General features: G+C 72.3%; 406 protein-coding genes, 8 pseudogenes and 1 riboswitch (1 of these 415 running past the window's edge). Of the genes and pseudogenes, 215 read left to right on the forward strand and 199 right to left on the reverse strand.

Features of this window, described 5'->3' with window-relative positions; translation table 11 throughout:
- On the reverse strand, positions 1-66 hold the 5' end (the start) of the coding sequence (locus KUM40_RS27765; protein ID WP_217168930.1) for an SDR family oxidoreductase. It extends 699 nt beyond the left edge of the window; the window shows 66 of its 765 coding nt (coding positions 1-66); it begins with the start codon at positions 64-66; its stop codon lies beyond the left edge, outside the window.
- A gap of 101 nt (positions 67-167) precedes the next feature.
- Here KUM40_RS27765 and KUM40_RS27770 point away from each other — a divergent pair, with 101 nt between their 5' ends.
- Together KUM40_RS27770 and KUM40_RS27775 are read left to right on the forward strand one after the other, a co-directional pair.
- Positions 168-1,016 carry a helix-turn-helix transcriptional regulator gene (locus KUM40_RS27770; RefSeq protein WP_217168931.1) on the forward strand — a complete coding sequence of 283 codons (849 nt, stop codon included), beginning with the start codon at positions 168-170 and terminating at the stop codon, positions 1,014-1,016.
- A 239-nt stretch (positions 1,017-1,255) separates the two neighbouring features.
- Positions 1,256-4,534 (forward strand): LamG-like jellyroll fold domain-containing protein, encoded by a 3,279-nt coding sequence (locus KUM40_RS27775; RefSeq protein WP_217168932.1) that lies wholly within the window; start codon positions 1,256-1,258, stop codon positions 4,532-4,534.
- Between the two features lie 71 nt (positions 4,535-4,605).
- Here the strand turns inward: KUM40_RS27775 and KUM40_RS27780 are convergent, their stop codons facing one another.
- The 6 genes from KUM40_RS27780 to KUM40_RS27805 all read right to left on the reverse strand — a co-directional run bounded on the left by KUM40_RS27780 (position 4,606) and on the right by KUM40_RS27805 (position 11,543).
- Positions 4,606-5,640 (reverse strand): ABC transporter permease, encoded by a 1,035-nt coding sequence (locus KUM40_RS27780; protein WP_217168933.1) that lies wholly within the window; start codon positions 5,638-5,640, stop codon positions 4,606-4,608.
- A complete protein-coding gene (locus KUM40_RS27785) occupies positions 5,637-6,599 on the reverse strand; it encodes an ABC transporter permease (protein WP_217168934.1) in 963 nt (320 codons plus the stop codon). Before KUM40_RS27785 ends, KUM40_RS27780 begins: the two co-directional genes overlap by 4 nt.
- On the reverse strand, positions 6,592-8,163 hold the full coding sequence (locus KUM40_RS27790; RefSeq protein WP_217168935.1) for a sugar ABC transporter ATP-binding protein: 1,572 nt from the start codon (positions 8,161-8,163) through the stop codon (positions 6,592-6,594). The genes KUM40_RS27785 and KUM40_RS27790 overlap by 8 nt, the downstream gene beginning before the upstream one ends.
- A 68-nt stretch (positions 8,164-8,231) precedes the next feature.
- Positions 8,232-9,329: an ABC transporter substrate-binding protein gene (locus tag KUM40_RS27795; protein WP_217168936.1), complete on the reverse strand. Its 1,098-nt coding sequence runs from the start codon at positions 9,327-9,329 to the stop codon at positions 8,232-8,234.
- Positions 9,330-9,759: 430 nt separating this feature from the next.
- Positions 9,760-10,791, reverse strand: a complete 1,032-nt coding sequence (locus KUM40_RS27800) for a LacI family DNA-binding transcriptional regulator (protein WP_217168937.1) — start codon at positions 10,789-10,791, stop codon at positions 9,760-9,762.
- Positions 10,792-10,982: 191 nt separating this feature from the next.
- Positions 10,983-11,543, reverse strand: coding sequence for a TetR/AcrR family transcriptional regulator (locus tag KUM40_RS27805; protein WP_217168938.1), 561 nt, complete (start codon positions 11,541-11,543; stop codon positions 10,983-10,985).
- Positions 11,544-11,646: 103 nt separating this feature from the next.
- On the opposite strand from KUM40_RS27805, the gene KUM40_RS27810 reads away from it, so the two are divergent.
- Positions 11,647-12,342, forward strand: coding sequence for an alpha/beta fold hydrolase (locus tag KUM40_RS27810; RefSeq protein ID WP_217168939.1), 696 nt, complete (start codon positions 11,647-11,649; stop codon positions 12,340-12,342).
- 104 nt (positions 12,343-12,446) lie between these two features.
- Here KUM40_RS27810 and KUM40_RS27815 read toward each other — a convergent pair whose 3' ends face one another.
- Positions 12,447-13,631 carry a N(5)-(carboxyethyl)ornithine synthase gene (locus KUM40_RS27815; RefSeq protein WP_217168940.1) on the reverse strand — a complete coding sequence of 395 codons (1,185 nt, stop codon included), beginning with the start codon at positions 13,629-13,631 and terminating at the stop codon, positions 12,447-12,449.
- A 422-nt stretch (positions 13,632-14,053) separates the two neighbouring features.
- On the opposite strand from KUM40_RS27815, the gene KUM40_RS27820 reads away from it, so the two are divergent.
- Complete coding sequence (locus KUM40_RS27820; RefSeq protein WP_308401252.1) at positions 14,054-15,145, forward strand: acyl-CoA desaturase; 1,092 nt, start codon at positions 14,054-14,056, stop codon at positions 15,143-15,145.
- A 34-nt stretch (positions 15,146-15,179) separates the two neighbouring features.
- Here KUM40_RS27820 and KUM40_RS27825 read toward each other — a convergent pair whose 3' ends face one another.
- The 9 genes from KUM40_RS27825 to KUM40_RS27865 all read right to left on the reverse strand — a co-directional run bounded on the left by KUM40_RS27825 (position 15,180) and on the right by KUM40_RS27865 (position 23,642).
- Entirely contained in the window at positions 15,180-15,593 is a 414-nt protein-coding gene (locus KUM40_RS27825; RefSeq protein ID WP_217168941.1) for a DUF4190 domain-containing protein, read from the reverse strand.
- A gap of 145 nt (positions 15,594-15,738) precedes the next feature.
- The gene (locus KUM40_RS27830; protein WP_254395764.1) at positions 15,739-15,879 is read right to left on the reverse strand and encodes an RICIN domain-containing protein; all 141 of its coding nucleotides are present in this window, start codon (positions 15,877-15,879) and stop codon (positions 15,739-15,741) included.
- Positions 15,880-15,883: 4 nt separating this feature from the next.
- Entirely contained in the window at positions 15,884-17,194 is a 1,311-nt protein-coding gene (locus KUM40_RS27835) for an MFS transporter (protein WP_217168942.1), read from the reverse strand.
- Between the two features lie 3 nt (positions 17,195-17,197).
- Positions 17,198-18,061 (reverse strand): ABC transporter ATP-binding protein, encoded by an 864-nt coding sequence (locus KUM40_RS27840; protein WP_217168943.1) that lies wholly within the window; start codon positions 18,059-18,061, stop codon positions 17,198-17,200.
- Entirely contained in the window at positions 18,058-19,110 is a 1,053-nt protein-coding gene (locus tag KUM40_RS27845; RefSeq protein ID WP_217168944.1) for an iron chelate uptake ABC transporter family permease subunit, read from the reverse strand. Before KUM40_RS27845 ends, KUM40_RS27840 begins: the two co-directional genes overlap by 4 nt.
- A complete protein-coding gene (locus KUM40_RS27850; RefSeq protein ID WP_217168945.1) occupies positions 19,107-20,150 on the reverse strand; it encodes an iron ABC transporter permease in 1,044 nt (347 codons plus the stop codon). Before KUM40_RS27850 ends, KUM40_RS27845 begins: the two co-directional genes overlap by 4 nt.
- A complete protein-coding gene (locus tag KUM40_RS27855) occupies positions 20,147-21,196 on the reverse strand; it encodes an iron-siderophore ABC transporter substrate-binding protein (protein WP_217168946.1) in 1,050 nt (349 codons plus the stop codon). The genes KUM40_RS27850 and KUM40_RS27855 overlap by 4 nt, the downstream gene beginning before the upstream one ends.
- 196 nt (positions 21,197-21,392) lie before the next feature.
- Complete coding sequence (locus KUM40_RS27860) at positions 21,393-22,163, reverse strand: helix-turn-helix domain-containing protein (RefSeq protein ID WP_217168947.1); 771 nt, start codon at positions 22,161-22,163, stop codon at positions 21,393-21,395.
- 27 nt (positions 22,164-22,190) lie between these two features.
- A complete protein-coding gene (locus KUM40_RS27865; protein WP_217168948.1) occupies positions 22,191-23,642 on the reverse strand; it encodes an aromatic amino acid ammonia-lyase in 1,452 nt (483 codons plus the stop codon).
- A 111-nt stretch (positions 23,643-23,753) separates the two neighbouring features.
- Between KUM40_RS27865 and KUM40_RS27870 the strand changes: the two genes are divergently transcribed.
- Genes KUM40_RS27870 through pntB form a run of 3 tightly spaced genes read left to right on the forward strand, consistent with a single transcriptional unit; the run spans position 23,754 to position 27,342 of the window.
- Positions 23,754-24,251 carry a YrdB family protein gene (locus KUM40_RS27870; RefSeq protein WP_308401253.1) on the forward strand — a complete coding sequence of 166 codons (498 nt, stop codon included), beginning with the start codon at positions 23,754-23,756 and terminating at the stop codon, positions 24,249-24,251.
- Complete coding sequence (locus tag KUM40_RS27875) at positions 24,248-25,855, forward strand: Re/Si-specific NAD(P)(+) transhydrogenase subunit alpha (RefSeq protein WP_217168949.1); 1,608 nt, start codon at positions 24,248-24,250, stop codon at positions 25,853-25,855. The genes KUM40_RS27870 and KUM40_RS27875 overlap by 4 nt, the downstream gene beginning before the upstream one ends.
- A complete protein-coding gene (pntB, locus tag KUM40_RS27880; protein WP_217168950.1) occupies positions 25,852-27,342 on the forward strand; it encodes a Re/Si-specific NAD(P)(+) transhydrogenase subunit beta in 1,491 nt (496 codons plus the stop codon). Before KUM40_RS27875 ends, pntB begins: the two co-directional genes overlap by 4 nt.
- 101 nt (positions 27,343-27,443) lie before the next feature.
- Here the strand turns inward: pntB and KUM40_RS27885 are convergent, their stop codons facing one another.
- A complete protein-coding gene (locus KUM40_RS27885) occupies positions 27,444-27,857 on the reverse strand; it encodes a Fur family transcriptional regulator (protein ID WP_217168951.1) in 414 nt (137 codons plus the stop codon).
- Between the two features lie 141 nt (positions 27,858-27,998).
- Between KUM40_RS27885 and KUM40_RS27890 the strand changes: the two genes are divergently transcribed.
- On the forward strand, positions 27,999-29,462 hold the full coding sequence (locus KUM40_RS27890; RefSeq protein ID WP_217168952.1) for a catalase: 1,464 nt from the start codon (positions 27,999-28,001) through the stop codon (positions 29,460-29,462).
- A 155-nt stretch (positions 29,463-29,617) separates the two neighbouring features.
- On the forward strand, positions 29,618-30,004 hold the full coding sequence (locus KUM40_RS27895) for an ankyrin repeat domain-containing protein (protein ID WP_217168953.1): 387 nt from the start codon (positions 29,618-29,620) through the stop codon (positions 30,002-30,004).
- 36 nt (positions 30,005-30,040) lie between these two features.
- Here the strand turns inward: KUM40_RS27895 and KUM40_RS27900 are convergent, their stop codons facing one another.
- Entirely contained in the window at positions 30,041-31,174 is a 1,134-nt protein-coding gene (locus KUM40_RS27900) for a glutathione-independent formaldehyde dehydrogenase (RefSeq protein ID WP_217168954.1), read from the reverse strand.
- Between the two features lie 167 nt (positions 31,175-31,341).
- Between KUM40_RS27900 and KUM40_RS27905 the strand changes: the two genes are divergently transcribed.
- Positions 31,342-31,533 carry a hypothetical protein gene (locus tag KUM40_RS27905; protein WP_030190387.1) on the forward strand — a complete coding sequence of 64 codons (192 nt, stop codon included), beginning with the start codon at positions 31,342-31,344 and terminating at the stop codon, positions 31,531-31,533.
- A 23-nt stretch (positions 31,534-31,556) separates the two neighbouring features.
- Here KUM40_RS27905 and KUM40_RS27910 read toward each other — a convergent pair whose 3' ends face one another.
- Both KUM40_RS27910 and KUM40_RS27915 read right to left on the reverse strand, forming a co-directional pair.
- On the reverse strand, positions 31,557-32,501 hold the full coding sequence (locus KUM40_RS27910) for an NADP-dependent oxidoreductase (protein ID WP_217168955.1): 945 nt from the start codon (positions 32,499-32,501) through the stop codon (positions 31,557-31,559).
- A gap of 151 nt (positions 32,502-32,652) precedes the next feature.
- The gene (locus tag KUM40_RS27915) at positions 32,653-33,525 is read right to left on the reverse strand and encodes a UbiA family prenyltransferase (RefSeq protein ID WP_308401254.1); all 873 of its coding nucleotides are present in this window, start codon (positions 33,523-33,525) and stop codon (positions 32,653-32,655) included.
- 45 nt (positions 33,526-33,570) lie between these two features.
- Here KUM40_RS27915 and KUM40_RS27920 point away from each other — a divergent pair, with 45 nt between their 5' ends.
- Genes KUM40_RS27920 through KUM40_RS27930 form a run of 3 tightly spaced genes read left to right on the forward strand, consistent with a single transcriptional unit; the run spans position 33,571 to position 36,301 of the window.
- The gene (locus tag KUM40_RS27920) at positions 33,571-34,749 is read left to right on the forward strand and encodes a type III polyketide synthase (protein WP_217169786.1); all 1,179 of its coding nucleotides are present in this window, start codon (positions 33,571-33,573) and stop codon (positions 34,747-34,749) included.
- Positions 34,750-34,757: 8 nt separating this feature from the next.
- Positions 34,758-35,273, forward strand: a complete 516-nt coding sequence (locus tag KUM40_RS27925) for an isoprenylcysteine carboxyl methyltransferase family protein (protein WP_217168957.1) — start codon at positions 34,758-34,760, stop codon at positions 35,271-35,273.
- On the forward strand, positions 35,270-36,301 hold the full coding sequence (locus KUM40_RS27930; protein WP_217168958.1) for an NAD(P)/FAD-dependent oxidoreductase: 1,032 nt from the start codon (positions 35,270-35,272) through the stop codon (positions 36,299-36,301). Before KUM40_RS27925 ends, KUM40_RS27930 begins: the two co-directional genes overlap by 4 nt.
- A 72-nt stretch (positions 36,302-36,373) precedes the next feature.
- Here the strand turns inward: KUM40_RS27930 and KUM40_RS27935 are convergent, their stop codons facing one another.
- On the reverse strand, positions 36,374-36,907 hold the full coding sequence (locus tag KUM40_RS27935; protein WP_217168959.1) for a GNAT family N-acetyltransferase: 534 nt from the start codon (positions 36,905-36,907) through the stop codon (positions 36,374-36,376).
- Between the two features lie 132 nt (positions 36,908-37,039).
- Here KUM40_RS27935 and KUM40_RS27940 point away from each other — a divergent pair, with 132 nt between their 5' ends.
- The gene (locus KUM40_RS27940; RefSeq protein WP_217168960.1) at positions 37,040-37,753 is read left to right on the forward strand and encodes a helix-turn-helix domain-containing protein; all 714 of its coding nucleotides are present in this window, start codon (positions 37,040-37,042) and stop codon (positions 37,751-37,753) included.
- Here the strand turns inward: KUM40_RS27940 and KUM40_RS27945 are convergent.
- The 7 genes from KUM40_RS27945 to KUM40_RS27975 all read right to left on the reverse strand — a co-directional run bounded on the left by KUM40_RS27945 (position 37,743) and on the right by KUM40_RS27975 (position 42,148).
- Positions 37,743-38,321: a dihydrofolate reductase family protein gene (locus KUM40_RS27945; protein WP_217168961.1), complete on the reverse strand. Its 579-nt coding sequence runs from the start codon at positions 38,319-38,321 to the stop codon at positions 37,743-37,745. The genes KUM40_RS27940 and KUM40_RS27945 overlap by 11 nt on opposite strands.
- A 127-nt stretch (positions 38,322-38,448) precedes the next feature.
- Positions 38,449-38,838: a DUF488 domain-containing protein gene (locus KUM40_RS27950; protein ID WP_217168962.1), complete on the reverse strand. Its 390-nt coding sequence runs from the start codon at positions 38,836-38,838 to the stop codon at positions 38,449-38,451.
- 40 nt (positions 38,839-38,878) lie between these two features.
- Positions 38,879-39,283, reverse strand: a complete 405-nt coding sequence (locus KUM40_RS27955; RefSeq protein ID WP_217168963.1) for an STAS domain-containing protein — start codon at positions 39,281-39,283, stop codon at positions 38,879-38,881.
- Between the two features lie 85 nt (positions 39,284-39,368).
- Positions 39,369-40,130 carry an IclR family transcriptional regulator gene (locus KUM40_RS27960; RefSeq protein ID WP_217168964.1) on the reverse strand — a complete coding sequence of 254 codons (762 nt, stop codon included), beginning with the start codon at positions 40,128-40,130 and terminating at the stop codon, positions 39,369-39,371.
- Positions 40,131-40,171: 41 nt separating this feature from the next.
- Positions 40,172-40,987 (reverse strand): SAM-dependent methyltransferase, encoded by an 816-nt coding sequence (locus KUM40_RS27965; RefSeq protein WP_217168965.1) that lies wholly within the window; start codon positions 40,985-40,987, stop codon positions 40,172-40,174.
- A gap of 10 nt (positions 40,988-40,997) precedes the next feature.
- Positions 40,998-41,279, reverse strand: coding sequence for a DUF397 domain-containing protein (locus KUM40_RS27970; protein ID WP_217168966.1), 282 nt, complete (start codon positions 41,277-41,279; stop codon positions 40,998-41,000).
- Positions 41,276-42,148 (reverse strand): helix-turn-helix transcriptional regulator, encoded by an 873-nt coding sequence (locus tag KUM40_RS27975; RefSeq protein WP_217168967.1) that lies wholly within the window; start codon positions 42,146-42,148, stop codon positions 41,276-41,278. The genes KUM40_RS27970 and KUM40_RS27975 overlap by 4 nt, the downstream gene beginning before the upstream one ends.
- A gap of 292 nt (positions 42,149-42,440) precedes the next feature.
- On the opposite strand from KUM40_RS27975, the gene KUM40_RS27980 reads away from it, so the two are divergent.
- The gene (locus tag KUM40_RS27980) at positions 42,441-42,794 is read left to right on the forward strand and encodes an ATP-binding protein (RefSeq protein ID WP_308401255.1); all 354 of its coding nucleotides are present in this window, start codon (positions 42,441-42,443) and stop codon (positions 42,792-42,794) included.
- 25 nt (positions 42,795-42,819) lie between these two features.
- Here KUM40_RS27980 and KUM40_RS27985 read toward each other — a convergent pair whose 3' ends face one another.
- A complete protein-coding gene (locus KUM40_RS27985; protein ID WP_217168969.1) occupies positions 42,820-43,671 on the reverse strand; it encodes a helix-turn-helix transcriptional regulator in 852 nt (283 codons plus the stop codon).
- A gap of 101 nt (positions 43,672-43,772) precedes the next feature.
- Between KUM40_RS27985 and KUM40_RS27990 the strand changes: the two genes are divergently transcribed.
- From KUM40_RS27990 to KUM40_RS28000, 3 genes are read left to right on the forward strand one after another with little or no spacing between them, the layout of a single operon-like run.
- On the forward strand, positions 43,773-44,528 hold the full coding sequence (locus tag KUM40_RS27990; RefSeq protein ID WP_217168970.1) for an SDR family NAD(P)-dependent oxidoreductase: 756 nt from the start codon (positions 43,773-43,775) through the stop codon (positions 44,526-44,528).
- Positions 44,522-45,838 (forward strand): M24 family metallopeptidase, encoded by a 1,317-nt coding sequence (locus tag KUM40_RS42500; RefSeq protein ID WP_217168971.1) that lies wholly within the window; start codon positions 44,522-44,524, stop codon positions 45,836-45,838. Before KUM40_RS27990 ends, KUM40_RS42500 begins: the two co-directional genes overlap by 7 nt.
- A gap of 48 nt (positions 45,839-45,886) precedes the next feature.
- A complete protein-coding gene (locus KUM40_RS28000) occupies positions 45,887-48,421 on the forward strand; it encodes an SCO7613 C-terminal domain-containing membrane protein (RefSeq protein WP_217168972.1) in 2,535 nt (844 codons plus the stop codon).
- A 41-nt stretch (positions 48,422-48,462) separates the two neighbouring features.
- On the opposite strand, the gene KUM40_RS28005 is transcribed toward KUM40_RS28000, so the two are convergent.
- The 6 genes from KUM40_RS28005 to KUM40_RS28030 form a co-directional block, all read right to left on the reverse strand.
- A complete protein-coding gene (locus KUM40_RS28005; RefSeq protein ID WP_217168973.1) occupies positions 48,463-48,846 on the reverse strand; it encodes an AQJ64_40280 family protein in 384 nt (127 codons plus the stop codon).
- A 164-nt stretch (positions 48,847-49,010) separates the two neighbouring features.
- Positions 49,011-49,955, reverse strand: coding sequence for an ROK family protein (locus KUM40_RS28010; protein ID WP_217168974.1), 945 nt, complete (start codon positions 49,953-49,955; stop codon positions 49,011-49,013).
- Positions 49,952-51,709, reverse strand: coding sequence for an ABC transporter ATP-binding protein (locus tag KUM40_RS28015; protein WP_217168975.1), 1,758 nt, complete (start codon positions 51,707-51,709; stop codon positions 49,952-49,954). The genes KUM40_RS28010 and KUM40_RS28015 overlap by 4 nt, the downstream gene beginning before the upstream one ends.
- Positions 51,706-52,605 carry an ABC transporter permease gene (locus KUM40_RS28020; protein WP_217168976.1) on the reverse strand — a complete coding sequence of 300 codons (900 nt, stop codon included), beginning with the start codon at positions 52,603-52,605 and terminating at the stop codon, positions 51,706-51,708. Before KUM40_RS28020 ends, KUM40_RS28015 begins: the two co-directional genes overlap by 4 nt.
- Positions 52,602-53,561, reverse strand: coding sequence for an ABC transporter permease (locus KUM40_RS28025; protein ID WP_217168977.1), 960 nt, complete (start codon positions 53,559-53,561; stop codon positions 52,602-52,604). The genes KUM40_RS28020 and KUM40_RS28025 overlap by 4 nt, the downstream gene beginning before the upstream one ends.
- A gap of 49 nt (positions 53,562-53,610) precedes the next feature.
- The gene (locus tag KUM40_RS28030; RefSeq protein WP_217168978.1) at positions 53,611-55,428 is read right to left on the reverse strand and encodes a peptide ABC transporter substrate-binding protein; all 1,818 of its coding nucleotides are present in this window, start codon (positions 55,426-55,428) and stop codon (positions 53,611-53,613) included.
- 309 nt (positions 55,429-55,737) lie between these two features.
- Between KUM40_RS28030 and KUM40_RS28035 the strand changes: the two genes are divergently transcribed.
- The 3 genes from KUM40_RS28035 to KUM40_RS28045 all read left to right on the forward strand — a co-directional run bounded on the left by KUM40_RS28035 (position 55,738) and on the right by KUM40_RS28045 (position 59,448).
- The gene (locus KUM40_RS28035) at positions 55,738-56,973 is read left to right on the forward strand and encodes an ROK family protein (protein ID WP_217168979.1); all 1,236 of its coding nucleotides are present in this window, start codon (positions 55,738-55,740) and stop codon (positions 56,971-56,973) included.
- Between the two features lie 121 nt (positions 56,974-57,094).
- A complete protein-coding gene (locus KUM40_RS28040; RefSeq protein WP_217168980.1) occupies positions 57,095-58,615 on the forward strand; it encodes a M81 family metallopeptidase in 1,521 nt (506 codons plus the stop codon).
- Between the two features lie 41 nt (positions 58,616-58,656).
- A complete protein-coding gene (locus KUM40_RS28045; protein WP_217169787.1) occupies positions 58,657-59,448 on the forward strand; it encodes a copper homeostasis protein CutC in 792 nt (263 codons plus the stop codon).
- Between the two features lie 27 nt (positions 59,449-59,475).
- On the opposite strand, the gene KUM40_RS28050 is transcribed toward KUM40_RS28045, so the two are convergent.
- Positions 59,476-60,366: a LysR family transcriptional regulator gene (locus KUM40_RS28050; RefSeq protein WP_217168981.1), complete on the reverse strand. Its 891-nt coding sequence runs from the start codon at positions 60,364-60,366 to the stop codon at positions 59,476-59,478.
- A gap of 131 nt (positions 60,367-60,497) precedes the next feature.
- Here KUM40_RS28050 and KUM40_RS28055 point away from each other — a divergent pair, with 131 nt between their 5' ends.
- Together KUM40_RS28055 and KUM40_RS28060 are read left to right on the forward strand one after the other, a co-directional pair.
- Positions 60,498-61,679: a CaiB/BaiF CoA-transferase family protein gene (locus KUM40_RS28055; protein ID WP_217168982.1), complete on the forward strand. Its 1,182-nt coding sequence runs from the start codon at positions 60,498-60,500 to the stop codon at positions 61,677-61,679.
- A 15-nt stretch (positions 61,680-61,694) separates the two neighbouring features.
- Positions 61,695-62,993 (forward strand): SLC13 family permease, encoded by a 1,299-nt coding sequence (locus KUM40_RS28060; RefSeq protein WP_217168983.1) that lies wholly within the window; start codon positions 61,695-61,697, stop codon positions 62,991-62,993.
- On the opposite strand, the gene KUM40_RS28065 is transcribed toward KUM40_RS28060, so the two are convergent.
- The 5 genes from KUM40_RS28065 to KUM40_RS28085 form a co-directional block, all read right to left on the reverse strand.
- Positions 62,922-63,839 (reverse strand): class II fructose-bisphosphate aldolase, encoded by a 918-nt coding sequence (locus KUM40_RS28065; RefSeq protein ID WP_217168984.1) that lies wholly within the window; start codon positions 63,837-63,839, stop codon positions 62,922-62,924. The two genes, KUM40_RS28060 and KUM40_RS28065, sit on opposite strands and share 72 nt — an antisense overlap.
- A gap of 69 nt (positions 63,840-63,908) precedes the next feature.
- Complete coding sequence (locus KUM40_RS28070) at positions 63,909-64,835, reverse strand: DMT family transporter (RefSeq protein ID WP_217168985.1); 927 nt, start codon at positions 64,833-64,835, stop codon at positions 63,909-63,911.
- Entirely contained in the window at positions 64,822-65,835 is a 1,014-nt protein-coding gene (locus KUM40_RS28075) for a BadF/BadG/BcrA/BcrD ATPase family protein (RefSeq protein ID WP_254395766.1), read from the reverse strand. Before KUM40_RS28075 ends, KUM40_RS28070 begins: the two co-directional genes overlap by 14 nt.
- Before the next feature lie 34 nt (positions 65,836-65,869).
- On the reverse strand, positions 65,870-67,042 hold the full coding sequence (locus tag KUM40_RS28080) for an SIS domain-containing protein (RefSeq protein WP_308401256.1): 1,173 nt from the start codon (positions 67,040-67,042) through the stop codon (positions 65,870-65,872).
- Positions 67,039-68,331 (reverse strand): D-tagatose-bisphosphate aldolase, class II, non-catalytic subunit, encoded by a 1,293-nt coding sequence (locus KUM40_RS28085; protein ID WP_217168986.1) that lies wholly within the window; start codon positions 68,329-68,331, stop codon positions 67,039-67,041. Before KUM40_RS28085 ends, KUM40_RS28080 begins: the two co-directional genes overlap by 4 nt.
- A gap of 151 nt (positions 68,332-68,482) precedes the next feature.
- Here KUM40_RS28085 and KUM40_RS28090 point away from each other — a divergent pair, with 151 nt between their 5' ends.
- Positions 68,483-69,274 (forward strand): GntR family transcriptional regulator, encoded by a 792-nt coding sequence (locus tag KUM40_RS28090; RefSeq protein WP_217168987.1) that lies wholly within the window; start codon positions 68,483-68,485, stop codon positions 69,272-69,274.
- Between the two features lie 13 nt (positions 69,275-69,287).
- On the opposite strand, the gene KUM40_RS28095 is transcribed toward KUM40_RS28090, so the two are convergent.
- A complete protein-coding gene (locus KUM40_RS28095; protein WP_308401257.1) occupies positions 69,288-69,965 on the reverse strand; it encodes a 2-phosphosulfolactate phosphatase in 678 nt (225 codons plus the stop codon).
- A gap of 49 nt (positions 69,966-70,014) precedes the next feature.
- Complete coding sequence (locus tag KUM40_RS28100; RefSeq protein ID WP_217168989.1) at positions 70,015-70,632, reverse strand: TetR/AcrR family transcriptional regulator; 618 nt, start codon at positions 70,630-70,632, stop codon at positions 70,015-70,017.
- A gap of 115 nt (positions 70,633-70,747) precedes the next feature.
- Between KUM40_RS28100 and KUM40_RS28105 the strand changes: the two genes are divergently transcribed.
- From KUM40_RS28105 to KUM40_RS28115, 3 genes are all read left to right on the forward strand, one after another.
- Positions 70,748-71,461, forward strand: a complete 714-nt coding sequence (locus KUM40_RS28105; protein WP_217168990.1) for an SDR family oxidoreductase — start codon at positions 70,748-70,750, stop codon at positions 71,459-71,461.
- A gap of 625 nt (positions 71,462-72,086) precedes the next feature.
- Positions 72,087-73,244: an ROK family transcriptional regulator gene (locus tag KUM40_RS28110; protein WP_217168991.1), complete on the forward strand. Its 1,158-nt coding sequence runs from the start codon at positions 72,087-72,089 to the stop codon at positions 73,242-73,244.
- A 115-nt stretch (positions 73,245-73,359) separates the two neighbouring features.
- Entirely contained in the window at positions 73,360-74,604 is a 1,245-nt protein-coding gene (locus tag KUM40_RS28115) for a Gfo/Idh/MocA family protein (protein ID WP_217168992.1), read from the forward strand.
- A 39-nt stretch (positions 74,605-74,643) separates the two neighbouring features.
- Here KUM40_RS28115 and KUM40_RS28120 read toward each other — a convergent pair whose 3' ends face one another.
- The gene (locus KUM40_RS28120; RefSeq protein WP_217168993.1) at positions 74,644-75,606 is read right to left on the reverse strand and encodes a YafY family protein; all 963 of its coding nucleotides are present in this window, start codon (positions 75,604-75,606) and stop codon (positions 74,644-74,646) included.
- Between the two features lie 97 nt (positions 75,607-75,703).
- On the opposite strand from KUM40_RS28120, the gene KUM40_RS28125 reads away from it, so the two are divergent.
- Positions 75,704-76,417: an alpha/beta fold hydrolase gene (locus KUM40_RS28125; protein ID WP_217168994.1), complete on the forward strand. Its 714-nt coding sequence runs from the start codon at positions 75,704-75,706 to the stop codon at positions 76,415-76,417.
- Positions 76,418-76,487: 70 nt separating this feature from the next.
- On the opposite strand, the gene KUM40_RS28130 is transcribed toward KUM40_RS28125, so the two are convergent.
- Complete coding sequence (locus KUM40_RS28130) at positions 76,488-76,862, reverse strand: VOC family protein (protein ID WP_217168995.1); 375 nt, start codon at positions 76,860-76,862, stop codon at positions 76,488-76,490.
- Between the two features lie 142 nt (positions 76,863-77,004).
- Positions 77,005-77,664 (reverse strand): TetR/AcrR family transcriptional regulator, encoded by a 660-nt coding sequence (locus KUM40_RS28135; protein WP_217168996.1) that lies wholly within the window; start codon positions 77,662-77,664, stop codon positions 77,005-77,007.
- 137 nt (positions 77,665-77,801) lie between these two features.
- Here KUM40_RS28135 and KUM40_RS28140 point away from each other — a divergent pair, with 137 nt between their 5' ends.
- On the forward strand, positions 77,802-78,920 hold the full coding sequence (locus tag KUM40_RS28140; protein WP_308401258.1) for a serine hydrolase domain-containing protein: 1,119 nt from the start codon (positions 77,802-77,804) through the stop codon (positions 78,918-78,920).
- 81 nt (positions 78,921-79,001) lie between these two features.
- Here the strand turns inward: KUM40_RS28140 and KUM40_RS28145 are convergent, their stop codons facing one another.
- Entirely contained in the window at positions 79,002-79,580 is a 579-nt protein-coding gene (locus KUM40_RS28145) for a TetR/AcrR family transcriptional regulator (protein ID WP_217168998.1), read from the reverse strand.
- An 81-nt stretch (positions 79,581-79,661) separates the two neighbouring features.
- On the opposite strand from KUM40_RS28145, the gene KUM40_RS28150 reads away from it, so the two are divergent.
- The 3 genes from KUM40_RS28150 to KUM40_RS28160 all read left to right on the forward strand — a co-directional run bounded on the left by KUM40_RS28150 (position 79,662) and on the right by KUM40_RS28160 (position 82,579).
- A complete protein-coding gene (locus tag KUM40_RS28150; RefSeq protein ID WP_217168999.1) occupies positions 79,662-80,435 on the forward strand; it encodes an oxidoreductase in 774 nt (257 codons plus the stop codon).
- Between the two features lie 37 nt (positions 80,436-80,472).
- Complete coding sequence (locus KUM40_RS28155; protein WP_217169000.1) at positions 80,473-80,841, forward strand: VOC family protein; 369 nt, start codon at positions 80,473-80,475, stop codon at positions 80,839-80,841.
- 187 nt (positions 80,842-81,028) lie between these two features.
- Positions 81,029-82,579, forward strand: a complete 1,551-nt coding sequence (locus KUM40_RS28160; RefSeq protein WP_308401259.1) for a protein kinase — start codon at positions 81,029-81,031, stop codon at positions 82,577-82,579.
- Between the two features lie 18 nt (positions 82,580-82,597).
- On the opposite strand, the gene KUM40_RS28165 is transcribed toward KUM40_RS28160, so the two are convergent.
- Positions 82,598-83,476, reverse strand: a complete 879-nt coding sequence (locus tag KUM40_RS28165; protein WP_217169001.1) for an endonuclease/exonuclease/phosphatase family protein — start codon at positions 83,474-83,476, stop codon at positions 82,598-82,600.
- 109 nt (positions 83,477-83,585) lie between these two features.
- On the opposite strand from KUM40_RS28165, the gene KUM40_RS28170 reads away from it, so the two are divergent.
- The gene (locus KUM40_RS28170; protein ID WP_217169002.1) at positions 83,586-84,584 is read left to right on the forward strand and encodes a LysR family transcriptional regulator; all 999 of its coding nucleotides are present in this window, start codon (positions 83,586-83,588) and stop codon (positions 84,582-84,584) included.
- Between the two features lie 45 nt (positions 84,585-84,629).
- On the opposite strand, the gene KUM40_RS28175 is transcribed toward KUM40_RS28170, so the two are convergent.
- Positions 84,630-85,217 carry a TetR/AcrR family transcriptional regulator gene (locus KUM40_RS28175; protein ID WP_217169003.1) on the reverse strand — a complete coding sequence of 196 codons (588 nt, stop codon included), beginning with the start codon at positions 85,215-85,217 and terminating at the stop codon, positions 84,630-84,632.
- Positions 85,218-85,351: 134 nt separating this feature from the next.
- Between KUM40_RS28175 and KUM40_RS28180 the strand changes: the two genes are divergently transcribed.
- A complete protein-coding gene (locus KUM40_RS28180) occupies positions 85,352-86,803 on the forward strand; it encodes an amidase (RefSeq protein ID WP_217169004.1) in 1,452 nt (483 codons plus the stop codon).
- A 15-nt stretch (positions 86,804-86,818) separates the two neighbouring features.
- Here KUM40_RS28180 and KUM40_RS28185 read toward each other — a convergent pair whose 3' ends face one another.
- The 4 genes from KUM40_RS28185 to KUM40_RS28200 form a co-directional block, all read right to left on the reverse strand.
- Positions 86,819-89,074, reverse strand: a complete 2,256-nt coding sequence (locus KUM40_RS28185) for a bifunctional serine/threonine-protein kinase/ABC transporter substrate-binding protein (protein ID WP_308401260.1) — start codon at positions 89,072-89,074, stop codon at positions 86,819-86,821.
- Positions 89,075-89,077: 3 nt separating this feature from the next.
- Positions 89,078-91,258, reverse strand: a complete 2,181-nt coding sequence (locus KUM40_RS28190; protein ID WP_217169005.1) for a bifunctional serine/threonine-protein kinase/ABC transporter substrate-binding protein — start codon at positions 91,256-91,258, stop codon at positions 89,078-89,080.
- A complete protein-coding gene (locus KUM40_RS28195) occupies positions 91,255-92,070 on the reverse strand; it encodes a hypothetical protein (protein ID WP_217169006.1) in 816 nt (271 codons plus the stop codon). The genes KUM40_RS28190 and KUM40_RS28195 overlap by 4 nt, the downstream gene beginning before the upstream one ends.
- 208 nt (positions 92,071-92,278) lie before the next feature.
- Positions 92,279-92,989 (reverse strand): helix-hairpin-helix domain-containing protein, encoded by a 711-nt coding sequence (locus tag KUM40_RS28200; RefSeq protein ID WP_217169007.1) that lies wholly within the window; start codon positions 92,987-92,989, stop codon positions 92,279-92,281.
- 360 nt (positions 92,990-93,349) lie between these two features.
- Here KUM40_RS28200 and KUM40_RS28205 point away from each other — a divergent pair.
- The 4 genes and pseudogenes from KUM40_RS28205 (at position 93,350) to KUM40_RS28220 (ending at position 98,989) form a co-directional block, all read left to right on the forward strand.
- Positions 93,350-93,923 (forward strand): annotated as a pseudogene (locus tag KUM40_RS28205) (hypothetical protein).
- A gap of 104 nt (positions 93,924-94,027) precedes the next feature.
- Positions 94,028-95,881, forward strand: coding sequence for a Na+/H+ antiporter NhaA (gene nhaA, locus KUM40_RS28210; protein ID WP_217169792.1), 1,854 nt, complete (start codon positions 94,028-94,030; stop codon positions 95,879-95,881).
- Between the two features lie 237 nt (positions 95,882-96,118).
- Positions 96,119-97,690 (forward strand): sodium:solute symporter, encoded by a 1,572-nt coding sequence (locus KUM40_RS28215; protein ID WP_217169008.1) that lies wholly within the window; start codon positions 96,119-96,121, stop codon positions 97,688-97,690.
- 117 nt (positions 97,691-97,807) lie between these two features.
- On the forward strand, positions 97,808-98,989 hold the full coding sequence (locus KUM40_RS28220) for an anhydro-N-acetylmuramic acid kinase (RefSeq protein ID WP_217169009.1): 1,182 nt from the start codon (positions 97,808-97,810) through the stop codon (positions 98,987-98,989).
- A gap of 26 nt (positions 98,990-99,015) precedes the next feature.
- On the opposite strand, the gene mgrA is transcribed toward KUM40_RS28220, so the two are convergent.
- The 5 genes from mgrA to KUM40_RS28245 all read right to left on the reverse strand — a co-directional run bounded on the left by mgrA (position 99,016) and on the right by KUM40_RS28245 (position 105,449).
- Positions 99,016-100,062, reverse strand: a complete 1,047-nt coding sequence (gene mgrA, locus KUM40_RS28225) for an L-glyceraldehyde 3-phosphate reductase (RefSeq protein ID WP_217169010.1) — start codon at positions 100,060-100,062, stop codon at positions 99,016-99,018.
- 68 nt (positions 100,063-100,130) lie between these two features.
- Positions 100,131-101,594 (reverse strand): rifampin monooxygenase, encoded by a 1,464-nt coding sequence (gene rox / locus KUM40_RS28230; RefSeq protein ID WP_217169011.1) that lies wholly within the window; start codon positions 101,592-101,594, stop codon positions 100,131-100,133.
- Between the two features lie 189 nt (positions 101,595-101,783).
- The gene (locus KUM40_RS28235) at positions 101,784-102,578 is read right to left on the reverse strand and encodes a DeoR/GlpR family DNA-binding transcription regulator (protein WP_217169012.1); all 795 of its coding nucleotides are present in this window, start codon (positions 102,576-102,578) and stop codon (positions 101,784-101,786) included.
- Positions 102,579-102,681: 103 nt separating this feature from the next.
- A complete protein-coding gene (locus KUM40_RS28240; protein WP_217169013.1) occupies positions 102,682-104,040 on the reverse strand; it encodes a gluconate:H+ symporter in 1,359 nt (452 codons plus the stop codon).
- Positions 104,037-105,449: a homoserine dehydrogenase gene (locus tag KUM40_RS28245; protein WP_217169014.1), complete on the reverse strand. Its 1,413-nt coding sequence runs from the start codon at positions 105,447-105,449 to the stop codon at positions 104,037-104,039. The genes KUM40_RS28240 and KUM40_RS28245 overlap by 4 nt, the downstream gene beginning before the upstream one ends.
- Positions 105,450-105,689: 240 nt before the next feature.
- Between KUM40_RS28245 and otnK the strand changes: the two genes are divergently transcribed.
- Complete coding sequence (gene otnK / locus KUM40_RS28250; RefSeq protein ID WP_217169015.1) at positions 105,690-106,967, forward strand: 3-oxo-tetronate kinase; 1,278 nt, start codon at positions 105,690-105,692, stop codon at positions 106,965-106,967.
- Entirely contained in the window at positions 106,964-107,620 is a 657-nt protein-coding gene (locus KUM40_RS28255; RefSeq protein ID WP_217169016.1) for a class II aldolase/adducin family protein, read from the forward strand. Before otnK ends, KUM40_RS28255 begins: the two co-directional genes overlap by 4 nt.
- 7 nt (positions 107,621-107,627) lie before the next feature.
- On the opposite strand, the gene KUM40_RS28260 is transcribed toward KUM40_RS28255, so the two are convergent.
- Entirely contained in the window at positions 107,628-107,993 is a 366-nt protein-coding gene (locus KUM40_RS28260; RefSeq protein ID WP_217169017.1) for a darcynin family protein, read from the reverse strand.
- 42 nt (positions 107,994-108,035) lie between these two features.
- On the reverse strand, positions 108,036-108,944 hold the full coding sequence (locus KUM40_RS28265; protein ID WP_217169018.1) for an NAD(P)H-binding protein: 909 nt from the start codon (positions 108,942-108,944) through the stop codon (positions 108,036-108,038).
- Between the two features lie 104 nt (positions 108,945-109,048).
- Between KUM40_RS28265 and KUM40_RS28270 the strand changes: the two genes are divergently transcribed.
- Positions 109,049-110,017, forward strand: a complete 969-nt coding sequence (locus KUM40_RS28270) for a LysR family transcriptional regulator (RefSeq protein WP_217169019.1) — start codon at positions 109,049-109,051, stop codon at positions 110,015-110,017.
- On the opposite strand, the gene KUM40_RS28275 is transcribed toward KUM40_RS28270, so the two are convergent.
- Positions 110,014-110,973: a DUF1152 domain-containing protein gene (locus KUM40_RS28275; RefSeq protein WP_217169020.1), complete on the reverse strand. Its 960-nt coding sequence runs from the start codon at positions 110,971-110,973 to the stop codon at positions 110,014-110,016. The genes KUM40_RS28270 and KUM40_RS28275 overlap by 4 nt on opposite strands.
- 473 nt (positions 110,974-111,446) lie before the next feature.
- On the opposite strand from KUM40_RS28275, the gene KUM40_RS28280 reads away from it, so the two are divergent.
- Entirely contained in the window at positions 111,447-112,967 is a 1,521-nt protein-coding gene (locus KUM40_RS28280) for a catalase (RefSeq protein WP_217169021.1), read from the forward strand.
- 6 nt (positions 112,968-112,973) lie between these two features.
- On the opposite strand, the gene KUM40_RS28285 is transcribed toward KUM40_RS28280, so the two are convergent.
- The gene (locus KUM40_RS28285) at positions 112,974-113,474 is read right to left on the reverse strand and encodes a cupin domain-containing protein (RefSeq protein ID WP_217169022.1); all 501 of its coding nucleotides are present in this window, start codon (positions 113,472-113,474) and stop codon (positions 112,974-112,976) included.
- A 138-nt stretch (positions 113,475-113,612) separates the two neighbouring features.
- Here KUM40_RS28285 and KUM40_RS28290 point away from each other — a divergent pair, with 138 nt between their 5' ends.
- The 11 genes and pseudogenes from KUM40_RS28290 to ssuE all read left to right on the forward strand — a co-directional run bounded on the left by KUM40_RS28290 (position 113,613) and on the right by ssuE (position 123,607).
- Positions 113,613-114,047: an Rrf2 family transcriptional regulator gene (locus KUM40_RS28290; RefSeq protein ID WP_217169023.1), complete on the forward strand. Its 435-nt coding sequence runs from the start codon at positions 113,613-113,615 to the stop codon at positions 114,045-114,047.
- Positions 114,044-114,962, forward strand: a pseudogene (locus KUM40_RS28295) (DsbA family protein). Before KUM40_RS28290 ends, KUM40_RS28295 begins: the two are co-directional and overlap by 4 nt.
- Before the next feature lie 485 nt (positions 114,963-115,447).
- The gene (locus KUM40_RS28300; protein ID WP_217169024.1) at positions 115,448-117,010 is read left to right on the forward strand and encodes an ABC transporter substrate-binding protein; all 1,563 of its coding nucleotides are present in this window, start codon (positions 115,448-115,450) and stop codon (positions 117,008-117,010) included.
- Positions 117,007-117,984, forward strand: coding sequence for an ABC transporter permease (locus KUM40_RS28305; RefSeq protein WP_217169025.1), 978 nt, complete (start codon positions 117,007-117,009; stop codon positions 117,982-117,984). Before KUM40_RS28300 ends, KUM40_RS28305 begins: the two co-directional genes overlap by 4 nt.
- A gap of 2 nt (positions 117,985-117,986) precedes the next feature.
- Positions 117,987-118,874, forward strand: a complete 888-nt coding sequence (locus KUM40_RS28310; RefSeq protein ID WP_217169026.1) for an ABC transporter permease — start codon at positions 117,987-117,989, stop codon at positions 118,872-118,874.
- Positions 118,874-119,782 (forward strand): ABC transporter ATP-binding protein, encoded by a 909-nt coding sequence (locus KUM40_RS28315; RefSeq protein ID WP_217169027.1) that lies wholly within the window; start codon positions 118,874-118,876, stop codon positions 119,780-119,782. Before KUM40_RS28310 ends, KUM40_RS28315 begins: the two co-directional genes overlap by 1 nt.
- On the forward strand, positions 119,779-120,648 hold the full coding sequence (locus tag KUM40_RS28320) for an ABC transporter ATP-binding protein (protein WP_217169028.1): 870 nt from the start codon (positions 119,779-119,781) through the stop codon (positions 120,646-120,648). The genes KUM40_RS28315 and KUM40_RS28320 overlap by 4 nt, the downstream gene beginning before the upstream one ends.
- 67 nt (positions 120,649-120,715) lie before the next feature.
- Positions 120,716-122,056, forward strand: a complete 1,341-nt coding sequence (locus KUM40_RS28325; RefSeq protein WP_217169029.1) for an LLM class flavin-dependent oxidoreductase — start codon at positions 120,716-120,718, stop codon at positions 122,054-122,056.
- A gap of 11 nt (positions 122,057-122,067) precedes the next feature.
- Complete coding sequence (locus tag KUM40_RS42225; RefSeq protein WP_302180907.1) at positions 122,068-122,196, forward strand: hypothetical protein; 129 nt, start codon at positions 122,068-122,070, stop codon at positions 122,194-122,196.
- A gap of 1 nt (position 122,197) precedes the next feature.
- Positions 122,198-122,977 carry an alpha/beta hydrolase gene (locus KUM40_RS28330; RefSeq protein WP_217169030.1) on the forward strand — a complete coding sequence of 260 codons (780 nt, stop codon included), beginning with the start codon at positions 122,198-122,200 and terminating at the stop codon, positions 122,975-122,977.
- A 72-nt stretch (positions 122,978-123,049) separates the two neighbouring features.
- Complete coding sequence (gene ssuE, locus KUM40_RS28335; protein ID WP_217169031.1) at positions 123,050-123,607, forward strand: NADPH-dependent FMN reductase; 558 nt, start codon at positions 123,050-123,052, stop codon at positions 123,605-123,607.
- A gap of 99 nt (positions 123,608-123,706) precedes the next feature.
- Here the strand turns inward: ssuE and KUM40_RS28340 are convergent, their stop codons facing one another.
- Complete coding sequence (locus KUM40_RS28340; RefSeq protein WP_217169032.1) at positions 123,707-124,360, reverse strand: GPP34 family phosphoprotein; 654 nt, start codon at positions 124,358-124,360, stop codon at positions 123,707-123,709.
- 280 nt (positions 124,361-124,640) lie between these two features.
- Between KUM40_RS28340 and KUM40_RS28345 the strand changes: the two are divergent.
- Positions 124,641-125,286 (forward strand): annotated as a pseudogene (locus KUM40_RS28345) (hypothetical protein).
- A gap of 101 nt (positions 125,287-125,387) precedes the next feature.
- Here KUM40_RS28345 and KUM40_RS28350 read toward each other — a convergent pair.
- The 3 genes from KUM40_RS28350 to KUM40_RS28360 form a co-directional block, all read right to left on the reverse strand.
- On the reverse strand, positions 125,388-126,680 hold the full coding sequence (locus KUM40_RS28350) for a phosphatase PAP2 family protein (protein ID WP_308401278.1): 1,293 nt from the start codon (positions 126,678-126,680) through the stop codon (positions 125,388-125,390).
- Between the two features lie 147 nt (positions 126,681-126,827).
- Positions 126,828-127,427: a sigma-70 family RNA polymerase sigma factor gene (locus KUM40_RS28355; protein ID WP_217169034.1), complete on the reverse strand. Its 600-nt coding sequence runs from the start codon at positions 127,425-127,427 to the stop codon at positions 126,828-126,830.
- Between the two features lie 239 nt (positions 127,428-127,666).
- Positions 127,667-128,362, reverse strand: a complete 696-nt coding sequence (locus KUM40_RS28360; RefSeq protein WP_217169035.1) for a hypothetical protein — start codon at positions 128,360-128,362, stop codon at positions 127,667-127,669.
- A gap of 116 nt (positions 128,363-128,478) precedes the next feature.
- On the opposite strand from KUM40_RS28360, the gene KUM40_RS28365 reads away from it, so the two are divergent.
- Entirely contained in the window at positions 128,479-129,234 is a 756-nt protein-coding gene (locus tag KUM40_RS28365; protein WP_217169036.1) for a molybdopterin-dependent oxidoreductase, read from the forward strand.
- Positions 129,218-129,880 (forward strand): cytochrome b/b6 domain-containing protein, encoded by a 663-nt coding sequence (locus KUM40_RS28370; protein ID WP_217169037.1) that lies wholly within the window; start codon positions 129,218-129,220, stop codon positions 129,878-129,880. Before KUM40_RS28365 ends, KUM40_RS28370 begins: the two co-directional genes overlap by 17 nt.
- Before the next feature lie 27 nt (positions 129,881-129,907).
- Here the strand turns inward: KUM40_RS28370 and KUM40_RS28375 are convergent, their stop codons facing one another.
- The gene (locus KUM40_RS28375) at positions 129,908-130,981 is read right to left on the reverse strand and encodes an alkene reductase (protein WP_217169038.1); all 1,074 of its coding nucleotides are present in this window, start codon (positions 130,979-130,981) and stop codon (positions 129,908-129,910) included.
- Between the two features lie 114 nt (positions 130,982-131,095).
- On the opposite strand from KUM40_RS28375, the gene KUM40_RS28380 reads away from it, so the two are divergent.
- Both KUM40_RS28380 and KUM40_RS28385 read left to right on the forward strand, forming a co-directional pair.
- A complete protein-coding gene (locus KUM40_RS28380) occupies positions 131,096-131,473 on the forward strand; it encodes a MerR family transcriptional regulator (RefSeq protein WP_217169039.1) in 378 nt (125 codons plus the stop codon).
- A gap of 83 nt (positions 131,474-131,556) precedes the next feature.
- Positions 131,557-132,129 (forward strand): TetR/AcrR family transcriptional regulator, encoded by a 573-nt coding sequence (locus tag KUM40_RS28385; RefSeq protein WP_217169040.1) that lies wholly within the window; start codon positions 131,557-131,559, stop codon positions 132,127-132,129.
- Positions 132,130-132,167: 38 nt separating this feature from the next.
- Here KUM40_RS28385 and KUM40_RS28390 read toward each other — a convergent pair whose 3' ends face one another.
- On the reverse strand, positions 132,168-134,051 hold the full coding sequence (locus tag KUM40_RS28390; RefSeq protein ID WP_217169041.1) for a glycoside hydrolase family 9 protein: 1,884 nt from the start codon (positions 134,049-134,051) through the stop codon (positions 132,168-132,170).
- Between the two features lie 134 nt (positions 134,052-134,185).
- On the opposite strand from KUM40_RS28390, the gene KUM40_RS28395 reads away from it, so the two are divergent.
- Both KUM40_RS28395 and KUM40_RS28400 read left to right on the forward strand, forming a co-directional pair.
- Positions 134,186-135,421, forward strand: coding sequence for an AAA family ATPase (locus KUM40_RS28395; RefSeq protein WP_217169042.1), 1,236 nt, complete (start codon positions 134,186-134,188; stop codon positions 135,419-135,421).
- 20 nt (positions 135,422-135,441) lie between these two features.
- Positions 135,442-137,061: a VWA domain-containing protein gene (locus KUM40_RS28400; RefSeq protein WP_217169043.1), complete on the forward strand. Its 1,620-nt coding sequence runs from the start codon at positions 135,442-135,444 to the stop codon at positions 137,059-137,061.
- A gap of 30 nt (positions 137,062-137,091) precedes the next feature.
- Here the strand turns inward: KUM40_RS28400 and KUM40_RS28405 are convergent, their stop codons facing one another.
- Together KUM40_RS28405 and KUM40_RS28410 are read right to left on the reverse strand one after the other, a co-directional pair.
- Positions 137,092-137,907 carry an SAM-dependent methyltransferase gene (locus KUM40_RS28405; protein WP_217169044.1) on the reverse strand — a complete coding sequence of 272 codons (816 nt, stop codon included), beginning with the start codon at positions 137,905-137,907 and terminating at the stop codon, positions 137,092-137,094.
- Between the two features lie 59 nt (positions 137,908-137,966).
- Complete coding sequence (locus KUM40_RS28410) at positions 137,967-138,842, reverse strand: helix-turn-helix transcriptional regulator (RefSeq protein ID WP_217169045.1); 876 nt, start codon at positions 138,840-138,842, stop codon at positions 137,967-137,969.
- Between the two features lie 368 nt (positions 138,843-139,210).
- Here KUM40_RS28410 and KUM40_RS28415 point away from each other — a divergent pair, with 368 nt between their 5' ends.
- The 3 genes and pseudogenes from KUM40_RS28415 to KUM40_RS28425 form a co-directional block, all read left to right on the forward strand.
- A complete protein-coding gene (locus tag KUM40_RS28415; protein WP_217169046.1) occupies positions 139,211-139,681 on the forward strand; it encodes a hypothetical protein in 471 nt (156 codons plus the stop codon).
- A gap of 232 nt (positions 139,682-139,913) precedes the next feature.
- The gene (locus tag KUM40_RS28420; RefSeq protein ID WP_217169047.1) at positions 139,914-141,107 is read left to right on the forward strand and encodes a glycoside hydrolase family 64 protein; all 1,194 of its coding nucleotides are present in this window, start codon (positions 139,914-139,916) and stop codon (positions 141,105-141,107) included.
- 105 nt (positions 141,108-141,212) lie between these two features.
- Positions 141,213-142,064 (forward strand): annotated as a pseudogene (locus KUM40_RS28425) (family 16 glycosylhydrolase); the annotation flags it as partial.
- 88 nt (positions 142,065-142,152) lie between these two features.
- Here KUM40_RS28425 and KUM40_RS28430 read toward each other — a convergent pair.
- Positions 142,153-142,992 carry a helix-turn-helix transcriptional regulator gene (locus tag KUM40_RS28430; protein ID WP_217169049.1) on the reverse strand — a complete coding sequence of 280 codons (840 nt, stop codon included), beginning with the start codon at positions 142,990-142,992 and terminating at the stop codon, positions 142,153-142,155.
- A 193-nt stretch (positions 142,993-143,185) separates the two neighbouring features.
- Between KUM40_RS28430 and KUM40_RS28435 the strand changes: the two are divergent.
- Together KUM40_RS28435 and KUM40_RS28440 are read left to right on the forward strand one after the other, a co-directional pair.
- Positions 143,186-144,209 (forward strand): annotated as a pseudogene (locus KUM40_RS28435) (aldo/keto reductase).
- 109 nt (positions 144,210-144,318) lie between these two features.
- A complete protein-coding gene (locus KUM40_RS28440) occupies positions 144,319-144,768 on the forward strand; it encodes a DoxX family protein (protein WP_217169050.1) in 450 nt (149 codons plus the stop codon).
- A gap of 61 nt (positions 144,769-144,829) precedes the next feature.
- On the opposite strand, the gene KUM40_RS28445 is transcribed toward KUM40_RS28440, so the two are convergent.
- Entirely contained in the window at positions 144,830-144,976 is a 147-nt protein-coding gene (locus KUM40_RS28445; RefSeq protein WP_217169051.1) for a hypothetical protein, read from the reverse strand.
- A gap of 202 nt (positions 144,977-145,178) precedes the next feature.
- On the opposite strand from KUM40_RS28445, the gene KUM40_RS28450 reads away from it, so the two are divergent.
- The gene (locus tag KUM40_RS28450; RefSeq protein WP_374227434.1) at positions 145,179-145,424 is read left to right on the forward strand and encodes an STAS domain-containing protein; all 246 of its coding nucleotides are present in this window, start codon (positions 145,179-145,181) and stop codon (positions 145,422-145,424) included.
- Positions 145,425-145,446: 22 nt separating this feature from the next.
- Here the strand turns inward: KUM40_RS28450 and KUM40_RS28455 are convergent, their stop codons facing one another.
- From KUM40_RS28455 to KUM40_RS28470, 4 genes and pseudogenes are all read right to left on the reverse strand, one after another.
- Positions 145,447-148,371: an FAD-binding and (Fe-S)-binding domain-containing protein gene (locus KUM40_RS28455; RefSeq protein WP_217169052.1), complete on the reverse strand. Its 2,925-nt coding sequence runs from the start codon at positions 148,369-148,371 to the stop codon at positions 145,447-145,449.
- A 34-nt stretch (positions 148,372-148,405) separates the two neighbouring features.
- Positions 148,406-148,819 (reverse strand): annotated as a pseudogene (locus KUM40_RS28460) (RidA family protein); the annotation flags it as partial.
- 1 nt (position 148,820) lies between these two features.
- Positions 148,821-149,948: a mandelate racemase/muconate lactonizing enzyme family protein gene (locus KUM40_RS28465; RefSeq protein WP_217169053.1), complete on the reverse strand. Its 1,128-nt coding sequence runs from the start codon at positions 149,946-149,948 to the stop codon at positions 148,821-148,823.
- Between the two features lie 14 nt (positions 149,949-149,962).
- Positions 149,963-150,745, reverse strand: coding sequence for a creatininase family protein (locus tag KUM40_RS28470; RefSeq protein WP_217169054.1), 783 nt, complete (start codon positions 150,743-150,745; stop codon positions 149,963-149,965).
- Positions 150,746-150,786: 41 nt separating this feature from the next.
- Between KUM40_RS28470 and KUM40_RS28475 the strand changes: the two genes are divergently transcribed.
- Positions 150,787-151,746 (forward strand): ROK family protein, encoded by a 960-nt coding sequence (locus KUM40_RS28475; RefSeq protein ID WP_217169055.1) that lies wholly within the window; start codon positions 150,787-150,789, stop codon positions 151,744-151,746.
- 11 nt (positions 151,747-151,757) lie between these two features.
- On the opposite strand, the gene KUM40_RS28480 is transcribed toward KUM40_RS28475, so the two are convergent.
- From KUM40_RS28480 to KUM40_RS28500, 5 genes are read right to left on the reverse strand one after another with little or no spacing between them, the layout of a single operon-like run.
- Complete coding sequence (locus KUM40_RS28480) at positions 151,758-152,642, reverse strand: ATP-binding cassette domain-containing protein (protein ID WP_217169056.1); 885 nt, start codon at positions 152,640-152,642, stop codon at positions 151,758-151,760.
- Positions 152,639-153,484 (reverse strand): ABC transporter ATP-binding protein, encoded by an 846-nt coding sequence (locus tag KUM40_RS28485; protein WP_217169057.1) that lies wholly within the window; start codon positions 153,482-153,484, stop codon positions 152,639-152,641. Before KUM40_RS28485 ends, KUM40_RS28480 begins: the two co-directional genes overlap by 4 nt.
- On the reverse strand, positions 153,481-154,401 hold the full coding sequence (locus tag KUM40_RS28490) for an ABC transporter permease (protein WP_217169058.1): 921 nt from the start codon (positions 154,399-154,401) through the stop codon (positions 153,481-153,483). The genes KUM40_RS28485 and KUM40_RS28490 overlap by 4 nt, the downstream gene beginning before the upstream one ends.
- Complete coding sequence (locus tag KUM40_RS28495; protein WP_217169059.1) at positions 154,398-155,390, reverse strand: ABC transporter permease; 993 nt, start codon at positions 155,388-155,390, stop codon at positions 154,398-154,400. The genes KUM40_RS28490 and KUM40_RS28495 overlap by 4 nt, the downstream gene beginning before the upstream one ends.
- Entirely contained in the window at positions 155,387-156,964 is a 1,578-nt protein-coding gene (locus tag KUM40_RS28500; protein ID WP_217169060.1) for an ABC transporter substrate-binding protein, read from the reverse strand. The genes KUM40_RS28495 and KUM40_RS28500 overlap by 4 nt, the downstream gene beginning before the upstream one ends.
- Before the next feature lie 54 nt (positions 156,965-157,018).
- Here KUM40_RS28500 and KUM40_RS28505 point away from each other — a divergent pair, with 54 nt between their 5' ends.
- The 3 genes from KUM40_RS28505 to KUM40_RS28515 are packed head-to-tail and all read left to right on the forward strand — an operon-like array spanning position 157,019 to position 159,451.
- Positions 157,019-157,855 carry an IclR family transcriptional regulator gene (locus KUM40_RS28505; RefSeq protein WP_217169061.1) on the forward strand — a complete coding sequence of 279 codons (837 nt, stop codon included), beginning with the start codon at positions 157,019-157,021 and terminating at the stop codon, positions 157,853-157,855.
- A complete protein-coding gene (locus tag KUM40_RS28510; RefSeq protein WP_217169062.1) occupies positions 157,852-158,913 on the forward strand; it encodes a serine hydrolase in 1,062 nt (353 codons plus the stop codon). The genes KUM40_RS28505 and KUM40_RS28510 overlap by 4 nt, the downstream gene beginning before the upstream one ends.
- Positions 158,914-158,917: 4 nt before the next feature.
- Positions 158,918-159,451 (forward strand): NUDIX hydrolase, encoded by a 534-nt coding sequence (locus KUM40_RS28515; protein ID WP_217169063.1) that lies wholly within the window; start codon positions 158,918-158,920, stop codon positions 159,449-159,451.
- Positions 159,452-159,581: 130 nt separating this feature from the next.
- Here KUM40_RS28515 and KUM40_RS41720 read toward each other — a convergent pair whose 3' ends face one another.
- A complete protein-coding gene (locus tag KUM40_RS41720; protein WP_254395994.1) occupies positions 159,582-159,824 on the reverse strand; it encodes a hypothetical protein in 243 nt (80 codons plus the stop codon).
- 70 nt (positions 159,825-159,894) lie between these two features.
- Positions 159,895-160,371: pseudogene (locus tag KUM40_RS42730) on the reverse strand (CocE/NonD family hydrolase); the annotation flags it as partial.
- Positions 160,372-160,404: 33 nt separating this feature from the next.
- Here KUM40_RS42730 and KUM40_RS28525 point away from each other — a divergent pair.
- From KUM40_RS28525 to KUM40_RS28535, 3 genes are all read left to right on the forward strand, one after another.
- On the forward strand, positions 160,405-160,968 hold the full coding sequence (locus KUM40_RS28525; RefSeq protein WP_254395768.1) for a hypothetical protein: 564 nt from the start codon (positions 160,405-160,407) through the stop codon (positions 160,966-160,968).
- A 78-nt stretch (positions 160,969-161,046) separates the two neighbouring features.
- Positions 161,047-162,243 (forward strand): glycoside hydrolase family 64 protein, encoded by a 1,197-nt coding sequence (locus tag KUM40_RS28530; protein WP_217169064.1) that lies wholly within the window; start codon positions 161,047-161,049, stop codon positions 162,241-162,243.
- A 105-nt stretch (positions 162,244-162,348) separates the two neighbouring features.
- On the forward strand, positions 162,349-163,191 hold the full coding sequence (locus tag KUM40_RS28535; RefSeq protein WP_217169793.1) for a class I SAM-dependent methyltransferase: 843 nt from the start codon (positions 162,349-162,351) through the stop codon (positions 163,189-163,191).
- A gap of 63 nt (positions 163,192-163,254) precedes the next feature.
- On the opposite strand, the gene KUM40_RS28540 is transcribed toward KUM40_RS28535, so the two are convergent.
- Positions 163,255-164,217: a zinc-dependent alcohol dehydrogenase family protein gene (locus KUM40_RS28540; protein ID WP_217169065.1), complete on the reverse strand. Its 963-nt coding sequence runs from the start codon at positions 164,215-164,217 to the stop codon at positions 163,255-163,257.
- Positions 164,218-164,459: 242 nt separating this feature from the next.
- Here KUM40_RS28540 and KUM40_RS28545 point away from each other — a divergent pair, with 242 nt between their 5' ends.
- The 3 genes from KUM40_RS28545 to KUM40_RS28555 all read left to right on the forward strand — a co-directional run bounded on the left by KUM40_RS28545 (position 164,460) and on the right by KUM40_RS28555 (position 166,159).
- Complete coding sequence (locus KUM40_RS28545) at positions 164,460-164,663, forward strand: hypothetical protein (RefSeq protein ID WP_217169066.1); 204 nt, start codon at positions 164,460-164,462, stop codon at positions 164,661-164,663.
- A gap of 170 nt (positions 164,664-164,833) precedes the next feature.
- Positions 164,834-165,715 (forward strand): glycerophosphodiester phosphodiesterase family protein, encoded by an 882-nt coding sequence (locus KUM40_RS28550; protein WP_217169067.1) that lies wholly within the window; start codon positions 164,834-164,836, stop codon positions 165,713-165,715.
- Positions 165,716-165,814: 99 nt separating this feature from the next.
- Positions 165,815-166,159, forward strand: coding sequence for a hypothetical protein (locus KUM40_RS28555; protein ID WP_217169794.1), 345 nt, complete (start codon positions 165,815-165,817; stop codon positions 166,157-166,159).
- 35 nt (positions 166,160-166,194) lie between these two features.
- On the opposite strand, the gene KUM40_RS28560 is transcribed toward KUM40_RS28555, so the two are convergent.
- Genes KUM40_RS28560 through KUM40_RS28585 form a run of 6 tightly spaced genes read right to left on the reverse strand, consistent with a single transcriptional unit; the run spans position 166,195 to position 172,403 of the window.
- Complete coding sequence (locus KUM40_RS28560; protein WP_308401261.1) at positions 166,195-166,917, reverse strand: sulfite exporter TauE/SafE family protein; 723 nt, start codon at positions 166,915-166,917, stop codon at positions 166,195-166,197.
- Positions 166,908-167,960, reverse strand: a complete 1,053-nt coding sequence (locus KUM40_RS28565; RefSeq protein ID WP_217169068.1) for an ABC transporter ATP-binding protein — start codon at positions 167,958-167,960, stop codon at positions 166,908-166,910. The genes KUM40_RS28560 and KUM40_RS28565 overlap by 10 nt, the downstream gene beginning before the upstream one ends.
- Positions 167,953-168,966, reverse strand: a complete 1,014-nt coding sequence (locus KUM40_RS28570) for an ABC transporter ATP-binding protein (RefSeq protein WP_217169069.1) — start codon at positions 168,964-168,966, stop codon at positions 167,953-167,955. The genes KUM40_RS28565 and KUM40_RS28570 overlap by 8 nt, the downstream gene beginning before the upstream one ends.
- The gene (locus tag KUM40_RS28575) at positions 168,963-169,919 is read right to left on the reverse strand and encodes an ABC transporter permease (RefSeq protein WP_217169070.1); all 957 of its coding nucleotides are present in this window, start codon (positions 169,917-169,919) and stop codon (positions 168,963-168,965) included. The genes KUM40_RS28570 and KUM40_RS28575 overlap by 4 nt, the downstream gene beginning before the upstream one ends.
- 14 nt (positions 169,920-169,933) lie before the next feature.
- The gene (locus KUM40_RS28580) at positions 169,934-170,863 is read right to left on the reverse strand and encodes an ABC transporter permease (protein WP_217169071.1); all 930 of its coding nucleotides are present in this window, start codon (positions 170,861-170,863) and stop codon (positions 169,934-169,936) included.
- Between the two features lies 1 nt (position 170,864).
- Complete coding sequence (locus KUM40_RS28585) at positions 170,865-172,403, reverse strand: ABC transporter substrate-binding protein (protein ID WP_254395769.1); 1,539 nt, start codon at positions 172,401-172,403, stop codon at positions 170,865-170,867.
- 263 nt (positions 172,404-172,666) lie between these two features.
- Between KUM40_RS28585 and KUM40_RS28590 the strand changes: the two genes are divergently transcribed.
- The 4 genes from KUM40_RS28590 (at position 172,667) to KUM40_RS28605 (ending at position 176,911) form a co-directional block, all read left to right on the forward strand.
- On the forward strand, positions 172,667-173,647 hold the full coding sequence (locus tag KUM40_RS28590; RefSeq protein ID WP_254395770.1) for a 2-hydroxyacid dehydrogenase: 981 nt from the start codon (positions 172,667-172,669) through the stop codon (positions 173,645-173,647).
- Positions 173,648-173,717: 70 nt separating this feature from the next.
- Complete coding sequence (locus KUM40_RS28595; RefSeq protein ID WP_217169074.1) at positions 173,718-174,992, forward strand: glucarate dehydratase family protein; 1,275 nt, start codon at positions 173,718-173,720, stop codon at positions 174,990-174,992.
- Between the two features lie 16 nt (positions 174,993-175,008).
- Positions 175,009-175,986, forward strand: a complete 978-nt coding sequence (locus KUM40_RS28600; RefSeq protein WP_254395858.1) for a 2-hydroxyacid dehydrogenase — start codon at positions 175,009-175,011, stop codon at positions 175,984-175,986.
- 10 nt (positions 175,987-175,996) lie between these two features.
- Complete coding sequence (locus KUM40_RS28605; protein ID WP_217169076.1) at positions 175,997-176,911, forward strand: 5-dehydro-4-deoxyglucarate dehydratase; 915 nt, start codon at positions 175,997-175,999, stop codon at positions 176,909-176,911.
- A gap of 14 nt (positions 176,912-176,925) precedes the next feature.
- Here KUM40_RS28605 and KUM40_RS28610 read toward each other — a convergent pair whose 3' ends face one another.
- Genes KUM40_RS28610 through KUM40_RS28635 form a run of 6 tightly spaced genes read right to left on the reverse strand, consistent with a single transcriptional unit; the run spans position 176,926 to position 183,396 of the window.
- A complete protein-coding gene (locus tag KUM40_RS28610) occupies positions 176,926-177,885 on the reverse strand; it encodes a formylglycine-generating enzyme family protein (RefSeq protein ID WP_217169077.1) in 960 nt (319 codons plus the stop codon).
- Between the two features lie 26 nt (positions 177,886-177,911).
- Positions 177,912-179,432 carry a sulfatase-like hydrolase/transferase gene (locus KUM40_RS28615; RefSeq protein ID WP_217169078.1) on the reverse strand — a complete coding sequence of 507 codons (1,521 nt, stop codon included), beginning with the start codon at positions 179,430-179,432 and terminating at the stop codon, positions 177,912-177,914.
- Entirely contained in the window at positions 179,429-180,454 is a 1,026-nt protein-coding gene (locus KUM40_RS28620) for an aliphatic sulfonate ABC transporter substrate-binding protein (RefSeq protein WP_374227435.1), read from the reverse strand. Before KUM40_RS28620 ends, KUM40_RS28615 begins: the two co-directional genes overlap by 4 nt.
- Positions 180,451-181,263 carry an ABC transporter ATP-binding protein gene (locus KUM40_RS28625; RefSeq protein ID WP_217169079.1) on the reverse strand — a complete coding sequence of 271 codons (813 nt, stop codon included), beginning with the start codon at positions 181,261-181,263 and terminating at the stop codon, positions 180,451-180,453. The genes KUM40_RS28620 and KUM40_RS28625 overlap by 4 nt, the downstream gene beginning before the upstream one ends.
- A complete protein-coding gene (locus tag KUM40_RS28630) occupies positions 181,260-182,144 on the reverse strand; it encodes an ABC transporter permease (RefSeq protein WP_217169080.1) in 885 nt (294 codons plus the stop codon). Before KUM40_RS28630 ends, KUM40_RS28625 begins: the two co-directional genes overlap by 4 nt.
- Positions 182,131-183,396, reverse strand: a complete 1,266-nt coding sequence (locus tag KUM40_RS28635) for an ROK family transcriptional regulator (RefSeq protein ID WP_217169081.1) — start codon at positions 183,394-183,396, stop codon at positions 182,131-182,133. The genes KUM40_RS28630 and KUM40_RS28635 overlap by 14 nt, the downstream gene beginning before the upstream one ends.
- 236 nt (positions 183,397-183,632) lie before the next feature.
- Here KUM40_RS28635 and KUM40_RS28640 point away from each other — a divergent pair, with 236 nt between their 5' ends.
- The 3 genes from KUM40_RS28640 to KUM40_RS28650 all read left to right on the forward strand — a co-directional run bounded on the left by KUM40_RS28640 (position 183,633) and on the right by KUM40_RS28650 (position 187,937).
- Positions 183,633-184,994: a family 43 glycosylhydrolase gene (locus KUM40_RS28640; protein WP_217169082.1), complete on the forward strand. Its 1,362-nt coding sequence runs from the start codon at positions 183,633-183,635 to the stop codon at positions 184,992-184,994.
- A 112-nt stretch (positions 184,995-185,106) separates the two neighbouring features.
- Positions 185,107-187,266, forward strand: a complete 2,160-nt coding sequence (locus KUM40_RS28645) for a SpoIIE family protein phosphatase (RefSeq protein ID WP_217169083.1) — start codon at positions 185,107-185,109, stop codon at positions 187,264-187,266.
- Entirely contained in the window at positions 187,266-187,937 is a 672-nt protein-coding gene (locus tag KUM40_RS28650; RefSeq protein ID WP_217169084.1) for a CBS domain-containing protein, read from the forward strand. Before KUM40_RS28645 ends, KUM40_RS28650 begins: the two co-directional genes overlap by 1 nt.
- A 105-nt stretch (positions 187,938-188,042) precedes the next feature.
- On the opposite strand, the pseudogene KUM40_RS28655 reads toward KUM40_RS28650, so the two are convergent.
- Positions 188,043-190,205, reverse strand: a pseudogene (locus KUM40_RS28655) (MMPL family transporter); the annotation flags it as partial.
- 113 nt (positions 190,206-190,318) lie between these two features.
- Here KUM40_RS28655 and KUM40_RS28660 point away from each other — a divergent pair.
- A complete protein-coding gene (locus KUM40_RS28660) occupies positions 190,319-191,050 on the forward strand; it encodes a TetR/AcrR family transcriptional regulator (RefSeq protein WP_217169085.1) in 732 nt (243 codons plus the stop codon).
- Between the two features lie 9 nt (positions 191,051-191,059).
- On the opposite strand, the gene KUM40_RS28665 is transcribed toward KUM40_RS28660, so the two are convergent.
- A complete protein-coding gene (locus tag KUM40_RS28665; protein WP_217169086.1) occupies positions 191,060-192,007 on the reverse strand; it encodes a LysR substrate-binding domain-containing protein in 948 nt (315 codons plus the stop codon).
- A 95-nt stretch (positions 192,008-192,102) separates the two neighbouring features.
- Here KUM40_RS28665 and KUM40_RS28670 point away from each other — a divergent pair, with 95 nt between their 5' ends.
- Positions 192,103-193,416, forward strand: coding sequence for an aspartate aminotransferase family protein (locus tag KUM40_RS28670; protein ID WP_217169087.1), 1,314 nt, complete (start codon positions 192,103-192,105; stop codon positions 193,414-193,416).
- 65 nt (positions 193,417-193,481) lie between these two features.
- Here the strand turns inward: KUM40_RS28670 and KUM40_RS28675 are convergent, their stop codons facing one another.
- The 4 genes from KUM40_RS28675 to KUM40_RS28690 form a co-directional block, all read right to left on the reverse strand.
- Positions 193,482-195,701, reverse strand: coding sequence for an MMPL family transporter (locus KUM40_RS28675; RefSeq protein WP_217169088.1), 2,220 nt, complete (start codon positions 195,699-195,701; stop codon positions 193,482-193,484).
- A 235-nt stretch (positions 195,702-195,936) separates the two neighbouring features.
- Positions 195,937-196,503: a GerMN domain-containing protein gene (locus KUM40_RS28680; RefSeq protein WP_217169089.1), complete on the reverse strand. Its 567-nt coding sequence runs from the start codon at positions 196,501-196,503 to the stop codon at positions 195,937-195,939.
- Between the two features lie 38 nt (positions 196,504-196,541).
- Positions 196,542-198,050: a HAMP domain-containing sensor histidine kinase gene (locus KUM40_RS28685; protein WP_254395862.1), complete on the reverse strand. Its 1,509-nt coding sequence runs from the start codon at positions 198,048-198,050 to the stop codon at positions 196,542-196,544.
- The gene (locus KUM40_RS28690) at positions 198,047-198,751 is read right to left on the reverse strand and encodes a response regulator transcription factor (protein WP_217169090.1); all 705 of its coding nucleotides are present in this window, start codon (positions 198,749-198,751) and stop codon (positions 198,047-198,049) included. The genes KUM40_RS28685 and KUM40_RS28690 overlap by 4 nt, the downstream gene beginning before the upstream one ends.
- Before the next feature lie 144 nt (positions 198,752-198,895).
- On the opposite strand from KUM40_RS28690, the gene KUM40_RS28695 reads away from it, so the two are divergent.
- The 3 genes from KUM40_RS28695 (at position 198,896) to KUM40_RS28705 (ending at position 202,324) form a co-directional block, all read left to right on the forward strand.
- Positions 198,896-199,735, forward strand: a complete 840-nt coding sequence (locus KUM40_RS28695) for an SGNH/GDSL hydrolase family protein (RefSeq protein ID WP_217169091.1) — start codon at positions 198,896-198,898, stop codon at positions 199,733-199,735.
- Positions 199,736-199,816: 81 nt separating this feature from the next.
- Positions 199,817-201,073, forward strand: coding sequence for an acyltransferase (locus tag KUM40_RS28700; RefSeq protein ID WP_217169092.1), 1,257 nt, complete (start codon positions 199,817-199,819; stop codon positions 201,071-201,073).
- A gap of 168 nt (positions 201,074-201,241) precedes the next feature.
- Positions 201,242-202,324, forward strand: a complete 1,083-nt coding sequence (locus KUM40_RS28705) for a MerR family transcriptional regulator (protein WP_217169093.1) — start codon at positions 201,242-201,244, stop codon at positions 202,322-202,324.
- 40 nt (positions 202,325-202,364) lie between these two features.
- Here KUM40_RS28705 and KUM40_RS28710 read toward each other — a convergent pair whose 3' ends face one another.
- Complete coding sequence (locus KUM40_RS28710; RefSeq protein ID WP_217169094.1) at positions 202,365-203,468, reverse strand: winged helix DNA-binding domain-containing protein; 1,104 nt, start codon at positions 203,466-203,468, stop codon at positions 202,365-202,367.
- Positions 203,465-203,887: a VOC family protein gene (locus KUM40_RS28715; RefSeq protein ID WP_217169095.1), complete on the reverse strand. Its 423-nt coding sequence runs from the start codon at positions 203,885-203,887 to the stop codon at positions 203,465-203,467. The genes KUM40_RS28710 and KUM40_RS28715 overlap by 4 nt, the downstream gene beginning before the upstream one ends.
- 141 nt (positions 203,888-204,028) lie before the next feature.
- On the opposite strand from KUM40_RS28715, the gene KUM40_RS28720 reads away from it, so the two are divergent.
- Positions 204,029-205,039 carry a YafY family protein gene (locus KUM40_RS28720; protein ID WP_217169096.1) on the forward strand — a complete coding sequence of 337 codons (1,011 nt, stop codon included), beginning with the start codon at positions 204,029-204,031 and terminating at the stop codon, positions 205,037-205,039.
- A gap of 69 nt (positions 205,040-205,108) precedes the next feature.
- Here KUM40_RS28720 and KUM40_RS28725 read toward each other — a convergent pair whose 3' ends face one another.
- The 4 genes from KUM40_RS28725 to KUM40_RS28740 all read right to left on the reverse strand — a co-directional run bounded on the left by KUM40_RS28725 (position 205,109) and on the right by KUM40_RS28740 (position 211,798).
- Complete coding sequence (locus KUM40_RS28725) at positions 205,109-206,317, reverse strand: Cmx/CmrA family chloramphenicol efflux MFS transporter (RefSeq protein WP_217169799.1); 1,209 nt, start codon at positions 206,315-206,317, stop codon at positions 205,109-205,111.
- A 112-nt stretch (positions 206,318-206,429) separates the two neighbouring features.
- Positions 206,430-208,724 carry an FdhF/YdeP family oxidoreductase gene (locus KUM40_RS28730; RefSeq protein WP_217169097.1) on the reverse strand — a complete coding sequence of 765 codons (2,295 nt, stop codon included), beginning with the start codon at positions 208,722-208,724 and terminating at the stop codon, positions 206,430-206,432.
- A gap of 39 nt (positions 208,725-208,763) precedes the next feature.
- Positions 208,764-209,282, reverse strand: a complete 519-nt coding sequence (locus KUM40_RS28735) for an SRPBCC family protein (RefSeq protein ID WP_217169098.1) — start codon at positions 209,280-209,282, stop codon at positions 208,764-208,766.
- Positions 209,279-211,798 (reverse strand): ATP-dependent Clp protease ATP-binding subunit, encoded by a 2,520-nt coding sequence (locus KUM40_RS28740; protein WP_217169099.1) that lies wholly within the window; start codon positions 211,796-211,798, stop codon positions 209,279-209,281. The genes KUM40_RS28735 and KUM40_RS28740 overlap by 4 nt, the downstream gene beginning before the upstream one ends.
- A gap of 128 nt (positions 211,799-211,926) precedes the next feature.
- Here KUM40_RS28740 and ligA point away from each other — a divergent pair, with 128 nt between their 5' ends.
- The 5 genes from ligA to KUM40_RS28765 all read left to right on the forward strand — a co-directional run bounded on the left by ligA (position 211,927) and on the right by KUM40_RS28765 (position 218,140).
- Positions 211,927-214,017, forward strand: coding sequence for an NAD-dependent DNA ligase LigA (gene ligA / locus KUM40_RS28745; protein WP_217169100.1), 2,091 nt, complete (start codon positions 211,927-211,929; stop codon positions 214,015-214,017).
- A 127-nt stretch (positions 214,018-214,144) separates the two neighbouring features.
- Positions 214,145-215,482, forward strand: coding sequence for an enolase C-terminal domain-like protein (locus KUM40_RS28750; protein ID WP_217169101.1), 1,338 nt, complete (start codon positions 214,145-214,147; stop codon positions 215,480-215,482).
- Entirely contained in the window at positions 215,479-216,243 is a 765-nt protein-coding gene (locus KUM40_RS28755) for an SDR family NAD(P)-dependent oxidoreductase (protein ID WP_217169102.1), read from the forward strand. The genes KUM40_RS28750 and KUM40_RS28755 overlap by 4 nt, the downstream gene beginning before the upstream one ends.
- 32 nt (positions 216,244-216,275) lie before the next feature.
- Positions 216,276-217,283 carry an aldo/keto reductase gene (locus KUM40_RS28760; protein ID WP_217169800.1) on the forward strand — a complete coding sequence of 336 codons (1,008 nt, stop codon included), beginning with the start codon at positions 216,276-216,278 and terminating at the stop codon, positions 217,281-217,283.
- Positions 217,280-218,140 (forward strand): amidohydrolase, encoded by an 861-nt coding sequence (locus KUM40_RS28765; RefSeq protein ID WP_217169103.1) that lies wholly within the window; start codon positions 217,280-217,282, stop codon positions 218,138-218,140. The genes KUM40_RS28760 and KUM40_RS28765 overlap by 4 nt, the downstream gene beginning before the upstream one ends.
- A 168-nt stretch (positions 218,141-218,308) precedes the next feature.
- Here the strand turns inward: KUM40_RS28765 and KUM40_RS28770 are convergent, their stop codons facing one another.
- Together KUM40_RS28770 and KUM40_RS28775 are read right to left on the reverse strand one after the other, a co-directional pair.
- Positions 218,309-219,037, reverse strand: coding sequence for a GntR family transcriptional regulator (locus tag KUM40_RS28770; RefSeq protein ID WP_217169104.1), 729 nt, complete (start codon positions 219,035-219,037; stop codon positions 218,309-218,311).
- A gap of 77 nt (positions 219,038-219,114) precedes the next feature.
- Entirely contained in the window at positions 219,115-219,789 is a 675-nt protein-coding gene (locus KUM40_RS28775; RefSeq protein ID WP_217169105.1) for a CatB-related O-acetyltransferase, read from the reverse strand.
- Between the two features lie 120 nt (positions 219,790-219,909).
- Here KUM40_RS28775 and KUM40_RS28780 point away from each other — a divergent pair, with 120 nt between their 5' ends.
- Genes KUM40_RS28780 through KUM40_RS28790 form a run of 3 tightly spaced genes read left to right on the forward strand, consistent with a single transcriptional unit; the run spans position 219,910 to position 222,327 of the window.
- A complete protein-coding gene (locus KUM40_RS28780; RefSeq protein ID WP_217169106.1) occupies positions 219,910-221,118 on the forward strand; it encodes an MFS transporter in 1,209 nt (402 codons plus the stop codon).
- Between the two features lie 59 nt (positions 221,119-221,177).
- Positions 221,178-221,759: a sugar O-acetyltransferase gene (locus KUM40_RS28785; RefSeq protein WP_217169107.1), complete on the forward strand. Its 582-nt coding sequence runs from the start codon at positions 221,178-221,180 to the stop codon at positions 221,757-221,759.
- A 10-nt stretch (positions 221,760-221,769) separates the two neighbouring features.
- Positions 221,770-222,327 (forward strand): TetR/AcrR family transcriptional regulator, encoded by a 558-nt coding sequence (locus KUM40_RS28790; RefSeq protein WP_217169108.1) that lies wholly within the window; start codon positions 221,770-221,772, stop codon positions 222,325-222,327.
- A gap of 50 nt (positions 222,328-222,377) precedes the next feature.
- Here the strand turns inward: KUM40_RS28790 and KUM40_RS28795 are convergent, their stop codons facing one another.
- From KUM40_RS28795 to KUM40_RS28815, 5 genes are all read right to left on the reverse strand, one after another.
- Positions 222,378-223,676: a YeeE/YedE family protein gene (locus KUM40_RS28795; protein WP_217169109.1), complete on the reverse strand. Its 1,299-nt coding sequence runs from the start codon at positions 223,674-223,676 to the stop codon at positions 222,378-222,380.
- Between the two features lie 323 nt (positions 223,677-223,999).
- On the reverse strand, positions 224,000-225,943 hold the full coding sequence (htpG, locus tag KUM40_RS28800) for a molecular chaperone HtpG (RefSeq protein ID WP_217169110.1): 1,944 nt from the start codon (positions 225,941-225,943) through the stop codon (positions 224,000-224,002).
- Positions 225,944-226,022: 79 nt separating this feature from the next.
- Positions 226,023-227,003 carry a TAXI family TRAP transporter solute-binding subunit gene (locus KUM40_RS28805; protein WP_217169111.1) on the reverse strand — a complete coding sequence of 327 codons (981 nt, stop codon included), beginning with the start codon at positions 227,001-227,003 and terminating at the stop codon, positions 226,023-226,025.
- On the reverse strand, positions 227,000-228,436 hold the full coding sequence (locus KUM40_RS28810) for a HAMP domain-containing sensor histidine kinase (RefSeq protein ID WP_217169112.1): 1,437 nt from the start codon (positions 228,434-228,436) through the stop codon (positions 227,000-227,002). The genes KUM40_RS28805 and KUM40_RS28810 overlap by 4 nt, the downstream gene beginning before the upstream one ends.
- A 10-nt stretch (positions 228,437-228,446) precedes the next feature.
- Positions 228,447-229,106 carry a response regulator transcription factor gene (locus KUM40_RS28815; RefSeq protein ID WP_217169113.1) on the reverse strand — a complete coding sequence of 220 codons (660 nt, stop codon included), beginning with the start codon at positions 229,104-229,106 and terminating at the stop codon, positions 228,447-228,449.
- Positions 229,107-229,348: 242 nt separating this feature from the next.
- Here KUM40_RS28815 and KUM40_RS28820 point away from each other — a divergent pair, with 242 nt between their 5' ends.
- The 10 genes from KUM40_RS28820 to KUM40_RS28865 all read left to right on the forward strand — a co-directional run bounded on the left by KUM40_RS28820 (position 229,349) and on the right by KUM40_RS28865 (position 240,161).
- Positions 229,349-230,374 carry an amidohydrolase family protein gene (locus KUM40_RS28820; protein ID WP_217169114.1) on the forward strand — a complete coding sequence of 342 codons (1,026 nt, stop codon included), beginning with the start codon at positions 229,349-229,351 and terminating at the stop codon, positions 230,372-230,374.
- A gap of 1 nt (position 230,375) precedes the next feature.
- Positions 230,376-231,293, forward strand: coding sequence for an amidohydrolase family protein (locus KUM40_RS28825; RefSeq protein WP_217169115.1), 918 nt, complete (start codon positions 230,376-230,378; stop codon positions 231,291-231,293).
- An 80-nt stretch (positions 231,294-231,373) separates the two neighbouring features.
- Positions 231,374-232,738, forward strand: coding sequence for an MFS transporter (locus KUM40_RS28830; protein WP_217169116.1), 1,365 nt, complete (start codon positions 231,374-231,376; stop codon positions 232,736-232,738).
- A gap of 116 nt (positions 232,739-232,854) precedes the next feature.
- Positions 232,855-233,727 (forward strand): SGNH/GDSL hydrolase family protein, encoded by an 873-nt coding sequence (locus KUM40_RS28835; protein WP_217169117.1) that lies wholly within the window; start codon positions 232,855-232,857, stop codon positions 233,725-233,727.
- A 39-nt stretch (positions 233,728-233,766) separates the two neighbouring features.
- Positions 233,767-234,723 carry a GlxA family transcriptional regulator gene (locus tag KUM40_RS28840; RefSeq protein ID WP_217169118.1) on the forward strand — a complete coding sequence of 319 codons (957 nt, stop codon included), beginning with the start codon at positions 233,767-233,769 and terminating at the stop codon, positions 234,721-234,723.
- A 153-nt stretch (positions 234,724-234,876) separates the two neighbouring features.
- Positions 234,877-235,875 carry a type I glyceraldehyde-3-phosphate dehydrogenase gene (gene gap, locus KUM40_RS28845; RefSeq protein WP_217169119.1) on the forward strand — a complete coding sequence of 333 codons (999 nt, stop codon included), beginning with the start codon at positions 234,877-234,879 and terminating at the stop codon, positions 235,873-235,875.
- Positions 235,876-235,924: 49 nt separating this feature from the next.
- The gene (locus KUM40_RS28850) at positions 235,925-236,422 is read left to right on the forward strand and encodes a peptidylprolyl isomerase (RefSeq protein ID WP_217169120.1); all 498 of its coding nucleotides are present in this window, start codon (positions 235,925-235,927) and stop codon (positions 236,420-236,422) included.
- Positions 236,423-236,586: 164 nt separating this feature from the next.
- On the forward strand, positions 236,587-238,065 hold the full coding sequence (locus tag KUM40_RS28855; protein ID WP_217169121.1) for a glutamate-cysteine ligase family protein: 1,479 nt from the start codon (positions 236,587-236,589) through the stop codon (positions 238,063-238,065).
- A gap of 28 nt (positions 238,066-238,093) precedes the next feature.
- Positions 238,094-238,927, forward strand: coding sequence for a class II glutamine amidotransferase (locus tag KUM40_RS28860; protein ID WP_217169122.1), 834 nt, complete (start codon positions 238,094-238,096; stop codon positions 238,925-238,927).
- Between the two features lie 295 nt (positions 238,928-239,222).
- Positions 239,223-240,161, forward strand: a complete 939-nt coding sequence (locus KUM40_RS28865; RefSeq protein WP_217169123.1) for a TauD/TfdA family dioxygenase — start codon at positions 239,223-239,225, stop codon at positions 240,159-240,161.
- A 52-nt stretch (positions 240,162-240,213) separates the two neighbouring features.
- On the opposite strand, the gene KUM40_RS28870 is transcribed toward KUM40_RS28865, so the two are convergent.
- From KUM40_RS28870 to KUM40_RS28885, 4 genes are all read right to left on the reverse strand, one after another.
- Positions 240,214-242,034, reverse strand: coding sequence for a glycoside hydrolase family 2 protein (locus KUM40_RS28870; RefSeq protein WP_217169124.1), 1,821 nt, complete (start codon positions 242,032-242,034; stop codon positions 240,214-240,216).
- A gap of 68 nt (positions 242,035-242,102) precedes the next feature.
- Positions 242,103-243,002: a carbohydrate ABC transporter permease gene (locus KUM40_RS28875; RefSeq protein WP_217169125.1), complete on the reverse strand. Its 900-nt coding sequence runs from the start codon at positions 243,000-243,002 to the stop codon at positions 242,103-242,105.
- Positions 243,003-243,004: 2 nt separating this feature from the next.
- Positions 243,005-243,946 carry a carbohydrate ABC transporter permease gene (locus KUM40_RS28880; protein WP_217169126.1) on the reverse strand — a complete coding sequence of 314 codons (942 nt, stop codon included), beginning with the start codon at positions 243,944-243,946 and terminating at the stop codon, positions 243,005-243,007.
- Between the two features lie 21 nt (positions 243,947-243,967).
- Positions 243,968-245,341: an extracellular solute-binding protein gene (locus KUM40_RS28885; RefSeq protein WP_217169127.1), complete on the reverse strand. Its 1,374-nt coding sequence runs from the start codon at positions 245,339-245,341 to the stop codon at positions 243,968-243,970.
- A 166-nt stretch (positions 245,342-245,507) separates the two neighbouring features.
- Here KUM40_RS28885 and KUM40_RS28890 point away from each other — a divergent pair, with 166 nt between their 5' ends.
- Entirely contained in the window at positions 245,508-246,563 is a 1,056-nt protein-coding gene (locus KUM40_RS28890; protein ID WP_217169128.1) for a LacI family DNA-binding transcriptional regulator, read from the forward strand.
- A gap of 39 nt (positions 246,564-246,602) precedes the next feature.
- On the opposite strand, the gene KUM40_RS28895 is transcribed toward KUM40_RS28890, so the two are convergent.
- Positions 246,603-248,105: a family 43 glycosylhydrolase gene (locus KUM40_RS28895; protein WP_374227436.1), complete on the reverse strand. Its 1,503-nt coding sequence runs from the start codon at positions 248,103-248,105 to the stop codon at positions 246,603-246,605.
- Positions 248,106-248,301: 196 nt separating this feature from the next.
- On the opposite strand from KUM40_RS28895, the gene KUM40_RS28900 reads away from it, so the two are divergent.
- From KUM40_RS28900 to metE, 5 genes are all read left to right on the forward strand, one after another.
- The gene (locus KUM40_RS28900; protein ID WP_217169130.1) at positions 248,302-249,789 is read left to right on the forward strand and encodes an NCS1 family nucleobase:cation symporter-1; all 1,488 of its coding nucleotides are present in this window, start codon (positions 248,302-248,304) and stop codon (positions 249,787-249,789) included.
- Positions 249,790-249,841: 52 nt separating this feature from the next.
- Complete coding sequence (locus tag KUM40_RS28905; RefSeq protein WP_217169131.1) at positions 249,842-250,567, forward strand: aspartate/glutamate racemase family protein; 726 nt, start codon at positions 249,842-249,844, stop codon at positions 250,565-250,567.
- A 126-nt stretch (positions 250,568-250,693) separates the two neighbouring features.
- Complete coding sequence (locus KUM40_RS28910) at positions 250,694-251,344, forward strand: GntR family transcriptional regulator (RefSeq protein WP_217169132.1); 651 nt, start codon at positions 250,694-250,696, stop codon at positions 251,342-251,344.
- Positions 251,345-251,761: 417 nt separating this feature from the next.
- Positions 251,762-252,118, forward strand: a complete 357-nt coding sequence (locus KUM40_RS28920) for a hypothetical protein (protein WP_217169133.1) — start codon at positions 251,762-251,764, stop codon at positions 252,116-252,118.
- A 74-nt stretch (positions 252,119-252,192) separates the two neighbouring features.
- Positions 252,193-252,417, forward strand: a riboswitch (cobalamin riboswitch).
- A 162-nt stretch (positions 252,418-252,579) separates the two neighbouring features.
- Positions 252,580-254,892 carry a 5-methyltetrahydropteroyltriglutamate--homocysteine S-methyltransferase gene (metE, locus tag KUM40_RS28925; protein ID WP_374227437.1) on the forward strand — a complete coding sequence of 771 codons (2,313 nt, stop codon included), beginning with the start codon at positions 252,580-252,582 and terminating at the stop codon, positions 254,890-254,892.
- A gap of 404 nt (positions 254,893-255,296) precedes the next feature.
- Here metE and KUM40_RS28930 read toward each other — a convergent pair whose 3' ends face one another.
- Positions 255,297-255,704, reverse strand: coding sequence for a RidA family protein (locus KUM40_RS28930; RefSeq protein WP_217169134.1), 408 nt, complete (start codon positions 255,702-255,704; stop codon positions 255,297-255,299).
- A gap of 104 nt (positions 255,705-255,808) precedes the next feature.
- On the opposite strand from KUM40_RS28930, the gene KUM40_RS28935 reads away from it, so the two are divergent.
- A complete protein-coding gene (locus KUM40_RS28935; protein WP_217169135.1) occupies positions 255,809-256,189 on the forward strand; it encodes a helix-turn-helix domain-containing protein in 381 nt (126 codons plus the stop codon).
- 40 nt (positions 256,190-256,229) lie between these two features.
- Here KUM40_RS28935 and KUM40_RS28940 read toward each other — a convergent pair whose 3' ends face one another.
- Positions 256,230-256,703 (reverse strand): GtrA family protein, encoded by a 474-nt coding sequence (locus KUM40_RS28940; protein ID WP_308401262.1) that lies wholly within the window; start codon positions 256,701-256,703, stop codon positions 256,230-256,232.
- Positions 256,704-256,913: 210 nt separating this feature from the next.
- Between KUM40_RS28940 and KUM40_RS28945 the strand changes: the two genes are divergently transcribed.
- On the forward strand, positions 256,914-257,489 hold the full coding sequence (locus tag KUM40_RS28945; RefSeq protein ID WP_217169803.1) for a tellurite resistance TerB family protein: 576 nt from the start codon (positions 256,914-256,916) through the stop codon (positions 257,487-257,489).
- A 7-nt stretch (positions 257,490-257,496) separates the two neighbouring features.
- Here the strand turns inward: KUM40_RS28945 and KUM40_RS28950 are convergent, their stop codons facing one another.
- Positions 257,497-258,069, reverse strand: a complete 573-nt coding sequence (locus KUM40_RS28950; protein ID WP_217169136.1) for a CGNR zinc finger domain-containing protein — start codon at positions 258,067-258,069, stop codon at positions 257,497-257,499.
- A 38-nt stretch (positions 258,070-258,107) separates the two neighbouring features.
- Here KUM40_RS28950 and KUM40_RS28955 point away from each other — a divergent pair, with 38 nt between their 5' ends.
- Together KUM40_RS28955 and KUM40_RS28960 are read left to right on the forward strand one after the other, a co-directional pair.
- Positions 258,108-259,283, forward strand: coding sequence for an MFS transporter (locus KUM40_RS28955; RefSeq protein ID WP_308401263.1), 1,176 nt, complete (start codon positions 258,108-258,110; stop codon positions 259,281-259,283).
- A gap of 61 nt (positions 259,284-259,344) precedes the next feature.
- The gene (locus KUM40_RS28960; protein ID WP_217169137.1) at positions 259,345-260,274 is read left to right on the forward strand and encodes an aminoglycoside phosphotransferase family protein; all 930 of its coding nucleotides are present in this window, start codon (positions 259,345-259,347) and stop codon (positions 260,272-260,274) included.
- 7 nt (positions 260,275-260,281) lie between these two features.
- Here the strand turns inward: KUM40_RS28960 and KUM40_RS28965 are convergent, their stop codons facing one another.
- A complete protein-coding gene (locus KUM40_RS28965) occupies positions 260,282-261,745 on the reverse strand; it encodes a S9 family peptidase (RefSeq protein ID WP_217169138.1) in 1,464 nt (487 codons plus the stop codon).
- A 269-nt stretch (positions 261,746-262,014) separates the two neighbouring features.
- On the opposite strand from KUM40_RS28965, the gene KUM40_RS28970 reads away from it, so the two are divergent.
- Positions 262,015-263,232 (forward strand): alginate lyase family protein, encoded by a 1,218-nt coding sequence (locus KUM40_RS28970; protein WP_217169139.1) that lies wholly within the window; start codon positions 262,015-262,017, stop codon positions 263,230-263,232.
- Between the two features lie 22 nt (positions 263,233-263,254).
- Here KUM40_RS28970 and paaE read toward each other — a convergent pair whose 3' ends face one another.
- The 5 genes from paaE to paaA all read right to left on the reverse strand — a co-directional run bounded on the left by paaE (position 263,255) and on the right by paaA (position 267,047).
- Positions 263,255-264,361, reverse strand: coding sequence for a 1,2-phenylacetyl-CoA epoxidase subunit PaaE (gene paaE / locus KUM40_RS28975; RefSeq protein ID WP_217169140.1), 1,107 nt, complete (start codon positions 264,359-264,361; stop codon positions 263,255-263,257).
- Positions 264,362-264,877: a 1,2-phenylacetyl-CoA epoxidase subunit PaaD gene (paaD, locus tag KUM40_RS28980; protein WP_217169141.1), complete on the reverse strand. Its 516-nt coding sequence runs from the start codon at positions 264,875-264,877 to the stop codon at positions 264,362-264,364.
- A complete protein-coding gene (paaC, locus tag KUM40_RS28985; protein WP_217169142.1) occupies positions 264,871-265,698 on the reverse strand; it encodes a 1,2-phenylacetyl-CoA epoxidase subunit PaaC in 828 nt (275 codons plus the stop codon). The genes paaD and paaC overlap by 7 nt, the downstream gene beginning before the upstream one ends.
- Positions 265,699-265,707: 9 nt before the next feature.
- Positions 265,708-265,998 carry a 1,2-phenylacetyl-CoA epoxidase subunit PaaB gene (gene paaB, locus KUM40_RS28990; RefSeq protein WP_217169805.1) on the reverse strand — a complete coding sequence of 97 codons (291 nt, stop codon included), beginning with the start codon at positions 265,996-265,998 and terminating at the stop codon, positions 265,708-265,710.
- A 71-nt stretch (positions 265,999-266,069) separates the two neighbouring features.
- Positions 266,070-267,047: a 1,2-phenylacetyl-CoA epoxidase subunit PaaA gene (paaA, locus tag KUM40_RS28995; RefSeq protein ID WP_217169143.1), complete on the reverse strand. Its 978-nt coding sequence runs from the start codon at positions 267,045-267,047 to the stop codon at positions 266,070-266,072.
- A gap of 177 nt (positions 267,048-267,224) precedes the next feature.
- Here paaA and paaI point away from each other — a divergent pair, with 177 nt between their 5' ends.
- The 3 genes from paaI to KUM40_RS29010 all read left to right on the forward strand — a co-directional run bounded on the left by paaI (position 267,225) and on the right by KUM40_RS29010 (position 270,445).
- Positions 267,225-267,674 carry a hydroxyphenylacetyl-CoA thioesterase PaaI gene (gene paaI / locus KUM40_RS29000; RefSeq protein WP_217169144.1) on the forward strand — a complete coding sequence of 150 codons (450 nt, stop codon included), beginning with the start codon at positions 267,225-267,227 and terminating at the stop codon, positions 267,672-267,674.
- Complete coding sequence (paaK, locus tag KUM40_RS29005; protein WP_217169145.1) at positions 267,671-269,035, forward strand: phenylacetate--CoA ligase PaaK; 1,365 nt, start codon at positions 267,671-267,673, stop codon at positions 269,033-269,035. The genes paaI and paaK overlap by 4 nt, the downstream gene beginning before the upstream one ends.
- Before the next feature lie 111 nt (positions 269,036-269,146).
- The gene (locus KUM40_RS29010; RefSeq protein ID WP_217169146.1) at positions 269,147-270,445 is read left to right on the forward strand and encodes an NAD(P)/FAD-dependent oxidoreductase; all 1,299 of its coding nucleotides are present in this window, start codon (positions 269,147-269,149) and stop codon (positions 270,443-270,445) included.
- A 102-nt stretch (positions 270,446-270,547) separates the two neighbouring features.
- On the opposite strand, the gene KUM40_RS29015 is transcribed toward KUM40_RS29010, so the two are convergent.
- The 6 genes from KUM40_RS29015 to KUM40_RS29040 all read right to left on the reverse strand — a co-directional run bounded on the left by KUM40_RS29015 (position 270,548) and on the right by KUM40_RS29040 (position 275,796).
- A complete protein-coding gene (locus KUM40_RS29015) occupies positions 270,548-271,675 on the reverse strand; it encodes a tryptophan dimethylallyltransferase family protein (protein ID WP_217169147.1) in 1,128 nt (375 codons plus the stop codon).
- 207 nt (positions 271,676-271,882) lie between these two features.
- The gene (locus tag KUM40_RS29020; RefSeq protein WP_217169148.1) at positions 271,883-273,259 is read right to left on the reverse strand and encodes a cytochrome P450; all 1,377 of its coding nucleotides are present in this window, start codon (positions 273,257-273,259) and stop codon (positions 271,883-271,885) included.
- 15 nt (positions 273,260-273,274) lie between these two features.
- The gene (locus tag KUM40_RS29025) at positions 273,275-273,868 is read right to left on the reverse strand and encodes an ATP/GTP-binding protein (RefSeq protein WP_217169149.1); all 594 of its coding nucleotides are present in this window, start codon (positions 273,866-273,868) and stop codon (positions 273,275-273,277) included.
- On the reverse strand, positions 273,843-274,220 hold the full coding sequence (locus KUM40_RS29030) for a DUF742 domain-containing protein (RefSeq protein ID WP_217169150.1): 378 nt from the start codon (positions 274,218-274,220) through the stop codon (positions 273,843-273,845). Before KUM40_RS29030 ends, KUM40_RS29025 begins: the two co-directional genes overlap by 26 nt.
- On the reverse strand, positions 274,217-274,618 hold the full coding sequence (locus KUM40_RS29035) for a roadblock/LC7 domain-containing protein (RefSeq protein WP_217169151.1): 402 nt from the start codon (positions 274,616-274,618) through the stop codon (positions 274,217-274,219). The genes KUM40_RS29030 and KUM40_RS29035 overlap by 4 nt, the downstream gene beginning before the upstream one ends.
- Complete coding sequence (locus KUM40_RS29040; RefSeq protein ID WP_217169152.1) at positions 274,615-275,796, reverse strand: ATP-binding protein; 1,182 nt, start codon at positions 275,794-275,796, stop codon at positions 274,615-274,617. The genes KUM40_RS29035 and KUM40_RS29040 overlap by 4 nt, the downstream gene beginning before the upstream one ends.
- Positions 275,797-276,129: 333 nt before the next feature.
- Between KUM40_RS29040 and KUM40_RS29045 the strand changes: the two genes are divergently transcribed.
- Together KUM40_RS29045 and KUM40_RS29050 are read left to right on the forward strand one after the other, a co-directional pair.
- Complete coding sequence (locus KUM40_RS29045; protein WP_217169153.1) at positions 276,130-276,882, forward strand: sulfite exporter TauE/SafE family protein; 753 nt, start codon at positions 276,130-276,132, stop codon at positions 276,880-276,882.
- Positions 276,883-277,049: 167 nt separating this feature from the next.
- A complete protein-coding gene (locus tag KUM40_RS29050) occupies positions 277,050-278,444 on the forward strand; it encodes a cytochrome P450 (protein ID WP_254395771.1) in 1,395 nt (464 codons plus the stop codon).
- 476 nt (positions 278,445-278,920) lie between these two features.
- Here the strand turns inward: KUM40_RS29050 and KUM40_RS29055 are convergent, their stop codons facing one another.
- Positions 278,921-279,925: an SCO7460 family lipoprotein gene (locus KUM40_RS29055; protein ID WP_308401264.1), complete on the reverse strand. Its 1,005-nt coding sequence runs from the start codon at positions 279,923-279,925 to the stop codon at positions 278,921-278,923.
- Positions 279,926-280,180: 255 nt separating this feature from the next.
- Here KUM40_RS29055 and KUM40_RS29060 point away from each other — a divergent pair, with 255 nt between their 5' ends.
- Complete coding sequence (locus tag KUM40_RS29060; RefSeq protein ID WP_217169155.1) at positions 280,181-281,020, forward strand: ABC transporter ATP-binding protein; 840 nt, start codon at positions 280,181-280,183, stop codon at positions 281,018-281,020.
- Between the two features lie 299 nt (positions 281,021-281,319).
- Here the strand turns inward: KUM40_RS29060 and KUM40_RS29065 are convergent, their stop codons facing one another.
- Together KUM40_RS29065 and KUM40_RS42230 are read right to left on the reverse strand one after the other, a co-directional pair.
- Positions 281,320-281,652 carry a transglycosylase family protein gene (locus tag KUM40_RS29065; protein ID WP_308401265.1) on the reverse strand — a complete coding sequence of 111 codons (333 nt, stop codon included), beginning with the start codon at positions 281,650-281,652 and terminating at the stop codon, positions 281,320-281,322.
- A 120-nt stretch (positions 281,653-281,772) separates the two neighbouring features.
- Entirely contained in the window at positions 281,773-281,901 is a 129-nt protein-coding gene (locus KUM40_RS42230) for a hypothetical protein (RefSeq protein ID WP_302180910.1), read from the reverse strand.
- A gap of 23 nt (positions 281,902-281,924) precedes the next feature.
- Between KUM40_RS42230 and KUM40_RS29070 the strand changes: the two genes are divergently transcribed.
- From KUM40_RS29070 to KUM40_RS29085, 4 genes are all read left to right on the forward strand, one after another.
- Complete coding sequence (locus tag KUM40_RS29070; protein ID WP_217169157.1) at positions 281,925-282,290, forward strand: FadR/GntR family transcriptional regulator; 366 nt, start codon at positions 281,925-281,927, stop codon at positions 282,288-282,290.
- A 126-nt stretch (positions 282,291-282,416) separates the two neighbouring features.
- Positions 282,417-282,908, forward strand: a complete 492-nt coding sequence (locus KUM40_RS29075) for a DUF5949 family protein (RefSeq protein WP_217169158.1) — start codon at positions 282,417-282,419, stop codon at positions 282,906-282,908.
- Positions 282,909-283,002: 94 nt separating this feature from the next.
- Entirely contained in the window at positions 283,003-284,073 is a 1,071-nt protein-coding gene (locus tag KUM40_RS29080) for a nitrous oxide reductase family maturation protein NosD (RefSeq protein ID WP_217169159.1), read from the forward strand.
- 46 nt (positions 284,074-284,119) lie between these two features.
- Positions 284,120-285,148, forward strand: coding sequence for a methyltransferase (locus KUM40_RS29085; RefSeq protein ID WP_217169160.1), 1,029 nt, complete (start codon positions 284,120-284,122; stop codon positions 285,146-285,148).
- 111 nt (positions 285,149-285,259) lie between these two features.
- Here KUM40_RS29085 and KUM40_RS29090 read toward each other — a convergent pair whose 3' ends face one another.
- The 3 genes from KUM40_RS29090 to KUM40_RS29100 form a co-directional block, all read right to left on the reverse strand.
- Positions 285,260-286,411: a SchA/CurD-like domain-containing protein gene (locus tag KUM40_RS29090; RefSeq protein ID WP_217169161.1), complete on the reverse strand. Its 1,152-nt coding sequence runs from the start codon at positions 286,409-286,411 to the stop codon at positions 285,260-285,262.
- 161 nt (positions 286,412-286,572) lie between these two features.
- Complete coding sequence (locus tag KUM40_RS29095; RefSeq protein ID WP_217169162.1) at positions 286,573-287,250, reverse strand: class F sortase; 678 nt, start codon at positions 287,248-287,250, stop codon at positions 286,573-286,575.
- 105 nt (positions 287,251-287,355) lie between these two features.
- A complete protein-coding gene (locus KUM40_RS29100) occupies positions 287,356-287,910 on the reverse strand; it encodes a hypothetical protein (RefSeq protein ID WP_217169163.1) in 555 nt (184 codons plus the stop codon).
- Between the two features lie 418 nt (positions 287,911-288,328).
- Between KUM40_RS29100 and KUM40_RS29105 the strand changes: the two genes are divergently transcribed.
- Positions 288,329-288,889 carry a GNAT family N-acetyltransferase gene (locus tag KUM40_RS29105; protein ID WP_217169164.1) on the forward strand — a complete coding sequence of 187 codons (561 nt, stop codon included), beginning with the start codon at positions 288,329-288,331 and terminating at the stop codon, positions 288,887-288,889.
- A 210-nt stretch (positions 288,890-289,099) separates the two neighbouring features.
- On the opposite strand, the gene KUM40_RS29110 is transcribed toward KUM40_RS29105, so the two are convergent.
- Together KUM40_RS29110 and KUM40_RS29115 are read right to left on the reverse strand one after the other, a co-directional pair.
- The gene (locus tag KUM40_RS29110) at positions 289,100-289,573 is read right to left on the reverse strand and encodes an ATP-binding protein (RefSeq protein ID WP_217169165.1); all 474 of its coding nucleotides are present in this window, start codon (positions 289,571-289,573) and stop codon (positions 289,100-289,102) included.
- Positions 289,574-289,683: 110 nt separating this feature from the next.
- The gene (locus KUM40_RS29115; RefSeq protein WP_217169166.1) at positions 289,684-290,421 is read right to left on the reverse strand and encodes a cyclopropane-fatty-acyl-phospholipid synthase family protein; all 738 of its coding nucleotides are present in this window, start codon (positions 290,419-290,421) and stop codon (positions 289,684-289,686) included.
- A gap of 201 nt (positions 290,422-290,622) precedes the next feature.
- Here KUM40_RS29115 and KUM40_RS29120 point away from each other — a divergent pair, with 201 nt between their 5' ends.
- Positions 290,623-291,819, forward strand: a complete 1,197-nt coding sequence (locus KUM40_RS29120; protein WP_217169167.1) for a cytochrome P450 — start codon at positions 290,623-290,625, stop codon at positions 291,817-291,819.
- A gap of 39 nt (positions 291,820-291,858) precedes the next feature.
- Here the strand turns inward: KUM40_RS29120 and pgm are convergent, their stop codons facing one another.
- The 4 genes from pgm to KUM40_RS29140 form a co-directional block, all read right to left on the reverse strand.
- Complete coding sequence (pgm, locus tag KUM40_RS29125) at positions 291,859-293,499, reverse strand: phosphoglucomutase (alpha-D-glucose-1,6-bisphosphate-dependent) (RefSeq protein WP_217169168.1); 1,641 nt, start codon at positions 293,497-293,499, stop codon at positions 291,859-291,861.
- A gap of 137 nt (positions 293,500-293,636) precedes the next feature.
- A complete protein-coding gene (locus KUM40_RS29130; RefSeq protein ID WP_254395772.1) occupies positions 293,637-294,011 on the reverse strand; it encodes a hypothetical protein in 375 nt (124 codons plus the stop codon).
- A 55-nt stretch (positions 294,012-294,066) separates the two neighbouring features.
- Complete coding sequence (locus KUM40_RS29135) at positions 294,067-295,059, reverse strand: Lrp/AsnC family transcriptional regulator (protein WP_308401266.1); 993 nt, start codon at positions 295,057-295,059, stop codon at positions 294,067-294,069.
- Positions 295,060-295,198: 139 nt separating this feature from the next.
- A complete protein-coding gene (locus KUM40_RS29140; RefSeq protein WP_254395773.1) occupies positions 295,199-296,815 on the reverse strand; it encodes an MFS transporter in 1,617 nt (538 codons plus the stop codon).
- Positions 296,816-297,141: 326 nt separating this feature from the next.
- Between KUM40_RS29140 and KUM40_RS29145 the strand changes: the two genes are divergently transcribed.
- Both KUM40_RS29145 and KUM40_RS29150 read left to right on the forward strand, forming a co-directional pair.
- On the forward strand, positions 297,142-298,281 hold the full coding sequence (locus KUM40_RS29145; protein ID WP_217169172.1) for an FAD-dependent monooxygenase: 1,140 nt from the start codon (positions 297,142-297,144) through the stop codon (positions 298,279-298,281).
- Between the two features lie 76 nt (positions 298,282-298,357).
- Entirely contained in the window at positions 298,358-299,326 is a 969-nt protein-coding gene (locus tag KUM40_RS29150; RefSeq protein WP_217169173.1) for a sugar ABC transporter substrate-binding protein, read from the forward strand.
- 12 nt (positions 299,327-299,338) lie between these two features.
- On the opposite strand, the gene KUM40_RS29155 is transcribed toward KUM40_RS29150, so the two are convergent.
- Together KUM40_RS29155 and KUM40_RS29160 are read right to left on the reverse strand one after the other, a co-directional pair.
- Positions 299,339-300,079 carry a peptidase E gene (locus KUM40_RS29155; protein ID WP_217169174.1) on the reverse strand — a complete coding sequence of 247 codons (741 nt, stop codon included), beginning with the start codon at positions 300,077-300,079 and terminating at the stop codon, positions 299,339-299,341.
- 57 nt (positions 300,080-300,136) lie between these two features.
- The gene (locus KUM40_RS29160) at positions 300,137-301,072 is read right to left on the reverse strand and encodes a LysR family transcriptional regulator (protein ID WP_217169175.1); all 936 of its coding nucleotides are present in this window, start codon (positions 301,070-301,072) and stop codon (positions 300,137-300,139) included.
- Between the two features lie 95 nt (positions 301,073-301,167).
- On the opposite strand from KUM40_RS29160, the gene mdlC reads away from it, so the two are divergent.
- The 3 genes from mdlC (at position 301,168) to KUM40_RS29175 (ending at position 305,616) form a co-directional block, all read left to right on the forward strand.
- Entirely contained in the window at positions 301,168-302,757 is a 1,590-nt protein-coding gene (gene mdlC / locus KUM40_RS29165; protein WP_217169176.1) for a benzoylformate decarboxylase, read from the forward strand.
- A gap of 56 nt (positions 302,758-302,813) precedes the next feature.
- Positions 302,814-304,268 (forward strand): benzaldehyde dehydrogenase, encoded by a 1,455-nt coding sequence (locus KUM40_RS29170; protein WP_217169177.1) that lies wholly within the window; start codon positions 302,814-302,816, stop codon positions 304,266-304,268.
- An 88-nt stretch (positions 304,269-304,356) separates the two neighbouring features.
- A complete protein-coding gene (locus KUM40_RS29175; RefSeq protein ID WP_217169178.1) occupies positions 304,357-305,616 on the forward strand; it encodes an aromatic acid/H+ symport family MFS transporter in 1,260 nt (419 codons plus the stop codon).
- 104 nt (positions 305,617-305,720) lie between these two features.
- On the opposite strand, the gene KUM40_RS29180 is transcribed toward KUM40_RS29175, so the two are convergent.
- Together KUM40_RS29180 and KUM40_RS29185 are read right to left on the reverse strand one after the other, a co-directional pair.
- The gene (locus KUM40_RS29180; protein ID WP_217169179.1) at positions 305,721-306,482 is read right to left on the reverse strand and encodes a PepSY domain-containing protein; all 762 of its coding nucleotides are present in this window, start codon (positions 306,480-306,482) and stop codon (positions 305,721-305,723) included.
- Between the two features lie 90 nt (positions 306,483-306,572).
- Positions 306,573-307,559 (reverse strand): LysR family transcriptional regulator, encoded by a 987-nt coding sequence (locus KUM40_RS29185; protein WP_217169180.1) that lies wholly within the window; start codon positions 307,557-307,559, stop codon positions 306,573-306,575.
- Positions 307,560-307,774: 215 nt separating this feature from the next.
- Between KUM40_RS29185 and snpA the strand changes: the two genes are divergently transcribed.
- Complete coding sequence (gene snpA / locus KUM40_RS29190; RefSeq protein WP_217169181.1) at positions 307,775-308,458, forward strand: snapalysin; 684 nt, start codon at positions 307,775-307,777, stop codon at positions 308,456-308,458.
- Here the strand turns inward: snpA and KUM40_RS29195 are convergent.
- Positions 308,449-309,198: an adenosylcobinamide amidohydrolase gene (locus KUM40_RS29195; RefSeq protein ID WP_217169182.1), complete on the reverse strand. Its 750-nt coding sequence runs from the start codon at positions 309,196-309,198 to the stop codon at positions 308,449-308,451. The two genes, snpA and KUM40_RS29195, sit on opposite strands and share 10 nt — an antisense overlap.
- Before the next feature lie 167 nt (positions 309,199-309,365).
- On the opposite strand from KUM40_RS29195, the gene KUM40_RS29200 reads away from it, so the two are divergent.
- The gene (locus tag KUM40_RS29200; RefSeq protein WP_217169183.1) at positions 309,366-309,716 is read left to right on the forward strand and encodes a hypothetical protein; all 351 of its coding nucleotides are present in this window, start codon (positions 309,366-309,368) and stop codon (positions 309,714-309,716) included.
- Positions 309,717-309,749: 33 nt separating this feature from the next.
- On the opposite strand, the gene KUM40_RS29205 is transcribed toward KUM40_RS29200, so the two are convergent.
- Both KUM40_RS29205 and nsrR read right to left on the reverse strand, forming a co-directional pair.
- Entirely contained in the window at positions 309,750-310,946 is a 1,197-nt protein-coding gene (locus KUM40_RS29205) for a globin domain-containing protein (protein ID WP_217169184.1), read from the reverse strand.
- A gap of 81 nt (positions 310,947-311,027) precedes the next feature.
- On the reverse strand, positions 311,028-311,474 hold the full coding sequence (gene nsrR / locus KUM40_RS29210; protein ID WP_217169185.1) for a nitric oxide-sensing transcriptional repressor NsrR: 447 nt from the start codon (positions 311,472-311,474) through the stop codon (positions 311,028-311,030).
- 144 nt (positions 311,475-311,618) lie between these two features.
- On the opposite strand from nsrR, the gene KUM40_RS29215 reads away from it, so the two are divergent.
- Positions 311,619-312,068 carry a hypothetical protein gene (locus tag KUM40_RS29215; protein WP_217169186.1) on the forward strand — a complete coding sequence of 150 codons (450 nt, stop codon included), beginning with the start codon at positions 311,619-311,621 and terminating at the stop codon, positions 312,066-312,068.
- A gap of 8 nt (positions 312,069-312,076) precedes the next feature.
- On the opposite strand, the gene KUM40_RS29220 is transcribed toward KUM40_RS29215, so the two are convergent.
- Together KUM40_RS29220 and KUM40_RS29225 are read right to left on the reverse strand one after the other, a co-directional pair.
- On the reverse strand, positions 312,077-312,763 hold the full coding sequence (locus tag KUM40_RS29220) for an ABC transporter ATP-binding protein (RefSeq protein ID WP_217169187.1): 687 nt from the start codon (positions 312,761-312,763) through the stop codon (positions 312,077-312,079).
- Complete coding sequence (locus KUM40_RS29225) at positions 312,760-313,848, reverse strand: ABC transporter permease (RefSeq protein WP_217169188.1); 1,089 nt, start codon at positions 313,846-313,848, stop codon at positions 312,760-312,762. Before KUM40_RS29225 ends, KUM40_RS29220 begins: the two co-directional genes overlap by 4 nt.
- Positions 313,849-314,074: 226 nt before the next feature.
- On the opposite strand from KUM40_RS29225, the gene KUM40_RS29230 reads away from it, so the two are divergent.
- Complete coding sequence (locus KUM40_RS29230) at positions 314,075-315,283, forward strand: sensor histidine kinase (RefSeq protein WP_217169189.1); 1,209 nt, start codon at positions 314,075-314,077, stop codon at positions 315,281-315,283.
- Complete coding sequence (locus KUM40_RS29235) at positions 315,280-315,924, forward strand: response regulator transcription factor (RefSeq protein ID WP_217169190.1); 645 nt, start codon at positions 315,280-315,282, stop codon at positions 315,922-315,924. Before KUM40_RS29230 ends, KUM40_RS29235 begins: the two co-directional genes overlap by 4 nt.
- A 13-nt stretch (positions 315,925-315,937) precedes the next feature.
- Here KUM40_RS29235 and KUM40_RS29240 read toward each other — a convergent pair whose 3' ends face one another.
- Positions 315,938-317,704 (reverse strand): MFS transporter, encoded by a 1,767-nt coding sequence (locus KUM40_RS29240; protein ID WP_217169191.1) that lies wholly within the window; start codon positions 317,702-317,704, stop codon positions 315,938-315,940.
- Positions 317,701-318,189: a MarR family winged helix-turn-helix transcriptional regulator gene (locus tag KUM40_RS29245; protein ID WP_217169192.1), complete on the reverse strand. Its 489-nt coding sequence runs from the start codon at positions 318,187-318,189 to the stop codon at positions 317,701-317,703. The genes KUM40_RS29240 and KUM40_RS29245 overlap by 4 nt, the downstream gene beginning before the upstream one ends.
- A 98-nt stretch (positions 318,190-318,287) precedes the next feature.
- On the opposite strand from KUM40_RS29245, the gene KUM40_RS29250 reads away from it, so the two are divergent.
- From KUM40_RS29250 to KUM40_RS29285, 8 genes are all read left to right on the forward strand, one after another.
- Positions 318,288-318,980, forward strand: coding sequence for a GAF and ANTAR domain-containing protein (locus KUM40_RS29250; protein ID WP_217169193.1), 693 nt, complete (start codon positions 318,288-318,290; stop codon positions 318,978-318,980).
- A gap of 189 nt (positions 318,981-319,169) precedes the next feature.
- A complete protein-coding gene (locus tag KUM40_RS29255; RefSeq protein WP_217169194.1) occupies positions 319,170-320,834 on the forward strand; it encodes an ATP-binding protein in 1,665 nt (554 codons plus the stop codon).
- Positions 320,831-321,238, forward strand: coding sequence for a roadblock/LC7 domain-containing protein (locus KUM40_RS29260; RefSeq protein WP_217169195.1), 408 nt, complete (start codon positions 320,831-320,833; stop codon positions 321,236-321,238). Before KUM40_RS29255 ends, KUM40_RS29260 begins: the two co-directional genes overlap by 4 nt.
- Positions 321,235-321,582 carry a DUF742 domain-containing protein gene (locus tag KUM40_RS29265; RefSeq protein WP_217169196.1) on the forward strand — a complete coding sequence of 116 codons (348 nt, stop codon included), beginning with the start codon at positions 321,235-321,237 and terminating at the stop codon, positions 321,580-321,582. Before KUM40_RS29260 ends, KUM40_RS29265 begins: the two co-directional genes overlap by 4 nt.
- On the forward strand, positions 321,563-322,204 hold the full coding sequence (locus tag KUM40_RS29270) for an ATP/GTP-binding protein (RefSeq protein ID WP_217169197.1): 642 nt from the start codon (positions 321,563-321,565) through the stop codon (positions 322,202-322,204). The genes KUM40_RS29265 and KUM40_RS29270 overlap by 20 nt, the downstream gene beginning before the upstream one ends.
- Complete coding sequence (locus KUM40_RS29275; RefSeq protein WP_217169198.1) at positions 322,201-323,442, forward strand: cytochrome P450; 1,242 nt, start codon at positions 322,201-322,203, stop codon at positions 323,440-323,442. The genes KUM40_RS29270 and KUM40_RS29275 overlap by 4 nt, the downstream gene beginning before the upstream one ends.
- On the forward strand, positions 323,439-324,668 hold the full coding sequence (locus KUM40_RS29280) for a cytochrome P450 (protein WP_217169199.1): 1,230 nt from the start codon (positions 323,439-323,441) through the stop codon (positions 324,666-324,668). Before KUM40_RS29275 ends, KUM40_RS29280 begins: the two co-directional genes overlap by 4 nt.
- Positions 324,669-324,776: 108 nt before the next feature.
- Positions 324,777-325,178: a hypothetical protein gene (locus KUM40_RS29285; protein WP_217169200.1), complete on the forward strand. Its 402-nt coding sequence runs from the start codon at positions 324,777-324,779 to the stop codon at positions 325,176-325,178.
- A gap of 23 nt (positions 325,179-325,201) precedes the next feature.
- On the opposite strand, the gene KUM40_RS29290 is transcribed toward KUM40_RS29285, so the two are convergent.
- Complete coding sequence (locus KUM40_RS29290) at positions 325,202-326,365, reverse strand: enolase C-terminal domain-like protein (RefSeq protein ID WP_217169201.1); 1,164 nt, start codon at positions 326,363-326,365, stop codon at positions 325,202-325,204.
- 184 nt (positions 326,366-326,549) lie between these two features.
- Between KUM40_RS29290 and KUM40_RS29295 the strand changes: the two genes are divergently transcribed.
- Complete coding sequence (locus KUM40_RS29295; RefSeq protein WP_217169202.1) at positions 326,550-327,353, forward strand: ribonuclease BN; 804 nt, start codon at positions 326,550-326,552, stop codon at positions 327,351-327,353.
- An 11-nt stretch (positions 327,354-327,364) separates the two neighbouring features.
- Here KUM40_RS29295 and KUM40_RS29300 read toward each other — a convergent pair whose 3' ends face one another.
- The 3 genes from KUM40_RS29300 to KUM40_RS29310 form a co-directional block, all read right to left on the reverse strand.
- Complete coding sequence (locus KUM40_RS29300) at positions 327,365-328,408, reverse strand: SDR family oxidoreductase (RefSeq protein WP_217169203.1); 1,044 nt, start codon at positions 328,406-328,408, stop codon at positions 327,365-327,367.
- Complete coding sequence (locus tag KUM40_RS29305; protein WP_217169204.1) at positions 328,405-330,207, reverse strand: thiamine pyrophosphate-requiring protein; 1,803 nt, start codon at positions 330,205-330,207, stop codon at positions 328,405-328,407. Before KUM40_RS29305 ends, KUM40_RS29300 begins: the two co-directional genes overlap by 4 nt.
- Before the next feature lie 108 nt (positions 330,208-330,315).
- Complete coding sequence (locus KUM40_RS29310) at positions 330,316-331,302, reverse strand: LacI family DNA-binding transcriptional regulator (protein ID WP_217169807.1); 987 nt, start codon at positions 331,300-331,302, stop codon at positions 330,316-330,318.
- Between the two features lie 286 nt (positions 331,303-331,588).
- Here KUM40_RS29310 and KUM40_RS29315 point away from each other — a divergent pair, with 286 nt between their 5' ends.
- The 5 genes from KUM40_RS29315 (at position 331,589) to KUM40_RS29335 (ending at position 337,877) form a co-directional block, all read left to right on the forward strand.
- The gene (locus tag KUM40_RS29315) at positions 331,589-332,518 is read left to right on the forward strand and encodes a carbohydrate ABC transporter permease (protein WP_217169205.1); all 930 of its coding nucleotides are present in this window, start codon (positions 331,589-331,591) and stop codon (positions 332,516-332,518) included.
- Positions 332,519-332,525: 7 nt separating this feature from the next.
- Positions 332,526-333,476, forward strand: coding sequence for a carbohydrate ABC transporter permease (locus KUM40_RS29320; protein WP_217169206.1), 951 nt, complete (start codon positions 332,526-332,528; stop codon positions 333,474-333,476).
- 65 nt (positions 333,477-333,541) lie between these two features.
- The gene (locus tag KUM40_RS29325) at positions 333,542-334,885 is read left to right on the forward strand and encodes an ABC transporter substrate-binding protein (protein ID WP_217169207.1); all 1,344 of its coding nucleotides are present in this window, start codon (positions 333,542-333,544) and stop codon (positions 334,883-334,885) included.
- 34 nt (positions 334,886-334,919) lie between these two features.
- Positions 334,920-336,965, forward strand: coding sequence for a beta-galactosidase (locus tag KUM40_RS29330; RefSeq protein ID WP_217169208.1), 2,046 nt, complete (start codon positions 334,920-334,922; stop codon positions 336,963-336,965).
- Between the two features lie 120 nt (positions 336,966-337,085).
- Positions 337,086-337,877, forward strand: a complete 792-nt coding sequence (locus KUM40_RS29335) for an SAM-dependent methyltransferase (protein WP_217169209.1) — start codon at positions 337,086-337,088, stop codon at positions 337,875-337,877.
- 19 nt (positions 337,878-337,896) lie between these two features.
- Here KUM40_RS29335 and KUM40_RS29340 read toward each other — a convergent pair whose 3' ends face one another.
- A complete protein-coding gene (locus KUM40_RS29340) occupies positions 337,897-338,082 on the reverse strand; it encodes a hypothetical protein (protein ID WP_217169210.1) in 186 nt (61 codons plus the stop codon).
- A 280-nt stretch (positions 338,083-338,362) separates the two neighbouring features.
- Here KUM40_RS29340 and KUM40_RS29345 point away from each other — a divergent pair, with 280 nt between their 5' ends.
- From KUM40_RS29345 to KUM40_RS29370, 6 genes are all read left to right on the forward strand, one after another.
- Complete coding sequence (locus KUM40_RS29345; RefSeq protein ID WP_217169211.1) at positions 338,363-338,926, forward strand: MSMEG_1061 family FMN-dependent PPOX-type flavoprotein; 564 nt, start codon at positions 338,363-338,365, stop codon at positions 338,924-338,926.
- 102 nt (positions 338,927-339,028) lie between these two features.
- Positions 339,029-339,892, forward strand: coding sequence for a siderophore ABC transporter ATP-binding protein CdtA (gene cdtA / locus KUM40_RS29350; RefSeq protein ID WP_217169212.1), 864 nt, complete (start codon positions 339,029-339,031; stop codon positions 339,890-339,892).
- The gene (locus KUM40_RS29355; protein ID WP_217169213.1) at positions 339,889-340,881 is read left to right on the forward strand and encodes an iron-siderophore ABC transporter substrate-binding protein; all 993 of its coding nucleotides are present in this window, start codon (positions 339,889-339,891) and stop codon (positions 340,879-340,881) included. Before cdtA ends, KUM40_RS29355 begins: the two co-directional genes overlap by 4 nt.
- A gap of 7 nt (positions 340,882-340,888) precedes the next feature.
- Entirely contained in the window at positions 340,889-342,970 is a 2,082-nt protein-coding gene (cdtC, locus tag KUM40_RS29360) for a siderophore ABC transporter permease CdtC (protein ID WP_217169214.1), read from the forward strand.
- Between the two features lie 63 nt (positions 342,971-343,033).
- The gene (locus KUM40_RS29365) at positions 343,034-343,630 is read left to right on the forward strand and encodes a 3'-5' exonuclease (protein WP_217169215.1); all 597 of its coding nucleotides are present in this window, start codon (positions 343,034-343,036) and stop codon (positions 343,628-343,630) included.
- Positions 343,631-343,788: 158 nt separating this feature from the next.
- The gene (locus KUM40_RS29370) at positions 343,789-345,126 is read left to right on the forward strand and encodes a lipase family protein (protein ID WP_217169216.1); all 1,338 of its coding nucleotides are present in this window, start codon (positions 343,789-343,791) and stop codon (positions 345,124-345,126) included.
- Between the two features lie 37 nt (positions 345,127-345,163).
- Here the strand turns inward: KUM40_RS29370 and KUM40_RS29375 are convergent, their stop codons facing one another.
- Positions 345,164-346,114: a DMT family transporter gene (locus tag KUM40_RS29375; protein ID WP_217169217.1), complete on the reverse strand. Its 951-nt coding sequence runs from the start codon at positions 346,112-346,114 to the stop codon at positions 345,164-345,166.
- Between the two features lie 283 nt (positions 346,115-346,397).
- Here KUM40_RS29375 and KUM40_RS29380 point away from each other — a divergent pair, with 283 nt between their 5' ends.
- Positions 346,398-347,567 (forward strand): S1 family peptidase, encoded by a 1,170-nt coding sequence (locus KUM40_RS29380; RefSeq protein WP_217169218.1) that lies wholly within the window; start codon positions 346,398-346,400, stop codon positions 347,565-347,567.
- 136 nt (positions 347,568-347,703) lie between these two features.
- On the opposite strand, the gene KUM40_RS29385 is transcribed toward KUM40_RS29380, so the two are convergent.
- From KUM40_RS29385 to KUM40_RS29395, 3 genes are all read right to left on the reverse strand, one after another.
- Positions 347,704-348,147, reverse strand: a complete 444-nt coding sequence (locus tag KUM40_RS29385) for a hypothetical protein (protein ID WP_217169219.1) — start codon at positions 348,145-348,147, stop codon at positions 347,704-347,706.
- 115 nt (positions 348,148-348,262) lie between these two features.
- Complete coding sequence (locus KUM40_RS29390) at positions 348,263-349,603, reverse strand: cation:proton antiporter (RefSeq protein ID WP_217169220.1); 1,341 nt, start codon at positions 349,601-349,603, stop codon at positions 348,263-348,265.
- An 870-nt stretch (positions 349,604-350,473) separates the two neighbouring features.
- On the reverse strand, positions 350,474-351,097 hold the full coding sequence (locus tag KUM40_RS29395) for a hypothetical protein (protein ID WP_217169221.1): 624 nt from the start codon (positions 351,095-351,097) through the stop codon (positions 350,474-350,476).
- A 221-nt stretch (positions 351,098-351,318) separates the two neighbouring features.
- Between KUM40_RS29395 and KUM40_RS29400 the strand changes: the two genes are divergently transcribed.
- Positions 351,319-352,503 (forward strand): PP2C family protein-serine/threonine phosphatase, encoded by a 1,185-nt coding sequence (locus KUM40_RS29400; RefSeq protein WP_217169222.1) that lies wholly within the window; start codon positions 351,319-351,321, stop codon positions 352,501-352,503.
- 123 nt (positions 352,504-352,626) lie between these two features.
- Here the strand turns inward: KUM40_RS29400 and KUM40_RS29405 are convergent, their stop codons facing one another.
- Both KUM40_RS29405 and KUM40_RS29410 read right to left on the reverse strand, forming a co-directional pair.
- A complete protein-coding gene (locus tag KUM40_RS29405; RefSeq protein WP_217169223.1) occupies positions 352,627-352,938 on the reverse strand; it encodes a hypothetical protein in 312 nt (103 codons plus the stop codon).
- Between the two features lie 40 nt (positions 352,939-352,978).
- Positions 352,979-353,638, reverse strand: coding sequence for a GNAT family N-acetyltransferase (locus tag KUM40_RS29410; RefSeq protein ID WP_217169224.1), 660 nt, complete (start codon positions 353,636-353,638; stop codon positions 352,979-352,981).
- Positions 353,639-353,794: 156 nt separating this feature from the next.
- Here KUM40_RS29410 and KUM40_RS29415 point away from each other — a divergent pair, with 156 nt between their 5' ends.
- A complete protein-coding gene (locus KUM40_RS29415) occupies positions 353,795-354,328 on the forward strand; it encodes a DoxX family protein (RefSeq protein ID WP_217169225.1) in 534 nt (177 codons plus the stop codon).
- A 190-nt stretch (positions 354,329-354,518) separates the two neighbouring features.
- Positions 354,519-355,877, forward strand: a complete 1,359-nt coding sequence (locus tag KUM40_RS29420) for an SLC13 family permease (protein WP_217169808.1) — start codon at positions 354,519-354,521, stop codon at positions 355,875-355,877.
- Between the two features lie 58 nt (positions 355,878-355,935).
- Here the strand turns inward: KUM40_RS29420 and KUM40_RS29425 are convergent, their stop codons facing one another.
- From KUM40_RS29425 to KUM40_RS29435, 3 genes are all read right to left on the reverse strand, one after another.
- A complete protein-coding gene (locus KUM40_RS29425) occupies positions 355,936-356,715 on the reverse strand; it encodes a maleylpyruvate isomerase family mycothiol-dependent enzyme (protein WP_217169226.1) in 780 nt (259 codons plus the stop codon).
- Positions 356,716-356,813: 98 nt separating this feature from the next.
- Complete coding sequence (locus KUM40_RS29430) at positions 356,814-357,137, reverse strand: hypothetical protein (RefSeq protein ID WP_217169227.1); 324 nt, start codon at positions 357,135-357,137, stop codon at positions 356,814-356,816.
- Between the two features lie 206 nt (positions 357,138-357,343).
- Positions 357,344-358,873 carry a helix-turn-helix domain-containing protein gene (locus KUM40_RS29435; RefSeq protein ID WP_217169228.1) on the reverse strand — a complete coding sequence of 510 codons (1,530 nt, stop codon included), beginning with the start codon at positions 358,871-358,873 and terminating at the stop codon, positions 357,344-357,346.
- Between the two features lie 222 nt (positions 358,874-359,095).
- On the opposite strand from KUM40_RS29435, the gene KUM40_RS29440 reads away from it, so the two are divergent.
- From KUM40_RS29440 to KUM40_RS29450, 3 genes are all read left to right on the forward strand, one after another.
- Positions 359,096-359,716 carry an L-threonylcarbamoyladenylate synthase gene (locus tag KUM40_RS29440; RefSeq protein WP_217169229.1) on the forward strand — a complete coding sequence of 207 codons (621 nt, stop codon included), beginning with the start codon at positions 359,096-359,098 and terminating at the stop codon, positions 359,714-359,716.
- 51 nt (positions 359,717-359,767) lie between these two features.
- Positions 359,768-360,523, forward strand: coding sequence for a dienelactone hydrolase family protein (locus KUM40_RS29445; RefSeq protein ID WP_217169230.1), 756 nt, complete (start codon positions 359,768-359,770; stop codon positions 360,521-360,523).
- A gap of 140 nt (positions 360,524-360,663) precedes the next feature.
- The gene (locus KUM40_RS29450) at positions 360,664-362,169 is read left to right on the forward strand and encodes a metallophosphoesterase (protein ID WP_217169231.1); all 1,506 of its coding nucleotides are present in this window, start codon (positions 360,664-360,666) and stop codon (positions 362,167-362,169) included.
- Positions 362,170-362,193: 24 nt separating this feature from the next.
- Here KUM40_RS29450 and KUM40_RS29455 read toward each other — a convergent pair whose 3' ends face one another.
- Positions 362,194-363,198, reverse strand: a complete 1,005-nt coding sequence (locus KUM40_RS29455) for a TauD/TfdA family dioxygenase (protein WP_217169232.1) — start codon at positions 363,196-363,198, stop codon at positions 362,194-362,196.
- 112 nt (positions 363,199-363,310) lie between these two features.
- Between KUM40_RS29455 and KUM40_RS29460 the strand changes: the two genes are divergently transcribed.
- Positions 363,311-364,141 (forward strand): aldo/keto reductase, encoded by an 831-nt coding sequence (locus tag KUM40_RS29460; protein ID WP_217169233.1) that lies wholly within the window; start codon positions 363,311-363,313, stop codon positions 364,139-364,141.
- Between the two features lie 63 nt (positions 364,142-364,204).
- On the opposite strand, the gene KUM40_RS29465 is transcribed toward KUM40_RS29460, so the two are convergent.
- The 4 genes from KUM40_RS29465 to KUM40_RS29480 form a co-directional block, all read right to left on the reverse strand.
- Positions 364,205-366,550, reverse strand: a complete 2,346-nt coding sequence (locus KUM40_RS29465) for a SpoIIE family protein phosphatase (protein WP_217169234.1) — start codon at positions 366,548-366,550, stop codon at positions 364,205-364,207.
- Positions 366,551-366,611: 61 nt separating this feature from the next.
- A complete protein-coding gene (locus KUM40_RS29470; RefSeq protein ID WP_217169235.1) occupies positions 366,612-367,079 on the reverse strand; it encodes a peroxiredoxin in 468 nt (155 codons plus the stop codon).
- Entirely contained in the window at positions 367,076-367,456 is a 381-nt protein-coding gene (locus tag KUM40_RS29475) for a DoxX family protein (RefSeq protein ID WP_217169236.1), read from the reverse strand. Before KUM40_RS29475 ends, KUM40_RS29470 begins: the two co-directional genes overlap by 4 nt.
- Before the next feature lie 42 nt (positions 367,457-367,498).
- On the reverse strand, positions 367,499-368,320 hold the full coding sequence (locus tag KUM40_RS29480; protein ID WP_217169237.1) for a helix-turn-helix transcriptional regulator: 822 nt from the start codon (positions 368,318-368,320) through the stop codon (positions 367,499-367,501).
- A gap of 53 nt (positions 368,321-368,373) precedes the next feature.
- Here KUM40_RS29480 and KUM40_RS29485 point away from each other — a divergent pair, with 53 nt between their 5' ends.
- Positions 368,374-369,585: an MFS transporter gene (locus tag KUM40_RS29485; protein ID WP_308401267.1), complete on the forward strand. Its 1,212-nt coding sequence runs from the start codon at positions 368,374-368,376 to the stop codon at positions 369,583-369,585.
- Between the two features lie 43 nt (positions 369,586-369,628).
- Here the strand turns inward: KUM40_RS29485 and KUM40_RS29490 are convergent, their stop codons facing one another.
- The gene (locus tag KUM40_RS29490) at positions 369,629-370,702 is read right to left on the reverse strand and encodes an iron chelate uptake ABC transporter family permease subunit (RefSeq protein ID WP_308401268.1); all 1,074 of its coding nucleotides are present in this window, start codon (positions 370,700-370,702) and stop codon (positions 369,629-369,631) included.
- Positions 370,699-371,769 carry an iron ABC transporter permease gene (locus KUM40_RS29495; protein WP_217169239.1) on the reverse strand — a complete coding sequence of 357 codons (1,071 nt, stop codon included), beginning with the start codon at positions 371,767-371,769 and terminating at the stop codon, positions 370,699-370,701. Before KUM40_RS29495 ends, KUM40_RS29490 begins: the two co-directional genes overlap by 4 nt.
- Before the next feature lie 99 nt (positions 371,770-371,868).
- On the opposite strand from KUM40_RS29495, the gene fes (KUM40_RS29500) reads away from it, so the two are divergent.
- From fes (KUM40_RS29500) to KUM40_RS29535, 8 genes are all read left to right on the forward strand, one after another.
- On the forward strand, positions 371,869-373,203 hold the full coding sequence (gene fes / locus KUM40_RS29500) for an enterochelin esterase (RefSeq protein WP_217169240.1): 1,335 nt from the start codon (positions 371,869-371,871) through the stop codon (positions 373,201-373,203).
- A gap of 75 nt (positions 373,204-373,278) precedes the next feature.
- A complete protein-coding gene (locus tag KUM40_RS29505; RefSeq protein ID WP_217169241.1) occupies positions 373,279-374,259 on the forward strand; it encodes an ABC transporter substrate-binding protein in 981 nt (326 codons plus the stop codon).
- Positions 374,256-375,041 carry a 2,3-dihydro-2,3-dihydroxybenzoate dehydrogenase gene (locus tag KUM40_RS29510; RefSeq protein ID WP_217169242.1) on the forward strand — a complete coding sequence of 262 codons (786 nt, stop codon included), beginning with the start codon at positions 374,256-374,258 and terminating at the stop codon, positions 375,039-375,041. Before KUM40_RS29505 ends, KUM40_RS29510 begins: the two co-directional genes overlap by 4 nt.
- Before the next feature lie 46 nt (positions 375,042-375,087).
- Positions 375,088-376,323 (forward strand): isochorismate synthase, encoded by a 1,236-nt coding sequence (locus tag KUM40_RS29515; RefSeq protein WP_217169243.1) that lies wholly within the window; start codon positions 375,088-375,090, stop codon positions 376,321-376,323.
- Positions 376,320-377,948: a (2,3-dihydroxybenzoyl)adenylate synthase gene (locus KUM40_RS29520; RefSeq protein ID WP_217169244.1), complete on the forward strand. Its 1,629-nt coding sequence runs from the start codon at positions 376,320-376,322 to the stop codon at positions 377,946-377,948. Before KUM40_RS29515 ends, KUM40_RS29520 begins: the two co-directional genes overlap by 4 nt.
- Before the next feature lie 23 nt (positions 377,949-377,971).
- On the forward strand, positions 377,972-378,619 hold the full coding sequence (locus KUM40_RS29525; protein WP_217169245.1) for an isochorismatase family protein: 648 nt from the start codon (positions 377,972-377,974) through the stop codon (positions 378,617-378,619).
- A 3-nt stretch (positions 378,620-378,622) separates the two neighbouring features.
- On the forward strand, positions 378,623-378,886 hold the full coding sequence (locus tag KUM40_RS29530) for a phosphopantetheine-binding protein (RefSeq protein ID WP_217169246.1): 264 nt from the start codon (positions 378,623-378,625) through the stop codon (positions 378,884-378,886).
- Positions 378,883-382,746 (forward strand): non-ribosomal peptide synthetase, encoded by a 3,864-nt coding sequence (locus KUM40_RS29535; protein WP_217169247.1) that lies wholly within the window; start codon positions 378,883-378,885, stop codon positions 382,744-382,746. Before KUM40_RS29530 ends, KUM40_RS29535 begins: the two co-directional genes overlap by 4 nt.
- A gap of 12 nt (positions 382,747-382,758) precedes the next feature.
- Here KUM40_RS29535 and fes (KUM40_RS29540) read toward each other — a convergent pair whose 3' ends face one another.
- Positions 382,759-384,069 carry an enterochelin esterase gene (gene fes / locus KUM40_RS29540; protein ID WP_254395774.1) on the reverse strand — a complete coding sequence of 437 codons (1,311 nt, stop codon included), beginning with the start codon at positions 384,067-384,069 and terminating at the stop codon, positions 382,759-382,761.
- Positions 384,070-384,173: 104 nt separating this feature from the next.
- Between fes (KUM40_RS29540) and KUM40_RS29545 the strand changes: the two genes are divergently transcribed.
- Positions 384,174-385,241 carry a YncE family protein gene (locus tag KUM40_RS29545; protein ID WP_217169248.1) on the forward strand — a complete coding sequence of 356 codons (1,068 nt, stop codon included), beginning with the start codon at positions 384,174-384,176 and terminating at the stop codon, positions 385,239-385,241.
- Between the two features lie 22 nt (positions 385,242-385,263).
- On the opposite strand, the gene KUM40_RS29550 is transcribed toward KUM40_RS29545, so the two are convergent.
- Positions 385,264-385,920, reverse strand: coding sequence for a TetR/AcrR family transcriptional regulator (locus KUM40_RS29550; RefSeq protein ID WP_217169249.1), 657 nt, complete (start codon positions 385,918-385,920; stop codon positions 385,264-385,266).
- 229 nt (positions 385,921-386,149) lie between these two features.
- Here KUM40_RS29550 and KUM40_RS29555 point away from each other — a divergent pair, with 229 nt between their 5' ends.
- The 4 genes from KUM40_RS29555 (at position 386,150) to hemC (ending at position 390,621) form a co-directional block, all read left to right on the forward strand.
- Positions 386,150-387,604 (forward strand): MFS transporter, encoded by a 1,455-nt coding sequence (locus tag KUM40_RS29555; protein WP_217169250.1) that lies wholly within the window; start codon positions 386,150-386,152, stop codon positions 387,602-387,604.
- 96 nt (positions 387,605-387,700) lie between these two features.
- Entirely contained in the window at positions 387,701-388,681 is a 981-nt protein-coding gene (locus KUM40_RS29560) for an ATP-dependent DNA ligase (RefSeq protein ID WP_217169251.1), read from the forward strand.
- 132 nt (positions 388,682-388,813) lie between these two features.
- Positions 388,814-389,590, forward strand: a complete 777-nt coding sequence (locus KUM40_RS29565; RefSeq protein WP_217169252.1) for an NPP1 family protein — start codon at positions 388,814-388,816, stop codon at positions 389,588-389,590.
- A gap of 95 nt (positions 389,591-389,685) precedes the next feature.
- The gene (gene hemC, locus KUM40_RS29570) at positions 389,686-390,621 is read left to right on the forward strand and encodes a hydroxymethylbilane synthase (protein ID WP_217169253.1); all 936 of its coding nucleotides are present in this window, start codon (positions 389,686-389,688) and stop codon (positions 390,619-390,621) included.
- Between the two features lie 27 nt (positions 390,622-390,648).
- Here hemC and KUM40_RS29575 read toward each other — a convergent pair whose 3' ends face one another.
- Complete coding sequence (locus KUM40_RS29575) at positions 390,649-391,173, reverse strand: hypothetical protein (RefSeq protein ID WP_217169254.1); 525 nt, start codon at positions 391,171-391,173, stop codon at positions 390,649-390,651.
- Positions 391,174-391,488: 315 nt separating this feature from the next.
- Between KUM40_RS29575 and KUM40_RS29580 the strand changes: the two genes are divergently transcribed.
- Entirely contained in the window at positions 391,489-392,280 is a 792-nt protein-coding gene (locus KUM40_RS29580; protein WP_217169255.1) for an RNA polymerase sigma factor SigF, read from the forward strand.
- On the opposite strand, the gene KUM40_RS29585 is transcribed toward KUM40_RS29580, so the two are convergent.
- Positions 392,264-392,596 (reverse strand): ANTAR domain-containing protein, encoded by a 333-nt coding sequence (locus KUM40_RS29585; protein ID WP_217169256.1) that lies wholly within the window; start codon positions 392,594-392,596, stop codon positions 392,264-392,266. The two genes, KUM40_RS29580 and KUM40_RS29585, sit on opposite strands and share 17 nt — an antisense overlap.
- Positions 392,597-392,721: 125 nt before the next feature.
- Between KUM40_RS29585 and KUM40_RS29590 the strand changes: the two genes are divergently transcribed.
- On the forward strand, positions 392,722-393,525 hold the full coding sequence (locus tag KUM40_RS29590) for a VOC family protein (RefSeq protein ID WP_217169257.1): 804 nt from the start codon (positions 392,722-392,724) through the stop codon (positions 393,523-393,525).
- 10 nt (positions 393,526-393,535) lie between these two features.
- On the opposite strand, the gene glgX is transcribed toward KUM40_RS29590, so the two are convergent.
- A complete protein-coding gene (gene glgX / locus KUM40_RS29595; protein WP_217169258.1) occupies positions 393,536-395,683 on the reverse strand; it encodes a glycogen debranching protein GlgX in 2,148 nt (715 codons plus the stop codon).
- Positions 395,680-396,195: a pep a2 gene (locus KUM40_RS29600; RefSeq protein ID WP_217169259.1), complete on the reverse strand. Its 516-nt coding sequence runs from the start codon at positions 396,193-396,195 to the stop codon at positions 395,680-395,682. The genes glgX and KUM40_RS29600 overlap by 4 nt, the downstream gene beginning before the upstream one ends.
- 240 nt (positions 396,196-396,435) lie before the next feature.
- Between KUM40_RS29600 and KUM40_RS29605 the strand changes: the two genes are divergently transcribed.
- The 6 genes from KUM40_RS29605 (at position 396,436) to KUM40_RS29630 (ending at position 405,284) form a co-directional block, all read left to right on the forward strand.
- The gene (locus tag KUM40_RS29605; RefSeq protein WP_217169260.1) at positions 396,436-396,735 is read left to right on the forward strand and encodes a DUF5133 domain-containing protein; all 300 of its coding nucleotides are present in this window, start codon (positions 396,436-396,438) and stop codon (positions 396,733-396,735) included.
- Between the two features lie 47 nt (positions 396,736-396,782).
- Positions 396,783-398,789 (forward strand): alpha-1,4-glucan--maltose-1-phosphate maltosyltransferase, encoded by a 2,007-nt coding sequence (locus KUM40_RS29610; RefSeq protein WP_217169261.1) that lies wholly within the window; start codon positions 396,783-396,785, stop codon positions 398,787-398,789.
- Complete coding sequence (gene treS / locus KUM40_RS29615) at positions 398,786-400,504, forward strand: maltose alpha-D-glucosyltransferase (RefSeq protein WP_217169262.1); 1,719 nt, start codon at positions 398,786-398,788, stop codon at positions 400,502-400,504. Before KUM40_RS29610 ends, treS begins: the two co-directional genes overlap by 4 nt.
- A 28-nt stretch (positions 400,505-400,532) precedes the next feature.
- Complete coding sequence (locus KUM40_RS29620) at positions 400,533-401,894, forward strand: maltokinase (protein WP_217169263.1); 1,362 nt, start codon at positions 400,533-400,535, stop codon at positions 401,892-401,894.
- A gap of 3 nt (positions 401,895-401,897) precedes the next feature.
- Positions 401,898-404,120 (forward strand): 1,4-alpha-glucan branching enzyme, encoded by a 2,223-nt coding sequence (glgB, locus tag KUM40_RS29625; RefSeq protein WP_217169264.1) that lies wholly within the window; start codon positions 401,898-401,900, stop codon positions 404,118-404,120.
- 72 nt (positions 404,121-404,192) lie between these two features.
- Positions 404,193-405,284 (forward strand): glutamate--cysteine ligase, encoded by a 1,092-nt coding sequence (locus KUM40_RS29630; RefSeq protein WP_217169265.1) that lies wholly within the window; start codon positions 404,193-404,195, stop codon positions 405,282-405,284.
- Between the two features lie 4 nt (positions 405,285-405,288).
- On the opposite strand, the gene KUM40_RS29635 is transcribed toward KUM40_RS29630, so the two are convergent.
- Positions 405,289-405,525 (reverse strand): DUF6480 family protein, encoded by a 237-nt coding sequence (locus tag KUM40_RS29635; RefSeq protein ID WP_217169266.1) that lies wholly within the window; start codon positions 405,523-405,525, stop codon positions 405,289-405,291.
- A gap of 385 nt (positions 405,526-405,910) precedes the next feature.
- Between KUM40_RS29635 and KUM40_RS29640 the strand changes: the two genes are divergently transcribed.
- Positions 405,911-407,821, forward strand: a complete 1,911-nt coding sequence (locus KUM40_RS29640) for a long-chain fatty acid--CoA ligase (RefSeq protein WP_217169267.1) — start codon at positions 405,911-405,913, stop codon at positions 407,819-407,821.
- Between the two features lie 139 nt (positions 407,822-407,960).
- Positions 407,961-408,395, forward strand: coding sequence for an ATP-binding protein (locus KUM40_RS29645; protein ID WP_217169268.1), 435 nt, complete (start codon positions 407,961-407,963; stop codon positions 408,393-408,395).
- 18 nt (positions 408,396-408,413) lie between these two features.
- Here KUM40_RS29645 and KUM40_RS29650 read toward each other — a convergent pair whose 3' ends face one another.
- Positions 408,414-408,866: an ATP-binding protein gene (locus KUM40_RS29650; protein ID WP_217169269.1), complete on the reverse strand. Its 453-nt coding sequence runs from the start codon at positions 408,864-408,866 to the stop codon at positions 408,414-408,416.
- 42 nt (positions 408,867-408,908) lie between these two features.
- Positions 408,909-409,298, reverse strand: a complete 390-nt coding sequence (locus tag KUM40_RS29655) for a PRC-barrel domain containing protein (protein WP_254395775.1) — start codon at positions 409,296-409,298, stop codon at positions 408,909-408,911.
- A gap of 259 nt (positions 409,299-409,557) precedes the next feature.
- Between KUM40_RS29655 and KUM40_RS29660 the strand changes: the two genes are divergently transcribed.
- The 10 genes from KUM40_RS29660 to KUM40_RS29705 all read left to right on the forward strand — a co-directional run bounded on the left by KUM40_RS29660 (position 409,558) and on the right by KUM40_RS29705 (position 425,240).
- Positions 409,558-413,547 (forward strand): HAMP domain-containing protein, encoded by a 3,990-nt coding sequence (locus tag KUM40_RS29660; protein WP_217169270.1) that lies wholly within the window; start codon positions 409,558-409,560, stop codon positions 413,545-413,547.
- Positions 413,544-416,003: a SpoIIE family protein phosphatase gene (locus tag KUM40_RS29665; protein ID WP_217169271.1), complete on the forward strand. Its 2,460-nt coding sequence runs from the start codon at positions 413,544-413,546 to the stop codon at positions 416,001-416,003. Before KUM40_RS29660 ends, KUM40_RS29665 begins: the two co-directional genes overlap by 4 nt.
- A gap of 130 nt (positions 416,004-416,133) precedes the next feature.
- Positions 416,134-416,526 carry an STAS domain-containing protein gene (locus KUM40_RS29670; protein WP_217169272.1) on the forward strand — a complete coding sequence of 131 codons (393 nt, stop codon included), beginning with the start codon at positions 416,134-416,136 and terminating at the stop codon, positions 416,524-416,526.
- 182 nt (positions 416,527-416,708) lie between these two features.
- On the forward strand, positions 416,709-417,605 hold the full coding sequence (locus KUM40_RS29675; protein ID WP_217169273.1) for an STAS domain-containing protein: 897 nt from the start codon (positions 416,709-416,711) through the stop codon (positions 417,603-417,605).
- Positions 417,602-418,036, forward strand: coding sequence for an STAS domain-containing protein (locus tag KUM40_RS29680; RefSeq protein WP_217169274.1), 435 nt, complete (start codon positions 417,602-417,604; stop codon positions 418,034-418,036). The genes KUM40_RS29675 and KUM40_RS29680 overlap by 4 nt, the downstream gene beginning before the upstream one ends.
- Positions 418,036-418,476 (forward strand): anti-sigma regulatory factor, encoded by a 441-nt coding sequence (locus KUM40_RS29685; protein ID WP_217169275.1) that lies wholly within the window; start codon positions 418,036-418,038, stop codon positions 418,474-418,476. The genes KUM40_RS29680 and KUM40_RS29685 overlap by 1 nt, the downstream gene beginning before the upstream one ends.
- Entirely contained in the window at positions 418,476-419,540 is a 1,065-nt protein-coding gene (locus KUM40_RS29690) for an ATP-binding SpoIIE family protein phosphatase (RefSeq protein WP_217169276.1), read from the forward strand. Before KUM40_RS29685 ends, KUM40_RS29690 begins: the two co-directional genes overlap by 1 nt.
- The gene (locus tag KUM40_RS29695) at positions 419,537-421,270 is read left to right on the forward strand and encodes a PP2C family protein-serine/threonine phosphatase (RefSeq protein ID WP_217169277.1); all 1,734 of its coding nucleotides are present in this window, start codon (positions 419,537-419,539) and stop codon (positions 421,268-421,270) included. The genes KUM40_RS29690 and KUM40_RS29695 overlap by 4 nt, the downstream gene beginning before the upstream one ends.
- Before the next feature lie 243 nt (positions 421,271-421,513).
- Entirely contained in the window at positions 421,514-422,890 is a 1,377-nt protein-coding gene (locus tag KUM40_RS29700; protein WP_217169278.1) for an NAD(P)/FAD-dependent oxidoreductase, read from the forward strand.
- Between the two features lie 103 nt (positions 422,891-422,993).
- Entirely contained in the window at positions 422,994-425,240 is a 2,247-nt protein-coding gene (locus KUM40_RS29705; RefSeq protein ID WP_217169279.1) for an FUSC family protein, read from the forward strand.
- 43 nt (positions 425,241-425,283) lie between these two features.
- Here KUM40_RS29705 and KUM40_RS29710 read toward each other — a convergent pair whose 3' ends face one another.
- The 5 genes from KUM40_RS29710 to KUM40_RS29730 all read right to left on the reverse strand — a co-directional run bounded on the left by KUM40_RS29710 (position 425,284) and on the right by KUM40_RS29730 (position 428,525).
- A complete protein-coding gene (locus KUM40_RS29710; protein WP_217169280.1) occupies positions 425,284-425,718 on the reverse strand; it encodes a hypothetical protein in 435 nt (144 codons plus the stop codon).
- 28 nt (positions 425,719-425,746) lie between these two features.
- Positions 425,747-426,586, reverse strand: a complete 840-nt coding sequence (locus KUM40_RS29715) for a DUF1206 domain-containing protein (protein ID WP_217169281.1) — start codon at positions 426,584-426,586, stop codon at positions 425,747-425,749.
- Positions 426,587-426,723: 137 nt separating this feature from the next.
- Entirely contained in the window at positions 426,724-426,963 is a 240-nt protein-coding gene (locus KUM40_RS29720) for a DUF5133 domain-containing protein (protein WP_217169812.1), read from the reverse strand.
- A 44-nt stretch (positions 426,964-427,007) separates the two neighbouring features.
- Complete coding sequence (locus KUM40_RS29725; RefSeq protein WP_217169282.1) at positions 427,008-427,895, reverse strand: SigB/SigF/SigG family RNA polymerase sigma factor; 888 nt, start codon at positions 427,893-427,895, stop codon at positions 427,008-427,010.
- 183 nt (positions 427,896-428,078) lie between these two features.
- Complete coding sequence (locus KUM40_RS29730) at positions 428,079-428,525, reverse strand: ATP-binding protein (RefSeq protein ID WP_217169283.1); 447 nt, start codon at positions 428,523-428,525, stop codon at positions 428,079-428,081.
- Positions 428,526-428,682: 157 nt separating this feature from the next.
- Here KUM40_RS29730 and KUM40_RS29735 point away from each other — a divergent pair, with 157 nt between their 5' ends.
- Both KUM40_RS29735 and KUM40_RS29740 read left to right on the forward strand, forming a co-directional pair.
- Positions 428,683-428,898 carry a hypothetical protein gene (locus tag KUM40_RS29735; protein ID WP_217169284.1) on the forward strand — a complete coding sequence of 72 codons (216 nt, stop codon included), beginning with the start codon at positions 428,683-428,685 and terminating at the stop codon, positions 428,896-428,898.
- Between the two features lie 332 nt (positions 428,899-429,230).
- On the forward strand, positions 429,231-429,686 hold the full coding sequence (locus KUM40_RS29740) for a cyclic nucleotide-binding domain-containing protein (RefSeq protein ID WP_217169285.1): 456 nt from the start codon (positions 429,231-429,233) through the stop codon (positions 429,684-429,686).
- A gap of 15 nt (positions 429,687-429,701) precedes the next feature.
- On the opposite strand, the gene KUM40_RS29745 is transcribed toward KUM40_RS29740, so the two are convergent.
- A complete protein-coding gene (locus KUM40_RS29745; RefSeq protein WP_217169286.1) occupies positions 429,702-431,015 on the reverse strand; it encodes an MFS transporter in 1,314 nt (437 codons plus the stop codon).
- A 97-nt stretch (positions 431,016-431,112) separates the two neighbouring features.
- A complete protein-coding gene (locus KUM40_RS29750) occupies positions 431,113-431,727 on the reverse strand; it encodes a LysE/ArgO family amino acid transporter (protein ID WP_217169287.1) in 615 nt (204 codons plus the stop codon).
- Between the two features lie 69 nt (positions 431,728-431,796).
- Between KUM40_RS29750 and KUM40_RS29755 the strand changes: the two genes are divergently transcribed.
- Positions 431,797-432,702 carry a LysR family transcriptional regulator ArgP gene (locus tag KUM40_RS29755; protein WP_217169288.1) on the forward strand — a complete coding sequence of 302 codons (906 nt, stop codon included), beginning with the start codon at positions 431,797-431,799 and terminating at the stop codon, positions 432,700-432,702.
- Positions 432,703-433,100: 398 nt separating this feature from the next.
- Here the strand turns inward: KUM40_RS29755 and KUM40_RS29760 are convergent, their stop codons facing one another.
- The gene (locus KUM40_RS29760; protein ID WP_217169289.1) at positions 433,101-434,774 is read right to left on the reverse strand and encodes an FAD-binding dehydrogenase; all 1,674 of its coding nucleotides are present in this window, start codon (positions 434,772-434,774) and stop codon (positions 433,101-433,103) included.
- A gap of 54 nt (positions 434,775-434,828) precedes the next feature.
- Complete coding sequence (locus KUM40_RS29765) at positions 434,829-435,452, reverse strand: TetR/AcrR family transcriptional regulator (protein WP_217169290.1); 624 nt, start codon at positions 435,450-435,452, stop codon at positions 434,829-434,831.
- A gap of 132 nt (positions 435,453-435,584) precedes the next feature.
- Between KUM40_RS29765 and KUM40_RS29770 the strand changes: the two genes are divergently transcribed.
- From KUM40_RS29770 to KUM40_RS29780, 3 genes are all read left to right on the forward strand, one after another.
- A complete protein-coding gene (locus KUM40_RS29770) occupies positions 435,585-436,223 on the forward strand; it encodes an alpha-ketoglutarate-dependent dioxygenase AlkB (protein WP_217169291.1) in 639 nt (212 codons plus the stop codon).
- 75 nt (positions 436,224-436,298) lie between these two features.
- Positions 436,299-437,045: an MBL fold metallo-hydrolase gene (locus KUM40_RS29775; protein ID WP_217169292.1), complete on the forward strand. Its 747-nt coding sequence runs from the start codon at positions 436,299-436,301 to the stop codon at positions 437,043-437,045.
- Positions 437,046-437,054: 9 nt separating this feature from the next.
- Positions 437,055-438,287: a DUF4032 domain-containing protein gene (locus tag KUM40_RS29780; protein WP_217169293.1), complete on the forward strand. Its 1,233-nt coding sequence runs from the start codon at positions 437,055-437,057 to the stop codon at positions 438,285-438,287.
- A 19-nt stretch (positions 438,288-438,306) separates the two neighbouring features.
- Here KUM40_RS29780 and KUM40_RS29785 read toward each other — a convergent pair whose 3' ends face one another.
- Complete coding sequence (locus KUM40_RS29785) at positions 438,307-439,179, reverse strand: universal stress protein (RefSeq protein ID WP_217169294.1); 873 nt, start codon at positions 439,177-439,179, stop codon at positions 438,307-438,309.
- A gap of 256 nt (positions 439,180-439,435) precedes the next feature.
- Here KUM40_RS29785 and KUM40_RS29790 point away from each other — a divergent pair, with 256 nt between their 5' ends.
- The 7 genes from KUM40_RS29790 (at position 439,436) to KUM40_RS29820 (ending at position 449,625) form a co-directional block, all read left to right on the forward strand.
- Complete coding sequence (locus KUM40_RS29790) at positions 439,436-441,112, forward strand: FAD-dependent oxidoreductase (RefSeq protein ID WP_217169295.1); 1,677 nt, start codon at positions 439,436-439,438, stop codon at positions 441,110-441,112.
- Between the two features lie 11 nt (positions 441,113-441,123).
- Positions 441,124-442,566, forward strand: coding sequence for an ATP-binding protein (locus tag KUM40_RS29795; protein ID WP_217169813.1), 1,443 nt, complete (start codon positions 441,124-441,126; stop codon positions 442,564-442,566).
- Complete coding sequence (locus KUM40_RS29800; RefSeq protein WP_217169296.1) at positions 442,563-442,916, forward strand: UBP-type zinc finger domain-containing protein; 354 nt, start codon at positions 442,563-442,565, stop codon at positions 442,914-442,916. Before KUM40_RS29795 ends, KUM40_RS29800 begins: the two co-directional genes overlap by 4 nt.
- A gap of 599 nt (positions 442,917-443,515) precedes the next feature.
- Positions 443,516-446,482: a helix-turn-helix transcriptional regulator gene (locus KUM40_RS29805; protein ID WP_217169814.1), complete on the forward strand. Its 2,967-nt coding sequence runs from the start codon at positions 443,516-443,518 to the stop codon at positions 446,480-446,482.
- A 123-nt stretch (positions 446,483-446,605) separates the two neighbouring features.
- Positions 446,606-447,919 (forward strand): CAP domain-containing protein, encoded by a 1,314-nt coding sequence (locus KUM40_RS29810; RefSeq protein WP_217169297.1) that lies wholly within the window; start codon positions 446,606-446,608, stop codon positions 447,917-447,919.
- An 11-nt stretch (positions 447,920-447,930) separates the two neighbouring features.
- Entirely contained in the window at positions 447,931-448,608 is a 678-nt protein-coding gene (locus tag KUM40_RS29815) for an AIM24 family protein (RefSeq protein ID WP_217169298.1), read from the forward strand.
- Positions 448,609-448,665: 57 nt separating this feature from the next.
- Positions 448,666-449,625 (forward strand): threonine/serine dehydratase, encoded by a 960-nt coding sequence (locus KUM40_RS29820; RefSeq protein ID WP_217169299.1) that lies wholly within the window; start codon positions 448,666-448,668, stop codon positions 449,623-449,625.
- Positions 449,626-449,749: the final 124 nt, after the last annotated feature.

Genomic DNA, 449,749 nt, shown 5'->3' on the forward strand with positions numbered 1-449,749 from the left:
GGCGAGGGCGAGACCGATGCCGCTGGTGGCCCCGGGGACGAAGACGGTGTTGCCGGAGATGTTCATGTCCCGATCGTCGCCGGTCCGGGGGCTCGGGTGCAGAGACCGGTTGTCGGGGGATCGGCGATCCCTGGCTCGCCGACCGGCACCGGAGGACAATCGATCTCATGGACCGTGCAGCTTTGGCCGACTTCCTGCGCCGCCGCCGCGAGGCACTCCGCCCGCAGGACGTCGGCCTTCCCGAAGGTGCGCGTCGGCGAGCCCGGGGTCTGCGGCGTGAGGAGGTCGCGGCTCTCGCCGTGATGTCGACCGACTACTACACGCGGCTGGAGCAGCAGCGGGGCCCGCAGCCCAGCAGCCACATGCTGGCCTCGCTCGCCCGGGCGCTGCGGCTCACGGGTGCCGAGCGCGACTACCTGTACCGGGTCGCCGGGCACCACGCACCGGCTTCGCTGTCGGCTCCGGGTCACGTCGCCCCCGCACTGCTGCGGGTGCTGGACCGGCTCGACGACACTCCGGCGCTCGTCCTGACCGACCTGGGCGAGACACTGGTGCAGAACAGGATGGCCGCCGCTCTGTTCGGGGACGCGGCGAGGCACACGGGGCTCGCCCGCAGCTCCATCCACCGCTGGTTCACCGACCCCGCGGAGCGGTCGGTCTATCCCGAGGCCGACCGGGACCGGCAGAGCCGCGCCCAGGTCGCGAACCTGCGCGCCGCCCACGGGCTGCGCGGCCCGCAGTCGCAAGCCGGTGAGCTGGTACGGATCCTGCAGCGGGCCAGCCCTGAGTTCGCCGAGCTGTGGGCCCGGCACGAGGTCGCCCAGAGGTTCGAGGATCACAAGACACTCATCCATCCCGAAGTGGGCGCGATCGAACTCGACTGCCAGGCGCTGTTCACCGAGGACCAGTCCCAGACACTGCTCGTCCTCACCGCTCCGCCCCGAAGTGAGGGCTACGAGAAGCTGCGACTCCTGGCCGAACTCGGGCTTCCTCGCTTCACCCGGGCGCAGCGGTAGGCCCGATCCGCTCTCCCGCGAGACGCCTGGCTCCCCGGGAAGCGTCGGGCCTCTCGGCCTCTCGGCCTCTCGGGTCGCCGGGCCGAGCGGTGCGCGAAGTCTGGACAGCCACCGGGGGACGTGTTGTCATTCCGCTGACAAGAATTTCCAACGTTGAAAGAGCCGTTGCCCCGGCACCTGTCGAGTGGTGCCGCCTGCCGAATGGTCCCGGCCCGGGACCTCTGCGCGAGGAAGGTTCGATGACACAACGACACCCCCGTCCACGAGCGAGAGCGTGGGCGCTGCTGACAGCCGCAGCGCTGACACTGCCCACGACCGGTCTGATGTCCACCGCCTCTGCCGCCGAGACCCACACCAGCGCCTCGTCCCTCTCCTCCGAGCGGGACGCCGTCGCGGTGCACGGTCTGAAGGGCGAGTACTTCAGCATGTCGGCCCCGGGCGCGAGGGACTTCGCGCAATTGGGTGGCACCCTGCTCGACCCGCAGATCAACTTCTCCGGTCTGACCAGTACCTTCGAGGAACTGACCGGGAGGACGGAGCACACGACCGCCCGCTGGACGGGGCAGATCGAGGCACCGGCCACGGGTGACTACACCTTCTACGCCAGTGGCGACAACGGCTTCCGGCTCCTCATCGACGGCGAGCCGGTCATCGACCACTGGGAGCCGGACTGGGACAACGAGCAGACCAGTGCGGCGGTCAGGCTGACCGCCGGGGAGAAGCACGACTTCCGGCTGGAGATGTTCCAGGACACCGGCGGCGCCAACATGTTCCTGCGCTGGTCCACTCCGACCATGAGCAAGCAGGTCGTCCCGATGTCCGCCTTCACCCCGCCGGCCGGGTTCGAGGTCTACCCGGTGGAGCCCACGGTCACCGAGGACGGGCGACGGCTGCGGGCACGGTTCGAGGGCAGCGTCGGCGGCGACCTGAAGGCGCTCGCGGACCATCTGAAGATCGAGGCCGACACCACCCCCATGCCGGTCGCGTCGGTCGAGCCGGCTCCCGGAGACCGCAATTCCCTGCTCGTCAGGCTCTCGGCGCCGATCCAGAAGAACCAGCAGGTCAAGCTCAGCTACGACGGCGCGGGCGGCCTGACGTCCGGCGGTGAGACCGTACCGAAGATCATTCGCTATGCGCAGAACGACTCCGCCCACCGGCTCACCACCAAGTGGGGCGACAAGCTCGACGAGAAGCACCCGCTGCCGGAGTACCCGCGCCCGCAGCAGGTACGCGCCAAGTGGAAGAACCTCAACGGTCCCTGGCAGTTCGCCGCCGCCGAGGCGGGCGAGCAGCCGGTCTTCGGCAAGAGGCTCGACGAGAAGATCGTCGTGCCGTTCCCCGTCGAGTCGCAGCTCTCGGGCCTTGAGCGGCACGAGGACCACATGTTCTACCGCAAGCTGGTCGACGTGCCGAGGAACTGGAGGGTCGGCAAGGGCGCCAAGGGCGACCGGCTGAAGCTCAACTTCGGCGCCGTCGACTACCAGGCACGCGTCTGGGTCAACGGCAAGAAGGTCGCCGAACACACCGGCGGGTACAACGCGTTCAGCGCCGACATCACCGACGCGCTCAAGGGCAGGGGCCCGCAGGAGGTCGTGGTCGCGGTCACCGACACCGGTGGCGCGAACCAGCCGATGGGCAAGCAGTCCACCAATCCGAGCGGCATCTTCTACACCCAGTCGTCCGGCATCTGGCAGACGGTGTGGATGGAGCCGGTCGCCGCCGCATCCATTGACAACGTAGTCACCACCCCCGACATCGACCGGAGCAGCCTCGCGGTGACCGTCGAGTCCGACGACGCCTCCGCCAGGGCTCGCGTCGAGGCCGTCGCCCGCGACAAGCGCGGCAGGATCGTCGGCCGGGTCGCAGGACCGGCCAACGAGGAGCTGCGTCTGCCCGTGGCGAAGCAGCATCTGTGGAGTCCGGACGACCCCTATCTCTACGATCTCGACGTCAGGCTGACCGACGGCAGGTCGACCGACCGAATCGGCAGCTACTTCGGCATGCGCGAGATAGGCGTCGAGAACGTCGGCGGCTACCAGAAGCTGGTGCTCAACGGAGAGCCGATCTTCTCACTCGCCACGCTCGACCAGGGCTTCTGGCCCGACGGCCTCTACACGGCGCCCAGCGACAAGGCGCTCGCCTTCGACCTCAAGGCGCACAAGAAGCTGGGCTTCAACGCCGTCCGCAAGCACATCAAGGTGGAGCCGGCTCGGTGGTTCTACCACGCGGACAGACTCGGTCTGCTCGTCTGGCAGGACTTCGTCTCCGGGAACATCACCAACGCGGCCGGGCAGAAGGCGTTCGTCGACCAGGGCATGGAGGCGATGCGGCAGCATCACAACGCGCCCTCCGTCATCGGCAACATCGTCTTCAACGAGGGCTGGGGCGAGTGGGACCGCGAGGCGAGCGGCCGCATCGCCGAAGCCGTCAAGGCCGCCGACCCGTCCCGCGTGGTCAACGCCCACAGCGGTGTCAACTGCTGCAACTCCAAGGGAGACTCGGGCAAGGGCGACATCATCGACCACCACGACTACAACAACACCGACCCCGCCTTCCCCGACGGCAAGCGGGCCGCCATGGACGGCGAACACGGCGGCTTCACGCTGCGCACCCCCGGGCACATGTGGCCGGGTGCCCCGACCGTGATCTACAGCGGCGTGGCCGACAAGGCGGCGCTGACCCGCAAGTACGTCGAGAACACGAAAGAGTTCTACCTCGAACAGGCCGGCGCCGAGTTGTCGGGTTCGGTGTACACACAGATCACCGACCTCGAGAACGAACTCAACGGCCTCTACACCTACGACCGCCGGGAGATCAAGGTAGACCCGGTCCAGGTCCGTGAGATCAACCGCAAGGTCATCGCGGCCGGTGCCGCCGCGGGTGACCGGGCCGAACTCAAGGGCGGCGGGCACTGGGCACTCGACGAAGGCACGGGTGCCACCGCCGGGGACGAGGGCCCCAACGACAAGGCGCTCAAGCTCTCCGAGGGCACCACGTGGACGTCCGGCGTCAGCGGCAGCGCGCTCGCGTTCGACGGCCAGGGACAGTACGCCGAGACCGACGGCCCGGTGCTCGACACCACCGGAAGCTATTCGGTCTCCGCCTGGGTGACCCTGGACGAACTTCCCGGCAACTACGCCACCGCCGTCAGCCAGGACGGCAGTCGGCAGGCGAGCCCGTTCTATCTGCAGTACGGCCAGGGCGCCTTCGCCTTCAGCACGCCGGGCGAGCAGCGAGCGCGGCTGGTGACCACGCCGGAGACGGGGCGCTGGTACCACCTCGTCGGGGTGCGGGACGGCGCGAGCAACCAGATCAAGCTGTACGTCGACGGTGAACTGGCGGCGACCGCGGCGGCCGGTCCGAACTACGTCGGCTCCGGCCCGTTCGTCGTCGGCCGCGCTCAGTGGGGCGGCGCCGACACCGACTTCTGGAACGGCGCCGTCGACGAGGTCCATGCCTATGACAAGGCGCTCACCGACGAGGAGGTGAGCGCGCTCCACGCGCAGGAGAAGCCGTAACCCCGGCCCCCACGACGGTCCCGGCGAGTGCGGCTCTGCGCACTCGCCGGGACCGCGTCCGGGGCTCCTCGTCACATCAGTTGCCGTCTGCGGCCCAGCCAGGTCTGGGCGATCACCACGAGGGCCAGGAAGCCACCGCTGACGACGAGTTGGTAGGAGGAGTCCAGGGAGCCGATCTGGTTGATGACGTTCTGGATGACCTTCAGGAGCAGCACGCCGACCAGTGAACCGCTGACGTAGCCGAGGCCGCCGGTGAGCAGGGTGCCGCCGATGACGACGGCGGAGATGGCGTCCAGTTCCATGCCGTTGCCGAGGATGGTCACGCCCGAGGCGAGCCAGGCGGCGTTGAGCGCGCCGGCCAGACCGGCCAGCACCCCGGACAGCGTGTAGACGAGGATCTTGGTACGGGCCACGGGCGCGCCCATCAGGGCCGCCGCGTCCTCGTTGCCGCCGACCGCGTACACGTGCTGCCCGAACCGGGTGCGGCGCAGGACGACGGCACCCACGACGAAGAGCGCCAGCGTGATCCACACCGGGTTGCCCAGGCCCAGGGTGGTGCCCTGGCCGAGTTCGGCGAGGACCGACCCCTTGCCGATGAGGTAGGTGTTCGCGCCCTCGTCCGTGAGGGCCAGCATCAGTCCGCGCGCCCCCAGCATGGCGGCCAGCGTGACGATGAAGGGAGCCAGACGGGAGCGGGCGACCAGCAGGCCGTTGACGACGCCGATCGCGCCGCAGACCACGAGGGGCAGCAGCAGCGCCACCAGGGTTCCGTGCCGGGACCCCCAGGCCGCCAGGACGCCGCCGAGGGCGAACAGCGACCCGACGGACAGGTCGATGCCGCCGGTGATGATGACGAAGGTCATGCCGAGGGCGACGATCGCGAGGAACGCCGAACTGGTCGCCATGTTCGAGACGTTGTCGCCGGTGGCGAACGAGTCGAAGCTGAAGGAGGCGACGACCGAGACGATCACCAGCACGGCCAGCGCGCCGTGCTGCTGGACCAGGGCGCTCAGCCGCTCGGAGCGGGCGGAGCCCACCGGGCCGGTGGCGTCCGCGGGTTCGTCGCTCGCGGTGGTCACGGGCGTGTCCGTCTTCGTGACGGTCATCGCTTCCCCCGTCCCCGTGCCGCGTAGACCGCGCACACGATCACTATGGCCTGGGCGATCTGGGTCCACGAGGGCGGCAGATCGTGCTTGATCAGGGTGGCGGTGAGCAACTGGATCAGTACCGCTCCGGCCACGGTGCCGCCGATGTTGACCCGCCCTCCGGTCAGCGGGGTGCCGCCGACCACGACGGCGGTGATGGCGGACAGTTCCATCAGGTTGCCCAGCGAGGTCGGGTCGCTGGCCTGGAGCCGGGCGGTGGCCAGCACGCCCGCCACCGCGGCGAGCAGCGCGCAGGCGATGTACACGATGATCAGCACGCGGCGCACCGGCAGACCGGCGAGCTGGGCGGCGGGGCGACTGTCGCCGATGGCCAGCAACTGGCGGCCGAAGGTGGTCCGGCGGACCACGAACGCGACCAGCAGCGCCAGTACGGCCGCGATCAGGATGAGGTACGGGACACCGGCGATGTCACCGGAACCGAGCGAGGCAAGAGCCGGGTTGCGCAGGTCCTCCAGTTGCGGGAGCAGGACCAGGGCCAGACCTCGGCCGCCGACCATGAGGGCCAGGGTGGCCACGATGGGCTGGACCCCTATGAAGGCGACCAGTGCTCCGTTGGCCAGACCCACACCGGCGGCGAACAGGGCCACCACGAGCAGCGCGGGCACCAGGCCGTACCCGAGGTAGAGCGCGGTCACCGAGGCCGCCAGGGCCATCACCGCGCCGACCGACAGGTCGACGCCCTCGGTGCCGATGACCAGGGCCATGCCCAGCGCGACGATGATGACGGGCGCGACCTGGACGGCCTGGGTGCGGAAGTTCTCCGTGGACAGGAAGTGCGGTGTGATGACGATGTTGACGACCAGGAGCAGGGCCACGCCGGCGTATACGCCGTAGGTCTGCAGCCACTGGAGCAGGCGGGCCTTGTCCAGTGGGGCGGTGCGGAGAGCGGCTTCAGCCATCGGTGGCCGCCTCCTTCACCGCGTCGGGCGCCGGGTCGCGCGCCGGGTCGCCGCCGGCGATCGTGCGCATCAGCCTGTCCTCGTTGACGTCGTCGCCAATCAGTTCGCCGACGACCGCACCGTCCTTCAGTACGACCACGCGGTCGGACCCTTCGATCAGTTCCTCCAGGTCGGAGGAGATGAGCAGGACGCCCAGACCGTCCGCGGCCAGTTCGTCCACGAGTTTTTGGACCTCGGCCTTGGCGCCGACGTCGATGCCGCGGGTGGGCTCGTCCAGGAGCAGCACCTTGGGGTTCATGGCCAGCCAGCGGGCGAGGAGCACCTTCTGCTGGTTTCCGCCGGACAGTTCGCCGACCTTCTGGTGCGGGGAGGATGCCTTGATGCGCAGCCGCGCGATGAAGGTGTCGACGATGCTGTCCACGCGGGCCTCGGAGACGAGGCCGAAGCGGGAGAGCCGGGGCAGCGCCGCGAGCGCTATGTTCTCGCGGACCGACAGGCCCGGGACGATTCCCTCGCTCTTGCGGTCCTCGGGCAGCAGGCTGATCCCCGCGCGGATGGCGGCGGGGGTGGAGCCGCCGCGCAGTGGCGCGCCGGCCACCGTGACCTCGCCCGAGCTCCGCGCCAGGGCACCGGAGATGGCCTTGGCCGTCTCGGTGCGGCCGGAGCCGAGCAGCCCGCCGAGGCCCAGGACCTCCCCGGGGCGGATGCTCACGGACACGTCGTGCAGTGTGTGCGGGACCGTCAGCCCTTCGGCGCGGAGGACCGGTTGCCCGTCGGCGGCGTGGTGGTCGCCGGCGAACTTCGTCGCTCCCTCCGCACGGACCTCGCCGAGGTCCCTGCCGAGCATGGTGGAGACCAGCGCGAGGCGGTCCAGGTCGGCCAGCCTGCCGTGGTGCACGCGGCGTCCGTCGCGCAGCACGGTGACGGTGCTGCACATGGCGTAGAGCTCGTCCAGGCGGTGACTGACGTACACGACGGCGATGCCCGCGTCGCGCAGCCGCCGGATCACCGAGAACAGGGTTTCCACCTCCCGCGGTTCGAGCGAGGAGGTCGGCTCGTCCATGATGACGACCCGCGCGTCCGTCGCCACGGCCCGGGCCAGGGCGACCATCTGCTGGGCCCCGACGCCGAGCGTGCGCAGCGACTGCCGCACGTCCACCCGGACGCCGTACGTGCCGAGTGTCTGCGCGGCCTCCCGGTTCATGCGGGCCACGTCCAGTACGCCGAAGCGGTTGCGCGGCTCGCGGCCCAGGAAGAGGTTGCGGGCCACGCTCAGCAGCGGGATGAGGTTGACCTCTTGGTAGATGGTCGAGATCCCGGCCTTCTGCGCCTCCAGAGGGGTGGCGAAGGAGACCTTGCGGCCCTGGAAGGTGATGTCACCCGCGTCGGGCCGGTAGACGCCGGTGAGCAGCTTGATGAGGGTCGACTTGCCGGCGCCGTTCTCGCCGATCAGGGCGTGGACCTCGCCCGGGTGCAGGGTGAGGTCCACGTCGTCCAGGGCCCGGACCCCTGGGAAGGTCTTGCTGAGTCCGCGGACGGCGAGGACTTCGGCGGGGGGTGCCACCTGTGCCTCCAGGAAGAAAGTGGTGAGAGAGGGCCGGGGGCCCGGGTGTCCGGGCCCCCGGAGGAGGATCAGTAGGCGTTGCCGATGTCCTGCTTGGCGTTGTCGCTGGTGTAGGCGTTGTCCTGGATGATGATGTCCTGGGGGACTTCCTCGCCCTTGGTGAAGGCGTCCAGCGTCTGGAACGCCAGCGGACCGAACCGCGGGTTGGACTCGATGACGCCGCTGATCCAGCCGTCCACGACGCCCTGGACGGCGTTGCGGGTGCCGTCCACCGTGACGATCTTGACGTCGCCGGCCTTCTTGCCGGCGCCCTTGAGGGCGGTCACCGCGCCGAGGCCCATCTCGTCGTTCTCGGCGTAGATGCCCTTGATGCCGGGCTTGGACTGGATGAGCTGCTCGGTGACCTGCTGGCCCTTCTCGCGGGAGAAGTCACCGGTCTGCTCGAAGACGACCTTCAGGTCCGGGGCCTTCTCGGCGATCCGCTCCTTGAAGCCCTTGGTCCGCTCGGTGGTGACGTTGTTTCCGGCGGAACCGAGCAGGATCGCCACCTCGCCCTTGCCTCCGGTCGCCTCGATCATCTGGTCGGCGGCGCGCCTGCCCTGTTCGACGAAGTCGGAGGCGATGAAGGAGACGTAGTCCTTGCAGGGTTCCGCGTTGATCTTGCGGTCGATCGTGATGATCGGCACCTTCTTGGCGGCGGCGGCCTGCAGCACCGGGTCCCAGCCGTCGGAGTTGAGCGGCGCGATCACCAGCAGGTCGGCCCCCTTGGCCAGCAGGTTCTGCACATCGCTGATCTGCTTGGAGAACTTCGACTGGGCGTTGGCCGTCAGCAGCTTCACGCCCCGCTTCTCGGCCTCGTCCTTGATGGACTGGGTCTCCGCGATGCGGAACGGGTTCGCTTCCTTCTCCGACTGCGAGAAGCCGACGGTGGCGTTCTTCAGGTCGATCTTCTCGGCGCCGTAGGCATCGATGGTGCAGGTCTTGCCGCCCGGCTCCGGCGTGACGACCTTCTGCTCGGCGCCTGCGGCGGCCGCCGAGGACTCCTTGCCGCCCGACGCCTCGTCCTCCGACTTCGCGCAGGCGGTCGCGGTCAGGGCGACCGCGGCGGCCAGCGCCACGACCACGGGACGGGCGAGGAGGTGAGGACGGTGAGTGCTGCGCTGCATGGTGACCCCGATCCGGGCGACGCTGAAAGGGAATTGGAGAGCTGAACGCCGCACGGAATCGGCCAGGCCCCCCCGGCGTCGGGCTTGCGTCCGGTGCGCCGCACACAGGTTTTTACATCGTTGCAAGGAGGCTGTAAACCCCCTGCGCACCAGACGGGAGCGGCCGGCGAAGACCGGCACACGACGCGACGGACCAAGCGGCCGACAATTCCCGGGCCCGGGACGGGCCTACCCGCGCGGGACGGGCGCACCCCTCCACCCCACAGGGTGCCGCACGCCTCTTGACTCGCGCCGCAGCTCCGTGAAGACTGAGGCGTCACACTGTGACAACGTTGTCAGCTACGGCCGCAACTACTACGACGACCTGTTCGTCACCGGCACGTACTACGGTCTCCCGCCCGCTGGGCAGGCACCACCGCACCATCCCCGGTCACCCGTTCGGGTGCCCTTCCGCCGCGTGGCGCCCCAGTGTGCTCTCCCGTTCGGCCAGCCGGTAGTCCGCCCGGATGCGCCGCGGTTCGGGAGCGTCGCCGCCGAGCCGGGCGAGGACCGATTCCACCGCGAGGCGGCCGATGGCTCCCTTGTCCGGGGAGACGGACGTGAGGGTCACCGCGCCGAACCGTCCCTCCACCACGTCGTCGAATCCGACCACCGCGATGTCCTCGGGCACCCGCAGTCCCCGCGCGTGGAGCACCCGCATCGCCCCGATGGCCATCGGGTCGTTGTAGGCGAAGACCGCGTCGGGACGCCTTCCTTCGTCGAGGAGCCGGGCCATGGCCGCCGCTCCGTCGGCGTGTCCCCAGCCGTCGGTGGCGGCGACGAGTCCTTCGTCGGTGGGGAGCCCGGCGGCGGCCAGTTCCTCACCCCAGCCGCGCACCCGCAGTTGGGCGGGTTCGTTGCGGCCACGACGGGCACCGATGAACGCGACCTCCCGGCGGCCCAGGCCGACGAGGTGCGCGACGGCCGCGCGTGCGGCGGCGACGTTGTCGATGGCGATGTGGTCGTACGGCAGGTCGTACTCCCGCTCGCCGAGCAGCACCAGCGGTACGTTCTCCGCACGGTCGCGCAGGTCCTCGGTCTCCAGCTCGATCGGGCTGAGGATCAGTCCGTCGATGACCCGTGCCCGAAAGCCCTGGCAGACCAGGAGCTCCTGTTCGCGTCGCCCGCCGGTGTGGTCCAGCAGAACGGTGTAGTCGTGGTCGGCCGCCGTGTCGATGACGGCCGCGGCGAGTTCCGCGAAGTAGGGGTTGCCGAGTTCGGGCAGGGCGAGCGCGATGATGCCCGTACGTCCCGCACGCAGGTGCCGGGCGGTCAGGTTGGGCCGGTAGCCGAGCTCGTCGATGGAGCGCTGGACGCGTTCACGCATCGCGGGCGTGACGTGCCGGAAGTTGTTCACCACGTTGGAGACGGTCTTGATGGAGACCCCCGCGTGCGCGGCGACGTCCTTGAGGCTGACCCGCACGTCATTCCCTTCCTGAGCGGCCCGACTCGGGTGGTCGGTGCGGGTCCGGTGTCGTCACCGTGAGCCGTGAGCCGAGCCCTTGTGCGCTAGTTTTACAACGTTATACATCCGTGTCTTCGCGCTGACAAGGCGGTGGCCGAACAGCCGCGTCGTCCCTTCGCGGAGTGTTCGGGCAAAGGGGGCACGCGGCGCTACCGGCAGCCGGACAGGCGCTCGACCGTGTCGAGGAAGTCGCGGAAGGCCTGGTCGGTGCGGGCGGTGTCGCCGGTGGCGTCGAGATCCATGAGGAGACCGCGGATGACGGCGAGAACGAGCGTCGCGAGATCCGGCCGGCCGATGCTGCGCAGGCCGTCTTCGAGCGGCCCCAGCCAGTCGGTCGTCGCGGTGCGCCGGAAGTCGGGCCACAGCCGCTGCTCCGCACTCTCGCGCAGTTGGCCGAACATCCGCAGGTACGGCCGCCCGTCCGGGCCGGTGATCGAAGTCCAGGCGCGGTCCAGGGTGGCGGTGTAGCGCTCGTCGGGTCGCGCCCGCAGGAGGTCGCCGAATACGTCGAGCTGGCGTTGCCGCGCGTGGCCGAGGACCGCTCGCAGGAGGGCGTCGCGGGTGCCGAAGTGATAGATGAGCATGCGCGGTGAGGTGCCGGTGGCGCCGGCCAGCGGCTCGAGCCGGTCGGGGAGGCCGTGCGCGAGGGCGTGATCAGCGCAGGCGTCCAGCAGCCTCTCCTTGATCTGCGGTTGAGGTCGTCTGCCCACGGCCGAATTTTTTCACGTAACGGTGACTACGTCTACCGTTGATCGTAAGACAGTCGGGGCAGCCGGGACAGCCGTGGCAGACATGGCAGACGTGGAGGTAGCGATGAGGGTCGTGTTCGTGCATGGGGCCTGCGTACGGGACGGGTCGTGGTGGTGGCACCGCACCGCCGAACTGCTGCGGGAGCGAGGCGTGCCGAGCGTGGCCCCGGCGCTGCCGAGCTGCGGCGAGGGGGGCCTGCCCGGCGGGGAGGGCGGTCCGGGTCTGGCCGAGGACGTCGCCGCGGTGCGGCAGGTGCTGCGGGCCGACGACGAGCCGACGGTCGTGGTCGGCCACAGCTACGGCGGCATCGTCACCGCGGAAGCCGCTGCGGGAATCGAGTCGGTACGCCACCTGCTGCTGATCTCCAGCTACCTGCCCGAGGTCGGGCAGAGCATGTCGGAGTTCGGGGACGGCGGTCCCGCCCCGTTCCTCGACGTCGACCCCGACGCCGGCACGTTCGGGGTCCGCCCCGAGCTGCTCGTGGAGACGTTCTTGCAGGACTGCGCCCCGGAGATCCAGGCGCAGGCGGCAAACCGCCTCGCCCGGCAGAGCGTGCGGGTGACCGGGCAGCCGGTCGGGGCGGCCGCATGGCAGCAGGTGCCCTCGACGTACGTCGTCTGCGCCCAGGACCGCGGCACCCCGCCGCACCTGCAGCGCGAGTTCGCCCGCCGGGCCGGCACCGTCGTCGAACTCAAGGCCGGCCACCACCCGTTCCTGTCCCGGCCCGACGAGGTCCGGGATCTGCTGCTGGCCCTGTGACCGGCGGCCGGGGGCGGCACGGGTCGGCCCGGGCCGGCGATCACAGGGCGGATGCCCCCGCTCGCGCGGGGGCGGCAGTGCTTGAGAGCAGCGACGGGTCCGGGTCAGGCCGGCTGTGCGGAGGGGCGCAAGGCCGAGTCATGGGCCGGAGCGGGGAGGTGCGGGTACTCGGTGGACCGGTGCTGGAAGGAGAGGATCTTGGGGTTGAGGACGACTCCGTCGCGGATCTCGACGGCATTCCTGACGGTGGCGTCGCCGTCCCAGGACGCGGGGCCACTCATTACCTTGCGCAGATAGGGCAGCAGGGCCTCACTGATCTCCCAAGTGGCGGAGTTCCACAGATATGACGGGCTGTGGTCCACCCCGTAGTAGTGGCAGCCGGGGCCCACCGTGGTCATCGGTTCCTCGAAGGTGGTCGGGCGGGCCCATTCGAAGCCCATGCCCTCGTCGCAGGAGACATCGACGAACAAGGTCCCGGGCCGGAACAGAGCGAGTTCCTCGTCGGTGACGAACGTCAGAGGCGCGTCGGTGTCCTGCCTTACGCAGTTGACGATGATGTCGAACCCGGACAGATGTTCCGCGAGCGGCACGGGACCCAGCCCGGTGAGCACCTCGAGTCGGGACGGATCGTCCGCCCGTTCCGCGAAGTGACCCATCACGACCGACGGCATCGGGGAGGCCACCGCGGCGGCGGCCCGCTGGGTGAGCACCGTGACGTCCGAGACCCCCATGGCGCCCAGGCCTGTGACCGCCCCGCGGGCCGTGGCGCCGAAGCTGATGACCGCCGCACGCATCCGGCGACCGTAGCTGCCAGTCACTCCGCCGAGCTGCAGGGCGTGCAGAACCGAGGAGTAGCCGGCGAGTTCGTTGTTCTTGTGGAAGACATGGACACTGAAAGCGCCCGTGGAGGTCCAGTGGTTCATTGCCTCCCAGGCGATGAGGGTGAGTCGTCGGTCGATGCCGAGCTGGGTCATCCGCTCGTCCTGCACGCAGTGCGGCCAGCCCCACAGCACCTTGCCCTCGGGCAGTTGGGCGACGTCCTCGTGCATCGGCTTGGGCAGGAGCAGTACATCGCACTCGGCCAGGAGCTGCCCGCGGGAGCGCAGTCCGCCCACCAGCGGACGCAGCGTGTCGTCGCCGACACCGAACCGCTGACCGTAGCCCTCCTCGAGGAAGACCTTGGCGCGTACGTCGGGTGCGATCCGGTCGAGGTGATCGGGATGCAGGGGCAGTCGGAACTCGTTCTCCTTGCGGGAGGAGGCGAGCACGCCGAGGCTCAGTAGGCTCATACGCGTCCTTGTATATGGGTATATGGGTGTACAGGTGTACGGGATCGGGTCCGGATCGAGCCGAATCGGTCGGGGCCGGGCACCGGCTCCGGGCAGCCGGAGAGGGGGAGACGCCCGCATGTGCCCGGAGAGCTGGGAGGTCCCGCTGTCGCCGGGTGCGGAAGAGGTTCTGGGATGGGGCGCGACGCCGTTACGGATGACGGCATACGAGGTGCGCCCAGTGGCGCAACTGTACTCCCTTACCAGGGACCCTCCTCTCCGGGGCAGGAACGTATCCGGCAGGCCGTTCGTTGTGGTGAGAGGTGAGCGGGCGCCGTGTCGTGTTCGGGGTTCCCTCCGACCGCCGGCGGCCAGGCAACCCGGAGCCGCACGACTGCGTGCTTCCACGAGCCCCGCCCCCGCCCTCCGCGAGAAGGTAGAACGTGACCGCAAAGACCATCGACCGGGGCGACGGCCCGGCGGACCCCGCCCGCATGACGAAACCTCCGTCCACCGGCCGCGGGAGCGACTTCGCCGCCCTGTCCCGCGAGGTGAAACAGAGCGGGCTGCTGAGGCGTCGTCCGGTCTACTACTCCGTCAAAGTGGGGGCGAACCTGCTCCTGCTGGCCGCGGGATGGACAGCCTTCGCCCTGCTCGGGCAGTCGTGGTGGCAGCTCATCACCGCCGCCTTCCTCGCGGTGATGTTCACCCAGACCGCCTTCATCGGGCACGACGCCGGCCACCACCAGATCGCCACCTCCAAGCGGGTCAACAACCTGCTCGGCCGCGTCCACGCCGACCTGCTGGTCGGCCTCAGCTACGGCTGGTGGATCAACAAGCACAGCCGGCACCACGCCCACCCCAACCACGTCGACCGCGACCCCGACATCGCCGACGGAGCGATCGCCTTCACCGAGGACCAGGCCCGGGTCCGCCGGGGAGCGTACGCCTGGCTCGGCCGCCATCAGGCCTGGCTCTTCTTCCCCATGCTGCTGCTGGAGGGACTCGCCCTGCACGTCGCCGGTGTACGGGCGACGTTCGACGGCACCGGCAGGCGTACGGGGCGGGCGACCAGACTGGCCGAGGCGGGCATGTTGACGACGCACATCGTCGGCTATCTCGTCGCCCTGTTCTGGTTCCTGACCCCCTTGCAGGCCGTGGTCTTCCTCCTGGTGCACCAGGGGCTCTTCGGTCTGTACATGGGGTGCTCATTCGCTCCCAACCACAAGGGAATGGCCCTGTTCGGCAAGAGCGACAAGGTCGACTTCCTGCGCCGCCAGGTGCTGACGTCGCGCAACATCCGCGGCCACCGGCTGACCGACCTGGCACTTGGCGGACTGAACTACCAGATCGAGCACCATCTGTTCCCGTCCATGCCGCGGCCCAGCCTGCGCCATGCCCAGGAGCTCGTACGCGCGTTCTGCGCCCGGCACGGCATCGCGTACCACGAGACGGGGCTCTTGGACTCGTACGCACAGGTACTGAGGCATCTGCACGCCGTCGGCGGGCCACTGCGGCCCGAGCTGGAGTACTGACCTTTCGTCGCGGGCCGCCGGACCGCCTCTCGGGTCAGTTGTTGACGTCCTCGTTGAAGTCGTCGGCGCAGGCGTCTCGCTCGCTCTGGCTGTCGGCGTGCTGGACGCAGTCGTCGAAGTCCTTGAACTCGTCCGAGTTCAGGATCGATGCGCCGATCGCGATGATCACCACGGACGCGATCACTCCGAGCGCGCCGAGCACCGCCGCGACGACGGACATCGCCCGGTGAGGGGCGCGACCGCCGCGAGCCCTGCGGGCACCGATGATGCCGAAGATCAACGCCAGGAGACCGAGCACCACACCGCCGATGACGGTCCAGAAGAGGAGGACGGCCAGGATTCCGAGGACCAACGCGGCGATCGCCATCCCGTTGCCGCGCCTGGCGCCGGCGCCCTGGTGCGCCTGTGTGGACTGCTCCGGAGTTGCGGGGTGTTCGGGGAAGGACACGTCGTCACACTCATCTCTGGTTCTGATCGGGTGAGTTGCCGTGCCTTTGCGACTGCCCCGTGACGCGCGACGGATGCCTTCGACACGCGGCGACCGGCACCGGCGCCCGTCGAAGGTGAGGCGGACCCGTTCGGTGGAGGGGATTTCAGCCGGTCGTCAGCGTGAAGGTCTGCGCGGCGGACTGCGAGCAGGACCGCCGGGACAGGCGGGCTCCGTCTGCGGTGGCACCGGAGCCGCCGTCCACGTCCCAGACCTTCCCGTTGTGCCGGTTGATGACTGTGCACACGCGCTCAGGGCTTCGAAGGCTCTTCGACCGCGGCGTCCGGCGCGCCAGGCCCGGTGCTCCGGCCGGCCTGTCGCAGCGCGTCCTCGTCGGTTCGGGCGTCGTAACTGAGCAGCTTGGGCAGTGCGGTGGCGAGCAGGCCCACCGTGGCGACGCAGGCGACCCCGCCGGTCCAGATCGCCGGGCGGGCGCCGGTCCAGCCGGCCATCGCCCCGGAGCGGACCTGGCCGAGTTGCGGGCCGATGCTGTAGGAGAGGACCTCGATGCCGGCGAGCCGGCCGCGCAGCCGGTCGGGAATGGTCTGGTTCCAGATGGTCGAGCGGCCCAGGCCGCTCAGCATGTCGCCCGCTCCCGCCAGCGCGAGGCACGCCAGCACGAGCCAGATGTTCGCCGTCCAGCCGGCCGCCGCGATGGCCAGGCCCCAGCCGGCCGCGCCGAACACCACCAGCAGTCCGTGGCGACGGGTCCGGGACACCCAGCCGCTGGTGAGGCTGACGAGCAGGGATCCGACGGCTCCCGCGGAGTACATCAGCCCCAGCGCCCAGTCGGCGTCGAGTTCGTCGGCGAGGAAGGGGAAGATGGTGTTCGGGAAGGCGAAGAACATGGCCGCCAGGTCGACGGCGTACGTGCCCAGGAGTACCGGGCGCGACCACGCGTACCTGGCGCCTTCCGCGATGCCGCGCAGGGACGGCTTGGCCGCGTGTTCGACGGGCGGGGCGGGCGAGAGCCGACGGCACATCAGCACCGACGCGAGGAAGCAGACGACCGTGGTGGCGTACGCGGGGACGTTGCCGGCGTACGCCACGACCAGGCCGGCCAGGGCGGGCCCGCCGATCGCGCCGGCCTGCCAGCGCAGAGCGTTCAGGGCGGCCGCGGCGGGGAGCTGGTCGTGCGGGACGATGCGGGCCAGCAACGAGTCCAGTGCGGGCCGTTGGAGTCCGGCGAGCGCCGCCACGCCCGCCGCCACGACGTACAGCGGCCACAGCATGGGCCGCGGCAGCAGCGCGTTCAGCAGCAGGACGGCTGCCAGCAGCCCCAGTCCCGCCTCGGTCAGGACGATGACCTTGCGGCGGTCCACCGCGTCGGCGAGTGCCCCGCCATAGAGTCCGAAGACCACCAGCGGCACGAGTTCGACGGCACCCATGACGCCGACCGCGAGCGGTGAACCGGTCAGGTCCTTGATCTGGAGCGGCAGCGCGATCAGCGCCATCACGCTGCCGAGGTAGGTGACCAGGCCCTGCACCCACAGGAGACGGAAGTCCCGGGAGGAGCGCCAGGGCGCGAGGTCGGGCAGCAGTGCGGCGAGCTTCGGGGGCATGGTTCAGTGGCTCCCGGCCGGTGCGGACTGCCGCGACCCGGCGGACGGCGTGGCTCCGTCGTCCGCGGCCGTCGAGTGGTGGCGTCCGATCGGGAGTACGAGGGGCCTGCCGGAGACCGGGTCCTCGATGACGCGGCTCTCCATGCCGTACACCGAGCGGACCATGTCCCGCGTCATCACCTCCTGGGTGGTTCCGGCGGCGTGCAGCCCGCCGGAGGCCAGGGCGATGAGCCGGTCCGCGTAGCGTGCGGCCAGGTTGAGGTCGTGCAGGACCATGACGATCGTGGTGCCGCGGGTGCGGTTCAGGTCGGTCAGGAGGTCGAGGACCTCGACCTGGTGGCTGATGTCGAGGAACGTGGTGGGTTCGTCGAGCAGCAGCAGGTCGGTCTGCTGGGCCAGCGCCATCGCGATCCACACGCGTTGGCGCTGACCGCCGGAGAGTTCGTCGACCGCCCGGTCCATCAGGTCCGTCGTGTGCGTGGCCTCCAGTGCGGTGGCGACCGCGGCGTCGTCCTTCGCCGTCCAGCGGGAGAAGGCGCGCTGGTGGGGGTGGCGGCCCCGGCCGACCAGGTCAAGGACCGTGATGCCCTCCGGGGTGACCGGCGCCTGGGGCAACAGGCCCAGGGTGCGGGCGAGTTCCTTGGCGGCGGTGCGGTGGACCTCCTTGCCGTCGAGGACGACCCGTCCCGCACGCGGCACGAGGAGCCGGGACATCGAGCGCAGCAGCGTCGACTTGCCGCAGGCGTTCGCCCCGACGATCACTGTGATCCTCCCGGCCGCGAGGGTCAGGTCGAGGCCCTCGATGACCGTACGGTCGCCGTAGCCGAGGGTGAGGTCCTCGGTGGACAGGGAGTGGGACGCGGTCACAGTGAGCCTCCGGCCCGGTTGGTGCGGACGATCAGGTAGACGAGGTAGGGAGCGCCCAGGACGCCGGTGACGACGCCCACCGGGTAGCGGGTGCCGAAAGCGTACTGACCGGTGAAGTCGGCGACCAGCACGAGCAGGGCGCCGACCAGGCCGGCGGGCACCAGCAGGGATCCGCCGGTTCCCACGAGACGGGCGGCGATCGGCCCGGAGAGGAAGGCGACGAAGGCGATCGGTCCGGCGGCCGCCGTCGCGAAGGCGATCAGCCCGACGGCCGCGACGATCACCACGACGCGGGTGCGTTCGACGCGGACGCCGAGCGCGGACGCCGTGTCGTCGCCGAGGCTCAGCGCGCTCAGGTCGCGGGCCCTGGAGAGCAGCACCGGGCCGAGCACGAGCACGGCGAGGACGGTGGGCACGGTCTCTTCCCAGGTGGTGCCGTTGAGACTGCCCGTGAGCCAGCGCATCGCCTCCTGGAGGTCCCATTCACCTGCCTGCGACAGGACGTAGGAGGTGACGCTGTCGAGCAGGGCGGAGACACCGATGCCGATGAGGATGAGCCGCGTGCCGGCGACGCCGTCGCGGAACGCGAGGGTGTACACGAGCAGCGCCACGCCGAGCGCGGCGGCGATCGCGACGACCGACACCTCGGTGCCGCCCAGCGAGAAGGACACGATGGCGATGGCCGCCGCCGCGCTCGCTCCCGCACTGATGCCGATGATGTCGGGGCTGGCGAGCGGGTTGCGGAGCATCGTCTGGAAGGTGACGCCGGCGATGCCGAAGCTGAATCCGGCGGTCAGGGCGAGCACCGCACGCGGCAGCCGCAGTCTGCCGACCGTGAAGGACGCGCCGGGCACGTCCTCCCCCATGATGACGCGCACCACGTCGTGGGCCGGGTAGAAGGTGTGCCCGGCCATGAGGGTGGTGACGAACGCGGCGACGACGAGCAGGAGCAGCGTCAGGACGATGAGCCGCCGCCGGTACGCGCCGCGGACCCGGGCCCGGGTGACGGTCCGCAGCGTGGACGGGGCGCTGACGGCGGGGGCGCTCACAGGGATCTGACCTTCTGTCGGCGGACGATGTGGATGAAGAAGGGGGCGCCGATGACGGCGGTCAGGATTCCCACGTCGATCTCGGAGGGCCGGGCCACGACCCGCCCGACGACGTCGGCCGCGGTGAGGAGGATGGCGCCGCCCAGCGCGGAGAACGGCAGCAGCCAGCGGTGGTCGACGCCCGCCAGGAGCCGGCAGGTGTGCGGGACGAGCAGGCCGACGAAGGCGATCGGTCCGGCGACGGCGGTGGACGCGCCGCACAGCACGACCGCGCCGAGCGCCGCGGTGGCCCGCACGAGGGCGACCCGTTCACCGAGCCCGGCCGCCAGGTCGTCGCCCAGGGCGAGGGAGTTGAGGGCTCGGGCGGAGGCGAGGCAGAGCAGGAACCCGGCCGCGAGGAACGGCGCGACACTGCCGAGCTGCGCGTAGGAGGCTCCCCCGACGCCGCCGATCTGCCACAGCCGGAAGGTGTCGGAGATGTCGTTGCGCGGCAGTACGACGGCGCTGACCAGGGAGGCGAGCGCGGCCGAGATGGCGGCACCGGAGAGGGCCAGCTTGAGCGGCGTGGCACCGCCGCGGCCCAGCGAGCCGACGGTGTACACGAACCCGGCGGTCAGCGCCGCTCCGGTCATCGCCACCCAGATGTATCCGGACACCGACACGAGGCCGAAGTGGGCGATGGCGGTGACGACGGCCAGCGAGGCACCCATGTTGACGCCGAGGATGCCGGGGTCGGCGAGTGGATTGCGGGTCACTCCCTGCATGACCGTGCCGGAGACCGCCAGGGCGGCGCCCACGACGACGGCGAGGAGGGTGCGCGGTACGCGTTTGGTGACCGCGGCCTCCTCCAGGGTGCGTTCCGCTCCGCCGAGGGCGGACCACACGTCGGACCAGGCGACGTCGCGGGAGCCGAGGGCGAGGGAGGCGGTCATGACGGTGAGCAGGACGGCCGCGAGCACGAGGAGCCAGGTCACGCGGACGCGCGCCGAACGCCGTACCGGGAGGGCGTTCGGCGCGCGCAGGGTCTGGGTGGCGCTCACGCGGCCTTGTCCGCGGCCTGGGCCAGGGCCTTCACGTAGTCGTCGAGGACGTACGGGATGGACAGCGGGGTCGGGTTCGCGGCGGTCGCCAGCGGGGTGCTGCCGGGCAGCAGGTAGACGGAGTCCTGCTTGACGGCGGCCAGCTTCGAGGTGAGCGGGTCGTTCTTGAGGGCCTTGAGCAGTTCGCCCTTGTCGTCGCCGTAGCCGGTGACGATGTCGACGTCGTTGAAGTCGTCGATGCGCTCGGCGCTCTTGGTCAGCACGAACTTCTTCGTGTCCTTGGACGGCTCGGAGATGCTGGCCGGGATCTTCATGCCGAGGTCGGTGAAGAACTGGGTGCGGGTGTCGTGGGTGGTGTAGAAGCCGACCTCACTGACGTCCTTGGAGGACACGTGGGTCATGAACATCGCCGTCTTCCCCTTGATCTGGGGGTACTTGGCGACGGTCTCGGCGATCTGTCCTTCGAGGTCGGCGATGAGCTTGTCGCCCTCGTCGGCGAGGCCTATGGCCTTGCTGTTGAGCCGGATGATGTCGCGCCACGGCGTCGCCCAGGCGGCTTCCGGGTAGGCCACCACGGGGGCGATCTGGCTGAGGGTCTCGTAGTCCTCGGCGGTCAGCCCGGAGTACGAGGCGAGGATCACGTCGGGCTTGGTGTCGGCGACGGCCTCGAAGTCGATGCCGTCGGTCTCGTCGAACAGGACGGGTGTCTTGGCGCCGAGTTCCTTGAGCCGGTCCTCGGTCCAGGGCAGGACGCCGTCGCCGTCGTCGTCACCGAAGTTGGCCTTGGCCATGCCGACGGGGACGACGCCGAGGGCGAGCGGCACCTCGTCGTTGGCCCAGTTGACGGTGGCGACGCGCTTGGGCTTGTCGGGGACGACGGTGGTACCGAGCGCGTGCTCGATCGTCACGGGGAATGGGCCGGAGCCGTCGGCGCCGGCACCTGCGGCGCTGCTGTCGTCCTTGGTGTCGTCCTGGCCGCCGCAGGCGGTGAGGCCGAACAGGAGGGCCGCCGCGAGGGCGAGCGCGCGAAGGCGGGGTGTTCTCATCGACCCGGGTTTCACTCTCGGTCGGGGTGCCGGGGCTCGCGCGTCCGGATTCAGGGTCGCCGAGCAGGGCACCGCACGTGCACTGGATGTTAGGTAAGGCTTACCTGCATAGACTAGAGAGCCGCCGTGTGCGCATCAATCGCGACTTTGTGACAGCCCTTGTCGCGATCGGGACACGCTCGGGACCTCGCGGGCGTCAACGCCCCCGGAACGTGCCGGGCGTGGCGCCGGTCGTCCGCCGGAAGGCCGCCCCGAAGGCGCTCGCCGAGCGATACCCGACGACATCGGCCACCACGTCGACCTCGAAGCCGCGCGACAGGAGCCGTACCGCGTGCTGGGCGCGCACCGAGGCGACCCAGCGGGCGAAGCTCGTGCCCGTCTCCGCACGGAACGCGCGGGTCAGGGTGCGCGCACTGCATCCGAGAGTGTCGGCCCAGCCGGTCAGCGTCCGCTGGTCGGCGGGGTCCGCCCGTACCGCGTCCACGATCGGCCGCAGCAGCGGGGACGTGGGCAACTGCACCAGCAGGGCCCGGGGCGACGGTCGCAGGACGTCCAGCACCATGGCCTCGGTCACCGCCCGGGAGTGCGTGGACAGGTCCGCCTCCCCGAGCCGCTCCAGTACGAGCCGCAGCAGCGGGGTGATCTCCACGGCCACCGGCACGTCGGGCAGTACCGACACCGTGCCGTGCCGGAAGAAGTGGGCACGGTAGGAGGTGCCCGCGACCGCGGAGGCGGAGTGCACTTGTCCCGCGGGCATCCAGAGCCCCAGCGTCGGCGTGATGCACCACACCTGTGAACCCACCACGGCGGTGGACGCGCCGCGCTCGTTCCAGAGCAGTTCGTGCCACGGGTGCGAGTGTTCGGTCCACGCCGTGTCGGCGGTGACGACCTCCTCGTAGCCCTTGATCACGAACGACACGTCCACCTCGCCGGCGGCGAGCGTCGGCAGTTCCCTGGTGACACGCATGCGTCCAGGCTAGACGGCGCCATGGCCTCACAGCGTCGCGAGATCGTCCAGCAGCCGTTCCGCCCGGTGGATCTCGGCGCTGAGGGGATGGTCCTCGGCGATGTGCGGAAGCCCGGCGGTGACCGTCCGGTAGGCCGCGCGCAGCGGGGTGTCCGGCAGTCGCGCGCCGGACAGCCGCAACGCACGGACCGCGCCGAGCAGTTCACAGGCCAGGACCGTGCGGTGGGCGGCGGTCGCGGTCACCGTGCTGCGTACCGCGTGCGTGGAGAAGCTGGCGTGGTCCTCCAGGCCGCGCGAGATCACCGCGGTGCCGAGGGTGACCGGAGCGGCGGCATGACGCAGGGTGCCCAGGGCGTCGTGCGCGACGTACTCGAGGATCATGATGCCGGAGCTGCCCGCCGGGCCCTGGGCCAGAAACGGCGCCAGCCCGCTCAGGTCCGGCTCGACCAGGTCGCTCAGCCGTGCGGCGGACAGCTCCGCGGTGTGGTGCAGCGCGGCGCGGAGGTAGTCGAAGGCGAGCGCCACCTGTGCCGTGGAGAACTGGCCGTGGTGGTAGGCCTGGAGTGTCTCCACGTCGATCAGTGGATTCTCGGCGGCGGCGTTCACCTCGACCTCCAGCACCTCCCCCACCCGGGCCGCCGCGTCGAGGACCGCGCCCTGCACCTGCGGGAAGGCCCGCAGTCCGAACGGGTCCTGCAGCCGCCGTCCCGGGGGCAGGTCGCCGGCGGCGGTGAGCAGCCGTCGCAGATCCGCGGCGCACCGCACGGAACCGGGGTGCGGGCGGGAGGCGTGCACGCGCTCGTCGTAGGCCTCGGCGGAGCCGCCCAGGGCGCAGAACGTGAGCGCGGTCACGACGTGGCTCGCGGCCAGCAGGCGGGTCAGGTCGTGCCAGGCCAGGACGGCTTCGCCGAGGGTGGCAGCGTTGCTGGAGATGAACGCGAGGGCGTCGCCGGGGCTGATCGGGACGGGCTCGATGCCGCCCGACGCCCAGGGCAGTTCCCCCGCGAGTGTCAGCGCGATCTCGGCGAGGGCCGTCAGGTCGCCGGTGCCGATCGCGCCCCGGGTGTGCACGAGTGGCAGCGCGCCGACTCGCAGGGCCCGTTCCAGGGCCCGCGGCAGCCGGGGGTGTACGCCGCTGCCGGCGGCGGCGAGCTGGTTCAGGCGGATCACCATCGTGGCGCGCACCGCGTCGTCCGCAAGCGGGTCGCCGGTACCTCCGGCATGGCTGCGCAGCAGGCGCAGACCGTGCAGGTCGGTGGCGCCCGGGTCGATGACGATGTGCCTGTTGGCGCCCACTCCGGTGGTCCGTCCGTAGACGGTGCCCTTGGCTCCCAGCTCGACGGCCAGCTCGTAGCTGCGCTCCGCCCGGGTCAGGGCGTCGGGGGTCAGTTCCGTCCACGCGCTGCGCCGGGCCGCGCGGACCACGTCGGTGCAGCGGAGCCCGGCGCCGCTGATCTCGATGCGACTGGGATCGCTCATCACCCTCCTGTCGACAGCACATTCTGACCAAGAAGGACCAGGATTCACACCCCGGCCGGGCGTGCGTGTGGAAGTCTTCGCCTGCGTACGGGCAGAACCGGGGAGGGGCACGTGACAGGCGAGGGCAAGCAGGGGGCGGCGGTCATCGACGAACGGCCGTGGTACGTGGCGAACGAGTTGCTGGCGTTACTGATCGAGCTTCTCGCACTGGGGCTGCTGTGCTGGTGGGGTTTCGCCACGGGTGACAATGCGGGATTCGGTGTTCTCCTCGGCCTCGGCACACCGGCGGCCGCCGCGGCACTGTGGTGGCTGTTCGCGGCGCCGCGGGCAAGGTTCCGGCCGGCGCTGCCCGGCGTCCTGCTCGTGAAGGCGCTGGTGCTGGGCGGGGGTGCGGTGGCGTTGTACGGGGTCGGGCATCCGGTGGCGGCGGTGGTCGTGGCGGTCGTGACAGCCGCGAACATCACCGTGGCGGAGGCCTTCCGCCGGTCTCCACCGGGAGGTGACCGGGAGCCGGCCGGCCGAGCAGTCCGGATCACCGTTTCCGGTGCCCGGCGCCCTCTCGTGGGTACGGAACCCGGCAACAACGCCTCGACGAGAGACTGGACATGACTGGACACCAACCCGCTCACCACCCACCTCAACGCGTCGGCGTCGTCGCCGAGTCCACGCCCTCAGAGACCCGCGTCGCCGCGACGCCCTCGACGGTTCGCCTGCTGCTCGACCTCGGCTACGAAGTCGTCGTCGAGTCGGGGGCCGGCGGCGCCTCCGGCTTCGACGACCAGGCCTACACGGAGGCGGGAGCGAGGATCGGAGAGGCCTGGGCCGCGGATGTCGTACTGAAGGTCAACGCGCCCTCGGCCGAGGAGATCGCCTCACTGCCCGCCGCATCGACGCTGGTGGCCCTGATCGCGCCGGCCCAGCGGCCCGAGATGCTGGCGGCGCTCGCCGCGCGTGACGTCACGGTGCTCGCCCTCGACGCGGTGCCCCGGATCTCGCGGGCGCAGTCGATGGACGTCCTCAGTTCCATGGCGAACATCGCCGGGTACCGGGCGGTGATCGAGGCCGCGCACGTCTTCGGACGCTTCTTCACCGGGCAGGTCACCGCCGCGGGCAAGGTGCCCCCGGCGAAGGTCCTCGTCGCCGGCGCCGGCGTCGCGGGGCTCGCCGCCATCGGCGCCGCCTCCAGCCTGGGCGCGGTCGTCCGCGCCACCGACCCGCGGCCCGAGGTCGCCGATCAGGTGCGGTCCCTGGGGGGTGAGTATCTCCCGGTGGACACGGTCCGGGAGAAGAGCGAGGAGGGCGGGGAGAGCACCGACGGCTATGCCAGGGCGACCTCCGCCGACTACGACCGGGCCGCCGCCGAGCTGTACCACGCGCAGGCCCGTGACGTGGACATCATCATCACCACCGCCCTGATACCCGGGCGGCCCGCACCGCGGCTGGTGACCGCCGCCGACGTGGCGGCGATGGGGTCCGGCAGTGTCATCGTCGACATGGCCGCCGCCCAGGGCGGCAACGTCGAGGGAACCATCGCGGGCCGCACCGTGGTGACCGACAACGGCGTGACCATCATCGGCTACACCGATCTGGCGTCCCGGCTGCCCGCCCAGGCCTCGCAACTGTTCGGCACCAACCTGGTCAACCTGCTCAGGCTGATCACGCCCGGCAAGGACGGCCGGACCGTCATCGACTTCGACGACGTGGTGCAGCGGACCGTCACCGTGGTCCGCGCGGGCACCGTCACCTGGCCTCCCCCGCCGGTCACCGTGTCGGCGGCCCCGGCCTCGACACAGGCGCAGACGCAGACGCCGTCGGCGGTGTCCACCGCGGCGGCGGTCGACGCGAAGCCGCCCCGGCTCACCCCGGCGAGACGCTTCGGCCTGATCGGTCTCGGCATGCTCGCGACCTTCCTGCTGGTCGCCTTCGCCCCGGCCCAGCTCGCGGAGAACTTCACGGTGTTCGCGCTGGCCGTGGTCATCGGCTACTACGTCATCGGCAAGGTGCACCACTCCCTGCACACGCCGCTGATGTCGGTGACCAACGCCATCTCGGGCATCGTGGTCATCGGTGCCCTGGTGCAGATCGGGCGCGAGAGCACGCTCGTCACCGTGCTGTCCTTCGTGGCGATCCTGCTGACGAGCGTGAACATCTTCGGAGGCTTCGCCGTCACCCGCCGCATGCTGTCCATGTTCTCGAGAGGCGAGCCCCGATGACGTCCATGACCGCGTCCCGTGCGGCCGACCTGGTGGCGGCCCTGCTGTTCGTCCTCAGCCTCGCCGGCCTGTCCCGGCATCGGACCTCACGTGCCGGCGTCGTCTACGGCATGGCCGGGATGGCACTCGCCCTCGTCGCCACCGTCGTGGTCTCGGCACAGAGCGTCTCCGCCGGTGCGATCGTGCTCGTCCTCGTCGCCACGGCGGTCGGCGCCGCCCTGGGCCTGTGGCGGGCGCGTCGCGTGGAGATGACGCAGATGCCCGAACTCATCGCGGTGCTGCACAGCTTCGTCGGCCTCGCGGCCGTCCTGGTCGGCTGGAACAGCTACCTGGAGGTCGAGGCCCACGACGCGCAGACGCGGGTCCCGGCCGATCTGCTCGGCATCCACCATGCCGAGGTGTTCATCGGCGTCTTCATCGGCGCGGTCACCTTCACCGGCTCCGTCGTCGCCTACCTGAAGCTGTCCGCCCGGATCAAGTCCCGGCCGCTGACGCTGCCCGGCAAGAACGTCCTCAACGTGGGCGCGCTGGCCCTGTTCGGGGTGCTGACGGTCTGGTTCACCGTCAGCCCGAGCCTCCCGCTGATGGTGGCGGTCACGGCCTTGGCGCTCACCCTGGGATGGCATCTGGTGGCCTCCATCGGCGGCGGCGACATGCCCGTCGTCGTCTCCATGCTCAACAGCTACTCGGGCTGGGCCGCGGCGGCGGCGGGGTTCCTGCTCGACAACAACCTCCTCATCGTCACCGGCGCGCTGGTGGGCTCCTCCGGCGCGTATCTGAGCTACGTCATGTGCCAGGCGATGAACCGTTCCTTCCTCTCCGTCATCGCGGGCGGCTTCGGCATCGAGGCCCCGTCCGGCGGCGACGAGGAGCAGCGCGAGCACCGTGAGATCCGGGCGCAGGAAGCGGCCGACCTGCTCAGGCGGGCCCGGTCCGTGGTGATCACCCCTGGTTACGGCATGGCCGTCGCCCAGGCCCAGCACCCGGTCGCGGAGCTGACCCGGCGGCTGCGCGAGCGCGGCGTGGAGGTGCGGTTCGGCGTCCACCCCGTCGCCGGGAGGCTGCCCGGCCACATGAACGTGCTCCTGGCCGAGGCGAAGGTGCCGTACGACATCGTCCTGGAGATGGACGAGATCAACGACGACTTCGCCCATACGTCGGTCGTGCTGGTCATCGGCGCGAACGACACGGTCAACCCCTCGGCGACGGACGACCCCTCCAGCCCGATCGCGGGGATGCCCGTGCTGCGGGTCTGGGAGGCGGAGCAGGTCATCGTCTTCAAGCGGTCGATGGCCTCCGGCTACGCGGGCGTCCAGAACCCGCTGTTCTTCCGGGAGAACAGCGGCATGCTCTTCGGCGACGCCAAGCAGAGCGTCGAGGAGATCCTGCGCGCTCTCGGCCCGGACACCGAGCAGGGCCGGTCGGCCTCCGCCCGTGAGGGGACGGCGGGGCTCGGGCGGGGCCTGTCGAGGAGTGCGACGCCCTAGCCTGCGTCTTTCGTACGTCCACCGGCCAGGAGCACGGACGGACCCGACGGTTCGTGGCCTGGCCGGCCGGGACGGCCGGGGCCGCCGGGGCTGCCGGGACGTCAGGCGGGGCAGTTCGGGCAGATGCCGCGGTAGGTCACTTCGACCTCGGAGACCGTGAATCCGAAGGTCTGGGACTGCGGGAGGTCGGAGAGAGGGTCGCCCGTCGGCCGCACGTCGCGAATCGAACCGCAACGGGTGCAGAGCAGGTGATGATGCGGACGATGCGCGTTCGGGTCGTAGCGCTTGGCGCGGCCGTCGGTCGAGACTTCGAGCAGCTCGCCCTGACTCACCAACTCGCGCAGGGTGTTGTAGACGGTCGCCCGGGAGATCTCGGGCAGTCGCGCCACGGCGCGGGTGTGCACCTCGTCGGCGGTCAGGTGGACGTGGTCTCCTTCGAGGACCTCGGCCACCACGCGTCGCTGAGCGGTCAACCGCCAGCCGCGTCGGCGAAGCCGCTCCAGGAGATCACTCATGAGCCACACCCTAACAGCGTTCAGGGCCAACTCAAGAGTCAATACTCCTCTAGATGACTCCTTGACTTAGATTAGGTCTAATGTAGGGTGGTGTCGCCTGGCCATGAGCGCAGGCGAAGAACCACCACCGAGGAGCGAGCCTTGCCTGAGAACAACCAGAAGCCGTTGACCACGGTTGCCGGTGCCCCCGTTCCCGACAACCAGAACTCTCTGACGTCCGGTCCGCGTGGCCCGATGCTGCTGCAGGACGTGTGGTTCCTGGAGAAGCTCGCGCACTTCGACCGCGAGGTCATTCCGGAGCGCCGGATGCACGCCAAGGGCTCGGGCGCCTTCGGCACGCTCACGGTGACCCACGACATCACGCGGTACACGAGCGCGAAGATCTTCTCCGAGGTCGGCAAGAAGACCTCGATGTTCGCCCGCTTCTCCACGGTGGCCGGTGAGCGCGGCGCCGCCGACGCCGAGCGCGACATCCGCGGCTTCGCCCTGAAGTTCTACACGGACGAGGGCAACTGGGACCTGGTCGGGAACAACACCCCGGTCTTCTTCTTCCGCGACCCGCTGAAGTTCCCCGACCTGAACCACGCGGTCAAGCGCGACCCGCGCACCAACCTCCGCGACGCGGAGAACAACTGGGACTTCTGGACCAACCTCCCCGAAGCCCTGCACCAGGTCACGATCGTGATGTCCGAGCGCGGCATCCCGGCCTCGTACCGGCACATGCACGGCTTCGGCTCGCACACCTACAGCCTGATCAACGCCGAGGGCGAGCGGTTCTGGGTCAAGTTCCACCACCGCACCCAGCAGGGCATCAAGAACCTCACCGACGCCGAGGCCGAGGCCCTCGTCGGCAAGGACCGCGAGTCCCACCAGCGTGACCTCTTCGACTCGATCGAGGACGGCGACTTCCCGAAGTGGAAGCTCTTCATCCAGGTCATGCCGGAGGCCGACGCGGAGAACTACCGCTTCCACCCCTTCGACCTCACCAAGGTCTGGTCGAAGAAGGACTACCCGCTGATCGAGGTCGGCGAGTGGGAGCTCAACCGCAACCCCGACAACTACTTCGCGGACGTCGAGCAGGCCGCGTTCTCCCCGGCGAACGTGGTCCCGGGCATCAGCTACTCCCCCGACCGGATGCTGCAGGGCCGGCTCTTCTCCTACGGTGACGCCCAGCGCTACCGCCTCGGTGTCAACCACCACCAGATCCCGGTCAACGCCCCGAAGAACCCGGTGAACTCCTACCACCGCGACGGCGGCATGCGCGTCGACGGCAACCAGGGGGCCACTCCGGCCATCGAGCCCAACTCCTACGGCCGCTGGCAGGAGCAGCCCTCCTACCGCGAGCCGAGCCAGGCCGTGGGCGCTGTCGCCGACCGGTTCAACTACCGCGAGGACGACGACAACTACTTCGAGCAGCCCGGCAATCTGTTCCGCCAGATGAACCCCGAGCAGCAGCAGGTGCTCTTCGAGAACACGGCACGCGCGATCAACGGCGCGTCGCAGCAGACCGTCGAGCGGCACATCGCCAACTGCACCCAGGCCGACCCGGCCTACGGTGAAGGGGTCCGCAAGGCGATCGAGGCCCTGGCCGCCGGCACCCTCTGACCCCGGCCGTTCGAAGAACGCGCGGTACACCGGTACACCCGTACCGTGTCCGGCGTGGGCGAATCACGCGCTCACGCCGGGCACGGGTGTCGCCGCCGCGGAGAGACTCATGGACACGACCCCCTGCGGGCGAGCAGGATCAGGAGGAGGCACGCATGAGCAGTGGTGGACTGACTCCTGAGCAGACGGAGCGCGTCGTGGCCATCGCCATGGACCTGGCCCGGGAGGGCAGAACCGGGCAGTTGGCGGAGTTCGTACGGCACGGACTGCCCGTGGACATGCGCGACCCGGCCGGCAACACCCTCCTCATGCTCGCCGCCTATCACGCTCACGCCGACACCGTGGGCACCCTGCTCCGGCTCGGCGCCGACCCGGATCTGCGCAACGACCGGGACCAGTCCCCCATCGCCGGCGCCCTGTTCAAGGGTGCCGACGACGTGGTGGCCGTACTGCGCCGGGCCGGTGCGGATCTGGACTCCGGTACGCCGACCGCGCGGGCCGCGGCGGCCATGTTCGGCCGGGACCACCTGCTCGCGAGCTGACCGGCCGACGGGGGTGAACACCGCGGTCGCCACCGGCTATGGGTGCAGCACCACCTTCGTGTAGCCCTCGATCCGCTTGTCGAACTTGTCGTACGCCGAGGGCGCCTGGGCCAGAGGCAGTTCGTGGGAGACGACGAAGCTGGGCTTCGCCCTGCCCTCGATGATCATGTCTCGCAGGTAGCGGTTGTAGCGCTTCACGTTGCACTGGCCCGTGCCCATCCGCAGCCCCTTCTCGAAGAGCTTGCCGATCGCGACGAGCAGCATGCCCTGCTTGGCCTGTTCGTCCGGGCCACCAGGGTCGGCCGGGACGTAGAGCCCGGGCACGCCGAGAGCTCCGGTCGGCCTGACAGTGCCGACGAGCGAGTTCAGAACGGTCGCCGGTTCCTCGTGACCACTGCCGCGCGCGGTCGCCTGGTAGCCGACCGCGTCGACGCCCTTGTCGGTGCCGACACCCTCGGTCTGTTCCTTGATCTGCTCGACCGGGTCGCCCTCGGCGAAGTTGACCGGGACCGCGCCGATCTCCTCGGCCTTCTGCAGCCGTTCGGGGACCCGGTCCACGACGAACACCTTCTTCGCGCCCCGCAGCAGGGCCGAGTAGGCGGCCATGAGCCCGACGGGCCCCGCGCCGTACACGGCGACGCTCTCACCGGGGCGGACCTGGGCGAGTTCACAACCGTGGTAGCCGGTGGGGAAGATGTCGGCGAGCAGGATGAAATCGCTCTCGTGCTCGTTGCCCTGAGGCAGCTTCAGGCAGTTGAAGTCGGCGTAGGGAACCCGCAGGTGTTCGGCTTGTCCGCCCTTCCACGGTCCCATGGCCACATAGCCGTACGCGCCACCCGCGAAGCCGGGATTGACGGTGGTGCAGTATCCGGTGAACCCCTCGACGCAGTTGGTGCAGAAGCCGCAGGCGACGTTGAAGGGCATGACCACGCGGTCGCCCTCCTGGAGCGTGGTGACACCCGGGCCGACGTCCTCGATGATTCCCATGTTCTCGTGGCCGAAGACGATGCCGGGCTCGGCAGCGGTTCGGCCTTCGTACATGTGCAGATCGGAGCCGCATATCGCGGTGGAGGTGACCCGCACGATCACGTCGTTCGGATGCTGGATGCTCGGCTTCTCGATGTCTTCGACCGCAACGGTGAACGGTCCCTTGTAAACGACCGCCTTCATGGCTGCCACCTTCACTCGGCGATGGACCTGTGTGGCCGCGCCGGCCCGCCTTCCCCGCGTGACCCATCTCTCATGCTTCTCCCACCTACGCGATCGGGCAAGTCAGTAGTCTCATGACAAATCCACTGCTTCGCGCCACGCTGAGAATGGGCATGGGAGGGCGAGAAATGTCAGCACAACGGCTGGGAACCCTGCTGGTCCCCGTGCCAGGGCTGTCCGGCACCACCTATCCGCCGGGGACGACTGTCACCGTCCGTGGCCGAGGTGCGACGGTCGACGCCTTCGTCAACGGCGACTGGCTTCCTCTGTCGTGGTGGGAATTCTCCGACGGCCTCCGCGAGGACATCGCGGACCGCTGAGCCCGTGCGCTGTCGGGCACGGGTCACCGCGCGCCTGCCGGTGCGGGCCTGTCCGACACGACGCGGATGATCGTCTTTCCGTGCCTGCCACGGCCGGGGGCGAAAGCCGCGGGCGTTTCGGCGAGCGGACGTACCTCCCCGACGGTCGGCCTGAGCCGCCCGTCCCTCACCCGCCGCACGAGGTCGGTGAGCCTGACCCGGTCGGACTCCACGACGAAGAAGACCGCCCGCCCGTTCTCGGGCCTGACCGTGGGCGGCGCCGCGACGGTGACGAGCGTGCCGCCGGCGCGTACCAGTGCGGCCGAACGGTCGAGGATCTCACCGCCGATGACGTCGAACACGACGTCGGCCTCTCCGGCGTCCTCCATCCGGTCCGACTGGAGGTCCAGGAAGACGTCGGCGCCCAGGCCGAGAGCGGTGTCCCGGTCGGCGGAACGGCCGGTGGCGATCACCCGCGCACCGGCCTCGCGTGCGAGCTGGACCGCGATCGACCCGACGCTGCCGGCCGCGCCGTGGATCACGACCGTCTGCCCCGCCGTGAGCCGTCCATGGTCGAAGAGCCCCTGCCACGCGGTGAGCCCCGAGATGGGCAACGCGGCAGCCACGACGTGGTCGACATCCGCGGGAAGCGGGGTCAGATTGCGGGCCTCCACCGCGGTGTACTCGGCCAGCGCCCCGTTTCGGGACCAGTCGGCCAGGCCGAATACCCGCTGGCCGACGGTGAGGCCGGTGGTGCCGTACCCCAGCTCCTCGACCACCCCGGACAGCTCGTGTCCGGGCACACTCGGCGTCCGGTCGCGGCCGGCGCGGTCGGTCCACGTTCCGGGCCAGGTGAGTTCCCCGCGCGTGAAGCCGGCGGCATGTACACGCACGACGACGTCGTTCTCGGCGGCGTGCGGGTAGGGCAGGTCCGTCAGGGCGAGTCCGTCGGCACCGGCGTCGGGGTCGCGGACGGTGATGGCTTGCATAGGAACGTCCTTGGAGCGAAGCGGCGATCGTCAAGCACACCATGCCCACGCGCGATCGCAGGGCACGCGATGCTTCGTTCCCTCGACCGTATGCTCCTGCCACCGCGTCCGTGTGGGCCACTTCGGCGGCAGCTCGATGAGCCACTTTCGCTCAGGCCATGTCGGAGGCGTGCAGCAACAACTGCGCCACAGCGATGCCGGCCACCACGATGGCCGCCCGGAACGGCCACCGGCTGCGGGCCCGCGTGCGCACGGCCGTACCCGCGACGGCGGCGACCACGGCCGCCGCCGTCAGTACCCAGTCCGTGGCGCCGACCGCGCCGGGCGGTCCTGCGACGAGCACGCCCACGGCGGTCAGCATCACCAGCGGCGCCAGCCATCGGCAGGTCGGACGGCCCAGCCGCTGTGGCAGCCCGCGTACACCGGTCACCAGGTCGTCCTCGATGTCCGGAAGCACGTTCGACAGGTGGGCGCCCGTGCCCAGCAGAACTCCAGCGGTCGTCGCCCACCAGGGGGGCCAGGCGGACAAGGGCGGTCCGAGGGTGACGAAGGCCGGCAGCGAGCCGAAGCCCACGGCGTACGGCAGCGGCGACAGCACGGTGTGCTTCAGTCGCAGGTTGTACATCCAGCCGGCGCCCACACCCACGAGGTGTGCCGCGCCCGCGGCCGCCCCGCACCACAGGGACAGCGGCACACACAGCGTCAGGGCGGTTCCCGCCGCGGCAGCCGCCGTCCGGCTCGGAAGCTCGCCGGTGCCCACCGGCTTGTCAGGTCGTCCGCAGGTCATGTCGCGCTGTGCGTCGGCCGCGTCGTTGCACCAGCCGATCGAGAGCTGACCGGCAAGGACGGCCAGGGCCACGGCCACCGATCCGGCCGCCCCACGCCCCGCGCCCACGGCCAGGACCGTCACGAACACGGTCACGGCGACCGTCGGCTCGGGATGACAGGAGCGCAGCAACGCGGGGGCGAGGTTCGTCGTGCGTGAGAGAACCCCGGACGGGTCCCCAGACGGGTGGAGAGACACGTACGCACGGTAATCGGCTCGCCGGCCGAGGAAGGCATGAACGACATGCGTGTCCCCGTGATCGCCGACCATGCCCCTTCCCCGCCCACCGCGCGGCACCGGACGGCCCCACCCTCCGCGCCGTCCGCCGTCGCCGCCGTGCGTACCGCGCTGCCGGCGCACCGATACACCCAGAAGGAGCTCACCGAGCCGATCGGCGACCTGTGCCTGCTCCCGGGGGCGGACCGCGCCATACTGCGGCGCCTTCACGCCTCTGCCGGGGTGCGTACGCGTCATCTCGCCCTGCCGATCGAGCGGTACGGCGTTCTCGGCGACTTCGGGCGCAGCAATGACGCGTGGCTGGCGGCGGGTCTCGAACTGGGCGAGGAAGCGCTGACCGGTGCGCTGCGCGAGGCGGGACTCGGACCGGCCGACGTCGACCTGCTGGTGTTCGCCTCCATCACCGGCGTCGCCGCTCCGTCGCTCGACGCGCGGCTGGCCGGGCGCATGGGGCTGCGGCCCGACGTCAAGAGACTTCCGGTGTTCGGCCTCGGCTGTGTCGCGGGCGCCGCCGGCCTCGCCCGCGTGCACGACTATCTTCGCGGGCACCCCGACGACACCGCCGTGCTGCTCACCGTCGAACTGTGCTCGCTCACGCTCCAGCGGGGCGACGGCGCCCGCGCCAACCTCGTCGCCGGCGCGCTGTTCGGTGACGGCGCGGCAGCGCTCGTCGCACGTGGCAGCGGCAGCGGCAGGGGCAGCGGCTGCACCGGTAGCAGTGGCAGTGGCGGCACCGGAGGGCGCGCGGACGGTCCCTTCGTGGTCGCCACGCGCAGCCACCTGTATCCGGACACCGCACAGCTCCTCGGGTGGGAGATCGGCGCCGGCGGATTCCGGGTCGTGATCGATGCCGGGGTCCCCGACATCGTCAGGGGCCACTTCGGCCGGCACCTGCGTTCCTTCCTGGCCGAGCACGGCCTGACCGTCGATGACATCGGGACCTGGGTCTGCCACCCGGGAGGGCCCAGGATCCTGTCCGCGGTGAGCGAGACCCTCGGCCTGCCCGACGACGCCCTCGACTCGTCACGCCGCTCCCTCGCGGCGGTGGGGAACATGTCGTCCGTATCCGTGCTGCACATCTTGGAGGGCATCCGGGATCGCGGTCGGCCCGAGCCGGGTACGTGGGGCCTGCTCCTGGCCATGGGCCCGGGATTCTGTTCCGAACTCGTACTCCTGCGCTGGTGAGGCCTCTCATGTCGTGGTACGCGCTTCTCCTCCTCGCCGTCGCCGCCGAACGCCTCGCCGAACTCGTCGTCGCCCGGCGCAACGCGGCATGGACGCGCGCCCGCGCCGGGGTGGAACACGGTCGTGGCCACTACCCTGTCATGGTCGCCCTGCACACGGCGCTGCTCGTGTGCTGCCTGCTGGAAGTCCTGCTCGCCGACCGGCCGTTCCTGCCGGCTCTGGGCCTGCCCATGCTGGCTCTGGCACTACTGGCACAGGCGCTGCGCTGGTGGTGCATCGCCACGCTCGGGCCGTACTGGAACACCAGGGTCATCGTCGTTCCCGGAGCGCGCCTGGTGGGGGCCGGTCCCTATCGTTTCCTCCAGCACCCCAATTACGTCGCGGTCGTCGTGGAGGTCGCCGCCCTGCCCCTGGTGCACTCGGCATGGCTGACCGCCCTCGTCTTCACCGTGGCCAACGCGATGCTGCTCACGGTCCGCGTCCGCTGCGAGAACGCGGCCCTCACACAGGCGGCGCCCGCGTGAGCGCTCACCACGACCTGCTGATCGTCGGAGGCGGACCCGCCGGCCTGGCCACCGCCCTGCACGCCGCCCGCGCCGGTCTCGACACCGTCATCGCCGAGCCGCGCCCGGCGCCCGTCGACAAGGCGTGCGGCGAGGGGCTGATGCCCGGCGCCGTTCGCTCGCTCGCCGCCCTCGGTCTGGAGGTCCCCGGGCTACCGATCGCCGGCATCCGCTACGTCCAGGGCGCCCGCCAGGTCGAGGCCGCGTTCCGCCACGGCCCCGGCGTCGGTGCGCGCCGCACCGACCTGCACGGCGTGCTGCACCGCGCCGTGCTGGCCGCCGGGGTGCCCGTACTGCCCCTGCGGGTGGCGGACGTGAGGCAGGACGGCACGGGCGTGACCGTCCCGGGGACGGGGCTGCGCGCCCGGTGGCTGGTCGCGGCGGACGGCTTGCACTCGCGCGTGCGCCGCTCCCTCGGCCTGGAGGGGAAGCCCCGGGGCGTGCCCCGCTACGGGCTGCGTCGGCATTACGCGGTGGCCCCCTGGTCGCCGTACGTGGAGGTGCACTGGGGAGCACACACGGAGGCGTACGTCACGCCGCTGGGTCCGCGACTCGTCGGCATCGCGATGCTGACCAGCCGGCGAGCCCCCTTCGCCGCCCAGCTCGAGAGGTTTCCCGAGTTGGCCGACCGCCTCCCCCCGCAGGCTGCCGTCACGTCGGTGCGAGGCGCCGGACCACTGCGTCAGACCGCCCGCACCCGGGCCCACGGGAGGGTACTGCTCGTCGGCGACGCCGCCGGATACATCGACGCGTTGACCGGTGAGGGCATCGCCCTCGCGCTGGCCGGTGCCGAAGTCCTGGTCACCAACCTGCGTCGGGGCACGCCCAGCCGCTACGAAACCGACTGGCGCGACGCGACCCGACGTCACCGGCTGCTGACGGAACTCCTGGTGCGCGCCCGGCTACAGCCCGCGCTCGCGCCCCGCATCATGCCCACCGCCGCTCGGCTGCCACGCCTGTTCGCGGCGGCCGTGAACGCGCTGGCCTGAGCCGTGCCGCCGCCGCAGAGCCACAGCCCGCCTGCGCCCGGCGTGGTCCAGGCGCACCGAGTCCGGCCGCGTCTATGCCGTGTACTGCGTCAGGTCGATGCCGAAAACGGCCACTTCTTGGCCGTGGACCGGGTGCTGCGCGGTGCCTTCCGCCTGCATGCCGAGTTTGTCGATCACGTTCCTGGAGGCGCGGTCACCGGTCCGGCATACGGCGACCACGCGGTCGAGGCCGCGATCCTGCAAGGCGAACTCCAATGTGGCCTGGGCTGCTTCGGAGGCGTATCCCTGACCCCAGAAGACCCGACCGAGCCGCCAGCCGATCGCCACCTCACCGGCGACCTCGGCCGGGGCGTCGGCGACGGACAGGCCGACGGCACCCGCCAGCTCACCGGAGCCCAGGAGCTCGACCGCGAACACCCCGAACCCTTCCTCGTCCCATTCCTCCTCCCATGCCTCGATGAGCTCGGCGGTCTGATCGGCGGAGCACGGCCGGCCGTCACCGATGCCCTGCGTCACCGCCGCATCGGCATGGATCTCGGACAGGGGGACCAGGTCGTCGTCCAGCCATCGGCGCAGGACGAGACGGGGGGTGCGGATCTCGGTCATGGTCCCATCCTCCCTCCGCCGGGCAGGGGGCGGGCACTCGGCCCCGTCCCGCGTCCCCGGGCCGTGGGTGCTGGTGCCCTGGTCACTCGTGATGCCATGACACGGCTGCCCGACGCGGCGTATTCTCCGCCCGTGGAACTGCTCTTCGAGACGCGCCGGTCCGACTCGTCGTGGGTCGACAGCGTGTGGACCTGCACGAGCGAGCAGGTCACGGCGATGACGTCCGTCGCCGGGGTGCGCTGCGGCCTCGTCTTCTGGCAGCAGGACGGCCGAGCGTACGCTGCCGTCACCGCTCCCGAGACGCGGGCCGGCACGGCGCCGGTGCCGGAGGGCGCGACCTTCACGGGTATCGAGTTCGCCGTCGGCACCTCGTTGCGGGTCATGCCCACACCGGCGCTGGTCGACGCCGGCGTCGCGCTTCCCGACACCACCCGCCGGACGTTCCGGCTGGACGGCGCGCGCTGGGAGACGCCGGGCCCCGACGATGCCGAGGCCCTGGTCGAGCGTCTCGTCCGGGCCGGGACCGTGATCCGTGATTCGCTCGTCGGCGAGGTGCTGCGGGGGCGCGGCCCGGCCGTCTCGGGGCGTACGGTCGAACGCCGGTTCCGCGCCGCGACCGGGCTGACGCGGGGCGCCGTCCGGCAGATCGAACGGGCCCGGACCGCGGCGGAGTCGCTGGCGGCCGGCGCCCCGGCCGGCGACGTCGTCGCCGATCTGGACTACTTCGACGAGCCGCACCTGGCGCGGGCGCTGCGCTCGTACGTCGGGCGCACCGCCAAGCAGCTCCGTGAGGGCGTCGGCGGCCCGATCGCACTCGACCTCGAGTCGGCCCCGATCAGCGCTTGACGCCGTAGACCAGCTTCTGGATGCCGTTCGAGTAGCTCTCCGACTCCCGCAGCGTCAGCATCTGCTTGTCGCGGTCGGCCCGGCCGAACAGGCTCTTTCCGGCACCGAGCAGGACGGGGAAGACGAGCAGGTTGTACTGGTCGATCAGGCCCGCGTCCGACAGCCGCCGGGCCAGTTCCGCGCTCCCGTGGATGAAGATCGAGCCGCCCTCGCCCTCCTTGAGCGCGGCGACGTCCTCGGCCGAGCGCAGGATGGTCGTCGGCCCCCACCCGTCGACGACGGCATCCTCGGACAGCGTGGTCGACACCACGTACTTGGGCAGCTCCTTGTAGGCGGCGTGGTCCTCCGAGCCCGGCCAGACCGGCGCGAACGCCTCGTAGCTGCGGCGGCCGAACATCAGCGCCGTCGTGCCGGCGAGTTCCTCGCCCTTCAGCGACCAGGCTTCCGGGACGAACTCGAGATCCTTGACCACCCAGCCGCCACTGCGATGCCCCTCGGCGGGTCCGCCGCCGGGTGAGTCCACGACGCCGTCGAGCGACATGAAGCCGGTGTAGACCAAGTCACGCATGCTGCTGTCTCCTCATGATCGGGCAGGTTGCCGGGTCCACGCTAGGTCGCCGCCGCGGGCCTGTCTTGGACGGAAACGACATCGGGTTCAGGACGTGTACCGCGACAGCGCCCGCAGGCTTGGCGGATCAGGCCTGCTCTGCGGGACCATGGGTGCCGCGGGTGCCGTCCAGCCACTGGGCGAGGGCGGCCGCCTCGCTGTGGTCCACGTCCTTGGTGGCCGTGAGCAGAGTGACCCTGGCGTGTGCCGACCATTCACGCAGGCGCTGCGAGGCATCCCGGTGATCGGCGTCTTCCAGTTCGGCGAAGTAGCGGCGCCGGAATTCGTCGTACCGCTGTGGATCATGGTGGTACCAACGGCGCAGGTCGGTCGACGGGGCGACGTCGCGCAACCACTCGTCGAGGCCGGCCTTCTCCTTGCTCATGCCACGCGGCCACAGGCGGTCGACAAGCACTCGCTTGCCGTCCTGCGGTGTGGGCTCTTCGTAGATTCTCCGGTATCCGACCCGTGCAGCCATGACCACTCACCTTCCGGAGAGCATCGGGCACTCTCCCGCCTCACTTTCGCACGCGCGGCCAGTCGGCCAGTCCCTCCGCGCCGGGAGGCTGCGCGACGGCCTGGTCGACGGAGTCGTGGAACGAGTAGACGGGACGCAGCCCGCCGAGGGCGAAGACGTGCAGGAGCCGCTCGTCGTCGCAGGCTATGCGCAGCGATCCGTGCTGGGTCCGGATGCGCTTGGTGACGGCGACGATCATGCCGAGGCCCATGGAGTCCAGGAAAGGGGCACCGCACAGATCCAGAACGAAGTGCCGCCGGCCCTGAGCGAGGAGCCGCACCACCGCGACCCGGACGAGGGGGGCGAAGGCGATGTCGATCTCGTCGTTCGCCTCGACGACCGTCCAGCCGTTCGTCACGTGGCAATCGACCGAAACGTGCGGCACTGCGACGTCCTGATCAGACACGTTGCTACTCCCCTACACCTTTGAGCGATTTATCCCTTTCATCCAGGAAACGGGATACCGCCGGACCGTCACAAGGGTCCGGATTTCAGATGGTGAGCGAGAGTCCCCGGGACACGCGTTCCGCGGTGGCGACCAAGGTCTTCACGGCGTCGTCGAGGCAGGCGGCGCGGTGGGCGTCCAGGGAGATGCCCAGCGATCCGATGGTGTCGCCCTGACGGATGGGAACCGCGATGCACGCGGTGCCCAGGCAGTACTCCTCGATGTCGGTGACGGCCGGGCCGAGTGCGACGGCGGCGTCGAGGCGCCGTAGCAGTTCGGCGCGGTAGGTGATGGTACGGGGGGTGAGATCGTTCATCACGTGGCGGGAGAGGTACTCGGCCCGGGCTTCGGCGTCCAGTTCGCGCAGAACGGACTTCCCGAGCGCCGTGGCGTGTCCCGCGTCCTCGAAGCCGACCCATAGATCGACACGGGGCGCTTTCGGCCCGTCCACGATCTCCGCGACCCGGATCTCGCCCTCCTCGTAGAGGGTCAGATAGGCCGCGGCCGACAGGCCGTCCCGCAGCTCCGTGAGCGTGGGACGGACCCTGCTGAGCGCCGCCTGGTCCCGGCTTCCCGCATGCAGTGCGTCGAGCCGCTCCCCCAGGACGAACGTGCCGTCGTCGAGTTTGCGCACGTAGCCGTCGTGCACCATGGTGCGCAGCAGGTGGTAGGCGGTGCCCAGAGCCAGGCCCGTCTCGCGCGCCAACTGCTTGGCCGGTACGCCGCCCTCGTGCGCACCCACGGCTTCCATCAGCCGAAAGGCTCGCTGCACGGACGAGATGAGCGTGGGGCCCTCCTGACCACCCATCTCTCCACAGTGCTCCCCCCGGGCAAGGTCCGGCAAGTCCGCTACGGCTTGACGGCGGCCCCCACCCACAGGCTGACCTGGGCATCGGTGGGGGCGTCGGGGCCGGTGGGCCCGGTCGGCCGCCAGCGGTGGCCGACCGTGACGCCGGGGGCGAGGAGGTCGAGTCCCTCGAAGAAGCGGGCGACGTCGGTCTGCGAGCGGAACTGCACCGGCGTGCCCGAGCTTGTGTAGATGTCGGTGACCTTCTCCCAGGTGGGCGGGTCGAAATCGGGCGTGCAGTGGCTCAGCGCGAGGGCGCTGCCCGGCGGGAGGGCCGCCATCACCCGGCTGACGATCCCGTACGGGTCGCGCGCGTCGGTGACGAAGTGCATCAGGGCGTTCACGGACAGGGCGACCGGCTGGGACAGGTCGAGCACCTCGGCCAGCTCGGGTGCGTTCAGCAGGGCGTCGGGGTCGTTGACGTCGGCCTCTATGTAGGTCGTGCGGCCCTGCGGGGTGCTGCGCATGAGCCGCTCGGCGTACTTCAGGACGAGGGGGTCGTTGTCGGCGTAGACCACCCGGGCCTCGGGGACCACGGACTGTGCCACCTGGTGCACGTTCGGTTCGGTGGGGATGCCGGTGCCGATGTCCAGCCATTGGCGGATGCCGTGCTCCTGTGCCAGGACCCGGGTGGCGCGGTGCATGAAGGCGCGGTTCTCCCGCGCGCAGGTGAAGATGCCCGGGTAGGCCTCGGCGACCGCTTCGGCGGCCTGCTTGTCGACCGGGAAGTGGTCCTTGCCGCCGAGGTAGTAGTCGTACATGCGGGCCGAGTGCGGCCTGCTCGTGTCCAGGCCCCGCGCGGCGTGGGTGTTGCTCATCCTGTTCCCTTCAGAAGGTGTGCTGCCCTGTGCGGGGCGGGTGACTGGCCGTGAGGTGGTCGGCCATGCCCTGCTTGACCCCTCGGACGAACGCGCCGATCTCTTCGGGCGTGTAGATGAGCGCGGGTCCGGCCGGATCTGTCGACTGACGCACCGCGACCCGGCCGTCGTCGAGCTGCTTGGTCTCCACGCACTGGCCTCCATTGGGTCCGCTCCACGGGCGTTCCCAGCCGTGTTCGCCGAGGTCGGAGGCCGGCATCCCGTTGTAGACGGTGTCGTCGGTGAGGGTCATGAGTACTCCTTGCGCATGCGGTTCAGGAGTGCCGTGCTGTCCCGCGTCGAGGTCAGCAGCGACATCCTGTTGTGCGCCTCGAGGTGCGCGACGACGTCTTCCCGTTCGTCCAGGTACATCGAGGCGGAGAGGATCTCGCTGTAGACGACGTCGGGCAGCTCCGGCTCCTCGAACCGGAAGTAGGTGAAGGGAGCGCACGCCCCGACGTGGGCGCCGACGGCGAAGGGCAGGATGTCGATGCTGACGTGCTCCAGCGCGGAGACCTCCAGGAGCCGGTCGATCTGCTCGCGCATCACTTCCGGACCGCCCACGACCCGGTGCAGGACCGCTTCCTCCATGACCACCCAGAGCGTGGGCGCGTTCTCCCGGTCCAGCAGGCTCTGGCGGCGCACCCGCAGGTCGACCCGGCGCTCCAGCTCGTCGTCGGAGCCGTTGGGAAAGCCGCCGCTCAGTACCGCGCGGGCGTAGGCGTGGGTCTGGAGAAGCCCCGTGACGTAGTGGGGTTCGTAGGTGCGCAGCGTGCCGGCGCCGGTCTCCAGACTGACGTACGCGGTGAACCAGTTGGGCAGCACGTCACGGTAGGCGTGCCACCAGCCCGGTTTGTTGGCCTGCTCGGCGAGCGCGACGAACTCGTCGATCTCCTGTTGTGCGCTGCCGTAGGTCTGCAGGAGCTTTTCGACATAGAGGGGCTTGAGGGCCACTTCGGCCTTCTCCAGCCGGCGAATCGTCAGCGGCGTCACCCGAAGTGCCTTGGCGGCGTCGGCCAGTGAGGCACCCACGCCCTGCCGCATGTCCTGGAGCCGCCGGCCAAGGATCATGCGCAGCACCGTCGGAGCGCTGGTGCCGGCGCCGGACCGAGCTTCACTCACGCCCTACCTCCTGATGGGCTGTCACCAGCGCCATTGTGGCAGCGACTTGGTGATGACACCAGACTGAACGAGTCTTTCTGAAATTATCAGGGATTCGGTTGCAGCCTGAACTGAACGGCGAGCATAGTTGCGTCTGTGAGGCGCGCCCGCCCAGGTCGGCTCCCCGCATCGCGCCCGCCCGCACTGGAAGGCGATCACCGTGACCCCCCACACGACCCCTTCGCCCGGACTGTTACCGCCGGCGCATCCGGACCAGGAACACTGGTTCGACCTGCCCTCACTGCGTATCAGCGTGCGCACTGCGCGAGACACGGTCCGCCGGCAACTTCGCGCCTGGCGGCTCCCCGGTGATGTGTGCACCGACGCGGTGTTGCTCGTCTCGGAACTGGCGACCAACGCCGTGCTCCACTCGCAGAGCAACCGCATGCTGTGCGGTCTGTCGCTGACCACGCACAAGCAGTTGCGGATCGAGATGCACGACGACGGACACACGTCGGCCTCTCCCACCGGTGCCCGCTCCGGCTCCCAGGACGAGAGCGGCCGGGGCCTGCTGATCGTGCAGCAGCTCGCGGACTCGTGGGGAACCGCCCGTTCCATCCGTACCGGGGGCAACACGGTCTGGGCGGTACTCCGGATCGAGCTCTGACGCCCCGGGTGAACAACGCCGCGGGTCAATACACCTGGGAGTCGGCGTCGCCGCGACCGGCGGCGTGCAGGGTGTCGAGGGCGGCGGCCTCGCGTGTGCCGGGTGCGGCGGAGTAGACGATCATGGATTGATCGGTGTCCGGCAGCAGCAGGGTGTCGCAGTCGAGGGCGAGGGTTCCGAGGCCGGGGTGCTCGATTGTCTTGCGCATCGACCGCGATGTCGTGGAGCGTCCTTCCTCCCACATGCTCCAGAATCGTTCGCTGCCGTCGATCAGCTCCTCGGTCAGTGAGCGAAGGTCCGGGTCGTGCGGGTAGCGCGAGCGCGCGGTCCGCAGCAACCCCACGCACTGCTGGGCCGCCGCCTCGTCCTCTTCCGGGCGGGGGGCTACGTGCGTGACACCGCCACCGAGAAACCGCTGCCAGATGATGTTGCGTTGCCCGTCGGGCCAGCGCATGAGGTCACCGAGGAGCGCGCCCGCCATCGGGTTCTGCGCCAGAACGTCACCTTTGGCCGACAGTACGAGCGCGGGTACGTCGCTGAGCCGTTCCAGCAGACGCAGCACGCTCGGCCGGACGGACATCTCGATCCGGCCGGACAGCGGCGGGGAGCTGCCGGCCAGCCGGAAGACCTGGTCCCGTTCGTCCCGCTCGAGCCGGAGCGCCCGGGTCAGGGACGTGAGCACCTGCGTGGACGGCTGAGGTCCGCGGCCCTGCTCGAGGCGGACCACGTACTCGACGCTGAGCCCGGCGAGAACCGCCACCTCCTCACGGCGCAGGCCGGCGACTCTCCTCCCGGGGCCGGTCGGGAGGCCCACCTCCTCGGGGGCGATGCGTGCGCGGGCGGCCCTGACGACGCGGGCGAGTTCAACACGGTCCATCCGCCCATTGTCCCCTCGGCGGTGCCGGCCGTCCTGGTACGGCCGGTCCCACCCTCGGGCGTACCTGGAAGGCTCCTCGCGCCCCGCCTAGCGTCCAGGCCATGAACGAAGCACAAGGAACCCCCGACACCACCACCGTCCTGATCACCGGCGCCAACAAGGGCCTCGGCCACGAGACGGCCCGGCGCCTCGGCGCACTCGGCTGGCGCGTCTTCCTCGGCGCACGTGACGAGGAGCGCGGCCAGGAGGCCGCCGAGCGGCTCACCGCCGGCGGCGCGGACGTGAGGTTCGTCCCGCTGGACGTGACCTCCGACGACTCCGTCGCCGCAGCCGTCCGGGCCGTCCGGGACAGCACCGACCGGCTCGACGTCCTGGTCAACAACGCGGGGATCACCGGCGAGAAGGTCGGTCCCATGGACCGGCTGATCAAACCCGAGGAGACGCTGCCCCAGCACCTCATCCCCGTCTTCCGCGTCAACGTGTTCGGCCCGGTCCGTGTCACCCAGGCGTTCTTGCCGCTGCTGCGTGCCGCCGACGACCCGCGGGTGGTGATGGTCTCCAGCGGCGCCGGTTCACTGACGGTCGCCACGGACCCGAAGCGGCCGGAGTCGGCCGTCGCCCACTTGATGTACCCGGTGTCCAAGGCAGCTCTGAACATGCTCACCGTCCAGTACGCCAACGGCATCCCGGACGTCCGGTTCAACCTGGCCGACCCCGGCTTCACCGCCACCGACCTCAACCACCACCAGGGCACCCAGACCGTCACCGAGGGCACCGACGCCATCGTCGAGTTCGCCACCACCTCGCCCGGGCCGACCAGGCAGTACCGCGACCGCAACGGCGACGTCCCGTGGTGAGGGCGACCGACCCGGCCGACGGCGCCGTGCCCACCTTCTCGATGTCCGAGCGGGACCGCCGATGGGACCTGGCGCGGGCGTTCATGGCACGCCGGGGCCTCGACGCGCTGCTGGTCTTCGGTGAGCACGAGGACGCCGGCCCGGCCCCGTTCGCCTACGACACCTGGTTCACCAACGGCCGGGCCGGCACGACCGTCGTCTTCCCGCGCGACGGCGAGCCGGTCTCCCTGCTGCCGATGGAAATGTTCACCAAGGACCATCTCGAATCCGCCCGTCGAGGCGACACCATCTGGATTCCGCCGGAGAACCTGCGCATGCCCCGCGACTCCCGCGTGGTCGCCGGCACTCTCAAAGAACTGGGCCTGGGGAAGGCGGCCATCGGGGTCGTCGGCCTGGAACCCTATCCTCCGTGGCACCCCGAGGGCATCGTGCCCTACCGGCTCTGGAACACCGTCCTGGCCGAACTCCCCGCCGCCGACTTCACCCCGGTGGCGATGGCGCTGTCCCGGCTCATCATGCCGCTCGGCGCCGAGGAGATCGCCGTGGTGCGTCACTCGGCGCACATCGGTGACGCCATGGTGCGGGCCATGGTCGAGACCGCCGCCGCCGGTGTCCCGGAGAGCGAGGTGTACGCGGCCGGAATGGCCGCGGGACACGCCCGCGGAACCACCCCCGCGGCCATGCACTTGTGGACCGGCCCCGACCCGCTCGCATCGGGCCTTCCCCCGTGGAGCTACCGCCCGCAGGCCCCCCGTGTCCTGCGGGACGGCGACATCGTCTCCGCCGAGGTGTTCAGCAACGTCGCGGGGCGTCACACGCAACACCAGGTCACCATCACCATCGGTGAACCGCACGAGGACCTGCGGCGCGCCGCCGACGTCGCCCGCGCGGCCTACGACGCCGGACTCGACGCACTGCGCCCCGGCCGGACGTTCGGCGATGTCGTCGACGACATACGCAGGCCGTACGCCGACGCCGGCGGCTGGGAATTCGGCCCCGCCATCCACACGCTCAACCCGATGATCGCGGCGGGTGGCTTTCCCAACGACGCCAGCCGCCGCATGGCGGGCGCCGACACGTACCCGCCCGAGGACGGCCACCGCCCCACCATGGCCGCCGACCTGGAGCTCGAACCCGGGATGACCTTCGCCCTCGAACCCAACTACGTCTACGGACGGCAACTGGCCTACCTCGGCGGCACGGTGATCGTCGGCGACGACGACCCGATCGAACTGAACCCGTACACGGCACAGGTCCTCCGGGCGGAGGGCGTCCCGGCGCGCTCCGGGCGGGACATGAGTACGGGCTGAGTATCCGCGCTCATGCCCCGGCACGTGGCGAGGGCCACACTCCGAGGCATGACGAACATTCCGCCCCCGGCCGAGGAGCTGCGGTTCCTGGACGCCGAGCTGCGGCAACTCGACGCCCGTCGTGCCGTCCTGCTGCGACGCCGCGAGTGGCTGGTCCACACACTGCGGGCGGCCGCCGTCCAGCGGCCCGCCCAGGGTCCCGTCCAGCGGCCCGCCCAGGGTCCCGGGGCCGCGCCACCGGGGCGGCCCGTCGGCGCGGGTGCCGTCGCTCGTCGGCCGGAGGCCACCGCGCCCGGCGTGCAGAACGTGCTGCTGGTCCTGGGCGGCGTCCTGCTGACCGTCGCGGCGATCGCGTTCACCCTGGTCAGTTGGGGCGACATGGGGATCGTCGGGCGGGCGCTGGTACTCGGTGCGCTGACCGTGGGGGCACTGGGCGTGCCCGTGGCGTTGCTGCGGCGCGGGCTGAGGTCGACCGCCGAGGCGGTGTCGGGTCTGGGGACGGCCCTGACCGTGCTCGACGCGTACGCGCTCCACGAGGTGGTGTTCGCCGGCACGGACCCGGTGGGGTACACGGCTGCCGCGTCCGCCGTCCTGGCCGCCTCGTGGGCCGCCTACGGCGTGGTGACAAGCGCTCTGGTGGCGCCTCCTCCCACCACGGCCTCCGTGGCGGCCGCCGCGGAGGCCGCCGCGGCGGAGGGCGGCTCGGCCGGTGGCGGCGCGCGGCTCGGGCCGCGGCATCCTCTCCCCCTCGCCGTGGCGACCGCGCACCTGCCCCTGCTGCTGTGGGCGATCGCCGTCGGCGCGGGGCCGCGCACGCTCACGGCCGTGCTGCTGACGACCGCGGCCGGCGGCACCGCCGTCGCCCTGCGCACGACACTCGTGCCGGTGCGTGTCGTCGCCGTCGTCGGTGCCCTGGGGACGGGCGGCGCCGGTGCGCTGTCGGCCGGTCTGCTCTGCTGGAGCGCGGCCGATCCGGGCGCGGCCGCGCAGGCGGCGGCGCTCCTGGTCCTCGCGGCGACGATCGCCCTGGTGGCGTCCCGATTCGTTCCGAATCCGGACGTGGCCATGGGCGCGGCCTGGGTCGCGGGTCTGTGTCTGGTCGCCGGCGCCGGCGGGGTGCTCTGGGTCTCGGTGCCCGGCGAGTGGACGGTGCCGGGGTGCCTGGCCTGCGCGATCGCCCTGCTTGCGGTGGTCCGGACGCCGCTGTCCCGGCCTCTGCGGCAGGGGCTTGTGCGTGCTTCGGCGACCGTCCAGGGCCTCGCGGTGCTGTGGGCGGTCCCGCTGGTCGCCGGGACCCTCCTCGGCCCGACGGCCCGGGGTGCGCGGCCCTGGTCCGGCGCGCCGCGCGACATCCGGGACGCCGTGTTCTCGGACGTCCCCTGGCCCGCGTACGCGAGCACCGTGCCGCTCGTTCTCGCCGTTGTGGCCGGTGTGCTGCTGGTGGCCGGGCGCCGCACGGTCCGGCACCCGGTCGCCACGGTGGGAGCGCTCGTCCTCGGTTGGGCTGCCGCCTTCGTTCTTCCGGCGGTGCTCGGACTGTCCTACGGGGCCGGTCTGGTGGCGCAGGGTGCCGTGGTCGCCTCGGCCCTGGGCTTCGCGTACCGGGCCGGCCGCGCCGAGAGGGTGCTCTCTCCGCTGCCCCTCACCGCGCTGCTGCTGGCCCTCGTCACCTCTGTCGACCTCGCCTTCCTCTCGCTGGCCACCGAGACGGCGACGATCAGTGTGCTGGTGACGCTCACCGTGCTGTTCGGTGCGGTCGGCCGCCACGCGGGGCTCGCCCCGTTCACCGCGCCCATCGCCCTCGGGTACGCCACGGCTGCGGCCTGCGCGATCGGCGCGTCCGCCGGCCGGCAGGCGCATCACACGGCACTGCTGGTTCTCGTCGTGCCCGTCGCCGCCGCGTTGATCGCGTCGCGTGCCAGTGGCTCGCGCGCGACCGTACCGGTCGAGGCGACGGGTGCGGCCGCGGGACTGCTCGCGTGCGCGCTCGCCGTGACGGATCTGCCGACGCTGGCCCTGGTGCTCTCCCTCGGCGGCGTCGTCGTGGCCGGCACCGCGCTGCGCCGGGAGCGGCGGCCGGCCGGGTATGCGGCTGCCGCACTGTTCCTGCTGGCCACCTGGGTGCGTCTGCTGGCCTGGGACGTCACCACGCCGGAGGCCTACACCCTGCCGGTGACCGTGCCCGCGCTGATCGTCGGGTTCCTGCGCCGGCGCCGCGACCCGGCGGTCTCCTCCTGGGCGGCGTACGGCGGCGGGTTGGCCGTCACCCTGCTGCCGAGTCTGCTCGCCGCCTGGGACGACCGGCACTGGCTGCGGCCCCTGCTGCTCGGCGTCGCCGCGCTCGCCGTGACCCTGGCGGGCGCCCGGCACCGGCTCCAGGCGCCCCTGGTTCTGGGCGGGGGTGTGCTCGCGCTGGTGGCGCTGCACGAACTCGCCCCGTACATCGCCCAGGTCGTGGGCGCGCTCCCCCGCTGGGCCCCTCCGGCCCTCGTCGGTCTGGTGCTGCTCGTGCTGGGCGCCACCTACGAGCAGCGGCTTCGTGACGCGCGGCGGCTGCGGGAGGCGCTGGGGCGGCTCCACTAGACCGGCCGACCGGCACCCTGTCCTCGGTGCCTGTGGGCGGCTCAGCTTCCGGGACGCTCGTTCCACACCTTGTACAGAGCGGGCCGCACGTCGTCCCCGAGGAGGAGGTGGGTCGCCTCGCCGGGCAGCGTGGGCAGCTCGGCCCAGTGGGTCACGCTGTCATCGCTGTCCGGGTCGTAGGCGAAGCGCACGACCTGGTCGGAGTCGACGAAGCAGTCGCGGTGCACCACCCCGTCGTCGTCCAGGTGTTCATCCGTGAAGTACATGGTCCGCACCAGCCAGAAGGACTCGCGCCGCGTCGTGCCGGACTCGGCGGCGTCCTGGGCCGGATAGCGTCCGGTGATCGCCACGGCTACGGGGTCACCGATCTGCGGCAGCCTCTCCCGCACGTCCACCCAGGTCACCGTGGTCGTCAGCTCCGTCATCTCCACCCTCGCTCTGCTCTCGTCCGAGCCTCGTCTCTCGTCCGAGCCTCGTCGACCCTGTCCGTCCTGCTGTGCAGCGCACTGGCAGTCGCACCGGCAGCCATCGGACAAGACGGCGGGGTGGCCCTGGAGGTTGAGATCTCCGGTCCGGCACCTCCTCGTCCTCAGGCTGCCACCGCGGCTTCCCCACCCGTCGTCTCCAGACGGGCCCGGGAGGCGGCGCCCACCGGTACGGCGTCGGCCGCGAGCCGGGTGCGGAACACGCGGACCGGATGGCCACTGACGGGTGGTTCCTCGGCGAGCCGGGCCCGTATGGCGGGCTCCAGCAGGTGCCAGGCCCGGGCCACGCCGCCGCCGATCACCACTGTCGTGATGTCCAGCAGACCGGCCGCGATGGCGATCCCCCGGGCGAGTCCGGCTCCGGCGTCGCGATACACCGCGAGGGCGTCCTGGTCACCGTGGGCGGTCGCGTCGGCCACCTCGCGCGCGGTGAGCAGGCGGCCGGTGCGTTCGGCGTAACGGGCGCCGATCGACCGTCCGGAGGCCAGGGTCTCCAGGTGGCCGCGCCCCCCGCAGGTGCAGGGCAGGTCGCCGAATCCGGGCACGTGCCCGATCTCGCCGGCCGCGCCGTGCGGCCCCGCGAACAGCCGGCCGCCCGTCCAGAGAGCACCGCCCACGCCCGTGCCCAACGCGATGCCGAGAACGTCGGGTTCACCCCTGACCGCGCCTCCCCACACCTCCCCCAGCAGGAACGCGTTGACGTCGTTGTCGAGGAACACCGGTACGCCCAGGGCGTCCTGCACAGCGGCGCTGACGGGAAAGCCCGACCAGCCGCGGAAGGAGTCGCTCGCCACCAGGATGCGGCCCGCGGCGGAGTCCACCAGCCCGGCCGCACCGACGCCGACACCGGCCGGCCGGCCGGGGGTACGGCGCAGCAGCGGGGCCAGGGCACCCAGGGCGGCGTCGATCATCGCCTGCCCGCCCGAGGCCGCCGGAGTGGTCGTCTCCGCGCGGTCCAGCACGGTGAGGTCGTCGTCGCAGACGACCACCTGGGTCGTGGTCCCGCCGATGTCCACCCCGACGAACAGTGTGCGGTCGTGCGTGCTCACGTACGGGCCTCCGTGGTTCCGGCCGCCAACGCGGCCAGGCGTTCGGCCCTCCGGCCGCGCTGGACCACCGGGTCGGGCACCGGCACGGCGGCCAGCAGCCGCCGGGTGTAGTCGGTCTCCGGATGCAGCAGGGTCTGGCCGGTGTGTCCCAGTTCCTCGATGCGTCCGGCCCGCATGACGGCGACCCGGCGGGCGAAGTGCTGGACGACGGCGAGGTCGTGGGAGACGAACAGGCAGGCGAAGCCCAGCTCGTCCTGGAGTTCGGTGATGACCTCGAGGACGGACTCCTGCACGCTCACGTCGAGCGCGCTGGTGGGCTCGTCGGCGACGAGCAGCCGGGGCTCGAGCACGAGCGCGCGGGCCAGGCTGACCCGCTGGCGCTGGCCGCCGGACAGTTCACCGGGGGCACGGCGGGCGATCTCGCCGGGCAGCCGGACCCGGTCCAGCACTGCCGCGACCCGGCTGCGCCGCTCCTGGGCGGACAGTGCACGGCGGTGCACCCGCAGTGGCTCGGCAACGCACTCGCCGACGGTCATCCGGGCGTCGAGCGAGGCGACCGGGTCCTGAAGGACGACGCCGATGCCGGACCGCAGCGCCCTGCGGGCACGAGAGCGGCTGCGGGCGAGGTCGGTGCCGAACAGGGAGACACCGCCGGACGTCGGCGGGATCAGGCCGAGTGCCACGCGGGCCGCGGTGGACTTGCCGGAGCCCGACTCGCCCACCAGGCCCAGGGTCTCGCCGGGGCGCACGGCCAGCGAGACACCGTCCAGGGCGCGCACCGCGCGCTTGCCGCGGCCGAACACCACGCTGACGTCCCGGAGATCGACGACCGGCACGGTGTCCCTCTCGCCGCCGGGCGCCTCGTCCGGGCGGGGCTCGCCGCCCGCCTCGTCCGGGTCGGGCTCGGCGGCCGGCGCGCGCTTGGCGGCCTCGGCGACCGTCAGCCGGGGCACGGCGGCGAGCAGCCGCCGGGTGTAGTCGTGGGCCGGGCGCAGCAGTACGTCCTCCACCGGTCCGGTCTCCACGATCCGCCCCTGGTACATCACGGCGACCCGGTCCGCGAAGTCGGCGACGACGCCCATGTTGTGGGTGACGAGCAGGACGCCGGTGCCGGTCTCGGCGGCGAGGGTGCGCAGCAGGTCGAGGATCTCGGCCTGCACGGTGACGTCGAGCGCGGTGGTCGGTTCGTCGGCGATCAGCAGGGCGGGGTCGTTGGCGATGGCCATGGCGATGACCACCCGCTGGCGCTGGCCCCCGGAGAGCTGGAAGGGGTAGGCGGCCGCGCGCCTGTCCGGCTCGGGGATGCCGACCCTGCGCAGCAGGTCGACGGCCCGGGCGGCGGCGTCCTTGGTGGACATGTCGCGGTGGTTGCGGATCACCTCGGCGATCTGCTTGCCGATCCGGGTGAGCGGGTCGAGGGCGGTGGCCGGCTCCTGGAACACCATGGAGACGGTCCGGCCGCGCAGTGCGGCGAGGCCTCCCTCGCCCGCGCCGACGATGTCGGTGCCCGCGATCACGGCCCGCCCGGTGACGGCGGCGTTGCCGGACAGCAGGCCCGTCGCGGCCAGCGCGACGGTCGACTTGCCGGAGCCCGACTCGCCGACCAGGGCGAGGGTCTCGCCGGGGCGGACGTGCAGGGACACGCCGCGAACCGCGGGCACCCGTGCGGACTCGGTGGTGAAGACGACACCGAGGTCGTCGAGTTCGAGTATCGGCTCGGCCGCCGCGTCGGCGGTGGTCCGGGTGGCGGTCATCCGCGTCCCCTCACGTCGAATGCGTCACGGAGCCCGTCCCCGATCGCGTTGAACGCCCACACCACCAGGATGATGGCGAGGCCGGGCGGCAGGATGAGCCACCAGTAGCCCGAGTAGGCGGCGGTCAGTCCCGTCGAGAGCATGCCGCCCCAGTCGGTGGCCGGCGGCTGTACGCCCAGGCCCAGGTAGGAGACGTAGGCGACCAGGAGGATGGCGTCGGCGATCTGGAAGGTCGCGGCGACGATGACGGTCGAGACGGAGTTCGGCAGGATGTGCCGCAGGATCGCGCGGGCGTGCGTCCCCCCGATGGCCCGCAGGGTCAGTACGTAGTCACGGTTCTTCAGGGTCAGGGTCTCGGCGCGGATCAGCCGGGACGGCACCAGCCACGACACCAGGCCGAGGATGAGGACCAGGCCGGCGAGTCCGGGCGTGGTGATGGCGGAGACCACCAGCAGGATGAAGAGGGCGGGGATGGCGATGCCCGCGTCCACGATCCGCATCATCACCGCGTCGATCCAGCCGCCCGCGTACCCCGCGGCCGCGCCCCACAGGGTGCCGATGACGGTGGCCAGGACGCCCGCGGCGAAGCCGACGATCAGCGACACCTTGCCGCCGTACATCAGCCGGCCCAGCTCGTCGTGGCCGACGGCGTCGGTGCCGAGCCAGTGTGCGCCGCTCGGCGAGAGGTTGACCTGCTGGAGCGCGGTGTGGGTCTGGTCCGTGGAGTACACCAGCGGGCCCGCGAAGCAGAACAGGACGAAGAAGACCACGACGCCGAGTCCGACGACGGCCAGCCGGTTGCGCAGGAAGCGCCGGACGGCGAGCCGGGCGCCGGAGCTCTCACGGGGGGTGTCGGGCGTGCCGGACGTCTTGGCCGGGTGGATGACGGCGCTCATGCACGGCCTGCCTTCACTCGGGGATCGATGATCCGCTGGACGATGTCGGCCAGCAGTGTGCCGATGACCGTGGCGACGGCGATGACCAGCACACAGCCCAGCAGGACCGGGTAGTCGGAGGCCTGCGCGGCGGACCAGAACAGCAGCCCCATACCCGGGTAGTTGAAGAGCTGCTCGACCACCAGCGCACCGCCGAAGAGGACGGGTACGTAGTAGCCGAGCATGGCGACCACCGGTGTCAGGCTGTTGCGGAAGACGTGCCGCCGCAGGATGGCTCCGGTGTGGGAGCCGCCGGCCCGCGCCGTTCTGACGTAGTCCTCGGAGAGGTTCTCCAGGGTGGCGGCGCGCATGTAGCGGCTGAACACCGCGATCATGGAGGCGGCCCCGGCGATCACCGGCAGGACCAGTGCCTGCGGTTCGGCGAACACCTGGCCGAGGGTTTCCCCTTGCGGCGCCTGGGACGGGAACCACGGCAGCACCTGGCTGAACACCAGCACCAGGATCAGCCCGAGGAAGTAGACGGGGGTGGAGTAGGCGATGAAGCTCAGTGTGGTGATGACGTAGTCCACCGGCCTGTTGCGCCGCACGGCCTGCCACATGCCCAGTGGGATCGCCAGGAGAAGACCGATGACGGCCGACAGGATGGTGAGGACCAGGGTCTTGGGAAGGCGTTCCCCGATGAGCTGGGCGACCGGCGCGTTGAGGGTGTACGAGGTGCCGAGGTCTCCGTGCACCAACTGGTTGAGGTAGTAGAGGTACTGCACGGGCAGGGGCTCGTCGAGGCCCTGTTCGTGGTTGAAGCGGGCGATCTGCTGGGCCGTGGCCTGCGGGCCGAGGATCCCGCGCGCGGGACCCCCGGGCAGGGCGTGCAGCAGGACGAAGACCACGATCGTCACGATGACGATCACCGCGAGCGCCTGGAGGACGCGTCTGATCAGGTACGAGGGAGTACTCATGTGTGTTCCGGTCGTTTCGGCTCAGGGGTTCGCCGGGTCACCGGCCGGCTCACTTGTCCGTCCACTTCCACATGGCGGGGTGGAAGTTGGCGAGCGAGTCCTGCGCGAAGCCGCCCAGCCCCTCCTTGACCACGGAGACCTGGTAGTCGGGCTCGGGCAGCCAGATCACGGGCAGGTCCTTGGCCAGCGCGGCGCTGTACTCCTTGACGGCCTCGGTCGACTCCGACGTGGTGGTCTCGGTGATCAGCTTGTCCACGGCGGGGTTGGAGTAGCTGCCGAAGTTGGAACCGCCGCCGGTCTGGAAGAGCGCGTCACCGCTCGGGTAGGCCGGGAAGTACCAACTGCCCGCGGTGCCGAAGAAGGAAAGCTGCCACTTGCAGCCCGAGTCGCCGGAGGTGCACTGACCGGACTGGGAGAGCACGGAGTTGACCGGTGCGGTCTTGATGGTGAACTTGATGCCGGTCTTCGCGAAGGAGGACTGCAGGGCGCTCATCATGTTGTCGGTCACGGCCGAGCCGGACTGGGACAGCACCTGCATCTGGAACTTGGTGCCCTTGGCGACACCCGAGCCGCACTGGTCGTCGCCGCTGCCCGCGTCCGTGCACACCATGGTGCCGTCCTGCTCGGTCCAGCCGTGGGAGGTCAGCAGTTGCTTGGCCTTGGCGGTGTCGAAGGGGTACGGGTTGTTCTTCTGCTCCGGGGAGACGAAGTCGGATTCCTGTCCCTGGGGGATCGGGCCGTAGGTGGGGACCGCGGTGCCGTTGAAGATCACCTTGGAGAGGGTGGGCTGGTCGACCGACATCTGGATCGCCTGGCGGGCGTAGAGCTGCTTGAACACGGCGCCCATGGCAGGGTTGTTGAAGTTGTACGGCATGTAGGTGATCGCCCAGCCCGCCCACGGCTTGAACGTGTAGCCGCGCGACTTGAAGGACGCCTCCTGGCCGAGGTCGGTGGCGTTGATGTAGCCGTAGTCGACCGTGCCCGCCCGCAGCGCGTTCGTCTCGGCTGCGGTGGTGGTGAACGGCAGCAGGTTGACGTTCTTGATGTTGGCCTTGCCGCCGCCGTCGTACTTCGCGTTGGCGGTCAGCTCGACCTTGCCGGCGGTGGAGAACGACTTGATGGTGTACGGCCCGCTGACCGTCTTCCAGAGCGGGTCGGTGGCGTAACCGGAGATGTTCTTGGCAGCGTTGTTGAGGTACGTCCAGACCTTCTTGGCGCCCTCGGGGGTGCGGTCCAGGTCGGAGACGGCCTCGGAGTCGCCGGTCTTGTCCCAGACGTGCTGCGGCATCACGCGGATCATGCTCAGCTCGTTGGCGAGCATCCACTGCTGGTTGTACGCCTTGTCGAACGTGATGGTGAAGTGGGTGGCGTCGGCGGCCTTCAGCGAGGTCCAGTTGTCCGGCGCCTTGCCCGGGCTGTAGCTTGCCCAGTCGGCCTTGTTGGCCTTGATCAGGTTGAACCAGAACTCGACGTCGCGCGAGGTGATCGGCTTTCCGTCGCTCCAGTGCCGGTCGCCGAGCGTGATCGTGACGCTCTTGCTGTCCTTGGCGAAGTCCGCGGCGGTGGCGAGGGAGTTGTCCTTGTTCCAGCCGACCTCGCCCGTCGAGCCGTCGTAGGCGATCAGCGGCTCCCAGAGGGACTGGGATATGGAGGCGTTGTTGGTGTTGAGGTGCGCGGCGGTGCCGATGGGGAGGATCCAGTTCGGCGTGAAGTTCGCCGGGAGCGCGTAGTTGATGGTGTCCGTCGAGGTTCCACCGGAGGACGAGGTGCCACCGCCGGTACAGCCGGTGAGCAGAACGCCGGACGTGACGGCGGCACCCGCGACAAGGGCCCAGCGGCGGCCGGTCGCCGTGCGAGCAAGGAACATGACTCTCCTCGGAGTGAAGGACCCGTGATGCGCCCGGACGAAGGTCGGGGCGGGCGCCGCGGGATCGGCGCTTCGTGCACGACAGTCAACGTCCCACACGCCGAATGAACAAACAAGAAATAGTAAAAAGTAAGTTTCTCCAAGCTCGACACAACTGCCCACGGGCTGTCGCGCCCAGCAAAACAACCACTTTTGGCAGCATTTGCCCGATTAAGAGCCATGGTTTTGCCATTCGGGAAGCGGTTCACGTCCGCGCTGTACGGGCGTACTGTCTTCGTCAAATCCACCGTTGCGGAAGTTACTTCGTACATGACTGAAATAAGTCCGCGTAACCGAAAGCCCGCGAGGGGGGCCTCCTCCCTCGCCGCCCGGGTCCTGGAACTCGTGGCCTCGGGCCAGGCTTCGTCACGCGCCGAACTCGCCGCCCTGCTCGGCGCCGCGCCCTCCACCATCTCCCTCACCGTGGGACAACTCGTGGAGCGCGAGCTGATCGCCGAGGAAGGCACCCAGTCGTCCACCGGCGGGCGCCCACGCAAGGTTCTGCGGCTCGGCGGCACCGACGGGTTCGCCGTCGCCGCCGACCTCGGCGGCCGGCACGCGCGCATCGGCCTGGTACTGCCCGGGGGCGGACTGGACAAGGTCTCCACCATCCCGCTCGTCATCGCCGACGGGCCCGAGGAGACGCTGCCCCGGCTCGCCGAAACCATGGAGGCCCTGGCCGCGGAACGCGGGCACGAGCGACTGCGCGGGGTGGGGCTCTCGCTTCCGGGTCCGGTCGACGTCGAATCCGGGTGCGTCGTCCTTCCGTCGCGCATGCCCGGGTGGAACCGATTCCCGGTCGCCGCCTGGCTCGAGGAGCGCTTCGGCCTCCCGACCGCGGTCGAGAACGACGCCAACTGCATGGCGATGGGCGAACACGCGGTACGGCCCACCGAACACCGGCAGTCGATCATGGTGAAGATCGGCTCGGCGATCGGCGCCGGCGTCATCTTCGACGGCCGCCTCTACCGCGGCGCGACCGGCGCCGCCGGCGACATCACCCACATCCGGATCGAGGGCGCCACCGACATCCCCTGCTCGTGCGGCAAGACCGGCTGCCTGGAGACCGTGGCCTCCGGCGCCGCCCTGGTCCGCATCCTGCGGGAGCGCGGTGCCGACGTCAGCAGCATCGAGGACGTCGTACGCCTGGCCGCCGACGCCGACCCCGAGGCGACCGGCGCCGTCCGTCGCGCCGGGGATCATCTCGGGCAGGTTCTGGCCGCCAACGTCAACTTCTTCAACCCCGACGCCGTCTACCTCGGCGGCATCCTGTCCACCCTCGAACCCTTCGTCGCCGCGGTCCGCAGCCAGCTCTACGAGAGCTGCCACCCGCTGGTCACGGAGCACCTCACCATCGAACGGGCCCGTCTCGGCGCCGACGCGGGAGTCGTGGGGGCCGGACAGTTCGCCCTGCAACGCGCCATGGCCCACGCCCTGCGCGCCATCGGCGGCGCCGGGCCCGCCACCGCCACCACCGAGTCCCTCGGCACGCGCCGCACTACCTGACGCGTCGAACGCCCGACGCGCACCACCCTCGGACACACCGCCCCACGAACACACCGCCCCTCGGACACACCGCACCTCGAACGCACCGCACCCCAGACGCACCGCACCCCGACGAGGAGTCATGCCGCATTCCCGCACCGCCACCCGCCCGGTCATCGCCATTGCCGGGCTCGGCATCGAGTCGTCCACCTTCTCGCCGGCCCGCACCGAGGCCCCCGCCTTCCACCCCTCGCGCGGCACCGACGTGCTCGAGCGTTACCCCTTCCTCTCCCCCGGCCAGGCCCTGCGCGAGGCCGCCGACTGGCACGGCGCCCTGGTGGGCAAGTCGCTGCCCGGCGGCATGGTCACCGCCGCCGCCTGGTCCGCGCTCACCGGCGAACTCGTCGAGCGCCTCGCCGCACTGCCCCGGCTCGACGGTCTCTGGTACGACATCCACGGCGCGATGACGGTGGAGGGCGTCGAGGACGCCGAGGCCGTCCTGCTGGAACGCGTCCGTGCCACCGTCGGTCCCCACGTGATCGTCTCCACCTCGATGGACCTGCACGGCAACGTCTCCCGCGAACTGGCCCACCGCAGCGACCTCATCACGTGTTACCGGATGGCCCCGCACGAGGACCACATGGAGACCAAGGAGCGTGCCGTCCGCAATCTGGTCGGCCTGCTCGCCTCCGACGCTCCCCGCCCGGTCAAGGCGTGGGTACCGGTCCCGGTGCTGCTGGCGGGAGAGCAGACCTCCACCCGCATCGAGCCGGCCAGGAGCGTGTACGCGGCCGTCGACGAGGTCGAGGCCGTGGAGGGGGTGACCGACGCGGCGATATGGGTCGGCTACGCCTGGGCCGACGAGCCGCGCAACCGGGCGGCCGTCGTCGTCACCGGCCCCGACCGGGACGCCGTGTCGGCGGGCGCGGAACGCCTCGCACGCGGTTTCTGGCAGGCCCGTCACGACTTCGACTTCGTCGCTCCGACCGGCACCTTCGACGACATCCTCGACGAGGCCCTGCGCTCGCCGCACCGGCCGTACTTCATCAGCGACACCGGCGACAACCCCACCGCGGGCGGCGCCGGTGACGTCACCTGGGGCCTGACCCGCCTGCTGGAGCGCCCGGAGTTCCAGAAGGACGACGGCCCGACCGTCCTGTACGCCTCGGTGCCGGGCCCCGCGGCCGTCGACACCGCGGTCGCCGCGGGCGTGGGCGCCACCGTGACCGTCACCGCCGGAGCCGAGGTGGACGACCGGCACGCCGGCCCCGTCACCCTCACCGGCGTGGTGCACGCCGTCCGGCACGGCGACCGCGACGCCGAGACCGAGGTGGTGATCCGCGTCGGCGGCGTGCACGCCGTCCTCACCCGGCTGCGCAAGCCCTACCACCATGAGCACGACTTCACCGACCTGGCCCTCGACCCACGCTCCGCCGACGTCGTCGTCGTGAAGATCGGCTATCTGGAGCCGGAGCTGTTCGACATGGCCGCGGGGTGGAAGATGGCCCTCACACCGGGCGGTGTCGACCAGGACCTGGTGCGACTGGGCCACCACCGCATCCGCCGGCCCGCGTTCCCCTTCGACCGCGACATGGCCGACCCGGACCTGACGGCACGGATCATTCCGGCCTCCGACCAGCCGCTCACCGGGGACGACGAGTGACCGGACGCGGCGCCCACGCGCTTCACCAGGACCGGCCCGACGTGCCGTACGGCCTTCAGGGCGACGCCGGTCCGTCGGGAGCCGCCCTCGAGATCGCCGTCACCTCCGCGGCCGGGGCCCGTGCCGCCCGCGACCACGGCGCGGACCGGGTCGAACTGTGCACCGCGCTCGAACTGGGCGGCCTGACCCCGTCGGCGGCCTCGGTGGCGGCGGTCGCAGCCGTCGGGCTGCCGGTGCAGGCCCTGGTGCGGTGCCGTCCCGGCGACTTCGTGCACGACGCCGAGGAGGTCGCCCTGATGGTCGCCGAGGTGCGCTCCGTCGTCGCGTCCGGCGCCTCGGGCGTGGTCGTCGGGGCGCTGACCGCGGAAGGGGCACTGGACACCGACGCGGTCACCCGCCTGGCGGACGCCGCGCACGACCGCGCACGGGACCACGGACGCTCCGTCGACGTCACACTGCACCGTGCGGTCGACCAGTCCGTCGACCCGGCCGCCATCGCGGCGCTGCTCCCCCCGCTCGGTGTCACCAGGGTTCTCAGCTCCGGCGGCGCGGCCACCGCGGGCGCCGGGCTGGCCACGCTGACCGCGATGGTGACGGCCGCGCCCGACGTACAGGTCATGGCGGGCGGCGGCGTACGCGTCGACGACATCCCCGCTCTGGTGGCGGCGGGGGTCGCCGCGGTGCACCTCTCCGCCAAGACCCGGGCCGAGCCCCGGCGCGGCGGTACGTGGATACCCCTCGGCGCCTCGGGAACCTCCGCCGACCTGGACACCCACTTCGTCACCGACCCCGAGGTGGTGGCCGCCGCTCGGCGCGCACTTGACGCGGCATGAGCGCAACCGTGCCGGGGCGCCGGCCGGTCAGCGGGAGTGGTCCGCCAGTTCGTCGGCGCGTGCGCCGATCAACCGGCGGACCACGACGGCGGATCGCGACGGCTGGCTGTCGGCGCGCTGGACCAGGCTGACCTCGACCGGATCGGCGTCCGCCAGCGGCAGCCACACGAGCCCGGTCACGGACTGCCGGGCGTCGAAGCGTGCGAGAAGTCCGACCCCGGCGCCCTGGGAGACCATCGTCTGAACCGTGCGGGCCGACATCGCCTCGACCGTCGCCTCGGCGTCCGGGAGACGTTCGCGCAGCCGCTGGTGCAGGACGGTACCCGGGCGCATGGTGACGATCGGCCACTGGCCGAGCTCCTCCCAGGTGACCTCGCGCCGGCCGGCGAGCGGGTGGTCGGCGCGGGTGTGGACGCCCAACGGCGCGGTGAGGATGCGGCGTCGGGTGAGACCGCCCGGCGCCGGGCGGCTCGGCGTCGTGACCACGGCGAGGTCCAGGTCCCCGGCCGTCACCGCGCGCTCGATGTCGACCGACGAACCCTCGCGCACCGAGAACCGCAGGCCCGGGTGGTCGGTGAGCAGTCGTCCCACGACGGGAGCGACGATGGTCTCGACGGTCACCGAGCCACCGCCGATGGCCACCCGGCCCTGATACGTCCCGCTGGACGCCAGCGCCGCCTCCCGCACGGCGTCCTCTGCCGCCACGAGACGGCTGAGCGGGCCCACCAGTGCCTCACCGGCGGGTGTCGCACGCACACCCTGTCGGCTCCGGGTCAGCAGCACCGCGTCCAACTCCTCCTCGAGCAGGGTGAGCTGCTGCCCGATGGTGGGCTGGCTGACTCCGCACGCCACCGCCGCCGCCCGCAGGGATCCCGTACTCACCGCGGCGAGGAAGTAGCGGGCCCGTTCGACTCGCATCCGCGCATGTTATAGCCAATCCCTTTCACCGCTTCCAGGGATCGGCGTCTTCCCGCGGGCGGACCTGCCGCGACATGGTGACGCCGGTCACGGTTGGCCGTGACGTTCCGGTGTCCGTGAAAGGGAATTCCGTGTCTGGACCACTCAGCGGTGTGCGTGTACTCGACCTCTCGACGGTTCTCGCCGGACCTTTGGCCTCCTCCCTGCTGGGTGAGTTCGGCGCGGAGGTGATCAAGGTCGAGCAGCCGGGGACGGGGGATCCGGCGCGCGGGTACCCTCCGCTGGAGGACGGCGTGTCCGCGGCTTGGGCCGTTGTCGGCCGGAACAAGTCGAGCGTGACCGTCGACCTGCACCATCCGGAGGCCGCGGCCCTGGTCGGACGGCTCGCGGCGACGGTCGACGTCGTGGTCACCAACTTCAGGCCGGCCACCCTGAAGCGTTTCTCCATCGACTTCGACGACCTCGTCGCCCACCGGCCCGACCTCGTCATGGTGCACGTCAGCGCCTTCGGGCGCACCGGCCCGTACGCCGACCGCCCCGGCTTCGCCCGCGTCGCGGAGGCCTTCGCCGGACTGACCCATCGGACGGGCTTCCCCGACGGTCCGCCGGTCTTCTCCGGCTACCCGGTCGCCGACGGCGTCACCGGCATCTACGCCGCCTTCGCCGCGTTGTTGGCGCTGCGCCAGCGGGACCTGACCGGCGAACCCCAACTGGCCGACATCGGCCTGTACGAGCCCCTGCTGCGGATGATGGAGGACTTCATCGTCGACTACGACACGACCGGTGAGGTCCGCGGACGCCAGGGCAACGAGAATCCCCACATCAGCCCCAACAACCTCTACCGGACCCGCGACGGACGTTGGCTGGCACTTCCCGCGTCGACCGAGCAGATGTGGCGCCGGCTGGTCGCCGCGATGGAGGCACCGGATCTCGCCGCCTACAACTCCATGACGGCCCGGATCGAGCACCGGGCGGAGATCGAGGGCCGGGTGGCAGCCTTCGTGGCCGCTCACGACCTCGACCCCCTGAGCGAACGTCTCGAACGGGCGGGGGTCGCGCACGGGCCGGTGAACACGGCTGCCGACATCTGCGCCGACCCTCATGTCAGGGCTCGCGGTTCGGTCGTCGAGGTGGGCGACGAGCACGACGGCCGCACCCGCCTGCTTCAGGGGTCCGCCGGCAAGTTCTCCGGATTCGAGCAGGCCGCCGGCAACGGCGCCCCGCGCCTGGGCGAGCACACGGTCGCCGTACTGCGCGACCTCGGTCTCGCCCCCACCGCCATCGACGGTCTCGCCGACCGCGGCGTCATCTGAATCGAGGAACCGCAGATGTCCATGGCCGACGTCTCCGTCGTCGTTCTCGTCGCCCTCTTCGCGGCGACCCTCCTCCCGAGGTTCAACCTGGGACTTGCGGCACTGCCCGCCGCGTTCCTGGTCGGCTTCGCCGCCGACCGCACCGCCGACGAGGTCACGGCGTTCTTCCCGTCCGACTTCTTCGTCCTGATCGTCGGGATCACGGCCCTGTTCGCCGTCGCCCAGCTCAACGGCACACTCGACTGGCTGCTCGACGGCATGCTCCGCCTGGTGGGCGGACGCGTACTGCTGGTCGCCCTGATCCCGTTCCTCACCGGCGCCGTGCTGACGGCGATCGGCACGCTCCCGGCCGCCGCCACCGCCATCGTCGCGCCCATCGCGCTCGGGCTCGCCGCGCGCTACGGGATCGCCCCGCTCGTCGCGGCCCTGCTCGGCATCACCGGCATCATCAGCGGGCTGCTGTCACCGCTGGCCGTCTACGGCACGAGCGCACGCCAACTCGGCGACAAGCTGGGGATCGGCCTGCCCGACTCCGCCCCGGTCAGCTTCTTCTTCGGTGGGCTGGTGGCCGGCCTGGCCGTCGCGACCGGCTGTCTCCTCGTCGGGCTGCGCACCGGCGCCGTACCGCGGGGCCGCGTCGCACCCACGATCGCCGGATCCGGTGCGGACCCGGTGGCGACGGGACCGGGGTCGGGGTCGGGGGCGGCGACCACCGAACGCGTGGTGTCGTCGAGAGCCGTCCGCGTCCTCACGCTCACGTGTCTGTCGGCCGTGGTGGTGCTCTCGGTCGGCTTCGACGCGAACATCGGTTACCTGGGACTCACCGCGGCAGTGGTCCAGCAGCTCGCCTTCCGGCTGGAGCCGAGTGACATCGTCGCCCGGATCCCCTGGAACATCGTGCTGCTCATCGGAGGGCTGCTCACCTACGTCGGCCTCATGCAGGACATGGGCGCCTTCACGCGGATCAGCGACCTGCTGCGGGTCGAGGGATCACCGATGCTGAGCCTGCTGGTCATCTGCTACATCGCGGGCATCACGTCGTTCGCGGCGAGTTCCATCGCGGTCTTCGCGACCACAATGCCGCTGGTTCCCGCCGTGGTCGCCGAGGGCGCCTCACCGGTCGGCGCCGTGCTCGCGGTCGCGCTGGCGTCGATCCTGGTCGACATCAACCCGCTGGGCATCACCGGTGGTCTGATCCTCGGCGCTGCGCGGCCCGACGACCGCCCGAGGCTCTTTCGCCACCTACTGGCCTACGGAGCCGTGTCGGTGGTCGTCGGTCCCGCGCTGGCCTGTGTCGCCTTCGGCTGGTGGTGACGCGGCGAGGCGGGTCAGCAGATCCCGTACGGTGTCGGCCACCGATGCGCGCGCCGCTCCCAGGTAGGTGCGGGGGTCGACCTGGACGGGCTCCTCGGACAGGACGGCGCGGACCGTGCGGGTGAAGGCGATGTTGAGCGCCGTGCCGAAGTTGATCTTCACCATGCCGACCCGGACCGCGGCGCCCAGTTCCTCGTCGGGGACACCCGAGGATCCGTGCAGCACCAGCGGGACCGGTACGGTGCGGCGCAGCCGTGCGATGAGCGCGTGGTCCAGGGCGGCGGTGCGCCGCGTCATGGCGTGGCTGCTTCCGACGGCTACGGCGAGCGCGTCGACGCCGGTGCGGTTGACGAAGTCGAGGGCCTCGGCGGGGTCGGTGCGTACGCCGTCGGCGTGGGCACTCGCGGGGGCGTCGGGTTTGCCGCCGACGTAGCCGAGTTCGGCCTCCAGCCACAGGCCCGCACCGTGGGCCCAGGCGGCCGCGGCAGCCGTCGCGGTGACGTTCTCGGCGTGCGGCAGTGCGCCCGCGTCGAACATCGCCGAGGAGAACCCGGTGTCGGCGGCCTGTTGTACCAGGCGCAGATCGGTGGCGTGGTCCAGGTGCAGGGAGAGGCCGACGCCGCTCGCCTCGGCGACGGCTCCACTCGCCGCGGCCAGTGGAGCGATGCGGCCGCCGTGGTAGCGCACCGCGTTCTCGCTGATCTGGAGGATCGCCGGGAACCCGGCCTCCTCGGCGCCGCGGGCGATGGCTTCGGCGTGCTCCAGGGTGATGACGTTGAAGGCCGCGACGCACCCCCGGGCGGCGGCGGCCCGGGCGACCAGATCTGCTGTGGGGACCAGTGGCATGGGTTCGGCGTTCCTCTTGGTGCGAGTGCGGGTGCGGGTGCGAGTGCGGAGGTCGGGGCCGGTCGGCCGTCAGGGGGTCGCGTCGACGGAGGCGCCCGGGGCCACGGTGTCCTCGTCGCGCTTCTCGTCGCTGTAGACCATGAGCGTGGAGCCGCCGAGGGCGAGCACGATGCCGATCGTCCCCCACACGGTGGGCAGAGTCTGGTAGATCGCCAGGGAGAGCACGATCGTCAGGACGGGCGCCAGCGCGTTGGTGATGGGCGCCACGACGCTTGCCTTGCCCCGGCTGAGTGCCATGACGAGGAACAGCGCGCCCACGGCGTTCAGCACCTGGGTGCCGGCCGTGATCACGGGTGCCTGCCAGGGAGCCGACGGCAGGCCGCCCATCATCAGGAAGGCGACCGGGACCAGGGCCAGACCGCTGATCGTCATCCAACTGAAGGTCGTCGCGTCGTTGACGCCGGCGAGTGCCGCCTTGCGCATGAAGAACGCCTGGGCGCCCCAGGCCACGCAGATCAGCACGGCGAGCGCCATCCAGGATCCGGTGTCGACGTCGCCGCCGGCTCCCGCGGGGATGCTGAGCAGCACGATGGCGGCCAGCGCCGCGATCACGCCGGCGACGGCGAGTCTCGAGATCCGCTCCCGCAGCAGCGCGACCGCCATGAGCACGGTGATGACCGGGGAGAGCGAGACGACGGGGAAGATCAGGTAAGCGGGGCCGTCGGCCAGTGCCTGGAAGAGGAGGAGCTGGCCGCCGGCTCCGGTGAGGCCGGCCAGCAGGCCGTACAGGGCTGCGACCGGCCGGCGGTCGAACCGCTCCCGGCGCAGCGCGAAGGCCGCGGGGACGAGCATGGTGAAGGCCCAGATGATGTAGATCATCTCGTCCGGATAGCCGTACCGCTCGACGGGCTGGCTCGAGGTCGCTCCCCAGACACCCCAGAAGAGCACCAGCAGGCCTGCGTAGACTATCCAGCTTCTGTTGTTACGGACGGTCATGGCGGTTCTCCGTAAGGACGGTTCCGGCGCCTGGGCGCAGGGTGGACAGTGCCGGGGCGCTCAGCGGGGCGCCGGCCAGTTTCGCGGCGTAGAGCGCGGCCCCGACCACCGGCTCGAAGAGCGGCAGACGCAGGTCGTACGCGGCCCCGCGGCGGCGCAGTTCTTCGGTGAACGCCCGCCGTACGGTGGTGGACTCGAAGACGCCGCCGGAGTAGGACACGGGGACGGTCGCGTCCGGGCCGAAGCCGAGGCGGCGGCGTGCGGTGTCGACCAGTTGGGCCAGTTCCCGGCCCGCGTCCGTGAGGATGGCGGTGGCCTGCGGGTCGCCGAGTTCGGCGGCTTCGGAGACCCGGACGCTCAGTGCGGCGATGTCGGTGCGGTGGCCCTTGAGGCGGTTGAGGACGACGTCGATGATCTCGAGGTCCGTCGTCAGTCCCAGATGCCGGCGCAACACCTCGGCGAGTGGCCCTTCGGTGAGCCTGCCGTCGCTCATGCGCGTGAAGGCGTTCAGGGCGCGGGCGGCGATCCAGTAGGCGGATCCCTCGTCGCTGAACAGTTCGCTCCAGCCGCCGACGCGGACGCCGGTGCCGTCCCGTTCGCCGTACACCATGGACCCGGTACCGCTGATGACGTTGATGCCGTCGACGGCACCGAGTGAGCCGGCCCAGCCGCAGATCATGTCGTTGTCGCAGGCGTAGCGCCCGTTGCCCAGGATGCCGCGGGGCGCGGCGTCCAGGGCGGCCACGTCGCCGGGCGCCTCGCCGTAGCCGGGCAGGCCCAGGAAGGAGTGGTCGATGTCCGCGGGGACGATGTGCGCCTGGTCGCACAGGGCGGCGATGCCCTTCTCCAGTACCCGGACGACGTGCTCGACTCCGCCGGTGCCGTTGTCGGCGAAGTAGTAGGCGCCGTCGCCCACTGTCCGGGCCAGCACCTCGCCGGTGTTGTCGATCAGGCAGAAGGCGGTCTTGGTGCCGCCCCCGTCCACACCCAGAAACATCATTGTTCCTCCTCCGTCGTCTCGGTCGACGCCGCTGTCAGGCGCTGTCGCCGTGGTGCTGGGGAAGCGCGTGTACGGTCACGCCCTGTACCACGCGGTTGACCTCACCCGACGGGAACGGATTGTCGGGCCGGATGCCGTGGTCGACGGCGGAGCGCAGGGCGATGAGCTGGGCGCACACCACGGCCGGCAGCGCGAGAACCGCGTCGTCGGCGTCCTGGAGGCCGGGCACGAGCCAGGTTCCGTCCGACTCCGGCAGCCCGTCGGGTCGGCCCGCGACGGCGGCGACGCTGCCCTGCGGCAGTGCGGAGCGCAGTTCGGCGAGGATGTCCAGGTCGTAGGCGCGGGTGTACGGGTCGTTCGAGACGTAGAGCACTACGGCCGTGCGGTCGTTGAGCACGGCCTTGGGGCCGTGCCGGAATCCGAGTGCGGAGTCGGCCGCCGCGACGACGGCGCCGCCGGTCAGTTCGAGCAGCTTCAGCGCGGACTCCTCGGCCAGCCCCTTGAGCGCGCCGCTGCCGAGGAACACCAGGCGTTCGGGCTTACTCTCGAGGAGGGCGCCGATACGGTCGTCCAGGCCGCCGGTGGTGAGGTGTTCGGCGGCCTCGGCCACGGGGAGGACGTCCACCGGGCCGTCGGCGGCACCGAAGGCGAGCAGGGCCGCGAGCAGCATGCAGGTGAAACTGGACGTCATCGCGAAGCCCTGGTCGTTGGCGCCGTCCGGCATGAGCAGGACGTGGGAGGCGGCACGGCCGGAGTGTTCGCGGGCCAGTCGGCCCTTGCTGTTGCAGGTGATGACCAGGTGGCTCACGCGGGTCAGGCAGCGGTCGGCGAACTCGGTCGCGGCGACGCTCTCCGGGCTGTCTCCGGAGCGGGCGAAGGAGACCAGCAGCGTGGGGACGTCCGCGTCGAGGCTGCCGTGGGGGTCGGCGACCATGTCGGTGGTGGCTATGGCGTCGACGCGACGGCCGGTGCGGCGGGCGAGTTCCCTGCGGGCGATCCGGCCGGCGAAGGCGGACGTCCCGGCCCCGGTGAGGATGATCCGCAGGTCCTGCCGGGCGAGAAGCGGTGCCAGGAAGGCGTCCAGCGCGTCCCGGTCCTCCTCCATGATCCGGCCGACCTCGCGCCACAGGCGGGGCTGTTGGCCGATCTCGGCGACCGTGTGGTCGGCGCCGCCGTCGTGGGACAGGGCGTTGAGGAAGGTGTTCACACGTATTCCTTGTCAGAAGTGCGGCAGGCGCTGTCGTAGGCGCGCAGGACGTCGCGGATCCGGTCGGTGGTCAGGGCCTGCGGGTCTGCGGCGAGCCGGCCGTCGCGCACCCGTCGGTACTGGTCGGGGAGATGGGCGCTGAGGAGGGGAAGCGGGACTCCGGAGGCGGAGAGGTTCTCGAAGAGCCGGGTCACGGCCGCGTCGATCTCGGCGTCGGGCCAGTAGTAGCGCACACGGTCGCTGTAGCTGTAGGTCCGTGCGAGGCGCTCCTGTTCCTCCCCGCCCTCGTAGTAGCCCTGCCACCAGGAGGGTTGGGCACGCATCCGGCGGTCGACCACCTCCGGGAGCCGGGATCGCCGCGCGGCCGGTACCAGTTCGTCCTCGACGGCCGCCAGCGCGTACAGCGCCTCGCGCAGCGCGAAGGTCAGGCCGGGGCCGACTTTGAGCACGGCCCAGTGGTCCTCGACCAGGGCGGCCAGGGCCCCGGGGGTCTGGTAGTCCGTGGAGTGCGCCTCGAAGACCATGCCGGGCTCGGTGTCGAGTACGGCCCGCAGCTCCTCGGTCCGGTTGTGGCGGTAGCCGACCACCTGGGCGTGGTCGAACTCGACGCCCGGCTGGACCACCAGGGCCATCACTCGGGGCCAGACGGCGCTCAGCCCGTGAGCGGCGAACGCCTCGTGGTGGCGCTTCAGCGTCAGCCGGGCCGCCGAGGCGGTGGTGGGACGGACGCCGTCGAGGGTCTCGTGGGCGCCGCCGGGCACCGGGACCTCGGTGCCGATGACATAGCGGATCCGGTGGGCGCCCTCGCCGGCCGCCGTCTCGGCGGCCCGCACCAGCCGGGCGGCCCGCTCGGCGACCACGTCGTCGTCCAATGTCTCGGGATCACCGGCGCACGAGAAGCTGCAGTCCAGGTGGATCTTGGTGAAGCCGGCCCGGACGTAGGCGGCCACCAGGTCCTCCGCCTCGGCCATGGCCTCGTGCGGGGGCCGCTCGCGCCACCGGTTGGGGCCGAGATGGTCGCCGCCGAGGATCACCCTGTCCAACGGGAGGCCGTGGCGTGCGGCGGTGTCGTGCACCAGCACCCGGAAGCCGTCCGGTCGCATACCGGTGTAACCACCGTACTGGTCCACCTGGTTGGAGGTCGCCTCCACCAGGAGCTGCCCTCCGGAGGCCAACGCCTGGAGGGCGGCCGCCTCGATCACCAGTGGATGAGCCGAGCAGACCGAAGTGATCCCCCGCGGTTCACCGTCCTTCTGGCGTCGCACCAGATCGTCCAAGGGGACACGCATGTCTTGCTCCAGGAAGTCACAAAGGGGCTATTGGCGCGATTTGCGCCAATAGCGCGGAAACTCACCGGGGACGATACTGGCCTCATAGGTGGCAGTCAATGGTCTTCTTTTGGTATTGAACTGGTCTGCCAAGTTCTGGCATGCTTCCGGTATGCCTACATCGGACTCCCTCCTCCCCCAGGGACTGCTCGGCGGCGACGCCCTGCCGCTGTACACCCAGGTCGCCGGACGTCTGCTGGACGACATCTCCGGGAACGGTGCCAGGCCGGGAGACCGGCTGCCCTCGGAACGCGCGCTGGCCGGCCGCTACGGGGTGTCACGTGTCACGATGCGCTCGGCGCTCAACGAACTGGCGGAGCGCAACATCATCGAGTCGTCACCGGCCCGCGGCTGGTTCCTGGCCGCGGGCAGTGTCCACGCCGTGACCGCTCCGCGGGATCCCGCGGGCCCGGCGGGGAGCCGTACCGTGCAGGGGTTCGCCGACTACGCCGAACAGCACGGCTTCAGCATCCGGGCGGAGGTCCTGTACTCCCGGGTCAGGGCGGCCACGGTCCAGGAGTCCGAGCGGCTGCGCGTCGGCCCCGGCGCCGACCTGTTCGAGATGCGCCGTCTGCGCTTCCTGGACGACCTCGTCGTCGTGCTGGAGCACAACCGGCTGCCTCTCGGCCTGTGCCCGAGGCTCGCGCACACCGACTTCTCCCGCGACTCCCTGTTCGCCACGCTGCGCCGGGCCGATCCCCCTCAACTCCCGCGGGTCGCCGACTACTCCGTAGAGGCACGGCAGCCGTCCGAGGAGGAACGCGCGCTGCTGGACATCACGGACGCCACTCCGGTACTCGTGGCCACCCAACTCGCCTTCAACCAGGACTCGCAGCCCCTGGAACTCACCGTGGCCATCTACCGCGGCGACCGCTACCACTTCCGGGCGTCCATCACCGGATAGGGGGTGGGACGCCCTACGGCGCGGCGCACGGACGCAGGACCATGAGCGACCCTTCCAGGGCCGCCACCATGGCGAAGGGAAACCGGTCCAGCTCAAGACAGAGTGCGACGTCGTCGGGATGGGCTCCTCGGCGCACCCCCTGCGTCAGCTCGGCGGCGGCGCGGGACGCGGCGGCGCGGCGAAGGAACGCGGCAGCGTCCGTCTCCTCCCCGGTGGCTCGCCGGGCGATGTACTGAGCGCACGCCAGATCCTCGTCGGCCCGGCCGTCCTCACCGGTGACCACGAACGTGACACGGTCACCCGAGCGTGTCCGCAGGAGCCGCGCCGTCGCCTCCGCCACCACGAAGCCGGCGCACAGCACGAGCGACGCCTCCTTGACGGCGAGGGCGCCGGCCGTGCCTGCCGTGGTCTTCTGCACAACGGTCCGTCCGTCAAGGTCGACGGACCGCAGCAGGCCCGGCGAGTTGACCATGTCGAACCCGGGCGCGGGAGCCCCGTCCTTGAGCGCCGCCCACGTCGGGTGACGGACCTTGAGCGCCTGGGCGTCCTCCAGCGACTCGGCGAGAACGATCTTTTCCGCGCCCTGGGCAAAGGCCCAGGCGGCCACGGTGAAGGCACGCATGACGTCGACCACCACCGCCACGGAAGGGGCCTGGGTCAGATCAGCGATACCAACGAAACGTGCGTCCATCGTCGTCATGATCGCATGAAGGGGTCCGGCGCACAGTTGTGCGACGCGATCAATCCCGAGTACCGCGCACGGCGGCCAGGCACTCGTCGTACAGGTCCATCATGTCGCCCTCGCCGCCGTTTTCGACCCACGTCATGGACGCGGCGTCCAGGCACGCGAACGCCGTCGCGACGACCGCGCGGGCCTTCGCGTCCGCGCTGTCGGCAGCAGCGTCCATGCGCTCCTTGACGAGTGGCAGCAGGGCATCCTGGAAGCGCAGTCGCTTTTCGATCCAACCGGCGCGCAGCGAGGCCGTGTTGTGCAGGAGACGGAACCGCTCCAGCGCCTGTTCGCGGCTGTCGTGCAGGGCCGTCGTGGCTGTGATCCCCGCACGCAGCGCCTCCCATACGCCGACTTCCGCGGGCTGTTCGCCGATCGTGCCCGTCAGCACGTGCCCGAACCGGTCCTGGTCGCCGCCGAGAAGGTCCTCCTTGGTGCCGAAGTAGCGGAAGAGGGTGCGCTGGGAGACGCCGGCCTCGCGGGCGATCTGGGCGACGGTCGTCTCGTCGTAGCCCTGCTCGGTGAACAGGCGCAGAGCCGTCTCAAGGATCTCCCGGGAGGCCAGTTGCCGCGTCCGGTCCCACAGCGTGGCCGAGGCACCCGCCGCTGTCTTGGCTTCCTGCTTCATACCGCTCAGGCTATCCCAATACTGCCAGGATGACGCTCACGCGCAGCTTGGCAGCCACTGCCAATAAGTCGTACGCTGCCATCAGGCCCTCTACGAGCACGCAAAGGAACGCATCATGTCCGCACCCGCAGCTTTGATCACCGGTGGAACCAGCGGCATCGGCAAGGCGACCGCTGAACTGCTCCACTCGCGCGGCTACCGCGTCCTGGTCACCGGCGTCAGCGGCGTCGCCGACGCCGGACTTCCCGAAGACGTCACGGTCGTCCGGGCCGACGCACGCTCGCTGCCGGACATCGGTCATGCGATCGACCGGGCACGTCGGCAGTTCGGCTCCCTCGACCTGCTCTTCCTCAACGCGGGCGTCTCCCGCCCCGGCCCGATCGAGTCAACCGACGAAGCGGCCTTCGACGCCCTGTTCGACATCAACGTCAAGGGCTCCTTCTTCACCCTGCAAAAGGCGCTCCCGCTCCTCAACGAGGGCGCGTCGGTGGTGTTCACCGTGGGCGCAGGCGAGGGGCTCGGAGCCGCCATGACGGCCGCCAAGGGTGCTCTGCTGCCCCTCATGCGGGCCCTCGCGCTGGAACTCGCTCCCCGCCGCATCCGCGTCAACGCCGTCAGCCCGGGACTGATCAACACCCCTGCCTACAGCAAGCTGGGTGTCACCGACGAAATGATCGACGCGTGGGCCGGGGACGTCCCGCTCGGCCGCGTCGGCACTGCTGCCGACATCGCCGAAGCCGTGGCCTTCCTCGCCTCGGACGCCGCCGCCTACATCACCGGGGACGACCTCGTCGTCTCTGGAGGCATGGGTGTCCACGCCCGCGCCTGACGTGACAAGCACGGCCGGAGGCGACGTTCATGCCGCCGAGTCCGAGCCAACCGTCGCTGCCCTGTGCCGCGTTGGCGAAGCGTAGCTTCCTCGAGTCGGCGTTCCCCGCGAGGTCCACGGTCGTCTCGAAGTACTCGGGGTAGGTCGTATCCCATCATCCGTAACCGCCGCCGCGACCTCGGCGTCGCCGCGCGGACCGGGACACGCTCGCCGGGTGGTACGAGCGCGACGGAGCACCCTGGTTCCTGGCATACGGCGACGAGGAGCGGGTCTTCGCGGACTGCGCCCGGCACCTCGGCGAGCACCTGTCTCAAGCTCGACTTCCTCCAGGGCGGCGCGGTGCCGGGCGCCAGGTGCAAGGACGTCGGCCGCGAGGAGGCGTACCGGACCGGGCTGCGGATCATCCGCGAGACGGCCGGGCCGGACGTGTACCTGCTCGCCAGTGGGACTACCGGTTCACGCTCGACGGGCGGGAGGTCGACCTCGCCCCGGCCGTCTCCCCCGGGGCCGAACAGCGGTATCCGATCGCCCGACCTCCGTCACGGGCACGCCCGCCGCATCGAGTTTGTAAACTGCTCAGCATTATCCAGCGGCGCGCACGGCAATCCTCGCAGGGAGTACCAGCATGGCGACGACCGGAACGGACCTGTCCCGGATGCGCGAGATGAACCAACTGTCCATCGTGTGGGCGCTGCGCGGCAACGCGCCCTCGACGGTCACCGAACTCGCGGGCCGGACCGGTCTGTCCCGTCCCGCCGTGGACGTACTGGTGCAGGCACTGGTGACCGACGGCTGGGCCGAGGTCGAGGACCCGGGCGCCAGCAGTGTGGTGGGGCGTCCTGCCCGCCGCTACCGGTTCCGGGCCGACGCCGGCCACGTACTCGGCATCGACATCGGCGTGCACAAGGTCCTGGTCGTGCTGAGCGACCTGGAGGGCAACCTGGTGCGGACACTGCGCCGCCCGGTCGACCCCGACGCGGCACCCGGGGCACGGTTGTCGGAGGTGGACCGCGTGATCGACGACGTCCTGCGGGACGCCGGGACGACACCGGCCGACGTCTGGGCCCTGACGGTCGGAGTGACGGGCCCGGTCGACGCCGCCGGCCGGACCAGCATCTCCACCCCACTGCCCGGGTGGACGGCCGCCGACCCGGTCTCCCACCTCGCGGCCCGCTTCTCCTGCCCGATCCAGGTGGAGAACGACTGCAAACTCTCCGCCGTGGCCGAGCGGTGGAACGGAGTGGCACAGGACGCCGACGACATCGTCTTCCTCCTCGCCGGTCTGCGCACGGGTGCCGGTCTCATCCTGGACGGCACCCTGCGTCGTGGCCACGGCGGCGCCGCGGGCGAGATCGGCGCGCTGAAGGCGGTGCGCTGGCTCAGCGCTCCGGGCCACCTGCAGTCCTGCCCGGGCGTACCGGCGTCGGCCGCGCCGGGTGATGCCGCCGCGTGGGTGTTCCAGGCGGCCCGGGACGGCGACCGGGACGCGAGGGCGGCCGTCCGGCGCTACACCCGGGACCTCGCGGTGGGGGTCGCCGCGCTGGTGCTCACCCTGGACCCGCAGGTCGTCGTCTACGGCGGCGGCTTCTCCCGCTCCGCCGACGTGGTTGTCGAACCGCTGCGCCGCGAACTGACCAAGCACTGTCTGCGCCTGCCTGACCTGCGCGTCTCCACCCTCGGCGACGAGAGCGTGGCCATGGGCGCGGTGCGCCTGGCCCTGGACGAGGTCGACAGCCGGCTGCTGAGCGACGGGCTCTCGGCACCGACCGCACCTCGCCGGTAGGGACCGGCCGCCACCATACGGCGGGACAGGCGCACCACCCGCTCCACGTGCCGTTCCGGCACGCCCCAGCACCCACCTCAACCGCTCCCCCGCCGGGAGCCGAAGGGACAGTCCAGTGAGCCACCGTGACCAGACACCGCAATCGGAACTGCGCGTCGGAGTGATCGGCGTCGGCCAGCGCGCGCCCATGGCCGCGCTGGCGAACCGGCCCGGTGTCGCCCGGGTCGTGTCCTGCGCCGATCCGGATCCGCGGGGCCGGGACGACGCCAGGAGCCTGTTCGGACCGGACGTGGTGCTGCACGAGCGGTACGAGAAGATGGCCGACGACGACTTGGACGCCGTGTTCGTCCTCACGCCGGACCACGTGCACACGCAACCGGCGCTGTTCTTCCTGGCCGCCGGGGTGCCGGTGTTCGTGGAGAAGCCCCTGGCGATCACCGTCGACGACTGCGACGCGCTGCTGGAGGCCGCGTACGACTCGCGCGGTCGCCTGTATGTGGGCCACAACCTGCGTCATCTCCCGGTGCTGCGGCGGATGCGCGAGCTGATCGACGACGGCGCCATAGGGCAGGTGCGGGCCGTGTGGTGCCGCCACTTCGTCGGGCACGGCGGGGACTACTACTTCAAGGACTGGCACGCGGAGCGGGCCAACACCACCGGGCTGCTCCTGCAGAAGGGCGCCCACGACCTCGACGTGATCCACTGGCTCGCCGGGGGCTACTCCAGGAGTGTCGTCGCGCAGGGTGCCCTGTCGGTGTACGGCGACAACCCGCGGCGTGGGGCCGACGATCCGGCACCGGCCGGCGGTCGCATGCCCGACTGGTTCGACCCGGAGGTCTGGCCGCCGTCCGCCCTGCGTGAGCTGAACCCCGTCATCGACGTCGAGGACATCAGCATGATGCTGACCCGCCTGGACAACGGCGTGCTCGCCAGCTACCAGCAGTGCCACTTCACGCCGGACTACTGGCGCAACTACACCGTCATCGGGGACGAGGGCCGGCTGGAGAACTTCGGCGACGGCATCGACGGCGATCCCGCGACGATCCAGGTGTGGAACCGGCACCGCTCCGGCTACCGGCGCGACGCCGACCTCACCGTCCACGTCGACACACCGTCCGAGGACGAGCACGGCGGTGCGGACCGGGCGCTGGTCGACGAATTCCTCCGCTTCGCCGCCGTCGGGGGCCCGACGGACACCTCACCGGTCGCCGCCCGCGAAGCCGTCGCCGCCGCGGTCGCCGCGACGACCTCCCTGCGCACCGGCGGCACGCCGGTGGACGTACGCGCACCGGCTCCGACGATCGTCGACTACTTCCGGCAGCACCAGCCCGCAGGGCCGACTCACGAGGCGGTCGAGTGACGAGGCGCGGGTCAGGGCCGGTCCGTCACGGCCGGTCAGTCACGGCGGGTCCGTCACGGCGGCGGTGAAACGCGCCGCGAGCGCCGCGGCCGCGGCACGCAGTTCCTGCCCGCCCTCGACACGGAACGCGTAGGGCACCCTGGCAAGCCACTCCTGCGCGTACATGTCCGGATTGCGGGTGCTGCCGACGAGCACGCATCCGTCTCCCAGGGGTTCGAGCCGCCCCATGGGGGGCCGGACCCAGGGGGCCACCTCGGTCAGCGGGGCTTCGAACACCACGCGGGTGGCGAACGCCCAGCCGATGCCCAGGTTCTCCTCCAGCACGGCCACCGGATCGAAGTCCCGGGGCGCCTCGAAGCCGTGCCCGGTCGGCCGGACCGCGCCGATCCGGTCCACCCTGTAGGTGCGGATCGCGTCGGCGCGATGGGAGTGGCACAGCAGGTACCAGCGCCCGTGGCGGACGACGAGGGACCAGGGATCCACCTCCTCCTCCCAGGCGTTGCCGGCCTCGCTGCGGTAGGTGACCAGCACGCGGCGCCGGTTCGCGACGGCTTCGACGAGGGAACTGGTGACGGCCGGATCGGGGTGGGCCGCATACGGGTCGGGAGCGGCCGCCGCGTACTCCCGCAGCAGTGCCGCCTGCCGGCCGACGCCCTCCGGCAGCGCCTTGACGACCCTGCCGAGCGCGGTACCGACCAGGTCGTCGGGGTCGGCCGCGGCCGGCTGCCCGCTGAGTACCGCCATGACGAGGCCGAGGGCCTCGGCCTGCGTGAAGTGCACAGGCGGCAGTCTCGTCCCGCGTCCCAGCCGGTATCCGCCGTGCGGACCCCGGGCCGACGCCACAGGGATACCGGCCTCTCTGAGGATCCCGACGTACCGGCGTGCCGCCCGCTCCGTGACGCCCAGCCGCACGGCGAGTTCGTCGGCCGTCGTACCGGGGCGGGTCTGGAGGATTTCCAGGGCGCGCAGCGCTCGCGCGGTGGGGCTCAGGTCGTTCGGCACGGGAACAGGCTAATCCGCCGCGTCGGCCCGGATTCCGGCAGTGCATCGTCCGGATCTCCTCCTACGGTGATGCCAAGCAGAAGAAGGGAAACCGACCATGGACATCCTGCTCATCGGCGGCCTGTGGCTGAACGCGTCCGTGTGGGGCCGCGTCGCGTCCACGCTGGAATCACTCGGACATCGTCCCGTGCCGATCACCCTGCCGGGACAGGGCAGCGGTACCGCGTCCGCCACCCTCGACGACCAGGTGACAGCGGTGGTGGACGCGGTGGACGCGGCGGCCGGCAAGCCCATGGTGGTGGGGCATTCCGCTGCCTGCTCGCTGGCCTGGCTGGCCGCGGACCGGCGACCGGAGCGGCTGGCCAAGGTCGCGCTCATCGGCGGCATCCCCACCCCCGACGCTCAGCCGTACGCCGACTTCTTCGAGGTCAGAGACGGCGTCATGCCGTTCCCCGGCTGGGAGCCCTTCGAGGGGCCGGATGCCGCCGACCTCGACGAGGGGGCGAGGCGAGAGCTGGCGGCCGCCGCGATCCCGGTGCCCGAAGCCGTGGCCAAGGGCGTGGTGCGGCTGGGCGACGAGCGGCGGTTCGACGTCCCGGTCGTGCTCGTGTGCCCGGAGTTCACTCCGGCGCAGGCGCGGGAGTGGATCGGTGCCGGCGGCGTTCCGGAGCTGGCCCGGGCCAAGCACGTCGACTTCGCCGACATCGACTCGGGCCACTGGCCCATGGTCTCCCAACCTGCCGAGCTGGCCCGGATCCTGGCCGAGGCGGCCGAGGCGGCCGAGGCGGCCGAGGCGGCGGAGGCGTCCTGACGGAGACTCGTCGCCGCTGACGACGTGGGCGTCCGGCCAGTCGGGGGCCTGCGGCGCAGGGCTACGAGGCTCAGTGGCGGCAGAGGCAGAACGGATGGCCGGCCGGGTCCGCGTAGACGCGCCAGTTGGTCCCCGGGTGGAGCTGGTCCGTCCGCTCCAGTACGGTCGCGCCCAGGGTGAGTGCCCGCTTCTCCTCGCCGTCGAGGTCGTCCACGTCGAAGTCCAGGTGGATCTGCTGCGGTCGCTCCTGGCTGGGCCATTCGGGCGCCCGGTAGCCGTCCACCCGCTGGCAGGCCAGCGGCGTGCCCTCGAACCCGTGCACCTCCACCCAGTCGGAATCGTCCGGGTCCGCGACCGTCCGCCCGCCGAGCAGTTCCGCGTAGAACTCCGCGAGCCGTACCGGATCGGCACAGTCCAGCGCGACCGCCTGCAGCTTCCGAATCACTTCCGACACCTCTCGTTCTTCAGCCGCTTCAGCCGCTTCAACCGCTTCAGCGACACCCGGCACGGGAGGGCTCCTACCCGCCGGGGCGGCGGGCATGCGCGGCCACAGACGGGGCCGAGGGGCCCTGGTCGTGGTCCTGGTCCTAGTCCCGTTGGATCGCCGCTTCGATCTGGGCGAGTTGGGCGCCGAGGAGTTCTTCGAACGCGGCGCCGCGGTCCGCCCCGAGGGGACGGACGTCACGGGCGAAGTGGGCCAGGGCGGGGAAGCGTTCGGGGTCGGCGCCCAGTACCGCGACGCGGAACAGCTCCATGCCCTGTTCCTGTTCCGCGGGGGTGACGGTGCTGACGCCGGCGTCGGCGGCGATCAGTGCGGCGAGGAGGACCGCGAGCCGGTGGTAGCGCGTCGGGATCTCCTCGTCGGGCAGTCCCGACGCCCGCAGGGCCTGCAGTACTTCTTCCATGACGAGTCGGGAACCGGTGCCGCTCGACGCGTGGCGTACCCAGACCGCGGCGAGCTGGGGATGCCGGCCGAAGGCCTCTCTCACGCACAGGGCCAGGGTCGTGACGCGCCGCTTCCAGTCGCCCTCGGGCCGGTAGCCGTCCATGGCGGCCAGGAGGATCCGGTCGGCGACCGCCCGCAGCAGTTCGGTCTTGCTTCGGAAGTGACGGTAGAGGCTGGAGGAATCGGTTCCGAGAGCCGCGGCGAGCTTGCGCACACTGAACGACTCGGCGTCGCTCGTGCGCAGCAGCTCCGCCGCCGCGTCCAGGATGTCGTCGGTCGACCAGCGCCTTCGGCCTGTCATCTCACTCCTCGCCTCGCGCCTGTCACCTCTCGCTCCTCTCACCGGCTCTCAGCCTAATCTATGCACTTGGTGTTGCACGCACCGCGTGCATAATGGGTTCGCAGGCAGGTCGAGGGGAACGGGAAAGGACGCGTGTCGTGAGCAACCCACTGGATCCCGCGGAACTGAACGCCGCCATCGAGAACGTCCACCACGCCGGGATGCCCGGCCTGTTCGCCGAGGTACGCGACGGCGAGCGGATCTGGCGCGGCGCCGCCGGAGTCGCGGATGTGGCCACCGGTCGCCCCGTCACCGCCGACATGCGGCACCGCGTCGGCAGCATCACCAAGACCTTCACCGCGGCCGCGGTTCTGCAGCAGGTCGAGAGGGGCCGGATCGACCTCGACGCGCCGATCGGCCGGTACCTTCCGGGGCTGGTCCCCGGAGCACGCGGCGACGCGATCACGGTCCGGATGCTGATCAACCACACCAGCGGCCTCGCCGAGTACCTCCCCCACGCCTACTCGTCCCTGAAGGCGTTCCCCGCACTCGCCGACACGGGGCCCCAAAGCCTGGACGACCACCGGTTCACACGGTTCCACCCCACCGAGCTGATCGAGCTGGGGGTCACGGCGCCCGCAGTCGGCACCCCGGGCGGGACTCCGGGGGTGTACTCGAACACCAACTACCTGCTCCTGGGCGAACTCCTGAAGCAGGTGACCGGCACCACCGCCGAGCGGTACATCACGCGGAACGTCATTGAGCGCGCCGGACTCCAGGACACCGAGCTGCCCACCGGGCCGTACGTCGGCGGGCCGCACTCGCGCGTCTACGAGGCCTGGTTCGGCATGATCGACCCGCCGCGCGACTACAGCGTCTACGACATGTCATGGGTGGGACCGGCGGCCTCGCTGATATCCACCGTCGCGGACCTCAACCGCTTCTTCGGGATGCTGTTGGCTGGCGAGATCGTCAGCCCGTCGTCGCTGGCGCAGATGCAGCGCACCGTGCCGGTCGTCTCCCAGGAGGGCAGGACGATCGACTACGGCCTCGGCCTGCACCCGGTGGAGGCTCCCGGTCGGGGCACGTTCTGGGGCCACGGGGGCACGGCCTGGGGGGCCGGCACGCTGGCCCTGGTCCGTGCCGACGGCAGGCGGCGGATGGCCGTCGCGGTGAACCTCCAGAGGTGGAACGCGCTCGACTCCTCGGGCAGGCCGCAGCCCCACCCCATCGACGACGCCCTCGCGGCTCTCCACCGCGTGGCGATGTACGGCTGACCGGTGCGGCAGGCCCGCCCGGCCCCACCGTGGTGAGGCGCTCCACCTCCCGGGACGGTGTCGCCGCCCCTGCCCGGAGGCTCAGCCGGTGCTCCCCGCGCCGAATCGCAGGCCGTCGAAGAGGATCGCCGTGATGCGGACGGCCTCGTCCTGCCAGCCCTCCGTGGCATGCATGCCGCAGATGCCTCCCAGCGCGCGCAGCAGTGTGCGCCCGCTGACTCCGCCACGAATGGTGCCGGCCGCCACGCCCGCCGCGAGCAACCGGTCGAGGGCCTGCGCCATCTGCCTGCGGGCATCGTCGAAGACCGGTGAGTCCGTGGCCATGATGCTCTCCAGCGCGACGGCCATTCCCTTGCCCACGGCAGCGTGCTCCACGAGAAGCAGCAGGAACCGCCGCAGGGCCTCGTCGGGGGCATGCCGGTCCAGGAGGTCCGCGGGTGCGGCACACAGGTGCCCGACCTCCTTCCGGTAGACCTCCTCGACAAGGGCTTCGCGTGTCTCGAAGTGGCGGTAGAGCGTCCCGACCGCCACGCCGGCCCGCCGGGCGATCTCCTTGACGTGGGCGTCGGCCTCGCCGGTGAGGAACGCCTCCCGCGCCGCGGCCAGGAGCGCCTCGCGATTGCCCCGCGCATCAGCGCGCAGCGGACGTGACGACGGCAACACTGCCTCCATAAGGTGAATCGGGTTCCGCTTACGTATAGTTTCCGGAGTCAGGTTCACTTTACTGGAGAGGAACTACCCATGACGATGCCCGAAGAGGGGCTCGGCGGCCTTCGCGTGCTGGTCACCGGCGGCAGTCGAGGTCTGGGCGAAGCGACCGCGCGTCGGTTCGCCGCCGCGGGCGCGACGGTGCTGACCGCATCGCGCAGCACGCCTGCGAAGGACCTTCCGGCCACCTTCGTCCCCGCCGACCTTTCGACGGAACAGGGCGTGACGGAACTGGGCCGACGGGTCGTCGACAGCGTGGGCGGGGTGGACGTCCTGGTCAACAACGCGGGCGCCGCGAGCGACCCGGCGCCGACCCTGAAGCGGTCCGACGAGTCGTGGCACGCGGACCTGGAGATGAACCTGCTCAGTGCCGTCCGCCTCGACCGGGCCCTGGTCCCGGGGATGGTCGAGCGGGGTTCCGGCGTCGTCGTGCACGTCTCGTCGATCGCGAGCCGGCTGCCGCAGCGCACCGAGGCGTCCTACGCGGCGGCGAAGGCGGCCCTCAACGTCTACAGCCGTGAGCTGGCGACCGAGGTGGGCGAGCACGGTGTGCGCGTGGTGTGTGTCCTGCCGGGCTTTGTGGCGACCGAGGGGGCCGCCGCACATCTCCGGCGCATGGCCGACCAGCAGGGCGTCGGTGTGGCGGACGTACGGCAGCAGGTCGTGGATCACCTGAACGTGCCGATGGGCCGGCCCGGCGATCCCGAGGACGTGGCGGAGATGATCGCGTTCCTCGCCTCCGGCCGCGCGAAGTGGCTCACGGGAGCCGAGTTCCGGGTCGACGGCGGCATCATCCCGGTGGTGTGAGGCCGAGACCGAGCAGCGGAAGGACGGAGAACCAAGGATGAGTATCAACCTCGGCGCACTGATCATCGACGCGGCCGAGCCGGAGCGCGAGAGTGCGTTCTGGCACCAGTTGCTGGGTGGCTCGATCTCGAAGACCGCGACCCACCACTTTCTCCGGATCGACGGGTTCCCGGTTTTCGTGGTCCAGCGGGCACCGGGCCATCTCCCCCCGCGGTGGCCCGACGGCGACTCGCAGCAGTTGCACGTCGATCTGACGACGGACGACCTCGCGCGCGCGGACCGGCTGGCGCTGCGGGCCGGGGCGCGGCGCCTGCGGCCCACGGAAGACGTCGACCCAGACGCACAGGAAGGCGGCCGGGTCTACGCCAGCCCGGCCGGGCACCCCTTCTGTCTCCGCCCGGCCTGAGCCGCACGCTCCCGCGGGCGGGCGGTCAGCCACTCAGATGCCTGCCGGAGAACGCGGCGAGTTCGGCGACGACGTCGCCGGAGCGGTGATGTGATCGTGAAGGTCCTTCGGCCGGGACGCGGGGCCCCTAGGCTGACCGCGTTGACGTGATCCGGCCCGTCGCCGGCCGGGGGAATGGGGGACGCCGGTGCAGGCGGAGTGGACGGGCGCGGTACGGCCCGGTGAGCGGATCGGCCCTTATACGGTGCTCAGCGAATTGGCGAGCGGCGGCATGGGCCGGGTGTATCTCGCGCGTTCCCCCGGTGGCCGCACCGTCGCCGTGAAGACGCTGCTCAACGCCGTCGACGGGGTCACAGCCGACGCGGACCGCCGGCGCTTCGCCAGGGAGGTGGAGCTGGCCCGCCGGGTACGGGGCCTGTTCACCGCGAGCGTCGTGGACGCCGACGCCGACGCACACGTCCCCTGGATGGCCACCGAGTACATTCCGGCTCCGTCGCTGCGCGAACTCGTGGCGTCGCAGGGCCCGTTGCCGCGGGCCGGACTGTACTGGGTGGCTGCCGGCATGGTCGAGGCGCTGGTGAGCATCCATACCGCGGGGTTGGTCCACCGCGACGTGAAGCCGTCCAATGTCCTGCTGCCCGAGGACGGGCCCCGTCTGATCGACTTCGGCATCTCCCAGGCCGCCGACATCACCCGCACCAGGGCCGCCCTCGGCACCATCGCCTTCGCGGCGCCCGAACAGGCCCGGGGAGAACCGACGACCGCCGCGTCCGACGTGTTCTCTCTCGGCGCCACCCTCTTCCACCTGGCCACCGGACGCAGTCCGTACCGGGACATGGGCCAGGGCACCGCGCTCGAACAACTGGTCCGCGCGGCCGAGGGCGATCTCGATCTGGCCGGTCTGCCCGGCGAACTCGGCGCCTTGATACGCCCCTGTCTCGCTCCCGACCCCGGCGCCCGCCCCACCCCGGACCTCCTGCTGGCCGAGGTCGGCACTGTTCTCGCCGACCGTCCGCAGGCGCGCGGCGCCACCGACTGGCTTCCGCGGGGCTGGTCCACCGCGATCGAACAGCACCGCCGGCGCCGTACCGAGGAGGCGGACGCGGCGCAGCGGCGGATCGACCCGGAGGCGGTCACCGAGCGCACCCCGCCCGCCACCGACCGCACCCACCACCTGCCGGACTCCCGGCCCGGCGGGCTCCGCCGTCGGGGAGCCCGCCTCCTGACCGCCGTGACCCTGGTGGGGCTGCTCGCCGCAGGAGCCGTCGTCTACGCGCTTCAGGACGAGGGGGCCAAGGCCGAGGCCCCGGGGGCGGTTCGGCAGGACCTGCGGCTGGTCATGGTGGAGCAGAGCGCGGCCGGGAAGTGCACCGACGCACTGCCCCCGCCCACGTTCTACGCCGGCGACGTGGACGCCTGCTACCGGATCTCCACCCGGGGCGCGGACCGGATGAGCGTGCGCCAACTGCGGGAGGTGACCACCGAGTTCGACGAGCGGGCCGGCGGCTGGCTGATCCTGATGACGTTCAAGGACGACGACGCCGAACGGTTCACGGACCTCACCATGCGCGCCGCGCAGCGCGCGTCCCCCAAGAACCAGGTTGCCGTCGTCCTCGGCGACCGGCTCCTCACCGCCCCCGCCATCACGGCGGCCATCACCGGAGGACAGGTGCAGATCGTCGGCGATTTCACCGAGGCCGAGGCGAAGGCGCTGGCCGGCGAACTCGGCGCCCGCTGAACGGCTTTCGGTCGAACATCAGGTGACGTCGCGTCCCGGTGCCAGGTCGGTGTACAGGACGTGGTGGTCCGAGTTCTCGGTGGGCCGCACGCGGTGCCCGAGGGCGGCGATGCCGCGCAGGAAGACGTAGTCGAACTTGCTGTTCCAGTCCGTGGTCGGCTCGCAGGTGCCGACGGGCGCGGGATGGCACTCGGGGTCCGCGTCCGTGGCCTGAGCCCACATGGGGTCGAGTTCGGGAGCGTCCGGCACGGCGTTGAAGTCGCCGAGAACGACGGCGCGGTCGTGCCGGGCGACTTCTGCGGCGAGTACGCCGACCTGGCCCTTCCGGAACTCTTCCTGACGTCGTTGGGCGAGGTGCGTGTTGAAGACCCGGACGGACCGGCCGCCCACCTCGGTGGTGACCGCCATGTACCCACGGTCCTCGGATCCGCCCTCGGGGTATTCCACGTCGACGGCGTCCGACATCGGTGCCGCCGAGAGGATCGCCTGGCCGAAGCCCCCCGGATTCCACGGTGCGCCCCCGCAGCGGCGCCAGTTCTGGAGAACCGACCCGTGCTCGACGTGGTAGACCAGCCCGTGGAAGACCTCCAGGTAGTCCCGGATCCTGTCGACGTCCCGTGCGCACGCCTCCTGCATGCCGATGACCTGGGGCGCGTACGCGGCGATCTCCGCCGCCTGGTCGAGGTTGCTCACGTCGCAGGGGTTGCACAGGTTCCACGTCATGACCCGGTTCGGCACGACGTCCTTGACCGCCTCGACCGGCAGTGACCTGCCGGAAGGGGCGCCGCCCGGGGCACTGGGACCGACCAGCACGAAGCAGGCCAGGACCAAGGCGCATGCGAGCACTCGCGAACCGCCCCTTTTGAGCACCGTCGCCTCCTCGGTGTGGACACACATGCCAACTGACGTCCCCAGGGACGAGGTTATGACACGAAGTGGTGATCACAACATAGTCGGCCGGGCGGAGTGAGCCACAACCATCGGTTGAGCGGTCTATGCTCGATCGATGGATACCGAGGCGGTGCGATCGTTCGTCCGTGCGGCCGAGCTCGGCCAACTGCGGCACGCCGCCGACGAGCTCGGTGTGACACAGCAGGCCGTCTCGAAGCGGATCGCCGCTCTCGAGCGCGAACTCGACGTCCGGTTGTTCACCCGCACCGCCCGAGGGGTCGAGCTGACGCTCGACGGGCAGGCCTTCTTGCCGCACGCCCGGAGCGTCGTCACGGGTGTCGATCGCGCCGTCACCTCGATCAGACCGGGCTCGCGGGCTCTGCGGATCGACGTTCTCGGCCTGCGTTCCGCACAGGCGGTCGTCCTGCACGACTATTGGCGGTCCCATCCCGAGACCGAGCTCGACGTGGTGACGCTCAGGGTCAACGACCCGCGCCTGGCGGTGGCCGCCGTGCGGGCGGGCGACATCGACGCCTCGTTCCGCTCGGTCACCGATCCGGCCGCGCTGCCGGGCGACGTGCGGATGATCCACGCGTTCCACTCCCCGCTGGAACTCCTCGTCGGCCCGAGGCACCCGCTCGCCGCCGCACGCACCCTGACACCCGCCCAACTGCATCGGCACCGGATCTGGGTGCCCGGCATCGCGCCGCGCAGCGAATGGGCGGACTTCTACGACCAGCTCGCCGCCGGCTTCGACCTCCGCGTCGACGCCGCGGGCCCGAACTTCGGCAACGAGGTACTCCTCGACATCCTCGCGGACTCCGACGACGTGGCGACCCTCGTGGGCTCGCGCGACCGGTACATCTGGCCGACCAGCCACGACCTGCGCCGCATCCCCATCGCGAATCCGACGCTCGCCTACCCGCTCTCGCTCGTCCTCGCCCGAACGAATCCCCACCCAGGACTCCGGGCGATCATCAACCACTTCGCGAGCCTGACACCGCTGCCCGAGCCGACCTGGCTCCCCTCCTGGGCGACGACACCACGCCTCGGCGCCGGATCCCGCGACGGTGACGGTGACGGTGACGGTGACGGTGAGCGCATGCGGCCCTGACGGCCTCAGGCCGTCAAGGCACAGGCCCGTACGCGTCGAGGGGCGCTACTGGTCCAGGATCCCCTCGACGATTGCCATCAGCCGCTCCCCCGCCCGGTCGATGCTTCCGTTCTGCGTGCTGACCTGCGCGCCTTCGAGTACGAAGGTGATCTGGGCCGCGACCTGCTCGGGATCGGCCAGCCCCGCCGCGGCGCACATGCCGACCAGTCTGCGGGTCTGGCGGGCCTTGTGCTCCTCGATCACCTGCCGCGCGGGGTGGGAACGGTCGGGCAGTTCCGCGAGGGAGTTGATGAAGGGGCAGCCCCGGTGCGAGAGCACCGGCAGCCCCTCGGCGATGAAGCGGGCCAGGCCCAGGATCTGTTCCCTGGGCCGGCCGGGGTGTTCGGCCTCCACGCGGTCGAAGGCCGCCTGGTAGTCGGCGGCGACGATCCGCAGCCACTCGGCGACCAGCGCGTCCTTGGTGTCGAAGTGCCGGTAGATCGCCATCTTGGTCGTCTCGGCCCGCTCGGCGATCGCCTGGACGCCCACGCGCCGGATCCCCTCGCTCTGGAAGAGCTCCTCGGCCGCGTCGAGGATGCGTTCGCGAGGCGGCAGCTTCGCCACCCTGCCCGGCCTTCTGACGGTCGATGTCATGACTGCTCCGTGACGTCCGGTCGGTCGGTGCCCTTCACCGGCTGCTACGGTACCAGTCCGTGCCGCTCGATACCGATAGGTATCATTCGGGACTGGACAGTACCGTTCTTCGTTCTTCGTTCTGAGGAGTGACAGTGAGAGTTGCCGAGTACGTGCGCTTCGACGCGGTGGGGCTCGCGGAGCTGGTGGCCAGGGGCGAGGTGACCCCGGCCGAAGTGGAAGCGGCCGCACGCGAGGCCGCCCGGCGGGTCAACCCGCGGATCAACGCCGTCGTGGAGACCTGGCCGGCCGACGACCGGCCCTCGCCCGGCAGCACACCACTGGCCGGCGCACCCTTCCTGATCAAGGACTTCGGTGTCGCCATGGCGGGCCGGCGCACGGAACTGGGCAGCCGTCTCGCGGCCGGGAACGTCGCCCGCGCCGACTCGTCCCTGATGCTGCGCTTCCGCCGCGCCGGCCTCCTGACCATCGGCCGTACCGCGACACCGGAGCTGGCCTACAGCATCACCACGGAACCGGTGTGGTACGGCCCGACCCGCAACCCGTGGAACCTCCGGCTGAGCGCCGGCGGGTCCAGCGGGGGCGCGGGCGCGGCCGTCGCCTCCGGAGCGGTCCCTCTCGCGCACGCCACCGACGCGGCCGGCTCGCTGCGCATCCCCGCCGCGTACAACGGCCTCTTCGGGCTGAAGCCCACCCGCGGCCGGGTCTCCATGGGGCCCGACGTCGACGAGGGCTTCAACGGGCTGGCCGTCCACGGGAGCGTCAGCCGCACCGTGCGGGACAGCGCGGCCCTGCTCGACCGGATAAGCGGTCCGGAACCGGGTGACCCCTACTTCGCCGAGCAGCCGCCCCGGCCCTACACGGAGGAGGTCGACCGGCCTCCGGGCTCGCTGCGGATCGGGGTTCTCCCCCACGCCTGGGGTGGACGCCGGACCGCCGCTCCGGTGGCCGACGCGCTGTCCCGTACCGTGCGCCTGCTCGACTCCCTCGGCCACCGCACGGAGGAGGTCACGGTCGGGCTCGGTGTCGACTGGGAGGAGTTCGTGCTGGCCAACGCCCGTCTGTCGACGGCGAATCTCGCGGCCTCGGTCGACGAACTGGCCGCCGCCTTCGGCCGGCCGGCCGACTCCTCGACCCTCGAGCCGGTGACGCTGGCCGCCCACCGCTACGGGCAGGGGGTCGGCGGAGTCGAGTTCGTCGCCGCTCTGGCGGTCCGCAACCGGGTCGCGCGAAGCCTGGCCCGGTACTTCGGCACGTACGACATCCTGCTCACGCCCACCCTGCCGGAGCTTCCCCCGCCGCTGGGCGCCCATGCCGAGGGCGCGGAGGAGTTGGACGGCCTCGGCTGGATCGACCGTCTCAACGACCGTTCGCCGTTCACGACGGCGTTCAACGTCACGGGTACGCCCGCCATGTCGGTGCCGGTGACGGCGGACGCCGGGACGGGGCTCCCGGTCGGTATGCAGTTCGCTGCCGGTTACGGACTCGAGGGGCTCCTCTTCCGCCTCGCCGGACAGCTCGAACAGGCGCAGCCCTGGTCGGGCCGAACCCCTGGCGTGTGGGCGGGGGACCTCACGGACGGGTGACAGGGCTCTGTGTATTCACGCGGGCTTCGCCACGTCTCGGTAGTTGCCGAGGAAGACCGGTGCGCCGTGCTCCACCCGGTAGAGGAAGATTCCGGCCGCGTTCTCGAACGCCCCGGTGTCCGGGGCGAAGCCGATCGATTTGGCGAGGCCGTCGTACCGGGCCCGGCGCAGTCGCGTCGCGGTGGAGCCGCGTTCCGGGCCGCCGTCGGCGGGGCGGCGCAGCGCGGAGCCGATGAGCAGCAGGGCGTCGTAGGTCTCCAGGGCGAAGGGCGCGGCGGGTCCGGGCGCGGGCGCGGACGGGAACCGTTCGGCGTACGCGGCGGTGAAGCTCCGCGCCGCGGGCAGCCGGGCCGCGTCGACGTACGCGGTCACGCACAGCCAGCCCTCCGCGGCGTCTCCCGCTTCCTCGATGAACGGGAAGCGAGCCGCGTGCCCGTCCGCGGGCAGTTCCGGGGACAGGACCGGTTCCGGTGCCATGCGGGGGCCGTCGAAGCCGGTCCGTCGCAGGGCCCGCGCGCACCGGGCCGCGCGGGCCGGTGAGGCGCCGGCGTAGACCACCGCCTGTGCGCCGGAGTCCCGCACCGACCGGGCCGCGCCGTCCAGCCCACTCTCCCCCGCCGGGACTTGGTGCACACTGACCCGGCCGCCGGTGGGCGGAGTCTGCAGGATCCGCTCGACCAGGCCCCAGTCCTCGTCGTCGGTGGCGGCGCGGTCGTCGACGACGGCGGTGTGTGCCGTCCGTTCCGCTCTGCCGAGGTAGCGCAGGAACCCGTCGGCAGAGTCCACCCTGTTCGCCCGGAGCTGGAAGAGCGCCTGCCGTGAGGCGAGGGACATGAGCGACGGGCGCGCGGAGACGGTCACCATGGGCAGCAGCGCCCGCTCGTACCGGTCCGCGACGGCCGCGAACCCCGCCTCCGCGGTGGGGCCGAGTACGGCGACGATCTCGGGGTCGGCCACGAACCGGTCCGCCACCTCGGCCGCGCGGCCGGCGTCGCCCCGGTCGTCGAGGACGGTCAGGCTCAGGTCGAAGGGGCGGTCCCCGTCGGCGTTGAAGTGCGCCACCGCGAGTCGTGCGCCCCGCTCCTGTGCCTGCCCGAGCACCCTGGACGGGCCCGACAGGTCGGCGTGCAACCCGACGGCGTAGCGGGGCAGCGGCGTGGGATCGCCGTCGTCCGCCGCGCCGGGCCACGCCAGGCGCAGGGCGGCGAGCCCGGCCCCGGTCACCGCCGTGGCGAGCCCGGCTCCGAGGCCGAGCCGGAGCATCCGGCGGCGGGTCGTCCCCCTGTTCACGGCCGTGTACTGCGCGGTCCGCGCGTCGGTGGCCTCCTGTGACGCCGCGGGGGCGGGCGGCTCCGGGTCGGGCAGGGCGATGACCGCCGCGGTGCGTTCGGCGATGACTCCGGGCAGCGGCGCGGGCAGCCAGCCGTCGTACGCATCCGCCGGGAGTCCGGCGGCCAACTCCTCCCGTACGGTGTCGATGCCGGGCCGGTCGCGCGGGTCCTTGGCCAGGCACGCGCGCAGCAGCGCAAGCAGGGGCGGCGGCGTGCCGGTGAGATCGGGTTCCTCGTGGACGGTGCGGAACAGCGAGCCCGCCACGGTGCCCGCCTCGAAGGGGCGCCGCCCGGACACCGCGTAGGCGAGGACGCAGCCGAGGGAGAACACGTCGCTGGGCGGCCCGGCGCCGCCGGACCGTGCCTGTGCCTGCTCCGGGGAGAGGAATCCGGGTGAGCCGATGACCAGGCCACTGGCGGTCAGCGCGGTGATGCCGTCGGCCCGGGCGATGCCGAAGTCGATCAGCCGTGGACCGTCGAGGGCGAGCAGGATGTTGCCGGGCTTCACGTCGCGGTGCACCAGCCCCGCCGTGTGCACGTCGCCCAGCGCCTGCGCGAGCCGTACGCCGAGGACGCGCACGGTGTGTTCGGGCAGCGGGCCGTGAACCTCGACGGCCTCGGCGAGGTTCGGGCCCGGCACGAACAGGGTGGCCAGCCAGGGCACCGCGGCCTCGGGATCGGCGGCGGTGAGCGGCACGAGCCAGCGGCCGGACAGCCGTGCGGCGGCCTGCGTCTCGCGGCGGAACCGCGCCCGGAAGGCGGGCTCGGCGGCGTGTTCCGCGCGCACCAGTTTCACCGCCGCCAGGCCGCCGCCGGGCGAGCGGGCCAGGTAGACCACGCCCATGCCGCCCGCGCCGAGCCGTCCGAGCAGCACCCGGCCGCCGATCTCGACGGGATCGCCCCGACGCAGCGGCCGCACCGCCGACCCCCGATCGCCCACCGGCTAGTCCCCTCCCGGCACGGCACCGAGGAAGCGGAACTCGCCGTTCTCGACGCGGTGCAGGTAGCACACCTCGCCCTCGAACCGGCCGTTGTCCCGGTTGAACACGTACGTCTTGGTGATGCCGCGGTACCGGGCGGCGCGCAGCAGCGTCGCGAGCCGGGCGCGCTCCGGTGGCCGGCCGTCCCGTACGCCCCGCACCAGTTGGTCGATGGCGAGGTTCGCCGCGTCGTACGCCTCCACCGCGTAGCGGCCGGGCGGTGCGTCGAAGCGGCGGCGGAACGCGCTCGTGAACGAAGCGGCCGCGGGCAGCCGTTCCGGGTCGACGAAGGACGTGCCGAGCAGCCAGCCCTCGGCGGCCGCACCCGCCTCGTCGAGGAACGCGGGCTCGGCCACCTCCTCCGGGCCGACCCGCGGACCGTCGAACCCCGCGGCGGCGAGGCCGCGCGCAACACCCGCCGCGCCCTCGGCGGGCCCCGCGTAGACGAAGGAGTCGACCTTCGCGTCGAGGATGTCCGTGACCTGCGGGCCGAGATCGTCCAGGCCGGACGGCACCACGCGCGGGTAGAACCGGGTGCGCGCCTTGCGCATCGCGTCGGTGACGCCCTGGGTGACCTGCCAGGCGACGGGATCCGCCGTGCGGTCCTGCAGCAGCCCGGGGTAGGAGACCTTCTCCTGCCGGGTGAGCTGGACGGCGAGCCCGAACCCGAGCGCGTACACCAGCGACCGGCAGTGCAGCGGTGCCCGGTAGCGGCGGCCGACGAGCCGGAAGGCGCCGGGTTTGACGAGGAGCATCGGCAGCAGCGCCTCCTCGTAGGTGGCGACCGCGCCGTCGACGCAGGCGTCGGTGGTCGGGCCGATCACGGCGAGCACGCCGCGGTCGCGCACCAGGCTCTGCGCGGCGGCCCGGGCGCGCTGTTGCGAGCCGCGGTCGTCGGCGGTCCGCAGCCGCAGTTCGAAGGGTTTGTCGGCGCGGGCGTTGTGCTGCTCCAAGGCGAGCCGCACGCCCTGCTCGTGTGCCCGCCCCGCCGCCTTGCCGGGGCCGCTGAGGTCGGCGTGCACGCCGACCGCCCAGGTCTCCTCCCCGGCCGGTGGGGCGGCGTCGTCGCGGGTCGCGGCCCACAGTGCGGCGCCCGCGCCGGCCACCGCGAGCACCGCGCCGCCCGAGCCGAGCGCGAGGACCCTGCGTCGGCTCACGCCGCCGTGCGGCGGGGCCGGAGCGCCGTTCGGCAGGTCGGTGACGGTGCGGTCGATGTCGGGCAGCGCCAGCATGCGGGCCGAGCGGTCGGCGATGTCCCGTACGACGTGCGGGGGCAGCCAGGCGCCGCCGGAGGGGGCGTCCCCCGCCAGACGGGACTCGATCTCCGCCGCGTCGGGGCGGGCCGCGGGGTCCTTGGCCAGGCACTCCCGCGTGAGCGCGCGCAGCTCGTCGCCGGCGGCGGCGTGGCCGTGGGCGCCGCCACCGTCCGCGCCGATGCCCTCCAGGTCGGGTTCGTCGTGCACGGTCCGGTACAGCACGGCCTGCGCGGTGCCCTCGCCGAACGGGAGCCGTCCGGTGGCCGCGTACGCGAGCAGACAACCGAGGGCGAACACGTCGCTCGGCGGGCCGAGCGAGTCGAGCCGGGCCTCGGCCTGCTCCGGGGAGAGGAAGCCGGGGGTGCCCGCGACCAGACCCGTCGCGGTGAGCGCGGTGTGGCCGGTGGACCGGGCGATGCCGAAGTCGATGAGCCTGGGCCCGTCGACGGCGAGGAGCACGTTGGCGGGCTTGACGTCGCGGTGGACGATCCCCGCCGCGTGCACGGCGCGCAGGGCGGCGGCCAGCATCCGGCCCAGGGCGCGCACGCTGTGCGTCGGCAGCGGGCCCGAGCGGTGGACCGCCTCGCCCAGCGAGGGGCCCGGTACGAAGGCCGTCGCCAGCCACGGTGTGGGCTCGTCGGGTCCCGCGCCGGTCACCGGCACCGCCCAAGGACTGATCACCCGGCCGGCCGCCTCCACCTCGCGCCGGAACCGGGCCCGGAAGTCGGGCTCGTCGGCGAGTTCCGGCAGGACGACCTTGACGGCGGCCAGCGCTCCGGTGGCGGACCGTCCGAGGTAGACCACGCCCATGCCGCCCGCGCCGAGCCGGGCCAGCAGGCGGTGGCCGCCGATCGTCCCCGGGTCGCCCGGGAGCAGCGGCCCGCTCACTTGCGCACCCCCATCTCCATGATGACTCTGGCCCCCATGTATCCGATGACCTTCGAGCTGGTGGCCAGCGCCTCCTGCTTGTCGTGGCCGGTGGCGCTCTTCACCGAGACGGCGAGGGTGACGGTGCCCATCCGGCACACGTCCCAGACGTACGGGTGGGGGCTGCCGGGCAGGTCGCTGTGGACCTCGCCACTCTCCTGGAGGTAGTCGGTGGCGCCGCTCGGGTCCGGTGACAGATCCCCGCCGGAGCGCAGTCCGGTGACGCGCTCGGTGGCGTTCAGCCGCTGGCCGGGGCAGCGCAGCGGCTCCTCCAGGGTGCGCGCCATCTCCCAGCGGGCGCTCTCCTCGGTGCGGTGGACCGTGACGACGGCGGCGACCCGCATCGGCCCGGCGTCGCCCTTCGCGGGCAGCTCGCTGCGCCGGACGACGGCGGCGAACTCGGAGTCGGGCAGCCTCCGTTGCTCCCACACGCAGTCCTCGCTCAGCTCGGGGGTGCGCCGGGGCCCGCTCTTGTAGTCGCTGCTCTTGACGTACCCCGCTCCCCAGTCCTCCGGCTTCGCGACGACCTTGCGGGCGACCTTCAACGCCTGTGCGCGGTTCTTCGGCCGCCGGTCCGGGTCGGGCACGAAACCCAGGAACGGGCCGTCGGGTTCGGCAGCGGCGGCGCCGCCGGAGGCCTCGGGGCTCGCGGACGGGTCGTCCGTGCCGTCGGCATCGCCTCCTTCTCCCCAGCAGCCCGTCGCCAGGACGGCCAGGGCGAGCGCGCCGCCGCACAGCCGTACCCGCGCCCGTGTCCTTCTCCCCCAGGCCATGCGTCCCCCCGTGTGCCGCGTTCACGACGGCGAATGTCGTCGTCGTACCGTCCCATCGTGCCTGCCGTCCGCCGCGCCGCCGACCGAGGGGCGGGGAGCCGTGACGAAACCGATGCGCTGTGAAAGCTGAGGTGTTACGAGGGCGCGGGCCGTCCGGGCCATCCGGGCGAGGCGCCCGGCCCGCACGACATGGTTCCCGGGGCGGTTCCTAGGCCGGGTTCGTGCCCTCCTGCGGTGGCAGGAACACCAACCGGTCCGCGACGGCGTCGAGATGCCGGGGTGGGAGGTCCATGGTGACCGACAGGTCGTCGACCGACTCGAAGCCACCGACCACCGGTCGCATGCGCACGGCCTCCGCGGCGCGTTCGTCCGACAGGGTCAGGTGCCGGGCCAGGACGTCCGCCGGCACGTTGTTGACGTCGACGAGACCGCCGTCGGGGAACGCGCGGTCGGCCAGGTCGACACGGCCGATGCGCAGTTCGAGCGCCCGGCGCGGATCGGTGGCGGTGATGTCCCGCGCGGTCTCCCGCGCCGCACGCTCGTCGCGGTGCGCGGCGAGCAGGGCACGCTGCCGGTTCTGCAGGGGGCGCATCAAGTCGGCGTCGGGGCTCTTCCACACCCGGGACCGGATCCCGAACGCGTGACCGGTCCCGACGAGGATGTTGAAGAACATGGCGGCGCCGAAGACCGCTTCGTTCGTGGCGGACACGTCCGGGTCGCAGGTGACGAACAGCGCGGCCGCCACACCGTAGGGCACGGTGGCCAGCGCCTGCGCCCGGCTCTTCGTGCGCACCGTCGCATGAATCATCAGTGGCAGCGTCCCGAGTCCGAGCGTCAGGACGGGGATCAGCGCCCACAACGAGGTGAGCAGTGTCCGCGCGAGGTGCTCGCGCCTGCTGAAGGGATGGAAGTCGGCCATGCTGCTCCCCCGTGTCTGTCGTCCCGCGCTGCTCGTTCTGCCTCTGCTTGTTCTACCGCTGTTTGTTCCTACCAAGGTAGGGACTCCCGGACAGGATGCCGCGGTTGCGGAATATCCATGTGCTCACAGGCGCCGGGAGCGTTGTCTTCGTGACATGAACGTCATCGGCAGAAGCATCTTCGCGAGCGCGCGAGCGACCAGCTCGCCGGTTGCCGCCGTCTGACCTTCCCCTCTTCCACCGGCGACCGGAATCGGCCCGTCGGTGGTTCGCGTGGCGCTCTGTCGCCTTCGCCTCGGTACGAGGACCGCACGGTTCCGTCGTCCGGTGCCTCTCCCGCCTCGACGCGAAGGAGTCACCCCATGAACACCGAGCACGTCGCCCGGACGTTCGTCGAGTACTACGAGGAACACGGTCATCGCCGGATCACCGGCTCGACGCCGCTGCCACCGCCCGGCGACCCCGTGCTGTTCACCACCTCCGGCATGCATCTGACGGTCTTCGAGATGCTCGGCACCTCACCCCGCCACGGTCCACGCCGACCCGCGACGACCGGTGGGTGGAGGTGTGGAACCACGTGATGATGCGCCATCGCCGACTCGACGACGGCCGCCTCGTGCCGCTGCCGCGGCGCAACGTCGACACCGGCCGGGGCTGTGTGCTGCGGCGCCTGGTACGACGGGTGCTCACCGTGCTGTGGCGGGACGATCCCTCCCGGGGGCTCGGGGACCTGCCCGACGAATTGGTCGGCCACACGTTGGACCACTTCCGGCAGGAAGGGGATCCCGACACCGGTTCGGCCGGCTCCTGGAACGCGGCCGGAAGGTGCTCTCCCGGCCCCGCTTCCGGGGCCCGCTGGGCGAGGAGGACTTCCACTACCTTCACGACACCCACGGTCTGCCGCGCGACCTGGTGACGAGCCTGCGCGAGGGGTGACGGGCCACGCGGCGCATCCGGACCGTCCTCCGGGGCGGTCCGGGCCGCGTGCGGTGATAATCGCCCGTGTGAGCGATGGTGAGTCGTGCGGGACCGGGCAGGGCATGTCGACCCGGGGCGACACGCGCTGGCGGTCCTTCGTACAGACGGAGACGGGCAGCGCCGCTCTGCTGCTGGCGGCCGTGGTCGTGGCGCTGCTGTGGGCCAACATCGACCTCCACTCCTACGAGGCCGTGTGGGGGGCGCGCTTCACGATCGGTTTCGACGCCCACCATCTGTCGCTGGACCTGCACGAGTGGGTCAACTCGGGGCTGATGAGTCTGTTCTTCTTCGTGGTCGGCCTGGAGGCCCGGCGCGAGTTCGACATGGGGGAACTGCGGGACCGGCGCTGGGTGCTGCTCAGCGTGGTGGCCGGCCTCGGCAGCATGGTCGTTCCGGCGTTGATCTACGTCCTGATCAACGCGGGGCACGACTCGGTGCACGGCTGGGGCACGGCCATGTCGACCGACACCGCCTTCGCGCTGGGCATCCTGGCCGTCTTCCGTTCCCGGCTGCCGGCCTCCTTGCGAGCGTTCATGCTGTCGATCTCGGTCGTCGACGATCTCGTGGCGCTGCTCGTCATCGCCGTGTTCTACAGCGACGAAGTCCATGTGCCCGCCCTGCTCGTCGCCCTGGGCGCGCTGCTGGTCATCGCCGTACTGCGGTGGGTGGGGGTGCGCGGCGGCGGGTACTGCGCGGTGCTGTCGGTGGTGGTGTGGGGGGCACTGCACGAGGCGGGCGTCGATCCGGTCGTGACGGGTCTGGCCGTCGGGGCCCTGGTCCTCGCGTACCCGGCGCCGCGTGGGGACCTGGAGCGCGCGAGCCGTCTCTTCAGGCGGTTCCGGGAGCAGCCGACGCCGGAGTTGCAGCGTTCTGCGGCTCGGGGGCTGGCCTCGGCGATCTCGCCGAACGAACGGCTGGAGCAGAGGTTCCTGCCGTGGGTGAGCTTCGGTATCGTGCCGTTGTTCGCGCTGGCGAACGCCGGGATCGAGCTGAGCGGCGCGCGCCTTGCCGACGCGTTCACCTCGCCGATCACGCTGGGCATCCTGTGCGGCTGTGTGGCGGGCAAGATCGTGGGGATCGTGGGTTCCATGGCGGGCTCGCAGGTGCTGTCGGGCGGGCGGCTGCGGCCCAATGTGGGCTGGGGTTCGGTCACCACCGCCGGAGCGATCGCCGGGGCCGCCTTCACGGTGTCGCTGCTGATCGCCGCTCTCGCGTTCGAGGGCGAGGAACTCGACCAGGCCCGCATCGGCATCCTCGCCACCCTGCTCGGCTCGTTCGCGGCGAGCTGGGCGGTCTCCGGCGTGATCGGGCTCCTGCCGGCGGCGCGGAGGGCGCGGGCCCTGCTGGGCAGTTCCGATCCGCTGACGGATCTGGCGGTGGCCGTCGACGAGCGCCACGACCGGGTGCGCGGTCCCGAGGACGCCGCGGTGACCCTGGTGGAGTACGGCGACTTCGAGTGCCCGTACTGCGGTCGGGCCGAGGCCGTGGTCCGCGATCTGCTGGGCAGTGAGACCGATGTCCGCTACGTGTGGCGGCATCTGCCGCTGGCGGACGTACACCCGAACGCCCAGTTCGCGGCGGAGGCGTCGGAGGCGGCAGCGCGTCAGGGAGCGTTCTGGGCCATGCACGACCTGCTCCTGGAACGGCAGGACGAGCTGAGCGAGCGGGATCTGTCGCGGCACGCCCAGGAGCTGGGCCTGGACGTGGACATGTTCCGCGGGGACCTCGACCAGCACCGCGGCGCCCGCAGGGTCGCCGAGGACGTGGACTCCGCGGACCTGAGCGGGGTGTCGGGCACGCCGACCTTCTTCATCAACGGCCGGCGCCACCACGGTGCCTATGACATCGCGGCGCTGACGCGCGCGGTGGACCAGGCCCGGCGGCGCGTCCTGGCCAACCGGACGGAGGCCGAGTGAACGTGAGCGTGATCGGCGAGGGCGCCGGTCCAGTCCCGGTTGGTGGCGGCGTCGGCACGGCTCCACGACATCGCGGCTTGCCCGGTGGCACAGGGCAAGCCGTATGACTTCACTGGTGGCGGTAGTGGCAATAGTGGCGGTAGATCTTGAGAGGACCGATTGCCGGAGCGGTCGCGGTCGGCATCGGCGCCGACGGGTTGCGCGCCGCTCTGCCGGCCCCGGACCCTGGGAGCAAGCGTGCGCCAGCTCGACCTCGTGGTGATCGTGGTCTATCTGATCGGGATCGCCTGGATCGGCCTGCGGAAGGCCGGCCGGCAGAAGTCGGCGAAGGACTACTTCGTCGGTGAAGGCCACATGCCGTGGTGGACCGTGTCCTTCTCCGTCGTCGCCACCGAGACCAGCGTGCTCACCGTGATCAGCGTCCCCGGCGGCGCCTACAGCGGCCAGGGCTTCGGAAACGTCGAACTCGCCCTGGGCTACGTCATCGGACGTGTCGTCGTGGCCACCGTACTGATCCCCCTCTACAAGCGCGGCGGGTTCGTCAGCGCCTACCAGTACCTGGGCGACCGGTTCGGGCTGAAGTTGCAGGGCCTCGCCTCGGTGACCTTCGTCTTCACCCGGCTCATGGCCGAGGGCGTCCGGCTGTTCGCCTCGGCCATCCCCATCAAGCTGCTGCTCGACGAGTTCGGTGTGCACGCGAGCTACCGCGTGATCATCATCGTCATCACGCTGATCACCGTGGTCTACACCTACCTGGGCGGCATCAAGGCGGTCATCTGGACCGACGCCATCCAGATGGTCCTCTACCTCGGCGGCGCGGTCCTCGCCGTCGCGGTGCTGTCCGCGCACGTCGGAGGGGACGGCTACGCACGTGCCCTGGACGCCGGGCGGTTCACGCTCTTCGACACCGACTTCGGCCTCGCCCACATCCTCACCAGCCCGTTCGCCCTGCCCACGGCCATCATCGGCGGCGCCATCTTCGCCATGGCCTCGCACGGCTCCGACCAGCTTATCGTCCAGCGTGTGCTGGCCACCCGGACGCTGCGCGAGGGCCAGAAGGCCATGATCGCCTCGGGTGTCTTCGTCACCATCCAGTTCGCCGCCTTCTCGCTCGTCGGCGCGCTGCTGTGGTCGTACAACGAGGGCAAGTCCTTCTCGGAGCTGGGGCTGTCCAGTTCGGACAACCTCTACCCCGAGTTCATCCTGCACGGGCTGCCCGTCGTCGTCTCGGGTCTGCTCGTGGCCGGCATCCTGGGCGCCGCGATGGGGTCGCTGTCCTCGGCGCTGAACTCCATGTCGAACTCGACGGTCGCCGACATCATCCACAGCTTCTTCCGCAGTGCACCGTCCGAGGAGGCGATGCTGAGGCTCGCCCGCTGGATGACGCTGGTGTGGGCGACGTTCATGGCCGTCTTCGCCTGCGCGTTCAGCGCGAGCACGGGCAACGTGTATCTGACCGGACTGACCATCGCGGGCTACACCTACGGCGCACTGCTCGGCGCGTTCCTCCTGGGGCGGCTCGTCGAGCGGGCGGGCGAGGTCGACGCGGTCGTCGCCTTCCTCGTCACCATCGGGGTGATGACGTACATCGTGCGCGTGGTGAAGATCGACGTCACCACGGGCGGGACCACGACGTCCCAGGCGATCGCGGCCCAGTGGCTCGTGCCCATCGGCGTACTGATCACCCTGCTGGTGGGCGGTGTGCTGAGTCTGTTCCACCGGGACCCGGCGGCCGGCGGGGGCGCCGCGCAGGACGAGGAGCCGGGCGCCGGGCCCGACCGGCTGACGGCGACGGCCGACCGGAACTGATCAGGTCAGGCAGCCGGGGGGGGCGGGCGCCGCGTCGCGCGCCGACGAGCCCGCCCGCCCGGCACATCCCCGTCCCCGCACATCCCCGTCCCCGCTCAGACCTCGCAGGAGGACACCGTGCGTGTGATCGGCCTGATGTCAGGCACGTCCTACGACGCCGTCGAGGCGGCCGCCGCGGACCTCGTACTCCGGGGCGAGGTCCTGGTGATGCGTCCTCTCGGGCATCTCTCCGCCTGCTATCCCGACCACCTGCGTGACCTGATCGCGGGGAGCCTGCCGCCGTCGGCCACGACGTTGCGGACCGTGGCCGAGCTGGACACCGGCATCGGCCGGGTGTTCGCCGACGTGGCGGTGCGTGCCGTGCGCGAGCTGTGCGACGGCAGCGCCGATCTGGTGGTCTCCCACGGACAGACCATGTACCACTGGGTCGAGGACGGCGCCGTCCGCGGCACCCTCCAGCTCGGCCAACCCGCCTGGATCGCCGAGGCGACCGGTCTGCCCGTCGTCTCCGACCTGCGCGGCAGGGACGTCGCGGCCGGCGGTCAGGGTGCGCCGCTGGTGGCCATGACGGACGCCCTGGCCATGGCCGCGCTGCCCGGCGTTCCCGCGGCCCTCAACCTGGGCGGCATCGCCAACGTCACCGTCCTCGCCCCGGGAACGGAGCCGCTGGCCTTCGACACCGGGCCGGCCAACGCCCTGATGGACGCCGCCGTACGGCACTTCACGGCCGGCGCCGCCGAGTACGACGAGGGCGGACGCCGGGCGGGGGCGGGCCGGGTCGATCCGGCGCTGCTGCGGGTGCTGCTGGACGACCCCTACTACCGCGGGCCGGCCCCGAAGAGCACCGGCAAGGAACGGTTCCACCTGCCGTACCTGCTGGAGGCACTCGCCGCGGCGCCCGTTCCGGAGCCCGACGACGTCCTGGCGACGCTGGCCCGGCTCACCGCCGTCACGGTGGCCGACGCCTGCCGCGCGCACGGGGTCACGCGGCTCGTCGTCTCCGGCGGCGGCGCGCACAACCCCGTACTGATGGGCATGATCGCCGATGAGCTGCCCGGGGTGCCCCTCGGCCCGAGCGACGCGCTCGGGCTGCCGTCCGACGCCAAGGAGGCCCTTGCCTTCGCCCTGCTGGGTTTCCTGACCGTCAACGGACTGCCGGGCACGATCCCTTCGGGCACGGGTGCGCGCCGGGCGTCACTCCTCGGCAGCATCACCCCGGGGCTGGAGCCCTTGCGGCTGCCCGAACCCGCCCCCGGGCCTCCCCGGCTGCTCCGCATCACCGGCGAACCCCGGTCCTGACCGCCCCCTCCGCATGGCGGGGCGCTTCAGCCGAGGTCGCCGGTGCGAGCCTCCCGCCACAGGTCTACGTTGCCGTCGACGGCGGCGTGCTTGTCGATCTCGGCCAGCTCGTCGTCGCCGAAGGAGAGGTTGTCCAGGGCGGCCACGTTCTGCTCGAGCTGCTCGGTGCGGGAGGCGCCGATCACCAGCGAGGTGACGCGTGGGTCGCGCAGGGCCCAGGCGAGCGCCATCTGGGCCAGGGTCTGGCCACGGCGGGCGGCGATGTCGTTCAGCGCACGCAGACGCGCGAGGGTGTCCTCGCTCAGCCAGCCGGTCTCGAAGGACTTGCCCTGAGTGGCACGGGACCCCTCGGGGATGCCGTCGAGGTAACGGCCGGTGAGCAGCCCCTGGGCGAGCGCGGTGAACCCGATGACACCGAAGCCGTCTTCGGCCGCGGCGTCGAGCAGGCCCTCGGTCTCGATCCACCGGTTGAGCATGTTGTACGACGGCTGGTGGATGAGCAGCGGGGTGCCCAGGTCGCGCAGGATCGCGGCCGCCTGCCGGGAGCGTTCGGCGTCGTAGGAGGAGATGCCGACGTAGAGGGCCTTGCCCTGCCGCACCGCCGTGTCCAGGGCCGTCATGGTCTCCTCCAGCGGGGTGGAGGCGTCCAGGCGGTGGGAGTAGAAGATGTCGACGTAGTCCAGGCCCGTGCGCTTCAGGGACTGGTCGAGGGAGGCGAGCATGTACTTGCGGGAGCCGCCGCCCTGGCCGTAGGGGCCGGGCCACATGTCCCATCCGGCCTTGGTGGAGACCACCAGCTCGTCCCGGTGGGGGGCCAGGTCCTGCCGCATGATCCGGCCGAAGTTGATCTCGGCTGATCCGTAGGGCGGGCCGTAGTTGTTGGCCAGGTCGTGGTGGGTGATGCCGAGGTCGAAGGCGCGCAGGGCGATCTGTCGCTGGCTCTCGAACGGCTTGTCGTCGCCGAAGTTGTGCCAGTAGCCCAGGGACAGCGCGGGCAGGTCGAGCCCCGAGCGCCCGGTGCGGCGGTAGTGCATGGTGCCGTCGTAGCGGTTGGGGTCCGCGACGTGGTTCATGGGGGGTCTCCGGGTTCTCCGGGTTCTCCGGTGGGGATGCGGGGTCGGGCGGCCCGTGACCGGGGTGGTCAGTCGGTGGCGGCGCCGAACCACCGGGGCAACCGGTCGAACAGGTCCTGCTGGTCGTCACCGACCCATGCCACATGACCGTCCGGCCTCAGCAGCATCGCGGGCACCGTCAGTTTCTCACCGTCGTCGACGACATGATCGACCCGGTCCGACCAGCCCGTCACCGACAGCCGGCCGGTACGGTCCAGCAGGAGCCCGCGGCCGGAGTGCATCCGGCCGTAGAGGCGCCCCCGCTTCAGCTCGACGTCCCGCATCCTGCGGCCGAGCAGCTCGTGTGCCGCGTCTCCTGCGTCTCCCGTGCCTCCCGCGCCTCCCGTGCCGAAGTCGTAGTGGACGTCGAGCGCCGTGATCTTCTCGGTCAGGTGGCGGCTGACCTCCTCGAACCGCATCAGTTCCGACAGCAGCCGGCGCACCGCCCGAGGGCCCGGCTCGGTGGACAGCAGTTCCATCTGTGCGCGGGTGTTGTCCAGCACGCCGGCGGCCACCGGGTGCCGTTCGGTGTGGTAGCTGTCCAGCAGTCCCTCGGGCGCCCAGCCGTTCACCTCGGCGGCCAGTTTCCAGCCGAGGTTGAAGGCGTCCTGGATGCCGAGGTTGAGGCCCTGCCCGCCGACCGGCGGGTGGACGTGCGCCGCGTCGCCGGCGAGCAGTACCCGGCCGGTCCGGTAGCGCTCGGCCAGCCGGGTGGCGTCGCCGAAACGGGACAGCCAGCGCGGTGAGTGCACGCCGAAGTCGGTGCCCGCGCACTGGCGCAGCCGCCGCTTGAACTCTTCCAGGGTCGGTGGGACCGACCGGTCCTCGGCGACGCCCTCGGCGGGGGCGACCACGCGGTACACCCCGTCCCCGACGGGTCCGAGGCCGAACCGCTTCTGGGCCCGGCGGACCTCGGCCACGCGCTCGGCCACCGTCTCCGGCTCCGCGGTCACGCTCATCTCGCCGATCAGCGTCTCGGTGCTCGAGGGGTCCCCGGGGAAGCCGACGCCGAGCAGTCCGCGCACCGTGCTGCGCCCGCCGTCGCAGCCGACGAGGTAGCGGGAGCGCAGTCGCGTGCCGTCGGCGAGTTCCGCGGTCACCCCGTGTTCGTCCTGGTTCAGCCCGACAAGTTCGCGACCGCGGGCGACCTCGGCGCCGAGTTCGGCGGCGCGCTCGGCCAGCAGGCGGTCGGTGACGGGCTGCGGGATGCCGAGGACGTAGCCGTGTGCGGTGTCCAGCGTGTTCGGCGCGGGCTTGTCGATGGCGGCGAAGGAGCCGCCGACCGGGTACCGCCGGCCGTGTTCGAGGAAGCGCTCCAGCAGACCCCGCTGATCCATCACCTCGATGCTGCGCACGTGCAGGCCCAGTGAGCGCACCACCCGCGTCGGTTCGGGCTCCTTGTCCAGCACGAGCACCTGTACGCCGTGCAGCCGCAGTTCGCCGGCCAGCATCAGACCGGTCGGTCCGCCGCCGACGACGAGTACGTCGATCATGAGTCCCCCATGGAGCGAAATCGTCAGGTCGGGCCGCCCGCCGCACGTGGCGCGGCGGGCGAGGTCGACGATTCTGCGCCACGAACGGGCCCTTGCCGCAAGGCCCCCCATGCGCTATAGGTTGTTAGTGGCAAGAGGAAAGTGTTCCTCCTGCCTTTTTTGTTGCCGCGGGTCAGGGCTTGCCGAAGGTCAGGGCTTGGCCAGGACGAGCGAGGAACCGCCGGCCCGGATGCCCTCGGCGGCGGCGTCGGTCAGGTCGGTGTCCGTGACGATGGTGTCGAAGGCGGTCAGCGGCGCCACGCGGTAGCGGCCGAAGGTGCCGTACTTGGACGAGCCGGCCACCAGGACGGAGTGCGCGGCCGAGGCCATGGCGGCCTGTTTGACGTCCACCTTGGACTCCGAGGGAGTGGTCGTGCCCCGGAGCAGGTCCCAGGAACTCGTGCTGATGAAGGCGACGTCCAGGGCGAGTTGTCGCAGGGTGTCCGCGGCGAGGCGGCCCACGCTGGAGCGGTTGGAGACGTCGACACGGCCGCCGACGTGCACCAGTTCCAGGCTCTCGGCGTCCATCAGCCGGCCGATGGTGGTGAAGTCGTTGGTGACCACGGTGAGGTGGGGCAGCCGGGCGAGTGCGGGGGCCATGGCGAGCAGGGTGGTGCCCGCGTCCAGGTAGACGGTCATCCCGTCCTGGACAAGGTGGGCGGCCTCGGCGGCCATCGCCCGCTTCTGCGGCTGCTCGACCTCCGACTTGTCGAGGAAGCCCGGCTCGCTGCTGATGGTGCTGGCGATACGGACGCCGCCGGGGACGGAGAACACCAGGCCGCCTCGTTCGAGTTCGGCGATGTCGCGTCGCACGGTCATGTGGGAGACGCCGAGCAGCCGGGTGATCTGCTGGACGCTGAGCACGCCGTCGCGCCGCAGGTGTTTCAGCAACTGTTCGCGGCGCTGGTCGGGGATCAGCGGAGGGTGCTCGCCGTCCGAGGTCATGGTCTGGTCTCCCTTCGACCGTGATGACGTTAGCCGATGATCATGCCAGTGACGGTCCGGGTCCGGTCGGGGTCCGGTCCGGGTCCGTCACCGGCAGGTGTTCTCAGCCGTGCACGACGGTGCTGAGCAGCATCACGCCGCCGAGGCTGAGCAGTGACTGGAGGGACAGCATCAGGGTCCAGGTGCGGAAGGTCTGCGCCACCGACAGTTGGAAGTACTCCTTGAACAGCCAGAATCCGGAGTCGTTGACGTGCGAGAGCATCACCGCTCCCGAGGCGGTGGCCAGCACCATCAGTTCGGGCGAGGTGCCGGGCGAGGCGCTGAGCAGGGGCGCGACGATGGCGGTCGCCGCGGCGGTGGCGACGGTCGCCGAGCCGAGGCAGATCCGCAGCAGGGCGGCGACCAGCCAGCCGAGGAGCAGCGGGGGTATCGCCCAGTCCACGGCGTAGTCGGAGATGAGCTGGTCGATGCCGGTCTCCGTCAGCATCGCCTTGAAGCCGCCGCCGGCGCCCAGGATCAGGATGATCGCGCCGACCGGTGCGAGTCCCTTGGACGCCATCTTCTGCAGTTGTCCGAGGCCGAAGCCGGAGCGTACGCCGAGGGCGAAGAAGGCGAAGATCACGGCCGCCAGCAGGGACAGCACGGAGGAGTTGCAGGCGTCGAAGAACTGGTGGGGCAGCGTGCCCCCGGCCGTGTTGGCGGTGCCCAGGGTGCCGAGGAGCATGAGGCCCGGCGGGAGCAGCACGGTGATGAGCGCGAGGGTGAAGGAGGCCGGCTTGCGCCGGTGTTCGGGCTCCGTGGAGACGGACTGGACCGGACCGCGGTCGAGGTCGGGCGCGGGACCGAACCAGCGGCTGATGAACCTGGTCAGCACCGGGCCGGTGAGCACGGCCATCGGGATGCCGATGACCAGGCCCCACAGGATGGTGAGGCCGGTGTTGGCGCCGTACGCGGAGACGGCCAGGGTCGGCGAGGGGTGGGGCGGCAGCAGGCCGTGCGACACGTACAGACCGGCGGCCATCGGCAGGCCCACCCACAGCAGGTGCGTGTCGCTGCGCTTGGCGACGGTGTACACCAGCGGCACCAGCATGACGAAGCTGACGTCGAACAGGTGCGGCATGCCGATCAGCAGCGCCGCGGCGGTGATGGCCGCCGGGATCCACTTCACGGGCCGGGAGCCGATGAACACGGTGGCGATGCGGTCGGCGCCGCCGGAGCCGAGGAGGATGCCGCCCAGCAGGGTGCCGAGGCCGATGGTGGGGCCGCTGCCGCCCAGGGTGTCTCCGAAGCCGTCCTGGAAGGCCTCGACGGCACGCACCGGGGCGATGCCGGACGCGACACCGAGCCCGAGGGCGGAGAGGGCGAGCGCGAGGAAGGGGTGCAGTTTGGTCTTGGTGATCAGCAGGACGAGCACGACGACGGCCGCGGCCCCGAGGAGGAGGTGCTGGAGGTCGGTGCTCATGCGGCGGTGTTTCCTTCCGTACCGTCCGGGCAGCCGCGCGAGGCGCGGCCGGACCGCCAGGCGCGCAGCAGGCCCGGGTCCGGGTCGGCGAGGTCGGCCACGCGGATCGGCTCACCGGCGGGCACCGGCCGGGCGAGCGTGGCGTGGGCGGCGAGGTAGAGCGGGGCGATGTCGTCCGGTGCGTCCTCGCCGCGCAGCAGGACGGCCTGGACGCCGGTGACGTCGTGGTGGTGGCCGCCCATGGCGAGGACGGTCCCGGCGGGCAGGTCCGTGCGGGCGCGGCCGGCGAGTACGGCGTACGAGCGGGGGTCGGTGCCGCCGGAGGGTCGGCGGTGCAGCACCGCGGACAGCAGGCTGACCGGGGTCTCGACGCCCATCAGGTGGTAGGGCAGGTAGATCGCGGCGTACCGGCCGTCCTTGCTGAGGACGTGGCCCTTCTCGCGCAGCGTCTCCCAGGTGACCGGGTCGTCGGTGCGCACGACCACGAAGACGCCGCCGGCGAAGGACGCCTCGCCGGGCAGGCGCAGGGCGCTGAAGACGTCCACGACCCCGTCGCGGGTCAGCAGGCCGCCCTCCTCGCGGGGGCGGTAGACGTCGGCTAGCTCGGCGACGCGGGCGACGGGGTAGTGCAGGCGTTCCGTGTCCGGGCGAAAGCCCGTGTTGTTGGCGACGACGGCCATCTCGCAGTAGTCGGCGGTGGCGCCGGTGGGCAGGTCGGCCACGGCCGCGGCGCGGGCGTCGAGGGTGGCGCGCACGTCGTCGCCGAGTCCGAGCAGCCCGGAGAGCGCCGGTGCGGGCACCGTGGTGTTCAGTTGCGTCACGGTGCCGGTCTCGGGGTCGAACACGAGGTCGTACTCGGTGGACTTGCCGATCGCCACGATGTCGAGGCCGAGCAATTCCGCCCAGGTCACCAGGCCGATGAGGTTGGCGGGCTGATCGCCGTCGGCGGTGGTGCAGACGAGGTCGCGGGCGGCGGCGAGGTCGGCGAGGTGGAGTCCGGCGACGGAGTCGACCTCCTTGCTGACCATCGCGACGTGCCGGTCGGCGGTGAGGGCCGCTTCGGCCATGGCGAGGCCGTCCGCCGGGCTGCCGGTCGCCTCCACCAGGATGTCCCAGGGTGCCGCGGTCAGCAGGGCCGCGTCGGCGACGAGGGCGATGCCGCCCCGCGCGACGGTGTCCGCGACGGCGGTGGCATCGTGGCACTCGGCCGGCAGCGTGGCGTCGTAACCCAGTTCGTGCAGCATGGCGCGCAGCCTGGGCAGGTCGCGGTCGCACAGGACGGCCGGGACGAGGCCGGGCAGGCGTCGGCTCTGGGCCAGGAGGGTGCGCGCGAATCCGCCGCCGGCCCCGGTCAGCGCGTACCGCACCGTCCGGCCGCCGCTGTCGGCGAACAAGTGATGCAGGTTCATGAGGCCCTCCTGGATGAGCGCGCAAGGTCGTGACAAAGGTGGCGACAAAGGTGGTGACAGGGCTTCTCGCGCGGTCGACGGGGCGACGGTGTGCTGTGGGACGCGCGTTCTAGAAGCAGCGAATGAACAACATGTATCACCAGATCCCATCCACGTAAAGTCTGGTAACATAATTTCACAGATCATCACGGGTGGCCTTCGGGCGCACCAGGAACCCGGACACCAACGCAGGAGCACTTGATGCCGACCCTCGGGGCCATCGCAGACGACTTCACCGGCGCGACCGATCTTGCGACGATGCTGGTCGCCCGAGGTTTCCGGACCGTGGTCACGGTCGGCGCCGACGCGGTCGCCCCAGCGCCGGACCAGTGGGTGGACGTGGACGCGGTCGTGGTGGCCCTCAAGTCCAGGACCGCTCCCGTGCCGGAGGCGGTGGAGGATGCGCGCCGGGCGCTGCGGGCCCTGCGCGCGATCGGCTGCCGGCGCTTCTACTTCAAGTACTGCTCGACGTTCGACTCCACGCCCCGCGGCAACATCGGGCCGGTCACGGACGCGCTGCTGGCTCAGACCGGCGAGCGGCGCACGGTGGTGGTCCCCTCCTTCCCGGCGACCGGGCGCACGGTGTACCGGGGGCGGCTCTTCGTCCACGACGACCTGCTCGACGAGAGCCCCATGCGCCACCACCCGCTCACCCCGATGCTGGACTCCCGCGTCGACCGGCTGCTGCGGCCGCAGACGGACCACCCCGTCACCCGCATCGGCCTGGACACCGTCCGGTCCGGCACGGCCGCTCTGCGCGCCGCCCTGGACGAAGACGCCCACGCCGACGCGCTCACGGTGGTGGACGCCGTCGACGACGAGGACCTGCGGACCGTCGCCGCCGCCACGGAGGACTTCGGGCTGGTGACCGGCGCCGCCGGGCTCGCCGTGGGACTGACCGGGCCGCATCCGGACCAGGCCCGCGCCCGGCCCGCGTCGCGCCCTCAGGACCCCGGTGTGGTCCTCGCGGGCAGCGCGTCCGCCGCGACACGGGCGCAGGTCGCCCATGCGCTGGGCCGGCTGCCGCACCGGCGGCTCGAACTGGGCCGGCTCCGCGCCGACTTCGACGCCGCCGTGGCCGACCTGACCGCGTTCGTGCGCGAGCGGTGGGCGGCCGACTCCGCCCGGCCGCCCCTGATCTACGCCGTCGCCACTCCGGAGGACGTCGAGACCGACACCCCGCCCGCCGCGGAGCCACCCGCGTCGCTCGTGGAGAGAGCCCTCGCCGCCTGCGCGACGGCCCTGGTGGACGCCGGAGCGCGACGGCTGCTGGTGGCCGGCGGGGAGACGTCGGGCGCCGTCGTCACGGCGCTGCGCGCCCGCACGCTCGCCATCGGGGCGCCCATCGCCCCGGGTGTCGCCTGGGCCCGCACCGGGGTGTGCCCCACCGGGACGGCGCACACGATCGATCTCGCCCTGAAGTCGGGGAACTTCGGCGGCACCGACATCTTCACGCAGGCATGGGAGCAGCTCGTATGACCGCCCTCGCACACGAACTCGTCGAGGCGGCGGCCCACCTGGCCGGGCTCGGGCTGAGCCCCGGCTCCTCGGGCAACATCAGCGCCCGCGACGGCGACCGCGTCCTGGTCACCCCGACCGGCACCGACCTGGCCGCACTCGACCCCCGGAACCTGTCGGTGCTCGACCTCGACGGCGGCCACCTGGACGGACCGGCGCCGTCCAAGGAGTACCCCCTCCACCTGGCCTTCTACCGACGGGAGCGCGCCACCCGCGCCGTCGTCCACCTGCACTCCCGGCACGCCGCCGCGGCCTCTTGCCGCGCCCCCTGGTCCGAGCGCAGCGCGCTGCCTCCGCTGACGCCGTACTTCGTCATGCGGGTCGGTCAGATACCGATGCTCCCCTACGCCCCGCCCGGCGACCCCGGCCAGGCCTCGGACCTGGAGCTGCTCGCCGTTCCCTGCCGTGCCGCGCTCCTGCAGAACCACGGCCCGGTCGTCGCGGGCACCTCCCTGCGCGGGGCCACCGAGGCCGCGATCGAGGTGGAGGAGGCCTCCGCGCTGTACCTGCTCCTGGGAGACCGGCCGGTGCGCCACCTCACGCCGGCCGAGGCGACCACGCTGGCCCGGAAGTACGGCACGTACTGGGAGCCGGACGCGCAGCCCCGGCCGTGACGTGATGTCAGGTGGAGATGGTGGTGACCGCGTCGACGCCGTAGGTGCGGGCGTAGCCGTTCTCGGTGCCGACGAGGAGGTCGACGACCTCGAAGTACCGGTCCCAGAAGGGCGTTTCACGCAGGGCGTCGACGAGGAGCTGGTAGGCGTGGTGGTCGTCCGCCTCCCAGACCCAGACGTCGGTGACGCGGGCGGAGTAGAACTCCGTGTCGTAAAAGCGTGACCGGACGCCGGTGGTCCTGGCCTTGACGGCGGGGACGACCTCGGTGGTGAAGGCGTGCACCCGCTCCTCCACGGTCATGGCGAGCCACTCGGGTGTGGTCTTGACGAGCATGAACGCGGTGACCGGGGTTTCGGTGGTCTCTGCAGGCATGGTTGCTTCCTGTTCGGGGTGAGGGGCGCCCGGGGCGAGGGTTCAGGAGCGGCCCGCGGACCTGAGGACCGCGGGCCTGAGGGTCTGGGCGACCCAGTGCTCGAAGGTGGTCGGGGCGGTGTTGCCCGGGGTTCGGGTGACGCCCGCGTCGAGGCCGTCGTCCTTGGCCCGCTTCATGTCGACGACACCGTCGACGAACGCCTTGTCGAGGCCGTGGCCGACAAGGGTGGTGCGCAGGTCGTCGAACGCCTGACGCTCGTAGCGGACGGGGCGGCCGAGTTGCTCGGTCATGATGCGGGCCAGGTCGTTGGGCGACAGGTCCTGCGGGCCGAGGACCGGGACGCTGCCGGTGCCTGTCCAGGACCGGTCCAGGAGCAGGCCGGCGGCCACGGCGGCGATGTCGGCGACGGCCACGAACGGAGCCTTGCGGTCGGCGTCGGCGGCGTCGCCGAAGACGCCCTTCTCGCGGATCGAGTCGGCCTCCTCCAGGACGTTCTCGAAGAACGAGGGGTTCGCCAGGGCCCGGTAGGCGACACCTGTGCCCGCGATCAGGTCGTCCACGGCGAGCGAGACGGTGACGAGTCCGGCGCGGTCGGCGACCGGGGTGCCGCGGCCGAGGGCGGAGACACCGACGACATGGCCGACGCCGTGCACGGCGAGGGCGTTCGCGGCGGGGCGGGTGAAGCCGAGGTAGGCGTCGTCCGGGGTCATGGAGGAGTCCGGCGGGACGAGCCAGAAGACGGCGTCGGCGCCGTCGAAGGCCCGGTCGACGACCGCGGCGTCACCGTGCGAGCCGGTGACCACCTCGACGCGCTCGCGCACCGTGTCGGACAGCCGTGCGGGGTCGCGCACGATCACGCGCAGTTCCTCGCCGCGGGCGGGAGCGGATTCCAGGAGCAGCGGCAGCAGGTGGCGGCCGATGTTCCCGGTGGGAGCAGTGATGACGATCATGAAAACCTCGTGGGTCGGGCCGGATCGGTACGACCTCGATCCTGCGAGCCCACGAGGTGTTGCCACAATGGGAACTTCAGCAAGGGATTATTGCCCGGAACGGAATGACACTGGTGAACAGCACGGATCCCCTGGCGCCGGTCGTCGACGCCAACCTCGCCGTCGCCCTCGACGCCCTGCTCACCGAGCAGAGCGTCACCCGCGCCGCGGCCCGCATGCACACCTCCCCCGCCGCCATGAGCCGCACCCTCGGCCGCCTCCGCCGTATCCTCCAGGACCCCCTGCTGGTCCGGGCCGGACAGAGCATGGTGCCCACTCCCAGGGCGCTGGTCCTGCGGGACGAAGCCGCCACCGTGGTGCGCCGGCTCGGCGCACTGCTGACTCCGGCCGCCGACGTGGACCCGGCCACGCTGCGGGGCACTCTCACCCTCCAGGCCGCCGACCTGGTCGGTGCGGTACTCGCCGCCGGCCTGCTGCCGCTGGCCGGGCAGGAGGCACCCGGGGTGTCACTGCGGTTCCTTGCCGAGGAGCTGGAGGCCGGTCCCGCCCTCCGCGACGGCCGGGTCGACCTGGAGGTCGGGGCCATCGATCACGTGGACCCCGAAACCCGGGTCGAGGAGCTGGTCACCCTGCGGATGGCGGCGGCCGTCCGGCCCGGTCACCCCCTCACCGAGGAGCCCCCGACCCCGGCCCGGTTCGCCGCCGCCGAGCATGTCGCCGTCAGCCGCCGCGGACGCTTCACCGGTCCCGTCGACGCCGCCCTCGCCGAGCACGGTCTGATCCGCCGGGTCACCGTGGTCCTTCCTGGCCATCTGGCCGCGTTGGGCCTCGCCGCCCGCAGCGACGTGGTCGCCCTGATCCCCGCCGCACCGCCCGACGCCTCCCCCTCACCACTGACCGAGCAGGCGACCGTCCTCGGCCTGCGCATCCTCGACATTCCGCTGCCGCTGCCGCCCCTGGTCATCGGCATGGCCTGGCACCCCCGGCACACCGCCGACGGAGCACACCACTGGCTGCGGAGTGCCGTCCGCCGGGCCCTGCGCGCCCGGTCTTCCGGCCAGGACGGGTCCTAGTGCGGGAAGCTCCGGGGTGGGCGAGGCACGACCGTCTCCCGGAACTCGGCTATGCGGGACTGCACTTGGCGCATCAGGTGGGTGTCCTCGATGCGGTCCAGGTACAGGCAGCGGGCCGCCAGGCCAGGGAGGTCGAAGGCGAAGTACAGGGACATCAGCGGGTTCACGAACAGTTCGCTGCCCCGGGTGCGGTCGGTGAACCGCACGTCGCCGAAGGAGCCTTGAACGGCCGCCGCGATGGAGCCGTTCACGATGCTGGGGTGTTCCGGCGTGTGCTCCTGGGCGTGTGCCACCGCATCGAGGTACAGCGCGCCCTCGCGGCTGGCGCGCGGAACGGAGAAGGCCCCGAGACAGGCACCGTCGCGCTCCAGCGCGGCGATGTTCTCCAGGACTTGTACGTGGTTCACGCCGTGGTACGCGTCGATGCCGAACCCGAGCGAGACAACGAGGCGGTGCGGCACGTGGTCCAGGGCGGCCAGGGCCGCCACGCTCGTGAGGTCCTCCTCGGGGGTGCCGAGACCGGCCTCGTCGCCGCGCAGCAGGATGTCGGTGCCTCCGTCGACCAGTACGACGGCGTCGATCGCGTGCAGCGCGATCAGGGCTTCGTACGCGGCGCGCAGCGGCTGGACCCCGGTCTGCGGGAAGGCGTGGACGGTGGCCGGGTAGCCGTGCCCGCGCAGCCACTGGGCGAGGGTCCGCTCCGGGAAGTAGCTCTGGTGCGGCGCCGACTCGGGCGTGATGACGGCCAGGTCGGGCGCGGCCCAGGCGTCGGGGGGAAGACCGGCGAGCGCGCTGAAGGAGAGGTTCGCCAGCCGCACCTCCCTGCCCTGGTGCAGGAGGGACAGGGCCAGGGGCAGACCCGAGTAGATGTCGAACCCGCCGCCCGCCCCTGCGACGAGGATCCGCTCGGCGTCCGCCAGCCGGTCGAAGAGCGGGTTGGTGTGCAGAGGCGTCATGCCGATCATTGTCGGCGATCCCGCCGAGGACTCGGGCGACCCGCCCTCACCGACGACGGACGGCCGCGCACGCGTGACGTCGCCCGCCACCGTCTCACCGTCTCCGCTTGCGAGGTCCGGGCGGCGGCGGAGACTGATACGGACGACGGCACTCCGGAGGGTCCTGGACGGATGGGCGAGTACGGCCAGTACGGCGAGTACGCGGTGCTTCCCGACGCCGGGACGCGGCACGGCAGGCGGGCGGACGGGCTCAGCCCCGGGTCCGCCGCGTCCGGCGTCCGGCCGCACCGGGACCGGATTGGCGTGGCCGCTGCGGGGCACGCGTCCTGCGGGGACCGCGCGGGCCGGGGACCCGGCCGCGGCTCGGGCGCCGGCGGGACCGCTCCGCCGGGCAGAGCGGAGCGGATCCCGTGCCCCGTGTCCGCGTCGCGCGGCCCCCGCGCGTCAGTCACTCCCCGACGAAAGGCAGTCCCATGACGGACACCCCGCCTGCCACCACCACGGACTCCGGCGCACCGGCGGAGAGCGACGAACACTCGCTCACCGCGGGCCCGGCGGGTCCGGTCCTCCTTCAGGACGCCTATCTCATCGAACAGATGGCGCAGTTCAACCGGGAGCGCATCCCCGAGCGCCAGCCGCACGCCAAGGGCAGCGGTGCCTTCGGCCACTTCGAGGTCACACACGACGTGAGCGCCTACACCAAGGCGGCCGTCTTCCAGCCCGGCACGCGCACCGACCTGGTCACCCGCTTCTCGACCGTCGCGGGTGAGCGCGGCAGCCCGGACACCTGGCGCGACCCGCGCGGCTTCGCGGTGAAGTTCTACACCAGCCAGGGCAACTACGACATGGTCGGCAACAACACGCCCGTGTTCTTCGTCAAGGATCCGATGAAGTTCCAGCACTTCATCCGGTCGCAGAAGCGCCGGGCGGACAGCAACCTGCGCGACCACGACATGCAGTGGGACTTCTGGACGCTCTCGCCGGAGTCCGCGCACCAGGTCACCTGGCTCATGGGAGACCGGGGCGTCCCGCGCTCCTGGCGCCACATGAACGGCTACACCTCCCACACCTACATGTGGATCAACGCCGCCGGTGAGCGGTTCTGGGTGAAGTACCACTTCAAGACCGACCAGGGCATCGAGTACTTCACGCAGCACGAGGCCGACCAGATGGCCGCGGCCGACACCGACTACCACATGCGGGACCTCTTCGAGCACATCCGTGACGGCGAGTACCCGAGCTGGACGCTGCACGTGCAGGTCATGCCGTACGAGGATGCCGCGGGCTACCGGTTCAACCCGTTCGACCTGACGAAGGTGTGGCCGCACGGCGACTACCCCCTCATCCCGGTCGGCCGCATGACGCTGGACCGGAACCCGACGGACAACCACGCCGAGATCGAGCAGGCGGCCTTCCAGCCCAACAACCTGGTCCCCGGCATCGGCCCGAGCCCGGACCGGATGTTGCTGGCCCGGCTCTTCTCGTACGCCGACGCCCACCGTCACCGGATCGGCCCGAACTACCAGCAGCTCCCCGTGAACGCCCCGGTCGTCGACGTCCGCACCTACTCCAAGGACGGTGCGATGGCCTACCGGAAGACGACCGACCCGGTCTACGCGCCGAACTCCAAGGGCGGTCCCGCCGCCGACACCGAGCGGTTCGGCACGCCGCCCGGCTGGGAGACGGACGGGGCCATCACCCGCACGGCCTACGTCGACCATCCCGAGGACGACGACTGGGGCCAGCCGGGCACCCTGGTGCGCGAGGTCATGGACGACGCCGCCCGTGACCGGCTGGTCGACAACGTGGTGGGCCACCTGCTCAACGAGGTGACCGAACCCGTCCTGCAGCGGGCCTTCGAGTACTGGTCGAACATCGACAAGACCATCGGTGACCGCATCGCCCGGGGCGTGCGGGCGAAGGCGGGCGAGAAGGACCCCAAGGCCGCCGAGCAGCACAATCCGGCCCGGCGGTCCATGCAGGACAAGGCCTGACACCTCCTACCCGACCTGAAGCGCGTACAGCCTGGGCAGGTTGACCACGATCGCCTCCTGCGTGCTGCGGGCGATGACGACCACCGCCTCGTCGGCGGGGTCGGGGTTCTCCTCCCGGTGCGGGACGAACGGGGGGACGAAGATGTAGTCGCCGGGGGAGGTGCGCAGCCGTACCTCCTGCGGCCCCTCCCCCGAATCGTCGAGGAAGACGAACTCGGGGTGGCCGCCGACCACGTAGATCGCCGTCTCCGACTCGCCGTGGTGGTGGTCGGAGGAGGACGTCGCGGGGGCGACGTGGGTCTGGCCCATCCACAGCTTCTCGGAACCCACCACGCGCCCGCTGACGGCCGCGAACCTGCGCATGCCGCCGGTCTGCGCCGTGTCGCCGTCCAGGGCGTCGGCACGGATGTGGTGCAGGCGGCTGCGCAGGGGGGTGACCGGATGCCCGGGGGCGTCGTGGAGGTGGGGATGGAAGCCTTCACCGGGGGTTGTCAACGGCTCGCTCATGGCGGGGACGCTAGAAGGGCGCCGGAAAAGATGTCAAGAGGTGTCCATTGCGTTTCACCTGCGGCAATGTTCCCGCAATGGATGCGGGCAGCGGGTGAAGGCCCTTGGCGCGGCGGTCGTGTCGGGCATCATGGGCCCATGCATATCTCCGCGAAGGCGGACTACGCCACGCGGGCCCTGCTGGAGCTCGCCCGTGAACCTGCCCGTCCGTTGACCTGTGAGGCCATCGCCTCCTCGCAGCGGATCCCGTTCCGTTTCCTCAAGTCCGTCGTGGGCGAGTTGCGCAGGGCGGGACTGGTCCGCAGCCAGCGCGGCTGCGAGGGCGGCTACTGGCTCGGCCGGCCCGCCGAGGAGATCACTCTGCTCGACGTCTCCCGGGTCGTGGACGGCGAGTTGCTCACCCTTCGGGGCGAGGCCCTGGCCGCACTGGACTATCCCGGTGCCGCCTCGGCGCTGCCCGAGGTGTGGCGCCGGATCGAGGCGGACGCGGCGGCCGTCCTGCGCGCGGTGACGGTGGCCTCCCTGCTGCCCGTTCCGGCGGGTGACGGGCCGGCCGGGAAGGGTGCCGCGTGACGGCGCCCTCGGACGGACCCCCGGTGGAGGTGGTCGAGTACACCGATCCCCTGTGCCCCTGGGCGTGGGGCTCGGAACCCGAGTTCCGACGGCTGCGTGCCGTCCTGCCCGACGAGGTCCGCCCGCGTCGCGTGTTCTGCGTCCTCTTCGACGAGGACGACGACCCGCCGCCCGATCCGGCGGCGGAGACCGCCTGGTACGCGCAGTACGTCGAGGAGATCACCCGTCACACCGGCGCCCCGCGGGCGGCTCGGCTGAGCCGGGTGGCGGCGAGTTCGTGGCCCGCCTCCCTCGTCGCCAAGGCCGCGGAACTCCAGGGGGCGGATGTCGCGGACCGGGTGCTGCGCCGGCTGCGCGAGACGGTCTTCGTGCTCGGGGAACCGGCCGACACGCATGAACTGGCACTGGCCGCGGTGTGGGGTGTCCAGCACCTGGACCTGACGCGGCTGTCCGCCGACGCGCTGTCCGACACCGTACGGGAGCGGGTCCGCGCCGACCGGGCGGAGGCCCGTCGGCCGGTCCCCGAGGCGCGGTCGGTGCCGGGCGGCTCCGCCGCATCCGGGCGCCGCCAAGGAGACCGCGGATGGCGGGTACCGGTACGCGTTGCCGACCGTGCTGGTCCGGACGCCGGGCGGGCACCGCCTCGTTCCGGGGCGGCGCCCCCGCACGGCGTACGAGGACGCGGTCGGCGACGTGTGTCCCGGGGCGGTGCGCGAGGACGTACGACAGTCGCCGGACGAGGCGTTGCTGCGCCACCGGAGCCTGACGGGGGTGGAGTGGGAACTGCTGACGGACGGGCGGGAACCCCCTGCGTGGGCGGTCCGCGTCGAGACGGGCAACGGGCCTCTGTGGCTGCATCCGGAGGAGGCGGCGACGCACCCGGCGACTCGCCACGGCTCCCCCGCCCTGCCGTGACAACGCTCTGATCTGCGATCGCGGCCCGTCCCGCCCAATGAGACACCAATTGGTGTCCATTGACAGCCACTCATGGCTGCCGCCAGGATGAGCAGCATGCTCACGACGCACCCCGCCGTGGTGTGCCGCTACGTGGACCTGCGGCGCACCTGCAGCGCTCTCTGTCGCTGACCGACCGCCGCCCACGGCCCGGCGGCGCCTGACCTCCCGGTCGGCGCCGGCCGCCCGCCTCTCGGCGTTCCGCCGTCTGCTTCCCTCCCCCGCCCGGACCGCATCCGGGCAGCCACCGACGTCTGCGCACGCTCAACGCGACGTGCCCCGCCACGTCCCGTCATGCCTCGCCATGCCTCGTATGCACCTCGGCATGCCCGAACCGGCGTCACGGGTGCGGTCGGACGACCACCCCCTTGCCCTTGTCCTTGTCCGTGCCCGTGCCCGTGCCGGCCTGCCCGGACACGGCCCTGGACCGTCACAGAAAGTACGAGATGCCCGGACGACTCACGTTCCGCCGCCCCGGACCGCTCCGCCGATCCGGCCGACTGCGTGCCACCGCACTCGGCGCCGCCCTCGCCACCGTGCTCGTCCCCGTCCTCAGCGCGTGCGGCGGTGACGCGGCCTCCGCGAGCGGCGACGCCACCCTGAGGTGGACCTCGACCTACTTCCCCACGCACTGGGACCCGGTGGTCGGGGGCAGCGGCGCCCAGTTCCGCGAACTCTCCCTCGTATACGCCTCGTTGACCCGCACCGACGCCACCGGCAAGGCCGTACCGGACCTGGCCGAGAGCTGGGAGTACAACGACAAGGGCGACCGGGTCACCTTCCACCTGCGCCCCGGGCTGAAGTTCAGCGACGGCGAGCCGGTGAACGCCGCCGCCGTCAAAGCCGCGGTCGAACGGGCGCAGAACCAGAAGAACTCGGCACTGTACGGTGACCTGACGTCGATCGAGTCGGTGACGGCCGACGGACTTGACGCCGTCGTCAATCTCCATCAAGTCGACTACCAGATACCGCAGTTGCTCGGTCAGCGAGTCCTTCAGATCGCCAGTCCGAAGGCGGCCGCCACACCCCGGAAGCTGGACCAGAACCCGGTCGGCGCCGGCCCGTTCACCGTCACTCAGATCGTCCCGGGCACCAAGGCGGTCCTGAAGAAGAACCCCGGCTACTGGGACGCGAAGAACATCCACATCGACAACGTCGAGCTGACCTCGGCGCCCGACGCCTCCACGGTCGTCTCGGGGTTGCAGACCGGCGTGTACAACTTCGCCGACATCGACCCGAGTCAGGCGGACGCCGCCAAGAAGGCCGGCCTCGACGTGTTCGTCCAGCCCGGGTTCAACGCCTCCAACATCAGCCTGAACGTCAACAAGGCGCCGTTCGACAACGACAAGGTCGTCGACGCCGTGCGGCACGCGGTCAACCGCGAGGAGTTCGTGGACAAACTGACCTTCGGCTACGGCGAGGCGACCAACCAGCCCTTCCCCAAGGGCTATGTGGCCTACGATCCGGAGTCCGAGGACGCCTACCCCTACGACCCGGCCAAGTCGAAGAAACTCCTCGCCGAGGCGGGCTACGAGCCCGGTGACATCAAGCTCGACCTGGTCATCCCGTCGGAGGACCCGCAGGCGGAGATCGTGCAGTCGCAGCTCGCCGAGGTGGGCATCACCGTGGACATCAAGATAGACAAGAACTGGGCGACGCCCTTCTTCGCCAAGGACCTCACGTTCTCGCTCTACGGCACCACCGGCCGCGACTCGGCGGCCCAGACCCTCACCGCCCACTTCGGGCCCGACGGGCCGCTCAACCTCAGCTCCCCCTACGAGCCGGACGGCTTCGAGGCCGCTGTCGCCAAGGTACGGCGGACACCGCTGGACGCGCCCGAGTACCCGGAGGTGCTGCAGGCGGCGACGCGGGCCGGCCTGGACAGCAAGGCCCTCGTCTTCACCTACTCCTCGCCCAACCTCATCGCCAAGAGCACGTCGGTCTCCGACCTGCCGAAGAACCCCGCCCACATCGACTGGACCGGCGTGACCATCGGCGGCAAGCGGTGAAGCGGGCACGGCACGCGCTGGGCCGGGTCCTGTTCACCCTCGCCAGGTCGGTCGCGATCTTCGTGCCCGTGTTCCTGGTGGCGACGTTCGTGACGTTCGCGCTGCGCTCGCTGAGCGGACTCAGTCCCGCCCGGATCCAGTTGGGCGAGGAGGCCACACCCGAGGCCATCTCCCGGGTCGAGGCACAGTGGGGCCTGGACCGGCCCTTCCTGGTCCAGTACGGCGACTGGATCGGCGGTGTCCTGCACGGGCAGCTCGGCTCGAGCTGGACCAACGGCGCAGACATCTCCACGCTGATCGGCCTCGGTCTGGGCGTCAGTCTCTCCGTCGCGACGTTCGCGCTGGTCATCGGTGTGGTGGGGGGCTTCGCGCTCGGCACGCTTGCGGCACTGCGCCGCACCACGTGGGTGGACCGCGCGGTCACCGGGTTCGTCACGGTGATCTCGGTGATGCCCGCGTTCGTGGTCGGCATCGTGCTGGTGGCCGTCCTCGCCGTACAGCTCCATCTGTTCCCCTCCGCCGGATACGTCCCGGCTGAGCAGGGCCTGGGGCCGTGGCTCGCGCACATCACGCTTCCGGCGGTGGCGCTCAGCTTCGACGTCGTCGCCGACGTCGCACGCCAGCTCCGCTCCAGCCTCGTCGCCGCGTACCAGGAGAACTACGTGACGGGCGCGGTCGTACGGGGGTTGAGCCCGCGGCGGGTCTTCTTCGTGCACGTGCTGCGCAACGGTCTGGGGCCGACGCTCGCCACGCTGGGACTGAAGTTCCCGTCCCTGGTCGGAGCCTCCGTGGTCACCGAGTGGATCTTCGGGCTGCAGGGCTTCGGCCGCTTCGCCAACGACTCCGCCCAGGCCGGTGACGTACCGGCCGTGCAGGGGGTCCTGGTGGTATCGATCGCGCTGGTCGTCGCCTTCAACCTCGTCGTCAACCTGGTGCTGGCGCGCGTCACGCCGGCCGCGCAGCGGGGGGTCTGAACATGCTGCGCCGCATCCTCTCCCTCACCTCCGGCCGCATCGCCGTCGCGATCCTGACGGTGGTGGCGCTGCTCGCGATTCTCGGGCCGCTCCTCGCCCCGCAGGATCCGCTCGCCACCAGCGACAACGCCCTCGCCGCCGCGTCCGGCAGTCACTGGCTGGGCACCGACTACCTCGGCCGGGACGTGTTGAGCCGCCTGCTCGACGGCTCCCGGGTCAGCGTGCTCGGCGCGCTCGAAGTCGCGCTCACGGCACTGGTCGTGGGGGCGATCCCCGGAATCCTTTCGGTGTACCTGGGCCGGGCCTTCGAGTGGATCACCCTGCGGCTGGCCGACACGCTCGTGGCCCTGCCGTTCCTGCTGTTCGCCGTCGCCGTGATCGCCCTGCTCGGCAACGGGCTGACACAGGCGATGCTGGTGACGGGGGTGCTGGTGTCGCCCCTGTTCTACCGGGTGTCCCGCGCCGCCACGCTGGCCGTGGCCCGCTCGCAGTACGTCGAGGCCGCGCTGATCTCCGGTGCCTCGGTCGGCTGGGTGGTACGCCGCCATGTCTGGGTCAAGGTGCTGCCGCCGATCGCGGTGGCGTTCGCGCAGACCATCGGCACCGGTTTCGTCATCGTCTCCAGTCTGACCTTCCTGGGCATCGGCGTGCAGCCCCCGGAGCCGACCTGGGGCGGCCTGCTCGCCTCCGACCTCGGCTACCTCAGCCACCGGCCGTGGGCACCGCTGACCCCGGCACTTTTGATCATGGTCACGGTCTGGGCCGGCAACCTGCTCGCGGACGCGATCCGCGACGTGTCGGGCGAGGCCGGGCGTGCCCTGGTCAAGGGCCGCGGAGCCCGCACGGACCGGCCCGGACCAACCGAACCCGCCCCCGCAGGAGGTGCGTGATGACGACGGTTTCCGAGAAGCTCCTCACCCGGACCGAGGAGACCGGCGCGCCCGGCCCCGCGGACCCGCCCGATCGGGCCGCCCCTCTGCTCTCGCTGCGCGACGTGCGCATCAGCGGCGGCAGCGGCGGCCGGGAGATCGTGCACGGCGTGAGCTTCGACCTCACCCCCGGCAACGTGGTCGGCATCGTCGGCGAGTCCGGCAGCGGAAAGACCCTCACGTGCCGGGCCGCCCTGGGCATCCTGCCGCCCCGCTTCGAGGTGACCGGCGGCTCGATCGAGATCGACGGCACCGACATCTCCGCCCTCTCGCCGGCGCGCTGGACCGCGCTGCGCGGGGCCACGATCAGCGCGGTCTTCCAGGACCCGGCGTCCTACCTCAACCCGTCGCTGCGGATCGGCAAGCAGATCGCGGAGGTGGTCCGGGTCAAGAAGGGGCTCGGGCGCCGCGAGGCACGGGAGCGCGTCCTCGGGCTGCTGCGCGCGGTGCAACTGCGGGACCCGGAACTGGTCCACGACCAGTACCCCTTCGAGCTGTCCGGCGGCATGCTCCAGCGCGTGCTCGTCGCGGCCGCCATCGCCGCGGACCCGCGGATCCTCATCGCCGACGAGGCGACCACCGCGCTGGACGTCACCGTGCAGGCGGAGATCCTCGACCTCCTGGCCGACCTGCGCGAACGGGCCGGGCTCGCTCTGGTCGTCGTCTCCCACGACCTGGCCGTGGTGGCCCAGTTGTGCGACGAGGTCCTGGTTATGCGGGACGGCGGGGTGGTCGAACAGGGCCCGACCCGCAGGGTGCTGGACGACCCGCGGCACGACTACACGCGGTTGCTGATCAGCGAGCACGAGCAGTACGGCCTGGAGAAGTTCCTCGCACCGAAGGCCCTCGCACCGAAGGAGGAGGCGTGACCACCGACCGACCGACCGACAGCGCCGACGGCGCCGACGTCCGCGCCCGCCCCGTCCTGGACGTCACCGGACTCGAGGTCCACTACGGCGCCCGCCGCAGGCGCCGCCGGGCCCTGCACGGCGTCTCGCTGAGCGTCGCGCCGGGTGAGGCGGTCGGCCTGATCGGCGAGACGGGCTCGGGCAAGTCCACTCTCGCCCGCACCGTGCTCGGGCTGGTGCGCGCCACCGCGGGGTCCGTGGTCCTCGACGGCGAGGACGTCACCGGTCACGGCCCCCGCCAGTGGCGCGAGCTGCGCCGCCGGGGCGTGGTCCAGTACGTCTTCCAGGACCCGCTGCGCAGCCTCGACCCGGACCTCACGGTCGAGGCGTCGCTGACCGAGCCGCTGCTCGTGCGGGGCGTGGCCAGTCAGGAGGCGGTGGCGCGGGTGCGTGCCTTCCTGCCCCGCGTGCGGCTGCCCGGGGATCTCCTCGGCCGGCTGCCGGGCGAACTTTCCGGCGGGCAGCGCCAGCGGATCGCGGTGGCCCGTGCCCTGGTCACCGAGCCGCGGCTGGTCATCCTCGACGAGCCGGTCAGCGCCCTCGACTCCGCCAACCGGGTCCAGGTTCTGGAGATCCTCAAGGAGCTGCGCGCCACCGGCGTGGCCCTCGTGTTCATCTCCCACGACCTCGGTTCCGTAGCCGGGATCGCCGATCGCGTCGCGGTGCTGTACCGGGGCGAGCTGGTCGAGGTCGGTGCCGCCCGCGACGTCGTGGGCCGGCCGGAGCACCCCTACACGCGGCTGCTGGTCGGCTCGGCGCCGACGCTGCGCGGAGCCCCCGCCGACCGTGGCGAGCGAGCGGCGCTCCGCGCCCTCCTGCCGACCTGACCCACCGACACCCACACCCACACCCACGGTCCCCGCACTCCCGCCTTCATCAAAGACAGGAAGAACCATGTCCCGACGGATCCATCTCGCCCTGCACCCCTACGGCGTCGGCGGCCCCGGCCAGCACGGTCTGTGGAAGGACCCCCGCGTCGCCAAGAACGCCAGCATCGACATCGACTACTACATCAAGCAGGCCCAGGCGGCCGAACATGCCCTGTTCGACGCCTTGTTCATCGTCGACAGCCAGTTCATCAACGCCACCTACCCGGCGCACTACCTCAACCGGCTCGAACCGCTCACCCTGCTGTCGGCCGTCGCCACCCATACCCGGCACATCGGCCTGGTGGGCACGGCCAGTTCGACGTACAACTCGCCCTTCAACCTAGCCCGGCGCTTCGCCTCGCTGGACCACATCAGCGGCGGCCGGGCCGGCTGGAACGTCGTGACCAGTTTCGACACCGGTACCTCGCGCAACTACGGCCTGGACGAGCACCTCGACTACACCACCCGGTACGGCCGCGCCCTGGAGTTCGTCGAGGTCGCCCGCGGGCTGTGGGACTCCTACGAGGACGACGCCTTCCCGGCGGACGTGGCGCGCAATGTGTTCCTCGACCCGTCCCGGCTGCACGAACTGAACCACGAGGGCGAGCACTTCAAGGTCGCGGGACCGCTGAACATCTCGCGCTCCGCGCAGGGCCAGCCGGTCGTCTTCCAGGCCGGTGTGTCCGAGGAGGGACGCGACCTGGCGGCGCGGGTCGCCGAGGGCATCTACGCGCCGGGCGGGTCGCTGGAACAGGCCCAGGAGTACTACGCCGACATCAAGCGGCGGACCACCGCGTACGGGCGGGACCCCGACCACATCAAGATCTTCATCCACGGTGGTCCCGTCGTCTCCGCCACCGACGAGGCGGCCCGCCGCCGCGAGCGGGAGATCTTCGAGGAGGACAACGACTTCGACCGTCACCTGGCGCTGCTCGGCCGCTCCTTCGGCGCCTACGACTTCAGCGTGCACGACCTGGACGCACCGTTCCCGGACGTCGCCCATCTCGCCGAGAAGGGGGGCCGCACGGGCGCCGCGAAGATCATCGAACGAGCGCGCGTGGAGAAGCTGACGTTGCGCCAGGTCGCGCAGTCCGTCGCCGAGTTCCGCCGTTCCCCGTTCGTCGGAGCGCCGGAGACCGTGGCCGACACGATCCAGCGCTGGTTCGACGCCGGCACCTTCGACGGCATCAACCTCGCCTTCCGCACCCAGGACGAGCTGGACCTCTTCGTGGACGGCGTGGTGCCGATCCTGCAGAAACGGAACCTGTTCCGCACCGAGTACGAGGCCGACACGCTGCGCGGCAACCTCGGCCTGCCGGTCCCGGCCAACCGGCACAGCCTCGAGCCCCGTCCCGTGAACGGCTGAGAGGGCCTGCCATGACCGAGCAACCCCGCTTCGGGCCGGGTTTCCTCACCCACGTCCAGGGCCGAGACGCGACCGAGGTGGCGCCCGCCCTCGCCTGGAGACCGGCGGCCCGCAACGAGCCCGCACCCGCAGGAGTCTGACATGAGCGACCACACCGACCACCACGCCCCCGAGGGCCTGCGCACCCGCGGCACGATCGTCGTGGTGCCCGGCCGCGGCGAGACCCGGGCCACCTACGGACGGCTGGCGGCCCGCCTCGCGGCCGACGCGTACCGCGTCCGCGTCGTCGACGCGCCCGACCTCACCGCCCCGGGCACCGACGACCCGGGGGCCGCGCTCACCCGCTTCGGCGCCCTGCTGACGGAGGCGGTGGACGGCGCCGCCGGTCCCGACGGGGTCGCGGAGCCCGTCGTCCTGCTGGGCGCCGACGCCGGTGCCGCCGTGCTCGCCGCACACCTCGGGCGGGCGGGGCGGCTCCCCGGCGGCCGGCGGCCCGACGCCGTCGTCCTCGCCGGACTGCCGGGCCGTGCGGCGCCCGGCGTCGACACCTGGGACGAGGAACTCGACGTACGCACCTTCTGCCCCACGCACCGGGGCACGCTCAGCAACGACACCGAGGTGCGGCGGGGTTCGCTGGGCGAGCCGCTCCCGGACGCGCTGCTCACGGCCGCCTACGACGCCGAACTCGCCGTCCCCGTGCTGTTCCTGGCCGGCGAGGCGGACCCGCTCACGGACCGGGACGCTCTCGTCCACGCGGCCAAGTCCCTGCCCCTGGCCCGTCTGTCGGTGGTCCGGGGCGCTCATCACGACGTCCTCAACGACGTGCAGCACCGCTCGGTGGCCGCGGAGATCGTGACGTTCCTGGAGACCCTGCGCGACGACCTGGTCCCGGCGGTCGCCGTGGAGACGAGCGCCTGGTGAGACCGGGGACCGCCAACCGACGTGCCCGCTTCGGCCGTCCCGCTTGAACCCCGACCGCGAAAGGGTGCCCACATGGCCGCCATCCTGTCCGTTTCCGGAAGCCCCTCCCCCACCTCACGCACCGCGCGTCTCCTGCGCCATCTGGATGACCGGCTGCGCCTGCACGGCCACGACGTCACACCCCTCGACGTACGCACCCTGCCCGCGCAGGCGCTGCTGGGCGCCGACTTCCGGCACCCGGCGATCACCGACGCCGCCGCCCTGTTCGAGCGGGCGGACGGGGTGGTGATCGGCACCCCGGTGTACAAGGCCGCCTACTCGGGGCTGCTCAAGTCGCTGCTCGACCTGCTCCCGCAGTACGCCCTGGCCGGCAAGACGGTCTTCCCGCTGGCCACCGGGGGCAGTACAGCCCATGTCCTGGCGATCGACTACGCGCTGCGCCCGGTGCTCAGCTCGATGGGGGCGCTGCACGTCGTCCCCGGCTGGTTCACGCTGGACAAGGACATCACCGTCGACGACAGCGGGGCGACGGTCGTCACGCCCTCGGCCGCCGGGGCGCTGGCCCAGGTCACGGACCAGTTCTCGGCGGCGCTGGGCGGGCGTACGACCGCACTGGCGTCGACGGCCTGAGCCGCCGGGCGAGCGCTCACCCCGGAGGGCCGCGTGCTGGCGTTGCACAGGTGCCTCCGTGGCCGGGGGGTAGGCATGGGGCGGGGTGTTCACGGGTGTTCATGAGCCCCAGCCGCCCCCGACGCCACGGCTGGACAGGAACGAGTCGCGCAGGGCCCGGCGCAGTCCCGGGACCAGCTCGTCGAAGTGTGCGGCGAGCGCCTTCAGCGACTGCTTGTGAGCCCGGCGCTCCTTGCCCGTGAACACGGTGCTGACCTCGCACTCGACGGCGAGCACGGTCATGGTCGACACCTCCGTCGGGATCTCGGCGGGTGCGCGGCCGGTCAGTACGGCGTCGCGTGCCCTCGCCTGGAGTTCGAGCACCTGACCGGGGTCCGCGACGCTGACGTGGTGGGAGGAGAGCGGGGACAGGCTGCGCTTCTCCGGCGGCGTGATCGCACCCGCCGCGACGAGTTGGCCGCGGACGGCGCCTTCGGCGGTGTGCGCCTTGTTGTGCAGGAACCGGAGCCATCCCTTCGGTCGCTCCGCGGGAAGGTCGCGCCACACCTCGCCGGCGAAGGAGTCGGCCGGCGGCTCGCCGGTCCGCCGCCGCACCTTCCCGCCCTCCGCGCCGAGCAGCCCGGCGAAGGCCAGCTCGGCCAGCGCACCGGCGCGCAGCAACTGACCGCGGCCCTGGAGGTCGACGGCCTTGAACTTCTCCTGGTCCACGGTGTAGCAGAGCAGGTACAGCTTCTGAGGCAGCGTCAGACGCATGGGATCTCTCCTTGGATTCGGGCCGGCGGCTCTTCTTCCAGGCTGGCGCGGATGCGGGGGCTCGAGGAGTGCCGTCTGCCACCGGTCCGCATGACATCTGTCATGCATCCCACGTGCCCGCGACCTCGTGTCACATCCGCGGTCGAATGCGTCACCGGCCACCGGCACCGGCTGGTAGCGTGCGGACCGTGCGTTGATCTGCGGGGCGGTGGCCTCGGCCGCCGCGGACGAAGTGACCGCCCTCCTGTCGACCGGACATCGAGGTGGCTCGGCATGTCTCGTGTCCGCACGGCACCAGATGACTTATGAGGCGTTCGTCGGCCTCGTCCTCAAGGGGTCCCACGCCCACGACGGCATGGCCACCCGGCACTCGGACCACGACGTGTACGTCGTGCTCGCCGACGGGGCCGAGACCGGCCTCGCCGACCTCGACGGCTTCCGCTCCGCCCGCTTGGACCTCGTCGTCACGGTGACGGAGTTCGACCGGCTCGACGGTCGCATCGCGGAGATGGTGGCCGTCAGAGGACGGCTCGGCGTCACCGAGGCCGCGCGGGTGGCGGCGGCCCGGCTGGACGCCTACGCCAACGCGCACTACCGGTCACTCAAGAACACCCGGGACGGGCATCCGCTGGCTGGAGCTGTTGTTCGCCCTCGACCGTCGTCCACGCCCCTACAACAAGTACCTGGCGTGGGAACTGGACCGGTTCCCGCTCCCGGGCTGGGACGCACGCGAGCTGCTGGCCACGCTCGGACGGATCACCGAGGCCGGTGACGTGGACGTGCGGCGAGAGCTGTTCGGCCGGGTCGAGGCCGTGGCGCGCGAGGCGGGTCATGCGGCGACGCTGGACGCCTGGGGCGAGGACCTCGCGCTGATGCGCCCCGTGGCCCCGGTGCGCACCGGGACGCCGAGCGACAACAGCGGCTGACATCGGCGGGCCGCCAGTTCGTGGGACTCGTGGCGAACCGGCCCTCACCGCCGCGTGGCTTCCAGCAGCCCGACCCGGGAACTGCCGGGGTGGCAGGCCGGTCAGACCAGTTCGGGCTGCTGTTCCGCGGGCTGCGGCGGTTCCGGTTGCCGCGTCGGCGCGGCAACCGGCTCCCGGGGCCCGGTGGTCCGTACGTAACCGAGGATCACGGAGGCCATCGCCAGGACGAGCAGCGGTCCGGCGGCCCACGGGTGCTCGGCCATCTCCACGGGCAGGTAGCGGTACGACACCAGCAGCACGGCGAACACCGTCGTGCCGTAGGCGACCAGCCGGATGCCCGCGCGGTCCCAGCCCCGCGCGAACGAGCGCATCGCGGTCTCGACCGTGAGCGCGAACACCACGCCCGCGATGAGGTCGGCGCCGTAGTGGTAGCCGAAGCCGAGTGTCGCGGTGAGGGTGGCGACCAGCCAGAACGTGCCCGCGAACCGGATGCCCCGTGAACCCCTGCGGGAGTGGACGAAGAGCGTGGTGGCCCACGCCGTGTGCAGGCTGGGCATGCAGTTGCGCGGCGTGATCTCGTCGAACGGCATCGAGTGCGGGGCGCCGCCGGTCTGCGGCAGCGTGTGCGGCCACAGGTTGGCCACCGCCCACTGTCCGCCGTCGGCGCCGTAGGCGAAGACCGGTCCGACGACCGGGAAGATCATGTAGATGGCGGGCCCGAGCAGGCCGATGGCGAGGAAGGTGCGTACGAGGTGGTGGCTCGGGAAACGTCGCTCGGCGGCGACATGACGCAGTTGGTACAGCCCTACGAGTGCCGCGGCCAGGGGGAGCTGACCGTAGACGAGGTGGAGGACGTGGTCGCCGACCGGTTCGGTGGCCTCGACGAACCGGCCGACCAGCCACGAGGGGTTGCCCAGTGCCTGGTCGGCGGTGGCCACGTAGGGGTCGAGCACCGCCTTGCGGGTCTCCGACGTGATGAGCAGCCAGGTGTCGCCCGTCTTGTGTCCGGCCACCAGCAGCAGGCCCAGCCCGACGCCCTTGAGCAACAGGGTGCGCTCGCCGCCCCTGCGGCGCGTCACGGCGACGACCGCACAGCCCAGAACCACCCACAGCGCGCCGTTGCCGAAGTTCATGTCGGCGCCGGCCACCCAGCGCACCAGCCAGAAGACGACGTCGATGCCGATCGCCGCACCGGCCGCGACGAACCGCTGCCGCCAGGTCAGCACCACCATCGTCAGGGCGAGGCCGGCGTACAGCAGCGGCCCCGAGTCGGGGGCGAAGACCACCTCTCGCGCCTGATTGGTGATCGGGCCCCGCACGCCGTAGTGGCGCGCGGCGAATTCCAGCGCGATGAGGAAACCGAGGGTCACCACACCCGCCGCGGTCCACAGCACGGCCCGGGGCCGGCGCAGGGCGGCGAACAGGGAACCGCGGTCTCCTCGCGAGGATATTCGTGTTGGTATGGATTTCAACTGTTTGGGCCTGCTTGCTAGGGTCGGACAAATAGGTCGCTCGTACGGATCGTCACGAGTTCGAACATGCTAACGGCACAGCGTGGGAGCACTGATCGCCCGATCCGGGTACTCGGCGTCACGCAGGGACTGGATCAGGGCGGCCCGGGCCCGGGCGACGCGCGAGCGGACCGTACCGACCGGACAGCCGATCAGCTCGGCCGCTTCGGCGTAGGGCAGTCCGACGAGTTGGGTGAGGACGAACGCGTCACGGCGGTCGTCGGGCAGCGCGTCGAGCAGTTCGGTGAGCGCGACGCCGTCGTCGAAGCCCGGCAGACCGGGCTCCCTGGCGCCCTCGGCGGCGGCCTCCCAGTCGTCGGTGCCGAGGAGCCGGGGCCGGGCGGAGGCGTGCCGGTAGCTGTCGATCACCGCGCGGCGGGCGATGGCCAACAGCCAGGTGCGGGCGGAGGAGCGGCCCTCGAAACGGTGCAGGCTGCCGAGGGCCCGCAGGAACGTGTCCTGAGCCAGGTCGTCGGCCGACTGAGGGTCCGCGCTCAGGTGCGTGACGAAGCGGCGGACGTCCCGGTGGAGTGCGCGGACGAAGCTCTCGACGGCCTCCGGGTCACCACCGCGGGCGGCCAGCGCCCACGTCGTCGCCGAGTCGTCCGTGGAGGGGGCAGGACCGATCACATGCTGTCCTTCTCGTGAGTCCGGACATCACGCATGCGACGCACCGTGCGCATGCGACGCACCCGTGCGCGTGCGGATCGCGCTGTACGGCACGCGCCGTACGGCATGCAGCACGAAGCTCGCGGGGTCCGGTGAGGGCCTAGGAATGGCGGACGTACGCACGCGTGACGACGGCGTACGCCCGTTGCCCGAGCCGGTCGGCAGGGAACGCCTGGCCCGGCGTCGGGAAACCGGCTGTCTCAGGCGACAGCGGTCTCCGCGGGCGGGCCCCGGTAAGTGATCGCGTACACGAGGAACAGCCGACGCGGCCGGCGGGCGGCACGGCCACGCCGGGCGAGGACGCGCGGGCGGTCCGGCGGCGCGGGGAGTGTGAGGATCAGCCGCAGCGGCGCGGCCAGTCGTCCGGCGACGGTCCGCAGGACGCGGAAGGCCGCGCGCTCGCCGTAGGCCAGCCACAGACCGCAGAGCAGCGCGGCCAGGAGGTGGGCGGCGAGCATGCCGGTGGAGGACAGGCCGTCCATGGTGTGGCCACCGGCCGACACGGAACCCGTGGCCAACGTGGAGTCCATGGCGGATGTGACGTCCATGGCGGGCACGGCATGGCCCATGTGCGCCATGGACGCCGTGTCTCCCATGACCATGGCGGGCATGGACGACATCGCCGAAGCGGCCGGCGTCGACAGCTCCTGCGCGTACGAGAACCACTGGTGCAGTGCCGCTTGCGCGGCCACCATCGCGCCGGAGACGAGCAGGAGCCCGCGTTCCCGGCCGGCCAGACACCACGCCGCACCGCCGGTCACCGCCACCGCGGCGACGAGGGCCCACCAGGCCACCGAGGTACCCGACATGAGGACGTGCCCCACGGTGGCGAGCAGCACGCAGACGGCCGCGAACACCGCGGCCCTTGTCGTGCGGAGGCACCACCCAGCAGTCATGGCGGCTCATCCTCGCATTCCCGGCCCCGCCGTCATGGAGGGATACGGAACTTCCTCGCCCGACCGTCAACCCTTACCCTGTGATTCACACCACCGCGGGGATGCGTGGACAAGCTATGAGCAACTCTGATTCCGAGGTGCCGGCACCTCGACCGGATCGCGGCGCGGACCGCCGTGGCGCTCCGGTGGGACGGCGCGTACTGCTGGGCATGCTCGGCCTCGGGGCCGTGGGCGTCGTCACCGGGGCTCCGCTGGAGCGCCTGGTCTCCGGCGGCCTCGACGTCGTCGCCCGGAAGGATCCGACGGGCCTGTCGGACCTGCTGCCGGGCAACCGCTTCCGGTACTACTCCGTCACCGGCTCCGTTCCCGAACGGGACGAGACCGACTACCGCCTCAAGATCGACGGACTCGTGGCCGAGCCGAAGACCTACCGGCTGTCCGACCTGGCGGCACTCCCCCAGCAGCGGATCGTCCGCGACGTGCAGTGCGTGACCGGATGGCGGGTGCCGCGAACGCCGTTCGCGGGCGTGCGCCTGTCCACGATCCTCGACGCCGCCGGAGTGTCACCCGACGGCGGCGCCGTCCGGTTCACCTGCTTCGACGGCACGTACACCGAGAGCCTCACCATGGAGCAGGCCCGCCGGCCCGACGTGCTGGTCGCCACCGCCATGGAGGACAAGCCGATCGGCCACTCCCACGGCGGACCGGTACGGCTCTACGTCGCTCCCATGTACTTCTACAAGTCCGCCAAGTGGCTTTCCGGCATCACCGTCACCAAGGACGTGCACCCCGGATACTGGGAGCGCCTGGGCTACGACGTGGACGCGTGGGTGGGCCGCTCGAACGGACGTGACGATGCCCCCACCGTCTGACCGTGACGTGCGGACGGTCCCGCCCCGGCCCGCCGGATTCCCGCGTTTCACTCCCGCGGAGCGCTGGGTCCACCAGGCCACCGCCCTCCTGGCCGGGGTGTGCATCGCCACCGCGGCCTGCCTGTACATCTCGCCCCTCGCCGAACTCGTCGGCCGCCGCAGGCTGGTGGTCACGGTGCACGAGTGGTCCGGGATCGCACTCCCGCTGCCGGTACTGCTGGGCCTCGCCTCCCGTGCGCTGCGCTTCGACCTGGGACGCCTCAACCGCTTCGGCACCCACGACCGGCGCTGGCTGAGGGCCGCCCTGAGACGGCAGGGGACGTCAATGATCCCCTCGGGCAAGTTCAACGCGGGTCAGAAGGTCTACGCGGCCTGGACCGCGGGTGCCGGTCTCGTCATGGTGGGGACCGGCCTCCTGCTCTGGTTCCCGGACCTCGTGTCGCTGTCGCTCCGGACGGGGGCGACGTTCGTCCACGACTGGCTCGCCCTGGCGATCGGGGTGGTCGTGGCCGGTCACATCTGGCGGGCCGCCCGTGACCCGGGCGCCCTCGAGGGCATGTGGCGCGGGTCGGTGTCACGGGAGTGGGCGGATCGGGAGCACCGGTTGTGGCGGCGGGAGATGGACGGGGAGCCGGAGTCGGACTGACTCCGGCCGCCGGGCCACCGACCGCGCTCAGACCGTGTGCTGGTACGCCGGGTAGGTCAGGTAACCGGCGTCCCCGCCCTGGTAGTACGTGGCCTCGTCCACCGGCGCGACGGGCAGTCCCGTGCGCAGTCGCTCGACCAGGTCGGGGTTGGCGATGAAGCCGCGGCCGAAGCTGATGAGGTCCGCTCCGAGCCCGAGCCAGTGATCGGCGTCCTCCCGCCCGGTCTGCTTCGGCCCCATCGGGAGCACCGGGTTCATGATGAGGGCGCCCGGCCAGGCGCGGCGCAGGCCGACCAGTACGTCCTCGTCGGCGGTGGCCTCGACGTGGACGTAGGCGAGGTCGAGGCGCGACAACTCGGTCAGCAGCTCGGCGTAGAGCTCGGGCACGTCGCTCTCCTCGACGCCCCAGAACGTGCCCGCCGGGGAGAGGCGGATGCCGGTCCTGGCGGCGCCGACGGCTTCGACGGTCGCGGACACGGCCTCGATTGCGAAGCGGATCCGGTTGGCCACCGAGCCGCCGTAGAGGTCGGTGCGCAGGTTCGCGTTCGAGGAGAGGAACTGCGAGATGAGGTAGCCGTTGGCGCCGTGCAGCTCGACGCCGTCGAAGCCGGCGTCGACGGCGCGACGGGCGGCCCGGGCGTACGACAGTGCATGCTCGGGCACTTCCGCGGTCTCCAGGGCTCGCGGGGTCGGCGCGGGCTGGAGCCCGGTCGGCGTGAACACGTCCCCGACGGCGGGGACGGCCGAGGGCCCGACCGGCCTGGTACCCGTGGTGTCGGGGTGCGAGACGCGTCCGCCGTGCATGATCTGGGCGAAGATCCGTCCGCCGTTGGCGTGCACGGCCGCGGTGACGGGGCGCCACGCGGTGACCTGCTCGTCGGTGTGCAGTCCCGGCGTACCCGGATTGGACTGCCCGACCAGGCTCGGCTGTACGCCCTCGGAGACGATCAGCCCGGCGGTGGCCCGCTGGGCGTAGTACGTCGCCATCGACGGCGTGGCCAGACCGCCCGCGGCGGCACGGACCCGCGACATCGGTGCCATCACCGTCCGGTTGGGCAGTGTCAGACCGCCGAGCGGGAAACTGTCGAAAAGAGACGTCACGTCAGGACTCCTCGTCGTCCGGGGCCCGGATCTCGGGCACGACGGCTACGCTAGAACCTGACATTGATGTCAGAGGCAAGGAATTGTGCCGCGGATCACAGTCGGGAGTACGGCATGCGCATCGGGGAGCTCGCGTCGCGGACCGGAGTCAGCGTCCGGTCCATGCGCTACTACGAGGACCAAGGGCTGCTGGCCAGCACGCGCAGCGCCGGCGGTCAGCGCCAGTACACGCAGGAAGCGGTCGAGCGGGTCAGGTTCCTCCAGCGGCTGTACGCGGCGGGGCTGTCCAGTCGCACCATCGCGGAACTGCTGCCGTGCGTCGACGCGCCCAGTGAGAACAATTCCGACGCCGCGCTGGAGCGCATGGCGCAGGAGCTCGACCGGCTGACCGAGCACATCGCCGACCTCGTCCGCACCAGGGACGCGGTCAAGGCCCTGATGGACACGGCACGGGAGTACCGGGAGTCCCTGCGCGCCGCGGCGCGCGACTGAACCGCGGCTCACAGTTTGCCTAATCATGTTAGGCAAGCCCATAATCGTGCACGGCTGCTGGGAGAGCGATACGGAGGACGGGTGTGGCTCGGGTAGGGCTGACGACCGAGGGTCTGATCAAGGCGGGGGCCGAGACGGCCGACGAGATCGGCTTCGAGCACACCACTCCGACGGAACTCGCCCGGCGGTTCGGCGTCAGGACGGCGAGCCTGTACTCGCACGTGAACAACGCGCACGACCTCAAGACCGGGATCGCGCTGTTCGCCCTGGAAGAGCTGGCCGACCGGGTGTCCGAGGCGGTCGCCGGCCGAGCCGGCAAGGACGCGCTGACCGCGTTCGCGAACGCCTACCGCGACTACGCCCTCCAGCACCCGGGCCGCTTCGCCGCCACCAAGTTCCCCCTCGACGACCGGACGGCGGCCGCCGGCGCCGGAGTGCGGCATTCCCGGATGGCGCGGGCGATCCTGCGCGGATACGACCTGGCCGAGCCGCATCAGACGCACGCCGTAAGGCTGTTGGGCAGCGTCTTCAGCGGCTACGTCGGTCTGGAGACCGCGGGGGGCTTCAGCCACAGTGCCCCCGATGCGCAGGAGAGCTGGACGGAGATCCTCACCGCGCTGGACGCCCTCCTGCGCACCTGGCCGACCGGCTCCTGAACCACCCCGGGGCGCGGACACCCGCGGGTTCCGTCGGGTCAGGGCCGCGCAGCGGTGAGGGAGAGCGCGTACAGGGCCGTGGAGGCGAAGTCGTCCGCCGGTTCCACCGTCTGCCAGGAACGGACGTCGTCGACGTAGCCGGCGCCGTGGCCGTCGAACCGCGACCACGACCCGCCGTCCGGTGCGAAGGAGCAGGGGCGTCCGCCGTCGAAGGTGTCCGCTTCCTTCAGCAGGTCCACGTCGTTCGGCCCGTTGACGACGGCTCCGCGCAGGATGTCTCCACGCCCGGTGTGGCTCATGGCCAGGTTGGCGACCTGGTGCTGGAGACAGTGCGGATAGAGGTCGCCCGCGCCCACGACGAAGCTGGTGCCCCAGGCGTTGGCCCCGAAGACCCAGGCCAGTTGCCGGGCGGCGAAGTCGTCGTACCGGTGGTCGCCCGTGACGCGGGCGTACAGTTCGGCGGTGGCGAGCAGGCCGAAGGTGTTCGAAACCGCGTCGAAGTCGCTGGGTATGACGCCCGACCGGAAGGGGTCCCCGGCCGCCCGCTTCCGTCCCGTCTCCACCTGCCGCCTCAGCTCCGCCTCGAGTTCGCTCGTGAGCCCGGCGCCGGGGTCCGCCGAGGAGAGCACGTCGGCGTGGGCCAGGGCGCTGACGTCGGCGGGGCCCAGGGTGCCGCTCCGCTCGTTCCGCAGGGCCGCGCGGGCCCAGGTGCTTGCCTCGCCGCTCCAGCGCGAGCCGCGTGAGTCGCCCAGGGCGTCGGCGCCGCGCGCGAGTTCGACGGCCGCCCACTCCATGTCGTCGCGCCAGGAGTCCTCCTGGTAGTAGTCGGCGGGCACGGTGGTGACCAGGGCGTCCTCGTCCGGCCGGGTGTCCGCCCTCGCGTAGACGGCGGCCGCCTTGTCCAGCCACTCACGGGCCCGCGCCGGGTCCGCTTCGGCCTCGGCCTGCGCGGCGAGGGCGAAGGCCGCGCTCACCCGGCCCGCGAGATTGGGGCTGATGGGCTCGCCCGGTTCGTTGACGCGGAAGACGGGCCGGTACTTGATCAGGTAGTCGGCGTCCCCCGGCCGCACGGTGAGGTGGTCGTCCTCCTCGGGCAGCCGCCACACGTCGTGATCGCCCCGGACGTTCTCGCCGCCGGACCCGAGCCCGACCTGGGCGTAGAGCGTGCCCGTGTCCGCGTCCCACATCCTGTCCAGCCAGCGCAGACCGTGCCGGGCCTCGTCCCGCAGCCCGGGCACCGAAGGTGTGTCGCGGAGGGTGGTCAGAAGCTGTGCGACCACGTAGGACGTCGTGTGCGTGAACTTCAGGAAGTCGCCAGCGTCGAACCACCCTCCCGACACGTCCACGGGGCCGCCCACTTCGGACAACGCCGGGTCGGAGTCGGGGGCGGGGGTCTCGTAGACGCGGGCCCGTTCGTCGGTCAGGTGCGAGGGCACCCGTCCGGTCGCGTCGGCCAGGACTTCCTCGCCGTCCCTCTGGGTGGCGAAGAAGTGCACGCTGTCCGCACGCAGCGGATCCAGGAGCTGCCGGGCCGTCGCCACGCGGAAGCGGACCGACGGGCCGGTGTCCGCCCCCACCAGGCGCAGCCGATAGGTGCCGGTGCGGCTGATCGACGAGAGGTCGATGGAGCGCACGGCGCCGTAGGTGCTGTTCCACTCACCGAGAGAGGGGCCGACCCTGCCGTGCCCGGCGGTGTTCCCCCGCTCGTCCAGGACCTCGAACTCCGCGTCGGCCAGTTCGTCCCGGTCCCCCATGACGTAGGCGAACTTCTTCTCTCCGGCCACGTATCCGACCTGGTTGACGCGTAGGGCCGCCGGAGCGCCGTCCCCATCCTCGGAACACGCGGAGAGGCAGCAGGCCGCCAGTACACAGGCGGCCACGGCCGACACGGCGCGAGCCGGCCGTGAGAAGAAGTGGTTCATGGTGGACAGTCTGGTCGACGGCACCACCGCGCCGTGGGCCGAGGTGCCGGTCGGGGCGGGCCGAGGAGGGCGGACGTCTGTGCGGGATAGGCTCGGCTCTGCCCGCCACCCGGACGCCACAGGAGGAGTCGGCCATGGGCCCACAGGACCCGCAGGAGGCGCAGGAGGCGCAGGAGGCGCAGGCCGAGCAGGACACGGCCGCGCGGCTCCGGGCGATCGGCGACGAGTTGTCGGACCGTTTCTACGAGCGGGCCGACGTGGTGCGGACGCTGGTGGTAACGCTGCTGGCCGGTCAGCACTCGCTGGTGCTGGGCCCGCCGGGAACGGCAAAGTCCGAGATGGCCCGGGAACTCACGAGCAGGATCGAGGGCGCGTCCTACTGGGAGATCCTCCTGTCCAAGTTCACGGCGCCGACGCGGATGTTCGGCCCCATCGACGTCGCCGCGCTCGCCCGCGGCGAGTACCGCCAGGTCTACGACGGCCGCGCCACGACCGCGCACGTCGCGTTCATCGACGAGATCTTCAAGTGCTCCACGGCGGCGCTGAACGAGACGCTGGGGTACCTCAACGAACGGATCTACCACCCCGAGAGCGGCGGTGAACCCGTCCGCTGCCCCCTCATCGGTGCCATCACGGCGAGCAACGAGCTGCCCGAGGGCGAGGACTCCGCCGCGATCTACGACCGGCTGCTGGTGCGGATCGAGGTCAAGTACCTGGAAGATCCCTCGAACTTCGCCGCCCTGGTCCGCTCCGCCGTCAGCCGCCCGGCCGCACCGCGGCGGACCACCCTGCCACTGGCCGCGCTGCGGCAGGCCGTGACCGAGGCCGTCCCCGCCGTCGAGGTCTCCGACCCGATCGTGGACGCCCTGTGTACGCTGCGGGCCGCCCTGCGCCGCAAGGAACTGGTCGCCTCCGACCGCCGCTGGCGGCAGGCGGTGGGCCTGCTCCAGGCGTCGGCGTACCTCGACGGGCGCCCCTCGGTCGCCGAGAGCGATCTGTCCGTGCTGACCCATGTGCTGTGGAACTCCCCCGCCGAACGCCCCACCGTCGAACGCGAGGTGCTGCAACTGGTCAACCCGGACGCCAAGGAGGCCCTCGACCTCGCCGACACCATCGACGAACTGGAGACCCAGCTCGACGCGATGGCCGGACAGTCCCGCGAGGCGCTGAGCGAGTGGGTCATCAAGAAGGCCCACAACCAGCTCGCCATGGCGGGCAAGCGGCTGGAGAAGCTGCGCGAGGAGGCGGCGGGCGCCGGCCGCTCCACCGCAGCCGTCGACCGGGTCACCGGCCGCCAGCGCGCCGTCCGCGCCCGGGTGCTCACCGAGGCCCTGGGCGTGGACGCGAGCACGGTGCAGGCCCAGCTCTGAGCGCGGGGGCGGACGGGACCATGGACCAGGGACCGCACCGGCTGGACGAACTGGCGAACCGGGCCGCCAAGTGGCTGGCGCTGTCGGCCGCCGCACCCGCACGGCACACCGCGGCCGTGGTCGCGGACCGCTTCGACCGGCTCACGTGGCGGGACACCTACGAGCAGTCCGCCGCGCTGCGGGACCTGGCCGGGGAACTGGGCGAGCGCCACGAACACATCGCCGACCTCCTCACCGACGCCTTCCTGGCCGCCTACCGGGCCGGCCCGCGGCTGCGCGAGCCCGCCGAGATGGACCCCTCCCGCATGGTCAACCACCGGATCGTCGGCGCGTTGCTGGACTCCCCCCGGTTCGCCGAGCTGCACCGGGAGACGGTCGGCGACCCGTACGCCGCCGCCATGGCCGTGCTCGCCCAGGCCACCGCGCTGCGCCGGATGCTGGACGAGTCCCGGCCCGCCCGGGACCGGGACGAGCGGGCGGAGCGGGCGCGGCAGAGCGCCGAGGACGCGGCGAGCGCCGTCGCCGAGGCGCTCCGGCGGGCCGCCGCCGAGGCCGACGCGGACGGCACCGTGCCCGGGCCGGCCGCCGACGCCGTACAAGCCGTACAACAGGCGGCCGAGAGCTCGGAGGCCGCCGCGAGGCGGGCCGCCCTGGACGCCGGGCAGGCCCACGCGGTGGCGCTCCCCGGCATCCGGGCCGCCGCGCGGAGCGCGGTGGCGAAGTCGGCGGCTGCCGCGCGGGAGGAGGCGGCGCTGATGCGGGCCTGGGGCGTCGGTTTTGGCGAACTGGAGCGGATGCCGTTCGACGAGCGCGCCCGGCTGGCCGAGCGGCTGCGCACCGGCCGGCTCGCACAGTGGGCCGAACTCATCGGCCGCTTCCGGCAGATGGCCGAGGGGGAGCGCGCCCGCAAGGTGGAGAACGCCACCGGGGAACTGATCGGGGTCACACTCGGCGACGACCTCTCCCGCGTCATCCCCTCCGAGCTGGCCAATCTCGGCCTGCCCGAACTGCGTGCGGTGTTCGCCGCGCGCTACGCCGCCGGAGAGCTGATGCTCTACGACAGCCAGGGAGAACAGGCCACCGGCCGGGGCGCCGTCATCGCCTGCGTGGACACCTCGCACTCCATGTACGAGGCGGGGCCCGGCGGCATCACCCGCGAGGCGTGGGCGAAGGCGTGCGCGCTGGCGCTCCTCGACCAGGCCCGCCAGGCGGGACGCGACTTCGTCGGCATCCTGTTCTCCGCCGCCGACAAGCTCCAGGTCTTCCGCTTCCCTGCCGACCGGCCCGCCCCGCTCGCCCGCACCCTCGACTTCGCTGAGACCTTCCTGGGCGGCGGCACCAGCTACCAGCGGCCGCTGTCGGCGGCGGGCGAACTGCTCGAGGAGGAGTTCAACGACGCCGCCCGCACCCGGGGCGACATCGTGATGCTCACCGACGACGACTGCGGCGTCACCGAGGAGTGGATGCGCGGCTGGAACGACGCCAAGCGCCGGCTGGGCTTCCGGGTCTTCGGCGTGGGCATCGGCGCCCCGCGCGTCGCGGAGGCCGGCTCGGTCCTCGAGGCCCTGTGCGACAACCTCAGGTCCATCGAGGACTTCACCGACGTCCACGCCGCCGCCGACCTGTTCCGAGTGATCTGACCCGTCCGCCGGCGCCGTCCGCGCGGGCCGTTACGGCTTGCGGGCCACCGCCCCGTACATCGCGATGTCCTCGTCGCGGATGCCCTGCTCGCCCGTGCCGTCCGGACGCCACCTGTGGACCTGGACGATGCCCGGTTCGGCCAACTCCAGGCCCTGGAAGAACTCGTGGGCCTCGTCGATGGTCCGCAGCCGCATCGGCATGTCGCGGGCCGCGTACTCGCGGGCGACCCGGCCCACCTCCTCGGGGGCGAACTCGGCGGTGCCGATGGTCATGGCCAGGTAGCTCCCGGAGGGCAGGGGCTCAAGGAGCCGGCGGACGATGCCGACCGCGTCGTCCTCGTCCAGGACGAAGTGGACGATCGCGATCACGGTGAGCGCGACGGGCCTGCCCAGGTCCAGGGTCTTGCGGAACTCGGCCGATTCCAGGACGGCTTCCGGGTGCTGGAAGTCCGCCTCGATGTACGTCGTCCGGCCCTCGGGCGTACTGGACAGCAGGCCCTGGGAGAGGGTGAGGACGATCGGGTCGTTGTCCACGTAGACCACCCGCGACTCGGGGGCCACGGACTGGGCGATCTCGTGCAGGTTGGGCGAGGTGGGGATGCCGGTGCCGATGTCGAGGAACTGGCGGATGCCCGCCTCCTCGGCCAGCCATCGCACCGCACGGTTCATCCAGTCGCGGTTGGCGCGCATGTGGACGGGCAGCGCCGGCCATTCCCGGGCCATCGCGTCACCCGCCTCCCGGTCGGCGGGGTAGTAGTCCTTTCCTCCCAGGATGTAGTCGTAGATCCGGGCCGAGTGCGCGTGCTCGGTGTCGATTCGGTCGGCCGGCCATCCGCTGTCGGACAACGTTCGCCCCTCTCTGGGTCGGGTCGTGCGGTGCGAGTGAACTCTCGGTGCGGAAAGTCTCACAGCTCCTTGCGCAGCGCGCCGAGGAGTTCCCCGGTGCTTCGGGCCGGGACGGCCTGGGCGCCCAGCCGGTCCAGGGCCTCGCGGTAGACCACCACGTCGTCGCCCTTGTCCAGATAGACGGCGCCCACGAGTCCGCCGAGATAGACGATGTCGGGGAGTTCGGGGGCCCGGAACCGGAAGACGTCGAACGCGCCCGCGCGCATGGCGGGGTGCGGCCCGCCGGCGAACGGCATGATCTGGACGGTCACGTTGGGCAGCCGGCCCACCTCGATCAGATGGTCCACCTGCTGCCGCATCACCTCGGGGCCGCCCACGGGCCAGCGCAGGACCGTTTCGTCCATCACGACCCACAGGCGGGGCGGGGAGGGCCGGGTGAGGATCTCCTGGCGCCGCATGCGCAGGGCGACCCGCCGCTCGGTGGCCTCGGCGGAGGCATGGGGGTTGCCGGCGCTCAGCAGGGCCCGCGCGTAGGCCGGGGTCTGCAACAGGCCGTGCACGGCCCCGGACTCGTAGGCGCGAATGTGCAGGGCTGCCTGCTCCAGGCTCAGATACGCCGCGAACCAGTCCGGCATGACGTCGCGGTAGGTGTGCCACCAGCCCCGCTTGTTCGCCTCGCGCGCCGACTTCAGGAAGGTGTCGATCTCCTGCTGGTCGCGGACGCCGTAGACCTGGAGCAGCTTCTCCACGTCCGGAAGCCGCAGCCGCGCCACCTTCGCCGCCTCCAGGCGGCGGATCGTGGAATGGCTCACCCCGATCGCCTCACCGGCCTGTTCGAACGTCAGACCGGCACGGGTGCGCAACTCCTCCAACTGCCTGCCGAGGATCATGCGCAGCACGGAGGGGGCACCGCCCCAATCGGTCTCCGCGGTCACTCCGTCTTCCCTTCGCCTCGCCGTCCCGCGCCCGGGCCCCGGACGCGCAAGTCTGCCACGGGCGCCGCCCGTTCGAGGAGCATGCGTCCAGCCGGCTGCAATTTTCAAATTGCCGGTTGCGCAGGGTTGTTGAAGGATGACACAGTGGTTCCACCGCCCCCTGTTTTCCTCGACCGACGGCCAGGACCGTCCTGCTGGACACGCACCCCCACCCCACGGGACGGTCTCGCATGACAACGTTCTCCTGGTGATCCGTCGGTCGCGCGCGCCGACAGACCGACTGCGCGTCGAAGTGGAGAAGTGGAGCAGTTCGGCCGCGCCGGTCCCACCGGTCCGCCCGCTCCCCGCCCGGCCAAAGGACACCCCCCATGGACCTGCAGCGCACCCGTGATCCACGTCCGTCCGCGGCCACCGCCCGTGACCGCTCAGGTACGTCCGACACCGCGTGCCCACCCCGGCGACGCCGCTCCGGCCCGGCCTCGCTCCCCCTCCCCGCCGGGTTGCACGCCGGCCTCGGTCACGACGCCGTCGGCACCTGCGCGGAACACGGCGAGCGCATCCTGAACTCCCTGCCCCGCGCGGGCTGCGTGTTCGCCGACGAGGGGCTCTGGTGGTGGATCGTCCCCTCGGGATCCGACATCGGGGTCGCGTGGCCGCACAGTACCCATTACGTCGCCGGCGACCCCTCCTGGACCCGGCCGCGGCCGGCCGACCGGGTGTCCGGGCCGCGCCTGATACACGGCCCCGACGGCGACTCGCCCTACACCGCGCCCATCCCGCTGTACTTCCTCGTCTGCCGGCTCACCGGCGTGCCACCGCACTGGTCCCTGGTGCCCTGAGCGACCGCGTGCCCGGCACCGGCCGACGGGGAAGTAGACGCAGTAGCGGCCGGCATCCCGCACGACATCGTTGTCGCGTCCGACTCCCGGACGTACGAGGACTTTGTCCGCTTCGCCTGCCGCTTCACCTTCCGAACCTGGAGTGCCTTCTTCCGATTGATCTCGTTCAACTAGTTGACATGCACAGGGAAGCACTACAACGCTGCAAGTCCCCCCACACCAAGGAGGACGTGTGCTTTCCCCACGCAAGCTCACTGCGTCCCTGGCCGTCGCGGCGTCGATCGGCGCCGTCGCCGTCGTCGTCGGGCCGGCCGAACCGGCTTCGGCGGTAGCGGACACCATCCCGCTCACCCTGAAGAACGACTCGGGCAGCGCCGAACAGGTCTACGTGTACGTGATCGGCACCGAACTCGCTTCCGGGCAGCAGGGATACGCCGACGAGAGCGGCACCTTCCACGCCTGGCCGGCCGGTGGCGCCCCGCCGGTCCCGGCCCCCGACGCCTCGTTCGCCGGCCCCGCAAACGGCGGGTCAAAGACCGTTCAGCTTCCGAAGTTCTCGGGCCGGGTCTACTTCTCGTACGGCCAGAAACTCGACTTCCGGCTCGCCGACGGCGGACTCGTGCAGCCGGCCGTCCAGAACGCCGACGACCCCAACCACGACACGCTGTTCAACTGGACCGAGTACACGCTCAACGACTCGGGCCTGTGGATCAACTCCACCCAGGTGGACATGTTCTCGGCGCCCTACTCCGTCGGCCTGACCGCGGGTGACGGCTCGACGAAGCAGACCGGTTCACTGAAGCCGGGCGGGTACAAGGCCGTTGCCGACGGCCTCCAGCAGCAGGGCGGCGGCTGGGAGGGCCTGGTCCAGACCCGCGACGACGGCTCGCCGCTGCGGGTCCTGGCTCCCGGCCACGGCATCGGCTCCGGAGACCTGCCGGCCGACGTGATGAGCGACTACATCGACCGGGTGTGGAGCAAGTACGCCACCGACACGCTGACGGTCACGCCGTTCAAGGATCAGCCGGACACAAAGTTCTACGGCAAGGTCAACGGCGACAGGATGGACTTCACCGACGGCACCGGCGCGGTGGTCACCTCCTTCGAAAAGCCCGACTCCGACTCCGTCTTCGGCTGCTACAACAAGCTCGACGCACCCAACGACCAGGTGCGCGGCCCCATTTCGCGGACCCTGTGCGCCGGGTACAACCGGTCGACGCTGCTCACCAACTCCGAGCAGCCCGACGCCGACGCCTCCGGCTTCTACCAGGACGGTGTCACCAACCACTACGCCCGGCTGATCCACGCGCAGATGCGGGACGGCCACGCGTACGCCTTCGCCTTCGACGACGTCGGCAACCACGAGTCGCTCGTGCACGACGGCGACCCCAAGGACGCCGCCATCACGCTCGAGTCCTTCGACTGACCCGAGCCGTCGACCGACCGGGCCGGCCCCACCCGCGCCCGGACCTTCCCCCCACCTCTACGCCCGCTCCCGCCTCGTGGGAGCGGGCCCACGAAAGGGAGAGACATGGCCTCCCCACGACTGCTCCGCAGTTGCCTGCTCGCCACCCTGTCCGCCACCCTCGTCGCGGCCGCCGCGGTGACCCCCGCCCAGGCGGAGCACCGGCCGAAGTCCGCCGCGGCGGTGACGTTCTCCGACACGTTCGACGGACCCGCCGGGTCGGGCGTCGACTCCGCCAAGTGGCAGCTCGAAACCGGAGACAACGTCAACAACCACGAGCGGCAGTACTACACGTCCGGCACCGACAACGCGAAGCTCGACGGCCAGGGCAATCTGGTGATCGAGGCCCGGCGCGAGAACCCGGGCAACTACCAGTGCTGGTACGGCACGTGCGAGTACACCTCGGCGCGGCTCAACACCTCGGGCAAGTTCACCGCCACCTACGGGCACGTCGAGGCCCGGATGAAGATCCCGCGCGGACAGGGCATCTGGCCCGCGTTCTGGATGCTGGGCCAGGACATCGGCGAGGTCGGCTGGCCCAACTCCGGCGAGATCGACATCATGGAGAACGTCGGCTTCGAGCCCTCGACGGTCCACGGCACCATCCACGGCCCCGGCTACTCCGGCTCGGGCGGCATCGGCGCGGCCTACACACTGCCGAACGGCGAGGCGTTCGCGGACGCCTTCCACACCTTCGCGGTGGACTGGGCGCCCGACAAGATCACCTGGTCGGTCGACGGCAACGTCTACCAGACCCGTACGCCGGCCGATCTGAACGGCAACGACTGGGTCTTCGACAAGCCGTTCTTCCTCATCCTGAACCTCGCGGTCGGCGGCTACTGGCCCGGCGACCCCGACGGCTCGACCACCTTCCCGCAGCAACTGGTGGTCGACGAGGTGAAGGTGACCACGAGCGACGGCTGACGGCTGAAGCTGACGGCTGACGGAGCCCAGCCGGACACGAAGTCGACCGCCGCCTCCCCGGAGGTGGCGGTCTTCTTCGCGTTCAGCCGCGGGTCAGGTCTTGGAGGCCGACCACCCGCAGCAGCTCCAGCCGCGCGTGGGACTCGCTGCCCGGTCGGGCGGTGTGGACGATCAGCCGCTGGTCGTGCTCGGGGCTCAGCAGCACCTCGCAGTCCAGCTCCAGCAGGCCCACGACCGGATGCAGGAAGCGCTTGACGTCGGCCTGGCGCACGGCGACCTCGTGGGTGTCCCAGAGCGCCGAGAACTCCTCGCTCCGGGCGCGCAGCAGGCGTACGAGCGCCCTCAGCCGCGCGTCGTCCGGGCGGCGGGCGAGAGTGGCGCGCAGATCCGCCACCGCCGTGCGGCCGGCCCGGTCGTGGTCCTCGGCCGGGAAGAGTTCCCGCGCGGACGGGTCCATGAAGAAGCGCCGGACGACGTTGGGCTCCGCCTCGGGGGCGGAGGCGTCGCCGTGGAGCGCCCTGGCCATCGCGTTCTGCGCGAGGATGTCGCCGCGGTCGCTCACCACCTGCGCGGGGACGTCGGTCAGCCGGTCCAGGAGGAGGAGCAGGCCTGGGCGGACGTGGTCCGTCGGGGTCCGGTCGCGCGAGGGCTCCTCGCCGGCCAGCAGGAAGAGATGGTCGCGTTCGTCGCCGGTCAGCCGCAGCGCGCGGGCGACGGCGGCGAGCATCTGGCGGGACGGCCGCGATCCCCTGGCCTGCTCGAGCCGCGTGTAGTGGTCGGTGGACATGCCCGCCAACTGCGCCACCTCCTCGCGGCGCAGCCCCGGGGTGCGACGCCGCGCGCCCGGCGAGAGCCCCACGTCGGCGGGGGTGAGCCGGGTGCGGCAGCGGCGCAGGAAATCGGCCAGCTCGGTTCTGTCCACCCGTCCACCATGCCGCGTGTCGCCGGCCGCAGCCAGGGACGGCCGGTCCCTGGACAAGGACGTCTCTCCCGCCGCGGCCGGCCCCGCCGCACGCTGGAGGCCCGCGGGTCCACCGGCCCACCTCGCCGGTGCGACGCGCTGTCGGGAACCCTTCGCAAGGATTCGCAAGGTCGCAAGGAAAGGCATGGTCGCCATGCAGTACCGCACACTCGGCCGGACCGGTATCAAGGTCAGCCCCTACGCGCTCGGCGCGCTGATGTTCGCCACGTCGATCGGCAACCCCGACCCCGACGACTCGGTCCGCGTCATCCACAAGGCGCTGGACGCCGGGATCAACCTGATCGACACCGCCGACGCCTACCGCGACTCCGAGGAAGTCGTCGGCAAGGCGCTCAAGGGGGGGGCGCGACGACGTCGTCCTCGCGACCAAGGTGAGCCGCCCGCTGGGAGACGACCCCAACCAGCAGGGCGCCTCACGGCGCTGGATCATGACCGCCGTGGAGAACTCGCTGCGCCGCCTCGGGACCGACCACATCGACCTCTACCAGATTCATCGGCCGGATCCCGACACGGACGTCGAGGAGACGCTCTCCGCGCTCTCCGACCTGATCCGCAGCGGCAAGGTCCGTGCGATCGGTACGTCCACGATGCCGGCGTCCGACATCGTGGAGGCCCAGTGGGTCGCCGAGCGACGCGGTCTGGCACGGTTCCACACCGAGCAGCCGCCGTACTCGCTGCTCAGCCGCGGCATCGAACGCGAGGTGCTGCCGGTCGCGCGGCGCCACGGGATCGGCACGCTGGTGTGGGGGCCTCTCGGGCAGGGCCTGCTGACGGGGCGGGTGCGCAAGGGCGGGCAGAACGAACTGCGCCGCGCCGGGTTCCTCCGGCACGTCAACGACGAGCGCCGTCTCGACGCCGTCGAGCGGTTCGTCTCGCTCGCCGGGGAGGCGGGCCTGCCGCTGACGCATCTCGCGATGGCGTTCACCATCGCCCACCCGGGCGTGACCAGCGCGATCGTCGGACCGCGCACGATGAGTCATCTCGACGACCTGCTGGCAGGCGTCGATGTCGCGCTCGGCGACGACCTGCTCGACCGGATCGACGAGATCGTCCCGCCCGGCACGGACGTCGGCGTCCTCGACCAGGTCTTCGTACCGCCGGCTCTCCAGCGGGCGGGCCTGCGCCGCCGGCCCGTGGGCGAACGTTCCGCCGCCTGACGGTGAGTGGAACGCCTCGCGCGCACGTATGGAGTACGGGAGGGCTCTCGCCCGCCCGGCCCGCGTCCGCGCGAGGGCCCGCAGCGACCGACTCGAGGAGAGCGCACCGATGAGCACCGCACGCCTGAACGACCGGCTGACCAGACAGCAGCCCCTGGTTCTCGGACTGTTCCGCATCGTCCTGGGCGTGCTGTTCACCAGCGAGGGCGCCGCCACGGTCTTCGGGCTGCTGGACCGGCGGGCCAGCTCCACGGGTGACTGGCCGTTCTGGTACGCCGGCGTCATCGAGCTGGTGGCGGGGGCCTTCGTCCTCGTCGGCGTGGCGACGCGCGGGGCGGCGTTCCTCAGCTCGGGAATCATGGCCTTCGCCTACTTCACCGAGCACCAGGGGGACGGCCTCTTCCCGCTCCAGAACGGCGGGCTCGCCCCGGCGCTGTTCTGCTGGGGCTTCCTGCTGCTGGTCTTCTTCGGGCCGGGTGCGCTGTCCCTGGCGGGACTGCTCCGCCGCGGCGACACCGCCCCGGGCGCCGCCCGGCCGGTGACCGGGCAGGTCTCGTGACCATGCAGGTCTCGTGACCGGGCGGGTCTCGTGACCGGGCGGCGCTCGTGCCCGGCCGCTCTCAGGGGGAGGTCGTTTCGGCGATGTCGGCACCCGGAGCATCCTCGTCCGGGGCCGCCGGGGGCGGAAAGATCAGGTCTTCGAGCGCGTCCGCGGCGAAGAGGAAGGCCATCATCACAACCGGTAGGAGCAACGCGAGCAGAATCACAGGACCTCCCGGTAGGTCGGTCTGTGGGCGTCGTGGCCCGGCTCTCAGGATGCGCCCGAATGGCGGAACCCGCACGACGGAACGGGCCACGAGACGACACCGGCGGCTGATCAGCGCAGGTGAGAGGCGCCCTGGGGTGATTCTTTGGCCAACCGTTCACGCATATGCAGAACGCACGTGCGGCGCATCCTCTGCCCAGGACATGCCGTTGGGTACGTATGGAACCTCTCCTCGAGATCAGTTCGTCGTCGATCTGCGCGGGGTGGCGTTCATCGACTCCATGGGCCTGGGCGTGCTGGTCGGCGCACTCAAACGGGTCCAGTCCGTCCATGGGGAGCTGAAACTGGTCATCACCGACGCCAACACGAAGCAACTCTTCGCCCTGACCGGCCTGCGGCACGTCTTCCCCATCTTCGACTCGGTGTACCAGGCGAGGCGAACATCCTAGGAGTGGCAGCTCCTGGGGGCGTTCATGGCCGGGTCGCCCGGTCCAGTTCGAGGAGGACCGAGTAGTACTCGCGCCCGGTCGCGCGGTCCATGCCGATCTCGCACATGCGGTTGGCGGACAGGTGCGCGTCGTACGCGCGCGAGGTCACCTCCTCGGCCTCCTTCGCCGTCGCCGAAGCGGTCAGCTCCTTGTGCAGCATGCCCCGGTCACCGGCGAAGGCGCAGCATCCGGCGTCGTCGGGGACGACGACCTCGTCGGCGATCGCCTCGGCGACCTGCCGCAGTTCGTCCACGTCGCCCAGGTGCCGCATGGAGCACGTCGGGTGCAGCACCGCCGAACCGGTGGTGCGGCGGATCGTCAGCCGTGGCAGGAGTTCGTCCGCGGCCCAGACGACCGAGTCGACCACCTTCAGTCGCCGGTGCAGTTCCCGGTTGGCGTCGCTGAGGTGGGGGACGGCCTCGTGCTTGATGCCGAGCGTGCAGGACGAGGCGTCGACGACCAGCGGGAGCCGCCCGCCGTCGGTCCAGGCCCAGGCGGCCTCGACGACGCGGTTGGCCATCACGGTGGTGCCGTCCGCGTAGCCCTTGGAGTGCCAGATCGTGGAGCAGCAGGTGCCCGCGACGTCGTCGGGGATCCAGACCGGCCGGCCGGCGCGGGCCGAGACGTCGACCACGGCCTGCTGGAGCGAGGGGGTCCCGTCGCCCTCGGGGCCGGCGAAGATCCGGTTGACGCAGGCCGGGTAGTAGACGGCGCTCGCTCCCGTCCGGGAGGTGCGGGGGACGGCGCGGGCGGCGGCGCCGGGGATCTCCGGCAGCCACTCGGGCACCAGGTCGGTTCGTACGGCCTTGCGGGCGAGGCCGGTGGCGGCCGTCAGCAGCCGGTCGCTGATCCTGTCCGCCGCGCCGACCGCGAGCCGCGCCGACGCCTCCACGGTCTTGAAGCGCTTCGCGGTGAGGGCGGCGATCCGCTCCTCGCGCGGTGAGTGCCGCCGGTGGCGGAACTCTTTCATCATGGCGCCGGTGTCGATGCCCACCGGACAGGCGATCGCGCAGGTGGAGTCGCCCGCGCAGGTGTCGACGGCGTCGTAGCCGTAGGAGGCGAGGAGCTGTTCCTCCACGGGCGAACCGGCCGGCTGGCGCAGCATCTCCCGCCGCAGCACGATCCGTTGGCGCGGAGTGGTCGTCAGGTCGTGGCTGGGGCAGGTGGGTTCGCAGAAGCCGCACTCGATGCAGGGGTCGGCGACCGGCTCGATTGCGGGGATCGTCTTCAGGCCGCGCAGGTGGGCCCTCGGGTCGCGGTCCAGGACGACCCGGGGTGCCAGTACGCCCTCGGGGTCGACGACCTGCTTGGTGCGCCACATCAGCTCGGTCGCCCGGGACCCCCACTCCATCTCCAGGAACGGGGCGATGTTGCGCCCGGTGGCGTGCTCCGCCTTCAGCGACCCGTCGAAACGCTCCACGGTCATGCGGCAGAAGGCGTCCATGAAGGCGGCGTACCGGTCGACGTCGGAGGTCCTGGACGCGTCGAAGGCGAGCAGGAAGTGCAGGTTGCCGTGGGCGGCGTGACCGGCGACGGCGGCGTCGAAGCCGTGCTCGGCCTGGAGCCCGAGAAGGTCCTGGCAGGCGTCGGCCAGTCGGGACGGCGGAACCGCGAAGTCCTCCGTGATCAGGGTGGTGCCCGCCGGGCGGGAACCGCCGACCGCCGTGACGAAGGCCTTGCGTGCCTTCCAGTAGCCGGAGACGACCTTGGCGTCGCGGGTGAACCCGTTGGTCACCGAGGCGACCGGCGCGACCAGTTCCAGCCGTTCGACGACTCCGGCCGCCGCCCGCTCGAACGCCTCCTGCGCCGCCTCGTCGGGGGCCCGGAACTCCACGAGCAGCGCCGCCGTCTCCCGCGGCAGTCCGGCCCAGTCGGCCGGCACGCCCCGCACGCTCACCGAGGCGCGCAGCGTGTTGCCGTCCATCAGCTCGACGGCGACGGCTCCGGCCTCGTTGAACAGCGGTACGGCGGCCGCCGCGGCGGTCAGCGAGGGGAAGAAGAGCAGACCGCTGGAGACCTTGCGGTCCAGCGCCAGGGTGTCGAAGACGACGTCGGAGATGAACCCGAAGGTGCCCTGGGAGCCGACCATCAGTCCGCGCAGGATCTCGACGGGTGTGGCGCCGTCCAGGAAGGCGTCCAGTCGGTAGCCGTTGGTGTTCTTGATCTCGTACTTGGCGCGGATGCGGGCGGTGAGCCGGGCGTCGGCCTCGATCTCCGCCTTGAGGGCCAGCAGCCCCGCGCACAGCTCCGGCTCGGTCCGCACCAGTCGCTCGTCCGCGTGCGGGTCGGCCGTGTCGACGACGGTGCCGCCGGGCAGCACGAAGGTCAGCGAGGCGAGGGTGCGGTAGGAGTTGCGGGTGGTGCCGGCGGTCATCCCGGAGGCGTTGTTCGCGACGACCCCGCCGACGGTGCAGGCGATGGCGCTGGCCGGGTCGGGCCCCAGGATCCTGCCGTACCGGGCGAGGGTCGTGTTGGCCCGCATGACCGTGGTGCCGGGACGGATGCGGGCCCGCGCGCCGCCGTCCAGGACCTCGATGCCCGTGAAGTGCCGTCGTACGTCGACGAGGATGTCCTCGCCCTGCGCCTGGCCGTTCAGACTCGTGCCGGCGGCGCGGAAGACGACCTGGCGGCCGTTGGCGCGCGCGTACCCCATGACCGCGGCGACGTCGTCGATGCTCTCGGGGAGTACGACGACCTGCGGAACGAACCGGTAGGGGCTGGCGTCGGAGGCGTACTTCACCAGGTCGGAGACCTTCCAGCGGACCTTCTCCGGTCCCAGCAGCGCGGTCAGCCCGGTGCGCAGCGCCTCGGGCGTACCCGTGGCCCCGCTGTCGGGGACCCGGTCGGCCGCCGGGGCGCGGACCGCTGTGGGGCGGAGGGTTTCCGGCTTGGGCTCCAGCAGGGGCATGGCGTTCGTCTCCCACGATCTCGAACAGTGCTGATCAGCGTACGACTGCGGCCGCGGACGGGTCCGGGTCCGGGTCCGGGTGCGGCAGGAGGGCCACCACGTCGATCTCCACGAGGATGTCCATCAGGTCGGACCCGACGGTGGTGCGCACCGGGCAGGGCTCCTCGAAGAACTCGCGGTAGGCCGCGTCGTACGCCGAGAAGTCCCGCTTGAGGTGTTGCAGGTGCGCGGTGACCTTCACGACGTCCCGCATGGACAGCCCCGGCTCGGCGAGGACCGCGGCGACGTTGCGCAGCACCTGCGCGGTCTGCGGTCCGACACCCTCCGGTACGGCACCGGTGACCGGGTCCTGGGGGCCGAAGCCCGCCGTGAACAGGAACCCGCCCGCCACCACACCCTGGGAGTAGGCGCCCGCGGGACGGGGAGCCCCGGGCGTGCGTACGGCTCGCTCATCCGGTCAGGTCTCCGTCCCGCTCGTTGACCCCGGCGTAGTGGTGGAGCTTGTCCTCGTCCACGCTGACGCCCAGGCCGGGTCCCGACGGCACCCGCAGCCGGCCGTTCTCCAGGTGCAGCGGCTCGATGATGTCGTCCGCGTGCAGGTAGTACATGCTGTCGATGGCCCGGGAGAGGACGGGCGTGCTGGACACCACGGCCAGGTGTGCCGCCGTGGCGATGCCGAGTTCGCCGCCGCTGTGCAGGTTCATGCCCAGGCCGAAGGTCTCGCAGTGCGCGGCGAGCGCCTTGGTCGCGGCGATGCCGCCCCACTTGTAGACGTCGCCGTGGATGACGTCGACCGCGTTCAGGCGCATGGCGGGCGCGAAGTCCTCGAAGCGGACGACGCACATGTTGGTGCACAGCGGGATGCGTACCTTCGCCTTCACCTGGCTCATGCCCTCGATGCCGACGCAGGGGTCCTCCAAGTACTCCAGGTCGAGTTCCTCCAGGGCGATCCCGGCGCGGACCGAGTCGGGGACGGACCAGGCCGCGTTCGGATCGACGCGCAGGTTCACGTCGGGCAGCGCCTCGCGGACGGCGCGCAGGATGGCGACATCGCCCTCGGAGTCCCTGGTGCCCTTGAGCTTGACGGCCTCGAATCCGCCCTCGGCGACGACGCGTACGGCGTGCTCCGCCATGGCCTTGGGCAGGTCGGCGGCCGTGGCGCCGGGCGCGTCGGCGCGGGTGATCAGCGCGGTGAGGGGCACCTCGTCGCGGACGGCGCCGCCCAGCAGGTCGGTGACGGACTGGCCGGTGGCCTTGCCCATCGCGTCCCAGCAGGCGACGTCGACGGCGGCGATCGCCGCGTAGCCGAGGTAGCCGTAGAAGAACGGCACCATGTGCTGCTTGCGGTGGAAGCTCTCCAGCGCGAACGGGCTGACGCCCATCAGGTCGGGGATCATCTGCCGGACGATCGCGGCGACGGGTGCGCCCCACATCGTCTCGCCCCAGCCCTCGACGCCTTCGTCGGTGCGGACGCGGACGACGGTGCGGGTCTCGCCGGTCTTGGTCTCGAAGGAACTCGTGAAGGGATTGACGAGTGGGAGGTTGACGACCCACACGTCGACGTCGGTGATCTTCATTTCTACTCCTCGCATCATCGGGCTGACCGGCTCGCGGTGTCGAAGGCACGGATCGCGCGGGCCAGTCCTCGGGCCCGGTCGTCCAGGAGCCGGCCGCCCCGGTCGGCGTCGGCGCCGGAGGCGTCGTCCGTGGAGCCGTCGACCCGCTCCCATTCGCCGTGGCGTTCGACGGTCAGGCCGGGGTGGGGCGGGTTGTCGAACAGGGGTGGTGGATCGACGGGGGCGCGGGCGGGCACGGGGGTGCGCACCAGGCCCGGGTGGGCCGCCAGCATGAGGGACGTCTCGAACCATCCGGCGTGCCCCGGGGTGACCTCGGGCCGTCCGGCCGTGTCGTCGCCCGCGGTGACGGTCCAGTACGAGCAGGCGGCGACGGTCACCTCGGCGCGCAGCGCGAACCGCTTCACGGCGAGCCGCATGATCTCGTCGTTGCCGCCGTGGCCGTTGACGACCATGACGCGGCGGTACCCGCTGGTCACGAGTGAGTCCAGGACGTCGTCCAGGACGGCGCCGAGGGTGGCCGCGGAGAGCGAGACGGCCGCCGCGAACAGATGGTGCGGGCTGTGCCCGAAGGGCAGGGCCGGCAGGCGTACGACCTCGGGCGCGGCGCTCTCCCCGCCGGGCAGGTCCAGGAGGTCGAGGGCGCGGTCCACGACCGCCTCGGCCAGCAGGGTGTCGGTGCCCATCGGCAGGTGCGCGGCGTGCTGCTCCTGCGAACCGATGGGCAGCAGGGCGATGCCGTCCTCGCCGGCCCGGCGTACCTCCCGCCAGGTGAGTTCGGTCAGTCTCGATTGGCTCACGGTGCTACCTCTCCGAAACGGGGCCGTGGCAGAGTCGGCGCATGGTCCACAAAAGTTCTCCGTTGCGACTGGTCCCCGACGCCGCGGAGCGACCGGCCTCCCCTCCCGCGGCCCGGCGGCTGGGGGCCGTCGAGCTGGTGCCGGGGCGGGTCAGGGCGGCCGTGCTGTCCATGGCGGGCCGGGTGCTGGACCGCACCGAGTCGTCGTACGACGCGGCCACGGCGACCCCCGCGGACATCGACAGGGCGCTGGCCGCGGCGGCCGGGTGCTTCGCCGCCCACGAGCTCCAGGGGATCGGGGTGGCCGCCGCGGGGCTCGTGGACCCCCTCACGGGGCTGATCCTCGAGGTGAACGACGTGCCCGCGCTGCACGGCTATCCGGTGACGGAGCGGCTCGGCGCGCTCACCGGGGCCGGGGTGCGGGTGGAGCACCGGGCGCGGCTCCAGGTGCTCGGCGACCGCTGGTTCGGCGCGGGTCGCGGACGGCGTACGTTCGCCTCGGTCTCGACCGGCGAGGTGCTCGGGGTGGGTGTGCTCTACGACGGCGAGGTGATGGCCCCGCCCGGCGGACGCAGCGGCGCGGACATGACCGTGTCGGCCAGTGGTGAGCGCTGTACGTGCGGGAACCGGGGCTGCTGGAAGACCCTGGCCACGACCGGCTGGCTGCGGGCCCGGGCGCGCGCGGCCGGGCTCGGGGACGCGGTGTCGCTGGACGCGCTGGTGAACGGCGGGGACGCGCTCGCCGGGCGGGTGGTCGAGGAGTACGCGCACAACCTGGCCCTGGGGCTGGTGAACGTGCAGCAGCTCTTCGCGCCCGGCCTGTTCATCCTGCACGGTGAGGCCCGTGAGGGTGGTGAGCGCTTCCGCACCGTCGTGGAGGAGCGGCTGCAAAACGCGGTCGCCTTCGTGGGCGCCGAGCAGCCGCGGGTGCTGGTCGGTACGGGCGCCGTCGACGACGTGGCGCTGCTGGGCGGGGCGGGACTCGTACTGTCCCACCTGTAGGGAGTGAGGGGTCATCGGCTGTCCGCGCCCGCCGCCGAGGAGGCCCGCTCGGCGGCGCGACGGCCGCGGCGCGGGTCGAGGACCGGCACGGCGTCGAGGAGCTGCCGGGTGTAGGGGTGCTGCGGGCTGTGCAGTACGGCCGCCGCCTCGCCCACCTCCACCAGGCTGCCCCGGCTCATCACCGCGACCCGGTCGGCCACCTGCGCCACGACGGCCAGGTTGTGCGAGACGAACACGTAGGTGAGACCCAGCCGTCGCTGCAGCTCCGCCAGCAGATCGAGGACGGTCGCCTGTACGGACACGTCCAGGGCGCTGGTGGGCTCGTCGAGCACCAGCAGCCGGGGGCGGAGTGCCAGGGCCCGTGCGATCGAGACGCGCTGGCGCTGGCCGCCGGAGAACTCGTGCGGGTAGCGGTCCTGGATGCCGGCGTCCAGGCCCACGGCCTCCAGGAGTTCCCCGACCCGCTCCCTGGTGCGGGCGCGTGCGCGCCGTCCGCGTGCCTCGGGGTCGTGGGTGACCAGGGGTTCGGCGACGATGTCGGTGATGCGCATGCGGGGGTTCATGCTCGAGTAGGGGTCCTGGAGGACGACCTGCATCTGCCGTCGTACGCCGCGCAGTTGGGAGGCGGAGAGGGCGGCGAGGTCCTGGCCGTCGAAGCGCACGTTTCCGGCGGTGGGTTCGAGGAGTCCGAGGAGCAGCCGGGTGAGGGTGGTCTTGCCGCAGCCGGACTCGCCGACCAGGGCGAGGGTCTCGCCCTCGTGGACTTCGAGTGACACGTCGTCGACTGCGACCGTCGTGTGCCGGCTGCCGAACTCCCTGCGCAGGCCGTTCAGTTCCAGGAGGACCTTCCCGGCCGGGGGCGCGGGCGCGGTGGCTTCGGTGGCTTCGGTGGTCATGCCGCCTCCAATCGCGGGGTGGCCGCCAGCAGCTCGCGGGTGTAGTCGTCGGCCGGCCGGTCGAAGACGTCGAGGACGTCGCCGGTCTCGACGACCTTGCCCTTGTTCATGACCACGACGCGGTCGGCGGTCTCCGCGACGACCGCGAGGTCGTGGGTGATGAGCACGACGGCCATGTCGTGTTTGTGCTGGAGGGTGACGAGGAGGTCGAGGATCTGGCGCTGCACGGTGACGTCCAGGGCGGTGGTCGGCTCGTCGGCGATGAGTACGCGGGGCCTCGCCACCAGTGCCGTCGCGATCATCACGCGCTGGCGCAGGCCTCCGGAGAGTTCGTGCGGGTACTGGCGGTAGCGCAGGGCGGGGTCGGGGATGCCGACCTCGTCGAGCGCCGCCAGCGCGGCCTCCCCGGCCTCGGCGCGGGACATGCCGGTGTGGTGCCTGAGCACCTCGGCGACCTGGGCGCCGACGCGTTGGAGCGGGTCGAGGCAGGTCATCGGGTCCTGGAAGACCATGGCGATGTCGCGTCCGCGGACCTTGCCGAGTTCCTTCTCGGAGAGTTTCAGCAGGTCCCGTCCGTCGAAGCGGATCTCGCCGCTCGGGTAGAAGCACGGCGGGCTCGGGTTGAGCCGCAGGACGGAGAGCGCGGTGGCGCTCTTGCCGCTGCCGGACTCCCCCACGACGGCGAGGGTTTCGCCTGCGCCCACGTGCAGGGAGACGTCCTGGACGGCGTGGACGACGGACGTCTCCAGCCGGAAGTCGACGCTGAGGCCGTTGATCTCCAGCAGCGGCTGCTGGTCCGCCGGTCGCGGGGACGGGTCGGTTGCGGTTCGGTCGATGGTCATCGGCGGTAGGCCTTCGGGTCCGCGACGTCCCGCAGGGCGTCGCCGGTGATGTTGATGGCGAGGGAGGTCAGCATCAGCGCGATGCCGGGGAAGACGGCGACCCACCAGGAGGTGCCCAGGTAGAGCTGGCCGTCGGAGAGCATGGCGCCCCAGGTGACGGTCTCCTTGGGCACGCCCAGGCCGAGATAGCTCAGGGAGGCCTCGGCGACGATGGCGGCGGCGACGTGCAGGGTGCCGATGGTGGCCAGCGGCGCCATCACGTTGGGCAGCAGGTGGCGGCGCATGATGGTGACGTCGGTGACGCCGATCGCGCGGGCCTCGGTGATGAAGTCGCGGGTGCGCAGCGACATCACCTCGGAGCGCACGACGCGGGCGTAGGAGACCCAGCCGGTGAAGCCGAGGACCAGGATCACCATCCACAGGCCCGAGCCGAGGAAGCCGACGATGGCGAGGGCCAGCAGCAGCGAGGGGAAGGCGAGTTGCACGTCGGCGAGGCGCATGAGGGTGCGGTCGATCCAGCGGCCGAAGTAGCCGGCGGACAGTCCCACGACGGTGCCGACGACACCGGCGAGCAGGGCGGCGCCGGCGCCGACGAGCAGGGAGACCCGGGCGCCGTAGACGACGCGTGAGAGCAGGTCGCGGCCGAGCTGGTCGGTGCCCAGGAGGTGGGCGCCGCTGCCGCCGTCCTGCCAGGCGGGGGGCCGCAGCCGCAGCAGGAGGTTCTGGGTGTTGGGGTCGTAGGGGGCGATCAGGGGCGCGAACAGGGCGGCGACGAGCAGCAGTACGAGTACGGCGAGGGCCACCGCGGCCAGTTTGTTGCGCAGCAGGGCCCGCAGGACGACGGCCCGGGGGCCGATGCCGCCCGACGGTGTCTTCGCCGTGGCCCGGTCGGGCGCGGCGGGGGTCGTGACGGTCATCGTGACGTCCTCACCCTCGGGTCGAGGAAGCTGTAGGAGAGGTCGACGAGCAGGTTCACCACGACGAAGGTGGCGGCGAAGAACAGGACGGTGGCCTGGACGAGGGGGAAGTCGCGGTTGGAGATCGCCTCGATCGTCAACTGTCCGACCCCGGGCCAGGAGAAGACCCGTTCGGTGAGGATGGCCCCGCCGAGCAGGTTGCCCACTTCGAGGCCGACGACGGTCACCACCGGCAGCGAGGCGTTGCGCAGCCCGTGCCGCAGGACCACTTTGAGCGGCCCGAATCCCTTGGCGCGGGCGCTGCGGATGTGGTCCGAGGAGAGCACGTCGATCAGTGAGGAGCGCAGCAGTCGGGCGACGACGGCGACGGAGTACACGGCGAGGGTGATGGCGGGCAGGATCAGGTTGGCGAACGTGCCGTATCCGGAGGCGGGCAGGGCCCGCAGCCAGACGGCGAAGACCAGGATGAGCAGGATGCCGACCCAGAACGGCGGGGTGGACTGGCCGAGCAGGACGCCGGTCATCACGGTGTTGTCGGTGCCCCGGCCGCGTCGCATGGCGGCGAAGATGCCCGCCGGGACGGCGATGACGAGGGTCACCACCAGTGCGGCGGCGGCCAGTTCGAGCGTGGCGGGCAGCCGGTCGGCGAGGATCTCGCTCACGGGCTGGCCGTAGACGAGGGAGTCGCCGAAGTCGAGGTGGAGCAGTCCCCAGAGATAGTCGAGGTACTGGGAGATCAGGGACTGGTCCAGGCCCAGGGAATGGCGCAGCACCTGCTCCTGTTCGGCCGTGGCGTCCGGCGGCAGCAGGATCTTCACGGGGTCGCCGGACAGACGTACGAGGAAGAAGGCGACGGTCGCCGTGCACAGCAGCACGAGCAGGGCGGTGGCCAGGCGCCTGACCACCTCGCGCAGCAGGCCGGTCCGGTCGGCGCGGCGGGGCGTGGTGGCCGCCGGGGTGGGTGGTTTGTCGAGGGTCGGGGCGCTCATCGGGACACCTCCGCGCTCTCCATGTCGAGGACGCCCGCGGCTCCCGGTGTCCAGTGGGGCCGGTCGTTGCGGGCGTAGATGTTGTCGATCTGGTAGAGGAAGACGAAGGGGGCTTCCTCGCGCATCAGGCGTTGCAGGTCGGAGAAGGCCCGGATGCGTTCGGCGGGGTCCTCGGACAGTTCCTCGGTGTCGATGAGCCGGTCGGCCTCCTTGGAGTGCCAGCGGCTCTGGCGGCGGTCGCTGCGCACGTTGGACTGGACGATGCTGGCGCCGTCCAGCGTCCAGACGGTGCTGGCCGCGAGGTAGATCGGGCCGAGCGCTCCCCGGTTGTCGGAGGTGAGCCGTCCGGAGTAGGTGCCGGGGTCGAGCAGGTTGACGCGGGCGTCCACGCCGGCCCGGGACAGCAGTCCGGACAGCGCCTCGGCGACGTTGGCGTCGATGTTGGAGGCGGTGATGGTGGTGGAGAAACCGTGCGGGTGACCGGCCTCGGCGAGGAGTTTGCGCGCGGTGTCGACCGAGCGGGTGAAGGGCTTGACGGTGGGGTCGAAGCCGAAGGAGCCGCGCGGGACGAGTGCGGGGGTCTCGGTGGCCTTGCCGCCGAGTACGGCCTTGATCAGCAGGGGTACGTCGATCGCGTGGTTGAGGGCCTGACGCACGCGACGGTCCTGGAGCGGGCCGCTTTCCAGGGTGTTCAGGGACAGGTAGGCGGTGCGGATGCCCGTGTAGCCGTCGAGCGTGATGCCGCCGTAGCCCTCGAGTTGCTGGGCCGCGTCCGGGGTGAGCCCGGCGACCAGGTCGACGCCGCCGCTCTGGAGGGAGGCCAGCGAGGACGAGGCGTTGGGGGCGGGACTGAAGACGAGGCCGTCGACGGACGGGCGGCCGTTCCAGTGGTCGTCGTAGGCGTTCATGCGCAGTTCGTGGTCGCGCTGCCAGCTCACGTAGGTGAAGGGGCCGGTGCCGACGGGGTGGTCGGCGAACTCGGCGTCACCCACCTCGGCCAGGTGGCGGGGCGGTACCACCACGCCGCCGAACAGGGAGAGCTTGGCGGGCAGGATCGGGTCGTGCACCGTGGTGTGGATGTCCACGGTGAGCCGGTCGACGACGGTGACGCCCTTGACGAAGCGCAGTTCGACGATGGGCGACTTGGTCGCGGGGTCGAGCAGTCGCTCGATGCTGAAGGCCACGGCCCGCGCGTCGCACACCTCACCGTTGTGGAAGGTCACGCCGGGTCGGAGGACGAAGCGCCAGGTGCGCGCGTCGGTCGCCTTCCAGGAGAGGGCGAGCCTGGGGTGCAGCTTGTTGTCCCGGCCGCGGGTGGTGAGCGTGTCGAACATGTTGATCAGGACGTTCATCGACACCATGTCGCCCTGCTTCTGCGGGTCCAGCGTCTTGGGATCGCCCGGCTGGGAGACCCGCAGGACGTTGCCGGCCCGGTCCGCGCCGGCCGTCGTGCCGCACGCGCTCAGGAGCGCCGGGGCGCTGAGGGCTCCGAGCAGCAGACCACCGGTCCGCAGGACGTGGCGTCGACTGGGACCGCTGCGGTCCACCGTGCACCCCTGACGAATTCGTTCCATTGAACAACACCTCCGTTCCGTCAAATGGAATGCGGTTGGGTTAAGCTAAGCGACATGGTGAAAGCGGTCAACACCCGGTCGGTCGACCAGGAACTCGTGAAGGGCCCCGTCGACAAGGCGATGGAGGTGCTCGAAGCGCTCGTCCGGCCCGGCGGTCCCCACCGGTTGGGGGAGATCGCGCGCCGCACAGGACTGACCAAGCCCACCGTCCACCGGCATCTGCGGACGATGGCGGAGTACGGTTTCGCCGAGCCCGCCGAGGGCGGCAGCTACCGTCCGGGACCGCGTCTGCTGGGCCTGGCCGCCGCGGCGCTGAACGACAGCCCCGTCCTGGAACTCACCGGGCCCGCCCTCGCCGACCTGCGCGGGCGCACCGGTCACGTCGCGTTCTACGCGGTGCGTCACGCCTGTGACGCCGTGTACCTGGAGCAGTCGGAGCCGGCCCGTGAGTACCGGATGAGCACGCGGCCGGGTCACCGGACGCCGCTGTACGCCTGCGGCGTGGGGCTCGCCATGCTCTCGGCCCTGCCCCCCGAGGAGGCCGCGGCCGTCCTGGACGCACCGGACCTGGAGGCCCGCACCCCGCACACGCTCACCGACCCGGCCGCGCTTCGGGCGGTGCTCGCACAGGCGGCGCTGTGCGGCTACGCCGTGGACGACGAGTACGACGAGCCGGACGTACGGTCGGTGGCGGCCCCCGTCCTGGACGCGGAGGGCGTGGTCGTGGGCGCGATCGGCGTCTCCGGACTGACCTTCACCCTGGACCCCGAGAGCGTGGAGGTGTTCGGGCCGATGGTGCGGGCCGCCGCGCGCACGGTGTCCGCCGGTCTCGGCGCGCGCACCCCCGTGCTCGGCGTGGTGAACACGGCCGACGCGGGTGAGCGGTCATGAGCGCCCTGGCCGAACTGCTCGCCGAGGGACGCGAACAGCGGGTCTACTCGGGCGCCGCCTGGTCCGTGGGGAACGCGCAGGGGCCGCTGGACCGGGGCTGGACCGGCACACGGAGCTGGGAAGGACGGCCGCTGGACGGCGATGACGTGTGGGACCTCGCCTCGGTGACGAAGCCGGTCGCCGGACTCGCGGTCATGGCGCTCGTCGAACGCGGCACGCTGGGGCTGGACGCCACCGTGGGCACGTATCTTCCGGACTACCGAGGCGGCGACAAGGCGGACCTGACGATACGCCAGCTCTTGACGCACACCTCGGGAATTCCGGGACAGGTGCCGCTCTACCGGGATCGTCCCACCCGTGCGTCGCTGCTGGAGGCGGTACGCCTGCTGCCCCTGACCGCGAAGCCGGGCACCCGCGTCCAGTACTCCTCGCAGGGGTTCATCGTCCTGGGCCTGATCGCCGAGGCGGCGGCCGGACAGCCACTGGACACGCTGGTGGAGCGGCTGGTGTGCGCGCCGCTCGGGATGCGGGACACCGTCTTTCGCCCGGACGCCGGGCGGCGGGCACGAGCGGTGGCCACCGAGGACTGCCCCTGGCGCGGCCGACCGGTCGTGGGTGAGGTGCACGACGAGAACGCGGTCGTGCTCGGTGGCGTCGGCGGCCACGCGGGCCTGTTCTCCACGCTGGCGGACATGGAACGGCTCGGCGCCGCCCTCGCCGGTGGCGGCCGGGGCCTGCTGCGCCCCGACACCTTCGCCCTGATGACGGCCGCCCACACGGACGGTCTGGCGCTGCGGCGCGCTCTGGCCTGGCAGGGCCGCGATCCGGTCGGCTCCCCCGCCGGGGAGGTGTTCGGCCCCCACTCGTACGGCCACACGGGCTTCACCGGCACCAGCCTGTGGGTCGACCCGGCCACGCAGCGCTACGCGGTGCTGCTCACCAACCGGGTGCACCCGACGAGGACGGGCGACGGGATCGTCGCCGTGCGCCGCGCCTTCCACGACGCGGCCGCCCGGACACCCTCGTTGGCCTCCGGCGGCCGTCCCATTATGGAATGACCCGATGAACTCTCCCGCACCGGGCGCCGAACGCCCCGAACGCGCCCGCCCCACCGCCCAGAGCCTCACCGGTGTCGGCCTCGCCGTCCTCGACGGCGCCGGCCGGGTCCTGCTCGGGCTCGGTCACGACGGACGCTGGGAGCTTCCCGGCGGCAAGGTCGACGCGGGTGAGGACTTCGAGACGGCCGCCGCCCGTGAGCTGGCGGAGGAGACGGGGCTGGTGGCGGCCCCCGCGGAGGTGCGGGTGCTGGCGGTGCTCGTCGACGGCGTGGGCGCGCTGACCCGGGTGACGGCAGCGGCCGTCACCGAGCGGGCGCAGGGTGCCCCCCGGGTCACCGAGCCCGACAAGATCGAGCGCTGGGAGTGGTTCGCCCGCGAGGCGGTACCGTCCGCCCTCTTCCCGCCGTCCGCCTCGGTGCTGGACTGCCTGTGGCCCGAGGCGGAGCGGCGGGGCGCCGAAGGGGTACGGCACTACGCGGTGGCCGGGACCGTCGTGAACGGCAGCACCAGCCGGGACGGGTGCGCGGCGTCACGGTAGATCTTGTGCGTGACGGGGCGGCCCACCGGCAGGTGGAAGGCGTCCGGCGGCAGCAGCGCGTTGCGCTCGTCGGCGAAGGGGCGCGACTGCATCGGCGGGTAGGGGCCGATGTCCAGTTTCTTCGGGCCCTTCAGCGGCGCCCCTGGTCGATCTGGAGCCAGACCGGGATGTCGATGTTCGGCGCGAGCGTGACCGGGTTGCGCTCCTCGTACCAGTCGCCGTCGACCTCGTTCATCACGATGTCGAACCAGGCCTCGTGGTTCTTCGGGTAGTTGAGCACATGGACCAGGTTGGGCCAGGCGGCCACGTCGGGGTCCCGGAGCCGTTCGGCGACCTTCTTCTTGATCTCCTCGGCCGAGAAGGCCTCCAGCATGCGGGACTTGACGCCGCCGTGGTAGGTGGTCTCGTAGAAGTCGAAGCAGCCACCGCTGACGAAGATCGCCTTGAGGCTCGGCGGCGGCCAGTACCTGCATCGAGCCGAAGTACGAGATGCCGATCATGCCGACGTTGCCGTCGCGCCACGGCTGGGCCGCGACCCACTCGATGAAGTCGTACGCGTCCTGACCGAGCGGGACGCCACCGGCGTTGTAGTTGCCGATGTGCTCACGCTCGGAGGCGCTGGAGCCGCGCAGGTCGCCGATGACGTGGACGTAGTCCTCCTGGACGACGCGTGCGATGTCGCCGGCCTCGATGCAGCCGTCCCGCATCGGGCTGAGCCGGCGCTGCGGCGGCGTGGTCAGGGCGAGGACCTGGAGCTCCTTGCCGTACGGGCTGAGTGCCACCAGCGCGGGACGCGGCTTGTCGCCGACGCCGCTGTAGGTGTCGGCGGCCAGCGTGACGCCGTCGCGCATCGGCACGCGGAGATCCTTGCGGACGGCGATCTGCTGCCCGCCCGCCCGGATCGTCTGGGACCCGGTCATGGAAGTGCTGCTCCTGTACTACGAGTTCTGGTCGTGCTGCTTGCGGTAGCCGTGCAGGGACGTGAAGAGCGGCGACGGCTCGAGGGCGGGGTTGCCGCGTCCTGGCTGCTGACCTCCGGGTTCGTCCTGATGGCGATCGACTGCCTGCTGTGCAGCCGGCTGGACGTCACCGACCCGAGCCTCGGCGCCTTCGTGGCGCCCGCCCTGCTCATCGGCGTCGGCTTCGCCCTGACGGTCAGCTCCGTGACGGCCGTGGGGCTGAACAGCGTGCCCCAGCAACTGGCGGGCATGGCCAGCGCCACCACCAACATGCTGCGCGACCTCGGCTTCGCCCTCGGGCCCGTCGCCGTGAACGGCCTGCCGCCCGGCGCCCCCGGATCGGCGGCGCACGGACTGGCCCTGGACGCCCTGGGCAGCGGCTTCGGCACCGCGTTCCTGGTGTGCGCGGTGGCGGCCGCCGTCGTCGGCCGCAACCACCTCCCGAGCAGGGCCTCACACGCGGCAGGGCACCGGTCACGACGGCCGGTGCCCTCCGCTCACCTCTCCTCATGCCGGCCGAAGCCGTCCGCGCCTGCTGCGCGCCATCCATTGACATGAACGCATCCCGGCGCAACGCTGAGAGCGCTCTCATCATCGGTACGGACCAATTCCCCCACACCCGCACGGAGGTGGAGAGTGCTCTCCGGACTCAGACACCGTCTGTTCGCCGTGGCCGCGGCGGCAGGCCTCACCGGCGCCCTGCTCACGTTCGGCGCCGCACCGCCCGCGGACGCCGCGGTGCCCGACACCATCCCCCTGAAGATCACCAACAACTCCGCCCGCGGCGACGCCGTGTACATCTACAACCTGGGCACCTCGCTGACGACCGGTCAGCAGGGCTGGGCCGACTCGAACGGCACCTTCCACGCCTGGCCCGCCGGGGGCAATCCCCCCACCCCCGCCCCGGACGCGTCCATCCCCGGACCGGCCGCGGGACAGACCAAGACGATCCGGATCCCCAAGCTGTCCGGACGCGTCTACTTCTCCTACGGCCAGAAGCTCGACTTCCGGCTGACCACCGGCGGCCTGGTCCAACCCGCCGTCCAGAACCCGAGCGACCCCAACCGCAACATCCTGTTCAACTGGTCCGAGTACACACTCAACAACGACGGACTGTGGCTGAACAGCACCCAGGTCGACATGTTCTCCGCGCCGTACACGGTCGGCGTGCAGCGCGCCGACGGCAGCGTGACCAGCGCCGGGCAGCTCAAGGCCGGTGGCTACAACGGGGTGTTCAACGCGCTGCGGGCACAGCCCGGCTGGGGCGGACTGATCCAGACCCGCCCCGACGGCACCGTCCTGCGGGCGCTCGCGCCCCTGTACGGAGTGGAGACCGGGGCACTGCCCGCGTCGGTCATGGACGACTACATCAACCGGGTCTGGCAGAAGTACACGACGGCCACACTCACCGTCACGCCCTTCGGGAACCAGCCGGACACCAAGTACTTCGGGCGGGTCTCGGGCAACGTCATGAACTTCACCAACACCTCCGGCGCGGTCGTCACGAGCTTCCAGAAGCCCGACGCGTCCAGCGTCTTCGGCTGCCACAAGCTCCTGGACGCGCCCAACGACCAGGTACGCGGACCGATCTCCCGCACGCTGTGCGCCGGCTTCAACCGCTCGACGCTGCTGAGCAATCCCAACCAGCCCGATCCGTCCGCGGCCAACTTCTACCAGGACTCCGTGACCAACCACTACGCCCGGATCATCCACTCCCGGATGGCCGACGGAAAGGCGTACGCCTTCGCCTTCGACGACGTCGGCAACCACGAGTCGCTGGTGCACGACGGCAACCCGGCCGAGGCCCGGCTCACCCTCGCGCCCTTCGACTGACCCGGCCCTGATACGGGTCTGCCCCCGTCCTCCGCCGGTGCGGGGGTCGGGGGCGGACGCGCGGTGCGGGCGGGCAAAGGCTCTCGGCGGAAGGGGTGGGTGGAGGTGGCGGCCGGCTGGGAGTGGGACGACACGTTGTTCTCGGGTACGGCCGCCCACTACCGGCGCGGGAGACTTCCGTACGCTCCCGGGCTGGCGGACGTGCTCGGCGGGGTGCTGGATCTCGACGGGCGGGGCCGGCTGATCGACCTGGGGTGCGGGCCGGGGACGATTGCCCTGGGTCTGGTCGGTCTGTTCGGCGAGGTCGTCGGTGTGGACCCGGACGCCGGAATGATCGACGCGGCGGCGCGCGAGGCCGAGGAGCGGGGAGTGACCGGCAAGGTACGGTGGATACGGGCCCGTGCCGAGGAACTGCCCGCGGGACTCGGGAGTTTCACCGTCGCGACCCTCGCCCAGTCCTTCCACTGGATGGACCGCGAGTCGGTGGCTGCGACCGTCAGGGGCCTGCTCCGGCCGGGCGGCGCCCTGGTGCACATCTCGGACGTGAAGACGCCCACGCGGACCGTCGCCGGGCTGCCGTACCCGGCGACTCCCTACGCGGCGATCGAGGAATTGGTCAGGCGCTGTCTCGGACCGGTCCGCCGGGCCGGCCAGGGTGTGCTCCCGCGAGGGACGCCGGGCGGTGAGGCGGCGGTGCTGTCCGCGGCGGGGTTCGCCGGCCCGTATCGCCATGTCGTGCCCGGCGGGCAGCCGTTGGAGCGCACGACGGACGACGTCGTCGCGGGGGTGTTCTCGATGTCGTTCTCGGCCCCGCACCTGTTCGGCGCCCGTCTCGGCGCCTTCGAGAAGGACCTGCGCGACCTGTTGCGCGAGGCGTCGCCCTCGGGCCGGTTCTCCGAACGGCAGCCGGGTACCGAGGTGTTCGTCTGGCCGCGCGGGCCGGAATGACCACCCTCGCCACTTCCCCCACCGGTGGAGCGGCAGTGGACTCGTGACATACACCCCCGGCAGTCACGGCGTCAGCACGATCCTGCCGAACACCTCGCCGTCGTCCATCTTCCGGTGCGCCGACGCGGCCTCTTCCAGGGGCAGTACCTCGTGGACCACCGAACGCAGCTCGCCCCGGCTCGCGGCGGCGAACTGCTCGGCCCTGACGGCGTTCCGGTCGGGCACCGGGACGGTGGCGGCGCTGAAGGTGGCGAAGGACATCGACTTCTGGAACGCCGCCATCATGTGCGTGCCGAAGTCCGCCGGCGGTTGGCCCCCGACCGCGCCGACGACGACCATGCGGCCGTTCGGCTCGAGCCGGGGGAAGAAGGAGGGCAGGTGCGGGCCCGCGACGACGTCCACGATCACGTCGTAACCCGCGGGTGCTTCCGGGTCCCCCTCCCCGGAACGGTCCAGGACATGGGTCGCGCCGAGTCCGCGCAGGCGCTCCCCCCGCTCGGCCGACGACGTCGTCACCGCCACCGCACCGGCACCGCCACGGGCCGCGAGCTGGACCGTCATGATCCCGACGCTTCCGGCGGCGCCCCGCACCAGCACCGCCTCGCCGGGCGTGAAGTGGGCGTGGGAGAGGCCGAAGTGCGCCACCACTCCGGAACTGCCGAGCGTCACCGCGTCGACGGCGGAGAGACCGGAGGGGAGGGGCAGGAGTTCGTCGCCGGGGGCGATCGCCTGCTCCGCGTAGCCGCCGCCCACGCCGGTGGGGGCCCATACGCGCCGACCGACCCAGGAGGCATCGACGCCGTCGCCGACCTCGGTCACGGTGCCCACCACCTCGCCGCCGGGGACGTGGCCTGCTGTGAAGCCGTAGGAGGCGAGAGCACCGCTCCGGATGACGGCGTCGGCACCGCTCACGCCGATCGCCTCGGTGGTGATCAGCACTTGTCCGCCGGCGGGGGCGGGGTCGGGGAGGTCGACGACCACCAGGCCCTCGGGTCCTCCGAACGCCTGGATCTCCACTGCCTTCATTGCCGCTCCCTTGCTCACTGAGGGTTCACCGGGGCCGTGTCTTTCGGACGCTAACGGATGCCCCCGTCCACTTCGCCGAAGTGAGAGTGGTGAGCGAACAATTGCCTCACTCGCCGCGCGCCGACGCGCGGTGTTGCCGCCGGTGCTGCCGCCCGTGCCGCGATGGGCGCCCGCGTGACCCGACTGGGCCAGTCGGGCCGCGGCGAGCGTTTCTCGATGGGCGGCCATTCGTTAGGGCGGACATGATCAAGAAGCTCGCCTGTGTCTCCGTCCTGGCCACCGCTCTGCTGGCGGCCGCTCCCGTCGCCGAGGCCGCCCCCGTGCCCGGTCCGTCCGCCGGGGTTCCCGGCGGTCCGCTCCTGGACGGTCTCCTCGGATCGCTCGAGGTGGGTCACCCCGCCACCTCGCCGCAGTCCCTGCTTCCCGAGGGCATCCTCGGCAGGTGACGGGCCGCGTGCGGAAGGGGAGCGAATGCGCGCAATCGCCCCCTCCGCCTCGGATGACCGGTTCACGGTCGTGCTCCACCGGGCGCTCCCGCCGGCGCCAGACCGCGGCAGGTTTCCCGTAACCGCCGTCCGTCAGCCTCCAGGGAGTCAATCGAATCCAGGAGGCTGCAGTGAAGCACGCGAGCAAGAGCGGCGCCGGTGTGGTGGTGGCCGCGCTCAGTGGTCTGGCCCTGGCGATGAGCTCCACCACCGCGCACGCCGCGACCGGCCCGGACGTCATCGCCCATCGCGGCTCCTCGGGCATGGCTCCCGAGAACACCGCCGCCGCCATCGACCTCGCCGCCGGCCAACGCGCCGACTACGTGGAAATCGACGTCCAACGCACCAAGGACGGCAAGCTCGTCAACTTCCACGACTGCACCATGGAACGCACCACCGACATCGAGGACATCTACCCCGACCGTCCCAGCTACCGCGTCTCCGACTTCACCTGGGCCGAGCTCCGCCACCTCGACGCCGGCTCCTGGTTCCACCCCCGCTACGCCGGCGAACCCCTCCTCACCCTCGACAACGTCATCCACCACATCGACCACACCCGCACCGGACTCCTCGCCGAGATCAGCCCCTGCGGCCAATACGGCACCACCGTCGCCACCGATCTCGCCGACCACCTCAAGAACAAGCCCCGCTACCTCCGCAAAGCCCTCGCCCGTCACCAGCTCGCCGTCCAGTCCTTCCAGACGGACGACGCCCGCACCTTCCACACCCGACTGCCCGACGTCCCGATCGGCATCCTCGACGCCGAGCGCCCCACCGACACCGAACTCGAACAACTCGCCCCATGGGCCGACCAGATCAATCCCCAGCACACCGTCACCGACCAGGCCCTCGTCGACCGCGTCCACGAACTCGGTATGGACATCAACGTCTGGACCGTCGACGAACCCGGCGCCATCCGCGCCATGACGGGCCTCGGCGTCGACGGCGTCATCACGGACTACCCACAGGCCCTCACCCAGCGTCAGCAGGGCACCGGGAAGCCGGCTCTTTGACACGCACGGCCGTCGGGCGTTGACTGTCGGTACGGCGCAGAGCCATGCCGCTCCGGGGAACCCGGTGACCCAAGCAGCCCAGGAAAGCGGCACACGATGATGTACGACCAGTCGCGCGCACAGCAGCCGTCGGATCAGCCCCCGCGCCGCCCCGAGCACCGTTCCGCGGCACCGGACGCGCTGCTGCCGTCGGCGGAGCGGGACGCGGTCCTGGACCGTCTGCGCAAGGCGATCAACACCTTCGCCGACACTCCGCGCGAGGCCCTGGAGGAGGCGGAGGCCGCCTTCGACGACGCCGCGGCCCACCTCGCGCACGCCCTCGCGGAACGGCGTCGTGCCCTGCACGAGAGCTGGCAGGACCAGGACACCGACGCGCGTTCCGAGGAACTGCGGATCGCGCTGCGGCAGTACCGCGAGATCACGCAGCGGCTGCTGCGCACGTAGCGGCCGCCCCCCGACGGTCAGCCGCCCCCCGACGGTCAGACGAACTGCCGTACCACCAGCACCACGGCTCCCGCGACCGCGAGTGCCGCGGCCACCGTGCGGGTCCGTCGTACGTCCAGCCGCCGGGTCAGTGGCCGGGCGAGCAGTACCCCGGCCGCGGCGGCGGGCGCGAGCAGCGCGGCGCCGCGCAGTGCGTACGGGGCGACCGCGCCGGCCGCCGTCAGCGCGGCGAGACTCATCAGGGAACCGGCGAGGAAGAACGCGCTCATCGTGGCGCGCAGTTCCGGGCCGCTGAGCCGCTGCCACACCATCGCCATGGGCGGGCCGCCGATGGACGTGGCCGTGCCCATCAGTCCCGAGGCCATCCCGGCCAGGACGACCGAGGAGCGCCGCCGGCGCGGTACGTAACCGGCCGCGCTCACCGTGACGCCGGTGAGGACCACCGCCGCGATGAGCAGCGCGAGGTAGCGGGCGGGAAGGGCGACCACGAGCAGGGCACCGGCCAGCACTCCGGGCAGCCGGCCGGTGAGGGCCCAGCCGCAGCCGCGCAGGTCCGCCCGGCCGCGTTCGCGCACCAGCACCGTCGCGGTCACCCCGGTGGCGAGCAGCAGGACCGCCGTGGGGGCGAGGGCCGGGTCCACGAGTGAGAAGACCAGTGCGCCGATCATGCCGAGGCCGAAGCCGACGGAGACCTGGAGCAGCGCGCCGACGCCCACCGTGACCGAGAGCAGCACGAACTCCGGGCCGGTCAGCCCCACGAGGACTCCGTCCGCAGGGGGAAGTGGCACAGGGCCGTGTGGGACCGGGCCCCGTCGGCCGTCTCGCGCACGGCGAGCGGAGGTGCCTGGGTCGCGCACAGGTCCTGGGCATGCGGGCACCGGGTGCGGAAGCGGCAGCCGGAGGGGATGTCGAAGGGCGAGGGGATCTCCCCCTGGAGCTGGATCTCCTCGCGGCGGGAGTCGCCGCCGGGTTTGAGGACGGGGGCGGCCGACATCAGGGCGGCCGTGTAGGGGTGCTGGGGGCTTTCGAAGACGTCGTCGGTGTCTCCGTGTTCGACGACTTTCCCCAGGTACATCACCGTCACGCGGTCGGAGATGTAGCGCACCACGGACAGGTCGTGGGAGATGAAGACGTAGGTGACGCCGAGGCGGGTGCGCAGGTCGGAGAGTACGTTCAGGACCTGGGCCTGCACCGAGAGGTCGAGGGCGGAGACGGGCTCGTCGCAGACGATGAGATCGGGGTCCAGGGCCAGCGCGCGGGCGATGCCGATGCGCTGGCGCTGCCCGCCGGAGAACTCGCCCGGGTAGCGGCGGCCGTCGCTCTCCCGCAGCCCGACCAGGTTCAGCAGTTCGCGGATCCGCCGGTCGCGTGCCTTGGCGTCCGGTACGACGTCCCGGTGGGTGCGCCAGGGTTCGCCGATCAGGTCGGCGGCCGACATGCGCGCGTTGAGCGAGGCGAAGGGGTCCTGGAAGACCATCTGCACCCGTCGCCGCCAGGCCAGCAGTTCCTTGCCGCGCAGGGCGAAGGGGTCGGTCCCGTCGAACCGTACGGTGCCCGCGTCCGGACGCTCGAGACCGAGCAGCACCCGGGCCAGGGTGGACTTGCCGCAGCCCGACTCGCCGACGAGTCCGAGGGTCTGGCCGCGGCCGACCCGCACGTCCACCCCGTCCAGGGCGGTCAGCCGGCGCCGGCCGCTGCCGAAGGTCTTGGTGACCCCTCGTACCTCCAGCAGCGGGGGGTCGTCCTGCGGACCGTCCGCTCGGGGCCCGGGGGTGGCGGTGGTGGCGCGGGAGTCAGACACGGTCGAGCTCCTCGGAGAAGTGGCAGGCGGCCGAGCGGCCGTCGCCCGACGTACGCAGGGACGGCCGTTCCCGCACGCAGCGCTCGCGGGCCAGCGGGCAGCGGGCCTGGAAGACGCAGCCGGCGGGCACCGCGCTCAGCTCGGGCGGGCTGCCGGGGACGGCGGGCAGCGGGCGTCCGCGCACGCTGTCCTCCGGCACCGAGTCGAGCAGTCCCCTGGTGTAGGGGTGGCGGGGCGCGGCGAAGACGTCGTGCACCGGGCCGTTCTCGACGACGGTGCCGGCGTACATCACGACCACGTCGTCGGCGCGCTGGGCGACCACGGCCAGGTCGTGGGTGATCAGGACGACGGCCATGTCCCGTTCGTCCTGGAGGTCCCGCAGCAGCCGCATGATCTGCGCCTGGACGGTCACGTCGAGGGCGGTGGTGGGTTCGTCGGCGATGAGCACGTCGGGCGCGAGTGCGACGGCCATCGCGATGAGCAGCCGCTGCCGCATGCCACCGGAGAACTGGTGGGGGTAGGACCGGGCCCGCTCCCTCGGCTCGGGGATGCCCACCCGCGTCATCAGCTCGATCGCCTTCTCGCGGGCCTGGCGCCGGGAGAGTCCGTGGTGGATGCGGAAGGGTTCGCCGATCTGCCTGCCCACCGGCTGCACCGGGTTGAGGGCGGTCAGCGCGTCCTGGAAGACGATCGACAGCACCGGTCCCGCCAGTTTGCGGCGTTGGGCCGGGCTCATGCGCAGGGTGTCGTCGCCCCTGACCCGGACGGCGCCGCCGGTCACCGCCGCCGCGGGGTCCAGCAGTCCGACGACGGACAGCGCGGTCATCGACTTGCCGCAGCCGGACTCGCCCAGCAGGGCCAGGGTGCGGCCGCGGTGGACGCTGAAGCTGACGCCGTCGACGGCCCGCAGGGTCCCCGACGGCGTGCTCAGGTCGACGCGCAGGTCCTCGACGTCGAGGGCCGGGGTGTCGGTGCCGGAGGCGGCGGCGCTGGTGGTGGTCGTCACGGGGTCATCTCCGGGGGTACGGGGGCCTGGGCGGGCCGGCGCTTCCTGGGCAGCGTCAGGCGCCAGCGCTGGGCCGGGTCGGTGGCGATGCGGGCCCAGGCGGCGAGCACCGTCGCGGACACGGTCGTGAGCACGATGGCGAGTCCGGGCAGCACGGTGATCCACCACGCGGTCTGGAGGTACTGCCGTCCCTGGGCGACCATGAGGCCCCAGCTCACGTCCGGGGGCTGGATTCCGATGCCCAGGAAGCTGAGCGAGGACTCGGTGAGCATCACGAAGCAGAAGTCGAGGGTGGCGACGGTCAGCAGTGTCGGCAGGGCGATGGGCAGGATGTGCCGGTAGATGATCATGCGGCTGGGGGTGCCGAAGGTCCGGGCCGCGTCGACGAACAGCCGGCTGCGCAGTTCCGCCGCCTCCGCCCGGGCGGTGCGCAGGTACACGGGGATGCGGGTCACGGCCAGGATCAGTACGAGGTTCAGCGCGCTCGGCGAGAAGACGTACAGCACGACCACCGCGATCAGCAGCGAGGGGAAGCTGAGGATGACGTCGGCGACGCGCATGGCGACGCTTTCGCGGCGTCCGCCGTGGTAGCCCGCCCACAGTCCGAGGGCGGAGCCGATCGCCAGGGAGCACAGCACGGCCGGAACGGCCACGGACAGGGTCGTCGCCGCCGCCTCGATCAGCCGGGCCACCATGCTGCGTCCCAGGACGTCGGTGCCGAGCAGCCCGTACACCCCGTCGTCGAGGGACGGTGGGCGCAGGGAGGCGTCGAGGTCCTGGCGTTGTGCGCGGTCGCCGATGAACAACTGGCCGAAGAGGGCGACGAGTGCGACCACGGTGAGGATGACGGCTCCGGTGGCCGCTGCCCGGTCCCGGCCCAGCATCCGCCACCGGCTCGGCTGCCGGTCGCGGGCGGCGGTGGACCCCTCCGTGTCGGTCTCTGCTCGGGTCATGGTGCTTCCTTCGCTCACGCCGGCACCGCCTGACGTACTCGGGGGTCGGTCAGCGCGTGGCAGACGTCGACGAGGATGTTCAGCGCGAAGATCGTCACGGCGGTCAGGAGCACGGCAGCCTGGAGGACCGCGAAGTCGCGCTGGAGGATGGAGTCGATCATGAGCTTGCCGATGCCGGGCCAGCCGAAGATCGTCTCGACGATGACCGCGCCGTTGATGAGCCCGACCGCCAGGTCACCGGCCACGGTCAGGACCGGCGTCACTGCGTTGCGCAGGGCGTGGCCGAAGACCACCCGGCCGGGTGCGGCGCCCTTGCTGCGGGCGATCTTGACGTAGGGCGCGGACAGTGCGGTGACCATGCTGCCGCGGACCACCTGGACCAGGACGCCGAAGGGGCGGATGAGCAGGGTCGCGATGGGCAGCACCCAGATCTCGGGGCCGCCGAGGGTGCCCGAGGTCGGCAGCAGTCCGAGGCTCACGCCGAAGACCAGCACGCCCATGATGGCGAACCAGAAGTCGGGGATGCTGGCGGCCGTCATCGACAGCAGGCTGGCGATCCGGTCGATGAGGGAGTTGGGGCGGTAGGCCGCGAGGCTGCCGACCAGCACGGCTCCGGTGATCGCCAGCAGCATGGTGACGCCGGCGAGTTGGAGGGTGACGGGGAAGGCGTCGAGCACCATCGAACCGGCCGACTGCCCGGTCCGCAGCGAGGTGCCGAAGTCCAGGTGTGCCGCGTCGACGAGGTAGTTCCACAACTGCGCGGGGATCGAGAGGTCGAAGCCCTGCGCGGCGGAGAACTCCGCGCGTTGCTCGGGGGTGGCGCTCAGCGGGAGGTAGAGGTCGACGGGATTGCCGGTCATCCGGGCCAGGAAGAACACGCCGAGGACGACGCAGACGAGGGGGACGGCGCTGGAGAGGACGCGTTTGCGCAGGAACGGGATCATGTCAGTGCTTCGCCCCCTTGGCCGGGTGGACCTCGGCGAGCCGCAGTTCGTCCCCGGTGGCGGAGTTGGGTCGGTAGCGGATCGACCGGGACAGGCCGAGCAGTCCGCTCATGTGGGCGAGATGGGCGTACTGGACGACGGTCTTGTTCTGGTCGGCGAGCAGGGCGGCGAAGGCCTTCTGCCGTTTCTCGCCCGAGAGCGCGCCGGCTTCGGCGATGCGCCGGTCGAGTTCCTTGGTGCCGAACGTGGACTGCGGGCCGTCGCTGAGCAGGTACTGGCTGGTGGTGAAGGCGGCGTCGCCGGCCTGGTTGCCGTGCATCATCAGCAGGGCGATGGGGCCGACGTCCTTCGGCAGCGGGCGTAGCTGGTACTGGAGGTGGGTGGCGGTGTCGGCCATGCGGACCTTGACGTTCAGCCCGATCTCCGCCATCTGGTACTGCAGGGCCTCGGCCGTTTCCGACACTCCCGAGAACATGCCGTTGCGGGCGACCAGGGTGATCTGCCGGTCGGTGGGCACGCCGTCCGCCTCGGCCTCCCGCACCAGGGCGCGGGCCTCGGGGACGTTCTGCCGGGTCGGTTCGATCGCGTCGTTGTGTCCCACCACTCCGGGCGGGACCAGTTGGCCGGCCGGTTGGGCGAGACCGCCGAGCAGGGCGTCGATGATGCCCTCGCGGTCCACGGCCAGGTCGATGGCGCGGCGCACCCTGATGTCGTCGAGCGGGGCCTCGCGGCCGTCCAGCCGCAGGGCGGTGGTCTCGTTGTTGGGGTAGGCGACGGTCGTGTCCTTCTCCGCCTCCATCGGGTCGAGCGCGACGGCGATCTCCGCCTCGCCCTTGTCGATCATGGCCGCGCGCACGCTCGCGTCGCTGCGCCAGACGTAGCGGGCCCGGGCGAAGTCGGGGGCCTCGCCCCAGTAGTCGTCGAAGCGGTTGAGGGAGATCGCCGCTCCGGGCTGCCAGGAGCGGACGGCGTAGGGGCCGGTGCCGATCGGTGTGCGGACCTTGGCGGTCCTGTCGGTCGTGCGGGGCACGATCTCCACGAAGCTCAGGCGCAGCGGCAGGATGGGGTCGGGTTTCTCGGTGGTGACGGTCAGCCGGCCGTCGTTCACCGCCTTCACCTCGAGGTCGTCGTTGCCGAAGACATAGCCCTCGACGTTGCAGGCGAGGTCGGAGTTGACCGCCCGGTCGATGGAGAAGGCGGCGTCCTCGGCGGTGAAGGGCGCGCCGTTCTGGAAGGTCACCCCGGAGCGGATGTCGAAGGTCCAGGTGCGGGGTGCGGTCTGCTTCCAGCCGGTCGCCAGCAGGGGGTTCAGCTCACCGGACGCGGGATCGCGTTCGACCAGGGGTTCGGTGATGTTGGACCGGACCACGACACCGGTGCCGGTCAGTGATGCCTCGCAGGGTTCCAGGGTCGGTGGTTCCTGGGTGAGCACCACCCGCAGGGTGCGGCCGTCGGCGCGGCCGGTGTCGCCACCCGCGCTGTTGGCCACGGCGCACCCACTGGAGGTGAGCACGACGCCCGCCAGCAGCATGGCGCTCATGGAGTGGGCCCGCCTCGGTGCGGGGCGCCGGGTGGGTGAAACGGAGGACTTCATCGTCGCGTGTCTCCGGGGAAGTGCTGATGTGTCACGTTCCGAACTCGGGGGTGTGGGGCCGCCTCTGCCGTCTGTCTACACTTGCGTACTCAGTCTGCATCTGTGAACGCGAAGCTAAACCGGTGCCGGGGCAGCGTCAAGACATGCGGAGGATCGGACCTTCTCCGAGCGACGCGCTCCGCGGCACCCGAACCGACGGGAGCGTCACCTTGTCCACCTTCCCCACCCCTGCCAACGCCCCGGGCACCGTCCTCCAGGTGTCTGCCCTGCTCCCCGCCCTGGAGAGGGCGCTGAGCGAGCACTACCGCGCCGTGCGTCTGACCGAAGTCCCCGACCCGGCCGCCTACTTGCGCGACCACGGGAGCGAGGTGGCGGCGGCGGTGACGAGCGCGCGGACCGGTGTGAGCGACGCGCTGATGGACGCCCTGCCCCGGCTCGGGGCGATCGTGCACTTCGGCGTCGGTTACGAGACCACCGACGTGGTCCGGGCCCGTGCCCGGGGCATCGACGTCAGCAACACCCCCGACGTGCTCACCGACTGCGTGGCCGACCTCGCCGTCGGCGCCCTGATCGACGTCATGCGCAGGCTGTCGGCCGCCGACCGGTACGTGCGCGAGGGCGCCTGGGCGGCCGCGCCCTTCCCCCTGGCCGACCGGGTGAGCGGGAAGCGGGTCGGCATCCTGGGTCTCGGCCGGATCGGCCGGGCCGTCGCGCGCCGGCTCGACGGCTTCGGGGTGGACATCGCGTACTGCACCCGCACCCCGGTTCCCGGGGTCCGCCACCCTCACCTGCCCAGTGCCGAGGCCCTGGCCGAGGCGTGCGACGCGCTGGTCGTCACGGTGGCCGGGGGCGGGGGCACCCGGGGCCTGGTCTCGGGCGCGGTGCTGGACGCGCTCGGGCCCCGGGGGTACCTGGTCAACGTCGCACGGGGCAGCGTCGTGGACGAGGCCGCCCTGGTGGCAGCGGTGACGGAGGGCCGGATCGCGGGGGCGGCGCTCGACGTCTTCGCCGACGAGCCGAACGTGCCGCGGGCGCTGCTGGAGTCGGACCGGGTCGTGCTGCTGCCGCACATCGCCAGCGCCACCCACGAGACCCGGGCCGCCATGGGCGACCTGGCCCTGCGCAACCTCCAGCGGTTCATGACGGAGGGCACCCTGCTCACACCGGTCCCCCGACACCCGGCCCATTGACACCGGCCCGCGCGTATGCCTACAACTATGTCCACAGATGAGAACGCCGACTACATATGAGGACGGCAGCATGGCTGGCACCTCCGAACGCATCGTCGACGTCACCGTGACCCCCGTGGCCTTCCGGGACCCTCCCCTGCTCAACTCGGTGGGCGTGCACGAGCCCTACGCGCTGCGCACGGTCGTGGAGATCACCACGGAGGGCGGGGTCGGCGGCGTCGGCGAGACCTACGGCGGCACCCTGCACCTGGAACGACTGCGCCGCGCCGCCGCCGAACTGGTCGGCATGGACGTCTGGAGCCTCAACGACCTGATCGCCCGCACCACGCGTGCCCTGGGGACCGACACCTCGGGCGGCGACGGCATGGCCGGGATGGTCACCGGCAGCAGCGCCGTGGACCGGGTCATGTCGCCGTTCGACGTCGCCTGCATGGACATCCAGGGCAAGCTCGTGGGCCGGCCGGTCAGCGACCTGCTGGGCGGAGCGGTACGCCCCTCGGTCCCCTACAGCGCGTACCTCTTCTACAAGTGGGCGGGGCACCCCGGCCAGGAGGACGACGACTGGGGCGCCGCCCTCGACCCGGCGGGCCTGGTCGACCAGGCCCGCCGCATGATCGACCAGTACGGCTTCTCCTCCATCAAGCTCAAGGGCGGCGTCCTGGCGCCGGACGAGGAGATCGCGGCGGTGCGGGCGCTGCGGGAGGCGTTCCCGGACCATCCCCTGCGCCTGGACCCCAACGCGGTCTGGAGCGTCGAGACGTCCCTGCGCGTCGCCCGCGAACTGGGCGGCGTCCTGCAGTACCTGGAGGACCCGGCGGAGGGCATCGACGGCATGGCGGCCGTGGCCGCGGGCACCCCGACCCCGCTGGCCACCAACATGTGCGTCGTCTCCTTCGACGACCTCGCGCCCGCGGTGGCCCGAGGAGCGGTGGGCATCGTGCTGTCCGACCACCACTTCTGGGGCGGCCTGCGGCGCTGCGGCAGGCTCTCGGCGATCTGCGAGACCTTCGGGCTCGGTCTGTCGATGCACTCCAACTCGCACCTGGGCATCAGCCTCGCCGCGATGACCCACCTGGCGGCGGCGACACCCCGGCTGACCTACGCCTGTGACACGCACTGGCCGTGGAAACGTCCCGACGAGGACGTCGTCGACCCCACGCCGCTGCGGTTCAGCGAGGGCTCCCTCGCCGTGCCCACAGCTCCCGGTCTGGGCGTGGAACTGGACCGGGAGGCACTCGCCCGGCTCCACCGGCAGTACCTCGACTGCGGGCTGCGCGACCGCGACGACACCGGCTACCTGCGGAGCGTCGATCCGTCCTTCTCGCTCAAGACCCCCCGGTGGTGACCCCCACGTGCGCATCATGTTCGACCACCGCATCCTGAGCCGGTTCCAGGAGCCGCTCAAGGCGCGTACCGAGGGCAGCCACGACTGGCTGGACGCCTGCGACTGGGACGCGACACGGATCTCCGAAGCCCTCCCCGGCGTCGAGGTCTACATCGGCTCGAAGCTGCCGGCCGAGGACGCCCGACGGGCCGCGCGGCTGCGGCTCGTCCACGTCGTCGGCGCCGGCTACGACGGCATCGCGCTGGACGCGCTGGGTCCCGGGGTCACGGTCGCCACCACGCACCACCACGGCCGCTCCATCGCCGAGTACGTCCTCATGTCCGTCCTGATGCTCTCCCGCGACGTGCTGGGCGCCGACCGCGAACTGCGCGCCGGGCGGTGGCGCAACGTGGCCGTGGACTCCGGGCTCGACTTCGCGACGACGCTGCGAGAGCGGCGTGTGGGCATCATCGGGTTCGGCGAGACCGGCACCGAGGTCGCCCGGCTGTGTCAGGCGGTCGGCCTCGGCGTGCGCGCCGTGCGACGCGATCCCTCGGCCCCCTTCCCCGCCGACCTGCGGCCCGACTGGGTCGGCGGGAACGACCGGCTGCCCGACCTGCTCGCCGAGTCCGACGTCGTGGTGGTCACGGTCCCGCTGGGCCCCGCCACCCGCGGGCTGATCGGCCCGGCCGAACTCGCCGCCATGGGGCCCGGGTCACTGCTGGTCAACGTGGCGCGAGGGCCGGTGGTACAGGAGGAGGCGTTGTACGGGGCACTGCGCTCCGGTGCCATCGGCGGCGCCGCGCTGGACGTGTGGTGGTCCGGCCCGCCCCAGGCGCCGAGCCGGCTGCCGTTCCACGAGCTGCCCAACGTGCTCATGACCCCGCACCACTCGGGTCACACCACCGACACCTTCGCCGCGCGCGCCGCGGAGATCGCCGACAACATCGGGCGCCTGCAGCGCGGAGAGCCGCTCTCGGGCGTCGTCCGCTCCACCGTCCCTCCCACACGTTAGGAAACCACTCGTGCTCGAAGGCGTTCTCTTCTTTCCCGTCACCCCCTTCACCGCCACCGGTGAGGTCGACCTCGACGCCCTGCGCCACCACGTCTCGGCAGGCGTGGACGCCGGACCGGGCGGGGTGTTCGTCGCCTGCGGCACCGGCGAGTTCCATGCCCTGGACCACGAGGAGTACGCCGCCGTCCTGCGCGGCGCCGTCGAAGCGGCGGCGGGACGCGTCCCGGTGTACGCCGGGGTCGGGGGCGCGCTGGGCCTGGCCCGGCAGTTCGCCCGGTCCGCCGCCGAGGCCGGTGCGGACGGCCTGCTGCTCATGCCTCCCTACCTGGTCGAGTCACCTGCCGCGGGACTCGTCGCCTACGCGCGCACAGTCGGGCAGGAGACGGATCTGCCCCTGATCGTCTACAACCGGGCGAACGCCCGCTTCGACGAGGCCTCGGCGGCGGAGGTGGCCCAGCTTCCGACCGTGACGGGCTTCAAGGACGGCACCGGCGACCTCGACCTGGTCGCACGGATCGTCCCCGCCGTACGTGACACGCTCGGCGCGACCGGCAAGAGCTTCCAGTTCTTCAACGGCATGCCGACGGCCGAGGCGAGCCAGCCCGCCTACCGGGCACTGGGCGTCGAGCTGTACTCCTCGGCCGCCTTCGCCTTCGCACCGGACATCTCCCTCGCCTTCCACCGGGCGATCGAGGACGGCGACCAGGAGCGGATCGACGCGCTCCAGCGGACCTTCTTCCATCCTCTGGTCCGGCTGCGCAAGCGGGTGCCGGGGTACGCGGTGTCGTTGGTGAAGGCGGGGGTGACCCTGTCCGGCATCAAGGCCGGTCCGGTCCGCCCGCCGCTGACGCCGCTCACGGCGGCCGAGACCGAGGAACTGGCGGCCATCGTCGCCGAGGGGCGGGCGGTGCTCGGCCTGTCCTAGGTGCTCAGCCGGTCCTAGGTGCCTGCCGAGTCGTTGGCGCAGCGGAAGCCGAGGTTGCCGGACGACGACTCCGGGGTGTTGGCGGAGCGGGCGGCGACGCGGTAGCGGTTGCAGTAGGAGTCGTGGCACAGGTAGGAGCCGCCGCGCAGGACCCGTGCCGTCCCCGTTTCGGGGCCGTGCGGGTCCGCGGGCGGCGCATCGGCGTAGTAGGAGGGCGAGAACCAGTCGGAGCACCATTCCCACACGTTGCCGGCGGTGTTCCACAGGCCGAAGCCGTTGGGTCGGAAGGACTTCACGGGTGCGGTGGTCAGGTGGCCGTCCTCGGCCGTGTTGACGTGCGGGAAGCTGCCCTGCCAGATGTTGCAGCGCCACCGGCCGCCGGGGGTCAGCTCGTCGCCCCAGGCGTAGCGGCGGCCGGCCAGTCCCCCGCGCGCGGCGTACTCCCACTCGGCCTCGGTCGGCAGGCGCTTGCCGGCCCACCGCGCGTAGGCGGTGGCGTCGTTGAAGGAGATGTGGACGACGGGATGGTTCTGCCGGCCGTTGATGTCGGAGCGGGCGCCCTCGGGGCGGCGCCAGTGGGCGCCCCGCACATTGATCCACCAGGGGGCCCCGGCGGCGTTGCCGAGGACATCGGTGGACGGCGCATCGAGAACCAGGTGGAACACCGCCGAGGAGCCGTAGCGTTCGGCGTCGGTCACATGGCCCGTCGCCTTGACGAAGCCGGCGAAGTGGGCGTTGGTGACGGCGGTCTCGTCGATGTGGAAGGGCTGGAGAGCCACCGGGTGGACGGGTGTCTCGCCGTCGGCCGCGTACCCCTCGCCGAAGGCGTCTCCCATCGCGAACTCACCGCCCGGCACGAGCACCTGACCGCGGGTCGAGCGCGTCCGGGCGGCCTGCCCCGGTGCCGGAGGGGACACGGCGACGGCCGCGGGCGGACCGGCGGGGGTGCAACAGGGGCGGTGATCTCGGGTCATGGGTCCTCGAAGGGGGTCGCGGGCTGCTACGCCTGGTAGGTGGACTCGTCGAGCCCGCTCAGGGTCGGGTCGTGTCCCACCTCTCCGACGTCGTACATCGACGTCATCCAGTGGTAGAAGTTGTCGCCGCGCTCGCGCAGCACGTCGTACAGCCGGCGCATCATGCGGCCGCGGACCTCCGCCCGCTCGGGATGGGCGTAGACGTTCTGCAGCTCGTCCGGGTCGGTGCGCAGGTCGTACAGCTCGTTGACGGAGTCGGGGTTGACGACGAGTTTGTACCGGTCCTCGCGCAGCATGCGTTGCGGGTAGGGGAAGTGGTGGCCGTGGAACTCGCAGACGATGTCCTCGTCCCAGTCCACCGCCTCGCCCCGCACGAGGGGCAGCAGGCTGCGCGAGTCGACGGCGGGTTTCGGGTCGACGCCCGCAAGTTCGAGGATGGTGGCGGTGCAGTCGAGGAGGCTGACGAACTCGTCGCGCACCTGGCCGCCGGGGGCGCCCGGGACCCGGAGCAGGCCCGGGGTGCGGTAGATGTCCTCGTACATCGCGGGGCCCTTGTCGTGCAGCCGGTGCGAGCCGGTGAACTCCCCGTGGTCGCAGGTGAAGAACACCGCGGTGTCGTCGACCAGTCCGAGTCGCTCCATGGCGGCCATGACGCGGCCGATCTGCATGTCGATGAGCGCCACGTAACCCCAGTAGACCGCGATGAGCTTGCGGGTCGTCTCGATGGGCATCGTGTCGAAGGTCCAGTGCGCGCTGTAGTTGCGCTGGACCGGCGGTTTGCCCTCGAAGGTCTCCGACACCGACCGCGGCAGCTCCACGTCCGCCGGGTCGACGAGGTCGAAGTACTCGTCGGGCAGGATGTAGGGCAGATGCGGTCCGAAGAAGTGCAGGGCCAGGAAGAAGGGCCGGTCGCGCTCGTGGGCGTCCGCGGCGTACCGCTCGAGCTGTTCGATGGCGCGGGTGGCCAGGTAGTGCTCGAAGGTGGCCTCGACGGGCTGGTGCAGCCGGGCGGCCAGCAGGTTGCCGGGACCGCCGTTGGGCAGGGTGCCGCGGACCCGGTCGCTGATCTCGTACGGCGGCAGCCCGTGCTCTGCGAGGTACGCGAGGTAGTCGGGGTTGTCCACGGGGTTGTGCCAGCCGGGCAGTTCGGGTCCGTCGAAGCCGAAGTCGGCCGCCGTACGCCGGTTGCCGGCGTGCCACTTGCCGACGAGGCCGCAGTTGTAGCCGTGTTCCCGGAGCGCCCTGGAGAACGCGAACTGGTCCTCGGTCAGGTCCTCGAGGTAGCCGACGTTGCGTTCGTGGTTGGCGAGGAGCTTGTGCCGGAAGGGCGCCTGACCGGTCAGCAGGCTGGCGCGGGCCGGGGTGCAGATCGCGGTCGGGGTGTACCAGCGGTCGAAGCGGGTTCCCGTGGCGGCCAGTTCGTCGAGTACGGGGGTGTGCGCCAGCGCGTTGCCGTAGGCGCCGAGCGTGTCGGTCCGGTGCTGGTCGGTCATGAGGAAGAGGATGTTCTTCCTGCTCGCGCCGGACTGGGCGCCGGAGTCGGTCACTTGCCCGCTCCCGTGAAGAGGTCGCCGGTGTAGTAGGTCTTCGGGTCGACGGGCTTCTTCAGCTTGCCGGTGTCGACGAAGTAGTCGTTCATGCCCTCCAGCCATGTGACGATGGTGCCGTCCTTGGTCAGCTTGTCGAGTTCCGCGACGCTGAGCACCTTGTTGTTCGCGGCGTCGGCCTTGACCTGGTCGACGGGGATCTTCAGCTTGTCCGCGGTGAGTTCGATCGCCTCGTCGGTGTGCTCGGAGCGGAACGTCATGGCCTCGCGCAGCACCGCGAGGACCTTCTTGGTCTTCTCCGGCTGCTCGTCCACCACCTTGTTGCCCGCGACGAAGGCCGTGGGGAAGGACACGTCCTCCTCGAAGTCGGCGTTCTTGGCGAGTTCGACCAGGTCGGGGACCTGCTTCTTGATCGTCGCGGCGGCCGGGTACCAGAAGCCCGCCCCGTCGACCTGCTTGGAGGAGAAGGCCGAGACGATGGTGGACGGGTCCATCGGGACGACCTTCAGGTCGTCCTTGGTCATCCCGGCCTTCTCCAGCGCGAGGGTGAGGATCATGTCCCCCGATGTGCCCTCGGGCACGGCGACGGTCTTGCCCTTGAGCTGCTGCATCGAGGTGATGCCCGGCTGGGCGAGGACCCGGTCGGAGTTGCCGAGCGTGTTGACGGCGACGACCTTGGCCTGGCCGGAGGCGGGGAGCCACATGGCGCCGGGGCCTATGTACCCGAAGTCGAGGTTTTCCGTTCCCAGGGCCTGGATCTGGAGCGGTCCGTTGGTGAAGACCTTGGCGTCGGCCGACAGGCCGTGCTTCTTCCACAAGCCCTTGGCCTCGGCGATGGCGATGAGGCTGGCGCCGTTGAAGTCGTTGATGTAGCCGAAGCGGACCTTGTCTCCCGAGCCGCCGGAGGACGAGCCGCTGCCGCACGCGGCGAGCAGGGCCATCGCGGCCACGCCGGCGAGGGTGGTGGACAGATGCCTGCGGGTGAGGACGGGTGACATGGTGGTGAGTCCCTTCCGGGTCATGACGTCGAGGAGTGGGCACCGGAAAGGGCGGCGGTGCGGCCTTCCTGGTGGTAGACGGAGTGCCACACCCGGTTGCGCAGTGCGGCGAACTCAGGGCTGAGCCGGAACGCCTCGTCGCGCACCATCGCGGGGTCGACGTCGATGACGTCGTAGACGCGCCCCGGGCGGGCCGCCATCACGATGACCCGGTTGGCCAGGAACACGGCCTCGTCGACGTCGTGGGTGATGAACAGGACCGTGCGCTTGTCCTGGCTCCAGGTCTTGAGCAGTTGTTCCTGGAGTTTGACCCGGGTGAGCGCGTCGAGGGCGCCGAACGGTTCGTCCATCAGCAGGATCGAGGGGTCGACGGCGTAGGCGCGGGCGATGGCGCAGCGCTGGCGCATGCCTCCGGAGAGGGTCTTGGGAAGGGCGTCGGCGAAGCGTTCCAGGCCGACCAGTTCGATGAAGTGCTCGGCCCGGCCGCGGCGTTCGCGCTTCGGCACGCCCGTGGTCCGCAGGCCGAACTCGACGTTCTGACGCACGGTCAGCCACGGGAAGAGGGCGTACTGCTGGAAGATGACGCCGCGTTCGGGGCCAGGACCGGAGACCGGGGCGCCGTCCACCAGGGCACGGCCCGCCGTGGGTGTCTCCAGACCGGCGAGGATGTTCATCAGGGTGCTCTTGCCGCAGCCCGAGGGGCCGACGACGGTGACGAACTCGTGGTCCGCGATGTCGAGGGACACGTCGTCGAGGGCGGTGAAGGTCTCCCGGCCCAGCGAGAAGGTCTTGGTGACGTGCCGGACGGAGATCTTGGCGGGTGTGCTGGTCATCGGCGTTCCTGCCATCGGGTGAGCCGGCGTTCGGCGAGGAGGAGGACGCGGTCCATGAGGAGACCGAGGATTCCGATCGAGATGAGCCCGACGAAGATGGTCGGGAGGTCGTAGTAGAGCTGCGCGTACTGCATGCGGTGGCCGAGGCCCTCCTGGGCGGCGATCAGCTCCGCGGCGACCAGGGTGGCCCAGGCCGAGCCGAGGCCGACCCGCATGCCGACGAGGATGAACGGCGTGGACGCCGGCACCACCACACGGGCGAAGATCGTGGCGTCGCCCGCGCCCAGGACCCGGGCGGCGTTGATCAGGGTGCGGTCGACGTTCACCACGCCCTGGAAGGTGGAGATCACGCAGGCCAGGAACGCGGCGAGGAAGATGACGAAGATCTTCGGTGTCTCGTCGATGCCCATGGCGACCACGGCCAGCGGGATGATGGCCAGCGGCGGGATGGTGCGGAAGAACTGGATCCAGGGTTCGATCAGTCCGCGCAGGATGCCGTACCAGCCCATCAGGAAGCCCACCGGGACGGCCACGGCCGTGCCCAGGGAGAAGCCGATGAGGACCCGCCTCAGGCTGGCCAGGGCGTCGTCGGCGAGCGTCCCGTCGCCGATCAGCGTGCCGGCCCGGGACACGACCTGTGGCGGTGTCGGCAGCTCCAGGCCGGCGGACGCGAGGATCCACCAGATCGCGATGCCGAGCGCGACGGACACCGCGTTCAGGGCCAGGGACAGCCCGCGCCGGCCGGAGCGGGCACGCTCCGGCGTGGCCTTGGTGTCGCCCGTATCAGCCGGGTCGCCCGGGTCGGCGTCGGGCGGGACTCCGGGCCGCTTCTCGGGCTGCGGGTGCCGCTGGTCGGCACCTTGCTTGTCAAGGACGGACATGGGCGGCTCCTTCGGTGGCGGAGTCGGATGCATCGGAACGGCCCTTCACGTCGGCGGTTTCGGGATACCTCGCCAGGAGGGGAGAGCTGTGGAAGACCGCGGCCAGCGCGCCGATGGCGCCGTCGTCGTCGGAGAGCCGGGCCGCCGCGACGACGGGGCCGGCCGAGGCGGTCGGGAAGATCTCGGCGGCGAGGGTGGCGGCGACCTGCTCCACGAGGACGGGCGCCAGCCGGGTGATCTCGCCGCCGACGACCACCTTCGCCGGGTTCAGCATCATGGTCGCGGCGCCGACCACACGCCCCAGCGCCCCCGCGGCCTCCCGCAGCACCCGGTCCACCACGGGGTGGGCGCGGGCGACGGCGGCCGCCAGGTCGTCGAGGTTCTCCAGCCGCAGGCCGAACTCCCAGCAGGCGGCGAGGATTCCGGGCACCGAGGCCACGGTCTCCAGACAGCCACGCTTGCCGCACCGACAGGGCCGGCCCGCCGGTTCGACGGTCACGTGCCCCAGCTCCCCGGCCAGCCCCGACGAGCCCGTCACCAACTGGCCGCCGACGACGAGACCGCCGCCGACCCCGTCCGACAGCCGCACGTACACCAGGTCGGCGACGCTGTCGGCGCCGCTGATCGCCTCGGCGAGGGCGGCCAGGCGGGTGTTGTTGTCGACGATCACCGGTGCGTCGAAGCGTTCGGCGAAGGCCACGTCGACGCCTTCGGGTGCCGGGCGGAGCACCGTGGCCCCCGTGGTGGAGCGCGGCCATGCCGCCCCCTGAGGGGCCGGATAGGGACCCGGCACTCCGATGCCGATGCCCTGCAACGCCCCGTAGTGGACGCCGGCCTCGCTGCTCAGCCGGTCGACCAGCCCCAGGGCCAGCTCGGTCCGGGTCCCCCAGGTCGCGGTGTCCTCGTACCGGACGGAGCCGGAGACCATGATCTCGTGCGCCGCGTCGGCGACGACGACGTGGACGCGGCGGTGTCCGAAGTCGACGCCCATGAACTGCGCCGACGCCGGGTCGAGCGCCAGCCGTTCGGCCGGCCGGCCGCTGCCCTCGCGCCGCGAGGCGTCGGTGTCCACGACGACGATGGCACCTCGTTGCAGGAGGTTGCCGGTGATCTCGGACAGGGTGGTGCGGGACAGGCCCACGACCCGGGCGATCTCACCGCGGCTCATGGCGCCGTTCCCCTGCAGCGCACGCATCACGCGCTCCTCGTGGGTCCGCCTGACCAGTGCGTGCACTCCGCTGGGCATCTGCATGCCGGTCAAGGTAGGGAGGCTCGATTATTCCGTCAACACTCCGACAGAAAGATGCAATGAAGCGTTCACAATGCCTGGTGGCCTGGGCCCTGCGTGGGTCGGCCAAGGCGGATTATTCGTCCGCCCTGTTGACGTAAATGTGCGGGCGTTCGCATGCTGTGCGCCATACCCCCGTCGTGCGGCTCGTGTGCCGCTCCTCGGTTCCCGGACGGGGAGGACGAAGGAGAACGCGTCTGATGACCGATGCCGAGCACGGACTGCACCGACGATCCCTGCTGGCCGGCGCGACCGGCCTGGGGGCGGCGTTCGCCCTGCCCGCGAGCGCCGCGCAGGCGGCTCCCACTACGGCGCCCGCTGCGGCGTCCGCGACGGCGGAGGCGTCACGGCGGCATCCGCGGAACTGGCCCGACCCCGAGCCCTACGGCGCCGCGGACACCCGGGTCGACCTGTGGCCGCGCGAGGACAACTCGTTCGTCCTCCCGCTGGAGTTGCGCCCCCGCGACAAGGAGCGCGGCACGGTCTGGATGCGCGACACCTACGTCAACTGCTTCGTCGTGGACGGCCGTCCGCTCTACGTGGCGACCGGCACCTCCAGGGTCCCCGGCCTCGAGGCGGCGAGCCCCTGGAACGACGGCATCTTCGTCTGGACGTCGCGCTCCCTCAAGGGCCCCTGGAAGCTGGCGGACACCACCCGCGTCCGGCCCGGCGCGGAGAAGGGCAAGGTGTGGTCGCCGGAGTTCGTCGGGGAGAACCGCCCCGGTCGCACCGTCGTCGCCCCCTGGCAGGAGTACTGGTACGACGACAGGTTCGGCAAGCGCGGTCACGCCTGGGCCCCGGAGCTGCACCACTTCCGCGGCAAGTGGTACCTCGTCGCGTGCACGGGCGACTACGCCAAGAAGGTCGGCTCGTTCATGCTCGTCAGCGAGGGCGGGGTCGAGGGCCCGTACCGGCTGATCGAGGGCAGTCTGGACAAGCCCTTCGGCGACTCGTTCATCGGGGGCCCGAGCTTCATCGAGCCCGGCGCGTACCACCACATCGACGGCGGCCTCTACTCCGAGGGCGACGACGCGTGGCTCGTGCTGCACAACAACCTGTACGCGAAGTTCCGGGACGACATGGAGGACATCGTCACGACGACGGACCTCCCGACGTTCCGGCAGCAGCCCTACTCGCCGGAGCCGTATCTCGAGGGTGCCTACGTGTTCAAGTACAGGGGCAAGTACCACCTCGTGCATGCCGCGTGGGACCGGACGTCCGTCAACGCCGACGGCACCGTCCGCCATGCCTACGACGTGCCCGCCGCGGGCCGGGTGCAGTACCAGTACGACGCGATCGTCGCCGTGGCCGACCGGTTCGAGGGCCCGTACTCGAAGCGGTACACCGCGGGTGTCGGCGCGGGTCACAACAACTTCTTCGCCGATCACAAGGGTGACCTGTGGGCGACGTACTTCCTGAACCCGGCGGCCGGCTACTGGTCCGACGCCTCGCGCACCGCCGAGTCCGCCGTGCCCGGTGTCGTACGGCTGGAGTGGACCGGCCCGTCGGACGGCCGGCTGTACGTGAAGCGCGGGTCGGACGGACACGGCACCCGGCACTGAACGGCAGCCGTCCTGTGGGGGCCGCGCCCTCGCGTGCCGTCGCGGCGGGACGGGCGTAGTGTCCAGATATGCGTGATGTTCGGGGTGTCCGGCGTCGGGCAGTGGACGGCTGATGGACTCCGCGATGGCCGCCGTGGTGCGGGCGAGCGGTGCGTTCGGGGGACTCCTGTACGTACTGCCGCCGGGCGAGAACGCCGTGTGGCAGGTCCTGGTGGCGGGGGTCCCGCAGGAGATGGCCGCTCCGTGGCGGCGTGTCGGCCTGGGTGATCCGATGCCCGTGGCGGACGCCGTCCGTGGCCGGCGCCTGGTGTGGGCCGGCGGCCGGGAGGAGATGGCACGCGAGTATCCGCGGCTGGCGCTGGTCCTGCCGTACGACTTCGGGCTGGCGGCCGCACCGCTCGTCTCGGGCACCACCGTCCGGGGCGGGCTGGTGCTGCTGTGGCCCGGCAGTCATCCGGCCCGGCTGAGCGGCGCCGAGCAGGACGTCATCCGGGCGGGCTGCCACCGCCTGGGCGAGAGCCTGCAGCGGGCGGCCGACCGCGGCGAGTCGCTGCTGCCCCCGGACCGGCCGCGGACCCTGCCGCCACCCGCCCCCCGCACGCCCTCCCCCGTCGAGGCGGCCGCGCTGTCCGCCTTCGTGGACCGGCTGCCGGGCGGGTCCTGCACGCTGGACCTGGAAGGACGCCTCACCTTCGTCACCCCGGCCGCGGCCGGCCTGCTCGGTGCCGATCGCTCCGACCTCGTGGGCGCGCTGCCGTGGGAGGCGCTGCCCTGGATGGACGTGCCGCACGTCGAGGACCGCTACCGGGCCGCGCTGGTCAGCCGACGGCCGCAGGCCTTCACCGTCCTGCGGCCCCCGGAGACGTGGCTGGCCTTCGACCTCTACCCTGACGCCACCGGGCTGAGCGTCCGCATCACTCGCGGCAGCCCGGAGACGGACGCGCCCCCGTCCGGGTCCATACCGGCCTCCGGGCCCAGCCGCGCCACCGTCCTCTACCACCTGATGCACCTGGCCTCCACGCTCACCGAAGCCGTCGGCGTGCAGGACGTGGTCGAACAGACCGCCGACCAGCTCATGCCCGCCCTGGGCGCGCAGGCCATGGTGGTGATGGCCCCGGAGGACGGCCGCCTGAAGATCGTCGGTCAGCGCGGCTACCGCACCGAGGTCCTGAAGCACTACGACGGCGCTCCCCTCACCTCGGCCATCCCCGGCGTCGACGTCATGGCCACGGGTGTCCCGGGTTTCTGGTCGACCTTCGACGAACTCCACGACGCCTACCCGGCCACCGTGCACGAGGACGGGATGGCCGCGTGGGCCGTGCTGCCGCTGATCGCCTCCGGCCGCCCCATCGGCTCCCTCCTTCTCGCCCACCGGCGGCCCCACGTCTTCCCGCCCGGTGAGCGGGCCGCCCTCACCTCACTGGCCGGCCTGGTCGGGCAGGCCCTGGACCGGGCCCGTCTCTACGACGCCAAACACCACCTCGCCCATCGCCTGCAGTCCGCCCTGCTGCCGCACACCCTGCCCCGCGTGCCCGGCCTGAACGTCGCCGCCCGCTACCTCCCGGCAGCCCGGGGCCTGGGCATCGGCGGCGACTTCTACGACGTCATCCGCCTCGACGAGCACACGGCGGCCGTCACCATCGGCGACGTACAGGGGCACAACGTGGACGCCGCGGCGCTGATGGGGCAGGTGCGCACCGCCGTGCACGCCCACGCCACCGTGGGGGCGCCGCCCGACGACGTCCTGGCCCGCACCAACCGGCTGCTCACCGACCTGGACCCCGGCCTGTTCACGAGCTGTGCCTACGTCCACCTCGACCTCGCCACGCATCGCGCCTGCGTGGCCCTCGCGGGCCACCCCCCTCCCCTGGTGCGCCACGCCGACGGGCGCATCGAACGCCTGCGGGTGCCGCCCGGTCTGCTGCTGGGCATCGAGCCGGACACCGTGTATCCCTCGCTGGAGTTCCCGCTGCCGCCGGGCAGCGTGCTCGCCCTCTACACCGACGGACTCGTCGAGGCGCCAGGTGTCGACCTCGACGACGCGATCGCGGCCCTCGCCGGGCTCCTCGAGCACGGCGATCCCGGCGACCTCGACGCCATGGCCGACACCCTCATCCGGCACGCGCCCGCGCCGGGCGACGACATCGCCCTGCTTCTCATCAGTCCCCGCGTGTCGGCGGCGGGGCACTCCTGCGGCGGACCGATCGTTTTCACAGGCAAGAAGGACGAACGCCCCTCGACGCAGGCCGGCAGCGGAGGAGAAGACGCTTAATGAAACACCGGAGGGTGCGCGATCTGATGAGCGACGCCGTGGTCCGCGTCCAGCGCGGCACACCGTTCAAGGAGATCGCCCACCTGTTGCTGGAGTACGACATCACCGCGGTGCCGGTCGTGGACGAGGAGAACCGTCCCGTGGGGGTGGTGTCGGAGGCGGACCTCCTGCAGAAGATGTGGGGCCAGGAGCCCGACGGCTCACCCGAGTACGCGAACGGGTCCCGGCCGGCCGGGGGCAAGGCGTCCGCCACGGACGCGGCGGGGCTCATGACCTCCCCCGCGGTCTGTGCACGCGACACCTGGAGCGTCGTCGACGCCGCCCGTGTGATGGCGCGGCACGGCATCAAACGGCTCCTGGTGGTCGACGAGGGAGGGCAACTGACCGGGGTCGTCAGCAGAAGCGACCTGCTGCGGGTCTTCCTGCGCACGGACCGCGCGATCCGCACCGAGATCATCGAGGAGGCCCTGGTCAAGACACTCGGCCTGGCTCCCTCGTCGGTGCAGGTGGATGTGACGCACGGACATGTGGTGCTCAGCGGCCGGCTACCCGGCCATGTCTCCGCCCCGGCGCTGGAGGAGCACTGCAGGAACGTGGACGGCGTCGTCGCCGTGGAGTTCAGAGCGGCGGGAGAGGCCGGCGCCGGGGGCTCGGTCCCGGTCGCCTCCTGACCCCTGGGGGCCTGTCCGACAGGCCCTGGCCCGGGTGGGACGGGCCCGCCCGTGCCCGGCTCCGGGAAGTGGAGACGGACACGGGCGGAGTGCGGCGGGGTGTCCTCAGACCTCGGTCGAGTCCTTCACCTGGGGCGGCTCCGCCCTGGGCCCCGGCACCGCGGCCGGTGCGGGCGCGGGTGCGGGGCCGCCCTCGCTGAGACCGAACCGCCCGTGGAACCTGCGCAGGAAGGGCGGTGCGTACGAGGCCGAGCGGCCGAGCAGACGCATCGCGGCCGGGACGAGGACGCCGCGTACGGCGACGGCGTCGATGAGGATGGCCAGTCCGCTGCCCAGCCCGAACATCTGCATGAAGCTGATCTTCGCGGTCCCGAAGGCGAAGAAGCTCACCGCGAGCAGGCAGGCCGCCGCGGTGACGATGCGGCCGGTGTGGCCGAGGCCGTCGGTCACGGCGGTGCGGGTGTCCGCGCCCTGGTCGTGCAGCTCCTTGATCCGGCTGGTGACGAACACCTCGTAGTCCATGGAGAGGCCGAAGGCGATGCAGAACATCAGCACGGTCATCGACGCCTCCATCGGCTGCGGTGTGACGCCGATCAGGGAGGCCAGGTTGCCGTCCTGGAAGATCCAGGTCATGACGCCGAGCGTCGCGCCCAGGCTGATCACGTTGAGGACCAGCGCACGCACCGGCTGCACGACGCTGCCGGTGAACAGGAAGAGCAGGACGAAGGTGGTCAGGGCGACCAGCCCCAGGGCGAGCGGGAGCCGGCTGCTGATGGAGTCCTTGGAGTCGACCAGTTGGGCGTCCCCGCCGCCCACCAGAGCCTTGGTCCCGGCGGGCGGTGCGACCGCCCGCACCTCGTGGACGAGTTCCTGGGCCTCGTCCGACCTGGGCGTCAGGCCGCTCACCACGGTGATCCGCTGCGCGTCGGGGCGGCCGAGGGCCGCGTTGCCCGGTCCGGCCGCCGCGGTGCGTCCCTCCACGTAGGTCCCGGTGCCGGTCTCGACGCGGACGACGCCCTCGAGCCCGGACAGTTCGGCCGCGTAGGTGCCCAACGGGCCCTTGTCCACCGCCTCGTCGATGACGACGTGGAGGGCGGCGTCGTCGTTGCCGTTGAACTTCTCCCGCAGCACGGAGGCGACTTGGCGGCTCTGGGCGTCCTCGGGCAGCACGCGTTCGTCCGGGGCGCCCAGGGTGATGCCCAGCAGCGGGCTCGCCGCCACCAGCAGCACGGCCAGCACGGGCAGCGCGGTGAGCGCGGGGCGGCGCATCACGGTGTCGGCGAGGCGTCCCCACAGGGGCCCGCGGGTGCCGGTGCCTGTGCGGGTGCGCTTTGCCCAGGGCATCCGCCCGCTGTTGACCCGGTGCCCCAGGACGACGAACAGGGCCGGCATCACGAACAGCGTGCCGATGGCCGCGATGGCGACGACACCGACGCCGGCGTAGCCGAAGGAGCGCAGGAAGTACTGCGGGAAGACCAGGAGGGCGGCGAGCGCGACGGCCACCGTGGCGGCCGAGAAGGCGACCGTGCGGCCCGCCGTCCGCACCGTGTGACGGACGGCGTCGTCCACGGTGGACCCGGTCGCGAGCTGCTCCCGGAATCTGCTGATCATCAGCAGGGCGTAGTCGATTCCCAGGCCGAGCCCCAGGGCGGTGGTGAGGTTGGTCGCGGACACGGACACGTCGACGGAGCCGCCGAGGAGGGCGAGTTCGGCGAACGTGCCCGCGATGGCGATGGTCCCGATGGCCGGCGGCAGCAGGGCCGCGACCACACTGCCGAAGACGACCAGGAGAAGCAGGAGGGTCAGCGGTACGGCGATGGCCTCGGCCGGCAGGAGGTCCTTGGGCGTCTGCGTCGCCATGTCGTTGCCCACGGCGGCGCCGCCCCCGGCCTGGACGGTGAGCCCGCCCTCGCGCGGTCCGGAGTAGTCGTCGACGACGGTCTTGGCGTTCTCCCGCTGCTGTGTCTCGTCGCCCTTCACATGGGCGAGCACCAGGGCCTCACGGCCGTCCTCGGAGCGCAGGGCGGACTTCTTCGCGTCCCAGTACGAGACGACGTTCTCGAGACTCGGGTCCTGCCCGAGGTCCGCCACCAGGGCCCGGCCGCCGCGCTCGGCGGCCGGCGCGTCGACGCCGCCCTCGGGACCGCGTACCAGCAGGACCAGGTTCGTCTCCCCGCCGAACTTCTCCTCGATGGCCTTCCCGGCGAGGGTGGACTGGGAGGCCGGATCGTCGTAGCCTCCCCCCTTCAGCTTGCCGAACGGGCCGGCGTCGCCGCGACATGACGTTGGTGAGACGCCGCGCGCTTTGGCAGTGTGAGATTTACCTAACAGTGTTCGGCTTCTTGATGTGCCGTCAGCCGACTGCGCCCTAGGCTCGCCGCATGCCCGCAGACCGAACCACCCCGGCTCCCGCGTCCCTGCGTGAGCGGCGCCGGAGCGCCGCCGTCCAGGAGATAGTGGACGCCGCCGAGGAGCACATCAGCCGGCACGGGCCCGCGGCGCTGTCCCTGCGCGCGGTCGCCCGCGGTCTCGGCATGACCGTGCAGGCGCTCTACCACTACTTCCCGAATCGGGACGCCCTCGTCACGGCGCTCATCGCCAAGGCGTACGGCGACCTCTCCGACGTGTTGCAGGACGCCGCCGGCACCGTCGTCGAGGACTCCTCCACATCTCGGCTCGAGGTGGTGGCCGAGGCCTACCGCGGCTGGGGCATCGCCCATCCGGAGCGTTTCCAGCTTCTCTACGGGACGCCGCTGCGCCACTACGCGGCGCCCGTCGAGGGCCCGACCACCCAGGCGGTCCGCCGGATGGGAGCGGTCTTCCAGCGCGAGCTGTTCGACGGCTTCACCCCGGCACAACTCGCCGCGGCCGACGTGCCCGCGCTGTCGCCCCCGTTGCGCGAGCATCTGCGACAGCTTCCTTCGAACGCCCAGGGAGACCTGCCGCCCGCCGCGGTCTCCCTCTTTCTCAGTGCGTGGGGGCACGTGCACGGCCTGGTCGTGCTTGAGGTGTTCGGGCACACCTCGTTCATCGGTGACCATCAGGCGGAGACCTTCCGCACGTCGGTCCGGATGATGATCGAGGACATCCACCGTCGGATACCGGCCGCCTGACCCCTGCCCTCAGGGACGCTGGCCGTCGCCCCGGCGTTCATGGGCGGGGTCGGGGGCGGTCAGGGCCGGGATCTCGGGGTGGTCGCGGAGCGCGGCGATGACCGCGTTCACCGCGGCGCGCCGAGGCGTGCCACGGCGCACCACGACGGCGACGTTGCGGTGCACCGGTGGGCTCAGCCGCCGGGTGACGACGGCATGGTCCGCGGTGACCGCCAGGGCGGGCAGCAGGGCGATCGACCCGGCCGACTCGACGTGCCGCAGCAGCATCAGGTAGTTGCTGAACCGGCAGGCCACCCGGGGTTCGAAGCCCGCCTCGCGGCACAGCCGCACGGTCAGGTCCGCCATGTACGACTGCGGCCGGTCGCAGGCCCAGGTCTCCTCCTCGCACGCCGCGAGGTTCGCCGCGGTGCGGGCGGCGAGCGGGTGGCCCCGCGGCAGCACCAGTACGACGGAGTCGCTGCCCAGCGACATGACCTCGAGGTCCGTTCCCCAGGAGAGACCGGAGTAGTCGGTGGTCGTGACGATGACGTCCGCCTCCCCCGAGCGCAGGGCGGGGCCGCTCTCGTGCGGCTCCATCTCGACGAGTTCGAGGCGCAGGTGCGGATGGGTGGTGGCCAGGCGGGTCGCCGCCGGGACCGCGAGGCTGTAGATCGCGCTCTGGAACACCCCGAGCCGGACGGTGCCGATGGGCTCGTCGTTCAGGGCGCGCAGCTCCGCCTCGACCTCGGTCATCCGGTCCAGGATCTCGCGGCCGCGGCGGGCCAGCAGCAGCCCGGCCGGGGTCAGCCGCACCCGCCGCCCGGTCCGCTCGATCAGCCGGCACCGGGTCTCGGTCTCGAGCACCGCCAGTTGCTGGGAGACCGTGGACGCGCTCAGCCGCAGTGTGTCGGCGACCGCGCGGACGGTGCCGAGCGTGTCCAGCAGGCTGAGCAGTCGCAGTCGTCCCGAATGGAGCACGGAGCGATTGTAGGGCGCTTGTACGGTTCTGGCGTACAGCCACGTCGAATCCGTGCGATGGACACGCGCAGCGATGCGTCCCTAACCTCGGTCGCATGCCTTTCGAGACTCCCGGCGCCGACCAGGGGCGCCATCTGATCCGCTACTCCGGCCACGCACCCTTCTCGCCGGAGGTCATCGTCCGTGCCGCGGGCACCTCGGTGTTCACCGAGAGCGGTCGTGAGCTGCTGGACTTCACGTCCGGTCAGATGAGTGCCATCCTCGGGCACTCCCACCCGGCGATCGTCTCCACGGTGCGCGAGCAGGTCGCGCACCTCGATCACCTCCACAGCGGCATGCTCAGCCGCCCGGTCGTCGAGCTCGCGCGCCGGCTCGCCGGCACCCTGCCCGAGCCGCTGGAGAAGGCGCTGCTCCTGACCACCGGGGCGGAGGCGAACGAGGCCGCGGTGCGGATGGCGAAGCTCGTCACCGGCCGCCACGAGATCGTCTCCTTCGCCCGGTCCTGGCACGGCATGACCCAGGCCGCCGCGAACGCCACGTACAGCGCCGGGCGCAAGGGTTACGGCCCCGCCGCGCCGGGCAACTTCGCGCTGCCCGTCCCGGACCGCCACCGCCCCTGCGTCGTCGACGCGGAGGGCGCGCTCGACTGGCGCCGCCAGCTCGACCTGGGCTTCGAGATGATCGACGCCCAGTCGGTGGGAAGTCTGGCCGCGTGTCTGGTCGAGCCGATCCTCAGCTCGGGCGGTGTCGTCGAGCTCCCGCCGGGCTATCTCGCCGCCCTGGCCCACAAGTGCCGGGAGCGCGGCATGCTGCTGATCCTCGACGAGGCCCAGACCGGGCTGTGCCGCACCGGCGACTGGTACGCCTTCGAGCACGAGGGTGTGGTCCCGGACATCCTCACGCTGTCCAAGACGCTCGGCGCGGGGCTGCCGCTGGCCGCCGTACTGACCAGCCCGGAGATCGAGCAGCGGGCGTACGACCGCGGTTTCCTGTTCTTCACCACCCATGTCAACGACCCGCTGCCGGCCGCCGTCGGCAACACCGTCCTGGACATCCTGGTCCGCGACCGGCTCGACGAGCGCGCCCGCAAGCTCGGCGCGTCGCTGCGCGAGCACCTCGACCGGCTCGCCGTCCGCCACGAGGTGGTGGGCGACGTCCGTGGCCGCGGGCTGCTGCTGGGCATGGAACTGGCCGGGGACGAGGTCCTGGGTGCCGGTGGCGCCGACCGCCTCGGCGCCGACGTCACCCGGCGCTGCTTCGACCTCGGGCTGCACATGAACATCGTCCAGCTCCCGGGAATGGGCGGCATCTTCCGTATCGCACCCCCGCTGACCGCGAGCGACGACGAGATCGACCGGGGCGTCGCCATCCTCGAGAGGGCGCTCACCGACGCCGCGCGGGAGCTCTGACGCGAGACGCGAAGGCCCCGGTGACCTGGGACGGATTCCAGGTCACCGGGGCCTTGCGGGTGGTGTCAGACTCCGGCCGTCTCCGGTTCGCGGGCCGGCTCCGCGGGCGCGGCGGTGTCACCGAGCTCCTTGTGGAGCTTCGCGCCCTCGACGTCGACGTTCGGCAGGAGGCGGTCCAGCCACTTGGGCAGCCACCACGCCTTGGTGCCGAGCAGGGCGAGCACCGCGGGAACGATGGCCATGCGGACCACGAAGGCGTCGAAGAAGACCGCGATCGCGAGGCCGAAGCCCATCATCTTGATCATGGCGTCGTTCTCCAGGATGAAGCCGGAGAACACACTCATCATGATGATCGCGGCCGCCGCGACGACCCGGCCGCCGTGGGTGAAGCCGGTGGTGACGGCCTCGGCGGCGGACGAGCCGTGGACGTAGGCCTCTCGCATGCGGGTCACGAGGAAGACCTCGTAGTCCATGGCGAGACCGAAGACCACACCGATCATGAAGATGGGCATCATCGACATGATCGGGCCGGGCTGGTCCACGCCGAGGACGTCCGCGAGCCAGCCCCACTGGAAGACCGCGACCACCGCGCCGAGCGCCGCGGCCACCGAGAGCAGGAAGCCCAGGGCCGCCTTCAGCGGGACGAGGACCGAGCGGAACACCAGCATCAGAAGCAGGAAGGCGAGGCCGACGACCAGCGCCAGGTAGGGGACGAGCGCGTCGTCCAGGGTCTGGGAGAAGTCGATCGTCATCGCGGTCGCGCCGGTGACCAGCATGGTCGCGCCCGTGTCGCCCCTGATGTCACCGGACAGCGAGCGGATGTCGTGCACCAGCGACTCGGTGGCGGTGTCGCTCGGGCCGGTCTTGGGCACCACGGTGAGGACGGCGGTGTCGCCCGCCTCGTTGAAGCTGGCCGAGGTGACGGCCTCGGCCGCGCCGAGTCCGGTGATCCTCTCCCGGACGAGGTCGGCGGCGGCCTCCGGGGCCTCGGCGTCCCGGGCGTCGACGGTGACCATCAGCGGGCCGTTGAACCCGGCGCCGAAGGAGTCGGACAGCATGTCGTAGGCCTTGCGCTGCGTGGTGTCCGGGGCCGAGCTGCCCTCGTCGGGCAGGCCCAGCTCCATGCCGGCGGCCGGTACGGCGATCACGCCGAGGCCGAGGACCGCGGTCAGCAGCACGGTCACCGGGCGGCGCAGTACGAAGCGGGCCCAGCGGGTGCCGAGCTTCGGCTTCGCGGCCGCCGCCCGCTGTCCGGCGGGCGCCTTGCGGTCCTTGCGGCTGAGCGCCTTCTTGCCGGCGAAGCCGAGCAGCGCCGGGGTGAGGGTGAGCGCGATCAGCACGGCGATGCCGACCGTGCCCGCGGCGGCCAGGCCCATCTTGGTGAGGATCGGGATGTTCACGATCGCGAGGCCGGACAGGGCCACGACGACGGTCAGTCCGGCGAAGACGACCGCGGAGCCGGCGGTGCCGACCGCGCGTCCCGCGGCCTCCTCCGGGGCGCGGCCCTCGGTGATCTCCGCCCGGTAGCGCGAGACGATGAACAGGGCGTAGTCGATGGCGACCGCGAGGCCGATCATCATGGCGAGCGTGGAGGTCGTGGCGGACAGTTCCAGCGCGCTGCCGAGTGCCCCGATGGCGGAGATGCCGATGCCGACACCGATGATCGCCGAGAGCAGCGGCATGCCGGCCGCGACCAGTGAGCCGAAGGTCAGCAGGAGCACGACCGCGGCGATCCCGATGCCGATCAGCTCGGCGGTCCCGCCCATCTCCTGCTCGGCCACGACCGCGTCGCCGCCGGTCTCGACGGTGAAGCCGTCGGTGCGCGCGTCGTCGGTGGCGGCGGTGAGCGAGTCGCGGGCCTGGTCGGTCAGCTCCATGGCGTTGACCTTGTACGTCACGGAGGCGTACGCGGTCGTGCCGTCCTCGCTGACGGCGTCGGCCTTGAACGGGTCGTCGACCGAGGCGACCTGCGGGCCCGCACCGAGGGCGGTCACCAGCTCCTCGACCTGGGCCTTGCCGGCCGGGTCGGAGATCTTCGCGCCCTCGGGCGCACGGATCACGACGCGTGCGGTCGCGCCTTCGGCGCTGGCGGCCGGGAACTGCTCGTCGAGCAGGTCGAAGGCCTTCTGGGACTCGGTGCCCGGCATGGAGAAGGAGTCTTCGGGCGGGGCGGGCGCGGAGGCGGAGGCGACGCCGGCGCCCACGAGTATGGCCACCCAGAGCAGGGCGACGAGACCGCGGCGCCGGAACGCTCGTCGGCCGAGTCGATAGAGGAACGTAGCCACCTGGTACCAATCCGTCGGGTTGCGGGCAGGACGAAGACCCGGCTCATGGGGGGAGGCAGAGGTGCTGACCGGGGTACCCATCCATGCTCACCCGGGCTCGCCCGCGATTGATCCGACCCTGGGTCTGGACTGGTGTACTGCATTGGGTGTAGTGCGCCCCCGCGCCCCTCTCCCCCGGGTGTAGATCGCGGTGATGGGTGTACGCCGCATTCCGTTGCCGCGGGCAGCCGATGGGTCAGCCGGTCACCGGTGTCACGGTGCCGCCCGGGCCGCAGCGGACCGTCCAGGGGGTGCGGGAGCGGGTGAGGTTCTCGTGGATGCGGATGTCGACGCGGGTGGCGGGCCGGTCGCCCGGGACGTCAGCGTGGGCGGCGGTGCAGGCGAGCTGGCTGACCGCGGTGACATCGAGTTCGCCGGTGCTGACCTCGACGGGGACGAACACGTCGACGGCTCCGTCGCTCGCGGTCGCCGTGAGCAGCCCGCCCATGGGGGGCACCTGGGTGGTCAGACCACGCTCACGCTCGGCGGGGGTGGGGCCCTCCAGGAGGAGTTCGAGGGCCTGCTGGGGGCTGGGCGGCCGGTCCACGGAGCGGGTGACGGACTGGACGCCGTAGGGGCCGGCGAAGTAGAGACGCGCGGTGCGCGCCTCGCTGCCGGGCCGCTGGACGCCGGACGCCGGTGCCCCCGCGTGCACCGGGCCGGTGGCGCCGATGCCGCACCCGGCGACGGTGGCGACGAGCAGCGGGGCCGCCAGGGCGCCGACGGCGGCCCTCCGCGTGCGCGGGGCGGGGCGGTGGGCCATGGCTGTTCCTCGGTGGGTCACGGCTGTTTCTCGGTGGGTCACGGCTGTACCTCGGTGGCGGCGGCCGACGGCAGGCTCAGGGTGAAGGCGGCACCGCCGGCGGGAAGGTTGGCGGCGGTGAGGGTGCCGCCGTGCAGGACGGCGTTCTCGTGGGCGATGGCCAGGCCCAGGCCGCTGCCCGAGGAGCGGGTGCGTGCCGCGTCGGCCTTGTAGAAGCGGTCGAAGACGTGCGGGAGCGCCTCGTCGGGGATGCCGGGTCCCCGGTCGGTGACGGTGACGACGGCACGGTCGGCGCGGGCGCGGACGGTGACGGTCACGGGCGGACCTCCGTGGTGCAGCGCGTTGGCGACGAGGTTGCCCAGGACGACGTCGATCCGGCGGGGGTCGACACGGACGGGGACCGGGTCGGGGAGGTCGGCACGGACGCGCTCGTCGTGGGCCCAGCCGCGCAGTTGGAGGGTCTTGACCACGAGGGTGCGCAGGTCGACGTCCTCCCGGTGGAGGGGGGCGGCGCCGGCGTCGAAGCGGGAGACCTCCATCAGGTCCTCGACCGTGCGGGCCAGGGTGCGGATCTCCTCGCTGATCAGCCGGACGGCGTCCTCCGTGTCGGGGGGCAGGACACCCGAGGCGGCGTCCTCGTCGAGGACCTCGGTGACGGCGGTCATGGCCGCCAGCGGGGTGCGCAGTTCGTGGGCGACGTCGGCGGCGAAGCGGCGGGAGCCGGCCTCCATGCGGCGCAGCTCGGCGGCGTCCCTCTCCAGGGTCTCGGCCATGGTGTTGAACGAGCGGGTCAGATCGGCCAGTTCGTCGCGGCCCTCGGTGGCCAGGCGCGTGTCGAGTTCCCCGGCGGCGATGCGCTCGGCGCCGTGACGCAGCCGGCGTACCGGGCGCAGGACGCTGCGCGCCGCGAAGAGGGCCGGTACGAGGGCGAGGGCCAGGGCGGGGACCGCACCGGCCTGGGCCGCGGTGACCAGAGCGGAGATGTCGGCCTGGTCGTCGTCGAGGGGGAAGGCGGCGTACACGGTCAGCCCGGAGGGCGTGCCCGCGCCGTCGGACCCGCCGGACCCGCTGGACGTGCCGGATGTATCGGACGTATCGGACGTGTCGGCGTAGGCGACGGGCATGCCGAGGGCCAGCCAGGGGCGGCCGTCGCGTTCGATCCGTTGGTGGACCGCCTGTCCGCTCTCCTGGACCTCCTCGCGCAGCTCTTCCGGCACGGGGGGCGCCCCCGGGGAGGCCGGGACCGGCTCGCCGTCCCGGTAGGCGGCCGCGGAGCGCCAGCCGCGCGAGCCTCCGGCCTGGTCGATCCGGCGGCTCAGCGCGCGCAGGTCCTCGGTGCGGGGCGGGAGGCTCAGGTCGGGGGCCAGGGAGTCGAGCTGGGTGCGCAGCTCGGAGACGGCGGTGTCCTCGGCGCGTTCGAGGATGGCCGCGCGGGCCCGGTGGAAGGTGAGGCCTGCGGTGAGCAGCGCGCCGAAGGCGGCGGCCAGCAGGAAGGCGACGACGAGTCGTACCCGCAGTCCGCCGGGTCCGCGCGGCCGGAGCCTCAGCACAGGGGGCCGAAGCGGTAGCCGAACCCGCGGACGGTCTGCACGTACACGGGTTTGCGCGGATCGTCCTCGATCCGGGCGCGCAGCCGCATCACGCAGGCGTCGACGAGGCGGACGTCACCGTAGTAGGAGTGCTCCCAGACCTGCTCCAGGAGCTGCTGGCGTGAGTAGACCTGGCCCGGGGCGGCGGTGAGGAACAGCAGCAGTTTCAGTTCGGAGGGTGCCAGGGGCAGTTCGGAGCCGTGCTTGGCGACGACCAGGGTGGTGCGGTCCACCGTGAGGTCCGCGTGGTGCTCCGGGCCCCGCACGGCCGAGGGCGCCGCGGAGCCGTCCTGGCCGGGCGCCACGCGGCGCAGCACGGCCCGGATCCGGGCTTGGAGGATCTCCGCGCCCGCCGGTTTGACGATGTAGTCGTCGGCGCCCGCCTCCAGGCCGACGACCATGTCGATCTCGTCGCCGCGCGCGGAGAGGATGATGATCGGGATCTGCTTGCTCTCCCTGATCCGGCGGCACACCTCGAGACCGCTCATGTTCGGCAGCATCAGGTCGAGCAGCACCAGGTCGGGCCGGTGCCGCTCGAGACTCAGCAGTCCCGTCTCGCCGCTGCCCGCGACCGCCACCTCGTGTCCCCGGCGCTTCAGCGCGAGCGTGACGCCTCTCTGTACGGCGGGGTCGTCTTCGATGAGCAGCACTCGTGCCATGGGGGTCTGTTCTTCTCCGGTCGTCGGCTCGGCGGACGGCGTCTTCTGCCAGCGTGCTCGAAGGGTATGACGCCCGGTTCCGCATTACGTGATGAAACGATGACAGGCCTCCCGGGTCGCAGGCGGGTGGCCTGTGCTGGAGACATGAACTCCAAGATCACCTCCAGCCCACGGCCGCGGCCCGCCCGCCGGGTCGCCCGGTACGCCCTCGTCGCCGTGGCGGCCGCTCTCCCGCTCACCGCGTGCCAGGACTCCGGCACCGGCGTCGAGGTCTCCGCCGACGACAGCGCGGCGGCGGACGCGTCGGAAGGCGGGAAGGCGTCCGACGGCGGGGAGCAGGAAGGCGGGCCGCAACGGCTGCTGTGGATGGGCGACTCCATCGGTGAGGCCCAGGCGCCGGCCCTCGGCGCGGCCATGAAGGCCGGCGGCGTCGAATTCAAGTCGGTGGCCGCCGCCGGCGGGGGCGGTGTCGTCGGCGAGATCGCGGCGCCCACCTGGGACCGCCTGCCGAAGACGCTGAAGTCCTTCGAACCCGACGTCGTCGCCTACCAGGTCACCACCTACGACTGGGGCACCCCGGCCGAACAGCGCGCCGCCTACGAACGTCTGGTGAAGACGGTGAACGAGGCGGGCGCCGACCTCCTCCTCGTGTCCGCGCCGCCCTTCAAGATCGACGACTTCTACAAGCCGCACCGGGCGGAGATCGAGTCCGCGCCGCGGTCCGCGAAGAGCGTGGCCGAGGAGCATCCCGACACGGCCGGCTTCCTGGACGCCTCCGCCCTGTGGGGCGACGACGGGGGTGCGCAGAAGGCGCAGCGCAGCAAGGACGGCATCCACTCCTGCCAGCAGGGCTCGGCCGCGTTCGCCGTCTGGTTCGGCGAGGAGCTGGAGAAGCGGTACGGCTTCGCCCCGGCCGCCGCCGAGGAGTGGGCCACCGGGACGTGGACCGGCGAGAAGGTCTACAGCCGGCTCGGCTGCGAGTAGCCCGCCGCGGACCCGACCTTCCCACCGCGAGGCGTTCCCGGGCCGGGGACGCCTCGCCCCCCCTCGACGGAGACCAGCCCCATGCCCCTGCCGGCCACCCCCTCGCCCGCCCGCCGCGGCACCCGCACCCCGCCCTCCCCCACGCCCAGGGCCGCACGGCCGCACATCGCACCGCTCGACGGCCTGCGCGGTGTCGCCGTGCTGGGTGTGCTGTTCTTCCACGCCGGTCACTTCGGCGGCGGGTTCCTCGGCGTCGACCTCTTCTTCGTCCTGTCCGGCTTCCTCATCACCGGCCTGCTGCTGAAGGAGGCGCGGGCCCGCGAAGGCCGGATCGACCTCCTCGCCTTCTGGGGACGGCGCGCACGGCGGCTGCTGCCCGCGCTCGCGGTCGTACTCGCCGGCACCCTGCTCCTCGTGTGGGCGCTCGGCCCGCCGAACCTGCTCCGCTACGCCCTCGACGACGGTCCGTGGGTGGCCGCGAACCTCGCCAACTGGCACTTCGTCGCCGACCGGGTCGGCTACTGGGACTCGTCCGGCACCAGGGTCTTCAGCCACCTGTGGAGCATCGCCGTCGAGGAGCAGTTCTACGTGGTGTGGCCGCTGGTGCTCTGCCTGGTGGCCCGCGGCCGGGGCGCGGGCCGGCGCGTGGCCGCCGTGGCCGCGACCGGGGCCGCGGTGTCCCTGTTCCTGATGGTCCAGCTCACCACCCCGGCCGACACCACCCGGGTCTACGAGGGCACCGACACCCGTGCGTTCTCCCTCCTCCTCGGTGCCCTGGCGGCGACCCCGCCCATCACCCGTCTGCTGTCCCGGGCCGGCGAACGCGCGGCCGGGTGGTGGAGCCTCGCCCTGGCGGGGGCGATCGGGGCGTACTGGGTCACGGCCGACGGCCAGAACTCCCCCTCCCTCTTCCACGGCGGACTGTTCCTCCACGCCCTGGCCGCCGCCCTGCTCATCGGCTGCCTCGCCCGGGCTCCCCGCACACCGGCCGGCCGCTTCCTCGCCGCCGCTCCCCTGCGCCGGCTCGGCCTGGTCTCGTACAGCCTGTATCTGTGGCACTGGCCCGTGTACCTGCTGCTGAGCGAGGAACGGCTCGGCCTTCGGGGCGCGCCGCGTACGGCCGTGCTGCTCGCCGTGTCGGTGGCGCTCGCCTGGCTGTCCAAGGTCCTGGTGGAGGACCCGGTCCGGTTCCGGGCCCGCTGGGCGAAGGGCCGCACCGGGGCGATCGCGCTCGTCGCGGTCTTCGCGGCGCTGGCCGCGCTGTGGGCGTGCGTCCCGCAGCCGCGAACCGGTGAGGGCTCGGTCGACGTCACACGTCTCGTGTCGGGGGACGGCTGACGGCAGGGTGGCTGGCGGCTGACGGCAGGGTGGCTGGCGGCTGACGGCAGGGTGGCTGGCGGCTGACGGCAGGGTGGCTGACGGCAGGGTGGCTGTTGACCTTCACCTTGGGGGAGGCCACAGCATCGGTGTGGCCGGGCGACGCGCCCGGTACGAGGAGGAGTGGGCATGGGGTTGCTGACCATCGGGGCGTTCGCGAAGGCGTCCCGGCTGTCGCCGAAGGCGCTGCGTCTCTACGACGAGTTGGGCCTGCTGCCCCCCGCCCGCGTCGACCCGGTCACCGGCTATCGCCTCTACGCGCCGGAACAGGTGGAGCCGGCCCGGCTCGTCGCCTGGCTGCGACGCCTGGGGATGCCGCTGGTCCGCATCCGGCACGTCTGCTCGCTGGACGCGGCCGCGGCGGCGCGGGAGGTCCGCGCCTTCTGGGCGCGTACCGAGGCCGAGACCGCCGCCCGGCGGGACCTGGCCGCCTTCCTCGTCGACCACCTGGCCCGAAGGGACCCTGCCATGTCTTCCCTCTCTCCCGCTCCTGCGCTGAGCATCCGTTACGCCGCCGCCTCCGACCGCGGTCTGGTCCGCGAGAGCAACCAGGACACCGCGTACGCCGGGTCCCGCCTGCTGGCCGTCGCCGACGGCTTCGGCGGTGACGGGGCCCCGGCGAGCGCCGCCGCCGTCGAGGCGCTCAAGCGTCTGGAGACCGACGGCGTCCCGGCCGGCGGTCTCCTCAACGTCCTCGCGGACGCCGTCGAGGACGCCGAGCGGGCCGTGCACGACGCGGTCGGAGCCGGTTCCGCGCCGAAGGAGGCGGGCACGACCCTCACCGCGATGCTCTGGACGGGGTCGCAACTGGGCCTCGTCCACATCGGCGACTCCCGCGTGTATCTGCTGCGCGAGGGGGAGCTGTTCCAGATCACGCACGACCACACCGCGGTGCAGTCGATGGTCGACGAGGGCCGCATCACCCCGGAGGAGGCGGTCTCCCACCCCCAGCGGTCGCTGCTCATACGGGCCCTGGGCCGGGGTGCCGACGCCACCGCGGAGATGCGGCTGCAGGACGCCCGGCCCGACGACCGCTATCTGCTGTGCACCGACGGCCTGTCGACGGTGGTACCGGCCGGCGAGATCCACCGGGTGCTCGCCGGCCCCGGGGAGCCCGGGCGTGCCGTCCGTGAACTGGTCGCCCTCGCCAACGGGTCCGGCGGCCCCGACAACGTCGGCTGTGTCGTCGCCGACGTCGTGGCGGGCGGCTGACGCCTCCCGGGCAGCGGCCCCGGCCCCGGCCGGCCGGCGCTCAGGACGGCGCCGCGGCGACCCGGACCCGGTCGCTGTCGCCCTCGGAGAGGAAGGACGCCAGGGCCCGCCCCTCCTCGTCGACCTCGATGCGCTCGGCCCGGGTGAGCGGGCGCAGCGGGGTGACGGTCACCGTGTCCCCGTCCTCGACGGTCCAGGTCGCCGAGACCCGGCCGTCGACGAGGACGAACCGGGCGCCGGTGACCGACAGGCCGCGGTGCGCGTCGTCGATGATCCGGCCGCGGTCCTGGTAGCCGAGGACCGCGTTGTCGAACGCCGGCAGGAACCGCACCGGGGCGGGGGTGTCCGGATCGGGTCGCGGCGCGTCGGGGAGGTCCAGCAGTCGGCGGCCCCGCTCGTCGCGGAAGGCGACCAGTTCCCCGCGTACCGCGGCGACCGCGGCGGGCAGTCCGGCCAGCCCGCACCAGGCGCGCAGGTCCGCCGAGGCGGCCGGCCCGTACGCGGCGAGGTAGCGCCGTACCAGTGCCTCGCCGACCGGATCGGTGCCCGGCGGGGCCGGCGGGTCGACCTCGCGGCCCAGCCAGGCCGCGACCGGCGCGTTGCGCACCCCGGCCCTGGTGCGCCACAGCCCGCGCGGTGGCAGTTGCACCATCGGGATCAGCGCGGCGACCAGCATCTCCCCCAGCGGCCGCGGTCCCGCGTCCGGCCAGCGTCCGGCCACCGCCCGGGCGAGGTCGCCCATGGAGCGGGGTTCGCCGTCGGCCATCACCGCGCGGCCCGCCGCCGCGAGCTCGTCGAGGTCCACCCCTTCGAGCTCGCGGCGGTAGGTGCCGAGGACGCGTCCGCGCAGCATGGCGTCGTGCCGGGAACGCCAGGCCAGTACGTCGTCGGCGGTGACGAGATGGACGGTCCGGCGCATCAGGTGGGTCCGTACCACCCGACGCCCGGTCAGCAGGCCGGAGAGCGCCGACGGTGCGAAGTCGCGCAGCCGCGACCAGAGCCCGACGAACGGTTCCTGCGGCTCCTGTGCCTGCATGCCGCCCAGGTGCGCGACGGCGTCCAGGACGGAGCGGTCCGCGCGGTCGAGCAGCGACTGCCGGGCGAGTGCCGCCCGGTTGAGCGACCGGGCGTCGAGTACGGTCACGCGTTGTACTCGCTCACCACGTCCAGGACCCAGGTGACGCCGAAGCGGTCCCGCAGCATGCCGTAGAGGGGCGCCCACTGGGCCTCTCCCAGGGGCCGCAGGACGGTCGAGCCCTCGGACAGCTTCTCCCAGTAGGCGGCGGTCTCCTCGGCCGTCCCACCGCGGACCGAGACGAAGAACGCGTTCTCGCCCTGGTTCCACGGCAGGTCGGACGGCACGTCGTAGGCCATCACGCACAGACCGTCGGCGGTGGCCACCTGGCCGAACATCACCTGGTCGGCCGCGGCGGGCTCCCGGACGTCGCCGGCGTCCTTGTACGTCACGACGGTCACGTCCCCGCCGAACGCGGCCTGGTAGAAGGTGAGGGCCTCGCGGGCGTCACCACGGAAGTTCAGGTGGGTCACGGCTTTGGCGGTCACGACGGGCTCCTTGCCTCGTACGAACACGGTGCGGCGACCCACGGAAGTGGGCCGGCGGCGGGGCCCGTCCGGCCCCGCTGTGCTCACTCTGCTTCAGGTAGCGGTCAGGTTGTGGCCGCTACTTGCGGGAGCATGGTGGTCATGCAGAAGACCTCGGCCCGGCTGCTGTCCCTGCTCTCGCTGCTCCAGGCCCGGCGGGACTGGCCCGGAGCGCTGCTGTCCCGGCGGCTGGACGTCAGCCCGCGCACCCTGCGCCGCGACATCGACCGGCTGCGCGAGCTGGGCTATCCCGTCCTGGCGGTCAAGGGTCCGGACGGCGGATACCGGCTCGACGCCGGCACCCGACTGCCTCCCCTGCTGTTCGACGACGAACAGGCCATCGCGCTCGCCGTGGCCCTGCGGACCGCCGCCGGCACGGGCGCCGGCATCGAGGACGGTGCGGCACGCGCGCTGACCACCCTGCGCCAGGTCATGCCCGCCCGGCTGCGGCACCGGATCGACGCCCTCCACGTCACCCCGGTCGAAGGATCCGCGCCCCGGTCGCGGCCGCAGGCGGACGCCGGTGTCCTGATGGCGCTCAGCGCCGCCGTCCACGCCCGCGAGGTGCTGCGCTTCGACCACGCGGTGCCCGGCCCGGCGGACACCGGCGACGACGTGGTGCCGCCTCCGCGCCGGGTGGAGCCGCACCACCTCGTCACCCGGGGCGGGCGCTGGTATCTCGTGGCCTGGGACCTGGACCGCGAGGACTGGCGCGTCTTCCGCGCCGACCGGGTCACCCCGCGTACGCCCACCGGCCCCCGCTTCACCCCCAGGGAGCTGCCCGGCCAGGACGTGGCCGCGTTCGTGACCGGCAGGTTCCGCGGCTCGGACCACTCTCCCGACTGGCCCTGCCGCGGCCGGGCCGTGCTCCGGCTGCCCGCCTCGGCGGTGTTTCCGTACGCCGCCGACGGGACCGTCGAGGAACTCGGCCCGGACCGCTGCCGGCTCACCCTGGGTTCCTGGTCGTGGCCCGCCCTGGCCGCCGCCCTCTGTGTCTTCGACGCCGACATCGAGGTCGTCGGCCCGGCCGCGCTCAAGGAGGCGTTCGCCGGGCTGGCCGACCGCTGCGCGAGGGCCGCCGCCGACCCCTCCGCCGACCCCGCCTCCTCTTGACGGGCGGGGCGGATCACCGCCGAGCGGGAGCCGCGACCGTAGGTGTGCGGGAGGCCGGAGAGCCGGGTGTCACACCCGCTGGGCCCGGTCGGCGCACGCGGGCTCCGCCGGCATGCCGCTCATCACGACGCGCGAGCGGCTGTGCAACCGCAGTGAGACGGTGACGAACGCGATGGCGACCAGGGTCATCGCCGCGCCCGCCCAGGCGGTGGCGGCGTATCCGAGGTCCGCGTCGATCACCGTGCCGCCGAGCCAGGGGCCGCCGGTGTTGCCCAGGTTGAAGGCGGCGGTCGTCGTCGCGCCCGCGAGGGTGGGCGCGGCGCCCGCGACGTTGAACATGCGCGCGTTGAGCGCGGGTGCCGTGTAGAACGCGGAGACGCCGAGCAGCAGCGACAGGGCGATCACGACGGCGGGGCTGGAGGCGAACAGCGCCAGCGCGGCCAGCAGGACCGTCGAGGCGGTGATGCCGGACAGCAGCACGCCGAACAGGTGCGCGTCGGCGACCCGGCCGCCGATCGTGGTGCCGATCAGCGCACCGACCCCGAACAGCGCGAGCACGCCCGGCACCCAGCCGTCCGCCAGTCCGGCCACGTCGGTGAGCAGCGGCGCGAGGTAGGAGAAGGCGCAGAACACGCCGCCGGCGGCCAGTGCGGTCACGACGATGGACAGCCAGACCTGGCGGTCCCGGTAGATCGCCAGCTCGCCCCGCAGCCGGGGCCGCCGCTCGGGCAGCGGGATGCGCGGAATGAGGGTCACCACACCCACGAGGGCGACGGCGGACGCGGCGCCCACGGCCCAGAACGCGGACCGCCAGCCCAGGTGCTCGCCGAGGAAGGCGCCCGCCGGGACGCCGAGGACGTTGGCGATGGACAGTCCGCCGATCATCACGGCCATCGCCCGGGCCCGCGCGGTGACCGGCACCGTCGCGATGGCCACGGCCGCGCCCACGGCCCAGAACCCGGCGCAGGCGAGCGCGCTCACGACCCGCGAGACGAACAGGATCTCGTAGCTCGTCGCCAGCGCACCCGCGACCTGGCCGACGCCGAACACCGAGATCAGCGCGACCAGGGTGGTCTTGCGCGGCAGCCGCAGGGTCGCGACCGCGAGCAGCGGCGCGCCGACCACCATGCCGATCGCGAACGCCGATATCAGCAGCCCGGCCTGCGGGATCGACACGTCCATGTCGTCGGCGATGGGCGGCAGCAGCCCGGAGAGCATGAACTCGCTGGTGCCGAGCGCGAACACGGACAGGCCAAGGATGTAGACGGCGAGCGGCATGCGGCCGGCCGCGGGGCGTGGGGAAGAGTCGGGCATGACAGGTGTCAACGGCGCCCCGCTTCCCGCCATTCCCGCACCGGTCGCCGTCTCGCGATGCGGCTGCGAGGGCGCGCTACGGCACCGCGCGCTCCAGCCGGACGACGATGCCCTTCGAGGTGGGCTGGTTGCTGAGGTCGGCCACGCTGTCCAGCGGCACCAGGACCTGGGTCTCCGGGTAGTACGCGGCGGCGGAACCGCGCGCGGTGGGGTACGGGACCACCTCGAAGCCCTCGGCGCGGCGCTCGGCGTCGTCGTGCCAGACGCTCACCAGGTCGACGCGGTCGCCTCCGGTGAGGGCCAGGGCGTTCAGGTCGGCCGGGTTGACCATGACCACCCGGCGGCTGCCGTGGATGCCCCGGTAGCGGTCGTTGTGCGTGTAGGGGATGGTGTTCCACTGGTCGTGGGAGCGCAGGGTCTGCAGCAGCAGGTGTCCTTCGGGCACCCGCGGCACATGACACGCGTTGCTGGTGAACATCGCCTTGCCGGTGGCGGTGCGGTAGACGCCCTCGTTGACGGGGTTGGGCAGGCGGATGCCGCCGGGGCGTGCGACGCGACGGTTGAAGTCGTGCAGGCCGGGCACGATCCGGGCGATTCGGTCGCGGATCGCGCTGTAGTCGGCCTCGAACTCCTCCCACGGCACGTTCCCCGGCCCGTCGCCCAGGGTGCGGCGGGCGAGCCGGCACAGGATGGCGACCTCGCTGAGCAGCAGGGAGGACGCGGGCTTGAGCCGTCCCCTGGAGGTGTGCACCTCGCTCATCGAGTTCTCCACCGTGACGAACTGCTCCCCGCCCGCCTGCCGGTCGCGTTCGGTCCGGCCGAGGGTGGGCAGGATGAGCGCGGTCTGTCCGCACACGGTGTGGGACCCGTTGAGCTTGGTGGAGACGTGGGCGGTCAGGCGGCAGCTCCGCATGGCCTCCTCGGTGACCGCGCTGTCGGGGGCGGCCCGCACGAAGTTGCCCGCGACTCCCAGGAAGAACTTGATCCGGCCCTCGCGCATCGCCTTGATCGAGTTCACCGAGTCGAGCCCGTGGGCGCGCGGCGGATCGAATCCGAACTCCCGTTGCAGCGCGTCCAGGAAGGAGTCCGGCATCTGTTCCCAGATGCCCATCGTGCGGTTGCCCTGGACGTTGCTGTGGCCCCGCACCGGGCAGGCCCCGGCGCCGGCCCTGCCGAGGTTGCCGCGCAGCAGCAGGAAGTTGACGATCTCCCGGATGGTGGGGACGCCGTGCTTGTGCTGCGTGATGCCCATCGCCCAGCAGACGACGACCCGTTCGCTGCGCAGCACCTCGTCGCGGACCTGTTCGATCTCCTCGCGGGCCAGGCCGGTGGCGGCGAGTACGTCGTCCCACGACACGTCCCGGGCGTGCTCGGCGAACTCCTCGAAGCCGCTGGTGCACCCGTCGATGAACGCGTGGTCCAGCACCTTTCCGGGCCGGGCGTCCTCGGCCTCCAGCAGCAGCCGGTTCAGTGCCTGGAACAGGGCCATGTCGCCGCCGGGGCGGATGTGCAGGAAGCGGTCGGCGATCCGGACGCCCTGGCCGATCAGTCCGCGTGCCTTCTGCGGGTTCTTGAACCGCAGCAGCCCCGCCTCGGGGAGTGGATTGACCGCGACGATTCGGGCGCCGTTCGACTTGGCCTGTTCCAGGGCGGACAGTTGCCGCGGATGGTTGGTTCCGGGGTTCTGTCCCACCAGGAAGATCAGGTCGGCGTGGTGGAGGTCGTCGAGACCGACGGTGCCCTTGCCGGTGCCGAGGGTCTCGTGCAGCGCGAAGCCGCTCGATTCGTGGCACATGTTGCTGCAGTCGGGCAGGTTGTTGGTGCCGTAGGCGCGGGCGAAGAGCTGTAGGACGAAGGCGGCTTCGTTGCTGACCCGGCCCGAGGTGTAGAAGACCGCCTCGTCGGGGGTGTCCAGCGCCTTCAGTTCCTCGGCGAGCAGGTTCAGGGCGTCGCGCCAGCTAATCGGTTCGTAGTGGTCCGACCCGGGGCGCTTGACCATCGGCTCGGTGAGCCGCCCCTGTTGGTTCAGCCACATGTCGGAGCGCCGGCCCAGGTCGGAGACGGAGTGCTCGCGGAAGAAGCCGGCGGTGATCCGCCGTGTCGTCGCCTCGTCGTTGATGTGCTTGGCGCCGTTCTCGCAGTACTCGTTGCGGTGCCGGCGGCCGGGAGCGGGGTCCGCCCACGCACATCCCGGGCAGTCGATCCCGTCCACCTGGTTCATGGTGAGCAGGTCCACCGCACTCTGACGCGGGGAGGTCTGCTCCAGGGAGTACTCCAGCGCGTGCACCACCGCGGGAACACCCGCGGCCCAGGTCTTGGGCGGGGTGACGGTCAGGTCGTCCCGGGGTTCTTCCCTGGGCGGCTTCTTCATCGGGCGATCGCCTCTCGTTCGCTGTGTTCCCGCACCAGCTCAGCCCACCGGCCAGCCGGCGACCCTGCTCCTGGGCGGTTCCGGCTCCTCCGGCCGTACCTGCCCGCCCCGGATGGTCCCCCGCCAGGCCCCGCTCGCCTCGCCGTGCCCTTCGATGAACGTCTTGAAGTTCGCGAGTTCCCGCCGTAGGGCGCGGCCGGTCGTGCCGGGGATCGCGGCGAGCACGCCGACCGCTCCGCGCGGCTCGACGGACATCCGTACGGTCACCGCCGTACGGCCCTCCCCGGTGGGCCGGAACGTCACCTCGCCCCGGTGGCCGGGCCGCCGTCCGAGGCTCCGCCACGTCAGATGCGAGTCGGGCACCTGGTCCACGATCTCGGTCGCGAACGCCCGGCGCACCGGACCGACGCCGACGACCCACAGCGTCACGGCGGGCCTGACCTGCTCGACCCGCCGCACGGCGGTCATGAACCGCGGGAAGCTCTCGAACTGGGTCCACTGGTCGTACGCGGTGCGCACCGGTACGGCGATCTCGACCGTTTCCTCGACGCTGTTCATGTGCCACTCGCCTTCGACGGTTCCGCGGCGCCGGCCTTGCCGACGGTGCAGTGCAGGGAGTCGTCGATCACGTCGGCCACGATGGTGTCGCCGGGGTCGGCCTCGCCGCCCAGCAGCAGGTCGGCGATGCGGTTGTCGAGTTCGGCCTGGATCGTGCGGCGGAGCGGACGGGCACCGAACTCCGGCTGGTGGCCGTGGGCGATCAGCAGCTTCTTGGCCGCCTCCGTCACCTTCAGTGTCAGGCCCTGGGCGTGCACCCGCCGCTCGCTCTGCGCCAGCAGGTGGTCCACGATCCGGGAGAGGTCGTCCTGGGTGAGGCCGTGGAAGACGATGATGTCGTCGATGCGGTTGAGGAACTCGGGCAGGAAGCGGCCGCGCAGCTCCTGCATCAGCTCGTCCTTGAGGCCGGACACGTCGCCCTTGTGGTCGAGGATGCGGTGGGCGCCGATGTTGGACGTCATGATGACGACGCAGTGCCGGAAGTCGACGGTGCGGCCCTGTCCGTCGGTGAGACGCCCGTCGTCGAGGATCTGCAGCAGCGTGTTGAAGACGTCGGGGTGGGCCTTCTCCACCTCGTCGAACAGGACCACGCTGTAGGGCTGGCGGCGGACCTTCTCGGTGAGCTGCCCGGCCTCCTCGTAGCCGACGTATCCGGGTGGCGCCCCGACGAGCCGGGCGACCGTGTGCTTCTCCTGGAACTCGCTCATGTCGAAGCGGACCATGCGGGTCTCCTCGCCGAACAGCAGCTCGGCGAGGGTCTTGGCCAGCTCCGTCTTGCCGACGCCGGTGGGGCCGAGGAAGAGGAAGGAGCCCACGGGGCGGTCCGGGTCGCCCATGCCGGCCCGGTTGCGGCGCACGGCCCGCGAGACGGCGGTGACCGCCTCGTCCTGGCCGACGATCCGAGCGTGCATCTCGTCCTCCAGCTTGAGCAGCCGTTCCTTCTCTCCGGCCGTCAACTGGGAGACCGGGATTCCGGTGCGGCGGGAGATGACGTCCGCGATGTCGTCGGCGGTGACGGAGACGACGCCCTCGCGGCGTTCCTCGATGCCCGCGAGTTCGCCCTCCGCCTCGGCGATCTCTCGCTTCAGCCCGCCCGCCCGGTCGTAGTCCTCGGCGGCGACGGCCTGTTCCTGTTCCCGGCGCAGCCTGGCGATGCGGTCCTCGCGGCCGACGACCTCGGTGGAGCGGCTCGCGCTGCGCAGCCGTACCCGGGCGCCCGCCTGGTCCATGACGTCGATCGCCTTGTCGGGCAGGAAGCGGTCGCTGACGTAGCGGTCGGAGAGTTCCGCCGCCGCGGTCAGGGCGCCGTCGGCGAAGCGGACCTGGTGGTGCGCCTCGTAGGCGTCGCGCAGGCCCTCGAGGATCTGCACGGTCTCCTCGACCGTGGGCTCGGGGACCAGCACGGGCTGGAAGCGGCGTTCGAGCGCCGCGTCCTTCTCGACGTACCTGCGGTACTCGTCGATGGTCGTCGCGCCCACCACGTGCAGTTCGCCGCGGGCGAGGGCGGGCTTGAGCATGTTGCCGGCGTCCATCGAGCCCTCGCCGGTGGCTCCGGCGCCGACGACGGTGTGCAGTTCGTCGATGAACAGGATGATGTCGCCGCGGGCCTGCTGGACGTCCTCGATGACCTTCTTGAGCCGCTCCTCGAACTGGCCCCGGTACTGCGCGCCGGCCACCATGGCGGACAGGTCGAGGCCGACCACCCTCTTGTCCTTCAGCGTGTCCGGGACCTCGCCGGCCACGATGCGCTGGGCCAGCCCCTCCACGATGGCGGTCTTGCCGACGCCGGGCTCCCCGATCAGCACCGGGTTGTTCTTGGAGCGGCGGGAGAGGATCTCGACGGTCTGCTCGATCTCCTCGGCCCGGCCGACCACCGGGTCGAGCTTCCCGGCCTTCGCCTCCTGGGTCAGGTCGCGTCCGAACTCGTCCAGCGTCGTGGCGGGCTGCCCGCCGCCGTCGGCCGGGGACCCGCCTGCGCGGCCGGCCTGTTCCGTGAGCCCCTCCAGCCTGCCGATGTCCTGGCCCTCGGCGCTCAGCAGCCGGGCCGCGCCGGTGTCGCCGCCGTCCAGGAGGGCGCCCAGGATGTGCTCGGGGCCGATGTAGGAGACGCCCGCCGTCCGGGAGCGGGCGTAGGCGGTGGCGAGGGTCCGCTTGGCGGCCGGGGTGAGGCCCGGCTCGGCGGACGGCGCGCCCGCCTCGCGGGGAAGGACCTCGGCCAGTTGGGAGGCGAGCGCGTCGGGGTCGGCCCCCGCCCGGTCCAGCAGCCCGCGCGCGGGCTCGACCTTGGTGGCCGCCCACAGCAGATGTTCCGTGTCCAGATCCGATGTGCCGTCGTCAGCGGCGCGTTGGGCGGCCAGGTTCAGCAGCTCCTGCGAGGACTCGGTCAGCAGCCGGCCGATCGGCACGCGCTGCACCGCCGGGGGCGAGGACGCGGGCGACGTACCGAAGAACCGGTTGAGCAGTTCACTGAACGGATCGGACGCGGACGAGCCGAGACCGAACGACGACATCGACATGACAGCTCCTGGGGCGGTGGCGAGTCGATTCCACCGAAACCCCATGTCGGCGGCGGCGCAAGCGGAGCGGCCGCCCGCCGCGGGCGGGCGAGGGCCCGTTGTCAGTGGTGGGCGGCATGATTTCCTCCATGACTACTCCTGCTGCAGTGATCGTGGACGCCACCGCCTACGCCCAGGCGGTCGAGGACGCGGCGCGCGCGGCCGCCGCCTACTACGCGGGCGGCTCCTCGCCGCTGGACGACGACGCCTACGACCGGCTGGCGAGAGGGATCGCCGCGTGGGAGGCCGAGCACCCCGACGAGGTGCTGCCCGACTCCCCCACGGGCAAGGTGGCCGGGGGCGCGGCGGAGGGCGACGTGCCGCACACGGTGCCGATGCTCAGCCTCGACAACGTGTTCTCGCCGGACGGGTTCACCGCCTGGACGGAGTCGCTGGCCCGGCGCATCGACCGCGAGGTGTCCCGGTTCAGTGTGGGCCCCAAGCTGGACGGTCTCGCGGTCGCCGCCCGCTACCGCGACGGACGCCTCACCCGGCTGATCACCCGGGGTGACGGCACGGCCGGTGAGGACGTGTCGCATGCCATCGGCACCGTGGAGGGGCTGCCCGAGACGCTGGCCGAGCCGGTGACCGTCGAGGTGCGCGGCGAGATCCTCATGACGACGGCGCAGTTCGAGCACGCCAACGAGGTGCGCATACAGCACGGTGGGCAGCCTTTCGCCAACCCGCGCAACGCGGCCGCGGGCACCCTGCGGGCGAAGGAGCGCGCCTACACGGTGCCGATGACGTTCTTCGGGTACGGCCTGCTGGCCCTGCCCGGCACCGACGCCGCGCTCGCCGGACGGCTCGAGGAGCCGGCGTACAGCGACCTGATGTCCATGGCGTCCGGGCTGGGGGTGCACACCAGCGCCGGCACCGCGGTGCCGGACGTCGTCGTCGAGACGCCGGAGCAGGTCGTGGCCCGGGTCCAGGAGATCGCGGCGCTCCGTGCCGAGCTGCCCTTCGGCATCGACGGGATCGTCGTCAAGGCCGACCTCGCCGCCGATCAGCGGGCCGCCGGGTCCGGCTCCCGGGCGCCGCGGTGGGCGATCGCGTACAAGCTTCCGGCCGTCGAGAAGATCACCCGGCTGCTCGATGTGGAGTGGAACGTCGGCCGTACCGGCATCGTCGCCCCGCGCGGAGTCCTGGAGCCGGTGGTCATCGAGGGCTCCACGATCACCTACGCCACCCTGCACAATCCGGCCGACATCACGCGCCGTGGTCTGCGGCTGGGCGACCACGTCATGGTGCACCGCGCGGGTGACGTCATCCCGCGCATCGAGGCCCCGGTCGCGCACCTGCGTACAGGTGAGGAACAGCCCATCGTGTTCCCCGAGACGTGTCCGCGCTGCGGGTCCCAGATCGACACGAGCGAGGAACGCTGGCGGTGCGCGCAGGGCCGCAACTGCCACCTGGTCGCCTCGCTGGCCTACGCCGCAGGCCGCGACCAACTGGACATCGAGGGGCTGGGCACCACCCGCGTCGTGCAGCTCGTGGAGGCGGGCCTCGTCTCCGATCTGGCCGACCTGTTCACCCTGCGGCGCGAGGAGTTGCTCGCCCTGGAGCGGATGGGTGAGACCAGCACCGACAACCTGCTCGCCGCCCTCGCCGGGGCCAGGGAGCAGCCGCTGTCGAGGGTGCTGTGCGCGCTCGGTGTCCGGGGCACCGGACGGTCCATGTCCCGGCGCATCGCCCGGTACTTCGCCACCATGGACCACATCCGCGCCGCCGACGCCGTCGCGATGCAGCGGGTCGACGGCATCGGTGCGGAGAAGGCGCCCTCCATCGTCGCGGAGATCGCCGAACTGGCCCCGCTCATCGACAAGCTCGCCGCCGCCGGCGTCAACATGACCGAGCCCGGCGCGACCCCGCCTCCGCCCGCCGACGACACCGAGGGCGAGGGCGGCGGCGAGGCCACGCCGGCCGAGGGCGGTCCGCTGGCGGGCATGAAGGTGGTCGTCACCGGCGCGATGACCGGACATCTGGAACGGCTCAGCCGCAACGAGATGAACGAACTCATCGAGCGGGCCGGCGGACGCTCCTCCTCCAGCGTCTCCAAGAACACGACGCTCGTCGTCGCGGGCGAGGGCGCGGGATCGAAGCGGGCCAAGGCGGAACAGCTCGGCGTCCGCCTGGCCACCCCGGAGGAGTTCGCCGAGCTGGTCGCCGACCTCCTCGCCTGAGAATCCTATGCGATCCAAGCGGCCCTACACGGGAAGAAGTCCCCGGGGCACGAGTATTGACGGGGTGATCATCACTGTCACACCATCAGGTGAGTGGAATCCTATGTGATCCAGTGAGGAAGCGGTCATGGTCACGGCACGCATCACCGATCTCGACGTGGTCGACATCCGTTTCCCCACCTCGCGCGAGTTCGACGGCTCCGACGCCATGAATCCCGACCCCGACTACTCGGCCGCGTACGTGATCCTGCGGACCGAGGCGGGCGACGGGCTGGAGGGGCACGCCTTCACCTTCACCATCGGACGCGGCAACGACGTCCAGGCCACGGCGATCGCCGCACTGCGCGACCATGTCGTGGGGCTGTCCGCCCAGGCGGTGTGCGCCGATCCGGGTTCGGTGTACCGGGCCCTGACCGGCGACAGCCAACTGCGCTGGCTCGGCCCGGAGAAGGGCGTGATGCACATGGCCGTCGGTGCCGTCGTCAACGCCGTGTGGGACCTGGCGGCCAAGCGGGCGGGCCGGCCGGTGTGGCGGCTCCTCGCCGACGCGGAACCGGAGTGGCTCGCGGACCAGGTGGACTTCCGCTACATCGAGGACGCGCTCACCCGCGAGGAGGCCGTGGACCTGCTCCGCAGGGGCAAGGACGGCGCCGCAGAGCGCGCGGCCCGCCTCCTGGCGCACGGCTACCCGGCCTACACCACCTCTCCCGGCTGGCTCGGCTACTCCGACGAGAAACTGGTGCGGCTCGCGAAGCAGGCGGTCGCGGACGGCTTCACGCAGATCAAGCTGAAGGTGGGCGCCGATCTCGCCGACGACCTGCGCAGGCTGCGCACGGCGCGCGCGGCCGTCGGCCCGGACGTGCGGATCGCCGTCGACGCCAACCAGCGCTGGAGCGTCGCCGAGGCCGTCGAGTGGACCAATGCGCTGGCCCGGTACGCCCCGTACTGGATCGAGGAGCCCACCAGCCCCGACGACGTCCTCGGACACGCGGCGGTGCGCAAGGGGGTCGCGCCCGTCAAGGTGGCCACCGGTGAGCACGTCCACAACCGGGTCGTCTTCAAGCAACTGCTCCAGGCCGGCGCGATCGACGTGCTCCAGATCGACGCGGCGCGCGTGGGCGGCGTCAACGAGAACCTGGCGATCCTGCTGCTCGCCGCGAAGTACGGGGTGCCGGTCTGTCCGCACGCCGGCGGCGTCGGCCTGTGCGAACTGGTGCGCCATCTCTCGATGTTCGACTTCGTGGCCCTGACCGGAACGACCGAGGACCGGGTGATCGAGTACGTGGACCATCTGCACGAGCACTTCAAGGATCCCGTGGTCATCGCGGACGGGCGCTACGTGGCACCGACGGCGCCCGGCTTCTCCTCCCAGATGCACGCCGCCTCGATCGCGGCGTATCGGTATCCGGACGGTTCCTTCTGGGCCGCCGACCTCGCCGAACGGCGAAAGGGGACGACTCGATGAGCGAACCGAGTGATCTGTCCGGGCTCAGGGCCCTGGTGACGGGCGGCGCGTCCGGCATCGGCGCGGCCACCGCCGGTCTGCTGGCCGGCCGGGGCGCCGACGTCGCCGTACTGGACCTCGATCCGTCGCCGGTGGACAAGCCCCTGCGGGCATACGCCGGGGACGTGTCCGACGACGCCTCGGTGCGCTCCGCCGTCGCCGCCGCGGCCCACGAACTCGGCGGCATCGACATCCTGGTCAACAACGCCGGCATCGGCGCGATCGGCACGGTCGAGGACAACGAGGACGCCGAGTGGCACCGGGTCCTCGACGTGAACGTCCTCGGCATGGTCCGCACCACTCGCGCGGCCCTGCCCCACCTGCGGGCCTCCGCGCACGCCGCGGTGGTCAACACCTGCTCGATCGCGGCCACGGCGGGTCTGCCGCAGCGGGCCCTGTACAGCGCCAGCAAGGGCGCGGTGCTGTCCCTGACGCTGGCCATGGCCGCGGACCACCTCGGGGACGGGATCCGCGTCAACTGCGTGAACCCCGGTACGGCGGACACGCCCTGGATCGGCCGCCTCCTCGACCGCGCGACCGACCCGGCCGCCGAACGGGCGGCGCTCGACGCCCGGCAGCCCATGGGGCGGCTGGTCACCGCCGGGGAGGTCGCCGCGGCCATCGTGTACCTGGCGAGCCCGGCCGCCGCCTCCGTCACGGGCACCGCCCTCGCGGTGGACGGGGGAATGCAGGGGCTGCGGCCGCGGCCCCGGGCGCGGTGACGCGGCCGGGCGACAGCGGCGCCGGCCCGTCGCTGCCGAGCCGCACCCTCGGTCGCGGCGACGTGTCCGTCACCACCCTCGGTTTCGGCGCCGCGGCCGTCGGCGGTCTCTACACGCCCGTGAGCGAGGAGGAGGCGGTGGCCGCCGTGGACGCCGCCTGGGAGGCGGGCGTCCGCTACTTCGACACCGCCCCGCACTACGGGCTCGGCCTGTCGGAACGCAGGCTCGGGGCGGCGCTGCGGGACAGGCCACGGGACGAGTTCACGCTGTCGACGAAGGTGGGACGGGTGCTCGTCCCGCACGACGGCGGCGGGGACGACCTGGCCAACGGCTTCGCCGTACCGGCCACGCACCGGCGGCGCTGGGACTTCAGCGCCGACGGGGTGCGCCGCTCACTGGAGGAGAGCCTGACCCGCCTCGGGCTCGACCGCGTCGACCTGGTCCTGCTGCACGATCCGGACGACCACGAGGAACAGGCCTTCCGGGAGGCGTACCCGGCGCTGGAGGAGCTGCGGGCGCAGGGGGTGGTCCGCGCGATCGGCGCCGGAATGAACCGGACCCGGATGCTGACGCGGTTCCTCACGGACACGGACGTCGACGCCGTGCTCTGCGCGGGGCGCTACACCCTGCTCGAACAGGGTGCGCTGGACACCCTGTTGCCCGCCGCCGTGGCGGCCGGCAGGAGCGTGATCGTGGGTGGTGTCTTCAACTCCGGGCTGCTGGCCGACCCGTCGCCGGGCGCCATGTACGACTACGCGGCGGCCCCCGCGGAACTCCTGCGCCGGGCCGAGCGGATGCGCGACGTCACCGAGGCCCGCGGAGTACCGCTGCGCGCGGCCGCGCTCCGTTTCCCCCTCGGGCATCCGGCGGTCGCGTCCGTCCTGGTCGGGCCGCGGTCGGCCGCGCAGACCGGCGACGCGGTCGAGCAGTTCCACCGGCGCCTGCCGGACGCCGTGTGGGAGGAGCTGCGAACGGAGGGTCTGCTGCCGGGCGGGGTACCGGTGCCTGTCGGGGGGCCTGGCGAGGGAGGGCAGTCATGACCGTCATCGACGCCCATCACCACGTGTGGGACCTCGGCGTGCGCGACCAGGAGTGGATCACCGGCCCCGAACTCGCCCCGCTGCGCCGCTCCTTCCTCCTCGCGGACCTGGAGGCCGAGGCCCGCGGGGCCGGGGTGACGGCGTCGGTGCTCGTGCAGACGGTCACGGTGGCCGAGGAGACGCCGGAGTTGCTGGCGCTGGCGGTGGACAGTGAGGTCGTCGGCGCGGTCGTCGGGTGGACCGACCCGACGTCGCCCGGGGTGGCCGACGAGCTGGCCCGGCTGCGCTCGCTGCCCGGCGGCGGCTTCCTGCGTGGGATCAGGCACCAGGTCCAGGCGGAGCCCGACCCGGACTGGCTGACCCGGCCCGAGGTGCTGCGCGCACTGCGCGCGATCGCGGCGGCCGGGCTCGGCTACGACCTGGTCGTCCTCCCGCACCAGTTGCCGGCCGCGGTGCGGGCGGCGGCGGCCGTTCCCGGGCTCACCTTCGTCCTCGACCACCTGGGCAAGCCGCCGATCGCGTCGGGGCGAGCGGAACCGTGGGCGGCCCGTCTGCGTGCGCTGGCCGCCCTGCCGAACACGGTGTGCAAGCTCTCCGGCATGCTGACCGAGGCCGACTGGCGCTCGTGGACCGTGGACGACCTCAGGCCGTACGCCGACACGGTGATCGATGCCTTCGGTCCCCGGCGGCTGATGTTCGGTTCCGACTGGCCGGTGAGCACCCTGGCCGCCGGGTACGGCGACGTGGTGGCCGCCGTCGACGAGCTGATCGCCCCACTCACCGCGGCGGAGCGGGACGAGGTGTGGTCCGGCACCGCACGGCGCGTGTACGGGATCACCGGGGTCCACGGCGGGTGACCGGTGTCGGCCGGGGTTCCCGGCAGGAGACCGGTGCCAGCCGGGGGTTCTCGGCAGGTGACCGGTGTCGGCCGGGGTTCCCGGCGGGAGACCAGTGCCGGTCGGCGTCCGCGGCGGGTTACCGGTGTCGGTCGGGGGTTCGCCTGTGCTGGGACCGTGGCCGGGGGGTCATGTCTCCGGGAATCGGCCGAGTTGTCGCTCCAGGCTGCGGGTGAGGTGGTCGGCCATCGCCTCGGCGGCACGCTCGGGCCTGCGGCGCAGTATCGCGCGGACCACGCGTTCGTGCTCCGCGAGGGTCGGTGCCCCTTCGCTCTGGAGGCTGCTGAGGCGGAAGATGTGCAGGTGGGAGTGGAGCCGCTCCACCGCGTCCGCGAGCAGCGGCCGGTGGGCGGCCCCGGCGACCGCGTCGTGGAAGCGCTGGTCCAGGGCGGCGAAGTCCCGGTAGGCCGCGTACGGTCCGGCGGGACCGGGGTGGACCTGCATGTCCTCCAGGATCGCCTCGACGGCGTCGAGTTGGGCGTCGTCGGCGTGGCGGGCGGCCAGTGCGGCGGCCCTCGGCTCCAGCAGCAGCCGCATCTCGAACAGCTCCTCCACGCCCTGCCGGGTCAGCAGTTCGGTCGCCCGGTACCCGGACAGGGAGCGCTTGACGACGAGACCGTCGGACTCCAGCCGGGCGAGCGCCTCGCGTACGGGGGTCGGGGAGACGTTGAGCGTGCGGGCCAGCGCCTCGATGCCCACGCGGGCGCCGGGGGCGATCCCATGGTCCATGACCATGGCCTTGATATTCTCGTAGACGCTGTCGGACAGCACCTGCCGGACGGGCGCCGCCGACGGTCCACCCGCCCCCGACCCCGCCCCGGCCACGTCGTCGGAGACGGACGGGTCGTGTGCCGGCATCCGGGTCTCCTCAGTGTGCTGTGCGTTACGGCGGTCGCCAGTTTACCGAGGTGGGCGGGTGGTGAGGGAGCGTACGGTCACCCGTGCCGCCGCTCCGGGGCCGCCGCCTCGAGGTCGGCGATCGTGCCCGACATGATCGTCCGCACGTGCTCGGTGATGAGCCGCGCCGGCCAGTCCCACCAGGCCACCGCCAGCAGTCGGGCGACGTCCTCGTCGGAGTACCGGGTGCGGACGAGGCGGGCGGGGTTGCCGGCGACGATCCCGTAGTCGGGCACGTCCCGGGTGACCACGGAGCCCGCGCCGACGATCGCGCCGTGGCCGATCCGCACGCCGGGCATGACGGTCGTGCCGTGGCCGAACCAGACGTCGTTGCCGACGACCGTGTCACCGCGGTTCGGCAGGTCGCCGAGCAGGTCGAAGTGCTCGGCCCAGGAGCCGCCCATGGTGGGGAAGGGGAAGGTCGAGGGACCGTCCATGCGGTGGTTGGCGCCGTTCATGATGAACCGCGTGCCCGTCCCCAGTGCGCAGAAGCCGCCGATGACGAGCCTCTCGGGGCCGTAGTGGTAGAGCACGTTGCGTGTCTCGAATGCCGTCGCGTCGTCCGGGTCGTCGTAGTAGGTGTACTCCCCCACCTCGATCAGCGGGGAGGTCACCAACGGCTTGAGGAGCACCACCCTGGGCTGCTCGGGCATCGGGTGGAGCACCGTCGGGTCCGCGGGCACGGGCGCCGGCACGGGCAATGGCAGTGGCATGGCGGGTGGTTCCTCACGGTCGCGTGGGCATGACTCGGTTCCACGATCGTCGCAATGTACTGCCCGGCCCACGACGCGAGGAGTGTACGTTCGTACGCCCTGGCGGGTAGGCTCCCGCGCATGACTGTTGACGTACTGCGCCGGCCCGTCCTGGCCGATCGGCGGGCTCGCGTGGCCGTCGCCGTGCTGTTCTTCACCAACGGGGCCCTGTTCGCCAACCTGCTGCCGAGGTATCCGCAGATCAAGGCGGACCTCGGCATCGGGAACGCCGCCTACGGACTGGCCGTGGCGGCGTTCCCGGCGGGCGCCATAGCGGCCGGGCCCGCGGCCGGGGTACTCGTGCGCCGGTTCGGCTCGGCGCGGGTGGCGGTCGGCGGCACGCTGCTGACCGGGGTGGGCATCCTGGCCGCGGGCCTCGCGGACTCGGTGGCGGTGTTCGCGGGGGCGCTGTTCCTGGCCGGGGCCATGGACGCCTTCACCGACGTCGCGCAGAACGCCCACGGTCTGCGGGTGCAGCGCCGTTACGGGCGTTCCATCATCAACTCCTTCCACGCCATCTGGTCCATCGGCGCCGTCACCGGCGGGTCCATGGCCGCCGGTGCGATCGCGCTCGGCGTCCCACGGGGGCCGCACCTGCTCTTCTCCGCCGTGGTGTTCGCGGTCGCGGCGTGCGCCGCCCTGCGGTTGTGCCTGCCGGGCCCCGAGACGGAACCGGCCGGGGAGACCGACGCCGAGGACCGCGCGCCCCGGGAGCAGCGGGCCCCGGCGACGGGACCGCGCACCGGCTACGTGCTGGCCGCGCTCGTCCTCATCGCCACGGCCGGCACCCTCGTCGAGGACGCGGGCAGTTCCTGGGCCACCCTCTACCTCTCCGACTCGCTGCACGCGACGGTGGCGCTGGCCGCCTCCGGCTATGTCGCCCTGGTCGGCGCCCAGTTCGTCGGCCGCATCGTCGGCGACCGGCTCGTGGACCGCTTCGGTCAGCGCGCGGTGGCCCGCTCGGGCGCCCTGATCGCCGCGGTCGGCATGGGCCTGGCACTGGCCGTGCCGACGGTGCCCGGGACGGTTCTCGGGTTCGCCGCGGCCGGGTTCGGGGTGGCGACCCTCGTTCCGGCGGCGATGCACGAGGCCGACGAACTGCCGGGCCTCAAACCCGGGTCGGGGCTGACCATCGTCTCCTGGCTGATGCGGCTCGGCTTCCTGCTCTCCCCGCCTGTCGTGGGGCTGGTCGCCGACGCCACGAGTCTGCGGGTGGGGCTGCTGGTCGTGCCGCTCGCGGGGCTTCTCGTGCTGCTGTGCGCGGGAGTGCTCCGCTCGCGCCGACAGTGAGCCGCACCGCACCGTACGAGAGTGTACGTTCGTACGCTTTCGGGGGTACGATCGGGCCCATGCCGACAGACCACTTCGCGGACGACCCCCGCACGAACCTCGAGCGCATGCTGGCGGGCGACCTGTACATCGCCGACGATCCGGAGATCGCCCGCAGGCAGCAGCGGGCCGTGCGGCTGGCCGCCCGCTACCAAGCCGCGTACGCGCAGGACACGGAGGCCGCGCGGCCGGTCCTCGCGGAACTGCTCGGCTCCCTGGGCGCGGAGGCTCATGTGCGGCCGCCGCTGTACGTCGACTACGGCAGCAACATCACCGTCGGTGCGCGCACCTTCGTCAACTACAACCTGACGGCGCTGGACGTCGCGGCGATCACCATCGGCGAGGACTGCCAGATCGGGCCCAACGTCCAACTGCTCACTCCCACACACCCCCTGGAGGCGGAGCCGCGGCGCGACACACTGGAGGCCGCCCGGCCGATCGTCGTCGGCGACAACGTCTGGCTGGGCGGCGGCGCGATCGTGCTGCCGGGCGTGACCATCGGGGACAACTCGGTCATCGGCGCCGGAGCGGTCGTCACCAAGGACGTGCCGGCGAACGTCGTGGCCGTCGGCAACCCCGCCCGGCCGGTGCGGAAGGTGTAAGTCTGCTCCCATGGCAACCGGACACACCGATCCGCAGCGGCGTGAGCGCATCCTCGCCGCCACCCTCGACCTGATCGCCGAGGAGGGCATCGCACGCGTCTCCCACCGGAAGATCGCGACACGCGCCGGGGTACCCCTGGGGTCGATGACCTACCACTTCAGCGGCATCGACGAGCTGCTGCGGGAGGCGTTCGGCCGCTTCACCGACCACATCGTCGCCGTGTTCGACGCCCATCTCGGTGCCGCGGGCGACCGCGACCAGGCCCGGGCGGCGGTGGCCGACCTCGTGCACGAGCTGTCCGAGGAAAGCCAGCGCGACCTGGTGCTCACCCAGGAGCTGTACACGCTCGCCGCCCGTCAGCCGGCCTACCGGGAGCTGACCCACGAGTGGATGCGCCGCAGCCGCGTCCACCTGGAGAAGCACTTCGACCCGGAGACGGCCCGGCAGCTCGACGCCCTCATCGAGGGGCTGACGCTGCACCGCGCACTGGCCCGTGAGCCCCACGGGCGGGCTCTCACCGTCGAGGCCATCGCCCGCGTCACCACCACGGACCGGCGCGCACCCTAGCGGCCCGTGCGGCGCGGGCCTGACCCCCGTGCCGCACGGGCATCCCCCGGTCAGCAGACGCCGTCGCCCGGCTTGGGGTTGCCCAGGCCGAACAGCGGCCGCAGCTTGAGGCCCGCCCAGGTGCCGGCCAGCGCGAAGGCTCCCCACAGCCAGCCGCTGAGGCTGCCCGAGGCGATGCCCGCCAGATAGGCGCCGATGTTGCAGCCGCCGGCCAGTCGGGCGCCGATGCCCATCAGCACACCGCCGAGCACCGCCGCGACGGCGGTACGCCAGGGGATGCCCCGGTGCAGCGCCCAGGTGCCGCCGAGCGAGGCGGCGACGGCGGCGCCGATCATGATGCCGATGTCGGTGAGGCTGGTCTTGTCGGCGAGCACCGGACCGGCCAGCATCTCGGCGTTGCCGGGCCGCTGCCACCAGGTCCAGTTCTCCGGGTGGCCGCCGAGCGCGCCGACCAGTTCCGAGCCCCACAGGCTGAAGGCACTGGTGACGCCCCAGGCACCGCCGGAGACCAGCAGGACGCCCGCGCCGAGCACGGCCAGCGCGAGGGCGCCGACGGCCAGTGGCCACGAGCCGCGCAGCGCCCGCAGCGCGGCACCGCGCGCCGAGGGCACCGCGCCCAGGGGCGGCGGGTTGCGGCGGGCCTGGACACGCCTGCTGACCAGCACCACGAGCAGCAGAGCCACGATGGTCACGGCCCAGGAGCCGAACCGGCCGACATGGTCGGACAGCACGACGGGATCCCAGGCGGGGAGGTCCTTCCACAGGTCGAACTGCCAGGCGGCAAGCGTGGCGCCCGCGACGAAGCCGCCGAGGGTCAGCACGATCGACGTCTGTCCCGAGCCGACGGCGAAGAGGGTGCCCGAGGCGCAGGCGCCGCCGAGCTGCATGCCGATCGCGAAGAGCGCCGAGCCGGCGAACAGGCCGACGCCGATCGGCCCGGCGGACGGTGCCGGCTGGGAGCCGAACAGCCCGGTCTCCGTGCCGATGAGGAGCGCGAACAGGGTCGCCGTGGTGCCGAGCAGCAGGGCGTGCGCCTGCAGTCCGGAGCCGTTGCCGACGGCGACGAGCTGCCGCCAGGCGGAGGTGAAGCCGAACCGGGAGTGGAAGAGGGCGATGCCCAGGCCGAGGCCGAGCAGGAGGAGCACGCCCGGTTCGGCGCCGTGCGCGGACCACACGTACGCGGTCAGGGCGGCGGCGAGCAGCCCGGACACCACGAGCGGCGTCCGGCGCACCGGAGGCAGGGGCGGTGCCTCGGGCCGTGCCGAGGAGGTGGGCGAGGGGGCGAACAGGACGGCGGGCGCGCGCGGCGGCGCGGCCGGGGCCGGCCCGGCCGGGGGTGCGGTGGTCACGGGAGATCTCCGGGGTGGTGCACGGGGACGGCGGGCATGGCGCTGGGCGGACCGGCGGCGGGGATCACGCGGCCGGTGCGGGGTTCAGCGGCGACAGAGGCCGTCGTCGACGCACCACGCCGAGTTCGCGAAGAGCGCGAGGCACAGCAGCGGAGCCGAGGCAGACATGCGCACGAATATACGGAGGAGAGCGCTCCGGACGCCATGCCGTCTCGCCATGCGGATGGCGCGTACGCATGGCGAGACGGCAGGCCGGGGCCCAGGTGCGGCGGCCGCTGGAACCCAGGCCGCCACCGCGGGCCTCACCTCGTGACCGGGAACGGCTACACGGTGCGCTCCAGACGGTCCGCCACCAGCTTCACGAACCGGGCGGGGTCCTTCGGCCGGCCGCCCTCGGCGAGTACCGCAAGAGCGTGCAGCAGTTCGGCGCTCTCGGTGAGTTCCGTGCGGTCCCGCTGGTCCGTGTGGGCCCGGTTCAGGGTCTTCACGAGCTGGTGCTCCGGGTTGAGTTCGAGGATCCGCTTGGCGCTCGGCACCTCCTGGCCCATCGCCCGGTACATGTTCTCCAGGGCGGGTGTCAGCTCACCCGCGTCGGAGACCACGCAGGCCGGCGAGACCGTGAGGCGGGAGGAGAGGCGGACCTCCTTGACGTCCTCGCCGAGGTGCTCCGTCATCCAGCCGAGCAGCCCGGCGTACTCCTCGCTCTGCCTGTCCTTCTCGGCGTCGCTCTTGTCGTCCTGCTCCGCGCCGAGGTCGATCTCCCCCTTGACCACCGAACGCAGCGGCTTGCCCTCGTACTCCCCCACCGCGTCGGCCCAGACCTCGTCCACGGCGTCGGTCAGCAGCAGCACCTCGACGCCCCTGGCCCGGAACGCCTCCATGTGCGGGGAGTTCTCGACGGCCTGCCGGGACTCGCCCGTCATGTAGTAGATGTCGGCCTGACCGTCCTTCATCCGCTCCACGTAACTCCTCAGCGTGGTCGGCTCGTCGGCGTCGTGCGTGGACGCGAAGGAGGAGGCGGCGAGGATCGCGTCGCGGTTGTCGGAGTCGGTCACCAGTCCTTCCTTCAGGACGGCGCCGAACTCCCGCCAGAACGTGGAGTAGCGGTCCGGCGCGGACGTCATCAGGTCCTTGACCGTGGCCAGGACCTTCTTCGTCAGGCGGCGCTGGATCATGCGGATGTGACGGTCCTGCTGGAGGATCTCGCGGGAGACGTTGAGCGAGAGGTCCTGCGCGTCGACGACGCCCTTGACGAAGCGGAGGTAGGGCGGCAGCAGTTCCTCGCAGTCGTCCATGATGAAGACGCGCTTCACATAGAGCTGGACGCCGCGCTGGTAGCCCTGGTTGTACAGGTCGTGCGAGGCGTGCGCGGGCACGAAGAGCAGGGCCTGGTACTCGAAGGTGCCCTCCGCCTGGAGCCGGATCGTCTCCAGCGGGTCGCGCCAGTCGTGGCCGATGTGCTTGTACAGCTCGTGGTACTCGTCGTCGGACACCTCGTCGCGCGGGCGCGCCCACAGGGCCTTCATCGAGTTGAGCGTCTCGGCCTCGCGGGCCTCGGCGGCGTCGTCGGCCTCGGCGTCGCGAGGCTCCGGCAGCAGGCGGACCGGCCAGGTGATGAAGTCCGAGTACCGCTTGACGATCTCCTTGATCTTCCACGTGGACGTGTAGTCGTGGAGCTGGTTGTCGGAGTCGGCCGGCTTGAGGTGCAGCGTGACCGCGGTGCCCTGCGGTGCCTCGTCGAGCCGCTCCAGGGTGTACGTGCCCTCACCGCGCGACGACCAGCGGGTGCCCTGGGCCTCGCTCGCGTGCCGGGTGACCAGGGTGACCTCGTCGGCCACCATGAACCCCGAGTAGAAGCCGACGCCGAACTGGCCGATGAGCCCGTCGGCCCCGGCTCCGGCCCCGGCCCCGGCGGCGTCCTTGGCCGCGTCCTTGGCCTCGCGCAGCTCCTCGAGGAACTGGGCGGTGCCCGAGTTGGCGATGGTGCCGATCAGCCGGGTGACCTCGTCGTACGACATGCCGATGCCGTTGTCCCGCACGGTCAGCGTGCGGGCGTCCTTGTCGACCTCCAGCTCGATGTGCAGGTCGCTGACGTCGGCGTCGGGGGCGTCGTCGCGCAGGGCGGCGAGGCGCAGCTTGTCCAGCGCGTCGGAGGCGTTGGAGACGAGCTCGCGCAGGAAGACATCCTTGTTCGAGTAGACGGAGTGAATCATTAGCTGGAGGAGCTGACGTGCCTCTACCTGGAACTCAAATGTTTCGGTCGTCATGGCTGGTGAGTACCTCACAGGGTTGCGTTCGTCAGCACTGGCGTGACCAACTTTAGAACAGCGCGGGCGGCCAACCGGGCTAACCGTGCAGCGACCGGTACGCCTCCACCGCCCCCGGGTGCAGCGGGACACTGCCCGTGCCGATCAGACTGCGGACGTCGAGGAACTGGGCGCCCACCGCGTGCTCGGGCACGAACTCGGGGGCGCGCTGGACCAGGAGCCGTGTCAGGGCGCCGGCCACGGCGGGGTCGAGGTCGGGGCGGCACACGAGCAGGTTGGACACGCCGACGGTGGCGACACCGGCCGAGGAGCGGTACGCGCTCTGCGGCAGTGACACCTCCTCCAGTCCCGCACCCGCCATGCCGTCCCCGCCGGCGAGCGCGGGCAGGAGGCCGGCGAGTGGCAGGAAGCGCAGGCCCGGGTCCCGGTCGAGGGCGGAGAGGGTGGGCAGCGGCACCCCGCCCGCCACGAGCAGGCCGACGACGGAGCCGGTGCGCAGGGCATCGGCCGCGTCGGCCAGGCGCAGATGCCGTACCGGCACGTCGGTGCCGGGCGAGAGGCCGGCGGCGCTCAGGAGACGGGCGCCCAGCAGGGCCGCGCCGGAACCGGCGGCGCCGAGCGAGACGGGGTGCCCGGCGAGGTCGGCCACGGCGCGCACCGGGGCGTCGGCGCGCACGGCGAACTGGAGGTACGTCTCGTAGACCCTGCCGATCGCCCTCAGGGGCACGGGCCGTGGGAACAGCGCGGTGCCCTGGGCGGCCCGGGCGGTGTCGGTGAGGACGAGCGCGAGGTCGGCGTGGCCGTCGCGGAGCAGTTCGATGTTGGTGACGCTGCCGGCGGTGGTGCGTACGCGGCAGCTCAGGCCGGGATACGCCGCTTCGACCTGCGTGGCGAGGAGCCGGCCGAAGGCCGCGTAGAAGGCGGTGGGTTCGCCGGTGGCCAGCCGCAGCAGACCGCTCGGACCGGAGCCGTCCCGCGCGTGGTCGCCCGCGAGCAGCCCGCCGAGGGTGCCGGACGTGGCGGTCGCGAGCGCGGCGCGCAGTGCCGTACGCCGGTTCACCGGGTGCCTTGCCGGCGTCGGGCGCCGGGCACGACGGCGCGGGCCCGCAGGCCCCGTGGGTGCGCCGGGGCGAGTTCCAGGCGGCCGTCGCGTCCCGCGAGGAGCTGTTCGGCGATGGCCAGTCCCAGTCCCGTGCCGGACGTCCCGGCCTGGTGGTCCGAGCGCCAGAACCGGGTGGTGGCCCGGTGGATCTCCGCCGACCGCAGGCCGGGGCCGTCGTCCGTGACGGTGACGACCGCGTACGGGCCCTCCGTGGTGCACGCCAGCCGGACCCGGGCGCCGCGGCCTGCGTACTTGATCGCGTTGTCCAGGAGGATGTCCGTGACCTGGGCCAGTTCCCGGTCCGTGCAGAGCGCGGTGACGGGCTCGCCGGCCTCGACGGCGAGGCGGACTCCGGCGCGTTCGGCGACGGGCTCCCAGAGCCGGTGCTGGTTCAGCGCGACCTCGGCCGCGTCGCATCCGGTGTCCGAGTCGTCGGTCACCGTGAGTTCCCCGGCCCGGTGTTCGGCGGCGGCGAGGGCGAGCATGTCGTCGAGCAGGGTCTCGAGCCGGTCGAGTTCGGTGTTGACCCCGGCGTAGGCACGGTCGGCCGACGGGCGCAGGTGGATGTGGAGGGCGTCCACCCGCAGCCGGAGCGCGGCCATGGGGTTGCGCATCTGGTGCGAGGTGTCGGCGACCAGCCGGCGCTGCTGTTCGAGGGCGGCGGTGACGGTACGCGCCATGCGGTTGAACCCGGTGGCGAGCTGGCGCAGCTCGGGCGGGCCGCCGGCCGCGGAGCCGCGCCGGCGCTGCGCGACCCTCGGCAGGGTGTGCTCGGGCGGGAGTCCCGCGGCCAGCTCGCCGACCGCCCGGTCCAGCCGCCGCAGCGGGCTGACCACCCACCGGGTCGCCGCGCGGGCGAGGACCGTGCAGGCGAGGGCGACCAGCGCGGTGCCGGCCAGGACGGCGGCCCACCGCCGGGCGATGTCCCCGGTGGCCGCGTCCACGTCGGCCCGCAGCACCACGGCGCCGGAGACCTGTGTCCCGGTACCGGCCGGTTCCGCGAACATGCGGTGCCCCCGCGACCACGGACGCAGGGCGCTGCCGGGGTGCGCGGTCTGGTTGCGCAGGGCCTTGTCGATCAGCCGGGCGACGGCGGGGTCGGCGGCGCGCATGCCGCCCGTCTGGACGACGGGATGCCCGCGGGTGTCCGTGACGACGAGGGGTTCACCGTAGAGCAGGGTGTAGCGCCGTGCCTCGACCGTGATCGCCGAGGTGTCCCCGGTGCCGGCCGCCCGGTCCATGAGGGACGCGAAGCGGTCCAGGTCGGAGCTGCGGGCGAGGACGAGCTGCTGGGTGCGGTCGGAGGCGGTGAACAGCAGCAGCGGGACGGCGAAGGCGGCGACCGCCAGCACGCCGAACAGCAGCAGCACCGTCTGTACCCGGGTACGCACGCGCCGGCCCTCAGTCGCCGAGCCGGAAGCCGAAGCCGCGGATGGTGGTGAGCAGCTCCGGGCGGCCCAGCTTGGCCCGCAACTGGGTGAGGTGGACGTCCAGGGAGCGTGACACGGCGTGGTGGGCGTCGCCCCACACCTCGTCCAGCACCTGTTCGCGGCTGACCGCCGTCCCGGTGCGGCGGGCCAGTACGGCGAGGACGTCGAACTCCTTGGTGGTCAGCTCGACCTCCGCCCCGCCGACGTGCACCTGCCGAGCGTCGAGCGCGATCTCCACGTCACCGACCCGCACGGTCCGCGGGCCGGGCGGCGCCTGGGCGGCGGTGCGCCGGGTGACGGCCTCGATGCGGGCGAGCAGTTCGGTGAGCCTTACCGGCTTGACGAGGTAGTCGTCGGCGCCGAGCCGCAGCCCACGCACCACCGAACGCTCGTCGCCGCGGGCGGTCAGCACCACCACCGACAGTTCGCTGACCGTCCGCAGTCTGCGCAGCACCTCCAGTCCGTCGACGTCGGGCAGGCCGAGGTCGAGGAGCAGCAGGTCCGAGCTGCGGTGGTAGGTCAGCACATCCCTGCCGTGGGTGACCCTGCGGGTGAGGTGGCCGTGGTCGTACAGGACCTCGACGAGCGCTCCGGCGACCCCGTCGTCGTCCTCGGCCAGCAGAATCCGCATCCCGCCGCCTCCTTCCGACACCAGATTCCGACACCGGGCCCCGCACTGTCGGAATAGGAATATCCGCGTCCGAATGTAGACCACGAGCGGTGGCGTGTTTCACCAGGTCCGCAGGGTGGACAGGGGGCGGCGTCCCGCTCTGTTAAGGCGAGGTTAGTTCTGTGTCCGGCCGTCTCCCGGCCCCTCGACGGCGGGGAGAGGCTGCCGCGGTCGACGACGAGACGACCACGAAGGACACATTCATGATCATCGACTGTCACGGCCACTACACCACCGCCCCGCCGCCCCTGGCCGACTGGCGGGAGAGGCAGATCGCCGCTCTCGCCGATCCGTCCGCCCGGCCGTCGCCCGCCGACCTGCGGATCGGCGACGACGAACTGCGCGAGAGCGTCGAGCCGAACCAGTTGCGCGTGATGGACGAGCGCGGCATCGACGTGACCGTCTTCTCGCCGCGGGCGTCTTTCATGGCCCACCACGTCGGCGACTTCCGCACCTCCGCCGCGTGGGCGGCCCTGTGCAACGAGCTGTGCCACCGGGTCGCCCTGCTCCACCCCGAGCGCTTCGTCCCCGCCGCCATGCTGCCGCAGTCGCCGGGCGCCGACCCGGCCACCTGCGTCCCGGAACTCACACGCTGTGTCGAGGAGTACGGCGCGGTCGCGGTGAATCTCAATCCGGACCCCTCGGGCGGCCACTGGACCGCTCCCCCGCTCACCGACCGTTCGTGGTACCCGCTCTACGAGAAGCTGGTCGAGTACGACGTCCCAGCGATGGTCCACGTCAGCACCAGCGTGAACCCGGCCTTCCACACCACCGGCGCGCACTACCTGAACGCCGACACCACCGCGTTCATGCAGCTCGTGCAGGGCGACCTGTTCGCGGACTTCCCGACGCTGAGGCTGGTGATCCCGCACGGCGGCGGTGCCGTTCCCTATCACTGGGGCCGGTTCCGGGGCCTGGCCATGGCGCTGGGGAAGCCTCCGCTGGAGGAGCACGTCCTGGGCAACGTCTTCTTCGACACCTGCGTGTACCACCAGGCGGGCATCGACCTGCTGCTGGACGTGGTCCCGGCGCGCAACGTGCTGTTCGCCTCGGAGATGATCGGCGCCGTGCGGGACGTCGATCCCCGCTCGGGCCACCATTTCGACGACACGCGGCGCTATGTAGAGGCGTCCTCGCTGCCCGCGGAACACGTCGCCGCCGTCCAGGAGCACAACGCCCGTGCCGTGTACCCGCGTCTCGACGCGCTGCTGAAGCGACAGGGGCGATGAGATGACCGCCCTCGCTCCCAAGACCCCCGGCTGGCTCGACTGGCACCCGGATCCGGCCGTGCCCTCCTTCCGGCTGCCGCCCGGCACGGTCGACGCACACTGTCATGTCTTCGGCCCCCAGGCCGAGTTCCCCTTCGCTGCGGAGCGCAAGTACACGCCGTGCGACGCGGGCAAGGAGCGGCTCTTCGCCCTCCGCGACCACCTGGGCGTCTCCCGCACCGTCGTCGTCCAGGCCACGTGCCACGCCGCGGACAACAGCGCCATGCTCGACGCCGTGCGCGCGAGCGACGGGCGGGCGCGCGGCGTGGCGACCGTCCGGCCGGACGTCGGCGACGCCGAGTTGCGGGCGCTCGACGCGGCGGGCGTGCGTGGGGTGCGGTTCAACTTCGTACGACGGCTGGTCGACTCGTCGCCGAAGGACGAACTGCGTGCCGTCGCACGGCGGATCGCCCCGCTCGGCTGGCACATCGTCCTCTACTTCGAGAGCGCCGACCTGCCCGAGCTGGCGGACTTCTTCGCCTCGCTGCCGACCCCGCTCGTGGTGGACCACATGGGCCGGCCGGACGTGACGCGGCCGGTGGACGGGCCCGAGTTCACGCGTTTCCTGCGCTTCACCGAGCGCAACGACGTGTGGGTCAAGGTGTCCTGCCCCGAGCGGCTGAGCGTGAGCGGGCCGGCCGCCCTGGACGGAGAGCGGCGGCCCTACACGGACGTCGTCCCCTTCGCCCGCCGCGTCGTCGAGGAGTTCGGCGACCGCGTGCTGTGGGGCACCGACTGGCCCCACCCCAACCTCACCGGCCACATGCCCGACGACGGACTCCTCGTCGACCACGTACGCCGGGTGGCCGTCACCGAGGAGCAGCGGCACCGGCTGCTGGTCGACAACCCGACGCGCCTGTACTGGCCCGGCGAGGCCTGAGCCGCCCGCTCCCCGCCCGGCCTCGCCCCCGTCTCATTCACCCCCTTCGTTCCCTTCGGCCCCTTCCCCTAGGACCCGCCATGCAACAGGCCAACGCGCTGAACCGGCTGGACCGGCTGCCGGTCTCCCGGTTCCACAAAGCCACCCTGCTCGCCGTGTCGTTCGCGTACTTCTTCGAGTTCGCGGACATCAACACCTTCGCCACCACCGCCCCGAAACTCGTCGACCTGTGGGGCATCACGATCGACCAGGTCGCCTACGTCACCTCGCTCTCGTTCGTCGGCATGTGCCTCGGCTCGGTCGTCGCCGGAGCGGTGGCCGACCGGCTGGGCCGCAAGCGCACGCTGCTGCTGACGACGCTGTTCTTCGGCGTGTTCTCCTTCGCCTCGGCGTTCTCCTGGGACCTCGTGTCACTGACCGTGTTCCGGGTGCTGACCTCGGCGGGCCTCTCGGCGATGACCGTCGTCGCGGTCATCTACGTCAACGAGATGTACCCGTCCGCCGTCCGCGGCAAGTACCAGGCGTACGCCATCGTCGTCGGCATCTGCGGCACGCCGGTCACCAACCTCATCGCCAGCGGCGTCGTGCCGCTCGCCGACTGGACCTGGCGCCTGGTCTACCTGTGGGGTTCCCTCGGCATCCTGCTCGTCCTGTTCACGCGGCATCTCAAGGAGTCGCCCCGCTGGCACGAGAGCCGCGGCGACCACGCGAGCGCGGACGCGGTGCTGCGCGACATCGAGGCCCGGGTGGCCGCGGAACACGGGCCGTTGCCCGAGCCGGCGCCCCCGGTCGAGGAGAAGCCGGTGGCCAAGGCGCCGCTGCGGCTGCTGCTCCAGCGCAAGTACCTGCTGCCGACACTGCTGCTCACGGTCCTGTGGGTCACCCAGACCATCGGCTTCTTCGGCTATTCGAGCTGGGCGCCGACGCTGCTGGCCAAGGAGGGCTTCAGCGTGGAGAAGTCCGTCTTCTATGTGGCGCTGACCACGGTGGGCGCACCTCTCGGTTCCTATCTGGCGGCCCTGGTGACCGACCGGTTCGAACGCAAGTGGTGCCTGGCCGCCTTCGGCACGCTGATCGCGCTGTGCGGGCTCCTGTACGGTCTGACGTTCAACCCGGTGCTCATCATCGTGTTCGGCTTCCTGGTGAACCTCTTCGAGCGCGGTTACACGGCCCTCGGCTACGCCTACTCGCCCGAACTGTTCGACACACGCGGGCGTTCGCTCGGCACGAGCGTGTCCTACGGCCTCGGCCGTCTGTCGAACGCGGCGGGACCGCTGATCGTGGCGGCGCTCTACCACGCCCACGGCTACCGGAGCGTCTTCTACTTCATCGCCGGCACCTGGCTGGTCGGCGCCGTCGTACTGGGCATATTCGGGCCCCGTACGCGACCGGCCCGTCCCGCTCCGGCTCCGGCTCCGTCGGCCGGCGCGGCGGGCCGGGTCTGACGACGACAAGTTCGGTCAGCGGCGTTGACTTCGAGTCAACGGCGCTGCACCTTACTTAAAAGTAGAACCGCCCAGTAACACCGCTGCCGCCCCTCCTCCCCGAGAAGAGAGCGCACATGCCGAAGCATGCCCTTCGCCGTGTCATGACCGCGACAGCCGCCGCCGTCGGCACGCTCGCCCTCGGCGTCACCGACGCCACCGCCCACACCACCCCGGCCCTCGACTACGTCGCCCTGGGCGACAGCTACAGCGCGGGCTCGGGCGTCCTGCCCGTCGACCCCACCAACCTGCTCTGCCTGCGCTCGACGGCGAACTACCCCCACGTCATCGCCGACGCGACGGGCGCCCGTCTCAAGGACGTCACCTGCGGCGCGGCCGAGACCGCCGACTTCACGCAGGCCCAGTACCCGGGCGTCGCCCCCCAGGTGGACGCGCTCGACACCGGCACGGACCTGGTCACGCTCACCATCGGCGGCAACGACAACAACACGTTCATCAACGCCATCACGGCCTGCGGCACGGCGGGCGTCCTCAGCGGCGGCAGGGGCAGCCCGTGCAAGGACAAGCACGGCACGTCCTTCGACGACGAGATCGAGGCCAACACCTATCCCGCGCTCAAGGCCGCGCTGCTCGCCGTCCGGGCCGAGGCCCCGGGCGCCAGGGTGGCGGCCCTCGGCTACCCGTGGATCACGCCGGCCACCGCCGACCCGTCCTGCTTCGCGAAGCTGCCGGTCGCCGCCGGTGACGTGCCCTACCTGCGGGCCATCCAGGCGCACCTCAACGCGGTCGTCGAACGGGCCGCCGAGGAGACCGGTGCCACCTATGTGGACTTCTCCCGGGTGTCCGACGGCCACGACGCCTGCGAGGCCCCCGGCACCCGCTGGATCGAACCGCTCCTGTTCGGGCGGAGCCTCGTCCCCGTCCACCCCAACGCCCTCGGCGAGCGGCGCATGGCCGAGCACACCATGAGCGTCCTCGGCCTGAGCTGAGCCGCGTGTCCCCCGCACGTCCCCGCGTACGCTTTCCCCGTGCCGTCCTCCCACCTGCGCCGCGTCGCCGTCCTCGTGCTCGAAGGCGCGAAACCGCTCGACGTCGGCATCCCGGCGCAGGTGTTCACGACACGCGCGAGCATGCCGTACGAGGTACGGGTGTGCGGGGCGGCGCCCGGCCTGGTGACCGGCGGTGACGGCCTGTCGTACCACGTCGCCCACGGCCTGGCCGCGCTGGCGTGGGCCGACGTGGTCTTCCTCCCCGGTTACCGGTCCCCCGACGTCGACGACCCGCCGCGCGCCGTCGTCGACGCGCTGACGGCGGCCCACGACGGGGGCGCGCGGCTCGCCGCCATCTCCACGGGTGCGTTCGCGCTCGCCGCCACGGGCCTGCTCGACGGCAGGCGGGCCACCACGCACTGGCACTACACGCGGGCGCTCGCGGCGAAGCATCCGCTCGTGCGGGTCGACGAGAACGTGCTGTTCGTGGACGAGGGCAGCGTCCTGACGTCCGCGGGCGCCGCCTCGGGCATCGACCTGTGCCTGCACATCCTGCGCGGGGACCTCGGGGTGTCCGCGTCCAACCACGCGGCCCGCCGCCTCGTCGCGGCCCCCTACCGCAGCGGCGGTCAGGCCCAGTACGTGCCGCGCAGCGTGCCCGAGCCGCTGGGTGAGCGGTTCGCCGCCACCCGCGAGTGGGCGCTGCGCCGGCTCGGTGAGCCGCTCACCCTGGAGGCACTGGCCCGGCACGCGGCGGTGTCGGCGCGCACCCTCTCCCGGCGCTTCGTCGACGACACCGGGTACACGCCGATGCAGTGGATCATGCGGGCCCGTATCGACATGGCCCGTGAGCTGCTCGAACGCTCCGAGCGCGGCATCGAGCAGATCGCCGCCGACGTCGGTCTGGGCACCGGCGCGAACCTGCGGCTGCACTTCCACCGCATCCTCGGCACCACCCCCGGCGAGTACCGGCGCACCTTCGCCCGGGGCGAGTAGCCGGGGCTCCGCGCACGCCTGGCGCCCCTGGCGCCCCTGGCGCGTCTGGCGTGATCCTTGCGAACCGTGGCACTCACGCCGCTGCCACGCGCGGACGGCGCGCGCGAGCCTGGTGGTGAAGGACCTGGTGGCGAACGAAGGGACACACCACTCATGACTCGCATCGGCATCAACGGATTCGGCCGCATCGGACGCAACGTGCTGCGCGCGCTGCTCGAACGCGACACCAAGCTCGAGGTCGTCGCCGTCAACGACCTCACGGAGCCCGCCACCCTGGCCCGTCTGCTCGCCTTCGACTCGACGGCCGGCCGGCTCGGCCGCCCGGTGACCGTCGACGGGGACACCCTCGTCGTCGACGGTCACCGCATCAAGGTGCTCGCCGAGCGCGAGCCGGCCGGGCTGCCCTGGGCGGAGCTCGGCGTCGACCTCGTACTGGAGGCGACCGGCCGCTTCACCTCGGCCGACGCCGCCCGCGCCCACCTCACCGCGGGCGCGCGGAAGGTCCTGGTCAGCGCGCCGTCCAGCGGCGCCGACGTGACACTCGCATACGGCGTGAACACCGACGCCTACGACCCGGCCGCGCACACGGTCGTCTCCAACGCGTCCTGCACCACCAACGCCCTCGCGCCGCTGGCCGCGGTGCTGGACGAGCTGGCCGGCATCGAGCACGGCTTCATGACGACGGTGCACGCCTACACGCAGGAGCAGAACCTCCAGGACGGTCCGCACCGCGACCCGCGCCGCGCCCGGGCCGCCGGGGTGAACATCGTGCCGACCACGACGGGCGCCGCCAAGGCGATCGGCCTCGTGCTGCCGGCCCTGGACGGCAAGCTGTCGGGCGACTCGATCCGCGTGCCGGTCCCGGTGGGTTCGATCGTCGAGCTGAACACGACGGTCGCCCGCGACGTGACGCGCGAGGACGTCCTGGCGGCCTACCGTGCCGCCGCCGAGGGACCGCTGGCCGGGGTGCTGGAGTACTCGCAGGACCCGCTGGTCTCCTCCGACATCACGGGCAACCCGGCCTCGTCGATCTTCGACTCGGCCCTGACCCGCGTCGAGGGCAGGCACGTCAAGGTGGTCGCCTGGTACGACAACGAGTGGGGCTTCTCGAACCGCGTGATCGACACCCTCGGACTGCTCGCCACACGCTGAAGGAGCAGCCGGTTCGGCATCACGGGGGGTCGCACGTCACAATGGCGGGATGAGCAATTCCAAGATTTACTTCGACATCGACATCGACGGCCAGGATGCGGGCCGCATCGTCTTCGAACTCTTCGAGGACGTCACCCCCAAGACCGCCAAGAACTTCATCGAGCTGGCCACCGGCGAGCACGGCTTCGGCTACGCGGGTGCCCCGTTCCACCGCGTGATCCCGCAGTTCATGCTCCAGGGCGGTGACTTCACCCGGGGTGACGGCACCGGGGGCAAGAGCATCTACGGCGAGAAGTTCGCGGACGAGAACTTCCAGCTCAAGCACACCGAGCCGTACCTGCTCTCCATGGCGAACGCCGGTCCGAACACCAACGGCTCCCAGTTCTTCGTCACCACCGTGCCCACCCCCTGGCTGGACGGCAAGCACGTCGTCTTCGGCAAGGTCGTCGAGGGCACGGACGTGGTCGACAAGGTCGAGGGCTACGGCTCCTCGCCGTCGGGCCGCACCTCCGCGAAGATCACCGTGCGGGAGTCCGGCAAGGTCTGAGGGACCGCTCGGCCGCACACAAGGGTCCGAACCTGTGGGGGCCCACCGCGCACCGCGCGGTGGGCCCCCTGTTCTGTCCCGTTCCGTCCCGTCTGGTGGGGTGCGCCCGGTGGTGCGACGCTGGGATGGAGGAGCGTCCGAGGAAGGCAACCCCGGGAGGACCGATGGGACGGGACGTCCCGGCGCTGGTCTTCACCCGCGAGGACCGCCGCCGATACCGGATCAAGATGCAGGAGTGCCTCGAGGCCTTCGCGCAGATGCTGGGCGAGTCCCGGTTCGAGACCGAGCGGCCCCAGGTGGGCCTCGAGATCGAGCTGAACCTGGTCGACGACGGGGCCGAGCCGGCGATGCGCAACAGCGACGCGCTCGAGGCGATCGCGGACCCCGCCTGGTCGACCGAGCTGGGCCGGTTCAACCTGGAGATCAACATCCCGCCCCGGCGGCTGACGGCGGGCGGTCCGGACGCCTGGGAGACCGAGATCCGCGTCGCCCTGAACCACGCCGAGGACCGCGCCACGTCGGTCGGCGCCCATCTGATCATGGTCGGCATCCTGCCCACGCTGCGCCAGTCGGACGTCGGCGAGGCCGCCCTGTCGGAGAACCCGCGCTACCGGCTGCTCAACGACCAGGTGTTCGCGGCCCGGGGCGAGGACCTGCACATCGAGGTGGACGGCGTCGACCGCCTGCGGACCTACGCGGACACGATCACCCCGGAGGCCGCCTGCACCAGCACCCAGTTCCACCTCCAGGTGACCCCCGAGGAGTTCCCCGACTACTGGAACGCGGCCCAGGCGATCGCGGGCGTCCAGGTCGCGCTCGCCGCCAACTCGCCCTTTCTGCTCGGCAAGGAGCTGTGGCACGAGAGCCGTGTCCCCCTGTTCGAGCAGGCCACCGACACCCGGCCGCAGGAGATCAAGGCACAGGGGGTGCGGCCCCGGGTGTGGTTCGGGGAGCGGTGGATCAACAGCGTCTTCGACCTCTTCGAGGAGAACCTGCGCTACTTCCCGGCGCTGCTGCCCCTGTGCGACGACCAGGACCCCGCCGAGACCCTCGACCGCGGCGACATCCCCGAGCTGGGCGAACTCACCCTGCACAACGGCACCATCTACCGCTGGAACCGGCCCGTCTACGCCGTCGCCCACGACAAACCGCACGTCCGCGTGGAGAACCGCGTACTGCCCGCGGGACCGACCGTCGCCGACACCCTCGCCAACGGCGCCTTCTACTACGGCCTCACCCGCGCCCTCGTGGAGGAGGAGCGGCCGGTGTGGTCGCGGATGTCGTTCTCGGTCGCCGAGGACAACCTGCACACCGCCGCCCGGCACGGCATCGAGGCCCATCTCTACTGGCCCGGAGTGGGCGAGGTGACCGTGCCCGAACTCGTCCTGCGGCGGCTGCTGCCGCTGGCGCACCGCGGGCTGGAGCTGTCCGGCATGGACGCGGCCTGGCGGGAGCCGCTGCTCGGCATCATCGAGCAGCGGTGCGTCACCGGCCGCAACGGCGCGGTCTGGCAGAAGGAGATGCTCCATCACATCGACGCCACCGCCCGGCCGGGCCGGCACGAGGCCCTGCGCCGGATGACCCGGCAGTACATGGACTACATGCACCTCAACGCCCCGGTCCACACCTGGCCGGTCGACTGACGTCCGGGGCCAGGGAGGCGACGGAGCGATGTGCCGATGGCTCGCCTATTCGGGGACACCCGTACTCCTGGAGTCCCTGCTCTACCAGCCCGAGCACTCGCTCATCGACCAGAGCCTGCACGCCCGCATGGGCGTCGAGACGACGAACGGGGACGGCTTCGGCGTCGGCTGGTTCGGGCCGGAGATGACGACACCGGCGATCGTCCGGGAGGTCGGTCCCGCCTGGAGCAACCGCAACCTGCGGGAGATCGCGAGCCATGTCCGTTCGCCCCTGTTCTTCGCGCACATACGGGCCTCGACGGGCAGCGCGGTGCAGCAGACCAACTGCCACCCGTTCCGCCACGGCCGTTGGATGTGGATGCACAACGGCGCGATCGCCGAGTTCCACCGGCTGCGCCGGGATCTCGCCCTGGCCGTCGATCCGCGGCTCTTCCTCGACATCGAGGGATCGACGGACTCGGAGATGATGTTCTACCTGGCGCTCACGCTCGGCCTGGAGGACGACCCTCCCGCGGCCGTGTCCCGGATGGCGGGGCTTGTGGAGGAGATCGGCCACGAGCACGGCGTGGAGTCCCCGCTGCAGATGACCGTTGCCGTGACCGACGGACGGCGGCTGTGGGCCTTCCGCTACTCCAGCCAGGCACAGTCGCGCTCGCTCTACTACAGCAGCCGGGTGGAGAGCCTGCGCGCGCTGCACCCCGGGCTGCCCTTCCTGAAGGAGGCGTCCGACAGCACCCGCCTGATCGTGTCGGAACCCCTGGGTGACCTGCCCGGCGTCTGGAACAAGGTGCCCGAGAGCAGCTACGGGGTCGTCCAGCCGGAGGGCGACGAGCTGCTTCCCTTCGTACCCCGCGCTCCGTGACCCCATTGACACGGGCGAGGAAAGATCACACAATCGGTGCCATGACCACATACCGGTTCGGCACCACGGCGGAGTGTCCCCGCGTGCCCGAACGAACCGGCTGTGAGCGTTCCGGCCTTTAACGGCCTTCTTCGCACCGACCGCCCGACGCCTGTCGCGTCGTAGCCCGTCGGCATTCTCTCCGGTCCACGGCCCGGAGCACCCGTAGCACGTTCGTTTCCCCGGCCTCCCGGCGGTGCTCTCGCGCCACCCCCCGGGCCGGATTTCACGCGCACAGTCATTGAGGAGGACTCCCATGTCCGTCACGGCCGTCGGCCCGAGCACCGTCCTGCGCGAAGCGCGCATCCCGGAGGACGGAATGTACGAGGGCCGGCGCACGCTGCGCCGACTGCCCGAGGGAGCGGAGGAACGGCCCTACGAGCTCTTCGAGGTCGTTCCGCAGGCCCGCACGATCGGCGCCGAGATCCGGGGCGCCGACCTCACGCGCCCGCTCACTCCCGCGCTGCGCGAGGAGTTGAACCGGGCCCTGCTGGAGTGGAAGGTGCTGTTCTTCCGCGCCCAGCACCTCACCTCCGGGCAGCAGCGCGACTTCGCGGGCCACTGGGGCGCGCTGGAGACCAACCCGCTGCTCGCCGCCGGTTCCAGCGACGACGTCGTCCGGTTCGACAAGGGCGCCGGGGCCGCACCGACGTACGAGAACGTGTGGCACACCGACGTCACCTTCCGTGAGCGGCCCGCGCTCGGTGCGGTGCTCCAGCTCCGCGAGGTGCCGCCGTTCGGCGGGGACACGATGTGGGCGGACATGTCGGCCGCCTACGACAACCTGCCCCAGGAGGTGAAGGACCGCATCGACGGCGCCCGGGCCGTGCACGACTTCATCCCGGGCTTCGCGCGGTTCTACGGGTCCGAGCGGCTGCTGCCGCACCAGGACCTCTTCCCGCCCGTGGAACACCCCGTCGTGCGCACGCACCCGGAGACGGGCCGGCGCATGCTGTTCGTCAACACGTCCTTCACCACCCACATCACCGGCATGGACCGGGACGAGAGCGACCGGCTGCTGCGTTTCCTCTTCCAGCAGGCGCACGTGCCCGAGTACCAGGTGCGCTTTCGCTGGCAGCCCGGCGACATCGCCTTCTGGGACAACCGCGCCACCCAGCACTACGCCGTGGGCGACTACGGATCCGAGCGGCGGGTCGCCGAACGCGTCGCCATCGAGGGGGACCGCCCCTTCTGATCGCGGGTCCGCGCGAGCCGGAGGCGGCGATCCGCCTCCGGCTCCGGGCACGCTAGGCCTCCGGCTCCTCGATCGCCGCCGGGCGCTGCTGGGCGGCGCGGACGCGGGCGACGTCGAGCTTCTCGCCGCGGTCGAAGCGGTAGATGCCGTTCTGCTCCTGGAAGACGTCGGTCAACTGGGTGTAGCAGTAGCCGAACATATCCCGGTCCCCGAGCAGCACTCCGGTCAGGCCGCTGAACCGCTCGTGGAACTCGTCCTCGTCGCGGACGCGTTCGCCGTAGCCCCAGGACTCGGTGCGGTCCTCGCCCGACTGGGCGGCCGCCGCCTCCGGATCCCACCAGATGCCGCCGAACTCGCTGACGAAGTACGGCTGGCCGCGGTACGGCTGCGAGTACGGGGCACCGTTCTCGTAGGCGTTGACGAAGGGCGCGTCCTTGGCGAGGCCGGACATCAACTGCCGGAAGGCGGCCGGGTCCTGCTCGTAGCTGTGGGAGTCGTAGATGTCGGTCTCGGCGACCCGGTGGGCGTAGCCGGACGCGTCGACGACCGGTCGGGTGGTGTCCATGGCCTTGGTGGCCAGGAACATCGCGCGAGTCACGTCGTCGAGCTGCGTGACGCGGTCGTGCAGCTTCTGGTAGGTCTCGTTGAGCGGGCACCAGCCGATGATCGAGGGGTGCGAGTAGTCGCGCTCCAGCGCCTCCAGCCACTGGGCGACGTAGGAGGCGTCCGGCTTCTGGTTGTCGCCCGAGGAGCCGCCGGTCTCGCAGCCCCAGTCACCGAACTCGCCCCAGACCAGGTAGCCGAGGCGGTCGGCGTGGTACAGGAAGCGCTCCTCGAAGACCTTCTGGTGCAGGCGGGCGCCGTTGAAGCCGGCCGCCATGCCCAGCTCGATGTCCCTCACCAGCGCCTCGTCGGTCGGGGCGGTCATCAGCCCGTCCGGGTACCAGCCCTGGTCGAGGACGAGACGCTGGAAGAGCGGGCGCCCGTTGAGCAGGACTGCCTTGCCGCGCAGCCCCACGGCGCGCAGACCGGCGTAGCTCTCGGCGCTGTCGACCACCTGCCCGGCGGCGTCGAGGAGTTCGAGGCGCAGGTCGTACAGGTGGGGGTCGTCCGGGCCCCACTCGCGGCGCCGGCCGTCCGGCACCGGCAGGTGCAGGCGCGGGGCGAGGTCGAGGTCGGCGCGGGCCTCGGCGCGGCTCACCTCGCTGTCGGCGTCGCTGAGGACGGCGCGCACCCGGTGTCCGGGCCGGTTGCCGGACAGGGGCAGTTCGAGGTGGAAGGCGGAGCCGGCCAGGTCGGGGGTGATGCGGGGGCGGCGCAGGTGTGTCTGGGGGACGGGCTCCAGCCAGACGGTCTGCCAGATGCCGGTGACCCGGGTGTAGTTGCAGTCGTGGTTGGCGTACTCGATCGCCTGCTTGCCGCGGGCCTGCGGGCCGGACTTGGGGTCGCGGGCCCGGACCGTGACGACGACCTCCTCCCCCGCCCCGGCGACGTCGCCGAGGTCGGCGGTGAAGGGGGTGAAGCCGCCGCGGTGCCGGGCGACCTCCCTGCCGTCGGCCCACACGGTGGTGTCGTGGTCGACGGCGCCGAAGTGCAGCAGTACGCGGCGTCCGGCCCAGGCCGCCGGCAGGGCGACGGAGCGCCGGTACCAGACGGCCTCCAGGAAGTCGGTGTCGCCGATGCCGGACAGCTCCGACTCGGGCGGGAAGGGTACGAGGATCTCCTCGCGCAGCTCACGGTCGGGCAGGCCGCGTTCGAGGCCGCTGTCCCCCTGGTCGGTCTCGAACTGCCAGGCGCCGTTCAGGTTGAGCCAGTCGCGGCGCACGAACTGCGGTCGCGGGTACTCCGGGCGCGGTACGGAGTGAGTGGGCACACATGCTCCAGTCGATCGGTGGGCCGGCGCGGGCGCCGGACCCGGGTGTACGGCTGTGGGGGCGTGGTTCAGGAACCGCCGAGGCCGGTGGTGGCGACGGAGTTGACGATGCGGCGCTGGAAGAGGAGGAACACCACGATCAGTGGCAGCGCCGCCAGCAGGGCGGAGGCCATGGACTGCGCGTACTGGATGCCGTAGGCGTCCTTCACGGTGGCCAGGCCCACCGGGAGGGTCATCAGGTCGGCGTCGTTGGTGACGATGAACGGCCACATGAAGTTGTTCCAGGCGCCGATGAAGACGAAGATCGCCACCGCGGCCACGATCGGCCGCGACAGCGGCAGCACGATCGACCGGAAGACCCGGAACTCGGAGGCTCCGTCGATCCGGGCCGCCTCCTCCAGTTCCTTGGGGATGCCGTCGAAGAACCGCTTGAGGATGAACACCATCATCGGCGCGACGACCTGGGGCAGGATGACCGCCGCGTAGGTGTCGACCAGGTTGAACAGGATCATCTGGTCGAACAGCGGCACGACGAGCAGTTGCGGCGGAATCATGATGGCGGCGACGGTGACGCCGAGCAGTGCCCGGCGGCCGCGGAAGGTGCCGCGCGAGAAGCCGTACGCCGCGAGGGTGGAGACCACGACGGTGATCAGCGTGACCAGGCCGGCGATGAGGAAGCTGTTGAAGGCCCAGACGGTGACGTTCCCGCGTTCCAGGATCTGCTGGTAGGAGTCCAGGGTGAAGGCGCCCTTGAACGGGGACAGCCCGGTGGTGTTGATGTCCTCCTCGCTCTGGACGGAGGTGATGACCGCCCACAGGAACGGCAGCAGCCAGACGACCGCGAGGACGACGAGCGTCGTTCCGGCCAGCACGCGGGGCAGGCGGCCGTGGCCGAGGAGCAGCGGGGAACCGGCCGCTTCGCGGGGTGGGCGGCGCCGGGTACGGAGGGTGGTGGCGGTTGCGGACACGGTCAGTCCTCCCGGCGGAAGAGGCGGAGCTGCACGAGCGAGACGACGACGATCAGGGCGAAGAAGAGATACGAGATGGCGGAGGCGTAGCCGAGGCGGTAGCCGGTGAAGCCGACGTCGTAGACGTACTCGAGGACGGGTCGGGTCGAGCCGTTGGGGCCGCCCTTGGTGAGGATGTAGATCTGGTCGAACACCTTGAGGGAGGCCAGGACCTGGAGCATGGCCACCAGACCGGTGGTCCTGCGCAGTTGCGGCAGGGTGATGGACCACAGGCGGCGCCAGGCGCCGGCCCCGTCGAGTGCCGCCGCCTCGTCGAAGGTCGTGGGCAGGGACTGGAGCGCCGCGAGGTAGAGCAGGAAGTTGAAGCCGACCGTCCACCAGACGGTGAGGGCGGCGACGGACCACATGGCGACGGACTCGTCGGACAGCCAGCCGACCGGTGCCATGCCGAGGGTGTCGAGAAGCTGGTTGCCCAGGCCCAGTTCCGGCTGGTAGAGCCAGGTCCAGATCATGGTCACGACGGTGACGGGCAGCAGGTAGGGGGCGAAGAACGCCAGTCGCCACGCCCACTGTCCGGCGAGCCCGCTGTGCACCAGCAGCGCCATGGCGAGCGCGACCAGCACCAGCGGCACGCTGGAGATGACGGTGAAGAAGACGGTGTTGCCGAGGCTGCTCCACACGTCGGGATCGCCGAGGGCCTCGGTGTAGTTGTCGAAGCCGACGAAGTTGGTGTCGCGCAGGGCGAGCGAGCTGTCGGTGAGGCTCATCCAGAGCCCCTGCACGATCGGCCACACCATGAAGAGGCCGAAGACGAGCAGGAACGGCAGGACGAACACGAGCCCGTTGCCGGTCCGTATCCGGCCGAGGACGGCACGGCGGCCGCCCGGGGGAACAGCGGGCGCTTCGGTCTGCTCCTCGGCGCCGAGAGGTGCGGTGGTGGTCACGTCGGTCACTCCTTCAGCTCGTCAGGCCACCGGGTTGGGCTGCCGCAGCAGCGTGTCCGCCTCGTGGACCATCTGCCGTACCGCCTTCTCGGGGGTGGTGTTGCCCAGCAGCGCCGACTGGAGCGGCTGGCACATCCGGTTCTGGAAGTTCGAACCGGCGCCGGCGAACCAGTTGGGCGGGTCGAGCACCGCCACCTTCGCGGCGTCGGCGTAGGAGGACTGCGGGTCGAGGGCCGCGTACTTCGGGTCCGCGAGGACGGGCTGGTACGCGGGGATGTGACCGGCGCTCGCCCAGGTGAGGCTCTGTTTGAGTATCGCGGCGACATACCGGTGGGCCTCGCGGCGCCGGGCCGGGTCGGGGCTGTTCTGGTGCGGAAGGACCAGGCTGTGGCTGTCGGTGTAGACGGCCGGCTGTTCGAAGACCTGCGGGAAGGGCGCGGCGCCCAGGTCGATGCCGGACTCCTTCAGCGTCGGCAGCTCCCACTCGCCGAGCATCGCCATGCCGCCGCGGCCGCTGGTGAAGGCGGCCAGCGCACCGTTGTAGTCAAGGTTGTTGGGGTTTGTCCTGCCGTCGAAGAGTCGCGTCATGAGGGTCACCACGCGTACGGCGGCGTCGATGTCGATCTCCGGAGGGCCGCCGTCCGGCAGGGTGAACTCGGCGCCTGTCTGCGCGTAGAGGCCGGCGAACAGGCGCCAGTTCTGTGCCGTGTCGGTGACGTGGCCGAACAGGATGCCCGCCTCCCCGGTCGCCTCGGCGAGGGCCTTGCCCGCCTCGAGCAGGGCCTCGGGCGAACCCATGGGGGCCAGTTCGCCGGAGGGGTCCAGGAGCCCGGCCTTCTCCGCGGCCTTCTTGTCGTAGAACACGATGAACGGGTGGACGTCCAGCGGGATCGCGTAGACGGTCCCCTCGTGCTGGGTGCGCGACCACACGGCCGGGGTGAAGTCCTTGCTGCTCACGCCGTACTCGGCGAGCACGTCCAGGTCGAAGGCGTCCACCAGGCCGCCGGGCGCGTAGCCCGCCAGCCGGGACAGGTGCATGGCGGCCACGTCGGAGGCCCGGCCGCCTGCCGCGGACATGGCGAGCTTGGTGTAGTACGACGGACCCCAGTCCATGATCGTGCGGTCGATGTCGAAGCCCTTGGCCCCGCCGGCGCCCTTGGACACGGCCTCGATCATGTCGTCCATGAGTTTGCCGTCGCCGCCCTGGAACAGGTCCCAGACGCTGAGCGCGGACGCTCCGGAGGCCGAGGCCGGTGAGGCGCAGCCGGACAGCGGGCCCGCGGCGAGCAGGGCTCCCGCCCCGGCCATGGCGTGACGCAGCAGCCGGCGACGGCTGGGGCGGCGGACCGGGTCGGACACGGTCGGCACCCCCTGGGCAGGCAAACGGGAACTCATCGCGGACCTTTCGACGGCCGGAGCTCATGCGGTGGCTAGTTTTTACATCGATGTACATTGGCTGTAAAGAGCTGAGCGGAAGTGGAGCGGAAGTGGACCTGCGCCGAAGCCGCCCGCCGCACCGGGACATAGACTCGGGCAGCGCGAAAGAGGCAGGGAGGTCTCGGTGGCACGGCCCAGGATCAAGGACGTCGCACGTCACGCGGGCGTTTCGGAGAAGACGGTGTCCAATGTCATCAACGACTACACCCACGTCTCCGACCGGACCAGGCAGGTGGTGCGCGAGGCCATCGAACAGCTCGGCTACCGGGTGAACCTGGCCGGCCGTCATCTGCGCAAGGGCAGAACCGGCATCATCGCGCTCGTCGTCCCGGAACTGGACATACCGTACTTCGCGGAGCTGGCCCGCCATGTGATCCGCGAGGCCGAGCAGTGTTCCCTGACCGTCCTGATCCATCAGTCCGGCGCGGACCGCGCCCACGAGCTGGCGGCGCTGGCCGGGTTCGGCTCCACCTTCGTGGACGGGATCATCCTCAGTCCGCTCGCCCTGACCGCCGACGACCTGCGCGACCGCACGGGCTTCCCGCCCACCGTGCTGCTCGGGGAGCTGCTGGAGGAGGGCGCCGACCATGTGGCCATCGACAACGAGAGTGCCGCGCGCGAGGCGACCCGTCATCTGATCGCGCTCGGGCGCCGTGCCGTCCTCGCCGTCGGCGGGCGCGACGACTCGGGTCTGGGGACGGCCGAGGCCCGCACCCGGGGCTATCGTGCCGCCCTGGCGGAGGCGGGCATCGCCTACGATCCGGCGGCCCTGCTGCCGGTCGGCTCCTTCCGGATGCCCGACGGCGCGCGGGCCGTGGCGCGGGCACTGCGGGAGGGCGCGCGGCCGGACGCGCTGCTCTGCCTCAACGACCAGTTGGCGCTGGGTGCGTTGCGCGCCCTGCACGAGCACGGGGTCAAAGTGCCCGACGACGTCGCCGTCATCGGGTTCGACGACGTGGAGGGCGGGCGGTTCAGCGTGCCGACGCTGAGCACGGTGGCGCCCGACAAGGCGGCGGTGGCCAAGGTCGCCGTCCAACTGCTCCAGCACCGCATCGAGGAGGCGACGGCACCGGACGGTGTGCCGGACGGGGCCACGCCGCGGGTGCAGGCGCCCCAGGACCGCATCGTGGCCCACCGGCTCGTCCTGAGGGAGAGCACGGAGGGCCACGGGGGACGCTGAGGCGCCCGCCGCGTACCGGTCGGTCTCGGTGGGTGGGGGTCAGTTCGTGTAGACCTCGGCGCGGTCGACGCTCACGAAGGACGCCCCGGACTGGGAGTTGTGCTCCCCCGTCACCCGGATTCGCAGGGTGTGACCGCCGTTCGCGAGCCGTGGGCTGAGGTACTGCACCGCCTCACCGACGCGGATCGAGTTGTGGAAGTCCACCCGCTGCTCGGGGCCGCCGTCGACGCTGACGGCCGCGTAGCCGTTGCCGGTGTCCTTGACGGAGAGCAGCGCGATCCGGGTGCCCGTGAAGGAGAAGGTGGCCGTGGCTCCCGCCCGGTCGCTCCAGTGGTCGTCGCCCCAGAAGCACTGCGTGGCGCAGCCCGTGCCGGAGTTCCAGTCGCCGGTGTAGGTGACACCGCCGGGGCCGCTGGAGCGCCCGTCGTCGTTGATCCAGTAGTTGCCGGAACCGGGGTCGCCGGAGGGCAGGTCCTGGGTGGCGCCCATCGCCAGGGGGCGTCCGAAGTCGGGGCTGCCGTCGGCCCGCCAGGTGAACTTCTGCGCCCTGGTGGTGCGGTTGCTGTAGGTGTTCACCGACGTGGTCTTGGCGTGGTAGACGATCCAGTCCTCGGTGCCGTCCGGGGACTGGAAGAAGGCGTGGTGGCCGGGCCCGAACACGCCGCGGTCGTCGGCCCGGGAGAACACCGCGCCCTGGTGCTGCCGCCAGTTCCCCGGCACCAGCGGGTCGGCGTTCAGCGGCATCGACATCATCCAGACCTGGTAGTCCGGCTTGCCCGTGTCGCAGGTGGAGTACGTCATCCAGACCCGCCCGTTGCGATACAGGAACTCCGGTCCCTCCCGCACCTCGGGGCATCCGCCGGCGGCGTTGATCGCGACCGCGTCGCCGGAGACGGTGTACGGGTTGGACATCGGGGCGATGTTGATCCCGTTGTGCTGGTACTGGTTGATGCCGCTGTAGGCGAGGTAGAGCCGCCCGCCGAGCTGGAGGATGCCCGCGTCGATGGCGAAGTCGTCCACGTGGTTGGGCGGGGCGAGCTTGGCCTTGAAGTGGTACGGGCCGGTGGGGTCGTCGCGCTCCGACTCCAGGACGTACAGGCGGTGGTGGTCGTCGACGCCGTCGTCGGCCGTGTAGTACAGGTACCAGCGGTCGCCGAAGCGGTAGAACTCCGGGGCCCAGATGTTGCGGTTGCGGGACGGGTCGGTGTCCGTCCACACCGTGACCGGGTCCGCGGTCGCCAGGGTGCCCAGGGACGGGGAGCGCCACATCTTGATGCTGCCGCCCTGGGTGGTGGTGAGGTAGTAGTCGCCCTTCCAGTGCGTCATGAAGGGGTCGGGCCCGCTGTTGAGCGGGTTGCGGAAGGTGCCGGCCGCCGCGGCCTCGGCACGGGGTTCAAGAGCGGACGGCGCCGCGGCGGCCGGTGCGGTGAACGCGGGCAGGAGGCCCACGACGAGCCCGAGAAGGGCGGCGACCAGCAGGCCGAGGCGCGCACGGGGACGGTGTGAGGGGCTGGGAGGCACGGAGGGTCCTTTCCGCAGCATCTTTTACATCGATGTAATGGCGGGGCGTCAGGTTAGGGAGGCTCCAGCGGGCTGTCAACAGGGCCAGAAATGGTATTCCATTTGCCGCAGACCCCTTGACGGTGCGGTTTGGCGAAAACTACGTTCTGTTCACCGGAAAGCCGCTTCCGCTTTGTGGAACCCTCCAACTCCCCGCACCTGATCCCAGGAGTCCCGTATGACTGCCCTGGAAGACCGCCGCTCGTCCGCGCAGACCAGTGACACCGCCACCAGCTCCGGCCTCTACACGTACGACCTGGCCCCGACGAAGCGGGAGGGGCGCCGCCGGGGCGCCTACAACGTCTTCACGCTCTGGGCCAACGACGTGCACAGCCTGGGCAATTACGCGTTCGCCATCGGACTGTTCGCCCTCGGGCTGAACGTGTGGGGCATCCTCGCCGCCTTCGCGCTCGCCTCGGTCCTGCTCTTCCTGCTGCTGACGCTGTCCGGATTCATGGGCCACAAGACGGGCGTCCCGTTCCCGGTCATGAGCCGCATCGCGTTCGGCATCAGGGGGGCGAAGATTCCGGCCGCCGTCCGCGGCGCCGTGGCCATCGCCTGGTTTGGTATCCAGACCTATCTGGCGTCCGCCGTGCTCAGTGCCCTCCTGGTGGCCATGTTCCCCGGCCTGGCCCGGCTGGACACGAACTCCCTGCTCGGGCAGTCGACGCTGGGCTGGATCACCTTCCTGGCGCTGTGGGCCCTCCAGGTGCTCATCGTCAGCTACGGAATGCGGATGATCCGCCGCTACATGGCGTTCGCGGCGCCCACCACCCTGCTCACGATGTGCGCCCTCGCGGTGTGGATGTTCGTCCGGGCGGACGGCTCCGTCTCCGTGTCCGTCGACGAGCCGCTCACCGGCGGCGCGATGTGGCTCCAGGTGCTGCAGGCCGCCGCCCTGTGGGTGGTGATCTACGGGACGTTCGTCCTGAACTTCTGCGACTTCACCCGGTCCGCGCGCAGCCGCGGCTCCATCGTCCGCGGGAACGTGATCGGCATCCCGGTGAACATGCTCTTCTTCGCCGGCATCGTGGCGGTCCTCAGCGGCGCACAGTTCACGCTCGACGGACAGGTCATCACCAGCCCGACGGACATCGTCAGGACCATCCCGAACATGTTCCTGCTGGCCGTCGCCTCGCTGTGCCTGATCGCCCTCACGGTGGCGGTGAACCTGCTGGCCAACTTCGTCGCGCCGATCTACGCCCTGGTCGACCTGTTCCCGCACCGGCTCGACTTCCGCCGTGCCGGTCTGGTGAGCGCGGTCCTGGGCCTGGTGATCACGCCCTGGAACCTCTACAACAGCCCGGTCGTCGTCAACTACTTCCTCGGCGGGCTCGGCGCGCTGCTCGGCCCCCTGTTCGGCGTGATCATGGCGGACTACTGGCTGCTGCGCAGGTCCCGGGTGAACGTGCCGGCGCTCTACACCGAGGACGCGGGCGCCGAGTACCACTACCGGCGCGGCTACAACCCGCGGGCCGTCGGCGCCTTCGTCCCGAGCGCCGCGGTCGCCGTCGTCGTCGCCCTGGTTCCCTTCTTCCACGCCGCGGCCGGGTTCTCCTGGTTCGTCGGCGCGGTCATCGCGGCCGCGCTGTACGCGCTGATCGCCGACCGTGCCTCGCCGCTGCGCGACGTGGACGGCGAGTCCATCGCCGTCGCCGCGGAGTAGCTCCGCGGCCGTCGCGCAACACCCCACCCGAGCGGAAGGCCCACGCCCACCCATGCGCATCCTCGTGGTCAACGTCAACACCACCCGGTCCATCACCGACGCGATCGGCAAGCAGGCGGCGGGCGCCGCCCTGCCGGGCACCGAGATCGTGCCGCTGACACCGGCCTTCGGCGCGGAGTCCGTCGAGGGCAACTACGAGAGCTACCTCGCCGCGGTCGCCGTCATGGAGACCGTCCGCGCCCACCCGGAGCCCTTCGACGCGGTGATCCAGGCCGGATACGGCGAACACGGCCGGGAGGGGCTCCAGGAACTGCTCGACGTGCCCGTCGTCGACATCACGGAAGCGGCGGCGAGCACCGCGCAGTTCCTGGGCCGCCGCTACTCCGTGGTCACCACCCTCGACCGTACGGTCCCCCTCGTCGAGGAGCGGCTGGAGGTGGCCGGGCTGAGCGCCAGGTGCGCCTCGGTGCGGGCCAGCGGGCTCGCCGTACTCGACCTGGAGCGGGACGAGCGGGCCGCCGTGGACGCCATCACCGAGCAGGCCGCCCGCGCGGTCGAGGAGGACCGGGCCGAGGTGATCTGCCTGGGCTGCGGAGGCATGGCCGGTCTCGCCGAACGCGTGGTGGAGCGTACCGGCGTGCCGGTGGTGGACGGGGTCGCCGCCGCGGTGGCCGTCGCGGAGTCCCTGGTCAGGCTCGGTCTGTCCACGTCCAAGGTGCGCACCTACGCCCGTCCGCGCCCCAAGCGGATCGTCAACTGGCCTCCGCGCACCGGCTGATCGCCTCCCGCGCCTCCCGCGCCCCGGCCGGCCGCCGGCCGCGGGGTATTCTGACGGGCCGCCCGAGGGCCGCTGTGCACGGTGCGGTCGGCGTGGCTCGGAACGGGAAGACGACGAAGGACGGCGATGGCTGCGTCAGAGGGCTTCATGCCCGAGTCCGAGCGGGTCACGCGGCAGTTGCGGGACGAGATCATCGACGGTGTGCGAGGCCCGGGCAGCCGGCTGGTCGAACGGGACCTGGCCGAGGCCCTCGGGGTGAGCCGGCTCCCCGTGCGGGAGGCCCTCAGGACGCTGGTGTCCGAGGGTCTGGTGACGCCGAGACCACGGACCTGGGCGGTGGTACGGGAGTTCACCACGAGCGACATCGCCGACCTGGACGAGGTCCGCTCGGGCCTGGAAACCCTGGGGTTCCGGCTCGCCGCCGGGCGGCACACGCGGGAGGGTCTCGACCGGCTCCGCGCGACGGTGGACGCCGAACTCGAGGCGGCCCGCGCGGACGACGCGGTACGGGCCCGCCGGGCGGCCGCCGACTTCCACCAGACGGTCATCTCCCTGGCCGCGAACGAGTTGCTCAACGAACTCGAACGGGTCCTGCGCAGCCGGCTGCGCTGGCTCATGGGCCAGCACGACGACCTGCTGGCCGTCGCTCTCGAACACGAGGCCCTCTACCAGGCCATCGCGGCCCGCGACGTGGAGCGCGTCCAGGCGCTGGTCCTCCGTCACCTGGCGACGAGCCGCAGCGCGGCCCTGGACCACCACGCGAGGAAGCGGCCCTAGCGTGGCCGCGCCCGGTGGCTCCTCGCGAAACGCGACGGCGGAATCCCGAACGTACGCGCGAAGGCGGCGGTGAACGCGGCCGGTGATCGTGGTGCTGCGGCGGCGCCCGCCGCGCATCCCCGACCGCGCCCACGCCTGGACGTACGTCGCGCTGCTCGGTGCGGTGACGGTGGCGATGGTGCTCTGAGGACCCACGGTCCCACGGCTTGCCAGGTGTCGACCGCGAAGTGCGCGGTCATGCCGTCACCGAGGCCCGCCCATGGCCTCACGGTCGTCCCGGGCCGGCAGGAACGCGGCGATCCGCACCAGGGACCGGTCCGCGGGGGCGCCGGCGACTGAGGGACGTAGGACGGCGAACAGGGGGCATACGGATGGCCCGAGATCCTCCCCCACCCACCCACCCACGGGAGTCCCCCTGTGACGCCGAGCCCGCGTACCGCCCGCGCCTGCCGTGCCGCCGCCGCGCTCCTTGTCGCCTCCGCCGGATACGCGGCCACCCACCATCCCTGGCTCGCCGTGCCCGGCCTGTACGCCGCCGCGGTGTTCGCCTGGTGTGCCGCCCGTGAGAGCGCGTTGCACCGGCGAAGTCTCGTCCTGGCCCAGCGCGCCGTGCACGGCCCGGAGTGCACCCGCCCCGCCGCCGCCCGCGTCCCCCTCCTGGGCGACGACTGCTGCGAGCAGTGGTGGACGTCCCTCGGCGCACGGCACGACGCGTCCTGCCGTCACCGCTCCGGCGCCCCGGACGAGGATCGCGCGCACCCGGCCCAGCAGTAGGCCCTCGGGCGGCGTGTTCCACCTCACCGTCCACGTGCCGGACAGGATCGGCCCCACCCGCGCCCCGTCCCGGTAGGGTGACCGGTGCAGATGGTTCGCCCCGTCAGCCAGGCGGGACGCGTCGCAAGAGGGAACCCGGTGGGAATCCGGGACTGCCCCGCAGCGGTGAGTGGGAACGACCGCCGTCATACGCACTGGGTCCGGCGACAAGGACCTGGGAAGCGACGGCCAGTAGGTGTCCTGAGCGACACAGGACAGGCCCGCGAGTCCGAAGACCTGCCAACTGCCCGTGCGCGAGCCACTCGTGCGCGGACATCCCGGTGACCTCGAGGGCGGGTCGGCGAACACACCAGGCGGACGGCGCGCCGTGCCACGCGCGTTCCCACCGCCCGGTCCGCCGCCCTTCGCACCCTCGTCCCGTTTCCGGGATCCCAGGGATTCGTCTCGCGAAGGAGATCTCCGTGACCCGTACGTCCGCCGCCGCACACGCCACCGTGTACGGCTACCCGCGCCAGGGCCCGAACCGGGAGTTGAAGAAGGCGATCGAGGGCTACTGGAGGGGCCGCGTCGACGCCGACGCCCTCCACTCCACCGCCGGGGAGCTGCGCCGCGCCACCTGGCGGCAACTGGCCGCGGCCGGCCTCGACGAGGTGCCCACCGGTGACTTCTCGCACTACGACCATGTGCTGGACACCACCGTCATGGTCGGCGCCGTCCCGGAACGCCACCGGGACGCGGTGGCCGCCGACGCGCTCGACGGCTATTTCGCCATGGCGCGGGGCACGCAGGACGTCGCACCGCTGGAGATGACCAAGTGGTTCGACACCAACTATCACTACCTGGTGCCCGAGTTGGGCCCGGACACGGAGTTCACGGCGGACTCGGGCAAGCAGGTCGCGGAACTGCGGGAGGCCCTCGCCCTCGGACTGACGGCACGCCCCGTCCTGGTCGGGCCCGTCACCTACCTGCTGCTGGCCAAGCCCGCGCCCGGCGTCCCCGCCGGCTTCGAACCCCTCACGCTCCTCGACCGCCTGCTGCCCGTCTACGCGGAGGTCCTCGCCGACCTGCGCGCGGCCGGCGCCGAGTGGGTGCAACTCGACGAGCCCGCGCTGGTCCAGGACCGCACCCCGGCCGAACTGAACGCCGTCGCGCGCGCCTACCGTGAGCTGGGCGCCCGTACGGACCGTCCGAAGCTGCTCGTCGCCTCCTACTTCGGCCACCTGGGCGAGGCCCTGCCCGTGCTGGCCAAGGCGCCGGTCGAGGGTCTGGCGCTGGACTTCACCGAGGCCGGTGCGGCCACCCTGGACGGCCTCGCCGCGGTCGGCGGGCTGCCCGGAAAGCGGCTGGTCGCCGGCGTGGTCAACGGCCGCAACATCTGGGTCAACGACCTGTCCCGGTCCCTGAGTACACTCGGCACCCTGCTGGGCCTGGCCGACCGCGTGGACGTGTCCGCCTCCTGCTCGCTCCTGCACGTCCCCCTGGACACGGCCGCGGAGCGGGACGTCGAGCCGCAGATCCTGCGCTGGCTCGCCTTCGCCCGGCAGAAGCTGGCGGAGACCGTGACCCTCGCCCGGGGCCTGGCCCGGGGCACCGGTGCCGTCACCGCCGAACTCGCCGCGAACCGCGCCGACCTGGCCTCCCGCGTCAACTCCCCCATCACCGGGGACCCGGCCGTCCGCGCCCGCACCGCCGCCGTCACGGAGGCCGACGCCCGCCGCTCCCAGCCGTACGCCGAGCGCTCCGCGGCCCAGCGCGCCCATCTGCGGCTGCCACCGCTGCCGACGACCACCATCGGCTCCTTCCCGCAGACCGGTGAACTGCGCACCGCCCGCGCCGACCTGCGGGCGGGCCGCATCGGCACGGAGGACTACGAGGAGCGGATCAGGGCGGAGATCCGGGAGGTCGTCGCCTTCCAGGAGAAGACCGGCCTGGACGTCCTGGTGCACGGGGAGCCCGAACGCAACGACATGGTCCAGTACTTCGCCGAGCGGCTGACCGGCTACCTGGCCACCCAGCACGGCTGGGTGCAGTCCTACGGGACCCGTTACGTACGACCGCCGGTCCTGGCCGGAGACATCTCCCGCCCCGAGCCGATGACGACGCGCTGGACGGCGTACGCCCAGTCCCTCACCGACCGCCCGGTCAAGGGGATGCTCACCGGCCCCGTCACCATGCTCGCCTGGTCCTTCGTCCGCGACGACCAGCCTCTCGCGGACACCGCGCGCCAGGTGGCCCTGGCCCTGCGGGACGAGGTGAACGACCTGGAGGCGGCGGGCACTTCGGTCGTCCAGGTCGACGAGCCCGCGCTGCGCGAGACCCTGCCGCTGCGCGAGGCCGACCGGGCCGCCTACCTGGCCTGGGCCACCGAGGCGTTCCGGCTCAGCACCGGCGGCGTGCGGCCCGACACCCAGATCCACACCCACATGTGCTACGCCGAGTTCGGTGACATCGTGCGGGCCATCGACGACCTCGACGCGGACGTCATCAGTCTGGAGGCCGCCCGCTCGCACATGCAGGTGGCCCGCGAACTGGCCGCCTCCGGCTACCCGCGCGAGGCCGGACCGGGCGTGTACGACATCCACTCGCCGCGCGTGCCGAGCGCCGAGGAGGCGGCGGAGCTGCTGCGCACCGGTCTGCGGGCGATCCCCGCGGAGCGGCTGTGGGTCAACCCGGACTGCGGTCTGAAGACCCGGGGCTGGCCCGAGATCCGCGCCTCGCTGGAGAACCTGGTCGCCGCCGCCCACGCCGTCCGCGGTGAGCTGTCCGGTTCCTGAGCGGGCGGCGGTGAGCCGGGCCGGGGCACCTCGCGTGTCCCGGCCCGGCCCGGCTCCGCCCGGCTCGGCTCGGTCGGAGTCAGGGGGTCAGGACCTGCTCTGGTGACCCTGCGGACCACCTTCTACTCGCGTGCCGCGGTCACCTCCGGCATCGAGCGGGCCGCCCAGGCCGCCGGGTACGCGGTGCGCACCGCGATCACCGTCTCGCTCGGCACCTTCGCCATCGGGACCGCCCTGTCCCGGCTCACCGACCAGGGCGTCGGCGGCGTCATCCTGTCGGTGCCGCTGATCAACGGCAGCGCCGGCCTGGGGCGGCCGCCTCCCGGAGCCGTCGCGCGTCGTAGGCGTGTCCCCTGCGCCCCACAGACCGCGACGGGCCCCCTCGGCCCGGGTTCCGTGGCTGTTCAGTCGACGACCGCGGTGGCCTCGACCTCGATCAGGTGCTCGGGCACGTCCAGTGCCGCGACGCCCAGCAGGGTGGCCGGCGCGGCCGGGGTCACCCCCAGCCTGGCCGCCGCCCGGGCGATGCCCTCCAGCAGCAGGGGCATCTTGTCGGGACTCCAGTCGACGACGTGGACGTTCAGTTTCGCCACGTCGCCGAAGGAGGCACCGGCCGCGGCCAGGGCGGTGCCGACGTTGAGGTAGCACTGCTCGGCCTGCGCGGCCAGATCGCCTTCGCCGACGGTGACGCCGTCGGCGTCCCAGGCGACCTGCCCGGCGATGAAGACCAGTTTCGATCCGGCCGCGATCGACACCTGCCGGTAGACGTCGATCTCCGGCAGCCCGCCGGGGTTCACCAGGGTGATGGCCATGTCTTCTGTCTCCTTGCCCATGTGCTCTCTTGTGGTTACTCGGGAACCGTAGGAGAGTGTCCGCTGACATGGAAGAACGCACTTTTCAGTGACTGGGGAACCCGATGGTGACCAAGCAGTTCACAGGCTCGCCCGACGACGCGGACCTGAGGCGCGCGGACTCCCTGGCACGGGAGATCTTCTCGGACGTCGCCAACAAGTGGGCGCTGCTGATCATCGAGGCGCTGGGTGACGGCACCCTGCGCTTCAGCGAGCTGCGCGACGAGATCGAGGGCATCAGCCACAAGATGCTCACGCAGAACCTGCGCATGCTGGAGCGCAACGGGCTGGTGGACCGGTGTGTGCACCCCACCGTGCCGCCGCGGGTCGAGTACACCCTCACGGAGCCGGGCCGGGGGCTGCGCAGGACGACGCAGCACATGTGCGACTGGACGCATCAGTACCTGGGTCACATCGAGGCCTCCCGCAGCCGCTTCGGCGCCTGACGCGCGGCGGGTGGACACGTTCGGCTCGGCGGGCGGGGGGTCAGTCGCGCCGGCGCTCGGGACCGCGGAAGACGGCCAGCCGCAGGACAGCGAAGCGTACGACGGTGACGGCGACCGACGTGGCGGCGAGGACCGCGGTCTCGGCGGCGGGCGAGGCCCCGGGCCGCTCGTGCCTGAACCACAGCACGGCGCCGGAGGTGACCAGGTAGCCGAGCAGGAAGAGAGCACCCGCGCCCAGGTGGGCGCGGGCCGGTTTCGTGGCGGCGTGCCGGAACGTCAGCCGCCGGTTCGCCTCGGTGTTGAGCACCGTCAGCACGAGGAGGGAGACCAGGTTGGCGACGGCCGGCGGCCACCACAGACGCAGTCCCCAGTACAGCAGCGCCTGCCCGACGGTCGAGACGCCGCCGATCGCGACGAACCAGCCGACCTCCCGCGACCACATCCGGCGCCTCGGGACGTCAGGACGGAGCGGTCCGCGGGGCTCGGCGACCGACGCGCCCTTCAGCCGAGCCACCTCTCCACTCCCCCGCTCGTCCGACATTGCTGTTCGACATCCGGCCGACAACTCCCTGGCGGCGCAGCCTACTACGGCACCACACAACACTTTGCCTCTTCTTTGCCCTTGGGGAACCCTGTGGTACCCGGGCGCGTTCATCCTGATGACCGCGGGATAATCGCGGCCGGGACAGACCTGTAAGCAGCAACAGAAGCCGAGGTGGCACGAGTGGCGATGTGGGACAAGATCAAGGACCAGGCCAAGACCTTCCAGCAGTCCCAGGGCACTCGGGGAGCGAGCGGATCCGGGCAGGGATCGCACGGACCGGCGGGGACCGGCAGGTCGGGCCCGTCCTCCGGCGGCTCCAAGGCCCAGGTGATCGGGATGTTCAAGTCCCAGCTCGCGTCCGCCAAGGCCGAACTCAAGAGCGGGTCCTACCGGGACGCCAGCATGGCCATGTGCGCGCTGGTCGCCGCCGCGGACGGGCAGGTGGAACCGGCGGAGCGGCAGCGCGTGGAGGAGCTGATCGTGTCCAACGAGGTGCTGCAGAACTTCCCGGCGGACCAGCTCCGCCAGCGGTTCAACCAGCATGTGGACCGGCTCCTGAGCAACTTCGAGCAGGGCAGGAGCGAGGCCCTCCAGGTGATCGCCAAGGCCGCGAAGAAGCCCGCGGAGGCCCGTGCGGTCGTTCAGACCGGCATGGTCGTCGCCGGCGCCGACGGGACCTTCGAGCAGTCCGAGCAGTACGCGATCCGTGAGGCCTGCACCGCGCTCAACATCTCGCCCTCGGAGTTCGGCGTCTGATCGCCCGTCAGCCCCGGCGCCGGTGCGCCGCGACTCGCTCCCGGGTCGCGCAGCGACGTGAGCAGTAGCGGCGCTCCGGACCGCTGCCCTGGGCGATGAAGGCGTTCCGGCAGCGGCCGGACGCGCAGAGCCTGCCGGGCGGGCGCTGGCGGTCCCACACCAGGACCACCAGCGCCATGCAGGACGAGGCGAGGAACCATTGCGGCCACGGCGCGTCGTCGTCGTGGTCGAGATGGGGGTGCCACGGAGCGCTGCCCTCGTGGGAGGTCAGGCGGAGCCGTCCCGTGTGCGCGCCGAGGAGACGGTTCAGGACGTGGGCGGCGGCGTCGGCCGAGTCCGCCGCGAACACCTCCCGCAGCAGGGCGGCGGCCCCGCGCATCCCGTCCACGTCACGTGAGGTCAGCTCGAGGGGGCCCTTCTCGCCGTAGGCACGCAGCACTTCGGCGACCGCCCGGGGGTCGGGGTCGTCCCCGGCGAGCGCGTTGACGAGCGCCGCGGTGCGCCGGGCGGTGGTCAGCACGGAGTGCCTGGTGGACCAGTCGTCGTCGAGAGGAGAGGACACCGGCCGAATGTAACGCATGTTGCGGACTTTTGAGTTACTTCCGTAACGTCTTGTCGGTGCCAAAGGGTTACTCCATACGGTCCTACCTGGCCGGGGCGGTGGCGGCGCGCTCCGGGGACGAGATGTCGGGGCCGGCGCTGCTGCTGGCCGGCCTCGCGCTCACCGGATCGACCACGGACGCGTCGTCGCTGCTCGCGGGCATCACGATCTCCGCGGCGATCGGCGGACCGGTGCTCGGGGCGCTCCTCGACAGGGCGGCGCGGCCGGGCCGCCTCCTGGCCGGCGCACTCGCGCTGTACGCGGCGGGGCTCGGCGCGATCCTCGTCGCGCTCGGCCGACTCCCGGTAGCCTGCACCGTCCTGCTCGCGGCGCTCACGGGGCTGTTGGGCCCGGCGCTGTCGGGCGGCTGGACCGCCCAGCTTCCCCGGGTGGCGACGGACGGACACCTGCCCAGGGCCAACGCGCTGGACGCGATGACCTTCAGCGCGGCGAGCCTGGCCGGTCCCGCGCTGGCCGGCGTCGTGGCCCAGACGCTGGGGGCCTCCACGGCGGTCGTGGTCTCCGCGGCCCTGGTCGCCACGGCTGTGCCCGCGGCGTGGCGGTTGCCGTCGCGCTCCGGCGCGGCCCGTGACGCACGGCCGACCCCGGCGGCCGGCGCCCTCGGCGCCGGATTCCGCGTCATCCGCCGGCGTCCGCTTCTCGCCCGGGCGACACTCACCTCGGTCGTCTCCTGTGCCGCCCAGGGCATGCTGGCGGCCTGCGTCCCGCTCCTGGGCGCGCGGGTTCTCGGCGCGGCCGGGCGCGGCGCCCTGCTGTTCTCCTGTGCGGCGGCCTCCGCCCTGGCGGCCAACGCCGTACTCGCGCGACGTCCGCGCTCCGTCACCCCGGACACGATCGTCCGGGCCGGCGCCCTGGTCCAGGCGGCCGCGTTGGCCCTGGCGGCGACGGCTCGGCCCGCCACGCTCGTCGTGGCCGCGCTCGTCCTCGGCATCGGGGAAGGCCCCCAGCTCACCGCCCTCTTCGCGGTCCGTCACCGGGAGGCCCCGGACCACCTGCGCGGCCGGATCTTCACCACCGGGGCCAGCCTCAAGATCACCGCGTTCGCCCTGGGAGTCGCCGTCGGCGGTCCGCTCGCCACCTGGTCCCTGCCGGGCGCCCTGACGATGGCGGCGGGCACGGCGGCAGGCGCGGCGTTCGTGGGCCCGTTGAGCTTCCGAACCCTTGCCGGGTGACTGGGCGAGCAGTCGGGAAAGCGTTTGACGGCCGTCCGCGGCGAAGGGTCGGATGAGGTCCATGAGTTCAGGGCAGACGCATTCGGGACCGTTCCCCCTCGACGACCGTCTCGTACGGCGGCTGGTCGACGGGCAGTTCCCGCAGTGGACGGGGCTGCCCGTCGAGCGCTTTCCGTCCGGCGGCACGGTCAACGCGATGTTCCGGCTCGGCGACGCCATGGTCGTGCGGCTGCCGCTGGTCGAGGGCGGCGTCGAGGACGTGACGACGGAGCGGGAGTGGCTCCCCCGGCTGTCGCCCCTGCTGCCCGCCGCCGTCCCCGAGGTGCTCGGGGCCGGTGCGCCCGCCGAGGGCTGTCCGTGGCCCTGGTCGGTGTACCGGTGGCTGCCCGGGGAGACCCCCGAGGCCGGAGCGCTGACCGATCCCGTAGGGCTGGCGACGGATCTGGCCGGGTTCGTGGCGGCGATGCGGAGCGTCACCCTGCCGGGAGCGCCGAAGGCGTATCGCGGCGGTCCGCTCGCCACGCTCGACGAGGCGACGCGGGCGGCGCTCGACGCACTGCGCGGCCTTCCCGAGGAGGGTGTCGACTGCGACGCTCTGGCCGCCGTGTGGCAGGACGCGCTGCGGGCCCCGGCCCCGGACAAACCGCCCGTCTGGCTGCACGCCGACCTGATGCCGGGCAACCTGCTGGTGGACGGCGGCGGCAGGCTGTCCGCGGTGATCGACTTCGGCTGCACGGGGGTGGGCGATCCGGCCTGCGATCTCTTCCCGGCGTGGAATCTGCTGCCGGCCGGCGCGAGGGAGGTCTTCCGCGAGGCGCTCGGCGTGGACGAGGCGACCTGGCGGCGCGGCCGGGGCCGCACTCTCTCCCAGGCGCTGATCGCACTGCCGTACTACCGGAAGACCAACCCCGCGATGGCAGGCAACGCCCGCCACGTGATCCGGGCGGTGCTGGCCGAGACGGACGGCCGGGGCGCGGCCGGGGCCGGCTAGGGCGCGGCTAGGGCGCGATCCCCACCCCGTCGATCCTGCTCCACGCGCGCTCCTGGGCGGCGGTCATCGCGGGCCAGCCGAGTCCGCCCGGCCGGGGCCGCACCCGTGAGGCGTACGGGGAGGGGTGGAATCCGGGATCGTAGAAGCAGCCGCTGCCGTAGGTGGCGTCGAAGGCGTCGCAGGAGGCCGCGACGGAACGCGGGCTCGGCTTGCGGCCGGTGCGCACCCATGTGTCCAGCGCGGTGATGGAGTTGGCGTACTCGGAGTCGCTCAGCGTGCTGTGCTCGGTCTCCTTCGTGAACGTCTGGACGAGGTTGCCGCCCCGCCCGGCGCCTCGGAGTGTGGCGCGGTAGGCCGCCTCGTGCTCCACGAACGCCGTCGGGTCGTCGATGGCGTGCAGGGTGAGGACGGGGAGGGAGACCCTGCCGGTGAGGTCGCTGTCGTAGGACAGGTCACGACGTGCGGTGGGGTCGGCCGAGAAGCGCTCGACGCCCGCGTTGAGCGCCTTGTCGTCGTGTGAACCCGAGTAGCGCACGCCCCGGTTGCTCCACGGGTTCCGCCCGTCGAGCCGGTTCGTCACGATGTCCCGGAAGGTGAAGGTGGCGAAGCGCAGATGTGACTCGAGGGTGCGCTCCGGGATGCGGGTGACGGCGAGGATGTCGTCGAGGTTGCGCTGTTGCAGCGCGGTGCGGTCGGCCGGCTCGGAGGCGTAGCCGGTGCACTCCTGGAGGCGTGCGCGCAGCCCGGCGCTCGTCATCGTGGAGCCGGGGCGCAGCCCCTGCCACAGCGGGTACTGCGGTTCGGTCGGACGCGGATGGTTGTGGCAGTAGTACTGGTAGACCACCCGCAGGTCCACGCGGTAGTCGTAGCCGCGCGAACCGCCGCCGAGGACGCCGTTGGTCAGCAGCACTCCGTCGTAGGCGCCGGGCCGTCTGCCGTAGGTCTCCGCGACCTTGGCGGCGACGTTGCCGCCCCAGGACTGGCCGTGCAGGTAGGTCCGCTCGGGCCGCCCGAACCGGGCGGTGAACAGGCGGCGCACGTTCTCGGTGTCGGCGGCCGCCATGCGGGCTCCGTAGCCGCCGCGCCGGTAGGCGGAGCCGGCCCACGCGTACCCCTGGTCGACCATCACCGCCCAGCGCTGCAGGTCCTCGGTGCTGCGGGCCGGGTCGGAGGAGTCGCCGAGGTCGGGACCGCCGTGGGCGTGGACGACGAGGGAGCCGTTCCAGTCGTTCGGCACGGCCATCGTGTAGTAGGCCCCGTTGGCGTCCTGGCCGGTGTAACACGTGGCCTTCCGGGCCAGGTTGGGCGGGCAGTCGGCGGCCACGGGCTGTTCGGCCGCCTGCGCGGGGGCGGCGGACACATTGCCGAGCGTGCCCAGGAACACGGCGGCGAGGGCGGCCGCCACCACGGCCGGACGGCTTCGGCGGCGCGCCGCCGAGGTGAGCTGCGTGGGAGCGTCGGGTGTGGTCAAGGTGCGGGCTCCTGTACGTGCTGGGTGCCGGCGCGAAATCGCGCTGCGAGCTGGGATGTTAGGAATCCCCCGGAGCCGTGGCCACCCCTTCGATCATTGCGTTCATAGTGTTCCCCCGGCGCCGCGTCGGGGAGCCGGGTGCCGGACCCCGTGCGCGGGCTCCCGCGCGGCCTCTTGACGGCCCATTGGTCTCTACCTATCGTCACCGCCCAGTCGGACGTTCAGAACAACACTCAACGTTCACATAGACGAACGGATGGACCCCCCACATGTCCTCTGCTCCCACGCGCCGTCATCGCAGATCCCGTGCCGTCCTCCTCGCGACCCTCACCGCCGCCCTCGTCGGCACCCTGCTGGCCGGCCCGGGCCCAACCGCTCACCGCGCGGACGCCGCACCGGCCGCGTTCACGCATCCCGGAGTCACCGTCTCCGAGGGCCAGCTCGACTTCGTCCGCGCCAAGGTCGACGCCGGGGCCCAGCCCTGGAAGGGCGCCTTCGACCAGATGATGGCGAGCAGGTACGCCGACCCGAACCGCGCCCCGAAGCCCCGCGCGGTGGTGGAGTGCGGTTCCTACTCGAACCCCAACCACGGCTGCACCGACGAGCGCGAGGACGCGATCGCGGCCTACACCAACGCGCTGGCCTGGTACTTCACCCGCGACGAGCGGTACGCGCGCAAGGCCATCGAGCTGATGGACGCCTGGTCCGCCGTGATCCGGGACCACACCGACAGCAACGCGCCGCTGCAGACCGGATGGGCCGGCTCCTCCTGGCCCAAGGCCGCCGAGATCATCAAGTACACGTACGGCGGCACCTGGGCGAACTCCGGCCGCTTCGCCGGCATGCTCCGCGACGTCTACCTGCCCGAGATCGTCAACGGCTCCCACTCCAACGGCAACTGGGAGCTGACGATGATGGAGGCCGCCGTCGGCATCTCCGTCTTCCTGGAGGACAGGGCCTCCTACGACAGGGCCATGGTCAAGTACCGCACCCGCACGGCCGCCTACGTCTACCTGGAGTCCGACGGGGACCTGCCCAAGACGGTGCCGAGTCAGCACCTCGACACCCGGGACAAGATCGTCAAGTACTGGCAGGGCCAGTCCACCTTCGTCAGGGGCCTCACCCAGGAGACCTGCCGGGACTTCACCCACACCGGATACGGCATCGCGTCGATCTCCCACGTCGCCGAGACCAGCCGGATCCAGGGCCAGGACCTGTACGGCACCGACGTGGGCGAGCGGCTGCGGCACGCGCTCGGCTTCCAGGCGAAGTACGAGCAGGGCGCGGCGGTGCCGGACTGGCTGTGCGGGGGTGAGGCGGACCTGGGTCTCGGTCCGGTCACCGAGGTCGGCTACAACGCCCTGCACAACCGCCTCGGCTTCGCGATGGACAACACTCAGGCGCTGACCGAGCGCACCCGCCCGTCCGGTACGAACAACCTCTTCGTCGCCTGGGAGACTCTCACCCACGGCGACAACCCGGCCTGAGGCGGCGGGCGGTGCCCCGCGCTCAGCCGTCGTAGTCCACGGTCAGCTTCTCGGAGACCGGGTACGACTGGCAGGTCAGCACGTAGCCGGCGTCGACCTCGGCGTCTTCGAGGGCGTAGTTGCGGCGCATGTCGACGGTGCCGTCGGTGACCAGGGCCCGGCAGGTGCCGCAGACGCCGCCCTTGCAGGCGAAGGGCAGGTCGGGCCGGGTCTGCTGGGCCCCGTCGAGGACGGGCCGCTCCCGGGAGAGTGAGGAGGTCGTGGAGCGGCCGTCCAGGGTGATGGTGACCTCGCTGACGGGTCCCCGCGGGCCACTCTCCTCGTGGTGGACCTCCCGGACGGGCTCGTCGTCGGCGTAGAACAGCTCGCGGTGGACGCGGTCCGCAGGGACGCCGAGGCCGGTCAGGACCTGCTGGGCGTCGGCGACCATGCCCTGCGGGCCGCACAGCCACCAGTGGTCGGCGGCGGGCACGTCCACCAGGGAATCGACGAGTGCCGAGAGCCGTCCGGCGTCCAGGCGGCCGGAGAGCACCTCGGCCTCGCGGGGTTCACGGGAGAGCACGTGGGCGAGGTGGAAGCGGGTGGGGTGGAGGTCCTTCAGGTCGGCCAGGTCGTCGGCGAACATCACCGTGGCGGTGCGGCGGTTGCCGTAGAAGAGGGTGACGGTCGAGCGGTCGTCGGCGGCGAGCACCGACTCCGCGATGGACACCATCGGTGTGATGCCCGAACCGGCGGCGATCAGCACATGGTGGCCCGGGGTGGTCAGGTCGGGCGTGAAGTGCCCGGTGGGCGCCATCACCTCGACGGTGTCGCCGGGGCGCACGTCGTCGACCAGCCAGGCGGAGAACAGGCCGCCCGGCACCACCCGCACCCCGATGCGCGGCACCGAGCCGGCCGGTGCGCAGATCGAGTACGAACGGCGCTCGTCCCGGCCGTCGACCTCGCGCCGCAGGGTGAGCGACTGACCGGGCGCGAAGGCGAACTCCCCGGCCAGCTCGTCCGGGATCTCGAAGCTCACGGCCGCCGCGTCCGCGCACAGCCGCTCGACGGCCGCGACGCGCAGGCGGTGGAAGGCGGGCCGGCGGCGGCTGCGCACCGGGGCCGCCGGGACGGGGGCGGTCGGGGACATCTAGATCTCCTTGACGTACTCGAACGGCTCGCGGCAGGCCCGGCAGCGCCACAGCGCCTTGCAGGACGTGGCGGCGAAGCGGGAGGTCTCCTCGGTGTCCGCCGAGCCGCAGCGGGGACAGGGCACCGCGGGCCGGGTCGGCGACAGCACCAGCGGGACCGGGCCGCGGGGCGCGGCGCCGGGCGGCGCGATGCCGTGCTCGGCGAGCTTGCGGCGGCCGGACTCGGTGATCCAGTCGCTGGTCCAGGGCGGGTTCAGGACCGTGCGGATCTCCACGCGCGGGTACCCCGCGTCCCGCAGCCGCGCGGCGACGTCCGCCCGCATCTCGGCCATGGCCGGGCAGCCCGAGTAGGTGGGGGTCAGGCTCGCGACCACGGCGCCGTCCGCGCCCACCTCGACGTCGCGCAGGACACCCAGGTCGGCGAGGGTCAGCATGGGCAGTTCGGGGTCGGGCACCTGCTCGGCGACGCGGCGGGCCCGGCGGGCGTCCAGGAGTGTGGGACCACCGGTCACCATGTCGCCTCCGGGTGGGCGCGGGCGACGCCCTGCAACTCGGTGAGCAGCGGCGCCAGATGTTCGGTGTGCTCGCCGGCGCGGCCGGAGCCGGGCAACGGGCGGTACACCGGCAGGGGCAGTCCGGCCGCCTCGGTGACCTGGCGCAGGTCTTCGGCGACCTCGTCGCGTACGTCGTACGCGGTGTGCAGCTCGCCGAGGTAGGGGGCGATGTCGTCCAGTGCGGCGCGCGTCCTGCGGTGCGACTCCTCGGTGCCGTCGCCCAGACGCACGGCCCACTCGGCCGCGTACTGCCGGTGGTAGGTGAGTTCCTTGACGCCCTTGGCGGCGACCGCCGCGAGGACCGGGTCGGGGTGGTCCACCAGCCGCCGGAAGTGGGCCAGCCGCCAGCTCGAGAGCACCAGCAGCCGCACGACCGTGAACGCGAAGTCGCCGCCGGGCAGTTCGGCCAGGGTCACGTTGCGGAATTCGCCGGCGTCCCGGAAGTAGGCGTAGGCGTCCTCGTCGCGGCCGGTGCCGTCGGCCTGGCCGGCGCGCGAGTAGAGCAGCCGGGCCTGGCCGAGCAGGTCGAGGCCGATGTTGGCCAGCGCCACCTCCTCCTCCAGCTCGGGAGCGCGGGTGACCCACTCGGCGAGCCGCTGCGCGCCGACCAGGGCGTCGTCGGCGAGCGCCACGCAGTCCGCGGCCAGCGCGCCGGCGTCGACGCCCTCGGGCACGGTGGTGTCGACGCCGTGCAGCGGGTCCTCGAAGCCGGTGCCGTAGGCCCAGCGGGTGTCGTCCTCGTGCCCCTCGGCCAGGGTGAGGTAGACGTGGTCGTCACTCATGCCCTGCTCCTAGATGTGGGGGACGTCGTCGGGGATGTCGTAGAAGGTCGGGTGGCGGTAGACCTTGTCGGCGCTGGGGGCGAAGAAGGGGTCCTTCTCGTCGCGGGTGGAGGCGGCGATGTGCTCGGAGCGCACCACCCAGATGCTCACGCCCTCGTTGCGCCGGGTGTAGAGGTCGCGGGCGTGGGTGAGGGCCATGGCGTCGTCGGCGGCGTGCAGCGAGCCGACGTGCACGTGGTTGAGGCCGCGCTTGCCGCGCACGAACACCTCGTACAGCGGCCAGCCCCGCTTCTCGGACATCGCGGGCTTCTGGGGTTCCTGGGGCTCCTGGGGCTCCTGGGACCTCTCCGGCCTCTGGGGCTTCTCGGGGGTCATGCCGCCGCTCCCTTCTTCGCACGGGCGGCCTGTTTGGCGGCGTGGGCGGTGGCCGCCTCGCGCACCCAGGCGCCGTCCTCGTGGGCGGTCCGCCGCCGCTCGCTCCGCTGTGCGTTGCACGGGCCGTCGCCCTTGATGACCCGCATCAGCTCGTCCCAGTCCGGGGTGCCGAAGTCGTGGCGTCCCGTCTCCTCGTTCCAGCGCAACTCCGGGTCGGGGAGGGTGACGCCGAGCTTCTCGGCCTGCGGGACGGTCATGTCGACGAAGCGGCGGCGCAGTTCGTCGTTGCTGTGCCGCTTGATCTTCCATGCCATGGACTGCGCGGAGTTGGGCGAGGCGTCGTCGGGCGGGCCGAACATCATCAGGGACGGCCACCACCAGCGGTCCACCGCGTCCTGGACCATCTCGCGCTGGGCGCCGGTGCCCCGCATCATCGTCATCAGCAGCTCGTAGCCCTGCCGCTGGTGGAAGGACTCCTCCTTGCAGATGCGCACCATCGCGCGCGCGTAGGGCCCGTACGAGCTGCGGCACAGCGGTACCTGGTTGCAGATGGCCGCGCCGTCCACGAACCAGCCGATCACGCCCATGTCGGCGAAGCTGAGGGTCGGGTAGTTGAAGATCGACGAGTACTTCTGCCGGCCCTCGATCAGGCGCTGGGTGAGGTCGTCGCGGTCGGCGCCGAGGGTCTCGGCCGCCGAGTACAGATACAGCCCGTGCCCGGCCTCGTCCTGGACCTTGGCGAACAGGATCGCCTTGCGGCGCAGCGACGGTGCCCGGGTGATCCACTCGCCCTCGGGCTGCATGCCGATGATCTCCGAGTGCGCGTGCTGGGCGATCTGCCGGATCAGCGTCTTCCGGTAGCCCTCGGGCATCCAGTCCCGCGGCTCGACGCGCTGGTCGCGCGCGATCGTCGCGTCGAAGTGCTCCTGGAGCCCCGCGGGGGGCGGCGCCTCGGCGGCGTGTGTCGTGGTCATCGTCACCAGCTTCCCAACCGACCATTCGTTCGGTATCAGTGTGACGGGTTTCCGGGCGCCGGGCAAGACCCGGACCCCCGCCGGTCACGCTCTTGACAGCGCCGCCGCGCGGCTGGATTACTTGGGCTTGCTGCGCGCTAACCGAATGGTCGGTCGGGACAGAAGGTGGTGGGAAGGATGTCGCAGGCCACGGGGCCGACACCCACGGAGGTGATGTTCCTGGCGGACGAGGCCTCCCGGCGGCTCGGCATCGAGCTGGTCGAGCACGGCGAGGGGACCGCCGTGCTCCGCATGACCGTGACTCCCGCGATGGTGAACGGGCACCGGATCGCCCACGGCGGCTACCTGTTCCTGCTCGCCGACACCGCCTTCGCCTGCGCCTGCAACAGCCACGGTCCGGTGACCGTCGCGGCCGGCGCCGACATCGTGTTCGTCGCCCCGGCCCGCGAGGGCGACGTGCTCGAGGCCCGCGCCGAGGAACGCGCCCGGTACGGACGCAGCGGCGTCTACGACGTGAGCGTGCGGCGCGGCGACGAGGTGATCGCGGAGTTCCGCGGACGCAGCCGCAGCGTGCGCCGGGCCACGGCGCACGAGACGCCGGGCACGACGACGAAGGAGTCGCGATGAGCAGCGAGCCGACGACCGGGGCGGCCCCGGCGTCCCCGGCGTCCCCGGCGCCCCGACCGGGCGAGCCCCTCCCCCACGACCTGCTGGACGACGCCGAGCGCCTGTCCCGTGCGCAGCTCCGGGAGCTCCAGCTCGACCGGCTGCGCGCGACCCTTCGGCACGCCTACGACAACGTGGAGCTGTACCGCAAGAAGTTCGACGCCGCCGGAGTGACGCCCGACGACTGCCGCAGCCTGGCGGACCTGTCCAGGTTCCCCTTCACCACCAAGGCCGACCTGCGGGACACCTACCCCTTCGGCATGTTCGCCGTTCCGATGGGTGAGGTGCGGCGCGTGCACGCCTCCAGCGGCACCACCGGCCGCGCCACCGTCGTCGGGTACACGGACAACGACCTGTCCATGTGGGCGGACGTCGTCGCCCGTTCGATCCGCGCCGCCGGCGGCCGCCGGGGCCACAAGGTGCACATCTCCTACGGCTACGGCCTGTTCACCGGCGGCCTCGGCGCGCACTACGGCGCCGAACGCGCCGGATGCACGGTGATCCCGGCCTCCGGCGGCATGACGGCACGCCAGGTGCAGATCATCCAGGACTTCCGGCCCGAGATCATCATGGTCACCCCGTCCTACATGCTCACCCTGCTCGACGAGTTCGAACGGCAGGGCATCGACCCGCGCTCCAGTTCGCTGGAGGTGGGCATCTTCGGTGCCGAGCCGTGGACCGAGGAGATGCGCCGCGAGATCGAGGAGCGCATGGACATCCACGCCGTCGACATCTACGGCCTGTCCGAGGTGATCGGCCCCGGCGTGGCGCAGGAGTGCGTCGAGACCAAGGACGGCCTGCACGTGTGGGAGGACCACTTCTACCCGGAGGTGGTGGACCCGCTCACGGACACCGTGCTGCCCGAGGGCGAGGAGGGGGAGATCGTCTTCACCTCGCTCACCAAGGAGGCGCTCCCGGTGATCCGGTATCGCACGCGCGACCTCTCGCGGCTGCTGCCGGGTACCGCACGGCCCGCCTTCCGGCGGATGCGGAAGGTCACCGGCCGCTGTGACGACATGATCATCCTGCGTGGCGTGAACGTCTTCCCCACCCAGATCGAGGAGGTCGTGCTGCGCACGCCCGGCGTCGCCCCGCACTTCCAGATCCGGCTCACCGAGCGGGGCCGCATGGACCACATGACGGTGCGGGTCGAGGCCCGCCCGGACGCGGACCCCGAGCGGCGCGAGGCCGCCGCGCGGGCGATCGCGCAGGGTGTCAAGGACGGGGTGGGCGTCACCGTGGAGGTGGAGATCGTCGACCCGGAGACCCTGGAGCGCTCGCTGGGCAAGTTCCGCCGGGTCCGGGATCTGCGGGGCGCGTGAAACGTGAGGACGGACACGTCTGTTCACCACTCGGGCTGGTGTGCGGCGAGATACGGATGGGCAGTAATGGCGTGATCGGGGGAGGTTGAGTACATCCTGGGGGGAAATCCCGTGCGTGTGTGTGTGATCGGTGCAGGCCTGTCGGGGCTGGCGGTGGCCCACGCTCTCAAGGAGCGCGGCATCTCGTTCGTCTGCCTGGAGAAGGCACCCGACGTCGGCGGGATCTGGCGTCAGCCGCGGGCCGGCGAGCGGGGTCCGGGCTATGGGTCCCTGCACCTGAACACCGCCAAGCAGCTCACCGGTTACGCGGACTTCCCGATGCCGTCCTCGTACCCGCTCTACCCCCGGCACAGCCAGGTCGCCGACTATCTGCGGTCCTTCGCCGAGTGGGACGGCCTGCTGGACCACGTCGAGCTGCGGACCGAGGTGGTGTCCGTGCGCCGGGAGCCGGACGGCATGTGGACCGTCGTCAGCCGGGGCGCGGACGGCGCGCGGGCCTCGCGGCGGTTCGAGCAGGTGGTCGTCGCCTCGGGACACCACACCGACCCGGCCCTGCCCGATCCCCTTCCGCCCGGCGCCGATTCTTTCGACGGAACGATTCTGCACTCCCTCGACTACCGCGACGGAAGCGACTTCGACGGCCGGCGCGTCGTCGTGGTGGGCCTCGGCGCGTCGGCCGTCGACATCGCGGCGGACCTCTCCCGGCATGCCGCGTACACCGTGCTGTCGGTGCGCCGGGGACTGCACATCGTGCCCAAACAGCTCTTCGGGATGTCGGTCGACGAGATCGCCGAGGCCCCCTGGTGGAACGAGATGTCGTTCGACGAACGGCGCGGGTGGGTGGAGCAGGCCCTGCTCGTCGCGCGCGGCAGGCTGTCGGACTACGGCCTGCCGGAGCCCGACCACCCGGTCTTCTCCTCCGCCACGACCCTCTCGGACGAGATCCTCAGCCGGATCCGGCACGGGGCGGTGACCCCGAAGCCCGCGATCGCCTCCTTCGACGGCGACCGGGTCGTCTTCACCGACGGCAGCTCCGAGACAGCCGACGCGGTCGTCTACTGCACCGGCTTCCACATGACCTTCCCCTTCCTGCCCGCCGGCTGCCCGGTGGCGGCGGACGGTTCGGTCGAACTGTACAGACGCGTCGTCCCGGCCGACCGGCCCGGTCTGTACTTCGTGGGGCTCGTCCGGCCCGTGGGTGCGATCACGCGGCTGGTGGAGGCCCAGGCGCAGTGGGTGGCGCGGATCGTCGACGGCGCCGCCGAGCTGCCCGCGGCCGAGGAGATGCGCGCGGAGATCGGCACCTACCTCGCCGGCATCGTCCGGCGTTACGGCCGGACGCGGGGCGCCTCGATCCAGGTCGACGTGGGCCCGTATCTCGCGGAGTTCCGGGAGTCGCTGACCGTGTAGCCCTCCCGCCGGGCGCGGTCGGCGACGACGCCCGGCGGCCGTGTCCTCGCCGGGGCTCCCGGTGGATTCCCCCGGGAGCCCCGGCACGTCCGGACGGTCCGCTCAGCGCACCGACATCGGACGGCGGTCTCTCTCCACGACCGGAGGCCGGACCGCGTACGCCTCCGAGGAGAGGTACGCCGTCACCCGCGGCGGACGGTCCCGCTGATGGGCCAGGGCCAGGTAGGCGATCAGGCCCACCCCGTCCTCGGGGCGCCGCTCGGTGAGGGCGGCCAGCGAGCGGTCGAGGACGGAGGCGTCCATGCCGTGGTGGCGCAGCACCCTCCCCGCCCGTGCCAGGGCCTCCCCGTCGTGCCGGGCGTAGTCCCTGACCGGGATGTGGAGGGTGAATCCGCTCGGCCGCGCCGTGGCGGTGTCGGTGAAGGAGTGGCAGGACAGGCCGGGCCGTCTGCCGAGCCCCGTCACGTCGGGGCCGAGGCCGGCGGCCGTGCGGAAGAACCCCTCGATCGCCGCGGGCCCGGGGCCGGAGTCCGTCCGGGACAGGCGTCCGGCCTGGCCGGCCGTGAGGTGGTCGTGGCGCACGTAGACCTTCGCCCGGGGCTGCGCCCAGTCGCCGAGGTCCAGGGCGAGGAACGGGTATCCGGCCCCCTGGGGCAGGCCGGCGAAGGCCCGCCGGTGGCCGAGCCGGTGCAGGGCTTCACGCACCGTCGTGGCGGAACGTTCCTCCCCGTTCGCCGCCGGATTCAGATAGACCTTGACCTTGGGCACGCCGCCGGGTCTCAGCTCCAGGGCGCACCACAGGGCGAGGGGGCCCCGCGGGGTGGGCGGCAGGAACAGGTCCTGGATCTCGTCGAGGGCGTCGGTGGTGAAGTGCCAGCGCCGGGCCATGCCCCGGATCGCCTCGAGTCCGATCCGGCCGTTGTGAACCAGGCTGTCTGCGCCGCAGCCCGGTTCAAGGAGCACCCGCACGGAGGGCTTCTCCTCCGGCTGGAAGGAGAGGGAGAACTCCACGGGGGTGTGGTCGTCGGACAGGAAGGTGCGGGCGGGTGGCGGCAGGCTCAGCGGCCGCCCGGCCACTGGGCCCAGTACGTCGGTCAGGACCTGTGCGTAGGTCTCGGCGTCGGCCTCCGAGAGGCCGGCGACCGCGCCGAGTCTTCGTAGCTGACCGCCCGTGAGGGAGCCGAGGGTGGGTGTGCTCCGTGGGCCCGAGCCCGTGGGTGCGGCGGTCACCGGCCCGTCCCCGGCCTCGGCCGCACAGAGTGATACCCGCCTCGGGAGGCGGGTATCGGGGGGTTCGGCGGCGGGAAAGCGGCGTTCGTGGATATGTGGTCCACGACACCTCCTTTTACTCGTAAGCAACTTGAATGCCGCGTTGCTCACTACCCGTGCCGTTCAACCTTCATGCGAAAGGGGCGGGTGGGGAGGGTGTTGCACAAATCACCGTGTGAGCCAGTTGAGGAACTGGCTCCACATGCCGCCGCGTTCGCCCGGACGGGCCGGGCCCGCCGCCTTCTCCTGCCCGGCCGCCGCGGTGGCAGCGGTGGCAGCGGTGGCAGCGGTGGTCGGCCGCGGTTCGGCACGCCGGGCGGAGCGCACCGGGGTGAAGCGCGCCGGGAGCGTGGCCAGGGCCCGGTTGAAGGGGCCCGGACGCCACGTCAGACTGTCCTCGGGGACGGCGAGTCCGACGTCGGGCAGCTCGTTGAACAGGTGCTCGATGGCCGTGACCGTGATGTGCCGGGCCGGTTCCTTGGACGGGCAGGCGTGCGGGCCCGCGCTCCAGGCGAGGTGCGCGCGGTTGCTGCCGGCCTGGCGTGAGGCCTTGAGGGCCGGGCCCGTGTTGGCCGCGGCGAAGCTGACCATGACGAGGTCGCCCGCCTGAAGCTGCTGTCCGGCGAGTTCCGTGTCGGCGGCCGGGTAGTGCGGGGCGTAGTTCGCCATGGGCGGGTTCTCCCACAGCGTGTCGTCGAGCGCCTCGTCGATCAGGCCGCCCTCCCGGGCGTACCTCTCGTGGGTGAGGAGCCGGTGCAGGGTGTTGCCGAGGAGGTTGCGCAGGGGTTCGGCGCCCGCGCCGAGGAGCAGGGCGAGCTGGTGGACCATCTCCTCGTCGTCGAGTCGCGCCTCGTGCTGCATCAGCCAGGAGGTGACGTCGTCACCGGGCTTGCTCCGCTTGAGCGCGACGAGCTCTCCCACGGCCTGGAAGAGCACCTCGGTGGCCTTCTCGGCGTTGACGCCGTCGAACATGCCGGAGATCCCGAACAGCACCCGGTCGCCGATGTCGGCGGGGCAGCCGAAGAGTTCGTTGAACACGAACAGCGGCAGTTGCTTGGCGTAGTCCCCGAGCAGGTCGGCCGAGCCACGCCCGCCGAACTGGGAGATGAGGTAGCCGGAGATCTGCTCGGTGCTGCGGCTCAGCCGCCGGGTGTCCACCCGCGCCATGCTGTCGGTGACCGCCTGGCGCAGCCTGAGGTGGTCGGCGCCGTCGGCGAACATGCAGTTGGGCCGGTGGGCCAGCAGCGGCGCGACCGGACTGTCGGGGCTCACCTTGCCCTCGTTGAACGCCCGCCAGCGGCGTGCGTCCTTGCGGAAGGACCCGGAGTCCTGCAGCAGTTGGAGCGCCGCCGCGTAGTCGGTGACCAGCGTCGCCTCGACGCCCGGGGCCAGTTCGACGGGGGCCGCGGCCCCGTAGTGGCGCAGGTAGTCGTAGTACGCCTGCGGGTCGGCGGCGAACTCCGGCCCGTGCAGCGGCACGCGGGCGCCGGAGCCGTGGGCCGGGCAGCCGGGTGGCGGGACCGGCGCGGTGTCGTGGGCGTTCATGTCTGCTCCCAGCTCCTAGCGGGTGCGGTCCAGCAAGTAGCGGACGAGGGTGGTCAGTGCGGCGGCCGAGGACTTCTCGTCGCGGGCGTCGCAGGTGACGACGGGGGTGTCGTCGAGCAGGTCGAGCGCCTCGCGCAGCGCCCGCTCGTCGCGCAGCGGCACGCCGTCGAAGTGGTTGACGGCGATGGCGTAGTCGAGCCCGTAGTGCTCGATGAGGTCGATCACGGGGAAGGAGTCCGCGAGCCGCTCGGGGTCGACCAGTACCAGGGCGCCGAGGGCGCCGCGGGCCATGTCCTCCCACATCTGGACGAAGCGCTGCTGGCCCGGCGTGCCGAAGAGGTAGAGCACGACGCGGTCGCTGATGGTGAGGCGGCCGAAGTCCATGGCGACCGTGGTGGTGGTCTTGCCCTGGACCCCCTTGAGGTCGTCGACCGACTCGGCGGCCTGCGTCATCGTCTCCTCGGTGGACAGCGGCTCGATCTCGGAGATGGAGCCGATGAGGGTGGTCTTGCCCACCGCGAAGTGCCCGACGACGAGGATCTTCACCGCGGTCTGGGTCGCCCCGCCGCTCACGTAGTCCCGCTCACCCAAACTTGGCGCGGAGCCCATTGAGCACCTCCTGAAGGATCTCCTTGTCGGCGAGGCGCGCGCGGGCCACCGGCGGGCGGGTCGTGAGGTGTCCGCCTTCCGTCAGGGACGCCAGCAGGATCCGCACCACGCCCAGCGGGAAATGCGTGTGTCCGGCGATCTCGGCGACCGAGAGGTAGCCGGCGGAGCAGAGGTCCAGCAGGCTCTGCTCCTCGGGGGACAGCCGGGTCGGCCGCCGCGTGTCCTCGGCGGACGCGGTGACCAGGGTGATGAGCGAGAGGTGGTCCTCGTCGGGCAGGCCGCGGCCCTTGGTGATGACGTACGGCCGCACTAATTCGGGGGCCTCGGGCTGCCAGCCGTCGTGGCCGGTCACGAGTGGGCGCCGAGGTTCTCGCGCGGCGGTGTCGTCAGCCGCTTGCCGAGCTGGGCGACGAGCTGCTGCATCCGGAAGGTGATGTCCGCCATGTCGACCTCCGGGGAGGCGGAGACCCCGAGGTAGGCGCCCTCGCCCGCGGAGATCAGGAACACCCAGCCGCCGTCGAACTCGACCAGGGTCTGCCGCCACGCCTGGGCGGGGTCCTCGCAGAAGAAGGCGAGGGTGCGGCTGAGCGACTGCACACCGCTCATCGCGGCGGCGACCCGGTCGGCGTCGTCCTTGTCGAAGTCCTGCGTCCGGGCCATCAGCAGGCCGTCGGCGGATATCAGGACCGCGTGCAGGGCACCTGGAATCTCCAGGGCGCTGTCGAGCATCCATGACAGATCGTCGTTCACGAGACCTCATGTCCTTCGCTGCTTGCACCGGGTGTTCTGCTCGTCCGGCCGGCGTCGTCCGGGTGCTCCGGTTCGATGACCCGGCCGGACTGCGTTCCGCGCTGGAAGGCACCCATGACCTGTGCCTGCTCGGAGTCGGAGCGGGCCGTCGGGCGCGGGGTGGGCGCGCTGCCGGGCACGATGGCCATCGGGCGCTTGCGGCGCCGCCTGGGCAGACCGTCGCCGGTCTCGGACGAGGCGAGCGCGCTCTCCGGTCCGCCGTCCGTCACCGGCCGGGCCGTGCCGCGGGCGGCGGGCGCGGGTGCCTTCCGCTCCGGCATGCCGGTGAGCAGTTCGTGCGGCAGCAGGACCACCGCCCGTACACCTCCGTAGGGAGAGGAGGAGTCCACCGACACCTCGAAGCCGAATCGCTCGCTCAGCAGGCCGATGACCGCGAAGCCGAACTGCGGCGGATTGCCGAGCCCCGCCACGCCCGAGGCGCGCTCGGTGGCGAGCAGCTTGTCGGCGCGGGCCCGTTCCTCGTCGCTCATGCCGACACCGGCGTCGTCCACGACGACGCAGATGCCCTTGGGCACGGTCCGGATGTTGATCTCGACGACGGTGTCCGGGCTGGAGTAGCTGGTGGAGTTGTCGAGCAGCTCGGCGAGGGCCAGGGCGACGGGCTCGACGGCCCGGCTGGTGATGCCGAAGTCGACCTGGGAGAGGATGTCCACCCGGCGGAAGTGCCGGATCCGGCCCTGGGCGCTGCGCACCACGTCGTACACCGAGGCGGTGTCGCGCCGCCCGCCCAGCCAGCCGTCGCACAGTACGGCGATGGACTGGGCCCGCCGGCCGAACTGCGAGTTGGTGTGGTCGATCTCCAGCAGGTCCTGGAGGAGGGCCGAGTCGCCGTACTTGTTCTGCAGCCGGGAGAGCACGAGCTGCTGTTCGGCGGCGAGGCCCTGAAGGGTCCGCATGGCCGATTTCAGCACCGTCTTCGTCTCGTCCTCGGCCCGCTCCTGAGCGGCCTGTACGGACTTCCCGTAATCGTTCTCCAGCTCGGTGTAGTGATCCCTGAGCCCCTGGACCTGCTGCCGCAAAGCTCGCGCCGCCCTGCGCTGGCGGCTGATGAGCACGGCGGCGGCGACGAGGGCGACGAGCAGGACCCAGAGCAATGGGTTCCCTGTGTATTCCGTCATAAGACTCTCTTCAGGCGACTGACAGCCGGCTTGCTGAATTCCCGTCTGTGCGGGCGGCCCGGTGGACTGCCCGCACCGGGGGTGGCCGGTCGGGGTGTCCCTCAAGTCGGGGATGCCGTCTTTCACCCATCCGCCCGCTCCGCAAACGCGGTGATCGTATCACCGCATGATCAGGTGAATTTACGTCAAGAAGGGCCCATCCAGGACCGGTTGAAGACCGCCTGACGTACCGCCTTTGACGGTGGGTACAGTCGGCCCCGTGAAAGATGCACAAGACACCTTCCGGTCGAGGACGGGCCCGGCGCGGGACGGCACCGGGTGACGCCGGAGGCCATGGCGGGTGTGTTCGCGGCGGGGGTCGGGGCCGGCGCCATCAACAGCGTCGTGGGCTCCGGAACGCTGATCACCTTTCCGGTGCTCCTGGCCACGGGGCTGTCGCCGGTCACCGCCACCGTCTCCAACGCGCTCGGACTGGTCCCCGGCTCCGTCAGCGGGGCCATCGGCTACCGCGAGGAGCTGAGAGGGCAGCGCCGGCGCATCCTGAAACTGGGCGTCGGCTGCCTGCTCGGTGCCCTCACGGGCGCCACGCTGCTGCTGTCCCTGCCGGCCGACGCGTTCGAGACGATCGTGCCGGTCCTGGTGGGCCTGGCCCTCGTACTCGTGGCACTGCAGCCCCGGCTCAGCAGGCTGGTGCAGCGCCGCCGCGCACGCACCGGCGCGTCACCCCGCCGGGACGGCGGCCCGCCGCTGTCCGCCGGACTGACGCTCGCCAGCGTCTACGGCGGCTACTTCGCCGCGGCACAGGGGATCATCTACCTGTCCCTGATGGGCATGCTCCTCGACGAGTCCCTGCAACGCCTCAACGCCGTCAAGAACGTCCTGTCCGCGCTCGTGAACACGGTCGCCGCGCTCTTCTTCCTCTTCGCCGCGGACTTCGACTGGACCGCCGTCGGACTCATCGCGGCCGGCTCGACCCTCGGCGGCTACCTCGGCGCCAAGGTGGGCCGCCGCTTCAGCCCCGTCGTCCTGCGGACCCTGGTCCTGATCGTCGGCACCGTGGCCCTCGTGCAACTGGTGCTCCGCTAGGGCCTCGACCGCCGCCCCGGGGTGGACGGCCCGTGGGGCCTTCCCCGCCGCTTGCCCCTTCACACCCCGTCCGTGCCCGTGACGGACGTGGCATGGGACACGCCCTTGCGCGGATTGCCACCGGGAGCGATCGGGGAAGCCATTCAGGCGCCCATGATCGACTCGATATGATCGACTCGAAGGGACACGCCCTCGTGACGCTCGTAGCGCCTCCCCCCATACCCAGGGCAGCCGGTTCGCTGCCGTTCCTGGGTCACGCGATACAGCTCGTGCGCGACAACCTCGGCTTCATCGCCGCGCTGCGCACCACCTACGGACCACTCGTCGAGATCACCCTCCAGCCCGGCACCCGCACCCTCGTCGTCCAGGACCCCGGCCTCATCCGCACCATGCTCACCGACCTCGGACCGAGCCTCGACAAGGGCCGGTTCTTCGAGAAGATGGGACAGTTGCTGGGCGACTCCGTCGTCACCGCGGCCGGCCAGGTCCACGTCCGCAAACGACGCCAGCTCCAGCCCGCCTTCGCCCGCGAGCGGATCGCCCGCTATGTCGACACCATGCGCGCCGAGACGGAAACCGCCGTCGAGGGCTGGACCGTCGGCCAACGACTGGACGTGCGCGAGGCCATGGTCGGACTCAGCCTCGACATGCTGGCCAAGACCGTGTTCTCGGGCAGCCTCGACGACACCACCTTCCGCCGGCTGCGCGCCGACCTGTCGGTCGTGATGAACGGCGTCGGCGCCCGCGTCATGCTGCCCGACTGGGTCGAGCGGCTGCCGCTGCCGGTCAACCGCCGCTTCACCGCGGCGCGCGACGCCGTACGGGCCACCATCGACGGTGCCGTCACCGACCTCCAGGCCTCCGGTCACGACACCGGTGACATGCTCTCCCTGCTGCTGCGCACCACCGACGAGGAGACCGGCCGGCCGCTGTCCGGGCACGAGATCTCCTCCGAGATCCTCACCCTGGCCGTGGCCGGCACCGAGACCACCGCCTCGGTGCTGTCCTGGGTGCTGTACGAACTCGCCCGCGATCCGAGGATCGAGGCGCGGGTCCTGGCGGAACTCGACGAGGTGCTCGGCGACCGGCCGGTGACCTTCGACGACCTGGGCCGGCTGCCCTGCCTCGGGCGGGTGATCGAGGAGACGCTGCGGCTGCACCACACGGGGTGGCTCGTCACCCGCCGCACCGTCACCGAGACCCGGCTGGGCCCCTGGACGGTGCCCGCGGGGACCGAACTCGCCTACTGCCAGCACGCGCTCCACCGTGACCCCGTACTGTTCCCCGACCCTCTGGTCTTCGATCCCGACCGCTGGCTGGAGGGCTCCGGGCCCCGGCCCACGCAGGCGTTCCTGCCCTTCGGCGCGGGCAAGCACAAGTGCATCGGCGACCGGTTCGCCCTCACCGAACTGGTCACCGCCATCGCCACGATCGTCCGGCGCGTACGCTTCGAACTCTCCCCCGGCCAGACGGTACGGCCCGTCGCCGCGGCCACGGTACGGCCCCGGACCCTGCTGATGACCGTGCGCCCGAGAGCGGCGGCCCCGCCCGCCGCCGGCTGAGGGCCCCGGGCCGGCCGGACCTCTCCCCCGGCCGGCCCGGACATGCCGGGCGCCCCCCGCACATCGGCAAGGGATCCGGCGGCGCGGTGGCGAACGGCGTCCAGAGCGTCACCGGCCCCTCGGCGGATCCGGCGCCGGTCCGGCTCGACCGCTCCGTCTCCCGCCTCCCGCGCACGGGTCGGCCAGACCGTGCGGGTCCACGGCTGGGCAGCGACCTCCCGGTGCGGCTCGGAGATCAACCGCCAGTCCCGGTACCTCGAGGTCGCGGGCGTGAGCGTCACCCGCGGGTGTTACGACGCCCACCGCGGTCGGGCGACGGCCGGCGGCGTCCGGGTGGGCGTCGCCCCGACCAGCGACCGACAGACCGGCAGACCACCGCGGCGTACACCGTCGTGACCGCCCACCGGTCCTGGATCCGGTCGGTGGCGGGGGTCCGATTCCTCCCGCCGTCCGGGTTCCGCCCCGGCCCGCCTCCGTCACTGCGGAGGCAGGCGCAGGACCCCGCGCTCGTCACGGATGTCCGTGAGAATCCGGACGACCTCGGCGTCGCGGCCCTTCGGGTCCGAGGTCACCAGGGCCGCCAGGTCCCCGAGGCAGCGCTTGCCGTCGGCGGGCGGCCGCTCGCAGAACAGCACGTACCCGCGCATGCGGCTGACGGTCCCCCGCTCCAGTCGCCACACCCCCATGCCCGCCCCGCCACTCGTCACGGCGTCCGGGTACGTCGCGCGCAGCGCGGGCAGGACCGACGCGTCGACCCGCCGGGAGAAGGCCTGCCTCTCCTCGAAGGGCGAGACGATGCGCAGGCGGGCGGAGCCCGCGTCGACGGTGTGGCCGGCGTCGTCGCCGACCGGAAACGCGGCCACGTAGTACGGCCGGTGCGCCAGGGCGGCGAGCCTCGGGCCGTGGGTGAACCGCACGACGGTGGGCAGCGCGCTCTTCGCGGCCGGGAGGTCCTCGGCCGTGCCGGGCGCCGCGAAGTTGACGGTCACCCATTCCGGTGTCCCCTTGGGGGCCTGTGCCGCGCGGGCCGCGACCCAGCGCTGCGCGCAGGCGCCGACGCGGGTCAGCACGTCGTCCACCGTCTCGTCCGTCACCCGTGCCTCGATCCAGGGGGCCGCCAGCTTCTCGTCCGTGGCCAGGACCGGGTGACCGCAGCCGTCGAAGGCGCCCCGCATCGCGCGCAGGTTTCCGGCCTCACGCCTGGCCCGGTCCACCGCCTCGCGCAGCGCGTCCGTGCAGCTCGGGCCGCCGTCGCAACGGTCGTTGGCCGCGTCGACGCGGAACCTGACGGCCGCGTCCGGGTCACCGGCGAGGGACAGGGTGACCTCCGAGCCGCTGGTCTGAGGGAACAGGATCCGGGCGCCGACCACCTCGAGTTCGCCGGGATACAGCTCGTCGGCGAGTTCCCGGGCCCGCCGTACGTCGTCGTCGGTGTCGAAGGCCGCGCAGCCGGTGGCGAGCAGCCCGACCAGCAGGGCCACAAGGCTCCCGCCGACGCGTCCTTTCCGCCGTCCGCTCCCCCGTGCCGTGCGCCGACGTCCCATGACTCCCCCTCTGTGTCCCACCGACGGCGCCACGATAGGAGCCGTGGCCGGTGCCGCGGATGAGTACGCGGGCTCATCCGCGCCCTGAGTGCCGCCCCCGCCGTCCAGGTACCGGACGGTCCGGCAGGCGCGTGGTGAGTACATCTACTGTTCTCGGTGACCGAGGGGCGTCCCGCGCGAAGGAGTCACGGCATGACCGACCGGACAGCCGGCTCGCAGGTGAACGAGCACGAGGCCGCCGTACTCCGGCTGCGGGACGTGAGCGTGCGCCGCTTCACGACGGACCAGTTGATCCTCGACGGCGTCGACTGGACGGTCCGGCCGGGCGAGCACTGGGCACTGCTGGGGGCCAACGGCGCCGGAAAGACCACCCTGCTGCGGCTGCTCGGCGCGCTCATGCACCCCACCACGGGCACGGTCGAGGTCCTCGGCAGCAGGCTGGGCCGAGTGGACGTCCGTGAGCTGCGGGCCCGCATCGGCCATGTCAACTCCGCCCAGCGGGTGCCGCAGGACCTCACCGCCCATGCGGTCGTGCTCACCGGTCACAGCGGCACCGTGCAGCCCCTGTGGCGGACCTACGACGACGAGGTGCGCCTGCGTGCCCGCGACCTCCTGACCGAACTCGGCGTCAAGGAACTGACCGACCGGCCGTACGGTGTCTGCTCGGGCGGGCAGCGGGCGCGGGTCCTGATCGCCAGGGCGCTGATGGCCGATCCGGCCCTGCTGCTCCTGGACGAGCCGTTCAACGCGCTGGACCTGCCGTCCCGCGAGGACCTCGTCGAGGCGATGCACCAACTGGCCGAGGGCCGCCCGCACCTGGCCACCGTGACGGTCACCCACCACCTCGAGGAACTGTTCCCGGCCGTCAGCCACGCCCTGCTGCTGCGCGAAGGCCGGACCCTGTCCGGGGGTCCGGTGGACGAGGTCCTGACCGACGCCCTGCTGACCGCCTGCTTCGGCCGGGACATCACGGTGGCCCGGCGAGACGGCCGCTGGTCCGCCTACTCCGGCCGGCGCGTTCGCGGAACCTGACTGACACGCCCTCGTCCGGCTCGGCAAGACGCGGCCCGCCGCGCAACCCGTCCGCCGAGGAGCGAGAGCGGCCCCGGACGTATCGGTGTACGGAACGTCCGGGACCGCCACTCGGCTCCCCCGCCGGGGGCTGCCCATCCACCCGCCGGGGAAAACGGGACGCGAGGGTGATGCGGCGGTGACGCGGCGCACGTGCACGCCCACGGGTTACCCCGGTCAACTCGGTGAACCCGGTGAACCCGGTGAACCCGGCGAACCCGGTGAACCGCCGGGTGCGGACTCGGCGCGGCCGGGCGCTGTCAGGCGCAGGACCAGGCGGACATCCCCTGGATCCGGGCCAGGCGTTTCGCCACCGCGATCTGCTCGGCGCGGCTGGCGAGGTCCGCGCGCGGGGCGTACTTGAGGCCGCCGGCGGCGATCCAGCTCGACCGCGCGAACTGCAGGCCGCCATAGTGGCCGTTGCCGGTGTTCGCCTGCCAGTTGCCACTGGACTCGCACGCGGCGATGGCGTCCCAGTCGGTGCGCGGGGCCACCGAGGACGAGACCGCCGCCGCACCGGTCGTGCCCAGTGCGGTCGCGGCGAACAGCGCCACCGCGGCGGTCCCGATCCTGCGGCGATGCGAACTGCGCACGTCGCTCTGATGAGCATTTCGTCTACAGATCATAAGAAGACTGTTACACCACGTGACCTCCGGTCGCCGCGTCGGCCACGGCCCCTTGGGCCAGTCGGAGCACGCCCCCGGCCCCCTCCGTCACGTCGCCGACCGTATGTGCCCCGGGCTGTCCGGCACCGCCTCCGGATCGACGAGCCGGTTGAGCCGGCTCGGGACGTCGAAGCCGATCAGCAGGATCACCACGAGAGTCAGCGAGAAGGTCAGCACCGCGGGCGCTGGAGGCCGGGCTCATGTACCAGTTGGCCGGCCGGCTGCCCGGCGAGGACCTGGCCGAGCTGGACGCGCTGGTCGAGACGATGCACACGGAGGTGCGCGAGGCGGGCGAGATCGCGGCCCGGACCGACCGCGCCTTCCACCGGGTGCTGCACCGCTCGCTGGACAACGACCTGCTCAGCGAACTCCTCGACGCCTTCTGGAGCGCCTTCCACCGGGTGCGTGCGCAGGCGGAGGGGCTCGGTACGGCCGCCGACGGCGAGGAGCTGGCCCGCATGCACGCCAGGATCGTCGACGCCGTGCGCGCGGGGGACGCGGAGGCCGCGGAGACGGCCGTGCACCGGCATTTCGACGACATCCGCGGGCGGCTGTCGCAGCACTGAGCGAGCACCCCTCGATCGAGCACCCGTCGAGCGAGCACCCCTCGTTCGTGTGAAGAAACGCGAGGACGTCCTCCGGACGAGTGAGAGTCGGCCGGGTGCGTCCCGGCGCCCGCTTACGGTTTCGCGGTGACCTCGATCTCCACTGACCCGCGCCCCCTGCGAACCGCCGACCTCGGCACGCTCGTCATCATGTCCTGGAGCCGTGAGACGCCCGACGGCGACGTGCCCTTCCTCCTCGCCTGCTCCCTCGGCGACGGGGAGGGCGGCCCGGCGGCGACCCCCGCCGCCGTCGAGGGGCTGCTGAGCCGGGCCGGACTCGCCGTGGGCGACGGCGGCGTCCTCGACGCCGGTGACCTGCCCGCCCTGCCCGTCGGCCTGCTCGTCGTGCCGGGCGCGGCGGCCCTCACCATGCCCGGAGTCAACGCCCAGTTCGCCCCCACCCCGCAGTGGCGGGCGGCGGTCGACGCGCGCGGGTACGCCTGCCTCATCTTCGCCACGCGCCCGTGGTCCGGGGGTGAGCCCGGCGACCCGGAGGCGGTCGCCGCCTTCGCCAACCACGCGGACACGCTCTCGACGGCGGCGCAGCTCGTCCTGCCCGTACGCAGCCTGCGGAGCTGACGCCGGGGCCCGCCCAGGCACCGTCCGTTCGTGACACGCCGTCGGATGGCTCATCCCGCCCGTGGTCGATTATTTCGGGCATAGCGTGCGGAATATGAAGAAATGCAATGTCGTGTACCTGGTGTGCACCGCAGCGATGATCGGCACCGCGCTCGGTGCCGCTCCGGCGTCCTCCGTCCCCCTGACCCACGTGGTCCACCCCGGGGAATCGATCCAGAAGGCGGTGGACGGCGCCAAGTCGGGCGACACCGTCCTCGTCACTCCCGGTACGTACCACGAGAGCGTCAAGGTGACCACCCCCGGGCTCACCCTGCGGGGCGTGGGCCGCAGCACGGTCATCAAGCCCAGCACGAAGAAGGCGGCCGACAACACCTGCGCCGAGGGCGGCAACGGCATCTGCGTGATCGGCACGAAGGACAAGAACGTCAAGGGCATCACCGTCGCCGACCTGACGGTGACCGGCTTCACCCGCACCGGTGTGTTCTCGATGGCCACCGACGGCCTGACCGTGCGGAACGTGACCGCGGTGAAGAACGGCGTCTGGGGCATCGCCCAGGAGCGGTCGGTCCACGGCATCATCCGCGGCAACACCGCCCGCGACAACGGCGACGCGGGCATCTTCCTCGCCAACACCATCAAGGCCGAGGAGGGCGCCGCCGACACCGAGGGCACCCTCGTCGCCAACAACCGGCTCGAGGGCAACCGCATCGGCGTCACCGTACGGCGGCTGCGCAACCTCGCCGTCGCGGACAACCACATCACCGGCAACTGCGCCGGTGTGTTCGTCGTCGGCGACGAGAACAAGCCCAAGGCCGGCGACCTCGTCGTGCGCGACAACCGTGTCGTGCGCAACAACAAGTCCTGCCCCAAGACCGACCGGCTGGAGGCGCTCCAGGGCTCCGGCATCGTCCTGACCGGCACCGAGAAGGTCCTGGTCGCCGACAACGTGGTCGAGGGCAACGCCGGCACGTCCTCGATGTCGGGCGGCATCGTCCTCGCCAAGAGCATGGTCGGCGCCACCAGCGAGAACAACGACATCAACGGCAACACGCTGCGCGACAACTCCCCCGCCGACCTCGTGAACACCGAGACCGCGGCAACCGGCAAGAACAACACCTTCCAGGGCAACACCTGCGGCGCCTCCAAGCCCGCGGGCCTGTGCTGAGCCGGCCGTAACCGCCCGTGCACCGAAGAAGGAAGGAAAGCGGCACATGACGACCGCACAGACTGCCCCACCCCCGCCCATGCGGCTGAGGGAACTCGTGTTCGGGGCGGCATGTGCCGCCGCCCTCCGCGCGGCCGCACGACTCGGCGTGGCCGACGCGCTCGGCGAAACACCCGCGACCGTGGAGGACCTCGCGGCCGCGGTGAAGACCGAGCCCAAGCCGCTGCGCCGACTGCTGCGCGCCCTGACCTGCTACGGCGTCTTCACCGAGCACCGGAACGGGACCTTCGCGCACACCGACATGTCCCGCCTGCTGCGCGAGGACGACCCGCACAGCCTGCGCAACATCACCCTGTGGTGCACCGAGCCGTGGACCTGGGACGCGTGGCCCCTGCTCGACGAGGCGGTACGCACCGGCGGCAATGTCGTGGAAGGCCTGTACGGCAAGGAGTTCTTCACCTACCTCAACGAGGACGCCCCCCAGTCGGCCGAGGTCTTCAACCGTGCCATGACGACCTCCAGCCGGCAGTCGGCCCAGGACGTCGCGGCGCTCCTCGACCTGTCGGCAAGCACGTCGGTCGCCGACATCGGAGGCGGCCAGGGGCACGTGGTGGCGAGCCTGCTGGAAAAGTACCCGTCCATGCACGGCACCCTGCTCGACCTGCCGCGGGTGGTGGAGAACGCCGACCCCCGGCTGCGCGAGGGCGGTGCGCTCGCGGACCGCGTCCGCATCGTCCCCGGTGACTGCCGCGAGGCCGTCCCCGTGCGGGCGGACGTGTACGTCATCAAGAACATCCTGGAATGGGACGACGACAGCACCTCCCGCGCCCTGCGGGGTGTCATGGACGCCGGCGGACCCGGGGCCCGGGTCGTCGTCATCGAGAACCTCGTCGACGACACGCCGTCGATGCGGTTCAGCACCGCCATGGACCTGCTGCTGCTCCTCAACGTCGGCGGCGCGAAGCACACGACCGACAGCATGGTCGGGCGGCTGACCGACGCGGGCCTCGTCATCGACGACATCCGCCCGGTCAACCCCTACCTGCACGCCTTCGACTGCACCGTGCCCGAGTGAGCTGACCGGGAGGCACCCGGCGCGTCGGCCGCCGGACCGCACAGGGCGGTCCGGCGGCCGACGTGTGCGCGGGCGCGTGGGCGTGCCGCGTAAGCGGGCCGCGTGGGCGGATCAGGCGTCCGGCGCCCGCCGGTCGGTGACCAACTCCATCCGGGCGCCCTCGAGAGCGCGGACGAGTCCGCCGTCCGCCGGGGAACCCGCTTCCGTGAAGCCGTCCAGCAGGGTCGTCAGCTCGGTCACCCGGCCCGGGTCCGGAAGGCCGAGGATCACCGCCGGATCGCCGGTGTGGAGGTCGCCCCGTACGTCGACCAGCCGCACCACGACGTCGTCGCGCTGGAAGATCGTGCTGCACAGGACCGGACCGCGCGGATCGTCGGCCGCCGCCTCGTCGCGCTCGGCGAGGAGCTGGGCCAGCCGCATGCCGCGGCCCGGCCGGGCCGGGTACGACAGCGCGTGCCGCTGCGCCGCCGGGTCCTGTTCCCGCGCCGTCACATGGTGGACGGCGGGCAGCGCCGCCCGCGTGTAGAACACCCGGGCGGACTCCGGGTCGCCGAGGTCCCGGTCCTGCTCCAGGTACGGATTGACGGCCTCCTCGACGGCCCGCACCTCGGGCTGCTCGGCCACGTGCCGCAGGGCCGCGAGCAGGTCGCCGCGCACCTCGATCGCCCGCACCACCCGGTTGCCGTGCAGGAACAGGGACGTACGGCACAGTCGCGTGGTGTCGTCGACCCTCGGCTCGGGCGAGGCGTAGTCGGCGAGGATCTTGCCGACCGCGTCCTCGCTGCCCGGCTTCACCGTGAAGGTGAGCGCGTGCCGGATCAGACCGTCACCGATCCGGGGGGCCGCCTGGAGCCCGCCCCGGCCGGGCTCGGCGCCCGCCGCCGGACGGCCGGTCTCGCGGACGACGTGGAAGCGCAGTGACCTGGTGTCCCGGACGCAGTTGTGCAGCGGCTCGACCATCCGCACGTGCTCTTCGCTGCTCACCCAGTTCAGGAACGGCGGCGCGCTCTCCCACTCGCTGGTGATGAGCCACTGGGAGGGGTTCTCGATGGACTGGCACAGTTGCTCGCCGATGTGCCCGGGGACGGACTCGACGTGGCTGCGCAGGTTCTCGTACGTCTCGAGGAACTGCTGCTGGGCTCCGTCGTAGACCTCCACCAGCAGGACGACGCGGAGTCTGGAGCCGTCGAACACGGACTGGGAGACCTGGTGCGACACCTGTCGCGTCAGCGGTTCGGAAGCAGGGGTGGACGTGGTGGTCATCCTGCGCACATCTCCTTCGCGGGGGCGGAACTGAACGTCGGCCGCGGTGATGCGACGCCAGCGTGCCTCGATCCTGTGCCCGCCCCCGACGGCGCGCGAGTCGTGTGCACTGCGCGGGTGACCGGCGCCGGGGGCCCGGGCCGGGGCCGGGGCGCGCGGGCTCAGGTGAGGTGGGCGAAGACGACCAGGTTGTCCGTGTAGTCCTTGGCCTTGCGGTCGTAGTCGCCCGCGCAGGTGATGAGCCGTACCTCGGGCCGGTCGGCGTCCCCGTACACGCGTTCGCTGGGGAAGTCGTCCTTCTCGAAGGTCTCCGCGCTGTCGACCACGAAGGACGCCTTGCGTCCGTCGGCGCGTTCGACCTGGAAGACGTCGCCCTCGTCCAGTTGGTCGAGGCGGGCGAAGACGGCGGCGGACGTCTTCGTGTCCACGTGCCCGGCGATGACGGCGGTGCCCTTCTCCCCGGGGGAGGCGCCCTTGGCGTACCAGCCGACGAGGTTGGTGTCGCCGGCCGGCGGGGGCTCGAGCTGCCCCTTGTCGCCGATGGCGAGGTCGGTGAAGGGGGCGTCGACGGAGATCTCCGGGATGAGCAGGCGCACCGGCTTGGACCTCGGCAGGGCGGATGTGGCCGGACCGGTCGCGGACGGGGCGGCCGACGCGGACGTGCCGGGCCGCGCGGGCATCGGAGGGCGGGAGGAGTCGGCCGACGTGTCGTTGCCGCCGACCAGGCTCACCGCCAGGATCAGCAGGGCCACGGCGGACAGCACCGTCAGGCCGGAGCGGGAACCCTGACCGGTCGGCGTCGTCTCGTCGTCGGCGGGGGCGGAAGGGGGGACTGCCATCGAGGACCACCTCACTGGGGCAGGGCGGACAGAGTGGGGGAAAGCGAGCCGGGCCGCCCCGCGGTTCCTGGGTGGCGGCCCGGCTGCTATCGCGCCCGGCACGGCTTACGCCATTCCGTGAGCCGACTTCTTGCGCCGGACGGCGTACAGACCGGTCGCGGCGACGGCCAGGACGGCAAGACCGCCCGCGGTCGTGGCCGGCGTGTCCAGTCCGCCGCCACCGGTGTGCATCCCGCCGCGCGGCTTCTCGTGCTCACCGCTGCCCGAGGACTTCCCGCCCTCGTCCTGCTTGTAGGTCTCCGAGCCCTCCTTGGACTCACCGCCGCCGTCCCAGTCGCCCTCGCTCACGGCGGCCAGCGCACCGCCGCCGGTGTGCATTCCGCCGCGCGGCTCCTCGTGCTTGCCTCCGTTGTCGTGCTCCTTGCCGGAGGACGTGTCGTCGTGGCCCCGGTCGCCCTCGCTCACCGCGGCCAGCGCACCGCCGCCGGTGTGCATACCGCCGCGCGGCTCCTCGTGCTTGCCTCCGTTGTCGTGCTCCTTGCTGTAGGAAGAGTCGTCGTGGTCCCAGTCGCCACCGGCCGCCGCGTAGGCGCCGGGAGCGCCGAGGACGAAGACGGCCGAGGCCGCCGCCGTGGTCAGGAGCATGCGAGCAGAACGCATCTGTGATTCCTTCCGTCACGACCGGGTAGCTGGTGCTTCGTCAGCTAAGGTGACCCGGCCCCGACGTGAATCACCGTCAGTCAGTCGCTCGTCTCGCACCACTCAAGGCGCTCAGCCGGGTGAACGTCCCGCCCGTCCGGGTGCCGGTGTCTCCTCGACCGGGGCAACGAACAGGTCCGGACAGAAGCCGAGTTGGCCCGTTCCGGACGGGGTGTCACCCGCGACGGCCTGTCATCCGCGCCCGCTGCTCCTCCGGAGGTCCGTATGGGTCGGGTCCTGTACCCCGGCCCGTTGGCGGCGCGTCGTGTCCGGGCATCTCCTGCTCCGACCGTCCCGGCAGGGTGCGCTTCGTCGGCGGGGATGAACCGCGCGCGTATTTCGGTCGCTCCGCCGGGCCGGTTCCCCGTATGTTCACGTGATGTCCGAACTTCGAACCGATCGTCTCGTGCTCCGCGGCTGGCGGGCGTCCGACCTGGACCCGTGGGCGGCCATGAACGCCGACCCGGTGGTCCGCGAGTACTTCCCCGAGGTGCTGACCCGGGAGCAGAGCGAGGCGTCGGTGGCCGGCTTTCAGGCCGACCTCGACCGGCGGGGCTGGGGCTGGTGGGCGGTGGAGATCGCCGCCACCGGCGAGTTCATCGGGTTCACCGGGCTCGATCCCGTGGAGGAGGGCATGCCGTTCTCCGGAGTGGAGGCCGGCTGGCGGCTGGCCCGCCCGGCCTGGGGGCACGGCTACGCCACCGAGGCCGCGCGGGCCGCGGTGGCCTACGCCTTCGAGGGCCTCGGGCTGGCGGAGGTCCTCGCGGTGACGGCGGCCGGCAATCTGCGCTCGCGGGCGGTGATGAGCCGCCTCGGCATGACCCGCGACCCGGCCGACGACTTCGACGACCCGGAGATCCCCGAGGGCCCACTGCGACGCTCCGTCCTGTACCGCCTCCGGGCGCCGGGCACCAAGGTCCGTCGGCCCGGCGCGCGGTAGCGCACGCGACGGTCCCCGATGCCACCGGCCGCGTCGCCCCCGCGGGACCGCCCGGTGCGTCCGGACCGGACGGATCGTCGGCAGGGCCCACAGCTACGCGGCACCGGGTACCGCTCCCGGGCCGAGGCGAGGGGCTCCGGTCCATGGGCCGGCTCCCCGGGGGCCGGGAGCGCCGTCTCGTACGGCGGTGGTCGCCCCGTCCCGGCCGGGTCAGGCCGGGCGGCCGAGGGCGGCCGTGCCGTTCAGGTCGTCGGCGAGGCCCACGGCGGCCCGCATGCGTTTGCCGACCGGTTCCCGGTGCACCTCGAAGCTCTGGCAGACGGCCATGACTATCTCCAGACCGTGCCGGCCGATGCGGCCCGGGTCCGCGGTCGCGGCCACCGGCAGCACCGGCTCGCTGTCCCACACCGTGACCTCCACCCGGTCCTCGGCCAGCTCGAGGTCGACCAGTGAGGGGCCGGGCGCGTATTTGCAGGCGTTCGTCAGCAGCTCGCTGACGACCAGTTGCACCAGTTCCACCGCGCGGTCGGACACCGGAGGCCCCTGGGCCGCCCGCACCCGTGCCAGAAATCCCCGGGCCAGCTCGCGGCCCCGGGCGATGTCGCCGGGCATGCCCTCGTACTCCGCCGAAACCTTGACCGGCTCCGCTCTCGGCCGATCCCCGTTGTGGGCAGCCCCGTCCATCCGATCCGCCCTCTTCCTGAGCCTTGACCGTTACGCCAGCCCGTCTACCCCCGAATCCGGGAAACATCACCGCCCGGTCCGCGACCTCCCGGCGGCAGCGGCGTCGGGCGTCAGGCGTCCGTCGGGCGCAGGACCAGGCAGAGGAAGCCCAGTACGTCCCGGTAGACGCGCAGCCAGCCGTCGCGGTGGGCGGTGGCCGTCTCGAGGGCCTGCGCACGGTCCGGGTCGGTGGGGTGGTCCAGGGCCCACGCGGCCAGCGCCCCGGTCCAGGACCACTCGTAGTCGTCGAGCTCCCGGCGGGTGCTGATGTGCCCGCCCACGGGTGTCCAGCCGGCCGCGGCGACCCGCTCCAGTGTGGTCGGCAGGTCGGCGAGGTCACCGAGCATCCCGACGGCCTCGGCGGACGGTTCGCCGTCCCAGAATCCGTCGCCGACCAGGACGCGGCCCCCGGGCGCCAGGTGTGCGCGTGCGGCGGCGAGGGTGGCGGTCAGGCCGCCGAAGGCGTGCGTGGAGCCGACGCAGAGGACCAGGTCGAAGGGGTGCGGGGCGGCGAAGCTCGCGGCGTCCTGACGGTGCAGGGTCAGGCGGTCCCCGACCGCGAGCCGGGCCGCCGCCTCGCGGGCGTGGTCGAGCGCGCCCGCGGAGAGGTCGACGCCCTCGGCCGCCAGGCGCGGATGCTCGGCGAGGGCGCGCAGGAGCCACTCGCCACCGCCGCAGCCCAGGTCGAGGACGCGGGCGCCGCCGCCGGGGACGGCGCGGGCCAGGAGCCGGCGTACCGAGTCGTCGTCGAGCGGGGCGGCGATCGGGTGATCGGCATGCGCGAGTCGGGAGATCTGTTGACGGTCCACCGACGGAGCCTGGCACGACGGCCCGGACGGCGCACCCGGTTTCCCAGGCCGCCCTCGGCACACGGGGCGCGGTCCCGCCCCCGTCCGCCCAACTCGGCGGATTCGGGGGCTGGTCGGCGTTGGGCGTGTGCACGATCCTGTGACCATGTCGTCGAGCCGGGCGGTCACCGGGGCCGCGTGGCCGGACTTGGGGGTGGCCACGTGGTGCAGGACGGACAGGTCTCCGCGCGGAAGGCCGACCGGGGAGGGTCCCGGCCGGGGTGCCCGGTCGACCGCGCGGCGGACGGGACCTGGCAGGTGCACGATTTCGCGGTCGCGCGGGCGCTGCTGCGCGGCCCCGGCACCGTGCAGGCCGGTCTCGGCATCGAGACGGTGGAGAAGCTCCCGCAGCGGGTGCGCCGGCCCGTTCTCTACCGGGACGGTCCCGAACACCGGGAACACCGCAGGCAGACCGCCCGCTTCTTCACTCCCCGCCGGGTGGACGAGCACTACCGCGAGCCGATGGTCCGGATCGCGGAGGAGCAGCTCGCGGCGCTGCGCTCGGCCGGTGAGGCCCAGCTCTCCGACCTCGCCTTCAGTCTGGCGATCGGCGTGGTCGGCGAGGTCGTCGGACTGCGGTACAGCAGGCCGGGGATCCGTCGCAGGCTGGAGCGGTTCTTCCCGGAGGAGTTCGGCGAGCCCGGGCTGACCAGTGTCCGGGGGCTGTACTGGTTCGTGCGGCAGAACACCAACTGGCTCCGCATCCACCTGGCCGACGTCCGCCCCGCCATCCGCGCGCACCGGCGCCGCGGGCACGACGACCTAATCTCCCACCTGATCGCGGAGGGCTGCTCGGACGCCGAGATCCTCGGTGAGTGCCTGACGTTCGCCGCGGCCGGCATGGTCACCACACGCGAGTTCATCGGCCTGGCCGCCTGGCACCTGTTCTCGGACGCCGAGCTGCTCGGCCGCTACCGGTCGGCCGACGAGACCGGGCGCCTGGCCGTCCTCCAGGAGCTGCTGCGGCTGGAGCCCGTCATCGGGCGGTTGCGCAGGAGGACCACCGAGTCCGTGGAACTGCCCGGCCCCGAGGGGCCGGTGACCGTGTGCCCGGGCGAGTACGTCGAGGTCCACCTGGACGACGCCAACACCGACCCGAAGGCCGTGGGCGACGACCCGCTGCTCGTCCGCCCGGACCGTGCCGGGGAGATCGGGGCGGGGCTCTCCTTCGGCGACGGGCCGCACCGGTGCCCCGGGGCGCACATCGCCCTGCTGGAGACCGATGTCTTCCTCAGCCGCCTGTTCGCCCTCGACGGGGTCCGGATGAGCCGTCGGCCGCGCGTCGCCTTCCAGGAGGCGATCGGCGGCTACGAGATCCGCGGGCTGACCGTGGCACTCCCTGGGGCCGGCGGGCGCTGACCGGCCCGGGAGCTTTGGTACGGCGTGCCCGGTGCGGCGTCAGCCGCCCAGGGCGCCCAGGACGACGAGCTTGGCCTCGTCCTGCACCTGCCGGAGGTGGTCTTCGCCGAGGAAGGACTCCCCGTAGATCTTGTAGACGTCCTCGGTACCGGAGGGCCGGGCCGCGAACCAGGCGTTCTCGGTGGTCACCTTGATGCCGCCGATGGGCGCGCCGTTGCCCGGCGCCTCGGTGAGCACGGCGGTGACCGGCTCCCCGGCGAGGGTGTCGGCGGTGACCTGGGCCGGGGACAGCTTGGCCAGGCGGGCCTTCTCCTCGCGGGTGGCGGGGGCGTCGATGCGGGCGTAGGCGGGTGCGCCGAAGCGGTCGGTGAGCGCGGCGTAGTGCTCGGAGGGCGTCCTGCCGGTGACGGCGGTGATCTCGGAGGCGAGCAGGGCGAGGATGATGCCGTCCTTGTCCGTGGTCCACACCGAGCCGTCCCGGCGCAGGAAGGACGCCCCGGCGGACTCCTCACCGCCGAAGCCGAGGGAGCCGTCGGCCAGTCCGTCGACGAACCACTTGAAGCCCACGGGTACTTCGACCAGCCGGCGGCCGAGATCGGCGGCGACCCAGTCGATCATGCCGGAGGACACCAGCGTCTTGCCCACGCCCGCGGCGGCCGGCCACTCGGTGCGGTGGGCGTACAGGTAGGCGATGGCGGTGGCGAGGTAGTGGTTGGGGTTCATCAGGCCGCCGTCGGGGGTGACGATGCCGTGGCGGTCGGCGTCGGCGTCGTTGCCGGTGGCGACGGTGAAGCGGTCGCGCTGCCCGATGAGGGAGGCCATGGCGTGCGGCGACGAGCAGTCCATGCGGATCCTGCCGTCCCAGTCGAGCGTCATGAACCGCCAGGTCGGGTCGGTGAGCGGGTTGACCACCGTCAGGTCGAGGCGATGCCGCTCGGCGATCCGGCCCCAGTACGCGACGGAGGCGCCGCCCAGCGGGTCGGCACCGATGCGTACGCCGGCCGAACGGATCGCGTCGAGGTCCAGGACGCTCGGCAGGTCACGGACGTAGGTGTCGAGGAAGTCGTACCGTCCGGTTCCGGGCGCGGCGAGTGCTTGGGCGTAGGGGACGCGCCGTACGTCCTTGAGTCCGGCCACGATGATCTCGTTGGCCCGGTCCTGGATCCAGGAGGTGGCGTCGGAGCCGGCGGGACCGCCGTTCGGCGGGTTGTACTTGAAGCCGCCGTCGGCGGGCGGGTTGTGCGAGGGGGTGACGACCACGCCGTCGGCGAGGCCCGAGGTGCGGCCCCGGTTGTGGGCGAGGACGGCGTGCGAGACCGCCGGGGTGGGGGTGTAGCCGTCCGCGGTGTCGACGAGGACGGTCACGTCGTTGGCGGCGAACACCTCCAGCGCGGTGACCCTCGCGGGCTCGGACAGGGCGTGGGTGTCGGCGCCCAGGAAGAGCGGGCCGTCGGTGCCCTGCCGGGAGCGGTACTCGCAGATGGCCTGGCTGGTGGCGGCGATGTGGTCCTCGTTGAACGCCGCCGCGAGTGACGAACCGCGGTGCCCGGACGTGCCGAAGGCCACGCGCTGTGCGGGCTCGGCCGGGTCAGGGTGCAGGGCGTAGTACGCCGTCACCAGCCGGGCGACGTCGATCAGGTCCTCGGGGCCGGCCGGCTTCCCGGCTCGGTCGTGCTGCATGCGCCCACTCCTCCGCGTCGGTCGGGACTTCGCTCGCGGTCCCATCTTCCCCTGTCCCGGGGAGTGGTACCGCGCGTTCCGGCCGAGGTGGAGGTGGTGGGGGCGCCGGTCCGACCGGCGCACCGGCCGACCGGATGTCAGATCCGGCCGCCGGTGAGACGGGTGAGGGGACCCTGCGCGTGGCGTCCCGAGCGGCGTCCCACGGCGTACGACGCGGCGCTGACGGCGGTGATGCCGGCGCCCACGCCCGCGGCGACGCGCTTGCGGTGGGCGATGACGGTCCACGCGGTCTTCGCCGTGGCCGCGACCTGGCCCGAGGTGGTGACGACCGCCTGGCGGCCGGCCGCGACGCTTTTGGCGGCCGTCTGCACGGCGCCGTTCGCGGCCTCGGCGGACCGCTGGGCACCGGTCTTGGCCGCCGACGCCGCGTCACCGGCCTTGTCGGCGACGGCCCGGGTGCTGGTGGGCTTCTTGTTCGTGTCCTTGTTCGTGTCCTTGTTCGGATCGCTCATGGACACCGCCTTGCCCCTCACCACGGAGGCAAACACGAACGGCCCCTCCAGGCGCTCAACGGGGCTCCGCCGTCAGGGCCTTGACGCGCCGGAGGGTGAGCACGGTCTCCGCGGTGTGGACGTCGGTCAGGGCGCCGACCGTCTCGCTGAGGAACGTGTAGAGGTCGTCGGTGGTGCGGCACAGGACCGAGAGGGCCAGGTTGGTCCGTCCGGTGACGGCAGCGGCGAAGCGCACGGCCGGGTGGGCGGCGACGGTCCGTCCGGTCTCCGCCAGGGCGTGCGGTGCGACGGTGAGCCAGAGCAGCGCTTCGACGCCCTGGCCGAGGGGTTCGTGGTCGTACTCGACGGCGAGGTGGAGTACCCCGGTGGTGCGCAGGCGTTCGAGGCGCTTCTTGGCGGCCGTCTCGGACAGTCCGGTGACCGACTGCAGTTCGGTGAGGGTGGCGCGGCCGTCCCGGCGCAGGGCCTCCAGCATGGCCTGGTCGGTGCCGTCGAGCGTGACGGGCGTGGGGGTGGTGGGGGCGGGCGCCGGGGTGCGCAGTGCGGTCTCCTCGTCCGGTGCGAGGGCGCTGATCTTGCGCAGCCAGCGCAGCGAGTTGCCGTAGTAGGGGCGCAGGACGCAGTGGGCGCCGACCGAGGTGACGTGCGGGGTGCGCTGGAGCCGTTCGAGAAGGAGGTCGTCGCGTTCGTGTCTGCTGCGGGGGGTGATCGCGCAGATCACCTCGGTGCCGCCGGCGGCCAGGTCGACGTAGTGCGTGTCGGGCCGGGCGGCGAGCGTCGCGGCCAGCCGTCCGGCCGCCTTGTGGGTGCAGCCGAGCCGGACGATCCAGGTGGAGCGGCCCAGCCGGCTGTCGTCGACGACGCCGGTGATCCGCAGGTTCGCGGTGCTGCGCAGCCGCCGGAACCGTCGCGCGACGGTCTGGTCGGAGACGTCCAGGACCTGGGCGATACGGCTGAAGGACGCCCGGCCGTCGAGTTCGAGTGCCTGGAGCAGTTTCAGGTCGAGCGGGTCGAGAGTGTCGAACGTGTCGGAGGTCGGGGGCGCCACTGGCTTCTCCTGCGTGAGGGAAGGACGGCCGGCGAGCGGCCGGTGGTGGACGCGACGGCACGGTCCGGCCGTCATCGTATGGGTCGACGGCGGCGAGCGGCGGCCGGAGCCGTCCCGCTCGCCGCCGGTGGACGGCTCCCTACGGCCGCTGCGACACGCCGACCGGGGCGGCGGCGGCCTCGGCGTTGACGGACGCGACGGTGGCGGTGCGGTCCGGCCGCTCCCGCAACAGCACGGCGGCTGCCAGGGCGGCGAGCACCAGCAGGGCGGCCGAGACGGTCAGGCACAGGTGCAGGCCGTCGAGGAAGGCCTCGGAGACGGCGCCCAGCGCCCGGCCGGTCCGGGTGCCGAGGTCCAGTTGGGCCACGGCCCCGAGGCCGTCCGTCTCCGCCGTGCGCACCACCGTCCCCGCCGCGCCGCCCGTGAGGCCGGCGTCGGCGAGATGTCCGGGCAGCGTGTCCATCGCCCGGGTCGTCAGCAGCGCTCCCAGCACCGCCGGTCCCAGCGCGCCGCCGACCTGTCGGAAGGCGTTGTTGCCCGCGGCCGCCATTGGGGCCTGCCGGCCGGGCACGGCGGAGACTGCCGTACTGGTGATGCAGGGGAAGGCGATGCCCAGGCCGAGGCCGAGGAGGGCCAGGCGCCAGGCCAGTGACGCGTAGGAGGTGCCCGCGTCGAGCGTCGTCAGCGACAGCAGGGCCGCCGCCGTGATCAGCAGCCTGGCCGTGATGAGCACCCGGGCCGAGACCCGCCGCATGACCCGGCCCATCACCACGCCCAGGACCATCGACACGACGTTGACCAGCACCATCCGCACCCCGGCCTGCCAGGTGTCCAGTTGCTGCACCAGGCCGAGGTAGAGACTCAGCACGAAGAAGAAGCCGATCAGTCCGAGGAAGCTGACCAGGGCCACCAGCGTGGACGCCGTGAAGGCCGGGCTGCGGAACAGGGACAGGTCGAGCATCGGCTCGTCGGTACGGCGCTCCACCACCACGAAGACGCAGGCGCTCACGGCGGCCACCGCGAGGGCGATCAGTGTGCGCGGTGCGGTGAACGACTCGGCGCCGCCCTCGATGACCCCGTACACCAGGGCCGTGATCGCCACCGCGGCACTGATCTGACCCGGCCAGTCCAGGCGCCGGGTCCCCTCGGTCCTGGACTCGGGCAGCAGGCGCGCCGCCACCGCCATCGTCACCAGGGACACCGGCACCGGCACCGGCACCGGCACCGGCAGCAGGAAGATCCACCGCCACCCGGCGTGCCCGACGACGACTCCGGCGATCAGCGGTCCGACGACCATGGCGCCCATCATGCAGGCCGTCCACCAGCCGATGTACTTGCCGCGCTCGCGCGGTTCGGGCACCGCCTCGCTGATGAGTGCCAGGGTGACCGGCAGCAGGGCGGCCGCACCGGCGCCCGCCAGCGCCTGCCCGGCCCACAGGACCTGTACCGAGCCCGCGCACAGCGACACCGCCGCACCGGCCGCGCACAGTGCCAGGCCCACCTGGTAGACCTTCCGGCGCCCATGCACGTCGCCGAACACGCCGGCGGTGAGGATCAGCGCGGCCACCGGCAGGACGAAGGCGTCGGACACCCATGACAGTTGCGCGGTGGACGCGCCCAGCGCCCGCTGGATCACCGGCAGGCTCACCGCCACCGTCGTCACCGGCAGATAGGCGACGAACACGCCCGCACACGCCAGGGCGATGACGGCCGACCGCGCACGTGGGGTCGCCGCCGTCTTACTCGAAACGTTCAAGGAAGTTCTCCCGTGCGGTGCTTGGGCACCGCGGATATCGAATGTTCTCGCCCCACTGTGGACCTTTTTCGCGACCGGTAACCAGCCGGTACCCGCGGCACGACGGAAATCCGACATGAGACCGCTTTGAAACCCGGAATTTCCTTCATCCGGTGGGCAGTAGGCCCTGGAGAGAGCATTTCCGATGAACGAACAAGGCCTGGGAAGCGCAAGTTAACCGTGCGTTTCCGACTGGTTTCCGATTGCCGAAAGGGCCGCTACGTTCGCCACGCATCGGTTTCCCGCACTTCTGCGGGTGGCCGGACGAACGACGCTAGGTGGTTGAAATGAACCGTGGCAGTGTTCTCGTCGTCGGCGGCGGAATCGGTGGCCTGTCCACCGCCGTCGCACTGCGCGAGGTCGGGTACGACGTCAATGTCGTGGAGCTCCAGGAGGACCTCCACTCGTCGGTGTACGGGGTGGGCATCATCCAGCCGGTGAACGCCCTGCGCGCGCTGGACGCGATCGGCTGCGCCGAGGCGTGTCTGGCGGTGGGGTACTCGACCACGGCGTGGGGGCAGATGCTCGACGTGGACGGCAACCTGATCCGGGAGATGCCCGGCGCCAGGATCCCGGGCTCCGCTCTGCCGCCGATGAACGGCCTGACCCGGCCGCAGTTGCACCGGATCCTCACGGACCGGGCCGCCGAGGCCGGTGTCACCGTCGAGTACGGCAAGACCTTCACCACGCTGACCGACGGGCCCACGGGCGTGGACGTCGCCTACAGCGACGGTACGAGGAACACCGTGGACCTCGTCGTGGGCGCCGACGGCGTCCACTCCAAGGTGCGGCCCCATGTGTTGAGCGAGGACCTGAAGCCGGTCTACCTCGGCCAGTCGGCCTTCCGGCTCAACATCCCGCGGGAGCCGGAGATCGACCGGATCGTCCTTCAGCACGGCCCGGAGGGCCTGGCGGGCTTCGTGCCGATCGGCCCCGAGCTGGCCTACCTCTTCTACAACACCACGTGGGAGGAGGGACGTTGGCTGGACCAGGACAAGATGGCCGACGAACTGCGTGCGCGGCTCGCTCCGTTCGGCGGGCTCACCGGGCGGGTCCGGGACAAGTACGTCGACGACGCGTCGCAGATCGTGTTCCGGCCGGAGGAGTGGCTGATCGCGCCGGCGCCGTGGCACCGCGGCCGGATCGTGCTGATCGGCGACGCCGTGCACGCGGTGACCCCGCACCTCGGCCAGGGCGCGGCCCAGGCCATCGAGGACGGTGTCGTCCTCGCCGAGTGCCTGGCCTCGCACGGCGGCCACGAGGACGCGTTCGGCGCGTACGGCGAACGTCGATACGAGCGCTGCAGGCTCATCGTGGAGTCGTCGGTGGCGATCGGCGAGTACGAGATGGACCCGGCGGCCCACCCGGACTTCGACCACGCCGGTCTGACCCAGCACGTACTGGAGTCGATGGTCCGGCCCATCTGACCGCCCGTCCTGACGACGGCCCATCCGCGTACCCGCTCGTCTGCTCATCTCCTCATCCATTGAAAGGCAGTTCACCATGGGGTTTCCCCTGCACGGGCTCGGGCGGTGGGCCGTCGCCGCGGCCGTCGGCGGCAGCGCGGTCCTGAGCGGCTGCGCGGAAGGCTCCGGCAGCGGCGGCGGATCGCTCACCATCGGCTTCGTCAACGGTGACACCAGCGGGTTCGCCACCTGCCTCCAGAAGGCCGTCGAGCAGGAGGCGAAGACCCGGAACGTCGCGCTCAACACGGCCAACTCGCAGATGGACGCCGGCAAGGAGCTGGCCAACATCGAGGACATGATCTCGCGTGGTGTCGACGCGCTGATCGTGCAGACCGTGAACATCGACGCGCTCGAAGGCGACATCGCCAAGGCCCGGGCGGCGGACGTGCCCATCTACCTGACCTCGCTCGCCACCGAGGACGTCTCCGACATCCTCGGCGCCGCCGCCGTCGACCTGAAGCGGCTCGGCGCCCTGGACGCCGGGTGGATCGCCGAGGACGCCGGAGGCAGGCCGGTCGAGGTCGGCGTCATCGCGGGCTCCCCCGGGGCCTCCTCCGACCTGATGGTCTCCGGCTTCACCGACGCGCTGCCCGACAACGCCTCGGTGGTGGCGAACCAGCCCGGCATGTTCAACCCGGTCAAGGCGCGGGAGGTCGCCGAGAACATGATCCAGGCCCACCCCGGCCTGGACTACGTCTTCGTCGCCAACGAGGACATGGCCTTCGCCGCGCGCAAGACCTTCGACGCGGCCGGCGCCAAGGGCGTGCGGATCGTCACCGAGAACGGCACCGACGAGGGGCTGGCCGCCGTCGAGGACGGACGGTTCTCCGCCACCGTCGCGAACTCCCCGAAGGTCATCGGTGAGACGGCGGTCAGGAACACGGTCGCGCTGCTCGGCGGGGAGAACACGGCGGACGGCGAGAGGCCCGACAAGATCGCCCGGATCCCGCTCACCCTGATCACCGAGGAGAACGTGGACGAGGCTCCCGAGTACTGTCCCGAGTGACCCGTCGGGCCGTCACCGCCGCAGGCCGGGCAGCTCGCGTGGCTCGACGCGCTCCTCCACCGCCGTGTCGCCGTCGCGTACGACCACGTAGGCGCCCCTGCCCGGGACCTCCGTGACCGCCTCGGCCAGTTCGGTGCCGCGGTAGACGAGGCCGACACCGTCGTCCGTGCAGTGGGCCGTCGGGAGGGTGCCGTCGGCGACGAGGCGGTGGATCAGGGGGCGGCGGCCCGGGTCGACGTCGTAGTGCACGCCGTTGCCGTACGGCAGGAAGCCCAGGGCGTCGGTGACCGGGCGCAGTTCGGGGCCGAAGGAGTCGGTCGCGCCGCCCCGGAACCAGCACAGGGAGCCCGCGCTCACGCCGCTGAGCACGACGCCCGCCTCCCAGGCACGGCGCAGGATCCGGTCCAGGCCGTGCACGCGCCACACGGCCAGCAGGTTGGCCACCGAGCCGCCCATGACCCAGACGACGTCCTGGGCGAGCACGGTCTCCTCGACGTCCTCGACGTTGGGCATGGGGAACAGGTGCAGCGGTGTCAGGTCGAACCCGGCGACGCGGGCCGCCTCCGTCATGCGGGCGGTGAAGTGCTCGGCGTCCCCTATGGCGGTGCCCACGTACAGGACACGGGGCCGGCGGCCGTGCGCGCCCGAGAGGTCCACGGCGTGATGGACCAGGGCGTCGAAGGTCACCATGGTCCGGCCACCCGCGCGGTGTCCGCCGGAGGTGGCGAGGATGGTCGGTTCCGGTGCCGTCATGCGGGTGATCCTAACGACGGCCCGCCGACCGCTCGGTGACGGCTCGGTGAGCGGCCGTCACCGGGCGGTGGTCGGCGGCAGTTGGGCCGGGCTCACCTGCTCGCCCAGCACCTCCGCCATGAACTGCACCAGCCAGCGCTGCGCCGGGCTGCGTGAGGACTCGTGCCGTGCGTACAGGGCGATCTCGATCGGCTGGGTCTCGAACGGCAGCCGTACCAGGCGCAGTCGGTGGGAGGCGGTGAAGACCTCGCCGACGTACTCGGGCACGATGGCCACCAGGTCGGTCTGTTCCAGCAGGTAGGGCAGCATCGAGAAGCGGGTGGCGTCCACGGCCACCCGTTCCAGGAGCCCGTGCGCGCCCAGCAGGGCCCGGGGCGTGACGTGGCCGCTCGGTCCGAACACCGTCGCGTGGTGCTCGGCCGCGAGGTCCGGCAGCGTGACCGCGTCGCCCCGCACGCGCGGGTGGTCCGCGGCGACCATGAGGACGTAGCGCTCCCGGAAGAGCGGGATCCGCACGGTCAGGTGCGAGGTGATCACCGGGGTGGCCACGAACGCGTCGAGGTCGCCGCGCCGGAGCTGGCTCTCGGCCTCCTCCACGTCGAAGGGGCGGACGGTGAACGACACCCCCGGCGCCCGCTCGCGCGCGGCGGCGAGGAGCCTCGGCAGCAGAGTGGCCTCGCCGAGGTCGGAGAGGGCGATGGTGAAGCGGCCCGACATGGTCGCGGCGTCGAAGGCGTCGCCCTGCCGGACCGTCCCGTCGATCTCCGCCAGGGCGCGCTGGAGCGGCTCGTACAGCCGTCGGGCGCCGGCCGTGGGCGTCAGTCCGCGCCCGTTGCGGCGGAACAGCTCGTCGTCGAAGTGGCGCCGGAGCTTGCCCAGGCTGTAGCTGACGGTGGGCTGCGTGACGTGGAGCGTCTCGGCGGTGGCCGTGACGCTGCCGGTCTCGTAGAGCAGGACGAAGACGCGGGCCAGGTTGAGATCGAAGGTGCCCATATCGACAGACTCTATATCGGGGGGCCGAAACATCTATTGGTGCCCATGTCGCGGGGTGCCTAGCGTGTCCGGCATCACTTCGAAAGGAACCGTCCGTGCCATCCGTGCGCCGTGTCTCCCACTCCCTCCTGGAGCGTCAGGGGCTCACCACCGTCTTCGGCAATCCGGGCTCCAACGAGCTGCCCTTCCTCGCCGGGCTGCCCGACGGTTTCCGCTACGTCCTCGGTCTGCACGAGGGCGCCGTCGTCGGCATGGCCGACGGGTACGCCCAGGCGACCGGCCACCCGGTGCTGGTCAACCTGCACGCCGCGTCGGGTTCGGGCAACGCGATGGGCGCGCTGACCAATGCCGTGGCCTCCCGTACCCCGCTCGTGGTGGTGGCCGGCCAGCAGGTCAGGTCCGCCATCGGTCCGGAGGCCAACCTGGCGAGCGTCGACGCCCCGGCCCTGATGAAGCCGCTGGTCGGCTGGGCGGCGGAGCCGGCGTGCGCCGAGGACGTGCCGCGTGCGCTGGCCCAGGCGGTCTTCGAGGCGCGGCTCCAGCGCCGGCCCACGTACCTGTCCGTGCCGTACGACGACTGGTCGGCCGACGCCGGCGACAACGCCCTGGCGGTGCTCGAGCGGCGGGTGCTGCGGGCGGCGGCGCCCGGCGGCGAGCAGCACCGGTGGCTCGTGGAACGGGTGGCCTCGGCCCGGCGCCCCGCGCTCGTGCTGGGCGGCGACATCGACTCGGCCGGCCGTTTCGACGACGCGGTGCGGCTGGCCGAGCGGCTGGGCGGCCCGGTGTGGGCGGCGCCCTCGCTGTTCCGGCTGCCGTTCCCCAACCGGCATCCGCTGTTCCGGGGTGTGCTGCCCGCCGGGATCGCGCCGGTCTCCGAGGCCTTCGAGGGGCACGACCTGGTGCTGGTGCTGGGCGCGCCGGTCTTCCGCTACCACGAGCACCTTCCCGGCCGGTATCTGCCCGAGGGCACCCGGCTGATCCAGGTGACCGAGGACGCCTCCGCCGCCGCGCGGGCGCCGATGGGCGAGGCGCTGGTCGCCGATCCGGGCGCCGTCATCGACGTACTCCTCGAGTCGCTCGACGAGCCCGCGGCGCCCGCGGCGCCCGCGGGCGGGTACCGGCCGGTGGCCGAGCCGCTCGCCGTCGAGGGGCCGGGCCTGCATCCCGAGCAGGTCTTCGCCGCGCTGCGCGACGAACTGCCCGAGGACACCGCGTACGTCGTCGAGTCGACGTCGACCAACGCGGCGTGGTGGCGCCAGATGGACCTGCGCCGCCAGGGCTCCTACTACTTCCCGGCGGCCGGCGGACTCGGTTTCGGTCTGCCCGGCGCGGTCGGCGTCGCGATGGCACAGCCCGACCGCCCGGTCGTCGCGGTGATCGGGGACGGCTCGGCCAACTACGGCATCACCGCCCTGTGGACGGCCGCGCAGCACCGGGTCCCACTGACCGTCGTGCTGCTGCGCAACGGCACGTACGGGGCGCTGCGCTGGTTCGGCGGTCTGCTCGGCGTGCCGGACGCGCCCGGCCTCGACATCCCGGGCCTCGACTTCACCCGTATCGCGGAGGGCTACGGCGTCCGGGCCCAGCACGTCGGCGGGGTCGCGGAACTGCGCGCCGCGCTGGCCGAGCGGCCGGATCACCCCCGGCTGATCCAGGTGGACACGGCGCTCACCACGCCCTCCTGAACCAACTCGAACCCGACCGAACATCCTGACCGAAGATCCCGACGAGAGGGAAGACGATGACATTCCTGGACAGCGCCGTCTGGGGCGGGAAGTTCCACAGCGACGGCTGGCAGGACTCCCCCACCGAGCAGCCTGTGACCGAGCCCGCCACCGGCGGCCGGCTCGGCTCGGTGGGTCTGGCCACCGCCGAGGACGTGAACCGTGCCGCCGCACGGGCCGCCGAGGCCCAGCGCGAGTGGGCGGCGACCTCGCCGCAGCAGCGCGCCGCCGTGCTGCGGCGCGCGGGTGAGCTGTTCACCGAGCACGCCGCCGAGATCGAGGACTGGCTGGTGCGCGAGGCCGGTTCGGTGCGGTCCAAGGCGGGCTTCGAGGCGGGGCTGGCGATCGGCGAGTGCTTCGAGTGCGCCGGCCTGCCGACGCATCCCCAGGGTGAGGTGCTCACCTCGCAGGAGGCGCGCTGGTCGCTGGCCCGGCGCCGCCCGGCCGGTGTCGTGAGCGTGATCGCGCCGTTCAACTTCCCGCTCATCCTCGGCCTGCGTTCCGTGGCCCCCGCGCTGGCCCTCGGCAACGCCGTGCTGCTCAAGCCGGACCCGCGCACGGCCGTGAGCGGCGGCGTCGTCGTCGCGCGGGTCTTCGAGGAGGCCGGGCTCCCCGCCGGCGTCCTGCACCTGCTGCCGGGCGACGGGTCGGTCGGCCGGGCGGTCGTCGAGGCCCCCGAGGTCAGGGTGATCTCCTTCACCGGTTCCACGCCGGTCGGGCGGGTGATCGGCGAGCAGGCCGGGCGGCTGCTGAAGCGGGCGCACCTGGAGCTGGGCGGCAACAACGCGCTGGTCGTACTGCCCGGCGCGGACGTGGCGAAGGCGGCCTCGGCGGGCGCGTTCGGCTCGTATCTGCACCAGGGGCAGATCTGCATGACGACCGGCCGGCACATCGTGCACGAGTCGCTGGTGGAGGAGTACACCGCCGCGCTCGCCGCGAAGGCCGAGGCGCTGCCGGTCGGCGACCCGGCCCGCGAGGACGTGGCGCTCGGGCCGATCATCGACCGCAGGCAGTTGGAGCGGGTGCACGGCATCGTCACCGACAGCGTCGCGGCGGGCGCGAAGGTCGCCGCGGGCGGCGAGATCGCCGGTGCCGGTTACCGTGCCACCGTCCTGACCGGCCTGACGACGGACATGCCGGCCTGGCGCGAGGAGATCTTCGGCCCCGTGGCCCCGGTCGTCTCCTTCTCCACGCTTCAGGAGGCGGCGCGGATCGTCAACGACTGCGAGTACGGGCTGTCGGTCGGCATCCTCGGCGACGTCGGGGCGGCGATGAAGCTCGCCGACCGGATCGACTCCGGCAAGGTGCACATCAACGAGCAGACGGTGAGCGACGAGCCCAACGCCCCCTTCGGCGGGGTCAAGGCCTCCGGCACCGGCTCCCGCTTCGGCGGCGCCGCGGCCAACCTCGAGGCCTTCACCGAGACCCAGTGGCTCACGGTCCGCCCGGACATCGCCGACTACCCGTTCTGACCCCTCCGGTCTCGCGCACCGATCCTTCCGGCCGCCCCGGCCTCTCCGGCTCCGCTCACTCACACCCGTCCCCGGGGGGAGAGTCATCATGGCTTCCACCACCACGTCCGACGCGCCCGCGCAGACCGGCCGCGCCGGCAGCGGCACATGGACGGTGATCCTGTGCTGGATCACCGTCCTGCTCGAGGGCTACGACCTCGTCGTCCTCGGCGCCATCATCCCCACCCTGCTCAAGACCCACCATCTCGGCATGACCGCGGGCGACGCGACCACCATCGCGACGCTCTCGCTCGTGGGTGTCGCCATCGGCGCGGTCTGCGTCGGTCCGCTGGCCGACCGGCTGGGCCGGCGCCGCCTGCTCATCGGCTCCGTCGTGCTCTTCTCGCTGCTCACCGTCCTGGTGCCGCTGGCCAACTCCGTCGCGATGTTCGCCACGCTCCGGCTGCTCGCCGGTCTGGGCCTGGGCGCCTGCATGCCGGTGTCGCTCACGATGATGGCCGAGCACATGCCGGCGAGCCGCCGGGCGCGGGCCAGCACCCTGACGATGACCGGCTACCACACCGGTGCGGTGCTCACCTCGCTGCTGGCCCTTCAGGTGACCGACGACTGGGAGATCCTCTTCTACCTGCTCGGCGTCGTCGGCATCGCGATCGCCGTCGTCCAGTGGTTCAAGCTGCCGGAGTCGGAGGCCTTCGAGCGGGCCAAGCGGGACGGGGCGCGGCGGGTGCCGTTCACCGAGCTGCTCAAGCCGGCGTACCTGCGTGCGGGCATCGGCATCTGGGTGGCGTCCTTCATGGGTCTGCTTCTGGTCTACGGCCTCAACACCTGGCTGCCGAAGCTGATGAACGACGCCGGCTACCCCGTGCCGACGGCCGTCACCCAGCTCCTCGTGCTCAACATCGGCGGCGTCGTCGGCCTGGTCCTGGGCGGGTGGGTCGCCGACCGGCGGGGCATCAAGGGCACCACGATGGTCTGGTTCGCGGTCTCGGTGGCGATGCTGGCGTGCCTGAGCGTCAAGATGGAGAGCGACCTGCTGCTCAACGTCGTCGTCTTCTTCACGGGCGTGTTCGTCTTCTCGGCCATGGTGCTCGTGTACGCCTACGTGACGCACTTCTATCCGGCGTCCGTGCGGAGCACCGCGCTGGGCTCGGCGTCCGGGATCGGCCGCATCGGCTCGATCGTCGGCCCGTCGATCACCGGTGCCCTCGTCGCCTCGGGGATCGGTCACCCGTGGGGCTTCTACTTCTTCGCCGCGGTGGCGGTCTTCGGCTTCCTGGCGGTACTGACGCTGCCGCGCGCTGCCCGGAGCGAGGCGGAGGAGACGCCCGCGCCCGCGCCCGCCGTGTGACGCCCTGACGGCCCTGACGGCCCTGACGGCCCTGACGGACACGAAGAACGGGAGCAGTGGGCTTCGCGGCCCGCTGCTCCCGTCGGTGTCCGGGGTCCGGTGACTCAGTCGTTGTCCACGTTCTGGCTCAGCACCTTGCCGTTGGCCGCGTCGACTTCGACGGTGGTCTTGTTCCACTTCTCCTTGTCGACCACGTCGACGGCCCAGACGACCTGCTGGTCGTCGTTGTCGCCGAGTTCGACGTGGGTGACGGTGCCCTTGGCCTTGTCGGTGGCCGCCTTGACCGCCTGCTCCGGCGTCTGCTTGGCCTTGTCCAGCCACTCGGACACCTGGGTCTTGTCGTCGGGGTCCTGGTCCGGGTCGACCTGGGTGCGGAAGACCTTGCCGCTCACCGCGTCGATGTCGATACGGTGCAGGGTGCCGTCGGGCTGGGCGACCTTGGCCTCCCACTCCGGGGCGCCCTCACTGGGCGCCGGGTTCGGCATGCTGGGGCTCGGCGAGCCGGTCGGGGAGCCGGTCGGGGACGCGGAGGCGTCGGCCTCGGTGCGCTTGAGTTCGAGGTCCACGAGCTTGCCCTCGGGGACCTCCTTGACGGCGGTGTCGGCGGCCTTGTCCCAGGTGACCTTCGTGGCTGTGACGAGGTCCTTGCGCTCGGTCCGGTCCTCGTTCATCGAGGCCGACGGGGAACCGGTGGGGGACGCGGTATCGGTGGCGGTCGCGGTAGGGGATTCGGTCTGGGCCGCCTCCGCGACGCTGGAACGTGTGGTATCGGCGTTCGTACAGGCGGTCAGCAGCAGAACCGAGGCGCCCAGGGCGCCCATCACGGCCAGTGAACGCAGCGGGGGAAGTCGTCGTGCAGAGCTCATGATGCTCTCCGTAACCGCTTCGTCACGGAGACACACCGGTCCAGTATGAAAATCACTCCATTGGCCGGGCGCTGGTTCGGACCGCTCCGCTCAGCGAGCCCGTACGAACTCCACCCGGCCGGTTCCCGTGGCGGTCACCGGGCGTCGGGGCAGCGTCCGGATCCCGGCCCCTTCCAGCCACTCGCGGTACGCGGTGGACTGGCGGGCGACCTCCCAGTACGCGTCCTCCAGCGCCGGGAAGACGGCGTCCAGCTCGCCGAGGGTGCGGGCGGCCAGCAGCAGGCGTACGCCGAGCGGGTCGCCGTACAGACGCCGTACCGCGAGGTCGGGGCGGGACTGGGAGCTGGGCTGGCAGACGGTGACGACCTCGCCGGTGGCGACGAGGGACGCGGCGGTGTGGTAATCGCCGTGCAGCACCCGCGGGTTGAGGCCGACGGCACGCAGCATGCGGTGCACGCCGTCCCACTCGCCGTCGACGGTGGGGTCGACCATCCACCGGTCGTCGGCCAGGTCGGCGAGCCGGACAACGGGCCGGACGGCCGCGGGGTGGTCGGCGGGCAGCATGACGAACTGCGGTTCGCGCTCGACGAGGACCCGCAGCCGCAGGCCCTCGGGCACGTGCAGGGGACAGTCCTCGACCTCGTGCACGAAGGCGACGTCGAGCTGCCCGTCGGCGACCCGGCGCAGCAGCGCGTTGGCCGAGACGTCCATCTGCGGCGTCGGTTCCAGGCCCGGCCGTCTGAGCCGGCGCAGCCAGCCGGCCAGGGCCCGGCTGGCCGTGGACCCGATACGCAGTCTGCTGTCGCCGCCGGCCGAGGCGGCGCGGGCCTCGCGGACCAGGGTGCTCATGTCGGCCAGCAACGGACGGGCCCGGCCGAGCACCGTCCGGCCGAGCGGGGTGGGGCGGCAGCCGGTGCGTTCACGGATGAACAGGGGGCCGCCCAGGGCCTGTTCGATGCGGACCAACTGGGTGCTCAACGTAGGCTGGGCGACGCCCAGTTGGCGTGCCGCCCGGTGCAGGCTGCCGGCGTCGGCGATGGCGCACAGCGCGCGTAGGTGCCTCACCTCGAGCTCCATGCAGGGAGCGTAGGGCGGAACAGTTGGTTGCGCCAGGTGAACAAAAGGCGGCGGATCAGGGCGAGTTCTGCACTCTGGTCAAAGCCGCAACAAGTGGCCGGGCGGTGGGTGATAGCCCGGCCCTATCACCCCTTGCCATCATCACAGCGGGCTCATGGGCGCTCCACACTCACCGGTGACGACTTCTCCCCACTCCCCCACTCAAGGAGTCATCGATGCGTATCAGCCTGCCCCTGCTGTCCACCGCGGTCGGTCTCGGCCTGACGGCGGCCGCGCTCGGCACCGGTCCCGCCGCGGCGGCCGCCGTGCCCCAAACCCCGGCCCAGGGCGCCCACGTGGGCTACGCGCCCTCGGCCGGCTCGGGCGAGGACGCCGCCGCCAACCGGGCGTTCTTCGAGGCGGTCATCAAGTCGGTCGCCGAGAAGCGCGCCGCCAACCCGACGTCGGCGGCGTCCGTCACCGTCTACTACAGCGCCACCAACGCGCCGAGCTTCCGCTCGCAGATATCGCGCTCCGCACAGATATGGAACAGCTCGGTCTCCAACGTGCGGCTCGCGGAGTCGAGTTCCGGCGCGGACTTCGCCTACTACGAGGGCAACGACGCGCGCGGCTCGTACGCCTCCACGAACGGGCACGGCAGCGGCTACATCTTCCTCGACTACCGGCAGAACCAGCAGTACGACTCGACCCGCGTGACCGCCCACGAGACCGGGCACGTGCTCGGTCTGCCCGACCACTACTCGGGACCGTGCAGCGAGTTGATGTCGGGCGGCGGCCCCGGACCGTCCTGCACCAACCCGTACCCGAACTCCGCCGAGCGCGGCCGGGTGAACCAGCTTTGGGCCAACGGCTTCAAGGCGGCCCTCGACAAGGCGCTGGAGAAGACCTCTCAGCGCTGACCACCGAGGCGGACACCCGCGTGGGCGGCCCGGCCGGGCCGCCCACGCGCACGTGTGCCGTGCTCGGGGAGCGCGGCTCGTACGGCCCCGTGTACGGCTCGGGCGAGCCGGGCGCCCCACTCGGAACGGGGGCCTGCGAAGGCATGTGTCTCCGCGCCGTCGCCGGGGGTGCGGGCGGCGACGCACACGGCGTCGGTGGGGGTGCCGGAGCAGTCGAGACCGGCGTCCAGCAGCGCCTGGACCTTGGCCTCGGTCGCCGTCATCACCGCGTTGACCAGCGCGGCGTCGCTCAGCGCGACCGGCAGCGCGGCGACGATGTTGATCGTCCCGGGCGGTGCGGCTCCGGTGGCGCCCTCCTCGGGCGAGGCCGCCCAGCCGCGGACCGAGATGCCGGCGGTCACCACGGCCTCGGCCCCGCCGTCCCGCGCCCGGCCGAAGGCGGACACGTCGGCGGCCGTCATCAGGCCCACCCCTGACCCGCGGGCGCCGGCCGTGCGGGCCAGGCCGGCCAGGTGCCGTGCGGGGTCGGTGCGCCGGTAGCCGTGGGCGACCTGGGCGTTGAGCACCCACGCGCGTTCGCCGAGCCCGCCGCCCAGCACGGCGCTGCTGACCATGCGCCAGCCCGGCCCCGGACGCCACAGCAGGGCGTGGAGCCGTTCGCCGTCCTCCAGCCGGGTCAGGCGCTCCGGGGCCGGCAGGCGGGACCCGGTACGGGGCGGGGGCAGGAGGGGGGCGGGCACGGTTGGGGCTCCCAGCGGCGATCGACGGGGCGGGCCGGACGATCGTACTCAGTGCCGGTGTTTGGGCGGCGGGCCGCCCGGTCCGGTCGCGGGGCGCATTGCGCACCCGGGTCCCGGCACCTTCACTGAACACAACTTCGCCATCGGGCGACGGATCGGAGGCCGCGATGCTGTCCCACACCCTGGAGCATGGGGTCCTGGTCATCACGGTGGACCAGGACCCGGGAATCGACGGGCGGGCCACGCTGACCACGCACATCACCAACCTGGTCGACGCCCATCAGCCGACCCCCGTCGTCATCGTCCTGACCGAGCGCGCCACCGGCCACACCACGGTCAGTGCCGTGCTTCGGGCCCACCAGTGGTGCGGCCGGCTCGGCGTCCTGATGTCCGTCGTGACCCACAGCGCGCCGGTGCGGCGGCTGCTGGAGAACAACGCCGACACCTCGGGTCCGCGTCTGGTCGTGCACGCCCGCGTCGACACCGCCATCAGCACCGCGTTCACCGCGGCGGCCTAACGCCCGTACGCGATTGTGCGGCCACTCCCGCTGTTACTGCTGTCCGAGCCAGAGGTCGGGGCCGAAGACCTCGTAGTGGATGGCCTCGGCGGGCACCCCGCGGCTCAGCAGGTCGCCGCGGACGGCCCGCATGAAGGGCACCGGGCCGCACAGGTAGACCGTGAGGTCCTCGGGCAGTTCGAGGCCGGTGAGGTCGGCGCGGCCGGCGGACGCCTGGGGCGCCCGGTCGCCGGGCTCCTCGTACCACAGGTGGAGCCGGGCGTCGGGCAGCGCGCGTATCAGGTCGAGCTGCTCCTGCCGGTGGGCGTGGTGCTCGGGGGTGCGGTCGGCGTGGACGACGGTCACCGGGCGGTCGGCGCCGGCGGCGGCCAGGTGGTCGAGCATGGCCAGCATGGGGGTGACGCCGATGCCCGCGGAGGCCAGCAGCAGCGGGCGGGGGTCCTCCGCCAGGCCCAGGTCGCCGAAGGGCGCGGACACGGTGAGCACGTCACCCTTGCGGGCGTTCGCGTGCAGCCAGGAGGAGACCTCGCCGTCCGGCCGCCCGTCGCCCCGGACGCGCTTGACGGTGATGCGCCAGTCGGGTCGGCCGGGCGCGGCGGACAGGCTGTACTGGCGGATCTGCCGGGCGCCGTCGGGCAGTTCGACCTGGACGCTGACGTATTGCCCCGGACGGAAGGGTGCCGCGGCGCGGTCGCCGGCCGGCCGCAGTACGAGGGAGACGGTGTCGGCGCTCTCCTCGACCCGGTCGGTGATCTCCATGGGGCGCCAGACGTCTCCGGCCGCGACGCCCGTCCGCGCGTAGAGACGGGCCTCGATGGCGATGAGCGCGTTGGCCATCAGCCAGTAGACCTCGTCCCAGGCGCGGGCGACCTCGGGGGTGACGGCGTCGCCGAGCACGTCGATTATGGCGGCCATCAGATGCCGGTGGACGATCGTGTACTGGTCGGAGGTGATGCCCAGCGAGGCGTGCTTGTGCGAGATCCGGGAGAGCATCACGTCGGCACGCTCGTCGGGGTGTTCCAGCAGCATGCCGGCGAACGCGGCGACGGAGCCCGCCAGGGCACGCTGCTGCTCGCCGTTGGCCTGGTTCCCTCGGTTGAACAGGTTCCGCAGCAGCTCGGGGTGGGCGTCGAACATCTTCCGGTAGAACAGGTCGGCGATGTCACCGATGGCCGCTCCGACGGCGGGAAGAGTGGCTCGGACCACGGGAACGGACTGTTCGGAGAGCACAGCGACTCCTTAATTGGTAGATGATATTCGTGTTTTAGGTCACGACTCGGGGTGACGGGTGGCCCGTCGGCGGGCCACCCGTCACCCCGAGGGGCGGTCCGTCAGGCCGATCAGCACCGGGCCGGTCGGCGAGGCCACCAGGTCGGTCACGGTCAGGGGGTCGAGCGCGGCGTAGAACGCCTCCTGGGCGTCGCGGAGCGCGCCGCGCAGCCGGCAGGCCCCGCGCAGCGGGCAGGGGTTGCCGCCCTCGCAGTCGACCACCTCGGCGTCGCCCTCGAGTTCGCGCACCAGCCAGCCCACGGAGGCGGACCGCCCCAGGCCGGTCAGTGTCAGCCCGCCGCCGCGACCGCGCCGCGCCTCCACCACGCCGAGATGCTGGAGGCGGGTGATGGCCTTCGCCGCGTGTGTGTACGGCACACCGACGACCTCGGCCACCTCTCGGGTGGCCAGTGGTTCGTCACCGTCTCTCACGACCGCGAGGCGCATCACGGAACGCAGCGCCAGGTCGGTGAACTTCGTCAGCCGCACAGCCAGGACGCTATCAAATACGCATGCTAGATTCGCCTTTACCTCGGGTACCGGTCCTGTGGAGTGCGTCACTCGGCCGACCGCACCCGCGGCGCCTTCTCAACGGGGCAGCACACAGGAACAGTTGGAGAACGGTGGCACCTGATGGCAGCGGAAGACAGCGGCACCTCGGACAGGGCGGCGGGCCCTCCCCTCCCCCGGGTTCTGTGCGACACCGCCGAGCTCGCGGCCCGCGGCGGCGACACGCCGGCCGGCGCCCTGTGGAAACTGGCGGAACCCGGGCGGCAGCTCGACGCCAACGTCGTCCGCCTCCCCGCCGAGGGACGGGTGGACACGCACACCGAGCCGGACCTCGACGTCCTGCTGCTCGTCCTCGACGGCGAGGCGTCCCTCCTGTGCACCGACGGCGAGCGTCCGCTGCGCGCGGGCATCCTGACCTGGCTGCCGCACAGCTCGACGCGGGCCGTCCGCGCCGGGGCGGACGGGGTGACGTATCTGACCGTGCACCGGCGGCGCCCCGGTATGCGCATCCAGTCGCCGCAAGCCGCCGACCGGCTGAGGCGGCCCGTCGACGACACCGGCGACCGCGGCTGAACACACGGTCAGCTCCCGGTGGGTGAGGCAAGGCCCAGGCGCCCGTCGAACACCTCGGTGACCCGGTCGGCCGCGGCCAGATGGGCGTGGTCGTGGGTGACCAGCACCGTGGCGGTGCCCCGCTCCCGGGTGAGGCGGGTGATCAGGTCGATGACGGCGGCGCCCCGCTCGTGGTCGAGGGCGCTGGTGGGTTCGTCGACGAGCAGCACACCGGGGTCGTTCATCAGGGCACGGGCGATGTTGATCCGCTGCCGCTGGCCCCCGGAGAGCTGGTGGGGCCGTCGGCCGGCCAGGTCCGCGAGGCCCACCGCGTCGAGGAGTTCCAGGGCCCGGCCCCGGGCGGCGCGCGCCCTGCGCCCGTCGAGGTGGGCCATCACCTGGAGCTGCTCGGCCGCGGTGAGCGACGCCAGCAGGTTGGGCTGCTGGAAGACGATCCCGATCCGGTGCCGGCGCAGGCCGGCCAGCTCCCCGCGGCTCATCCCGGTGGTGTCGGTGCCGTCGACGGTGACGGTCCCGGAGTCGGGCGTGATCAGCGTGGCGGCCACGGCGAGCAGGCTGGACTTGCCCGATCCCGAGGGGCCGATGACGGCGGTCAGGCCGCCCCTCGGAACGTCCAGGGTGACGCGGTCGAGGGCGGTCAGGCGACCGTCGCCGTCGGGGTAGGTAAGGGTGATGTCGGTCAGGCTCAGGCTCATCGGGCGCTCCCCAGGGCGGTCAGTGGGTCCACGGAGGTGATGCGGCGGACGGCGAGGCCCGCCCCGAGCCCGCCCAGGAGCACCATGACGGCGGCCGGAACGAGGACGGTGGCGGGAGTGAGGACGAAGGGGACGGCCGAGCCGGAGAGCGCGGCGCCGATCGCGACGGCGGCGGCGGTGCCGGCGAGGGTGCCGCCGACCAGCAGCACGACGGCCTGGCCGAGCGCGTCGCGCACCAGCGAGGCGGTGGTGGCGCCCAGGGCCTTCAGCACGGCGATGTCGCCGCCGCGCTGGATCGTCCACACGGTGAAGAAGGCCCCGACGACCAGGGCGGAGATGGCGAACAGGAAGCCGCGCATGAGTTGCAGCGAACCGTGCTCGGAGGTGTAGGAGCCGATCGCGGAGAGCGACTCGTCCTTCGTCACGGTCTCGGTGCCCGCCGCCCGGTCCGTCGCCGCGAGGTCGGCTCCGGAGGCGGTGTCGAGGGCGATCACCGTCGCGACGGGCCCGTCGGCGGCGGCGGTGGGCGGGGCGACGGACTGCCAGGTGCGCAGGCTCGTCCACACCACGGGCGTGTGGCTGAAGGAGACGTCGCGGTCGGTGGTGGCGACGGTCAGCTCCCGGCCGGCGAGGGTGAGGGTGTCGCCCGCACCGACGCCGAGTTCGTCCGCGACGGTGTGCGGGATCGTCACCGTACGGTCGTCGGTCCGGTCGCCGTCCGGTGCGAGAGGCGAGCCGGGCCGGACGCCGAAGACGGACACCCCGGTGCTCCGGTCACCGGCGCCCGCCCTGGTGGTGGTGATGCCCAGCGGTTCGGCACCGCGGACGCCGGGCGCCTTCGCCCACCGGAGCCACTGCGCCTCGGTGACGGTGGAGTTCGCGTACGACAGGTCCTGGCCGCCGCTCGGCGCGGCGAAGGCGATCCGGTCGGCGGGCAGGGACGTGACGGCGGAGACGTTCTCCCGGGCCAGGCCGGCGGTCAGCCCGGACACCAGCCCGACCAGCAGGGTGATCAGTACGACGACGACGCCCATCAGGGCGAACCGCCCCTTGGCGAACGTCAGGTCTCTCAAGGCGACAAACACGTCTTCGCCCGGCCTTTCGACAACAGTGGGTGGACAACGTGGACAACGGTGGGTGGGAGTGGGGCACAGGCACCGCCGGTGGATCGGCGACGTGTCCCACCGTCGCCGCCCGGGGGCCTCGCGGGCATCGCTCCTGGGCGGGCACTTCCGGGGCCGAAGGATGCGGCCCGGCTTGCACCTTTCGACAGATGCCCGGCCCCGGCACGGTCCGTAGGCTGGTACGACCGTGAACGTTCTGACTCCCACCACCCGGCCCCTGACCTGGAGCCTGCACCTGCTAGTGGCCGGTCTGCTCGCCCTGGCGGCGGTGCGGGCGGTGACGGACGACCGGCCGCACGCGCCCGCGGTGTTCGCCGTGGCCGCGGCGGTGGGGGTGGTGTACGCCGTGGGCCCCGCGCTTCCCGCCGTCCGCGCCTCCCGCCGCGCCGCCGCGCTGTGGCTGGCGGCGGTCGGCGCGGCGTGGCTCGCGCTGCTGGCCCTGTCCGCCGAGGGGGTCTGGCTGGCGTTCCCGCTGTACTTCGTCCAGCTCCATCTGCTGTCCCGCCGTGCCGGGCTGATCGCGGTGGTCGGCACGACGGTCGCGGCGGTCACCGGGTTCTCCGCCCACCAGGGCACGTTCACGGCGGCCACCGTGATCGGCCCCACGCTCGGGGCCGCCGTCGCGGTGGCGGTGGTGTGGGGCTACCAGGCGCTGTACCGGGAGAGCGAGCAGCGCCGCCGGCTCATCGAGGAGCTGACCGTCACCCGGGCCGACCTGGCCGACGCCCAGCGGACCGCCGGGGTGCTGGAGGAACGCCAGCGCCTCGCCCGGGAGATCCACGACACCCTCGCCCAGGGGCTGTCCAGCATCCAGTTGCTGCTGCGGGCCGCGGAGCGTGCGCTGCCCGAGCGGCCGGGACCGGCGACCACCTATGTGGGCCAGGCCCGGCAGACGGCGATGGACAATCTCGCCGAGGCCCGCCGGTTCGTCGCCGCCCTCTCCCCGCCGGCCCTGGACGACACCACCCTCTCCGACGCGCTGGACCGGCTGTGCGCCACCACCGGCGACCGGCACGGGATCGACGTCCGCTTCCGTCTCGCCGGCCGGCCCCGCCCCCTGCCCACCGCGCACGAGGTCGCCCTGCTGCGCGTCGCCCAGTCCGCGCTGGCCAACACGGTCGGGCACGCCCGCGCCGGCCACGCCGAGGTGGCCCTGAGCTATCAGGACGACGCCGTCGACCTGGCCGTCACCGACGACGGGGCGGGTTTCGACCCCGGCGCGGTGTCCTCCCCCGGTCCGACGGGCGCGGGCTTCGGACTGGCCGCGATGCGGGCCCGTATGCACGCCCTGGACGGCACGCTCGCCGTCGAGACCTCCCCCGGACACGGCACCGCGCTCGCCGCGCGGCTCCCCCTGCCGCCCGCCACCGACGACGACCGCGAGGCCCAGCCGTGACCGAGACCGCGCCGAAGCCGATCCGACTGCTGCTCGCCGACGACCACCCCGTGGTCCGCGCCGGGCTGCGCGCGGTGCTGGAGACCGAGGAGGGCATCACCGTGGCCGCCGAGGCCGCGACCGCCGAGGAGGCCGTCGACCGGGCGGGGCGGGGCGACATCGACGTCGTCCTGATGGATCTGCGGTTCGGCGGGGGCATGACCGGCGCCCAGGCCACGGCCGCGATCACCGGCCGGCCCGGGGCGCCGCGCGTCCTGATCGTCACGACGTACGACACCGACGCCGACACGCTGCCCGCCATCGAGGCCGGTGCCACCGGCTACCTCCTCAAGGACGCCCCGCCCGAGGACCTCGCCGCCGCCGTGCGCACCGCCGCGACGGGCCGCACGGCCCTGGCGCCGACGGTCGCGGACCGGCTCATGACGCGCCTGCGGGAGCCGCACACCTCGCTGACCCGCCGTGAGACCGAGGTGCTCGCCCTGGTCGCCGAGGGCCTGTCCAACCAGCACATCGGCGAGCGGCTGCATCTGACCGAGGGCACGGTCAAGTCCCATCTGGCCCGCGTCTACGCCAAGCTGGACGTGGACTCCCGCACCGCCGCGGTCGCCGCCGCCGGCGCCCTCGGTCTCATCCGGCGCTGAACCGGGCCGGGGCTCAGCGGGCCTCGGCGCGCAGCTCCGTCAGGGAGCGCGCGGTCAGGGGGCGCGGCTCCTCGTCGGGGTCGACGAGGACGACGGTGCAGGTGGCGGCGTGGGTGAGGGCGCTGGTGAAGCTGTCGTCGGCGAACTGGGTGAGCGGGCCGCGCGGCGAACGGCCGACCGCGACCGTGCGGGCCCCCACCTCGGCGGCGTGCCGGGCCAGGAGGCGGCCCGCGGCGGCGTGGTCGCCGACGCCGTGCAGGACCTGACCGGTGGCGGCCACGCCGAGCCCCTTCAGCCGGTCCAGGTGGGCGGTGACGGCGGCCTTGGCCTCCGCGTCGGTCTCGGTGTCGACGGCCTGTTCCTCGACGACGGCGGTCTGCCGCACGTGGACGACCTCGAGCGGGCCGCCGGTGTCGCGGGCGAGACGGGCCGCGCTGTCGACGACGGCGGCCGCCTCCGGGTGGGCACCGACGGCCACGACGACGGGCCGCGCGCCGGCCGGTGCCGGGCCGCCGGCGCCTCCGACGGCGGTGAGCGCCGGCGCGACGGGCTCGCCGTCGATCCCGCCCTTCTCGGCCTCGCGCAGCAGCCCGTGGCCGCTGGCGAGGACCGGGATGGCGAGCAGGAAGGTGGCGGCGCCGAGGTAGAACGGGACGCTCAGGTCCGTGGCGTCGGCGAGCTTTCCGGCGACGTAGGGGGCCAGGCCGCCCCCGATGAAGCGGAGGAATCCGTACGCCGAGGAGGCCACGGGGCGCTCGACCGGCGAGACGAGCATGACGGCCTGGGTGGTGAGGGTGTTGTTGATGCCGATGAAGGCGCCGCTGACGACGACCGCGACGATCACGGTGGTGGGGTCGGTGACGCCGGCCGCGATGACGGCCATGACGATGCTCAGGCCGAGGAGGTTGGCGTAGAGGACCGGTGCGGTGCCGTAGCGGGCCTGGAGGCGCGGGGCGAAGAAGACGCTGAAGGCGGCGACCAGCAGGCCCCAGCCGGTGAAGACGAGGCCGAGTTCGTGGGCGTTCAGCTCCATCGGGTACGGGGCGTAGCCGAGCATGGTGAAGAAGCCCCAGTTGTACAGCAGGGCCATGATGCCCATGGTGAGCAGGCCGCGGTGGCGCAGTGCCTTGAGCGGGGCGAGCGGTGAGGTGACCCGCTTGGGTTTGGGCAGGTCGGGGACGAAGGCGACGGTGGCTATCAGGGCGATGGCCATCAGAGCGGCGACGCCGAAGAAGGGGCCGCGCCAACTGATGCCGCCGAGTTCGCCGCCGAGCAGGGGGCCGACGGCGATGCCGAGGCCGAGGGCGGTCTCGTAGAGGATGATCGCGCCGCCGAAGCCGCCGCTCGCGGAGGCCACGATGACCGCGAGGGAGGTGGCGATGAACAGGGCGTTGCCCAGTCCCCAGCCGGCCCGGAAGCCGACGATGCCGTTGATGGAGTCGGTGGTGCCCGCCAGCGCGGCGAAGACGACGATGACGGCGAGACCGGTGACCAGGGTGCGCTTGGCTCCGATGTGGCTGGAGACCCAGCCGACGAAGAGCATGGCGACGGCGGTGACGACCAGGTAGCTGCTGAACAGCAGGGAGACCTGGCTGGGGGTGGCGTCGAGGCTGTCGGCCAGCGCGGGCAGGATCGGGTCGACCAGGCCGATGCCCATGAAGGAGATGACACAGGCGAAGGCGACGGCCCAGACGGCCTTGGGCTGCCGGAACGGACTGGCGGTCCTGGCGTGCGGCGTGCCCTGTCGCTGTGGCGCGCCCGGTCCTTGCGATGCGCTCATGTGCGGTGTTCCTCCTGGGTGTCCTGACGGTTGTGGATGACCCGGGCCAGGGCCAGGAGCGCGGTGGTGGTGGCCTGCCGCTCCGGGACGGTCATGTCCTGCATGAGCTGATCGAGGGCCCCGGCCCGCTCGGCACGTCGCCGCGCGAGGATCTCCAGCCCGGTGGACGTCACCTCGACGAGCACGCCGCGGCCGTCGCTGGCGTCGGCGGTGCGCCGGGCCAGTCCCGCCCGTTCCAGGCGCGTGACGAGTTGGGTCATGTTCGGCTGGGAGACGCCCTCGGCCCTGGCGAGTTCGGTCAGCCGCTGCGGACCCTCACGACTCAGCCTGGCCAGCGTCGAGGAGGCGGCGGTGCTGAGACCGCCGGTCCGGGCGCTCTGCCGCACGTACCGGATCATCTGCTCTACGGCGATGATCAGGTCGTCCGGGGACGTGGGCGGGGGTGGTACCGGACCCATGGGCACATCCATAAGCGCATTATGCATTTAGATGTAACGTGAAACAAGATGGTTCGAGTCCCCTTCTTCCTGTTGTGCCGGGCGACCTCCGGGGAACTCTTCCAGGGAACAAGGGAGGAAACGGCATGGACTACTGGCGCGGGTTCGCACAGCAGATGGCGTCGTTGGCACGTGACCTGCTGGCCCAGGAGTCGGTGAACGGCACTCTGGAGCGGATCACCGCTTCGGCCACGGAACTGGTCGAGGACTGCGACGCCGCCGGCATCCTGATCCTGCGCGGCGACCGGGTGCAGTCTCTCGCCCCCACCGACCAGGTGGTCGTCGACAGCGACGCGCTGCAGGGGCGCGTCAGGGAAGGGCCGTGCTTCGACGCCGCACGCGCCACGGTGCGGCAGCGGCAGTTCCGGATCGCCGACTTCACCGACGAGGCGCGACGCTGGCCCAAGTACGTGCCCGAGGCCCGCGAGCTGGGCCTCGGCAGCATGATGGGGTTCCTGCTGTTCACCGAGGACGAGGACCTCGGGGCACTGAACCTGTACTCCTACCGGCCCGGCGCGTTCACCGAGGCCGACGAGACGGCCGGCTGGCTGCTGGCCTCCCATGCCGCGGTCGCCTTCTCCAGCGCCCGTACGCACGCCCAGTTGCAGGAGGCCATCGGTACCCGCCACACCGTCGGCGAGGCCATGGGCATCCTCATGGGCAGTCACCGCCTCACCGAGGACCAGGCGTTCGCCACCCTGCGCCGGTACTCGCAGGACCACAACGTCAAACTCCGGGACGTGGCCCGGCGGGTGTGCGAGCGGGGCGCCCTGCCCTGAGCGGTGTACGCGGGAGCTCTGAGGGGTGTATGCAAGAGAACAGGCAAGGATTGAACGAGTTCCTCTCGTTTCGATCACGAACCCTCGTATAGTGATCGCCAGTTGAGTGCCGTGTGAAGCTCTCCGCTCCCACGCGCCCCGTTGGACGACACGAGGGCCGCCCCCCGCGGCCTGGCGAGGACCCGATTGATGACCGCGCCCGCCCGCCCCGGCGACCGCCCCGCTCCCGCTCCCCGCGCCCTCGCGGCGGTGGCCCTGCCGTGCGCCGTCGTGGCGGCGCTCGTCGTCGGCGGCGCCGTCGCCGCCGCGCCCTCCTCGGTGCGCCTTCCGCTCGGCCTGGGCGCGAGCGCCGCGGCGATCCTGCTCTGCGTGGCCGTGACGGTGGCCGTGCACGCCGTCCGCACGGAGCGGGCCACCCGCCGGCTGCTGGAGGCCGCCCGCACGGACGCGGACTCTCTCGCCCAGGAGCGGGGGCGGTTGGCGGAGCGGGCCCGCCAGGACCAGGAGCGTCTTCGCGCGGCGGCGGACGGTGAACGGGCCCGTGCCGCCGCGGAGGCCGACCGCGAACGGGCCGCGCTCATCGCCGGGTTCGACGGCGAGCGCGAGCGGCTCACGGACGGTTTCGAGCAGGAGCGGGCGCGGCTGGCCGACCAGCGGGCCCAGGAGGCCGCACGGCTCGCCGAGGAGACCGCCCGGCTGCGCGCCCGGCTCGAGGGGGCCACCGGTGAGCGTGCCGCCGCCGTCTCCGCGACCGCGAACGCGGCCGGCCGGATGCAGGCGCTGGCCACCGGGATGCTCGCCGACCTGCGCGCCATGGAGGAACGGCACAGCGACGAGGACGTCCTGGCCGACCTGCTCCACCTCGACCACCGCACCGCGCAGGCGGGCCGGCTAGCCGACTCCGTCGCCGTCCTCACCGGCGCCCGCTCCGGGCGCCGTTGGGCACGGCCCATCGGCATGGAGTCCATTCTGCGCGGCGCCATGGGACGCATCGCCGGCTACCAGCGGGTGCGTGTCCACTCCGCCAGCGACACCGCGGTCGCCGGACACGCCGCCGAGGGCGTCATGCACGCCCTGGCCGAACTCCTCGACAACGCCGCCAACTTCTCCCCGCCGACGGCCGAGGTCCACGTGTACGTGGAGGCGGTGCCGGCCGGGGTCATCGTCTCCGTGGAGGACAGCGGACTGGTGATGGGCGAGGTGCAACTGCGCCGGGCCCAGCAGGCGGTGGCCGGTGAGACGGCGGCCCTCGGCGGTCTGACCGGCACCCGGCTCGGCCTGGCCGTGGTGGGGCGCCTGTCGGCCAAGTACGGGCTGAAGGTGTCCTTCCGGCCGTCCGCGCGCGGGGGCACGGGCGTACTGATGCTCGTCCCGCAGGACATCCTGAGCGGCCCCGCCGCCTCCGGCCGTCCCTCGGCCGCCCCGTCCCTCACGGACCCCTCCCCCTCCCCCGCGGCCCCGGCCGGTCTGCCGCCCGCCCCCGCACCGCCCGCCGCCGAGCCCGGGCCCGCCCCCGTCGACGCGGATGCCGAGCCACCGGCCGTCCACGAGTCGGCGGACCTGGACCCCGACCGGGCCCAGGCGCCAAACGAGCCGTCCACGGAGCTGCCCAAGCGCCGTCGCGGCCGTACCCTCGCCGCCGCCGAACGCGCCCGGGCCGCCACCCGGGCCCCCGAGCCGCGCGCCGCGCCGCCCGCCGACGACGCGAAGACACGCGCGGCCCGCTTCAGCAGCTTCCGCCAGGCCGTACGGCCCACCACAGGCGCCGCACCCGAACCGGCCGAACCGGCCGAGACGGCCGCCGACCACCCGACCCACTCACACGCGCACCCGGAAGGCGACACCACTTCATGACCGGCTCGACCACCGCCGACGAGAAGCTCACCTGGCTCATCGAGGGCCTCCTGGAGCGCACGCCGGGCGCGCGGCACGCGCTCGTCCTGTCCCGTGACGGACTCAGGCTGTGCCACACCCCGGAACTCACCGTCGACCAGGCCGATCAACTGGCCGCCATCGCCGCCGGCATCCAGTCGCTGTCCCACGGCGCCTCCGTGGAGTTCGGCGACGGCAGCGGCGGGGTGCGCTCCGCCATGACCGAGTTCTACGGCGGAATCCTGTTCATCGTGGAGGCCGGTGAGGGCGCGCACCTCGCCGTGGTCACCTCGGAGGAGGCGGACGCGGGGCTCGTCGGGCACAACATGAGCGAACTCGTCGAACAGCTCGGCGAACACCTCACCGCGCCGCCGCGCACGTCATGAGCCGCCCCGGCAGGGACGACGCACCCGACCGGCTGTACACCGTCACCCAGGGACGCAGCGGTTCGGGCCCCGACAACCCCTTCGACCTGGTCACCCTCGTGGTCGCCGAGTGCGATCCGACCCCCGGCATGCAGTCGGAGCACACGGCGATCCTGAGGCTCACCGAGGCCCCCACGGCCGTGGTGGAGATCGCCGCCGAACTGCGGCTCCCGGTGAGCATCACCAAGATCCTGCTCTCCGACCTGCACGCCGCCGGCCGGGTGAGCGCACGCCACCCGTACACCGCAGCCGTCCCCGATCCCGACATCCTGGAGCAGGTGCTCGTTGGACTCCGCAATCTCTGACGCCCGTACCCCAGCACGCACCCCGGCGCGCACCCCGCTGGGTGCGTCCGCCGACAACGGCCTGAAGATCGTGGTCGTGGGCGGGTTCGGCGTCGGCAAGACGACCATGGTCCGCTCGGTCAGCGAGATACGTCCCCTCAACACCGAGGAGACGATGACGCAGGCCGGCGAGGCGGTCGACGACACCAGCGAGGTGCGCGGCAAGACCGCGACGACCGTCGCCTTCGACTTCGGCCGCATCAGCCTCGACACGCGCAACGTGCTGTACCTGTTCGGCGCGCCCGGCCAGGAGCGGTTCTGGTTCCTGTGGGACCGGCTGTTCTCCGGCACCCTCGGCGCGGTGGTCCTGGTCGACACCCGCCGCATCGACGACTCCTGGTACGCCATCGACCGCCTGGAGCACCACGGCACGCCGTTCATCGTGGCCTGCAACGACTTCGGCGGCCCGGAGCATTCGCCCGAGGCCGTCCGGGAGGCCCTCGACCTGGACCCGCTGGTACCGCTGGTCTCCTGCGACGCCAGGTCCCGCGAGTCCAGCAAGCAGGTGCTGATCGCGCTGGTCGAGCACCTGCGGGCCCGCTACACCGGCCAAGCCGCCCCGCCCCGACAGGAGTTCGTGTGAGCACCGAAGCCGCCGACGCCAAGGACGCCGTGCCGCTCGGCGGCCCCCGGTTCCAGACCGAACCCGCCCTGCTGTACCGGCAGATGCGGCGCGAGCACGGCGCCGTCACGCCCGTACTCCTGGACGGGGACGTCCCGGCCTGGCTGGTGCTGGGCTACCGCGAGCTGCACCAGGTGACCGGCGATCCGGTGCTGTTCAGCCGGGACTCGGACCTGTGGAACCAGTGGGAGAACATCCCCGACGACTGGCCGCTGCTGCCGATGATCGGCCGCAAGCAGCCGTCGATCCTGTACACGGTCGGCGAGCGGCACCGCGAACGCGCCGCCATGATCAGCAATGCGCTGGAGGCCGTCGACCCGCACGTCCTGCGCGGCCACGCCGAACGGTTCGCCGACGAACTCGTCGACCGGCTCTGCGCCAAGGGCGAGGCGGACCTCGTGGGCGACTACGCCATGCTGCTGCCGGTCCGGGTCCTGGCCCACCTGTTCGGCTTCTCCGACGAGGAGGGTCCCGCGCTGGTCACCGCCCTCAACGACATGATCGACGGCCGGGAGCGGGCCATCGCAGGGCAGACGCATCTCGGCACGTCGATGGCGCGGCTCCTCGCCGACCGGAAGGCGGCGCCCGCCGACGACGTCGCCTCCCGGATGCTGACCGACAGCGGCGGTTTCAGCGAGGAGGAGGTCATCCAGGACCTCATGGTGATGCTGGCCGCGGGCCACCAGCCGACGGCGGACTGGATCGGCAACTCGCTGCGCCTGATGCTGACCGACGACCGTTTCGCCGCCTCGCTGTTCGGCGGCCGCAACAGTGTCGCCGAGGCCATGAACGAGGTGCTGTGGGAGGACACTCCCTCGCAGAACATCGCCGGCCGCTGGACCTCTCGCGACACCCGGCTCGGCGGCCGCCACATCCGCGCCGGCGACCTGGTGCTGCTCGGCCTGCAGGGCGCCAACTCCGACCCGCAGGTCCGCACCGACGGCGCCGCGCTCACCGGAGGCAACAACGCGCACTTCTCCTTCAGCCACGGCGAGCACCGCTGCCCGTTCCCCGCGCAGGAGGTCGCCGAGGTCATCGCGCGTACGGGCATCGAGGTCGTCCTCGACCGGCTGCCGGACATCGACCTGGCGGTGCCCGCCGGGTCCCTCACCCGTCGTCCCTCGCCCTGGCTGCGGGGGTTGACCGAGTTGCCCGTGCGGTTCACCCCGACCACTGCCCTGGGAGGCACGTCAGCATGACGACCGGCACCGAAGAAGCCCGGATCCCGCTGGACCCGTTCGTCACCGACCTCGACGGTGAGAGCGCGCGGCTGCGCGCCGCCGGACCGCTCGCCGCCGTGGAGCTGCCGGGCGGCGTGCCCGTCTGGGCGGTCACGCACCACGCGGAGGCCAGGGCCCTGCTCACGGATCCGCGTCTGGTCAAGGACATCAACGTGTGGGGCGCCTGGCAGCGCGGCGAGATACCCGCCGACTGGCCGCTGATCGGGCTGGCCAACCCGGGCCGCTCGATGCTCACGGTGGACGGCGCCGAGCACCGCAGGCTGCGTACGCTCGTGGCGCAGGCGCTCACCGTGCGCCGGGTGGAACACATGCGGGAGCGGATCACCGAGCTGACCGACCGGCTGCTCGACGAGCTGGCCGCGGACGCGGACGCCGGTGTCGTCGACCTCAAGGCGGCCTTCGCCTACCCGCTGCCGATGTACGTCATCGCCGACCTGATGGGCATCGAGGAGGCGCGGCTGCCGCGCCTGAAGGAGCTGTTCGAGAAGTTCTTCTCGACGCAGACCCCGCCCGAGGAGGTCCTCGCGACCCTCACAGAGCTGGCCTCGGTCATGGGCGACACGGTCGCGGCGAAGCGCGCCGCGCCCGGTGACGACCTGACGAGCGCGCTGATCCAGGCGTCCGAGGACGGCGATCACCTCACCGACGCGGAGATCGTCTCCACCCTCCAGCTCATGGTGGCCGCCGGGCACGAGACGACGATCTCGCTCCTCGCGAACTCCGTGGTCAACCTGTCCACGCATCCCGAGCAGCGGGCCCTGGTGCTCTCGGGCGAGGCGGAGTGGTCCGCGGTGATCGAGGAGACGCTGCGCTTCTCGACGCCGACCTCGCACGTGCTGATCCGGTTCGCGACCGAGGATGTCCCGGTCGGCGACCGGGTGATACCCGCCGGGGACGCGCTGATCGTGTCGTACGGCGCGCTGGGCCGCGACGAGCGGGCGCACGGTCCGACGGCGGGCGGGTTCGACATCACCCGCACGTCGGAGAACCGGCACATCTCCTTCGGTCACGGACCGCACGTGTGCCCCGGCGCGGCCCTGTCCCGGATGGAGGCCGGCGTGGCGCTCCCCGCGCTCTACGCCCGCTTCCCGCACCTGGACCTGGCGGTGCCGGCCGCGGAGCTGCGCAACAAGCCGGTGGTCACGCAGAACGACCTGTTCGAGCTGCCGGTCAGGCTGGCGTAACGGCGTCCGGGGCGGCCGGGGCCACGACGGTCCCCTCACCCGCGGGGCGTTTGCTCCCCGCCCTGCGGGTAACTCCGGCATTCCGGACGCCGACCCCCGGGAGTCGTCATGTGGAAGCGCAAGGGCAGGAAGGGCCGCCGGACCGCCGAGCCGGTCCCCGTGGAGCTGTGCGACCTGTGTGCCAGGGTCTTTCCCGAGGACGAGTCCGTGAGCGGCTACGTGCCGGACTCGTCCTCGGCGCACGCCACCAACGAGTGGTTCGACGGGCTGCGGCTCATCACCACGTGCTCGGACGAGCACTTCGACGTGATCAAGGAGGGGTACGCGCACCGGCCCTTCGTGGACGAGGAGCTGTGGGCGGCGAAGCTCACGCGGGCCCTGACCACCGGGCCGCCGGCCGCCTCCATGGACCAGCTCGGCTGCCGCACGGGCCTCCAGGAGCCCCAGATCCGCGCCGCCGTCGCCTGGCACAACGAGCGCATGCGCGAGCAGCAGCGCACGGACCCCTGACCCCGGTTCGACTCCGGTCCCGGTCAGGACGGGCGGCTCCCGTACACGCGGTAGGGCTCCGCGTCGGCCCATCTGACGTCCAGGCCGAGGCCGGGCCGCCCGGTGTCGGGGCGCAGCCAGCCGCCTTCGGGCGACAGGGTGCCGTCGAACAGCAGCCGCTCGACGCGCACGTGGTCGTGGAAGTACTCCAGGTGCCGCAGCCGGCGCACGGCGCAGAAGGCGTGGGCGGACACCGCGGGGGCGCAGTGCGCGGACAGGTCGAGGTGCCGGACGGCCGACAGACCGGCGACCTCCAGCACGCCGGTGACGCCGCCGCACCGGGTGACGTCGGCCTGGAGGCAGTCGACGGCCGGTCCCGCCGGTCCCTCGGTGAGGTTGGCGAAGTCCTGGGCGGTGAAGGCGTACTCCCCCGCGGTGATCTCGAGCCGGGCCGGGCCCCGTTCGCGCAGCATCCGCAGTCCCTCCAGGTCGGCCGAGCCGACCGGCTCCTCGAACCAGCGCACGTCCCACTCGTCGTGGAACCTGTGCGCCCAGTACAGGGCCTCCTTGCGGCCGAGCGCCCCGTTGGCGTCGGCGAACAGTTCCGGCCCGTCGCCCACCGCCCGGCGTACGGCGGTCAGGCGCCGCGGGTCGGCCCCCGGTTCCCGTGAGGTCTTCAGCTTCACGCGCCCGATGCCCTGCTCGACCCAGCCGGCGAGCTGGCCGGTGAGGCGGTCCAGCGGGTAGTTCGTGAAGCCGCCGCTGCCGTAGACGGGCACCTGGTCGTGGTGGGCCGGCAGGAGGTGGACCAGCGCGATCCCGAGCAGCCGTGCCTTGAGGTCCCACAGCGCCACGTCGACGGCGGACAGGGCCATGGCCCCGACGCCGGGGCGGCCGGCGTTGCGCATCCGCGCCCCCATCCGTTCCCACAGCGCGGGCGGCGAGGAGACCGGCGCGCCCTTGACGACCGGCGCGAGCACGGAGTGCACGAAGGACGCCACGGAGACGTCCCCGTAGGTGTAGCCGAGGCCGGTTCTGCCGCCGGCGTGGACCCGTACGAGGACCAGGGTCGTGGAGTCCCACTCGAGGGTGCCGTCCTGCTCCCTGCCGTCCGGGCCGTCGGTGGGGACCTCGAAGGCGTGCACGTCGACCGCGTCGACCACGCGGTCGTCCAGCGCGTTCGCGTCGAAGCCGGTTGCGGACGTCATCGCGTACTCCCTCGCCTCGCTTACTCGGGCTGGTTCTCCGGGCAGGCCGGTTTCCCCGGGCCGGTTCCCCGCGCCGTCCGGTCCATTCGCGGGCCGTCCGGGTGGGCCGACGTTTGCCCGGGGCGCCCCCGGGTCACTCAGTTCTCCGTCCGCGAGCCATCGAAAGGACGCCCGAGGAGCACCCGTGAACCGGTTGTGGCGGCCGTTCCACCGCGTGTGGGACCGGCTGGCCGCGTCCGCTCTCGTCCGGCGCGGCCGGGAGCTGGAGCTGATGCACCGGGCCATGGGCTTCGCCACGCTCGCCCTGGTCACGCTGGCGCCGCTGCTGATCGTGGTGGCCGCGGCCGACCCGCTGGGACGCGGCGGCTTCGCGTCGTGGCTGGCCGACGGCATGGGGCTGTCCGGCCGGTCGGCCCGCGTACTGACCGACATCTTCAGCCCGCCGCCCAAGGTCGTCGGCACCACGAGCGTGTGGGGCGGCATCCTGCTCGCCGTGTTCGGCGTGTCCTTCGCGGCGAGCGTCCAGAACGGCTACGAGCGCATCTGGGGACTGCCCTCCGGCCCGTGGCACCGCATCTGGCGCCAGATGGCCTGGGTGGTCCTGCTGACCGCCTACCTCTACCAGGAGGTGCAGACGCGGACCGCGCTGCACGGGACGGCGCGGATCGCGCTGTCCACCGCCAGCGGCATGCTGTTCTTCTGGTGGGGCCAGCACTTCCTGCTGGGCGGCCAGGTCCGCTGGCGGGACCTCCTGCCGGGGGCGCTCGCCACGATGGTGGGCCTGATCGGCCTGCGCGGCTTCTCGTATCTCGTCTTCACGCCGCTCATCCTGGACAACGCGTTCAGTTACGGCACGGTCGGCATCGTGCTGGTGGTGGAGTCCTGGCTGATCGGGGTCGGGTTCGTCGTCTTCGGCGGCTCGATGGTCGGGCACTGGTTCTGCGAGCACCACTGGTGGACCCGCGCCATCGACCGGGAGCCGGACTGACCCGAGGGCGGTCAACCGGCGCGCCGGCGCAGGCCGCCGGTGACCAGGGCGGCGGCCGCCCCGGTCACCGCGGTGGCCAGGGCGAGCGGCCGCCGGTGGCGGGAGAGCCAGAACTGGAGGCTGCGCGGGTGGGCCTCGTCGTCGAAGACGCCGTGGGCTCCGTAGTCGTCGGGGGCGGTGTCGTCCGGCGGCTTCCAGAGGTTGACCGGCCGTGACGGGTCGACGGCCCGGTCCGTCTGCTGTCCGTCGTAGCCGGTGCGCGCCAGATAGCGGTCCAGGAGTCCCGGGGCGAGCTTCTGGCCAAGGAGCGTGGCGACGGTGGAGCCGCCGACCCAGTACACGCGCCGCTCGGGGTGGTCCGCGGCGTACAGCACCGCCCCGGCGGCGACCTCGGGCTGGTAGACGGGGGCCACCGGGCGCGGATGGCGGGGCAGCCGGGTGAGGACCCAACTGAACTGGGGCGTGTTGAGTCCCGGCATCTGGACCATGGTGACCCGCACCCCGCTGCGGTCGTGCAGCAGCTCGCAGCGCAGCGACTCGGTGAACCCCTGGATGGCGTGCTTGGCCCCGCAGTACACGGCCTGGAGCGGGACGCTGCGCTCGGCCAGGGCCGAGCCGACCTGGACGATGGTGCCGCGATCGCGCGGCGTCATGTGCCGCAGGGCGGCCTGGGTGCCGTGGACGAAGCCGAAGTAGGTCACCTCGGTGGCGCGCTTCAGCTCCTCGGGCCTGACCTCCGCCACGGGTGCGAAGACGGTCGAGAACGCGGCGTTCACCCACACGTCGATCGGGCCGAGTTCTTCCTCGATCCGGGCGGCCGCCTCGTCCACGGCGGGCGCGTCGGCGACGTCCACGGCGAGGGGCAGCGCGTGTCCGCCCGCCTCGCGGACCTCCTCGGCCGCCCGCTGAAGGGCGTACTCGCCCCGCGCGAGCAGGGCCACCGAGGCGCCGCGGGCGCCGAAGGCCCGGGCGGTGGCCCGGCCGACGCCGCCGGTCGCGCCGGTGACGACGACGACCTCGGTGCCGTCCGCCCCGCGGCGGCGGGCGCCGCTCACTTCCTGCCCCGGCCGGGGAGGTGCCCGGCGTACTCGGTGAGCTTCTGGCGTACGCCCCTGGTGGCGATGCCGGTGGCCTCCGGGTCGTGCAGCGCGGCCTTGACGGCCTTCTTGCCCTGGTCCTTCATGATGTGCGGCGGGATCGGCGCGATCTCCGCGTCGACCTTGAACTCCAGGACCACGGGCCGGTCGGCGGCGAGCGCCTCGTCCCAGGCGGAGCCGACCTTCTTGGGGTCGTCGCAGACGATGCCCTTGAGGCCCAGCAGTTCGGCGTAGGCGGCGTAGGGGACGTCCGGGATGTCCTGGGAGCCGGGGTACTTGGGGTCGCCGGCCATGGCGCGCTGCTCCCAGGTGACCTGGTTGAGGTCCTGGTTGTTGAACACGCAGAAGATGAGCGGGGCCGACCCGGACATTCGGTCGAGGTACCGCTTGACGGTGATCATCTCGTTCATGCCGTTCATCTGGAACGCGCCGTCCCCGATGAAGGCGATCACCGGCCGTTCGGGGTACGCGAACCGCGCCGCGACGGCGTACGGCGTCCCGGGGCCCATCGTGGCGAGGGTGCCGGACAGCGAGGCCCGCATCCCGTCGCGCAGCATGAGGTGGCGTGCCCACCAGTTGGTGCCCGAGCCGGAGTCGGCCGTCAGGATGACGTCGTCCGGCAGTCGCGGCGACAGTTCGGCGGCGACGGCCTGGGGGTTGATCGTCTTGCCGAAGTGCTCGCCCGCCCAGCGGTCGCACAGGTCGTGCCACTCCCGGACGTCCTTCTCGATCTTCTCCCGCCAGCCGCGGTCCTCCTTGCGCCGGAGCATCGGGATCAGCGCGCGCAGCGTCTCCCTGGAGTCGCCGACGAGGTGGGCGTCCATGGGGTAGCGGATGCCGATCATGCGGCCGTCGATGTCGATCTCGACGCCCCGGGCCTGCCCCTCCTCGGGCAGCCACTCCGAGTACGGGAAGCTGCTGCCGACCATGAGCAGGGTGTCGCAGCCCTGGATCATGTTGTCGCTGGCCTTGCTGCCCAGCAGGCCGATGGGTCCGGTGACGTAGGGCAGGTCGTCGGGCAGGACCTCGCGGCCGAGCAGGGCCTTGGCGACGCCGGCGCCGAGCAGTTCGGCGACCTCCCTCACCTCGGCCTCCGCGTTCGCCGCGCCCTGGCCGACCAGCATGGCGACCTTGTCGCCCGCGTTGAGGACGTCGGCGGCCCTGCGCAGCTCGTCGAGGTCGGGCAGGATCCGCGGCCGGCTCCAGCCGACGCTGGAGAAGACGGAACCGTGCTCCCTGGGCGGGGACGGCTGGGCCTCCTCCTCCTGGATGTCACCCGGGATGATGATCGTGGCGACGCTCCGGGTGGTCAGCGCGGTCTTGAAGGCCCGGTCGATCACGTGCCGGGCCTGGCCCGGGTGCACGACCATCTGGCAGTACTCGGACACGTCCGCGAACAACTGGTCGAGGGCGATCTCCTGCTGGTAGTGGGTGCCCAGCGACAGCCGCTTCTGCTGGCCGACCACCGCCACCACGGGCTGGTGGTCCAGCTTCGCGTCGTACAGGCCGTTGAGCAGGTGCACGGCGCCCGGCCCCGACGTGGCGACGCAACAGCCCACCTCGCCGGTGAACTTGGCGTGGCCGCACGCCATGAAGGCGGCCATCTCCTCGTGCCGCGCCTGGATGAACTCCGGGTCACCGTCGGCCCGGTCGAAGGCACCGAGCAGACCGTTGATGCCGTCGCCCGGATAGCCGTACACCCGCTGGACGCCCCACTCGGACAGGCGCTGGAGCACATAGTCGGCGACTTGGGTCATGGAACTCTCCCAGGCGTTGGGGGGACAACGGTCGGCTTGTGGGGTTACCCTCCCGGCCGCCCCCAAACCGGCTGTCCGCCCCCTTCGGCCGCCCGCGTGTCCCGACTTCTACGCCGGCGGCGGGGCCGTGCTCGCCCGGGTCACCAGCCGGGTCGGCACCAGCGTCGTGCCGCGCTCGGGGCCGGCCTCGCGCATCTTGCGCAGCACGGCCCGTACGCACAGCCGTCCCACCTCGGCGAAGTCCTGGTGGACGGTGGTCAGCGGGGGCAGGAAGGAGCCGGCCTCGGGGATGTCGTCGAAGCCGATGACGCTGACGTCCTCGGGAACGCGCCGGCCGTGTTCGTGCAGGGCGCGCAGCAGGCCGAGGGCCATCTGGTCGTTGGCCGCGAAGACGGCGGTGCACTCCTTGCGGGCGGCGATTTCCAGGCCGGCCCGGTAGCCGGACTCCGCCGACCAGTCGCCCCGGACGAGGGGCGGCGGGGTGCGGCCGGCCTCGGCGAGCGTGTGTCGCCAGGCGTCGGTGCGGCGCTGGGCGGCGAAGGAGTCCTCGGGGCCGCCCAGGTGCCACACCGTGTCGTGCCCGAGGTCCAGCAGATGGCGCACGGCGGCGCGGCTGCCGCCGGCCTGGTCGGTGTCGACGACCGTGTAGTGGTCGCCGGCGTCGGAGTCGACCACGACGACCTGGACGTGGGGCGGCAGCTTGAGGGAGGCCGCGTCCAGGAGGTGGACCTCCATGATGACGATCACCGCGTCGACGGCCAGCTCCTCCAGCCGCGAGAACGCGCCGCGCACCTCGTCCTGGGTGGGGACGGCGACGGGCAGCAGCGTCACCGCGTACCCCTCGCTCGCCGCGGAGGTGGCGATGGCCTCCAGGGTGCGCACGTTGCCCGTGGTGGCCAGTGTGAAGGTGATGACGCCGATGGTGCGGAACTCGCCGCGTTTGAGCGCCCGGGCCGCGCTGTTGGGCCGGTAGCCCAGCTCCTTCATGGCCGACAGCACCTGCTGCCGGGTCTCCTCGGTCACGCCGGCGTAGCCGTTGGCGACGCGGGAGACGGTCTGCGAGGAGACCCCCGCCAGCCGGGCCACGTCCGCCATGGACGCCCTGGGCACCCGGCCGCCGCGCCGGGGCCGCGTGTCCGCGTCCCGCGCGTCCGCGACTCCCTCAGCCGTGTCCACTGCCGTCCGCCACCTCTCTGCCGCTGTCCGGGCCCCGGCTTCCGAAGGACCCTTGACCGTCGTCCTCGGGGCAGTGTAGACATGCCGCCATCAAATGTTTACGCAAACATAACAGCACTCGGCGGGCTTGACCGTCTCTTGCGGCGCGTGATGTTTACGCAAACATAATGAGGCTTCAGGAGCTCCGAGACGAGCGAGGAACGACATGACGACGCTGCGACCACCGGCCGCCGCCGAACGGCGGCCCGCACCGCCCCCGGCGAGGCGGGAGGGCCGTTCCTGGAAGGGGTGGGGCTTCCTCGGCCCCTTCGTGGCCGTGTTCGCCCTGGTGTTCCTCGCGCCGATCGCGTACTCGGTCTACCTCAGTCTCTTCCGCGACCAGCTCATCGGCGGCACCACCTTCGTCGGCCTCGACAACTACACCGAGGCGCTGAAGGACGACCGGTTCTGGGCCTCGCTCGGCCGGGTCTCGCTCTTCCTCGCCGTGCAGGTGCCGATCATGCTCGGCATCGCGCTGCTCGTGGCCCTGGCGCTGGACAGCGGCCGCCTCTACGGCCGGGACTTCTTCCGCGTCTCGATCTTCCTGCCGTACGCCGTGCCCGCCGTGGTGGCCACCCTGATGTGGGGCTTCATGTACGGCACCCGCTTCGGACTGGTCGGCGACATCAACGGCGCGCTGGGCGTCTCGCTGCCCGACCCGCTCTCCCCCGACCTGGTGCTGGCCTCCATCGGCAACATCGTGACCTGGGAGTTCATCGGCTACAACATGCTGATCTTCTACTCGGCGCTGCGCGTGATCCCGCACTCGCTGTACGAGGCGGCCCAGATCGACGGCGCCGGCCAGATCCGCGTGATCACCGCCATCAAGCTCCCGGCCATCCGCGGCGCCCTCGTGATCGCCACGATCTTCTCGATCATCGGCAGCTTCCAGCTCTTCAACGAGCCCAGCATCCTGCGGCCGCTGGCGCGCAACGCCATCACCACGGACTACACGCCCAACTACTACACGTACTCGCTGTCCTTCAACGGACAGCAGCACAACTACTCCGCGACGGTCGCCATCGTCATGGGGCTGATCACCATGGTCATCGCCTACGCCGTGCAGTTGCGCGGCATGCGCAGCAAGGGAGTGTGAGGCAGCGATGACCAGTCCTGTCGCCACCGTCGTCGGCCGTGCCGCCCCCAAGCGGTCCGGCTCCTCGGGCCCGGTACCCCGGCTGCGCACGTCCCGGCGCCGGCACTCCCCCGACAAGCCCCGGCGCAGCGTGCTGCTGACCGTGCTCACCTCACTCGTGCTGCTGTACAGCCTGGTGCCGCTGGTCTGGCTGGCCGTCAGCGCCACCAAGACCCAAGAGGGGCTGTCCCGTTCCTTCGGGCTCTGGTTCGACGGCGACTTCGCGCTGTGGGACAACATCGGCCAGACCTTCACCTACGACGACGGCGTCTTCACCCGCTGGCTGCTGAACACCCTGCTGTACGTGGGGCTGGGCGCGGGCGGTGCCACCTTCCTCGCCGTGCTCGGCGGCTACGCGCTCGCCAAGTTCGACTTCCCCGGGCGGCGGGCCGTGTTCGCCGTCGTCATCGGCGCGGTGGCCGTGCCGGGTACGGCACTCGCGGTGCCGACCTTCCTGATGTTCAGCGAGATGGGGCTCACCAACACCCCCTGGGCGGTGGTCGTCCCGTCCCTGATCTCGCCGTTCGGCCTCTACCTGATGTGGGTGTTCGCCACCGAGGCCGTCCCGGCCGAGCTGATGGAGGCCGCCCGCATCGACGGGGCGGGCGAGGTGCGCACCTTCTTCCGGGTGGCGCTGCCGCTGCTGGCGCCCGGCATCGTCACGGTCCTGCTGTTCACCATGGTGGCGACCTGGAACAACTACTTCCTGCCGCTGATCATGATCAAGGATCCCGACTGGTATCCGCTGACCCTGGGACTGAACAGTTGGAACCAGCAGGCCGCGACCGCCGGCGGCGAGGCCGTCTTCAACCTCGTCGTCACCGGGTCGCTCATCACCATCCTGCCGCTGATCGCCGCGTTCCTGCTGCTCCAGAGGTACTGGCAGTCCGGCCTCGCCGCCGGAAGCGTCAAGGAGTAGCCCCGCTCTCCCCTCCAACCCTCAAACGGTGCCGGTTCCGGCCACGACGAAGTGGAAGCCCACCCATGCCAAAGCACTCGCGCCGCCTCCTGCGCGCCACAGGCCTCGTCTGCGCCCTCGTCCTGGGAGCGGCCGCCTGCGGCGGCTCCGACGACGGGGGATCGAGCCAGAAGGCGGTCTCCGAGGCGGACATCCAGGCGGCCCTCGAGGAGGGCGGCACCATCACGGTCTGGGCGTGGGAGCCCACGCTCGAACAGGTGGCCACCGACTTCGAGAAGGAACACCCCGGCGTCGAGGTCGACCTCGTCAACGCGGGCACCAACAAGGACCAGTACACGGCGCTGCAGAACGCCATCTCGGCGAAGAAGGGCGTCCCGGACGTCGCCCAGATCGAGTACTACGCGATGGGCCAGTACGCCCTGACCAAGCAGCTCACCGACCTCAAGTCCTTCGGCGCCGACAAGCTCTCCGCCCAGTTCTCCCCGGGTCCGTGGAACGGTGTGAAGGCCGGCACGGACGGCGTGTACGCGCTGCCGATGGACTCCGGTCCGATGGCGCTGTTCTACAACAAGAAGGTCTTCGACAAGTACGACATCAAGGTGCCCACCACCTGGGCCGAGTACCTGGACGCCGCCCGCGACCTGCACAAGGCCGACCCGAAGGCGTACATCACCGCCGACACCGGCGACGCCGGGTTCGCCACCAGCATGCTCTGGCAGGCCGGTTCGCGCCCCTACACGGTGAACGGCACCAAGGTGAAGATCGACTTCTCGGACGAGGGTGCCGCGAAGTTCACCGAGACGTGGCAGCAGCTCATCGACGAGAAGCTGCTCGCTCCCGTCCCGGCCTGGACCGACGAGTGGTACAAGGGCCTCGGCGACGGCACCGTCGCGACCCTCGCCACCGGCGCGTGGATGCCCGCCAACCTCGCCTCGGGCGTGAAGAACGCCGAGGGTGACTGGCGCGTCGCCCCGCTCCCGCAGTGGACCGCGGGCGGCAAGGTCAGCGCGGAGAACGGCGGCAGCGCGCTGGCGCTGCCGGAGCTGGGCGACGACGAGGCACTGGCGTACGCCTTCGTCGAGTACGCGAACGCGGGCGACGGCGTGCAGACCCGCCTGAAGAACGGCGCCTTCCCGGCGACCACCGCGGAGCTGCAGTCCACGAAGTTCCAGGACACCGCGTTCCCCTACTTCGGCGGCCAGAAGGCCAACAAGATCTTCGCCGAGTCGGCCGCGAACGTCCCCGACGACTGGTCGTACCTGCCCTACCAGGTGTACGCGAACTCGGTCTTCAACGACACCGTCGGCAAGGCCTACGTCTCCGGCACCACGCTGGCCGAGGGGCTGAAGTCCTGGCAGGAGGCCTCGATCAAGTACGGCGAGGAACAGGGCTTCACCGTCCAGAAGTAGCTCACGGCTCACGCACCACACCGGAAGGACCGCCATGATCTCCACCCTCCTGTCCCGCCTGCACCGCGGGGCGGACGGCGCTCCCGCCCCCCGTCTCGCCTTCGGAGCCGACTACAACCCCGAGCAGTGGCCCCGGGAGGTGTGGGAGGAGGACGTACGGCTGATGCGCGAGGCCGGCGTCAACATCGTCTCGCTCGGCATCTTCTCCTGGGCCCGCGTCCAGCCGGGCCTCGGCACCTGGGACTTCGCCTGGCTCGACGAGGTCATGGACCTGCTGTACGAGCACGGTGTCGGCGTCGACCTGGCCACCGCGACCGCCTCGCCGCCGCCCTGGCTGACCACCGCGCACCCGGAGATCCTCCCGGTCACCGACCGGGGCGAAACGCTGTGGCCGGGCGCGCGCCAGCACTGGCGTCCGACGTCACCCGTCTTCCGCGAGCACGCCCTGCGCCTGGTCCGTGAGATGGCGACCCGCTACGCCGGCCACCCGGCCCTGGTCGCCTGGCACGTCAACAACGAACTGGGCTGCCACAACGTCTACGACTACTCCGACGACGCGGCCCGCGCCTTCCGCGACTGGCTGCGCGCCCGGTACGGCACGACGGACGCCCTCAACCACGCCTGGGGCACGGCGTTCTGGTCGCAGCGCTACGGCGACTGGGAGCAGATCCTGCCGCCGCGGCTGGCCGCCTCCCACCCGAACCCGACCCAGCAACTGGACTTCAAGCGGTTCTCGTCGGACGCGCTCAAGGACTACCTGCGCGCCGAACGCGACCTCCTGCGGGAGCTGACCCCCGACGTCCCCGTCACCACCAACTTCATGGTGATGCCCGGCACCACGGGCATGAACTACGCGGACTGGGCCGGCGAGGTGGACTTCGTCGCCAACGACCACTACGTCGTGCCGGGTCCGCAGGCCCGCGACGAGCTGTCGTTCTCGGCGAACCTCACCAGCGGCATCGCGGGCGGCCGGCCCTGGTTCCTGATGGAGCACTCCACCAGTGCCGTGAACTGGCAGCCCGTCAACCTGGCCAAGCGGCCCGGCGACCTGGCCCGGGACTCGCTGACGCACGTGGCGCACGGCGCCGACGCGGTCTGCTTCTTCCAGTGGCGCCAGTCGGCGGCGGGCGCCGAGAAGTACCACTCGGCGATGGTCCCGCACGCCGGGGCGGACAGCGACCTGTTCCGCGCGGTCACGGCGCTCGGCGACACGCTGAAGGCGCTCGCGCCGGTCGCCGGGAGCGAGCGGGAGCCCGCCGGGGTCGGCATCCTCTTCGACTGGGAGTCGCGGTGGGCGAGCGAGCAGGACTCGCACCCCACCTCACTGCTCGACTACCACCAGGAGGCGCTCGACTGGTACTCCGCGCTGCTCTCCCTCGGCATCCGCGCCGACGTCGTCACCACGGGCGCCGACCTGAGCCGCCACCGGGTGCTGATCGCGCCCGTGCTGCACATGGTCCCGGCCGAGCTGGCCAAGGACCTCACCCGGTACGCCGAACAGGGCGGGCACCTGGTCACCACGTACTTCTCCGGTGTCGTCGACGAGAACGACCACGTGTGGCTCGGTGGCTACCCGGGCGCCCTGCGGGACCTGCTCGGCATCCGCGTCGAGGAGTTCGGCCCGCTGCCCGCCGGGCAGAGCGTGGAGCTGGACGACGGGAGCACCGGCGGCCTGTGGACCGACCACATCACCGTCACCGCGCCCGAGACCGAGGTCCTCGTCCGCTACCGCACCGGCACGCAGGCCGGCCGCCCGGCGGTCACCCGGCGTGCCGCGGGCAGCGGTTCGGCCGCCTACGTCTCCACCCGGCTCGGCGCCGACGGGCTCGCCCCGCTGCTGCCCAGGCTGCTGGACCCGGCCGGCGTGACGAGCGAACTGCCCGCCGCGGTACGCGGATCGGTCGAGGCCACCGTGCGCCGGGGCCCCGGCGGCCGGTTCCTGTTCCTGGTCAACCGGACCGACGGGAGTGTGACCGTCCCCGGGCTCACCGGGGACGTCCTGCTGGGCGCCACCGTCGCCGACGGCGCCCTCGCCCTCGCGCCCAGGGAGGTCGCCGTCCTGCGCACGCCCACCGACTGAGCCCGCACCGGCACCACATCGGCAACTTCCGCCGCCCACCGGGCACATCGCACGCCCGCAGGGCAGTACGATGATCGAAAACTGCGGCGGAGCGTCACCTCCCGGACCATGGAGCCTGCCATGACGACGGACCATTCCCAGCCTCCCCACATCGACACGGGCCGGGCCCACCCCGCGCGTGTCTACGACTGGCTGCTGGGCGGCAAGGACAACTACCCCGTCGACGAGGCGGTGGGCGAGACCCTGCCGCCCGAGGCACGGGACGCGGCGCGGCAGAACCGCGCGTTCATGAACCGCGCGGTGGCCCACCTCGCCGCGCAGGGCATGGACCAGTTCCTGGACATCGGCACGGGCATCCCGACCGAGCCCAACCTGCACCAGATCGTCCAGCGGACCGTGCCGACGGCCAGGGTCGTCTACGCCGACAACGACCCGATCGTGCTGCGGCACGCGGAGGCCCTGCTGGTCAGCAGCCCCGAGGGGGCCACGGACTACATCCAGGCCGACGTCCGCGAGCCGGAGGAGATCGTGCGGCACGCCCGCGAGATCCTGGACTTCGACCGGCCGATCGCCCTGTCCCTGATCGCCCTGATGCACTTCGTCCCGGACGACCAGGACGCCCACGGCATCGTCGGCGGACTGGTCGAGACCCTCCCCCCGGGCAGTCACCTGGTCCTCTCGCACGCCTCGATCGACCTCTTCCCCGAGCTGTCGAAGCAGGTGATCGACCAGTACGCCAAGGGCGGCATCCGTCTCGGCTTCCGTACCCGGGCGGAGGTGACCCGCTTCTTCGACGGACTGGACCTGGTGCCGCCCGGCCTGGTCACGGCCACCGAGTGGTACGGCCAGGACCAGGAGCCGCCCGCGTCGGAGGAGAGCGGCATCTACGCGGGCGTGGCGCGTATCCCCTGACGGGACGTGGGGCGGTGGCTCAGCGGCGGCGCCCGCGGGTCGCCCAGCCGCTGCCTACTCCGGCCACGTGCAGGGCGAGCAGGGCGAGGCCGACGAGCATGACGTTGGTGGAGGTGAAGATGTCGTTGGTCGAGACCTCCGCCGCGTTGATCAGCCAGGCGATGAGGAACAGAACCGCCGCGATGATGGCGAGCACGGTGTACATCCCTTCGGATCGGTGGCACCGGGGCGGTGCCGTGTCACGCGTATGCCCCCGACGGGGTGCGTGACACGGCGGAAGGCTCCGTGCGCGCCGGCCGCCGGTCGCCCGTCGCCGGTCGGCGCCCGTGCGTGCAGGCCCTGGCGACGCGTCCGGTATGCGCCTTCTGTGAGCAGAGCACCGGGTATTGGGTAAGGCGAACCTAAGATCAGATAATGTTTCGTGTGCAGCAACCGACGGAAGCGCGGAAGCACGCACTTCCGAAAGCACACCTGGGGAGCCGGCCTTGCCACACACGATCGACACGACCGGAGAGGGGCCGGACGCGGTCACCGAGGACGGCTGGGTCGAACTGGACTCACCCGCCGAACTGCGTGAACTGCTGGGCGAGCCCTGGCCCGTCGTCATCGACAAGGTCCACGACCGGCTCACGGACCAGGACCGGGGCATACTGGCCCGCTCCCCCTTCTGCCTCCTGGCCACCTCCGACGCGGGCGGCGGCTGCGACGTGTCGCCCCGCGGCGACGCCCCCGGATTCACCCACGTCCTCGACTCCCGCACTCTCGCCCTGCCGGAGCGGCCGGGGAACCGGCGCGGGGACAGCTTCCACAACATCCTCGGCAATCCGCACGCCGGCCTGCTCTACCTGATCCCCGGCGGCAAGGAAGTGCTCCGGGTCAACGGCCGGGCGCGCATCCTCACCGACGCGCCGTTCTTCGACGCGATGGCGCGGGAGGGAAGGCGTCCGGACCTCGCCCTGCTCCTGGAGATCGACGAGATCTACCTCCACTGCCCGCAGTCGCTGAACCGGGCGGGATTGTGGAAATCCCAGTCGCCGCAAGCGAGTTGAGCCACTCCCCCAGCCGCGGGAACCAGAGCGCGCCGGTCGCCGCGGGATCTGTGTGAGCCCCGTCTCTACCAGCGCTTATTAGGTTAGGCTAACCTTCGCCACGTGAGATCTGGTGAAGACGCAGCCGGTACCCCGCGCCTGCGCGGTCATGAGCTGTCGGCGACGGGCGTGACCGTCGCGTACGACGGCACCGATGTCGTGCACGACGCGACGGTCGGGCTCAGGCCCGGCGAAGTGACCGCCCTGGTGGGCCCGAACGGCAGCGGGAAGTCGACGCTGCTGCGGACCGTCGCCCGGCTGCAACGGGCCCGCAGTGCCACGCTGAGCATCGACGGCACCACCGACGGACTGGCGCTGACGTCCCGTGAGTTCTCGCGGCACGTCGCCCTGCTGACCCAGGGACGCCCGACGCCCGGCGGGCTGACCGTGCGGGACGTCGTCGAGTTCGGCCGCTATCCGTACCGGGGCCGCTGGGGGCGGCCCGATCCGGACGGCCCGGCCGCCGTCGACCGCGCCCTGGCGCTCACCGGTGTCGACGGCCTCGCCGACCGCGGCGCCGACCACCTCTCCGGCGGGCAGTTGCAGCGGGTGTGGCTCGCGAGCTGTCTCGCCCAGGAGACCGGCGTACTGCTCCTGGACGAACCGACGACCTACCTCGACCTGCGCTACCAGGTCGAACTCCTCGACCTCGTCCGCGATCTGGCGGACGACCACGGCATCGCCGTCGGTGTCGTCCTGCACGACCTCGACCAGGCGGCGGCCGTCGCCGACCGGATCACGCTCCTCGAAGCGGGCCGGATCGTCGCCGACGGCCTGCCCGAGGACGTGCTGACGCCACAGCGGCTGACCGCCGTCTACGGCATCCGGATCGACGTCGACACCGACCCCCTCACCGGCCGGCTGCGCACCCGCCCGATCGGCCGTCACCACATACGAACCCCCGAAAGGCTCGGCACCACCTCATGAGACGCCTCCTGCTCACCGCGGCCGCCACCACCGCCGCGGCGCTCGCCCTCGCCGCCTGCGGCACCACCGAACCCGCCGCCGACAAGACGGAGAAGGCGGAGAAGAAGGCCTCCGAGACGATCACGCTCAAGGACGGCAAGGGCGCCGAGGTGAAGCTCGACGGGCCGGCCACCAAGGTCGTCGCCACCGAGTGGAACGTCGTCGAGAGCCTCGTCTCGCTGGGTGTCGACCCGGTGGGCGTCGCGGACGTCAAGGGTTACAAGACCTGGGACAGCGCCGTTCCGCTCAATAACGAGCCCAAGGACATCGGTACCCGCGGCGAGCCGAGCATGGACACCATCGCCTCCCTCGCCCCCGACCTCATCGTCGCCACCTCGGACCTCACCCCCGCCGCCGTGAAGCAGCTTCGCGAGGTCGCCCCGGTGATCGAGGTGACCTCCGCCGACGGCACCGGTCAGATCGACCAGATGCTGGAGAACGTCGACCTCATCGCCAAGGCCACCGGCACCACGGACCGGGCGAAGTCGCTGCGCGAGGACTTCGAGGCCAAGGTCGCCGAGGGCAAGAAGGCCCTGACCGACGCCGGGATGGCCGGCAAGAACTTCGCCTTCGCCGACGGCTACGTCGCCTCCAACCAGGTCTCGATCCGCCCGTACACCGCGACCTCGCTCATCGGTGAGGTCAACGAGGCGATCGGTCTGAAGAACGCCTGGACGGTGAAGGGCGACGAGGCCTACGGTCTGGGCACCACCGACGTCGAGGGCCTGACCAAGCTGCCGGGGGACACCCGGTTCGCCTACATCGGCAACGACGACGACCCGAGCGCCACCCCGTTCACCGGTGCGCTGGCCAAGAACTCGGTGTGGAAGTCCCTGCCGTTCGTGAAGGCCGGCGACGTGCACCGTCTCGACGACGGCATCTGGATGTTCGGTGGTCCCGGGTCGATGGAGGCGTACATCGACGCCGTCGTCGGCGCGCTGACGAAGTAGCGAGGCCATGGCCGTCACCGCAACCGAACCCGCGACCGATCCGGCGGCCCGTCCGTCGACGGTCCCCACGTCCCGGTCGGGCGCGGCCGCGGTGACGGCCGGGATCGTCCTGCTGGTCGCCGTGCTCGCCGTCGTCGACATCACCCAGGGCACCGCCGCCGTCGGACCGTCCGAGGTCTTCAAGGCCCTCACCGGACGGGCCGATCCGGACGACGCGTCCGTCGTCGTCGCCTCCCGGCTGCCCCGGATGACCGCGGGGCTCCTGGTCGGCGCCGTCCTTGGCATGGCCGGCGCCGTGCTCCAGGCGGTCAGCCGCAACGTGCTCGCCTCCCCCGACACCCTCGCGGTGAACGCGGGTTCGTACCTGGCGCTCGGGCTGGCCGCCGCCACCGGCGTCTCGCTGCCGATGCTCGCCTCCTCCGGCGTCGCCTTCGTGGGCGGTCTGGCGGCGGCGGCCGTCGTGCTCGGGCTGTCCGGCCTCGGCACCGGCACCGTCCGGCTCGTACTGGCCGGCACCGCGCTGATGCTGGGCCTGAACTCCATGACGGAGGGACTGCTGCTGCTCTTCCCCGAGCAGACGGAGGGCCTCTACGCGTGGAACCAGGGCAGCATCGCCCAGAACGGCTTCGACGGCGTCCTGCAGATGCTGCCGATCGCCCTGGCCGGTCTGGTGGGCCTGATGCTGACCGCCCGTCGGGTGGACGCGCTGGCCCTCGGCGACGACGCGGCGCGCGGTCTCGGCGTCCCGGTCCGGGCCACCCGGGTCACCGTGGTCGTGCTTGCGGCGCTGCTGTCCGCCGCCGCGGTCACGCTGGCCGGGCCCATCGGCTTCGTCGGCCTGTGCGCACCCGCCCTCGTGCGCCCGCTCACCCACCGGTTCCGCGGCTTCACCCGCTCTCGTACGGCCATGCCCGCGGCGGCGCTCACCGGCGCGGCCCTGGTGCTCGGTTCGGACGTGCTGCTGCGGGCCCTGGTCGCGGACGACCGCGCGGTGTCCGTGCCCACGGGCGTGGTCACGAGCCTGGTGGGGGCCGTGTTCCTGATCGTCATGGCGCTGCGGGTGCGGGACAGCGCCGGGGCCGGGGCGCCGGACCGGCTGCGGATACCCGGCCGGGCGGTGTTCCTGGCCACGGTGGCCGTCCTGGTCGTCGTCCTGGTGGGTCTCGTGATCGCCGCCGTCCTGGTGGGTGACAGCAAGCTGCTGCTGGGTGACGTCGCCAACTGGGCCCAGGGGCGGGCCGGGCGGACCGTCTCCTTCGTGCTGGACACCCGGGTCCCCCGGGTCCTCGCCGCGCTCTCGGCGGGTGCGGCGCTCGCCCTGGCCGGCACGCTCGTGCAGGCCGTCACCCGCAACCCGCTCGCCGAGCCGAACGTCCTCGGTGTGAGTGGCGGTGGCGCGCTGGGCGCCGTGATCCTGGTGACCACCGTCCCGGCCGCCGGGACATGGGGGGTCGCCGGTGCCGCGTTCGCGGGGTCCGCGGTCACCGCGGTCGTCGTCTTCGGGCTCGCCGCCCGGGGCGGTTTCCGGCAGAACCGGCTGGTCCTCGTCGGCATCGGCGTGGCCTCCGGGACGGCGGCGCTGATCAGTCTGCTGATCGTGCTCACCGACCCGTTCAACGCGACCAAGGCGCTGACCTGGCTGTCGGGTTCGACCTACGGGCGGACCATGCCGGACGTCGTGCCGGTCGCGCTGGCGCTGGCCGTCGGCATCGGTGTGGCCCTCGCGCGGCGCACCGAGCTGGACCTGATCTCGCTGGACGAGGACACGCCGCGGCTGCTCGGCATGCGACTGGCTCCGGGCCGCCTCGGGTTCCTGGTGCTGAGCGTCGTACTCAGCTCGACCGCGGTGGCCTGCGCGGGCACCATCGGCTTCGTCGGGCTCGTCGCCCCGCACGCGGCACGCGCGCTCGTGGGCCGGCGGCACGTGCGGGTCGTGCCGGTCGCGCTCCTCCTCGGCGCCACGCTCGTCTGCGCCGCCGACCTCCTGGGCCGCACGGTGATCGCCCCGGCCCAGCTCGGCGCGGGCCTCATGACGGCGGTGATCGGCACGCCGTACTTCCTGTACCTCCTGGTACGCAGCCGTCGCTAGGCCCTGTCCCGTCCGGGGAAGAATCCGGGTGCCGGTAGGTGCGTGTGCCCGTACGGTGCCGGAATGGACGGACGCGCCGCGGACGGGGGCCACGCGGGCCTGCTGAACGTCATCGACCTCGAGGCCACCTGCTGGGACGGGCGGCCGCCGCCCGGCGAGGTGAGCGAGATCATCGAGATCGGGCTCGCCGTGGTGGACCTGGACACCCGGGAGCGGGTGGCCCGGCACCGGATCCTGGTGCGGCCGGTCCGCTCCCGGGTGAGCGCCTTCTGCACGGAGCTGACCGGCCTCACCCGGGCGGAGACCGACCGGGGCGTGGGTCTCGCGCAGGCCTGCGAGACGCTGGTGCGCGAACACGGCGCCGGCGGCCGCCCCTGGGCGAGCTGGGGCGACTACGACCGGGGGCAGTTCGTGCGCCAGTGCGCGGCCGACGGCGTCCCCTACCCCTTCGGCCACCCGCCCGAGCGCACGCACACCAACGCCAAGGCGGTCTTCACCGAGGCCCACGGGCTGCGCAGGAGGCCCGGCATGGCGCGGGCGCTGGAGATCGCCGGGCTGCCGCTCGAAGGGCGGCACCACCGAGGTGTGGACGACGCGTGGAACATCGCGGCGCTGGTGCTGCGGCTGGCCGACCGGGGTGCCTGGCCCGGCTCTTGTTAGACACGACGTCAAGTTACTGAACCGTAATGAGCTAGGTGCTACCCCTGGTAACCCCTGTCCGGTTACGGTCCCGTAACCCCACAGGAGCAGCGCGACCACGGTCCTGACCCCACGGGACCGCGGACGACCGGATCCGGCCCTTCCCCAGGAGGTTCGCCATGCCCCCACGTCCACGCATGCTCGCCGCGGCGATCGTCGCCGCTCTCGCCCTCGGCGCCCAGGCCGTCCCCGCCGCCGCGGCGGACGGCCAGGACGCCGACTCGGCCACGGAGACGTCCCGCGGCATCGAGATACCCGCCTTCTACACCCCGCCGTCCGAACTCCCCGGCGCCGACGGCTCGCTGATCCGCAGCGAGCCGCTCCCCCTCGCGCTGAGCCTGCCCGGCATCGACGGCCCCCTCCCGGGCCGGGCCACCCGGCTGATGTACAAGTCCACCGACGCGAACGGCGAAGCCGTCGCCGTGACCGGCGCCTACATCGAGCCGGCCGCGAAGTGGCGCGGCCAGGGACCACGGCCCCTGGTCGCCGTCGCGCCCGGCACCATGGGCCAGGGCGACCAGTGCGCCGCCTCGATGGCCCTGGAGCACCCGCTGCGGCTCAACGGGCAGACCGTGTCGGTCGGTTACGAGGACCTGTCGGTCTACCGGCTGCTGCTGCGCGGCGTCGCCGTCGTCGTCACCGACTACGTCGGCCTCGGCACCACCGACCGGCTGCACACCTACGTCAACCGCGTCGACGGGGCCCACGCGGTGCTGGACGCCGTACGCGCCGCGCGCTCCCTCGACTCGTCGTCCGTCACCTCCGACTCACGGGTGGGCCTGTTCGGGTACAGCCAGGGCGGCGGCGCCACGGCGGCCGCGGCCGAGCTCCAGCCCTCCTACGCCCCGGACGTCCCGCTGTCGGGCACCTACGCCGGCGCCCCGCCCGCCGACCTCACGGAGGTGACCAGGGCGATCGACGGCAGCGACCTGGCGGGCGCCCTCGGCTGGTCCCTCAACGGCTTCCTGCAGACCGAGCCGGCCCTGCGGCCCCTGGCCGACCGGTACATCAACGCGGCGGGCCAGGAGGCGCTGAAGGACCTGTCGACCATGTGCGTCGGCGACGCCCTGTTCGGGTACGGGGGCGACAGCAGCACGGACTGGACGAAGACCGGGCAGTCCATCAGCGACATCGTCCGGGCCGAGCCCGCGCTCCAGGCCTTCCTCGCCAAGCAGCGCATCGGCACGATGAAGCCCGGCAGCCCGGTCCGCGTGGCCACGGGCGTCAGCGACGACCTGGTCCCCCACGGCCAGGCCCGCCAACTGGCCGTCGACTGGTGCCGCAAGGGCGCCGACGTCACCTACGTCCCCGTACTGCTGCCCGGCGTCGGCAGCGGCCTGCTCAACCACTTCGCTCCATTGCTCACCGACCAGGGCAACGCCATCTCCTGGCTCACCGACCGGCTCTCCGGGGAGCCGGCCGACTCCAACTGCTGGAGCATGCCCGTACAGCCCTGAACCGCCGCCCCTGAACCCGTCACGCCCCCAAGGACCTCTACAGCTTCTCCAAGGACCGCTCGAAGGCCCTCTGACGTCTCGCCGGGGACCGGCGCCCGCGCGCGAACCGCGGGGACGCGCCCGACCCCACGCCCGACCCCACGGCGACCCCGGCGAAGACCAGGGCGCTGCCCACGGCCTGGGCGGCGCCGTAGGAACCCGTGCCGACCAGCGGTGCCGTGCAGGCGGCGGCGACCGGGATCAGTCCGGAGAACAGGGTGGCGCGTTCGGCCCCGATCCGCTGCATGCCCATGTACCAGCACACGAAGCCGACGACGGTGACGACCACCGCCTGCCACAGCAGCGCTCCCGCCTCGACCGCGTCGGGCCGCCGCAGCCACCCGGCACCGTCCGCCAGGACACCCGCCACCGCCGACTCGGCCGCCGCGATGCCGCACACCACGGTGGACAGCAGGCGCGGGCCCAGGGGACGCAGTACGGGTACGGCCAGGACGGCGAAGCCGACCTCACCGGCCAGCGCGCACACGGAGAAGGCGATGCCCATGCCGTCGGTGCGCCCCCAGCCCTGGACGGTGAAGGCCCCTACGGCCACGAACAACGCCCCGTACAGGACGACACGTTGCGGCCGGCGTCCCTCCAGGAGGGGCACGAGGACGGCGACCACCACGGGCGCGCAGCCCACGAAGACGCCGGGTACCGCCGGTTCCGCCGTGCGTTCGGCGGCGAGGACGGCCAGGTTGAAGCCGACCATGCCGACGGCCGCGAGCAGCGCCAGCCGCAGCCAGCGCCGGGCCCCCAGCGCCCGCAGCCGGGTCGTCGCGCCGGGGCCGGCCAGTGGGAGGAGCAGCAGGAAGGCCAGTCCGTAGCGCAGGAACTGGCCGCCCGCGTACGGGTAGTCGCCGAGCAGGCTGTTGGCGGTGAAGGAGCCTCCGACGAGGACACAGGCGAGCGCGGCGAGCAGGGACCCCCGCGTGGTGGTGGCGTTCATGCCGACGACGCTAGAGAGCGTGGCGGCCCGTCACGGGGTCCACTTCGCGTGCGCTGTCGGGGACCAATCGGTCCGGGGTGTACGGGCGTCCGGGGCGTCCGGGGCGTCCGGCACGGAAGCCGTACCGAAAGTCCCTGCATTGGCATGGACCTGATGACGCGGGGCTGGCTAAGCTCGAAGCGACCCGATGAGAGCGCTCTCAGACCGCGGTTGTTCCACCCATCTGTTCCACCGCCACCTTTGTTCCACCCTCACCTTGCTGGAACGACGAAGGGCAACTCCCGTGAGACGCAGCAGACTCAGGCACCTCGGCCTGGCCGGACTCCTCGTGCTCGGCAGCCTCAGCGCGGTCGGCACACTGCCGGCCTCGGCCGCCGACGCCCCCACCCACTCCCCCTCCACCGAACAGCCGGCCTCGGCCGGTCTTCTGGACGCCATGCAGCAGGACTTCGGCCTCACCCGGGCCGAGGCCGAGGACCGGCTCGCCGCCGAACGCGACGCCACCGCCCTCGAGCCCGTGGCTCGCCGGGCCGCCGGAAAGGCCTTCGGCGGCTCGTGGTTCGACCCCGACGCCGGACGGCTGACCGTGGCCGTCACCTCCGACGCGGCACCCTCGACCCTGCGGGCGGTGCGCGCCACCGGCGCCGAGGTCCGCACCGTCGAGCACAGCGCGCGGGAGCTGAACGCGGCCAAGGCGCGCGTCGACCGCCTCGACGCCCCCGCGGGCGTCAGCAGTTGGCGCGTCGACCAGAGCGCCAACACCATGGTCGTCGACGTGGTCGAGGGCAAGCGTGCTGACAACGATGTCCAGAGCTTCGTGAAGCAGGCCCGCGAGGCCGGACCGGTCACGGTGCGTTCGGTGCCGTCGGCCCCGCAGACCTTCGCGGCCGGCACCGTCGGCGGCGACCCGTACTACACCGGCAACGTCCGCTGCTCCATCGGCTTCTCGGTGCACGGCGGGTTCGTCACCGCCGGGCACTGCGGGCGGGCCGGCGCGGGGGTCAGCGGCTGGGACGGCTCGTACATCGGCACGTTCCAGGGCTCGTCCTTCCCCGACAACGACTACGCCTGGGTCAGCGTGGGCAGCGGCTGGTGGACGGTACCGGTCGTGCTCGGCTGGGGCACGGTCTCCGACCAGCTCGTGCGCGGCTCGAACGTGGCACCCGTCGGTGCCTCGATCTGCCGCTCCGGTTCCACCACGCACTGGCACTGCGGCACCGTCCTCGCCCACAACGAGACGGTCAACTACAGCGACGGCGCGGTGGTGCACCAGCTCACCAAGACCAGTGTGTGCGCCGAGGGCGGCGACTCCGGCGGCTCCTTCATCAGCGGTGACCAGGCGCAGGGCGTCACCTCGGGCGGCTGGGGCAACTGCTCCAGCGGCGGGGAGACCTGGTTCCAGCCCGTCAACGAGATCCTGAACCGCTACGGGCTGACCCTGCACACGGCCTGACCCGGCAGCGGTGGGGAGGGCCGCACCGGTGGTCTCCGGTTCGGCCCTCCCCGGTCGCCGGTGTCGGAGGGTCCCTCTCCGTCCCCGCGTCTTGCGCGGCTTCCGCCTCTTCCGCGCCTTCCACCCCTTTCGCGGCTCAGCCGTCGCCGGAGCCGGCGCCCGGCTCCGGCGCGTCGAGGCCCGTCGCCGTGGTCAGCCGGCGATAGGCGGCGCGCGCGTGGACCAGTCGGGCCAGCGCCGTGCCGACGAGGGCCGCGCCGAGCAGACAGGCGAGCCAGACCGCGTCCCGCCGGCCGGCCCACGTGAGCGTGCCGGCGGGCGGTATGGCGAAGCCGTTGAGGGACAGCCAGCACAGGACGGCCGTACCGGGCGCCGCCGTGAACCGGGCGCAGAGCCCGAGCAGGGCCGCCAGCAGGGAGAGCGCGACGAGGGCGAGTCCCGGACGGTCCGCGCCCACCGTGCCGTTGAGGAGCGCCACCAGGAGCAGGGCGCCGCCGAAGGCCCCCGCCCACACCAGGGGAGCCGCGACCGGCCGGGGCACGGGTCTGGCTCCGCTGCCCAGGGGCACCCACTCGATCATGCTGACGGCTCCTTCCGGTCCCGGACGCGTCCGACCACGGCGTCGGACAGCGGCCCTGTGGGCAGATTGTCCCACCGGGCACCGCCGCGCCGTACCGACGTTCCCAGCCCGCGTCCTAGCGCTCGGCCTCCGCGTGCTCCGAAGACGTACCCGAAGACGAGGACGAGGCCCGGGCCGACACCGACGGGGACGCCGATGCCGATACCGATGCCGACGGGCTGTCCGCCTCCGCCTCCCCGCCGGTCCCGCCGCCCGGCACGGCGACCGGCGGTTTCGTCCCGGGCAGCAGCCGGCCGGCGGCCCGTAGCGCACCGGCGAGTACGTAGGCGCGTCCCGCGACGATGGGGCCGAGGACGGCGAGGACGAGCACGTATCCGGCGATGAAGGGAGCGAGCCGCGCGTCGAGTCCGGCGCCCGCGGCCATGGCGGCCAGGATCAGCGCGAACTCCCCGCGGGCGACCAGGGTGGTGGCGATCTCCGCGGCGGGTTCGGACCCGTAGTGGTACACCCGGGCGACGCACAGCCCGGCGATGACGTTCATGACGACGGTCAGCGCAGCCGCCGCGGCGACCGGACCGGCGACGGAGGCGAGGTCGCCGGGGTCGATGGCGAGTCCGAAGGCGAAGAAGAAGATGGCCGCGAAGGCGTCGCGGAGCGGGTGCACCAGTTCGCGGATCCGGGGCCCCGACGGGGTGCCGGCGAGGATCAGGCCGACCATGAACGCGCCGATGGCGTCGGCGACGCCCAGGACTTCGGAGACACCGGCGACGAGCACCGCGGCACCGAGGAAGCTGATGACGAGCAGTTCGTTGTCCCGCGTCTCGATCAGGCGTCCCACGAGCCGGGTTCCGTAGCGGGCCGCGGCGGCCAGCACCAGCAGGAAGCCGAAGGCCTTCCCGGCCTGCGACGCCGTCTCGGCGACGCCGTGCGCGCCCGAGATGATCGGTTGCAGGGCGGCCAGGTACAGCGCGAGGAAGATGTCCTCCACGACGATGACGCCGAGGATGAGACGGGTCTCGGGGCGGCCGATCCGGCCCAGGTCGATGAGGATCTTGGTGACGATCGCGGAGGAGGAGATGCCGAGCACGCCCGCCAGTACCAGCGCCTCGCGCACACCCCAGCCGAGGACGAACCCGAAGCCGAGCCCGGCGCCGACGTTCAGGAGGAGATAGATGCCACCGGCGGTGAGCAGGCGTTTGCCGCCGCTCCTGAGGTCGTCGAGGTGGAACTCCAGGCCCAGATAGAAGAGCAGCAGCACCAGTCCGAGCGCGGAGAGCATCTCGAAGTCGTGTGCGTCCTCGACCAGGACGAAGCCCGGGGTGTGGGGGCCGAGCAGGATGCCGGCGAGCATGAACAGGGGAATCGTCGGAAGTCCGATCCTGCCGCCGAGGCGGGCGAGGAACGCGGCGGCCACGAAGGCACCGCCCATGGCGAGCAGGGTGTCAGCGTGTCCCACGGGTCACCGCCTTCGACCGCGCGGAGGGTCGGGAGGGCTTCACTTGACTGCGATGGATGCGGGTTCTCCTTCGGCTGTGATGCGTCATCGGTCGGACGGTCGTACGCCGCCCAGGCACTCGGGGTGCGCACGGCACACCCGGAACGAACCACACGGAAACACCCTCGAACGGGCGGGACGGGGCCTGCCCGCGATGTCCCCCGACCCCCGACAAAGGCCCCGGAGCGCGGCGTCGGTCCACGGTCACACGCCGGGCCGCCGCGCGGCCATCGGGGACGACACCCAAATGATCCGGTGGCCGACACCCATCGACCGCCGTGGCGGGTGATCGTCGGGCACGGCGCGGCCGGGAGTCGAGCCGACAGCCGTACGGCGACGACCGTACGCCGTCCGCCCCGCCGCCAAAGGCGGCGGGGCGGACGGCTGCGGACGGTCCGTCAGCACGGTGTGGTTGCCATCAACTTCTCGAAGGAAGCCATGCAGTCCGGGCAGTGCCGCGCCCGTTCACCGTCGGATGCCTCAATACGCTCGCGGAGCTGCTGTCCGCACAGTGTGGCCGCGGCCTGTTTGGCCAACACGTGCCACACCAACGCTCCGCCCGCCTTCTCCGGGCCCACGCACATTTCGTACATGATCGGCCTCCCAGCCTGGACGCCGCTGACACACTCCAGGAGACACCGGTTCGGCCGTGACCAATAGCGTGCGGGGGCCATTCGGGTGATGGCCGCTTCGGCCGCCCGGGGAGGCCGCACACCCGGACGGCTGCAATCGCTCAGCCAACCGGCCCTGCGTGAGTGGTCGCGTGACGTGCCGTCGACGCAGGCGGCCGTGGCCACGCGCGTTCACCGGCGGGGGTGTTCCGACGTGCCGTCAGGCGTGCCGCAGCTTGTTCACGGCCGTGACCGTGGAGTCCCTGAAGTCGGCCACCTGCGCGTGCTCGAAGGTGCCGAGCTGCCCCCACTGCACGACGGTGACGGTCCTGCCGTCCCGGCCGACCGAGAACAGGGCGATGTCCGAGGCTCCCCACTCGGCGACCGTGTGGACGCCGTAGACGTGGGCGCCCTCCTCGACGTCCAGCCGGCCGTAGTACTTCTGCGTGGCGGTGATGTCGGGGTACCGCTCCATCACCTTGCGCGCGCAGTCGTCGAGTTTCTCGCGCAGCAGGGCGGCGAACCGCTCGGCCCGCCGCGCGCTCCGCTCGACGACGGTGACCTGGAGGGCGCCGGTGTCGTACTCGGTCCAGTACCGGCGGTGGGTGGCGGTGGACGGCAGCGCGTCGCCCACACACATCGGCAGCGGGTCCGGCTGCCCGGCGGCGACCGGTCCGGCGTACCAGTCGGAGGTGCGGTGCGGCGGCAGTTCGGCCGGCTCCAGGAAGGCGGGTGCGCCGGAGTCCGGCGTCGCCGCCGACCCGGGGACGGCGGCGACGGCGAGCGCGGCACCGGCCGCCAGCGCGGTCACGGCGGCGCGGACCCCTCGGTCACGGACGTACATGTTTCCCCCATGTCGCTTCGACCGGATCGACCGATCGGTTCGAGCGGTGTCGCTCGGGCTTTCCTGTTACGACCCGGCAGAACCGCCATGGGTTGCCCTCGTCCCCTCGGCCGAGTTGCCGGTGCGCGTCCTCGCCCGACGGGCGGGGCGGGGCACGCGGTGCCAGACTGCTGCGCACAGTCCCCGCACCGCGGCGGATTCCAGGTGAGAGGAGGCGAGGTGTGTCCACGCCGGACCCGGACGACGCGGCGCTGCGGCGGTTCCTCGCCGACCCGGCCCACCTCACCCTGGACCTGCGCACCGCCACGGCCCGTTCCACCAAGGCACTGGGGCTGCGGCACGCCGTCGTCTACCTCGCCGACCTCCAGCAGCGCCTCCTCGTCCCCCAGACGGCCGTGGCGCCGATGCTCCCGGTCGACGGCTCCCTGGCCGGCTGGGCGTACCGCACGCAGTCGCTGCGGGTGGAGGAGTCCGGGGCGGGCGGCGGCATCACCGCCTGGTTCCCGCTGCTGGACGGGGTGGAGCGGCTCGGCGTACTGGCCGTGCACGAGACCGCCCTCACCGCGTCCTCGCTGACCCGCGGCCGGGCGCTCGCCTCGCTGCTCGCCATGGTGATCGCGTCCAAGCGGGCCTACGAGGACTCCTTCGTCCGGCGCACCCGTACCGAGCGGATGCAACTGCCCGCCGAATTGCTCCGTGCCCTGTTGCCGCCGCGCACCATCGGCAACGGCGACGTCGTGTCGACGGCCGTGCTGGAACCCGCCTACGAGATCGGCGGCGACGCCTTCGACCACGCGCTCACCGAGACGACACTGCACATGGCGGTCCTGGACGCCATGGGGCACGACCTGGCCTCCGGACTCACCAGCACCGTCGCGATGGCGGCGTGCCGCAATGCCCGGCGCACCGGTGCCGACCTGCCCGAACTCTTGCGGACTGTGGACGAGGCGCTGTCCCGCTGGCTCCCGGACCAGTTCTGTACGTCGGTCATCGCGCAACTGGACCTGGCCACCGGGGTGCTGCGCTGGGCCAACTGCGGTCATCCCGCGCCCATCCTGATCCGCGACCAGCGCCTGATCATCGACGCCATGGAGCGCGACACCGATCCGCCCATGGGCATGCCGTCCCTGCTCACCTCCCGGCCGCGCCGGACGTACGAGATCTCGCTGGAGGCGGGGGACCGCGTGCTGATGTACACCGACGGTGTCGTGGAGGCGCGGACCCGGGAGGCGAAGCTGCTGGGCCTCGAACGCTTCGCCGACTACGTCATCCGGGCCACGGCCGGCGGGGAGCTGGCTCCGGAGTCGTTGCGCCGTCTGATCCACTCGATCCTGGCCACGCAGGAGGACCGGCTGCGGGACGACGCGACGCTTCTGATGTTCGAGTGGCGGCCGCCCTCCGGCTGACCCGGGACCGGACCGGCGACCACCCCGCTGTCGGAGTCCACGTCACGTCGCTCGGCCTCGGCTCGGCGGTCGGCGGTCGGCGGTCGGCGGTCGGCGGTCGGCGGTCGGCGGTCGGCGGTCCCGTCATACGGCGTGGCCCCGCGCGCGCAGCCAGTCGTGCACGGTGTCCTTGTCCGAGGGGGTGATCCGGACGGGTCCTGCCACGTACGGGCCCTCGTCCTCGGTGAAGCCGGTGTCCGTGACCCGGGCGGTGACCCAGGTGGCCAGATCCTGTGCGGCCTGTTCGGACAGGGCGCCCCGCTCCCATCCGTCACGGGCCTCACCGGCGGCTTCGGTGTCGTGCCGTTCGGTCTCCGCCAGCCACGCCGCCACCAGCCGTTCCACGGTCCGGCGGTCCTCGGGGGCGGTCCGCTGTCGTATCCGCTTGTCGCTCATGCCGCCCGAGTGCCCACGATCCTCCGGACGCCCCCGACGTCTACGGGCTGAGCACCGCCTGAGCGCCGACGTGCGTGTCGTCCGTCGTACGTCCCAGGCAGGTGACGTCCGCGGGGTCCAGGCCCGCCGCAGCGATCTCGTGGAAGCCCAGACGGTCGTAGAAGGCCCTGGCCGGCGTGTTGGCCGTCCCCATGACCAGGTGGACGGCCGGTACTCCGCGTTCCCTGAGGGCCCGCCAGAACGTCCGCATCAGCGCCCGGCCGTGGCCCCGTCCCTGCCAGTCGGGCAGCAGGTCGATGTGCAGATGGGCCGGGTACGCGGCCAGTTCGGGGACGATCATCCGCTCCGGGTCGTGCAGCAGTCCCGCCATGATCTCGTCCGGGGTGGCGGGCGGGCCCTGCGGCGCAGGATGGCGGTCCGCGACCCGCGGCAGCCACTTCGCCCGGAACTCCTCGGCGAAGCGCACGGTGTCCGCCGTGCCGAGAATGTAGCCGACCGCGCGGCCCTCCCCGTCGTCCAGCACGAAGGCCAGGTCGGGGTCCAGGTGGACGTAGGGGGCGGCGAAGACGGCGGGCAGGACGGCGGGATCGGCGTACACGGGCCGGCTGTCCCGGCCGTTGTGCGCGGTCCGGACGCAGATGTCGTCGAGGGCCGGGGCGTCGGCGGGGCGGTAAGGACGTACGGCGGCAGTCGAGGTCACCGCAGTATCCTGCCCGCCTGGGAGCGCTCCCACAAGTGTTTCGCTTCGGTCGCCGGCGCCCGGGTACCCGGCAGGACGGAACTTGGCGCCGCGCGCGTCGGCACCACACCGTCGGTGATTCCCCCGAGATCCCCTGGCAGAGAGCGAGACTGCGTCATGAGTCTTCTGCGTTTGGCCGGCCGCCCGATGCTGGCCTCGATGTTCGTCGCGGGCGGACTTCAGTCGCTGCGCAGGCCCGAGGACGTGGCCCCGGCGGCCGAGCCGATCGTGCGGCCGGTGACCGATCGCGTGCCGGTGCTGCCGGACCGCACCGAGCAACTCGTACGGCTCAACGGCGCCGTGCACGTGGTGGGCGGGGTCATGCTGGGGCTCGGCCGCTGCCCGCGGCTGGCCGCGCTGGCCCTCGCGGTGACGCTGGTCCCCACCACGCTGGCGGCGCACCGGTACTGGGAGGTGGAGGACCCGGCCGACCGCGCCCAGCAGCGCTTCCACTTCCTGAAGAACCTGTCCATGCTGGGCGGGCTGCTGATCGCGGCCGACGACACGGGCAGCGCGCCCTCGTTGCTGTGGCGCGGCCGGCACGCCGCCCACGACCTGCGGCACGACGCCCACCTGGTGCGGCGTTCGGTCCGGGCCACGGCCCGCCCGGCGGTGCGTGCGGGCGGTGTCCGGGCCAGGCTGTGCGTCTGAACGGGGCGTCGGCCCGAGGCGTGCGGCGGCGGGGGCGGAAGCGGAGGCGGGGCAAGCCCGGCTGAGCGGCCACCGAGAGGTCCCGCGACCGTCACGGCCGTGAATCCCGTTCTTACCCAGGGGTGCGACGCTGGGCCGCGTTTGTCGACCGCCGGGTCCCCGCCCGGTTCACCGGTGTGGAGGAGAAGTCCTGAGTAGCGCCGTCCTCTCCGAGGCCGTCCCCGTCGTCCTGCTGCTGGGCGTCCTGGCCTTCGCCGTGCTGCGCCCCCGGGGGCTGCCGGAGGCGGTGGCCGCCGTGCCCGCCGCCGTGCTGCTCGTGGCGTTCGGCGCGGTCGGCCCGCACGAGGCGTGGGAGCAGACGCGTACGCTGCTGCCGGTCGTCGCCTTCCTCGCGCTGGTGCTGATGCTGGCGTACCTGTGCGCGAAGGAGGGTCTGTTCGAGGCGGTCGGCGCGGCCGTGGCCCGCCGGTGCGGGGGGAGTCCGCGCCGGCTGCTGGCCGGGGTGTTCGCCGTGGCCTGCGCGGTCACGGCCGTGCTCAGTCTGGACGCCACCGCAGTCCTGCTCACCCCCGTGGTCCTCGCCACCGCGTCCCGGGCCGGCGCCCGGGCCCGCCCGCACGTGTACGCCACGGCGCATCTGGCGAACTCCGCCTCGCTGCTCCTGCCGGTCTCCAACCTGACCAACCTGCTGGCGTTCACGGCCAGTGGGCTGTCCTTCACCCGGTTCGCCGCGTTGATGGCACTTCCCTGGCTGGCCGCGATCGCCGTCGAGTACGCGGTGTTCCGCCGCTTCTTCCGCGCGGACCTGGCCGAGCCGATGTCCGTCGGCCCCGCGCGCGTCGGCCCCGTACTCGTCGGTCCGCGCGGCGCTCCCCCGCCGGCCGGTTCCGGGCCCGCGAAGCCACCGGGCGGCCCCGGCGCCGCGTCGGCCGCACCGCCCGCGCCCGCGGTGCCCCGATTCACCGTGGTCGTCGTGGCATTGACCCTGGCCGGGTTCGCCGCGGCCTCGCCGGCCGGCATCGACCCCGCGTGGGCGGCGCTCGGCGGCGTCCTGGTGCTCGGTCTGCGGGCGCTGGCCCGGCGCCATGTCACGCCCCGGGAGATGGTGGGCGCCGCGTCGCCGCTGTTCTGTCTGTTCGTCCTGGCCCTCGGCATCGTGGTGGAGGGTGTGGTGGCGGGCGGCCCGGCCTCGGAGCTCGGGCGGCTGCTGCCGGACGGGGGCTCGCTGCCGGCGCTGCTCGGGGTGGCGGCGGTGGCCGCGGTGCTGGCCAACGTCGTCAACAACCTGCCTGCCGTACTCGCCCTGCTCCCCCTGGCGGCGCCCGGCGGACCGGGCCAGGTCCTCGCGGTGCTGATCGGCGTGAACCTGGGCCCGAACCTGACCTACGTGGGTTCGCTGGCGACCCTGCTCTGGCGGCGCATCCTGCACCGGCACGGCATCGAGGTGGATCTCGGCCGGTTCACCCTGCTGGGACTGCTCACCGTGCCGGCCGCGGTCGCCGCCTCGACGGTGGCCCTGTGGGGGGCGCTGCGCCTCATCGGCACCTGACGCCCGCGGCGGCACCGCCCCGTGCCCCGTTGGACGGCCACACCCGCCGGCCCCGCGCTCACTCGGTCGCCACGACGAGGCAGCGCCTCAGTTCCTCCACGGCCTCCGGAGCGCCCTCGACCGTCACACCGCCGTCCCCGTCCCCGTCCCCGTCCCCGTCCGCCCGGTTCCAGAGCCGCCGCAGCACGGCCTGCGCGGAGCCGCTCAGTGTCACGTCGGCCGTGCCGTCGCCCGCGCCGTCCGTGACGGTGAACTCCCCCGGGCCGGTCCGCACCCGCCACGCCGCGTCGTCGCCGGCCCGCACCAGGAACGTACGCCCCGGCGAGCCGTCCAGGATCTCGGTGAAGTAGTCGCCCCACTCGGCCACGGAGTACGCGGCGAAGACCTTGAGGAGTTCGTCGACCCCGTCGACGGCGAGGTCGTCCGGTACGGGGGAGACGGGCCGGCCCGTGGCGAGCTCGGCGTCGATGCGGTGGACGACGGTCTCCTGTGCCATCCGCCGGATCCAGAAGCCGACGCTCTGGTCGGGGCCGTACCAGGTGCCGGCCGGGTCCCCGGGGGCGCGGGTGGCGAACTCGGCGCGCAGCGCGGTGTACCCCTGGTCGAGCAGCGCCGTCGGCGCCCGGTCGGCGAACTCCTTCGGCGGCCAGGGCTCGGGCTCGACACCTTCGCGCATGGCGGCGGCCTTGTGCAGGTAGACCTCGCCGACGTGGCGGGTCAGGTCGGCTACCGTCCAGCCGGGGCAGGTCGGCACCGGGGCGTCGGCGTCGGTCTCGACGACGGACCGCAGGCGGTCGTGGTCGGCGGCGAGGCAGTCGAGGAAGCGGGTGAACTCCATGCCGCAGAGCCAAACACACGTTCAGGGCCGGGGCACTGCGTTTTCCCCGCCCACCACGTCCGCCCTCCACGTCCCCCGCCCTCCCGCGCGGTCCGCGCTCACCAGGCTCCGCTGGGGATCACGGGGCGGCGGACCGCTTCGGCCGCGTCCCGCAAGTGCAGGGCGACGGTGATCAGGGCGCGCAGCGCGGAGGGGCGCAGGCTCTGGGCGCTCTCGGCGGCCAGCACCAGCAGACAGCCCGCGGCCTGCTCGACGACCGGGACCGAGAAGGCGAAGTCGTCGCCGTCGGCCCCGCGAAAGGCGCGCCACGGCGTGGCGGCACCGTCGATGGCCTTGTGGACCGCCTGTTCGAGGTGCTGTGCCGCCTGGCGGCACACGGGGGCCGGCAGGGTGATGGTGCGATGGAACGCTGAACTGGTCATAATCCCACTGCTCCCCCGCGCCCGGGGTGTTCGATCGGCGTACCGGGCGTTTTTCACCGGGTCGGCGGCAGCCGGACCGTGGTTCGAGCGGCCGCGGGGGCGCGACCGGTCCCCCGTTCCGGTCCCGTCCCCGCGGCCCGTCGAACCTACGTGGACGGCTCCGCCGTTGTGAATCGTGCCGATGCCCGCTACCGGCCCGTAATGACTCACTCGTGCACAGGCGAGTCCGGATGGCACGGATTCGTCCCGTGCAGGAGCGGCTGGTCCAGGTCTCCGGCCACCAGGTGGGCCAGCACGACCTCGTACAGGTCGCCGCCCGCGGCGAGCAGCTCGCGTTCGAGGACGGGCTCCGCGCTGCGGACGTGCTCGCGGACGGTCTGGGCGTGCATCCCGAGCTGCTGCGCGGCACGCTCGGCGTTGCCGCCGGCGGCGATCCAGGTGCGCAGGGTGCGCCGCAGGTCCCGGCCGCCCGGGTCCAGGCGGCCCAGCAGCTCGACGGCCCAGGCGCGCAGCGCGGTTGTGGACAGCAGGTCGGTGAGGCGGGCGGCACCGGGCCGCGGGCCGGCTCCGGCCGGGGGTTCGGCGAGGCCGATCTGGGCGTTGAGGGCGAGGTGGACGGCGGCCCGGACGGTCAGATCGGCGAAGTCCGTGCGCAGCAGCCCCTCGACCCGGTCCATGCGGGCGCGGACCGTGTTGCGGCTGACCCCGAGGACCTTCGCGGTGTTGACGGCGGTGAACTCCAGGCCGAGCCGGGTGGTGGCGAGCAGTTCTGCGCGGGTGTGGTGCGACAGGGTGTCGAGCGGGCTCAGCACGTGGGCCGTCCAGTCGTGCAGCGCCGCCGGGTCCATCAGCCGCTCGGGGCGGGTCCGCTCGGCGTACAGGGCGGCCTTCTCCGGGCGGAACCGGGCCACGGCCAGGGCGCTGACGGCCTGCCCGTAGGCGGCGGCGGTGCGGGCGAGGGCCTGCCGGGCGCTGCCGCCGACGAACACGCCGGAGCGGCCGCCGACGAGTGAGCGCAGCTCCTGCCCCGCCGTGTCGCGCGGGGCGAGGACGATCACGTGCCCGTCCATCGCCGGGCACCGCACGACCAGCGCGCCCTCCCCTGTCGCCGACAGGCACTCCTCGGCGAGGCGGTCCCGTTCGGCGGGGCTGCTCTCCACGACGTAGACGCACGCCGTGTCGGTGTCGAGCAGGCCCGGCCAGAGACCGGCGGCCACCCGGCGGGCGGAGACGGTGTCCTCCACCATCAGCAGTTGCAGAATGGCCAGGCGCAGGTCGGAGGTGGCCCGCCGCAGCCGGTGTCCGGCCGCGGTCGACTCGTGGCCGGCCAGCAGCAGCTCCACCACCTGGGCGGCGTGCGTGACGATGTCGGAGACGCGCCGGTCGAAGGGGCTCTCGCGCATCACCGCGAGGACGGCGGCCGGCGCCGGGTGGGACCGCTCCACGCGCACGAGCCGCAGATGGCGGCCCCGGTCCTCCAGTGCGGCGGAGGCGATCCGCCCGGAGGTGATGTTGGCGACCAGGCCCTCGTCCAGCGGGGTAGGGGTGCCGGCCAGCAGATGGCCCGCGGCGTCCTGCAAGGAGACGGCGGCGTGCGCGGTGCCGGCGAGCCAGGCCACGACCCGGTGCAGGTCGCGGCCGGCCGGCCGCAGGTGCTCGAGCAGTTCCTCCGCCCATTCCGCCTGCCCACCGGCTCCGGATGTCCGCTGCCGTCTCCCGTCGTCTCGGCCCGCCACGTCGGCTCTCTCCTCGTTCTCGCCTCGACCCCGGCCCAGGTCGGGGACGTTACCCCATGCCCCTGTGCGCGCCACCCCTGCGACAGGCACGACAGGCACGACAGGCGGGGCAGAGGCCGGGCTGGAACCGGGCAGGGGCCGGGCAGGGGCCGGGCAGGGATCGCGCGGGGCCACCGACCGGGCCGGTCGGCCGGGGCGCGCGAACGGGCATAAGCTCGGTGAATGGCGAAGTACTTCGACGTGCACCCCGACAACCCCCAGCCGCGCAGCATCGGCCAGATCGCCGCCGGCATCCGCTCCGACGCGCTGATCGCGTACCCGACGGATTCCTGCTACGCGCTGGGCTGCCGGCTGGGCAGCCGCGACGGCATCGACCGCATCCGGTCGATCCGGCAGCTCGACAGCCGGCACCATTTCACGCTGGTCTGCCAGGACTTCGCGCAGCTCGGTCGGTTCGTCCAGATCGACAACGACGTGTTCCGGGCGATCAAGGCCTCTACCCCCGGCAGTTACACCTTCATCCTTCCGGCGACGAGGGAGGTGCCGCGCATGCTCCAGCATCCGAAGAAGAAGACCGTGGGTGTGCGCATCCCCGACCACGTCGTCACCCAGGCCCTGCTCGCCGAACTCGGCGAACCGCTGCTGTCCAGCACGCTGCTGATGCCCGGCGAGGAGGAGCCGATGACCCAGGGCTGGGAGATCAAGGACCGGCTCGACCACGTGCTGGACGCGGTCATCGACTCCGGGGACTGCGGCACCGAGCCGACCACGGTCGTCGACTTCTCCGGCGGCGAGGCGGAGATCGTGCGGCGGGGCGCGGGCGACACGACACGGTTCGAGTAGCAGAGCGCCCGCGAGAACCCGACAGACCCGACAGAAAGGCACAGGCCCGCAATGACCGCCGTACAAGCGACCGTCGTCGACATCCCCACCGACGACGGCACCGCCGACGCCTACCTGACCCACCCCGACGACGGGCGCCCGCATCCCGCCGTCCTGCTCCACATGGACGCCTTCGGGCTGCGCCCGCGACTGCGGGCGATGGCCGACCGGCTGGCCGGTGCCGGGTACACCGTCCTGGTGCCGAACGTCTTCTACCGCAGCGGACGGGCACCGGTCGTGGAGCTGCCCGAATTCATCGACCCCAAAGAACGTCCGGAGATCTTCCAGCGGCTCGGCCCGATCATGCGGTCGCTGACGCCCGACCGGGCGATGCGCGACGCGGGCGCCTACCTTGAATGGCTGGCCCGGGCCCCGCAGGCGGCCGACGGCCCGGTCGCGGTGACCGGCTACTGCATGGGGGCCGCGCTGGCCCTGCGCACCGCCGGCACCTATCCCGACCGGGTCGCCGCGGTGGCCGGGTTCCACGGCGGAAACCTGGCGACCGAGGATCCGGACAGTCCGCACCTGGTGGCCGGGCACATCACCGCCGAGGCGTACTTCGCCCACGCGGACCAGGACCCGGGCATGCCCTCCGAGCAGCAGGAGCGCCTGGCGGCGGCCCTGACGGCGGCCGGTGTCCGGCATCGCTGCGAGGTGTACGCCGGCGCCCACCACGGCTACACGCAGGCCGACACCGCGGCGTACGACCCGGAGGCCACCGAGCGGCACTGGACGGCGCTGCTCGACCTCCTGAAGCGGACGTTCTGACCGCTGCCGCCCCGCGTCGGTCCGCGTCGGTCCGCATCGGTGCGCATCGGTGCGACGTCCGCGAAGTGCCCCGGCTGGGGCCGGAGTCGGCGGTCCCGCCCGCGTCCGGCCCCCGGGCGGGGCGTTGTTACCGTGCCCGGGTGTCCAACTCCTCACGCGATACCGCCGAAGGCGCCGGCTGGGGCTCCGCCGAGCGCGGCGCCTACCGAGACCTCATGCCGCCGCGCACCGAGAAGCTGTCCTGGCTGAGCCCGAGCACGCTGTGGGCCGCCCGCAACGGCGTACTGGCCTCCTGGTTCTCAGATCCCACGGGCTCGACCCGCGCACGCTGGGTGGCGCAGCGGGCGGCGGCCGGGGCCCCTGCCGACAAGGTGATCCGGCGGGCGGACCCGGACCGGTTCTCCTTCCTCGTCATCGGTGACACCGGAGAGGGGGACGACCCCCAGTACGCCGTCGTGCCCGGTCTGCTGAAGGCGGGCCGGGACACCCGGTTCGCCGTCCTCGCCAGCGACGTCATCTACCCGGTGGGCAGTGCCGACGACTACGGCACGAAGTTCTTCCGCCCCTACCGCGACTACCAGGCGCCCATATACGCGATACCGGGCAACCACGACTGGTACGAGGACCTCGGCGGTTTCATGCGCGTCTTCTGCGACGACGCCCCGCCCCTGCCGCCGGAGCCCGCGCCACGCCCCCTCGCCCTGGCCGCCCGGCTGCGGTCCCTGCTGTGGCACCTGCGGCGCCCGGACGACGGACGGCACCTGGACGAGGCGCGCAAGCTGCGCTCGGCGCCCGCCCAGCGGGCCGAACAGCCCGGACCGTACTGGGCGGTCGACGCCGGCCCGGTACGGATCATCGGTATCGACACGGGACTGCTGGGCACGGTCGACGCCGAGCAGGGCGCCTGGCTGCGGGAGGTGTCCGCAGGCCCCCGGCCGAAGATCCTGGTCACCGGCTCGCCCCTGTACGTCGACGGCGAGCACCGTCCGTGCCCCGTCGAGGGCGGCGGCACGGTCGACGACATCGTGCGCGATCCCGCCCACCACTACGTCGCGGCGATAGGCGGGGACATCCACAACTACCAGCGGTATCCGGTCGACGTGGACGGCCGCACCGTCCAGTACGTCGTCGCGGGCGGCGGCGGTGCGTTCATGCACGCCACCCACACCATCCCCCGCGTCTCGGTGGCCGGCGTCACCGAGGACGACTTCCGCTCCTATCCGCTGCGCGGCGACTCGCTCGCCTTCTACAGCGCGCTGTACGGGCGCCGGCTGCGGATGCGGCGCTTCTTCACCCTCACGGAGGCCGAGGCGACGGCCGTGATCGCCGAGCGCCTCGGCATCCGCACCGGCCGCGCCCCGGGCGGCGACGCGCGGGTCACCCGGCGCACCAGGCTGGTCGCCGGGCTGCTCGGCACGGCACGGCGGCCCGAGCGCCGCAAGCGGTTCCGGCTGCCCGTGCGCAAGATCTACACGCAGTTGTTCTCGCCGGGCTCGGCGACGTACAGCCCGCCCTTCTTCAAGTGCTTCCTGCGTCTGGACGTGACGCCGGAGGCGGTCCGGCTGCGCTGCTACGCCGCCACCGGCAACCGGGCGCAGGAGCTGGACCCGCCGGTCGAGGACGAGGTGACGATCCCGCTGGTCTGACGCGGGTTCCCGGGCACCGCCCCGTCACCAGCGGCCGGGTTCGCTGCCGGCGAGCGCCTCGGACGGGGTGCCGTCGACGCCTGCCGGTACGTCGCCGGCGAGCATCACCCGGTGCATGGTGCGGGGGTGGCCGAGGTGGGTGTTGTCGCTCGGCGCAAGGTGGATGGTGGCCCGGTTGTCCCAGAAGGCGACGCTGCCCGGCTGCCAGCGGAAGCGGACCGTGTACTCGGGACGGGTGGCCTGCTCGAGCAGCAGTTCCAGGATCGCCGCGCTCTCCGGGCGGGAGAGCCCGGCGATCTGCTCGACGTAGTAGCCGTTGACGTACAGCACCCGCTCCCTGGTCTCCGGGTGCACGCGCACCAGCGGGTGCACGGTCGCGGTCTGGTGGTCGAGCAGGTGCCGCACGTAGGCGTCGTCGCCGGGCCGGGGCTGGTAGCCGACGCCGAGGCGGTGCTCGGCGCGCAGTCCGTCGGCGAACGCGCGCATCGGGGCGGACAGTCCGGCGTAGGCGGCGGCCAGGTTCGCCCAGGTGGTGTCGCCGCCGTACGGCGGTATCGTCTCGGCGCGCAGGATCGTGGCGGCGGGCGGGTCGACGCGGGCGCCGTGGTCGCAGTGCCAGCCGCGCAGCAGCGTGTGGCGGCGGCGCCGCAGCCACTCGTCGTGCTCCATCCCGAACCGCCCGCCCAGCTCCAGCCGGTCGGCGGTCGTCTCGATCTCCGGGAAGTCCGCCGGGGACGCCTTGCCGCGCCGGGGCAGGACGACCGGTTCGCCGAAGAGGCGGGCGAACGCGACGTGTCCGGCGTGGTCGAGGCGCTGGTCGCGGAAGAACACCACCTTCCAGCGCAGTACCGCCGCCCGGACCGCGGCGACCTGCGCCGCGTCGAGGCCGGCCGCCAGATCGACGCCGCCGATCTCGGCACCGATGTGCCCGGCGACGGGTTTCACCTCGACGCCCGCCGCCTCGGCCGCCGTGCCCTCTGCCGCCGCCGTCGTGCCCGTCGTCCTGTCCGCTGTCCTGTGGGTCGTCATGCCCAGATCGTGGCAGACCTCCTTCCGCGCCGTCCGGTTGATCACCGCTCCCGGTGTGGGCGAGGCTGGACGGGCGGCACCCGGCCGCACACAGTCGAGGGAAGGCCCCACGGTGATCAGCATCCCGGCGTACACGCTCAACGACGGCACCCCCCTCCCCGCCCTGGGTCTGGGCACCTGGCCGATGCAGGACGACGAGGCCGAACGGGCGGTCCGCGAGGCCCTTCAGACGGGGTACCGCCTGATCGACACGGCGACGAACTACCGCAACGAGACCGGCGTCGGCCGCGGCGTGGCCGCCGCGGGTCTGCCCCGCGAGGAGGTCGTCGTGACGACCAAGCTGCCCGGCCGGCACCACGGCTACGAGGAGACGCTCGCCTCGTTCGAGGAGTCCCGCGCCCGGCTCGGCCTGGAGTACGTCGACCTGTACCTGATCCACTGGCCGCTGCCCCGCGTGGACAAGTACGTCGACTCCTGGAAGGCCATGCTCAAGCTGCGCGAGGACGGCCTCGTGCGGTCGGTGGGCGTCTCCAACTTCACGGCGGAGCACCTCGAGCGGCTGGAGAAGGAGACGGGTGTCCTGCCGTCCGTCAACCAGATCGAGCTGCACCCGCTCTTCCCGCAGGACGAGCTGCGCGCCTTCCACGAGCGCAAGGGCATCCGCACCGAGAGCTGGAGCCCGCTGGGCCGGGGCAGCGACCTGCTGGACGATCCCGCCGTCGCCGCGGTCGCCGACGCGCACGGCGTGACGCCCGCACAGGTGGTGCTGCGCTGGCACACCCAGCTCGGCGCGGTGCCGATCCCGAAGTCCGGCGACCCCGCGCGGCAGCGGGCGAACCTCGACGTCTTCGGCTTCGAACTCGACGCCGGGCAGCTTCGCACGGTGGCGGACCGCGCGCACCGGCGGATCGGCGGCGACCCGGAGGTGCACGAGGAGTTCTGAGGTTCCGAGGAGGTCGTCGGCTGATCGTGTGGCCGGATCGTGAGGGCGGCCGGCGGCGGCGGTTCACTCGGCGGGCAGCGGCTGTTCGGCCCAGATGGCCTTGCCGCTCCCCGTCTGCCGGCTGCCCCAGCGCTGGGTGAGCTGGGCGACCAGGAGCAGGCCCCGGCCGCCCTCGTCGTAGGCGTGGGCGCGGCGCAGGTGCGGTGAGGTGGAGCTGGAGTCGGAGACCTCGCAGATGAGGGTGCTGTCGCGGATGAGGCGGAGCTGGATGGGCGGCTCGCCGTACCGGATCGCGTTGGTGACCAGCTCGCTGACGACGAGTTCGGTGACGAACGCCGTCTCGTCCAGGCCCCACCGGGTCAGTTGCTCGGAGACGGACCGCCGGGTGGCGGCCACGTGCGCCGGGTCGGGCAGGACGTCCCAGGTGCGTATCTGGTCCGTGCCCAGCGCCCGGGTACGGGCCAGCAGCAGCGCCACGTCGTCGCTGGGCTCCTCCGGCATCACGGCCTTGAGCACGGTGTCGCACAGGGCGTCGAGCGAGTTCGCGGGTGCGGTGAGCGCGAGGCACAGTTCCGCGGTGGCGTGGTCGACGTCGCGGTCGCGGTCCTCGACCAGGCCGTCGGTGTAGAGGGCGACGACGGTGCCCTCGGGCAGTTCCACCTCGGTCGCCTCGAAGGGCAGTCCGCCGACGCCGAGCAGCGGCCCGGTGTTCATGCGGACGAGCCGGGTGGTGCCGTCGGGCAGCAGAAGGGCGGGGGCGGGGTGGCCGGCGGCCGCCAGGGTCAGCCGGCGCGACACCGGATCGTAGACGGCGTAGAGGCAGGTGGCGCCCAGTTCCGCGACCTCGCCGTCGTCGCCGGCCGCGAGGTGGGTGACGAGGTCGTCGAGGTGGGTGAGGAGTTCGTCGGGGGGCAGATCGACGTCGGCGAGGGTGCGGACGGCCGTGCACAGGCGGCCCATGGTGGCCGTGGAGCGGATGCCGTGGCCCACGACGTCGCCGACGACGAGGCCCACGCGGGTGCCGGAGAGCGGGATCACGTCGAACCAGTCGCCGCCGATGCCCGCCGCCGAGGCGGAGGGCAGGTAGCGGTGGGCCACCTCGACCGCGGCCTGCCCGGGCAGTTCCTTGGGCAGCAGGCTGCGCTGGATCGCCAGGGCGGTGGAGCGCTCGCGGGCGAAGCGGCGGGCATTGTCGACGGAGACGGCGGCCCGGCCGACCAGTTCCTCGGCCAGTACGGCGTCCTCGGCGGCGTACGGCTCCCGGGGCGCGGTCCGGGCGGCCAGCGCGACGCCCAGTGTGGTGCCGCGGGCCCGCAGGGGCACGGCCAGGGCCGAGCAGACCGCCTCACGGAACGGGCGGTTGTGCGGGGCCAGTTCCGCGCGCTCCCGCATCCAGCGGTCGAAATCCGGATCGCCGGGGCCGCTCAGTACGACGCGGCCCTCGCGCAGCGCCCGCGCGGGCGGAGCGTAGGGCGGATAGACCTCGTTCCCGCCGAGGTGCACGGCGGGGGTGGGGAAGTCCTCGGTGGCGGCGGCGTGGGCCACCCGGCGCAGTTCGCCGTCCCCGCACGGCGCCGCGTGCGGTTCGTCGGTGCCGAGGACCCAGTCGAGCAGGTCGACGCTGGCGAAGCCGGCGAACCGCGGCACGAGCAGCCCGACCAGTTCCTCGGCGGTGCGCACGACGTCCAGGGTGCTGCCGACCTCGCCGGCCGCGTTCATCAGGGCCAGTCGCTCCCGTGCCCGGTGCTGTTCGGTGCTCTCGAGCGCGGCCATGGCGACGGCGGTGAGCGTGCCGGAGGCGTCGTGGACCGGCCAGATCTCGACGGTCCAGGCGTGCAACCGGACACCGGCGGGCGCGGGCCCGAAGCTCTCGTACTGGACGGGGCGTCCCCGGTCGGCGGCGACACGCAGGTGGTGCAGGAAGGTCTCCTGGTCGCCTTCGAAGCTCGCCAGGGTGTCGGGCAGGCTGTGGCCGATCAGTTCCTCCGCGGATCTGCCCATCATCCGGCACGTGGTGTCGTTGACGTGCACGAAGCGCAGATCGGGGTCGAGGACGGACATCGACAGGGAGGCCTGCCGGACGGCGTCGTCGATCAGGCCGGGTTCCGGGGCGCCGGAGGTGCCGGGGGCGCCAGGGTCGCCGGTGGTCACCGCGTAGCCGTCCGGTTCGCCGTCGGCGTCCAGCAGCGGACAGATCCGCAGGCGCAGGGGCACGGAGTGTCCGTCCCGGTGCCGGATCACGGCGGTGCCCGACAGGGTGTCCGGCGGCGCGTCCCGCGCGAGCAGGCTCCGCGCGGGACGGCCCACGACCTCTCCGGCCGCGTATCCGGTGATCCGCCGCGCGCCGTCGCTCCACCCCGTCACCGTTCCGCGGGCGTCGACGATCATCGCGGCGGAGGAATACTCCATGTCGTCCAGGATCGTCCCGGGACGATGCGGTATCAACCGGGACGGAGCGCGGGTGGTCCCGTCACTGACGGTGAGCGCGGAGGGCGGCGAGGGCGCGGTCGGCGTGCGTGTTCATTCTCAGTTCGCTGCGCACGACCTCCAGCAGGGTGCGGTCCTGCCCGACGACGAAGGTGACCCGCTTGGTGGGAGCCGCGCCGAACCCCCGCTTCACCTCGAACAGCTCGCGGACCGTGCCGTCGGCGTCGGACAGCAGCGGCATGCCCAGGGTGTGCAGGCCGGCGAACTCCCGCTGCCGTTCGACGGGGTCGCCGCTGACGCCGACGGGCCGGGCGCCCGCGGCGGCGAACTCGGCGGCGAGGTCGCGGAAGTGGCAGGCCTCCGCGGTGCAGCCGCGGGTGAGGGCGGCCGGGTAGAAGAACAGGACGACCGGGCCGTCGGCGAGCAGCTCGGACAGGCGGCGCCGGGTGCCGGTCTCGTCCGGCAGCTCGAAGTCCTCGACGGTGTCGCCCACGCCGAGGGCACGGCTCATGACCGGCCCTCGCTGCCCTTGGCGACACCGCGGGCCCACAGCACGAGCGGCACCTGCACCGGCAGGCGGCCGAAGGCGGCGGCCTTCTGCGGGGTGGGGCGGTGCCGCCAGTCCCAGGCCATCTTGACGTTGGCGGGGAACACCCCGACGAAGAAGGCGGCCGCGGTCAGCGCGGCGGCCTTGCGGGTGCGCGGCACCGCGAGTCCGGCGGCCAGCGCGAGTTCGGCGACGCCGCTGGCGTACGTCCACGCGCGGGGCGTGCCCGGCAGGGAGCGCGGCACGGTCGCGTCGAAGGGGCGGGGCTGGGCGAAATGGGCGACGCCCGCGGTGGCCAGGAGGCCGGCGAGCAGCAGGGGTGAGCGTTCGGACCGTGACACGGTTCCTCCTCCGGGGGGCCTTCGGGGGCCTGCCGCGCGATATTACTCGACGGTAAGGATTGGTGGGCGACCGGCTCGTGCACGGCGGTTGTGCGTCCCGGGGGTGTAGCCGAACGTGCGGCGGAAGACCTCGATGAACGCGCTGGCCGAGGACCAGCCGCAGCGGTGGGCGACGGTGGTGACGGGCAGGCCGTCGGCGAGCATGCGCAGGGCGTGGTAGAGGCGGGACTGGGTGCGCCACTGCGGGAAGGTCATGCCGAACTCGCGGCGGAAGAGCCGGCTGAGGGTGCGTTCCGCGCTGCCGGTGGCGGCGCCGAGGGCGGCGAGGGTGCGGGTGTCCGCCGGGTCGGCGTGCACGAGCGCGCAGACCGCGGCCAGCCGGGGGTCGTCGGCGGTCGGCAGGAGCAGCGGCTGCTGCGGCGAGACGCGCAGTTGGTCGCACAGGACGGCCAGGAGACGCCGGCGCTCCGGTCCGGTGTCGCCGGGGTCCCGGGTGTAGGCGACGATCAGTTCGCGCAGCAGCGGGCCGACGGCGAGCACGACCGGGGTGTGCAGCCCGAGCGGGTTGGCACCGGAGGGCAGGCCGACCAGATGCAGGTCGAGGCGGCCGTGGGCGCGGTGGGAGTGCACGGTGCCGGCCGGGATCCAGATGGCCCGGGTCCCGGGCGCGAACCAGGTGCCCGCCTCGGTGGTGACGGCCACGACTCCGGACCCGGCATGGACGATCTGGTGCTCGTCGTGCCGGTGCGCGTCGATCCGCTGCCCGGCGACCAGCCGCTGGGCACGCGTGGGGGCCGCGGGGGTGTGGCGGACGGACGGGGTGTGGGGCGATGGCGGGGTCTGGCGGGGGCGGGTCTTCGACACAAGTCGGCAGGTTATCGAAAGCGGGCCATCGGCGGGGGCGTGACGATCGACGGGTGACCCTGAACCGGAACCGGCCCATCGTCCTGCTGTCCCTCGGGCACGCCTGTGTCGACGTCTACCAGGGCACGGTGGCCGCCCTGGTGCCGTACTTCGTCGCCGAGCGGGCCTACACCTATGCCGCCGCCTCGGGCGTCGTACTCGCCGCCTCGCTGCTGTCGTCTCTGGTGCAGCCGCTGTTCGGGGCGCTCACCGACCGGTGGGCGCTGCCGTGGCTGCTGCCGCTGAGCACGCTGACCGCGGGGGCGGGGGTCGCGCTCGGCGGGGTCACCGGCTCCTACGCGTTCACCCTCGCGGCCATCGCGGTGGGCGGTGTCGGGGTCGCCGCGTACCACCCGGAGGCCGCGCGGGCGGCGCGGGCGGCCGCGGGCGGCAGTCATACGGCGATGGGGTGGTTCTCCCTGGGCGGCAATGCCGGCTTCGCGCTGGCGCCGCCGCTGGTGTGGGCCGTCGTCGGGGCCGGGGGCCTCGGCGCCTCGCCGCTGCTGGTCGTGCCCGCGGTCGTGGGAGCCGTCCTGTGCGGGGCGGCGGTGCGTTCGGCGGCCGGGGCGGGCCGCGCGTCGGGCGGCCGTACGGCGGTGGCCCGGGGGACGGACGACTGGCCGTCCTTCCTGCGTCTCACCGGTGCCGTCGTCTGCCGTTCCGTCGTCTTCGTCGGCCTGAGCACGTTCGTGTCGCTGTACGTCAGGGAGCGCGTCGGCGGCGGGAGCGCGGCGGGGACGGTGGCGCTGTTCGTGCTCTACCTCGGCGGCGCGGTGGGCACCGTCGCCGGCGGCCGGCTCGCCGACCGTCACGGGCGGCTGAAGGTGGTGCGGCTGTCGTACGTGCTGTCGGTCCTCGCGGTGGCGGGGGTCGTCCTCGTGCCCGGGCCGGCGGTGTACCTGTGCGTCGCCCTGACGTCGGCGGGACTGTACGTGCCGTTCTCCCTGCACATCACGCTGGGTCAGGACTACCTGCCCCGCCGGGTGGGGACGGCGAGCGGGGTCACGCTGGGCCTGACGGTGAGCGTCGGCGGCCTCGCCGCCCCAGCGGTCGGGGCGCTGGCCGACGCGACGTCGCTGCGGGCCGCCCTGCTGCCGCTGGTGGCGCTGCCCGCCGTGGGCAGGCTGCTCCTGTGCGGCCTGCGCGAGCCGGTCACGCCCCCGCCGTCGCCGTCGCCGTCACCCGCCGTCGACGCACCGGCGGCGAGCGACGCCGACGCGCGGTGAGCCCTCGGCCGACTCGCGCCCGCCCGTCACAACCGCCCGCCCCTCACAGCCGCGAGCCCCGGCGCTCCCCGCGCAGCAGCCACGCGAGGTAGGCGCCGCCCGCCACCCCGGTCACCACGCCCACCGGCAGCAGCGCGGATCCGGTCAGCCGCTGGGTGGCCAGGTCGGCGGCGGCCACCAGGAACGCGCCCGTCCACCCGGCGGACAGCACACCGGGGCCCGCGGCGCGGGTGACCCGGCGGGCCAGTTGCGGGGCGGCCATCGCCACGAACGGGATGGGACCGGCCGCCGCGACGGCCATGGCGGTCAGCCCGGTGCCCGCGCTCAGCAGGACGAGACGGCTGCGCTCGGGCGGGACACCGAGCGCCGCGGCGGTGTCGTCGCCCATCTCCAGCATCGTCAGCCGCCGTCCGTACACCAGGACGACCGGGACCAGGGCCACCAGTCCGAGCGCCGCGATGCGCACATCGGCCCAGTCGCGGGCGTTGAGCGAGCCGATCATCCAGCTCGCGGCCTGCGCCGCCTTGCCGATGTCGGCGCGCACGTACAGGAAGCTGGTCGCCGAGCCGAGCACGGCGGAGGCGCCGATGCCGACGAGGACCAGCCGGTAGCCGTGCACGCCCCGCCGCCACGCCAGCAGGTACACGGCGGCGGCGGTGGCCAGGCCGCCGCACACCGCGCCGAACGCCGTCTGCGCCGCGCCCGCGTCGAGGACGATGATCGCGACGAGGGCGCCGGCCGAGGCTCCGTTGCCGAAGCCGATGATGTCGGGGCTGCCCAGCGGGTTGCGGGTCAGCGACTGGAACACCGCGCCCGCCATGCCCATCGCGAAGCCCACCAGCGCGGCCACCAGGGCGCGCGGCAGCCGCAGGTCGAGCACCACGAACCCGGCGCCCGGCGGACCGTCGCCGGCCAGAGTGCGCAGCACCTCGGCCGGGGACAGCTCGTACGTCCCGGTGCCGATGGCCAGCACCATGGCGCAGGCCGTGAGCGCGGCGAGCACGACGCAGACCAGCAGGGCGCGGACGTCGTACCGCAGTGACCAGCGGGACGTGCGCAGCAGTCCGGGCCGCAGGCCGGCGCGGTCTCGCGCGGTGCCGTTCTTGACGAGGCTCACAGTTGGGCCACCTTCCGCTGCCGTACGAGATGGATGAAGAGCAGTCCGCCGAGGAAGGCGGTGACCGTCCCGACCTCGATCTCGGAGGGCGGCACCACGACGCGTCCGATCACGTCGGAGACGAGCAGCAGCACCGGTGCGAACAGTGCGCAGCAGGGGAACAGCCGGCGCGGGTCGGGGCCGCAGAAGGCGCGGGCGGCGTGCGGGATCATCAGGCCCACGAAGCCGATCGGCCCGCACACGGCGGTGGCGCCGCCGCACAACAGGGTGATGGCGACGACGGACAGCATCCGCACGCGCCGCACCCGGGTGCCCAGCGCCAGCGCCTGGTCCTCGCCGAGGGCGACGGCGCCGAGCGGCCGGGCGAGGGCGAAGGCGAGCAGCGCGCCGGCCGCGAGCAGCGGTGCCACGGTGAGCAGCAGGGAGGCGTCGCGCTTGGCGAGGGTGCCGACCGACCAGTACCGCATCTCGTCCAGGGTGCTCAGGTGCCACAGCGACAGGCCGTTGACGTAGCCGAACAGGGCCGCGTTGACGGCGGTTCCGGCCAGCGCGAGCCGTACCGGTGTGGCCCACCGGCCGCCCCCCAGGGCGTTGACGGCGGTGGCGGCGAGGGCCGCCCCGGCCAGCGCGAACCACAGGTACCCGGTGAACGACGTGATGCCGAGGACACCGATCGCGGTGACGACGGCGGCGGACGCGCCCGCGTTCACGCCGAGCAGCCCGGGGTCGGCGAGCGGGTTGCGGGTCAGGGTCTGCATGACCGCGCCCCCGAGGCCGAGGGCGACGCCGACGGCGGCGCCGATGAGGGTGCGCGGCAGCCTGAGGTCCCGCACGATCGCGTCGTTCTCCGTGCCGGACGGGGTGAACAGCGCCGACCAGACCTGGTCGAGGGGGATCTGTTTGGCACCCACGGCCAGCGAGAGGGCGGTGGCCACCACCAGCAGGACGACGCCGAGGAGCAGTCCCGCCGCGCGCCGGGAGCCCCCGGCGCGGGGGTCTCTCGTGCCGTGCGCCCGGCCGGGCGGCGCCGGATCGGCTGAATGCGGTGTACATGTTCCAGTGGACATGTGCTTAGCTTAGGCTAACCTTACCTTGGCTGTTGACGATTTCGTCGGCAGTCATCGACCCCTGCCTGCCCTCCGACCAGCGGTTCACGGAGAACGCCGATGACCACGCTCCCCCGCCCCACCTCCCGCGGTGCCGCCGCGCCGGACGTCCGTCCGGTCCGGGTCACGGGCCGGCGCGTCGCACGCCTCCTGGCGGAGACGGAGGGCGTGGACGACGCACGGCGGACGGCACTGGCGGCCGGCTTCTGGAGCGAGGCGGAGCACCTGGGCACCCCGCTCGTCGAGGAACTCGACGGTGAACCGGACCACCGGTCGGTCACGTTCCTGTGGCGCGGCCACCGCGCCACCCGTCAGGTCCTGCTGTTCGGCAACCGCATCACCGACCGCGAACGGCTGGCCGGTTCGCTGCTGGAGCGGGTGCCCGGCACCGACGTCTGGCACCTGGGTCTGCGGCTGCGCGCCGACCACCGCGGCTCGTACCGGATGGCCGCCGACATCTCGCTCGGTCAGGCGCCCACGGACCCGGTCGCCCTTCAGCAGCGGCTGCGGTCGCTGTCCGCGCACGCCGCGGCCGACCCGCTCAACCGCCGTATCGTCGCCACCCGTTGGCAACAGGCCGACGGGTCGGTCTTCGCCCTGCCCGACGCCCCGGCCGAGCCGTGGGCCGGGCGCCGGGGCACGGTGGCGACGGGGCGGGTGGAGCGGCACCGGGTGCCGGGCACGGATCCGGTCGGTGACCGGGACGCCTGGGTCTACCTGCCGCCGGGGAACGAACACGCCCCCGGCGCCCCGTTGCCGGTCGTGGTGCTGTGCGACGGCGACATGTGGTTCGGGCGGCTCGGCTTCGGCGACACGCTGGACGCACTGATCGCCGACGGCGCGCTGCCGCCCCTCGTGGTGGTGGCGCCGGACGCCGTGGACCGGCGCACCCGGTGGCGCGACCTGGGCTGCCGGGACCCGTTCGTCGCCTTCCTGGCCGACGAGTTGCTGCCCTGGGCGGCCGGTCGCTGGCCGCTGACCACCGACCCGCACCGGACCGTGGTCGCCGGCCAGAGCCTCGGTGCCATGACCGCGCTGCACGCCGGCCGGCTGCGCCCCGACCGCTTCGGCAACGTCCTCGCCCAGTCCGCCTCCCTGTGGTGGCGCCCCGGCCTGCCGCCGCCGACGGCGGCCAAACCACCGGTGTACGGCACTCCGTGGCTGGTCGGCCGCTGCGCGTCCGGCGCGACCGGGCCCCTGACGGTTCATCTGGACGTCGGTCTGCACGAGGGCTCCATGGTCGAGCACACCCTCGCCCTGTACGAGGCCCTGCGCGCGACGGGCCACCGGGTCACCTGCGACGCGTACAACGGCGGCCACGACTACGCCTGCTGGCACGGCGCCCTGGCCGCGGGCCTGGCGCGTCTGCTGGGCCCTGCCGCCACCGCCCCCTGAACCACGTATCCCTGTCCCCATCCCTCCAGTCCCTTCCACCCTTCACAGCCGACAGCGCCAAGGAGTCCCCTTCTCATGTCCTTCGTACGTGCCTCCCGCAGAACCGTCCTGACGTCCGCCGCCGCCGTCGTGACGGGAGCACTGCTCCTCACCGGCTGCGGTGAGGACGACGGCGGCAGCGACAGCGCGGGCGGCCAGGAGTCGAGCACCCGTCAGGTCACCGACGCCACGGGCCGCGAGGTCGACGTACCGGCCGACCCCAAGAAGGTCGTCGCCCTGAGCGAGCCCACCCTCGACGCCGCGCTCGCGCTCGGCGTCCAGCCGGTCGGCACGACCGCGGGACGCGGGCAGAAGGGGGTCTCCACCTACCTGGCCGACAAGGCGGGCAAGGCGGAGGTCGTCGCCACCGTCGCCGAGGCGGACCTGGAGAAGCTGGCCGCGCTCCAGCCCGACCTGATCCTGCTCGACGAGACCACGGCGGTGAAGAAGGAGGTCTCCAAGCTGGAGTCCATAGCCCCGACCGTGGTCACCGCGAAGCTCAACGAGGACTGGAAGAAGGCGTTCACCGCCACCGCCGACGCGCTGAACCAGAAGGCCGAGGCCGAGAAGATACTGAGCGGCTTCGACGCCGACGTGGCCGCCGCGAAGGGCAAGCTGGGCGACAACGCCGGCGCCGTCGTAAGCGTCGTCCGCTGGCAGAACAAGGCGCCGTCCGCGGTCGGTCGCGGCGTGGGCCACGTGGGCGCCACCATCAGCGCCCTCGGCCTGGACCGGCCGAAGGACCAGCAGGGCGTCGGCACCGGCCACAGCGAACCGGTCAGCCTGGAGAAGCTCTCCACGATCGACGGCGACTGGCTGTTCTTCGGCACCCTCGGCGACAAGGCCGACGGGGAGAAGGCGTACGCCGAGGCGAAGGACGTGCCCAACTTCGGCAAGCTGAAGGCCGAGCGGGAGGGCCACGTCGTCGTGGTCCAGGGCTCCGCGTGGAACAGCGCCGGAGGCCCCCTCGCGGCGCGCGTCGTCCTGGACGACCTGACCGCGGCGCTCGCCTCATGACGGCGGGGCTCGACGGCCGGCTCGCCCTCGTGACGGGGGCGGGCCGGGGCATCGGCGCGGCGGTCGTCACCGCGCTCGTCGAGCAGGGCGCCCGCGTCGTCGCCACCGACCGCGCACCCGAGGGCGTCGAAGCGCTCGCCGGCGAGCACGGCCACGACCGGGTCACCGCCCGCCCGCTCGACGTCACCGACGCGGCCGAGGTGGAGAGGCTGGTCGACGACACCGAACGCACCCTCGGCCCGCTGGACATCGCCGTCAACGTGGCCGGGATCCTGCGGGCGTCGGACGTGGTGGACCTGACCGACGAGGACTGGGCGGCGACGTTCGCCGTCAACTCCACCGGCGTCTTCCACCTCTCGCGCGCCGCCGCCCGCCGGATGAGCGAACGCGGTCGCGGCAGCATCGTCACCGTCGCCTCGAACGCGGCCGGTGTCCCCCGGGCGGGCCTCGCCGCCTACGCCGCCTCCAAGGCCGCCGCCGTGATGTTCACCAAGTGCCTCGGCCTGGAAGTGGCCGGGCGGGGCGTGCGCTGCAACACGGTCTCCCCCGGTTCGACCCTCACCGACATGCAGCGCGCCCTGTGGACGGCCGGTGACGAGACCGCGTCGGCCCGGCGCGTCATCGACGGGGACCCCGCCGCCTACCGCACGGGCATCCCGCTGGGCCGGATCGCCGACCCGGCGGACATCGCCGACGCGGTCGTGTTCCTGGCCTCCGACCGCGCGCGGCACATCACGATGCACGACCTGTACGTCGACGGCGGCGCCACCCTGCGCGCCTGACCCGGCCCCCGGGATCCCGGCGCACGCCACCCCACTGGAGACAGCCATGTCCCTTTCCCCGCACGCACCCCTGCACGCGCCCCTGCGCGAATCCCCGCACGAATCCCTGTCCACGGCCACGCCGGTGAGCCCCGGCACGGCCACCGCGCTCCTGGAGTCCTACCGCCCGGCCACCGACCGCTTCCTCGCCACACCCCACCGCACACTGCTGGCCCGCGGCACCGCCACCGCGATACCCCACGACTCCCGTCCGCCGGGCGCCCGGGTGCGTGAGGTGCTGGACGCGCTGCGCCGCCCGGGCGCCCCGATGCCGGTGGTCGTCGGCGCGCTGCCCTTCGCCCCGGACGCGGCGCCCGCGCTCGCGGTGCCCCAGGCGGTGCGCTGGGCGCCGCCGCTGCGCGAGGACCCGCTGATCGCCCTGCCCGTCCCCCAGGACGAGGACCGGCCGCGGTGGGCGGTGCGGGAGGTCCCCGCTCCCGAGCGGTACGGCGAGGCGGTCGCGGCGGCGGTCGCGCGGATGCGGGCCGGGGAGTTCGACAAGGTCGTCCTCGCCCGCACCCTGGAGCTGTCCTGCCCGCGCGAGCCGGACCTGCCGGCCATGCTGCGCCGGCTGGCCCGCCGGGACCCCGCCGGGTACACCTTCGCGGTGCCCAGCGGCCCGGGCCGCACCCTGATCGGGGCCAGCCCCGAACTGCTCGTCGCCCGGCAGGGCGGCCGGCTGACCGCCAACCCCCTGGCCGGCTCTGCGCCCCGCAGCGACGACCTGGCCCAGGACGTGCGAAGCGCGGTCGCGCTCCTGGAGTCCGAGAAGGACCTGCACGAGCACGCCGTCGTGGTGGCCGCCGTACGGGAGGCGCTCGCGCCGTTCTGCGCCACGCTGGAGGTGCCCGAGCGGCCCACCCTGGTGCGTACGGCGGCCATGTGGCACCTGTCGACCACGGTCACGGGCGAACTGGCCGACGCCGGGACGAGCGCGCTCGACCTGGCGTCCGCGCTGCATCCGACCCCGGCCGTGTGCGGCACCCCCACCGAGGTGGCGCGGGCCGTGATCGCCGAGTCCGAGCCCTTCGACCGGGGCGCGTACACCGGCATGGTCGGCTGGCAGGACGCCGACGGCGACGGCGAGTGGGTCGTGACGATCCGCTGCGCCGAGGCCGAGGGGCGGGCGCTCAGGCTGTTCGCCGGCGCCGGGGTCGTGGCGGCCTCCACTCCGCAGGCCGAGACGGCGGAGACCGCCGCCAAGTTCCGTACGTTCCTGCACGCGGTGGGAGCGACGCTGTGACCCTCGCCCCCGGCGTGGACGCGCCCACCTGGCCCGACGGGTTCGCCGCGCGCTACCGTGCCGCCGGCTACTGGCGCGGCGAGACCTTCGGCGGCATGCTGCGCGAGCGCGCCGCCGCGCACCCCGACCGGATCGCCCTGGTCGACCCGGCCCCCGAGCGCCGGACCTGGACCTACGGGGAGCTGGACGAGCGCGTCGACCGGCTGGCCGCCGGGTTCCTGGCGCGCGGCCTGGCCAAGGGCGACCGGGTGGTCGTACAACTGCCCAACACCGGCGAGTTCGTCGAGGTGGTCTTCGCCCTGCTCCGCATCGGCGTGCTGCCGGTGTACGCGCTGCCCGCGCACCGGGACACGGAGATCACCCACTTCTGCTCCTTCGCCCAGGCCGTCGCGTACGTCGTCCCGGACGTGCACGCGGGTTACGACCACCGCGCCCTCGCCTCCCGGGTACGCGAGGAGGTGCCCGGCCTGAAGCACGTGTTCGTGGCCGGCGACCCCGGTGAGCACAGTGCGCTGTCCGGGGTGCCGTGCGAGCCCTCCGGCCCCTTCGACGGGCCCGAGCCGCACCAGTTGGCGTTCCTCCAGTTGTCGGGCGGTACGACGGGCGTGTCCAAGCTGATCCCGCGCACCCACGACGACTACCTGTACTCGCTGTGGGGCTCCAACGAGATCTGCGGCGTCGACGAGGACACCCGCTTCCTCGTCGTCCTGCCCGCCGCCCACAACTTCCCGATGAGTTCCCCGGGCTGGCTGGGCGTGCTGTACGCGGGCGGCACGGTGGTGCTGTGCCCGAAGCCGGACCCGGACACCGCGTTCCCGCTGATCGCCCGGGAGCGGATCACCATGACGGGCCTGGTGCCGCCGCTGGCCCTGGTGTGGACACAGGCCGCGACCGAGACCGCGCACGACCTGTCCAGCCTGGAGCTGGCCCTGGTCGGCGGCGCCAAGTACAGCGAGCAGGCGGCCCGTCGGCTGGAACCCGCGCTGGGCTGCCGGCTGATGCAGGTCTTCGGGATGGCCGAGGGCCTGGTCAACTACACGCGGCTGGACGACGACACCGAGACGGTCGTCACCACGCAGGGGCGGCCGATCTCCCCCGACGACGAGATCCGCGTCGTCGACGACGCCGACGAGGACGTCCCCGACGGGGAGTCCGGTCATCTGCTGACCCGCGGCCCGTACACGATCCGCGGCTACTGGCGGGCTCCGGAACACAACCGGCGCGCGTTCACCGAGGACGGCTTCTACCGCACCGGGGACATCGTGCGCCGCACCCCCACCGGCCACCTCGTGGTGGAGGGACGGGCCAAGGACCAGATCAACCGCGGCGGCGAGAAGATCGCGCCGGAGGAGGTCGAGAACATCATCCTCGGCCACCCGTCCGTGCACGACGTGTCGGTGGTCGCGGTCCCCGACGCGTACCTGGGCGAGCGCTCCCTGGCCTACGTGATCCTGCGCGCGGGCGCCGAGCCGCTGCGGCCGGTCGCGGTCAGACGGTTCGTGCGCGAGCGCGGCATCGCCGCCTACAAGGTGCCCGACCTCGTCGAGTTCGTCGACGTCTTCCCGCAGACCGGCGTCGGCAAGATCAGCAAGAAGCACCTGCGCTCCGCCGCCGGCGACTCCTGACCGTCATCGAGAGGCCCTTCCCCATGGCTCTGCCCGCCATCGCCCCCTATCCGCTCCCGGCGCCGGACGAACTCCCCGCGAACCGCGTGTCCTGGACCGTCGACCCGGCGCGTGCCGTGCTGCTCGTGCACGATCTCCAGCAGCACTTCCTCTCCGCCTTCCCGGCCGGCGAACAGCCCCTGACCGGCATGCTCGGCAACACCGCCCGCCTGCTGAAGGAGTACCGCCGCCTCGGCGTCCCGGTCGTCCACTCCGCCCAGCGCGGCGGTCAGACGCCCGAGGAACGCGGCCTCCAGCTCGACTTCTGGGGCCCCGGCGTCGCCGACGACCCGGAGAAGCTCGCCGCGCCCGACGTGGTGGCGCCCGAGGACGGGGACACGGTGCTCACGAAGTGGAAGTACAGCGCCTTCGTCCGCACCGGGCTTGCGGACCTGCTGCGGGACACGGGACGCGACCAGTTGGTGATCGTCGGCGTGTACGCGCACATCGGCGTGCTGATGACCGCCGCCGACGCGTGGCAGCGGGATCTGCGGGCGTTCGTGGTCGCCGACGCCGTCGCCGACTTCTCCCGCGAGGACCACGACATGGCGCTGCGCTGGGCGGCCGGCCGCTGCGCGGTCGTCACCACCACCGACGCGCTCCTCACCGACGCGCCCCTCCAGGAGGCCTGAACCATGTCGCCCACCCCGCGCACGCCGAACACCCCGCTCACCCCGCTCACCGTGGAACGGATCCGTGCCGACGTCGCCGACTGCCTCGGCGAGGACCCGGCGGACATCCCCGTGGACGAGAACCTCGTCGACTACGGCCTCGACTCGGTCCGCGTCATGACGCTGCTGGAACTCTGGCGCCGCGAACACGCCGTCACCGCCGGCTTCGCGGACCTGGCCGAGCGGCCGGCCATCGAGGCCTGGGCACCACTGCTGGGGGCGGTATGAGCGTCCCCGGACTGCCTTTGACGGCGGCCCAGTCGGGCATGTGGTTCGCGCAGGCCCTGGACCCGCTCAGCCCCGCGCAGAACACCGCCGAGTGCCTGGAGATCGACGGGCCGCTCGATCCGGAGCTGTTCGCCGACGCGCTGCTCCGGGTGGCCGCCGAGGCGGAGGCGCTGCGCGTCGTACGCGTCGAGGACACGCCCGAGGGGCCCCGCCAGTACGTCGCCGACGGCGTCGAACTGCCGCTGACCGTGCACGAGACGGGCGACGCGGACCAGGCGGAGGCGTGGATGCGCGCGGACCTGGCCGAACCGTTCGACCTGAGGTACGGACCGCTGTTCCGGCACGCCCTGTTCCGGGTCGGACCGGACCGCTGGCTGTGGTACCAGCGCATCCACCACCTCGTCATGGACGGCTACGGCTACTCGCTGCTGGTGCGCCGCACCGCCGAGGTGTACTCGGCGCTCGCGCACGGCGCCGAACCCGCCCCACGTGCCTTCGGCGCCCTCGCCGACCTGGTCGAGGACGACACCGCGTACCGCGCCTCCCCGGCGTTCGAGGCCGACCGGGCCCACTGGGCCGAGGCGTTCGCGGACCGTCCGCAGGCACCCCGGCTCGCGGGGCGCGGCGCGCTGCCGTCCCGCACCTTCCTGCGCCGCGGTGCCCACTTGTCCCCTCGGAGCACCGAGCGCCTGCGGGACCTCGCCGCCCGGCTCCGCGCGACCTGGCCGGACGTGCTGATCGCCGCCCAGGCCCTCTACACCTCCCGCGCCACCGCGCAGGCGGACGTGGTGCTGGGCCTGCCGCTGATGGGCCGCATGGGTTCGGTGTCGCTGCGCGTGCCCGGGATGGTGATGAACGTGCTGCCGCTCAGGCTGGCCGTCTCCCCGGAGGGGACCTTCGCCGAGCTGGTGCGGCAGGTCGTACTCGGCATCCGCGAGCTGCGCCGCCACCAGCGCTACCGCTACGAGGACATCCGCCGCGACCTGGGTCTGCTGGGCGAGAGCCGCGCCCTGGTCGGCCCGCTCGTCAACGTCATGCCCTTCGACTACGGCGTGGACTTCGCCGGTGCCCCCGCCCGGGCCCGGAACCTGTCGGCGGGCCCGGTGGACGACCTGACGGTCAACATCTACGACCGCGCCGACGGCCGGGGCCTGCGCATCGACCACGACGCCAACCCGGCGCTGTACGACGACGCCGCCCTGGCCGCGCACCAGGACCGGTTCCTGCACCTGGTGGACCGGCTCGCCGGAACCGACCCGCACCTTCCGCTCGCCGCGCACTCGGTGGCCACCCCGGCCGAAGAGGCCCTGGTCCTGGAGGAGTTCAACCGCACCGACCGCGCCCTGCCGCCCACCACGCTGATCGGGCCGATCGAGTCGCGGGCCGCGCGGGCCCCGGAGGCCACCGCCCTGGTGTACGAGGGCGCCACCCTGACCTACGCGGAACTCAACACCCGCGCCAACCGCCTGGCCCGGCACCTCCAGTCGCTCGGCGCGGGGCCCGGCACGGTGGTGGCCGTGTCGGTGCCGCGCTCGGTGGAGCTGGTGGTGGCCCTGCTCGCGGTGCTGAAGGCGGGCGCGGCCTATCTGCCGCTGGACCCGGACTATCCGGCACCGCGCCTGACGTACATGCTCCGGGACGCGGCGCCCGTGTGCGCCGTCACCGACCGCGCCGGGCGCCTCCCGGACGACGCGGGCACCGACGTGGTCGTCCTGGACGGCCTCGACGTGTCGGCGTACCCGTGGACGAACCCGCCCCGCGCGCTCACCCCCGCGCATCCGGCGTACGTCATCTACACGTCCGGGTCGACGGGCCGGCCCAAGGGCGTCGTCGTCCCGCACCGGGCGATCGACAACCGGCTGCGGTGGATGCAGCACGAGTACGGGCTGACGGCCGGGGACCGGGTGCTGCAGAAGACCCCGTCGTCGTTCGACGTGTCGGTGTGGGAGTTCTTCTGGCCGCTGCGTGAGGGCGCCGCGCTGGTCGTCGCCGAACCGGGCGGGCACAAGGACCCGGTCTACCTGGCCCGTCTGATCCGCGAACAGGCGGTCACCACCTGCCACTTCGTGCCGTCGATGCTCCAGGTGTTCCTGGCCGCCCCGGAGGCGGCCGGGTGCGGGGACGTGCTGCGCCGGGTGTTCTGCAGCGGCGAGGCCCTGCCCCGCGAGAGCGCGCAGGGCTTCGCGCGCGCCCTGCCGGACGTCGCTCTGCACAACCTGTACGGGCCCACGGAGGCCGCCGTCGACGTCACGTACCACGCCGTGGACCCGGCCGCTCCGGGCCCGGTGCCGATCGGCCGGCCGGTGTGGAACACCCGCCTGTACGTGCTGGACGCGGCGCTGCGACCGTGTCCGCCCGGTGTGCCGGGCGAGCTGTATCTGGCGGGCGTGCAACTGGCCGACGGCTACCTGGGCCGCGAGGAGCTGACCGCGTCCCGGTTCGTGCGCGACCCGTTCGGGCCTGCGGGCGGCCGGATGTACCGCACGGGCGATCTGGCGCGCTGGACCGGCGGCGGCGAGGTCGAGTACCTCGGCCGGACCGACCACCAGGTCAAGCTGCGCGGGCAGCGCGTCGAACTCGGGGAGATCGAGGCGGCGCTCGCCGCCCGGCCCGGGGTCGACGGGGCCTGCGCCATGGTGCGGGAGGACCGGCTCGTCGGCTATGTCACCGGCGGCGCGGACCCGGCGGACGTACGGGCGGCGCTGGCCCGCGAGTTGCCGGAGCACCTGGTCCCCGCGGCCGTCGTGGCCCTGGAGGTCTTCCCGCTCTCCCCCAGCGGCAAGCTGGACCGCCGTGAGCTGCCCGCCCCGGTCTTCGCGGGCGACGCGGGCGCTCGGCCCCCGGCCTCCGCCCGCGAAGCGGCGCTGACCCGGCTGTTCGCCGGGGTGCTGGACGTGGCCGGGGTCGGTCCCGACGACGCGTTCTTCGACCTGGGCGGAACGTCGCTGCTCGCGGTGCGGCTGGTGACGCGGGTGCGGGAGGAGTTCGGTTCGGAGCTGACCATCGGCTCCCTGTTCGAGGCACCGACGCCCGCCGCGCTCGCCGCCCGGCTGGACGCGGCCGGGCCGGCCGCCGAGGACGCGCTGGGCGTCGTACTGCCCCTGCGCACCGAGGGCGACCGGACGCCGCTGTTCGGCGTCCACCCGGCGGGCGGCCTCGCCTGGTGCTACGCCGGGCTGGCGGCGCGGCTGGGGCCGCAGCAGCCCGTGTACGGCCTCCAGGCCCGCGGTCTGACCGGCGACGAGCGGCTGCCGCGCACCCTCCAGGAGGAGGCGGAGGACTACGCCCGGCAGATCCGCCGCGTCCAGCCGCACGGCCCGTACCGTCTGCTGGGCTGGTCGGTCGGCGGGGTCCTCGCGCACACCGTGGCGGTGCTGCTCGGGCAGACGGGCGAGAAGGTCGAACTCCTCGCGCTCCTGGACGCGTTCCCCGCCGAGCAGTGGCGGGAGCGGCCCGCGCCCCAGGAGGGCGACGCGCTGACCGCGGTGCTGCGCATGGCGGGCTTCGACCGGGCCGGCGAGCGCACCCGCGAGGACGTGCTGGCCACGCTGCGCCGGGCGGGCAGCCCGCTGGCGGGGCTCTCCGAGCGCGCCCTGTCCCGGATCGTCGACATCGTGCCGAACCACGCCCGCATGATGCGCGAGCACGAGCACGCCGCCTACGACGGCGACGTGCTGTTCTTCACGGCCGCCGCCCCGCGCGCCGAGGACTGGCTGACGCGCGAGGCCTGGCGCCCGTACGTGCGCGGCGTGATCGACAACCACGACCTGGACTGCACCCACCCGCAGCTCATGCGGGACCGGTACCTGGACGAGATCGCCGCGGTGCTCGCCGCGCGTCTGAAGGAACTCGACGCGTGATCGGCGCGACCGTCACCGGCCGAGGAGCTCCACGAGTCCGTCGGCCAGTTCCGTGCGCCAGCAGAGGTAGTCGTGACCGCCGTTGAACTCACGGTAGGAGGAGCGGTGGGAGGAGTCGTGACGGCCGGTCGAGGCCAGGGTGTCGCGGAACCTGCGGGCGGCCGGCAGGGCCACCCATTCCTGTTCGCCGGAGGAGAGCCGGAAGCGCACCGGCGGCCGCGGCCCTTCGGCGACGGCCCGGGTGAGCCACTCCGCCTCCGGCCCGGCCGGCCACCAGAACGACCCGGACTGCACGAGGGCGTTGCCGAAGCGGTCCGGGGCCGCCACGGCGGCGTACGCGGCGGTCAGCCCGCCGAGACTCTGTCCGGCGACGACGGTGCGCGCCGGGTCCTCGGACAGCGGGAGCCTCGCGGCCGCCCACGGCAGCAGCTCGTCGGCGAGGAAGCCGACGTACTCGGTGCTGCACGACAGTTCCGCCCAGCGTGTGGCCTCGTCCACGGCGTCCGGCAGCACGGCGGCGACGGGCGGGACACGGCCGTCGGCGATCAGGTTGTCGAGCAGGTGGGGCAGGCCGAGCCGGGGCCCCCAGTGCTCGCCGTCGAGCAGGACCAGAACCGGCAGCTTCGCCGGCTCCCGGGCGCCGCCGGGAGGTTCGTACAGCCAGACCCGGCGGCTCCCGCCGAGCCGTGCGCTCGCCACGGTGTGCTCGGTGAGGGTGCCGCGCGGGACGCCGGGCCGGGGCAGCCAGTCCACCGCGCTCGGGGCGGCCGGGAGTTCGGCGTACGAGACGGGCGTGCCGTCCCAGCGGTGCGGCAGGGTGCGGGAGTTGTACGGGTCGGGGCGGCGCCGGGTGCGCAGCCACCGCCAGTACGCGGCGGTCCCCGGAGCGGGCCGGCCGCCCTCGTGGGCCTCGTTGGCGTCATGGGTGTCGTCGGCGTAGAAGTCGTAGGTGCCGCGCCAGTCGTGACGCAGACGCAGGGTCCAGTGCCACACGTCCGTGCCCGGGGCCCGCTCCATGAGGTTTCCGGCGGGGTCGCGCGGGTCGCCGAGCTTGTTCGGCAGGACCTGGACCGCACGGGTCGCGGGCGTGCCGCGCCACAGGAACGTCACCGCCCGGTGCTCGGCATCGCCGAGCGGGTCGGGGCCCACCAGAGGCGTGCCGCGTTCGCGTACGCCGGCCCAGAAGTCCTCGGTGCCGCCCGGTCCGGGCAACGCGCACACGGGGTCGGCGAGTCGCGGCACCGGGTGGGGGCGGGGCACGCGCGGCGGGTGGTTCGGGGCGCCGTCGGGAGGGCCCGCGAGGAACGTGCGTACGGAATTCAATTGACCATCCGTCATCATGTAGTTAGGTTAGCCTTACCTTACTCGATCACCAGTTCGGCCATTCCGAGAAGTCGGTCATCCCGAGAAGAGGGAGTTCCATCACCATGCCCACCCCTGCCACCCCTGCCTTCCGTGCCCAGCGCCCCCACCGCCTGCGCCGCACCGCGCTCACCGCGGCCGTCGCCGTGGGCAGCACACTGACCCTGGCGGGCACCGCGTCCGCGCACACCACCGGCTCGAAGGTCACGACGGCCGAGCTCACCAAGGGCCTGTACCAGTCGGCCTACTCCGAGCGGAACGACGTGCTATGGGTCACCGCCGCCGTGGGCCGCCCGCCGGTCACCGAGTCGCACCTGCTGAAGGTCGACCCGAAGTCCCTCGCCGTCGAAGCCGACGTCACCCCGCCGGTCACCGACTCCGCCACCGGCGCCGTCGAGGCCGTGTACGGCGTGGCCGTGGACGACGAGCACAACACCGTCTGGACGACCAACACCCGCGACAACTCGGTCGCCGTCTACAGCCAGCGCACCGGCGAGCACCTGGCGAGTCTGCCGAACGTGGCCCACGCCCGCGAGATCGTCGTGGACGAGCGGCACAACACGGTCTGGGCGAGCGGTTTCGGCGACGGCACCCTGGTCGCCTTCGACTCCAAGTCCCTCGAGGAGAAGAAGCGGATCACCGTCGACGGGGCCTCCCCGACCGGCCTGACGGTCAACGAGCGGACGGGTGCCCTCTACGCGGCCGACCTCGCCAACGACCGGCTGATCGAGCTGCGGCGCGGCTCCGCGACCCCGCGCTTCGTCCCGGCCGGCGACGGCCCGATCTCGGTCTCGCTGTCCAGGAACGGCAGGACCGCCTACACCGCCGACCAGACCTCGGGCACCGTGTCCGTGGTCGACCTGCGCAAGGGCGTCGTCACCAAGTCCGTGGCGACCGGCGCCGGTGCCCTGTCCGTGGCGACCGACGAGCGTTCGGGCGACGTCCTCGTCGTCAACCGCACCGACGCCACCGTCGCCCGGGTCGACCCGCGCGAGGGCGTCGTGGAGGAGACCGTCGCCACCGGCGCCAACCCCAACCACGTGGAGATCGCCGACGGCAGCGCCTACGTGGTCGACAAGTCCGGGGCCGGCGCGGGCGCGGACACCGTGACCCGCATCCGCCTCTCCCGCTGACCGTCCCCTCACCCGGCGCCCGTCAGTCCCCGCTCCGGGGCGTGACGGGCGCCAGCCACATGCCCACGATCGCGTCGACGAGACCGTCGGCGGCGTCCTGCCAGGTGGCGCGCGGGGTGGGGCGATTCTCGGCCAGGGCCCGTTCCCGTTCGGCCGCGGTGTGCACGATGAGGTGCCGGGCCATGTCGCCCCGCTCCGCGCCGACCTCGTCAGGCAGCGCGGGCATGCACCGGTTGCGTCCCTCGATGATCTCCCGCAGGGAGATGGAGGCACGGGACTCCTCGGTCATGATCTGCCGCAGCGCCGGGTCGGTCATGACCTGGGCGCAGAACCGCGCGTACCAGGTGGGACTGCCCAGCGCGGCCAGGTGGTCGAACTGCGGACGGACCAGGCAGTCCACCCAGTCGCGCAGGTCGGGCGAGTCGCCGAGCGTGGCGAGCTGCCGGGCGCGCAGGGCCTCGATCCGCTCCGAGTGACGCTGCGCGACGGCCCGCACGAGGTCCGCCTTCGTACCGAAGTGGTAGCCGACCGCGGCGTTGTTGCCCTGCCCGGCGGCCTCGCTGACCTGGCGGTTGGAGACCGCGTACACCCCGTGCTCGGCGAACAGCCGCTCAGCGGTGACCAGGATTAGCTGCCGGGTCGCGCTGACCTGTTCCGTCCGGACCGTCCTGCCCGCCATGCTCACCACCGCGTGGGACTTTCCTCACGGCCCGCGACGACCAGTCCCTCGAGTCGTCGCAGGTCCGCCGCAGTACGGCGGGTTGTCACGGAAGCCTACGGGGCGGCGGCACCGGGCCGCCGCACGGCCCGGACGGGCGCTCTTGCTCCACACCCCGTATAGTACTTCAAGCGACTGACTTAAAGGTTCGCGTTCCGGTTCTCACACTCATCGCTTGAAAGGCACTTGCATGTCCGCTTCCCCCGCCGCACCACGGCCGAACGCCGTGGTGGCGGTACTGGCCCTGGCCGGGATCGTCGTCGCGCTGATGCAGACCCTGGTCATCCCGATCATCCCGGATCTGCCGAAGCTCCTGGACGCGTCGGCCTCGGACGCGGCCTGGGTGGTGACCGCCACACTGCTCGCCTCCGCGGTGGCCACCCCGGTCGTCGGCCGGCTCGGCGACATGTTCGGCAAGCGGCGGATGCTGATGTTCAGCCTGGCGCTGCTGATCGCGGGCTCGGTGATCTGCGGACTGAGCGACGCGCTCGTCCCGATGGTCGTCGGACGCGCCCTGCAGGGTCTGTCCGCCGCCGTGATCCCGCTCGGGATCAGCATCATGCGCGACGAACTGCCGGCCGAGCGGCTGACCGGCGCCACCGCGGTGATGAGCGCCTCGCTCGGCGTCGGCGGCGCACTCGGCCTGCCCGCCGCCGCACTGATCGCGGACAAGCTCGACTGGCACATGCTGTTCTGGCTCTCCGGCGCGCTCGGCGCCGTCTGCCTGGTGCTGGTCCTCGCACTGGTGCCCGAGTCGGCGGTGCGCACCGGCGGCCGCTTCGACGTGCTCGGCGGCATCGGCATGGCCGCCGGCCTGATGTGCCTGCTGCTGGCGATCTCCAAGGGCGGCGACTGGGGCTGGACCGGCGGCACCACTCTCGGCCTGTTCGCGGCGGCCGTGCTGATCCTGCTGGTGTGGGGCTGGTGGGAGCTGCGCACCCCGCAGCCGCTGGTGGACCTGCGCACCACGGCGCGCCGTCAGGTGCTGTTCACCAACCTGGCGTCGGTCTCCATCGGGTTCTCGATGTTCGCGATGTCCCTGGTGCTTCCGCAGTTGCTCCAGTTGCCCGAGGCCACCGGTTACGGACTCGGCCGCTCCCTGCTGACCACGGGTCTCGTGATGGCGCCGTCCGGTCTGGTGATGATGGCCTTCGCCCCGGTCTCCGCGAAGGTCTCCAAGTCCAGGGGCCCGAAGGTGACGCTGATGATCGGCGCCCTGATCGTCGCGGCCGGGTACGGTCTGAACATCGTGCTGATGTCCGAGGTCTGGCACCTGGTCCTGGTCTCCTGCGTCATCAGCGCGGGCATCGGCTTCGCCTACGGCGCCATGCCGTCGCTGATCATGGGCGCGGTCCCGGCGAGCGAGACGGCCGCCGCGAACAGCCTGAACACCCTCATGCGGTCCCTCGGCACGTCGACCGCCAGTGCCATCGCCGGTGTGATCCTGGCCCAGATGACCATCGACCTCGGCGGCTTCGCCGTGCCGTCCGAGAGCTCCTTCAAGGTGGTCATGGCCCTCGGCGCCGGCGCGGCCCTGCTGGCCTTCGCCATCGCGTCCTTCATCCCCCGCCACCGTCCCGCCGGCCCGGCCGCGGGCACGGCACCGGCCGGCGGTGTCGCGGCGGAGCCCGCCTCCGTCCGCTGACCGCGACGGCGCCGGTCCCGCCCGGGACCGGCGCCGTTCGGGCGAACCCGGCGGGCGACGCGCGTGGCGGCGCCGGAGCACGTCGAGAACTGACCCGTGGAGCTGCCGCTGATCCCACCCATGCTGGCCACGCCCGGCGCCCTGCCGCCTCCCGCGCAGGACACCCGCTGGGCCTACGAGACCAAGCAGGACGGCCAGCGCGTGGCGGTCTACCTGCCCGGCGACGGCGGCGTGCTGCTGCGCGCCCGCTCCGGCCAGGACATCACGGCCGCCTACCCCGAACTGGCGCCGCTGGCCGGCGCGCTCGGCGGCACCTCGGCCGTACTGGACGGGGAGGTGCTGGCCCTGGACGAACACGGCCGCGCCGACTTCCAACTGCTGCAGTCCCGGATGGGTCTCGCGCACGCCCCGGGCCGGGCCGCGCACCGGGCGGCGACGGTTCCCGTCCACCTGGTGCTGTTCGACGCCCCGTACCTGGCGGGCCGCTCCCTGCTGCGCCTGCCCTACACCGCCCGGCGCGAGCGGCTGACGGACCTCGGCCTGGACGGGCCGTCCTGGTCGACCCCGGCCGCGCTGGTCGGGCACGGCGAACAGGCCCTGCGGGCCACCCGTGAGCACGGCCTGGAGGGGCTGGTGTGCAAGCGGCTGGACTCGCCGTACGAGCCCGGGGTCCGCTCCCGCGCCTGGATCAAGATCCGCAACATGCGCAGCGAGGACGTCGTGGTAGGCGGCTGGCTGCCCGGCAGGGGACGGCTCGGCGGCCTTCCCGGCGCCGTCCTGGTCGGCCAGCGCGCCGCGGGCCGGCTGCGTTACGTCGGCGGGGTCGGCACCGGCTGGAGCGCGGGCGAGCGCACCGAGCTGGCCGCGCTGCTGCGGGCCGCGGCGACGGACGTGTGCCCCTTCGACCCGGTGCCGCCGGTGCCGGGAGCCCGCTGGGTGGTCCCCCGGCTGGTCGGCGAGGTCCGCTACAGCACCCGCACCCGGGAGGGCATGCTGCGCCAGCCGTCCTGGCTCAGGCTCCGCCCGGACCTGGCACCCGACCAGGCCGCGGCGGACATTCCGGACGACCCGGTGTGACGCGAGGTCGAGTACTGGTCTGCCCTCAACCACCGGGCCACCGGTGCGCCCTTGGCGCGGAAGTGAAAAGACGGCACTCTGAACTCCCCTTCCCCCCACAGCCGTTGGGCTGCGCCAGCAGAGGAGGACGCGATGCCGTCGCGTACCGCCCCCACCCGCCGCACGAGATGGCTCACCGCGCCGTTCGGTGCCCTCGCCCTCGTCCTCGCCTTCCCCGCCACCGCCTTCGCCGCCCCGCCACCGGGGCTTCCCGGCAACGCCGACAGCCTGGAGCGGACGTACCAGCCCGCCTACGACTACGACACCGACGGCTGCTATCCCACACCGGCCATCGGCTCCGACGGAGCGGTCAACGGCGGCCTCAAGCCGACCGGCGCCCTCAACGGCAACTGCCGGGACGCCGCCGACCTGGACAACACCAACGGCTACTCGCGCGCCAAGTGCGACAACGGCTGGTGCGCCTACATGTACGGCCTGTACTTCGAGAAGGACCAGGCGCTGCCCGGCAGCAGCCTCGGCGGCCACCGGCACGACTGGGAGCACGTCGTGGTGTGGGTGCAGGGCGGCACCGTGCAGTACGTCTCGACCTCCAACCACGGCTCGTTCAGCGTGCACGCGAGGTCGGCGGTCCGCTTCGACGGCACCCACCCGAAGATCGTGTACCACAAGGACGGCATCAGCACCCACTGCTTCCGCCTGGCGACCTCGGGCGACGAGCCGCCGGAGAACCACAAGGGCGGCTGGCAGTATCCGACCCTGGTGGGATGGAACGGCTATCCGGCCGGTCTGCGCGACACGTTGAGTTCCTACGACTTCGGCAGCGCCAACTTCGGCCTCAAGGACGGCAGCTTCGCCTCCCACCTGGCGGCCGCCAAGCCCTCCGGCATCCCCTTCGACCCGAACGCCTGACACGGCGGCGGCGGACGCGGCGGCGGGCTCGGCGGGCGGGGGCCGTCCGGGCGAAGCGCGCGGCCCGGGCGTCCCCTGAGCACTATCGTGTCCGCATGTCCGCCCCCGAACTGATCCGCGTCGTCTCCCGCGACTCCCCCATGGCCCTGGCTCAGGTCGAGCGCGTCCGGGCCGCGTTGACGGCCCTCCACCCCGGCGTGCGCACCGAGGTCGTGCCGGTGAAGACCACCGGTGACACGTGGCTCGGCGACCTGTCGCAGGTGGAGGGCAAGGGCGCGTTCACCAAGGAGGTCGACGCCGCGCTGCTGTCGGGCGAGGCCGACCTCGCGGTGCACTGCGTCAAGGACGTGCCCGCCGACCGGCCGCTGCCCGCCGGTACGGTGTTCGCCGCGTTCCTGGAGCGCGACGACGTCCGGGACGCGCTCGTCCACCCGGACGGGCTCACCCTGGACGAGTTGCCGGACGGGACCCGGGTCGGCACGTCCTCGGTGCGCCGCGTCGCCCAGCTTGCCGCCACCCACCCGCACCTGCGCTGCGTACCGTTCCGCGGCAACGCCAACCGGCGGCTGGCGAAGCTCGCCGCGGGTGAGGCGGACGCGCTGCTGCTCGCGGTATCCGGCCTGGAGCGCATCGGCCGGAGTGACGTGATCAGCGAGGTCCTGTCCACGGAGGCGATGATGCCGCCGATCGGCGCGGGCATCCTCGCCCTGCAGTGCCGGGAGGACGACGGCGCGCTCATCGAAGCGGTCGGCGCCCTCGGCGATCCGCGAACGCACCGGGAGGCGACGGCGGAGCGGATGTTCCTGCACGTCCTCCAGGGGCACTGCAACAGCCCGATCGCCGGCCACGCCCACGTGGACCGGAGCGGGGAACTCTCGCTGCGGGCCTGCGTCTTCACCCCGGACGGCAAGACGCGGCTGAACGCCCACGAGTGGGCCGGCCGGCTCGCCCCGGCGACCCTCGGCACGTCGGTCGCGGTGGCACTGCTGCGGCAGGGCGCCCGGGAGGTCATCGACGGCATCGCGCACTGACGCGCCGCCGGCCGCGGCGCCCGGGGATCAGGCGGAGCCGTCCTCCGACTGTCCCCTCAGGAAGGCGCTGACCTGGTGGGCGAGGCCCTCGTCGCGCACCGTGCCGCAGGGGGCTCCGGTGGCCCCGTCGGGCAGTCCGAGGCCGCCGCTCCACAGCCGGCGGTCGGCCCACTCCTCGTCCACCCGGAGCTGTACCTGGACGTCCACCTGGCACAGGCCCGCCTCCGGTCCTGCCGCGTAGAGCACGGCGGTGGCCCGGCGCAGCGGGTAGACGTCGAAGCCCTCGATGAACTGGGAGTTGCGCCAGTCGAGGAAGGCGCTCTCCCCGTCGGGGCCGGTCCGCACGTCGATCTGGCCGTCCTCCAGGTGGATGCCGAGGTGCCGCCCGCCCCGGTTCTCGACGGTCACCCGGACGCGGAAGTACGTCAGCGACTCGGCCGCGTCGTCGCGCCCACGCGGCGGCTCGGCGGGCTCGAGACCGTGCACACGGACCCGCAGGCCGGCGTGCTCGTCGTACTCCTGCCAGTCCCCGACCACGTTCGGCTCGTACACGGTGCCCCTCTCGACCTCTCGACGCTGCTTCCTATCCGTACGCTCAGCGCACTGTCAAATGAGCGGAATGCGCTGTGGCCAGGGGCTTCGCCCCTTTTGATCGGCGATCAAGCGTTGCGCAGGAACTATCGGCCGGCGCCCGGTCGCGGCGATCACCGCAGCGTGCCGCACATCACGTCCGCCGGCGGGGCGGCGCCGATCACCGGTCCCCGGCCGTTCGAGTGGCCGTTCGGGGCATTCGCGCTCAGTATCCATATATACGAGGACTTGATTTACGAGGACTTGCCAGCACCCCTGCTGAGGGAGGTGCGTGTGATGCGTGTCGCCGGCAGAACCAAGCCCCACCCGCACGACGACGCCCCCGACACGGCCGCGGCGTTCGACCGGCTCGCCGGGCTGCCCGAGGGACCGGAGCGCAAGGCGCTGCGGGACGAACTGATCCGGGTCTGGCTGCCCATGGCGGAGCGGATCGCCGTCCGCTTCCGGGGCCGCGGCGAGAACCTGGAGGATCTCTATCAGGTCGCGGCCCTCGGCCTGGTCAAGGCCGTCGACCACTACGACCCGCAGCGCGGCCACGCCTTCGAGGCCTACGCCGTACCGACCGTGACCGGCGAGATCAAACGGCACTTCCGCGACCACATGTGGACGCTGCACGTACCGCGCCGGATCCAGGACCTGCGCAACCGGGTCCGCAAGTCCACGAAGGAGCTGGCGCAGACCACGCCGGGGCGCGCGCCGACGGTCGAGGAAATCGCCGAGCACGCGCAGCTCACCACGGTCGAGGTGCGTACCGGCATGGAGGCCCTGGAGTGCTTCTCCGCCCTGTCTCTGGAGGCGGAGATGCCCGGCACCGACGGGTACGCCCTCGGGGACGCGCTCGGCGGCCCCGATCCCGCCTTCGACGCGGTCGTGGACCGGGTGGCCGTGCGGCCCTGTCTGGAGGCGCTGCCCGAGCGCGAGCGCACCATCCTCTACCTGCGCTTCTTCGGAGGGATGACGCAGAGCCGCATCGCGCAGCAGCTCGGCATCTCCCAGATGCACGTCTCCCGGCTGCTCACCGGCTGCTTCGACCGGATACGCGAGGAGATCCTCACAGAGGCCCGCTGAGTCGGGCACAGCGCCCCAGGCGGTCCTCCAGAGCGGCGAGGATCTGCGGCGGCATCACTCCGGCGCGCCCCCAGATGAGTACCGCTTCGGCCACATTGCGGAGTTTGATGTTCGTATGCTGGGACACTTCCTTCAGTACGACCCACCCCTCGTCCGGCGTCACCCCGCCGAGGACGACGACCACGCCGATGGCCTGGTCGACGACGGCGTGCGAGACGACCGCCTCCTTGAGCTGCCGGACCTGCTCCTGCAACCGGAAGATCTGGTCCGCGTCCGAGTCCGCGACGGAGTCCGCGTCCGAGTCGGTGGGGGGCATGGTCACCTCCGCGTCCCCGTTTCGGCGGCACCGCCGGGGTACTCGGCAGGCGCCCGCCGCACTCCCGGCCGGACACTGGTGTCGAGCCGGTGACTGCCGGTGGACGAGACCAGGACACGACTGCCATGAATCACGACATGACCTTCCCCGCCCGCGGGGAGAGCCTCCTGTCCACGCACTCCGTGTACGGGGCCCCGTGCTGGGTGAGTCTCACCAGCCGTGACGTGAAGGCCACCGAGGAGTTCTACTCCGCCGTGCTGGGCTGGCAGTGGCGGCCCGCCAAGCTGGGCGAGCCCTTCCGGATCGCCCTGGTCGACGGGGTGCCCGTGGCCGGGATCGCCGCCGTCGCCTCGATGTGGCAGATGGCGGTGGCGTGGACGCCGTACTTCGCGGTGCGCAGTGCGGACGAGGCCGTGTCGCGGGCTCAGGAGCGCGGCGGCACCGCCGCGGTCGGGCCGATCTCCCTGCCGCCCGGGCGGGCGGCGCTGCTCGCCGACCGGGACGGCGCGACGTTCGGGATCTGGGAGGGCGAGCTGTTCACGGACTGGGACGCCTGGCGCACCTCGCGTCCCGCCTTCATCCGGCTGCACACGCGTGACGCGTTCGACGCCGCCATCTTCTACGGCGAGATCTTCGACTGGGCGTCTGGCCGGGGCTGCTGCGAGGTCCGGTACGAGGGCGACGAGGTGGTCCTGCGCAATCAGGGCGACGTGGTGGCACGCATCGAGTCGGGCGCCCTGGGCGCGGCTCCCGACCCGGCCGTCCGGCCGCACTGGCAGATCCACTTCGCCGTCGAGGACGTCGCGGCCCGCGCCCGCACCGCGGAGCGGCACGGCGGCAGCGTGCTCTCCCTGAGCGGCGACGAGGCGGTGCTCCGGGACGCCGACGGCGCGCAGTTCACGGTGACCGCGCGCCGTCTCGGCGGCTGACCTCACCGGCTCACCGGCCGGTGCGGGACGGCCGGGAGAGCAGCACCAGGCTGCGCTGCTCGACGGTCAGCCGGGTGCCGGCCTTGTGCTCGGCCTCGTCGGGGACGCCGTCCGGGTCGGCGGTGTCGACCAGGGTCGCCCAGCGCTCGCCGTAGGTGACGTCGGGCAGCCGGAAGCCGGTCGGCTCCCAGTGGCTGTTGAGCAGCAGCAGGAAGGAGTCGTCGACCACGGGCCGGCCGCAGGGGTCGGGTTCGGCGATGGCGTCGCCGTTGAGGAACACACCGACGGCGTGCGCGTCGGAGCGCCCCCAGTCGTCGTCGGTCATCTCCCGCGCGTCCGGCAGCAGCCACACCAGGTCGGGCAGCGGCTGGGACGCGTGGGTGAGGGTCTCGCCGCGGAAGTAGCGGCGCCGGCGCAGCACGGGGTGGTCGCCGCGCAGCGCGATGAGGCGCCGGGTGAAGTCCAGCAGTGCGCGCTGCTCTTCGCCGAGCCGCCAGTCGATCCAGGAGATCTCGTTGTCCTGGCAGTAGGCGTTGTTGTTGCCGCGCTGGGTGCGGCCCAGTTCGTCGCCGTGGCAGATCATCGGGATGCCCTGCGAGAGCAGGAGCGTGGCCAGGAGGTTGCGCTGCTGCCGGCCGCGCAGCTCCCGGACGGCCGGGTCCCTCGTCGCGCCCTCGGCGCCGCAGTTCCAGGACCGGTTGTGGCTCTCGCCGTCGCGGTTGTCCTCGCCGTTGGCCTCGTTGTGCTTGTCGTTGTAGGAGACGAGGTCGCGCAGGGTGAACCCGTCGTGCGCGGTCACGAAGTTGACGCTGGCGCGGGGGCGGCGCCGGCTGTGCTGGTACAGGTCGGAGGAGCCGGTCAGCCGGGAGGCGAACTCGCCGAGCGTGTGCTCCTCGCCGCGCCAGAAGTCCCGTACGGCGTCCCGGTACTTGCCGTTCCACTCCGACCAGAGCTGCGGGAAGTTGCCCACCTGGTAGCCGCCCTCGCCGACGTCCCAGGGCTCGGCGATCAGCTTGACGCGGCTGATCACCGGGTCCTGCTGGATGAGGTCGAAGAACGCGGACAGCCGGTCCACCTCGTGGAACTGCCGGGCCAGGGTGGCCGCGAGGTCGAAGCGGAACCCGTCGACGTGCATCTCGGTGACCCAGTACCGCAGCGAGTCCATGATGAGCTGGAGTACGTAGGGGTGGCGCATCAGCAGGCTGTTGCCGGTGCCCGTGGTGTCGTAGTAGTGCTGCCAGTCGCCGTCCACCAGGCGGTAGTACGAGGCGTTGTCGATGCCGCGGAAGGAGAGGGTGGGGCCCTTCTCGTTGCCTTCGGCGGTGTGGTTGTAGACCACGTCGAGGATCACTTCGAGGCCGGCCGCGTGCAGGGTCTTGACCATCGACTTGAACTCGGTGACCTGCTGCCCGCGGGTGCCGAGGGCGGCGTAGCCGTTGTGCGGCGCGAAGAAGCCGATGGTGTTGTAGCCCCAGTAGTTGGACAGGCCGCGGTCCTGGAGCACCCCGTCGTGGACGAACTGGTGCACCGGCATGAGTTCCACGGCGGTCACGCCGAGGGACGTCAGGTGCTCCACGGTCGCCGGGTGCGCGAGGCCCGCGTAGGTGCCGCGCAGTTCCTCGGGCACGTCGGGGTGGGTGCGGCTGAGTCCGCGGACGTGGGCCTCGTAGATCACGCTCTCCGAGTACGGGCGTCTGGGCGGGCGGTCGTCGCCCCAGTCGAAGAACGGGTCGGTGACCACGCCGAGCATGGTGTGCCCGGCGCTGTCGCCCGGGTCGGCCCTGCCCCTGTCCCGCTCGAAGAGGGAGGGGTGGTTGTCCACCAGCCCGTCCACGGCCCGGGTGTAGGGGTCCAGGAGCAGCTTCGCCGGGTTGCAGCGGTGGCCGACGGCCGGGGTCCACGGACCGTGGACCCGGTAGCCGTAGCGCTGCCCCGGGCCGACGCCGGGCAGGTAGCAGTGCCAGACGAAGCCGTCGACGTCCGGCAGCGGGATCGCGCTGTGGTTGCCGTCGTCGTCGACGAGCACGAGGTCGACGCGTTCGGCGACCTCGCTGAACAGGGCGAAGTTGGTGCCCTGCCCGTCGTACACGGCCCCCAACGGACAGGGGTGCCCGCTCCACACGGGCGCCCCCTTCCAGTTCGGCCTGGCGCGGGTCACCGGGCCTCCTCCAGAACGCCGCGGCCGGTACGGGCCGGATCGGCCAGCCGGGCCACCGGCATGATCTCGCGCGGCACTTCCAGCCCCTCCTGGGTGATCGGCTCGGGTGGCATCGCCACCAGCGGGACGCGTTCGCCGGCCCGGGCGCGCCGGGAGAACCAGATGACCTTCGCCCCGGTGTCGGTGGCGCAGCACCCCCAGCCGTCGCTGTTCGCCGCGAGGTGCTGCAGACAGGTGCGCAGGTCCTGGTCGGGACGGAGCGCCTGGTCGTTGCCCCCAACGGCCGTGATGAGGTGCTGGTGGTTCCACCACATCTCGATCGACGTGTTCTTGTCGTTCGCGTGCTCGTCGATCGCCAGAAGCAGCATCTCGGCGCCCGAGCAGACGGGTTCGACAAGGTTGTCCAGGTTCCAGAACCGGAGGTGAGCGGCCAGGATGCGCCTGACCTGTCCGACCAGTTCCGGGCTCACTTCCACGTCGAGGTGGTAGTAGCAGGGCACTGCGGTCTTCATCGTCGTGGCTCCTCACCGCGAAGGCTCTCGCTCCTCCTCGTCCCTTGGGGGACGGGCTCCCCGATCACGAAGCGTGAGCGCTGATCGCTTCTGAGTCACTCCAGAGTGGGAGCGGTAGTCCATTCGTGCAACACGAGCAAAGCAGTTGAAGATCCAACAAGACGGGGCGTCACCGTCCGTGCACCATGTGTGAAGAACTCGAGCGTCCGTACCACCGGACCGTCCGGAAGGTGACCGGCCATGCTGCTACCCGCGAAGAGCGAAGTCGCCCGGCAGCTCCGCCATTACCGCGCCTGGGAACGCTCGATGCTGGCGTCCCCCACCGACGTCACGGTCCGGACCACCTTCGAGGACTCCGGTTACACCCTCTGCGTGCTGATGGGGAAGCGGTGCGCACGCGAGGCCGCGGACGCCGCCGAAAGGTATCTGCGGACGAGCCTGGTCACCTCTGCGCATGAGCAGACCCTCGTCACCCATGCGCAGGAGCAGGCGGAGCGGCTCGCCCCGTCGGGGCACAAGACCCCCTCGGGCGCGGCCTGACCCAATCGGCCGGGCCGGCGCCCGGCCCCGAGCACGGCGGAGGTGAGATGCGGATGAGTACGACCGTGGGCATCGGACGTATCCCGGTCCGGGACGTCCACCCGGTGGTGGAGTACGGCAGGCGCCCTGCGAAGGCGGTGGCGGGCGAGTCGTTCGAGGTCTCCGCCACCGTGTTCCGGGAGGGACACGACGCGGTGGCCGCCAACGTCGTGCTGAAGGACCCGGAGGGCCGGCCGGGCCCCTGGACGCCGATGCGCGAACTGGCCCCGGGCAGCGACCGGTGGGGCGCCGAAGTCACCCCGGGCGCGCCGGGCAACTGGACCTACCGGGTGGAGGCGTGGAGCGACCCCGTCGCCACCTGGCGGCGTCACGCGCGGATCAAGATCCCGGCCGGCATCGACGCCGGCCTCGTTCTCGAGGAGGGGGCGGAGCTGTACCGGCGGGCCGCCACGGGGGTGCCGAAGGGCTCCGGGCGAGCGGCGCTGCTGTCCGCCGCGGCGGCCCTGCTCGACGACACGCTGCCGGTGGCCACCCGTCTTGCGGCGGCGTTGACGCCCCGGGTGGACGCGGTGCTGGCCGGGCATCCGCTGCGGGAGCTGGTCACCAGCTCCGACCCGCTGCCCCTGCTCGTGGAACGCGAACGCGCCCTGTACGGCGCCTGGTACGAGTTCTTCCCCCGCTCCGAGGGCACCCCCGAACAACCCCACGGCACCTTCCGCACCGCCGCCCGACGCCTCCCCGCGATCGCCGCCATGGGCTTCGACGTCGTCTACCTCCCCCCGATCCACCCCATCGGCACCACCCACCGCAAAGGCCGCAACAACACCCTCTCCGCCACCCCCGACGACGTCGGCGTCCCCTGGGCCATCGGCTCCCCCGAAGGCGGCCACGACACCGTCCACCCCGCCCTCGGCACCCTCGACGACTTCGACCACTTCGTGAGCGAAGCAGCCCGCCACGACCTCGAAGTCGCCCTCGACTTCGCCCTCCAGTGCTCCCCCGACCACCCCTGGGTCCACAAACACCCCGAGTGGTTCCACCACCGCCCCGACGGCACCATCGCCCACGCCGAGAACCCGCCCAAGAAATACCAGGACATCCACCCCCTCGCCTTCGACACCGACCCCGACGGCCTCACCACCGAAACCGTGCGCGTACTCAGGTTCTGGATGGACCACGGCGTACGGATCTTCCGCGTCGACAACCCCCACACCAAACCCGTCCCCTTCTGGGAACGCGTCATCGGCGAGATCAACACCACCGACCCCGACATCATCTTCCTGGCCGAGGCCTTCACCCGCCCCGCGATGATGCACACCCTCGCCCAGATCGGCTTCCAGCAGTCCTACACCTACTTCACCTGGCGCAACACCAAACAGGAACTCACCGACTACCTCACCGAACTCACCGGGGACGCCGCCTCCTACATGCGGCCCAACCTCTTCACCAACACCCCCGACATCCTGCACGCCCACCTCCAGCACGGCGGCCGCCCCGCCTTCGAGACCCGCGCCGTCCTGGCCGCCACCCTCTCCCCCACCTGGGGCATCTACAGCGGCTACGAACTCTGCGAACACACCCCCCTGCGCCCGGGCAGCGAGGAATACCTCGACTCCGAGAAATACCAGCTCAAACCCCGCGACTGGACCACCGCCACCCACCGGGGCACCACCATCGCCCCCCTCATCACCCGCCTCAACACCATCCGGCGCGCCCACCCCGCGCTGCACCGGCTCAGGAACCTCCGCTTCCACCACACCGACAACGACGCGCTCATCGCGTACAGCAAGCGCGTCGGCTCCGACGTCGTCCTGGTGGTCGCCAACCTCGATCCGCATCGCACCCAGGAGGCCACGATCTCGCTCGACATGCCGCAGCTCGGCCTGGACTGGCACGAGTCCGTGCCGGTCCACGACGAACTCACGGGTCGGACCTACCACTGGGGCCGGACGAACTACGTGCGTCTCGAGCCCGGCCGGGCTCCCGCCCACGTCTTCCACGTCCTGCGGCCGTCCGCCGCCACGCCGCGAAACGGAGGGGCAGGAGCCTCATGACCGTCAACGAGCCCGTGCCGGACACCTTCGAGGACACCCCCGCGGGGGAACGGCACCCGGACTGGTTCAAACGAGCCGTCTTCTACGAGGTCCTCGTCCGTTCCTTCCAGGACAGCAACGGCGACGGCGTCGGTGACCTCAAGGGCCTGACCACCAGGCTGGACTACCTGCAATGGCTGGGCGTGGACTGCCTGTGGCTCCCGCCCTTCTTCAAGTCACCGCTGAAGGACGGCGGCTACGACGTCTCCGACTACACCGCCGTCCTGCCCGAGTTCGGAGACCTCGCCGACTTCGTCGCCTTCATCGACGCGGCCCACCAGCGCGGCATCCGCGTGATCATCGACTTCGTCATGAACCACACCAGCGACCAGCACCCGTGGTTCCAGGAGTCGCGCAAGAACCCCGACGGCCCCTACGGCGACTACTACGTCTGGGCCGACGACGACACCCGCTACCCCGACGCCCGCATCATCTTCGTCGACACCGAGGCCTCCAACTGGACCCACGACCCGGTCCGGGGGCAGTACTACTGGCACCGGTTCTTCTCCCACCAGCCCGACCTGAACTACGAGAACCCGGCCGTGCAGGAGGAGATGCTGGCCGCCCTCAAGTTCTGGCTGGACCTGGGCGTCGACGGCTACCGCCTCGACGCCGTGCCCTATCTGTACGCCGAAGACGGCACCAACTGCGAGAACCTGCCCGCCAGTCACGCGTTCCTCAAGCGTGTCCGCCGCGAGATCGACGCGCAGTACCCGGACACCGTGCTGCTGGCCGAGGCCAACCAGTGGCCGGAGGACGTCGTCGACTACTTCGGCGACTACTCCGCCGGCGGCGACGAGTGCCACATGGCCTTCCACTTCCCGGTCATGCCGCGCATCTTCATGGCGGTGCGCCGCGAGTCCCGCTACCCGGTCTCCGAAATCCTCGCCAAGACCCCCGCGATCCCGTCCGGCTGCCAGTGGGGCATCTTCCTGCGCAACCACGACGAGCTGACCCTGGAAATGGTCACCGACGAGGAACGCGACTACATGTACGCGGAGTACGCCAAGGACCCGCGCATGCGCGCCAACATCGGCATCCGCCGGCGGCTCGCCACCCTGCTGGACAACGACCGCGACCAGATCGAACTGTTCACCGCGCTGCTCCTCTCCCTGCCCGGCTCGCCGATCCTCTACTACGGCGACGAGATCGGCATGGGCGACAACATCTGGCTCGGCGACCGCGACGCCGTACGCACCCCGATGCAGTGGACCCCGGACCGCAACGCGGGCTTCTCCACCTGTGACCCCGGACGGCTCTCCCTGCCGGCCATCATGGACCCGGTCTACGGCTACCAGGTGACGAACGTCGAGGCCGCCATGGCCTCGCCGTCCTCGCTGCTGCACTGGACCCGCCGCATGGTCGAGATCCGTAAGCAGAACCCCGCCTTCGGCCTGGGCACCTACACGGAACTGCCGTCCTCCAACCCCGCGGTCCTGGCCTTCCTCCGAGAGTACGAGGACGACCTGGTGCTGTGCGTGCACAACTTCGCCCGGTTCGCCCAGCCCACCGAACTCGACCTGCGCGAGTTCGCCGGACGCCATCCGGTGGAGCTGTTCGGCGGGGTCCGCTTCCCCGCCATCGGCGAACTGCCGTACCTGCTGACCCTCGGGGGCCACGGCTTCTACTGGTTCCGGCTCACCCGAGTCGCATCCCGCATCGGCCGCCGCGTTTGAGCGCGGGCCGAGGAAAGGACGCGTCACCATGCCGAAGACCGCACCCCTGCGCCCCAGACGCAGGCATCTCGCCGAGCCCATGGCGTCGCTCGGCGAGCTGCTGCGCGAGTGGCTGCCGAGCCAGCGCTGGTTCGCGGGCAAGGACCGGCCCGTCGCCGAGCTGGGTCTGCTGTCGATGACCGAGCTGTTCCCCGGCTGTCTGCACCTCCTGGTGCACACCGGGCAGGGTTCGGTACCCGCCCCGGGCGGCGTCCCCCCGGCCGGCGACTGCTACCAGTTGCTGCTCGGCGTGCGGGAGCAGCCGTCGCCGCGCCTGGGCCGGGCGATCATCGGACAGGTGCAGGACGGCCCGCTGGCCGGCCGGACGGTCTACGACGCGCTGCACGACCCCCGGACCGCCCAACTGCTCCTGGAACGGCTCCGGCACCCGGGCAAGGCGGGTCCGCTGCGCTTCGAGGCCGATCCCGCACGGCCGGTGCCCGGCGGACTGGTGCCGCGGCTGCTGGACGCGGAGCAGTCCAACTCCTCGCTGATCTACGGCGACGAGTTCATCCTGAAGCTGTTCCGGCGGATCCAGCCCGGCGTCAACCCCGACCTCGAGGTCCCGGACGCGCTGGCCCGGCAGGGCTGCGGCCGGGTCCCGGCGCCGGTGGCGTGGGTGCGCACGACCCATCCGTACCAGGCGACGCTCGGTGTGCTCCAGCCGTTCCTGCACGACGCCTCCGACGGCTGGACCCTCTCCCTGAACGCGCTGGCCTCCGGGGACGACTTCACCGTGCAGGCCGGTGAGCTGGGGCGGGCGATGGCCGACGTGCACCTCGCGCTGGCCTCGGCCTTCCCGTCCGGTGCCCCTGGGGAGAACGGCCGCACCGCGGCGGCGATGACCGAGCGGCTGACCGCCGCCGCGCACTGCGTACCGGCGCTGCAGCCCTTCGTCCCGGGTCTGCGGGCGGCCTTCGCGGCGCTGTCCACCTGCGACTCCGGACCGCCCGCCCAGCGCATCCACGGCGACCTGCACCTGGGCCAAGTGCTGCGGGCCGGCCGGGACTGGTTCGTCATCGACTTCGAGGGCGAACCGTCGCGCCCGCTGGCCGAACGGCGCAGCGCCCATTCCCCCGTCCGGGACATCGCGGGCATGCTGCGTTCCTTCGACTACGCGGCCCGGCAGCGCCGCCCGTGGCGCCCCGAGTGGGCGCGCCGCTGCCGGGAGGCGTTCTGCGCCGGCTACGCCGCCCGCGCCGGGTGGGACCCCCGTAAGAAGCACGGCCTGCTGCGCGCCTACGAGACGGACCGCGCCGTGTATGAGGTGCTGTACGAGGCCCGGCACCGCCCCGACTGGCTTCCCGTACCCATGGCGGCGATCGAACGACTCGCCGTGAGAGGAGACTGACCCGTGGCCCTCCGCGACACTTCGATCCCCGAGCCGTCCGGTCCCGTCCCGCCCGCACCCGGTGCCTGCGAAACCGCGCCGCCCCTGGACCCCACCGACCGGGGGCGCCTGCTGGCGGGCGCCCACCACGACCCGCACGCCCTGCTCGGCGCCCACCCGGTGCCCGGCGGCGTCGCCTTCCGGGCGTTGCGTCCCTTCGCCCGCGAGGTGAGTGTGGTCGTCGACGGCGAGCGCCACGGCCTCGTATCGCAGGAGGACGGCCTGTTCTCCGGGGTGCTCCCGCTCGCGGAGATCCCCGCGTACACCCTCGTCGTGGCGTACGAGGAGGGTGAGCGGGAGACGCACGACCCGTACCGCTTCCCGCCCGCCCTCGGCGAGCTGGACCTGCACCTGATCGCGGAGGGCCGGCACGAGCAACTGTGGCGGGCCCTCGGCGCTGAGCCGATGACCCACGAGGGCGTCACCGGCACCCGGTTCACGGTGTGGGCGCCCAACGCCCAGGGAGTGCGGGTCGCCACCGACTTCACCCACTGGGACGGCACCGCGTTCCCGATGCGCTCGCTGGGTTCGTCGGGGGTGTGGGAGCTGTTCCTGCCGGGCGTCGGCGAGGGCACCCGGTACAAGTTCGAGATCCACTCCTGGTACGGGCACCGGTTCCTCAAGGCCGACCCGATGGCCCGCGCGGCCGAGGAGCCGCCCAACACCGCGTCCTTGGTGACCGCCTCGGCGTACGAGTGGGGCGACGGTCAGTGGCTGCGGAGCCGGGCCGACACGCCCGTGCACGAGGCGCCGTTCTCGGTGTACGAGGTGCATCTGCCGTCCTGGCGGCCTGGGCTGACCTACCGCGACCTGGCCGAGGAGCTGCCCGCGTACGTCAGGGACCTGGGCTTCACCCACGTCGAGCTGATGCCGGTCGCCGAGCACCCCTACGGGCCGTCCTGGGGCTACCAGGTCACCGGCTTCTACGCGCCGACCGCACGCCTCGGCTCGCCCGACGACTTCCGGTACCTGGTCGACGCGCTGCACCGGGCGGGGCTCGGCGTGATCATGGACTGGGTGCCTGCGCACTTCCCGAAGGACGACTGGGCACTGGCCCGCTTCGACGGGGACCCGCTGTACGAGCCCGGAGACGACCGGCGTGCGACCCACCCGGACTGGGGGACGTACACCTTCGACTTCGCGCGCACCGAGGTGCGCAACTTCCTCGTGGCGAACGCCGTGTACTGGTGCGAGGAGTTCCACATCGACGGGCTGCGGGTCGACGCGGTCGCCTCGATGCTCTACCTGGACTACTCGCGCGACTCCGGTCAGTGGGAGCCCAACCGGTACGGCGGCCGGGAGGACCTGGCGGCCATGGCGTTCCTCCAGGAGATGAACGCGACCGTCTACCGGCGCTGCCCCGGCGTGGTCACCATCGCCGAGGAGTCGACCGCGTGGGGCGGGGTGACCCGGCCGACCGACACCGGCGGGCTCGGCTTCGGCCTGAAGTGGAACATGGGCTGGATGCACGACTCGCTGGAGTACGCGGCCCACGAGCCGGTGCACCGCAAGTTCCACCACCACGAGATGACGTTCTCGATGGTGTACGCGTACAGCGAGAACTACGTGCTGCCGATCTCGCACGACGAGGTGGTGCACGGCAAGCAGGCGCTGGTGTCGAAGATGCCGGGCGACTGGTGGCAGCGGCGCGCGAACGTGCGCGCCTATCTGGGCTTCATGTGGGCGCATCCCGGGAAGCAACTCCTCTTCATGGGGCAGGAGTTCGCGCAGGGTGCCGAGTGGTCGGAGAAGCAGGGACCCGAGTGGTGGCTACTCGACGAGGGGTACCACTCGGCGGGCGATCACCGCGGGGTGCGGGACCTGGTCCGCGCGCTCAACACCCGCTACGCGCGCACCCCGGCCCTGTGGCAGCGCGACACCGATCCGGCCGGTTTCCGGTGGGTCGCCGTGGACGCGGCCGAGGACAACGTCTTCGCGTTCCTGCGGTTCGCGACGGACGGCACCCCGCTGCTCGCGGTGTCGAACTTCTCCCCGGTCGTCCGGCACGACTACGGGCTCGCCGTCGGCGACGGGGCCGTCGCGTGGCAGGAGGTGCTCAACACCGACGCCGAGGAGTACGGCGGCGGCGGCGTGGCCAACCCGGACCCGGTCAAGCCGGAGGACGGGAGCGTCCGGATCACGCTGCCTCCGCTCGCGACGGTGTGGCTGATGCCGTACGCCCTGTGAGGCGGCCAGGTGTCCGACCGTCTGCCGGGGGCAGTCGGTCGGTCCCACCGGCCCACGGAAAGGCGGCATCAGGTGCGCACCGTCGGAGTGGAGGAGGAGCTCCTCCTGGTCGACCCCGCGACCGGTGAGCCGCGGGCGCTGTCCGCCGCCGTGCTCGCCCGGGCCTTTCTGGACGGCGCCGGGCAGGACGTGTTCGAGAAGGAACTGCACGAGCAGATGCTCGAGTTCGCCACGCATCCGCAGGCGGACATGGAGCGGCTGCACGCGGAGCTCGTGCGCTGCCGTGAGGAGGCCGGACGGCATGCCGGGGGGATCGGGTGTGCCGTCGCCGCGCTGGCCACGTCGCCGCTGCCGGTCACGCCCTCCATCGGCGTGAACCGCCGCTACGAGTGGATGGCCGGGCAGTACGGCGTCGTGGTCCAGGAGCAGTTGGTCCTGGGCTGCCACGTACACGTGTCGGTCGGGTCCGACGAGGAGGGCGTCGCGGTGATCGACCGGGTGCGGCCCTGGCTGCCGGTGCTGACCGCGCTGAGCGCGAACTCCCCGTTCTGGCAGGGCGAGGACTCCTCGTACAGCAGCTACCGCAGCCGGGTCTGGCAGCGCTGGCCGTCGGCGGGCCCGACGGAGCTGTTCGGCTCGGCCGAGCGCTACCACCGCCGGGTCGCGGACATGCTCGCCACCGGGACGATCCTCGACGACGGGATGGTGTACTTCGACGTCCGGCTCTCCCAGCGGTATCCGACGGTCGAGTTCCGGGTCGCGGACGTCTGCCTGGACGCCGGGACGGCCGTCGTCCTCGCCGCGCTCGCCCGCGCGCTGGTCGACACGGCCGCGCGGGCGTGGCGCCGGGGCGCGGAGCCGGCCGAGGTCAGCGTGAGCCTGCTGCGCCTCGCGGCCTGGCGGGCCGCCCGGTCCGGGCTGACCCAGGAGTTGCTGCACCCCGCGACGATGCGGCGGATGCCGGCCGAGACGGTCGTACGGGCGCTGCTCGAGCACACCGGGGAGGCGCTCGCGGCCTCGGGCGATCTCGACCGGGTGCGCGACGGGGTCGCCGAGCTGCTGCGGCACGGCAACGGCGCCCGGGTGCAGCGCGCGCTGCTGAAACGCACCGGCAGCCTGCGGGCTGTCGTCGCCGAGTGCGTGCGCCGTACTCAGGCGGCCTGAGACCTCAGTAGATCAGGGCCAGGGCGTAGCCCAGGAGACCCGCCGCGACGAGCACCACGACCGCGAGGATCAGGGTCAGCGGCCCCTTGGCCCAGCCCTTGGCCGGATTGTTGGGCAGGTCCTGCGGCCCGGCCTCGGGCATGCTGCTCTCGGCCGGCGGGGTCTCCCCGGGCGGCACACCGCCGCCCGGCTCCAGGCCGGTACTGAGTCGGGGTTCGGGATCCGGATTCACGTACGTCATGTCCCCCGAGTCCCCCGATCGGGCCGAGATCACCGGGCGGGAACACTTATGCCGTCCCGGCCCCTTGCCGCCTGCGGCTGAGCTAGGGTCTGTCCGGCGGATCAGGTCGCAGGACAGCCGCGGTGCCTTGTCGACGCAGGCGAGCGGGGGCTGGTGCGTCCAGATGCAAGGCGGAGGAGGGCGGCAACGCGGAGCGTTGACAACCGACGACAACGCCGCTGGGGGCACCTCCCACGCCCTTCAGGCAGTGGGGGAGGGCGTGGCAGCCCCCGCGTCTGCGGCATGATCCGCCGGGCAGACCCTGGATTCCGAGCACCGCCGACCACGGTGCTCGTCGGTGCTCGTTCGGCGGGCGCCACCGTCCGTACACGTCAGGAGCCAGCGCATGCGCGACCTCGGTCTCGCTCCCCCGGCCGTTCCGCCCCTGACCGGCGGGCTCGCCGACAGCCTCTTCGAGACGGCCGCCCGCAGGCCGACCCTGCCGATGCTGGCCCGCCGCCGCGCTCCCGGGTCGGCGGTCTGGGACGAGGTGACGGCGGTGGAGTTCCGCGACGAGGTGGTCGACCTGGCGAAGGGGCTGATCGCGAGCGGGATCGCGCCGGGCCACCGGGTGGCGATCCTGGCCCGCACCCGCTACGAGTGGACGGTCTTCAGCTACGCCCTGTGGACGGTGGGCGCCGAGGTGGTGCCGATCTACCCGACCTCCTCGCGCGACCAGGTCGAGTGGATCCTGCGCGACGCGGACTGTGTGGGCGTGCTGGTCGAGGACGAGCAGAGTGTGATGACGGTCGGCTCGGTGTGCGCGTCGCTGCCGGCGCTGCGCCACGTCTGGCAGTTGGACGCGGGCGCGCTGGACACGCTGGTGGCGCGCGGCGAGTTCCTCCCGTTCGCCACGGTCGACTCCATGCGCCGCATCGTGCTGCCGGACTCCACCGCGGTGGTCGCCTACACCTCGGGCACGTCCGACCGCGCCATGGGCTGCGCGCTGACCCACCGCGGCCTGGCCGGCCCGTGCGACACGCTGCTCACGGGCTGGGGCCACACGGTGGCACCGCCCGGGGAGCAGGGCGCGGTCCTCGCCTATCTGCCCTTCTCGCACGTGTACGGGCTGATGATCCAGAGCCTGTGCGTCCGCGGCGGGCTCCTCATGGCGCACGAGCCCGCGATGACCGGGGAGGCGCTCTCCTCGGCGCTGCGCTCCTTTCGTCCGACGTATCTGTACGCCGTCCCGTCGGTCCTGGAGAAGATCTACAAGACCTTCCTGCGCACGGCGCAGCAGGCGGGGCGCGGGGCACTGTTCGAGCGGGCCGCGGACACGGCGCGGGACTTCGCCGCCGCGCTGGAGCGCCAGCGGCTGGGCAGGGGGTCCGGGCCCGGCTTCGATCTCCGGCTCCAGCACGCCCTGTACGAGCGGACGGTGTACCGGCGGCTGCGCACCGCACTGGGCGGCCGGGTGCACCGGGCGACGTCCGGCGGTTCGCCGCTCAGCCGCGAACTCTCCCTCTTCTACGAGGGCATCGGCGTCTACGTGCACGACGGCTACGGCCTGACCGAGACCAGTGGCGGGCTGACCATGCAGCCGCTGGGCCGGGAGAAGTCGGGCACCGTCGGGCAGCCGCTGCCCGGCATGGAGATCCGGTTGGCCGACGACGGGGAGATCCTGGTGCGCGGGCCGTCGCTGTTCCAGGGGTACATCGGTGACGAGGCCGCCACCCGCGCGGTGATGCGCGGCGGCTGGCTGGCCACCGGCGACCTCGGGCACCTGGACGACGAGAACTATCTGGCGATCACCGGCCGCAAGAAGGACGTCATCATCACCAGCGGCGGCAAGAGCGTGGCCCCGGCCGCCCTGGAGCAGCGGCTGCGGATGCATCCGCTCGTCCACCAGGCGGTGGTCGTGGGCGACAACCGGCCCTGCGTCGGCGCGCTGATCACGCTGGACCCGGAGTTCCTGACGCACTGGCGGGCGGCCCTGACCCTGCCGGGCGACGCCCCGGCCCGTGAGGCCCGCGAGGAGAACGCGCTGCGGGAGGAGGTGGAGCGGGCCGTGGCGGCGGCCAACAGCGCCGTGTCGCGCTCGGAGTCCATCAGGGTCTTCCGTGTCCTGCCGGACCCCTTCGAGGTGGCCAACGGGCTGCTCACCCCGTCGATGAAGCTCCGGCGGGACGAGATCGTACGGACCTACTCCCTCGAGATCGACGCGATGTACGACGCGCGCTCCCGCCGCCCGCCGTCGCAGACGCCGCCGGAGGAGCCGGCCGGCTGGGAGGACTCGGACAGCGTGTTCCTCCGCTGATCCGGGGCCCGTCCCGCCGCCGCTCCGGCACATCGTCGCGACTAGGTTCGCCCGGCACGGGAACTTACCAACGAAGGGAGTGCCGAGGAATTGAAGCAGAAGGGGCGATGCCCGGCCGGTGCCGGGCCGGGAAGGCGCAATGGCAGCCGAACCGCGTTGGGACAGAACACTGGCTTCCGAGGAGATCACGAACCGCACGGCCAGCTTCTTGGGGGAGCTGCACAACGTGACGGACGCGCGCCTGGTCGCGGAGGAGTTCCTCTACGACCTGACCCGGGCGGCACCTCCCTCGGCGCCCGAACACTGGGACGACATCCTTCTCGTCGTCACCGAGCTGGCGGCGAACGCGGTGCAGTACGCTCCGGGGCCGTTCCAGTTGCGGCTGCGCCGTACCTTCGACGGCGTCCACGTGGTCATGCACGACACCAGCACGACGGAGCCCGCGCCGCGCCCCTTCCATCCGAGCAACGGCGGCGGCGGCATCGGCTGGCACCTGATCCACACCCTGTCCGACCAGGTGAGCGTCGTCACCGGTGACCGGGGCAAGGACATCCACGTCTTCCTGCCCTGGTGACCGGGGTGACCGGTGCGGTCATGGGGTGCCCCGGTCGCGCAGCGGCACCAGCGCGCTGATCGTCTTGCCGCCCCCCGGGTGCCGGTCGACGGCGATGTCCCGGGCGAGGCGGGCGACGAGCGGCCAGCCGTAACCGCCCCCGGGGTGCGTGGTGGGAAACGTGTACGCGGCGCGGGGCACCACCGCGCTGTGGTCGTGGACGGCGATCCACAGTCCGTCGTCCGTGGGCAGGGCCTCGAAACCGGCCAGTCCCCCGCCGTGCCGGATCGCGTTGGTGACCAGTTCCGAGACCACGAGCAGCAGATCGACGACGTCTTCCTCACGCGCCTCGCGGCCGGGGCCGCCCCACCGCGTGCGCGCCACCGACTCGGCGTAGGCCCGTGCCGCCGCCGCGCCCGCCCCGGCGCCGGGCGCCGGTGGGCCCGGCGCGGGGCCGGGCCGGGCCGTGGTGGTCCACTCGGATGGTTCCATGTCGGTGTTTCCCCGGTTTCGCAGGCTGTCGTCGGGTGCCGGTCAGGTCGCGGGGCTCTCCCGCGGCGGCAGCCGGTGGTAGTAGTCGCCGACGGACGCCAGGTAGTCGCGGTCCATCGTCTCGCTGTCGGTACGGAACCTGGGCGCGGCCTTGACCTCCGCCCTGGTGCAGGCCAGCGTGACCGTACGGGTCTCGGTGTCGATGCTCCGGACCACTCCGACCGGTACGAGCACGCTCCGGCCGAACACCCAGACGCCGGTGTCGACGACGAGGTGCCGCATGCCGAAGTGCTCGGCCTGCCGGTCCACGTGCCCGATGGTGCCGTCGCCGGCGACGACGCCGCAGCCCGTCAGGTCCTGCTCCTCCACGTGACCGCTGTCCGCCGCGTACGACCAGATGCTCTCCATCGGCACGCTGACCTTCCCTCCCATGTCGGTGACACTGTGGGGCCGGGCGGGCGCAAACGGCCCCGACCGGCTCCACAGCAGCAGATACCCGGCCCGGGCCACCGCATTCGGACCCTGTTGGTGCGCGCCCCCCGCCTGGGTTAGCCTCTGACGTATTTCTCTCCCGGGGGCAGATCCGTGAACTGCGCAAACGCGGACACGGGAGGCCGGACCGCCCGAACGGTCCGGAGGGGGTAGTGAGTCCTCGACGCGAGGGCTCCCGGGGAGCGGAACGAGGGTGCGCATGACCAAGGACAGCGCCAAAAGCGGCGACGCGGTTCCGGGCGATCAGGAGCTGCGTCGTCTCCTGGCGGGCCTGACGGCCGTGCGGGACGGCGACTTCGGCACCCGTCTGCCGGACGACGCGGACGGCCTGATGGGCGACATCGCCCAGGTCTTCAACGGCATGGTGGACCAGTTGTCCGTGTTCACCTCCGAGGTGACCCGGGTGTCCCGCGAGGTCGGCACCGAGGGGACCCTCGGCGGGCAGGCGCGGGTGCCGGGGGTCTCGGGCACCTGGGCGGACCTGACGGACTCCGTCAACGCCATGGCGGGCAACCTGACCACCCAGGTCCGGGACATCGCCCAGGTGGCGACGGCGGTCGCCGAGGGGGACCTCTCCCAGAAGATCGACGTGGACGCCCGCGGCGAGATCCTGGAGCTCAAGAACACCATCAACACGATGGTCGACCAGCTCTCCGCCTTCGCCGACGAGGTCACCCGCGTCGCCCGCGAGGTCGGTACCGACGGCAGGCTCGGCGGCCAGGCCGACGTCAAGGGCGTCAAGGGCACGTGGCGCGACCTCACCGATTCGGTGAACTTCATGGCGGGCAACCTGACCAGCCAGGTCCGCAACGTCGCGCAGGTGGCGACCGCGGTGGCCGAGGGGGACCTCTCCCAGAAGATCACCGTGGACGCCCGCGGCGAGATCCTGGAACTGAAGAACACCATCAACACGATGGTCGACCAGCTCTCCGCCTTCGCCGACGAGGTCACCCGCGTCGCCCGCGAGGTCGGCACGGCCGGGAACCTGGGCGGGCAGGCCCGGGTGCGCGGGGTGTCGGGCACCTGGAAGGACCTCACGGACAACGTCAACGTGATGGCGTCGAACCTGACCGGTCAGGTCCGCTCCATCGCCCAGGTGGCCACCGCCGTGGCCCGCGGCGACCTGTCGCAGCGGATCACCGTCGACGCCGAGGGCGAGGTCGCGGCGCTGGCCGACGTGATCAACACGATGGTGGACACGCTGTCGGCGTTCGCCGACGAGGTCACCCGCGTCGCCCGCGAGGTAGGCACCGACGGCAGGCTCGGCGGCCAGGCGAACGTGCCGAACGTCGCGGGCACGTGGAAGGACCTCACCGACAACGTCAACTCGATGGCCAACAACCTCACCGGCCAGGTGCGCAACATCGCGCTGGTGACGACCGCGGTGGCCCGGGGCGACCTGTCGAAGAAGATCGACGTCGACGCGCGCGGCGAGATCCTCGAACTCAAGACGACGATCAACACGATGGTCGACCAGTTGTCCGCCTTCGCCGACGAGGTCACCCGGGTGGCCCGCGAGGTCGGCACCGAGGGGCGGCTGGGCGGCCAGGCCGAGGTGGAGGGCGTCTCCGGCACCTGGAAGCGGCTCACGGAGAACGTCAACGAGCTGGCCGGCAACCTCACCCGCCAGGTCCGCTCCATCGCCCAGGTCACCAGCGCCGTCGCCGAGGGTGATCTGACCCGTTCGATCAACGTGGAGGCGTCCGGCGAGGTCGCCGACCTCAAGGACAACATCAACTCCATGGTGGAGTCCCTGCGCGAGACCACGCGGGCCAACCAGGAGCAGGACTGGCTCAAGACCAACCTCGCCCGCATCTCCGGCCTGATGCAGGGCCACCGGGACCTGCCGGTGGTCGCGGAGCTGATCATGGACGAGCTGGTGCCGCTGGTGTCGGCCCAGTACGGCGCCTTCTACCTGGCCGAGGACGGGGACGACGGGCCCGAGCTGCGGCTCGTCGGCTCCTACGGCTATCCGCAGAACGCGACCACCCGTATCGCCTTCGGCCGCACCCTGGTCGGCCAGGCAGCGCGCAGCCGGCGCACCATCATGGTCGACGAACTGCCGCCGGGCTACCTGACCATCTCCTCGGGGCTCGGCGAGGTGGTACCGGCCGCTCTGGTGGTGCTGCCCATCGTGGTCGAGGGCCAGGTCCTCGGGGTCATCGAACTCGCCTCGGTCGCCGCGTTCAGCCAGATCGACCGGGACTTCCTGGAACTGCTGATGGAGACCATCGGCGTGAACGTCAACACGATCGTGGCCAACGCCCGTACCGACGAACTCCTCGCCGAGTCGCAGCGCCTGACCGGCGAGCTGCAGGCCCGCTCCGCGGAGCTCCAGGCACAGCAGGAGGAACTCCAGCACTCCAACGCCGAGCTGGGGGACAAGGCGTCCCTGCTCGCGACGCAGAACCGGGACATCGAGGCGAAGAACCTGCAGATCGAGCAGGCCCGGCAGGAGCTGGAGGCACGCGCCCAGCAGCTTTCGCTGGCCTCGAAGTACAAGTCGGAGTTCCTGGCCAACATGAGCCACGAGCTGCGCACCCCGCTCAACAGCCTGCTCATCCTGGCCCAGTTGCTCGCGCAGAACCCCTCGCGCAACCTCACCCCGAAGCAGGTCGAGTACGCGGGCATCATCCACTCCGCGGGCTCCGACCTGCTCCAGCTCATCAACGACATCCTGGACCTGTCCAAGGTCGAGGCGGGGAAGATGGACGTCGCTCCCGAGCGCGTGACGCTGCGGCAGCTCATCGAGTACGTCGAGGCGACCTTTAGGCCCATGACGACGCAGAAGGGCCTGGAGTTCACCGTGACGACGGCCGCCGGGGCACCGGCGGACCTGCTGACCGACGACTCCCGGCTGCGTCAGGTGCTGCGCAACCTGCTGTCCAACGCGGTGAAGTTCACCGAGCGGGGCGGCGTGGAGCTGGCCGTGGAACCGGCGCCGGACGACGAGGTGCCCAGGGGCGTGGTCCGGGGCGGTGCCGTGGTGGCCTTCCGGGTGAAGGACACGGGCATCGGCATCCCCGAGCAGAACCTGGAGTCGGTCTTCGGCGCCTTCCAGCAGGCGGACGGCACGACGAGCCGCAAGTACGGCGGCACCGGTCTCGGCCTGTCCATCACGCGGGAGATCGCCCAACTGCTCGGCGGCGCCGTCACGGTGGACAGCACGCCCGACCGGGGCAGCACCTTCACGCTGTACCTGCCCGTGACCCGGCCCGACTTCGAGGACCTGCTGGCCCGGGGCGCGGAGTACGCCCCGGCCGAGGCGTCCGCCGGCCTCCTCGGCCGTCCTGTCCCGGTGCCCGAGCCGGCCGGCGGCCACCGGCAGCGTCCCAGGCGCCTGCTCGTCGTGGAGGAGCGTCCACGTGGTCTGCTGACCCTCGTCGCGGAGAGCGTGGTCGCGGACCTGAACCACGGGCGGGACGACTCGGGCGACCGGCCGCCGCTCGACGTCATCACGGCCGTGGGCGCCGAGGAGGCCGCCGGTGCGCTGGCGGCCGAGCCCTGCCACTGCGTCGTCCTGGAGCTGGGCATGCCGGACGACGAGGCGCCCCGCTTCCTGCGCGCGCTGCGGGGCGACTCTGCGCCGGCGAGTGTGCCGGTGCTCGTGCACAGCGGTCATCGCGCGGACGCCGCCCTGGAGGAGAACCTGCGCTCCGGCGCGGCGGGCGGGGCGCTGGAGTTCCTGTCGAGCCTCGACGAGCTGCGGGAGCGCATCGCCCTGCACCTGTCCGCTGAGGAACCCGGGGACGTGCTGTCCCTGGTCCGGCCGGAGGAGCCGGCGCGCCCGGCCCCGGGCGGCGGACAGGTCCCGCCCACCGGACGGACGGTCCTCGTCGTCGACGACGACGCGCGCAACCTCTTCGCGCTCAGCGGGATCCTGGAGCTGCACGGTTTCCGGGTCCTGCACGCGGAGAACGGCCGTCGGGGCATCGAGGCGCTCGTGGACCACCCGGACGTCGCGCTGATCCTGATGGACGTGATGATGCCGGAGATGGACGGCTACACGGCGACGGCCGAGATCCGCCGGATGCCCCGGTACGCCGAGCTGCCGATCATCGCGGTCACGGCGAAGGCGATGCCCGGGGACCGGGAGAAGAGCCTCGCCTCGGGCGCCAGCGACTACGTCACCAAACCCGTCGACACCCAGGACCTCATCGCCTGCGTCCGACGATGGCTGCCCGCATGAGCGCCCACAGGTCCGAACAGCCCGGCGAACCGGCCGGCGACCTGCGCGACATGACTCCGCTGTCGCCCGTGGGCAGGCTGGCGGCCACGGTGGACCGGCTGAGCCGCGAGGTGCGGGCCGCGCAGGCGGAGGCCGAGGGCCGGGCGCTGATCGAGCTGGCCAAGGGCATCCTGGTCGCCCGGCTCGGCTGCGGTCCCGCGCAGGCCGCCCGGCAGCTCGCCGAGCTGGCCGAGCAGTCCCAGGTGTCGCCGCTGGAGTTCGCCGTCGACGTCATCAACCAGGCGGCCCGGGACCGGATGTCGGAGGTGACGGAGGCGTTCCTCACGGCCACCGCCGCCGTGCGGGTGGCAGCCCCCGCGGACGGCACTGACGGCGCGGACGGCACGCACGGCACGGACGGCGCGGGAGCCGGGGAGGCGGTGACCGATTCGGCCGCCGTACGTCTGCGGGCGGCCGAGAGCGGCGCACTGGCCGCGGACGACACCCAGGCCGTCGCCGACGCGCTGCTCGAACAGGCGCTGCGCCCGCTCGGCGCGGTCGCGGTGGCCATCTGGGCGGCCGGGTACGACGGTTCGCTCACCCTGGCGGGCAGCGCCGGGTTCCCCCCGGCGGACGCGACCCGCTGGCGTTACGTGCCGCCGGACGTGGCGACGGTGGCCCGGCGCGGGCTGACCGAGCGGGCGGGGCAGTGGATCACGTCCCTGGCGAGGACGGGGCTGCCCAGCGTGGGCCGGCACCAGTACCCGGACGGCGGCAGGGTCGCCGTGCCCGCCGGCACCGGAGGGCGCATCCACGGCGTACTGGAGATCGCCTGGCCGGGGCCGCTGCCCCCGCAGCCGCCCCAGGTGGTCCGTCAGGTCGAGGCGCTGGCCGAGCTGTGCGCGCACACGCTGGAGTCGTACACGCCGCCGCACGGCCCCGGGCAGGAGCCGCGGGTCATCCCGGACGCGGTGGAGTTGATGGACCTGGCCGACGGGCTGCACGACCCCGCCCTGGTCCTGGTGCCGCACCTGGACGCCGCGGGACACCTGGCGGACTTCCGCATCCAGCACGTGAACCGACGCTTCCTCGACCCCGCCGGCCGTCCTCGTGCCGTCGTGGGGGGTGCGCTGCTCCTCGAGGCGTACCCGATGGCCGCCGGGGACAGCGAGCTGTTCCGATACGTGGAGCGGGTGTACGCCACGGGCGAGCCGTTCCGGGCCCGGCACATGAACCTGACCGCGCTGGTGGACCAGGTGCCGCTGTCGGCGGTCGCGGACATCAGCGTCAGCCGGCACGGCAACGCCGTACTGCTCATCTGGCGCATAGAGGACGAGACGGCCCGGCTGGCCAGCCTCCTCCAGCACGCCCAGCGGCTCGGCCGCATCGGCGGTTTCGAGGAGAACCTGCTGACCGGCGAGATCACCTGGAACGGGCAGCTTTTCGACCTGTACGGGCGCCCGCACACGAGCACACCGGTGCCGCTGGAGGAGCTGGCCGCCCACGCCCATCCGGACGACGCCGTCACCATCGGACGGTTCCTGCGCACGCTGCTGCACCACCGGCGGCCGGCGTCGGCGGCGTTCCGGCTGCGGCGGCCCGACGGGGTGACCCGGCACGTCCGGGTGGTGGCCGAGCCGGTCCTGGACACCGACGACCGCCTGCTCGTCGTACGGGGCGCCTGTCAGGACATCTCGGCCCAGCACTGGACCGAGGTGGCGCTCGCCGCGACGCGTGACCAACTGGCCCACAGCGAGCAGCAGGCCATCGAACGCAACCGGCTGACGTTGCAGTTGCAGCACGCGATCATGCCGCCCGAGCAGACTCCGCTCAAGGTGCCGGACCTCCAGGTGGCCGTCCGGTACCGGCCCGCGGAGACGGAACAGCTCGTGGGCGGCGACTGGTACGACGCCGTGATGCTGCCGAACGGGCTGGTGCTGCTGTGCGTGGGCGACGTGGCCGGGCACGGGATAGAGGCCGCGACCAGCATGGTGGTCCTGCGCAACGCGCTGCGCGGCCTGGCGGTGACCGGCGCCGGGCCGGGACAGTTGCTGTCGTGGCTCAACATCGTGGCGCACCATCTGACCGGCGGGATCACCGCCACGGCGGTGTGCGGCCTGTACGACCCGGCCCGGCGCACGCTGCGCTGGGCCAGGGCGGGCCATCTGCCGCCGGTGCTGGTCCGGGACCCGGAGGCGGGCCCGCTGCCGCTGGTCAGGGGCATGCTGCTGGGGGCGGTGGCGGAGGTCACGTACGAGGAGGCCGAGGTGCAGCTCGCAGCCGGGGACACGCTGCTGATGTACACCGACGGCCTGATCGAGCGCCGCGACCGGCCGGTGGAGGAGTCGCTGGCCCAGTTGCTGAGCACCGTCCGCCCGACGCCGAACACCCTGGACCAGCATCTGGACCGGCTGCTCACCTACAGCAGGTCGGACACGGACGACGACACGTGTCTGGTGGGCATCCGGGTCGGGTGACGCAGGGCCCGGGAGCAGGGCCCGCGAGCAGGGTCCGGCCGGCGGGTATGAGTGGGCGATTCGGGGGTATCCGCCCGGCGCGGTGGGCCACACACGGCCCGCCGCGCCGCCGCGTTCGTTGGAGGTACACGTGCCCATGGCCCAGAACCCGCTGTCCGTCGAGGTGACGCTGGAGCGGGAGGAGGTCGCGCTGCTCACGGTGGAGGGATACCTGGACGTCGACACGGCGACCGAGTTCCAGCACCATCTGGCCAACCAGCTCCACCACGGCCGACGGCACTTCCTGCTGGACCTGTCCAAGGTGCCGTTCATGGACTCGTCGGGCATGAACATCATCCTGCGGATCTACCAGGAGGTGCGGGACCTGCCGGGCAGTGTGCACATCATCTCGCCGGCCCCGGCGGTGCTGCGCGTCCTGGATCTGACGGGGGTGAGCATCACGGTGCCGGTCTCGGAGAGCGTCGAGAAGGCCCTCGCCCGCGTCGACGCCGAGCCACGGGGCCCGCGGGTGCCCGACGCCTGAGACTCCGCGGCCCCGCGGCTCGTCCGGAGCCCTCGTGCGGAAGCAGGTGCCGTGCGAGGTCGGCAGGTGGATACAGTTGTCGCCCGGCAGAGTCACGTCGCCGGCACGTCGCCCCATGTGGGTCCCATGCGGGGTCCCATGTGGGGTGACGTGCGGCGCAACGCGGATGAGGAGTGGGACAGGTGCCGGAACAGGCGGAGGGAACAGCGGGATCGCCGACGAACGAGGTCAGGGACTTTCTGCGGCGCCGGCGTGAGCAGATCGCCCAGCGGTGGGCGGACGAGCCCTTGTTCCGGGCCGTGTTCACCGTTTCGCGCGACGAGGCGGTCGAGGCGGGGAAGGCCGTCGTGGACGCGCTGGCCCAAGTCGCGGACGCGGCACGGGTGGAGGACCCGGACGCCGCGGGATTCACGACGGTGCGCGAGCAGTTGGCACGGATGGGCACGGCCCGTTCGCGTGCGGGTCTGAGCACCGCGCAGGTGTCGAGCGAGCTGGCCGCGCTGCGCCCGCCCGTCGAGAACCTGCTGCTGGCCGACCTGCCGGACGCCCCGGCCGAGCACACCCGGGCCTGTGTCACCACGCTGAGCGTGCTGCTGGGCACGCTGCGGGTCGTGGTCATGCAGACGGCGCTCAGCGAGGGGCAGGCGCTCATCGACCGTCAGCGGCTGCAGTTGCTCGAGGTGGCCACCCCGGTCATCAAGCTGTGGGACGGCATCGTGGCCGTCCCGCTGATCGGCACCCTGGACAGCGCGCGCAGCCAGGTGGTGATGGAGACCCTGCTGGAATCCATCGTGGAGCAGCAGGCCCGCTACGCGATCCTGGACATCACCGGTGTGCCGACCGTCGACTCGCTGGTCGCCCAGCACCTGATGAAGACGGTCGCGGCGGCCCGGCTCATGGGCGCGGAGTGCATCGTCTCCGGTATCCGGCCGGCGATCGCGCAGACCATGGTCCACCTCGGTCTGGACCTGGGCACGGTGGTCACCCGGGCGAGCCTCGCCGACGCGCTGGGCTACGTGCTGCACCAGCTCGGGGTCGGCATCGTGACTCCCGGTACGAACGGTCCGGTCGCGCGGTGAGCCAGGCGTTTCCCGGGCCCCACGGGGCTGCCGGGGTGGCAGGGCATGTACCGGTGCTCCGGCTCGGCGAGGTCCTGCTGGTCACTCTTCAGGGGGACCTGCACGACAGTACGGCGCAGCAGCTCCAGGAGGACCTCGCCGAGACCATCGTGCGCAGCGGCGCCACCGGCGTGATCATCGACATCTCCGGGGTGGAGATCGTCGACTCCTTCCTCGGCCGGGTGCTGGCGGAGATCGCCGGACAGACCGGCCTGCTGGCCGCGCGGACGGTGCTGGTCGGTATGCGGCCTGCGGTCGCCATCACGCTGGTGGAGCTGGGCCTGACGCTGCCGGGCGTGCACACCGCGCTCAGCACCGAGGTGGCCATGGAGCTCCTCAGGCAGCAGGCTCCGTCGTCCCGCTTCGGCGGCCTGCGCCAGGAGAATCAGTGATGCACACTGCCGCGGGCTCCCAGGCCCGCCTGCCGGTCCGTTCGGACCTGGATCTGGTGTGGGTGCGACAGCATGTGCGGCAGGCCGCCGCCCAGCTCGGCTTCGGCCTTGTGGACCAGACCAAGCTGGTCACCGCGGCCAGTGAGCTGGCCCGCAACACGCTCGTGTACGGCGGTGGCGGCACCATGGAGACGGAGCCGCTCGTCGAGGGGACCACGCACGGGCTGCGGCTGACCTTCAGCGACGAGGGGCCCGGTATCCCGGACCTGGAACAGGCGCTGAGCGACGGGTTCACGTCCGGCGACGGACTGGGCATGGGGCTGGGCGGCGCACGGCGTCTGGTGCACGAGTTCGCGATCGAGAGCGCCCCGGGCGCGGGGACGACCGTGCGGGTGACGTCCTGGGTGGGCCGTCTGCCGCGCCCGCGTGAGGAGTCCTGATGCCACGCGTGTGGGACGTCCCGCTGCACGACTCGACCCGGGTGCGCGACGCCAGGGTGGCCGCGGAGCACGCGGCGGCCCTGGCCGGTCTCGACGAGCAGCGCACCTCGACGGCGGCACTGGTGGCGACCGAGCTGGCCACCAACCTGCTCAAGCACGCCGGGGGCGGCCGGGTCCTGATCGACGTGGTCGCCCCGCCCGTCCTCGCGGCCGGCCGGGAGCGGGCCCTGCTCGTGCAGGTCGCCACCGTCGACCACGGTCCCGGGATCGCCGACGTGTCCGCCGCGCTGCACGACGGTTTCACCACCACGCGCTCCCTGGGCGCCGGTCTCGGCACCTGTGAGCGCCTCGCCGACGACTTCGACCTGCACAGCGTCCCCGGCCGGGGCACGGTGGTGGTCGCCCGGGTCGGCCCCGTGCCAGGCGCGACCACCACCGACTCCGGTCCGGCGGCCCGGTTGCGGGCGGGCGCGGTGAACGTCCCGTTCGGCGGTGCGGAGTACTCGGGCGACGCCTGGGCCTGGGTCCGGGACGGGGACCTCGTCACGCTGATGCTGGCCGACGGTCTCGGCCATGGCCCGGAGGCGGCCCGTGCCTCGACCGCCGCCGCGGAGGCGCTGCGCACCTCCGCCGGCCTGGGGCCGGCCGAGGTGGTGCGGCGTCTCGACGGGGCGTTGACCGGCACCCGCGGCGCGGCCGTCGCGGTGGCGCAGGTCGACACGCGTGCCGCGGTGCTCAGGTTCACCGGCGTCGGCAACATCGGGGCGCGGCTGTACGAGGGCGGCATCTGGCGGCATCTGGTGTCGCGGCCCGGCATCGTCGGCACCCACCGGCCCTCCACCCTGCGCGAGGAGAAGACCGCCTGGGCGGACGACCGGGTGCTGGTCCTGCACAGCGACGGTCTGCCGAGCCGCTGGTCGCCGACGGCCGAGACGTGCCGCACAGCGACCGACCCGGCGGTGACCGCCGCCGTCACCATCCGCGACGCCAGCAGCCCGGCCAGGCCCGTACGGGACGACACCGCGGTCGCCGTGCTGGCCCCGACCCCGCCGGACCGTCCATGACCCGTAGCTGGCAGATCAACGACGTCACCGACGCGGCGCGGGCCCGCATGGCCACCGCGCGGCTGGCCGCGGCGTGCGGTGTGCCGCCCCTTGAGCGCACGCGGCTGGCCGCCTCGCTCGGCGCGCAGTTGCGGCTGTGTCTGGCCAAGGGCGGCACCTGGCGGCTCACCCTGGAGACCGGCACGGTCTCCCGCGCCACGCCGGGCGCCGGGCAGAGCGTGCTGCACGCGGTGGTGACGCCGTCGCGCGACGCCGCCGGGGCCGGTCAGCCGCCCTGGCGGGTCACCGTCCCCTGCCCCGAGGCGGCGCCGGACATCGGCGCCGACGTCGCGGGAGACGACCCGGCGGGGCTGGCGCAGGCCCTGCTGGGCGCCGACGAGGACACGGCGCTGGTGCTGGACAGGCTCACCGAGCAGGAGGGCCTGGTCGACTTCCACCGGGAGGAACTCCAGCAGACGAACCAGGGCGTCGTCGCGCTGCACGCCGAGCTGGACGCCGCCGGACGCGCCCAGCGCGAGGCGTTCGCCGCCGAACGCAAGGCGCGTACGGAGGCGGAGAACGCCCGCCGCAGGCTGACGTTCCTGGCGGACGCGAGCGCGGTGCTGACGGCCTCGCTCGACCATCACGAGATCGTGCGCAGGCTGCCGGGGCTGCTGGTGCCCGAGTACGCGGCGAGCGTGGACGTCTGGCTGTTCGACCCGGACGGCGACCGGACGGGCCCCGCCCACACGGCCGCCGCGGTGGTCGCCGCCCGCACCGGGCGGCCGCAGTACGCCGCCGCACAGCCCGGCGGGCTGCCCGGTGTCGACGACCAGCCGCCCTCGGCACTGGACCCGCGGCGGCCGCTGCTGTGCATCCCGCTGCCGACGCGGCAGGCGCCGCTGGGTGTGGTGACCCTGTCGCCGCCCGGGGAGCGCTGGGACCCGGACGACGCCGTCATGCTGGTCGAGCTGACCCGGCGGGCCAGCATCGCGATCGACCACGCCCAGCGCTACCAGCACAACCGCGACATCGCGGAGACACTCCAGCGGGCCCTGCTGACGGAGCTGCCCGCGCCGCCCGGTCTCGCGCTGGCCGCGCGCTATCTGCCCGCCACCCATGGGCTGAACATCGGCGGCGACTGGTACGACGCGTTCCGTCAGCCCGACAGCAGCGTCATCGCCGTGGTCGGGGACGTCACCGGGCACGGGCTGCGCGCGGCCGTGATGATGAGCCAGCTACGCACCGCCCTGCGCGCGTACGCCGTCGACGGCGGCAGCCCCGGGCAGCTCCTGACCCGGCTGCACACCTTCCTGCACCACCTGCAGCCCGACCTGTTCGCCACCGCCGTCATCGCGCGTTTCCACCCCGACGACCCGATCATGACGTGGGCGGCCGCCGGGCATCCGCCGCCGGTGCTGCGTACCCCGGACGGACGGGTGCGGACCCTGGACGCCAAACCCGGCGCGATGCTGGGCATCCCGCTGCGGCAGCAGATCGCCGACCACACGGTGCGCCTGGCGCCGGGCTCCACGCTGGCGCTGTACACGGACGGCCTGGTGGAGCGCCGCGCCCGGGGCATAGACCCGGGCATCGCGCGGCTGGCCGAGGCGCTCGGCTCCTTCGGCCCGGCGGAGCTGGAGACGGACCTGGAGGGCTCCGCGGACGGAATCCTGCGGCCGATGCTCAGCGACTCCGAACGGGACGACGACGTGTGCCTGCTGCTGTGCCACCTGCGCGGTCCGGGCTGACACCCCGGCACCCCTCCCCCCACTGGCCTCCACGGGCCCCCACAGGAAAGTTCCACCCGGTTCACCCCCGCCCGGTGCGCTCCGGGCCCGGGCGGGGCATGGTGGTGATCGTATGTGTCGCCTGCCTGCCGCGCCCGGCCGGCAAAACCGGCGTGGGCGCGGTGGGATCGACGAGGTGCGAAGCAGCGATCCAGGGGCAGGCGAATGGCGTTCGCGGCAGACCGCCTGGAGCCGCAGAAAGGGATGAACACCGTGACACGACCCAGGATCCTGGTGGTCGGCGCAGGCTTCGCCGGCGTGGAGTGCGTCCGTCGGCTGGAGCGGAAGCTCTCCCCCCACGAGGCCGACGTCACCCTGGTGACGCCGTTCTCATATCAGCTCTATCTGCCGCTGCTGCCGCACGTCGCCTCCGGGGTGCTGACACCCCAGTCGATCGCGCTCTCCCTGCGCCGCAGCAGCCGTTACCGGACCCGGATCATCCCGGGCGGCGCCATCGGGGTGGACCTCAAGGCGAAGGTCTGCGTGGTGCGCACCATCACCGACCGGATCGTCAACGAGCCGTACGACTACATCGTGCTGGCGCCCGGCAGCATCACCCGCACCTTCGACATTCCGGGGCTCACGGACAACGCGTTCGGCATGAAGACCCTGGCGGAGGCCGCGTACATCCGCGACCACGTCATCTCCCAGCTCGATCTGGCCGACGCGAGCCAGGACCCCGTGGAGCGCGCCTCCCGGCTGCAGTTCGTGGTGGTCGGCGGCGGCTACGCGGGCACCGAGACCGCGGCCTGTCTGCAGCGGCTGACGCACGCGGCCGTCAAGCGCTACACCCGGCTCGACCCGGCGCTGATCAAGTGGCACCTGATCGACATCGCCCCGAAGCTGATGCCCGAGCTGGGCGACAAGCTCGGGCGGGACGCCCAGGAGATCCTGACGCGGCGCGGCATCGAGATCTCCCTGGGTGTCTCCATCGACAAGGCCGCACCCGAGGAGGTCACCTTCACGGACGGCCGGGTGGTGCCGACCCGCACGCTGATCTGGACCGCGGGGGTGGTGGCGAGCCCGCTGATGGCCACGCTCGGCGCCGAGACCGTCAAGGGGCGGCTCGCGGTGACCGCCGAGATGCGCCTGCCGGACCACGACGGCGTGTTCGCGCTCGGCGACTCGGCGGCCGTGCCCGACCTCGCCAAGGGCCAGGAGGGCGCCGTCTGCCCGCCCACCGCCCAGCACGCCATGCGGCAGGGCCGGCACGTCGCCGAGAACCTCATCGCCGCGCTGCGCAACCAGCCGATGCGGCCGTACGTCCACAAGGACCTGGGTCTCGTCGTCGACCTCGGCGGCGCCGACGCGGTCTCCAAGCCGCTCGGCGTCGAACTGAAGGGCCTGCCCGCGCAGGCGGTGGCCCGCGGCTACCACTGGTCGGCGCTGCGCACGGGCGTGGCCAAGGCCCGGGTGGCGGCCAACTGGGCGCTCAACGCGGTGGCGGGCGACGATTTCGTGCGTACCGGCTTCCAGGCCCGCAAGGCGGCCAAGCTGAAGGACTTCGAGTACACCGACGCCTATCTGACACCGGAGCAGGTGCGGGAGCAGGTCCAGGAGGCGGACCGGGCGGAGCTGTGACCACCCCGCAGCCGGCTGTGGCCGGGGGCATGACATGCTGAGAAGTGGATCTCGGCGTGAACCGGCCGGGCATCGGCTGTGAATCGGGAGAGTGTACGGCGGCGTGAAGGCAGCGGGGCGCTCGGCGCGGACACGGCTGCGGGACCGCGTCGCCGCGTCCGACCCCGGGCTGTTGCGGCTGACGGCGGGGCTGCGGACGGTGGGCGCGATCGCGCTGACGCTGGGCGTGCTCGCCGCGTTCGGCCAGGACGTCAAGCATCTGGTGGCGGGCGCCATGACGGCGATGGTCGCGACCTTCGCCATCCGGGAGAAGGAGCCGCGCCCGCAGGCCGTCACCCTGGCCCTTGCCCTGCCCGTCGCCCTGGCCTCGGTCTCGCTGAGCACGCTGCTCGCCTCGCGGGTCGTCATCGGTGACGCGTTCTTCGTCGTCCTGATCTTCGGTGCCGTCTTCGTCCGCCGGTTCGGCGACCGGGGCACGGCACTGGGGCTGATCGGCTTCCAGGTCTACTTCGTGTCGCTGTTCGTCGGCGGGAAGGTGTCGGGGCTGCCGGGGCTGTGGGCCGCCGTCGCCGTGGCGTTCGCGTCCAGCGCGGTGGTGCGCTTCGCGGTGGTCCCGGCGACGCCCGCGCGGATCCTGGGCCGGCTGCGGCAGGCCTTCCGGGCCCGGCTGGCCCAGTTGATCGCGACGCAGATCGAGTTGCTGGACGCCGGTCCCGACGACATCGACAAGACGCTGGAGCATCTGCGCGAGGGCACCGCGCGCCTGCACGAGACGGCCCTGCTGATCCAGTCCCGGCTGGAGGAGGGCACGCCCGACGAACCCACGGCGCGACTGGTGCAGCGACGCATCGCGGACGCCGAGATCGCCACCGAGCGTCTCGGCCTGCTGCTGCTGACCGCGCGCAGTGCCGAGCGGGCGGACACCCTCACCCTGCATCTGCCGGGGGCGCCCGCCCCCTCGGTGGGCAGCTCACCGGCGCCGGGCGAGGCCACGGAGACCCTGCGCCGCGATCTGGCGGCGCTGCGCGCCCTGGGGGTGCGGCCGCCCGGGGAGGCGCGCGGCACGGCGCTGTCCCATCTGCGCAACCGGCTGCTCGGCTACCGCGACGAGGAGAACCTGCCCGAGGCGACTCCCGCGGTCCAGGACGTGTTCCGCGGCATCGGTGAGACGGCGCGCGCCGTGATGGGTCTGCGGATCGCACTGGACGGGCCGCAGGACGAGTCGGACGACGCGCCCGCGACCACCCGCTCCCGGGAGGAGCTGGACGCCGAGGACGCGGCGATCGACGCGGGCGAGGAGACCACGCCGGAGGAGGAGCCGACCGGGCTGCGGCGGCCGACCACGCGTGCGGCGGTGCAGGTGGCGGTGGGATCCTCGCTGGCCATCGTCGGCGGCGAGTTCCTGTCCTCGCAGCGCTGGTACTGGGCGGTGCTCACCTGCTGGATCGTCTTCCTCAACACCGCTTCCACGGGCGAGATCCTGGTCAAGGGCTACCGCCGCCTGCTCGGCACCGTGCTGGGTGTGGTGGCGGGCATCGTGCTGGCCGGTCTGGTGGGGAACCACACCTGGACCGCGTTCGGTCTTGTGCTGGTGCTCATCTTCGCGATGTTCTACACGGCACCGCTGTCCTACACGCTGATGTCGTTCTTCGTCACCGCGATGCTCGGGCTGCTGTACACGCTGCTGCACACCTACAGCCTGTCGGTGCTGCTGCTGCGGGTGGAGGAGACGGCGCTCGGCGCGGCCTGCGGGATCGCGGCGGCGGCCCTGGTACTGCCGATACGCACGGACCGGCGTACGAACGACCTGCTCGGCACGGTGCTGGAACGGCTCACCGATGTGACGGAGGGCGCCGTCGACCAGCTCAGCGGCGGGCCGGCGGCGGACCTGCTGGACACCGCGCGGGACCTGGACCAGGCGCTGGGCGACTTCCGGGCGGCCACCCAGCCGCTGACCCATCCGATCACACCGCTGCGGGCCCGGCGCGACACGGCCCGGTACGTGGTGGCGCTGCTGGAGACCTGCGCCTATCACGCGCGGTCCCTGGCCGCGACGGCCGAGCTGCTGCCCACCCATCCCTCGATCGCGGCCGACCCGCGGCTGCGCGGGGCGGTGCGGCGCACGGTGCGCAACATCGAGGCGATCGCCGCCCGCGTCGCCGACGACGACGCCGGGACCGAAGTGGAGACCGGGCCGAGCATCGCCTCGCTGCTGGAGCCGGACGCCGCCGGGGTGCCGCGGTACGGCCGTATCACCGGCCGGGTGCTGCGGCACCTGGAGCGGCTGGACGAGGCGGTGGTCGGCCTCGCCCGGCCGCTGGGCGTGCCCGTCAAGGTGCCGCGGCGGTGACGGTGTCGCCGAGGTAGTGACGGTGTCGCCGAGGCGGTGACGGTCAGAAGTCGCTGGGCAGACCGCTCGCCTCGGCTATCCCGCGCAGTTCCTCGTTCTGCTGGTGGCGTTCCTTGAGGTAGTCGGCTATCTCGCCGAGGCGTTCGGGGTCGGAGGCGGTGGCCGCGTCGGTGACGACCCGGACCGGGCCGGTCTCGTCGGTGCTGATCTCGACGACCTCGTTGTCGAGGCGGCCGGTGACGGCGGTGGCGATGACCAGGGCGGCCTCGTCCCTGATCTCCTGGGGCAGTGCCTCGGCGTTGTCGCCGTCCAGGGAGAAGTCGATGGTCGGCATCTGGTGCTCGTCGATCGCCTGGAGGACCGGCTCCACCACGCTGAGCAGGAGCTGGTAGTCGTCGTTCGCCATGCGCACGCGCAGGAGGTCGAGGTAGACGTCCACGGGACGTCCGTCCGGCGGAGGAATCTCGTGTTCGTTCATTCGCCCCGTGTTCCCCGTGCGGCGCGGCTCAGACGCGCCGCCATCGGGCGAGGGTGAAGGAGAAGATCCCGAAAAGCACCAGGCCCGCGGCGACACACCCCAGCAGCCAGGGGCCGAGAGGGGTGTCGGCGAAGGAGCGGAGGGTGTCGTCCAGTCCCTTGGCCCGGTCGGGCTCGTAGTCGACGGCGGCCCGTACGGCGAAGGCGCCCACCATGGCGAACACGATGCCGCGGGCCGTCCCGCCGCCGACGCCGGTGACGTCGACCAGCCGCCGGGCCCGGTGGCTCAGCCCGCCGAGGTTCATCTTCTTGCGATAGCCGCGGCGCAGCGCCTGCACGCCGATCACGACTCCGGCGACGACGATCGCGGCGCCGGCGACGCCCACGAGCCACCGGCCGGCGGGCATCTCCATCACCCTGGCCGTGACGTCCCGGGACTGCTGGTCGCTGGACCCGCTGCCGCTGCCCCCGGAGCCGGCCGCGAAGGCCAGTACGGAGTAGGCGACGAACGCGTAGAACACACAGCGGGCGGCGGCCGGCAGCCGCTTCCTCGCCGTGCGGCCGTCCTTGCCCGTGGCGCCGAAGAGCGCCTCGGAGAGCCGCCACAGGGCCATGCCGACGAGCCCGGCGCCGAGCGCCCACAGCAGCACCGCACCGAACGGTTTGTCGGCCAGCTCGGCCAGGGCGCCGCCCCGGTCCGCCTGCCGGTTTCCGGTGCCGAAGGCGATCTGCAGGGCCAGGATGCCGACCAGCAGGTAGATGACGCCACGGGCCGTCAGTCCGGCCCGGGCGGCCCCCTCGGCCGCCGTCCCGTTCGCGGCCCTCCGGGCGCTGGTGCGGCCGGTACGTGCCAGAACACGTGCATTCATGTGGACCTCCCCTCCCGGACTCCGGATGCCCCGGCATCCTGCGCGCACACCCCGGCGGCCGTGGACGTACGTGGGCCCGTACGCCGCCTGGCGGCGTACGGGCCCTCGTGTCGTCGCGCCCCTGTCCGTCCCCCGCGTCAGTCCGCCACCCCCGCGTGCGCGCCGCCGGGGACGGCCACCGGCACGTCCGTGAGCCGGCGCCGGGCGCTCTCCAGGGCCCGTCGCACGTCCCGTGTGCCGGTCGACACGCACAGCGTGTACGCCAGGTCCCGGGTCCGCGGGCCCGGTTCGCCCGCCGGGTCGGCGGGTTCGTCGCGCGCGGCGGCCTCGTACGCGTCCAGAAGCCCGCGCAGCACCGCGGGGTGGGGCATCAGTATCCGTCCCGTCCCTCCCCCGGCCGCCGGTCCCCGGTCCGTCCGGCTCATCGGGTCCGCACCGGGGGGCCGGGGCGGGCGGCGCGCTGTCCCGTCGCCTCGTCGCGCACGCGGGCGCAGCTACGGGTGATGAGCCGCGAGACGTGCATCTGCGAGATGCCCAGGTGGTCGGCTATGCGGCTCTGCGTCATGTCCTCGAAGAAGCGCATGTAGAGGATGGCGCGCTCGCGTTCGGGCAGCCTGCGCAGGCCCTCCTTGGCGGACTCGCGGTCGATCACGGTGTCGTACGAGGTGTCCGCCGCGCCGAGGGTGTCCGCGAGGCTGTAGCCGTCGTCGCCGGCCGACAGCTCGGCGTCCAGCGACAGGGTGCTGAAGCTCTCCAGCGCCTCCATGCCGGCGCCGACCTCGTCCTCGGTCAGTCCGGTGTGGGCGGCGAGGGCGGCCACCGAGGGTTCGGGGCTGCCGGGGCTCTGGGCGAGTTCGCGCCGCGCGACGCGTACCTTGTTGCGCAGTTCCTGGACCCGGCGGGGCACCCTGAGGGCCCACATCCGGTCGCGGAAGTGGCGCTTGACCTCGCCGGTGATGGTGGGGACCGCGTAGCTCTCGAAGGCTCCGCGCTCCGGGTCGAAGCGGTCGATGGCCTTGACCAGGCCGAGCGCGGCGACCTGGCGGAGGTCCTCGATGGATTCCCCGCGGTCGCGGAAGCGTCCGGCGATCCGGTGGGCCATGGGCAGCCAGGCCGTGACGAGTTCGTCGCGGACGGCCTCGCGTTCGGGCCCGTCCGCCAGCCCCGCCAGCTTTCCGAAGAGGGCCATGGTGTCGGGGGCGTCGTCGTGACGGCGGCGGGCGGGAGCGGCGGAAGCGTTGGTGGAGACGTTGGCGGACTCGGTGGCCTCGGGGCTGTCTGGACGGATGGTGGGCGTTTCGATGAGCATGCGGACTCGCTCCTGAACGGTGGTTTCAGGGACTTCCGCGGGAACGGCGCTGTCCGGGCGACCCCCGGAGACGCCGGAGTGCCGAAGCAGCCGTACCGCTCCCGCTGCTGCGCCTCCGGTCCGAAGCACGAATCTGCGACTGCCCCTGTCCCGGTGGAACAAACTCCGCTTTTCGAAAAGTACTCAGAACAGCGGAACGACCACGGTGATGCACTTGCCTCCCGAGGGAAGATCTGCCACCCGTACCTCGCGGGCCAGCCGGCAGACGATCGGCCAGCCCCGTCCGCCCGGGCGCCGGTGGCCCCGGTCGTCGGTGGGCGGCACCGCCACCGGGAGGTCGTGGCTGCGGTCGCACACCGACAGGCGCAGGCCGGGTCCCACGACGTCGATCCGGAAGTCGGTGATGCCGCCGCCGTGCACGATCGCGTTGGTGGTCAGCTCCGAGGCGACGAGCACGGCGTCCGACAGGGCGCCCGCGTCGCACGACGCGTGGCCGTCGCCGCCGCGGCATGCGGTGACGGCGCGTTCGACCGCACTGCGCGCGTCGGCGGGCCGGTACGGCCGGTACCGGCGGTTCGGGTCGGTGCCACCCTGGTCGACGACGGGTTCGGTCGTGTCCCTCTCACACATCCGTCAGCTCCCTGGTCGATGGGACGAGTCCGGAACGGCCGTGTGCGCGCCGTACGGCCTCGTCACTTTCGGCTGACCTCTCCCCGTATCGGCAAACCTCCGGTCCTCCGTGCGGGCCACAGGCCTTCCGGGCGCGTTGCGGGGGTACGCGGAGTGCATGACGGATGTTGTGGACTCGGACGAACTGCTGCGTCGCATGCACCGCGCGAGGGCCTGCGCGCTGGAGGAGCGGCGGAGCTGGCGGGCGCGGAGCGAGGAGCTGCGGGCGACCGACCCGGAGGGCTCGCGGGAGGCCGCCGTACGGACGGTGGCGTACGAGGCCGTCCTGCGGGTCCTCGACGAGGTGCTGACCCCGGGCCGGAACCCGGGGTGAGGGGGAGCGGACCCGGCGGTGGGTGAAACGGGTCACGTGGCCCGGTTCCGGCTTCGCGGAACACCCAGAGATGGTTTAGCGTTCATCCATACGTGGCTACGGAGTTGACCGGAATCGTCCTCCGCGGTCACCGCTTGCGGCCCTGGCCGGCCTCCCCCGTCCGGCCAGGGCTTTCCCATGCCCTGGGGCCCGCCCTCGCGCCGGCGTCCCCGGTTCCGGCACGGAATCCGTACGGGATCCGCCGTCCGCCGAGGTGCTCAGGGCGCCGACAGCGACTGAAATGGGCATAGGGAAAGCCCCGGAACCGAATCGCCGGCGAGGAGCCCCGTGCCATGACCAAAGCGATCAAACTCCTGACCGCCCTCCCCCTGCCCCAGCGGGAGCGGCTGATGGCACTCGCCCGGGAGGTCTCCTTCCCGGAGGACGACCGGATCTTCGAGGCGGGCGAGCGGGCCGACCGCTTCTGGGTCGTCCGCTCCGGCGCGGTCTCCCTGACCCAGCAGGTGACGGCCGTGCAACGGGTCACGGTCGCCAGTCTCGGCGGGGGCGACCTGCTCGGCTGGTCCTGGCTGTTCCCGCCCTACGAGTGGGACTTCGGCGCCGAGGCCTTCAGTCCGGTGCGCGCCTACGAGTTCGACGCGTCCTCGGTGCTCGAACTGTGCGAGGAGGACCCGCCGCTGGGCATCGTCCTGGTGCGGTCGGTCGCCGAGATCCTCGCGCACCGGCTGGAGACCACCAGGGGCCGGCTCATGGAGCACTACGCGCTGCACGGACGCGGCTCCCTGTGAGCCGGTGCGGCCCTGTCAGACGCGGTAGCGCCGCAGCGCCGGCATCGCGACCGCCAGGGCCAGCATCACCGCGACGACGAGCAGCCCGCCGCCGGCCACCGCCTCCCGCGCGCCGAGCGCGGAGCCCGCACCGCCGTGCAGGACGTCGGCCAGCCGCGGACCGCCCGCGACGACGACGGTGAACACCCCCTGCATGCGCCCACGCATCTCGTCGGTGGCGGCGGACAGCAGGATCGCCCCGCGGAACACCATGGAGACCATGTCCGCGACGCCGGCCACGGCCAGGAACACCACCGCGAGCCACAGGCTTCCGCTCAGTCCGAAGCCGGTGATGGCGGCGCCCCAGACGACGACGGCGCCGATCACCATCCAGCCGTGCCGGCGTGCCCGCGAGAAGGTGCCGGACAACAGACCGCCGGCCACCGCGCCGATGGGGATCGCCGCGAACAGCAGGCCGAGGGCGAGACCCTCGCCGTAAGGGGCGTACGTCTCGGCGGCGAGCTGCGGGAACAGGGCGCGGGGCATGCCGAAGACCATGGCGACGATGTCGGCCAGGAAGGACAGCAGCAGCACCTTGTGCCCGGCGATGTAGCGGAAGCCGGCCACGACCTCGCGCACCCCCGCGCGCCGCACCGCCGCGCCCGCGAGCGGAGGCAGGGCGGGGAGCAGGTAGACCGCCCACACGGTGACGCACAGGGCGAGGGCGTCGATCAGGTACAGCTCGGGCAGTCCGATCACCGGGATGAGCGCACCGGCGAGCAGCGGGCCGACCACCTGCCCGGTCTGCATGACGGTCGAGCCGAGCGCGTTGGCGGCGGGCAGCTCGTGCTCGGGCACCAGGCGGGCGATGGAGGCGTTGCGGGCCGGGGCGTTGAGGCCCCAGAAGGCCTGTTGCAGGGCGAGCAGCAGCATCAGGGCGGCCACCGACTCCATGCCGGTGACCGCCTGTATCCAGAACAGCAGCGAGGTCACGGCGATGCCGGTGTTGGTGATCAGCAGCAGCTTGCGGCGGTCCATGGTGTCGGCCACCGCGCCGCCCCACAGCGCGAACACGATCAGCGGCAGCAGACCCGCGAGGCTCGCGGCGCCGACCCACGCCGAGGAGCCGGTGATGTCGTAGATCTGCTTGGGCACGGCGACCGCGGTGAGCTGGCTGCCGACGGCCGTGACGATGGTCGAGGACCACAGCCTGCGGTAGGCGGGGCGGCGCAGGGGACGGGTGTCCATGGCCCAGCGGCGCCACCCCCGCTGCGGGGCCGCCCCGTCCGGGACCGGGGCCTTCGCCGCGGGTTCGGTGCCGCTCTCGCCACTGCTCTCGCTCGTGTCCACGCGCTCCCTACATGCTCGGTACATCTTTCGGCTGCGGGGATCACTGTCGCAGACGGGTTCGACTGCCCGGCAGCCGCGTGGCCGGGTGGGGCGGCCGTCAGGCCCCGGCGACCAGCGTGACGCCGAGGACGATCATGGTGGCGGCCACCAGGCCGTCGAGGACGCGCCAGGCCGCGGGCCGGGCCAGGAAGCGGCCGAGGTGGCGGGCGCCGAAGCCGAGCGCGGCGAACCAGCACAGGCTGGCGGTCGCGGCACCGAGGCCGAAGGTCCAGCGCAGCGGCCCCCGGTCGGCGGCGACCGAGCCCAGCAGGAACACGGTGTCGAGGTAGACGTGCGGGTTGAGCCAGGTCAGCGCCAGGCAGGTGAGGACGGCCCGGCGGCGCGAGCCCGCGGCGTCCCCCTCCGCCCGCAGCGCCCCGGACGGCCGGAACACGCGCCGGGCCGCCACCGCGCCGTAGCAGAGCAGGAAAGCGCCGCCGAGCCAGCCGACGGCGGTCAGCGCGCCCGGCCAGGCCACCACCACGGCGCCCACCCCGCCGACACCCAGGGCGATGAGCAGGGCGTCGGACAGGGCACAGATGCCGACCACGGCGAGGACCGCGTCGCGGCGGATGCCCTGGCGCAGGACGAAGGCGTTCTGGGCGCCGATGGCGACGATGAGCGAGAGGCCGGTGCCGAAGCCGGCGGCCGCTGCCGTGAGGGCGTTGGTCATGCCCTTGACGCTAAGCGGGCGATCACAGGACGTACAGCTAAAGATTCTTACGTATCCTTAGCTCTTGTGATGACGACAGCGGTGTTCGCCGATCTGCCCCTGGACCAGGTGCGCACGCTGCTGGCCGTCGTGGACGAGGGCACGTTCGACGCGGCCGCCGCCGCGCTGCACGTGACGCCGTCCGCGGTCAGCCAGCGGGTGAAGGCGCTGGAGCAGCGCACCGGCCGGGTGCTGCTGCTGCGCACCAAGCCGGTGCGGGCGACCGATTCCGGTGCGGTGCTGGTGCGGCTGGCCCGCCAGGTGGCGCGGCTGGAGCGGGACGCCTGTGCCGAGCTGGGGCTGCGGGAGGCGGGTGAGCCGACCCGGGTGTCGGTGGCGGTGAACGCGGACTCGCTGGCGACCTGGTTCCTGCCCGCCCTCACGCGCCTTCCCCGGGAGCCCGCGCTCTGCTTCGAGCTGCGCCGCGAGGACGAGAGCCACACGGCGGCGCTGCTGCGGGAGGGCGTGGTGATGGCGGCGGTCACGTCGTCGCCCGAACCGGTGCCGGGCTGCACGGTCCGGACGCTGGGTCGGATGCGGTATCTCCCCTGCGCCGCCCCCGACTTCGCCGCACGGCACCTGGAGGGGCCGCCCCGCGAGACCGTCGCCGAGGCTCCCGTGGTGGTCTTCGACCGGCGGGACGACTTCCAGGACGCCTTCGCGCGGCGGCTCGGTCACGACGGCGCGAGCGCGGCGCGGCACTACGTGCCGACCTCGGAGGGCTTCGTCGAGGCCGTCGCCGCCGGTCTGGGCTGGGGCATGGTGCCGCAGCCGCAGGCGGATCCCCTGCTGCGCACCGGCCGGCTGGTGGGCTTCGCCCCGGACCTGGCGGTGGACGTCCCGCTGTACTGGCAGCAGTGGAAGCTCGACTCCCCGGCGCTGGCCAAGGTGGCGGACGCGGTGGTGGCGACGGCCGGTGCGGCGCTGCGCCGGTAGGCACCCGGCACCGCGCGGGGCGACGCACCGGTTTCGCCCCGCTGTCGACAGGTCACCCGCAGCGGAGTAAGCCATGCACGAGGGCGCGAACGATACCCCCCGATCGCAGGTGACTTTGGTGACTCCTCTCCCTCGTGAACGAGGGAGCTTCTCCACCGACTCCAAGGAGTCGGCAGACGGCCAAGCCCTGACCGCTGCCGAAGCAGGTACGCAGCGTACTACGTCGCTTCGCGGCTCCGGTACGCAGGATGCGTTTCCCTCCCCGGCCGAAGCCGGGGACACCCACGCAAGATTAGGGTTGGAGCGCCGTGCGCTCAAGCGGCGCGAGGCGGTGCGCCGGAGGTCCGGCTGACGCCGCCCGGCCACCACGGGCGCTCGCCCGGGCGGCCCGGCGGGCCTCAGGCGGTCTGGCGGGCCGCGGCCCGGCCCGCCGCCCGGCCGGAGAACAGGCAGCCGCCGAGGAAGGTGCCCTCCAGCGCGTTGTAGCCGTGCACCCCGCCGCCGCCGAAGCCGGCCACCTCGCCGGCCGCGTACAGGCCCTCGACGGGGGTGCCGTCGGCGCCCAGCGCGCGGGAGTCGAGGTCGGTCTGGATGCCGCCGAGGGTCTTGCGGGTGAGGATGTGCAGCTTGACGCCGATCAGCGGGCCCGCCGCGGGGTCGAGGACGCGGTGCGGGGTCGCCACCCGGCCGAGGCGGTCGCCGATGTAGCGGCGGGCGTTGCGGATGCCCTGGACCTGGGCGTCCTTGGCGTACGGGTTGGCCATCTGGAGGTCGCGGGCCTCGATCTGGCGCCGGAGTGCGGCGGCGTCCAGGAGCGGCTTGTCGGTCAACCGGTTCATCTTCTCCACCAGTTGCTCCAGGTTCGGCGCGCTCACGAAGTCGGCGCCGTTGCGCAGGAAGGCGTCCACGGGGCCCGGGGCTCCCTTGCCGAGGAGGCGGGTCCGCAGGAAGCCGGCGCGGTCCTTGGCGGTGATGTCGGGGTTCTGCTCGGAGCCGGAGAGCGCGAACTCCTTCTCGATGATCTTCTGGGTGAGGATGAACCAGGAGTGGTCGTGGCCCGCGAGGTCCTCGGCGGTGCGCAGGTGGCGCAGGGTGCCGAGGGTGTCGTAGCCGGGCAGGCAGGGCTCGGGCAGCCGGCGGCCGAGGGCGTCGAACCACATCGAGGACGGTCCGGGCAGGATGCGGATGCCGTGGCCGGGCCAGATCGGGTCCCAGTTGCGCACGCCCTCGGTGTAGTGCCACATCCGGTCGCGGTTGACCAGGCGTGCGCCCGCCTCGGCGCTGATGTCGAGCATCCGCCCGTCGACGTAGGCGGGGACGCCGGTGACCATCTCGGCGGGCGGGGTGCCCAGGCGCTCGGGCCAGTGGCGGCGGACGATGTCGTGGTCGGCGCCGATGCCGCCGGAGGTGACGATCACGGCCTGGGCGGTGAGTTCGAACTCGCCTGCGGCGTCGCGGTTGGAGGTGACGCCGCGCGGCGAGTCGTCCGCGGCGAGGACCGTGCCGCGCACCCCGCGCGCGGTGCCGCCCTCGACGACCAGGTGGTCGACGCGGTGGCGGTGGTGGAAGGTGAGCAGTCCGTCGCGCGCGGCCTGCTTCGCGTGGCGTACGAAGGGCTCGACCACTCCCGTGCCGGTGCCCCAGGCGATGTGGAACCGGGGCACGGAGTTGCCGTGCCCGTCGGCCCTCAGGTCGCCGCGCTCGGCCCAGCCCACGGTGGGCAGGAAGGTGATGCCGTGTCCGGCCAGCCAGGACCGCTTCTCCCCCGCCGCCCACTCGACGTACGCCCTGGCCCAGCGCACGGCCCAGGAGTCCTCGTCCTCGGTCCGGTCGAAGCCGGCGCTGCCCTGCCAGTCGTTCCAGGCCAGGTCGAAGGAGTCCTTGACGCCGAGCCGCCGCTGCTCGGGCGAGTCGACGAGGAAGAGGCCGCCGAAGGACCAGAAGGCCTGTCCGCCGAGGTTGGCCGCGTTCTCCTGGTCGACCAGGGCGACCCGCCGGCCGCGGCTGGTCAGTTCGTGGGCCGCGACCAGGCCCGCCAGGCCCGCTCCGACCACGATGACGTCGGCATCCATGGCGACCGTCCCTTCTGTTCCGTCATGGGTCTGTTTCGTGATGGGTCTGTTCCGTCATTGACGCGTGCCGCCCTCGGTGAGCAGCGCGGTGAGCAGTTGTCCCAGCCAGACCCGGGCGTGCCCGGCGTCCCGGTCCAGGAGCAGTTGGGTGGTGACCCCGTCGTACGCGGCGACCACGGCGTGCGCCGCGCCGTCGGCGTCGCCCAGCACGGCGGGCAGGGTGGTGTGCCCGCGTGCCCGGGCGAGCCGGTCGGCGATCGCGCGTCTGAGGCGGGCCCGGTGCTCCAGCAGGGTCCGCGCCACCTCCGGGTCGCGGGCGGCATGCACCAGGAAGTCCGTCTTCACCAGGAGCCAGTCCCGGTCCAGGAGCAGCACCTCGGTGACGCGCTCCACGGCGGCGGGTACGTCAAGGCCCGGCCCGTCCAGCGCGAGCGCGCCGGAGACCTGCTCCGCGATCAGTTCGGCCCGGTCCCGGTAGAGGGCGAAGAACAGCTCGTCGAGGCTGTCGAAGTTCGAGTAGAAGGCACCCCGGCTGTATCCGGCCGCCTCGCAGACCTCCTCGATCGACACCCGGCCGAACCCCTTGGCGGCGAACACCGCGAAGGCGGCGTCCAGGAGGTTGGCGCGGGTCCGCACGCGCCGCCTGGTCACCCGCCCGTCCGTCGCCCCGACCGCCATGCCCCGGCTCCCTCTCGTCGTTTCCCCGCGTTTCGATGCGTGAATGTATCGGATACACCAATGTATCGAAAGGGCTCGAGCAGCGATTGGCAACGATAGAACGTATATTCGAATGAGGAGTACGCTGGTTCCATGACCACGCACCTCCAGGGCTCGCTCTTCGACCAGTCCGACGAGGTCCGGCTCGGCTCCCTCGACGGACTGCGCCGCACCCACCTCGGCTCCGGGGCCTGGATCGACCTGCTCCCGGGGTGGCTGGGCGGTGCCGACGCGCTGTTCGAGCGGCTGGCCGCCGAGGTCCCCTGGCGCGCGGAGCGGCGTGCCATGTACGACCAGGTGGTCGACGTACCCCGGCTGCTCGCGTTCTACGGCGCGGGCGACCCGCTGCCGCACCCGCTGCTGTCCGAGGCGCGCGACGCGCTGTCCGCGCACTACGCCGAGGAGCTGGGCGAGCCGTTCACGACGGCGGGGCTCTGCCACTACCGCGACGGCCGGGACAGCGTCGCCTGGCACGGCGACCGGATCGGGCGCGGAGCGCGCCAGGACACGATGGTCGCCATCCTCTCGGTCGGAGCACCCCGGGACCTACTGCTGCGACCGGCGGGCGGGGGCGGGGGCGGCGGCGAGACCGTGCGGCGCCCGCTGGGCCACGGCGACCTGATCGTGATGGGCGGCTCCTGCCAGCGCACCTGGGAGCACTGCGTACCCAAGAGCACCCGCGCCGCCGGGCCCCGCGTCAGCGTCCAGTTCCGCCCGCACGGCGTGCGCTGAGGGGTCGCGCCGCGATCCGCGTGCCGCTTCTGGTTGGCTGTCCTCGCGGGGCAGCCACCTGGAATGCGGGAGATCATGAGCGCGCACGTACGGCAAGTGGCCGACGGCACCCATCTGGTGCACGGCGGCAACACCAACTGGGTCATCCTCACCGACGGCGACGCGGTGACCCTCGTCGACACCGGCTATCCCGGCGACCGCGGGCTGCTGCTCGACTCCCTGGCCGCCGTCGGCAGTTCGCCCGAGGCGGTGGCGGCCGTACTGATCACCCACGCCCACAACGACCACCTGGGCTCGGCCGAGTACCTGCGCGCCGCCCACGGCACCCCCGTGCTGCTCCACGAGGCCGAGGTGCCCCATGCCCGACGGGACTTCCTCCAGCAGGTGTCGGTCGGCACGGTGCTGCGCAACGCCTGGCGGCCGGGTGTCCTGCCGTGGACGGTGCATGTGCTGCGCAACGGCGGCACCGAGCAGCACCCGGTGACCTCACCCGCGCCCTTCCCGGCGGACGGTCCCCTCGACCTGCCCGGGCGGCCGGTGCCGGTGCACACCCCCGGGCACACCGACGGCCACTGCGCCTACCACCTCCCCGACGCCGGGGTGGTGATCTCCGGCGACGCGCTGGTGAGCGGGCACGCCGTCTCCCGGGTCGGGGGACCGCAGTTGCTGCCCGACATGTTTCACCACGACCGGGTGCGGGCGGTCGCCTCGCTGGACGTCCTCGCCGGTCTCGAGGGCGACCTCCTGCTCCCCGGGCACGGTCCCGCCCACCGCGGGCCGGTGAAGGACGCCGCGGCACAGGCCCGGGAACGGGCGTTCTAGAGTCGGGGCATGGCCTTGCAGATCAGCGCCACCAACCCGGAGCACCCCGCGCTCCTGCTCGAACTGCCCTGGCAGACGCCGCTGGAGCAGTGGCCCGAGGAGTACCTCGTGCCGCTGCCGCGCGGCATCTCCCGGCACGTGGTCCGCTACGCGCGCGCCGGCGACGAGGTGATCGCGGTCAAGGAGCTGGCCGAACGGCCCGCGCTGCGCGAGTACCAGTTGCTGCGCGACCTGGACCGGCTCGCCATCCCGGCGGTGGACGCGCTGGCCGTGATCACCGGCCGCACCGACGCCGCGGGCGACGCGCTGGAACCGGTGCTCGTCACCCGGCACCTGGGCGGCTCGCAGCCGTACCGGTCGATGTTCGAGACGACGCTGCGCCCGGCGACCATGCACCGGCTGATGGACGCCCTCGCGGTGCTGCTGGTCCGGCTGCACCTGGCCGGGTTCGCCTGGGGCGACTGCTCGCTGTCCAACACCCTCTTCCGGCGCGACGCGGGCGCCTACGCCGCCTATCTGGTCGACGCCGAGACCGGGGAACTGCACCCCCGGCTCAGCCCCGGGCAGCGCGACTACGACCTCGACCTCGCCCGGGTGAACATCAGCGGCGAGCTGCTCGACCTGGAGGCGTCGGGGGCGCTGCACCCCTCCGTCGACCCGGTGGACTTCGGTACCGAGATCTGCGCCCGCTACGGACGCCTGTGGCAGGAGCTGACCCGCACCTCCGTCTATCCGGCGGGCAAGTACCACTACATCGAGCGCCGGATCCGGCGCCTCAACGACCTCGGCTTCGACGTGGCCGAGATGCAGATCGAGCACGCCTCCAACGGCGACACGGTCACCTTCGTGCCCAAGGTGGTCGACGCCGGTCACCACCAGCGCCAACTGCTGCGCCTGACCGGCCTGGACGCCGAGGAGAACCAGGCCAGGCGGCTGCTCACCGACCTGGAGAGCTGGATGGCCACCCAGGACGACTACGCCCCGGGCGACCCCCTCGGTGCCCGGCCGGAGGTCCTCGCCCACCGCTGGGTGCGCGAGGTCTTCCGGCCCACCGTGCGCGCGGTGCCGGTGGAGCTGCGCGGTGCGATGGACCCGGCGCAGATCTACCACGAGCTGCTGGAACACCGCTGGTACCTGTCCGAGCGGGCGCAGCACGACATCGGCCTGGACACGGCCGTCGACGACTACATCGTCACCGTCCTGCCCAGGGCCCGCGAGACCCTCCGGCCCACGGCGGACTGAACGGCGGCGTACCGGGTCCTCACGTGTGCGGGACCACCGCCACCGGGCACTCGGCGTGGTGCAGTACGCCGTGCGCCACCGAGCCGATCCGGGCGCCGACGGCGGTACGGCGGGCGCGGCGGCCGACGACCGTCAACTGCGCGCCGCCGGCCGCCGAGAGCAGCACCTGGCCGGCACTGCCCATCTCCACGTGCTCGACCACCGGCACGTCGGGGAAGCGCTCGCGCCACGGCCCGAGGGCCTCGCCGAGCGCCTTCCGCTCGTACTGCTCCAGGCCTCCGGCCTCGTCGGCGAGCGCCATCGAGCCGGGGCTGTAGGTGAACACCGTCGGCAGGGTCCAGGCCCGCACGGCCCGCACGGTGGCGCCGCGCGCGGCGGCCGACTCGAAGGCGAACCCGATGACGTCGGCGCTGTCCTCCGGCTCGCCCTGCTGGCCCACGACCACCTCGCGGCCCGCGGCCTCGGTGGCGGCCTCGTCGCCGGCCCGCACGAGGACGACCGGCCGGGTCGCCTCGGCGATCACCTGCCGGCCGACCGAGCCGAGCAGGAAGCCGACGACCGCCCCGTGCCCGCGCGAGCCGAGCACCAGCGTCTCGGCGTCGGCCGCGGCGGCGAGCAGTGCCGCGACGTCGTCGCCCTCGCGGATCTCGGTGGACACCGTGAGGTCCGGGTGCCGTCCGGTGACGGTCCCGACCGACTCGGCGACGGACTGCCGCACCCACCGCTCCTGGGTGTCCCGGTCCACCGTGCCGGCCACCCCCTGCCCCTGGAACCGCCACGCGTGCACGACGTGCAGCGGGCTTCCGCGGCGGACCGCCTCCCTGGCGGCCCAGGCCAGTGCGGCCAGACTCTCCTCGGAACCGTCCACCCCTGCCGTGATCGGGCGCGTCATGCGGGTCCCTCCCTGTGTCGCACTCACGTCGTTCATGGGCCCAGTCTTCCCCAAGCCGCCCCGTGACCTCGCAGGGGGCGCGGGGAGCGGGGACGGGAAGCGGAGAGCGGGGAGGGGAGCGGCAGGGAGGCGCGCGGGGGCCGGTGCCTCCGCGCCGCCCGAGCAAGCTGCGGCGATCGAACATACGATGGGCTGCAGGCCGGTGCGGTGACGGGGACGCCGTGCCGTGAATCCGGCCGCTCGACGTGGGGGACGCATGGCACAGGCCGACGCGGAGACACGGACCGTCATCATGACCGTGGACGACGATCCGGGGGTCTCCCGCGCCGTCGCCCGCGATCTGCGGCGGCGCTACGGCGCCACGTACCGGATCGTGCGCGCGGAGTCCGGCGAGTCGGCGCTCGAGGCGCTGCGTGAGCTGAAGCTGCGCGGTGACCTGGTGGCCGTGCTCCTGGCCGACTTCCGGATGCCGCAGATGAACGGCATCGAGTTCCTCGAACAGGCCCTGGACGTGTATCCGGGCGCCCGGCGAGTGCTGCTGACGGCGTACGCGGACACCCACGCGGCGATCGACGCGATCAACGTCGTCGACCTGGACCACTACCTGCTCAAGCCCTGGGACCCGCCCGAGGAGAAGCTGTACCCGGTCCTGGACGACCTGCTCCAGGCCTGGCGCGCCGGTGATCACCGGCCGGTGCCCAGCACCAAGGTCGTCGGGCACCGCTGGTCGGCACGATCCTCGGAGGTCCGGGAGTTCCTGGCCCGCAACCAGGTGCCGTACCGCTGGTACTCCTGTGACGACCCGGAGGGGCGGCGGCTGCTGTCGGCGGCCGGCCAGGACGGTCAGCGGCTGCCGGTGGTGATCACGCCGGACGGGACCCCGCTGGTGGAGCCGGAGGCGCCCGACCTGGCCGCGCGGGTCGGTCTGGCGACCACGCCGACGGCCGACTTCTACGACCTGGTGGTGATCGGCGGCGGCCCGGCCGGGCTCGGCGCGGCCGTGTACGGGGCCTCGGAGGGGCTGCGGACGGTGCTGGTGGAGCGGTCGGCGACCGGCGGGCAGGCCGGGCAGAGCTCCCGCATCGAGAACTACCTCGGCTTCCCCGACGGCGTGTCCGGCGGCCAGCTCACCGAGCGGGCCCGGCGGCAGGCCGCGAAGTTCGGCGCCGAGATCCTCACCGCGCGCGAGGTGACCGGTCTTGAGGCGGGCGGCGCGGCGCGGATCGTCCGGTTCTCGGACGGCTCGGCGATCGCCGCGCACAGCGTGATCCTGGCGACCGGCGTCTCCTACCGGCAACTGCCCGCGCCGGGCACGGACGACCTGACCGGCTGCGGGGTGTTCTACGGCTCGGCGCTGACCGAGGCGGCCTCCTGCCAGGGCCACGACGTGTACATCGTCGGCGGCGCCAACTCCGCCGGGCAGGCGGCGATGTACCTGGCCCGGGGCGCCAAGTCGGTGACACTGCTGGTGCGCGGCGCGTCGCTGGCGGCGTCGATGTCGTACTACCTGATCCAGCAGATCGAGGAGACGCCCAACATCCGCGTGCGCTGCGGCACGGTCGTCGAGAGCGCGCACGGCGACGGCCACCTGGAGCGGCTGACCCTGCGCGACGCGGCGGACGGCGGCACGGAACTCGTCGACGCGCAGTGGCTGTTCGTGTTCATCGGGGCGGCCCCGCGGACCGACTGGCTGGACGGCACGGTGCTGCGGGACGAGCGCGGGTTCATCCTCGCCGGGCCCGACCTGACGCCGGACGGGCGGCCACCGGCCGACTGGGAGCTGGACCGGCCGCCGTACCACCTGGAGACCAGCGTCCCTGGCGTGTTCGTGGCGGGCGACGCCCGCGCGGAGTCCGCCAAGCGGGTCGCGTCCGCCGTCGGAGAGGGAGCCATGGCCGTGATGCTCGTCCACCGTTATCTGGAGCAGTCGTGAGCGGGCGGCCGATGCCCTGCAGCCCCGAGGAGATCGGGGAGCTGTTCCTGTTCGAGAAGCTGACGCCCGAGCAGCTCGGCCGGCTGTGCGCCGAGGGCCGCGTGGAGCTGTTCGAGCCCGGGCCGGTGTACACCGAGGGCGAGGACGCCACGTGCTTCTACGTGATGCTGGAGGGGTCGGTCGTGCTGACCCGCCGGGTCGGCGGGGACGACGTGGAGACCAACCGCACCCAGCAGCCCGGGGTGTACGCGGGCGCGATGCAGGCGTACGTCGGTGACCGGGTGCCGCAGGTCTACAACAACTCCATGCGGGTCACCGGGCCGACGCGGTTCTTCGTGCTCCCGGCCGACACCTTCGCGGCCGTCATGCGGGAGTGGTTCCCGATGGCGGTGCATCTGCTGGAGGGGCTCTTCTTCGGGTCCAAGAACACCCAGCGCGCCATCGGTCAGCGCGAACGGCTGCTGGCGCTGGGCTCGCTGTCCGCCGGTCTCACGCACGAGCTGAACAACCCGGCGGCGGCCGCGGTACGGGCCACCTCGACGCTGCGGGAGCGGGTGGCGAAGATGCGGCACAAGCTCGCCGTGATCGCCGAGGGCCCGTTCTCCCGCGACGCGCTCGCGGGACTCATCGAGATACAGGAGCGCACGGCGGAGCGGGTCGCCAAGGCGCCCTCGCTCAGCCCGCTGGAGGCCGCCGACCGGGAGGACGCCCTCGGCGACTGGCTGGAGGACCACGGCATCGAGCACGGCTGGCAGCTCGCGCCGACCTTCGTGCAGGCCGGTCTGGACACGGAGTGGCTGGAGCAGGTCGCGGCGGCCGTCGACGAGGAGATCCTGCCGGGAGCGGTGGGCTGGCTCAACTACACGGTCGAGACAGAGCTGCTGATGAACGAGATCGCGGACTCCACCGCCCGCATCTCGCACCTCGTGGACGCGGCCAAGCAGTACGCGCAGCTCGACCGGGCGCCCTACCGGACGGTCGACGTCCACGAACTCCTCGACAGCACCCTGCTGATGCTCTCCGGGAAGATCGGCCCGCGGATCGAGGTCGTCAAGGAGTACGACCGTACGGTTCCTCAGATCCCGGCGTATCCGGCGGAACTGAACCAGGTGTGGACCAACCTGATCGACAACGCGGTCGCCGCGGTGAACGGCGCGGGCGGCGAGGGCACGCTGAGTGTGCGGACCGCGCTCCATCACGACCGGCTGCTGGTGGAGTTCCGGGACACCGGCACCGGGATCGCCCCGGAGATCCGGGAGCGCATCTTCGACCCGTTCTTCACCACCAAGCCGGTGGGCGAGGGCACCGGGCTCGGCCTGGACATCTCCTGGCGGATCGTGGTCAACAAGCACCACGGCACGCTCCAGGTCGAGTCCGTGCCGGGCGACACCCGTTTCCAGGTGCTCCTGCCGCTCACCTCCACGGAAACCGATCCGACCGAGGAGCCGGTATGACCAGCGACACCGGAATCGACCCCACCGTCCCGCCGAGCGGCACCGGCTGCGCCGAGTGCGACGCGGCCGGAGGCTGGTGGTTCCATCTGCGGCGCTGTGCGAGCTGCGGCCACGTCGGCTGCTGCGACAGCTCACCCGGGCAGCACGCGACCGGCCACTACCGGTCCACCGGCCACCCGGTGGTGCAGAGCTTCGAACCGGACGAGGACTGGTACTGGGACTACGCGACCAACGAGGTCCGGGAGTCCGGCCCGCGGCTCGCCGCGCCGGGCAGCCACCCCGCCGACCAGCCCACACCCGGACCCGCCGGCCGGGTCCCGGCGGACTGGGCCGCGACGCTGCGACGCTGAGCCCATGCGGTCCCCTCCGGCGACCGCTGACGACTCCCGGGATGATCCACACACGCCGGGGAGTGTCCCGGCGGGGCGAGCACGCCCGGCGAGGGCGAGCGCACCAAGGCCGGTCTGCGCGGGCCGCGAAGCGAACGTCCAGACCGCTGCATCACGCCGTCCCCATCCGGCACGCACCAGCGAGCGTCCCCGGCGAGGCGAGCGCGCCAAGGCCGGTGTGAGCGGGCCGCGAGGCGGTCGTGCAGGCCGTTGAATCATGCCGTCCCCATCCGGCACGCACCGGCGAGTGCCCCCGGCCAGGGCAAACGCGCCCGGCGAGGACAAGCACGCCAAGGCCGGCCTGAGCGGACCGCGAAGCGAACGTCCAGACCGCTGCATCACGCCGTCCCCATCCGGCACGCACCAGCGAGTGCCCCCGGCCAGGGCGAGCGCGCCAAGGCCGGTCTGGGCGGGCCGTGAGGCGGTCGTGCAGGCCGTTGGATCACGCTGTCCGCGTTCGGCGCGCGTCGCGGAGTGTGTCCCGGGCGATGCGATGTCGCCGGGCGCCGAGGCGGCCCGCACCACTGTGGAGGGACCGGTTGTCGGACCCGCGTGCCAGGATGGGGAGCGTGCCGCAGACCTCACTCACCAGCCCGCTCGTCGGCCGCGAGGACGAACTCGCGCGTCTCACCGGCGTACTGGAACGCGCCCGCGCCGGCGAGGCCCGCGCCGTCCTCGTCGCCGGGGACGCCGGGGTCGGCAAGACCCGGACCCTGGACGAGGTCGCGGGCCGGGCCGTCGCGGCCGGGACGACCGTGCTCACCGGGCACTGTGTGGACCTGGGCGACGTCGGCCTGCCGTATCTGCCGTTCACCGAGATCCTGGGCGTGCTGGCCGCCGACGAACGGTTCGCCGCCGTGCTGGCCGCGCATCCGGTGGCCGACCGGCTGCTCGGCGGCGGTCCGGACGACGGGACCGCCGCCACCCGCTCGCGGCTGCGGCTCTTCGAGGGCGTGGCCGCCCTGCTCACCGACCTGGCGGACGTCGCGCCGCTGCTGCTGGTCCTGGAGGACCTGCACTGGGCCGACCAGTCCTCCCGGGACCTGCTGCGGTTCCTGCTCAGCCGGGGAGTGCTGCAGCGCCCTGCGGGCGGGGCGCCCGGCCACCGGCTCGCGCTGTTCGCCTCGTACCGGGCGGACGACCTGCACCGCCGCCATCCGCTGCGTCCGCTGCTGGCCGAGCTGGTGCGCCTGCCGGGCGTGGAGCGGCTGGAGCTGCGGCCGCTGCCGGACGCCGACGTGGCCCAACTGGTGCGCTCGCTGCGTCAGCGCCCGCTGCCGGACACCACCGTGCACCGGATCGTCGAACGCGCCGAGGGCAACGCCTTCTACGCCGAGGAGCTGGTGGCGGCCACGGCCGCGCCCACCGGCGGCGTCCCCAGCGGGCTGGCCGACGTCCTGCTCATCCGGTTCGAGCAGCTTTCCGGGACCGCCCAGCAGGTGCTGCGCACCGCCGCCGTCGCCGGCCGCCGGGTGGGGCACGACCTGCTGCGGGAGGCCGTCGGGCTGCCCGAGGAGGAGCTGGAGACGGCGCTGCGCGAGGCGGTGGAGCGGCAGTTGCTGGTCTCCGGCGACGGGGGCGCCTATTCCTTCCGGCACGCCCTCGCGCGGGAGGCGGTCTACGCGGACCTGCTCCCCGGTGAACGGGCCCGGCTGCACGGCGCGTTCGCCCGGCTGCTCGCCGGGCCCGGCCGCCGGTCCGACAGCGCGGCCGAGCGCGCCCACCACTACCGCGAGAGCCACGACCTGCCCGAGGCGCTCGCCGCCTCCCTGGAGGCCGCCGACCACGCCCAGCACGTCGGCGCCCCCGCCGAGGAGCTGCGGCACGTCGAGGCGGCCCTGGACCTGTGGTCGGCGGTCGACTCCGCCGCGCGCCCCGCCGGACCCGACGCGGTGACGCTCACGCTGCGCGCCTCGGCGGCCGCCGCGCACGCCGGGGAGCTGCACCGCGCGGTCTCCCTCACCCGGTCCGCGCTGGCCGGCCTCGGCCAGGACGCGGACCTGGAACTCGCCGCCCGCGTCCGCTACACCCTCGCCGGGAACCTGCTGAGCGTCGACAACGAGTCGGCGGCGTACGCCCACAGCACCGAGGCGCTGGGCCTGATTCCCGCGGAGCCGCCGTCGTCGACGTGGGTCTGGGCGGCGGCCACGCATGTGTCCGCGGCCCGTCAGGTCGGGGAGAACGAGACGGCGCTGCGGGTGGCCCGCCGGGCCCTGCGGGTCGCGGAGGACCTGGGGGTCACCGACGCGCGCGCCGATCTGCTGATCTCCCTGACGGGTCTGGAGGGCGGCAACCGGTGCACCCCGGCGGGCCGCAAGCGGCTGCTGGAGGCACGCGGACTGGCACGCCGGGCGGGCAACGCGCCGGTGGAGCTGCGCGCGCTGTTCAACCTCGCCATCGGCAGCGTCGAATCCGGTGACCTGGAGGGCTGCCTGCCCTGGGCGTCGGAGGGCCTTGACCGGGCCCGCCGCGCCGGGCTGCTGTCGTCGCCGTACCCGCGCGAGATGCGGTATCTGCGGCTGCTCGTGCAGTACACGCTGGGCCACTGGGACGAGGTGCTGCGCGAGTCCGCCGAGCAGCCCGGGCAGGGCCCGGCCGTGAGTGGTCACGCCCTCGGGCCGGGGCTGTACGTGGCACTGGCGCGCGGCGACTTCGGTGCGGCCGAGCGGGCCCGGGCCCTGCTGGAGGGGCCGTTCGACTGGATGGCGCGGATGGTCGGGGCTCTCGTGCTGACCGACGCGGCGGCGCTGCGCGGGGACGCCGAGGACGCCGTGCGGTGGATGCGGTCCAGCGTGGAGGCGCTCACCGAGGCGGGCACGCGGCCCACCGTGACCGTGCGGCTCGCCACCCTCGCGCTGACCGCGGTCGCCGACACCGTGGTCGAGCTGCGCAGGGCCGGGGACGGGGCGGGGGTGGCCCGCTGGACGGACACGGCGGCCGAACTGCTGGCCGACGCCCGCTGGTCCGCCGAGCACGGCTACGACGACATGCCCCAGGGCCCGGAGGGTCAGGCGTGGCTGGCGCGTGCGGAGGCCGAGTGGTCCCGGATCTCCGCCGCCGCACCGGACCCGGCGTCCTGGGAGAAGGCGGTGGCCGCCTTCGCGTACGGCGACGCCTACGAACGCCTGCGCTGCCGACTGCGGCTGGCCGAGGCCCTGCTGGCGGCCGACCGCCGTGACGAGGCGGCCGCCGAGGCCGCCGTCGTACGCCGGGAGGCCGACCGGCTGGGCGCCACGGTGCTGCGTGAGCGGCTCGACGACCTGGCCCGCCGCGGCCGGCTCACGGACCCGGCGCCGGGCGGGGGCGGCGCCGCGGTGCTGACCGCCCGCGAGCAGGACGTACTGCGGCTGCTCGCCCTGGGCCGCAGCAACCGCCAGATCGGCGAGGAACTGTTCATCAGCGCCAAGACGGCGAGCGTCCACGTCTCCAACATCCTCGCCAAGGTGAACGCGGCGAGCCGCACCGAGGCGGTCGCCATCGCCTACCGGCAGGGTCTGATCGCTCCGGAGCCGACGTCGCCGCGCTGACGCGGGCCCCGGGAACCCCCGCCGCCCGACGGACGTTGACCCGGCACCGGCATCCCGCATCCCGCATCCCCTCACCCCCCACCCGGCGCGCGAACCAGGACGACAAGGACACAGGGCGGCACGATGAGCGAGTTGGTCCCCGGGGGCAACGTCCCTCTGCCGGACGGTCCCGTGAGCGTACGGGTGCCCGGCGGCTTCGACGTGTCGGCGCTGGTCACGGACGACGCCGGCAAGGTCGGCGGCGACGAGGACTTCGTCTTCTACAACCAGCCGCGGGCACCCGGCGCCCGGCTGAGCGAGGACACGCTCACCGTCGATCCCGCACGACTGCGCCCCGGTGCCACCCGGGTGACGGTGGCGGCCGGCCCCTCGGACCCCGGCACGGCGCTGAGCGCGCTCCCCTCCCCCACCGTCCATGTCACCGACGCCCGCGGCCGGACCGTGACCCGGTTCACCCCCGCGCGTCCCGGGCGGGAGACCCTGCTGCTGCTCGTGGAGTTCTACCGGCGTGGCGGGGGCTGGAAGTTGCGCGCCCTGGGGCAGGGGTACGCCGACGGGCTGGCCGGTCTCGCCCGGGACTTCGGGGTGGAGGTCGAGGACGACGCCCCGGCCCCCGCCGAGGCACCGACGCCACCCGCGGCCGACAGCGACAGCGACGCCGACGCCGACGGCTATCTGAGCCTGGTCAACTCCGCCCGGTCCACCGCCGGTTCACGTCCCGTCCGCGCCGATTCCCGCCTGGTCTCCGCGGCCCGCGCGCACGCCGCCGCCATGGCCGCCGCGGGGACGCTGAGCGTCGAGACGCGGGACGGTGTCTCGGTCCACCAGCGCGTCGTCCGCGCCGGGTTCACGTATCTCACCGTCGGCGAGCACCTGGTCTCCGGCCCGCGTACGCCCGCCGAGTTCGTCGCGTACTGCCTGGGCACCGAGCGCACCCGGCACACGCTGCACGGCGCCGCCTTCACGCACGCCGGGTGGGGGTACGTCACCGGCGGCCCCTCCGGCGACACGTACTGGACCGCGCTGTGGGCCGTGCCGCTCACCCCGGACGGCCTGGCCCGCACGACGGCGGAGGTCGTCGACCTCACCAACCGGCGGCGGGCCGCGGCGGGACTGCCGGCCCTGGCCGTCGACACCCGGCTGACCGCCGCCGCGCAGGCACACAGCGCGGACATGGTGAACCGCGACTTCTACTCGCACACCGACCCCGACGGCGGCAAGCCCTGGGACCGGGCCGCGGCGGCGGGCGCCGACCGGCGGACGGTCGGCGAGAACATAGCGTGCGGCCAGCGCTCCCCCGCCGACGTGGTCGAGGGCTGGATGAACAGCCCCGGGCACCGCGCCAACATCCTCAAGGGCGACTTCACGCACATCGGCGTCGGCCTGGCCGGCGGCGGCCGGGCGGGCACGTACTGGACGCAGCTCTTCGGCGGCTGAAGGATGCCCCCATGAAGGGTGACCTCTTTTCCAGCGAGCACATGGTGCAGCCCGCGACCGCGCCGGGCATGACCGTCGAGAACTCCAAGTGCATCCGTTACGCGGTGAACGGCGAGATGCTGGCCCGGCAGGGCGCGATGATCGCCTACCGGGGCAGTCTCCAGTTCGAACGCAAGGGCCAGGGCGTGGGCGGCATGCTCAAGCGCGCCGTCACCGGGGAGGGGCTGCCGCTGATGGCGGTGCGCGGGCAGGGCGAGGCCTGGTTCGCGAACGAGGCCCAGAACTGCTTCGTCGTCGAGGTCGAGCCCGGCGACGAGTTCACGGTCAACGGCCGCAACGTCCTGTGCTTCGACGCGTCGTTGTCGTACCGCATCGCCACCGTGAAGGGCTCCGGCATCGCGGGCGGCGGACTGTTCAACAGTGTCTTCACGGGGCAGGGCAGGCTGGGGCTGGTGTGCGAGGGCAGCCCGCTGGTCATCCCGGTCTCGCACCAGTACCCGGTCTACGTCGACACGGACGCGATCGTCGGCTGGTCCGCCGGTCTCGCGACCTCTCTGCACCGTTCGCAGTCCATCGGCTCGATGCTGCGCGGCGGTTCCGGGGAGGCCGTCCAGTTGGTGCTCCAGGGCGAGGGCTTCGTCGTCGTACGGCCGAGTGAGGCGCCGCCGCAGAAGACACAGCAGCACTGAGACACTCGCGAGGAGCGCGGATCACCGCCCGCGCCGGAAGGAAGAAGGAAGACTGCCTTGATCGGGATCACGGAGATCGAAGCCGCGGCCGAGCGGATCGCCCGACATGTCGTACGCACCCCGACCGTGCCCAGCCCCGGGCTGTCCGCGCTGCTCGGCGTCCCGGTCACCGCGAAGCTGGAACTGCTCCAGCGCACCGGCTCGTTCAAGGCGCGCGGCGCGACGGCGAAGCTGCTGTCGCTGACCGAGGCCGAGCGGGCCGCCGGCGTCGTCGCGGTCAGCGGCGGCAACCACGGCATCGCGGTGGCGGTCATGGCCGCCGCCCTCGATGTGAAGGCCACGGTGGTCATGCCGCGTACGGCGCCCGCCCGTTCCGTGGAGATCGCCGAGGAGGCGGGCGCGCTGGTGCGGCTCACCGAGGGCATGGACAGCGCCTTCGCGCTCGTCACCCGGCTCCGGGAGGAGGGGCTGACCCTGGTCCACCCCTTCGACGACCCGGTGGTGATCGCGGGGCAGGGCACGGTGGGACTGGAGTTCGCCGAGGACGCCGGGCAGCTCACCGACGTGCTGGTGAGCATCGGGGGCGGCGGCCTGATCGCGGGCGTGGCGGCGGCGCTGCGGGCGCTGCGGCCCGGCGTGCGGATCTGGGGCGTGGAGACCGAGGGCGCCGAGGCCATGTCCCGGGCGCTGGCGGCGGGCGGACCGCTCGCGGTGCCGCTGTCCTCCTTCGTCACGACGCTCAGCGCCCCGTCCGTCTCGCAGGTGACGTACGACCATGTGTCCGAGCTGGTCACCGAGGTGCTCGTGGTGCCGGACCGGGAGGCCGTCGAGGGTTCGCTCGCGCTCGCCGAGCACGCGAAGGTGTGGACCGAGCCGGCCGCCGGCTGTCTGCTGCCGGCGGCCCGGCGCGTGGTGGAGCGGGTGGGGGACGACGCGCGGATCGGGCTCGTGGTGTGCGGAGGCAACGCCACCGTCGCCGACATGACGGCGTGGACCGACCGCTTCGGACTGAGCTGACGTCCGCCCGGCCGGGACCGGCTGCTCGCCCGCACGGCCGCTTTCCCCGTACACCCCGCGGTCGCACGCGTGTTCGCCGCTTTTGAAGAAGGGTCAGAAACAGGGCGGGGAGGCGCGTTCGCTG

Source organism: Streptomyces sp. AC512_CC834, from assembly GCF_019049325.1.
In the GTDB taxonomy this organism is placed as follows: Bacteria; Actinomycetota; Actinomycetes; order Streptomycetales; family Streptomycetaceae; genus Streptomyces.

What these genes read in the sequence shown, in the direction of transcription:
- KUM40_RS27770 (WP_217168931.1), top strand. Translation starts at nt 168, where the DNA reads ATGGACCGTGCAGCTTTGGCCGACTTCCTGCGCCGCCGCCGCGAGGCA.
- KUM40_RS27775 (WP_217168932.1), top strand. Translation starts at nt 1,256, where the DNA reads ATGACACAACGACACCCCCGTCCACGAGCGAGAGCGTGGGCGCTGCTG.
- KUM40_RS27780 (WP_217168933.1), bottom strand. Translation starts at nt 5,640, where the DNA reads ATGACCGTCACGAAGACGGACACGCCCGTGACCACCGCGAGCGACGAA.
- KUM40_RS27785 (WP_217168934.1), bottom strand. Translation starts at nt 6,599, where the DNA reads ATGGCTGAAGCCGCTCTCCGCACCGCCCCACTGGACAAGGCCCGCCTG.
- KUM40_RS27795 (WP_217168936.1), bottom strand. Translation starts at nt 9,329, where the DNA reads ATGCAGCGCAGCACTCACCGTCCTCACCTCCTCGCCCGTCCCGTGGTC.
- KUM40_RS27810 (WP_217168939.1), top strand. Translation starts at nt 11,647, where the DNA reads ATGAGGGTCGTGTTCGTGCATGGGGCCTGCGTACGGGACGGGTCGTGG.
- KUM40_RS27815 (WP_217168940.1), bottom strand. Translation starts at nt 13,631, where the DNA reads ATGAGCCTACTGAGCCTCGGCGTGCTCGCCTCCTCCCGCAAGGAGAAC.
- KUM40_RS27835 (WP_217168942.1), bottom strand. Translation starts at nt 17,194, where the DNA reads ATGCCCCCGAAGCTCGCCGCACTGCTGCCCGACCTCGCGCCCTGGCGC.
- KUM40_RS27855 (WP_217168946.1), bottom strand. Translation starts at nt 21,196, where the DNA reads ATGAGAACACCCCGCCTTCGCGCGCTCGCCCTCGCGGCGGCCCTCCTG.
- KUM40_RS27860 (WP_217168947.1), bottom strand. Translation starts at nt 22,163, where the DNA reads ATGCGTGTCACCAGGGAACTGCCGACGCTCGCCGCCGGCGAGGTGGAC.
- KUM40_RS27865 (WP_217168948.1), bottom strand. Translation starts at nt 23,642, where the DNA reads ATGAGCGATCCCAGTCGCATCGAGATCAGCGGCGCCGGGCTCCGCTGC.
- KUM40_RS27875 (WP_217168949.1), top strand. Translation starts at nt 24,248, where the DNA reads ATGACTGGACACCAACCCGCTCACCACCCACCTCAACGCGTCGGCGTC.
- pntB (WP_217168950.1), top strand. Translation starts at nt 25,852, where the DNA reads ATGACGTCCATGACCGCGTCCCGTGCGGCCGACCTGGTGGCGGCCCTG.
- KUM40_RS27885 (WP_217168951.1), bottom strand. Translation starts at nt 27,857, where the DNA reads ATGAGTGATCTCCTGGAGCGGCTTCGCCGACGCGGCTGGCGGTTGACC.
- KUM40_RS27895 (WP_217168953.1), top strand. Translation starts at nt 29,618, where the DNA reads ATGAGCAGTGGTGGACTGACTCCTGAGCAGACGGAGCGCGTCGTGGCC.
- KUM40_RS27900 (WP_217168954.1), bottom strand. Translation starts at nt 31,174, where the DNA reads ATGAAGGCGGTCGTTTACAAGGGACCGTTCACCGTTGCGGTCGAAGAC.
- KUM40_RS27905 (WP_030190387.1), top strand. Translation starts at nt 31,342, where the DNA reads ATGTCAGCACAACGGCTGGGAACCCTGCTGGTCCCCGTGCCAGGGCTG.
- KUM40_RS27910 (WP_217168955.1), bottom strand. Translation starts at nt 32,501, where the DNA reads ATGCAAGCCATCACCGTCCGCGACCCCGACGCCGGTGCCGACGGACTC.
- KUM40_RS27920 (WP_217169786.1), top strand. Translation starts at nt 33,571, where the DNA reads ATGCGTGTCCCCGTGATCGCCGACCATGCCCCTTCCCCGCCCACCGCG.
- KUM40_RS27925 (WP_217168957.1), top strand. Translation starts at nt 34,758, where the DNA reads ATGTCGTGGTACGCGCTTCTCCTCCTCGCCGTCGCCGCCGAACGCCTC.
- KUM40_RS27935 (WP_217168959.1), bottom strand. Translation starts at nt 36,907, where the DNA reads ATGACCGAGATCCGCACCCCCCGTCTCGTCCTGCGCCGATGGCTGGAC.
- KUM40_RS27945 (WP_217168961.1), bottom strand. Translation starts at nt 38,321, where the DNA reads ATGCGTGACTTGGTCTACACCGGCTTCATGTCGCTCGACGGCGTCGTG.
- KUM40_RS27950 (WP_217168962.1), bottom strand. Translation starts at nt 38,838, where the DNA reads ATGGCTGCACGGGTCGGATACCGGAGAATCTACGAAGAGCCCACACCG.
- KUM40_RS27960 (WP_217168964.1), bottom strand. Translation starts at nt 40,130, where the DNA reads ATGGGTGGTCAGGAGGGCCCCACGCTCATCTCGTCCGTGCAGCGAGCC.
- KUM40_RS27965 (WP_217168965.1), bottom strand. Translation starts at nt 40,987, where the DNA reads ATGAGCAACACCCACGCCGCGCGGGGCCTGGACACGAGCAGGCCGCAC.
- KUM40_RS27970 (WP_217168966.1), bottom strand. Translation starts at nt 41,279, where the DNA reads ATGACCCTCACCGACGACACCGTCTACAACGGGATGCCGGCCTCCGAC.
- KUM40_RS27985 (WP_217168969.1), bottom strand. Translation starts at nt 43,671, where the DNA reads ATGGACCGTGTTGAACTCGCCCGCGTCGTCAGGGCCGCCCGCGCACGC.
- KUM40_RS27990 (WP_217168970.1), top strand. Translation starts at nt 43,773, where the DNA reads ATGAACGAAGCACAAGGAACCCCCGACACCACCACCGTCCTGATCACC.
- KUM40_RS28000 (WP_217168972.1), top strand. Translation starts at nt 45,887, where the DNA reads ATGACGAACATTCCGCCCCCGGCCGAGGAGCTGCGGTTCCTGGACGCC.
- KUM40_RS28005 (WP_217168973.1), bottom strand. Translation starts at nt 48,846, where the DNA reads ATGACGGAGCTGACGACCACGGTGACCTGGGTGGACGTGCGGGAGAGG.
- KUM40_RS28015 (WP_217168975.1), bottom strand. Translation starts at nt 51,709, where the DNA reads ATGACCGCCACCCGGACCACCGCCGACGCGGCGGCCGAGCCGATACTC.
- KUM40_RS28020 (WP_217168976.1), bottom strand. Translation starts at nt 52,605, where the DNA reads ATGAGCGCCGTCATCCACCCGGCCAAGACGTCCGGCACGCCCGACACC.
- KUM40_RS28025 (WP_217168977.1), bottom strand. Translation starts at nt 53,561, where the DNA reads ATGAGTACTCCCTCGTACCTGATCAGACGCGTCCTCCAGGCGCTCGCG.
- KUM40_RS28030 (WP_217168978.1), bottom strand. Translation starts at nt 55,428, where the DNA reads ATGTTCCTTGCTCGCACGGCGACCGGCCGCCGCTGGGCCCTTGTCGCG.
- KUM40_RS28035 (WP_217168979.1), top strand. Translation starts at nt 55,738, where the DNA reads ATGACTGAAATAAGTCCGCGTAACCGAAAGCCCGCGAGGGGGGCCTCC.
- KUM40_RS28040 (WP_217168980.1), top strand. Translation starts at nt 57,095, where the DNA reads ATGCCGCATTCCCGCACCGCCACCCGCCCGGTCATCGCCATTGCCGGG.
- KUM40_RS28050 (WP_217168981.1), bottom strand. Translation starts at nt 60,366, where the DNA reads ATGCGAGTCGAACGGGCCCGCTACTTCCTCGCCGCGGTGAGTACGGGA.
- KUM40_RS28060 (WP_217168983.1), top strand. Translation starts at nt 61,695, where the DNA reads ATGTCCATGGCCGACGTCTCCGTCGTCGTTCTCGTCGCCCTCTTCGCG.
- KUM40_RS28065 (WP_217168984.1), bottom strand. Translation starts at nt 63,839, where the DNA reads ATGCCACTGGTCCCCACAGCAGATCTGGTCGCCCGGGCCGCCGCCGCC.
- KUM40_RS28070 (WP_217168985.1), bottom strand. Translation starts at nt 64,835, where the DNA reads ATGACCGTCCGTAACAACAGAAGCTGGATAGTCTACGCAGGCCTGCTG.
- KUM40_RS28075 (WP_254395766.1), bottom strand. Translation starts at nt 65,835, where the DNA reads ATGATGTTTCTGGGTGTGGACGGGGGCGGCACCAAGACCGCCTTCTGC.
- KUM40_RS28085 (WP_217168986.1), bottom strand. Translation starts at nt 68,331, where the DNA reads ATGCGTGTCCCCTTGGACGATCTGGTGCGACGCCAGAAGGACGGTGAA.
- KUM40_RS28090 (WP_217168987.1), top strand. Translation starts at nt 68,483, where the DNA reads ATGCCTACATCGGACTCCCTCCTCCCCCAGGGACTGCTCGGCGGCGAC.
- KUM40_RS28095 (WP_308401257.1), bottom strand. Translation starts at nt 69,965, where the DNA reads ATGGACGCACGTTTCGTTGGTATCGCTGATCTGACCCAGGCCCCTTCC.
- KUM40_RS28100 (WP_217168989.1), bottom strand. Translation starts at nt 70,632, where the DNA reads ATGAAGCAGGAAGCCAAGACAGCGGCGGGTGCCTCGGCCACGCTGTGG.
- KUM40_RS28105 (WP_217168990.1), top strand. Translation starts at nt 70,748, where the DNA reads ATGTCCGCACCCGCAGCTTTGATCACCGGTGGAACCAGCGGCATCGGC.
- KUM40_RS28110 (WP_217168991.1), top strand. Translation starts at nt 72,087, where the DNA reads ATGGCGACGACCGGAACGGACCTGTCCCGGATGCGCGAGATGAACCAA.
- KUM40_RS28125 (WP_217168994.1), top strand. Translation starts at nt 75,704, where the DNA reads ATGGACATCCTGCTCATCGGCGGCCTGTGGCTGAACGCGTCCGTGTGG.
- KUM40_RS28135 (WP_217168996.1), bottom strand. Translation starts at nt 77,664, where the DNA reads ATGACAGGCCGAAGGCGCTGGTCGACCGACGACATCCTGGACGCGGCG.
- KUM40_RS28150 (WP_217168999.1), top strand. Translation starts at nt 79,662, where the DNA reads ATGACGATGCCCGAAGAGGGGCTCGGCGGCCTTCGCGTGCTGGTCACC.
- KUM40_RS28155 (WP_217169000.1), top strand. Translation starts at nt 80,473, where the DNA reads ATGAGTATCAACCTCGGCGCACTGATCATCGACGCGGCCGAGCCGGAG.
- KUM40_RS28165 (WP_217169001.1), bottom strand. Translation starts at nt 83,476, where the DNA reads ATGTGTGTCCACACCGAGGAGGCGACGGTGCTCAAAAGGGGCGGTTCG.
- KUM40_RS28170 (WP_217169002.1), top strand. Translation starts at nt 83,586, where the DNA reads ATGGATACCGAGGCGGTGCGATCGTTCGTCCGTGCGGCCGAGCTCGGC.
- KUM40_RS28175 (WP_217169003.1), bottom strand. Translation starts at nt 85,217, where the DNA reads ATGACATCGACCGTCAGAAGGCCGGGCAGGGTGGCGAAGCTGCCGCCT.
- KUM40_RS28195 (WP_217169006.1), bottom strand. Translation starts at nt 92,070, where the DNA reads ATGGCCTGGGGGAGAAGGACACGGGCGCGGGTACGGCTGTGCGGCGGC.
- KUM40_RS28200 (WP_217169007.1), bottom strand. Translation starts at nt 92,989, where the DNA reads ATGGCCGACTTCCATCCCTTCAGCAGGCGCGAGCACCTCGCGCGGACA.
- nhaA (WP_217169792.1), top strand. Translation starts at nt 94,028, where the DNA reads ATGTCGACCCGGGGCGACACGCGCTGGCGGTCCTTCGTACAGACGGAG.
- mgrA (WP_217169010.1), bottom strand. Translation starts at nt 100,062, where the DNA reads ATGAACCACGTCGCGGACCCCAACCGCTACGACGGCACCATGCACTAC.
- rox (WP_217169011.1), bottom strand. Translation starts at nt 101,594, where the DNA reads ATGATCGACGTACTCGTCGTCGGCGGCGGACCGACCGGTCTGATGCTG.
- KUM40_RS28235 (WP_217169012.1), bottom strand. Translation starts at nt 102,578, where the DNA reads ATGACCTCGGACGGCGAGCACCCTCCGCTGATCCCCGACCAGCGCCGC.
- KUM40_RS28240 (WP_217169013.1), bottom strand. Translation starts at nt 104,040, where the DNA reads ATGAGCACCGACCTCCAGCACCTCCTCCTCGGGGCCGCGGCCGTCGTC.
- KUM40_RS28245 (WP_217169014.1), bottom strand. Translation starts at nt 105,449, where the DNA reads ATGAACCTGCATCACTTGTTCGCCGACAGCGGCGGCCGGACGGTGCGG.
- otnK (WP_217169015.1), top strand. Translation starts at nt 105,690, where the DNA reads ATGCCGACCCTCGGGGCCATCGCAGACGACTTCACCGGCGCGACCGAT.
- KUM40_RS28255 (WP_217169016.1), top strand. Translation starts at nt 106,964, where the DNA reads ATGACCGCCCTCGCACACGAACTCGTCGAGGCGGCGGCCCACCTGGCC.
- KUM40_RS28260 (WP_217169017.1), bottom strand. Translation starts at nt 107,993, where the DNA reads ATGCCTGCAGAGACCACCGAAACCCCGGTCACCGCGTTCATGCTCGTC.
- KUM40_RS28265 (WP_217169018.1), bottom strand. Translation starts at nt 108,944, where the DNA reads ATGATCGTCATCACTGCTCCCACCGGGAACATCGGCCGCCACCTGCTG.
- KUM40_RS28270 (WP_217169019.1), top strand. Translation starts at nt 109,049, where the DNA reads ATGACACTGGTGAACAGCACGGATCCCCTGGCGCCGGTCGTCGACGCC.
- KUM40_RS28275 (WP_217169020.1), bottom strand. Translation starts at nt 110,973, where the DNA reads ATGACGCCTCTGCACACCAACCCGCTCTTCGACCGGCTGGCGGACGCC.
- KUM40_RS28280 (WP_217169021.1), top strand. Translation starts at nt 111,447, where the DNA reads ATGACGGACACCCCGCCTGCCACCACCACGGACTCCGGCGCACCGGCG.
- KUM40_RS28285 (WP_217169022.1), bottom strand. Translation starts at nt 113,474, where the DNA reads ATGAGCGAGCCGTTGACAACCCCCGGTGAAGGCTTCCATCCCCACCTC.
- KUM40_RS28290 (WP_217169023.1), top strand. Translation starts at nt 113,613, where the DNA reads ATGCATATCTCCGCGAAGGCGGACTACGCCACGCGGGCCCTGCTGGAG.
- KUM40_RS28300 (WP_217169024.1), top strand. Translation starts at nt 115,448, where the DNA reads ATGCCCGGACGACTCACGTTCCGCCGCCCCGGACCGCTCCGCCGATCC.
- KUM40_RS28310 (WP_217169026.1), top strand. Translation starts at nt 117,987, where the DNA reads ATGCTGCGCCGCATCCTCTCCCTCACCTCCGGCCGCATCGCCGTCGCG.
- KUM40_RS28315 (WP_217169027.1), top strand. Translation starts at nt 118,874, where the DNA reads ATGACGACGGTTTCCGAGAAGCTCCTCACCCGGACCGAGGAGACCGGC.
- KUM40_RS28325 (WP_217169029.1), top strand. Translation starts at nt 120,716, where the DNA reads ATGTCCCGACGGATCCATCTCGCCCTGCACCCCTACGGCGTCGGCGGC.
- KUM40_RS42225 (WP_302180907.1), top strand. Translation starts at nt 122,068, where the DNA reads ATGACCGAGCAACCCCGCTTCGGGCCGGGTTTCCTCACCCACGTCCAG.
- KUM40_RS28330 (WP_217169030.1), top strand. Translation starts at nt 122,198, where the DNA reads ATGAGCGACCACACCGACCACCACGCCCCCGAGGGCCTGCGCACCCGC.
- ssuE (WP_217169031.1), top strand. Translation starts at nt 123,050, where the DNA reads ATGGCCGCCATCCTGTCCGTTTCCGGAAGCCCCTCCCCCACCTCACGC.
- KUM40_RS28340 (WP_217169032.1), bottom strand. Translation starts at nt 124,360, where the DNA reads ATGCGTCTGACGCTGCCTCAGAAGCTGTACCTGCTCTGCTACACCGTG.
- KUM40_RS28360 (WP_217169035.1), bottom strand. Translation starts at nt 128,362, where the DNA reads ATGACTGCTGGGTGGTGCCTCCGCACGACAAGGGCCGCGGTGTTCGCG.
- KUM40_RS28365 (WP_217169036.1), top strand. Translation starts at nt 128,479, where the DNA reads ATGAGCAACTCTGATTCCGAGGTGCCGGCACCTCGACCGGATCGCGGC.
- KUM40_RS28370 (WP_217169037.1), top strand. Translation starts at nt 129,218, where the DNA reads ATGCCCCCACCGTCTGACCGTGACGTGCGGACGGTCCCGCCCCGGCCC.
- KUM40_RS28380 (WP_217169039.1), top strand. Translation starts at nt 131,096, where the DNA reads ATGCGCATCGGGGAGCTCGCGTCGCGGACCGGAGTCAGCGTCCGGTCC.
- KUM40_RS28390 (WP_217169041.1), bottom strand. Translation starts at nt 134,051, where the DNA reads ATGAACCACTTCTTCTCACGGCCGGCTCGCGCCGTGTCGGCCGTGGCC.
- KUM40_RS28395 (WP_217169042.1), top strand. Translation starts at nt 134,186, where the DNA reads ATGGGCCCACAGGACCCGCAGGAGGCGCAGGAGGCGCAGGAGGCGCAG.
- KUM40_RS28400 (WP_217169043.1), top strand. Translation starts at nt 135,442, where the DNA reads ATGGACCAGGGACCGCACCGGCTGGACGAACTGGCGAACCGGGCCGCC.
- KUM40_RS28415 (WP_217169046.1), top strand. Translation starts at nt 139,211, where the DNA reads ATGGACCTGCAGCGCACCCGTGATCCACGTCCGTCCGCGGCCACCGCC.
- KUM40_RS28440 (WP_217169050.1), top strand. Translation starts at nt 144,319, where the DNA reads ATGAGCACCGCACGCCTGAACGACCGGCTGACCAGACAGCAGCCCCTG.
- KUM40_RS28450 (WP_374227434.1), top strand. Translation starts at nt 145,179, where the DNA reads ATGCCGTTGGGTACGTATGGAACCTCTCCTCGAGATCAGTTCGTCGTC.
- KUM40_RS28455 (WP_217169052.1), bottom strand. Translation starts at nt 148,371, where the DNA reads ATGCCCCTGCTGGAGCCCAAGCCGGAAACCCTCCGCCCCACAGCGGTC.
- KUM40_RS28465 (WP_217169053.1), bottom strand. Translation starts at nt 149,948, where the DNA reads ATGAAGATCACCGACGTCGACGTGTGGGTCGTCAACCTCCCACTCGTC.
- KUM40_RS28475 (WP_217169055.1), top strand. Translation starts at nt 150,787, where the DNA reads ATGGTCCACAAAAGTTCTCCGTTGCGACTGGTCCCCGACGCCGCGGAG.
- KUM40_RS28480 (WP_217169056.1), bottom strand. Translation starts at nt 152,642, where the DNA reads ATGACCACCGAAGCCACCGAAGCCACCGCGCCCGCGCCCCCGGCCGGG.
- KUM40_RS28485 (WP_217169057.1), bottom strand. Translation starts at nt 153,484, where the DNA reads ATGACCATCGACCGAACCGCAACCGACCCGTCCCCGCGACCGGCGGAC.
- KUM40_RS28490 (WP_217169058.1), bottom strand. Translation starts at nt 154,401, where the DNA reads ATGACCGTCACGACCCCCGCCGCGCCCGACCGGGCCACGGCGAAGACA.
- KUM40_RS28495 (WP_217169059.1), bottom strand. Translation starts at nt 155,390, where the DNA reads ATGAGCGCCCCGACCCTCGACAAACCACCCACCCCGGCGGCCACCACG.
- KUM40_RS28500 (WP_217169060.1), bottom strand. Translation starts at nt 156,964, where the DNA reads ATGGAACGAATTCGTCAGGGGTGCACGGTGGACCGCAGCGGTCCCAGT.
- KUM40_RS28505 (WP_217169061.1), top strand. Translation starts at nt 157,019, where the DNA reads ATGGTGAAAGCGGTCAACACCCGGTCGGTCGACCAGGAACTCGTGAAG.
- KUM40_RS28510 (WP_217169062.1), top strand. Translation starts at nt 157,852, where the DNA reads ATGAGCGCCCTGGCCGAACTGCTCGCCGAGGGACGCGAACAGCGGGTC.
- KUM40_RS28515 (WP_217169063.1), top strand. Translation starts at nt 158,918, where the DNA reads ATGAACTCTCCCGCACCGGGCGCCGAACGCCCCGAACGCGCCCGCCCC.
- KUM40_RS41720 (WP_254395994.1), bottom strand. Translation starts at nt 159,824, where the DNA reads ATGCTGGAGGCCTTCTCGGCCGAGGAGATCAAGAAGAAGGTCGCCGAA.
- KUM40_RS28540 (WP_217169065.1), bottom strand. Translation starts at nt 164,217, where the DNA reads ATGAAGGCAGTGGAGATCCAGGCGTTCGGAGGACCCGAGGGCCTGGTG.
- KUM40_RS28545 (WP_217169066.1), top strand. Translation starts at nt 164,460, where the DNA reads ATGATCAAGAAGCTCGCCTGTGTCTCCGTCCTGGCCACCGCTCTGCTG.
- KUM40_RS28555 (WP_217169794.1), top strand. Translation starts at nt 165,815, where the DNA reads ATGTACGACCAGTCGCGCGCACAGCAGCCGTCGGATCAGCCCCCGCGC.
- KUM40_RS28575 (WP_217169070.1), bottom strand. Translation starts at nt 169,919, where the DNA reads ATGACCCGAGCAGAGACCGACACGGAGGGGTCCACCGCCGCCCGCGAC.
- KUM40_RS28580 (WP_217169071.1), bottom strand. Translation starts at nt 170,863, where the DNA reads ATGATCCCGTTCCTGCGCAAACGCGTCCTCTCCAGCGCCGTCCCCCTC.
- KUM40_RS28585 (WP_254395769.1), bottom strand. Translation starts at nt 172,403, where the DNA reads ATGAGCGCCATGCTGCTGGCGGGCGTCGTGCTCACCTCCAGTGGGTGC.
- KUM40_RS28595 (WP_217169074.1), top strand. Translation starts at nt 173,718, where the DNA reads ATGGCTGGCACCTCCGAACGCATCGTCGACGTCACCGTGACCCCCGTG.
- KUM40_RS28600 (WP_254395858.1), top strand. Translation starts at nt 175,009, where the DNA reads ATGTTCGACCACCGCATCCTGAGCCGGTTCCAGGAGCCGCTCAAGGCG.
- KUM40_RS28610 (WP_217169077.1), bottom strand. Translation starts at nt 177,885, where the DNA reads ATGACCCGAGATCACCGCCCCTGTTGCACCCCCGCCGGTCCGCCCGCG.
- KUM40_RS28620 (WP_374227435.1), bottom strand. Translation starts at nt 180,454, where the DNA reads ATGACCCGGAAGGGACTCACCACCATGTCACCCGTCCTCACCCGCAGG.
- KUM40_RS28625 (WP_217169079.1), bottom strand. Translation starts at nt 181,263, where the DNA reads ATGACCAGCACACCCGCCAAGATCTCCGTCCGGCACGTCACCAAGACC.
- KUM40_RS28630 (WP_217169080.1), bottom strand. Translation starts at nt 182,144, where the DNA reads ATGTCCGTCCTTGACAAGCAAGGTGCCGACCAGCGGCACCCGCAGCCC.
- KUM40_RS28635 (WP_217169081.1), bottom strand. Translation starts at nt 183,396, where the DNA reads ATGCAGATGCCCAGCGGAGTGCACGCACTGGTCAGGCGGACCCACGAG.
- KUM40_RS28640 (WP_217169082.1), top strand. Translation starts at nt 183,633, where the DNA reads ATGACCGATGCCGAGCACGGACTGCACCGACGATCCCTGCTGGCCGGC.
- KUM40_RS28645 (WP_217169083.1), top strand. Translation starts at nt 185,107, where the DNA reads ATGGACTCCGCGATGGCCGCCGTGGTGCGGGCGAGCGGTGCGTTCGGG.
- KUM40_RS28650 (WP_217169084.1), top strand. Translation starts at nt 187,266, where the DNA reads ATGAAACACCGGAGGGTGCGCGATCTGATGAGCGACGCCGTGGTCCGC.
- KUM40_RS28660 (WP_217169085.1), top strand. Translation starts at nt 190,319, where the DNA reads ATGCCCGCAGACCGAACCACCCCGGCTCCCGCGTCCCTGCGTGAGCGG.
- KUM40_RS28670 (WP_217169087.1), top strand. Translation starts at nt 192,103, where the DNA reads ATGCCTTTCGAGACTCCCGGCGCCGACCAGGGGCGCCATCTGATCCGC.
- KUM40_RS28680 (WP_217169089.1), bottom strand. Translation starts at nt 196,503, where the DNA reads ATGGCCCACCGCCCCGCCCCGCGCACGCGGAGGGCCGCCGTCGGCGCC.
- KUM40_RS28690 (WP_217169090.1), bottom strand. Translation starts at nt 198,751, where the DNA reads ATGGCACGAGTGCTGCTCATCGAAGACGACCCCGCCGTACAGAGAGGC.
- KUM40_RS28695 (WP_217169091.1), top strand. Translation starts at nt 198,896, where the DNA reads ATGAACTCCAAGATCACCTCCAGCCCACGGCCGCGGCCCGCCCGCCGG.
- KUM40_RS28700 (WP_217169092.1), top strand. Translation starts at nt 199,817, where the DNA reads ATGCCCCTGCCGGCCACCCCCTCGCCCGCCCGCCGCGGCACCCGCACC.
- KUM40_RS28705 (WP_217169093.1), top strand. Translation starts at nt 201,242, where the DNA reads ATGGGGTTGCTGACCATCGGGGCGTTCGCGAAGGCGTCCCGGCTGTCG.
- KUM40_RS28720 (WP_217169096.1), top strand. Translation starts at nt 204,029, where the DNA reads ATGCAGAAGACCTCGGCCCGGCTGCTGTCCCTGCTCTCGCTGCTCCAG.
- KUM40_RS28725 (WP_217169799.1), bottom strand. Translation starts at nt 206,317, where the DNA reads ATGCCGCTCGCCGTCTACATCCTTGGCCTGTCCGTGTTCGCGCTCGGC.
- KUM40_RS28730 (WP_217169097.1), bottom strand. Translation starts at nt 208,724, where the DNA reads ATGAAGAAGCCGCCCAGGGAAGAACCCCGGGACGACCTGACCGTCACC.
- KUM40_RS28735 (WP_217169098.1), bottom strand. Translation starts at nt 209,282, where the DNA reads ATGAACAGCGTCGAGGAAACGGTCGAGATCGCCGTACCGGTGCGCACC.
- KUM40_RS28740 (WP_217169099.1), bottom strand. Translation starts at nt 211,798, where the DNA reads ATGTCGATGTCGTCGTTCGGTCTCGGCTCGTCCGCGTCCGATCCGTTC.
- ligA (WP_217169100.1), top strand. Translation starts at nt 211,927, where the DNA reads ATGACTACTCCTGCTGCAGTGATCGTGGACGCCACCGCCTACGCCCAG.
- KUM40_RS28750 (WP_217169101.1), top strand. Translation starts at nt 214,145, where the DNA reads ATGGTCACGGCACGCATCACCGATCTCGACGTGGTCGACATCCGTTTC.
- KUM40_RS28755 (WP_217169102.1), top strand. Translation starts at nt 215,479, where the DNA reads ATGAGCGAACCGAGTGATCTGTCCGGGCTCAGGGCCCTGGTGACGGGC.
- KUM40_RS28765 (WP_217169103.1), top strand. Translation starts at nt 217,280, where the DNA reads ATGACCGTCATCGACGCCCATCACCACGTGTGGGACCTCGGCGTGCGC.
- KUM40_RS28770 (WP_217169104.1), bottom strand. Translation starts at nt 219,037, where the DNA reads ATGCCGGCACACGACCCGTCCGTCTCCGACGACGTGGCCGGGGCGGGG.
- KUM40_RS28775 (WP_217169105.1), bottom strand. Translation starts at nt 219,789, where the DNA reads ATGCCACTGCCATTGCCCGTGCCGGCGCCCGTGCCCGCGGACCCGACG.
- KUM40_RS28780 (WP_217169106.1), top strand. Translation starts at nt 219,910, where the DNA reads ATGACTGTTGACGTACTGCGCCGGCCCGTCCTGGCCGATCGGCGGGCT.
- KUM40_RS28785 (WP_217169107.1), top strand. Translation starts at nt 221,178, where the DNA reads ATGCCGACAGACCACTTCGCGGACGACCCCCGCACGAACCTCGAGCGC.
- KUM40_RS28790 (WP_217169108.1), top strand. Translation starts at nt 221,770, where the DNA reads ATGGCAACCGGACACACCGATCCGCAGCGGCGTGAGCGCATCCTCGCC.
- htpG (WP_217169110.1), bottom strand. Translation starts at nt 225,943, where the DNA reads ATGACGACCGAAACATTTGAGTTCCAGGTAGAGGCACGTCAGCTCCTC.
- KUM40_RS28815 (WP_217169113.1), bottom strand. Translation starts at nt 229,106, where the DNA reads ATGCGGATTCTGCTGGCCGAGGACGACGACGGGGTCGCCGGAGCGCTC.
- KUM40_RS28820 (WP_217169114.1), top strand. Translation starts at nt 229,349, where the DNA reads ATGATCATCGACTGTCACGGCCACTACACCACCGCCCCGCCGCCCCTG.
- KUM40_RS28825 (WP_217169115.1), top strand. Translation starts at nt 230,376, where the DNA reads ATGACCGCCCTCGCTCCCAAGACCCCCGGCTGGCTCGACTGGCACCCG.
- KUM40_RS28830 (WP_217169116.1), top strand. Translation starts at nt 231,374, where the DNA reads ATGCAACAGGCCAACGCGCTGAACCGGCTGGACCGGCTGCCGGTCTCC.
- KUM40_RS28835 (WP_217169117.1), top strand. Translation starts at nt 232,855, where the DNA reads ATGCCGAAGCATGCCCTTCGCCGTGTCATGACCGCGACAGCCGCCGCC.
- gap (WP_217169119.1), top strand. Translation starts at nt 234,877, where the DNA reads ATGACTCGCATCGGCATCAACGGATTCGGCCGCATCGGACGCAACGTG.
- KUM40_RS28850 (WP_217169120.1), top strand. Translation starts at nt 235,925, where the DNA reads ATGAGCAATTCCAAGATTTACTTCGACATCGACATCGACGGCCAGGAT.
- KUM40_RS28855 (WP_217169121.1), top strand. Translation starts at nt 236,587, where the DNA reads ATGGGACGGGACGTCCCGGCGCTGGTCTTCACCCGCGAGGACCGCCGC.
- KUM40_RS28860 (WP_217169122.1), top strand. Translation starts at nt 238,094, where the DNA reads ATGTGCCGATGGCTCGCCTATTCGGGGACACCCGTACTCCTGGAGTCC.
- KUM40_RS28865 (WP_217169123.1), top strand. Translation starts at nt 239,223, where the DNA reads ATGTCCGTCACGGCCGTCGGCCCGAGCACCGTCCTGCGCGAAGCGCGC.
- KUM40_RS28885 (WP_217169127.1), bottom strand. Translation starts at nt 245,341, where the DNA reads ATGAGTTCCCGTTTGCCTGCCCAGGGGGTGCCGACCGTGTCCGACCCG.
- KUM40_RS28895 (WP_374227436.1), bottom strand. Translation starts at nt 248,105, where the DNA reads ATGCTGCGGAAAGGACCCTCCGTGCCTCCCAGCCCCTCACACCGTCCC.
- KUM40_RS28900 (WP_217169130.1), top strand. Translation starts at nt 248,302, where the DNA reads ATGACTGCCCTGGAAGACCGCCGCTCGTCCGCGCAGACCAGTGACACC.
- KUM40_RS28905 (WP_217169131.1), top strand. Translation starts at nt 249,842, where the DNA reads ATGCGCATCCTCGTGGTCAACGTCAACACCACCCGGTCCATCACCGAC.
- KUM40_RS28910 (WP_217169132.1), top strand. Translation starts at nt 250,694, where the DNA reads ATGGCTGCGTCAGAGGGCTTCATGCCCGAGTCCGAGCGGGTCACGCGG.
- KUM40_RS28930 (WP_217169134.1), bottom strand. Translation starts at nt 255,704, where the DNA reads ATGGCCATCACCCTGGTGAACCCCGGCGGGCTGCCGGAGATCGACGTC.
- KUM40_RS28935 (WP_217169135.1), top strand. Translation starts at nt 255,809, where the DNA reads ATGGTGACCAAGCAGTTCACAGGCTCGCCCGACGACGCGGACCTGAGG.
- KUM40_RS28950 (WP_217169136.1), bottom strand. Translation starts at nt 258,069, where the DNA reads ATGCGTTACATTCGGCCGGTGTCCTCTCCTCTCGACGACGACTGGTCC.
- KUM40_RS28960 (WP_217169137.1), top strand. Translation starts at nt 259,345, where the DNA reads ATGAGTTCAGGGCAGACGCATTCGGGACCGTTCCCCCTCGACGACCGT.
- KUM40_RS28970 (WP_217169139.1), top strand. Translation starts at nt 262,015, where the DNA reads ATGTCCTCTGCTCCCACGCGCCGTCATCGCAGATCCCGTGCCGTCCTC.
- paaE (WP_217169140.1), bottom strand. Translation starts at nt 264,361, where the DNA reads ATGTCCCCGACCGCCCCCGTCCCGGCGGCCCCGGTGCGCAGCCGCCGC.
- paaD (WP_217169141.1), bottom strand. Translation starts at nt 264,877, where the DNA reads ATGGTGACCGGTGGTCCCACACTCCTGGACGCCCGCCGGGCCCGCCGC.
- paaC (WP_217169142.1), bottom strand. Translation starts at nt 265,698, where the DNA reads ATGAGTGACGACCACGTCTACCTCACCCTGGCCGAGGGGCACGAGGAC.
- paaB (WP_217169805.1), bottom strand. Translation starts at nt 265,998, where the DNA reads ATGTCCGAGAAGCGGGGCTGGCCGCTGTACGAGGTGTTCGTGCGCGGC.
- paaA (WP_217169143.1), bottom strand. Translation starts at nt 267,047, where the DNA reads ATGACCACGACACACGCCGCCGAGGCGCCGCCCCCCGCGGGGCTCCAG.
- paaI (WP_217169144.1), top strand. Translation starts at nt 267,225, where the DNA reads ATGTCGCAGGCCACGGGGCCGACACCCACGGAGGTGATGTTCCTGGCG.
- paaK (WP_217169145.1), top strand. Translation starts at nt 267,671, where the DNA reads ATGAGCAGCGAGCCGACGACCGGGGCGGCCCCGGCGTCCCCGGCGTCC.
- KUM40_RS29020 (WP_217169148.1), bottom strand. Translation starts at nt 273,259, where the DNA reads ATGAACGCCCACGACACCGCGCCGGTCCCGCCACCCGGCTGCCCGGCC.
- KUM40_RS29025 (WP_217169149.1), bottom strand. Translation starts at nt 273,868, where the DNA reads ATGGGCTCCGCGCCAAGTTTGGGTGAGCGGGACTACGTGAGCGGCGGG.
- KUM40_RS29040 (WP_217169152.1), bottom strand. Translation starts at nt 275,796, where the DNA reads ATGACGGAATACACAGGGAACCCATTGCTCTGGGTCCTGCTCGTCGCC.
- KUM40_RS29045 (WP_217169153.1), top strand. Translation starts at nt 276,130, where the DNA reads ATGGCGGGTGTGTTCGCGGCGGGGGTCGGGGCCGGCGCCATCAACAGC.
- KUM40_RS29050 (WP_254395771.1), top strand. Translation starts at nt 277,050, where the DNA reads ATGATCGACTCGAAGGGACACGCCCTCGTGACGCTCGTAGCGCCTCCC.
- KUM40_RS29060 (WP_217169155.1), top strand. Translation starts at nt 280,181, where the DNA reads ATGACCGACCGGACAGCCGGCTCGCAGGTGAACGAGCACGAGGCCGCC.
- KUM40_RS29070 (WP_217169157.1), top strand. Translation starts at nt 281,925, where the DNA reads ATGTACCAGTTGGCCGGCCGGCTGCCCGGCGAGGACCTGGCCGAGCTG.
- KUM40_RS29080 (WP_217169159.1), top strand. Translation starts at nt 283,003, where the DNA reads ATGAAGAAATGCAATGTCGTGTACCTGGTGTGCACCGCAGCGATGATC.
- KUM40_RS29085 (WP_217169160.1), top strand. Translation starts at nt 284,120, where the DNA reads ATGACGACCGCACAGACTGCCCCACCCCCGCCCATGCGGCTGAGGGAA.
- KUM40_RS29090 (WP_217169161.1), bottom strand. Translation starts at nt 286,411, where the DNA reads ATGACCACCACGTCCACCCCTGCTTCCGAACCGCTGACGCGACAGGTG.
- KUM40_RS29095 (WP_217169162.1), bottom strand. Translation starts at nt 287,250, where the DNA reads ATGGCAGTCCCCCCTTCCGCCCCCGCCGACGACGAGACGACGCCGACC.
- KUM40_RS29100 (WP_217169163.1), bottom strand. Translation starts at nt 287,910, where the DNA reads ATGCGTTCTGCTCGCATGCTCCTGACCACGGCGGCGGCCTCGGCCGTC.
- KUM40_RS29105 (WP_217169164.1), top strand. Translation starts at nt 288,329, where the DNA reads ATGTCCGAACTTCGAACCGATCGTCTCGTGCTCCGCGGCTGGCGGGCG.
- KUM40_RS29110 (WP_217169165.1), bottom strand. Translation starts at nt 289,573, where the DNA reads ATGGACGGGGCTGCCCACAACGGGGATCGGCCGAGAGCGGAGCCGGTC.
- pgm (WP_217169168.1), bottom strand. Translation starts at nt 293,499, where the DNA reads ATGCAGCACGACCGAGCCGGGAAGCCGGCCGGCCCCGAGGACCTGATC.
- KUM40_RS29130 (WP_254395772.1), bottom strand. Translation starts at nt 294,011, where the DNA reads ATGAGCGATCCGAACAAGGACACGAACAAGGACACGAACAAGAAGCCC.
- KUM40_RS29145 (WP_217169172.1), top strand. Translation starts at nt 297,142, where the DNA reads ATGAACCGTGGCAGTGTTCTCGTCGTCGGCGGCGGAATCGGTGGCCTG.
- KUM40_RS29150 (WP_217169173.1), top strand. Translation starts at nt 298,358, where the DNA reads ATGGGGTTTCCCCTGCACGGGCTCGGGCGGTGGGCCGTCGCCGCGGCC.
- KUM40_RS29155 (WP_217169174.1), bottom strand. Translation starts at nt 300,079, where the DNA reads ATGACGGCACCGGAACCGACCATCCTCGCCACCTCCGGCGGACACCGC.
- KUM40_RS29160 (WP_217169175.1), bottom strand. Translation starts at nt 301,072, where the DNA reads ATGGGCACCTTCGATCTCAACCTGGCCCGCGTCTTCGTCCTGCTCTAC.
- KUM40_RS29170 (WP_217169177.1), top strand. Translation starts at nt 302,814, where the DNA reads ATGACATTCCTGGACAGCGCCGTCTGGGGCGGGAAGTTCCACAGCGAC.
- KUM40_RS29175 (WP_217169178.1), top strand. Translation starts at nt 304,357, where the DNA reads ATGGCTTCCACCACCACGTCCGACGCGCCCGCGCAGACCGGCCGCGCC.
- KUM40_RS29180 (WP_217169179.1), bottom strand. Translation starts at nt 306,482, where the DNA reads ATGAGCTCTGCACGACGACTTCCCCCGCTGCGTTCACTGGCCGTGATG.
- KUM40_RS29185 (WP_217169180.1), bottom strand. Translation starts at nt 307,559, where the DNA reads ATGGAGCTCGAGGTGAGGCACCTACGCGCGCTGTGCGCCATCGCCGAC.
- snpA (WP_217169181.1), top strand. Translation starts at nt 307,775, where the DNA reads ATGCGTATCAGCCTGCCCCTGCTGTCCACCGCGGTCGGTCTCGGCCTG.
- KUM40_RS29200 (WP_217169183.1), top strand. Translation starts at nt 309,366, where the DNA reads ATGCTGTCCCACACCCTGGAGCATGGGGTCCTGGTCATCACGGTGGAC.
- KUM40_RS29215 (WP_217169186.1), top strand. Translation starts at nt 311,619, where the DNA reads ATGGCAGCGGAAGACAGCGGCACCTCGGACAGGGCGGCGGGCCCTCCC.
- KUM40_RS29220 (WP_217169187.1), bottom strand. Translation starts at nt 312,763, where the DNA reads ATGAGCCTGAGCCTGACCGACATCACCCTTACCTACCCCGACGGCGAC.
- KUM40_RS29240 (WP_217169191.1), bottom strand. Translation starts at nt 317,704, where the DNA reads ATGAGCGCATCGCAAGGACCGGGCGCGCCACAGCGACAGGGCACGCCG.
- KUM40_RS29245 (WP_217169192.1), bottom strand. Translation starts at nt 318,189, where the DNA reads ATGCATAATGCGCTTATGGATGTGCCCATGGGTCCGGTACCACCCCCG.
- KUM40_RS29250 (WP_217169193.1), top strand. Translation starts at nt 318,288, where the DNA reads ATGGACTACTGGCGCGGGTTCGCACAGCAGATGGCGTCGTTGGCACGT.
- KUM40_RS29255 (WP_217169194.1), top strand. Translation starts at nt 319,170, where the DNA reads ATGACCGCGCCCGCCCGCCCCGGCGACCGCCCCGCTCCCGCTCCCCGC.
- KUM40_RS29260 (WP_217169195.1), top strand. Translation starts at nt 320,831, where the DNA reads ATGACCGGCTCGACCACCGCCGACGAGAAGCTCACCTGGCTCATCGAG.
- KUM40_RS29265 (WP_217169196.1), top strand. Translation starts at nt 321,235, where the DNA reads ATGAGCCGCCCCGGCAGGGACGACGCACCCGACCGGCTGTACACCGTC.
- KUM40_RS29280 (WP_217169199.1), top strand. Translation starts at nt 323,439, where the DNA reads ATGACGACCGGCACCGAAGAAGCCCGGATCCCGCTGGACCCGTTCGTC.
- KUM40_RS29285 (WP_217169200.1), top strand. Translation starts at nt 324,777, where the DNA reads ATGTGGAAGCGCAAGGGCAGGAAGGGCCGCCGGACCGCCGAGCCGGTC.
- KUM40_RS29290 (WP_217169201.1), bottom strand. Translation starts at nt 326,365, where the DNA reads ATGACGTCCGCAACCGGCTTCGACGCGAACGCGCTGGACGACCGCGTG.
- KUM40_RS29305 (WP_217169204.1), bottom strand. Translation starts at nt 330,207, where the DNA reads ATGACCCAAGTCGCCGACTATGTGCTCCAGCGCCTGTCCGAGTGGGGC.
- KUM40_RS29310 (WP_217169807.1), bottom strand. Translation starts at nt 331,302, where the DNA reads ATGGCGGACGTGGCCCGGCTGGCGGGGGTCTCCTCGCAGACCGTCTCC.
- KUM40_RS29315 (WP_217169205.1), top strand. Translation starts at nt 331,589, where the DNA reads ATGACGACGCTGCGACCACCGGCCGCCGCCGAACGGCGGCCCGCACCG.
- KUM40_RS29320 (WP_217169206.1), top strand. Translation starts at nt 332,526, where the DNA reads ATGACCAGTCCTGTCGCCACCGTCGTCGGCCGTGCCGCCCCCAAGCGG.
- KUM40_RS29325 (WP_217169207.1), top strand. Translation starts at nt 333,542, where the DNA reads ATGCCAAAGCACTCGCGCCGCCTCCTGCGCGCCACAGGCCTCGTCTGC.
- KUM40_RS29330 (WP_217169208.1), top strand. Translation starts at nt 334,920, where the DNA reads ATGATCTCCACCCTCCTGTCCCGCCTGCACCGCGGGGCGGACGGCGCT.
- KUM40_RS29335 (WP_217169209.1), top strand. Translation starts at nt 337,086, where the DNA reads ATGACGACGGACCATTCCCAGCCTCCCCACATCGACACGGGCCGGGCC.
- KUM40_RS29340 (WP_217169210.1), bottom strand. Translation starts at nt 338,082, where the DNA reads ATGTACACCGTGCTCGCCATCATCGCGGCGGTTCTGTTCCTCATCGCC.
- KUM40_RS29355 (WP_217169213.1), top strand. Translation starts at nt 339,889, where the DNA reads ATGAGACGCCTCCTGCTCACCGCGGCCGCCACCACCGCCGCGGCGCTC.
- cdtC (WP_217169214.1), top strand. Translation starts at nt 340,889, where the DNA reads ATGGCCGTCACCGCAACCGAACCCGCGACCGATCCGGCGGCCCGTCCG.
- KUM40_RS29365 (WP_217169215.1), top strand. Translation starts at nt 343,034, where the DNA reads ATGGACGGACGCGCCGCGGACGGGGGCCACGCGGGCCTGCTGAACGTC.
- KUM40_RS29370 (WP_217169216.1), top strand. Translation starts at nt 343,789, where the DNA reads ATGCCCCCACGTCCACGCATGCTCGCCGCGGCGATCGTCGCCGCTCTC.
- KUM40_RS29375 (WP_217169217.1), bottom strand. Translation starts at nt 346,114, where the DNA reads ATGAACGCCACCACCACGCGGGGGTCCCTGCTCGCCGCGCTCGCCTGT.
- KUM40_RS29385 (WP_217169219.1), bottom strand. Translation starts at nt 348,147, where the DNA reads ATGATCGAGTGGGTGCCCCTGGGCAGCGGAGCCAGACCCGTGCCCCGG.
- KUM40_RS29395 (WP_217169221.1), bottom strand. Translation starts at nt 351,097, where the DNA reads ATGTACGTCCGTGACCGAGGGGTCCGCGCCGCCGTGACCGCGCTGGCG.
- KUM40_RS29405 (WP_217169223.1), bottom strand. Translation starts at nt 352,938, where the DNA reads ATGAGCGACAAGCGGATACGACAGCGGACCGCCCCCGAGGACCGCCGG.
- KUM40_RS29415 (WP_217169225.1), top strand. Translation starts at nt 353,795, where the DNA reads ATGAGTCTTCTGCGTTTGGCCGGCCGCCCGATGCTGGCCTCGATGTTC.
- KUM40_RS29425 (WP_217169226.1), bottom strand. Translation starts at nt 356,715, where the DNA reads ATGGAGTTCACCCGCTTCCTCGACTGCCTCGCCGCCGACCACGACCGC.
- KUM40_RS29430 (WP_217169227.1), bottom strand. Translation starts at nt 357,137, where the DNA reads ATGACCAGTTCAGCGTTCCATCGCACCATCACCCTGCCGGCCCCCGTG.
- KUM40_RS29440 (WP_217169229.1), top strand. Translation starts at nt 359,096, where the DNA reads ATGGCGAAGTACTTCGACGTGCACCCCGACAACCCCCAGCCGCGCAGC.
- KUM40_RS29445 (WP_217169230.1), top strand. Translation starts at nt 359,768, where the DNA reads ATGACCGCCGTACAAGCGACCGTCGTCGACATCCCCACCGACGACGGC.
- KUM40_RS29455 (WP_217169232.1), bottom strand. Translation starts at nt 363,198, where the DNA reads ATGACGACCCACAGGACAGCGGACAGGACGACGGGCACGACGGCGGCG.
- KUM40_RS29465 (WP_217169234.1), bottom strand. Translation starts at nt 366,550, where the DNA reads ATGGAGTATTCCTCCGCCGCGATGATCGTCGACGCCCGCGGAACGGTG.
- KUM40_RS29470 (WP_217169235.1), bottom strand. Translation starts at nt 367,079, where the DNA reads ATGAGCCGTGCCCTCGGCGTGGGCGACACCGTCGAGGACTTCGAGCTG.
- KUM40_RS29495 (WP_217169239.1), bottom strand. Translation starts at nt 371,769, where the DNA reads ATGTCCACTGGAACATGTACACCGCATTCAGCCGATCCGGCGCCGCCC.
- fes (WP_217169240.1), top strand. Translation starts at nt 371,869, where the DNA reads ATGACCACGCTCCCCCGCCCCACCTCCCGCGGTGCCGCCGCGCCGGAC.
- KUM40_RS29505 (WP_217169241.1), top strand. Translation starts at nt 373,279, where the DNA reads ATGTCCTTCGTACGTGCCTCCCGCAGAACCGTCCTGACGTCCGCCGCC.
- KUM40_RS29510 (WP_217169242.1), top strand. Translation starts at nt 374,256, where the DNA reads ATGACGGCGGGGCTCGACGGCCGGCTCGCCCTCGTGACGGGGGCGGGC.
- KUM40_RS29515 (WP_217169243.1), top strand. Translation starts at nt 375,088, where the DNA reads ATGTCCCTTTCCCCGCACGCACCCCTGCACGCGCCCCTGCGCGAATCC.
- KUM40_RS29525 (WP_217169245.1), top strand. Translation starts at nt 377,972, where the DNA reads ATGGCTCTGCCCGCCATCGCCCCCTATCCGCTCCCGGCGCCGGACGAA.
- KUM40_RS29530 (WP_217169246.1), top strand. Translation starts at nt 378,623, where the DNA reads ATGTCGCCCACCCCGCGCACGCCGAACACCCCGCTCACCCCGCTCACC.
- KUM40_RS29535 (WP_217169247.1), top strand. Translation starts at nt 378,883, where the DNA reads ATGAGCGTCCCCGGACTGCCTTTGACGGCGGCCCAGTCGGGCATGTGG.
- KUM40_RS29545 (WP_217169248.1), top strand. Translation starts at nt 384,174, where the DNA reads ATGCCCACCCCTGCCACCCCTGCCTTCCGTGCCCAGCGCCCCCACCGC.
- KUM40_RS29550 (WP_217169249.1), bottom strand. Translation starts at nt 385,920, where the DNA reads ATGGCGGGCAGGACGGTCCGGACGGAACAGGTCAGCGCGACCCGGCAG.
- KUM40_RS29555 (WP_217169250.1), top strand. Translation starts at nt 386,150, where the DNA reads ATGTCCGCTTCCCCCGCCGCACCACGGCCGAACGCCGTGGTGGCGGTA.
- KUM40_RS29565 (WP_217169252.1), top strand. Translation starts at nt 388,814, where the DNA reads ATGCCGTCGCGTACCGCCCCCACCCGCCGCACGAGATGGCTCACCGCG.
- hemC (WP_217169253.1), top strand. Translation starts at nt 389,686, where the DNA reads ATGTCCGCCCCCGAACTGATCCGCGTCGTCTCCCGCGACTCCCCCATG.
- KUM40_RS29580 (WP_217169255.1), top strand. Translation starts at nt 391,489, where the DNA reads ATGCGTGTCGCCGGCAGAACCAAGCCCCACCCGCACGACGACGCCCCC.
- KUM40_RS29585 (WP_217169256.1), bottom strand. Translation starts at nt 392,596, where the DNA reads ATGCCCCCCACCGACTCGGACGCGGACTCCGTCGCGGACTCGGACGCG.
- KUM40_RS29590 (WP_217169257.1), top strand. Translation starts at nt 392,722, where the DNA reads ATGAATCACGACATGACCTTCCCCGCCCGCGGGGAGAGCCTCCTGTCC.
- KUM40_RS29600 (WP_217169259.1), bottom strand. Translation starts at nt 396,195, where the DNA reads ATGAAGACCGCAGTGCCCTGCTACTACCACCTCGACGTGGAAGTGAGC.
- KUM40_RS29605 (WP_217169260.1), top strand. Translation starts at nt 396,436, where the DNA reads ATGCTGCTACCCGCGAAGAGCGAAGTCGCCCGGCAGCTCCGCCATTAC.
- KUM40_RS29610 (WP_217169261.1), top strand. Translation starts at nt 396,783, where the DNA reads ATGCGGATGAGTACGACCGTGGGCATCGGACGTATCCCGGTCCGGGAC.
- treS (WP_217169262.1), top strand. Translation starts at nt 398,786, where the DNA reads ATGACCGTCAACGAGCCCGTGCCGGACACCTTCGAGGACACCCCCGCG.
- KUM40_RS29620 (WP_217169263.1), top strand. Translation starts at nt 400,533, where the DNA reads ATGCCGAAGACCGCACCCCTGCGCCCCAGACGCAGGCATCTCGCCGAG.
- KUM40_RS29635 (WP_217169266.1), bottom strand. Translation starts at nt 405,525, where the DNA reads ATGACGTACGTGAATCCGGATCCCGAACCCCGACTCAGTACCGGCCTG.
- KUM40_RS29640 (WP_217169267.1), top strand. Translation starts at nt 405,911, where the DNA reads ATGCGCGACCTCGGTCTCGCTCCCCCGGCCGTTCCGCCCCTGACCGGC.
- KUM40_RS29645 (WP_217169268.1), top strand. Translation starts at nt 407,961, where the DNA reads ATGGCAGCCGAACCGCGTTGGGACAGAACACTGGCTTCCGAGGAGATC.
- KUM40_RS29650 (WP_217169269.1), bottom strand. Translation starts at nt 408,866, where the DNA reads ATGGAACCATCCGAGTGGACCACCACGGCCCGGCCCGGCCCCGCGCCG.
- KUM40_RS29655 (WP_254395775.1), bottom strand. Translation starts at nt 409,298, where the DNA reads ATGGGAGGGAAGGTCAGCGTGCCGATGGAGAGCATCTGGTCGTACGCG.
- KUM40_RS29660 (WP_217169270.1), top strand. Translation starts at nt 409,558, where the DNA reads ATGACCAAGGACAGCGCCAAAAGCGGCGACGCGGTTCCGGGCGATCAG.
- KUM40_RS29665 (WP_217169271.1), top strand. Translation starts at nt 413,544, where the DNA reads ATGAGCGCCCACAGGTCCGAACAGCCCGGCGAACCGGCCGGCGACCTG.
- KUM40_RS29685 (WP_217169275.1), top strand. Translation starts at nt 418,036, where the DNA reads ATGCACACTGCCGCGGGCTCCCAGGCCCGCCTGCCGGTCCGTTCGGAC.
- KUM40_RS29690 (WP_217169276.1), top strand. Translation starts at nt 418,476, where the DNA reads ATGCCACGCGTGTGGGACGTCCCGCTGCACGACTCGACCCGGGTGCGC.
- KUM40_RS29695 (WP_217169277.1), top strand. Translation starts at nt 419,537, where the DNA reads ATGACCCGTAGCTGGCAGATCAACGACGTCACCGACGCGGCGCGGGCC.
- KUM40_RS29700 (WP_217169278.1), top strand. Translation starts at nt 421,514, where the DNA reads ATGAACACCGTGACACGACCCAGGATCCTGGTGGTCGGCGCAGGCTTC.
- KUM40_RS29710 (WP_217169280.1), bottom strand. Translation starts at nt 425,718, where the DNA reads ATGAACGAACACGAGATTCCTCCGCCGGACGGACGTCCCGTGGACGTC.
- KUM40_RS29715 (WP_217169281.1), bottom strand. Translation starts at nt 426,586, where the DNA reads ATGAATGCACGTGTTCTGGCACGTACCGGCCGCACCAGCGCCCGGAGG.
- KUM40_RS29725 (WP_217169282.1), bottom strand. Translation starts at nt 427,895, where the DNA reads ATGCTCATCGAAACGCCCACCATCCGTCCAGACAGCCCCGAGGCCACC.
- KUM40_RS29730 (WP_217169283.1), bottom strand. Translation starts at nt 428,525, where the DNA reads ATGTGTGAGAGGGACACGACCGAACCCGTCGTCGACCAGGGTGGCACC.
- KUM40_RS29735 (WP_217169284.1), top strand. Translation starts at nt 428,683, where the DNA reads ATGACGGATGTTGTGGACTCGGACGAACTGCTGCGTCGCATGCACCGC.
- KUM40_RS29740 (WP_217169285.1), top strand. Translation starts at nt 429,231, where the DNA reads ATGACCAAAGCGATCAAACTCCTGACCGCCCTCCCCCTGCCCCAGCGG.
- KUM40_RS29750 (WP_217169287.1), bottom strand. Translation starts at nt 431,727, where the DNA reads ATGACCAACGCCCTCACGGCAGCGGCCGCCGGCTTCGGCACCGGCCTC.
- KUM40_RS29755 (WP_217169288.1), top strand. Translation starts at nt 431,797, where the DNA reads ATGACGACAGCGGTGTTCGCCGATCTGCCCCTGGACCAGGTGCGCACG.
- KUM40_RS29760 (WP_217169289.1), bottom strand. Translation starts at nt 434,774, where the DNA reads ATGGATGCCGACGTCATCGTGGTCGGAGCGGGCCTGGCGGGCCTGGTC.
- KUM40_RS29765 (WP_217169290.1), bottom strand. Translation starts at nt 435,452, where the DNA reads ATGGCGGTCGGGGCGACGGACGGGCGGGTGACCAGGCGGCGCGTGCGG.
- KUM40_RS29770 (WP_217169291.1), top strand. Translation starts at nt 435,585, where the DNA reads ATGACCACGCACCTCCAGGGCTCGCTCTTCGACCAGTCCGACGAGGTC.
- KUM40_RS29775 (WP_217169292.1), top strand. Translation starts at nt 436,299, where the DNA reads ATGAGCGCGCACGTACGGCAAGTGGCCGACGGCACCCATCTGGTGCAC.
- KUM40_RS29780 (WP_217169293.1), top strand. Translation starts at nt 437,055, where the DNA reads ATGGCCTTGCAGATCAGCGCCACCAACCCGGAGCACCCCGCGCTCCTG.
- KUM40_RS29785 (WP_217169294.1), bottom strand. Translation starts at nt 439,179, where the DNA reads ATGACGCGCCCGATCACGGCAGGGGTGGACGGTTCCGAGGAGAGTCTG.
- KUM40_RS29790 (WP_217169295.1), top strand. Translation starts at nt 439,436, where the DNA reads ATGGCACAGGCCGACGCGGAGACACGGACCGTCATCATGACCGTGGAC.
- KUM40_RS29795 (WP_217169813.1), top strand. Translation starts at nt 441,124, where the DNA reads ATGCCCTGCAGCCCCGAGGAGATCGGGGAGCTGTTCCTGTTCGAGAAG.
- KUM40_RS29800 (WP_217169296.1), top strand. Translation starts at nt 442,563, where the DNA reads ATGACCAGCGACACCGGAATCGACCCCACCGTCCCGCCGAGCGGCACC.
- KUM40_RS29805 (WP_217169814.1), top strand. Translation starts at nt 443,516, where the DNA reads ATGGGGAGCGTGCCGCAGACCTCACTCACCAGCCCGCTCGTCGGCCGC.
- KUM40_RS29810 (WP_217169297.1), top strand. Translation starts at nt 446,606, where the DNA reads ATGAGCGAGTTGGTCCCCGGGGGCAACGTCCCTCTGCCGGACGGTCCC.
- KUM40_RS29815 (WP_217169298.1), top strand. Translation starts at nt 447,931, where the DNA reads ATGAAGGGTGACCTCTTTTCCAGCGAGCACATGGTGCAGCCCGCGACC.